A 325,043-nucleotide genomic window follows, 5' to 3' on the forward strand; every position below is an offset into this window, starting at 1 on the left:
CCGCCGGCCAACGCACCGAAGAGGGCGACGCCGGCCACGGCCGCCACCAGTTCCTTGGGCAGGCCCGCGAACAGGACCACCAGTGTCGACCCGAACGCCCCGACGACGAGGTAGAACGCCCCGCAGGAAACACCGGCGACGCAGCGGCGGCGCGGATCGCGGTGGGCGTCCGGGCCGGTGCGGATGGCGGCCGTGATCGCCGCCAGATTGACGGCGTGGGAGCCGAAAGGGGCGAGCGCCGTGGACACGAGCCCGATGAAACCGATCAGCAGGCGGTCGTCCGGCCGGTACCGGTGTGGCCCGAGTCCGTCGAGTTCTTCGGGACCCGGGGCCTGGTCAAGGTGCGCGGCACCATCGACGGGCATCCGTTCCGGAGTTCCTTCATGGCGCTCGGTGACGGTCGGCACATGCTTCCGGTCAAGGCGGACATCCGCAAGGCGATCCACAAGGAGGCCGGCGACACCGTGACCGTGCGGCTCACCGAGCGGATCCAGGATTGACGAACCCGGGGCGGGCAGCCGCCCGCCGTGCGGGAGAATGGCTCCATGAGTCTGTTCCGTGACGACGGCGTCGTCCTGCGCACCCAGAAGCTGGGTGAGGCGGACCGCATCATCACGCTGCTCACTCGCGGTCACGGACGGGTGCGCGCTGTCGCGCGGGGCGTGCGGCGCACCAAGTCGAAGTTCGGGGCCAGGCTGGAGCCCTTCTCGCACGTCGATGTGCAGTTCTTCGCCCGGGGCAGCGAGCTCGTGGGCCGCGGACTGCCGCTGTGCACCCAGTCCGAGACCATCGCGCCCTACGGCGGCGCGATCGTCACCGACTACGCCCGCTACACCGCCGGCACCGCGATGCTGGAGACCGCCGAGCGGTTCACCGACCACGAGGGCGAGCCCTCGGTCCAGCAGTACCTCCTGCTCGTCGGCGCCCTGCGGACCCTCGCCCGGGGCGAGCACGCCCCGGGGCTGGTGCTCGACGCCTTCCTCCTGCGCTCCCTCGCCGTCAACGGCTACGCGCCCAGCTTCGACGACTGCGCCCGCTGCGGGCTGGCCGGCCCCAACCGTTTCTTCTCCGTCGCCGCCGGGGGCGCCATATGCGGCGACTGCCGGGTGCCGGGCAGCGTCGTACCCTCGGCGGAGGCCATCGGCCTGCTCAGCGCGCTGCTCACCGGCGACTGGGCCACGGCGGACGCGGCCGAGGCGCGTCACGTCAGGGAGGGCAGCGGACTGGTGTCCGCCTATCTGCACTGGCACCTGGAGCGCGGCCTGCGCTCGCTCAGATACGTAGAGAAATAGGAGATGTGAGCCGCATGGCACGACGCGGATTCCTGGGCCGGTCCCGCCGCGAGTACAAGGTCCCCGAGCCGCACCCCTCCGGTGCCCGCCCGCCCAAGATCCCGGGCGAGCTCGTGCCGAACCACGTGGCCTGCGTCATGGACGGCAACGGCCGCTGGGCCAAGGAGCGCGGCCTGCCGCGTACGGAGGGGCACAAGGTCGGCGAGGGCGTCGTCCTCGACGTGCTCAAGGGTTGCCTGGAGATGGGCGTCAAGAACCTCTCCCTCTACGCCTTCTCCACGGAGAACTGGAAGCGTTCGCCCGACGAGGTCCGCTTCCTGATGAACTTCAACCGCGACGTCATCCGCCGCCGCCGCGACGAGATGGACGAGCTCGGCATCCGCATCCGCTGGGTGGGCCGTATGCCCAAGATGTGGAAGTCGGTGGTCCAGGAGCTCCAGGTCGCCCAGGAGCAGACCGTCGACAACGACGCCATGACGCTGTACTTCTGTGTCAACTACGGCGGCCGGGCGGAGATCGCGGACGCGGCGCAGGCGATCGCGCGCGACGTGGCGGCCGGAAAGCTCGACCCGGGCAAGGTCAACGAGAAGACGTTCCAGAAGTACCTGTACTACCCGGACATGCCGGACGTCGACCTCTTCCTGCGGCCCAGCGGAGAGCAGCGCACCTCCAACTACCTGATCTGGCAGAGCAGTTATGCCGAGATGGTCTTCCAGGACGTGCTGTGGCCCGACTTCGACCGTCGTGACCTGTGGCGCGCCTGCCTGGAGTACGCCCAGCGCGACCGGCGCTTCGGCGGCGCGATCCCGAACGAGGAACTGGAGGCGATGCGCGGGCGGCCCGAGGGGACGACCGCCTGACATCCCGTGCCGCATGGTCGGTAGGGTCCCGCCCATGGATCACCAGGGGCGGGATACCGAACGGGCGACGGACGCGATCGAGCTGGTCTACAAGCCGACGCGCGCCGACATTCTGACCGCGGTCCGCGTGCGCGAGAGATACCGGCGGATGACGTGGGTGCGGTGGATCGCGACCGCCCTGCTCCTGGCCTGGGGGATCCTGCCGGCGTTCGCTCCCGCCTCGCGCGGGCCTGCCGTGGTGCCCGTGCTGCTCGGCGCCTTCGTGTGGGCGATCCCCCACCTGCACAGCTGGCAGGCGCTGCGCATCGTCCAATGGCAGGGCGACTACCGCACGACGGTGACCGAGGACGGTGTCACGGCGGTGAACGACCACTGCGCGCTCACCCAGCGCTGGACCCTCTTCCGCGGCCACCGCGAGACCGCCGACAGCTTCGTCCTGCTCAGCCGCGACCGAGGCGTGATGTGGGTGGAGGTCCTGCCCAAGCGCGGCCTGCGCGATCCGGAGGACGCCGACCGGCTCCGCGCGACGCTCGGCCGACACCTGCCGCGGCTGTGAGCAACCGCCGTACCCCACGTGAGCATTAAGCGCATCCGCCGATACGATCACGGCTCGGCAATCGGGTGCGGGAGAGCTTGTGGCAGAGGTGCAGCAGCAGGACGGACAGACGGTGACGCTCGTCTACGAGCCCACCACCACCGACATGAAGGGCGCCCTCGACGCCCGTGCGCGCAGTACGCCCTCCGGTCGCCGCACCCGCCGACTGATGCTCTTCACCGGCGTGGTGGGCCTGTGCCTCGTCGCGCTGACCGTCGTCAGCGGCGACATCGACACCACCCGACTCGTCGCGGGCGTCGCGATCACCTTCTTCGCCTTCGGCAGCCTATACCTGCTGCCCCGGGCACAGGCCCGTCAGCTCCAGCAACTGGCCGTTCGGCAGGGCGAGTTCCGTGCCACGGTCGACGCCAAGGGCATACGGCTGACCACGCGCGACAGCGAGGTGACCAGCAGCTGGGACCTGTACCCGCGCTACGCCGAGACCGGCGAGCTGTTCGTCCTGCTCAGCGCGGACAAACACGGCGTCGGCGTGATGCTCCTCCCCAAGCGCGGCGTCCCCGCCCCGGACGACGTCGACCGCCTGCGCGGGCTCCTCGACCGGCACGTCCAGCGGATGTGACGCCCTCCGTCGGCCGTCGGCGTGCTACGGCCTCGTGGACGTCGAATCGCTTCGGCCCCGCGCCTGTGACCAGGTGCGGGGCCGAAGCCTTGTTCGCCGGGTGCCGGGTCAGCCTGTGGTGGCCTTCCGGCGTCGCATCCACCAGATGAGCGCTGCGCCGGCCGCCGCGAGGGCGGCGGCGATGCCCGCGATCAGCCCGATGGGAGCGCTGGAGCCGGTGTCGGCGAGGTCGCCGTCCGGGTCCTTCGCGGGCGGGGTCGGCTTGTCGCCGCCGCCGGGAGTGCTGGGCTGCGGGCTGGGGGTGTCGGACGGCGCCGGGGTGGACGGGCCGTCTGTCGGCGTCGGGGTCGGCGTGGGAATCGGGTCGCCGTCGCCTCCGCCCGCCGGTTCGCCGGAGCCGTTGCCGCCGATCAGGGCGGTGTCGGTGTCACGGTAGGCGGTCTCGGTCTTCACCGACGTCTTGGTGTTCTTGTCCAGGCGGGGGTGCTCCAGGTCGAAGCGGACCCGCGTGATGTTGCGCTTGGGGGCCTTGGAGAAGTCGACGCCGCCCATGACGCAGGTCTTGTTCTGGCCGCCGACGTTGCAGGGGTAGCTGTAGTCACCTTCCGTGTAGGACTTCATGTAGGCGTCCCAGGTCTTCTTCGGCGTCCAGCTCCTGTGCTCAGCGCTCAGCGGCCAGCGCGCCACGTTGTTGCTGTTGATGATGGGGCGGAAGTCGGTGGCGTGGTCCTTGTCCTGGTCGCGGATGTACTCGGCGGCGACCCGGGAGGAGTAGACGCGGCGCAGGTCGGCGTAGGCCGGACCGGTGTTGACCTTCTTCTCGACGTCGGGGATGACGTACCGGTCGACGAGGCTCTGCGACGTGCGGATCTGCGCTTCGGTCAGCTTGCAGTCGCTGCCGTTGGGGTCGGGATACTCGACCTTCTGCGGTTCGGCGTTGACCTTCAGCGGCGCGTCGAGGATGTAGATGCCGTCCTTCTCCACGCGGACCTTGGCGGTCTCGGGGACGATCCACAGGCGGATCTGGTGGCCGCAGGGGATGTTCGCGGCCTGCATGGCGTCCCAGTACTGCTTGCCGACACCCTCGCGAGGGTCCATGTCCTTCGCGTAGTCGTGCTTCATCTCAAGGTCTGCTTCGAGGAGCACACGGCCGGCGTCGGTCTTCCCGAACCTCTTGTCCATGATCTTGTCGGGCTGGTCCGGGTTGAGGTTGACCCAGAACGTGTCCGGGGTCAGTGCCAGCCAGGTGAACATGGCGTCGGAGGCGAGCTGCAGCTTGGCCTTGCCGCCCCAGCCGGGGTTGTTGTCCGGGTCCTTGGCGTAGTCGGCCTTGAAGGAGTAGTCCAGGCCCTTGCCCTTGACGGGGCTGCCGACGTAGTTCAGTTCCAGGGTGGAGAAGTCGATGCCGCCCGGTCCGCCGCGGCCGAAGACGCCGTTGCCGTTGGCGCCCCGGTACTGGTGCTGGATCTGCCGGGCGGTGCCGGGGGTGGATCCGGAGCGGAAGGCGGCGTCGTTGATCGGGCCGATGGAGCCGACCCTGCGCGGGTCCGGGTTCATGATCGGGTTGTAGCGGGTGTACTGGTTGGGGCGCCACCTGGGCGCGCCGGTGGATCGGTGCTCACGGATCGTGGCCTGGTTCTGCTTGCCGCGTTCGGCCTCGAGCTGCTTGTTGAGCGTGGCGTACTTCTTGACCGTGTTGGACGAGGTCGAGTCGCCGGTGATCAGGCGCAGCTTGTGGTCGCTGTACTGCTGGTTGCGCAGGACGTGGTTGTCGTAGCGGAACTGCTTGGCAATGTGCTTGCCGTTGGACTTGAACTCCACGAACTCCTTGGTCTTGGCGTTGTAGGCGTCGTACTTGCGGACGGCCTGCTTGCCGGTCTTGGGGTCGATGACGGGCTTGCCGTCCTTGTCGAAGACCGGGACGTCCTTCTGGCAGATCCAGTCCGGACCGACGAGCTTGAAGTCACGCACGACCTTGGCTTCGAATCCGTCGCCCTTGAGCCGGTTGGCCTCGTAGCCGATCAGGCGCTGGTCCAGCCAGGTGCCCCAGTTCTTGAGGCCCGTGGACTTCTTGGCCTGGACGTTGTAGCGGGCGTAGATCTCCAGGACCCGGTACTTGGGGTCCTGGGTGGTCTCGAACTTCTTCTTCCACTTCTGGGCGTCGGCATCGGTGTCCCCGGCGAGGTCGCTCTGTGCCTGGTTGGGTGCCTTGAGGCCGTCGAAGGCGTGGGAGGGGTTCTCGAACCAGTAGTCGTCCCACTCGTTCTGCGGGCGCTGGCTGAAGGGCTGGTTCTTGCCCTGGATGCCGGAGCCGGCGGGCGGCGAGCCGTACTCCTTGCCCAGCCACTTCTTGTCGCAGCGGATGGTGCCGGGTGCGGCGTCGGCTACGCCCTGGAAGGCGGGCACGCCGGTGACCAGGATTGCGGCTGCGGCGATGGACGCGAGGCAGGCCGCCATGCGTGCCCGGATGCGTGTGCGTAGGGAATTGCTCAACGTGGTGTCCCCTGGGGGGCATGGGAACAGAAGGTGCGGGCGGTGGGGCCCCCGTGACATGCCACCGCCAACTCCCCCACCTTAGAAGCACATGCGGTGTCCGATGCAACGAGTTTGCCGGTGTGGCGTGTGCCAACTTCGTTACACAGCAAGGTCGTTCAGAGGACTGTCAGTGACCCTCTCTACCATGACCCCATGGGTGATCAGACCGACGAGGGCCCCGACCGGCAGAGCTGTCCCGAACTGCTGGCGTGGCTCGCCGAACGCGAAGTGGCATTCGAGCCCTGGGCCACCGGCCTGGGGCGGCCCGTCGAACGATGGGACTTCAGTGCTCGGTCACTGGACGCGCTGGAAGACCTCGTGCGGGAGAGGTTCGCCGACGCGGAGGAGGTCATGGCCGCCAAGGGCAGCGCGTTCGTACAGGGAGCGACCTGGTACGTCGGCGAGGCGATCCGCCGGTCGTTCGCGCAGTGCGGAACGCACGATCCGCTCGTGTGGATGTACGACCCGGAGCCCCTCACCGGGCGCGCCCCGTCGTCGTTCTTCGACCCGGCCACGCGCGTGGTGACCGACACCCCGTTCGTGGGGCTGCCGGGCTCGGTGGACGGCGAGTGGCTGTACCCGATGGGGGCGCTGTACGAGCTGTACAGCACTGTGAACGAGTGGGACGAGCCGGTCGAGCCGCACCTGCGCGGCGTGCTGCACGACCCCTACGACGACGAGGACGACGACGAGGACCACGAGGAGGACGAGCGCGAGGACGAGAACGGGGGCTGACCCACCAGCCGCCCGCTATGGCGAAGGGCAGGGAGAAGGGCAGGGGAGCGGACCGGTCAGGCGGTCTTCGCCGCGCACTCCGCGCACGTACCGAAGATCTCGACCGTGTGCGCCACATTCACATAGCCGTGCTGCGCGGCGATCGTCTCCGCCCACTGCTCCACGGCCGGGCCCTCGACCTCCACCGCCTTGCCGCAGAGCCGGCACACCAGGTGGTGGTGATGGTCGTCCGTCGAACAGCGCCGGTACACCGACTCGCCGTCGCTCGTGCGCAGCACGTCGACCTCGCCCGCGTCGGCGAGCGACTGGAGCGTGCGGTAGACCGTCGTCAGCCCCACCGAGTCACCGCGGTGCTTGAGCATGTCGTGCAGCTCCTGCGCACTGCGGAACTCGTCCACCTCGTCGAGCGCCGCAGCCACCGCTGCACGCTGCCGGGTGGACCGGCCTCGCACCGGGGCGGTCTTCCCGCCGGTTGGCGCCGTGGTCACAGGAGCCTCCTCGCCTCGCCCGCACATGTGTCGGGCCATTCTGCCAGGCCCGCGTGCGGGCACCGTCCGCGCTCAGACCTTGACGTCGTCACTCGGCCGTCGTGTACCCGGCATGTCCAGTGTGCTCTCGGTGCTGCCGGCCGCCGTTTTCGCCCGCAGGCGCGTCAGCTGCAACGCCAGCGCGGTGAGCACCACGAAGACGGCGATGGCCAGCAGGACGATCGTCGCTCCCGGCGGCACGTCCTGGTAGTAGGAGGTGGTGGTTCCGGCCAGGGCCACGGCGATCCCGATGCCGACCGCGAGCGAGAACGTGGTCCGGAACGAGCGCGTCACCTGCTGCGCGGCCGCCACCGGCACCACCATCAGCGCGCTGACCAGCAGCAGGCCCACCACGCGCATCGCCACGCTGACCGTGACCGCCGCCGTCACCGCGATCAGCAGGTTCAGCGCGCGGACCGGCAGCCCGGTCACCCGCGCGAACTCCTCGTCCTGGCTGATCGCGAACAGTTGCCTGCGCAGCCCCAGCGACACCAGGACGACGAAGCCGGCCAGCAGCGAGATCGCCGTCAGGTCCTCCGGCGACACCGTGGACAGCGAACCGAACAGGAAAGAGCTCAGATTCGCCGTCGAGCCCGTGTCGGAGAGGTTGATGAGCATCACACCGCCGGCCATTCCGCCGTAGAACAGCATCGCCAGTGCGATGTCGCCGCGGGTGCGCCCGTAGGCGCGGATGAGCTCCATCAGCACCGCGCCGAGCACCGACACCAGCGTCGCCATCCACACCGGGTTCGTGGACAGCAGGAATCCGAGGCCGACGCCGGTCATCGCGACATGGCCGATTCCGTCGCCCATCAGCGCCTGCCGGCGCTGGACCAGGTGAATGCCGACCGCCGGGGCGGTGATGCCGACCAGGAGCGCCGCGAGGAGCGCCCGCTGCATGAAGTCGGTTTCCAGGATTTCCATGATCAGGTCAGCAGTCCCGTGCGGAGCGGCTCGTCGGCCGCGTGCGGATGTACGTGGTCGTGGCCGGGCAGGGCGTGCTGGCCCACTGCCTGCGGCGGCGGTCCGTCATGGACCACGCAGCCGTCGCGCAGCACCACCGCGCGGTCGATCAGGGGCTCCAGCGGACCCAGCTCGTGCAGCACCAGCAGCACCGACGTGCCGTCCGCGACCTGTCGGCGCAGCGTCGAGGCCAGGATGTCCTGGCTCGCGAGGTCCACGCCCGCCATCGGCTCGTCCATGATCAGCAGTTCGGGCTCGGAGGCCAGCGCCCGGGCTATCAGCACCCGCTGGTGCTGGCCGCCCGACAGGGCCGTCACCGAGTCCTTCATGCGGTCGGCGAGCCCCACCACCTCGATCGCCCGCTCCACGGCCGCTCGGTCGGCGCGCGAGGAGAAGCGGAAGCGGGTCCGGGAGAGCCGGCCCGCGGACACGACCTCCCGTACCGTCGCCGGCACGCCGCTCGCGGCCGTCGTCCGCTGCGGCACATAGCCGATGCGCGCCCACTGCCGGAACCGGCGCAGTGGCGTGCCGAACAGCTCGATCGAGCCGTCCGTCAGCGGCACCTGGCCGATCACGGACCGGACCACGGTCGACTTGCCCGAACCGTTGGCGCCGAGCAGTGCCACGACCTCACCCTGCCCGACCGTGAGGTCCACGCCGCGCAGCACGGTGCGCGTGCCGAGCGTGGCCTGTGCACCGCTGACGGAGACGACCGGATCCGTTACGGGCTCCATGGCGTGCGCCTTTCGTGTGTGCGGGGCGGGTGTCGCGTCGTGCGGGGTCACTTCGCGCCGAGCGCCTTCTGGAGCGCGGCGAGGTTGGCCCGCATGACCTCGATGTAGTCATCGCCCTTGGACCGGTCCGTGATTCCCTCCAGCGGGTCCAGGACGTCCGTCCTCAGGTCCGTGTCGTCCGCCAGGGTCTTCGCCGTCCTGTCGCTCGCGAGGGTCTCGAAGAAGACGGTGGTGACCTTCTCCTCCTTCGCGACGGTCTGGAGCTTTTTGATCCGGGCCGGGCTGGGCTCGGACTCGGGGTCGACGCCCGCGATGCCCTCCTGGTCCAGGCCGTAGCGCTCGGCGAGGTAGCCGAAGGCGGAGTGCGTGGTGATGAAGGTCTTCGTGGCGGAGTTCTTCAGGCCCTGCTCGAAGTCGGCGTCCAGGTCGCCGAGCTTCGCGACGAGGGCTTCGGTGTTCTTGGCATAGGCCGCGGCGTGGTCCGGGTCGGCCTTCTCCATGGCCTTGCCGACTCCCTTGGCGACCTCGGCGTACTTCACGGGGTCGAGCCAGATGTGCGGATCGGTGCCGGCCTCGCTCTCGCCCTCGTGGCCGCTCTCCTCGTGGCCGCTCTCCTCGTGGCCGCTCTCGCCCTCGTGGGTGCCCTCCTCGTGGGCGCTCTCCTCCTGGCCGTGGTCGTGGCCGACCTCGGAGCCGTGGTTCTCCAGCTTCGTCAGCGTGGCGGCGTCGATCTTGTGCTTCACGCCGGACTCCGCGATCGCGTCGTCGACGGCGGGCTGGACGCCCTTGAGGTAGAGGATGAGGCCGGAGTCGTTCAGCTCGGCGGTCTGGCGCGGCTTCAGTTCGAGATCGTGCGGTTCGACGCCGGGCTTGGTGAGCGTGGTGACGGAGACATTGGCGCCACCTATCTGCTCAGCGAGATACTGCATCGGATAGAAAGACGCCACGACCTTCAGCTTGCCGTCGCTGCCGCCCTCGGCGGCGTCGGAGGTGGAGCAGGCGGAGACGGCCATGAGGCCGAGCGTGACAGCTCCGGCGACGGCGGTGGTGGGTATGAGGCGTCGTACGTTCATGACACTCATTTTCAACAAAATCGGAAACGATTGTCAATAAACCCTGTGGCCTGGGTATCCACCCGGACCGATTTGATCCGGAGGGTGCGGCCGCCGGTAACCTGAAGCATTCGCCCGCACGTACCAGAGCATCACCCCCATCGAGGCGCTCCGCGCCACCCCCTGTCCGTCGTCGTAATGAAGAGAGCACCGTGGCCGCCGACAAGATCGACACCATCGTCAGCCTGAGCAAGCGCCGTGGCTTCGTCTACCCGTGCAGCGAGATCTACGGCGGCCAGAAGGCCGCCTGGGACTACGGACCGCTGGGTGTCGAGCTCAAGGAGAACATCAAGCGCCAGTGGTGGCGCTACATGGTCACCTCCCGCGAGGACGTCGTCGGCCTCGACTCGTCGGTGATCCTGGCCACCGAGGTCTGGGAGGCCTCCGGCCATGTCGCCACCTTCACCGACCCGCTCACCGAGTGCACCTCCTGCCACAAGCGCTACCGCGCCGACCACCTGGAGGAGGCCTTCGAGGCGAAGCACGGCCGCCTCCCGGAGGGCCTCGCCGAGGTCAACTGCCCCAACTGCGGCAACAAGGGCCAGTTCACCGAGCCCAAGCAGTTCTCCGGCCTGCTCTCCACCCGCCTCGGCCCCACCCAGGACTCCGGCTCCATCGCCTACCTGCGGCCCGAGACCGCGCAGGGCATCTTCACCAACTTCGGTCAGGTCCAGCAGACTTCGCGCAAGAAGCCCCCGTTCGGCATCGCCCAGATGGGCAAGTCGTTCCGCAACGAGATCACGCCGGGCAACTTCATCTTCCGTACCCGCGAGTTCGAGCAGATGGAGATGGAGTTCTTCGTCAAGCCGGGCGAGGACGAGCAGTGGCACGAGTACTGGATGGAGCAGCGCTGGAACTGGTACACGGGCCTTGGTCTCCGTGAGGAGAACATGCGCTGGTTCGAGCACCCGGCCGAGAAGCTCTCCCACTACTCCAAGCGCACCGCCGACATCGAGTACCGCTTCCAGTTCGGCGGCAACGAGTGGGGCGAGCTCGAGGGTGTGGCCAACCGCACCGACTACGACCTCTCGGCGCACTCCAAGGCGTCCGGCACCGACCTGTCGTACTTCGACCAGGAGGCCGGCGAGCGCTGGACGCCGTACGTCATCGAGCCCGCCGCCGGTGTCGGCCGCACCATGCTCGCCTTCCTGCTCGACGCCTACAACGAGGACGAGGCCCCCAACGCCAAGGGCGTCATGGAGAAGCGCACCGTCATGCGCCTCGACCCGCGCATCGCGCCCGTCAAGGTCGCCGTGCTGCCGCTGAGCCGCAACCCGCAGCTCTCGCCGAAGGCCAAGGGCCTGGCCACCGACCTCCGGCAGAACTGGAACATCGAGTTCGACGACGCCGGCGCCATCGGCCGCCGTTACCGCCGCCAGGACGAGATCGGCACCCCGTTCTGCGTCACCGTCGACTTCGACACCCTCGACGACAACGCGGTCACCGTCCGCGAGCGCGACACCATGAAGCAGGAGCGCGTCTCCCTGGACCAGATCCAAGGCTACCTGGGCAGCCGCCTGCTGGGCTGCTGACGTTCGTCCGCGGTTCGTCACGAAGCCCCCGGTTCCGGGCACGGAACCGGGGGCTTCTGTGCACACTGGGGCCCATGGTGTCGATGACCACCAGCAAGGTCAGCAGATGGGACGGGCACGGCAGGGAACACGTCGTGCGCATCCAACGGTCCGGTGTCCAGCGGCTGTTGCGCTGCGACACCTGCGGGTGGCGCAGGAGCGTTAGGTTCTCCCCCTGGCTTCGCCGGTGGTACCCCCGCCCCTGGCTGAAGGCGGAGGAGCACCTGGTCCAGGAGCACCAGGCGACGGTCGACCCGACGGCGACGTAGGAGGGGCCGGCCCGCGGGAAGAGGCCGCTCAGGCGCGCAGGCCGCGCAGCAGCAGATCCACCACCGCGCCGAACTCGGCATCGATCGTGGGCTTTCGCCACTCCGGCGCGTACGCCGGGTCGTGGAAGCGGGCGGTCGCGTCGAAGAGGGCGCGGGCCGTCGCCGCAGGGTCGGTGGCGGCGAAGTCACCGGCCCGGACCCCCTCTTCGACGATCTGCCGGAGCTGGTCGAGCATGGCGTCCAGATGCCGGTCCACGACACCGCTGTTCTCGTCGATCAGCACGCCGTACGTGGCGAACAGCTCGGGGTCGTCGCCCGCCTTGTGGCGCTTGGCCTCGAAAAGCGCGGAGAACCAGTCGGCGAGCTTCTCGGGCGCGGTGCGCTGCGCCGCCCCGGTGATCTCCGCGAGAGCGACCTCGGCGCGGCCGAGCCAGCGCTCGGTCACGGCCTCGCGCAGTGCCGCCTTCGTACGGAAGTGGCGGTAGACGCTGCCGTGGGAGACCCCGAGCGCCCGGGCGACGTCGACGACGGTGGCCTTGGCCGGGCCGTAGCGGCGCAGCACCTCCTCGGTGGCTTCGAGGATGCGCTCGGCGGTCAGGGTCTCGGTGGGCATGGGGTGACAGTACCCGCCGGTGCGGACCCGTCAGTGCTCGCTGTCCAGGTGCGCCATCAGGGCCTCGGGGTACCGCGCACCGGCCGCCGCACCCGCGGGGACCGCCTCCTCGACGGCCGCCAGATCGTCGGCCGACAGCTCCACGTCCAGTGCCCCCAGCGCCTCGGTCAGACGGGTGCGGGTACGGGCGCCGACGAGCGGGACGATGTCCTCGCCGCGCGACAGCACCCAGGCGATCGCCGTCTGCGCCACGCTGACGCCCTTGCTCTCGGCCACCTTGCGCAGCTGCTCCACCAGATCCAGGTTCCGCCGGAGGTTGTCGCCCTGGAAACGGGGACTCATGCCACGGAAGTCGCCGGGGCCCAGCTCGCGGTCACGGGTGAAGTGCCCGCTGATCAGCCCGCGCGAGAGCACCCCGTACGCCGTCACGCCGATGCCGAGCTCGCGGACAGTGGGCAGGATCTCGTCCTCGATACCGCGTGAGATCAGCGAGTACTCGATCTGGAGGTCGGTGATCGGGGCGACGGAGGCGGCCCGCCGGATGGTCTTCGCCCCGACCTCGGAGAGGCCGATGTGGCGGACGTGCCCGGCCTCGACGAGCTCGGCGATGGCGCCGACGGTCTCCTCGATCGGCACGTCCGGGTCCACGCGGGCGATGCGGTAGACGTCGATGTGGTCGGTGCCCAGCCGCTGGAGGCTGTACGCGGCGAAGTTCTTGACCGCGGCCGGCCGGCCGTCGTAGCCGGTGAAGCCGCCCTCGACGGTGCGCAGCGCGCCGAACTTCACGCTGACCACGGCCTTTTCACGGGCGGTGGTGCCGGCGGTGCGCAGGGCCTCGTTGATCAGCAGCTCGTTGTGGCCCATGCCGTAGAAGTCGCCCGTGTCGAGGAGGGTGACGCCGGCGTCGAGGGCCGAGTGGATCGTCGCGATCGACTCGGCGCGGTCGGCCTCGCCGTAGAGCGCGGACATGCCCATGCAGCCGAGGCCGAGAGGGAAGACGTGCGGGCCGGTGGCGCCGAGGAAGCGGGTGGGGTGCGGGACGGAGGTCATGAGGGCTCCAAGAGGGTCGGTCATCTGGTGACGACTATGCCATGACGGATGACAGATTTCAATATCTGTCAGCACATGGCTCTTGGGTTGGGCGGAAACCATGTGCTCCGGCCCTCCGACGCGCGGTACGGTTCGACCCATGTCTTCGTTCTTCCAGATCGACGAGTGAGAGGGCGGCGGTCACTCCGCCTCCCGATTCCCTGACCACTTCTCACCCCTTTGGGAGAACCCCATGGCCAAGAGCCGGAACAACCTCCTCGGCGTCGGCGGTCAGCGCAAGAAGCTGTCCCGCGCCGACGCGCACGGAAACGGACCCGCGCGCACGGCGGACCGCAAGGCGGCCGCCGACCAGAAGCAGGAGCTGGTGCGCAAGATGCGCGAGCGCGCCCAGGCCCAGCCGGAGCAGCCGCAGGAGGATGCCTCCTGAGCGCATGACCACGAAGGGGCCCGGACCGCGCGAGAGCAGCGGTCCGGGCCCTTGCGCGTGTCCGGACCATGTGCGGCAGGGCCGGGCTCAGCGGCGCCGGCACGATGAGCCCGGGCTTGCACCAGCAGCGTGACCGTCAGCGCCCCGGCCCATGCCGGCCGGCGACGCCGGCGCCAGGAACAGGGACCCGAGGGGGCCCCGACACGGTCGCGGACTGCTGCGTCGTGGCCCTCACGTCGCTGCCCACCCTGGCGCGATCGGCGGGCACGTCCGACAGCACGAGCCGGGAGATCACCGGCAGCCCAGCCCAGCCCAGCCCAGCCCAGCCCAGCTCAGCCCAGCTCAGCCCTGGCCGCGACCCGCGAGCGGCTGGAGAAGCGCCGGGGCTGCCTGAGGACCTTGCCGGTGCGGGACAATGGGCCAATGACCACGCTCGCCCCTGCTGCCGCCACGCTCCGGATCGGCCCGCACACCGTGCAGCCGCCGGTGGTGCTCGCCCCCATGGCCGGAATCACCAACGCCCCCTTCCGCACGCTCTGCCGTGAGTTCAGTGGGGGCAAGGGCCTGTTCGTGAGCGAGATGATCACGACGCGGGCACTGGTCGAGCGCAACGAGAAGACGATGCAGCTCATCCACTTCGACGAGACCGAGAGGCCGCGCTCGATCCAGCTGTACGGAGTGGACCCGGTCACCGTCGGCAAGGCCGTGCGCATGATCGTGGACGAGGACCTGGCCGACCACATCGACCTGAACTTCGGCTGCCCGGTCCCCAAGGTGACCCGCAAGGGCGGCGGCTCGGCCCTCCCGTACAAGCGGCCGCTGCTGCGGGCGATCCTCAACGAGGCCGTGACCAACGCGGGTGACCTGCCGGTCACGATGAAGATGCGCAAGGGCATCGACGACGACCACATCACCTGTCTCGACGCGGGCCGTATCGCGGTCGAGGAAGGCGTGACGGCGATCGCCCTGCACGGACGCACGGCGGCTCAGCACTACGGCGGCACGGCCGACTGGGACGCGATAGCGCGCCTGAAGGAGCACGTCCCGGAGATCCCGGTACTGGGCAACGGCGACATCTGGTCAGCGGACGACGCGCTGCGGATGATGCGCGAGACCGGCTGCGACGGGGTGGTCGTGGGGCGCGGCTGCCTGGGGCGGCCGTGGCTCTTCGGCGACCTGGTGGCGGCGTTCGAGGGGCGTGGCGGCGACTACGCGCGACCCACCCTGCGCCGGGTGGCGGACGTGATGGTGCGCCATGCGCGGCTGCTGGGGGAGTGGATCGGCGACGAGTCGCGGGGCGTCATCGACTTCCGCAAGCACGTGGCGTGGTACCTCAAGGGCTTCTCCGTCGGCTCCGAGATGCGCAGGAAGCTGGCGGTCAGCTCGTCGCTGGACGAGTTGAGCGCTCACTTGAGCGCGCTGGAGCTGGACCAGCCGTGGCCGGAGGGTGCGGACGGGCCGCGCGGACGGACTTCCGGCAACAACCGCGTGGTGCTGCCGGACGGCTGGTTGAAGGATCCGTACGACTGTGGCGGGGTCTCGGCCGAGGCGGAACTGGACACTTCGGGCGGCTGAGTGCTGGTAGGAGGCTGTTCGGCCGGTCCGGATGGTGGAATTCCGTCAGCTCGGCCGGCGTGATCCTCGCCACCCCTGATAGGGGGTGCGCTCAGATGAGCGATATTCGGGCGGCTGCATCTTTCAAAGGGTGGCACTCAGTGCCACCCTATTGGTGTTCGACCGTCGACCGTCCTTATGACTCTCCGTATGAGGCGTGGCGCACAGTCATGACTGAACGTGCTGATCTCTTCAGAAGTTGAAGAGAGTGGTCTATATCTCCCGTCCGTCGGGGCACTTTCGATCTGCTGGCGGACGAGTGGTTAAGGCCGTATGACGCGCAAGTGGACGTACCGAGGTGCCTTCGATCTGGGTATGTTCCTCGCCGTCAGGGCAGCCACCGAGTCCTCGAGGAGTCGAGACCCGTGTCGGAAAACAAAGATCAGAAGTTCGTCTACGACTTCACCGAGGGCAACAAGGACCTCAAGGACCTGCTCGGCGGGAAGGGTGCGAACCTCGCCGAGATGACCAACCTCGGTCTCCCCGTCCCTCCGGGGTTCACGATCACCACCGAGGCCTGCAAGGTCTACCTCGAAAGCGGCCAGGAGCCCTCGGCGCTCCGTGACGAGGTGACCGCACACCTCGACGCCCTGGAGCAGTCCATGGGCAAGAAGCTCGGCCAGGCCGACAACCCGCTGCTGGTATCCGTACGTTCGGGTGCCAAGTTCTCGATGCCGGGCATGATGGACACCGTCCTCAACATCGGCCTCTCCGACGAGTCGGTGGCCGGCCTCGCCACGCAGGCCGGCGACGAGCGCTTCGCCTGGGACTCCTACCGCCGCCTCATCCAGATGTTCGGCAAGACCGTGCTGGGCGTCGACGGCGAGCTCTTCGAGGACGCCCTCGACGAGGCCAAGGCCGCCAAGAAGGTCACCGTCGACACCGACCTCGACGCGGCCGACCTGAAGAAGCTGGTCAAGCAGTTCAAGAAGATCGTCAAGACCGAGGCCGGGCGCGACTTCCCGCAGGACCCGCGCGAGCAGATGGACCTCGCCATCCACGCGGTCTTCGACTCCTGGAACACCGACCGTGCCAAGCTCTACCGCCGCCAGGAGCGCATCCCCGGCGACCTCGGCACCGCCGTCAACGTCTGCTCCATGGTCTTCGGCAACCTCGGCCCGGACTCCGGCACCGGTGTCGCCTTCACCCGTGACCCCGCCTCCGGCCACCAGGGCGTCTACGGCGACTACCTGCAGAACGCGCAGGGCGAGGACGTCGTCGCCGGTATCCGCAACACGGTTCCGCTCGCCGAGCTCGAGTCGATCGACAAGAAGTCGTACGACCAGCTGATGCAGATCATGGAAACCCTCGAGACGCACTACAAGGACCTGTGCGACATCGAGTTCACCATCGAGCGCGGCCAGCTGTGGATGCTCCAGACCCGGGTGGGCAAGCGCACCGCCGGGGCGGCGTTCCGCATCGCCACCCAGCTCGTGGACCAGGGCCTGATCGACGAGGCCGAGGCGCTTCAGCGGGTCAACGGCGCTCAGCTCGCGCAGCTGATGTTCCCCCGCTTCGACGACACGGCGAAGACCGAGCTGCTCGGCCGCGGCATCGCCGCCTCCCCGGGCGCGGCCGTCGGCAAGGCCGTCTTCGACTCCTACACCGCGGTCAAGTGGTCCCGGTCCGGCGAGAAGGTCATCCTGATCCGCCGCGAGACCAACCCGGACGACCTGGACGGCATGATCGCCGCCGAGGGCATCCTGACCTCGCGCGGCGGCAAGACCTCGCACGCGGCCGTCGTGGCGCGCGGCATGGGCAAGACCTGTGTCTGCGGCGCCGAGGAGCTGGAGGTCGACACCAAGCGCCGCCGGATGACCGTGGGCGACCAGGTCATCGAGGAAGGCGACGTCGTCTCCATCGACGGCTCCACCGGCAAGGTGTACCTCGGTGAGGTGCCGGTCGTGCCCTCCCCGGTCGTCGAGTACTTCGAGGGCCGGATGCACGCGGGCGCCGACGACGCCGACGAGCTGGTCGGGGCCGTGCACCGGATCATGGCGTACGCGGACCGGGTGCGCCGGCTGCGCGTGCGGGCCAACGCGGACAACGCAGAGGACGCGATGCGCGCCCGCCGCTTCGGCGCCCAGGGCATCGGCCTGTGCCGCACCGAGCACATGTTCCTCGGTGAGCGTCGCGAGATGGTCGAGAAGCTGATCCTCGCCGACACGGACGAGGAGCGTGAGGAGGCCCTGCAGGCGCTGCTGCCGCAGCAGAAGCGGGACTTCGTCGAGCTCTTCGAGGCGATGGACGGGCTGCCGGTCACGGTGCGTCTGCTCGACCCGCCGCTGCACGAGTTCCTGCCCGACATCACCGAGCTGTCGGTGCGTGTCGCCCTCGCCGAGGCCCGCAAGGACCACAACGAGAACGACCTCCGCCTTCTCCAGGCCGTGCACCGCCTCCACGAGCAGAACCCGATGCTGGGTCTGCGCGGTGTGCGCCTCGGCCTGGTCATCCCCGGCCTGTTCACCATGCAGGTGCGGGCGATCGCCGAGGCCGCGGCCGAGCGCATCGAGGCCAAGGGCGACCCGCGTGCGGAGATCATGATTCCGCTGGTGGGCACGGTCCAGGAGCTGGAGATCGTCCGCGACGAGGCCGAGCAGGTCATCGCGGAGGTACAGGCGGCGACCGGTGTGGAGCTCAAGCTGGCGCTCGGCACGATGATCGAGCTGCCGCGCGCCGCGCTGACCGCCGGTCAGATCGCGGAGGCCGCGGAGTTCTTCTCCTTCGGCACGAACGACCTCACCCAGACGGTGTGGGGCTTCTCGCGGGACGACGTGGAGGCGAGCTTCTTCACGGCGTACCTGGAGAAGGGCATCTTCGGGGTGTCGCCGTTCGAGACGATCGACAAGGACGGTGTGGGCTCGCTCGTACGCAGCGCGGTGGAGGCGGGCCGGGCGACGCGCCCGGACCTGAAGCTGGGCGTGTGCGGCGAGCACGGCGGTGACCCGGAGTCGGTGCACTTCTTCCACGAGGTGGGCCTGGACTACGTCTCCTGCTCCCCGTTCCGCATCCCCGTGGCGCGCCTGGAGGCGGGCCGCGCGGCGGCGCAATCGACCGGCAGCGACTCCCGCTGACGGACCGCTGAACGCCGGAGCCGTCACCGGGATCCGGGGGTGACCCCGGAGCGCGGTACCCCAAACCCTCACCGAGGACCGGTGTCGGCTCCGGAACGCGAAAAGAAAGAGGCGGGCGCCTGTGCGGGGCGCCCGCCTCTTCGCATGCCGTGTGCGTGTGCGTGTGCCATGTGTCTTGTGCCCTGTGCCGCCATGGTGGGTGCGGCGTACCGTATGCCATCTGTCGCGGTGCGGCCCGCCCGCGCCCAGGACACCCTGGGCGCGGGCGGGGTTTCCGGGGGCGCCGGCCTCCCCGCGGCCCGGTGCGAGGAGGCCGGCCGTGGTGACGCCCGCAATGGTCGGATGCGGCCGTGCTGATTCGCCGTTCAGTTGAATTGTGTACGTCCAACGGGAAACGAATTTCTGCCAAATTCTTGCCGAATGAATCGGCGGAGCGCGACCGGCGGATCCCCACCCACCGGCCGCGCTCCATTACCCGTGCCGGACACGGAGCCGCAACCTCCGCCACCGCCGCCGGACGCGAAGGCCCCCCACGGTCCTTGCTGCGTCACATCGGTGAAGTAGGTTTCATGCCCGACGTCGTACAGCTTTTCGGTTGCCCCTGTCCTCTCGCGAGGCGTTTCAACTGTGGCTGAAACACCGTGGTAACAACCTGTGATTGCATGCATACTCAGTGCTGGGGGGCGATTGCAGATGCAACAAATGGGGGTTCGGTGCTTCGAATTCATTTCAATGCGGACGACCTGGCGAAAGTGCGCATGGCCGCCAGGCCCGACGCGTTGTGGGAATCCATTCTCAGTTTTCACCGATTGCGCGACCGTCGAGGCGCACTCGTCTTCGGTGAATGGCGCTCCGAAGCCCGCACGCGGTTGAAGGGTGAAACACGCCTGCTTGCCCAACTCGTGCCGCCGAGGGGATACTTTCCCGACTTTCTGACGCCCGCCGAGGGCCGGGACGGCCTCGACGCCGCTCTGGAGGCGGTCTGCGCCACCCCGCCGGCACGGCTGCACAGCGAACTGGCCCTCACGGTCGCCCACCGCTCGCCCCTGTGTGTCCTGCCCGCCCGGCTCCTCGCCCTCGCCGAGGGCCGCTCGGAGGCCCTGTCGCGTCTCGTGGCCGCGCTGCGCGCGTACTACCGGGCCGCCGTGGAGCCGTACTGGGCGCACATCCAGGCCCGCGTGGAGGCCGACCGGGCCGTGCGGGGCCGCGCGCTGCTCGACGGGGGCGCGGGCGAGCTCCTCGCCTCGCTGCCGCCCGTGCTGCGCTGGCGGCCCCCGGTGCTGGAGGCCGACTACCCGGTCGACCGCGAACTGTGCCTGGACGGGCGGGGCCTGCTGCTCCAGCCGTCGTTCTTCTGCCGCGGCACGCCTGTGGTGCTGCGCGACACCTCACTGCCGCCGGTGCTCGTCTACCCCGTCGCGCACGGCGGCGAGCCGGCCTTCGGCGAGTCGGCCGGGCCCTCGCTGGGCCGCCTCGTCGGCCACACGCGCTCCGCGGTGCTCCAGGCCATCCGCAACGGCTGCACCACCAGCGAACTGGCCCGCAGGGCGGGCGTCTCACTCGCCTCCGCGAGCCAGCACGCCGCGGTGCTGCGCGAGGCCGGACTCGTCGTCACCCTGCGGCACGGCAACGCGGTCCTGCACACGCTCACCCCGCTGGGCGCCGCCCTGCTGCGCGGCGGCGCCTCGGCGGAGCCGGAGCCCTACGCGCGGAACGGACCGGTCACCTCGTAGGTGATGCCGCCGGAGGAACTGCCCGTGGTGCCGCGCTGGCTGGAGAAGTACAGCCGACGGCCGTCGGGCGAGAAGGCCGGGCCGCAGATCTCCGACGAGGACTGACCGGTGACCCGCAGGAACACCGCGATGACGTCGTCCGGCGTGATCACGCAGATCTCCATGTTGCCGCCGTCCTCGGCGACGAACAGGTCACCGGAGGAGGAACCGGTCACGTTGTCCACACCCGTCAGCGGCGCACCGCCGCCCACGACGAGCGAGTCGTCGTAGGCCAGCTCGTAGGTGCTGTTCAGCAGGTTCAGCTGCCACAGCCGGTTGTCGCCCTTGGTGGTGAACCACACCGTGTCGTTCGCGTAGTGGCAGCCCTCGCCGCCGTTGAACAGCTTGGCGCCGGACACCTGGTCGCGGGTGGGGGTCGGAGAGCCGTCGGGGTCCGGCACGGTCCCCCAGGTGAAGCTGCCGGATGTGCCGGTGCCGGCCTTGAGGACCTGGAGCGTGCCGGAGGAGAGGTTGCCCCAGGTGGTGGGCACGAACCGGTAGAGGCAGCCGTCCGAGGCGTCCTCCGTCAGGTAGATCACCTTGCGGACCGGGTCGGCCGCGGCCGCCTCGTGGTTGAAGCGGCCCATCGCGCTGCGGCGGACAGCGGCGTTCACGCCCCAGGGGTCGGTCTCGTAGACGTAGCCGGTGCTGACCTCCTCGCAGGACAGCCAGGTGTTCCAAGGAGTGGTCCCGCCGGCGCAGTTGCGGTTGGTGTTGGACAGGATGCGGTACGCACCGGTGATGCCGCCCGACGAGTCGAATCTGATCGCACTGGCACCGCCGGTCGAGGAGATCTCCGAGTTGGAGACGTAGATCCAGCCGGTGCCGTTGGCGAAGCAGGCGCCGCCGTCGGGGGCGTTGTGCCAGGTGTAGGAGGTCGAGCCGACCGTCTGGCCGGACCGGGCGATCACCCGGCTGGTGAAGCCGGCCGGGAGCTGAATGCCGTTCGCGTCGGCCGCACCGAGCGCACCGTACGGGCCGGGGCCGGGCTGCGCCGGAGCCGCGGACGCGGCCCCCTGCCACAGGGTGAAGCCGAAAGCCGCGGCGGATGTGCCGACGACCGCGCCACGCAGGAAACTACGACGTTCCACTTGTCACTCCAGTGTGGGATGACCGTTCCGCGGTGCCGGCCGGCGCCGCGGGATCGCGCGTGGCAGAACTTAGGAGAGGCGCATGGACGCCACGTCAACGTGTCATGGCTCACAGACGTCTGCTCCGGACAGTCCCGGTGCGCGGGGACGTCGTGCCCGCCTCCGCGTGAGCCGGGTCCGGGTCCCCGGGCCGGGGCGAAACTTTTTCGCCCGCGAGCGATGAGTGCGCGGCGCCCGCACCGTCTACCTCTTCGAACGCACCGCACAGCACAAGCACCCGACCGAAACGCACGAGAGAGAGACGGCCATGCCCCAGATGATCTTCGTGAACCTTCCCGTGAAAGACCTGGAGACGAGCAAGGCCTTCTGGAGCAAGCTCGGCTACTCCTTCAACCCGCAGTTCAGCGACGAGAAGGCCGCATGTCTGGTCATCAGCGACACCATCTTCGCGATGCTGCTGACCGAGCCCCGGTTCAAGGACTTCACCAAGAAGGAGATCGCGGACGCCGCCACGTCCACCGAGGTGATCCTGGCCCTGAGCGCCGAGAGCCGGGACAAGGTCGACGAGCTGGTGGACGCGGCCCTCGCCGCCGGCGGCACGCCGGCCAACGACCCTCAGGACTACGGCTTCATGTACGGCCGTTCCTTCCAGGACCCCGACCACCACCTGTGGGAGGTCATCTGGATGGACATGGAGGCGGCCACGGAGGCCATGGCGCAGGGCGAGTGAACCCCGCGGCGGCCGGCCCGCTGGTACAGCCCCGGTGTCACGCCGAAACAGCGCACGAACCACCGGTGGAAATGGCTCTGGTCGCTGAAGCCCACCGCGGCGGCCGCGTCCGCCGCCGATGTGCCGGCCGCGAGCATCCCGCGGGCCCGGCGCAGCCGCACCAGCCGCTGCCAGTCGGCCGGTGACATCCCGTACTCGGACCGGAAGGCCCGGTACAGGGCGAACCGGCTGCAGCCCGCCGTCTCGGCGAGGTGCTCGGCCGTCACCTTCTCCGCGTACGCGTCCTCCAGCAGCGCCCGGGCCCGGCGCGCCGCCGTCCGGGCCGCACTGTCACGGGCCGGGACGCGAGCCCGCGGCGGACGCGCCGTGCCACGGGCCACCATGGCCGTGACCGCCGCCGTCAGCCGCTCGTCGCGCACCAGGGGGTCCGCGTCGCCGACGAGGGCGGTGTGCAGCCGCAGCAGGGCGCCGCTCAGCACCGGGTCGCTCAGTGCCGGCTCGGGGAACAGCGGCATGACCGCCCGCCCACCGGCCATGTCCGCCAGCACCTCGCGTACGACATCGGGGCCGATGTGCACGATCCGGTACTGGTAGCCGAGATCGGCCGCCGACCGCCCGTCGTGCGGATCGTCCGGGTTGAACGCCATCACCATGCCCGCGCCGCTGGTGTGCGCGCCGCCCCGGCAGCTGAAGCGCTGAGCGCCCGCCTCAGTGATCCCGAACGAGTACGCGTCATGGCTGTGCGGGTGGTAGACGTGGTCGAAGAAGTGGGCGTGCATGGCCTCCAGCGGACGGTCCGGATCGCGCCAATAGCGTGCCCAGCCCTCCCCGTACGCGCCCGGTGCGCCGTCAGCCGTGTCCACGCCCCCATTGTCGCCCCCGCACATATGTACAAGACGGGGCCGGGCACGGGCTGCGACGCTGGCCCCATGGACTCGCCGAAGACGATCAACACCCCCACGAGCAAGGAAAATCCGTACCTGCTGCTGACGGTGACCATGGTGCTGTGGGGCAGCGCCTTCAGCAGCTCGAAGGCGGTGGTGGAGCAACTGCCGCACAGCGTCGCGGCCTTCCTCCGCTTCGGCGGCGGAGCGCTCGCCCTGCTGCTCGCCGTGCGCCTCTTCGGCCGCCGCGACGCGGCGGTGGCACCCCGCGACCGGGGAAGGGCGGCACTCGCCGGGCTGCTCGGCGTCTTCGCGTACAACCTGAGCTTCTTCTGGGGGCTCTCGCTTGCGCCCTCGATGGACGCGGGCGTGATCGTCCCGGTCATGAGCCCGGTGATCACCACCGCGTTCCTGCTGCTCACCCGCAAGGAGTCGGCGTCGCCCGCGCGCATCGCGGGGCTCGGCCTGGGCGTGGTGGGCGCCGTGGTCTTCTTCGTCGGCGCGAGTACCGGCGGCGGGGGCGCGGCACGGCTGACCGGCGATCTGCTGTTCCTGCTCAGCGCCGTCTGCTGGGCCGCCTTCACCCTGTCCGGGCCGCGCGTGCTCGCCGGCATCGAACCGCTGCGGGCCACGGCATACGCCACCTGCGCCGGGGCCGTGGCCCTCGGCCTGTTCTCCGCCCCCCGGCTGGGCGACGTGAACTGGGGCGAACTACCCGCCGGAGTCTGGCTGAACGTGGTGTTCCTCGCGGTGGGACCGACGGCCCTCGCCAATCTCCTCTACTACCGCGGGGTCGGCACGGTCGGCCCTGCCTCGGCGTCGGTGATGATGTTCCTCGTGCCCGTCTTCGGCAGCTCGGCGGCCATGGTCTTCCTGGATGAGTCCTTCGGCGCCGTCCAGGCCGCCGGTGCCCTGGTGCTCCTCGCCGGCGCGGTGCTCGCCGTGACCCAGGGACGCCTGCCGGGCCGCGGGGGCCCGGCAGGCGACGGGAATTCCGCTCACACGCCGCGAAGAGTCAGGGCAGTGACAGACGACGCGTGAGCGGAGCCGGGGGTCTGTCAGCCGAGGCGGACCTCATAGGCGGTCACCGAGACCGTCTCGTCGTCCAGGCAGTGCCCGGACACCAGGTCGAAGCGCTGCTTGAGCAGCGGCGACGCGACGAACGGCCGGCCGGCCGCCGTGCCGATCAGGCCGCGCGAGAGCACATGCGCCCCGGTGAACGGGTCGCGGTTGTCGATCGCGTACGGCACGCCGTCACGGTCCAGGAACAGCCCGGCCTGCCGGCCGTCCGGCAGCAGGACCGCGACCCCGCGGCCGGGCGTGAGCCGGGACAGCGGGCACACGGCCAGCCACTCGTCGCCCAGCCGGAGCTGGATGTGCGTGTCCGTCTTCTGCAGGGTCTTCTCAGGCGCGATGGTCATCGGACGGCAGTACCTTCCAGGGAGTCTTCCAGGGCTTCGCCCAGCGGACGGATGGACAGCAGCGGCAGGTCGGGCTTGACCTGGTCGCGCTCGGGCACGAACTTCACCGTCGGGTCCGGCACGTCGGGGGCGTTGACGAACGACACGAACCGCAGGAGCCGCTCCGGGTCGTTCAGCGTCTCGGCCCACTCGTCGCGGTAACCGGCAACGTGGTCGGCCATCAGGGACTCCAGCTCGGCGCAGATACCGAGCGAGTCGTGCACGACGACGTCGCGCACATGGTCCAGGCCGCCCTCGATCCGCTCCAGCCAGGTCGAGGTGCGCTCGAGCCGGTCGGCGGTGCGGATGTAGAACATCAGGAACCGGTCGATGAGCCTGATCAGTTCGGCGTCGGACAGGTCCTGCGCGAGCAGATCGGCGTGGCGCGGGGTCGCGCCGCCGTTGCCGCCGACGTACAGGTTCCAGCCGTTGGCGGTGGCGATCACGCCGAAGTCCTTCGACTGGGCCTCCGCGCACTCGCGCTGGCAGCCGGAGACCGCCGACTTCAGCTTGTGCGGTGAGCGCAGGCCGCGGTACCGCAGCTCCAGGTCGATCGCCATGCGGACCGAGTCCTGCACGCCGTAGCGACACCAGGTCTGCCCCACACAGGACTTGACGGTCCGCAGCGCCTTGCCGTACGCGTGCCCGGACTCGAAGCCCGCGTCCACCAGCCGGCCCCAGATCTGCGGCAGCTGGTCGACCCGCGCGCCGAACAGGTCGATGCGCTGCCCGCCGGTGATCTTCGTGTAGAGGCCGAAGTCGCGGGCCACCTCCCCGATGACGATCAGCTTCTCGGGGGTGATCTCACCGCCCGGGATGCGCGGCACGATCGAGTACGAGCCGTTCTTCTGGAGGTTGGCGAGGAAGTGGTCGTTGGTGTCCTGCAGCGCCGCCTGCTCGCCCTCCAGCACATAGCCGGAGGCGCCGATGGTGGGCGCCAGCGAGGCGATGACCGAACCGACGGCGGGCTTGCAGATCTCGCAGCCGTCCGTGCCACGCGCCGCCTCGCGGCCGTGGTTGTCGAGGAGTTCCTGGTACGAGGTGATGCGCAGCGCTCGGACGATCTCGTACAGCTCCTGACGGGTCTGGCCGAAGCAGCCGCACAGGCCCTTGTCGACCTCGACGCCCGCCGCCTCCAGTTCGGCGTTGACCAGCTGGCCGAGCACCTTGACGCAACTGCCGCAGCCCGTACCGGCCTTGGTGCACTTCTTGACCTCGGGAACGGTGGTGCAGGAGTGCTCGGTGACGGCGCCGCGGATCGTGCCCTTGGTGACGTTGTGGCAGGAGCAGACCACGGCGTCGTCGGGCAGTGCCGCCGGGCCCAGCGCCACGGGAGCCCCCGCGCCCGCAGGCAGCACCAGCTGCTCGGGGGAGACCGGCGGCTTCGAGCCGGTGAAGGCCCGCAGGGTGCCGTACTGCTCGGCGTCGCCGACGAGGATGCCGCCCAGCAGCGTGCCGTCGGAGCCGATGACGAGCTTCTTGTAGAGACCGGCGCGGGAGTCGGAGTAGACGACGTCCAGGCAGCCCTCGGCCGTGCCGTGCGCGTCACCGAAGGAGGCGACGTCCACACCGAGCAGCTTCAGCTTGGTGGACAGGTCGGCGCCCGTGAACGAGCTCACCTCGCCCTCCAGCGCGGCCGCCGCCGTCTCGGCCATCTCGTAGCCGGGCGCGACCAGTCCGTACACCCGCCCGTCCGAGGCGAGCGCGCACTCGCCGATGGCGAAGACGGCCGGGTCCGACGTCCGGCACTGCTCGTCGACCACGATGCCGCCGCGCTCGCCGACGGCGAGGCCCGCGTCGCGGGCGAGCTGGTCCCGGGGCCGTACGCCCGCGGAGAAGACCACGAGGTCGGTGGCGAGGACCGAACCGTCGGACAGGGCCATGCCGTTCACGGCGCCGTTCTCGCCGGCGGTGACCTCTTGGGTGCCGACGCCGGTGTGGACGGCGAGCCCCATGTTCTCGATGGTGCGCAGCAGCGCGGCACCGCCGCCGTCGTCGACCTGGACCGGCATCAGGCGCGGCGCGAACTCCACGATGTGGGTCTCCAGGCCGAGGCCCTTGAGCGCGCCCGCCGCCTCCAGACCGAGCAGACCGCCGCCGACGACCGCGCCGACGCGGGCCGTCTTCGCGTACTCCTCGATAGCGAGCAGGTCCTCGATGGTGCGGTAGACGAAGCAGCCCTCGGCGTCCTTGCCCGGCACCGGCGGCACGAACGGGTACGAGCCGGTCGCCAGCACGAGCGTGTCGTAGGCGATGGTCGCTCCGGAGCGAGCGGTGACCGTGCGGCCGGCGGTGTCGATCGACTCGGCCGGGTCGCCCAGGTGCAGTTCGATGCCGTGCTTCTCCAGGAAGCCGTCCTCGACCATGGACAGGTCCTCGGGCGTGTTCCCGGAGAAGTACGAGGTGAGGCGGACCCGGTCGTAAGCAGGGCGGGGCTCCTCGCACAGCACGACGACGCGCGCCCGCTCGGTCACGCCGCGGTCGGCGAGGGCCTCCAGAAATCGCTGGCCGACCATGCCGTGGCCGACGACCACGATGGTGGGGGTGATCGCGGGAGTGGACATCGCAGCCATGTTCAGAGGCCTCCATCATTGGTGAGCAGGTGGAGCAGGGGCACGGAGTCGGGAAGGGCCTCGTCGCCCTCCCAGGCCCGGGCGAGCGCGCCGACGGCGGCGAGATCGCCGAGCAGCACCCCGCCGACGAGCCGGTCCCCTCGGACGACGACCTTGCGGTAGGCGCCGCGGGTGGCGTCGGCGAGCTGGACGACGTCGTCCCCCGGGCGGGGCGTCGGGTCGCCGAACGCGGCGAGGTCGAGCGGACTCGTCGCCGACGCCAGCGTGAGCCGGGTCAGCGCCCGGGTGCCGGTGTAGCGGACTTCGGCGGTCCCGGTGTCCGCGGTGCCTTCGGCGTTCGGCATCTCTGCCTTCAGCACGGACGCGAGGACGTCGGCCTGTTCGAGGGCCGGGCCCGCGAGGCCGTGGACCACGCCGTTGTGCTCGGCGCAGTCGCCGATGGCGTGGATGTACGGGTCGGACGTGCGCAGCTCGTCGTCGACGACGATGCCGCGGCGCACCGTGAGCCCGGCGTCCGTCGCGAGGCCGACACGGGGTCGTACCCCGCAGGCCAGGACCACGATCTCGGCGTCGAGCGCGAAGCCGTCGGCAAGGACCACGGCGCTGACCGCGTCGTCGGGGCCGGTGCGCAGTCCGCGCACCCGGCACTCGGTGTGCACCTCGACGCCGAGGGCCTCCAGGTGGCTGCGCAGCAGCGTCGAGGCGGAGACGTCGAGCTGGCGCTCCATGAGGTGCTCGCCCTGCTGGGCGAGCACCACCTTGGCACCGCGTTCGGCGAGCGCCCGCGCCGCGGAGACGCCGAGCAGCCCGCCGCCGACGACGACGGCCCGGACGCCGGGGGTGACGGCCGCCGACAGGGCGGCGCAGTCGTCGAGGGTGCGGAAGGGGTGCACGCCGTCGGGGAGCCCGGGGCCGATGCCGCGCAGCGGCGGCAGCACCGGGTTGGATCCGGTCGCGAGGACCAGCCGGTCGTAGGCCACCGCCGTGCCGTCCGCACAGTGCACGAGCCGGCGTTCGCGGTCGACGGACGTCGCCCGCACGCCGCGCCGCACGGGCACCTCGGGCAGGGCGATCACCTCGGGGCCGTACCGCCCGGCGAGCACCTCGGCGAGCAGCACCCGGTTGTAGGGGGCGTGCTGCTCCTCGCCGATGACGGTGACGCGGGCGTCCGCGCCGAGCTGCCGCGCGAGCCGCGCGCCCGCCGTCCCGCCGCCGATCACCACGATCTCCGAAGTCATGCAAGCAGCGTGCGTCGTCGGTGTTACCCGACAGGTTCCCCTCTGTTTCCCGCGAGGAACGCTGCCCTCAGCGGAGGCGGAGAGCGAGTGTGAGGGCGTCCGGTCCGCAGAGGGTGAGCCGTGGCGGCAGCCGTAGGGGAACCTCAGAGGGCGCTCAAGGAATCAGCGGATTGTTGGACGATGCACTCGCCCTGTTCGTAGGGTCGCCAGAGTGCCCGACATATCACTGACCACACTGGTCATCCTCTGTCTCGCGGCCGCGGCGGCCGGCTGGATCGACGCGGTGGTGGGCGGCGGTGGACTGCTTCTCCTGCCCGCCCTGCTGCTCGGCCTGCCGAACGTCTCGGCCGCGCACGTCCTCGGGACCAACAAGGCAGTGGCGATCGTCGGCACCTCGGGCGCCGCGGTCACGTATGTGCGCAAGGCGCCGGTCCAGGTGAGGACCGCCGTGCGGATCGGCCTCGCGGCCCTCGCGGGCTCGATGGGCGGCGCCTTCTTCGCCGCCGGGATCAGCAGCGACGTCCTGCGTCCGGTGATCATGGTCGTGCTGCTCGGAGTGGCGGCGTTCGTGATGCTGCGGCCCTCCTTCGGCACGGTGACCGACGCGGCGCGGCGCCGGGTGGGCCGGGCGCGTACGGTCGCGGCGATCATCCTGGTCGGCGGGGGCATCGGCTTCTACGACGGCCTGTTCGGGCCCGGCACCGGCACGTTCCTGGTCCTGGCGCTGACGGCCGTCCTCCACCTCGACCTGGTGACCGCTTCCGCGACCGCCAAGATCGTCAATGTCTGCACCAACGCCGGAGCGCTGGCGATGTTCGCGTACCAGGGCACCGTGCTGTGGCAGCTCGCCCTGGTCATGGCCGTGTTCAACCTCGTGGGCGGCATGATCGGCGCGCGTATGGCACTGCGCAAGGGCAGCGAGTTCGTACGCGGTGTGCTGCTGGTCGTCGTCTTCTCGCTGGTCGCCAAGCTCGGTTTCGACCAGTGGAACGCGTAGGCCGGCCCTGCCGGGGCACGCAGCCGGGGGACGCCGCCGCTGCTCAGGAGGGGGCGGCGGTCTGCGCGTACGCGGCGTTCGCGCGCTCGGTGATCTCCAGCAGGACGCGGGCCGTGGGCCGCGACCGTCAGGTCCGCCTGCGGGGCCGTGCCGTGGACGCGAGTGCGACTTCGGCGGAGAAGGCCGCGAGGCGGGATCGCAGGGCCCGGACTTCCGCGGTGAGTCGTATGCGGTCCGTCTCCGCAGCGGTGAGTCGTATGCGGTCCGACTTCGCCGCGGCGGCGGTCTTCGACAGGACGGTGCCGGCCGGCTCGGCCAGGGGCCCCGGCGCCTCGCCTCGCCGATCTTCGGCGGTGGACGTCAGCCGCTTCGGATCGCCTCGCGCACGGCCGCGCCGTACTGCGCGGTGCTGCCGGCGGCGCCCTGCCGCACGCCGATCAGATGCCCGTACGCCACCACGTTGCCCCGGTAGCCCGTCTTCCCCGAGAAGCCGCCGCCGCAGGTGATCACGCGCAGTTCCGCGCGGTCGCTGGGGCCGTAGACCTTCCTGTCGGGGAAGGCGTCCGCCTCGTAGATCTCGATCGCGTCGATGGTGAACACCGCGGTCCGGCCGTCCTCGCGTGTGATCTCGACCCGGTTGCCCTTCTTCAGCGCGCCCAGTCTGTAGAAGACGGACGGACCGCGGGCGTTGTCCACATGACCGGCGACGATCGCCGTGCCCTTCGCGCCGGGGGCGGTGCCGTCCTCGTACCAGCCGGCCAGATTGCGGTCCACGGCCGGCGGCACCTCCAGGCTGCCGTCCCGCGCCAGGCCCAGACCCGTCACGGGCGTGTCCACGTCGATCACGGGGATGCGCAGCCGCAGCGGCCTGGATGCGGGCAGCGGGTCGGCGGCGGCGTCCGTGTGCTGGTCGGGTCCCGCCGCGAACGCCTCGGCGGCCGACGGCATCGGCGGGGTCACGTCCCGCGCGCCGTTCTGGACCAGCCACAGGCCCGCGCACACGGCGAGGGCGACACCCAGGCCCTTGGCCCTGGCGCTCATCTCTCCTCCGGACGTTCAGGGGCCGGACCGGCTCGCACCCCGCCCCCGTCGGCTCGGGGCCGGACGGGAGCGGGGGCTCGGGCGGTACGGGACCGGTGGGAACCGGCCCGTCAGCTGTCCTGCGCGCCGCTCGCCCGGCGGCGCAGGAGCAGGGTCCCGCCGACGGCGGCCGCGGCCAGTACCGCCGCGCCCGCCGCGATCTGGGCGGAGTCCGGGCCGACGCTGCCGCCGACACCGGTCCTCACATGGCCGCTCGGACCGTGATGACGGATGGTCACGTCCCCGGTGGCCTCCTTGCCGTTCTTGCACAGGACGCCGATGCCGTACGTCCCGGGCCGGGCGTCGTCGGGCACCGTGAACTGCCCCACCGTGAGTTCCTTGTGAGTGCCCGGCCACAGCTTGAACTCACCCGCGCCCAGTGCCCGCGCGTCACCGGTGCCGCGCCCCTTCTTGCCACAGGCCCGGGTACTGACCGTGATCGTGTCGCCCGGTGCGGCCGTCGACGGGTGGATCTCCAGGGATCCGAAGTCGCCGGCGAAGGTCGCCGGGGCGCCGACGCCCATCGCGGCGGCGACCAGCGCGGTGCCGGTCAGCAGGCGGGCAGTGGTGCGCATGGAGTCCTCCGGAAGCGCATGATGCGGTGGTCCGTCCCCTCCGAGATAACGGCGGGGCCACAGCGCAGGCCTGCTGATGGGCCATCAGTTTCACCGGTCCGGAACGGCGTGTCGCACTGGACGCGAGGCGTCATCGCAGGTCACCGGGTGTGACGTCGCGCCTGTGGTGTCGCGCGCCCCCCACCTGCCGAACGGGTGACGGGGTATCACCGCTTGACCTCAACCAAACATGAGGTACCAGGCTCTTCCGCATGGACCTCAACACGTCTGAGAACACGTCTGAGAACACGTCTGAGAACACGTCTGAGAACACGTCTGAGAACACGTCTGAGAACACGTCTGAGAACACGTCTGAGAACACGCCTGAGAACACGCCTGAGAACACGCCCGAGAACACGCCCAAGAAGGCGACCGTCACCGGCTCCGCCGACCGGGCTCCGCTGAAGCTCGCCGTCATCGTCGGCAGCAACCGCGAAGGACGCTTCGGATCCGTCGTCGCCGACTGGTTCCTGTCCCGCGCCGCCCGGCGCGAGGACTTCACCGTCGAGCTCGTCGACCTCGCCGAGACGGAACTGCCCACCTCCCTCTCCTACCAGCCGTCGCCCGCCGTGACCGCCGAACTCGCCAAGGTCACGCCCGCCCTGGCCGCCGCCGACGCCTTCGTCGTCCTCACCCCCGAGTACAACCACTCCTTCCCCGCCGCCCTCAAGTCCCTCATCGACTGGCACTTCGGCGAATGGCAGGCCAAGCCGGTCGGCTTCGTCTCCTACGGTGGCATCTCGGGCGGGCTGCGCGCCGTCGAGCACCTGCGGCAGGTCTTCGCCGAGCTGCACGCCGTCACCGTCCGCGACACCGTCTCCTTCCACAACGCCGGCGCCCACTTCGACGACGGGGGCAACCACCGCGACCCGGCCGGGCCGGACGCCGCGGCCAAGACGATGCTGGACCAGCTCGCCTGGTGGGGCAGCGCGCTGCGATCGGCCAAGGCCGTGCGGCCCTACGCGGCCTGAGCCGGGCGAGGGGCGCCGGGCGGTGCGTACGGTGGCGTAGAGGGTCCCGGATGCCGTGACCCCGCCCGGCCCCGCGACCCGCGCCCCGGCCCTGTACGAGCCCGGCCCGCCCGCGACCCGACCCGACCGGCCCGATCCGGCCGCCTACCGAAGGAGCACCCGCCGTGGAGCAACTGCCCGCCTCCCCTCCGCTGCTCGCCGTGCTGACGACCACCGACAGCGCCGAGAAGGCGCAGGCACTCGCGCAGGGCGCGGTTGAGGCCAGGCTGGCCGCCTGCGCCCAGGTCTCCGCACCGATGAGATCGGTGTACCGCTGGCAGAACGCGATCGAGAGCGCCGAGGAGTGGCAGGTCCTCTTCAAGACGACCCCGGCCTGCTACGACGCCCTGGAAGCACACCTGACCGCCGTGCACGACTACGACACCCCCGAGATCATCGCGTTCCCGGTGGTGCGGTCGGGCGCCGCGTACGCGGCATGGGTCCGTGCGGAGACGACGGCGCCGTGAACATGCAGCTGCCCTTCTTCGTCTACGGCACCCTGCGGCCGGGCGAGCACAACCACGGCCTGTTCCTCGCGGGCCGGACCGCCGCCGAGGACCCGGCGACACTCGCCGGCGCCCTGCTGTACGACGGACCCGGCTACCCGTATCTGGTGGAGGACGCCGAAGAGGGCGGCCAGGTCACGGGCGCGTCCCTGACCGCGGCACCGGGGGAGTACCCCCGGCTCCTCAAGACGCTGGACCGGCTGGAGGAGTTCGTCGCCCCGGGGCACCCGCGCAATCTCTACGAGCGGGTCGTCCGTGAGGTGACCCTCGTGGACGGCACCGCGACACGCGCCTGGGTGTACGTCGCCGCGGACGGCGTGGCCCGCGGGCTCAGGTCGCACGGGCGGCGCATCGCGGGCGGTGACTGGCGCGGACGGACGCGTACGGCGGGGAGGTGAACCGGACCGCGCCGGCCGAAGCCTGCCCGGGGCCCGGTCGCCCGCCGCCAGTGCGCCGGCCTTCAGCCCGCCGCCGACGCGCCCGCCGCCGGCTCCACACGGACCGCACACACCTTGAACTCGGGCATCCGCGACGTCGGGTCGAGCGCCGGATTCGTCACCGTGTTCACCCGGCCCTCGCCCGGCCAGTGGAACGGCATGAACACCGTGTCCGGCCTGATCCCGTTGGTGATCCGGGCGGGGCCGACCGCTCGTCCGCGCCGCGAGACCACGGCGATCGGATCGCCGTCCGCGGCGCCGATGCGCTCCGCCAGCTGCGGATGCAGCTCGACGAACGGACCCGGCGCGGCGGCGTTCAGCTCGTCGACGCGACGCGTCTGCGCCCCCGACTGGTACTGGGCGACGACCCGCCCGGTGGTCAGCAGCACCGGGTACTCGGCGTCCGGTTCCTCGGCGGCGGGCCGGTGCCCCACGGCCACGAACCGCGCCCGCCCGTCGTCCGTGGCGAACCGGTCGAGGAACAGCCGCGGCGTCCCCGGATGGGCCTCCGCCTCGTGCTGCTCGGGGCAGGGCCAGAACACCCCGTCCTCCTCGGCGATCCGGCGGTACGTGATCCCCGAGTAGTCCGCGGGCCCGCCCGCCGACGCCCGGCGCAGCTCCTCGAAGACCTCCTCCGGGTCGGACGGAAAACCCTTCTCGTGCCCGAGCAGGTCCGCGAGCGCGCCCAGCACCTGGAGGTCGCTGCGGACACCGGGCGGCGCGTCGACCGCGCGGCGGCGCAGCAGCACCCGGCCCTCCAGGTTCGTCGTGGTACCCGTCTCCTCCGCCCACTGCGTCACCGGCAGCACCACGTCGGCGAGCGCGGCGGTCTCCGACAGCACCACGTCCGCGACGGCCAGGAAGTCCAGGGACTTCAGCCGCTCTTCGACATGTGCCGCGCGCGGGGCCGACACCACCGGGTTCGAGCCCATCAGCAGCAGCGACTTCACGTCCTGGCCGAGCGCGTCCAGCAGCTCGTAGGCGCTGCGCCCCGGGCCCGGCAGCGACTCCGGCGCGACGCCCCACACCGCGGCGACATGGGCCCGCGCCGCCGGGTCGTCCAGCTTGCGGTAGCCCGGCAGCTGGTCGGCCTTCTGGCCGTGCTCGCGGCCGCCCTGCCCGTTGCCCTGTCCCGTCAGGCAGCCGTAGCCCGACAGCGGGCGGCCCGCCCGGCCGGTGGCCAGGCACAGGTTGATCCAGGCGCTGACCGTGTCCGTGCCCTTGGACTGCTGCTCGGGCCCGCGCGCGGTGAGCACCATGCCTGTCGGCGCGTCGCAGAACATCCGTACGGCTTCGCGTAGTTGGGGCACGCCCACGCCGGTGATCCGCTCGACCAGCTCCGGCCAGTGGGCCATCGCGGCGGCCCGGGCGTCCGCCCAGCCGCTCGTGCGCTCCTCGACGAACTCCTCGTCCGTCCGCCCCTCGGCCACGACCACGTGCAGCAGCCCGAGCGCCAGCGCCAGATCGGTGCCGGGTCGGGGCGCCAGGTGGAGGTCGGCCTGCTCGGCGGTCTTCGTACGCCGTGGGTCGACGACGATCAGCGTGCCGCCGTTCTCCTTCAGCTCCGTCAGGTACCGCAGCGCGGGCGGCATGGTCTCGGCCAGATTGGAGCCGACGAGGATCACGCACCCCGTCTTCGGGATGTCCTCCAGCGGGAACGGCAGCCCGCGGTCCAGGCCGAACGCCTTGTTGTGCGCCGCGGCGGCCGATGACATGCAGAAGCGGCCGTTGTAGTCGATCTGCGAGGTGCCGAGGACGACCCGGGCGAACTTGCCCAGGGTGTACGCCTTCTCGTTGGTGAGCCCGCCGCCGCCGAAGACGCCCACCGCGTCGGGCCCGTGGACGTCCTTCGTGCGGCGCAGCCCGTCGGCGATCGTACGCAGAGCGTCCTCCCAGGTGGCCGGCTCGAGCCGGCCTGTGGCATGGGATCGGATGAGCGGCTCGGTCAGGCGCACCCGGGAGGAGAGCAGGGCGGGGGAGGTGCGGCCCTTGCCGCACAGCGCCCCCCGGTTCACGGGGAAATCGGGGCGCTCGACCACCTCGACGACCGTCTCGGCCGCGCCGCCTGGGCGCAGGTTCATACCGCACTGCAGGGCGCAGTAGGGACAGTGGGTCGGGATGGTCTCGTCGCGCATGACGCCCAGCGTGGAACATCCGTGTTACGTCGGCGGGCGCATCACATTACAAGCGAGGTACGCCGGGCTCCGCACCCGGTGCGGTCCCCCGTGAGGCGGCCCGCACGCGGCGTCCCCTGTGAGGCGGCAGGCACGCGGCGTGTCGTGTGGTGGGGTCCCCTGTGAGGCGGCAGGCACGCGGCGTGTCGTGTGAGGCGGGCCAGGCGTGGAGGCGGCCCGTGTGGGGTGGCGGGGTCGTTCGACCGAGGCGGCCCTGCTTGGTGGCCGGGAGTGCTCAGCCGCGGCGGCCCAGCATCGCCAGCAGCCGGGACTGGTGGCTGTCGCCCGGTGGCGGCTCGATCGGCGGCGCGAAGAGCCCCGACTCCGCCAGCTGTTCGGCGTACGGGGTGACCTCCTCCAGTGCGAACGCCACAAGTGCGTCGGGCAGCTGCTCGGGCGCGCCGATCGCCCGCGACAGGTCCCAGGCGTGCACCACCGCGTCCGCGGTCATCTGCGCGCAGTACGCGACGGCCGGTGTCTCGCCGTACGACAGGTGGACGGTCCGCTCCAGCGCGCCCTCGGCGGCGAACGCCTTGCGTGCGGCCCGCGCCGCCGCGTCCCACGCGGCCCGCGGCCGTGCGCCGAGCACGTCGCCGTCGTACGCGTCGCCCACGTCGTCGACGGTCGCTCCGTCCGTCACCAGGTCCGGCACCCACAGCTGCTCGGCCGTGAGGTGGTTGACCAGATCGCGTACGGACCAGTCGGTGCACGGGGTCGGGTCGTCCCACTGGTCGGCCCGCACCGCGTGGACCCGGTCGGTGAAGAGGGCGAGTGCCTCGGAGTGCCGGGCGAGGAGCTCTGCCGCGTCGTCTTTCGTCATGCGCTTCACTGTCGCGTGCCGGGGACGCTGATGCGAGCGTGCCGCGACGGGGTGTGTCAGCGGCCGGCCGACTCCAGTGCCTCCCGTACGCCCGGCTCCTTCGCCCCGAGGAACCGCGGGTCGGGCCGCAGCATGGCGTCCAGCGCCCCCTTGCCGGAGGCGAACACCTCCCGGACGCCGCCGTAGTACCACGTGGCGTCGTGCGGCTCGGCGACGCCGACACCGTACGACTCGATCCCGGCGGAACGGCACAGGGCGACGGCCCGCCGGATGTGGAAGCCCTGCGTCACCAGCACCGCACCCTCGACACCGAAGATCTCCTTCGCCCGGACGCAGGAGTCCCAGGTGTCGAAGCCCGCGTAGTCGCTGACGATCCGGCCGTCCGGGACACCGCGCTCCGTCAGGTAGGTGCGCATCGCGTCCGGCTCGTCGTACTCGACGCGGCTGTTGTCGCCGGTGACCAGGACGACCCTGACCTTGCCGGTCCGGTAGAGCTCGGCGGCGGCGTCCAGACGGTGGGCGAGATACGGGGTGGGCCGGCCGTTCCAGAGCCCGGCCCCGAAGACGACGGCGACCTCCTGGGCGGGCACGTCGGCGACGGCACGTACCCGGCTGTCGGCCACGGCGTGCATCCAGGTCGCGGGCGCGAGCGCGAGCACGCATCCGAGCATGACGGCCTGGGCGATGCCGCGCTGAGCGCGACGCGAGATCTTCCTGAATCCCCTCACGGCAGGTCAGACGCGGTCCGTTCGAAAACGGTTCGTCCAGGATGCCGCTGGTTGCCATGATCACGTCCACGACGGACGAAAGGGCGCTGCGAGCGGCCCGCAACAACGCCGAATGGTGCGAGGCCATGTGCCGTGCGCACGGACTTCCGGGCACGTTCGGCGCACACGCGTGGACGAACACCCGCCGTACGCCCCCGCTGTATCCGGACGCGGTGACGCTGACCCCGGAGGCGCCCGCCGCCGACGTCCTGGCCGGTATCGACGCCTCGGCCGTCGGCCCCGGCGCGTCGGTCAAGGACAGCTTCGCCCGCCTCAACCTGGCGGCGGCCGGGTTCGAGGTGCTCTTCGAGGCGCAGTGGCTGTACCGCCCGGCGGGCCTGCCGGCCCCCGCAGCTCCGGAGGGCCTGCCGTGGTCGCCTGTGACGACGCCCGCGGAACTGACCGAGTGGGCGACGGCGTGGGACGGCGGCCAGGGGCTCGCGGGCCTGTTCCGCCCGGAACTGCTCGCGGACCCGACGACCACACTGCTCGCGGCACGCGACCGGGGCGGCCGTGTGACGGCGGGAGCGGTGCTGAGCACCACGGCGGGGGCGGCGGGGATCTCCAACTTCTTCACGCTGGACGATGACCTGGACGCGGCCTGGGCGGGCTGCCTGTCGGCGGTGACGTCGAGCTGTCCCCGGCTCCCGGTGGTCGGCTATGAAGGGGGCGACGACCTGACGGCGGCGCTGCGGTCGGGCTGCGACCCCGCGGGCCCGCTGCGGGTGTGGCTCAGGGCCTGAGCACAGTCGGCCCGCTGCGGGGGCCTGAACACAGCCGGCCCGTCCGCGTTCCAACGGGCCGCACCATCGCCCACCCCGAACGCGCCCAGACCCAGGGACACCCCGACGCGACGCGTACTCGGCCACCCCACCCCCGAACGCGCCCAGCACCCGGCCAGGCACCGCCCCCTGCGCGCGCACGCTCTTACGACACGCCCTGTACCCCCACCGTGAGCCTGGCGAAAACACCTGTCACCCTCACGCAACACGTCGGCAACCTCCAGCGGTCACCATCGATCCATGACGGAGCCGGAACACCTTCGTGAGTCCCTGCCCCTCGACACCGTGCGGTCCGCCGACGCGCCGCACGGCACTGCGCCGGCAGCGCGGCACGACACCGCCCAGTTCGACACCACCGCTCAGCTGCTGACGCGCATAACCGCTCAGCTCGGCACCCAGCTGAGTCACGTCCGACTGAACGGAAACCGCAGCGCATGCCCCCGACCCACCATCGGCCGTCCCTCGTCGCCGTAGCCCACGGCAGCCGCGACCCGCGCGCCCTGAGCACCGTCCTCGCCCTCCTGGAGCGCGTCCGTGAGCTCCGGCCCGGTCTCGACGTCCGCCTCGGACACATCGAATTGAACGAGCCGCTGCTCACCGAGACCCTCACCGGGCTGAACGGCGCGCCCGCCGTGCTCGTGCCGCTGCTGCTGAGCCGCGGCTACCACGTCAAGCACGACCTGCCGCAGGCCGCGGCGGCCGCGCCCGGCGGCGAGCACATCCGCATCGCGCGCCCCCTCGGCCCGCACCCCCTGCTGGTCGAGGCCCTGTGCTCCAGGCTGGCCGAGGCCGGCTGGCACGAGGAGGACGGCACCAGCCGCAGTGCGGGCGTCGTGCTCGCGTCCGCGGGGTCGCGGGACCCGGAGTCCGCCGAGGACACCCGCCGCATGGCGCAGCTGCTCGGCGAACGCCTCGGCGGCGTGCCCGTCGTCGCCGCGTACGCCTCCGCGCTCGCGCCCACCGTTCCCGACGCCGTCCGCGCGCTGACCTCCCGCGGTCGGCACCGGATCGCCGTCGCCTCCTACTTCGCCGCCCCCGGGCTCTTCGCCACCCGCAGCGCCGCCGCCGCACCCTGGATCGCCGCCGATCCCCTCGGCACCCACCCGGCCCTCGCCCGCCTGCTGCTCCACCGTTACGAGGAGGCACGGACCCGCCCGTACGCCGTGCGACGCCACGAACTCTCCGCGGCCTGAACAGCTCCCCGTACGCCCTGCCGCCCCGTGGCTCTCCGCGGCCTGGACCACCGACGGGCGGTCCGCGGTCTGAACAAGGACCACGGCGCGGACGGTTCCGCGGCCTGACCACGGCGCGGACGGTTCCGCGGCCTGAACCACCGCGCCGGGCGGTCCGCGGCCCTCCCTGGTCCCCACGGTCGGCCCCGCCGGTTACCTTCGGTGCATGGATGGCACTGGCACCACCGGCACCGACGGCACCACCTGGCCGCCCGACCCCCAGGCACCCGGACCGCACACGTCCGCCCCCGGATCCCGCGTCCCGGAGACCTACGCCCTGGACCCCTCCGCCCCCGACGGCTACGACACCACGGACGCCCACCGCTTCGCGCCCGAGCCCGACAAGCGGCCTGGCCGTACGGCCTTCCAGCGCGACCGCGCCCGCGTCCTGCACGCGTCCGCGCTGCGCCGCCTCGCCGGCAAGACGCAAGTGGTCACCCCGGGCACCCGCAGCCACGCATGGGACGCCAGCCCCCGCACCCGGCTGACGCACTCGCTGGAGTGCGCGCAGATCGGGCGCGAGCTCGGTGCGGCGCTCGGCTGCGACCCGGATCTCGTCGAGGCGGCCTGCCTCGCCCACGACCTGGGCCACCCCCCGTTCGGCCACAACGGCGAGCAGGCGCTCAACGAATTCGCCGAGGACTGCGGCGGCTTCGAGGGCAACGCCCAGTCGCTGCGGCTGCTCACCCGTATCGAGCCAAAGCGGTTCGTCAGCGTCCCCGGCCAGGACGAGCCGGTCAGCGTGGGGCTCAACCTCACCAGGGCCGCGCTGGACGCCGCCACCAAGTACCCCTGGCCGCGTGGCGGTCATCCCACCGACCCGGCCTCGGGCAAGTTCGGGGTGTACGAGGACGACCTGCCGGTCTTCGCCTGGGTCCGCCGCGGCGCACCGGCGGACCGCAAGTGCTTCGAGGCGCAGGTCATGGACTGGTCCGACGACGTGGCGTACTCGGTGCACGACTTCGAGGACGGGCTGCACGCCGGGCACATCGACCCCAACTGCCTGCTGTCCCCGACCGAGCGGGACGGGATCTGGGCCGTCGCCGTAGGACGGTACGTACCGAAGGACACCGATGCCGAGGAGTTGTCCGAGGCTCTGGACCGGCTGATCGACGCGCCTTGGTGGCCGCACCACTACGACGGCTCGGCGGTCGCCCAGGCCCGGCTCAAGGACGCCACCAGCCAGCTCATCGGCCGGTTCGCGCTCGCCGCCGAGGGCGCCACCCGCCACGCGTTCGGCAGCGGCAGGCTCACCCGCTACGAGGCCGAGCTGGTCGTCCCGCGTCCCACGCGCAACGAGTGCGCGGTCCTCAAGGCCGTCGCCGACCGCTACGTCATGCAGCGCGCCGAGCAGGAGGCGCTCCGCGCCGACCAGCGCATCGTGCTGGCCGAGCTGGCCGATGCGCTCACTGTTCGCGCGCCGGAGGGGCTGGAGCCGCAGTTCCGGGCGCTGTTCGAGGACGCACCGGACGAGCGGGCCCGCAAGCGCGTGATCGTCGACCAGATCGCCTCGCTCACCGACGCGTCCGCCCGCACCCTGCACGCCCGGCTGCTCCTGCGCCGCTGACTCCCCGCGTCCGCTGCGCCGGGTACGGTGATCGTTTGGCGTTTCGTCCGGTTTGGCATGCCCGAGGGTCACTCCCTCTTCCGTCACCAGGCTCCGTGCGGGACGCTCGCTGAAGGCCCAGGGGCGAAGGACAAGCGGCGCAGAGACAAACAGTGCAGGGACTTGCAGGGACTCAAGGAGGCATCACGTGGTCGACGCACATCGGACATTCGTCATCGTCGGCGGTGGACTCGCCGGGGCCAAGGCCGCCGAGACCCTCCGCGCAGAAGGATTCACCGGACGAGTGATCCTCGTCGGCGACGAACGCGACCACCCCTACGAGCGTCCACCCCTGTCCAAGGGCTTCCTGACGGGCAAGGAGGAACGCGACAGCGTCTTCGTCCACGAGACGGGCTGGTACGCCCAGGCGGACATCGAGCTGCACCTCGGCCAGACGGTCGTCTCCATCGACCGCGCGGCCCGGTCCGTCCGCCTCGGCGAGGGCACCGTCGTCCACTACGACAAGCTGCTGCTCGCCACCGGCGCCGAACCGCGCCGCCTCGACATCCCCGGCACCGACCTCGCCGGGGTCCACCACCTGCGCCGCCTCGCCCACGCCGACCGGTTGCGCGGCGTCCTCGCGGCACTCGGCCGCGACAACGGCCACCTCCTCATCGCCGGCGCGGGATGGATCGGCCTGGAGGTCGCCGCCGCCGCCCGCGGATACGGTGCCGAGGTGACCGTCGTCGAACCGGAAGCCACCCCCCTCCACCAGGTCATCGGACCCGAGCTCGGCCAAGTCTTCGCCGAGCTGCACCGCGAGCGCGGCGTCCGCTTCCACTTCGGCGCCCGTCTGACGGAGATCACCGGCCAGGACGGCATGGTGCTCGCCGTCCGTACCGACGACGGCGAGGAGCACCCCGCCCACGAGGTCCTGGCCGCGATCGGCGCCGCCCCGCGCACGGGATTGGCCGAGGCGGCGGGCCTGGCTCTCGCCGACCGCGCGCACGGCGGCGGCATCGCCGTCGACGCGAGCCTGCGCACCTCGGATCCCGACATCTACGCTGCGGGCGACGTCGCGGCGGCCCAGCACCCGCTGATCGGCGCCCGCCTGCGCGTCGAGCACTGGGCGAACGCGCTGAACGGCGGCCCGGCCGCCGCGCGTGCCATGCTCGGCCAGGCCGTGACCTACGACCGCGTCCCCTACTTCTTTTCCGACCAGTACGACCTGGGCATGGAGTACTCGGGCTGGGCGCCCCCGGGGTCGTACGACCAGGTGGTGCTGCGTGGCGACGTCGGCAGGCGCGAGTTCATCGCGTTCTGGCTGAGCGGCGGCCGGGTGCTCGCAGGGATGAACGTCAATGTGTGGGACGTCACCGAGTCCGTCCAGCAGCTGATCCGTTCCCGGGCGCAGGTGGACGTCCAGGCGCTGGGCGACCCGAGTGTCCCGCTCGCGGAGCTGCACGGCTGAGGAGCGTGTCCGCGCACCACCGTAGAATCCACGCGTGGCCGGCAGGATCAACGATGACGACGTGAAGGCGGTACGGGACGCGGTCCCGATCGACGCCGTCGTGTCCGAGTACCTCCAGCTGCGCAACGCGGGCGGCGGCAACCTCAAGGGCCTGTGTCCCTTCCACGACGAGAAGTCACCCTCATTCCAGGTCAGCCCCAGCAAGGGCCTGTTTTACTGCTTCGGCTGCCAGGAGGGCGGCGACACCCTCGACTTCGTGATGAAGATCGACCATCTCTCCTTCTCGGAGACGGTCGAGCGCCTCGCCGCACAGGCGGGCATCACCCTGCGCTACGAGGAGGGCGGGTACAACCCCACCCACCAGCGAGGGGAGCGCATCCGCCTGGTCGAGGCCCACAAGATCGCCGCCGAGTTCTACGTGGAGCAGCTCGACGGGCCCGAGGCGGAGATCGGCCGCAAGTTCCTCGCCGGGCGCGGCTTCGACCAGGCGGCCGCCCAGCACTTCGGCGTCGGCTACAGCCCGGCCGGCTGGGACCACCTCACCCGCTACCTGCGCGGCAAGGGCTTCAGCGACAAGGAGCTCCTCCTCTCCGGACTCTCCCAGGACGGCCGCCGCGGCCCCATCGACCGCTTCCGCGGCCGACTGATGTGGCCCATCCGCGACATCACCGGCGAGGTCGTGGGCTTCGGCGCCCGCAAGCTGCGCGACGACGACAACGGCCCGAAGTATCTGAACACCCCCGAGACCGCGATCTACAAGAAGTCGCACGTCCTGTACGGCATCGACCTCGCCAAGAAGGAGATCGCGCGCACCAGCAGTGCCGTCGTCGTCGAGGGCTACACGGACGTGATGGCGTGCCACCTCGCGGGCGTCACCACCGCCATCGCGACCTGTGGCACGGCGTTCGGCGGCGACCACATCAAGATCCTGCGCCGGCTGCTGATGGACAACGCCACCGCCGAGGTGATCTTCACCTTCGACGGCGACGCGGCCGGGCAGAAGGCGGCGCTGCGGGCCTTCGAGGATGACCAGAAGTTCGCCGCCGAGACGTCCATCGCGATCACCCCCGGCGGTATGGACCCGTGCGAGCTGAGGCTCGCCGAGGGTGACGCGGCGGTGCAGAAGCTGGTCGAATCCCGCACTCCGCTCTTCGAGTTCGCGATCCGGCAGATGGTGGCCCGGCACAATCTGGAGACGCCGGCGGGCCGCGCCGCCGCCCTCGACGAGGCCGCGCCCGTCGTCGCCGCCATCAAGAACGTCGCGATCCAGCACGAGTCGGCTGTCCAGCTCGCCGGCATCCTCGGCATCCTCGACACCCAGTTCGTCGTCAAGCGGGTGGCGCAGCTGGCCCGTTGGGCCCGCGAGCGCGGCCCGGAGCGCGGCGGTCGCGGCCCGGAGAGGCCCGGCTCCTCGCGGTCGCACCAGCAGGTCCCGGCGCCGGCCGTCACGGCGTCCGGGCCCGCGCTCAACCTGCGCAGCCCCGCCCACCGCACCGAGCGCGAACTGCTCAAGCTCGCCCTCCAGTACCCCGCCCTGGTCTCGCCCGCCTTCGACGCGTACGGCATCGACGAGTTCACCGCCCCGCCGTACGCGGCGGTCCGACAGACCATCGAGGAGGCGGGCGGCGCCGAGCAGGGCGCCGAGGACACCTCCGGCTACCTCGCCCGCGTCCGTGAAGCCGCGCCGAACGACACGGTGCGCGCCCTGGTCACCGAGCTCGCGGTGGAGGCGATCCACGCGCGCACGGTCGACGAGGTCTACGCGGGCGTCCAGCTGGTCCAGGTCCGCCTGCGCGCCGTGGACCGCCGCATCCGCGACGTCCAGGGCACCCTGGCCCGTCTCGGCCCGAACGCCGACCCGGAGCAGCACGCAGCGGTGGCGAACGAACTGTGGGTGCTCCAGCAGTACGGCCAGTCCCTGCGCAACCAGGGTGCGGCGGCGCTGTAGCGCACCGCTCGCCCCGGCTCAGCGGGACGCGAGGGCGGCCGCGAGGGCGGCCGCGAGGGCGGCGAGCGATCGCTCCTCGTCCCCGGCCGGAAGGCCGTACAGGAGCCGGTGGCCTCAGCCCCAGCAGCACCGGTGTACGGCTCGATTCCGCCTGATCGGACGGTTGGAAGGGATGGCGATGATTCTGGAGCTGCTACCGGAGGTGGGAGTTGCCACGCTCAGGCTCGGCATGTCCGCCGACGAGGCGGTCGGGGCCGTGCGCGAACTGGGCTTCATCCCGTCCGACCCGGACTACGGCGACGCGCCTGGACAGGTGCTCTGCGAGCACGCGGAGTCCGAGACGGAGTTCACTCTCGGCTTCACCAAGGGCGCGCTGACCGACATCCATGTCTACCGGTTCCGAATCGAGGACGCGGACGTGACGGTCGGCCTCGACGGGCTCGACGTCTTCCGTACTCCCAGCGACGAGTTGCTGGAGCGCCTTGAGGAACGGGGCCACAGGGTCGAGCAGAACGGCGACGGCGTGGACACCCTTCCCGACCTCAAGGTGATCCTGTCGAACGAGAGCAGCTTCGAATACCCGATGGACGAGGAGGGGGACCCGGTGTACTTCGACTACGCCCTCGTCACCTCGGTGGGTTTCCGGGGGCCGCGCGGGGACTGACCCTGGCGGCCGTCGACCGAGCCGGTCGCCCTCGGTCGAGGACGACCACGAACGTCGTTCCCGCGCCCACCGTGCTCTCCACGTCCACCGTCCCGCCGTGGCGGACGTCGTCGTACTCGGGCCGGTCGGTCTCCCGCACCGGCCGATCCCGTCAGACCACCACACATGAGGGCATCCGAGTAATCGTCCGGTCACACCGGGTCTCAAAAAGTCACCGCACGCCCCTCGTGGCAGAGATGTGTCGTACCCCACACTGGGGGCGGTGCCTGAGCCCTCGGAGCTGCCACACGCCCCCCGACCGGCAGCGATCACCCTGGAGGTCGCCCCCGTGCAGACCCGGACCCTGACCGAGACCGACGCCGTCGTGGCCGTCGCCGCGGCCGCAGTCGAGCAGGTGCCCGTGCAGGGCCGGCCCGCAGGCCACCCCGAGGCGGTACCGGGCACCATGCCGCGGACGGTGTCCGAAGACGCCGCCGAGGAGCTCGAACCGCCCGTACTGCCGCGGACGGTGTCCGAAGACGCCGCCGAGGAGCTCGAACCGCCCGTACTGCCGCGGCCCGTGGCCCGCGCCGCCGAGGCATCGGGCCCGTCCTCCGACCTGTTCCGCCAGTACCTGCGCGAGATCGGCCGCATCCCACTGCTCACCGCGGTCGAGGAGGTCGAGCTGGCTCGACGCGTGGAGGCCGGCCTCTTCGCCGAGGAGAAGCTGGCGAACACCCCCGACCCGGACTCGCAACTGGCCGTCGACCTGGACCGGTTGGTGGTCATGGGCCGGGTCGCCAAACGCCGTCTGATCGAGGCCAATCTCCGCCTCGTCGTCTCGGTGGCCAAGCGTTACGTGGGCCGCGGGCTGACCATGCTCGACCTCGTCCAGGAAGGGAACCTGGGCCTGATCAGGGCGGTCGAGAAGTTCGACTACGCGCGCGGCTACAAGTTCTCGACGTACGCGACCTGGTGGATCCGTCAGGCCATGTCCCGCGCACTCGCCGACCAGGCCCGCACGATCCGCGTGCCCGTCCACGTCGTGGAGCTGATCAACCGCGTGGTCCGCGTCCAGCGCCGGATGCTCCAGGAACGAGGCTACGAACCCACGCCCCACGAGGTCGCCGCCGAGCTCGACCTGCTACCCGAGCGGGTGGGCGAGGTGCTGCGGCTCGCCCAGGAACCGGTGTCGCTGCACGCTCCGGTGGGGGAGGAGGACGACGTCGCCCTCGGCGACCTCATCGAGGACGGCGACGCCGCGTCCCCGGTGGAGTCGGCGGCTTTCCTGCTCCTGCGCGAGCACCTGGAGGCGGTGCTCTCCACCCTGGGCGAACGCGAACGCAAGGTGGTGCAACTGCGCTACGGCCTGGCCGACGGCCGCCCCCGCACACTGGAGGAGATCGGCCGTCTCTTCGGCGTGACCCGTGAACGCATCCGCCAGATCGAGTCGAAGACCCTCAACAAGCTCCGCGACCACGCGTTCGCGGACCAACTCCGCGGCTACCTGGACTGACGCCTCGCCCGCGCCTCAGCGCCCCGCGGGGCCCTCACTCCACCTCCACCACCGCCTGCGCGAACTGCGCCGCGTACAGCCGCGCATAGGCCCCGTCCGACGCCAGCAGCTCCTCGTGCGTGCCCTGTTCCACGATGGAGCCGTCCTCCATCACCAGGATCACGTCCGCGTCCCGGATCGTGGAGAGCCGGTGGGCGATGACGAAGCTCGTGCGGCCGTGGGCCAGCCGTGCCATCGCCTTCTGGATCAGGACCTCCGTACGCGTGTCGACCGAGCTCGTCGCCTCGTCCAGCACCAGGATCACCGGATCCGACAGGAACGCCCGTGCGATGGTGATCAACTGCTTCTCGCCGGCGCTGACGCCCGAGCCCTCGTCGTCGATCACCGTGTCGTAGCCGTCGGGCAGTGTGCGGATGAACCGGTCCGCGTGCGCGGCCCGCGCGGCATTCTCGATCTCCTCGCGGGTCACCTCGCGGGACGCGCCGTACGCGATGTTCTCCGCGATCGTGCCGCCGAACAGCCAGGTGTCCTGGAGCACCATCCCGATGCCCGACCGCAGGTCCTGCCGGGACATCTTGGCGATGTCGACCCCGTCGAGGGAGATCCGCCCGCCGGTCACCTCGTAGAACCGCATCAGCAGATTGACCAGCGTGGTCTTGCCCGCGCCCGTCGGGCCCACGATCGCGACCGTGTGACCCGGTTCGACGGCGAGCGACAGGTTCTCGATCAGCGGCTTCTCCGGGTCGTAGCGGAACGACACCTTCTCCAGTGACACCCGGCCCTCGGCCCGCTCGGGCCGCTCGACGGAGGGCCCGTCCGGCTCCTGCTCCTCGGCGTCCAGTAGCTCGAAGATCCGTTCGGCGGACGCGACACCCGACTGCACCAGGTTCGCCATCGAGGCGACCTGCGTCAGCGGCATCGAGAACTGGCGGGAGTACTGGATGAAGGCCTGTACATCACCGATGGACAGGGAGCCGGAGGCGACCCGCAGGCCGCCGACGACGGCGACCAGCACGTAGTTCAGATTGGAGACGAAGAGCATCAGCGGCTGCATCATCCCGCTGTTGAACTGAGCCCTGAACCCGGCCTCGTACAGCGCCTCGTTCTGCTCGGCGAAGCCCTGCGCCGACTCCTTCTGGCGGCCGAAGACCTTCACCAGCGCATGACCGCTGTACATCTCCTCGACATGCGCGTTCAGCGCGCCCGTCGACTTCCACTGGGCGACGAAGTGCGGCTGAGACCGCTTGCCGACCCGCGTCGCCACGAACACCGACACCGGCACGGTGACGAGCGCGACCAACGCCAGCAGCGGCGAGATCCAGAACATCATCGCCAGCACGCCGACGATGGTGAGCAGCGAGTTGATCAGCTGGCCCATCGACTGCTGGAGGGTCTGCGAGATGTTGTCGATGTCGTTGGTGGCGCGGCTGAGCACCTCGCCGCGCTTGGCCTTGTCGAAGTACGACAGGGGCAGCCGCGACAGCTTCGCCTGCACGTCCTCGCGCATCCGGTACACGGTCCGGTTGATCACCTTGATCGACAGCCGTGTCGACACCAGCATCAGCAGGCCCGCCGCCACGTACACGACGAGGGCCACCAGCAGCACGTTGCCCACGGCGGTGAAGTCGATGCCCTCCCCCGGGGTGAAGTCCGCTCCGGAGAGCATGTCGGCGAGCCCGTCGTCGCCCTTCGCCCGCAGCCCCTCGACGGCCTGCTCCTTGGTGGTGCCCTCGGCCATCTCCCGCCCGACGACGCCGGCGAAGACGAGGTCGGTCGCTATTCCGAGGATCTTGGGCCCGATCACGTTCAGCGCGACGCTCAGCACACCGGCCGCCAGCATCCACCACAGCACGGCCCGCTCGGGCGCCAGCTGCCGCAGCAGCCGCTTGCCCGAGCCCTTGAAGTCCATCGACCGCTCGGCGGGACTCTGGCCCGCCATCATCCGTGCAGCAGGTCCCCCGCTCATGCGGCCTCCGCCTCCGTCAGCTGCGAGAGCACGATCTCTCGGTACGTCTCATTGCCCTGCATCAACTCGTGGTGGCTGCCCGCCCCCACGACCCGCCCCTCGTCCAGCACCACGATCCGGTCCGCGTCACGGATCGTCGACACCCGCTGTGCGACGATCACGACCGTCGACTCGGCGGTCTCGCGCGCCAGCGCCGCCCGCAGTGCCGCGTCCGTCGCGTAGTCCAGCGCGGAGAACGAGTCGTCGAAGAGGTAGATCTCCGGACGCTGCACCAGGGTCCGCGCGATCGCGAGCCGCTGGCGCTGGCCGCCGGAGACGTTCGTCCCGCCCTGGGCGACGGGAGCGTTCAGACCGCCCTCGAGTCCGCGCACGAAGTCGGCCGCCTGCGCCACCTCCAGCGCCTGCCACAGCTCGTCGTCGGTCGCCTCCGGATTTCCGTAGCGCAGGTTGGTCGCCACGGTGCCGGAGAAGAGGTACGGCCGCTGCGGCACGAGCCCGACCGTGCGGGCCATCAGCTCCTGGTCCAGCTCCCGCACGTCCACGCCGTCGACGAGCACCTCGCCGCCCGTCGCGTCGAACAGCCGCGGCACCAGCCCCAGCAGCGTCGACTTGCCGCTGCCGGTCGACCCGATGATCGCGGTGGTCTCGCCCGGCCGCGCCACCAGATCGATGCCGCGCAGCACCGGCTCCTCCGCGCCGGGGTAGCAGAAGTCGACGCCGCGCACCTCCAGGTGACCGCGGGCGCGCAGCTCGCGCACGGGCGCGCTCGGCGGAACGACGCTGGAGTCGGTGTCCAGCACCTCCTGGATGCGCTCGGCGCACACCTCCGCACGCGGAACCATCATGAACATGAAGGTGGCCATCATCACGGCCATCACGATCTGCATCAGATACGCGAGGAAGGCGGTCAGGGCGCCGATCTGGATGGCCCCGCTGTCGATGCGGTGCGCGCCGAACCAGACGACCGCGATGGACGACACGTTCACGACGGTCATCACGGTGGGGAACATCAGCGCCATCAGCCGGCCGGTGGACATCGACACGTCCGTCAGCTCGTCGTTCGCCCCGCGGAAGCGCTCCTTCTCGTACGTGTCCCGGACGAAGGCGCGGATCACGCGGTTGCCCGTGATCTGCTCGCGCAGCACCCGGTTCACGGTGTCCAGCCGCTCCTGCATGGTGCGGAACAGGGGCCGCATCGTCTTGACGATCAGCGACACGGCGATGCCGAGCACCGGCACGACCGCCAGCAGCACCCCCGACAGCGGCACGTCCTGGCCGAGCGCCATCACGATGCCGCCGACGCACATGATCGGCGCCGACACCATCAGCGTGAACGCCATCAGCACCAGCATCTGGACCTGCTGCACATCGTTCGTCGTGCGCGTGATCAACGACGGCGCACCGAAGTGGCCGACCTCGCGGGCGGAGAAGCTCTGCACCCGCGCGAACACGTCGGCCCGCACATCCCGCCCGAGTGCGGCGGCGGTGCGCGCGCCGTGGAAGACGGCCCCGATGTTGCAGAGCACCTGGACCACACTGATGCCGATCATCAGCGCGCCGACGGTCAGGATGTGACCGGTGTCGCCTGTGACGACACCGTTGTCGATGATGTCGGCGTTCAGGGTCGGCAGATAGAGGGTGGAGCTGGTCTGCAGCAGTTGCAGCACCACCAGCAGGGCGATCGGTTTCTTGTACGGACTCAGGTAGGTCCGCAGCAGTCTCATCAGCACGTGCGGTCTCTCGGGCTCGGCAAGATCGGGGGTCACCTCATCTTCCGGCACCCCGTCGCCGAAACCCCAAGGGTTTTCCCCAAGCGCGAGTCAAAAGCAGATTGTCATACCGACAGGTCGAACGCCCCCGGGTGGATCTGGTCGCGCGTCGCCCCGTACTGCTGGCGCACCGCCTTGCCCACCGCGGCCTCCTCGCCCGGCTCGAAGACCTGCGCGGCGGCGCCCTGCCAGGCCGGCGGAGCCTGTGGGGACAGCATTCCCCGCGCGACGCCCAGCGCCCACGCCGCCTGCCGGGCCGCGCCCAGGGCGGCGTAGTCCGCCGGCTGCGGCACGACGACCTGCGCCCCGAAGACGGTGGGCGCGATGGCCTGGACGGCGGGCAGTTCGGCGGCCGCCCCGAGCAGGAACACCCGGCGCACCTCGACCCCGCGCCCCCGCAGCACGTCCATCGCGTCGGCCAGGGAGCAGAGCATGCCCTCGAACGAGGCTCGTGCCAGGTGCTCGGGCTTCATGGACTCACGCCGCAGACCGGTCAACGTACCCGCCGTGTGCGGCAGTTGAGGGGTTCGCTCGCCCTCCAGATACGGCAGCAGCACCAGCCCGGACGAGCCCGGCGTCGACTTCATGGCGAGCGCCGACAGCTCGGCCAGGTCGGCCGCGCCCAGCAGGTCGGCGGTGCCGCGCAGTGCCCGTACGGCATTGAGGGTGTGCACGACCGGCAGGTGCATCCCGGTCGCGTCGGCGAACGAGGTGATCATGCCGGTCGGATCGGCCAACGCCTCGTGGTGCACCGCCATCACGGAACCGGAGGCCCCCAGCGACACCACCGCGTCGCCCGTGCCGACCCCGAGCCCGAAGGCGGCCGCCATGATCTCCCCGGTGCCCGCCGAGATCAGCAGCCCCTCCGGCGTGGTCCCCGCGGCGTCGGCCGGTCCCAGCACGTCGGGCAGCGCGCACGGATGCCCGAGCGCCAGCTCGACGAGATCGGGGCGGTACGCGCCGGTGCCGGCCGACCAGTAGCCGGTGCCGGAGGCGCCGCCGCGGTCGGTGGTCCGGCGGGCCGGCCGCCCGAGCAGCTGCCACACCAGCCAGTCGTGCGGCTGCAGCACGGCCGCCACCCGCTGCGCGGCCTCCGGCTCGGTGCGGGCCAGCCAGCGCAGCTTCGCCACGGGCTGGGCAGCCTGGGGGACCGATCCGACGGCCTCGGCCCAGGCCTGCCGCCCGCCGAGCGCATCGATCAGATCGGCGGCCGCGACCTGGGCGCGCTTGTCGTTGCCGAGCAGCGCGGGCCGCACCGGGCCACCCTGTGCGTCGAGCGTGATCAGGCCGTGCTGCTGTGCGGAGACGCCGATGGCCTGCACACCCTCCAGCAGCCCGCCTCCGGCCGCTTCGCCGAGCGAGAGCAGCCACACCTGAGGATCGACCTCGGCGGCTTTGGGCTCGACGGGATGCGGCGCGTACCCCTGGCGCAGCACGGCGCCTGTGTCCGCGTCGCAGACGACGATGCGTGTGAACGCGGACGAGCTGTCCAATCCGGCGACTATCCCCATGTCCGGAATTCTGCCGTACGCGCGGAGCGGTCTGGTCATGCGTCGCTGCTTCGATGTCGGAGTGGCCGCCGCCGGTTCACCGGCGGCGGCGCGCGTCAGGTGTTGCTCGTTCCCCATTCGTCCTCGCTGCCGGAGCCCCGCTCCCGCAGCGCGCGCACCCGCCCCGCGACCGATTCGGGCACCCGGTCGCCGACCTTGTCGCTCACGGCGTGGAATGCCCTGCCCGCCGCCTCGCGTCCGTTGTGGGCGGCCGACTCCGCGGCGTTGCGCACCGCCGGGTTCTGCGAGATCTGCCGCGCGGACCTCATGAGCTGCTCGTAGCGCTCGCGCCCGGCCCGTGTGCCGAGCACATAGCCGATGGCCAGTCCCACGACGAACGTGAGCTTGTACCGCATGGGTGTCACCTTCCGTTGCGTCGGTGCTGCCCGCCTACCCTCCCGGGTCCGAGATCACGCGGCACCGAACCGATTGGCGGAGCACCCCCCTGCTTGCGCTAATGTATGTGTCGCAGCGAGCGCGCGCCTTCCGGGAGCACCCCGGTCAGGTGTACTCGGTGCACACGCAGCAATCCCCTGTAGCTCAATTGGCAGAGCAGCCGGCTGTTAACCGGCAGGTTACTGGTTCGAGTCCAGTCGGGGGAGCGCGATCCCCTGTAGCTCAATTGGCAGAGCATTCGGCTGTTAACCGGAGGGTTGCTGGTTCGAGTCCAGCCGGGGGAGCAGATCCGGAAGAGGGCCCAGAGGTGGGTCCTTTTTCGCGTTCAGAGCCTCTTCCGTGTGCTCTGCGCGACATCCGGAACCGGTCCGCACCCAGCGAAGTCCTCTTGGTCGAGCGTTGCCGACCATCCGAAGCAGGAGATCGTATGACCGGCTATGCTGCGGCAGACGGCGCGCACAAATGTGCGCGACGCGCCGTTAGGGGCGGTAGCTCAGCCGGTTAGAGCAGCGGACTCATAATCCGTCGGCCGTGGGTTCGAGTCCCACCCGCCCCACTCGGGCACACGTTCGAAGAACGGTTCCTACCAGCGCACGGAGCGCTCCCACTGGTCAGTCCAGTAGGGGCGCTCAGTCGCTTTCGGCGGCCTGCGTGAGCGGTGCGTGAGCGGCTGTGTCAGACGGCAATGGACGGCGAGCGCGCGGCACGATGCTCTCAGCGTTCCTCGCTACCTCCTGATCGACCTGAGGGAGGAGACTGGTGTACGTGTCGGACGCTAGCTGAATCGTCCCGTGCCGCAGCGTCTCCTTGATCGCGTGTAGGTCACCACCACCCGCATGGATCAAAGTTGCGGCGACGTGGCGCAGATCGCGAAGATTGATCGGCGGCAGCTCCGCCTCCCGGCACAGCCGTCGGAACACGTCCGAGACCTTCTCCGGGTGTAGCCAGCCGCCGTCCTCGTCGACGAACACCTTCCCGGTGTCCTGCCAGGGAAGGCCGCTGTCGAGGCGGGTCTGACGCTCGGCCTGCTGCCGGGCGCGGTGCCCGGCCAGGACTTGCAGCGTCGCCGGCCCCAGCGCGATCGTCGCCGCGCTGCCCTCCGTCTTCGGGTCGCTCTCCACCGGCGTCCACCCGTCTTGGATGATCGTTTTAGAGACCGTCAGCTGGGCCTTGGCGAAGTTGATACCGGACCAGTCCTGCCCGACAGCCTCGCCGCGGCGCAGGCCCCGGAAGGCGATCAGATGGAACAGGGCGTACAGGCGGTCGGTCTCAGCGTGGTCGAGGAACTCGCCGACCTGAACCGGCGTCCACACCATGACCCCTGACGGCTTCTCGCCGATCTGCCGCCACCGCTCCACATGCTCCGGCGTCCACAGCACGGCCTTTGGACGCTTACCTGAGGCGAGCTCTACGTGCGCGGCCGGGTTGAACGTCAGTAGCTGCTGAGAGATCGCCGCGTTGAGAGCGGATCGCAGCGTCGCCCGGATCCGCTGCTGGGTCGCCGGGCCGGTGATCCGCCGGTACGGGGGGAGTGCGTCCAGCTTTGCGCGTTCCGCGGCCAGCCGTGCCGTCTCGGACGCTGGCGGCCGGGACGGCTTTCCCCACGTCGCACGCGCCTGCTGCTCGCGCCGCTGCTGGTTCTCCGCCTCGATCGTCTCGTTCGCCGTGTCGATGGCGTCGAAGAACTCCACCAGGTGGCCGACGTTGAGACGGTCGAGCAGGATGTGCCCGATGCCCGGCTTGAGGTGCACGCGGATATGGGAGCTGTACCCGTTGAGCGTGCTCTTCTTCCGCTTCTTCGACTCCCACCACTCGTCCAGCCAATCGCCGACGGTCAGCTTCGAGGTGAGCGGCTGGCCGGCGCGGAACCGGCGGCGTGTCTCAGCGAGGTCGGGCAACGGGGCGCTCTTGTTCTTGCTGACCGACTCGAGCAGGTCGCCTATCTTCGTCTGCGCTTCCTGGTCGTCACCGGGGGCGAGGTCGAGCAGGGCTCGTACCTTGTCGAGTGCCGCCTGTGCGTCCTTGGCCGTGGCGTAGCCGGAGCGGGAGAATGAGCGTCGGCTGTCGTCCTCACGGGGCGGGAGCTCCTGCCGTACCGCCCACACGCCATGCCGACGGCTCGACAGCTGCGGGCACGTCTTGCCCAGCACCTTGCCGTCATCGCCGCGGCAGTAACACCGGCGGTACGTAGAACCCTTCATCGAGCCTCCCGCGGTGCTGGACTAATCCTCCCGGCCGGGGATCTCGCCGCCGAGACGTTCCAGTTCATCCTTGTAATTCTGCAGCTTGTCCATCATCTCCTTCTTTCGTTTCGGGTCCTTCTCCAATTCGATGTCGGCTTGGATCATGCTGTCCTTGATCCACCACTCCAGCTCCAAGCGCCGCTCCGCGTGCGGCTCCGTTCTCGCGGGTGTCCGTGCTGCAGCCCGAGCGGCTTCGTTCGCCGCCGATTCGGCAGGGGGCAGGAACTTCTTCCGCCGCGCGGCGGCAACCCACTTGGCCGCCGTGGAGTGCGGCGCTTTGAAGTGATTCGCCACATCACGCGTCGGAGGCATGTCCATGTTCTCGGCGTAGCGGTAGACCTGCGCCACTTCCCGCAGGAACTCGTCCGTCATCTTTACTCGCTTGCGCTTCGGCGATGGCGCGCCGCGGGCTTCGGCATACGCCTCGGCTGCATGAGACTGCAGCTTGTCCAACCACTCCAGAGCCACCTCGGGCCTACGGCTACGGATACCACTCGGCCCTTCGTCGTAAGCGGTTGGATCCGTGTCCGGCCGGCCCTCCTCTTCCGTGAACTCGGCGAGGTACTGCGTGATGTAGTGGATGCCCAGCCGCTTCCACTTGCTGGGGCCGATCACCTTGCGAACGCGCTCATAGACCTCCGGCAGGTCGAAGTAGATGGAAGTGGCATGAGCCATGTCCACCTCGCCCTCGAAGACCTGGAAGTCCAGAAAGAGGACGGTCGGGCCGGCGTTCACCCACGGCCGCCCGGAGCGGTCGATCGCCCATGCGTCCTCCGTGCCGATGACCAAGTGGAAGAACTCTGGCAGTAGAACTCGCCCCACCTGCACCAGTTTGGGCAGGTCAGGGGCGGTATCTCGCGCAAACCATGGGTAGGCCGCGTATCGCCAGCCCGCCGGCGGGATCAGGTAGTCGTCCATGGCGTCATCGTGCCGGGATAGGCAAGCCTTTGGCAACCCAGCGGCAAGTTAATGGCTAAGTATAGACCCTAGCCACTTGTGTGAAAGGAAAGGGTCTGTCAGGATTGTGGCATGGCCCAGAATCACATCCTGCGCCTCGCACAGGTGCGCGCTGCCGTTGCTAACGGTGAAGCTAAGCGCCTCCGGGAGGCCGCACAGCTCTCCATTGGAGAGGTAGCCGAGGCTTGTGGGGTAGACCAGTCAACTGTCTGGCGATGGGAACGGGGTACCCGCAAGCCACACGGGGAGAAGGCGCTCCGGTACGGAGACCTCATCAACTCGCTGCGTCTTCAGATGCGGGAGGCGGCATGACAATCCCACTCACCGTTGCGGAGATCCTCGATCAGCCCGCTCTCGTCCCGCTGTGGCCGACCGTCGGGCGTGCCCTCGGCCTCGCCGAGTCCACCACCTACCAGCTGGCCGCAGAAGGCCGGCTTCCAATCGAGTGCATCCGCCTCGGGCGCCGACGGGTAGTGCGAACCGTCGACCTGCACCGATTCCTCGGGCTCCTGCCCGGAAACGACGACAGCGCCGGGTACCAGCCGGCGCCGCCTGTCGAGCGCATCAGTACATCCACCTGCAAGTAGATCGGAAAGCGCTCATGACCAAGGTACAGCTCGAAGCCGGGGCGTCAACGGTGACGCCCGCCACTAGCGATCAGAGCACCGCCCCGAACTGGGTGGCCGCCTTCCACGCCAACGACCTCCTCAAGACCTACGACCAGGCCGAGGCCATAGCCAAGGACACCGGCACCCTCGCCGCCAGCCGCCTCACCGACGAGCAGCACCTCGCCCTCGACAAGGCCCACGCCGACTTCTGGGGCGTCGGCCCCAACGCCGACTACGCCAACCAGCTCATGCACACCGCGATTTTTTACCTCGGCGCCGCCGTCAAGGCCAGCCCGGACCCCGCCCAGGCGCTCCGCGCCCTGCACACCGCACTCGGCATGACGGAGGGCTGAACCATGGCGACCAACACCCCGGACGTGAACGCCGCCTGGCAGGCGCTCATCACGCAGCACGACCTCGTCATCCACGAGTGGGACATGGCCGGCGTCGACGACAACCTCCGCGCCAGCTACATGGCCCACATGTTCGTCACCAACGACGACCGCAACATCATCGTCGTCCCCGTCGGCCAGGACCCGCGCGAACGCCTCGTCGCCGTCGCCAAGCTCGTCGAGCACCTGGAGAAGGCGGCATGACGAACGCGACGCCTCAGCCCGACAGCACGTTCCCGTACCCGCGGGTCCAGCACGTGGCCGTCATCGACCTGAGCGGCGACTACTACGGATCCCGCTCCGTCCTCGATGACCTGCACGAGCAGGCCCGGTACATCCCCGACGGGGCACACATCCGGATCCTCCTCGGCGAGAGCGCCGCCACCGAAGCCGCTCTCTTCCTCGAGCAGGGGATCGCCCAGCGGTTCGCGCACGCGGCCAGCATCGACGTCGAGCTGCCGGGCGGCAGCAGGTGGGGTCGTTTCGCCGCGCAGAACGTGGACCGCCACGTGCGCGAGGCCCGGGCCGCTCACGCCCAGTTCACGGCGCAGCTGCGGAACACCGCATAGACGTCCGGGCGGGCGCACTGGGGGTGCGCCCGCCCACCACGAACACCCTGACCCAGCTCGAAGAGAAGAGCCGTTCGTGAACCACGCGACCGGGCGGAAGCCCGAACCGATCTGCCTGCAGATCTACACCCGCCTGGCCGCCAGTCCCTCGGCCGGGAGTGCCGCATGAGCGCATACGCCCGCGTCACAGACGCGCTCAACGCGCACGGCAGTAAGGGCCGCGGTACCGCCTGGCAGTGCGTTGCCCACGATGACCGATCTCCCTCGCTGTCCGTCACGAACGGAAGCAAGGGCGTCATGCTCAACTGCCACGCCGGTTGTCCCACGGAAGAAGTGGTAAGCGCCCTGGGCCTCACCATGGCGGACCTGTTCGATGAGCCGCTGCCGCAGCAGGGGCGGCCGCAGGTCGTGGCCGAGTACCAGTACACCGACGAGTACGGCGAAGTCCTTTACCTGGTGCGGCGCCTGGAGCCGGGCTACGACGGGGAGCGGAAGACCTTCCGCCAGTACCGGCCGGACGGCACGCCGGGCGTCAAGGGAATCCGCCGCGTCCTGTACCACCTCCCGTCCGTCCTGGCCGAGGCGAAGGCTGGCGGGACGATCCTGATCCCCGAGGGGGAGAAGGATGTCGACAACCTGCGGAAGCTCGGTGTCGTAGCCACGTGCAACGTGGGTGGGGCGGGCAAGTGGAGCGACGACTACACGGCCTGCCTGCAGGGAGCATCGGAAGTCATCGTGCTCGCCGACCGGGACGAGCCGGGTCGCAAGCACGCCGAAGCCGTCTACCGCTCCATCCAGTCCGCAGGCCTGCCCGTCCGCATCCTTGAAGCCGCCAAGGGCAAGGACGTGTCCGACCACCTTTCGGCGGGACTGGGCTTCGACGAACTGCGCACACCCGAATGGCATCCCACAAATCCCAGAACGCAGGATGCTGCCCACGATGCGGGACCGACGGTGGGTTCTGGGAGTTCTGGGACGCAAGACGGAGCGCCCGCGTGGGAAGAGCCCGTTCCCCTCGACAGTCGCGTCCTGCCACGATTCCCCATCGAGACCCTCGGCCAGCTCGCCCCGTTCGTCACCGCGACCGCAGAGAGCCTGCAGGTGCCCGACGACATGGTCGCGTTCGCCTGCCTCGCCACCATCTCGACCGCGACCGGCGGCCGCCGCAAGATTCAGGTCAAGCACGGGTGGACCGAGTCCACCGCGCTCTACCTCACGGCCCTGGCCGACTCGTCCGAGAAGAAGACGCCGGCACTCAACGCCGCCTGCGAACCGCTGCGCGACATCGAGACCGAGCTGATCGAAGCGGCACGGCCAGAGGTCGAGGAGACCCGGCAGCAGATCCGCATCACCGAGAAGGCGATGGAAGCCGCGGAGAAGGCTGCCGGCGGCGGCAAGGCGGCAGACCGCGAAGACGCCAGGGCGGACGCCGAGGCAGCCAGGGAGAAGCTTCTGGAGCTGGGCGACAACCCGGCCCTACCGCTGCTGCTGGTGCGAGACATCACCCTCGAAGCCCTGGCGCTCCGCATGGCCGAGCAGAAGGGCCGCCTCGGATCCCTCGCGTCCGAGGGCGGACTGTTCAAGATTGCGGCTGGCCTCTACGGCAACAACGGCAAGGCCAACACCGACCTGTTGCTCGAGGCGTATACCGGCGGGCCGTACAGCATCGAGCGCATCGGCCGACCGGACCGTCGCATGCCATCCACGTTCCTTGCCCTCGGAATGATCATCCAGCCCGGGATGATCGCGGGTCTAGAGAAGAAGAACCCCGAGTTCCGGCAGTCCGGATTCCTTGGCCGGTTCCTGTACGCGAAGCCGGCCCCCACCGAATCCGACACCTTCGACACCCCGGAAGTCCCATTCGGTGTAGCCGAGGACTACAGCCAGCGGGTCCGCGCCCTCGTCACCGGGGTGTGGAACACCAGCGACGTCGTGATGATGCGCTTGTCCGCCGACGCCCGGGCCGAGTTCGGCCGGTTCTACGACGCCTTCGGCAAGCGCAGGAAGCCGGGCGGCGACCTGCACGACATCGCCGACTGGGCAGGCAAGCTCCGTGGCCAGCTCGTCCGAATCGCCGCCTGCATCACCCTCTTCGAGGACCCCGCGGCGCAGGAGATCAGCCTCGAACGCATCCAGGCCGCCCTGTCCATGGCCCCGTACTTCATCGCCCATGCCCGCGCCGTATTCGACCTCATGGGCAAGAACCGGGAGGGTGCGCTCAAGCCCCTGCGCGACCTCCTCACATGGCTCCGCAGCCGGGGCGAGCCGGGCGCAGACTTCTCCGCTCGGGACGCGTGGCAGGCGCTCAAGGGCCGCGAGTGGGCCGAGGACATGGACGCCATGACCGAGGTCTTGAAGGAGATGGAGCGGCACGGATGGATTGCATTCCGTCCTACGCCCGACTCGGGCAAGCCCGGCCGCAAGCCGTCTCCGCGCTACGACGTTCACCCCTGGGTCGCACGCCCGCCAGAGCGTCCCGGAAATCCCAAAACGCGCCAGTGATTCCACCCCGCGAGATCGCCCAGAGTTCTGGGAGTTCTGGGACGCGAACAGCGCAAGGAGTGCCTGACAGAAATGACAGAGGCCCAGACGGCTCCGACCGTCACGAGCGTCCGGTTCAACCCTCGCTCCAACACCCATGCCGGCTCCCTTGCCCGGCTCCATCGGGACTACCTGCTGGAAGAGACGACGCGCCTCGGGTACCACGCCCCTGGCATGCCGCTCGCCGCGTGGCTCAACACTTTCCTGATCACGGTGGACGACATCCCCGTCGGATACTGCGCCGCCGACCACACGCGGTACGCGATAGAGCTGATCTACATCGAGCCGACCTGGCGCGGCCGTGGGCTCGCAAGCCACCTGCTCCGAGACCTGATGGCCACATGTCCCCAGCCCATGCAGATCAAGGCGCCACTCAGCCCCGGGGGCGAGGCGCTGGCGCGCACGCTGGGGCTCGAAGTCTCGGAGCCGACCGCCGAGGAACTAGCCACGGCGATGGAGATCGCCCGGGACCTGAACGCCACGATCGCCCGGCACTGCCAGCATCGGCGCAAGTCCGGCAACCCGAGCAAGCCCTGCCTCCGCTGCTACCGGAACGTGATTAATACGTCGGCCGCCAACGTCGTCCTGACCTACTGCCGCGCCGTCCGGCTCGGTGTCGCGTGAACGTCGACGACCTGGTCGCCGCGAAGGTGGCCGCCGCCCGTGCCCGCATCGAGCGGGAGAAGCGCCGGCGCGCAGACCTCGCCGCCGCCCGCCGCCGCGGCATCGCCATCCGCCACGCCGCCAAGCTCCGCGAACTCAACTACCGCCGCACATACCCCGAGAAGGAGACACCGTGACCACCACCAGCGACATCGCCCGCGCCCACGGCCACACCGGCCCCACCAACTGCCAGGACTGCGGCACCACGGAGAACGTCCACTTCGGCAGCTGGTGGAGCCCGGAGAGGCACGAGGGCGGCAACTTCCTCCAGTGCTGCGCCTGCGGCATCAAGGCCGGCGACCCGATCAGCGAGCACTTCGACTGCGGCGCGGCCATCACCCAGTACGTCCTCAACGAGCACACCAGCCCCTACAGCAAGCTCGCGTACAAGCGGGTCCACGCCAGGGCCGTCGAGGAGTACATGCAGGGGCAGCACGCCGCCGTGACCTACCTGGACCTCGAAGGCGACGCGGCCCACCAGTACGCGCTCGGCGTGGTCCTCAACCAGGTCGGCCGTGCCTACGCCGCCGCGGCCCTCAACCAGGCCGCGGAGTTCCTTGTCGACAAGCTCGACAAGGACACCTACGTCGCCCTCGGCGGCATCGCCGCCACCCTCGACCTGGACGTCGTCGAAGACCTCGACGGTGCCAACGGCACAGGCGAAGACGAGGGCCCGGACGTGCGCGTCTTCCACCGGGCCGACGGCTGGACGATCGGCGGCTCGCCGACCGCCGAGGCGTGCACCAGCAACCACTACCGCCAGCAGGACGGCCGGCCGCCGTGCACGGACACCGCCGTCTGGAAGGTCGTCAAGTCCCGGGACTTCGGCCTGAGCATCGGCTTCTACTGCGACAGCGATCTGCCCACCGAGCACCGCCACCTGGCCACCCGCACCTGATCCGCACGCACGTCGGCCGGGCCCGCGGATATCGGGCCCGGCTCCCGCTCAGTATCCCGCGACTTGCTTCCCCGCAGGAAGTAAGTCGCCGACCCCGAAGGAGTCCGCCATGGCAGGCGAGACCGTCATCACGGTCGTCGGCAACCTCGTCGACGACCCCGAGCTCCGCTTCACCCCGAACGGCGTCGCGGTCGCCAAGTTCCGCGTCGCCTCAACGCCCCGCACCTTCGACCGGCAGACCAACGAGTGGAAGGACGGCGAGCCGCTGTTCCTCACCTGCTCGGTGTGGCGGCAGGCCGCCGAGAACACGGCCGAGACCCTCGCCCGCGGCATGCGCGTCATCGTCCAGGGCCGTCTGAAGCAGCGGTCCTACGAGGACCGCGAGCAGGTGAAGCGCACCGTGTACGAGCTGGACGTCGACGAGGTCGGCCCCTCGCTGCAGTACGCCTCCGCCGTCGTCACCAAGAAGACCGGCGGCCAGCAGCAGAACGGCCAGACCGCGAACGATGGATGGGGCGGCGCCCGCCCGGCCCAGCAGCAGGCCCCGGCCGGGCAGCCGTCGGCCGCAGACAACCCCCCGTTCTGATCAAGGAGGCCACCGTGTCCAGTCAGGCCGAACTCTTCAACAAGATGTCCCGCGCCCTCGCCCGAGCAGACGCTTTGGCCGAGCAGTGGGCGGGCGACATGACGCCTGTCACTCGCAGCGCCGCCGCCGACCTGTTCGCTTCCGTGCTCGAGCTCAACGGTTGGACGCAGGTCGACAGTCGTCCGCAGCTGCAGCCAGTGGCCGGCCCCGACGAAAGGGCCCCGCGATGACCGACACCGAACTCCAGCTCCTCTGCCAGGGCTTCCTCCTCGGCGTGTACCTGATGCTCGCCGTACAGCTGGCGGGGCAGTACCGGGACGCGCGACGGGATGCCCGGGCGGCCGCCGCCGCGCTCGCCCGCGCACAGGAGCGGCACGCCGTCCGCGACTGGCGCGACGCCCTCGCCATGCGGGAGCGGGTATGAGCGCAGACATCACGCCGTGGCTCGCAGAGGCTGCCCGTATTCGGGATGAGGCTGGGGGCTACACCTTCGAGTCCCTAGCCGTGGCCATGATTCTCAAGCTCGGCTGGTTTCAGGCAGCTGGCATTGCTGGCGCCCTTGAGCCCCACGTCCGCGGCTGGGGTTGGGGCCTGCAGAGCGAGCAGGGGAGGGCGGTAGCCCCTCTGTTCGAGATCCTCGGCTGGGAGCAGTCCGCACTCCTGCTCGCCTGGTTCAACAACCTCGAGAACTACCGAGAGGTCCGCGACACCTTCCCGGCAGAGGTGGTGTCCCGGTGAGCGCCAGCTGCGACCTGTGCGAGCAGGCCATCGACGACGGATACCTGTGCGTCGGCTGCGTCAAGGGCACCCGCGTCCGCCTGGAGGCCATGCCCACCTTGTACGGCGGGCTCGCCGCGCTGCTCCCGCCGAGCAGCGGCACCACCGGCGGCCGCACCGGGAAGGGCGGCCCTGCGCCGCTCCCGGTGAACGAGGACATCCTCGACCTCCGGAGCTCCGCGGGCATGGTCGCGACGCTGGAGAGCTGGGTGGACGCGATCCGGGCCGAGCGCGGCCGCCCCGAGGTCCCGCACCCGGGCAGCCCGACCGGCCGGGTCACACGTGCGGTCGGCGAGCTCCTCGGCCACCTTCCGTGGGTGGCCGTGTCCTGGCCCGAGGCCGGCCTGTTCGCCGGGGAGATCCGGGAGCTGGCCCGCTCGGTCAGCTCGATCATCCGCCCGCCCGCCGCCGACCGCGGGCACCGGGTCGGGAACTGCCCGGCCGCCTTCGGCGACGGCGTCATCTGCGGCGCCGTCCTGCGCCTGGCGCCCGGCGAGAAGGTCGTCACCTGCCGCTGGTGCCAGACCTCGTACCCGCCGGCCACCTGGGCCGGGCTGAAGGCCCTGATCGACGAAGACGCCAAAGGGTCGGGACTAGTCCGGACCCCTGGTTGTGACCAGGCTTTTTCGGCGTTCACCGAAGAAGGGTGGGCGTCAGTGCCCACCCCCGCAGCAGACCAGGAGGAGGAGTCATGGCCGAGCGCGTCGTGACCTGCCGGATGACGAACCGGTACGGCAACCGCTGCACCGCCGAGGCGATCGACCCGAACGGCGAGGTGCTGATCTGCATACGGCACTACAGCGCCGCGGTCCGCACCGTCCGCGAGGCGCAGGCTCGGGTGCTGAAGGGCACGACGTGACGTCGCCACCCCTGTTGACAGATGTCGCCACCCCCCTTTACGGTTGTGGGGCACGGGCCGCTTCAGGTACTAGGAGGGACGTGAGTACGTGGAGAGAGCGCCATGACGCAGCCGTCCGGAAGCAGGAAGCCGCACAGCAGGCCTACCGAGAAGCCACCGACGAACGGGCCCAAGCCCTGATCGACGGCGAGGCCGAACTCGGTAGCCAGGCCGCGGTAGCCAAGGAGCTCGGGGTCACCCGGGCCGGCATCAACCGGGCCATCAACGCCCTACGCAAGAAGCAGTCGTAGGCGACTGCCCCCACAACTGAAGACGGCCCAAAGCCGGTGCTACCAACACCGGCCAAGGGCCTAACCGAACCACCTGACCAGACCAGGAGGACGGCTATGGCTAACTCTGCCATGCCCACAGGCGCGTCGACGCGCCCGCCCTACCCCGGCGACAGCGACCCCCACCCCGACGAGGCCCTGCGCCGCGCCCGCGCCCAGGACGCCCGCGACTACGCCGAAGCACAGGCACAGCGGCAGGTGCAGGACCACCGCCGCGACGTCGACCTGTGCGGGCCGCAGATCCGCGGTGCAAGGTGAGCGCCCGCACGGTCACCGTCGTGACCCGTAACGGCGTCAAGGCCATCGTGTCCGAACCGTCCTGGTGCACAGCCGACCACCCGCAGGGCATCTTCCTGGCGGACGTCAGCCACCGCGGCGACCCCATCGAGGTGCTGCTGCAGGACGGCACGGTGCTGGCGTCGGCGGAGCTGGCCCAGTGGCCGTACAACGTGCGCAACCGGCTGCCGATCATGTCGGTTGTCCTCGACACCGAGGGCACCGAGTACGACGACGAGCAGCTGCAGGAGCTCGCCTCCAAGTTGCTGACGTTCGCCGCGCTGGTTGTGCCGCAGCTGCGTGTGCTGCTGGCCGAGGCCGTCGAGGAGGCGTCCCGGTGAGCGGGGAGCAGCGGGCGCTGCTCGAGGCGGTTTTCGAGGCGCTCGCCATCCCGTACCCGGCCACCATCGGCGATGGCGAAATCCACGGAGAGATCCTCGACCGCCGGGTGATGCATGCCCGTCTCGCCCTGGAGGACGTCCTACAGCGCGGCGGCGACGCAGGGTGGAACGCGGACTACCTCCGGGCGCGGCTCCTCGAGCACCCGCCCACCGGCTACCGCGCCTATGGGGCGCCGCAGACGGAGGCCGGCCAGTGAGCCCCCGCACCGACGACCCGATGCGCACCTGGCTGACGCGCCTGTCGCTCGCCGCCGGTGTCGCCTTCACCGCGCACGCCGAATACGACCTCGCCCGCACCCTCGGCGCCGACCCGTGGATCGCCGCGATGCTCCCGGTCGCGGTCGACGCCTACGTCGTGGCCGCACTCCGCTGGTTCCGCGGCTTCGACATCACCCTGTCCCTGTCGCTGATGGGCGCCGCCCAGGTCGCGGCGCACCTCCTCGACGCGAAGGTGATGACGGTCAACATCCCGATGGTCGTCATCGTGTCCCTGCTCGTGCCCGTGGCGATCTGGCGTACCCACGCCCTCGCCCGCAGCGAGCACGCCGTACCCGCCGCCCCGGCGCCCGTACCCGCCGCCCCGGCGCCCGTACCCGCCGCCCCGGCGCCCGTACCCGTCGAAGTACAGCGCGTACCCGAGCCACCCGAGACGTACCCGGCGATCGCCAAGCCCGTACCCGCGGCACCCGAGCAGACTCCCGTTGATCACTTTGCGGACAGCTGCAAAGTGACACCCGTACTCGCCGCCGAGGAGCCCCGTACCCGCACCGAAGTACACGCCGAGTACGTACCCGACCCCGTACCCGAGGACGACGACGAGCACGTACTCGACCCCGACCCGCTCGTCGCCGAGTCGCGTCACGTCTTCGCTCACATGCTGACCCAGGGCGAAGTGCCCGGAGTACGCGTACTCCGGGCCCGGCACGGCATCGGCCAGCCCCGCGCACAGCGCATCCGCGACGCACTCAAGGAGACGCTGTGACCGACATCGAAAAGGCCGCCCGCGACGCGGTCGAAGCCCAGGCCAACACCGAGCAGGTGGCGCTCATCCAAGCCGTACTGGCGGCACAGCAGCTCACCCAGCAGCAGGCGCAGCCGGTGGCGCCGGCGCCCGTACAGCAGTCGTCGAACGTCGCGAAGTGGGTCGGCGTCGGCATCGGCGGCGCGCTCGCTCTCACTCCGCTCGCCATGGCCGCCGCCATGCTCGCCATCGCGGTCGGCATCTCCGCTGTGGCGCTCACCATTTGCACGCTCGTACTCCGCTCGATGTGGGTGGACATGCAGAAGGGCAAGAAGTCATGACCAGTGCCGAGTACCGCAAGCGCGCCGAGAACGCGCTGCGCCCCGCCTTCCGTCCAGTGACCGCGCAGGACATCGCCGAAGCCGCGGTGTGGGCGCAGCTGGCGACGGCCGCGGCGATCGAGGAGCAGGGCCAGGCGGTGCGCGATGGCGAGTGACCCCAAGTTCACCGCCGGCGAGACGGTCCGGATGGCCTGGCTCGTCGCCCGCATGGCGAAGCGCGGCATCGCTGATGACCGCGAGTACGGCGGCCGCGTCCACCAAGGCGACCTCCAGCGCAAGTTGGACCGGATCGTCGAAGGCGCCCGCAAGCGCGAAGAGCAGGGCAAGTAGCTACGCCGCGGGGCGGCCGTACCCGGCACAGGTACACCGGCCGCCCCGCGTACCCCGACCGCTCACCGAGCAGCAGGAGACCACCATCATGACGGACACCCTCGTACCCGCCGAGGCCACCGCCCCGAGTACACCCCTATCCGCCATACCCGAGCAGCCGGATACGCCCGTACCCGTCGACAACCCCAACCTCCCCGAGCCCGGAGTACGCAACGAGAAGCGGCGCCCCGTCGTCGCGGGCTGGCTGACCAACCGGCGCGACTTCCTCGTCACCGCCCGCCACGCCGGCGCCAACGTCGGATACGCCGCCCTCTTCCACGGAGTACGCCTCCCCGTGTACTCGGCACGCCTCGCCGCCCGGGCCCCGCTCGGCGCCTGCCGGTTCATCGCCAACACCAACCGGTGGGTCTGGGACCGCGAAGCCGCACCCCTCCGTGACTTCGCCGTCCGCTCCGAGGACGTCGAGGAGTACATGCGCCTCGCCAAGCTCCGCGGCAGCCGGGTACGCCTCCGCGGCCTCGTCACCCTCGTCGCCGCAGTGTTCGGCATCGGTTTCGCTCTGTGGCTGTACGTCGTCGCCCCTGCCTACCTGTACGCCTTCGCCGCCGGCGGCGTACTGCTCTGCGGCCTCGCCGGACAGGAGAAGGACGCCCGCGTCATCGGCCCCGCCGTCATCAAGACCGAAGTACAGAAGCTCACCGGCTCCATCGTGCTCCGCGGCCTCGACGCCATCGGCAACGCCAAGATCTCCGGTGCCATCAAGAAGGGCGGCGATATGAACGGGCTGCGCTTCACCAGCGAAATCGTCCGCGACGGGCCCGGCTACCGGGCCGACCTCGACCTCCCGTATGGCGTCACCCCAGACGACGTGATGGAGGCCCGCCAGGCCCTCGCGTCCGGGCTGCGCCGCAAGACCGGCTGCGTCTGGCCCGGCCCCGATCCCGACGAGCACGAGGGCCGGCTGATCCTGTGGGTGGGCGACCGGCCGATGAACGAGACCACCAAGCCCGCGTGGCCGCTGCTCAAGGAGGGCCAAGTCGATCTGTTCCGGCCCGTCGTGTTCGGCAACGACCAGCGCATGCGGGACATGACCGTCACCCTGATGTTCGCCGCGATCGTCATCGGCTCCATCCCGCGCATGGGCAAGACGTTCCTGCTCCGCCTGCTGCTCCTCATCGCCGCCCTCGACCCCCGCGCGCAGCTGTACCCGTTCGACCTCAAAGGCACGGGCGACCTCGGCGCACTGGAACCCGTCGCCCACCGATACAGGGCCGGTGAGGAGGACGAAGACCTCGAGTACATCGTGCAGTCGCTGAGGGAGCTGAAGAACGAGCTGCGGCGCCGGGCGAAGGTCATCAAGTCGCTGCCGCGGTCCCTCTGCCCGGAATCGAAGGTGACGCCGGCCCTCGCCTCCGACAAGAGCCTCGGCCTGCACCCGATCGTCATCGGCATTGACGAGTGCCAGGTCGTCTTCGAGCACGAGAAGTACGGAGCCGAGATCGAATCGATCTGCACCGACATCACCAAGCGTGGCCCGGCCCTCGGCATCGTCGGCATCTTCGCCACACAGCGCCCTGACGCCAAGTCCCTGCCGCCGGGTATCTCCGCGAACGCTGTCCTCAGGTTCTGCCTGAAGGTGATGAACCACCAGGCGAATGACATGGTGCTGAGCACCGGCGCCTACAAGTCCGGGATCCGCGCAACGATGTTCTCCCGCAAGGACCTCGGTATCTGCTGGATGGCCGGTGAGGGCGATGACCCGCGGATCGTCGCCTCGGCGTTCGTCGACGCGGTGGGCGCCGAGAAGGTCGTAGCCAGGGCCCGGACCATGCGCGAGGCCTACGGCAACATCACCGGCCACGCCATCGGCCAGGGCCCCGAGAACCAGGTGCCCGAGTACGACCTCCTCGCCGACGTCCTCAAGGTCGTGGCCGCCGACGAGGAACGCATCTGGAACGAGCGCATCGCGACCCGCCTTGCCCAGCTGCGACCCGACGTGTACTCGGGCTGGGAGACGGAGAACGTCACCTCCGCGCTCAAGCCGCACAAGGTCACCACCCAGGGCACGGCAGGCACCACCGACGAGGGCGAGCGCACCACCCGGCGGGGCATCAAGCGAGCCGACGTCGTCGCCGCCATAGCAGCCCGTGACGGAAAGAAGGGGTAGCGCATCGGTCTGCCGGTAGCACCCTCAGCTGCTACTGGTAGCACCCTCGCTAGCACCCCAAACCGCCTGTGACCTGTGGTGCAGCAGATAGCACCACAGGTCCGCCGCACCCACGAAACCGGCCCTAAGGCCCCTGGGAGACCTCTGTGTTCATCACTACGATCCTCGCCCTCGCCCCCCTCGGCGGTTACGCAGCGCTGTGCGCCGTCCAGCCGTTCACCCGGTGCGGCAAGTGCGCCGGTGAAGGCGAACGGGAGCGCTTCGGCAAGACCAGGACATGCCCCCGCTGTCGCGGCCGCGGTCAGCACCTGCGCGCCGGCCGCCGCCTCCACAACGCCGCCCAACGAACCCACGACGCCGGAAGCCGCTGACAGGAAAGCCCGACCGGAGGACGATGCCGTCATGCCCGCAGCGATCCGCGCCACGTACCTGTCGTTCGCCGCTCTCCTACTCGTCGGCGGCGGCTTCATAGCCGGCCGCACGACAGCACCCAGCCCTCACGACGCAGGCGCTGAGTGCAAAGACGCGCGGCAGATGGTCACAGCCTCGCTCACCGAAGCGAAGGCAGCCCACGACGCTGAAGCGGGGACCGGACAGGAGGAAGCTCGGCTGGCTGCTTACGCCATACTGCAGAACCCCGGCTGCTTCGACGCCAAGACCCGGGCCACGGCCCAGAGCGTCATCGACTCCCAGGACCAAGCGGCCATGAGCGGCTTGACCGACGAAATCCGACAATGCGTCGAGGACGCAACCGACGACTACTCATGGAGCAACTGCTGATCGTGAGCGACCATGGAGCCATGAACGAGCCGCTCCTCGTCGACGCCTACGCCGCAGCAGCAGCCACCGGAATCCGACCCGGCACCATCCGCGTCTGGCTCCACCGCGGCAAGCTCACCCACCACGGCCACGACCGCCAAGGCCGCGCCCTCGTCGACCTCAACGAACTCCAGAACGCCCCCGCCGCCAAGGCCGCTTGACCAGCCTGATCGCAGGGTGTAACACTCGAACCACGTCCGGCGTGCCCGGACACACAGACATCGAAGCCCCGCCCATCCGGCGGGGCTTCCGTCATTCCCCTCACATGCCACCGTGCGGTGGTCGAAGATGAGCCCTCTCATCCGCAATGTCCTTGGGGGGACCATGCGCACCCGCACCATCACGGCCGGCCTCGCCGCCGCACTTCTCACGCTCACCGCCTGCAGCAGCGGCGACGGCAAGCCCCTCGACACGAGCGCCGCAGTCATGTGCGAGGACTTCGTCAAGCAGCGCCTGAAGTCACCCGGCACCGCCAAGTTCCCTGGCGTCACGGACGGCGACTACGCCACGACCACAGTCCTCAGCGACACCAAGCCCTGGAAGTACAAGGTCGTCGGCGTGGTCGACAGCCAGAACGGATTCGGGGCCACCGTCCGCAGCAACTACACCTGCACCGTCTCCACCGAGGACGACGACACCTGGACCCTCGACGACATGCAGCTGACCCAGCGCTGACCCACCCCACATCAAGCCCGGCCCGCACCACGCAGGCCGGGCTCACGCATGTATGGAGGACACCATGGCCGCATGGACCGCCCAGCACCGTCTCGCCATCTATCGCCAAGTCGAGACGACCGCTGGCCCGGTGACCGAACGCGGCCAGCAGTGGGCCGAGACGCGAGCCACCGGACGCGTACACCTGCTCTGCAACTGTGGGTGGACCTCAGGCTGGATCGACCGTAAGGACATGCCCAGTCGTGAGCAACTCAAGGCAGAGCATGGGGTTCCTCTCATGAGCCTGAGCGTCTGACCATGCCCCGGAAGGCCATGCAGGTGTGTCCGACTCCTGGCTGCCCGAACCTGACCCCCGCTGGACGATGCCCCCCCTGCCTTACCCAGGCCCGGGCGGCACGCCCCACACCCCACAGCCGTGGCTACGACAGGCGATGGCGAGACGCCAGCGCCCGCTACCTGCAGGACCATCCGTACTGCGAGTGCGACGAGTGCGCGCCCCTCCCCCCGCTGCAGCGCGACCTGGCAACCGAGGTCGACCACATCGACGGCCTCGGCCCGCTCGGCCCGCGCGGGTTCGACCCGGCCAACTGGCAGGCCATGAGCAAGCGGCATCACAGCCGCAAGACCGCCCGCGAGACCTGGGGCTGATCGCGCCCGGCTCCGATCGTCGTCACGCTCGGTCGCCGCACCCAGGGGGGTGACCCCGGCCGGCTGGGGGCGGAACAGCGCGGGGGAGGGCGCGAGGAGGTCCGCCGGGTTCAGAAGGTCAAGATCGTCACGCAAGGTGACGGCGCTCGGTGCTGCGCAATGCAGCGTTGAAGGAGTGATCGATATGCCCCGTGGAGGAGCACGTGCCGTCTCTGGGCCGCCGCCGGACCCGAGGTCGCTGCGCAGTGCGAGGGTGGCCGACAAGGGCGGCTGGCGGACGCTGCCGGCGGAGGGGCGGGACGGCGAGGCGCCTGTGTGGCCGTTGACGACGGCCGCTGACCGGGAGCTGGATCTGTGGGAGGACCTGTGGGGCAAGCCGCAGGCCGTGGCATGGGAGGACATGGGCCAGGAGCTGGAGGTGGCGCTGTTCGTCCGGACGTTGGCCGAGGCTGAGCGGGCCGACGCGCGGGTGGACGTGAAGAAGATGGTGCGCGGATACCTCGACAGCCTGGGCCTGAGCGTGGCGGGCATGAACAGGAACCGGTGGAAGATCGCCCCGGCGCTCGAGGAGCCCGTGGCGTTGGTGACGGAGCCTGTGCGCCGCCCGTCGGCACGCGACCGGCTGAAGGTCGTGCCCAGTGGCGAAGGCAGCTGAGGCTGCCGCCGAGTTCGTCGTCGACTTCCCCACCCTGTGGATCGTCCCGGACTGGATCGAGCACCACTGCCCCATCCCGGACGGCTTCCGCGTGGGCGAGCCCATGGAGCTGTACCCGTGGCAGCTGTGGTGCACGGTCAACCACTACCGCGTGAAGCCGGAGGCCCGTGTCGGGCAGCTGGCGCCTGCGTTCCACTACCGCCGTAGCCAGGTCGTTGCTCCGCAGAAGACGGGCAAGGGGCCGTGGTCGGCGACGATCGTCCTGGCCGAGGCTGCCGGCCCGGTCGTGTTCGACGGCTGGGCCAAGGGCGGCGAGCGGTACCGGTGTTCGGAGCACGGCTGCGGGTGCGGCTGGTGGTACGAGTACGCGGCCGGTGAGCCGATGGGCGTGCCGTGGCCGACGCCGCTGATCCAGCTGACGGCGACCTCGGAGGATCAGGTCGCGAACGTGTACCGGCCGCTCCGTTCGATGGTGAAGCGCGGCCCGCTCGACGAGCTGATGCAAGCTGGCGAGGAGTTCACCCGGGTCGGCAACGACGGGCGAATCGACGTCGTGACGTCCTCGGCTCTCTCCCGCCTGGGGAACCCGATCGTCTTCGCGATGCAGGACGAGACCGGGCTCTACACCACGGCCAACAAGCTGCGCCGCGTCGCTGAGACGCAGCGCCGCGGCGCGGCCGGCATGGGTGGCCGGTCGATGGAGACGACGAACGGGTGGGATCCATCCGAGCAGTCGGTGGCGCAGACGACGTCTGAGTCCAAGCGCAGGGACATCTTCCGGTACCACCCGCAGCCCCCGCGGTCCCTGTCGTATGGCGACAAGCGGCAGCGCCGGAAGATTCACAGCATCGTGTACGCCGGTAGTGCGCACGTCGACTTGGACGCGATCGAGGCTGAGGCGGCCGAGATCATGGAGAAGGATCCGGCGCAGGCTGAACGGTTCTTCGGTAACCGGTGCGTGGCCGGGTCGGCGTCGTGGCTGGACCCGGCGAAGTGGGCGGCGAAGGCCAAGCCTCAGCGGGTGCGGCCGATGACCCGCATCGTGCTCGGGTTCGACGGCTCGGACATGGACGACTGGACCGCGATCCGGGCCGAGACGATGGACGGCTACCAGTTCACGCCCTTGCACGGGGACGACGACGCTCCGACGATCTGGAACCCGGCCGACTACGGCGGGCAGGTCCCGCGCGCCGAGGTCCGCGCGGCGATGGACCAGCTGATGAACCGGTACGACGTGGTCCGGCTGTACGCGGACCCGCCGTACTGGGACACGGAGATCGACGAGTGGGTCGACAAGTACGGCGAGGAGCGCGTCATCCGCTGGCACACCCGGCGCATCGTGCAGATGCACTCGGCCTGTGAGCGCCTGCGTACCGACGTGCTCAAGCGCGACGCGGATGGGTTCACGCATGACGGGTGCCCGATCACCGAGACGCACATCGCGAACACGCGAGCCGCGTCCCGCCCGATGGACCGCTACGTGCTCCGCAAGGCGAGCCCGAGTCAAAAGATCGACGCGACGATCCCGAGCATCCTCGCCCACGAGGCGCTGGGTGACGTCATCGCCGCGGGCCTGGCCGAGCGGCAGGTGTCCTACTACTACGGAGCATGATGGAGGGCCCATGGCTACGGAGGGGCAGGCTCTCCAGCTAGTCGCGCTGCTGGAGAACGAACTGATCCGGCGGCGCGGCGAGATCGACGTCCACAATGCGTATTACCGCGGCCAGCAGAAGCTGAAGTTCGCGTCGGACGAGTTCGCGAAATTCCATGGGGAGCGCTACCGCGACTTCTCCGACAACTGGGTGCAGGTAGTGGCCGACAGCCCGGTGGAGCGGCTGACGGTGACTGGGTTCCTCGCCTTGGGCGAGACGTCCGCGGACAAGGATCTGTGGGAGGTTTGGCAGGTCAACGGTCTGGACGCCGATTCGCAGCTGGGTTTCCTCGGGGCGGTCACCGGATCGCGGTGCTTCGTCCTGGTGTGGGGTGACCCTGACGATCCGAACATGCCGGTGGTCACCTTCGAGGACGCGTCGCAGTCGATCGTGGCCTACGAACCTGGGTCGCGCCGGCACCGGCGGGCGGCGCTGAAGCGCTGGCAGGATGGCAACGAGGACTACGCCACCTTGTACTTGAAGGACGAGGTGTGGAAGTTCTGCCGCCCCCTCGCGCAGCAGGACAAGTCTCCGCAAGAGGCGGATGTCGACGAGGAGCTGAAGCGGTGGAAGCCGCGGGAGATGGGCGACGAGCCGAATCCTCAGCCGAACCCCATGGGCGTGGTGCCGATGGTGGAGCTGCCGAACAAGCCGATGCTCGTCGACGAGCCGATCTCCGACGTCCGGGGCGTCATCGCGATGCAGGACGCGATCAACCTGCTGTGGGCGCAGCTGTTCACAGCGTCCGATTACGCCAGCTTCCCTCAGCGGGTGATCCTCGGGACCGAGCCGCCGAAGATCCCGAAGCTGAACAGCGCCGGGGAGATCGTCGGCCATCAGAACGTCGACATCCAGAAGTTCGCCGTCGACAGGGTGATGATGTTCTCCGGCGAGAAGGCGCGCATTGCAGAGTGGCAGGCCGCGAACCTGGCCATGTACACGGGCATCATCGAGGTCGCGGTCGGGCACCTGGCCGCGCAGACCCGCACGCCGCAGCACTACCTGATCGGCAAGATGGCCAACCTGTCCGCGGACGCTCTGCTCGCCGCGGAGACCGGGCTGGTGCAGCGGGTCGACGAGAAGAAGCTGTGGTTCGGGCAGGGCCTGCGTGAGATGGCGCGGCTGATCGCCCTGGCCAAGGGCGAGGACGCGAAAGCATCCGCGCTGCGGTCGGGCCGGGTGATGTGGGCCGATTCGGAGTCCCGCTCGCACGCGCAGATGGCCGACGCGCTGCTGAAGCTCAAGCAATTGGGCTTTCCCTTCGAGTGGCTGGCCCTGCGGTACGGGCTCACGCCGACCGAGGTCGCCGACATGATGGAGATGAAGGCCGCCGAGCTGGAGGCCGACCCGGTCACCGAGTTGACCCGGCAGATGACCGGCGGCGCCGGGCCGATGCCCACCGAGGATGAGGTGAGTACTACTCACGTCACCGACGACGAGCCGGAAGCGGAGCCTGCGCCGTGAGCCCGTCGCCTCAGGCAGTGGCGCACATGGAGGCGCGGCGCCGCCTGGCGGAAGCAACGGCGCGGGCGGCCCGCCAGTCGTGGCGGCAGGTCGACCGGGACAATATCCGCGCCTCGTGGCTGGCGCTGCTGGTCCGGGTCCTTGCGATCGTGTCCGGCGGGCAGCTGGCCGCGGCGCAGACGACGGAGGCGTGGCTGGCGGCGCTCCTCGGCCACGATCCGGAGCAGCCGGAATCGGATCGTCTCAACCCGGCGGCACTCACCGGCGTGGACGGCTCAGGCCGCCCGCTCGCGGATGTTCTGATGGCCCCGATGTGGGCGGCGCTGCGGCTGGTCACGGCGGGCAAGCCTGTGGCGCAGTCGATGGCGTCCGGTTCTGCGCTGCTGGATGTGGTTGTCCGTACCGCGGTGGCGGATGCGGGCCGTGCCGCGGATCAGGTCGGGATGGTCTCCCGTCCGGGCGTGACGTCGTACATCCGCGTGGTGGAGGGCGGCGCCTGCTCGCGCTGCATCATCCTCGCCGGGAACGAGTACGGCACCAGCACCGCGTTCCTGCGGCACCCGCGCTGCTCCTGCGGCATGGAGCCCGTCACCCGCGACCACCGCCCAACGCCGCCCACCACCCGGCAGCTGGTCGCCGACATGTCCGACGCGCAGAAGCGCAAGACGTTCGGCGAGGCCGGCGCGAAAGCCCTCGCAGAGGGCGCAGACCTCGAGCAACTGGTCAACGCCCGACGCGGCATGGCCACAGCCACCGTGTTCGGCCGCCAGGTGCTGGCCACCAGCGAGGGCATCACCCGCCGGGGCATCGCCGGCAAGCGGCTGAAGAACTTCGAGAAGGTGCCCGGCCAGCGGTACCGCCTCTCGCGCACACCCCGGCTGATGCCTGAGGAAATCTTCCGCCTGGCCGACGACCGCGAGCACGCGGTGCGGCTGCTGCGGCAGCACAGCTACATCGTCTGATCCGCCCGCGCGCAACGCCCGGGCCCGCACCCGCAATGGGAGATCGTATGAACCGCCGCACCCTGCCCCGCCAGGCCCGCGCGCACGCGCCCGGGTGGTCGCATCCCTACCCGGTGAACCCGTTCTCGCCCGTGTTCTACGCCGACGGCGACGACCAGGACGACGACGTCGGCACCGGCGACGACGACCAGGGCGACAGCGACGACGGCGATGGTGATGCCGGCACCGGCCAGGACGACGAGGAGCCGGACCCGGACGGCGCCGACGAGCTCGGCGACAAGGGCAAGCGCGCACTCGCCTCGATGAAGGGCAAGTGGCGCGCGGAACGGACCCGGGCCAGGGAGCTGGAGCAGCGCCTGGCCGAGAAGGACGGCGCCGACGAGGCCGAGCAGCTGCGGCGCAGGGCGGAGCAGAACGCCCTCGCCAAGGCCAACGCCCGGATTCTCCGTGCGGAGGTGAAGGCGGCGGCCGCGGGCAAGCTCGCAGATCCGGCCGACGCCTACAAGTTCCTCGACCTCGACCAGTTCGAGGTCGATGACGACGGCAACGTCGATAGCGAAGAGGTCGCGGAAGCGATCGAGGACCTCATCAAGTCCAAGCCCTACCTGGCAGCCGCAACGGCGAAGAGGTTCCAGGGCACAGGCGACGGCGGCGCAGCGCGCAAGGCAGGCCGGCCCAAGCAGCTCACCAAGAACGACCTCAAAACCATGAGCGCCGACCAGATCGTCGCGGCCCAGGATGCGGGCCAACTCGACGACTACCTCGGCGCCGGCTAACCCAAGAAGGAGGCCACACCGTGGCTATCACCCGCTTCCGGCCGGAGGTCTGGAGTGCACGACTGCTCGTCGGCACTCGGACCCGGCTCGTCTACGGCCAGCCTGGCGTCGTCAACCGCGACTACGAGGGTGAGATCTCCGAGTCGGGCGACATCGTGCGGATCACCTCGATCTCCGACCCGACGATCGGCACCTACACCGCGAACTCCACGGTCATCACTCCGGAGGAGCTGACCGACGCGCAGCGCACGCTGCAGGTCGACCAGAGCAAGTATTTCGCGTTCAAGGTCGATGACGTCGACAAGCGCCAGGCGAAGGGCAGCGTGATGCCCGAGGCCATGTCGAGGGCCGCGTACCAGCTGGCGAAGGTGGCCGACTCCTACATCGCGAACCTGTACACGCAGGCCGCGACCGCCAACCAGCTGGGCACCGTCTCGGTGACCACCGCGGACCTCGCTTACGCCCAGATCCGGCAGATGAAGCTGCGGATGGACGAGGCGGACATCCCCGATGAGGGCCGCTACCTCGTCGGCCCGCACTGGTTCTTCTCCCTGCTGCTGGACAGCAGCAAGTACCTGGACGCCTCGGCGTCCGGCTCCACCGAGCCGCTGCGTAACGGCTTCGTGGGCCGCACCCTCGGCTTCAACCTGGCGCAGTCCAACCAGGCCCCGAACCCCACCGGCGACGACTACGTGGTCCAGGCCGGTGTGCCGCAGGCGATCTCCTTCGCGGAGCAGATCAACAAGACCGAGGCCTACCGGCCGGAGAACAGCTTCGCCGACGCGATCAAGGGTCTGCACCTGTACGGCGCGAAGGTCATCCGCCCCGACCACATCGTCACCCTCGTCGCCTCCAAGACCTGATCGGAGAACTGAACTCATGCCTCGCACAGCAGTCGCGTACCGCAACCTGGTCGCCAACAGCTCCCTGAACGGCGCCACCGGGCCGACGACCGTGGATGCCACCCTCGTCACCAACGGCGTCGTCGTCGAGGACGCCGTCCCGGAGCTGACCGTCATCCGCGTCACTCACACCGACGGCACCGCGCACGACATGATCGTGCGCGCCGGGGACAACCCGCCCGCCCTCGCGGCCGGGCAGGGAGACCTCACCGTCGAAGTCGCCCTCACCTCCGGCGTCCGCTACTTCGGGCCGTTCGAAAGCGGCCGGTTCCTGCAGTCGGACGGATCGCTGCACGTCGACTTCGAGACCGGCTTCGTCGGCACCATCGACGTCCTGCGGATTCCGAGGGCCACGTGATGACCGAGACGATCTATATCCGGGGAGAAGGCGGCGGGATTCACGCAATGGACCTGCCTCTGCACGAGTCGGTCGAGCAGCGTCTCGCCCGGGGCCAGCTCACCCGCGTGAACCCGGACGGCTCCTCGTACCACGGCAGCACCGAAGGCCAGGCGGCCGCAGCCGCACCCGACGACCCAGACAGCGCTCCGCAGGAGCCTGCGGCGGCCGGGGACCGGCCTGCGGTCAACGCACCGAAGGCCGACTGGATCGCCTACGTGGTGCGGACCGGGCGCCTGTCCGCCGACGACGCCGCGAACTACACCAAGGCCGACCTGATCGACCTGGTCAGCTGAGAGGGAGGCCACCGTGGCACTGGACCCGCTGGCGGCGGTGGCCGACCTTGAGGCCCGCGGCCTGACCATCGATCCGTCCGAGTCCGCGCTCGTCGCCGTCTACCTGGACGTCGCCTCGCAGGCTGTCCGTGAGGCGGCCGGGGTGCCGATCTCTGAGACCACGTCGACCGTGACGCTGGAGGGCGAGCACGGGCAGTGGCTCCGGCTTCCCGGCCTGCCCGTGTCCTCGGTCGCCACGGTCGAACTGGACGGCGAGGCAGTCACCGACTGGCGGCTGCGCTCCGGAATGCTGTGGCGCGCGGCCGGGTGGACCAACTGCGACGGCCCGTCCGAGGTCGAAGTCACCTACACGCACGGTCTGCTTGTCGTGCAGTCGGACATCGTCGACCTGGTGTGCCGCATGGTCGCGGCGGCGCTCACGGCGTACCGGTCGCTCGAGACGGGCGAGGCCCTGAGCGCGGACAAGGTGGTCACCTCGGAGCGGATCGGCGACTACGCCGTGACGTTCGCCAACGATGGCAGGGTCACGGAGATGGACCTGCCGCAGTATTGGCGCGAGCGCTTGGCCGCCCGCTTCGGCGGCGGCATCTCCTCGGCGAGGTCGCGGTGAGTCGCATCGGCCGGTACCTGAACCGGCAGCTTGAGGTCTACCGGCCCACGACCGTCGATGACGGGGCCGGCGGGCAAGAGACCACGCTCGTCCTGCAGGGCACCGTGCGGGCCAAGGTCGACCAGCCGTCGAACGCGGACCGGATGCTGGCCGCTCAATCGGGCAGCGAGCACGATCACACCGTGTTCCTGCAGCCCCGCGCCAACGTGCGGCGCGGGGACGAGCTGCGCGGCACGGACTCCCTCGGCACCGACCAGGTGTTCCGTGTGCTGTCCGTGGTGCAGCCGTCGACACCCGTCTACTCAAAGGCCGCGTGCCAGCTGATCCAGACGGAGGGAGCCTGACATGGCACCGCGCCGTGGCGGCCGCGGCGGCGGCGGGAGCGTTCGCCGCCAGGGGCCGGTGACCGTGAGCATCGAGGGCCTGGACCGGCTCGCCGACCAGCTCGAGGAGCTGGAGACGTCGATTCGGCACGCGTGCTTCCGCGCGGTCAAGGAGGCGTCCGAGGCGGTCGTCGCCGACGTCAAGGCGAAGGTGCGGGTCGACTCGCACAACCTTCAGAACTCGGTAAAGGCCCGCTACCGCAACAACGAGGTCCTCGCCGAGGTCGGCTGGTGGGACGCCGACGACCAGTACGCGATTTACCACGAGTTCGGCACGAAGAAGATGCCGGCGAACCCGTCGCTCGGTCCCGCGCTCGAGCAGGAGCGCACCAAGATCGGCGACCGGATCAAGGCCGAGGTGAAGAAGGTGCTGCCGTGACCTCACCCCTGCCGCTGCTGTCCGTCCAGACGGCGCTGTACGCCAAGCTGACCGGCGACGCCACGCTCATGGACATGGCCACCGGCGTGTACGACTACGTGCCCGAGGACGCCGTCTATCCGTACATCGTGATCGGCGAGGCGATCGAGACCCCGGACAACGCTCACGACCGCTTCGGCCGGCAGACCGTCCCCACGCTCCATGTGTGGGACCAGCACCGCGGCTTCCGGCGCGTGCTGCAGATCGGCTCCCGGGTCAACGCCTTGCTGGACCACCAGCCGCTCACCATCAGCGGCCTCCACCACGTCGTGACCCGGTACGAGTTCTCACAGACCCTCACCGATCCCGAGCCGCCGGGCGACATCCGGCACCTGGTGCTCAGGTACCGGACCCTCACCGAGCAGACCCCGTAACCGCCCGCCCCTGAGCGCGCGCACGCAGACAGGAACTCTCCATGGCAACCCTGACAGCCACAACCGTCACCAGCGTGGGCGGCCTCGCAGACCTCGCCGCGGCGGCCGTTGCCGCGTCCAGCGGCGGCGACACCGCCCCGGTCGGCCCCGGCTACGCACTGGTGTTGATCAACGGCAGCGCCGCGACCCGCACCGCCACGATCGCCACCCCCGGCACGGTCGACGGCCACGCCGTCGCCGACGCCACGCTGGTCGTCGCCGCCGGGGACACCGGGATCATCCCGCTGACCAACGTCTTCCGCGGCGCCACCGACCGCGCCTCCATCACCTACGACGCCGTCACGACGGTGACCGTCGCCGTCATCAAACTGGGAGCCTGACATGGCAGGTAGGGACGCATTCGGCACGCAGTTTCTGCGTGACACCACCGGCGCCGGCGTCTTCGGCCTGATCGCCAACGTCACCGACATCAGCGGTCCGTCGCGGTCGCGTGAGGCGATCGAGGTCACCGCCCATGACAGCCCGGACAAGTACCGCGAGTTCATCAAGGGCCTGAAGGACGGCGGCGAGGTCGAGATCACCCTCAACTACGACCCGGGCGCCACCTCGCACACGGCTCTGGACTCGGATTTCGAGGAGGACGACCTGCGCGACTACCGGGTGGTCATCCTGCCGGGCGACGCGGATGAGCACACCTGGGAGTTCTCCGCGCTGATCACCGACCTTGGAGACGAGTACCCGACCGAGGACAAGATGGAGCGCACCGCCACGTTCAAGATCTCCGGCAAGCCCACCCTGACCGCGACCTGAGCAGGAGCACCACGTGGCATCACTGAAGGACCTCATCCGCCAGGCGGCCGACATCAAGGTGCAGGACGATGTCGAGATCCCCGAGTGGGCGCCCGGCGTCATGTTCCGCGTCACGGGCCTGCCCGCCGGCGACTGGGAGCAGTACCAGAACAAGCTGTCCAAGGTGACCCGACAGGACCAGGCGTCCGGTGTCGAGGTCAGCATCCGGTCCAACAAGGCCGAGATCGTGGCGAAGGCGCTGCGCGACCAGGAGACGGACGAGCTCGTCTTCCCCGACCTGCGCGAGGGCATCTCGATCCTGTCCAAGCGCAGCGCCGGCATCGTGAACGGGCTGTTCAACCTCGTTCGCCACCTGTCCGACGACGACAAGGACTTCACCCAGAAGGTGAAGGACGCCGAGGGAAACTCCGCCGGCGACCAGAGCTGAAGCTCCTCTACGACCTGTCCGCCGCGTACCAGCTGCCGCCGGACGAGGTCATGGACCGGTTCACCGAGGAGCAGATGATCCACCTGGTCGCCTACCAGAACCTGTACGGGCCCATCGGCCCGCGCCGGTTCGACGTGCTCTTCGCGCGGCTCGGCATGGACGTGGCCGCCCCGCACATGAAGAAGGGCAAGAAGCCGCGGCTGAAGGACCACATCGTCGAATGGTCCCGCAGCGCCAGGCCCCGCAAGACCGGCCACGAACTGCTCGCCGCCGTGAAGGGCCTGCAGGCCCGCTTCGACAAGCAGCCCGATACACGCAGGGGGTGAATGATGCCGGTCCTGGACGAACTCCTGGTACGCATCGGGATGGACACCACCGGTGTCGAGGAGGGCACCGAGCAGGTCAACCAACAGATGGACGGCCTGGCCGCACCCGCCGCGGCGGCCGGCATCGCCGCGGGCGGACTGTTCATCGCAGGCCTGACCAACGCAATGGACGCGAGCTCAGCCAACACCAAGCTGCAGAACCAGTTGAACCTCAACGACGAGGAGGCGGCCCGCGCCGGCACCATCGCCGGTGACGTGTTCTCGGCCGGGTTCTCCGACTCGATCGGCGGCGTGAACGAAGCCCTCGGCGCGGTCGCCTCGAACCTGGGCGGCATGGGCAAGGTCGGCGACAAGGAGCTCGCCTCGCTTACGAAGGCCGCGATCGGCCTCGCGGACACCTTCGAGTTCGACGTCGGCGAGTCGACGCAGGCCATGGGAACCCTCATCAAGACGGGCCTGGCGAAGGACGGCACCGAGGCCATGGACCTGCTCACAGCGACCGCGCAAAAGCTGCCCAAGGCGTTCCGCGAGGAACTCCCGTCACTCACCCGCGAGTACGGCGAGTTCTTCCAACAGCTCGGTTTCACCGGCCCCGAGATGATGGGACTGCTGACCGAGGCGGCGAAGAACCCCACCTTCGAGCTGGACAAGATGGGCGACGCCTTGAAGGAGTTCACTCTCCTCATGGCGGACACTGGGAAGGTCAAGGAGCCGCTGAAGGAACTGGGCCTGGACGTCAAAGAGATCCAGAAACTCATGAACGAAGGCAAGGGCACTGAGGCTTTCGACAAGGTCACGGGCGCGCTGAAGGATGTCGAGGACCAGACGAAGCGCACCTCTTTGCAGGCGGCTCTCTTCGGCGGCCCCGGCGAGGACATGGGAAACAGCTTGCTGAACCTGAACGCCTCCGGCGCGGCCGCCGCGAACGGCTTGGACAAGGCGGCGGGCTCGTCGAAGGAGCTGACCGACAACATTGCCGCGTCGGCGTCCCTGAACTCGATCTGGCGGCAGATTACGACCACGCTCGGCGAATTCCTCGCCCCGGCGCTGCAGAAGGTCAGCACGTTCATGAACGAGCACCCGGGCCTGATCAAGATCCTGGTGCCCATCGTCCTCGGCCTCGCCGTCGCATTCGGGATCTTCGCGATCGCCGTGTGGGCCGTGAACATCGCGATGCTGGCCAACCCCGTCGCGTGGATCATCCTGGGCATCATCGCCCTGATCGCCGTAGTCGCACTGATCATCATCAAGTGGGACGAGATCAAGGAGTCCACGGCCCAGACCTGGGGCTACATCGTCGACAAGCTGGGCGAGGCCTGGGGCTGGATCACCAGGAAGGCCAGCGAGCTGTGGGCATGGCTGGGCGGCGTCTTCTCCGACGGCTGGAACTGGATCGTCCGCAACGTGTGGAACCCGGTGAGGGATTTCTTCACCAAGAAGATCCCCGGCTGGGTCGGCGACGGCGTCCAGTGGGTCAAGGACAAGTGGAACGACGCGGTCGGCTGGTTCGCCGGCATCCCCGGTCGCCTCGCCTCCGGCGCGAGGGGCATGTGGAACTTCGTCACCGACGGCCTCAAGAGCGCCCTGAACGGGGCGATCGGGCTCGTCAACGACGGGATCTTCTTCATCAACGACAAGCTGATCGCCAACGCGAACCGGCTGCCCGGGGTGAACATCCCCTGGATCCCGTACATCCCGTACCTCGCCGAGGGCGGTGTCACGACCGGGCCGACGCTGGCGATGATCGGCGAGGGGGCTGAGCAGGAAGCGGTCCTGCCGCTGTCCAAGCTCGAGCACATGATCAGCATGGGTGGGCACGGCGACATGCGCGCCCCGTCCGTCAGCAAGGTCCAGCCGATCGAGGTCCGTGTGACCGCCTCCGTGGACGGCTCGGCGTTCGCCGACGCGTTCAAGTACGAGGTGCGCACCCGGGCCGGCGGATCCGTCGCCCGCTACGCAGGAGAGGACGACTGACGATGGTGTCCCTGCCGCCGCCGCGGACCACGGAGCTGTTCTATGACGGGCAGTGGCATGCCATCTCTCTGCGGGAGTCGACAGCCCTGACCATCGAGCGCGGGGTGTCCTCCGAGGGCAGCCGCGCCAACCCCATGGCCGCCGAGGCCACCGTCGACAACCGCTCCGGCGACTACAGTCCCCGCAACCCCAACTCGCCGCTGTACGACCTGATCGGCCGCAACACGCCGATCCGCCTCTCCGTCGATGCGGGCGGCCCGCATCTGGACATGACCGCCACCGGCATCCACTCCGTATCGACCCCCAACTCTGCGGCCCTGGACGTCCTCGGCGACATCGACGTCCGCGTGGACGTGGCACTGCTCGACTACAGCGACCCGCAGATGCTGGCCATCCGCTGGGCCGCCGGCGGACACCTGCACTGGGCGCTCGCGACGGGCGCCGACGGGCAGCTCATCCTCTGGTGGTCACCGACCGGGCTCTCGGCCGCGCAGCGGTGGGCCGAGTCCACGATCGCCGTGCCCGCGCACCACGGGCAGCGGCTGACAGTGCGGGCCACGCTGGACGTCGACGACGGCGCCGGCGGCTGCCAGGTCCGGTTCTACACCTCCAACAGCCTGAACGCGCAGGTGTGGAACCCGCTCGGCGACCCGGTCACCCCGACCGGCTCCGGCACCACGTCCCTGTTCGACGCGGCCGCGCCGCTGTACATCGGGGACAATCAGGTCTCGCTGACCCCGGACGGCACGTCGGGGATCACTCGCCTCAAGGGCCGGGCATACGGGCTGCAGGTGCGGAACGGCATCGACGGCACCCTCGTCGCTGACGTCGACACCGCCGCGCAGGCCGCCGCGGGCGGCAGTTCGTTCACCGACGCCACTGGCCTCGTGTGGTCGGTGACCGGGACCGCGACCTTGTCCACCCGGCACGTGCGCATGGCGGGCGAGGTGCCGGCCTGGCCGCCGGAGCGAGACCTGTCCGGCAACGACCGCACGACGACGATCTCCCCAGCCGGGATCATGCGACGCCTCGGCGCCGGCAACAAGCCGCTCGACTCCGCGCTGCTGCGCTTCATCCGGGCCAACGCTCCGATCGAGTGCTGGCCGCTCACCGACCGGAAGCTCTCGAGCCGCGGCGCCTCCCTCCTCGGCGGATCGCCGATGACTCCCCATATCGACTTCGGCAGCGGGGCGGTGCAGTGGGGTGAGGGCACGCTCGCCGAGTGGATCGAGCCCGTCGCCCGGTTCCCCGCCGAGACCGATGGCACCCTCCTCGGCTATGTGCCGAACAGTGCGGACGCCGCGACGGGCTGGTCCGTCGACATGTTCTTCGCCGGGATGGGCACCGAGCAGGATCTCCTCGTCACCGACCGGGGCGCGGGCGTGGTGGGGAACACCCGCCAGAGCTGGTATCTGGCCCTGGTCCAGGGAAGCGACGAGATCCGGCTGACCGGCTCCTCCGTGGACGACGTCAGCGGATCCTCCACGCTGCTGACCACGATCACCGGCGCGGGCGTCTTCGACGAGGGGATGCACCACATCCGGCTCATGGTCACCCCTGGCGGCTCCAACACCGCCTGGGCGATCTACGTGGACGGCGTGTCCCGGGCCACGGGAACCTACGCCCCCATCGGGAAGGCCGCCTATTCCATCAAGCCCGGCTGGTGGGCGTCCGCCGTCACCGACGGGACCGCCTCGAACGGCTACATCACCTACTGGGGGCCCGCCGCACCGACAGCGGCCGCCGTCTACGAGGCCTTCCTGGGCCATCCCGGCGAGGCCGCCGGCACCCGGGTGCTGCGCGTGTGCGAGGAAGCAGGCGTGACGGCGTCCATGTCCGGCGTCCCGTCCGAGCAGACCGCCATGGGCTTCCAGAGCATGGAGACCATGCTCGACACGCTGAACACCGCGGCGAAAGCCGATATCGGCTACGTCCTCGAGCAGCGCGACGACCGGGCCCTGATCTACCGAGGGCGGGCCACCCTGTACAACCAGGAGCCCGTCATCACCCTCGACTTCACCGAGGGGTTGATCAGCGCCCCGTTCCGGCCCACGGACGACGACAAGGACACGCAGAACGACGTCCAGGTCCAACGCCAGGCCGGCGGCAAGGGGTATGCGGTCCTCGAAGAGGGGCGCATGTCCGTCCTTGATCCGCCGGACGGCGTGGGCCGGTACGACCGGGCGCACACCCTGTCCCTCGCCGAGGACGCACAGGCCGACCAGCTCGCCTACTGGATCATGCACGTCGGTACGTTCGACGGGCTGCGCTACGCGAAACTGACCCTGAACCTGGGCAACCCCCGCGTGTACGCGATGGTCAACGACATCCTCCGCGCCGACGTCGGAGACAAGATCCGCATCACCAACCTGCCCGCCGACTACGGGCCGGACGACGTGGACCTCATCATCCGCGGCTACACCGAGACCATGGGTGATGAGGAATGGTCCATCACGTTCAACTGCGCCCCGGGCGAGCCCTATGACGTGCTGCAGCTGGACACCTCCGGATACTCCAAGCTCAACACCGCCGGATGCGAGCTGGCGGCCTCGATCGACGCGGACGACACCGCGCTCACGGTGGCCACGACCGAAGGGCCGCGCTGGATCACGACGGCCGAGGACCCGGGCGCCTTCCCGTTCGACGTCGCCGTCGGCGGGGAGCGCATGACCGTCACCGCCATCACCCAGGCCGTGACCGACACGTTCGGCCGCACGGTGGCCAGCGGGTGGGGTACGGCGGACGTCGGCGGCGCGTGGACCACATCCGGCGGCAGCGCCACCGACTACGCCGTCAGCGCCGGCGTGGGCACGCACACGCTGACGACGACGAACACCTCCCGGCGTAGCTCGCTCGCCGGCCCGTCGGCGGACTTCGACATGCAGGTGGACATCGCCATCAGTGCCCTGCCCACCGGCGCGTCCATTTTCGCCGGGCTGATGGCCCGAGTTGTCGACCTGAACAACCTCTATACGGCCAGGTTGGAGTTCACGACGTCGTCCACGTTGATCCTCACCATCCGGGAGCGCGCGGCCGGTGCGGAGGCCACCCTCGGTGCGGCGTACACCGTGCCGCTCACCGTCGCCGCCGGCACCTCCTACCGGCTCCGTTTCCAGGGCGACGGGACGACCCTGCGGGCGCGGGCCTGGCTCGCATCCGGCTCGGAGCCCGGCCGGTGGCTCGTCGACACCACCGACGCGACCCTCACCGCCGCCGGACAGGTCGGCTGCCGCTCGATCTCCTCCGCGGGCACCACGAACGTCAACCCGGTAATCCGATACGACAACCTCGCCATGGCCACCCCCCAGCGCATGACAGTCACCCGCTCCGTCAACGGCGTGGTCAAGGCCCACGCCGCGGCCGCACCGCTGCGCCTCGCCGACCCCGTCGTCATCCCCCTGTAAGGAGGGCCTCGTGGCCTACACCCCGTTCTACTCAGGGCAGGACGCCACCGCTGACCTGCTCGGCACGCAGCTGATCGAGGAGCTGATGGAGTGGACCAGCTTCGCCAACCTGGGAACCTTCGCCAGCGGCTTCACCGCAGGCTCGAACACGCCGATGCTGCGGAAGATCCAGATGCTGGGCCAGGAGCGCTGGGAGTACAAGGGCCGCATCTCGATCACGGCCGGAACGCTCGTGGCCAACACGGACACCACCGTCTTCACCTTCGACGCGGGCTACCGGCCCACCGTCGAACACGGCTGGGCCGTGTGCAGCGCGAGCAGCGACTTCTTCCCGATCCGGATGACGCTGCAGACCAACGGCCAGATCAGGGCCGGTGTCCCAACCGAGGCCGGCAACAACGCCAACGCGCTGCTGCTGGACGGCGTGTACATCGACGAACCCATCTGACCAGCCCACCAAAGCCGCCCCGCATCGTCGGGGCCTTCTTCGTATCTGGAGGCATCCATGCCCGGACCCGTACCGACAGTGGGCCGCATCGTCCACTACACGCTCAGCCTGCAGGACGCGGATGCCGTCAACCGCCGCAGGGCCGAGGCCACCTCTGCCCGAGCCTCCGAGAATCCGGAGATCCGCCCACGCTACGTGGCCCACGTCGGCAACCACGCCTCGGCAGGCGACGTGTTCCCCGCGATGGTCGTCCGCGTCTGGCAAGGCGACGAGGCCAGCGTCCAGCTGCAGGTCTTCCTCGACGGCAACGACACCTACTGGGCCACCTCCCGTCGGGAGGGCACCGGCCCTGGCACCTGGTCCTGGCCGGAGCGTGTCTGATGGCCACACCCTTGTCCGCCGACCAGCTGGTGAGGGCACTGCGGGGCGAGGGTCTGCGCGTCGTCGAGCACCGATCGTGGCGCACCCACAACCGCAACCACATCGGCCCGTGGGGTCCGGTGAACGGGGTGATGATCCACCACACCGTCACGTCCGGGACGGCATCGTCGGTGGAGCTCTGCTACAACGGCCACTCCAGCCTGCCCGGACCGCTGTGCCACGGCGTCATCGCCAAGGACGGCACCGTCTACCTCGTGGGCAACGGCCGGGCCAATCATGCCGGGCTCGGTGACGACGACGTTCTCCGGGCCGTGGTCGACGAGACGAGCCCGCTCCCGGCCGACGACGAGGCGAACACCGACGGCAACCGTCACTTCTACGGCTTCGAGTGCATCAACCTCGGCGACGGCAAAGACCCGTGGCCCGCCGTGCAGCTGGCGGCGATCGAGAAGGCTGCGGCCGCGATCTGCCGCGCACACGGCTGGTCCCACCGCAGCGTGATCGGGCACCTCGAGTGGCAGCCCGGGAAGGTCGACCCCCGCGGCTTCGGCATGGACTGGATACGCGGCCTCATCAAAGACCGCCTCGGCCGCCCCGCCGGATCCGCCCCCACACCAATTCCGTCCGAGGAGGACGACATGCCCCTGAGCGATGAGGACCTGGACCGGATCGCGCTGCGCGTGAACGGCTACCGCAACAAGACGCAGGACGCGGCCAGCGTCGCGGCGGGGAAGGGCCATATCCCCGACGTCTACGCCATGCAGCAGGGCACCTACGGCTCGGCCCGCGCACTCGTCGCTCAAGTCGCCGCGCTCACCACCACGGTCACCGCCCTCGCCCAAGGCGGCGGACTCGACGCCGCAGAAATCCAGGCCGCCGCCGAGGCCGGCGCACGAGCAGCACTCGCCGAACTCGGCGACGCCCTCACCAACTGACCAGGAAGGACCCCGTCATGGCTTCACCCGTAGAGAAGAAGGTCACCTACGCCAGCGCAGGCGCATACCTCGGCAGCGCAGGCCTCCTCGCCATCCTGACCGCAATCCAGGGAGACGCGGGCCTGGTCGCCCCACTGCCGGACCCGCTGGAGCCGTTCGCCCTCGGCCTGATCCCGGCCGCGATCACGTTCGTCGGCGGCTGGTACGCCAAGCACACCCCGCGCGCCTGATCGGAGCCACCCGTGTCTGATGAGCCGACGAACGGCGAACTCGGGCGGCTCATCGAATCCCTGCGCACCGACATGCGCGAGGACCTCGGGCAGCTCAACGCCCGCCTCGACAGAGTCGTGCCGATGGACGTGTACACCATCGAGAAGACCGCACTCAGCGAGCGGGTCTCAACGCTGGAGACACAGCGCGAGAAGGACGCCGACCGGATCACCGGTACCCGCCGCTGGGTCATCGGCACAGTGATCACAGTCCTGGCTGTGCTGCTGCCATACCTGGGCACGCTCGTGAAGGGAGCAGCCGCATGACCCGCCTCTCCTCCCGTCTGCGCCGCTGGTCATGGCAAGGCGACCTGCTGGCCGTCCTTGGAGCGCTGCTCGCCGCCGCGGCGATGTTCACCGTGCAGGACCTTGCGGCCGACCTGCGCGAGGCGAACGCCGCCCGGGATGCGCTGGCCGCGCAGGTGCAGCAGCTGGGCGAGAAGCCTGTCGCCGGCCCGCCCGGGAGTCGAGGCGAACCCGGCGAGGGAACGGTCGGTCCCTCCGGACCGCCTGGCATACAGGGTGTCCCCGGCGAGCGCGGGCCGACCGGACCCTCCGGGCCTCCGGGTCCGACCGGGAAGACCGGCACCCCTGGTGCGGACGGCGTCGGCGAGACCGGGGCTCCGGGACAAGACGGCAGCGTCGGTGAAGCGGGCCCGCCCGGACCGCAAGGCGAACCCGGACCCGCAGGACCAGCCGGCCCGTCAGGACCTCAGGGACCTCCAGGCGAAGACGGAGCCGACGGGGCGGACGGGGCGGACGGCAAGGACGGGCAGACTTGCCCCGACGGGTACAGCCTGCAGCCCGCGAAGGGCGACCCCGACGCACTCGTCTGCCGGCGGGACAGCGCCCCGCCACCGGACGATCCCCCTGCGCCATCACCCCTCGCGCTCGACCCGAACCGCCGGCAGTACCCGTGACGCCATAGGAGGCCACCGTGCCGTTGCCACCCACCCGGGCTGTCACCGGGACCTACACCAACCCGGTCACCGGTGCCGCGGCAACCGGCACGGTGACCTTCGCCCCCATCCCCCGCACATGGACCGACACCGACGGGGAGCAGGTCCTCGTCGGTAGCAAAACCGTCACCCTCGTCGACGGGGCGTTCTCCCAGGCCCTCGTGACGACCGACGCCGCCGACGTCGAACCGGCCACGGGCCGCTACTGGCGCATCGAGGAACGCATCAGCGGTTACACACACCGCGTCCGGGTGTTCGCCCTGCCCCTCGGCGCGGGCACGCCGCTGGACATCACCGCGATCGTCGCCGCCGACCCCGCAGCCACCCAGTACACCCCCGTAGAGGGTCCGCAGCCGCCACTCGGCGCCGCAGGGGCAGGCGCGGACATCGCTCTCCGGTCCACCGATCCCACCACGACGAACGCCCGTACCCCAACCGCCCACAAGGCGAGCCATGCTACGGGCGGCACGGATGTGCTCGCCCCGGCAGATATCGGGGCCCTCCCGGCCTCGGGTGGCACCCTGACCGGCAGCCTGGTTCTCGCATCGACTTTCGACGGCGGCTCGAACACGACCGACTCGACTCGGCGACTCCAGCTGAACAGTCACCAACGAGCGACGTACCCGAACCACTTCGGAGAGCCGCTCCGCATCGACCTGGAGCGCGACGACGCCAAAGGGATGATCGCGTGGCGGGAGAACTACACCGGCAGCGGGCCCCGCTCGGTGGCGTGGATCGGCGCGCACGGCAAGTCGAACGACGGCGCGTCCTGGCACAACCACATCTCGATCGAGGTGCCGGACACGACGGGTGCGTTGCAGACGGCGCTGGAGATCCCGTTCGCGACGTACAACGTGGCGAACGGCTTCGGTATCTCCTCCTCTGACGTGTACGTCCGGGCCGTCGCCAAACTCATCGCAGGCGGCGTGCCGCTGTCCGTCGAAGGCTCGGCCGCGACGAACCGCGACCTCCAGTTCGGCACTACAGACGGCACGAACGTCGGCGGCAAGGACAGCTTCCGCCGCTGGACGATCCGCACCGACAACACCGGCGAGACCGGCGCCAGCGCGGGATCAGATTTCCAGATCGTGCGCCGCGACGACACCGGCACAGCCGTGGGCCCCGCGCTGTTCATCAAGCGCAGCAACGGCCAGGTCGGCATCGGAGGCGTCACCTCGCCCGGCGCGACGCTGGACATCGGCCCAGGCACGGCAACGGCCACGATGCGCATCAACAGGGGAACCACCGCCCAGTTCGCAACGATCGACCTCGCCACGGCAAGTACCTCACGGTGGGCGATCGGCCTGCGGAACGACTCCACGAACGACCTCCACGTGAGGAACGCCGCCCAAGGCCTGACAGGGCTGCTCGTCGAGGACCGGGCCACCGCCCCGAACATCAGCCTCCTTGCCTCGACCAAGTCCTATGGCTCCGGCGTCGGCGTTATCTACATCGCCAACGCCAGCACCGCCCCGACCACCAACCCGGCCGGCGGCGGCGTGCTGTACGTCGAAGCCGGCTCACTCAAGTGGAGGGGCAGCAGTGGAACCGTCACCGTCATCGCCGCAGCCTGAGCCGGATCCGCTCGCCGAGGCCTACCGCCTCATCGCCGAGCGTGAGCAAGAACGCATGCAGGCGTGCGCCGACGAGATTGAACAGGTCCTCGCCAAGCACGGCATGCGCCTCGACGTCACTCCTGCACAGATCAGCATCGTGCCAGCACGCTGACCACGCACCACTGCGCCCCCTGTCTGATCCTTCGGGACCAGGCAGGGGGCGCTTTCGTCATTCCCAGGCGTTGACGGCCGGCCGTACCCTGGCCGGACGAGACAGCAGAAGAAGGGGCACCACAGTGGACTTCCCCGACGACCTCACCACCGGCCAGCGCATCCGCCTCCTTCGAGAATCACGGGGCATGTCCCGCGAGATGCTCGCCGCCATGTGCGGCCGCGGCCCCGACTGGCTGAAGAAGATCGAATCCGGCGAACGCCCGCTCCGGTCCAACGCGCTGATCCTGCGCCTCGCCGGGGCGCTGCAGCTCTCGGACGCCTCCGTCATCACCGGTGCCGCCAGCGTTGCTCAGCCTGTTCAGCAGGGCCGACTCCACCACCCGGGCATGCCCGCGATCTGGGACGCCGTCATGAACCGCCGTCTCAGCATCACTCCGCCGGCCACGCCCGTCGACGTCGCCGGGCTCCAGGGTCGGATCGATCAGACATGGACGCTGTGGCACTCATCGGGCCAGAACCGCACGGAGGTGCTGCGGCTGCTCCCCGCGCTGATCCGCGACGCCGAGGCAGCCGCCCGCACCCTCGACGGTCAGCAGCGCCGCGCCGCGCTCGTCGCCGTCTCCGACGTCTACCGCCTCACCGGCCAGGCCACCGCCTACATCGCGCCCGGCGAACTGGCGTGGGTCGTCGCCGACCGGGCCCTCACCGCAGCGCAGGACGCCGACCAGCCCGCCGCCATAGCAGCCGCCGCGTGGAACATGGGCAACATCCTGCGCGAGACCTCGTACCCGGAAGAGGCCCTGCGCGTCGTCACGGAGGCCGCCGACCTCATCCGCCCCCACCTCGACGAAGCGCCCGACGACTGGCGCGGCATCTACGGCGCACTCCAGCTGCACGCCGCGGTAACGGCAGCGCGGGACGGACGCTCGGGCGATGCGTGGCGGTACTGGGGCGCGGGCGACCAGGTGGCGAAGTCCCTGCCCGCAAGCTACGTCCACCCGTCCACGGTCTTCGGCCGGGCGAACGTCGACTTCCACGAGGTCTCGGTCGCCGTCGACCTGCGCACGTCCGGCCGGGCGCTGTCGATCGCCGACGACCTCGACCCCGACGCCATGCCCTCCGTCGAGCGCCGGGCCCGCCTGTGGGTGGAGGTCGCCCGCGGCCACCTCCAGCGCGGCGACCACACCGCCGCGCTGCACGTGATGCAGATGGCCCACGACATCGGCGCCGAGACCGTGCAGTTCACCCCGTCCGCGCTCACTGCGGTGACGGACCTGTGGCAGGGCGCACCGCGTGCACTGCGCCCGCAGGCTGCCCGGCTGGCCGAGAAGGTCGGTCTGCGCGAGGTCGGGTAGAGGGACAGATTGGGACAGGGGGACAATCCGTCCCCGTTACTCGCCGGTATGCCCCCTACGGTGACGGTCCGTCAACGGCCGCTCACCGCAGGGGGATTCCCATGTTGGGCAACAACTGGCACGCCTCACCACGCAAGGGCACCGAGCCCACCGGAGACGCCGCGACCGGAGAGATCCGCGTACCGCTGGACATCTACAGCCTCGACCGCCCCCAGGGCCCAGTCGACCTCGTCCTCTCCAGCCGCGAAGCGGAGCAGCTGTACGCCCGCCTCTCCTACCTGTTGAGCCGATCCAGCCTCACCGCACAGCAGCACGCCGCTAAGGCTCTGTGATGGCGCGCGCCATCATCCGCGCCGCCGACTGGACCCTCGGACTCGACACCGAGGAAGGCGCACCCGAGAAGCCGCTGCACGAGGTGGAGTGCACCACGTGCGGCGACTCCTCCGGCGCCACCGAGGGCCGTCGACTGCCCGCCGAGACATGGGCGATCAAGCACACCGGCCAGCGCCCCGGACATCGCAGCTTCCGCGCGACACAGACCAGCTTCTGGCGCGTCACCCCCACCCCCGGCAACCCCTACACCGAGGTGACGCCGTGACCTGCGCCAGCTGCCACTGACTCCGCCCCGGCCGAATTCCCTGGAAGGACCGCAGCCGGGGCGGTTGCAAGGACAGTCACGTCCCAATGAAAGGACACACCACGATGGGCACCATCAGCAACGGGCTTGCCGTCAAGACCTACGAGAACACGAACGCACCCGGCCTGGACTGGCGCAAGTCCAGCCGGACGGACCTGGACCCGATCCTCAAGGACTGCGTGATCCTGGCCGCGGCGCCGGACGCAAAGGGCCACCCGCACCCGCACGTCCCGGACGGCACCCGCATGGTCGCCCTCTCCGACGACAAGGACCCCTCCAGCCCCGTTCTCCTGTTCACCCGCGCGGAGATCCGGAAGTTCTTCGAGGGCGTGAAGGCCGGCGAGTTCGACGACCTCATGGCCACCGACGAAGAGATGGAGCAGGCCAGCGTCGTCGTGGCCGCCTGACGTGGATGCCGCTCAAGTCAACCGCGTGTTCGCGTGGGCTGAACAGCGGTATTCGCGCACCCCGTGTCGCTGCGGGGGCCGGAACACCTTCGCCCTGGTCTACGACTACGTCGTCAGCATCGTGTGTGAGGACTGCGACGCGGTGACCCCCAAGGGCCGGCTCATCCGTCGCTCACCGAGCAGCGCGTAAGCCCCGTGGCCGCCCCGGCCGGCCTGCGTCCCCCGTCGCAGCCGGCCGGGGCTTCTTCGTGTCCCGATCCTGCTGCTCGCCGCCAGGGGTACTCACCAGTGAGTACCCCTTCCCTCGCGCACGCAGGTACGGGACAATGGATGTAAGCCCAGGTCAGCCCGCATCGGATCTACACGATTGCGTGAGCGGTGCGTGAGCGGAGGTCCCGGAGCGACCCAGAATTGCCGGAGTGAGCGGGAGTGAGAGGCCCACACATCCAGGGGTTTTCGGGGGATCCGGAGTGAGCCGGAGCACCTTGGTTAGATACCTTGGGACTCATAATCCGTCGGCCGTGGGTTCGAGTCCCACCCGCCCCACCACGGGTTTGTGGTGAAGGAACATTCTGACCAGCATGTTTGCTGGTCCGCCGGAGTGCAGCAGGGTCTTGGCGGCCCGTCCCGGTCATGGTTTCATGATCATGAGGACAAATTGAGGACGCAGGTCACGCGGCGCGACAAATTCCTTCGTCTGGACCATCGTCGTCGGCCTCCGGGCCCCTCTCCTGGGCCCTGGACTGGGGCGCCTCCCGCGCTGGGCGAGCTTTCCTGGGGCGCGGCACGACTGCGCTCGTCGACTCCGCCTCGGCGGTCAGGAGCTGAGGCAGGACGCTTGTGTAGGTGTCCGAGGTGATCTGGCGGGAGCTGTGCCCCAGCCGCTCTTGGACGACCTTGATGTCCGCCTTCCCCAGCAGCGCCAGCGTCGCCGACAGGTGCCGCGTGTCGTGCAGGCGGATCGGGGGGAGCCCGGACAGCTCGACGAGCCGCTTGAAGCATCGGCTCATCCAGTCGGGGTGAAGGGGCTCGCCGTTCTCGTGGGTCCACACCCGGTTGGTCTCGACCCACGCCTTTCACCGGACCACTGCTCGCGCTCCTGCTCCTGGCGGATCCGCCACTCACGCCACAGCTCGCGGGTCCGGGAGTCGAGCGTGACGGTGCGCACGCTCTCCTGCTTCGGGGCTTCGTCGTACTGGCGGTAGGCGATCTCAACGATCTGCGCGGAGATGCGGAACCAGGAGCCGGTCAGGCTGACCTCCGGCCAGGGCAGGGCGCACATCTCGCCGCGGCGCGGGCCACGGAAGATGAAGGCGTGCCACATGGCGCAGAGCCGGTTGTCGTGGACGAAGTCGAGGAACTGGCCGGTCTGCTCCGGCGTCCAGACCATGACCGGACTTGGCTTCTGGTCCGTGCGCTTCCACTCTTCGACCCGCTCTGCTGTCCAGACCAGCGCCTTGGGCCGCTTGACCGCCGGCAGCTCGACCATCGCAGCCCAGTTGGTCGAGTACTCACCCCGCTTGATGCCGCTGCCCAGGAACGAGCTGAGGGTGGCGTTGATGCGGTGCATCGTCGCGGCGCTGGTGATCTTCCGCTTGCCCTTGCGGCCCTCGCGCAACGCAGCGTTCGCGTCCAGGTAGGCCCGACGCGTGATCCGGCGATCCTCCAGGTCATGATCGGTCAGCAGCGGCCACACCCGCTCCGGTGAGGGTGGCAACGATCCGGGAAGCTTCCACCACCTCCACGTCGCCCAGCGGGTCGTCGCGGCTCACCGCTACTAGCCGGCGATCTGCGCGGCCACCAGGGCCGCGACAGCGGCGGCTACCACCGTGGCCGCGACCGCCCCCGGCCATGGCAGCGGATGCCACACCATCAGCACCGTGCTGCCTGAGACCCAGGCGATGTCCGAGGCCACGATCAGGGCGGCCCACCGCACCAACGGCCCGGTGGGCTGAACCGCCACCCACGCCACCAGTGCCCCGAACCCGGCTACCCCAGCACCCACCGCGGGCGGCACGCCGACCGGCCCGAGGCCCCACGGCTCGGCCACGCGCCAGCCGGCGGCCAGCAGCACCGTGCCGCACACCAGCGAGAACACGGCGTTGGCGCGCAGCGCCGCGCGCAGGCGTCGCGTGCTCGGCCATACCCCGGTTGGGACAAGGGGATCCGCGACTACGGCTGTCATGTCATCGCCTCGCCCAGGATGAGCCCGGCCGTGTCGCGGCCCGGTCGTGCCGCCGCTGTTTGGCCGCGGATGGAGTGCCGTGCTCCTCGCGCAGCGCGTTGTCATCGGCATTGGTGTTGCCGAGCAGCAGGTTGTCGCGCAGCGTGCCCGAAAGAACCGGGGCGTCGTGCTCGACGCAGCCGATGGCGGCCCGCCGAACGCGATGTCGGCGCGGGTCGACAAGGGCATAGCAGACTGGATGGCTCACACGCAAACGTGTGCACGCATCCCCCCTTACCGGGGGTACCGGGCCTACGTATCACGAACTCTCTTGTAAGAAAAGACAGTTGATGCGAGTCCGCTTATGGAGACCTTGTGCTCGAACACGAGGTCCCCCTAACGTGCTCGGTGTTCGGATCAGTCGAACACCGCGTGGTCGGTCCGCCGAATCCTGCCCCCGGCGCGCGGCAGCACATCACCACACCGCAGGCAGGAGCGGGGGACCCATCTGCGCCGTACGGGACAACGCGTACCCGGCCGGCTTGGGGTGAAGCCGTGAGAACCACGGCCGGGCGTTTCTCCAGCCCGAACCCGACAGCTCACCTCGCAGGCGTTCGGAGTACGGAGCAACCTTGATATCTGCAGTCGGACGACACCGCGCCCCACGCCCCCAGACCACCACCCGGCAGCTCGTCAGCCGTGCCTCTGCGGTCGCGGCGGCCGTCGGGCCGCCGGTCATCGGAGCCGGCACCGCCAATGCTCTGGACGGTGACGGCGACACCTGTACCGTCGCCTCCGGCGACTCTCTGTCCGCCATCGCGGAGGAACAGGGGGCCGAGGGCGGCTGGCAACAGCTCTATGCGGACAACAAGTCCGTCATAGGCGACGACCCGGACCTGCTGTCGATCGCACTGAAGCTGACGATGGACCGCCCCACCGACACCGATACCGGCACCACGACGGCGATCGGGGCATCGTACGGCTCGAACACGGAGGAGACGGCCCCGACCGCCGTACCCCGGTCGACGGGGGCACCCTGACCGCCGGCTTCGCAGACAGTGGCGACCTCCGGTCCAGCGGCACACCGGCCGGGACTTCGCCGTGCTGGTCGGCGCCACCGCAAGGGCAGCCACCGGCGGCACCGTGGCCTCGACGGGCTGGGACGACGGGTTCTGCTACGAGGTCGTCGTCAAGCACGACGACGGCGAGTACACGCAGTACGCGCACCTGTCCCGTATCGATGGGTCATCGGGCGCCACCGTGGAGAAGGGGCGTGCGCGTCGCACTCTCCGGTGCCACCGGCACTGTCAGTGGGCCCCACCTGCACGTCGAGAGGCCCACCACCCCGTAATACGGTCCGCCGTCGACCCGCTGGACTGGCTGCGGGACCACGGCGTGGAGACCTGACACGTCACCCTGGTCGACGGTTCGCCGCAGGGTCAGTGCGGTGCGACCTCAGCCGTAGACCCCACAGCAGCCGGTGGCCTGCAGTACCTCCCCCGGCGGCGTGCTTGGCGAAGACGTACTCGCTGCCCACTCGGCGAACCCGGATACCAGCGGCTGTCGTCGGTCGGATGGACGCTATGGGCGGCTGCCCGCCGCCACACCCGATCGTTGTCGATGATCCGACCGCCGTCTCCCGACCGGGACGACGCATGACCGCATGCCACAACCTATTCAACGACCCTGCCCGATGAGCACGTTCGGAGCCTGCCGCCCCACCCGGCACGCAAGAGGAGACATGATGAGACCGTTCGCCTTGAACTACGCCCGTCCCGCCGTGCGCCCGCCGGCCGTGGTCCCTTACGCCTATGACCCCACACGTCAATTGAACGTCCTGCCCGATGGGCGCCCGGCCATCAGCGACCGCGACCTGCTGCTGGCGTGCGGCACCACCACGTCCACCGCCGGTTCCCAAACGCACTTCGATGACTGACGGCCCCATGACCGTGCTCGTACTGACCTGCGCCGAGGACGTGACCGCGGACATGGTGGTGTCCGCCCTGGATAATGTGGGAGTCCCGGTCGTACGCCTGGACCCTGCCGACCTCCCGGGCCAGGCTGCCCTGTCGGCCGAATACGTGCGGGGCGACTTCGACGGACACCTGTCGGCCGGTGGTCGTGTGGTGAGCATGAGCGGACTGCGTTCGATATGGGTACGCAGGCCCGGCCGTCCGGCAGCGCATGCCGCCCATCAGTCCGCATGGCTCACAGCCGAGGCCGAACAGGCCCTGTACGGAACGCTGAACTGCGCTGGCGTGCGCTGGATGAACCACCCGGTCGCCGCCGCGCAAGCCCGCTGGAAACCATGGCAGCTACGCGTCGCCCACCGCAGCGGCTTCGCGGTACCCCCCACGCTGATCACCAGCTTTCCGCAGATTGCACGCGAGTTCGCCGCCCAGTACCCGGACCTCGTCGTGAAGCCGGTTTCGGGAGCGCATCCCAGCGACCCGCCGCTGGCACTACCCACCACCCCCGTCGAGCCGGACGCCGACTTCGACGGAGTGACCGCCGGCCCCACGCTCCTGCAGCAGCGCGTGCCCAAGTGTGCGGACATCCGGCTGACCTGTGTGGGGGACGAGCTGTTCGCTGCGCGGAGGGCGTCCGACCCCGACCAGGTGGACTGGCGTTTCACCGACAACGGCGGTGCCTGGGCTCCGGTCAAGGTACCCACCCGCATCGCGCAGGCGGTCCGCGCCTACATGTCCCTCGCCCAGCTCGCCTACGGCGCCTTCGACTTCGCTGAGGACGGTGACGGCACTTGGTGGTTCCTGGAGTGCAATCAGGGCGGGCAGTTCGGCTTCGTCCAACTGGAGACCGGCCAGCCCATCGCCGAAGCCGTCGCAGCCTGGCTGGCTTTGAGTACTGCGGTGTGAGCTGGTCCTCGAGCAGGTCCTCCAGCGTACGCAGGTGTATCCCGGACCGGTCGAGGACGACGAAGCCGCAAGTGTTCAGCAACGGGCGGACCTCGCGGATCGCGCCGGAGACGGTGGAGCGGTCCACTGCGTACAACTCCGCCAGTGCGGCGTGCGGCAGCCCCAGCGCAGCACCGCGTCCCCGTCCATCCAGTTGTGTTCGGGTCGCGTTCGGGACGCAAGGACAGGAACAGACGAGCAAGGGTCGAGAAGCACCAACCTGACTCACCCAGTCTGACCCGCTAAGACGTCATGGATGAGCGCGGATCGGCAAGGGCCGTCAAGATCCTTAAAGGACTCATGATCCGTCGGCCGTGGGTTCGAGTCCCACCCGCCCCACTGCTCAGGCCTGTGACCTGTGGATACGTCTCATCAGAGGCGCGGATTCAGGACTTTGGGCCAACGGACTGAATCCGCTGCTCGTGAGTTCAACGGCGATGCGCTGATCCGCACTTGGTTACTTCGTTGACCTGCGGTTATTCATCGTTCGGTTGCTCTCGCGGGCTGGAGCGGACGAGCTGATCGGCGGGCCAGGGCGGTAGTCGGGACGCTGATGGGACGCAGGGAATCGGAAGTGGCTGACTCGGGCCCATCCTGTCGACGCTGGCCAGTGGGGGACAGCGGAAGGCGTCGGTGGCGGCAGACCGCGGTGCTCCGGCCGCCCCTGCCGATCAGACCAGTCAGCCGTGATGGTGCGCTGCAGCATCGGTTTCGGCCGCCACCAGTGGGGGACAGGCCCAAGCCTCGATTCCGCAGCCGGAGCGAACAGCGACTGCGAGTCGCCTGCGGTCGATGTCCGGGGGCGATTCGGCCAGTGGTGCCAGGGCGTCCTCGAGCCGTGTGATGGCTCTGCCGTGCCGCAGCACTGGGCGGGCGTCGCGCGGTGTCTGTGGTTTCTGATCGAGGGATGCCGCAGGCGGCTCGCAGTCGCGGATCCCACGTGCGCCAGATCTTCGTCTGCTCGGCGATGACCGGGTGGAGGCGGGCGTGGACGTCGTAGGGTGCGTCCTGGCCGAGCAGGCTGGGCTCACCACTGGCGGTGAAGAGCGTTCACCCCAGTTGACGGTCCAGGTTGTAGGCGGCGCTGATCAGCGCCAGGTGCGTGAAGGCCTGGGGGAAGTTGCCGAGCTGCTCGCCCGTCGGCCCGATCTCCTCGGAGTACAGTCCGACGTGGTTGGCGTAGGTGAGCATCTTCTCGAAGGCCAGCCGCGCCTCGTCGAGCCGCCCGGCCCGGGCGAGCGCCTCCACCCACCAGAAGGAGCACATCGAGAAGGTCGCTTCTCCGCCGGAGAGCCCGTCGGGTGAATCGCCCACGTTGTAGCGGTAGACGAGGCTGTCGGAGACCAGTTCCGCGGTGATGGCGTCGAGCGTCGAGATCCAGCGCGGGTCGGTGGGTGCGATGAACTTGCACAGGGGCATGAGCAACAGCGAGGCGTCGAGCACGTCGGTGCCATAGTGCTGGACGAACGCCTGGCGGCTGGGGTTCCAGCCGCGTTCCATGATCTGGTCGTAGATGCTGTCCCGGACCGCCATCCAGCGGGGGAGGTCGGCGGGCAGGCCGCGCTGGCGTGCGACCCGGATCGCGCGCTCGATCGCGACCCAGCTCATCAACCGGGAGAACGTGTAGTCCCGGCGGCCGGCACGCATTTCCCAGATCCCCTCGTCGGGCTGGTCCCAGTGGGTCATCAGCCACTCGAGGTTGTGAGTGAGCTGCGTCCAGCCGTCGTGGTAGAGGGGGCGCCCGTACTTGTTGCAGAGGTAGAGGGAGTCCATCAGCTCGCCGTAGATGTCGAGCTGCAGTTGCGTCGCCGCCCGGTTGCCGATACGCACCGGCCCCGAGCCCATGTACCCCTCCAGGTGTGGGAGCTCCTCCTCGGGCAGGTCCTCGCGCCCGTCGATGCCGTACATGATCTGCAGGGGGCCCGAGTCGCGGTCGGTCGTGTAGCGGAAGCGTCCCTCCAGCCACTGCATGAACGCGGTGGCTTCCTCGGTGAACCCAAGCCTGAGCAGCGCGTAGAGCGAGAAGGCGGAGTCGCGGAGCCACGTGTAGCGGTAGTCCCAGTTGCGTGCGCCGCCCACCGCCTCCGGCAGGCTGGTGGTGGGGGCGGCCACGATCGCGCCGGTGGGCGCGTACGTGAGCAGCTTGAGCGTGAGCGCCGACCGATGCACTGTCTCGCGCCAGCGCCCGCTGTAGCGCGAGTGGCGCAGCCAGCGCCGCCAGAACGCCACGGTGGCGTCGAACTCGGCGGCGATGTCGGCTTCGGAGTACGGCACCGGCATCTCGCCGGTCCCAGCGCGGTCGAGCACGAAGGTGGCGGTCTCCCCGGCCCGGACGGTGATGCGAGCGCGGACGTCGCCGCCGTCGACGATCTCGAGCGGGGAGCGCGTCGAGAGGCTGAGCGCCAGCTCGGGAGAGCGGAAGAGCGCGCCGTACGGGGTGAGCTCGACGTCGTGGCGGGCACGTGCGTAGTCGAAGCGCGGGGCGACGTCGACGGCGAAGCGCATCTGCCCGCGCACGGCGAGCACCCGGCGGATCATACGGTGCCGGTGGACCGCCTCGCCGGTACGTGGCGGGGGCATGAAGTCCTGTACCTCCCCTACCCCCCCGGGCATCAGGAAGCGCGTGATGAGGATGGCGGTGTCGGGGAGGTACAGCTGCTTGGAGCTCCAGCCCTCGCAGTCGGGAGAGATCCCGAACATGCCGCCGTGGTCGGCGTCGAGGAGCCCCGCGAACACGCTTGGCGAGTCGAAGTGCGGACAGCAGTACCAGTCGATCGTCCCATCGGTGCCGACGAGCGCGACGGTGTGCAGGTCGCCGATCAGCCCGTGCTCGGCGATGGGCAGGTAACGCGCCCGCGGTGCCCGCCGAACTCCGGCGGCCACGACACGCTCTGACTGATCAGCACGTCCATCGAGCGCCATGGGCAAGCGGCCTCCTCGGCCTACGGCACCAGCACGAGCTTTCCCTTCGCTGCCGACTGCTCGAGCAGCTCGTGGGCATGACGGGCGTCGGACAGCGGCAGGCGCTCGGCGACGACCGGGTGGATCTCGCCCCGCCGGAGCAAGTCCAGGAGCGTGCGGAAGTCCTCCCGGAACCACTTCGGGTAGCGGGGACCCCCACCGACGGGAAACGCCGGCGGCCGGTTGCCCACGGGAAGCAGCTGGCGGCGGTCGCGCAGCTTCTGGATGCGGTAGGCGAACACCCGCCGACTCGGCGAGAGCAGGCCCCACAGCGCGACGGCCGCTGTCGCCCCGTACCACTCCAGCCACCCTCGCCAGCTGCTGCGCCCGCGCGCGAGCATGGCGTAGTGGCCAAAGACGACGAGCCTTCCGCCGGGGCGCAGCGCGCGGAAGGACCGGAGCGACAGCGCGCCCCCGAGCCCGTCGAGTACGACGTCCACGCCCTTTCCGGGGAGCTCGCGCACCCGGGCCAGGAAGTCTTCGTTGCGGTAGTCGATCGCGACGGCGCCGTGCCGCTCGACCGCGGCACGGTCGCGCGCGGAGGCGGTTCCGTACAGGCGCAGGCCGGCCAGTACTCCGAGTTCCAGGGCAGCTGTGCCCACCCTGCCGGCCGCGCCGTGCACCAGCACGGTCTCTCCGCGCCTCACCCTCGCCATGCGGTGAAGCACCTGATAGGCGGTCACGTACGTGAGGACCAGGCTCACGACCTGCGCCGGGTCGAGGTCCTCGGGCACGTCGACCGCGTCCGCCTCCAGCAGGCAGACCCGCTCCGAGTACGCGCCCCACACCGTGAGCGCGGCGACGTGGTCTCCCTCTCGCAGCCTTGAGCAGCCCGGACCGAGCTCCTCGACGACGCCGACGAGTTCATAGCCGGGCGTGAACGGCGGCTTCGGCACGCCCAGGTATGTGCCGGCGCGCAGCTGGGCATCGGTGAACGAGACGCCCGCGGCCAGCACCCTGACGCGCACTTCGCCCGGCCCCGGGCGGGGAACGTCCTCCTCCACCACCCTCAAGGCATCGGGGTCACCGAAGTGGTCGACGACGACGCGCTTCATGACCTCAGCCTATGCGGACCGCACCATTCCGGCATTCCGCGATATCCGGCTTGCGGATCAGGCCCCTGAAATGGTCGTGACCACGTTCTTGGCTCGCCTCCTGGAAACCGGGCGACCCGGCGCACGATCGTCATGTCGCCAGCGTTGCGCCAGTGCAGGTAGCGGTGCACGGCCCGGTTCTCGACTGGGTGGCACCCCGAATGCCAGGGCGGGGCCTCTGCCCATTGGAAAGGAAATCCGCTGCGGACGGGTTCGAGATCCACCTCCGAGCTGGCGCGATCGCGCCCGACAGCCCGGTGTCCCCGGCCGTCCGGGGCGGTGTCGGGACGCAGTTGGGACGCAGTTGGGACGCAAGGATAGTGGCCGGCCGCCGTGTCGCTGATGCCGACGGGGGGCGATGCGACGGCCTGGGCCTGGGCATGAGCCGGCCGGGCTGCTCACGCTGCCGCGAGGCAACTCGGCCGGCCCCTGAAGCGTGTCGTCGTCAGCGGATGCCCGCCTCGGCGCGCGCGTAGAACGCGGCGAGCTCGTGGGGGTTCTTGGTGTAGACGTCGATCTTGCGCACCGTGCCGTCCTCGACCTGGACCCAACGTGGGTGAGCTTGACGGCGAAGTCCAGCATCAGCCGATCTTGGCGCGCAAGCTCGATGTCGCCGACCTCCGCCCGGCTCAGGGGCGCGAAGACGGCAGCCCCGCGACGGGTGTCGAGGTGCCCGGCGAAGGTGTCGGCGGCGCCGTAGACCAGGGCAGCGGCGATGGTGACGGCGCCCCACAGGCCCCAGGCTGCGGCGGGCATGTGGTCGGCAATGAGGGCGGAAGCAGGAAGCAGGCCGGCCGCGAGAAGGGCGGGGGCGGTGCGGCGGATCGAGCGGGCCAGTCCTGATGCGTCGCGCCGGTGGCTCCGGGTGAGATGGACGGCGCAGGCGGCGGTAGTCAGGGCTCCCAGGGCGATCAGGGTCCAGGCGAGCACTTCCATGTCCGGTCACCTCCGTGCCGGGGGGCGGGGTTCGGGTGCCTGCGGGGTACCGTCGCTCGGACCGGCGGGCGCCCGGCGGGGCGGCCTGGGCCAGAAGGCGGGAGTGCGCGCGGCGTAGGTGTCCCACTGGTCGCCGAAGCGGGCGGCGACCTCGCGTTCTTCGCTGCGCGCGAGGCGGGCGTACACGTACACCAGGACCGGGAACATGATCAGGGTGGGGATGGTGGGCCACTGCAGCAGGAACCCGATCATGATGAGCAGGAAGCCGTCGTACTGCGGGTGGCGCGTCCAGGCATAGAGGCCGGTGGTGGCGAGGCTGTCGTGCTGGGCGGCCTCATGCAGGACTTTCCAGGCCGCGGCGATGAGCCAGAAGCCGACGCCGATGGCGACGTAGCTGGCGAGGTGGAAGGCGCTCAGGTGCGGGTCGCCGCTCCAGCCGGTCAGGTCGTTCCACAGGTGCCCGCCGGCGTGGGTGTCCTTGAGCAGCGGGAACTGGTTGCCGAGCCAGCTGCCCAGCAGGTAGATGGTCAGCGGGGTGCCGTACATCTCGGTGAACAGCGCCACCAGGAAGGCGCTGTAGGCGCCCATGGCCCGCCAGTCCCGCTTGGTTCTCGGGTGGAAGAAGCTGGCGGCGAACAGCATGAACAGCAAAGTGTTGAGCACCACCAGCGGCCACAGGCCGTACGCGGCATCAGCCATCACGTTCTCCCCGGGGGACGGTCCGCTGTCCACGGGCCAGTCCGCTCGTCTTTCGCTGGTGGGCACTCGTATCGATCCGGCCGTGCGTCCGCAGGCCCCCACAGCAGCGTTCGGTGGCCTCCACGTCGGTGCGGCGGCCCCGGAGCCGGGCTGGGGGAGGGCAACGACTCTCACGGGGTGTGATCGGGCGGCCCGAGTCGTAGACCAGGGCCGCCATGATCAGCTCTCCGATCGATATCGCCGCCGGCGCATGCATGCCACGTCCCCTGCCGTCGCCGTGTGCCTCAGCGGAAGGGCTTGTGGTCGTGTGGGTCGCGGTCCTTGGGTGCGTCGTCGTGGCCACGCCCGCGGCCTTGCATGTCATCGCCGCCGTGCATGCCGCGCATCATGAAGAACATCATCAGCGGGCAGGCGGTAAGGACGAGGAGGAAGACGAGGGTGCCCAGCGGTACGCCGAGGGCCAGCGCGCCGACGACGGCGATGGCGACCGCGATCGCATACAAGCCGTAATTCCTGTTGTTCTCCATGGCCGGTCCTCCTGTTTGGGTGAGCGTCAGTGTTTGGTGAGGGGGCCGGAGGATCGCAGGGCGGTCAGGCGCCGCTGGTACTCGTCCTCGTCTATGTCGCCGCGGGCGAACCGCTGTCGCCGCGGGCGAACCGCTCGGCGAGCAGCTGCTCGGGCGAGGGTCCGGCGGGACCGCGGGTGTGCTCGTGGGCGTGGTTCAGGGTGCGGAAGAGCAGGACGGCGGCGGTGATGATCAAGGCCCAGAACAGGATCGTGCCGGCCAACAACATCATCGCGATTCACTTCCCCGAGATCGGGGGCCGCGGGCTCGGGCCCGCCGTCCGATCGGCGTTCTCTGTCATTTCCACAGTCGCCCCCGCCCGGTCGCACGCACAGGGCCGCACGGTCCCCTGCACCGGGGACCTTCAGCTCTTACCTGTCAGGGGGTACCCGGAGTGATGCTGAGGGTGTGCAAGCCCGCAGGAGGGACGACAGGAGGGACGATCTGCCATGGATGTCGTCGATGCCGCCGTAGTGGCCTTGGCCGTCGCGTTGATCGCCGCCATGGGGTGGTTCTTCTTCGGTCGTCGGAAGGCCCGCACGGCGCGGCTGGAGGGCGGGGTACAGCGGGTCGAGGTGACGGTTCGGGGCGGATACAGTCCCGACGTCATCAGGGTCCGCCAGGGCGTTCCGGTGGAGATGGTCTTCGACCGGCAGGAGTCCGGGGAGTGCACTTCGCGGGTGGTCTTCCCGGACCTGCGGGTGAGTTCCGGGCTGCCGGCGTATGCGCGTACCACTGTGCGTGTCTATCCGGCAGAGGCCGGTTCCTTCGGGTTCGCGTGCGGGATGAACATGATCCACGGCACTCTGCTCGTCGAACCGGACATCAGCGAACCGGACAGCGGGGAAGGCGCCCCGGCTGTGGGGAAGGACCGGGCCGCTCCGGCTTCAGGGCCGCCGGTCGGTGACGCCTCGGCGGCCGAGGCGTCGGAGGCCGCCGAGCGGCACGCGGAGATCGCTGACCTGACGCGCCGGGTGGCCATCGGCGCGGTGCTCACCGCGCCGGTGCTCTTCGCCGTGATGGCGCACGAACTCTTCGGCGCCGACTGGGTGCCGGGCTGGATGCTCAACCACTGGTTCCAGCTGGCACTGATCACCCCGGTCATGTTCTACACCGGGTGGCCGATCCACACGACCGGCTGGCTGACCCTGCGCCATCGCGGCGCGGACATGAACTCCCTGATCACACTGGGCACTTCGGCCGCGTACGGCTACAGCCTGCTTGTCGCTTTCGCTCCCGGTCTGCTGCCGGAGGACGTGCGTGAGGTGTACTTCGAGGCGGTCGGGGTGATCCTCACCCTGATCCTGCTCGGGCGGCTGCTGGAGGCCCGCGCCAAGGCCGGCACCGGTGAGGCGATCCGTGCGCTGCTGGGCCTGCAGGCCCGTACCGCACGCGTGGTGCGCGACGGCTCCGAGGCCGAAATCCCCGTCGAGAACGTCGTGGTGGGCGACGAAGTGGTCATCCGGCCCGGGGAGAAGATCCCGGTCGACGCCCAAGTCCTGTCCGGGTCCTCGGCGGTGGACGAATCCATGGTCACCGGCGAACCGATGCCCGTCACCAAGCGGGCGGGCGACACGGTCATCGGCGCGACCATGAACAGCACCGGGTCCTTGCGGGTACGTGCGAGCAAGGTCGGCGCCGACACGATGCTGGCCCAGATCGTCCGTCTGGTGCAGCAGGCCCAGGCGTCCAAAGCGCCGATCCAGCGGCTGGCCGACGCGGTCTCCGCCTACTTCGTGCCCGCCGTCATCGCCGTCGCCATCGCCACCTTCGCCCTCTGGTTCACAGTCGGCCCGGCCCCGGCACTCACCCTCGCGCTGGTCTCCGCGGTCGCGGTGCTGATCATCGCCTGCCCGTGCGCCCTGGGACTGGCCACCCCGCTGTCCATCATGGTCGGCACCGGCAAGGGCGCCCAGGCAGGCATCCTCATCCGCTCCGCCGAAGCACTGGAGACCGCCCACAAACTCGACACGGTCGTCCTGGACAAGACCGGCACGGTCACGGCGGGCAAGCCTGTTCTCACCGACGTCCGGCCGGTCGCCGGATTCGACGAGGACGGGCTGCTGTCGTTGGTCGCGGCGGCCGAGGCCGACAGCGAACACCCCCTCGCCGGAGCGATCGTCGCCGGTGCCGACAGCCGCGGTATCACCCTGCGGGCGGCGAGCGGCTTCGACTCCGTCACGGGCAAGGGCGTCCAGGCCACCGTGGTCGGCCGCGCCGTCCTGGTGGGCACCGCCCGCCTGCTCGCCGACGTCGGCATCTCCACGGACGAACTCGCCCCGATCGCCGAGGAGTTCTCCATCCAGGGCAAGACCCCCGTACTCGCCGCCGTCGACGGTCGGGCTGCCGGAGTGCTGGCCGTGGCCGACACCGTCAAGGACGACTCCGCCCAGGCCATCGCCGCCCTGCAGCACCTCGGCATCGACGTGGTCATTCTCACCGGGGACAACGCCCGTACCGCCGCCGCCATCGCGGGGCAGGTCGGCGTGGGCCGGGTGCTGGCCGAGGTACTGCCCGAGCACAAGGCCGACGAGATACGCCGCCTGCAGGGCGAGGGCCGTACGGTGGGCATGGTCGGCGACGGCATCAACGATGCCCCCGCCCTCGCCGCCGCCGACGTCGGCCTGGCGATCGGGACCGGCACCGACGTGGCCATCGAGGCCGCCGACATCACCCTCATCTCCGGCTCCCTGGCCGGCGTGGTCACCGCCATCCGGCTGTCCCGCGCCACCATGCGCAACATCCGGCAGAACCTGTTCTTCGCCCTGATCTACAACGCCGTCGGCATCCCCCTCGCCGCCGGAGCCCTCTACCCACTGTGGGGTCTCCGCCTCAGCCCCATCATCGCCGCGGCCGCGATGGCCCTGTCCTCCCTGTCCGTGGTCACCAACTCCGGCCGCCTGCGCAGCTGGCACACCGCACCGCTGCCGACGACCGAACCGGCGTCGGTCGAGCCCCGGGTCGAATCCGCCGCCGACCGGACCGAGCCCGAGCCCGAAGCCGCAGGCGATCACGAGCGCAGCGACCGCACCACGGTGATGGACCCTGTCTGCGGCATGCGCCTGGACCCGGCGACGGCCGCCGAACGGCGCGACACCGCCACCGGCATCCTCTACTTCTGCTCCCCCCAGTGCGCAGCCGCCTACGACACCGCCCCGGACCGCTACCGTATTCCGGCAGCCGGTGGAGCGCACGAAGGAGGGGAGATCAAATGATCACCGTCCCCGACCACGCAAACACATCGGACCCGGACCGAGCACTGCCCGGCACGGCTACGTCAGCCACAAGTCCGACCACCTCGCCCGGCTGCACAAGGTCGAGGGCCAGGTGCGCGGAGTGACCCGCATGGTCGACGACGAGCACTACTGCATCGACGTCCTCACTCAAATCGGCGCCGTCACCCGAGCCCTGCAGGAAATCGGACTCGGCTTGTCGGGCGACCACGTACGGCACTGCGTCACCCAGACGGCCCGATCGGACCCGGGCCCCTGGCCGAGGAGAAGTTCGATGAACTCACCATCGCTCTGCGCCGCACGCTGCGGTTGTGACCCCAGCGGCCGCAGGCCACGACGGCGCTGCCGCACGGCCTGACGCTACGGACAGTGCTCCAATCACAGGAGGTGAGCGGAAGATGCTGCAGCGTGTGGATGTCGGGCGCCGGAGCCTGGACGCCTACTGCCCGTGTGTGGGAGGCGAAACAGTGGAGGAGTTGCGGGCGCTGGCCGCCCCGCTGGACGGGGTGCGGGTGCTGCACGTGAACGCGACCGGCTATGGCGGTGGTGTGGCGGAGATCCTGCGCTCCGAGGTGCCGCTGCTGCGCGACCTCGGAGTGGTCGCCACCTGGAAGACCATCAGCGCCGAGCAGGAGTTCTTCGAGGTGACCAAGGCCATCCACAACGGCCTTCAGGGTGACCCACACGGCATCAGCAACCGGCAGTGGGAGACTTATCTGGCTGCCTCTGCGCAGGTGGCGGCCCAGCTGGAGGAGTCCTACGACGTCGTGGTCGTACACGACCCGCAGCCGCTCGCGCTCCCACACCTGCACGGACGGGGCCGCGCGACGTGGGTGTGGCGCTGCCACATCGACAGCTCACAGCCCAACCCCGGGGTGTGGGCGCGGATGCGGCCTCTGCTTGCCGACTTCGACGCTGCTGTCTTCACCCTTGGTGCCTTCGTCCCACCGGACGTACCAGTAGAACGTGTGGAGATCATCCCTCCCGCGATCGACCCGCTGAGCCCCAAGAACATGCCCATCGATGACGCCCTGGCAACCAGCGTGCTGGACTGGATCGGCGTGGACACCACCCGTCCGCTGCTGGTCCAGGTGTCCCGCTTCGACCCATGGAAGGACCCCCTCGGGGTCATCGCGGCCTACCGTGCCGTCAAAACCCACGTTCCGGCCGTCCAACTGGCCCTGGTCGGCTCCATGGCCCTGGACGACCCGGAGGGCTGGCAGGTCTACCAGCAGATCACCGCCGCGGCTGCCGACGACCCGGACATCTCCCTGTTCACCAACCTCACCGGGGTCGGCAACATCGAGGTCAACGCCTTCCAGCGGCGCGCCGACGTGGTGATCCAGAAATCGCTGCGGGAAGGCTTCGGCCTCGTGGTCTCCGAGGCCACCTGGAAGGGAACCCCAGTGGTCGCCGGCCGGGCAGGCGGCATCCCCCTGCAACTGGCCGACGGCGTCGGAGGCCACCTCGTCGACTCCGTCGAAGAGTGCGCTGACGCGGTACTCCGCGTCCTCACCGACCCTCCCGCAGGCCGCCGCCTCGCCGCCGCCGGCACGGATCTGGTACGCGATCGCTTCCTGCTGCCCCGGCTGATCGGCGACGAACTGCGGCTGATCACCAGCCTGCTGGGCCAGCAGCCCGCCGCGCCGACAGCTTTGGCCACCATGGCGGGCACCGGCGACGAGGAACGCGACCCCGTGTGCGGCATGCGTGTCGCCCCCACCAGCACGCACCGGATCCGGCACGACGAGATGACCTTCTTCTTCTGCTCCGCCTCCTGTGCCCGCCAGTTCGCCGCCGATCCCGAGCTGTTCCTGCGTGCCGTTCTCCGCGCCACACGCTCCAGCCCGCCCGCAGGCCGACCCACACCGTAAGAACGGAAGAACGGCCATGTCGGAACTCCGTCGGGACCCCTTCACCCGAGAGTGGGTGGTCATCGCCCCCGAACGCGCTCACCGTCCCCAGCACATCCCAGCCGCGACGCCGTCCGCACCTGCCACCGATCCACACTGCCCCTTCTGCCCCGGACATGAGCAGGACACCCCGGGTGAACTGTGGCGCCGACCCGCCGATGCGGACCATCCGTCAGGCGCCTGGGCTGTCCGCGTGGTCCCCAACCGCTACCCCGTCCTCGCTCGCGGAGACGGCCCCGCACGTCACCGCACCGCCGGGCCGTTCATCTCCGCCGACGGCGTCGGCAGCCACGAGGTGGTCATCGAATCCCCCCGTCACGACTGGGACCTGCCCGACGGGGACGACACCGCTGTCGCCGAAGTCCTGCGCGCCTACCGCGCCCGCTCCCTCGTCCTGCGCGGACGCCGCCCCGGCCTGGTCCTGCCCTTCCGTAACCACGGCCCGGCGGCCGGTACCTCCCTGGCCCATCCGCACTCCCAAATCGTGGCCACCCCCATCGTGCCGCTGCGCCAGCGCCTGCTCTTCGACGTCGCCCGCACCTACTACGACGACTACGGCCGCTGCCTGTACACCGACATCTCCACCACCGAACTCGCCGACGGCCGGCGGACCGTCGCCGTCGGCGACCACGTCGCCGCCTTCGCCCCGTACGCCGCCCGCGCCGCCTACGAGACGTGGATCGTGCCCCGCCACCACCAAGCGTCCTTCGCCGATGCGGACGAGGAGGTGCTCACCGAGACAGCCGCGCTGCTGCGCCGACTGCTCGACGCACTGCGCCACCTACTCGGCGACGTCCCGTACAACTACGCGCTCATCAGTGCGCCCAACGGCGAGGAGGCCACCGCCTACTTCGCCTGGCACCTCCAACTGGTCCCCCGCCTGGCGGCAACCGCCGGCTTCGAACTCGGCAGCGGCATGGCTGTCAACCCCGTCCCACCTGAACGCGCCGCCGCCGAGCTGCGCAGGACACCCGCGCTGGGCCAGGGCACCTGACTCCTGTCCCCGACAAGCAGACCGGCCCGCCACGGCGGTAATCAACGCCGTCCCGACGGGCCCTGCTGGAAGTCGTGCTCGGATGCGATGACCACGTGCCGCACTCTGCCCCCGGTGCGGTCCGGGTGGACTTGGCCGAGGGCGAGGCCAAGCTCGACGAGCTCACCCGAGCCCGGCGCCACGATGTTGAGGTGAGGGAGCAGCGCCATTGGCGGCGCGTTGGGCTGTGACACCACGGCCGCAGGGTTACAGGACACCGCTCGCGGCAGGTCCACGGGCACCGAGCCCGTCTGGCCGTCGTGGACGACGGTGGCCTTCAGCACCTCACACTGTTGCTGGGTCGTCGGGCAGTGCGGGCCGCGATCGGCCGGATCGGTCACCATCGGTTGGGCCGCTTGCCCAACGTCTTCGGCGGGCATCTGAGCGGCAGCGGCACGCGTCGCGTCATGCCAAGGCACGCCTGGCAGCCGTTCGGCTGCGCTCATCCGGTGCGGGGCACACGTCACATCCATGGATTGGACCGGACGCAGGAGGCGCTGTCTGGCGAGCTATTCGCCCTCTGGCCAACAGTGACCGAAGACCACCGGACCGTGACCTGCACCGTACCCGGCCCTCACGACAGCCAGAGCCGGTCGGCCTACCGATAGTGGCCCAGGCCGCCAGTCTCAGCGGAAGCCCTCTGGATGAGACGCCGTCACCGACGCCGGCTCAGCCGCTGGCCGTCCCCGGCTCGCGGAGGCGGCATCGTCGGATCAAGGAACAGATCCCACATCCGGGAGCGCCCAGATGCCGAGGTCGGCGACGCGAAAGGCGGTGCGGGACGGGGCCGTTTCCCGTTCCGCACCGCGTGGTGGCAGGTGGCCACTGCTTCACGCCACTACTTCACGTAAGAGAGCATGGTCAGCATCCCGGCCTCCGCGTGGTAGATGTTGTGGCAGTGCAGCGCCCACTGGCCGGGGTTGTTCGCGTCGAGTTCGACGGTGATCTTGCTCATGGGCGGCACGACGACCGTGTCCTTGCGCGGTCCCGGGTCGGAGCCCGTCACCACCTGGAAAGTGTGGCCGTGCAGGTGCATCGGATGCCACATCATGGTCCGGTTCTCGAGGACCAGCCTGATCCGCTCACCCTGCCGGACCGGCAGCGTGGTGCCCTGCTCTTTGGGGGCGGTGATGCCCCACTTGTAGGTGTTCATGTCACCCGTCAGGCCGACGGTGTAGGTCCGGTCGGGCTTGCGCGCGGGCAGTGCGACGGACGAGGTCGCGCGCAGGTCGCCGGGAGCCAAGAGGCGACCGTTCAATTCCTTTGGCTTGACGTCGGGCATCGGATTGGGCCCGGGTCCCGCGCGGAGCACTGTCAGTGCCTGCGCCGATGCGTCTTCGGCGCCCTCGGCGGCCGCGACCAGGGGGAAGACTCCGGACCGGGGTACGGTGACGTCCGCGTCGTAGCGTTCGCCCATGCCCAGCAGGATGGTATCCGCCGTGGCGGGTCGGACAGGGAAGCCGTCCGTGGCGGTGACGGTGAGCCGACTGCCGCCGAGTGCGACACGGAACGGGGTGTCCGAGGCGGCGTTGACGATCCGCATGCGGATGCGTTCACCCGGCTTGGCGGTGAAGGTGGCCGGGTCGGTCGGCGGGCGGCCGTTGATGAGGTAGTACGGGTACGTGACGTCACTGGTGTCGCCGCCCAGCGGGTTGGTCCCGCTGGGCATGCTGTCGCTCATCTTCGAGCCGTCCGATTCCGAATCGTGCATGCCAGGCATGGACTCCATGTCGTGAGCTCCCATGTCGGGCATGGGGGTGGTGCTGCCGCCGGAGCGAAGCCGGTCGAGGACCTGGTCGGGGGTGCGACCGGTGCCGTCGAGCCAGTCGTCGAGCATCACGGTGATGTCGCGTCGCGGGGCCGCGGTGTCGTTGGGGTCGTCCACGATGAGCGGCCCGTACAGTCCGCGGTCGAGTTGTGCACCGACGTGCGAGTGGTAGAAGAAGGTGCCCGGGTCCGTCACCGTGAACCGGTAGCTGAACGTCCCGCCGGGCTTGACCGGCTTCTGCGTCACATCGGGCACGCCGTCCATGTCGTTGCGCAGCGCGACCCCATGCCAGTGCACGGTCAGCGGTTCGGGCAGCCGGTTTTGCACCCTTGCCTGCAGGACGTCGCCGGCGCGCAGACGGATTTCCGGTCCGGGGACCTTTCCGTTGAAGGCCCAGGTGTTGACCTTCTTCCCGTCGAGCCGGAGCGTTGCGGGAGCGGCGGTCAGGGTCACGTTCCGCACCCGGGCGTCCTGATCCTGGCGAGCGGCCTCGGCTGTACCCACGGCGCGGTCGCTCGGCTTGACGAGGGTGGAAGCCTCGGCGGGCGACGCCACGGTCGTCCACAGGCCGATGCCGATCCCGGCAGCGGTGACCAGGGCGACCAGGGCGATCAGCCAGCGGGGGCGGAACCATCTGTTGCTCATGTGTAAACCTCCTGGCATCGATGGTTCCGGGGGTTTACGAAGAATCCATCAACGTTCGACGCTGCTTGCCTGAAGCCGAGGCCCCGACGAAGGGACCGGGTTCGTGCGTCAGGCGGGCCCGCTGCCGGGAGCCGGGGGGTGCGCGGCCGGCAGGCTGATGCGGAAGACCGCTCCGGTGCCGGGGCCCTGGCTGTGGGCGGTGATGGTGCCGCCGTGGGCGTGCCCTCGGCGCGGGAGACCAGGGAGATGTCCTCGACCAGGCGGTGCAGCCGGGTGGTCTGTGTGCCCAGCACGTCCAGGGTCTGCGCATCGAGCGTGCGTACTCCGTCCGCGAGACCCTCCAGATACGCCTCGATGGTCGCCAGCGGGGTGCGCAGTTCGTGGGCGACGTCGCCGAGCAGCCGTCGGCGGGTCTGCTCGGTGCTTTCCAGGGCGTCGGCCATGGTGTTGAAGGCGCCGATGAGGGTTTCGAACTCCGGCCCGAGCTGCGTTGGGCCCAGGCGGGTGGCGTGGTCCCCGGCGGCAAGCCGGGCGGCCGCGTCGGCGAGGGCCCTGAGGGGACGGGACAGTCGGCGGGTGATGAGCAAGCTGGCGGTGACGGCTGCCAGGAGGAACGCTGCCATTCCGATGCCGACCGAGATACTGCCCGCTGCAAGGAAGGCGTCCTGCAGGTGATCGGACAGTTGCGGGGAGACGACACCGACCGCGCGGCGGACGTGACTGCGGAACAGCGGCGGGCCGATGGCGAGGGCGACGACGGCGAGAGCGACTGCTCCGACGAGAACCGCGAGCAACTGGGCGAGCACCAGTCGCCCGGTCAGGCCCAGTGGCCTGGTCATCAGCCGGGCCCCATCCGGTAGCCGACGCCGCGTACGGTCATCACGTAGCAGGGTGCGGAAGGGTTGTCGCCGAGCTTGCGCCGCAGATGCGCGATGTGGACGTCGACGATGTGCTCGTCGCCGCCCCAGTCCTTCGCCCAGACCTGCTCGATCAGTTGCCGTCGGCTGAAGGCCATGCGTGGGCGGGCCGACAGCGCGTCCAGCAGGCCGAACTCCAGCCGGGTCAGCTCCACCCGGCGGTCTGCGACGGTGACCTCCCGGGCCTCGGGGTCGACGGTCAGCTCGCCGAACCGGCGCACTTGTGACTGCGCCGGCCCTGCCTGCCCGGTCCGGGGCCTGCGCAGCATGGCCTTGACCCGGGCGACGAGTTCCCGGGGACTGAACGGCTTCGTCAGGTAGTCGTCGGCGCCCACCGACAGGCCGATGAGCTTGTCGATTTCCTCCGCACGTGCGGTCAGCATGATGACGTACGCGTCGGTGAAGGTGCGCAGTTGCCGGCACACTTCCACACCATCGAGGCCTGGCATCATCACATCGAGCACCACCACGTCCGGCGCCGCCGTCCGCGCCAGTCGCAGGGCGCTCTCCCCGTTGTCCGCAAGGTCCACCGTGAACCCCTCCCGCAACAGGTAGTCACCAACCAGCCGGGCCAGCTCCACCTCGTCGTCGACCACCAGGGCGCGCTGGACGCGCTGGGACGACGCGGGAACCCGACCGTCGCTCATCTCTGCCTCCTTACGTGCTCGTGAGCCGTCTCGAGACGGACCACCGCAGTTCAACGCGTTTGCGGCAGGCCACCCTGTCCGCCACGCCGCAGCTGTGTTCCATACCCTCTGTGATACTCCCGCCGGGCTGGCGACACGTCCCTCCACGCTCCCCAGGCACCCCTTCGGAGTTCGCGTTGGCTGGAGACCACCGGAGCGCGGCCCCGGGCGCATCCGTCTGAAGGTAGCCGGGGTCGGCCAAGGCACGATGCGCCGGTCTGTGCCGCCGGTGCGGTGCCCGGTCATGCCGTCTCACCGAGTTGTGCGGAGATGTCCGCGAGCGCATCGATGCGGCGTTCCAGGCTGGGGTGGGTGGAAGAACAGGTTCGCGACCGCCGTGCCGGGCCTGAGGGCGGGGGTGAAGAAGAACGCGCTGAACGCATGGGCGGTGCCCAGATCCTTGTTGGGACGCGGGCGATGTCTCCGCGCACTTTGGTCAGCGCCGAGGCCAGCACGGAGGGCTTCCCGGTCAGCATGGCCGCGGCGCGGTCGGCGGCCTGTCCGCGGTGGTGCACAGCCTACGGGGCCTTCTTCGGTGCGGTCTTCGGGTTCGTCGGCCACTCGCTCAGCGGCGGCCACCGCGACTTCTCCTCCCGCAGCCAGATCGTGGCCGCCGCTACGACGTGGTCGCCGACGCCAGGGCGCGCCGACGAGGCCAGGAAACATGCTGACTCGCTTGGCGCGAAGACTGACCCCCACCTCGCCCTGGTCACGCGGGCAGGGCGGCCGACGCCCCATTCCCTCCGGCGGTTTCGGCGTTATCGCGGGTTCCGTCGGCCGCTGACCGGTTGCGTCCGCCCTGATGAGGACACGGCTGGCGTGGGTGCGGCCCCGTGAACGGCACGGATTCGCCTGATCAGTCGTGAGCGATGACAGCGACCGGGCATACGGCGCTTGCCCGCGCGGGGCGCGCCGGCGCCGGTCCGGCCGGATGCTGTGGCTCACCGGAGTCGGCTCTTTCCTGCCTCCTCACTGGCGGTCCTCACCCTGGTGGCGTAGGGCACCGCCACCAAATCACCTACAGGCAAGGGGGATTATGAGGAAGATCACGGCCGCTCGTAGCGCGACATCGTCGTGAACCCGCACGGGGAGGTGGCGGGCCGGATGACCTGCCGTCTTGCCACTTCAGCAATGAGATCCGGAGCATTGCACCCGCCGCTTTGTGTGGAGCCTGTGTGCGGCGCGTCAAGCCGGTGTTCCATGGGACGTTGCGCCGCGCCGCCGAGCAGCGGTTAGCATCACGGCATGGTTACGGCCTGGTCTCGCTCCGGATTGCTGCGGTCCCGCATTTTCGCGGGGCCGCTGGGTCTGCTGTGGCTGGCCGCGCTGCTGCTCAGCATCGCGTTCACGCACGGCGTGAGCGCGGAGAGCGCCGAGGGTCATATGACGGCTGGTGTAACCGCGCCAGTGCACGCATCCACGGGGACTCAGGGAGCTCACGCAAACGGGGCCGGACACAGTGACGAGGTCGCGTACGCGTCGCTCGAGATCGTGGCAGCCGAGGACCGGCACGAGGGTGACGGCACTGCCCATCCCGCTCAGGAATGCGTGTCCGGCCAGCCGCAGCAAGGCCCGGATCTGGCTGCTCCTTGTCCGGCCCCACTGGACTGGGTGCCGCCCACGTACGCCTATGCGGTGGGAAAGTCCGGGCCCCTCCGGCCCGAGTCGGCCCTTCCCTCACTGACGGGTTCGAGAGACTCAGTAGTTCAGCAGGTCTAGATCCCGGCATCCCCGACTGGTCGCCGCCTCCGAGAATCGACAGCCCCCGCCCCTGCCGGGCGGGTCGGCCAAGTGCGGCCAGTTCCCGGCACCCAGACGCCCGTGCGCCACACTTCCGTGTGCTGAGCGGGTTCCCGGTGCCTGCCCGGAACCCTGCTGATCTCTGAATGCCGCTCTCTCCAAGAACGTGAGAAGCGGCGGCCACCCGGAGGAACCATGCCGTTCCACCCTCTTCCTCACCCTCACACCAGCCGCTCCGCTGCCAGCGCTTCGTGGCCGCTCCGACTGATGGCCTTCGTTCTCGGCGGTCTGCTCCTGTGGGCATCCGCGTGCTGTGCCACGCATGACAGCGTGAGTCATACGCACGGCAGGATGCCGGTGTCGTCCGGCCACGCAGAAGCCGTCGAGGCGGAGTTACAGCATGGGCCGCATCCACATCCCGGCCCCGCTTGCATGTCGTCCGCGGTCGGCCAAGTACTGCCGAAAGCCAGGCAATTACTGACGGACGCGGCGGTGTCGGCAGCCTTCGCCGGAGTAGCGGCGGGAGTGACTGCCGTCATGTCCCTCCGGCCGCAGGCCGCACGGCCCCACAACAGCAGATCCCGGATACGGCGTTCGGGCCGGGCCACACTCGCCGTGGTCTGTCGGTGGCGGATCTAAACCGGGGCTTCCGCGGCCCATCGACATGCGGCTGCCGCGTGCTGCCACCAGGACCGGGGCACCTGCCTCGTCCTGGCAGGACCACACGCGAGATGAGCACTCCGTCACGCCACCATTGAACGAGAGCGGAATGATGCACCCACAAACCACCACTGACATCAAACCCCCCGCCCGCTCCACCATTTCCGGGCTGGTAGGCAACACCCCGGTTCTCCGGATTTCCGAGCCCCTCTCCCCTGCTGATCGCGGATTCTGGGCGAAACTGGAGGGTTTCAACCCCGGCGGAATCAAGGACCGCCCCGGCCTGCACATGGTCGAGCAGGCCCGTGCCCGCGGCGATCTGCTACCCGGCGGCAGGATCATCGAGTCCACCAGCGGTACCCTCGGCCTGGGACTCTCCCTGGCCGGCATGGTCTACAACCACCCGGTCACCCTGGTCACCGACCCCGGTCTGGAGTTGTCCATGACCCGGCTGCTGACCGCCTACGGAGCCCAGGTCAACGTCGTCTCCGAACCCCACCCCACCGGCGGCTGGCAACAGGCGCGGCGCGACCGAGTGGCCCAACTCGTGAAGCGGCACCCCGGCTCGTGGTGCCCGGACCAGTACAACAATCCCGACAACACCACCGCCTACACCCCGCTCGCGCTGGAACTGGCGTCCGAACTGGGGACCATCGACGTACTGGTGTGCAGCGTGGGCACCGGCGGGCACTCCGCTGGCGTATCCCGCGTTCTGCAGCACCTCTACCCGGAGATGAATCTCGTCGGAGTCGACACCATCGGCTCGACCATCTTCGGGCAGCCCGCTCGTACCCGGCTGATGCGGGGCCTGGGCTCAAGCATCTATCCCCGCAATGTCGCCTACGACAACTTCAGTGAGGTCCACTGGGTGGCCCCCGCCGAGGCCGTATGGACCTGCCGCCAACTGGCCGCCTCCCACTACGCCACCGGCGGGTGGAGCGTCGGTGCGGTAGCCCTGGTCGCCGGATGGCTGGCACGCACCCTGCCGGCGGAAACGAAGATCGCGGCCATCTTCCCCGACGGCCCTCAGCGTTACCTGGGCACGGTCTACGACGACGACTACTGCGCCGCCCACGGCCTGCTCGATTCCCCACCACCCGGCGAACCGGAGGTGATCGGCCGCCTGGACGAGAAGGAGGTCACCCGCTGGACCCGGTGTGCAAACGTGGTCGACCCGCTCACCCTGTCCGACCGGGCGCAGCAGAACGAGGTGGTCGACCTACTCGCCGAATCCAACGCGGAATCCGACGTGCGGGTGGAGACCGACGCTGTTGGGCGGTTCGCTCAGTCCGACGCGCTGCAGGAGGGGAACCGGTGAAGGGGACCATTACCCAGGCGCGCTCCTTCGAGCGCAGTGTCCAGCTGTTGATGGTGAATCAGTTCACCATCAACCTCGGTTTCTACATGCTGATGCCCTATCTGGCAGCACACCTGGCCGGCCCCCTTGGGCTCGCGGGCTGGCTCGTCGGACTCATCCTCGGCGTACGCAACTTCAGCCAGCAGGGCATGTTCCTGGTCGGCGGAACACTGGCCGACCGGCTCGGCTACAAGCCGATGATCATCGCGGGCCTTGTGCTGCGCATCGTCGGCTTCGCGACCCTTGGGCTCGTCGACTCCGTACCTGCCCTGCTCGCAGCGTCGGCCGCGACAGGCTTGGCGGGGGCCCTGTTCAACCCGGCCTCCCGCGCCTACCTGGCGGCGGACGCCGGGGAGCGCCGGGTCGAGGCGTTCGCGCTGTTCAACGTCTTCTACCAGGCGGGCATCCTGCTTGGCCCGCTGGTGGGCATGGTGCTGACCGGCGTCGACTTCCGCGTCACCTGCCTGACCGCGGCCGGCATCTTCGCCGTGCTGAGCATCGTGCAGATCCGGGCCATGCCCGCCCGTCGGGCCGACGACACGAAGGACCAGAAGGACGGTCGGCGCGAGAGCGTACTCGCTGAGTGGCGCGGCATCGTCGCCAACCGGCCGTTCCTGCTCTTCTCCGTGGCCATGATCGGCTCGTACGTCATGTCCTTTCAGGTCTACCTCGCGCTCCCGCTGGAGGTGCGACGCCTCGGCGGCGAAGGGCGGTTCGGCACGGCTGCGGTCGCGGTGCTGTTCGCCGTCTCCGGACTGAGCACGATCGTCTTCCAGACGAAGGTCACCACCTGGTGCAAGGCCCGCATGGAGCCGGGCCGGGCGCTCACCTGGGGGTTGCTGGCGATGGGCGTTGCCTTCCTGCCCCTGCTCGTGGCCACGGCTGTGCCCGTGCCGGACGGCGGAGTGGGCCTGTGGTTGCTTGCGGCCGTGCCGCCGGCGCTCGCCGCACTGCTCCTCGCGCTGGGCACGATGATCGCCTACCCGTTCGAGATGGACACCATCGTCCGGCTCTCTGGTGACCGCCTTGTCGCCACCCACTACGGGCTGTACAACACCATTTGCGGTGTCGGTATCACCCTCGGAAACCTGCTGACCGGTGCGGCTCTCGACGCCGCCCGTGCGGCAGGCGTCTCCGCGATCCCGTGGATCGCGTTGTTCGTACTCGGCCTGGCCTGTGCCGCCGCTCTGTATGGGCTGCACCGCACTGGCCGCCTGGCGCCGCCGCCCGTGCAGGAGACGCAGCCCGAGCCCGTGACGGCCTGACCGACAGTTCCGCGCTGGAGGTATCCGAGAAACCGAACGACGAGTCCCTCGGCTGTTCGGGGACATCTGGGTGCGGCATCCTCCGGCCGTCCCTGCTGTGCTGCGAGCTTGAAGGCGTGCGCCGCGGTGGTGGGCCGATTCTTCGGCGCGGAGGTGTGTGATCCGACCAGACCCTCGCGCCGCGTCGTGCACACGCGCGGGGCGGGGGCTTGTTGGCTCTGCTCGCGGCAGCCATGCAACCCTTGGTTGCGCCAACGTGGCCCGCGTGGGCTGAGGGGAGGAGAGCGAGCAGGCAGCCGTCCTGGGCGAGCAGGCCCTCGCGCTGATCAACAACGATGCCGGTGACGAGCGGGTCGCCGAGCGCATCCACGACGCGCTGGAGCACCGGACCAGATGGGCGTCGATCGATCCACTGGCACGGTGTCACCCAGTGCAAAGACATGCTGGAACGGGAATCCGCTGCGCGGAGGTTCGGGTCCCCTTTCCGGGCTGGCGCGATTGCCCTCGTGTCCTTCGGTCCGCTCCCGCGGGGACTCATTGAGGACGCGTTGGGGATGCAAGGACAGGAACAGACTGACAAGGCTTGCTCGGCGTTCTCCCGTTCGATCGCGTCGTACATCGCCTCGACGTGCCGCAGCTTGAGGTCTCGCCGCTTGATGTGCCCGAGGTGGGCTTCCGGGTAGAGGCGGACGTGCTCCTTGTCCGGCGGCCGGATCGCTCTGTACCGCCGCCGGGCGGAGTTGCACTCGTACCGCCGACAGGGTGTCGCCGACGGGCGGTGAGTCCATCGAGCGAGTCGTTCGATCGCGTCGAGCTTGTGGGCCATGGCGGCCGTCCTCTGGCCGCTGAGGTCCCCTCTGTGGCCGCTCGGGTCAGTTCCCTCCGAGCGCCGGGTGCATAGGTTCCCGGCAACGCCTGTGAGGCGCCATGAGAGGAGGCGGACGGTGAGCGAGACCCAGTACGACACGTGTGTGATCGGGGCAGGACCCGCGGGGCTGGCGGTGGCGAGGGCGCTGGCGGAGCGGGAGTTGCCGTACACGCACATCGAGCGCCACTCGGGGCCGGGAGGGCTCTGGGACATCGAGAATCCAGGCAGTCCGATGTACGCATCGGCTCACTTCATCTCCAGCAAGACGCTGTCCGGCTTCGGCGGCTATCCGATGCCGGACCACTTCCCGGACTATCCGTCGCACCGGCAGATTCTGTCCTACCTGACGTCGTTCGCCGAGGCATACAGGCTGAGGGAGCGGACCGAGTTCGGCACCGAGGTCCGCAGCGTGGAGAAGAGCCCGGACGGCACTTGGACGGTCACCCGGGCCGACGGGCGGGAGAGCGTGCACCGGCAGGTCGTCATGTGTACGGGCGCGCAGTGGCACCCCAACGTCCCCGATCTGCCGGGCGACTTCACCGGTGAGATCCGCCACACCGTCACTTATCGCGGCAGCGACGAACTGCGCGGCAAGCGGGTGCTGGTGGTCGGCGCGGGGAACTCCGGCCTCGACATCGCCTGTGACGCGGCCCGATCCGCGGACCGGGCGGTGATCAGTATGCGGCGCGGTTACTGGTTCATCCCCAAGCACCTGTTCGGCCGGCCGGTGGACACCATCGCCGCCGGCGGCCCGCACCTGCCGATGTGGCTGGAGCAGCGGCTCTTCGGCGCACTCCTGCGGTTCATCAACGGCGACCCGCGCCGCCTCGGCCTGCAGAAGCCCGACCACAAACTGTTCGAGGCCCACCCTGCCGTCAACTCGATGCTGATCTACCACCTGCAGCACGGGGACGTAACCGCCAGGCCCGGCATCGCCCGCACCGAGGGGAGGACGGTGCACTTCACCGACGGCTCCAGCGACGATTTTGACCTGATCCTGCTGGCGACCGGTTACATCCACAAAGTCCCTGCCGCGCAGCAGTACTTCGGTGACGAGCAGCACCCAGACCTGTACCTGTCGTCCTTCTCCCGTGAGCACGTGGGTCTGTTCGGCGTCGGTTTCGTCGAGACGAACTCCGGGGCATACCAGCTTTTCGATGCCCAGGCACAGCTGATCGCGTCTTTCATCCAGGACGCGCGGTGCGGGCTGCCGACCGCCGAACGCTTCGCCCGTATGATCCGCAACGACCGGCCGGACCTGTCCGGCGGACTGAAGTTCGTCGACTCGCCCCGCCACACCGGATACGTCGACAACGACGCGTTCGTGAGGTACCTGAACAAGGTCGCCGCCGGAATGGGCTGGCGCACTGAGGGCCTGCGGCCTCGGGTGACGTCCGTGCGCTGGGAGGCGGTGACGCCGTGACGTACGACCTCCGTGACAAGGTCGTCGTGGTGACGGGCGGTGCCGGCGGCATCGGCAGCGCCCTGTGTCACCGGTTCGCCTCCGGCGGTGCCCGGCTCGTCGTGGTCGACATCGATAAGGTGCTGGCCGAGCGGACCGCTGCCGATCTGCCCGGGAGTGGGCACGTCGGGCTGGGGTGCGACCTGCTGGACCGCGCTGCGGTGGGGCGGATGGTCGACAGCGTCGCCGTCACCCACGGCCGTATCGACGTCCTGGTCAACAACGCCGGCATGACCAGTGCCGAACGCTTCGACGTGCGCAGCGTGGAGAGCATCGAGCGGGAGATCGACCTCAACCTGCTCTCCCCGCTCGTCACCACGCGGACCGCTATTCCGCTGCTGCGGGCCTCCGGCGATCCGCGCGTGGTGACCACGGTGTCCCTGGGCGGGATCTTCCCGCTGGGCGAGACCCCGATCTACACCGCGTCCAAGTTCGGGCTGCGCGGCGCGATGCTCGCCATCGGGCTGGATCTGCGGGGCAAGGGCATCAAGGCCGGTTCGGTGCTGCCGTCGGCGACCGACACCCGGATGCTCCGCCAGGAAGCCGTCGACGGCGGGAACTCCATGCAGTTCCAGGACCGGCCACAACAGCCCGCGGACGTCGTCCGGGCGGTCGTGAGCCTGCTGGACAAGCCCCGCCTGGAGGCTTACGTCCGGCCCGGCGAGTCCCGGCTGGTCCGGTTCGCGATGCTGGCACCAAACCTGCTGCCGAGGCTCTTCCCGCTGTTCCGGAAGCGCGGGGAGCGGGGCATGGCCCGCTATCTCGAGGACCTGCGTCGCAGGGGACTGGCCCAGCAGGTCGGCGGTCGTTGGGAACTGTCGCAGGAAGCATGAGCGGGACGAAGACGGACTGAGGGACCCGGGCGGGTCGTGTCCCGCGTCGTGGTGTAGGGGATCAAGCGTTACGCGTTCCGGTATGAGTGCCCTGACGATCTTCGGAGAGGTGGCAGCCCACGAGGCGCCCTGCTGAGGTGAGTTGAACACCCGGTCCGGCGGAGCCACCGTCCCCGACCTGCGGATTCCGGCGCCTTGATCGGCTACACCACCCGGCGGGACGCCATCCCCGGGCGAGAAGCTCCGCGTCGTGAATCCGGCGACCGGCGAGCTGCTCGCGACGGTGCCCGCCGCGAGCGCGGGCGATGTAACGGCGGAGGCCGAGCGGGCGCACGGCTCAGGTGCGGGCGCGCCCTTCGCAATTCCCGGCCTCCCCGCGCAGCTGCGCCGGAGTCGCGCCGTGCCAGCGGTGCACCGCACGCCGCAGGGCACGCATGTCGGAGAAACCGGCCTGCCGGGCGACGTCTCGCAAAGTCAGCTCCGGTCGGCGCAGCAGCTGTTCGACTCGTTCCCGGCGCACTCCGTCGACGACCGCCTCGTACGTCGTGCCGCACTCGGCCAGACGTCGACGCAGGGTGCGCTCGCTGGAGGCGTGCCGACGAGCCTGCTCGACGAAGGACGGCACGTCGGGGAGGCTCTGCGCGATCGAGACCTCGAGCACCTCCAGCAGGTCCTGCTGGTCGCGGCGCGATGCCATCTGTTCCTCCAGCACTTCCATGACCGCGGCGTAGGTGACGGGGTCACGGCCCGGCATCGGCCGGCGGGCCCATGCCGCAGGGAACACCAGGCGATTCTCCGCGGCGGCGAAACGCACCGGGCAGCGGAACAGCTCGGTGAACGGACGCGTGTCGCGCGGTGCGGGGAAGGGGAACTCGACGCTCTGCGGGGCGAAATCGTCTCCGACGCTCAGGCGTGTGAGGGTGACGACGCTGGCGAACGCCTCCTCGGCCAGGAAAACCGCGACCGCCGGATCGAGGGCGGGGTCGGGCAGCTCGGCCCGCAGCACATACCCGGCGTCCTCCGGCCCCGCCGACCAGACCACCATGGTCCCGGACAGGTTCTGGAAACGCACACCCACCTCGATGGCGTCCCGCAGGGTGTCGGCGGCCATCTGGGCGAAGCCGAGCAGACCCCACGCGGTCAGGTGCTGCGCCGCACCAGCCCGCAGGCCCAGGTGCGCGTCGCCGGTGAGTTCCACCGCGCGGCGGATGACGGCGCTGCCCTGCCGGTAGGAGACCCGCAGCGCGGCCGAGCGCACCACGGTCTCGTCCAGCCCCACGCGGGTCAGTTCGGGCTGGAGGTCGACGCCGCACCCCTCGGCGACCGGGGCGAGGTAGCGCAGGATGTTCGGCGCAATGGTCGCAGAGGTGCTGCGACTGGTTCCCGAAGAGTGCGTCGGGGCGGGGCCGTGGGGCATGGCGTTCCTTGCGGCCAGGGTGTTGCTCGCGGCCTCCCCGGTTTCCCTTACCGGATCCGTACCCGAGGTCGGCTGGTCCGCCCCTGGAAACAGCAAGGGGCTGAGAGGTCAGGACCGGTAGCGGGGGTCGGCGAGGACGTCCGTGAGGTAGAGCGTCACGACGCGCTTGGTCTCTGCCAGTGTCGCCGGGTCTCCTTCCGGGTCCGTCCTGAAAGCCAAGTGCAGGAGGGCTTCGGCGGCGTACACCCCAGCCCGGCAGGCGGTGGCGAGCGCCGGACTGTCGGTCAGGCCCTCCCGTGCCACCAGGATGTGCCGTACTCCGTCCGCGACCGCGTCGTTGTTGGCGGCGTCGGTCGCCAGCAGTTCGGGGGTGAGGTGCCGGCCTATCCGGATGGACAGGTAACCGGGATTGCGGCGATACAGCTCGACGTAGCCGTCGAGGACGCTGTCGACCAGTTCGGTCCAGGGCGCTGTGCTCGCCTGCTCCACCAGTGCGGCCATCGCCGCGGAGGACCCCTCCATGTACCGCCGCACGACCGCCGTCAGCAGTGCGGACTTGTCCTCGAAGAACTGGTACACGGTTCCTGTCGGCACCCCTGCCTCGTCGGCGACCCGACGGATCGTCAGCGCCTCGAATCCTCCAGCGTCCAGGATCTGCCGCGCGGCGGTCAGGATCGCTTCGACGCGCGCCTTGCTGCGTGCCTGCTGGGGCGCCTTGCGCAACCCGTTGGCGGAGAAGTCGTTGATGATCGTTTTCCCCTGTGTCATATGTGGCGGCGTCCGGGCGGGAGTTTACGCCGGTCACCTCCTTCTGCGATCGATGGCCGGACGTCGCCCGGCAACCGTTCTCTCTGCATAAAGTAAACATGATTCGCGTTCATCTTTACAGCGGATGCGCCAGCAAGTACGGTCCTCTGCACCCCCCAAGGAGGTTCTGGCATGAGACTTCGTTCCCTGATTCTCAGAACGGCCGCGGCGTTACTCCTGCTGAGCGCGGGCATAGCGGCGGCCCCTACCCCGCAGGCCCTCGCCGACGCTCCCGTGACCGACTACTGCGGGGAGCAGTGCAGCGACATCCTGCCCCCCGGCGAGAACGGCAACGCCACTCTCGCGGACATCCTGGCGCACCGTATGTTCGGCACCCGCCCTCCGCACACCGACGACCAACTCGGCCGGTACGGGGCGCTGGCCGACGGCTATCCGTCGGTCACCGACGCCACCCTCGGCAAGTTCTACAACAAGGCAGCCTTAGGTGTGGCGCCGGACCAGGTCGCCTCCGTCGCCAAACCGCGCTCGGACGTCACCATCACGCGGGACAAGGCGACGGGCGTCCCGCACATCAAGGGAACCACCCGCTCGGGCACCGAGTTCGGCGCCGGATATGCCGCGGCGCAGGACCGGCTGTGGCTCATGGACGTGTTCCGGCATCTGGGCCGGGGCCGACTCACGTCGTTCGCCGGCGGCGCTCCGGCCAACCAGGGCCTGGAGCAGGAGCTCTGGCGCGTCGCCCCGTACACCGAGGAAGACCTCCAGCGGCAGGTCGACCGGATGGCGGCAGCAGGCGGCGAACGCGGCAGGCAGGTGCTGGCTGACACGCAGAGCTATGTGGCCGGCATCAACGCCTACATCAGCAAGGCGAAGGCCGGCCGTTACTTCCCCGGCGAGTACGACCTGACCGGGCACGTCGACCCCATCACCAACGCTGGGGACATCGAGCCGTTCAAGGTCACCGACCTGATCGCGCTGGGCTCCGTCGTGGGCGCGATGTTCGGCTCCGGTGGCGGCGGTGAGGTGCAGTCCGCGCTGTCGCTCATGGCGGCGCAGGACAAGTACGGGGTGGCGGAGGGCACCAAGGTCTGGGAGTCGTTCCGTGAACGCAACGACCCCGAGGCAGTGCAGACCCTGCACGACGGACAGTCGTTCCCCTACGCGGGCAAGCCCGCCGCACCACAGGGCGTCGCACTGCCCGACCCCGGCTCCGTCGTCCCCGAGCCGATCGTCTACGACCGCACCGGCTCCGCCGGGTCCCCCAAGCCGGCCCACACGCTGGTCAAGGCACCGGCGAAGCTCACGCCGCTGCGAGGCGTGTTCGACGACGGCGTGCTCCCGGCCGACCTGCTCTCCACGCCCCGGAAGGGGATGTCCAACGCGTTGGTCGTATCCGGCAGGCATACCAAGAGCGGGCATCCGCTTGCCGTCTTCGGGCCGCAGACCGGGTACTTCGCCCCCCAGCTGCTGATGCTGCAGGAGCTCCAGGGCCCGGGGATCAGTGCTCGCGGCGCCTCCTTCGCCGGCCTGAGCATGTACGTACAGCTCGGCCGGGGCCAGGACTACGCCTGGAGCGCCACCAGCGCGAACCAGGACGTCACCGACACCTACGCCGTGGAACTGTGCGACCCCAACGGGCGCACACCCACGAAGGACTCCACCTCCTACCTGTCGCACGGAAATTGCGTGCCCATGGAGAAGCTCGAACACGGCAACTCCTGGTCGCCGACGGTCGCCGACTCCACCGCAGCGGGCTCGTACCGGATGCGGACCTACCGCACCGACTACGGCATCGTGGCGTACCGCGCCACGCGAAGCGGCAAACCGGTCGCGTACACCACCCTGCGCAGCTCCTACCAGCACGAAGCCGACTCGCTCATCGGCTTCCAGATGCTCAACGATCCCGGCCATGTGCATGACGCGGCGAGTTTCCAAGGCGCCGTCCAGCACATCGACTACACGTTCAACTGGTTCTACGCCGACTCCAAGGACACCGCCTACTACAACTCCGGCACCAACCCGTCCCGCGCCGCAAACGTTGACGCAGCACTGCCCATCAAGGCCGAACGCGCCTATGAGTGGCGGAACTTCGACCCCACCGACAACACCGCCGACTACACCCCACCCTCGCAGCACCCGCAGTCGGTCAACCAGGACTATTACATCTCCTGGAACAACAAGCAGGCAGACGACTACGCCGCGGCCGGGTTCGGCAACGGCTCGGTCCACCGCGGCAACCTCCTCGATGACCGAGTGAAACGCCTCGTCCAACAAGGCGGAGTCACCCGCGCTTCCCTCACACAGGCGATGGCCGAGGCGGCCGTCACCGACCTGCGCGGCGAGGACGTGCTGCCGGAGCTCCTCGCGGTGCTGCGCACAAAGCCGATCAGCGATCCGCAACTGGCCCGCGCCGTCCAGCGGCTCACCGACTGGAACAATCACGGGAGCAAGCGCCGCGAGAGCTCACCCGGCTCCCACACCTACGCCGACTCCGACGCCATCCGCATCATGGACGCCTGGTGGCCGCTGCTGGTCAAGGCCGAGTTCCAGCCCGGCCTAGGCGACAACCTGTACCAAGCCCTGACCGCCAACCTCCCCACCGACGAATCGCCCTCCGCGGGTCACGGCCCCGCCGGTTCCCATGCCGGAAGCGCGTTCCAGTACGGCTGGTGGTCCTACGTCGACAAAGATCTGCGCAGCGTGCTCGGCAGGCCTGTCAAGGGCGGCCTGGCCCGTCAGTACTGCGGCGGCGGTGACCTCGACACCTGCCACGCGGTGCTGGTGGACTCCCTCAAGCAGGCCGTGGCCCTGCCGGCAAACCAGGTCTACCCGGGCGACGACGGCGGCTGCTCCGCCGGTGATCAGTGGTGCGCCGACACCATTGTGCACCGGCCGCTCGGAGGCATCACCGTCGACCGGATCTCCTGGCAGAACCGGCCTAGCTACCAGCAGGTCGTCGAATTCCCCTCCCACCGCTAGCGACTAGCGGAATGTCCCCTGCCCCGGGGCTACGGCCCCCTTCGACCTGAGGAGCGCCATGCGCACCGCGTTGTCCCGCTGCACCGCAACGGGCACGCCCCGCCCGCCGGCTGGGTGAACGACACCCTGCTCGTGCACTCCCGGACCCGGCCGGCGGAACCTCACGGTTCAACGACTACTCGAACCACTACCCGGTCGCAGGAGCGATCCCGCCCCGACGCGCCGCCGATGCTTGGGCCGGTCCAGAGTCTCTCTGGACCGGCCGAAGTCGGGGGTCATCCCGACGAAAGGCCGCCCACTCGGTAGCGGGCCTCTTACAACGGAGTCTTCGATGTATCCGGTGATCCTGCGCTGCCCCGTGCAGATACAGCCCACCGAACACCCGCGTCCGCGGATACTGCCGGACAGCGGGTGGCATGTGGTGCAGGTCGGCGTCGTCCCTGGGGCGTTGGTGCTGAATTGGCTGGTCGGCCAGGGACGATGCGTGGGTCCAGTGTTGTGGTGCCAGCCGTGTTCGCTGCTGTATCTCCCGGTGACCCCCGGCACCGACGCCTCCTGGCGCGATGCCGGGATCGCGGTCTACCGGGCAGGGCACGGGTTGGAATGTGCGACGGGCCGGTGCCGCTCACGGGCGTGGATGTGGCCGTCCGTGGCGGTCTGTCCGCTCACCGATGCCGCCGGGCTGCACCATGCGCTGGCCGCGGCCCGCTCCGGGACGCCCATGACGACCACGGCCGGGTGCGTCTGGCCGGCCTCCGAGTGAGCACGTGGGTGACGATCCCTCAGCGAGATCGAGTGCCCTGCCGCCGGCTACACACTCGCCCGTGCCCAAATCCGCTGCGTGCAGGTTCGAGGCTTGTTTCCGACGTCGCGTGATCGCTCTCGTGTCTGTCTAGCCCGTCCAACGAGGAAGCATTCGGGACGCGGTCAGGACACAAGGACAGGAACAGACTGACAAAGACGAAGCAGTGCCGACATCGCTCGCCCCCTCCGTGCAAAACCCGGGAGCCGGCCCGGAGAAGAGTCGGTGTTCTACCGCGTGGGGTACGGAGAACGAGACACTCCGGGGAGGCGAGCTCGCCCGCGCACCATCGGTGTCGATTCTGGGACTGTCGGAAGATACCGGTGACGGTCTGTCTGGGCTGCTGTCGGCTGGGCCAGAAGGCACCGGACATCGGCTACCGGACGGTGTTGCTGGGGGCCAGAGCACTGTCAGGTGCTGTGCCACGGGCTCGAACAACCGACCACGTGCTGGGGACCTTAGCGCTTTGCGGGTGCTCTCGCTGGACCAGGAGCCACCTGCCGGGCAGCCCGGACCATCACGGCATGCCGCTCAGTGGTGAGGAACCGAGGGGGTCACCAGGTGCGGCCCGCCTCGAGGATGAGGTCGCGGACCCGGGTGATGTCGGGGTTGTCGGGCCTGCCGGGGCGCTGGACGAGGTAGCCGGTGTTGATGGGCGGGTCGTCCGGTTCGTGCAGGGGCACCAGGGCGCCGGAGGCGAGTTCATCCTGGCACAGGAAGCGGGGCAGGACGGTGAAGCCGGCTCCCGCGGTGACCGCGGCGAGTACGCCGCGCAGGTCGGGCACGGTGACGGCGGCGGGGCAGGACAGCCGCGTGCCGAAGACGTGGCGCCAGTAGCGGCGGGCGATGGGCAGGTCCTCGGCGTAGGTGACCAGGGGGACGGCGTGCAGCGCGGCCGGGCCGTCGGCGGCCAGCCGCTCCTTCAGCCGGCCGGCCCAGGCGGGCGCGGCGACCAGGACGAACTCCTCGTCCATCAGCGGCACGGCGGCCAGCGCCCTCCCGCGCGGCCGGACGGTGGCGATGACCAGGTCATAGCGTCCGGCGCGCAACTCCTCCAGGAGCGGGTCGGTCAGGCCCGTGGTCACGCGCAGCCGTACACCGTCGGCGGCCAGCGGGGCGAGCGTCGGCAGGACCCGAGTGCACAACAGCTCGGCAGGCCCTGCCAGATGGACGGGTTCGGCCGGCTTGTCCGGTGCGGTGTCGTGCCCGGCGACGGCGGCGAGCGCGTCGAGGGGCGCGGCCACGCGGGCCGCGAGGTCGTGGGCGACGGGTGTCGGGGCGACACCGCGCGGCAGGCGCTGGAACAGCTCGCGGCCCGTCTGCCGTTCCAGGGCGCGAATCTGGGTGGTCACCGTGGGCTGGGACAGGCCAAGCAGTCCTGCGGCGGCGGTGAAGGAACCGGAGCGGTACACAGCCAGGAAGGTGCGCAGCAGGTTCAGGTCCGGTGGGGGTGCCGCAGCGGACTGCCGCACCCCGATCGGGCCATCGGGATCCCTATGTCTCACGTAGGAATCCTATCCGCTTCCTATGGCAAGGGCTGCTGTGGTGGAATCCGAAGCCTCAGGCCCGGAACGCGGCCGGGCGCTCGGGGGACGCCTCCGCCAGGGCCTTCGTCACCGCGTCGACGCCGCCGCGCAGGCCGTAGACGGGGGTGCCGGGCTGCTGGCGCCAGGAGTCGTCGATGCCGCCGGCGTCCACGGTGTCGAAGCCGAGCTCGTCGATGAGGCCGCGGACGATGTTCTTGGCCGCCTCGTCGTCGCCCGCGACCGGCAGCGCCATGCGCTCGGGGTCCTCCTTCGGGCGGGGCTTGTCGAGGATGTCCTGGGCGTAGGTGCCGTTGAACGCCTTGATCACCGGGTGACCGAGGTGCTGCTGCGTCCAGCGGCTCTCGGTGAGCCCCTCGTCCTCGATGGCGGCGATCCTCCCGTCGCGCTCCTTGGGGTAGTAGTTGCCGGTGTCGATCACGGCGAAGCCGTCGGCGGCCCCATCGAACAGGCCGGGCGGAAGGACGGGGATGTTCTTGAGCGGGATGGTGACCACGACGACCTCGGCGCCGCGGGCCGCTTCGGTCACGGCTACCGGGGTGGCGCCGGTCTCCTCGGCCAGGGCGGTCAGGGTGTGCGGGCCACGAGAGTTGGCGACGGACACGTCGTGGCCGAGGGCCGTCAGCCGCCGGGTGAGGTTGCCGCCGATGTTGCCGGCGCCGATGATGCCGATTTTCATGGGGAGTCTCCTTGAGTCGGGGTGGGTGGAAAGGGCGGGGTGCTGTGCTGGCCGCGTCACACGGTGTCGAGCGTTCCTTTCCTGGTGAGCTGGACGGGCTGAACCGGGGGCTGGGACGGGCCTGTTCGGCGAGAGGGATGTACTGACCGTCGAGGTCAGTTGCCGACGGTGTTCAGCGGAGCGGGTTGGAGCGGCACCGACGGAGCCGGGAGGCTGTTGGCCTGTTGCCGCACGATCCGGCTGGGTGCCGTGCCGTTGAAGTTGAGGCCGGTGAGGGCGACCAGGGCGATGAGAGCGAAGGCCAGGGCGCCGAGGGTGAAGACGACGCTGTACTGCGTCTCGGCCGGCAGCGCAGGGGTGCCGGGCGGGAGATGGGGCAGGGTGTTGGCGGCCAGCAGGATGGTGATGACGGCCGAGCCCGCGGAGCTGCCCACCGAACGGGCGATGGAGTTGATGCCGTTGGCGATGCCGCTCTGGTGGGCAGGCACGCCCGTGGCAATGAACGCGGGAAGGGCGGCGAAGCCGAAGCTGACGGCGATGCCGGTGAGGATGCCCGCGATGACGACGGATGCGGTGCTGTCGTGGGCGAGGGCAAGCCAGACGAAGCCGGCAACGCCCGAGGCGGCGCCGGCAGCAAGCGTGGCGCGGGCGCCGATGCGGCGCACCAGGGTGCCGCCCAGCTGCGCGGCGATCAGTGAGGCGAGGGTGCTGGGCAGCAGGTAAGTGGTCGCGGCGCCCAGCACGGAGGCGGAGAAGCCGTAGCCGGCCAGTTCCCTGGGGGTCCGGGCCAGGAAGGCGATGCCGATGAACTGGGTGAACATGCCGAAGCCGAGCAGCACACCGGCGATGTTGGTGAACAGCACCGGCCGGAACACGAACATGGTCATGTCCACCAGGGGCTCGCTGACGTTTCGCTCGACGACCACCCAGACCGTGGCCAGGACGGCCGCGGCGGCGAACAGCATCAGGGTGCGCGGGGAGCCCCAGCCCCAGCTGTTGCCCTGGGAGACGGGCAGCAGGAACAGGACGAGGGTGGCCGCCAGGGTGGCCGCGCCGGCCCAGTCGGTGCGGCCGCCAGTGGTCTCGCGGGAGGGCGGGACGGCGGCGATGACGCCCACGAGAGCGATCACGGACAGGGCGGTGGCCATCCAGAAGACGCGGTGGTAGTCGGGATCGGTGCCCTGGGTGAGCAGACCCGCGCCGACCAGGGCGAGCCCGGCGCCGACCGCGAGGGTGCCGCTGACCAGGCCCATGGCGCCGGACAGCCGGCGGGGCTCCAGTTCATCGCGCAGCACGGACAGGGCCAGCGGGAAGATCGCGGTGGAGGCGCCCTGCATCGCCCGGGCGGTCAGCAGCAGGGGCAGGGAGCTGGTGGTGGCTCCGAGGACGGAGCCGGCCACGGTGACCAGCAGGATGCCGATGAGGACGGGGCGCTTGCCGCGCATGTCCCCGAGCCGTCCCAGCAGCGGGGTGAAGACGGCTGCGGACAGCAGTGTGGCGGTGGTCAGCCAGCCGGCGGCGGAGGCGGTCAGGGACAATTCGTCGCGGACGAGGTCCACGATGGGCACGACCAGGGTCTGCATCATGGCCACGACAGTGGCCGCGAGACCAAGGATGTATACGAGTCCGTATCCGGCGCCGGCGGGCGCGGTCGGGGCACGATGCTTGGACGGCATGAGGGTGTCTTTCGAGAAGAGGTGTTCGGCGGGACGGGGGTGTTGGACCGCAGGGGCGGTGGTGCCGCCCTGGTCCGTTGCCGCCAGGGCGGCAAGGACGGATGGGGGGCAGGTCAGTGCAGGGGCACGCACGTCCAGGCGGGCCTTGCGGTGGCTGAACCGGCTGGAAACGAGCACGGCTCAGCGGCCCAGAGCGAAACGACAGTGGAACGGGAGAACGAACGCCCTGGGCGCGCGGTCAGCGGGTCGCGGCCGGGGCGGCCGGGGCGGCCAGCAGGCCGGACAGGAGCGCGCCGGTCGCGGGCCCCAGCAGCAGCCTGCCGTTGTCCACCGACTCCAGCCCGATCACCAGGGCGATCGCGATATCGGCCGCCTCGCCGGGCTCGATACCGCCCACGGTGCCGGCCTCGGTGAACAGGCCGATCAGCAGGTGGCGCAGGTCCGCGGTGAAGGCGGTGCAGATCCCGCCGAACAGCCGGGCCCTTTCGTCCAGGAGTTCGGCGGTGTGCGGGGAGTCCCCGGCGAGCTGGAGGACCAGGTCGAGCTTGGCGGCCAGGACGCCCCGGACGCGCTCGGCGTACGGGGCGTCCTCGGCGGCCGCCGCCTGCCGGGCGCGCTCCAGTGCCTGGGTGTGCAGGCGGTGGGCGAGTTGCCGGAAGGCGTCGTCCTTGCCGCGGACGTACTGGTAGACCGCTGACCGGGAGACGCCCATGGTGGTGGCGATGTCGTCCATGGTGGTGCGCCGCACGCCGTACCGGGTCAGACAGTCGTAGGTGGCGTCCAGGACCTCGCCCAGCCGGTCAGAGCCCATGGCTCAGGCCAGCTTCTCGAGCAGTTCCGCGGCGACGGGGGCGGAGGATGCCGGGTTCTGGCCGGTGACCAGGTTGCGGTCGACGACCACGTTCGGCGCCCACGGCTCGCCCGCCCGCACCTGCACGCCCGCCTCCGTGAGGCGGGTCTCCAGCAGCCACTTTGCCTTGTCGGCGAAGCCGGCCTGCGCTTCCTCGGAGTTGGTGAACGCGGCCACCTGGTAGCCCGCGAAGGCGTTGGACCCGTCGGTCTTCACGGCCGCGAGCAGAGCGGCCGGGGCGTGGCAGACCACACCCAGCGGCTTGCCGGCTTCCAGGGTGTCGATCAGCAGCTTGCCGGAGGTGGCATCGACGGCGAGGTCCTCCATCGGGCCGTGACCGCCGGGGTAGAAGACGACGGCGTAGTCGTCGAGGTTCACGTCCTCGAGCTCGATCGGGTTCTGCAGCTCGGTCATCGCGGCGAGAGCGCTCGCGATCTTGTCGGCGTTCTCCTGGCCGCCGTTGACCTCGGCGGCGAGGCTGGCCTTGTCCACCGTGGGGACGACGCCGCGCGGGGTGGCTACGACGATCTCGTGGCCCGCGGCCCTGAACGCCTTGTACGGGGCGACGGCCTCCTCGGCCCAGAAGCCGGTCGGGTGCTTGGTGCCATCAGCCAGAGTCCAGTAGTCGACGCCGGTCATCACGAAAAGGATCTTCGACATGGTGTTTCTCCGAGGTACGGGGCCCGGCTGGCCGGGCCCGGAGGGGTGGGTTGCGTATCGCGCGCTCCGAAGTGCTGCGTCCACTGACATCTGCGTCCGCTGACACTCTGCGATCACTGACACTTTGAGTGCAGTTCGTCAGAGCGGCGATGTCCTCGACAGTAGGCCGCGGTCCGATAGGTATCCAATGAGGAATCCAATGCCTGGCATTGGAAATCCTATGGCACTTCGGGAACTGGGATCAGCCGGTGTACCCGATCTCCCAGCGGCTGCGGTAGGGCACCCCACTGTGCCGTCGGCGCCTTGGTAGCCCTTGTCGGCCCAGCGCCGATGCCGGCCTGGCTGGTCCAGGCGGGGCCCTTTCCATCGGTAAGGCACCCCGTTGCATGAGCGTTCGAGACCTCAACTACGCCATGCTCAAACCGCGTCGATGACCAAGGCAAGGACGCCCCCCAGGCGCCGAGCTGCGCTGAACCGCCGTAGGCGTCCAGGGCGGCCCCGCGCCGGGCTGTACGAAGCGCGCGCCTCATCGGAGGCGCCCCGATCCGGCCATCTGCCTGCCTTCCGTGGCCGCCCTTCGCCGCCCCCTCCGCAGCGCTGCGGTCTATGCTCTCCCGGCTTGCCCCGCCGTGCAGTCCGCATGTGTCTCGGCGGCGGAGACCCTCGGGTGCAGACCTGGGTGAACCGACTGCACCCACCGAGCAGGGCTTACGGTTCGGCGCACCGCTCCGGTGCGGTCAGCGCGTCGAGTGTCATCGCGGTGAGCCGGGTCTCCAGCGCAACCGGATCGGGGATGACGGCGGCTCGGAAGGTGCGTGCGGACAGCATCGACATCAGCCACCACGCGCCGGCTGCCGGGTCCAGATCAGGGCGGATGTCGCCGTCGCCCTGTCCGCTGCGGAGCAGGTCCGCAAAAGCCTCCGCCAGCTGCTCGAGTGCGTGGCGGGCTGCGTCATCGACACCGGGCTCGGCGGTGAGCGAGGAGGCGTCGGCGAAGAGGAAGCCGAGCGATCCTGGTTTGTGGAAGCGGTCCATGTGGTCCGGGGCCAGGAATTCCGCCAGGAGTTCGGACACCGATGCGCCGTCGTCGACCGCGCTGTTGAGGGCATCGCGGACGCGGGTGACGGCCCGGTCCAGGACGGCGGCGAACAGTGCCGCCTTCGAGCCGAAGTTCTGAAAGACCACCGGCTCGCTCACCCCGAGCCGGGCGGCGACCTCCGAGACCTTGCCGCGCCGGTACCCGGATTCGGCGAACACCTCGGTAGCCGCGGTCAGGATCGACTCCCTGCGCTGCGCGGAGGGGAGCCGGACGCGCGGTGCCCCTTTCCGGGTGGTGGATCTCGACTCGGTCACGGGGGAATCGTAACGCCCTTGCGCCCTTAACTTAGTCGTGACTAAGCTGTGGAGCGTTCTTAGTCACGACTAAGTTAAGGAGGGGTGATGGCCCTCGGACGACTCCTGCACGGCGATCCACAGACGACCACACGGGGAGAGACGATCGGCCCGGCCCGCGCCTACGAGGCGTTCACAGCGGTCTTCTTCGGCGGGCGGCGGCACCGGGCGTTCTCGCGCCTGGTCGAACTCAGCGGTGCCCGCCCCGGGGACAAGGTCCTCGACGTGGGCTGCGGCACCGGCTACCTGACCCGGCTGGTCGCCGCGGCGGTGGCACCCGGCGGCAGCGCGGTGGGCATCGATCCTTCGCCCTCCGTCATCGGCTACGCGCGGAGCAAGGCCGGCGCCGCCTGCTCGTACGAGACCGGGGTCGCCGAGGCGCTGGAGGTGCCGGACGCCTCCTTCGACGTGGTGGTCACCAGCCTGGCGATCCATCACATCCCGGCCGACGTGCGGCCCGCCGCGCTGCGCGAGATGTTCCGGGTACTGCGCCCCGGCGGGCGACTGCTGCTCGCAGACTTCCGGCCACCGCGCAGTCGGCTGGGCCGCCACCTGATCGGCGCACTGACCGGCCCGGCGATGGAGCACAACCCGGTCGATCTCCTCGACGACCTCGCCGCAGGCGCCGGCTTCGAGGTGCGGGCCCGCGGTGACGTGCACCCGCACCTGCGCTACGTACAGGCCGTGCGGCCGGAAATCGTGGGGTGAGCCGGGTGCTGCGCATGAACCGCACTCTGCGGATCGCCTTCGCGCTGCTGCTGGTTGCTGGTGTCGCGGTGCACCTGTGGATCAGTACGCGGGTGGGGCTGGCGATGGTTGTTGTTGGACTTGCGGCACATTTCGCGGCTGCTCTGGCAGGGCGGCGATGGTTGGCGCGGAGCAGGTCCCGGTAGGGCGCGCTCCCCGTCAGTCGTGGCGCGGAATGCCGGACAGGTCGTGGTTGGCGTGTCCTCGTGCCTCGCCGACCGGGCAGGCGAGGCGGCCGTCTGGCAGGGCGCAAACCATGCGGCGGCCGCCCTTGCGGCAGAGGTCGAACCGGCCCGCGTCGGCGGCTGTCCGGAGGCCCGGCACATCCACGACGTGGCCGACGCCCACGGCGTGCCGGTGGGGTGCGGCGGAATGCTGGAGACGGGCATCGGCCGCGCTCCCAACCTGGCGCTCGCCGCCCCGGGCTTCACCCTCGCCGGCGACACCCCCGCCTCCAGCCGGTACTTCGCCGAGGACATCACCGAACCGTTCGTCCTCCAGGACGGCCACCTGCCCGTACCCACCGCCCCTGGCATCGGCGTCGACCCCCTGCCGGACGCGATTGCCCGGTTCACGAAGGCGGTTCGGGAGTTGTACGCGGTACGGAAGTGATCAGGCGACGGTGGTGGCGGGGGCGCGCGCGGGGCCGTGTGATTCAGACGGCTTCCGCAGTCCACGAGTGGACCCCGGCAGGGCGAGCGGAGAACGCCAGAGTTCGGCGATCCGGCAGTCGGTCTCCGCGATCCGCCCCGCGACACCCTGCACCGCCTCCGCGACGACGGGGAGGCAGCCGCTGCGGCGTCCCCCACCAGCCCGGAGGCCACTTTGCCGGCGTCGCAGAGAAGACTGCGCTAGGTGTTCTATCCCGGGAGGTCGTGTCTGAGAATTGATCTTGCGGCTGGAGCAAGCAGGGGACACCCTTTTTCGGGTGGCCGCATCAACGGGCCATGCCGCCGCACGTTCTGGTCTCCGAGCGAACGGAGGAGTCCGTTGGAAACCGAACCCGGTGAATCGCAAGGAACACCCCTCTGGTCCGGACAGCTCGGGCATCTGCGGGCGGAGCTCCGCCAAGCCGGCGGTCTGCGGGTGCTCACCATCGGCGACCGGCGGATCACTTTGAAGCCCGATGCCGCGGTGCGGCACCGCAGCGGCCTGCTGGGACAGCGACTCACCATCGAGCAGCCCGGAGAGGCGACCTTCACCCACCGTTACCGGCTCCCGTGGGCCTCCCAGCTCGCCCCACTGCGGGAGGCGACCTACGACCGCTGGTCGGCAGAGACCGACGACCCCGGACTTGTCCTGACCGAGCTGCTGGGCGGCACCGACGACTGGCGGGATGCCCTGGCCGATAATTGATCTTGTGGTGGGTCGAGGAGAACCGACGGATGCTGCCTGGGAGCGGATATCTCCGCTGCTACCGGTCACGGACGGGCGTGGTCGCCCCTGGCGGGATCACCGGCAGGTGGTCAATGGGGTGCTGTGCCAGCTGCGCACCGGGGCGCCGTGGCGGGACCTGCCCGAGCGGTACGGCCCCTGGCAGACCGTCTACGAACGCTTCGCCCGCTGGGAGGCGGACGGCACCTGGGCCAGGCTGCTGGAGCACGTCCAGGTCCGCGGGGACGCGATGGGCCGGGTGGAGTGGACCGTGTCGGTGGACTCCCCATCAACCGCGCCCATCAGCACGCCGCCGGCGCTCGCAAAAAGGGGAACCAGACGGGGACGAACTGGAGGATCCGCAACGTTCAGCGGCGCGGCAGGCCCTCGGCCGATCCCGTGGCGGGCTGACCACCAAAGTCCACTTGGCTGTCGACGGCCGGGGCCTGCCGCTGTCGATCACGCTCACCCCGGGCAACAGGCGACTTCACCATGCTCGTGCCCGTGCTGGAGGCCGTCCGCGTTCCCAGGGCCGGGTGCGGGCGGCCCAGAACCCTGCCCGACCGGGTTCTGGGCGACAAGACATACTCGTCGAGGGCGATCCGCACCTGGTGCAGGCGCCACGGCATCGCCGTCACGATTCCGGAGCGCGCCGACCAGATCGCCAACCGGCTCCGCCGCGGCTCGCGGGGCGGACGCCCTCCGGCCTTCGACGCCGAGACGTACAAGCACCGCAACGTGGTCGAGCGCTGCTTCAACCGGCTCATGCAGTTCCGAGCCATCGCGACCCGGTTCGACAAGCTCGCAGCCCGCTACGCGCCGGTCTGCATCTCGCCTCGCTCGTCCTGTGGCTCCGCCAACGGCGTGATCATTTGTCAGAGACGGCCTAGGACAGACTGGGACGGGACTCCTGCGCCTGCTCATCCGCACAAGCGCACCTGGGCGCTACATGATCCCCGCACCGCTGGACTTCGAGAGCTGACGGACGGCCTTGCTCCGCAGGGGACTTCACGTCGGACTTGGTACGAGCGGTAACGGGCATGGTCCCTCCTCGCCAGGCTGAACCCCGGATCCATTCACAATCCGAAAGATGGCGCCGCACCCCATCTCTGCCCATCGCCGTTTCACAGCTGCGCGAGGGGGCGTGCGTTCCGGGGCGCGCGCCTCCTCTGCAGCACTTTCACCTCTCGTCTGCCCTGTGAAGCCGTGGCTACGCGACCAGTGATGTGTAATTCTCTGATTGCCCGGCTGTCCTGATGTCTTCAGATTCCACCGGGTGTTCCAATAGTGCGATCCGTGCAGAGGGGGTTGGGGGGTAAAACCGGCTGGGGGAGCCGGTTCGTGTATCGCGGTGGTGATGTTCCGGGGGATCTGGGGAATCCCCGAGCGATGTGGCGTGGCCCTTCGTCGCCAGTGAAGCCGCGATGCAGCCGTTGTTCCGAGCCGCGCTGGTTCTGTGCTGTTCAGCACGTCCTTCACGGGGACATCCATCGCTTGCGACAAAGAACTGGCAGGCAGGTCCTCGCTGAGTGGTGGCCGACCCCTCGTCATTGAACGGACGTGGGCCTCCGCTTTTTCCGGCTGAAGCTGCTGCGCACCACTGTGCCTACGGCCCGGTGTTCCGGTGACGCGGTTCCATCAGCACAATGCGCCTCGGTGTGCCCGGAATCAAGCGGAAACAAAGAGCCGCAAGGTTCCTTCACTGGCGGCCTTCCCCTGCACCAGCATCATCCGATTGCCGATCCAGGCAGAGAGAAGGAAAAGGATGCACCCGAAAAGCCGTGGAAATCTCACCGGGTGGCCGGCTCGAATCCTGAGAGCCCTGATGACGGTCGCGCTCGCCGCCGGCCTGATCGCTCTCACGCCGTTCACCGCACACGCGGCCCCGAGCCGTGGATTCGCCTACGTGTGGGCGAACCAGGCGTCCGCTCCGCTCAACACGCCCTACACGCCGTCCGGTTACTACAGCCGCAACTCAACCGGCGCCGTGAACACGGTCGTACGTACGGGCATCGGCCAGTACACGGTACGCATGCCCAGGCTGGGGCTGCCGGGCGGCACCGTGCACGTCACCGCCTACGGGGCGACATCCCACTCCTGCAACGTCGCCTACTGGACCCCCGTCGGCGACCGGCTCGACGTGCACGTGCGGTGTTTCACCCCGGCCGGCTACCGTGCCAACACCCGATTCACGGCTAGTTTCGTGAACACGTCCTATCTTGGCGGCAGGTTCGGGTACCTGTGGGCCAACCAGCCGACCACCGGCTCGTACACGCCGTCGACGACGTACCAGTTCAACTCGGCCGGAGCGACCAACACCATCACGCGGGGCGGCGTGGGCCAGTACACGGTGCGGCTCCCGGCCATCGGCTCCGCGGCCGGACATGTGCAGGTGACCGCGTACGGCGATGTGCTGGCACGCTGCAAGGTCGTCAACTGGTACCCCTCCGGAACCGCCCAGCTCGTCAACGTCCGCTGCTTCACCCTCGGCGGCGCCCTGCGCGACACCCGGTTCACGCTGACCTACGCCCGCGGCATCGGCATTCTGCGCACCACGCCCGCCGCGTACGCCTGGGCGAACCAGCCGACCACGGGCTCGTACACGCCGGCGGTGGCGTACCAGTACAACTCCGCTGGGTACACGAACCGGATCACGCGCACGGGTGTCGGCGTCTACCGTGTCTGGACCCCCGGGATGCCCCTGGGCTACGGCGACGTGCAGGTGACGGCCTATGGCACCAGCTCCGCGCACTGCAAGGTGGACTACTGGACACCAAGCACTGGCATCCAGGTGCGCTGCTACACCGCATCGGGGGCACCGGCTGACACCTATTACGACGTGTCATTCGCACGGTAAGCGAAGCGCACGGGCGACGGCATGACAGGCCGGCGCCCGTGACGATGCCGCGAACCGGGAAGACATCCCTCCGAATCCCCTCAGGTTCACCCTCCCGGCCCCTCCCCACCCCTCGCCACGAGGGGTGCTGGGCCCTCCTCGGAGACGAGCGAGCGTCTGGCGATGCCCGAGGCGGAGGGCAATCCTTGGCCCCGATCATCCTGACACCCGGACAGTGCAAGGCCGCTTGGATCAGTGGCGCACGGAGCCGCGATGCCACCGGCGCCCCGTCGGCGGCGCCGCTCCGCAAGCACACCTTGAGCATCTTGGGTGAACAGGCCTGCCGGCGCCGAGTGCGGCGGCCGTGCCGCCTCGTCCCGAGTGTCGGAGGGCAGGGGGCAGGGGGTACGGAGTCGGTGCTCGAAGGTGCCAGGTTGGGCGCCGAAGCGGGCCCCGCTCTCGCCCCGATACGCCGTGGGCGACAGCCTGCTCGGGCAGGCGCGAGGCGAGGGGGGCCCAGGTCGGCCCAGCGTGGGAGGCCCCAGCTGCGTGCGTTCCGCGCGGTCGGGGGAGTCAGCCCAGTTCGAGGCTGGTGATGCCGAACAGCCCGGAGTGATCGATCCGCGGGGCCGGGCCCGTGTACATGCGGGCGGTCTCGAAGGACGGCGCGAGGCCGAGTTGCTCCATGAGGTGCACGGCGGCCGTGTTGGTGTCGGGCACGTCGATCGCCACGGCCTTGCCCGGGGTGGTGGCGGAGAGCTCTCCCACCAGCGCAGCGGCCACATCGGGAGAGGCGGCATAGAGCGGCCCGATGCGCGAGGCCGTGCGGCAGGCCCGCATGACGGCCAGGCCCCGCAATTCTCCGTTGTGCATCGCGGCCAGGGCGCGGCGCTGCGGTGCGGCGATCCAGGGCGCAAGGAAACTGTCGCGCGCGGCCGGGAAGAAGCGGCGGTCGTAGGCTGCGAGTTGGTCGAAGGGCAGGGTGCGGGCGTCGACCAGCGTGACGCCGGTCGGCGTCGCGGTCTCGGCGGACGGCGTGCCTTCGTAGCGAATGTTGTTCCAGGCGGACCGAAAACCGGATGTGCGGTAGTTGCCCTGTTGGGCCACCACCCCGTCGAGCCCGACATTGCGACCGGCAAGTCGTGCCATGCCGGCGTGCCACAACCGGATTCCATAGCCCTGGCCACGTAGTGGTGGACGGGTGATGTAGAAGCCCAGGAACCCGAAGTCGGTGCCATAGCGTACGACCGAGATGCAGGCGACGGGCTCACCATCGAGCCGCCCGATCAGGAAGCCGTGCGGATCGGTGGCGAAGAAGGCATGGCCATCGGTATGGCCCGGGTTCCAGCCTTCGGCGTCGGCCCAATCTCCCATTCGCCCGATGTCGTCGGCGCTCGCGACACTGATCTTGAATGTCGGCACTTCTCACTCCAGAGACGTTGTCAGTGGGCCCGCCCGCCCGGCGTGATGAGGCGCTGCCAGGGATGTGGCGCTTCGCCGGGGAACTTCGGATACCGGTCTACCCCCGGCGCGCTCGCTTCCTACCGGGCCACTTGGCCAAAAGTTGGCCGCTTTTGGCATGTGCCGGTTGAGTACGTTCGCCTGCCCGAGCGGATCGGCCGCCTAGCTCCTCAGGAGCCGGGAGGCCTGCGCCCATAGGCCGTCCAGTACGGAGGGGTCGTTCGCCAGTTTCGCGAACATGACCATGCCCTCCAGCTGGGCGAGTACGGCGCGGGCGGTGGTGCGGGTCGCGGCAGGAGCGGGGATCGTGCCCTGCTCCGCCGCGTCCGTCAGCGTGGCGTGGACCAGGTCGATCTGCTCGTCGAAGATCTCTGCCAGCCGGGCCTGGACAACCGCGTCCTGGGTGCTCATCTCCAGCGCCAGATTGCCGAACAGGCATCCGTTGACGGCGCCGCCCTCGGTCTTCGCCGCGCGCTGGGCTGCGGCTTGGTCGAGGAAGAGCCGCTCGAGCCGGTCCTCCGCGGGCCCGTCGCCGCCCAGGGTCGCCACCCAAGCGGGCCGCTGGGCTGCCCAGTGCGCGTTGATGGCCTCGATCGTCAGGGCCTGTTTCGACTCGAAGAAGTGGTAGAAGCTGCCCTTCTTCACGTCCGCGCGGGCACAGATCTCGGCGACACCGATCGTGCCGTAACCGCGGCTCAGCATCAGGCCACAGGCCGCGTCCAGCAGTCTTTCGCGTGCCGTGCTCGTCCGTCCCATGGCGATGAGTATACGGCCGGTCAACTATGAGGGTGGTGTTTAGTTGACCGGTCGTCTACTGTCCTCTCGAGTGGTGGGCAACCTGCCCGCCGACTATCTGACCTGCGAGGACTTCGTCATGCCCGAGAACATCACCGTCGCCGTGGCCTTCCACAGCGGCTACGGCCACACCGCGCGCCAGGCCGAGCGGTCGCCGCCGGAGCCGGTTCGCTGCCCGGAGCGCAGGCCGAGCTGTGCGACGTGGCCGTCGTGGACGACCAGCTGTGGGAGTCGCTGGCCGCCGCTGATGCGATCGTCTTCGGTACGCCGACCTATATGGGGAGCCAGTCCGCCGTCTTCCAGGCTTTCGCCGAGGCCAGCGCCCCGGTCTGGATGGAGCAGGGCTGGGCCGGAAAGCTCGCCGCCGGCTTCACCAACTCCGCGGGCGTCAACGGCGACAAGCTGAACGTCCTGGTCTCCCTCGCGCTCTTCGCCGCTCAGCACGGCATGAACTGGGTCTCGCTGGGTCTGCCGCCCGGCGGTGAGTACTCCACCACCGGAACCCCGGAGGACCTCAACCGCCTCGGCGGCTTCCTCGGCGCGATGGCACAGTCGCCGTCCGACCTCGGCCCGGACGACACCCCCTCTGGGGCGGATCTGCGCACTGCCGAGCATCTCGGACGCCGGGTGGCCGAGACCGCCCTGGAGCAGGTGGCGGGGCGCACGGCGCTCACCCTCGTGCGGTGAACGCGCTCAGCCCCGGACCTTTCCTCAACTCCTCAACTCCTCAACTCCAAGGACGACTGACATGACCGGAGAAAAGCGTTCCTGGGCCCGTGGCCGGCTCACCGAGCTGCTGGACCTCGAAGTCCCCATCGTGCAAGGCCCGTTCGGCGGCGGACTGTCGTCCGTGGCGCTCGCCTCCGCCGTCTCCGAGGGCGGCGGGCTCGGCTCGTACGGAGCACACATCCTCACACCGCACGGGATCGGCGAGCTCGTGAGTGAGCTGCGGAAGGCCACCGTCCGACCCTTCGCCGTCAACCTCTGGGTCCCGCACCCCGACGAGGCCGCGGCACCGCCCGACCGTGACCGGACGGCCCGTTACGCCGAGCTGCTGCGCCCGTGGTTCGAAGAACTGGGCCTGTCGACAAACCAGTTGGAGGATCCGCCACCCGCCCCCGCTTTCGAGGAACAGATCGACGCGCTGCTCGCGGCGGAGCCGCCGGTGATCAGCTTCGTGATGGGCATCCCCGACGGCCGGGTGCTCGACGAGGCAAGGCGCCGGAGCATCCGGACCATCGGCACCGCGACCACCGTCGAGGAGGCCCTCGCGATCGAGGCGGCGGGCATGGACGCCGTCGTCGCCTCGGGCAGCGACGCGGGAGGGCACCGCGGCTCGTTCCTGCGCCCCGTCAACGAGTCCCTCGTCGGGACCTTCTCCCTCGTCCCCCAGGTCGCACAGGCCGTTTCGATCCCCGTGGTGGCCGCCGGCGGCCTCGCCGACGGCCGGGGAATCGCCGCGGCGCTGACGCTCGGGGCAGACGGAGCGCAGATCGGCACCGGCTTCCTTACCACCGAGGAGTCCGGCGCGAGCGCCATCCACCGGGCCGCGCTGCACGGCCCCGAGGCGCGTACGACCGTACTGACCCGAGCCTTCTCGGGACGGCTCGCGCGAGCCGTCCCCAACCGCTTCACCCGCGAGGCACTGGCGTACGAGAACGAACTGGCCCCCTACCCGATCCAATACACACTCACCCGCCCGCTGCGCACAGCGGCCGCGGAACGCGGCCTGGCCGACTACGTCAACCTCTGGGCCGGACAGGCGGCAGCACTCACCCGGCCGGGCGGCGCCCGCGCCTACCTCGACGAGCTCATCGCCGGCACCGAGGCGGCACTGCGCCGCCCGGCACACGGGCACGACTGACGGTCGAGCGCAGTCGCCCCGCATTCAGCCGTCGCCGCCCAAGGCCGAACAATCTCTTTTCGACTTCTCAGGAGCACCTGTCATGCGTTGCAGTGGTCTTCTCCCGCTACGGAGATGAAAGCGTCCTGAAACTGACCGGGCAACCAGTACCGGCCCCCACCGCCGGAGAGGTCCTGGTGAGGGTTCGGGCAGCCGGGGTCGACCCCGTCGACTGGAAGTTCCGTGAAGGCGCGATCGGCACGGACCGCCATTTTCCGCTGGTGCTGGGGTGGGATGTGGCAGGGGTGGTCGTCGAGGCGGCGGGGACGGCGGACGGTCCAGCTGCCGGTGACGAGGTGTACGGCATGCTGCCCCTGCCGCACGGCGGCGCCTACCAGGAGTTCGCCGTCCTGCCCGCATCGGCGGTGGTGCCCAGGCCCGCCGGCCTGTGCTTCCCCCAGGCCGCGGCCGTTCCGCTCGCGGCCCTGACCGCCTGGCAGTCTGTCGATGCCGTACACATGGCCTCGGGGCAGCGGGTTCCGGTGCACGCCGGCACGGGCGGGGTCGGCCACTTCGCCGTACAGCTCGCCAAGGCCCGCTTGGGCACATGTCGTGGCCACCGCCTCACCACGCAATCTCGACCTTCTGAGCCGGCTCGGTGTCGACGAGCCCGTGGACCGCACCTCGGACGGCCTGCACACCATTGAACCGGTCCACGCTGTCATCGACACCGTCGGCGGCGGCCGGAGTCAGCAGGAGTCGTGGGCTCTGCTGCGACCGGGCGGCACACTCATCACCCGGCCGGAACCCATCGACGAGGCGCACCGCGTGCCGGGAATCAAGGGGCAGCGCGTGATCGTCACTCCGGACGGCGAGGCACTGCACCGCAACAGCACGCTCATCGACACCGGGGTTCCATGCCGAAGCCCAGGACGTCCTGCCCCTGCACAAGGCGGCCGAAGCGCACCGGACCAGCGAGACCGGCCGGGTCCGCGGCAAGCTCGTGCTCACTCTGTGACGGAAATGTCCCGCACGAGTTGAACAGTGGCCGCCGACGCGCCGGGAGCGGATCCGCCGAGAGGTCGATCGGGCGGCTCTGTTCAGCGCCTTCCTCCCTTACGCGGCGGCGGACTTCGCTCTAGTCTTGCGAGTTACCTGCCAGTTAACAATTCGTTGATGGGCGCACCGGGCCCGGAGGTCGATGTGAGTTCCGCGCAGTCCCTTCCTGAAAGCCGCCCGGTTTCCGTGGCGCACCTCTTTCTCTCAAGAGTCGGGGCCACACCCGACCGTGAGGCTTACCGCTACCCCGCGCCGGCCGACGACGGCGCCTCCGGCGACGCTGAGCAGTGGCGCTCGCTGACGTGGGCTCAGACCGCCGAGCGCGTCGAGGCGATCGCGGCCGGCCTGCTCGCCCTCGGTGTACGGCGCGAGGAGCGGGTGGCGATCTCCTCCTCCACTCGGGTGGAATGGATTCTGGCCGACCTGGGCGCGATGTGCGCGGGCGCCGCCGCCACCGCCGTCTACCCCAGCACCAATGCCGATGAGACGGTGTACATACTCTCCGACTCCGGCAGCCGGGCGATCTTCGTCGAGGACGCCGCCCAACTGGCCAAGGTGGTCGCCCACGCCGAACGCCTGCCCGAGCTCGGCCACGCGATCCTCTTCGACCCCCTGGCGGACCTCCCCCAGGTGGCGGGGCTGGAGGTGCTCTCCCTGGCTGAGTTGGAGAAACGGGGGACGGCGTATCTGGAAGAGCACCCGAACGCGGTCGAGGAGACGGTCGGGACAATCGAGCGGGAGCAACTCGCCACCCTGATCTACACCTCCGGCACGACCGGCCGGCCCAAGGGCGTGCGCCTGGTGCACGACTGCTGGTCGTACCAGGCCGTCGCACAGGAGGCCGGCGGGCTGCGCTCCGACGATGTCCAGTTTGTGTGGCTGCCGCTGTCCCACGTCTTCGGCAAGGCCCTGATCTCCGGTCAGATCAGGACCGGCCATGTCATGGCGCTGGATGGACGGGTCGACCGCATCATCACCAACCTGCCCGCCATCCGGCCCACCCTGATGGCGTCCGCGCCGCGGATCTTCGAGAAGGTCTACAACGGCATCGCGGGCAGGGCGAGAGCCGAGGGTGGCGCGAAATACAAGATCTTCCTCTGGGCGGCGAAGGTCGCCCGCGACTACGCAAGGACCGGGCAGGAGAGCATGGCGGCGACCGGAAGGCGCCGGGTGCCCCTGCGGCTCCTCGTCCAGCACGCCGTCGCCGACAGACTGGTGTACGGCAGGATCCGCGCGGCCTTCGGAGGCAATCTGCGCGCCAGCGTTTCCGGCAGTGCCGCCCTCGCCCCCGACATCGGCTACTTCTTCTCCGGCGCCGGCGTGCACGTCATCGAGGGCTACGGCCTGACCGAGACCAGCGCCGGCTGCATCGTCAACCCCGTCGACGACTACCGGGTCGGCACGGTCGGCAAACCGCTCCCCGGCACCGAGGTCCGCATCGCCGACGACGGCGAGGTCCTCTTGAGAGGCCCCGGCGTCATGCGCGGCTACCACAACCTCCCCGACAAGACCGCGGAGGTGCTGGAGAGCGACGGCTGGTTCCACACCGGCGACATCGGCGAGATGGACAGGGACGGCTTCGTCCGGATCACCGACCGCAAGAAGGACGTGTTCAAGACCTCCGGCGGCAAGTACGTGGCGCCCACCGAGATCGAAGGCCGCTTCAAGGCCATCTGCCCGTTCGTCAGCAACATCCTGGTCATCGGCAACGGCCGTAACTTCTGCTCCGCCCTGATCACCCTGGACGAGACCGTGATCATGCCCTGGGCGGCGTCTCACGACCTCGGCGGCCGCAGCTACGCCGAGGTCGTCACCTCGCCACAGGTCCACGAGCTGATCGACGGCTTCGTCCAGCGGGTCAACGGCGACTTGCAACGGTGGCAGACCATCAAGAAGTTCTCGGTGCTCTCGCGAGACCTCGACGTCGAGCACGGTGAACTCACCCCCAGCCTCAAGGTCAAGCGGCCTGTTGTGGAGCGCGAGTACGCCGAGGTCATCGAGGGGATGTACGAGGGTTCCCGCGAGGCCTGATCTCCATCTGTCCGGTACGGCACCTCCCCCAGCCGTACCGGACACCGGGCTCACCTGTCCGAGGAGGGCATTCGGCTCGCCGGACACCAACGCGATCGTCCGGTGGACATGGGCGGCAATGGACGGTGGCAGGCCCTGCACGGCGGGGGAGTTCTTCCAGCCAGGCGGCGCGGAGCACCAACGGCATCCGCAGCGCCATGCACACGTGGAGCCGGCCCCGGCCGTCGTCCAGCTCCGGACATCACGGGTCTGCCGGTGCGGATGCGGCGGTACGTGCCCAGTCCCCTGGCAGCGCCTCGGGCCGCCGGTCGATTCCTGCATCGTGGTGAAGTCAAGGGAGCGTCTGTCTGCGTCGCCGGCTCGTGATGGGCGGACTGGCCGAACTGGCGGTGCTCGCCGCAGTCAACGCCTCCCTCCAGCTGCTGTTGCCCGCGTGGGTATGTGGCCGGCGATCTCCATGACCGTGTTCATGGGAAGGGGACGGCATTCGATGTCGCGTTCTGTGGGGCGCCGGCCTCGCGTATCGGTCGCACCACTGCGCTGCTGATTGCCGCGCGCGCTGCTGCTGGGAGGCCGCGGCCGGACGCTCTGGCCGCTCGGCGAGGTGCCCGCGCTCGACCGTTCAGCGTCCATGCCCCCCGTGCCCGCCGGGCGAGACCGCGCCGGAACGTTGCCCTCCGCGCCGCCCGCGGGCCGACCTCCGAGAGCCCTCTTCGACGTGATCTTGTTTATCTCGCCGGACGGGGAATAGGCTGAGTTTGGTCAAGCTTCTGACTGTCACGATACTTACTAATCTCGACGGGCGGGTGACCGCCCCTGAATCCCGGAGACGATCCATGAGCGAGAACCTCGCCGGAACCAGCCGCTTCCACGAGCCGCTGACCCGTGACAACGCCGCCCTGCTGCTGGTGGACCACCAGATCGGGCTGTTCACCGGCGTGCGAGACATCGACGTCGCCACGCTCAAGCACAACGTCACCGCCCTGGCCAAGGCCGCCCAGGTGCTCGACATCCCGACCGTGGTGACGACCACCGGGGCGGACGGCCTGTGGGGGCCGCTGGTACCGGAACTGGCGGAGGCCCTCCCCGCGGACCTCGATGTGATCGACCGCAGCACCGTCAACGCCTGGGACGATCCGCGCGTGCGGCAGGCCATCGAGGCCACGGGCCGCAAGAAGCTGATCATCGCGGGCGTCTCCATCGAGGTTTGCCTGGCCTTCCCGGCACTGTCCGCCACGGCTGCCGGCTACGACGCGTACGCGGCCATCGACGCCTCCGGCACCTTCAGTGAGACCAAGCGGACCACGGGTCTGCTGCGGATGCAGCAGGCGGGCGTGATCGTCACCGACTACGCCACCACGATGGTCGAGATCCTCGCCGACAACGCCGATCCGAAGGCCTACGAGGTCTACACCGCCCTCGACATGCCGTTCGCGACGCTCGTCGGTCAGCTGTCGGGCGCGTACGCCAAGAACGGCTGACCCGTCCGGCCACCGAGCCGCTCCCGCGGCGCGTATCCCCCGTAAGCGCACCGCGGGAGCTCCCCGGGTGCCGGGCCTTGCCCCCCGTAGAGCCCGGCACCCGGACCCAAGCCCCTCACGCCATGCCCCCTCACGCCATGCCCCACCTGCTGGAGCGCGCCGCGGAATCCGGCGCCGGAAGGAGAACGACCATGCCTGCGGTGACCGTCGACTCGCCCCTCACGCTGCCGCGCATCCCGCTCCCGGGTGAAGCGGCCCGGCAGCGTCCCGTCCTCGCAGTGACCGACGCCCGCCAGGGCTTCGAAGGGGAGGGATTCCCGGTGCGCCGGGCACTGGCAGGGATCGATCTGCGCCACCTCGATCCGTTCCTGATGATGGATCAGATGGGCGAGGTGGAATACAGCCCCGGTGAGCCCAAGGGCACGCCATGGCACCCTCACCGGGGGTTCGAGACCGTCACCTACATGATCGACGGGATCATGGAGCACCGGGACTCGGGCGGAGGCGGCGGTGTCATCGCCAATGGGGACACCCAGTGGATGACGGCCGGCTCCGGCATGCTGCACATCGAAACGCCCCCCGAGCATCTGGTGATGAGCGGCGGACTGTTCCACGGCTTCCAGCTGTGGGTCAATCTGCCCCGCGATCGCAAGATGTCCGAGCCCCGCTACCAGGACATCCGTGGTTCCCAGCTGGAGCTCCTGACCAGTGACGACGGTGGAGCCCTGGTCCGGCTGATCGCCGGTGAGCTGGCGGGAAGGCAGGGGCCCGGTGCGACGCACACGCCGATCACACTGCTCCATGCCACCCTCAGCCCCGGTGCCCGGCTGACGCTTCCCTGGCGCCCGGACTTCAACGCACTCGCATACGTTCTGGCGGGCCGGGGGAGTGTTGGCGAGGAGGGGCGACCGCTGCACTCCGGTCAGCTCGCCGTCTTCGGCCCGGGCGACGTACTCACCATCCAGGCCGACGACAAGCAGGAGGGCAGATCACCGGCGCTCGACGTGGTCGTGCTCGGCGGACTGCCCATCCGTCAGCCGGTCGCCTGGAACGGCCCCTTCGTCATGAACACCCGCAGCGAAGTGATGCAGGCGTTCGACGACTTCCAGGCCGGACGCCTCGGCCGGATCCCGGCCGCATGACCCCGTGCCGGGGCCGCTCAGGCCGCCCGGTCCCGGCACGCATCACGACCACGCCAAGCACTCGCAAGGAAGCCCATGACCACCGTCGACCGCCCGAACCCGCCGCGCGGGCACACCGCCCCCGTCACCGTGCTGGTCGAACGCCGCGTCCTTCCCGGCAGGGAGGAGGAGTTCACCTCCTGGGCGCAGGGCATTCTGGCCGAAGCCGCAGGCTTCCCCGGATACCTCGGAGGCGGCGTCCTGCACCCCTCGGCCTCGGACGACCGCTGGCACCTCGTCTACCGGTTCGCCGATCAGACCTCTCTGCACGCCTGGGAGAACTCGCCCCACAAGGAACGCTGTCTCCGCCACGGCAGCGAACTGCACGAGCTGGTGCGCACCCGCCATCTGTCCGGCATGGAGGACCTGTTCGCCCTGCCGGACCGCGCCACACCGCCCCGCTGGAAGCTGACGCTCGTGGCCGCGGCGTCCGTGTACCCGCTGTCCCTCCTCGCCGACGCTCTCCTGATGCCGTACATCGGCACCTTTCACTCAGCCCTGCGCAACGCGCTGATCGCGCTCTTCTTCAGCGCGGCCATGACCTATGCACTGCTGCCCGCGCTCTCCCGCGTCCTTGGCCGCTGGCTGCGCGGTCCGTCGATCACCCGCACCCCAACCTGAGGAATCCCGCCATGCGTGACCTGCAGTTCGGATTCTCGCTCAACCCGACCACCGACATCGCGGCCCACCGCGACCTGGTGCGCGCGGCCGAAGAGGGAGGGCTCGACCTCGTCGGCGTGCAGGACCACCCCTACAGCCCGACGTTCGTGGACGCCTTCACCCTCATCGCCTCACTGCTGGAGGCGACCGAGCGGCTGCGCTTCTTCCCGGACGTCGCCAACCTGCCGCTGCGACATCCTTCGATGCTCGCCAAGACGGCGGCGTCGCTCGACCTGCTTTCCTCAGGCCGCTTCGAGCTCGGTATCGGCGGTGGCGGCTACTGGTCCGCCATCGCCAGGATGGGAATGACGCCCCAGCTCGGCCGGCCCGAGGCGCTGGCCCAGCTGGGCGAGGCCATCCAGGTCCTGAGAGCGCTGTGGCGGCCCACGCCCGAGCCGGTCACGTTCGAGGGGCAGCACTACACCATTCCGGGGCTGCACAGCGGGCCCACTCCGGCCCACCCGATCGGCATCTGGGTGGGTGCCCAGGGGCCGCGTTCCCTCGAACTGACCGGCCGGGTGGCGGACGGATGGGCCGCACCGATCCCCAGCTACCTTCCCTACGAGAAGTGGGCCGAGTCCAACGCGCTGATCGACGAGGCGGCCCTCGCCTCGGGAAGGAACCCTCAGGACGTGCTGAGGATCGCTCAGCTCGTCGGCACCATCACCGACCGGCCCGGCGACGCCGAGGCCAGGGCGGGTAAGGCCCCCGTCCGCGCGACAGCGGAGCAGTGGGCCGCGCTGCTGGCCCGCCTGGCGACCGAGCAGCCGTTCAGGACCTTTGTCTTCTGGCCGGAGGACGCCACGGTCGGTCAGATCGAGCGCTTCGCACGCGAGGTTGTGCCTGCCGTACGGGAAATCGTTCGTCAAGGCGCCGAACAGGAGCATTCACCGTCATGACCTTGTGGAACGTCACCGCGCCGACCGTGCGCATCGTGGACGACGAGGAAGTGCGCGGCACCCAGACGTGGGTCGTCCAGGCGCCGGGCAGTGTCGAGGCGGTCTGTCAGGTGGCCGCCCGCGTTGCCGCCGAGGACGCCGTCCGACACCGCCGGGGGGCCGCCGTCGACTCCGCCGCAATCACCACCACCCGCTGGAGGAGTCCGCTCGGGGTGCTGGGGCCCACGGTTGTCTGCCCGCAGGCCCTGGGGTGCGGACATGGTGGGCCCGGGCAGGGGGCGGACATCTCCTCGTCCGCGCCCCTTCCGGCCGGGTGCGGGGCTACTGCTGCCTGACCGCCTCGATCTCGAGTTCGATCGCGACGCTGTCCCCGATCAACGCGCGTCCCCCGGTCAGGGGCACGTTGGCCGGCACGCCGAAGTCGGAGCGGTTGATCCGGGTGGACGCCCGGAATCTGGCTCGCGTGCCGCCCCACGGGTCGTCGCCGATACCGAGGAACACCAGGTCGAGGGTGACCGGACGGGTCTCGCCCTTGAAGGTCATGAGCCCCTCGACGCTGTATCGACCGTCTTCCTGTTCCCGTACGGCCGCGGACTCGAAGTGTGCCGTCGGGTAGGTGCCGGTGTCGAAGTAGTCAGGCGCTGCGCAGGTGCTTGTCCCGTTCGGCGTTGCGTGTGTCGATCGACGTGGTGTCGATCTCGGCCCGGACGCTGGACCGTACCGGCTCGTCCCCGACGGTGATGGTCCCGCCGAAGGAGGAGAAGCCGCCGCGCGCGGGCCATCAGGTGGCGCACGGTGAAGCTCACTTCGGAATGGGCGGGGTCCATCTACCAAACGCCGGTGAGCTGGTCGTTCTCGGCGAGCGGCGCTGTGCTCATGGTGATCTCCTGAGTTTGCCGGGGCGTGAGATCGTGTCCGCGCATGAGGCCGTCGAGCGTGGCGCGCAAAGCCGCGTCGTGATCGACTCCGGGGCTCTGAACGGCTGCTAGCGGCCGGTGCCCTTGCGTGACTGCCGTCTGCTCGCGGATGTCTCGTCGAACTGCGCCAGTTGCTGTGCGGTTATGTCCCGGAAGGCGCCTTTGAAGGTGGCGAACTTCCGTTCGCCGATGGCTTCGGCGTGCCGCTGTTCGATGTCGGCCATGATCGCGTCTGATTTGGCCATCTGGTCCCGGCCTCGGGAGGTGGGGACGATCAGTTTGGCTCGCCGGTCGCTGGGGTCGGGGTGGCGCTCGACGTACTCCAGTTTCTCGAGTTCGTCGATCAGGTTGCCGATGACCTGCTTGTGGGTGCCCGACTGGCGTGACAAGTCGGTCGCGCGGCTGCCTTGCTCGTCGAGGAAGCCGAGTACGGCGCCGTGCTGGGGCCGGAGTTCGGGATGCCCCTGCTCCGCCAGCGTCTCGGAGAGTTCCCTCTGGATCGCGAAGAGCAACTGCGCGGACAGGATCGCGAGGGCTGGATCCGCTTGCTTCCTTTCGCTCCGCCGGCCCACACCGCTCTCCTCATCACGGTTACTGACTGTCACGTTACGTAATGATAATGGGCATGTCGCCAGTGATTCCTGTACCGGGCGTGTCGTCGGCGGCGTCGGCACGCCAGGGGCGGCCTTCGACGACCCGTATGGTAATATCTGTGACTGTCACGTAAGTGACTAATGGATCTGGAGGTGTGACACTGAATCCCTGAGGCGCCCGTGGTCGGGCCGGGGCGGGGTCAGCGGCCGGTGCCCTTGCGTGACTGCCGTCTGCTCGCGGATGTCTCGTCGAACTGCGCCAGTTGCTGTGCGGTTATGTCCCGGAGGGCGCCTTTGAAGGTGGCGAACTTCCGTTCGCCGATGGCTTCGGCGTGCCGCTGTTCGATGTCGGCCATGATCGCGTCTGATTTGGCCATCTGGTCCCGGCCTCGGGAGGTGGGGACGATCAGTTTGGCTCGCCGGTCGCTGGGGTCGGGGTGGCGCTCGACGTACTCCAGTTTCTCGAGTTCGTCGATCAGGTTGCCGATGACCTGCTTGTGGGTGCCCGACTGGCGTGACAAGTCGGTCGCGCGGCTGCCTTGCTCGTCGAGGAAGCCGAGTACGGCGCCGTGCTGGGGCCGGAGTTCGGGATGCCCCTGCTCCGCCAGCGTGTCGAACAGCTCCTTCTGAATCGAGAAGAGCAATCGCGTGGAGAGGATTCCGAGGTCCGGATCCCGTTGCTTCCGTTCGCTGCGACGCACGAACACTCTCCTCGTCCGGATACTGACTGTCACCTTTCGTCATAATAGTGGGCGCCGGAGGTGATCAGGCTGGGCTGTCACGACCTTTGTCAGGTATGGGCCCCGCGGCGTCACTGGTTGTGAGTCGCGCTCGGGTCCAGCGTCTGTACGCGGTGAGTGATCTTCCAGTTGCCGTCGATCTTCTGAAGCTGGTCGGTGTAGGTGCCGGTGGCGTAGACGGTGGCTGCGTGCTCGGTCTCGGCGACCCAGTACCACGACCGGGCGGTCGCGCGGGTGCCGTCGACATCGATCATGGCCGGGCCCGTCATGTGGCGCTTGCCGGCTGTGAACCCCTGGTCGCGCAGGTCGATGAACATCTGCCTGATCTGCGCGCGTCCCGTCGCCGATGTGAAGGGACTCTCGTAGTGACCGTCCTCGGAGTAGAGGTCGGCGTAGCCGTCGGCGTCCCGCAGGTCGATGTAGACCTGGTGGCGGTTGAGCACGTCGGTGATCTGGACGATGTCGGCGGTCGTGTCCATGGCGCAGCACTTTCGTCTCATGGTAGATAGTCAAATTATTGACTTTGCGCTTCCGTGTCTGTGTGGTCCTAGGGATCACTGTGCGGCGATGACGGGTATTCCGCCACCAGGGTCGGGGGTGTGTATACCGAGGCGCCGGTCGGTCCGGTGCCGGAGATGGAGGCGTTGTGGCGGATTACGGCAGGCGGCTGGAGTTCGGGTACTCCACCGAGCCCGGTAGGTACGGTGAGGTGCTGGAGTCGGTCCTGCTGGCCGAACGGCTGGGGCTCGACCTGGTGGGCATCCAGGACCATCCCTATCAGGGGAGGTTCCTGGACACATGGACGCTGTTGAGTGCCCTGGCGGCCCGCACGGAGCGGATTCGCTTCTTCCCTGACGTCTCCAACCTCCCTCTGCGGCACCCTCCACTGATCGCCAAGTCGGCCGCGACCCTCGATGTCATCAGCGGCGGCCGGTTCGACCTGGGGCTCGGTGCGGGCGGCGCCTGGGAGGCGGTCGAGGCGTACGGCGGTGAGCGGCGTACGGCGGGCGAGGCGGTGAGTGCGCTCGAGGAGGCGATCACGGTCATCCGGCTGCTCTGGAGCGAACAGCGATCGGTGCGGTACGACGGCCGGTTCTACTCGCTGCGGGGTGCACACCCCGGTCCGCTGCCCGTCCATGACATGGGTATCTGGCTCGGTGCCCTCGGGCCGCGCTCCCTCGAACTGACCGGACGGCTGGCGAACGGCTGGGTTCCCTCGTCGCCGTTTCTGCCGCCGCCCCGTCTGCCGGAGGCTCACGCACGCATCGATGACGCCGCCGAGGCGGCGGCCCGGCGGCCGCAGGACATCCGGCGCCTGTACAACATCGACGGCCTGATCGCCGACGGCCTTGGGCAGGGCTTTCTCGTCGGTCCGGTTGAGCAGTGGGTGGAGGAACTGACGGGCCTCGTCATCGACGGCGGCATGGACACCTTCGTGTTCTTCCCCAGGGGCCCCGTCGACCGTCAGCTGTCGCTGTTCGCCGAAGAAGTGGTACCCGCCGTCCGGGAGCGCGTCGCTCGTGAACGGGGCGCCTGTCCCGCGGCTTCGCCCTGACCGAAGCCTGCGGCTCCCCCGCGCTGGACGTCTCCCCGGGAGGGGAATACGATCAAGTTAGTCAATGTTGTGACTATCAACTTTGTGATTCTCGGCGTCGCGTGAAGGAGTAGAGATGAAGACCATCCGGAGAATCGCCGCCCCCGCCACAGCCGTCCTGGCCGGTGTCGTGGCCGCCGCCGTACTCACGGGCGGGTCCGCCACCGCCACCGGGAGCGACAGCCCCAACGACCGGTTCGCGATCCGTGAGGTGATCGACCGTCACCAGATGTACATCGATCTCAGGGACGCCGACGGCTACGCGAACCTGTACACCGAGGACGGTCGTTACCGGAGCCCGTTCGGCTCCGCCGACGGCCGGGACGAGATCAAGGCCATGTTCATCGACCTGGCCGAGAAGGGCTTCACCAAGGGCAAGCGGCACATGTCCGGCCCCGCCGTGATCGAGGCCAACGGCGCCACCGCCACCGCCCGCTCCTGGTACTGGGTCGCGGAGACCGAGAAGGAGCATGCCGTCTACGCCACCGGCACCTACACGGACAAGCTCCGCAAGGCGGATGGCAAGTGGCAGATCGTCCAGCGCGTGCAGACGCTGGACGAGCTCGCCTCACCGAGCCAGTAACTCCGGCCGATATTCAGGTCGTTCAGTCACCCTTCCCCCTCGCGGAGCCGTATGCCGTCACCGCGCCCGCGCTCTCCTCGGCGCGGTGACGGTTCTGCCGGTCGTCGTCCCCACCAGAGGTCGTCATGCCCCAGGAAGACCGAACCACCGCACTTTCCGCCGCCTCGCCCGCGGGTCACCGCCCGGACACCGGCCCGTCCGCCGGCCCTGTGGTCGCCGCTCTCTCGGTCGCGGTACTGGCCTACGGGCTGCTGCAGACCCTGGTCGCTCCGGCCCTGCCGACCTTCCAACGTCACTTCCAGGTGAGCGGCGACTGGGCCGCGTGGGTGTTCACCCTCTACCTCCTGTCCGGCGCCGTACTGACCCCGGTGCTCGCGCGCCTCGGTGACCGGCGGGGCAAGCGCCGCGTCCTGCTCGCGTCGCTCGCCGTCTTCGGCTCCGGCACCGTGCTGGCCGCCCTCGCCTGGAACTTCCCCGTCCTGCTGCTGGCGCGCGTGGCGCAGGGGGCCGGGGCGGCGGCACTTCCCCTGTCCTTCGGCCTCATCAGCGCGTTGCTTCCCCGGCAGCGGACCGGCCAGGGGCTGGGAATCGTCTCCGCGATGATCGGCGCGGGTACCGGGCTGGGCTTCGTCATCGGCGGCCTCCTGATCGACCACGCGTCGTGGAGGTGGATGTTCGCCGTGCTCGCCGGGGTCATCGCGGTCGCCTTCCTGCTCGTGGCCCGATGGATCCCCGACGACACCGCGCGCCGGGACGAACCCCAGGACGTGCTGGGCACCATCCTGCTCTCGTTCGGTCTCGTTTCCCTCCTGCTCGCGATCACCCAGGGCTCGCATGCCGGGTGGACCTCTCCCACCGTGGTCGGCCTCTTCCTCGGCGCGGCCGTACTCCTGGCCGCTCTGGCGGTGGCCGAACGGCGCGTGCGGCACCCGCTGCTCGCATCGCGCGTCTTCCTCCACCGGCCCATCCTGCTGACACACTGCGCCGCGGCGCTCTTCTACGCCGCGGCCCTGATCTTCTTCCTCCTCGTGCCGACGCTCGCCCAGCTGCCGGCGCAGGGGCCCGAGGGCGCCACGCGGGGATTCGGCTTGAGCGTCACCGCCGCCGGCCTGCTCATGCTCCCTTCGGCGCTCCTGCAAGTGCTGGTGGCCCCGGCGGTACCCCGGCTGGAGCGGGCGTTCGGTCACCGCGCTCCACTGCTCGGGGGCATGGCGCTGGTGCTCGCCGGGAGCGTGGCCCTGGCTCTCTGGCATGCCACGCCACTGCAGGTCCTCGCCGACTCGGTCATTCTGGGGACGGGCGCGGCGTGCTGCTTCGCGGTACTCCCCTCGCTCGTGGCCCGCTTCGCGCCGGGCCACGCGATAGCCACTGCCAATGGCCTCAACACCGTTGTCAGAACGGTGGGCGGCGTCATCGGGACCCAGGTCGCCATCGCGATCCTCAGCACCCACTCGGTCACGGGCTCCGCCCTGCCGGGCCAGGGCGCGTTCACCCTCGTGTTCGCGCTCGGCGCTGTCTTCGCGGCTGTTGGTGTCGCGGTGGTCCTCCTCCTGCCGCGCGCAGTCACAGCACCCCGTCGTTGATGGCGGCGACGGCCCCCTGACCGGGGGATTCACGTCGCAGGCGAGAGACCGGGGCGCGAGGGCGGCGGATTCCCACGGCTGCTTCGGCCCGGCGGAGGCGGACGGATGTGTGACGCCGTACGGCTATCCCGACGCGTCCTGGAGCCGTTCGGAATCGAGGACGGTGATGCGTCCGCGGGCGAGCCGGATCAGGCCACGGTCGGCGAACTCGCGCAGGACCTTGGTGCAGGTCTCGCGGGAGGTGCCGGCAAGTGCCGCCAGCTGTTCATGGGTGAGGGCGATCTGCGGGTGGCGGGCGCCGGGCCGCAACGGTCCGGGCCGGGGCTGTGCGGTGGTGAGGGTCGTCAGCGTGGTGGCGATGCGCTGCGCGACGGATTTGAACACGCTGTCGGACAGGCGCTGTTCGAGGTCGGCGAGGCGGCGGCCGAGGATCGCGGTGATGCGGGCGGAGATCCGGGCATCGACCAGCAGGAAGCGGTGCACGTCGGTGCGGCTCATGACGCATACGACCGCGTCGTCGAGGGCTTCGGCATAGTTGTCGTACATGCGCTGCCCGAGGAGGACCATCTCGCCGAAGATGGTGCCCGGCGTGATGATCGCGGTGGTCAGAGCCCGGCCGTCGGCGGAGACCCGGAAGATGCGCACCCTGCCCCTCTTGAGGATGAACAGCACCTCGCACGGCTGGGTCGGGGAGTACAGCATCTCCCCGGCCGTGTAGGTCTTCATCGGCGCCGCGGCGGCGATGGCCTCCATTTCCTTCTCGGAAAGGTCGCAGAAGATGTCGACCTCGGCCAGGCACCAGGTCCGCTCGGCGTCCTGGGCGTCACCGGTGTCGATCATGTGATGCGTCTCCTCACGTCGTCCCGGCGCCCAGGGCGGGGGCGCGGCTCCCCATGCCGGGCCGGCCAGTGCGTCCGCGCCTTCGGCCAGACAGTAGGACATGGCGGTGCCGCCCGGGGCGCTGCCACACGGTGCACCCCGCGGCGGCATGCCCGGGCCTCCGGGCCGCCCGGGCGGTATCCGGCTCATCTGGCGGCCGCGCCCGTCCGCCTGCCCATCACCTGAGCGATGGAGGAGAAAGCGAGCCCGATCAGCAGCCCGAAGACCAGGTGGCCGCCAAGGCTGGAGGCGGTGACGTCGTTCCATTCGAAGACCGGCATGCCCATATTGGCGGGCATGATCCACAGTGCGCCGATGAACCACCACACGGCGCCGTACGCCGGCCCGAGTACGACCGCGGGTGCCGTCTTCCGGGCGAACCGCCCGAGGACCACGCCGAAGGTGATGCCGGCGAAGACCGAGATGCCCAGGTGGATCAGCCACCCGACGAAGGCGTTGGCCGATCCGAGGAGACCGGCGACCATGGTGATCATCGCGGTGTCCGTCATCGGCCGGGACACCGACATCCAGATGCCGAACCCGATCCCGCCGACCACACCGGCCGCCGCGCCGTAGGCCGCGTAGACCGGGATGGCAGCGGTTCTCGGGGATACCTGCACGGTGGCTGTCATGATGCTCAAGTCCTCTCCTGCGCGGGATGACTACTTCAGCGCCGACGCTAGGACCGGTGACGATGCGGGTATGTGAGCGCGGTTACGTACGGGCCGGTAGATCGTGCGGTCGTCAGGGGGATTTCTCGGCGATGAGCAGGGCGTAGCCGAGGATGCCGTCCGCGACGGACCTGCGGGCAGCGGCCAGGACGGCCGGGGCCGCCTCAAGGTCCACGCCGCCGTCGGTGAGCTTGGCCGCGGCGGTCAGTCGCAGCAGGTTCAGTCGCGCCTCGATCTGGTCGATCATGCGGGTCATGGCCGCATCGTGGCGTTCGGTGCGGATGGTGCGCAGCCCGGCGGCGGCCAGGATCTCGGCGTACTGGGCCGGCGGGCGGGCGTCGGCGATGCAGGCGATCCGCGCGGCGAGGCCGGTCAGCTCGGGCGGGAGCCGGTCGGGGGTGGCGGTGACGTCGGTGATGCCGACCCGTCCACCGGGACGCAGGACACGGGAGAACTCGGCGGCGGCCCGGGCTTTGTCGGGGAAGGTGCACAGGGCGCACTCGCACACCACCGCGTCGAACACGCCATCCGGGTAGGGCAGATGCTCGGCGTCCCCGGTGGTGAACACGGCCCGCTCTCCGAGTCCCGCGGCCGCGGCGGCTCCTTGGGCCAGGGCTGTGTTGGCCGGTGAGTAGTCCAACCCGTCCATCGTCACGCCGTGGAGGTCGGCGAGGAGAAGGGCGGTGGTGCCGCGGCCCGAGGCCACATCGAGAACGCGGCAGTCCTCCGTCAGGCGGAGCCCGTCGGCAAGGCGGCGGGTCAGGGCGGTGCCGCCGGGGTGGTAGGCGTCGCCCAGCAGCAGAGCGACCACATCGGAGGAGTACGCGGCGGCGCAGCAGGCTTTGAGCTCTTCCCCGGTAGCGGCGGGCGAGTCGGCGTTCCGGTGGGTCATCGTGCGCCCTCCTCGGCGGTCGGCCGGGGCGCCGTGCTGCGGGCGGTCTTGGAGCCGTAGGGGGTGTCGGTGAGCCGTCCGGCGAGCGGAGTTGCGTTGGGCACCACGTCGGCGACCGGGACGCCGGACATCTGGGCGCGGACCTGTTCGCGGTAGCCGACGGAGTTGTAGGCGCAGAAGGGGATGAGGCGTCCGTCGGGGGTGATCTCCTCGACGCAGCACTTCATCAGTTGCTTGACGTTGAGGGTGTAGGGGTCCTGGAAGTCCTGCACCACGATCATGAACGCCTTGTCGTTCAGGTCCCTGACGGCCTGGGGCAGGTCGATGCCGCAGGTTCCCCCGTAGCCTTCGGCAGGGGTGGGGGTGCCCCCGGCGAAGCCAGGGGGAGTGCCCCCAGCGCAGCCCAGGGCCCCGGCGGTGGCCAGCAGCTCCTCCTCGGTCGTCTCCGTTCCCATGAACGCGGATGCCGACCAGAGTTTCTCCAGCGCCTCGCGGATCCGGGCGTCGGGCATCACTCGATTGGCCACGTAGTCGAGGTGGTCCTCGATCCGCAGCAGCCGAGGGATGGGCACCACGGTCCGGTCGCCCGGTTCGCCGTCCACCAGCAGGTAGGTGATCGAGCGACAGGTGGGGAAGCAGCAAGGGACGGGGAAGAAGTCGCCCTTCTGGAACCACTGCGGTCGCTGGGCGTTGATCAGCTTGATGACGTCGGGGTTGGTGAGCCGGTTCAGCGGATCGAACTCGACGTGGCGGCCGGAGTGGGTGACGGGCTGAAACGCCACCGACCGGACGGCGGGGTGGTCGATGCCGTACTCGATGATCGCTCCGAGTTCGTGTTCGTTCAGGCCGCGCTCGACGGCGGCGACCAGGGTGACGGTGAGCCCTGCATCGGCGCAGTTGTCGAGCGCACGCTGCTTGAACGTCCGCAGGTCGCGGCCGCGGATCTCCCGGTGGGTGCGCTCGTCGAAGCCGTCGAACTGGAGATAGATGTTCACCGACCTGCCCGGAACCTCGTTGCGTTTGCCGAGCTCGGCGACGAACCGTGTGTCGGAGGCGAGCCGGATACCGTTGGTGTTGAGGTTGACGGATCTGATCGGCCGGTCCTGCGCGAGGTCGATGAAGTCCAGGATGTGCTGGTGGATGGTCGGCTCGCCGCCGGAGAACATCACCACCTCCGCCTCGCCCTCGGACTCCACGAAGGCATCCAGCATCCGCTCGCACTGCTCATGCGTGATCGAATAGCCGTCGCTCTGGTGACCGGAGTCGGCGAAGCAGATCGGGCAATCGAGATTGCAGCCGGTGTTGACCTCGATGATGCCCAGGCAGGCGTGCTGCTTGTGCTCCGGGCACAACCCGCAGTCACTGGGGCAGCCGTCCCGCACCTCGGTCTGGAAGACCAGGGGGAGGGTGCCGGGCTTGTTGAACCGGGCCGAGGACAGGTACTCCTCGGCGTCCCCGTACACCAGGGCCTCGAACTCGCCGTGCTCGCGGCAGCGTTTACGCAGGTAGACCTTGCCCTTGCGGATGTTGACCTGGGCGTCGACCGGCGTCTTGCACAACGGGCAGATCGACTTGGTGAACTCCACGAACACCTCGTCGCGGTCCACTTTGCTGCGTGGCGCGGGGCCTTGGGTCATCAGGGGATCCTCCACTCAGGTGAGACCGGGCTCGGTCTTGGTCTGCTGCATCGGACGGGACGGACACGGACCGGCAGCACTCCTCCCGTTCGGGCCGTCATGCCGCGCAGGCCGGAGCCTGCACGGGATGCGGACATCAGGGACCGCTCTTCTCGACCCCGGGAGGGGATCCCGCGCGCGCAGCGGTTTCGTCCTGCGCGGTGCCCCGGCCGGAGAGGGCTCCCGGGGCCGGTGCGGCAGGAGCCCGGCGGGCTCCGCGCAGCAGCAGCCCCGCGTAGAGCAGCGTCAACGCGTCCTGGGCGAGCACCAACCAGCTCAGCCGCTGGGACAGGTAGACGCCGAAGCAGCCGCAGTTGGTCACGGTGAGGCCGCGTGCGTACGCCTGCGCCGCGAGGAACGTCCACATCACCGAGACGGCCGTGAACACCCACACCGGCGCGACCGTCCGCGATCGCGGGCGGGCCAGGAACCAGACGCCGGACACCAGCTCGCCCACGATCAGTGCCACGGCCGACGCGGTCGCGGCTGCGCCGTCGACCAGCCCGTACGCGGCCAGAATCCCGGGCATGTGCCCGAAGGACGCGAGCTGGCCGACCGCCATCGCCGTGTACACCGCACCCAGCACGATCCGCAGCACCATGCTCCGAACGTAAGCCGCGCGGGAAGCCGAGAACTGTAAGCGCGCTCACCGAACCAGCACCTCATGCGCGAGACCATCGGAAGCACGGGACCCGTTTTCCCGGAGCGCGCATCACGCGGAGCCCGCTCGGTCAGGAGTGATGCCTGGTGAACGCTCGGCAGAAGGCCCGGGCCAGTTCGTCGGCCAGTCGTCGCGCCGGGACGATCGGGGGCTTGCCGCTCTGCTCCTGGGCGGCGGGGTCCTGGGCCGGCAGGCCATCTGTTGCGCCGCTGACGGGCGGACGGAAGGCGATCCGCTCGGGCGCCCGGTGGACCCGACTGTCCTGGCTTCATCGCCCTGGGTGGGCTTGGAGTACCCGGCGTGTGCGCGGCGGGCGAGCGGATCCGCACCGAGGCGGCGGGACCGCGAAGCCCGCCGCCTGTGGTCATGAGTGGGAACGAGTCGTCACCGCGTAGCACGAATGCGACGTGCCGGGGCGGTTGCTCCGGCGTCGCGATCACGCAGGACCTCGACCGGGTGTCCGGCGGCTGCGAGGCGGGCGACTCGTTCCGCGGAAGGCCCCGGCACGGCGAGCGCCCACGGAACCAAGCGCCGGAGGACCGGGACCCGGGAGGACCAAGCCCCGGAGGACCGGGACCCGGGAGGACCGGGACCCTGGACGGGTCGGGGCCTTCGCGGGTCGAGGGCACAATGGTGTCAGCCCTCGGCCTGGCTGATGTTGATCATCCAGGCGACGCCGTACTTGTCCGTGCACATGCCGAAGACATCGCCCCACATCTGCTTCTCCAGCGGGACCGAGACATTGCCGCCTGCGGACAGCTTGTCCCAGTAGGCGCGCAGCTCGTCGGCGTCGTCCCCGCTCACGCTCACGGCGAAGTTGTTGCCCGGCTTGTACTCCATGCCGGGCGGGTTGTCGGAGCACATCAGCGTGAAGCCGTTGTCCGTCTCCAGCATGCCGTGCATGACCTTGTCGGCGTATCCGGGAGGCGCCTCGGACCCGAAGTCGCCGTAGGTGTGCATCGACAGATTGCCGCCGAAGACGCCCTTGTAGAACTCCATTGCTTGCTTCGCGTCACCGGTGAAGCTGATGTACGGATTGAGGCGAGAGGCCACTGCATGATCCTTTCATGACGGTTTGCCAGGTGTGCAGAGTAGCCCTGCGGTGGCCGCACGGCAGTGGGGAACCGCGCGTGTCCGGGGATGTTCGGACGGTGTCGGGTTTCGCGCGGTAAGGGGGTCGGTGTGGACCGATTTCGGGCACGCGTCAAGGAGTGGCGTGGCAATGGACGGTCATTGTTGTACTTACTCATGTTCCAGAAAGCGGTGTCGCTCGAGCGGGCGATGGCTTGACTTCGGTGCCGTTAATGGCGGGCGATCCGGGAACTCTTGTTCCGTGCAGGGAAGTTGTGCAAGGGTGAGCCCTCTCACTACCGAACAAACGCCATTCTGATCAACCGTTCGAATTCCCTGAGGGCGAGCCTCTCCCAAAAGAAGCGGCACGCCACCGGATGGTATGGACCAACAGGTCCCGCTCCTTGTCGACCGGCTGTCGGCATCCTCCCTCGACCGGAGCCGATGGCCCCACAGCAACCCCCCACCGCAATGCCATGGATGGAAAGACGTCTATGCAGCACCCCAGCACGCCCGGAAACGTGTCTTCTTCTCAGTCCGGCCGCATACCCGGGGTCTCCGACGAGGAGTTCGCCGCCGCGCTGAACGACGGGGGAGCAAGTCAGGAGGCTTACCCCGTCAGCACGCTGCTGGCCAGGCACTGGCAGTCCGTGTTCGACTACGCCTCCCTCTGCTCGCCCTCATCGAAAATCGCCTCGATGCTGGCGACGGCCGCATTCGCGCAGCTCCTGGAGAATCTCGCGCGCAACGGCTCGGTCGGCGCACTGCGCCCCCATCTGCTGGTGACCACCCGCCATATGGCCAAGAGCTGGGCGGGCGACCAGCGGATCACCGCCATGCTGCCGGGGCTGTCGATTCCCGAACCGCCCGCCGAGAATAGACAGCTGGTGTCCCGGGCTTTCCACGCAATGCCGATGACGGCCCAAGTACTGCTGTGGCATGCCGAGGCGGAGGCCGAGGGCATATCCGTACCGGCCGGTTTGCTGGGTATTGATCCGCGCGCCGCGTCCGATCAACTCGCGCAGACGCGCGAGCAGTTCCGGCAGACGTGTGTACGCGTGCATCGGGAGTACGCACCCACCGGGGAATGCCGCCACTACAACCGCCTCCTCGACATATCCCTGCGCCGGGGCGGGGCGCTGATCCCCGACATTCAGGTGCATCTGTCCGAGTGCGCGTACTGCCGCTACGCCGCCGACCAACTGCGGCAGTCGCAAGGGCGGCTCGGTGTCCTGCTCGCCGAGGCTCTCCTGGGCGGCGCCGCGGAGTCCTACCTCGCCTCCCGGCCGGGCCGCCGTCGCCACGCCCGCCTGAAGGAAGGCCGGCCGGGACAGCCCGGGGCGCCCGGGGGTCGGGGGACCGGCCGGCACTCCCGGCGTGGCCGGGCCCGGGCCGCCCTGCCCGTCCTGGTCCTGCGGGGCAGGCGTGCCGCCGTGGAGAAGGCGACACCGGCCGCGCTCGGGATCGGCGCCGCCGTTGCCGCCACCGGGGTGCTGGCCGTCGCCCTCCTGGCCGCGCTGTGGTCCGACGAAGGCGACCACGCGGGACCGGCCGTCCCCAGCGGAGCGGTCACCGGCACGGCCCCGCCCGCCTCGCTCGCCCCGCCCGCGCCGGGCGCGAGCGGACAAGTGCCGTCCGCGCCGACGCCGTCCGCGTCCCTGCCGCCCGCCGAGGCGCCGCAGCCCTCGGCCACGTCGGCCGGCCACCCGAGCGGTCCGCTGACGACGCGACTGCGCAACGTCGAGGCCGACCTCTGCGTCGACTTCGCCGGCGGGAGGGCGAAGAAGGAGGTGGACGTCCTGATGGCGGCGTGCTCGTCGGCTCCGACCCAGCAGTGGGTGTACGAGAACGACGGCCGCCTGCGCAGCTCGGCCGCGCCCGAGCTGTGCCTGAACTCCCACGGACTCGACGGCATCGTTGTCGCCGGCGACTGCACGGGGCGCAGCGCGCCCGACGCCGGCGACGTCCGGTACGACCTGACCATCCAGGGCCACATCGTCCCGCGCTGGAACGAACGGCTCGCCGTGCTGCCTGCCTCCACCGACCCGGGGTCGCCCGTGGTCGTGAAGGTACGCGACGACTCACCGGGCCAGATCTGGGCGACGGACGTTGTCCGCTCGGGCCCGACGCAGCAGTCGGCTCCCTATACGGAGGACGTGGGTGGCCCGCCGCCGGACAGGGAGCGGTGCGTCCCGGAGACGTGCGAGCCGCCCCCTCCGGCGGGGAAGTCCGACGGGCAGCCGCCGGCCTCGCGGCCGTCCGCCACGCCGGAGAGGAGCTCCGAGGGCAGCCTGCGCCGCGTGAGTGACGACCCTTCGGCCACCCAGGAGACCCAGCCGCTCACCGGCCCGTCGACGCTGACCCCTGTGCTGCTGCGCCCCGCCCCTCAGATCCCCCGCCGCCCGGCACTGTCGGCACTCGCGGTGGATTAGGGGGAACGGCCCCATTGCCCGCACCGGACGGTCTGCGCGGCCCGGCGGGTCGCGCGCGGACCGGTCGCTTGTGGAGGGGGAGGCAGCAGGACTGTCACCCAGGGGTGTCCGCCCGGCGCATGGCACGAATGCGTCGGAGACGGAACGGCATCCCCGACGGGCCGGCCCCGGGGCGCCGTCCCCGCGGTGGCACAAGGAGGAGTGACACAAAGGGGAACGGCCTCATTGCCGTCGCCGGACGATCTGCGCGCCGCCGCCGGGCTGGGGGCGGAGGCAGCGGCAGGGCCGGCAGGGTGCCCGGCATCGAGGCACGGCGGCCGGCCGGGCCCGCCGGTCCCGTGCCGAAAGCGCGCGGGGTGACCGGGCCGGACGAGTGGCCAGGTACCTCAGGCCCGGCGGGGAGGCATCCCGCGCCGAGGAGCGGCGACATGGCCGTCCCCGGCGGGGACCCCCGGGGCCCACCGGACAATTGGCCGCGGCCCCGGGGGTCCCGCGACGCGGGCCTGCGCATCGCCCATGACCAGGCCCGCCTCCCGGAACGCCCTACGCCGGCGACGGGCCCACGATGCCGCGGATCACGCCCAGTTCCGCGAGGTCCTGGGGGCGGAGGCGGAGTTGGGCGGCCGTGTGGGGTACGTGGGTCGGGGGGCGTTTGAGGATCGCCGCGGCGAGTTCCGGGGCGATCACCGAGAAGTAGCTGTTCGGCGTCGCCCACGTGTTGCCCGGGGCCGCCAGTGCCAGCGCGCCCCCCGAGCCGCCCTCGCCGATCAGCAGGCTCGTCAGCGGGGTGCGTGCCGCCGCCATCGCCGTGAACAGGTCCGCGATCGCCGCGCCCGCGCCCTCCCGTTCCGCCTCGGCGTCGTTGGCCGCGCCGGGTGTGTCCACCAGCGTCAGCACGGGTAGCCCGAAGCGGTCCGCCAGCCGCACCACCCGCGCGGCCGTACGGTAACCGGCCGGGCGGGTCGCTGTCCCCGCCTGGGCGACGTACGCCACCGGCCGGCCCTCACGCAGCCCGACCCCGCACAGCATCCCGGGGTCGTCGCCGCCGCACCGGTCGCCGCGCAGCGGTTCGCGCCGGGTGAAGTAGTCGTCGAGGTACGCACCGGCCCGTGGCCGGTCCGGCTCCCGGGCCGCCCGCACCGCATCCCAGCCGGAGCGCGGCAGCTGCCCCGCGTCGCCCAGGGCCCGCGGCGGGGCGGCGGCCTGCGCCGGGCCGTCCGATCCCAGTGCCGCTGCCCAGAAGGAGACTGTGTCGCGCAGCGCCTCGGGCCGTACGACCGCGTCGATCTGACCCGCGGCGAGCTGCCCCTCGGCCGTGTACGCCTCCGGGTCCGCGTCCGGAGGCCGTATGCGCGAGCCCGCGAAGCCGACCTGTGCGCCGGGCAGGGCGAGGATCACGTCTGCGCCCGCCCCGAGGGTCGCCCAGCCGCCGCCCGTCGTCGGATCACGCAGCACGGCGATGTGCGGCATACCGGCCTCACGCAGCAGCACGGCCGCGCGCGCCACCCGCTGGAGCTGGGCCAGCGCGATCATCCCCTCCTGCATCCGGCTGCCGCCCGTCGCGATCAGCGACACCAGTGGCCGCCGGTTTTTCCGGGCCAGGGTGTACGCGGCCTCCAGCCGGTCCCCGGCGCGCTCGCTCAACGAGCCCCCGAGGAAGCCGAATTCGAAGGAGACGACGACGCAGGGGCGGTCGCCGAGCGTCGCCTCGCCGTGGACGACGGACTCGGCCGAGCCGGTGCGCAGCGCCGCCCGTTCGCGTGCCGCGCCGTAGCCCTCCCAGTCCAGCGGGCCGTCGCCCGTGCGGGGCGGCTCGGCGATCTCGTGCTCGGTGAAGTCGTCGCAGACCAGCGCGATCGCCGCACGGGCGGTCATCCGCTCAGCCATGGAGGGCCCGCTTCATGATCTTGCCCATGTCGTTGCGCGGGAGGACGTCGAGGAACCGCACCTCGCGCGGGCGTTTGTGCGGGGCCAGCTGCGCCGCCACATGCGCGGTCACCTCCTCGGCGGACGGGGGTGCCTGGGGGTCGGCCGCCACGATCCACGCGACGATCCGCTCGCCCAGATCCGCGTCCGGCGCACCGGTGACCGCGGCCTCTCTCACCGCGGGGTGGTCGAGGAGGACGTTCTCGATCTCCCCGGCACCGATCTTGTAACCGCCGCTCTTGATCAGGTCGGTCGCCTTGCGTCCCACGATCCGCACGTACCCGTCCGCGTCGCGCACCGCCATGTCCCCCGTGCGGAACCAGTCCCCGTCGAAGGCGGCCGCCGTCGCGTCGGGCCGGTTCAGGTACCCGGTGAACAGATGGTCGCCCCGCACCTGGATCTCACCGATCGTCTCCCCGTCCCACGCCGTGATCTGCGTGCCGTCCTCGTCGACCAACCGCAGTGAGACCCCGCGCAGGGGTACGCCGACCGTGCCGGGCCGTGCCCGCCCGTCCACCCGCACGCTCGTGTTCATCAGCGTCTCGGTCATGCCGTACCGCTCGATCACCCGCCGCCCGGTCGCCGCGGCGATCCGCTCGTGGTCCGGCAGCGGCAGCGCGGCCGACCCGGACACCAGCAGTCGTGCGCCGGTCAGCGCCTTCGCGAGCTCCGCGTCGTCGTCGAGCGCCTCTGCGAGCCGGTGGTACATCGTGGGTACGCCGAACAGCATCGTGCCGCCCCGGCGAAGCTCACGGGCCACGCCTTCGGGAGTGAACCTGCCCAGGTGCCGTACCTCGCCGCCGCGCCGCAACGGGCCGACGATGCCGAGGATCAGGCCGTGCACATGGAACAGCGGCAGCGCGTGCACCAGTACGTCGTCCGCGCTCCACTGCCAGGCGTCCTGGAGCGCGTCCAGTGTCGTGGCGACCGCGCGGCGCGGCAGTACGGCCCCCTTGGGCGGGCCGGTCGTGCCCGAGGTGTAGACGACGAACGCGGGCGCGCCGGGCCCTGGTTCGCCGGCCGGTACCCGCCCTTCGCCCGTCACGGGTACGTCGACGCGCTCCAACGAGCCGACACCGGCGGGCAGTTCGTCATCCGGCGCGGCGAGCAGCAGTGACGGCGCACTGTCGGACAGGATGTGCGCCAGCTCCCGCTCACCGGTCCTCGGGTTCAGCGGTACGACGGGTACGCCCGCGACCAGCGCCGCGACCGTGCCGACCGCGGTCTCCAGCGACGGGGTGGCCCACAGCGCGACCCGGCCGCCTTCCGCGGCCGGGCCGATCCGGGCCGCGAGAGCCCCGGCGGCACCGGCCAGCTGTCCGTAGGTCAGGGAGCGGTCCCCGAACCGCAGGGCGACCCGGTCGCCGTGGTCGGGGCCGCCGGCCGTCGGCGTCAGCGCCGGGAAGAGGGAACTCACTCGTAGACCTCCTGGTGTCGCGTGCCGCACACACGGCAGGCTCATGGCAGTGCTTCCCGTCGCATCATTGTCTCCCCGGCGAGGGGAGGCACCGGAACCGGTCACTGCCACGCGGGGGTCCGGTTGCGGTGCTCAGGGAAGAGGAAGCGCGATGTTCACGGCGTAGACGGCGACGAGTCCGAAACCGATCCGGAAGGTCCACGCACGGGTGGTGTCGGAGATACGGGCACCCGCGTATCCGCCGGCCGCCACGAGGAACTGCTGCCAGGCGAGTGAGGCGATCAGGACGCCCCCGACGAACACGGCACCGGCCGCGCCGCTTTGGAGGGCCGCCCCCTGCGCGGTGGTGAGGGCGGCGAAGTACAGCGCGGTCGTGGGATTGACGGCCGTGAGCGCGGCGAACCGGGCGAACACCCGGCCGGGCCGCGGCCGCGCGACCGGCTCGGCCCGCCCGGCGAGCCGGCCCGGGTTCGCCGACCGGAGGCGCTGCCCGCTCTCCGCCCCCGCCGGGGCACCGGGCCCGCGCACCGAGGACCACAGGCCGTGCGCCGCGATGCCCGCCAGGATCAGGGCCGACGCCAGCCGTACCCATGCCTCCACCCCCGACAGCGCCGAGGCCACCAGTGGGCCCAACGCCGTGGCCAGCGCCGCGTACGCCATGTCGACCACCGCGACCGCCGACGCCGCGGCCACCGCGGTGCCGCGGCTGCGCATCGACTCCTGGACCAGCAGCACGCCGATCGCGCCCACCGGTACCGCCACTCCCAGTCCGGCCACCGCACCTGCTGCGGCCGTCGTCCAGATGTCTGTCATGGGCACACCGTGGTGCGTCGGCCGACGCTCCCGCGGTCGCGTACCGGCCATGGCTGCGACAATCGCGGTATGGACGGTCTCGACAGCGAAATCCTCGGGGTGCTGCGTAAGGATGCGCGGATCTCCTACCGCGATCTCGGCGTCCGTGTCGGGCTGAGCGCCAACGCCGCCGCCGACCGGGTGCGCCGGATGGTCCGCGACGGGGTCATCCGCGGCTTCACCACGATCGTCGACCCGACGGCCGGCCCGCGGCCCGGTCTCGTCGTCTTCATCGACATCACCCTGCGCCTGGACACGACGAACGAGGAGTTCGAGCAGGTCGTGCTCAAGCTGCCGGGCATCACCGAGGTCGTCCATGTCACCGGCGCGCACGACTATCTCGTACGGGCCACGGCCGCCGACGCGGCCGAGCTCGACGCGCTGCTGCGCACCCTCAAGCGGGAGGCCGGAGTCGCCCAGTCCAGCACCCGTATCGCCCTGCGGGACGCCCGGGCCTCCACTACCGGGGGGACCACCAGGTGAGAGCGGTGTGCCGGCCGCCGTCCTCGCGCAGCCCGTCGTCCGTCACCCGCAGCCGCGCCCAGGGCACACCCTCGGCGAGCGACCCGGTCGCGTCGACCTCCACGCCGATCCCCGAGACGTCCGGTCGCCGGTGCGCGGCGGCCGGCGCGCCGCGCGGCGCCGCGAGCAGCCGCTCGTTCACCGGCGCGCCGCACCAGGCGTCGTCGGCCCCGGGCCGGGCCGGGACTTCGCCGCCAGCGGGCTCATGTGGCCGCTCCTCAGTGGCCATCGCCGCCGGGGACCTCGTCAGCGATGTCGTCGTCCCGGAGGTCCGCGGCGGAGGAGGAAGGGGAGGGGGACGTGGCGCCGACGGACGGCAGGCCGTTCTCGTACGAATTCGTGCCGTCGGAGCCGAGACCGGGGCCCGGATCGGTGGCGCCGGGGACCTCGTCAGAGAGGCCGTCGTCCCGGAGGTCCGCGGCGGAGGAGGAAGGGGAGGGGGACGCGGCGCCGACGGACGGCAGGCCGTGCGCGTAGGAATCCGTGCCGTCGGAGCCGAGACCGGAGCCCGGACCGGTGGCGTGGTCGGAGCGGTCGGAGTAATCGGTGAGGGGGTCCAGAAAGAGGGGCTGGATCTTGCCCTCCAGCATCGCGCCGAGGCCGAGGATCGTGCAGGTGTCGGGCCGCTCGGCGATCTGCACCGACATGCCGGTCGCCTCGTGCAGCATCTGGTCGAGGCCCGGCAGCAGCGCACTGCCGCCGACCATCATGATGCCGCGGTCGACGAGGTCGGCGACCAGGTCCGGCGGGCAGTTGCGCAGCACCTTGCCGATGCCGTCGAGGACCGAGGTGAGGGGCGTGTGGATGGCCTCCCGTACAGCGGCGGTGTCGACGCGCACCGAGCGGGCGAGTCCGGTGGCGACGTCCCGGCCGTGGATCTCGGTGGACGCCGGGCCCTGCGGGGTGAGGCCGTTGCCGCGCAGCGCCAGCTGAAGAGGGCGTACGGACTGGCTGGGCAGCATCAGCTCGTGCCGGTGGCGCAGGTGCTGGATCACCGCGTAGTCGACGGCGTTGCCGCCGACCGGGACGCGCTCGGCCGTGACGATGGAGCCGAGTGACAGGACCGCGATCTGGGTGGTCGCCGCCCCGCACACCATGATCATGGTGGCGGTGGGCTGCTCGACCGGGAGCCCGCAGCCGACGGCCGCGGCGATCAGCGTGTCCACGAGCTCGACCCGGCGCGCGCCGAGACCGACCAGCGTCTCGACGGTGGCCCGCTGTGCCAGCGGGTCGGAGTCGTGCGGAGTGCTCGCGGCGGCACGCAGCCGGGGCTTGCGGCGCAGCTGGCGGCGGAGCTTCTCGCCCAGCAGATGGCGCAGCATCCGCTGGGCCATCTCGATGTCGACGACGGTTCCCCCGGTGACAGGCCGGGCGACGCGGATGTAGTCGGGTGTGCGACCCGTCATCTTCTCGGCGAGCGTACCGACCGCGATCAGCGCGCCGGTACGGGTGTTCACGGCGGCGACGCTGGGCTCGTCGACGACAAGACCCTTGCCCTTCACGAAGACGCGGGTCCTGGCGGCCCCCAGGTCGACGGCGACATGGCAACGGCGCAGCTGCTCAAGGCTGACGGTCACGGCAGATCCTCCCGAGTGCGGTACTTGTTCGTATCGTCCGATCGCACGGGGCCGTGCGCGCGCTGGGCTGCGCCGGTCGGGGGCGTACCGGTCCGATGCTCGGCCGGACGAGGGCAGGACCGGGCGGTCCGCGCCGGCTCGGTTACGGGAGGGGGGTCGCTGTTGCCGTTCCGTCAGATGCTGTGGAGGACCTGGGGTCGGGCGGGCCGATTACGGGAGCGGGGCCCACTGTTGTCGTTCCGTCAGATGCGGCGCAGCCGGGGCCGGTGGCGGCCCTGTTACGGAACTGAGGGCCGTTGCTGTCGTTCCGTCAGATGAGGCGCTGCAGCAGTCCCCAGGTGAACTCGGCGATCCGCTCGCCCTCGCCGGGCGGGGTGAAGGCCAGCCGCCATCGCGTCGGCGCCGATCCCTCCAGCGGACGGACCGGTGTGAACGCCCTCGCCACCTCGTCGACCGTGCACGACCAGGGCGTCAGGTCCGCCGTCCTCCGCAGCTCGGGGCCGGCCGCACCCGGTGCGCGTACGAGCCACTCGTTCCACACCGCGCCCTTGTCCGTGGCCAGGACCTCGAAGCGCAGGTCGGGCCAGAGCGGGAGGGGCCACAGCAGCGCGTCGCACTCGAGGTCGCCGATCCGCCGGTGCTCTACCGACTCGGGTTCGCCGAGCACCGAGCGGTAGCGGGTCAGGGCGCCGCGCCCGCGGGGTACGCGGATCATGGCCTGCCAGCGGCGGTTCGCCTCCCGCATCCTCGCCTGCGGGACGCCGAGCGTGCGCCGTGCGTCGTCGACCAGGTCCGGCTGGTGGTCGGCCATCCGGCGCAGCAGTACGAGCTGGAAGTCGAGCGGTCCGAAGGGGGCGCCTGTACTCATGCCCGACATCCTGCCCTTCCGGACGCGACGGCACGTGCGAGGGGGCTCGCTGGGGAAGTGGAGATTCCACACAAGATCCTCACACCCTTACCCACCGCCCGTCCTCTGGTGCCGCATACTCTCCGGAAGCCATGGATTACTGCCACCCGTGCGGACGGCACCTCAACGGCGCGCTGGCCTGTGCCGGGTGCGGCACCCCCGTCGAGGAGCTCCGCCGCCACTCCACCAGCGCGCCCGACCCGGGCCACGTCTACGAGCTGGACGTGGAGCCCGAGCCGGCGCACCCCGGGCCGCGTGCCGCGCGCCGCCAGGCGCAGGCGCGCCGCAAGCCCGCGCGCGCCGGACGCCGGGCGCGCAAGAAGCGCGGGCGCAAGGTGATCATGGGAACGTTCGGGCTGGTGCTGGCAGCGGGGGCGCTGAGCCTCGCGGAGCTCGCGATCGAGGGGGCCGGTGACGACGGGGCGGCCACCACGGTGAAGGAACAGGACGTCGTCGAGACCGAGACGATCGAGCCGTCGGCCCTGGAGGACACCCCGGACGGTCCGGGCGAGGTGAGCGAGCAGCCGGTGACGTCCTCCGGATCCCCACGGCCGGCCAGGAGCGCCGCCGGGTCCGGCAAGGGAACCGGCGCGCCCGCCGCCGGACAGGCGGATGACGTCGGTGACGGTGACGGCGGTGCCGGTCCGGAGCCCTCCGCGTCCGAGTCGGCCGGTGACGACGCCTCCCCCTCCGCGACGGACGGTCCGCCAGACGGTGACCCCTCGGCGAGCGATGGGCCGTCCTCCGGCACGGGGAAACCGGAGCCGCCGCAGCAGGATCCGCCGCCACCGGAGCCCTCGCCCTCAAAGACCTGCGAACGCTTCCTGTGGTGGTGCGTCTGACGCCGGCGCGCCCGGCGTGGCCCCTCGTTCCTTGAACTGTTCAGCGGCGGGGCCGGTCGGCGGGGCCGGTCCGCGGGCTTCTCAGTCCTTGGGCCGGTCGTCGCCGCGCTCGCCCAGCATCCGCCTGAGCAGGTCCCTCAGCGCCGTCCGCTCCTCGGTGGACAGCTCGGCCAGCGGTTCGCGCGCGAAGTCCAGTGACGAGCGCAGCTGCCGTGCCGTGCCGCGCCCTTCCTGGGTGACCGCGGCCAGCTTGACCCTGCGGTCGCCCGGGTCGGGGCGCCGCTCCACCAGGCCCCGGGCCTCCAGCCGGTCCACGAGGCCCGTGATGTTCGACGGCTCGCACTTCAGCTTCTGCGCGATACGGCGCATGGGCAGCGGCTCCAGGGTCAGCAGCCCCAGCACGCGGGCCTGCGCGCCGGTGAGGGAGTACTCGGCCGCCGCCTGCTCGTACTCGTCGTGGTAACGGGCCACGACGGAGCCGATGAGCTCGATGACTTCGAGGGTGAGGGGGTCTGTTCCTTGGGGGGCCATAGGTGCCAGGATACCCAGATACTTGACAGTCTTAAATATCCAGGCGCATGGTTGTTTCAGTTACTGAAGCATTCCTAGGAGGCAACCGGCATGTCCGCTCTTCCCGCGTCCGGCCGTGAATGGCACCTCGTCGCCCGCCCGCACGGCTGGCCCAAGCCCGAGGACTTCGCCCTGCGTGAGGCGGAGGTCACCGAGCCGGGTGAGGGCCGGATCCTCGTGCGCAATCTGTACTTCTCGGTCGACCCGTACATGCGGGGCCGGATGAACGACGTGAAGTCCTACGTCCCGCCGTTCCAGCTCGACCACCCCATGGACGGCGGCGCTGTCGGCGAGGTCGTCGCGTCGAACGCCGAGGGCTTCGCGGTCGGCGACCACGTGCTGCACGGCCTCGGGTGGCGGGAGTACGCGAGCGTGCCCGCGCAGCACGCCGTCAAGGTCGACGCGTCGCTGGCGCCGCTCTCCGCGTACCTCGGCGTGCTCGGCATGACCGGCCTGACCGCCTACGCGGGCCTGTTCGAGGTGGCGTCCTTCAAGGAGGGCGACACGGTCTTCGTCTCCGGCGCCGCCGGGGCCGTGGGCAGCCAGGTCGGCCAGATGGCCCGGATCAAGGGCGCCGCGCGCGTCATCGGCTCGGCCGGCTCCGACGAGAAGGTCAAGCGCCTGGTCGAGGAGTACGGGTTCGACGCCGCGTTCAACTACAAGGACGGCCCGGTGGCCGAGCAGCTGAAGCAAGCCGCCCCCGACGGCATCGACGTCTACTTCGACAACGTCGGCGGGGACCACCTGGAGGCAGCCATCTCCTCCTTCAACGTCGGCGGCAGGGCGACCATCTGCGGAATGATCGCCCAGTACAACAACACCGAGCCGACCCCCGGACCGCGCAACCTCGCCATGATCATCGGCAAGCGGCTGCGCCTGCAGGGCATGCTGGTGAACGACCACTCCGCGCTCCAGCCGCAGTTCGTCCAGGACGTCGCGGGCTGGATCGCCTCCGGCGAGCTGAAGTACGACGAGACCGTCGTCGAGGGTATCGAGAACGGCTACGACGCCTTCACCGGTCTGCTGCGCGGCGAGAACACCGGAAAGATGATCGTTTCTCTCGCCTGACACGCCACCCGTTAGGCTCTTCCCCAGCCGCCGCGATCGTGGGCGCGAGTCGCGGCGAACCAGCAGGAGGAAGACTCCATGTCCATCTCGCAGTCCGAGGTGCTCTACACCGCTGTCGCCACCGCGGAGAACGGCCGTGACGGCCGCGTCGCCACTCACGACGGCATCCTCGACTTCGTCGTGACCCCGCCCAAGGAGCTGGGCGGCAGCGGCACCGGGACCAACCCGGAGCAGCTGTTCGCCGCCGGTTACAGCGCCTGCTTCCAGCAGGCCCTCGTCGTCGTCGCCCGCCAGGAGAAGGCGGACATCTCCGGATCGACGGTCACCGCCGAGGTCGGCCTGGGCAAGAACGACGACTGCTTCGGCCTGATCGTCAAGCTGTCCGCGAGCATCCCGAACGTGGACGCCGCCACGGCCCAGGACCTCATCGAAAAGGCCCACCAGGTCTGCCCGTACTCCAAGGCGACCCGCGGCAACATCACGGTCGACCTCGCCGTCTGACGCGACCGACGACAAAGGGCCGTACCCCGAGCGGGGGTACGGTCCTCGTCGCACGTTCGGCGGGTCAGCAGCTGGTCAGCGGGTCAGCAGCGCCCGGCCGATCTGCGCGAACACACCCTTCGGGTGCGCCCGGAACAGCGGCTCCGTGCCGAACAGCACCACCGGCGCCCCGGCTTTCGTCGTACCCGAGACGATCGACGCCCGGCCCGCCGCGTCCGTCGGGCCGCCCTTGCCGTCATCCGCCGCGCGCCAGTGCCCGGACACCAGCGGGTTCCCGGAGCCGTACGACTGCTCCACCCGCACACCGCTGCCCAGGCCGGTGAACCAGCCCGGCGAGTAGACGAACGTGTGCGCCGGGGCGCCGCCCGTGATCGGCCCGCGCGAGTTGGTCACCCGCACCACGCCGTTGGCGTCGACGTTGCCCGACACCGCGGTCACCTCCAGCAGCGACGCGGCCGCGTTGAACGCCGCACCCTGCCCGCCGAGTCCGACCACCGTGACACCACTCGCGTCGAACGCCGCCCGGGCCGCTGGCGTCAGCTTCGCGTGGTCCAGGCCGGAGGAGACGAACAAAGTGTCCACCGAGGACCAGTCGAAGCCCGCGTTGAGCACGTCCGTCGAGACGGGCACCACCGCGAAGCCCATCTCCCGCAGCGCGAACAGCTCTCCGGGAGAGGCGGCCACGGCGACCCTGGTGTGGTGCAGCTCCGTCGTGCCGTGGACGTCCGCCCGGTCGAACGCGACCCCGAGCCGGTCCGCCAGTACCCGTGCCGCACCCCGCGCCGAGCCAGGCACGACCGCCGAACCGTCGTTCGCCCGCCGCACCCGGACGCCCTGCGCCAGCAGGGAGTTGAGGGCCGCGATCTCCTTCGGATCGTCGAGGCGCAGCCGCAGGTCGCCGTACGGGGCGACCCGGCCGGTCGGCGAAGCGGCGTGCACCGTGCGGGTCGGCACCCGCGGTGCGGCGGATACGGACCTGTCCACGGTCGCGCCCCACAGCCGGCCGATGCTCCAGCCCGAGATGTCGTACATGACCGAGACGTCCGCGCTGATGTCACGACCGTCGGCGAGGATCACATTGGCCAGACCGCGCTTGGGCTGGTGCATGTCGACCACGTACGAACCGGCCGGGTAGGCGCGCCCCTGAAGCCGGAACGGCGTGCGGGCCCGCTCCACGCGGACGTCGTTGGCGACAAGATGGTCCACCAGGCGGGCCGCCGCCACCGCCGACCTCTGGAAGCGTCCGGCCGGGATCACATAGGCACGCGGGAACGTCGCCGTGTACACGTCCTCGGGTCCGATGCCCGGCACGCCCGGCACGGTCTCCTCCGACACCGGCCGCTGCGCCTCGCCCGCGGCGCCCCGCCGGAACGTCTCGATCTGATCGGCGATCACCGACGTGCGGTGCGTGTGCGTGTAGTCGAGCGTCGCCCGCATCGCGGCACCCGCGATGTCCGTGTTGACGGCGGCCCGCCGGCGCAGCTCCGCGGCCGGCAGCGCGTCGTAGTCACGGTTGTTGACCCGCATCGGGAACTCGATCGTGTGGGAGGCCACCGCGCCGTGGAACGGCATGTACTGCGGGGTGAAGATGGGCGGCCAGTCGTCCCAGCCCTCCTTCTCGTCCCGGAACGGGATGACAGCCGGCCGCACCCCGTCCTTGTCGAGGGTGTAGCCGAGGCCGTTGACGGCCTTCTCCATGCCGAGGGCGTTGGCGTAGGCGTTCTTCAGGAAGAGGTCGTACTCGTAGTTCTCGCCGTGCGGCGGGGTCGTCGGCTCGATCAGCGTGCCGTTGACATAGCCGTGCAGATCCAGCATCACCGCCGGCTGCTTCTCGATCGCGATCCGCCGGATGGCACGGGTCTCGGGCTGGGTCGCGGTGATGAAGTCCCGGTTCAGATCGAAGCCGCCCGCGTTGGCGCGGGTGCCCGCGATCCGGCCGTCCGGATTGGCGGTCACGTTCAGGTAGATGCGGTTCTTCGCGAGCAGGTCGGCGGTCCGGGCGTCGTTCGCCTTCGCCAGCTCCTCGATGAGCTTCAGCGCAGCGTCCGTGCCCTCCCACTCGTTGCCGTGGATGTTGTTGTTGATGAACACGGGAGTCTTGTACGCGGCGGCGATGCGCGCGTCCCCGGCCGCGGCCGCCGGCGCGTTCTCGATCCGCTCCCGCATCCGCTCCTGCTCGCGGGCCTGGGCGGCGCTCTCCGGGGCGGTCACGGTGACGAGATACAGCTCGTGCCCGCCCGCCGAGTGGCCTGCGACCTCGACGCTGACCCGGTCGCCCAGCCGCTGCAGGGCGTTGAGCCGCGGCGCGAGCGAGTGGTACGGGGCCAGGCCCAGCTTGATGGACTTGTCGTCCGGATTCACCGGCGGGGCGTCGAGCGTCGTCTCGCGCGGATAGCCGCCGGTCCTCGCCTGCCGGTCGGACGCCGTGTCGAGCGCGTCGGCGGCGGTCGACGCGGGAGCCCCGGCCGGCCCGGTGTCCCGTCCGCCGCCCTCCCGCACGGGGTGCGGCCGGGGCTCGTCAGGGCCCGGGGCCGCGGTCGCGGACGGGGTTAAGAGCAGGGCGCCCGCGAGTGCGGCCGCGAGAGTGGAGGTGATCAGGACGGGTCGGGATGATCCCATGCGGTACGGACCTTTCGAACGCCGGAAGGAATCGGTTGACGATCAGTTAGGCGAGGTCTACCGGTTCGGCTCCCGAACAACAAGAGCACCACCGATAAGCTGTGCGCATGCGTGATCTCGGGGCGGGTTTCGGTTATCTGATGAAGGGCCAGCGGTGGGTCGGCCGGCACGGTCGCTGGTTCGGCTTCGGACTGCTGCCCGGCCTGGTCACCCTCGTGCTGTACGCGGCGGCGCTCGCCGCTCTCGCCTGGGGGGCGGGTGACCTCGTCGCATGGGCGACGCCGTTCGCCGACGACTGGTCCTCCCCGTGGCAGGGCGTCCTGCGGGGCACGCTGACGGCGTTCGCCTTCGTCTTCGGCCTGTTCCTCGCGGTGATCACCTTCACGGCGGTGACTCTGCTGGTCGGCCAGCCCTTCTACGAGTCCCTGTCCGAACACGTCGACCGCACCGAGGGTGGCGACGTCCCCGGCTCCGGTCTGCCGCTGTGGTGTGAACTGTGGATCTCCGCACGCGACTCGGTGCGCATCCTCCTGCGCGTCGCCTGCTACGGCGTGCTGCTCTTCGCCTGCGGCTTCATCCCGGTCGTCGGCCAGACCGTCGTGCCTGTGGTCGGCTTCTGCGTCTCCGGCTTCTTCCTCACCGAGGAGCTGACCGCGGTCGCGCTCCAGCGGCGCGGCGTCGAACTGAAGGAGCGGCTGCGACTGTTGCGCGGCCGGCGGCTGCTCGTCCTCGGCTTCGGGGTGCCGCTCACGCTGGCGTTCCTCGTCCCGTTCCTGGCGGTGTTCCTGATGCCGGGCGCGGTCGCGGGCGCGACGCTGATGGCACGCGACCTGGTGTCCCCGCCGGACGAGGACGCCCCTGCCCCGGCCCGCCAGGCGGCCCACCCCGGCCAGGCCCCGTACGGATTCCGCAAGGACTGAGCCGCGCCAGGGGTGCCGGGCGTCAGGGCCCGGGCCGGGATCCGCCGGACACCCCCAGGCGGTACGTCAGCCCGCGGGCAGCTCCACGAGCGCGAGGCCCGCCGCTCCCTGCCCCGCGTCCGCGAGCAGTGTGCCGTCCGGGCCCCAGACCGCGCTGCCACCCCGGCACTCGCCCTCGTCGCCGTTGCCTACCTGGTTGGCGAGGAGGACGTACAGGCCGTTGTCCCGGGCGCGCACCGGATACACCTTCTCGAACGAGTCGTTGTCCACGTCCAGGACCGAACTCGCCACGTACACACGGCAGTCGTCCGCCTTCGCACCCTCGGCGAGCTCGGGGAACCGGTTGTCGTAGCAGATCGCGACCGAGAAGCGGACCCCGTCGAGCTCGAAACGGCCCTCCTCGGCGCCCGCGGTGAACAGCTCCCATTCCCCTCCGTACAGATGCGTCTTGTCGTACCGGGCGAGCAGTCCGCCGTCCGGACCGATCACCAGCGCCGAGATCGTCGGCCGGTCGCCGTCCGCGCGGGCCGCGCAGCCGACCAGTGCCGCGGTCGCGGTCGAACGGCACGCCTCCCGCACCGGCTCCAGCCGGGGATCGTCCTCGGCCAGCCACATGCCGGGGTCCGCGGCGATCGGAGCCAGGGCGTAACCCTGGGCGGCGAGCTCGCAGAACGCCACGAACCGCGCGCCCTGCGCGGCCGCTTCGTGGACCAGGGCTGCCATGCTGCCGACATTGGCCTCGATGTCGCCGGGAACGGACGGGAACTGCGCTGCTGCGATCCTCATGCCGCCCATCATCGCGTCTCGGCAGCCGGGAGAAACCCCGGACCGGTTGAACGTGGAGCGACTCCCCGCCAGCATCACCGTATGACCGAGGTGATCGCAGTAGCCGTCATCACCGTTCTCGCCGTCATCAGCCCCGGCGCCGACTTCGCCATGGTGGTGCGCGACAGTTGCCTGTACGGCCGCACGACGGGCATGTTCGCCGCCGCCGGGGTCGCGGCGGGCGTGCTCGTGCACGTCACGTACACAATGCTCGGCGTCGGACTGCTGATCGCCTCGTCCACCGTTTGCGCGGCACCTGACCGGGCCGTCCGGCGTGTCGATGCTCCGGGTCGCCGCCGAAGCCCCGCGCCACGTCCAGCGCGATCGGTCCGATCGGTCCGATCGTTCCAGAGCGACGTGCCGGAGTGGGACGGAGCCGGAGGCTGTGCCGCCCGCCGCGTCAGGCCGGTGGCTCGGCCGCCGTGACGTTGCGGTACGCGATCTCGGCGAGCCGCCCCTGCCCGTCGCGGCTGGGATGGAACCAGTCCCATCGGCTCAACTGCGCACCGCTGAACCGGTAGTCGAACACGGCGCCGCCGTCGTGACGACAGCGTTCGTCCTCGGCGCAGACGTCCTTCATGACCGTGTTGTAAGCGACGATCCGCTGCCGGACCGCGTCCCGGCGCTGCTCTGCCGCCGGACTGTCGTCCTCCGCCTCGCCCAGCATCGACGAACAGATGCCGAGCCTCCAGATCTGCCGGCCGAGCGGATCGGAGCGGCCCGTCGACCACAGGCGCTTGAGGTCCGGCACGCTCGACACATACACCTGGGCCTTGGGCGCGTCCTTGCGCAGCCGTGCCAGCGACGCCTCGAACGACGTACGGAACCTGTCGACAGGCGTCATCCGCTCCACCGTGTCGGCGCAGGCGTCGTTCGCGCCGACCATCACGGTGACCAGATCCGGCTTGTGCACGGCCGCCGCGGCCATCTGAGCGGGCAGGTCGGCGACATCGGCCCCTGAGCGGGCGTGGTTCCAGCTGCGGGACGCGATGCCGGACGGCCCGAGCAGGCGCAGCGCGAGGCTGTTCACCGCGGCGTCGGTGCCCGTGGCCCAGGACACCTCCGGGCAGTCCGTGAGCACGGCGCAGGCGTCGAAACCGCGGGTGATGGAGTCGCCGACCGCGGCGAGCGAGCGCGGCGTGCGGTCCCAGAGGGGGATGGGGCTCGGCGACGGACGGGAGGTCGTGGAATCAGGACGGGCACCTTTCGGTGACGACGAGTCACATGCCGTCATGGAGACGGCGCAGAGGCCGGCGAGCGCGACGGCGATCACCCGTGCCCCGCGCCTGCGGTGCGTCCTCGCGCGCTGCCGCATCCCCTGATTCTCCTCACCTGACCCAGCGGTCCGACTCCTGCCGAGTGAATGCTTCGTGCGTACGGGCCCTGGACCGACAGTACGTCACCCCTGGCACGCCCCCGCACGGTAGCGTTTTCCCGTCGACCCAGAGGCACCCCCGCCCGTCGGCGCCAGTAAATTACATCACGTCAGATGCTGTCCCTTTTGCGGAGTTCTGCTCCCGATGCTGTTTACTGAGGCCGCTGGGAAGGTGATCCTCGTCCCACACTGGAGGTCCCGGTGACGACACGTGGTGTTCTGTACGTTCACTCCGCACCGCGCGCGCTGTGCCCGCACGTCGAGTGGGCGGTCGCGGGAGTGCTCGGTGTGCGCGTCCAGCTGGACTGGATCCGCCAGCCCGCATCGCCAGGCACCTGGAGAGCGGAGTTCTCCTGGCGCGGCGAGGCCGGGACGGCCTCCAAGCTGGCGTCGGCGCTGCGCGGCTGGCATCTGCTGCGCTTCGAGGTGACGGCGGAGCCGTGCGCGACGGCGGAGGGCGAACGCTACAGCGCGACTCCCGAGCTGGGCATCTTCCACGCGGTGACGGGCATGCACGGCGACATCCTGGTCCCCGAGGACCGCCTGCGCGCCGCGCTGGCACGGTCGTCCCAGGGGGAGACCGACCTGGAGGCCGAGGTCGCGAAGCTGCTCGGCAAGCCCTGGGACGACGAACTGGAGCCCTTCCGCTACGCGGGCGAGGGCGCGCCGGTCCGCTGGCTGCACCAGGTCGTCTGACCCCGGACCCCCGCTCGACCGGGGGCACGTCGGCGTTGCCGGCCCTCGGCGGGGCGTCTTCGCTTCCGGCGGTGTGCGCGTGCGGTGCGGGCGCCGTTGTGGCGGCGGGTGGGCCGCTGCGCGGGGCTGTTCCCCTACCCGCCCTCCCCCTACGCCTGGCTGCGTACGCCCATCCCGCTGTACCGATGTGCGGCTCTGCCGCGTGGCGGGCTCTGCCTGCCCCGCACCCGTACCCCACTTCGCGCGCTGTCCGCACACTCCTCCGACGGGCTCGCGGCCGTGGGACGTTCCCCCGAACGGGCTGACTTTGTCAGCCCGTTCGGGGGTTTGAAGCGCGGGGGTACGAGGGCGGAGTGCCCCGGTAGAACGGGGCGGCGGAACGGGAAGGCCCGCGCCCCCATTAGGGGGCGCGGGCCTTGCCCGAAGAATCAGACCGTCCGGAACGCCAGCACCACGTTGTGGCCACCGAAGCCGAACGAGTTGTTGATCGCCGCGATCGTACCCTCCGGCAGCGCGCGCGGTTCACCGCGGACGATGTCGGCGTCCACCGCCTCGTCGAGGTCGTCGATGTTGATCGTCGGCGGGGCCGTGCGGTGGTGCAGCGCGAGCACCGTCGCCACCGTCTCGATACCGCCGGCGCCACCCAGCAGGTGACCGGTCATCGACTTGGTCGCGGACACCGCGACATGGTCCAGATCGTCGCCGAGGACGCTGCGCAGCGCCTTGATCTCCGCGACGTCACCCTGCGGCGTCGAGGTCGCGTGCGCGTTCAGGTGCACGACCTCGGACGGCTTGAGGTCCGTCGTCTCCAGCAGGTGCCGCAGCGCGGCGGCGATACCGCGGCCCGTCGGCTCCGGCTGCGCGATGTGGTGGCTGTCCGCGGACAGGCCCTGGCCCAGCACCTCGCAGTAGACCTTCGCGCCGCGCGCGGCCGCGTGCTCCGCCGACTCGAGGACCACGACGCCCGCGCCCTCGCCGAGGACGAAACCGTCGCGGGCCGTGTCGTAGGGCCGTGAGGCCTTCGTCGGCTCGTCGTTGTTCTTGGACATCGCCATCATGTTGGCGAACGCGGCGATCGGCAGCGGGTGGATCGCCGCCTCGGTGCCGCCCGCGACGACCACATCGGCACGGCCGGTGCGGATCATCTCGACGGCGTAGCCGATCGCCTCGGCGCCCGACGCACACGCCGAGACCGGGGTGTGCACGCCCGCCTGGGCGTTCACCTCCAGGCCGACGTTGGCGGAGGGGCCGTTCGGCATCAGCATGGGGACGGTGTGCGGGGAGACGCGGCGTACGCCCTTCTCCTTGAGCACGTCGTACTGGTCGAGCAGGGTCGTCACGCCGCCGATGCCGGAGGCGATCACCGTGCCCAGCCGCGCGGGTGCGACGGCGTCGTCCTCGCCCGCGGGGGCGGTGAAGCCGGCGTCGGTCCACGCCTCGCGCGCCGCGATCACGGCGAACTGCGCGGAGCGGTCCAGCTTGCGGGCCAGCGGGCGCGGCAGCACCTCGCCCGGGTCGACCGCGGCCGGCGCGGCGATGCGCACCGGGAGTTCGGCGAAGCGCTCGCCCTCCAGGAGCTGCACTCCGGAACGCCCGGCGATCAGGCCTTCCCAGGTCGATGCGCTGTCGCCACCCAACGGTGTGGTTGCGCCGATACCGGTGACGACCACGGTGCGATTGGTCGAGTTCACAGGAATTCTTTCTCCACGTGTAGGGGGTGCGGAATGTGCACGGCGCCACCGCTGGGCGGCGACGAGCGCGTCAGTCTCAGGCCTGGTGCTTGAGGATGTAGTCCGCGGCGTCGCCGACGGTCTTCAGGTTCTTGACGTCCTCGTCCGGGATCTTGACGTCGAAGCGCTCTTCGGCGGCGACGACGACCTCGACCATGGACAGCGAGTCGACGTCCAGGTCGTCGGTGAAGGACTTGTCCAGCTGGACGTCCTCGACCGGGATACCGGCGATCTCGTTGACGATGTCGGCGAGACCCGAAACGATCTCTTCCTGCGTGGCGGCCATGTTGGCGCTCCTTCGGTGTGTATCAGAGGGTGTGGCTGTAGCCGTCCGGAAGATCCGTACGGGTGCCTAGGGGAGGGTAACGACCGTCGCGGCGTAGACGAGACCCGCCCCGAAGCCGATGACGAGCGCGGTGTCGCCGCTCTTCGCCTGTCCGGTCGCCAGGAGCCGCTCCATGGCGAGCGGAATCGAGGCGGCCGAGGTGTTGCCGGTGGTCTCCACGTCACGTGCGACCGTGACATGGTCCGGCAGCTTCAGCGTCTTCACCATCGAGTCGATGATCCGCATATTGGCCTGGTGCGGAATGAAGACGTCCAGGTCGGCCGACGAGATGCCGGCCGCGTCGAGCGCCTGCTGGGCGACCTTCGCCATCTCGAAGACGGCCCAGCGGAACACCGCCTGGCCCTCTTGGGTGATGGCGGGGAACTTGTCGACGGACCCCTCGCGGTAGTCCGTCCACGGCACGGTCTGCTTGATGGTCTCGGACTTGTCGCCCTCCGAGCCCCACACGGTCGGGCCGATCCCCGGCTCCTTCGCGGGGCCCACGACGACGGCGCCCGCGCCGTCACCGAACAGGAAGGCCGTCGCACGGTCCTCCAGGTCGGTGAGGTCGCTGAGGCGCTCCACCCCGATGACGAGTACGTACTCCGCCGAGCCCTCGACGATCATGCCCTTGGCGAGGGTCAGGCCGTAGCCGAAGCCCGCGCAGCCCGCGGAGATGTCGAACGCGGCCGGCTTGACGGCGCCGATCCGGTCGGCGATCTCCGTGGCGACGGCCGGGGTCTGCTTGAAGTGCGACACGGTGGAGACGATCACCCCGCCGATCTGCTCCGGGGTGATCCCCGCATCGGCGATCGCCTTGCCCGACGCCTCGACCGACATCGCGGTCACGGTCTCCTCGGGCGAGGCCCAGTGGCGCGTGGCGATGCCCGAGCGCGAGCGGATCCACTCGTCGGAGGAGTCGATCGTCTCGAGGATCACCTCGTTGGGCACGACACGGGTCGGACGGTAGCCGCCGACACCCATGATGCGTGCGTACGGGGCGCCCTGGCTCGGCTTGATCTTCGACATGCGCTACGGCTCCTTGTCAGGCTGCTTGGTGCTCGGCGACGAGCGTGCGGGCCGCGTCGAGGTCGTCGGGGGTCTTCAGCGCGAGTGTCTGGACGCCCTTGAGGGCGCGCTTGGCGAGACCGGTGAGCGTACCGCCCGGGCACACCTCGATGAGGGCGGTGGCACCGAGCTCCGCGAACGTCTCCATGCACAGGTCCCAGCGCACCGGGTTGGCGACCTGGCCGACCAGGCGCGAGACGACCTCGGCACCGGTGGCGACGGTGCGCCCGTCCTTGTTGGAGACGTACGGGACGGCGGGGTCGGCCGGGTCGAGGCCCTGCGCGGCCTCCTGGAGCTTCGCGACCGCGGGCGCCATGTGATGCGTGTGGAACGCGCCGGCCACCTGCAGCGCCACGACCTTGCGGACACCTTCCGGCTTGTCCGCCTCCAGCGCGGCCAGTTGCTCCATGGTGCCGGCGGCGACGATCTGGCCGGCGCCGTTGACGTTCGCCGGGGTCAGGCCGAGCTTCTCCAGGTGCGGGACCGTCACCTCGGGGTCGCCGCCGAGCAGCGCCGACATTCCGGTCCTGGTCACCGCGGCGGCCTCGGCCATCGCCAGGCCCCGGGCCCGTACGAGTCGCAGCGCGGCGGTGTCGTCGATGACGCGGGCGAACGCGGCCGCGGTGATCTCGCCGACGCTGTGGCCGGCGACCGCGCCGGGCGTCACGTCACCGAGGGCGGAAGCGGACAGCAGGCCCGCCGCCACCAGCAGCGGCTGGGCCACGGCCGTGTCGCGGATCTCGTCCGCGTCGGCCTTCGTGCCGTAGTGGGCAAGGTCGAGGCCGATGGCGTCCGACCAGGCGGCGATGCGGTCGGCGGCACCGGGGAGGTCGAGCCAGGGAGTCAGGAAGCCGGGCGTCTGAGCGCCTTGGCCGGGAGCGACGAGTACGAGCACCCTCACACTCTCTCTTGTGGACGGCTCGGCCCGCCCGTGAGGACAAGGACGAAGAACCGTCAGGGGAATTGTCGGTGTTCCACAAAAGTCTAGAGCTGGCTGTCTCCGTCGGCCAGACGCCCGAGAATCAGGGCGATCCGCAGAGTGAACGCCGAGCGGACATCGGAGGGTGACCAGCCGGTGACGTCCGTCACACGTCGGAGCCGGTAGCGCACGGTGTTGGGATGGACGAACAGCATCCGTGCGGCGCCTTCGAGGCTGCTGGCCTGCTCCAGATACACACTCAGAGTCTCCAGCAGCGCCGAGCCGGCCTCCTCCAGCGGTCTGTAGATCTCCTCCACCAACTGCTCGCGCGCCGCAGGGTCCGAGGCGATCGCCCGCTCCGGCAGCAGATCATCCGCCAGCACCGGCCGCGGCGCGTCCTGCCAGGCGGAACACGCCTTGAGGCCCGCGGCGGCGGCCTGCGCGGACCGCGTCGCGGCCAGCAGGTCGGGCACGATGGGTCCGGCGACGACGGGACCGGCCGCGTAAGGGCCGATCAGGGCCTTCGCGACATGCAGCGGGTTGTCGCTGCCACCCGCGATGACGACGAGCCGGTCGCCGAGCACACCGGTCAGCACCTGGAGCTTGGCGTGCCGGGCGGCCCGGCGGATCGCCTCCACCGTCAGCTCGCTGTCCCCGTCGGGAGCGGTGCCCAGGATCACGCACACATGCTCGGGGGAGTTCCAGCCGAGGGCGGCGGCCCGGGACACGGCGCCCTCGTCGGCCTCGCCGGACAGCACCGCGTTGACCACCAGCGACTCCAGGCGGGCGTCCCAGGCGCCGCGGGCCTCCGCGGCCTGGGCGTACACCTGCGCGGTCGCGAACGCGATCTCCCGCGCGTACACCAGCAGCGCCTCGCGCAGCACCGACTCGTCGCCCGGGGCCGCGACCTCCTCGATCGCCGCCTCCATGACCTCGATGGTGGTGCGCACCATCTCCACGGTCTGGCGCAGGGTGATCGCCCGGGTCAGCTCGCGCGGAGCCGTACCGAAGACGTCCGTCGAGATCGCCTGCGGCGTCTCCGGATGCCGGAACCACTCGGTGAACGCGGCGATACCGGCCTGCGCGACCAGTCCGATCCACGACCGGTTCTCCGGGGGCATGGCCCGGTACCACGGCAGCGACTCGTCCATGCGCGCGATGGCGTTCGCGGCCAGCCGGCCGGAGGACTGCTCAAGGCGACGCAGGGTCGCGGAGTGTGGATGGGAGGCGTTCGCTGCAGGTTGGGGCACGGGACAAGACTGCCTTATCGGGACGCGAAGGCTAAGTGCCGGGGTTCCCTCATGGCCGCGTGTACCGCCGCGGCCCGGCTACGGTGGTCCGGTGACTGCCATCCGGACCTCCATCCGGCGCTCCGCCGACCGCTACCCGGGCGGCGACCCGGCCGCCGGGATCGAGTCCCTGCACGCCTTCTCCTTCGGGCGCCACTACGACCCCGACAATCTGCGCTTCGGCGCGATCCTCGCCTGCAACGAGGAGCGCCTCGCGCCCGGTGCCGGGTTCGACGAGCATCCGCACAGCCACACCGAGATCGTCACCTGGGTCGTCGAGGGCGAGCTGACCCACCGCGACTCCGCGGGCCACGCCACGCTCGTGCGCCCCGGCGACGTCCAGCGCCTCAGCTCGGCGGGCGGCGTACGGCACGTCGAACGCAACGACGGCCCGGACCCGCTGGTCTTCGTGCAGATGTGGCTCGCGCCGAAGGACCCGGGCGGCAAGCCGTCGTACGAGATCGTCCGCGGCATCGCCGACTCCACTCCGTACGCGCTCCCCGAGGCCGGGGCGATGCTCCACGTCCGCCGCCTCGCCCCTGGCGAGCGGACCGCCGTCCCCGACGCGCCGTTCGTGTACGTGCATGTGGCGCGGGGCGAAGTGGCGCTCGGTGGCGAGGAGTTGGGTCCGGGGGACGCGGCGCGGATCACGGACGCGGAGGGGCTGGAGATCGTGGCCGAGGGGGCGGCGGAGGTGCTGATGTGGGAGATGGCCGCCGGCTGACGCGTCCGGTCCGGCCCGCGCGTCCCGCACGGCGAGGGCCGCCGGGTGTCGGACCTGCCTGCCATGATCCGCGCATGGATCTCGCACACGCACTCGACGGTCTCGACACACACCCATGGGCCGACACCACCCATGCCTACGGCAGTGCCGAGGACCTGCCGGAGCTGCTGCGGGCGCTCGCCGGGGACGACGAGGAAGCCGCGGACGAAGCGGTGTCGGAGCTCTACGGCAGCGTCCTGCACCAGGGGACCGTCTACGCGGCCACTGCCGACGCGGCGCCGTTCCTCGCCCGGATCGCGGCGGCCGGCCACAAGTCCGCCGATCTGCTGAGGCTGCTCGGCGACATGGCCGGGAGCGACGACGAATACGGGGTGGAGCCGGGCACCGTGCGCAGGGCCGTCGCCGCGCAACTGCCACTGATCACGCCATCCTTGGGTGATCCCGATCCCGCGGTGCGTCAGGCCGCGGTGTGGGCCGTCGCGCGGACGCGTGCTGCCGACACGGTGCTGCCCGCGCTGCTGGGCCGGTGGGACACGGAGCGCGAACCGCTCGTGCGGGCCGAACTCCTCGGCGCCATCGCAGGGCTGGACCCGGCGGCCGGTGCCGCCCTCGCGCAGGCGGCCCTTGGGCCGGAACAGCCCGCGCACCTGCGGCTCGCCGCCGTGTTCGCCCGCCTGGACGCGGGCGAGGCATGGGACGCCGCACACCACCGGGCGATGCTGTTGTCGCTGCCCGCGAGCCCGCTCGGCCGGGAACGGCTCGACCTGGACCGGGGTGAGCCGCTGTGCGCCGTCGTCAAGGAGCTGCTGCGGCGGGGGACCGACGCGGACACCACGGCGGCCGGGGACCTGCTCGACGCCGCCCTGCGGGACGAACGGGCCGATGTGCGGGCCGAAGCCGCGTGGGCCGCCGACCGGGCCTGCCAGATGTCCCGCAGCGCCCCGGAGCGGCTGCTGCCCGCACTGCTGCCGCTGGTCACGGCGGGCGACGCGCGGGGCGTACTGTCCCTGCTCGGGAAGCTGGGACCGATCGCGGCGGAGGCCGCGCCCGCCCTGGCCGCACTCGCGGAAGCCGGCCACGACGACGATCTCGCGGACCGCGCGCTCGGCGTGCTTGCCGTGGTGGCGCCGGACCGGGCGGCCCCGCTGCTCGCCCGCGGCCTCGGGAAGCGCCCCTGGGGTCTGGACGCCGCCGCCGGGTTCCGGGCACCGCAAGACGTGCCCTTCCCGTTCCACACCGAGTTGTTGACGGCAGTCCGGGCCAGGCTGGCGGAGGACGACCTCACCGGGAACGAGCCCATCCAACTGATGCGCCTGCTGCGGCAGTGGGGCGGACGGGCCGCCGACGCGCTGCCCGAGCTGTACGAACTGCTCACCCGGTTCCCGCTGCCGGCGGCCCCGGCCGTCGCCGCGATCGCCGCCGAGTGCCCGCCCGGCGAACGTCGGCGCGCGGCCCAGGCGTTGCGGGCGCAGGCCCCCGACGGGCCGCTCCCGGTGGCGGAGGCCCACTTCGAACTGACCGGTGAGACAGATGTTCTCCTGGCGAGGTTGGCCAAGGAGCTCTCGGAAGCATCAGGCGACGCGGCCTGGGCGGCCCAGGTGGCGGGCCGGCTGGGTGCGGCGGCGACGGGGTTGGCGGAGGCCCTGCGCGGCGCCCTCAGCGGCGCGGACGCCCAGGACACCTCGCCCGTGCTCGACGCGGACGTGGCGCTGGCCGACGCCCTGTGGCGGATCACCGGGGACGCCGAGACCGTGGGCGCGGTGCTGGACTCGGTGTTCGCCCGCGCGTCCGGTGAGTACTGGTTCCGCTGGACCGCGATACGCGCCGCCCGCGCGGCCGCGCTGCTCGGCCCGGCCGGCCGGCCCCTGGTGCCCCGGCTCACAGCGCTGCTCGACGATCCCGCGAAGGCGCCGGCGGCCGTGCTCGCCCTGGCGGCCGTCGCCGGTCCGGACACCCTCGACCGCCCGGCCCTGGCCGACACCGTGCTGACCTCCGCCGAGCAGGAGGCGAGCGCGCTGGAGGCGTGCGACGCCCTGCTCGCCCTGGGCGCCGACGCGTTGTCCGCCGATCACGTGCGCCGGCTGACGGACCTCGCGGAACGGGACCTGCGGGTGATCCGGTCGGGCGTCGAGAGCGAGATCGTCCGCGCCGACGAACGGCTCCGGGCCCGCGCCCGCGAGGTGCTCGCCGCGCTCCGCCCGGACCGGACCGGCTGAACGCGCGGCCGGCCGCGGTCGTGGCGGCGCTACCGCAGGCCGTCCACGAACGCCCGCCACGCGCCTGCGCCGACGACGACCACGGGGCCGTCCGGGTTCTTGCTGTCCCGGACCGGGACGGCCCCGTCGGGGCAGCCGTCGGCGACCTCGACGCAGTCGCCGCCGGTGCTGCCGCTGTACGAGGACGTCCGCCACGTGGCGCCGCCGGTGACGGTGCACTCGACGCAGTCGCCGCCGTTGGGGCCGCTGTGACTGGACTTACGCCACTTGCTCGGGCTGGTCTCCATAGCGTTCCTCCAGCACGCGGGCGATCAGTGCCGCCGACTCCTGGAGGTGAGCGTAACGGCGCGCGGCTTCCCTGATGGTTTCGGGGTTGGCGGTCATACGGCCGGAGATGAGGTCCTCCGTGTAGACGATGTCCGGCTCGTCATCGAAACGGAGAGCGTTGAATGACCCTGCGAGACTGGCGTGTTCACCGGCCGAGAACGGCAGTACCTGGACGCGCATCCACCTGTGGCCCGTGAACTCCAACAGCGGCGCCAGTTGCGCGCGCATCACCTCACGGCCGCCGATCGGCCGGTGCAGCACGGCCTACGGGGATGCGCTGGGGTCGAGTGACTGGACGTTGGCCACGGTCGGCACCTCCGGTTTCCGGTACGTAGCCGAGCGTAACCGTCCCGTCGCAGGGTGGTGACGGAAATCACGCAACTGGCGTGCGCAGCGCGCTCTTTGCCCTCCACTCCTCCCAGGAGAGGTTCCACGCGCCGAAGCCGTTGCCCGGTGCGGGGACGCCCTTGGTGTCCTTGCCCGTGATCTCGAACGGGTCGCCGGGGCGGACCTGGGCGTAGAACCAGGCGGCGTTCGCGTCGCTCATGCCGATGCAGCCGGAGCTCCTGTTGGCCTTGCCCATCCACTTGTCGTTCCACGGCGCCGCGTGCGCGTACATGCCCGACCAGGTCAGGCGCATCGAGTAGTCGACCATCTTGTCGTAGGCGTCCGCGAGGCCGACCGTCTCGGAGTTCATGTTGATCGTTCCCTCCTTCGACATCAGCACCGCCGTGCCGCGCCAGGAGCGCTTGTCGCCGCCGGGAGTTCCGCCGGAAACGGGGATGGTCCGCACGGTCCGGCCGTCCCGCTCCAGCGTCAACCGGTGGTGGTCGAGGTCGACTTCGACGATCTGGCGGGCGCCGATCGTGAACGATGTCGCGTAGTCGTGGACGAACCAGCCTCCGCCCGTGCCCGAGTCGGTGCCGTTCAGCCGGGCCTCCAGAGTGACCTTCGTGCCGGGCTTCCAGTACGCCTTCGGCCGCCAGTCGACCCTGTCGCGGCCCGACCAGTCCTTCATCCAGCCCCAGGAGCCCTCGGTGCCGTCGGAGGCGGTGACCCTCAACTGCCGCTCCACCTCCACCTTTTCGGTCACCGGGTTGTCGAAGACCAGGGACAGGGGCTGGGCGACGCCGACGGTGGTGCCCGCGCCGGGCCGCCAGTCCACCTTGTTGACCTTGCCGGCCGGGGCGGTCGTGAACGACGTGGACGTGGTGCGCTCCGTGCCGCTCGCGGTACGGGTCGTGGCCTTCACCGTGTACGTGGCGCCGGGGACGGCCTTGCGGTCGGACTGCCAACTGCCGGTGTCCCCCGAGCCCTTCAGCGTGCGGCCCTCGGTGTCGGTGACCGTGACGGAAACGAGCGTGCCGCCCGAGGCGGTCACCTTCACCGGCTGCCCGGCTCGGACCGCGCGCCCGCTCGGGGACACCGTCACGGTCGCCGGACGGTCGTCGGCGGCGCGGGCACCGGGCTTGGCGTCGTCGGCCTGCGCGTCCGTGGAGCCGGGGGAGCAGGCGGCGAGCGGGGCCAGCAGCACGGCGGCCGCCGCGACGCGCACGCGTATGCGGCGAGCGGGTGCGCTTCTCACTGTCATGGGCGCAGGCATGGGCGGGTCCTCCGTCGTCGCGGAATGAGGTGGGATGCGACGAGCGTAGGACGGAGAAATCGCAGGTGAAGGGCTGTAGGGCCGTGTGACGGCGGTTGGGGTCGAACGGTCATCGTCCGGTCACATCCGCCGCGTGGACCGGTCACGGACGGCTGTGAGCATCCACGGCATTCCGCGACCACAGGGAGGTCCCACACCGTGTCTGCGCTGCTCGTGCCGGCCGACCGCGGCCAGGAAACACCGCTCGGTCCCCTCACCGAAGAGGCCTACCGCGTCTTCCTCGCGTCCCGTGCCGGGAGTGCCCTCGGGCCCGGCTTCCTCCAGTGCCCGTCCTGGGCCGAGGTCAAGGAGGGATGGCGTTCGCTGCTCGTCGGCTGGGGGCCACGGCCGGAAGCGGGGGAGCTCAGTGGCGTGGCCCTGGTGCTGCTGCGCCAACTCCCGGGCACGCGCAAGTTCTTCGCGTACCTGCCCGAGGGGCCCGTCGCCGACTGGGCCGACCCCCGCATGGACGCCTGGCTCACCCCGTTGCTGCGGCTACTGCGCACCGCGGGCGCGTTCGCCGTACGGATCGGCCCGTCGCCGGACCACCGCAGCTGGGACGCCGCGCGGCTCAAGGCGGCCGCCGGGGCGGACCGGCGGCTCGCCGACGTGCTCGCCCGCGAGGTCGACCCGCTGGGGACGGCCGTCGCCGAACGGCTGCGCGCCCGCGGCTGGCACCGGTGCGGGGGCGAGGAGGACGGGGACGCGCAGCCCCGGTACGTGTTCCGCGTTCCGCTCGTCGGGCGGACCGTCGAGGACCTGTGGTCCGGCCTGAACCAGGAGTGGCGGCGCAATGTGCGGCGGGCGCGGAAGGAGGGGGTGGAGACGGTGGTGGGCAGCGCGGCGGACCTGCCCGAGTTCTACCGGCTGCTGCGGATCACCGAGGAGCGCGACGGTTTCCGGCTCGGCCGCTCGCTCGCGTACTACGAGCGCCAGTACGCGGCGCTCAACGCCGAGGAGCCGGGCCGGATGACGCTGTACCTGGCCCGGCACCAGGGGGAGATCCTCGCCGCGCACACCATGATCCGGGTGGGCCGCCGCGTCTGGTACCAGACCGGTGCGTCGGCCGACCACCGCCGTGAGGTGCGGCCGTCCAACCTGTTGCAGTGGCGGATGCTCCAGGACGCCCACGCCCTCGGCGCCGACGTCTACGACATGCGCGGGGTACCCTCCACCCTCGACCCCGACGACCGCGGGTTCGGACTGCTGCGCTGGAAGCTCGGCACCGGGGGAGAGGTCGTCGAGACCCTGGGGGAATGGGAGAGACCGTTGGACGGCACCGCCAACCATGCGCTGTACAGGGCGTTCCAGACGTACCTCGCCCGCCGATGACGCGCGACGCGCGCATGTCCGCCGCCCACGTGCCCGCGCCCGCGCCGGGCCACGCCGCACCCTCGGCCCCGGTGACCCGGGGCCCGGCCGCGGCTCCCGGGGCCGGGGGGACGCGAGCCGTGCCGCCGGGAGCGGCTGCCGCCGGGGCGGGTGTTGGCGCCGGGCGTGTGCCCGCCGTGGCGGCGGGTCCGGCCGCCTCGGGGGACGTCGGTCTTGAGGCCGGAGACCGGGTCGCGGAGACGGGAGTTCCGACTGCGCCGGGCCGCGCCGCGCCGCTCGGCGGCCCGGCCGTTCCGGACGGCTCGGCCGGCTCCGCCGGGGCGGGGGCTCCGGCCGTGCCGGGCCGCGCTGCGGCCGCCGCCGTCCCGGAGCCGTTGCGGGACACGTTCTCTTCGGCCGGGGCGGGTGTTGGCGCCGGGCGTGTGCCCGCCGTGGCGGCGGGTCCGGCCGCCTCGGGGGCCGTCGGTCTTGAAGCCCGCGACCCGGCCGGTCCGGCGGGCTCCGCGGGCTCCGAAACCGCGCCCCCCGCCGACGCGACCGCGTCCGCCGCGCGCAGCGGTGCCGTCATGGCCGCCGGGTCCGTCGTGTCGCGGGCCACCGGGTTCGTGCGGTCCGCCGTCGTCGCCGCCGGGCTCGGGGTCGGGGCCGCCGCCGACGGGTACGCCGTCGGCAACTCCGTCCCCACCATCGTCTACATGCTGCTCCTCGGCGGCGCCCTCAACGCCGTCTTCGTGCCCGAACTCGTCAAGGCCGCCAAGGAGCATCCCGACGGCGGCGCCGCCTATACCGACCGGCTGCTCACCGTCTGCGTGCTCGCCCTGCTCGTCCTCACCGCCGCCGCCGTCTGGGCCGCACCCGCCATCGTCGACGTGTACACGGACTACCGCGGCGAACAGGCGGCCATGACCGTCGCGTTCGCCCGGTACTGCCTGCCGCAGATCTTCTTCCTCGGCGTGTTCACCCTGCTCGGACAGGTGCTGGGCGCCCGCGGCCGTTTCGGCGCCATGATGTGGACGCCCGTCCTCAACAACCTCGTCGTCATCACCGTCTTCGGCCTGTACCTCGCGGCCGGCGACAGCGGCACGCTGACCCCCGCCGAGACCGCCCTCCTCGGCTGGGGCACCACCGCGGGCATCGCAGTTCAGGCGCTCGCCCTGCTGCCGTTCCTGCGCGCCGCCCGGTTCCGGTTCCGCCCCCGCTTCGACTGGCGCGGCAGCGGACTCACCCGCCCCCTGCGCTCCGCAGGCTGGCTCGTCCTGCTCGTGCTGACCAACCAGGCCGCCTACTTGGTCACCACCAAGCTGGCCACCGCCGCCGGCGCACGGGCCGCCGCCGCGCACGTCGACGGCGCCGGATTCAGCGCGTACAACAACGCCTACATGCTGTGGGCCGTGCCGCACGGCATCGTCACCGTGTCCCTCGTGACCGCGCTCATGCCCCGGATGAGTGGCTCCGCCGCCGACGGTGACACCGCCGCGGTGCGCCGGGACGTCGCGTACGCGCTGCGCACCAGCGCCGCCCTGATCGTCCCTGCCGCCTGCGCGCTGCTCGCCCTCGCGGGGCCCGTGATGACGCTCGTCTTCCAGTACGGCGCCGTCGACGCGGACGACACCGCCGTCATGGCGGGCATCCTCATGGCGTTCGCCCCCGGACTCGTCGCGTTCTCCGGCCAGTACGTCCTTTCGCGCGCCTTCTACGCCCTGTCCGACACCCGCACCCCCTTCTTCCTCAACCTGGTGATCGCCGGTCTCAACGCGGCCCTGTCGGCGACCGCATACGCCCTGCTGCCCGCGCGCTGGGCCGTCACCGGTATGGCCGGGGCGTACTCGCTGGCCCTGTTCACGGGCTGGGCCGTCACGGCGTACGTCCTGCACCGCAGGCTCGCGGGTGGCGGCGGCGCCCTGTGGCGTTCGGCGACCCTGCGCGGGCAGCTGCGGCTGCTCGCCGCCGCCGCGCTCGCCACGGCCGTGGCCCGTCTCGCCGCCCGGTCGGCCGAGCCCGCCGGCGCGCTCGCCGCCACCGCCGCGGGCGTCCTCGCGATCGCGGCCGTCCTCGTCCTGCTCGCCCGGCCCCTGCGGCTGGACGGGACCAGCGCGCTGCTGGCCGGGGCCACGGCCCGGCTCCGCCGCCGCACCGTCCGACGCTGACCACGACCTGGAGACACCCGCCCATGCCACGCGTCCTCCTCATCGAAGACGATCCCTCGGTACGCGAAGGGGTCGAACTCGGGCTGCGCCGCCGGGGCCACGAGGTCCGCACCGCCGCCACCGGCGAGGCCGGACTCGACGCCCTGCACGCCTTCCGGCCCGACCTGCTGCTGCTCGACCTGATGCTGCCGGGCATGAACGGCGTCCAGGTCTGCCGCCGGGTACGGGAGAACAGCCAGCTGCCCATCATCATGCTCACCGCCCGCGGCGACGACTTCGACGTCGTCGTCGGCCTGGAGGCGGGCGCGGACGACTACATCGTCAAACCGGCCAGGACCGAGGTGATCGAGGCCCGCATCCGGGCCGTGCTGCGCCGCATCGAGGGGCCGGGGGCCGGCAAGCCCGCCGTCGAGACCCACGGCGAACTCGCCATCGACCGTGCCGGTCTCACCGTCACCAAGGCCGGCCGGCCGCTCGCCCTCGCCCCCTCTGAGCTGAAGCTGCTGCTCCACCTGTCCGCGGCCCCGGAGCAGGTGTTCAGCCGTCAGCAACTGCTGGAGCACGTGTGGGAGCACAGCTACCACGGCGACGCACGGCTCGTCGACGCGTGTGTGCGGCGGCTGCGGACCAAGATCGAGGACGGCTCGGGCGCCCCGCGGTTCATCCAGACCCTGCGGGGCTTCGGCTACCGCTTCGGGCCGCTGTGAGACCCGCTGTGAAGCCCCCAGTGAGACGCCGGCGGAGCGGCGCGGGCCGGGGGCCGGGCAGGCGCGGCGCCGGGAGCGGCGGCCGGGGTCGCATCGCCGCGTTCGGGCTGCGCACCCGACTGGTCATCGCCTTCCTGCTGGTGGCCGTCGTCAGCGCCGGGACGACCGCCGCGCTCACATACCGCGAGGCGCGCAACGCGGTCCTCGCGAGCGCCCAGGACACGGCGGTGGAGTCCTTCCGCGAGCAGGTCCAGACGCTCGGGGTCGGGCTGCCCGTGGACCGCACCGTGATGCAGGAGCTGCTGCGCGGCATCGCGCGCAAGGCCAAACCGCACCCCTGGTTCGTCTTCGCCGAGTACGGCTCGCTGCGGGCCTCCTCCGGCACGAGCCCCACCTCGACCGTGATCACCGAGGAACTGCGCCGCACCGCCCGCGCCGGCTCCCCGCACGGCAGCTTCGAACGCGTCGTCAAGGACGGCGTGCCATACCTGACCATCGCCATGCCCGTGGTGGTGAAGGTCGGCGTGGGCGGAACGCTGCCCACGGGGCTCGTGCTGTACGCCGTGATGCCGATGTCGGACGAACAGGCGAACATCGACGCCCTGGTCGCCGCGGCCCGCGACGGCGCACTGCCCGGGCTCGCCATCGCGCTCGCCCCCGCGCTGATCGCCGCGCGCAGCGTCCTGCGGCCCGTCCGCGAACTGCGGGAGGCCGCCCGCTCCATGGGCAGCGGCCGGCTGGACACCCGGATCCGCGCCCGGGGCCGCGACGAACTCGCCGACCTGGCGAGCACGTTCAACGAGTCGGCGGCCCAACTGGAGAGATCCGTCGACGAACTGCAGGAGGCCGAGGCGCGCGCCCGCCGCTTCGCCTCCGACGTCTCGCACGAACTGCGCACCCCGCTCGCCGGCATGCTCGCCGTCACCGAGGTCCTCGACGAGGACGCCGACGCCCTCGATCCGGACACGGCGCGGGCCGTGCGGCTGATCAGCGCGGAGACGGGCAAGCTCGCGGTCCTCGTCGAGGACCTGATGGAGATCTCCCGCTTCGACGCCCGCGCCGCCGAGCTCAACACCGACGAGGTCGACGCCGCGGAGACCATACGCAAGACCCTGCAGAACCGGCACTGGACCGACCTGGTGCGCACCGACCTGCCCGACGGCATCCGCTTCCGCCTCGACCCCCGCCGTTTTGACGTCGTCGTCGCCAACCTCGTCGGCAACGCGCTGCGCCACGGCGGTGCGCCCGTCACCGTACGGCTGGGCACGGGGACGGGCCCGGACGGCACGCCGCTGCTGGTCACCGAGGTCAGTGACGGCGGACCCGGCATCCGCTCCGACGTGCTGCCACACATCTTCGACCGCTTCTACAAGGCGGAGGCGGCCCGTACCCGGTCGGCGGGCAGCGGACTGGGGCTCGCCATCACCCAGGAGAACGTCCACCTGCACGGCGGCACGATCCGCGCCGCCAACGCACCCGGGGGCGGTGCGCTCTTCACCGTCGAGATCCCCGCGGACCACGGAAGGCGAGCGTGACCGCATGAGCAGGACCCAGCGCGCAGCCGCCGCCCTGGCGGGCCTGGCGGCCGCGATGTCGCTCACGGCCTGCGGCATCCAGGAGTCCGACGTCATCGAAGCGGGCGGTCCGGCCACGCTCGACGTGCTTCCGGCCAGGGATGCGCGGATGCTGCTCTTCTTCTTCTCGCCGGACGGCATGCTGATGCCGGTGAGCCGTTACACGGGCAAGGCCTTCGGCGACGAGGCCGTCGAGCGGCCCCGGCCGTCGACCGCCGAGACCGTCTTCGCGCTGCTGAACGGCCCGAACGCGGAGGAGGAGGGGTACGGGCTCCGCAGCGCCGCCGCTCTGCCGCGCCTCGGTTCCGCACTGAAGATCGAACCGGGTAGGGGCACGGTGCTCGTCACGATGGCCGCCCCCGTCCGCGACCTGGCCGGGCCCGCGCGGCGGCAGCTCGTCTGCACGATCGCCTACGCCGAGGACGCCGAGGGACAGACGGAGGTGACCCTGCGGGGCGTGGACGGCACGCTCGACCCGGCCCGCTGCGACGCCGGCTCGGGCCCGGCGCCGACCGACGCGCCGCGCCGGGCGGACCCCGAACCGGAGAAGGACCCCTGGGGTCCGGTCCACCGGGGCACTCAGGCCGGCGAGACCCCCGCGGCCACCGCTAGCGACGCACCTCCGCGAGCACCGCGTCCGTGAACGGCGGCCACGCCTCGATCGCCCACGGCCCGAACGCCCGGTCCGTGAGCGCCACGCACGCCGCCCGCGCGTCCGGGTCGATCCACAGGAACGTGCCGGACTGGCCGAAGTGGCCGAAGGTGCGCGGCGAGGACGAAGCACCCGTCCAGTGCGGGGACTTGGCGTCCCTGATCTCGAAGCCGAGCCCCCAGTCGTTGGGCTTCTGGTGGCCGTACCCGGGCAGGATGCCGGACAGACCCGGGTGCACGACGGACATGGCCTCCAGCACCGTACGCGGATCCAGCAGCCGCGGCGCCTGCACCTCGGCCGCGAACCGCACCAGGTCATCGACCGTCGAGACGCCGTCCTTGGCCGGGGAGCCGTCCAGCGTGGTCGACGTCATCCCGAGCGGCTCCAGCACCGCCTGGTGCAGATAGTCGGCGAACGGGATCTCGGTCGCCTTGGCGATGTGGTCGCCGAGCGCTTCGAAACCCGCGTTCGAATAGAGCCGGCGCCTGCCGGGCGCGGCCATCACCCGGTCCTCGTCGAAGGCGAGCCCCGAGGTGTGGGCGAGGAGATGGCGGACCGTCGCGCCCTCGGGTCCGGCCGGCTCGTCCAACTCGATCGCGCCCTCCTCGTACGCCACCAGCGCCGCGTAGGCCGCGAGGGGCTTGGTGACGGAGGCGAGCGGGAAGCGGTGGGCGGTCGGGCCGTGGGAACCGGCGACGGTCCCGTCCGCGCGCACGACGGCGGCCGCCGCGGTCGGTACCGGCCAGTTCTCGATCATCGCCAGGCTCTGCATGCGTACGAGCGTAGACGGTGCGAGGGGGTGTCCGGCTGGTCAGGGCCCCGGCCAAGGCCCGCGGGCACCCCCTACAGACTGAGCCGCATGGCCGGGTCCGGAGTGCGGACGAAGCCCAGGGACGCGTACAGCGGCTCGCCGTCCTCGGAGGCGCGCAGGTCGATCCTGCGCACGTCCCGCTCGCGGAACCAGTCGAGCAGGCCCTCCATGCAGGCGCGCGAAAGGCCGCGGCGGCGCATGTCCTCGTCTGTGGCGACACTGAACACATAGCCGGTCGTGCCGTGCGGGTTGCCCGGGCCGCCCAGCCGGTACTCGATCGTGCCCACGGCGCAGGCCGCGAGCGCGCCGCCGGGCCGCTCGGCGACGTACGCTGCCAGGTCGCCGGACGGGTCCGCCAGCCGGTCCCGCAGTGTCGCCACCGCGGCGGGCTGCCAGCTGACATCGGGGTTCGGGCCGTGGCAGGAGTCCTGCATCACCTTGCGGAGGCGGACCAGCTCTTCTGCGTCGGCGGGGACGGCGCGGCGGGCGGTGCTCATGGCCAGGCATGCTAGATCGGGCCGGGCCGAGATCGCCACAGGATTCCCCTTGCTTGGAGTGCACTCCAAGGTTCTAGCGTGGAACGCATGACGGTGATCGAGAACACGACCGCCCGGACCGGTATGTGCAAGGCCGCACCCCCCACGCATCCGCGCCCAGCGGGCCAGGACCGCTACACGATCAGCGAGGTCGTCGCCTGCACCGGCCTCAGCGCGCACACCCTGCGCTGGTACGAGCGGATCGGGCTGATGCCGCACGTCGACCGCTCGCACACCGGGCAGCGGCGGTTCACCAACCGCGACCTGGACTGGCTCGCGTTCGTCGGCAAGCTCCGGCTGACGGGGATGTCCGTCGCGGACATGGTCGCGTACGCCGAGATGGTGCGCGAGGGCGAGCACACCTTCGAGGCCCGCGCCGAGCTGCTGCAGCGCACCCGGCGCGACGTCCTCGACCGGATCGCCGAACTCCAGGACACGCTCGCCGTGCTGGACCACAAGATCGAGTTCTACGCGGACGCCCGCCGGGCGTCGGAGAGGTCCTGACCCTGATGAACGACAGCAAGATCGCACAGGTGCGCCTCGGCACGGAGGGACCCCTCGTCGGGGTCCAGGGCCTCGGCTGCATGGGCATGAGCGAGTTCTACGGCGACACCGACGAGACCGCGGCGCGGCACACCCTTCGGGCGGCGCTGGCCGAGGGCGTCACGCTCTTCGACACGGCGGACGTGTACGGGCGGGGCGCCAATGAGGAGTTCCTCGCGCCGTTCGTCGCCGCGCACCGCGACGAGATCACGCTGGCCACGAAGTTCGCCATCGAGCGCACCGACGATCCGCACTACCGGGGCCTGCGCAACGACCCCGCGTACATCCGGCTGGCCGTCGAGGGCAGCCTGCGGCGGCTGGGCACCGACGTCATCGACCTGTACTACATGCACCGCCGCGACCCCGCCGTGCCGCTCGCCGAATCGGTCGGCGCGATGGCCGAACTGGTCGAGCGGGGCCTCGTCAGGCACCTCGGCCTGAGCGAGGTCACCGGCGCCGAGCTGCGCGAGGCGCACGCGGTGCACCCCATCGCCGCCCTCCAGTCCGAGTGGTCGCTGTTCAGCCGGGACGTCGAACGCAGCGCGGTCGGGGCGGCCGCCGAACTGGGCGTGGCGTTCGTGCCGTACTCCCCGCTCGGACGGGGCTTCCTCACGGGGGCGTTCACGGACGCGGGCAAGGACCTGTCGGAGGGCGACTTCCGCCGCCACCAGCCGCGCTTCACCGGCGAGAACGCGCGGGCGAACGCGGCGCTGCTGGAGCCCGTCCACAAAATCGCCGCCACGCACGGGGTGACGGCGGGGCAGGTCGCCCTGGCCTGGGTCCACCGGCGCGCCGAGGTCCACGGCCTGACGGTGATCCCGATCCCCGGCACCCGCAAGGCCACCCGTCTGCTGGAGAACGTGGCGGCGACGCGAGTGACGCTGAGCGCCGAGGACCTGGCGGAACTGGAGCCGATCGCGGCCCGGGTGGCGGGCGACCGCTACCCGGACATGTCGTCGACGTCGGCGGCGCGGGAGTAAGGGGTGGCGGGGGCGTTTTCCCTCGGGCAAGCCCCAGACCCCCTTTGAGTGGGACCACCCCCGCACCCCCACGCCCTGCCGGTCCCGTGCGGGACTCATGGTGCTCACGTTGCAAGCACGATGCCCTGGGAACCGGAGGCCGCGGCTCAATCGGCCGCCGGTGCCCCCAGCCACTCCAGCCGGGGGGCAAGCAACTCCGCTGCCCTGCGGCCGTGTTCCCCGTTGAGAGCCAGCGAACCGGGCAGCCACGCGCGGTCGCCCCACCGGAAGTCGGGGTCGCCCGCGCCGGCCAGCTCCTCCGGGGTGAAGGGGCGGGCCAGCGGCAGGGTGGAGCGGCCCAGCGGGTCGGAGTCGTACGGGTAGGCTCCCCAGGCAGCGGCCTCGGCGTGGGTCGGGCGGGTCCAGAACCCCCGGAGCACGGACGAGAGGATGGGGCGGATGTCCTCAGTCGCCGACTCGGTCTCCAGGGCCTCGGTGAAGGCCCGGACCGTGGCCCGGTAGACGTCGAAACCCCACTTCGTCACCGCCGTGTTGCTTTCCTTCAGCTCCGCGGTGAGCGTCCCGTCCGCGGTCTCTCGGTAGCCGGACACGATGCTGTGGTCGGACATGCAGAAGGTCTCGATGATGTACGGACTGTCCGGAACGCGCCACTGGATGCCTGGCTCGCCTGCGGTGTTGTACATGTAGGGGCTGACATGCTCCGGGGCCACGCCCCCTGCTTTGCGCCGCTCATGGCCCCAGAAGTAGGCGTGCGGAAGGGGAAGTCCCGCACTGTCGAGCACCGAGTGCAGGGCCGCGACCATACGTCCTGTCCAGCCCGCGTCCACCAGCCCGGTCGTGGCGGAGGCCATGCCTTCCTGGCGGGCGTAGGCCAGCACCAGCTCGCGCATCCGGCCGATGCGCGGGGCGATGGTACGGGCGACCTCGGGGAGGGCGACGAAGCGGCGCAGCGCGGCGTTCTGGGCGGGCGAGTCCGCCCGATCGGCGGGGTGGGAGGAGGCGCCGACGCGGGCGAGGAGCGGGGGCGCCATGTCGGGATCGAGGCCCAGCCGGGCGCATACGTCGGCCGCGTTGGAGCGGATGAAACTGTTGAAGAGCCAGTCGGCCTCGTCCAGGCGGTACGGGTCGGAGGCGGAAAGGCTCCAGGTGCGGCGGCTGCTGTAGACGTAACGCAACTCAATGTCCGTACCCAGCCGGGGTGCCAGTGTGCGGGCGATCTCGTGGATCACCTGGGCGTCCCGGGAGAGGAAGCAGAGCCGGTCGAGGTCACGCTCGCGCGCCGCCTCGAGCAGCCACAGCACGTAGCCGGTGAGCACGGGCGCCGCGACCCCGGCAGCCACGTCGCGGATGGCCGTCTCGTGCTCGTCGGCGACCGGCACGGCTTCCCGTGCCGCGCGGGACGCGCGGCCCATGGCGGCGGCCAGCCCACCGCCGTTCGTCAACGCCACCTCGTAACGTGTGTCCTTCACTGCGGTTCCCTCCCGCGACCCCGTGCTTCTGTGCCAGTCACCAGGCGGCCAGCCACAGTGCCGCCTCCGCATCGTCGCGCGCGCCGTGGCTGAGGCATCCGGCCGTCGCCGCGAGCTGTGTCTCCCGCCATGACCTGTCGCCTCGCGCCTTTCTGACCTCGGCGGTCCGGGCGAGCGCGCGCAGGGCCCAGATCTGGTCGTCGAAAGCGGCGCGGGAGTCGGCGAACGCCTCCTCGGCCCGCTGCCAATCGCGCTGGTCCTGGTAGAGCAGCCCCCGGCAGTAGGTGACCCGGGTCCTGCCCGGTGGATACTCCATCGCCTCGTAGATCTCCGCCGCGCCGTCCAAGTGCTGCGCTGCCTCGTCCCAGCATCCCTTGGCGCGTAAGGTCTCCGCCAGACTGATACGCGTGCGGGCCTCCCAGCGCCTGTCGTGCAGCTCCTGGAAGCCCATCAGCGCGTCCCGGAGACGGTCGAGCGCCTTGTCCCGATCGCCATGGCGTCGGTAGGCGTCTCCGAGGTTGCGCTGTACGACGGCGATGCCCCGCCGGTCGGCGAGTTCCTCGAAGATGGCCAGCGCCTCCCTGAGGGTGCTCACCGCCTCGCGCGTGCGGCCCATGTTCCGCCACAGGACGCCGAGATGACGCAGAGCGCGGGCTTCCCAGCGCCGGTCGCCCTCCTCGCGCAGAACCCTCAGCCCCTGCTGGTAGAGCGGTTCGGCCAGAGCGTAGTGGCACTGGTCGCGGTGGACGATGCCGAAGCGGATGCGGGCGCAGGCTGCGGCGTGCCGGTTGCCGAGCTCGTCGTAGATGCGGACGCACTCGGTGAATCCGTCGATGGCCTCCTGCCAGCGGCTGCAGCCACGGTAGAGGTCGGACAACCCGTTGAGCACCCAGGCGAGGTACGAAGGCAGGTCCCGTGACCGGAACTCCTCCAGTGCGCGCAGGAAATGGGCGATGCCTTCCTCCAGTTTGCCGGTGTAGCGGCAGGTGTCGCCGAGCATCGCCGCGGTGACGGCGACCCCCAGGCCGTCGCCCTCCTCCGCGAACATGGCGGCTGCCGCACTCAGCTCGCGCTCGGCGTCGTCGTACTCGCCACGGTCGCGGTGGAGCGTGCCGAGGTTCCGCCGCAGCGTGGCCTCGCCCACGCGACTGCCCTCCGCGAGGGCGGCCTCGAGCCCCAGTTGTTGCACACGCGTCCAGTCGGCCCAGTCGGTGGGCCAGTGCGGAAGACGCGCGATCACGTCGGCGAGCCGCCAGGCTTCGGCGTCGAGGCCGTGTTCCCGGGCGAGTTCTACGGTGGACAGAAAAGTGAAGCGTTCCCTCCGAACCCAACCGAGCGGATCGGCGGTCAGCACCTCCAGGGCGCGGGGCTCAGCCGGTACCTGACGATCCACGCCGCCCTTCGTCAGCAGAGCGGCTGCGTTCACCGTCAGGGCCGTGTACAGGGAGACCACGCGGGCAGCCGCCTCCTTGCGGGCGGCAGCTGATTCGTCCGTCTGGAGGCGCTCGCGCGCGAAGACCCGCAGCAGGTCGTGGAAGCGGTAGCGGTAGTTGCCCAGCGGGTCGACGCCCGCGGTCTCCAGCAGTTCCAGGTCCAGCAGGCCTTCCAGGTACCGCTCCGCGCTCTCGGTGGGCAGATCGGCGAGGGCGCCGAGGGTGACGGCTGAGAAGTCCTGGGTCTTGACGGTGCCGAGCAGCCGGAAGCAGCGTTTCAACTCGTCGCCGCAGGCTTCGTAGCTGAGTGAGAAGTTGGCGCGGACGGCGAGGTCGCCCACCTCGAGCAGGTCCAGTCTCCGCCGCTCGTCCCGCAGCCGGGTGGCGAAGGTCTCGATACGTTCCATGGGACGAGAGGAGAGGCGCGCACCGGCTATCCGCAAGGCGAGTGGCAGCATCCCGCACAGTTCGGCGACCTCTTCGACGTCCCGTGGCTCGGCCCGCGCCCGTTCCGCGCCGACGAGGGTCCTCAGCAGCGCGACGCCGTCCTCGCGGGTCATCACGTCGACCTGATGCATATGTGCTCCGGACAGCCCGGTCAGCCGTGCACGGCTGGTGATCAGCACCGCGCACTCGACACTGCCGGGCAGCAGCGGCCGGATCTGGGCCTCGCTGCCGGCATTGTCCAGCACCACGAGCACCCGACGCTCGGCGAGCTGTGCCCGATAGATCCTGGCCCGGTCGTCCACCGACTCGGGGATGCTGTCGGAATCGACGCCGAGTTCGTTGAGGAAGCGGGTCAGAGCCACAGCAGGATCCAGCGGGCGCGACTCGGCTCCGCGGAGGTTGACGTAGATCTGCCCGTCGGCAAAGTGCGAGCGCACGCGGTGGGCGACGTGCACAGCCAGCGTCGTCTTGCCCACCCCGCCCTTGCCGTACAGGGCGGCGATCGGTACGGCCGTGTCGGTGAGCCTGTTCAGCAGTGTCGCGGCGAGTTCGGCGGCCTGCTCGGAGTGGCCGGTGAAGTCCTCGATGTCCGGCGGGAGCTGGAAGAGGTTGCTGGTTCCGGGGAGGTTGCGCGCGTTGCTGTCTCGGATGCCCGCCACCTGCCGCGGGTCGATCTGCGCTTTGACCTGCCAGTAGGCGAGTCCGCCCGACAGGACACCGGCCAGTGTGGCGAGTGAGAGCTGCATCGTGGTGAGCTCCTCACCCGGCCCCCTTCCCGCGATGATGCCGAAGAAGATCGCCGCAGCGGTGACGCAGAAGGCGACTGTCGGGATGGTGTAACGGAAGCGCTGTGTCGAGGTCACCGCGGGGGGATCCGTCCTCCGTGTCCTGGCCAGGTAGCAGGATCATACGTGAACGCCCCTGTGGCGAAGGCGTTTACCTGAGACAGCCGTCTCGACTTCCGCCATCTGTCGTGATGTTGTCGACCCGGCGGTGCCAACTGTGCATGCAGCGATCGTTGGTTACACCGGCTCGCCGAGGAGCGTGCGGGGCAGCTGTGCCAGGGTGCTGATGCGCGGTATCCCGGTGGGTGCCGGGACGGTTCCGTAGCGGTCGAGCCAGATGCCGGTGAGCCCTGCGGTGGTGGCGGCCAGGGCATCGGTGTCCGGACGGTCACCGACGTACGCGGCTTCGTCCGGCCGTACGCCCAGCGCCTCACATGCGGCGTGGAAGGCTTCCGGGGCGGGTTTGGAGAGTCCCAGTTCATCGGCGCACAGCACGACCTCGAAGCGGTCGTGGATGCCGAAGGCGCGGAGCTTGCGTTCCTGGTCACGCAGGCCCGAGTTGGAGAGGATGCCGTGCCGGTAGCCAGGGGTGAGGGCGTCGAGGGCGGGGAGGACGTCGGGGAAGAGCCGCCAGGCCGCCTCGTAGCGCAGTTCGTAGCGGGCGTACCACTCGTCTGCTTCCTCGCTGGTCAGCCGCAGGCCGGGCCGGGCCACGGCGAGAACTGTGCGGACACGTTCGCGGCGGTGCTCCGCGAACGTGATCTCGTGGGCGAGGAAACGGCCGAATACCCGCTCCATGACGGCCCGCCAGTGCGCGAAGGCCGACTCGGGCGAGGCATACGCGACGAGGCAGCCCTCGGCCTCCAGATGGCCGAGGGCCGCCTCGCGGTCTGCGCTGTCGTAGTCGAAGAGGGTGTCGTCGATGTCCCAGATCACGGCGCGGATCGGCATATGGCAAACCGTACGTCGCCCGGCCACCGCCGCGTCGAGGGCCCTGGTGACGTCGAACCCGGACTTGAGCCCCGGAGCGACCCGACGCTGCGGTCACGGAGCGGGCCCAGCACCAGAACCGCGGCCACGCCCGAGGGCGGCGCGCTCACAGCTCCGCCAGCAGCTCCGCCTTCTTCTTCGTGAACTCCTCGTCCGTCACCAGCCCCGCCAGATGCAGATCCCCCAGGTGCCGTATCCGGTCCGCGATGTCCGCGGGGTCGCGGCGGGCAGGGGGTGCCGTCAGGGCGGGGGCTGGTGACTGGGCGCGTACGGACGCAAGGACCGCCGCCGCGAACGGCAGCGACTCGTGCACCGGGCCGTAGCCCAGGCCGAACACCACCGCCGCCGGATCCTGGTCCGCCTGCGGCGCGGGCGCGGGCGCGCACGCGCCGGGGCGCGGCAGCAGGCGCAGATAGCCGTCGAACGCCTCCGGGGAGCGCCATTCGACCCCGGTCAGTTCGGACACCGGCCAACTCTGGTCCCCCGCGTTCCACTTGGCGGTCGACGCCGCCGTGCGGGACCAGCGGAACCGCACGCGTGAGCCGTCGAAGGACGCCTTCCCGTCGTACGCCTTGAAGCCGAGCGGCGCGGGGGGCGCGGCGACCGCGTACCGTTCGGCCGGCCGGTCGGCGTCCGGGCCGAGCATGTCGCGCAGCGCGTCCGCGTAGTACTCGGCGAGCGTCTCGCGATCCACGGGCAGCACCAGCCGGTACGGGTCGCAGGCCTCCTTGAGCTGTCCCGCCGCCGCGTCCATCAGCGGGTCGGCTCCCGCTCTCGGCACGGCGTGCAGCACGACGGTCCCGGGCTTGCCCGGGGAGAGCGTCACCGCGGCCAACGCCTCGTGGGGGACGCGCCGTTCACGCAGGGTCGAGAAGAGCTTCGGCCTGCGGACCCCCCGATCGAAGCGGATGAGCACGGAGTCGGTCTCGAACTCCCAGGTGGCTTGAATTCCGGCCAGCACATCACCCATGTGCCTCATCGTATGCGGCCGACGCCGGTCCGTCGCCCCTCGTTGGCAAGCCCGTTCCCCGATGCTCTACGCGCGTTGGCCCGCGTCCTCGCCGTAAATACCGCTGCGACACGTGTCGGTGTCGCCCGCACAGCTGATGTCCTCGTACGAGCCGACGCCGATCTGGGCGAAGTTGCGGACGCTTTCGGTACCCGGCTCGAAATAGCCGGCATGGCCGATCGCGCGCTCCGCGGAGACGATCCGCGCACCGAACTCCGGTGTCACCGGGTCCTCGCCGTGTCCCAGCCCGCCGACCGCCAGGTGCGGCACGTCCTGGATCCAGTCGTCACCGTCGCGCGTGGCCCAGACGTGGGCGGCGGTGCCGAGCTCGGTGACGCTCTCCGCGCGCATCCCGGGGCTGCCGGCGACCGCGATGTCCTCGACCCGGGCGGGCAGCCGCCGGGCGGCGACGCCGCAGACCACGGAACCGTAACTGTGGCAGAACAGTGCGATCTTGGAGTTCCCGGGCAGCGCCTCGGTGAGTGCGCCCAGCCGCACCGCGCCGTCCTCGGCGAGCCGGCCGATCGCCGAGTCCATGCCGACACCGACCGGCGAGGTGTAGTCGGCCCAGGCGATGACGGCGGTACGGGTCCGGGGCGCGGCGATCCGTTGGGAGGCGTACAGGGACTGCGCCATGCCGACCGGCGCGGTGTACTTGCGGGCCGTCCGCTGGAACGTGAGCAGGTTGGTGTCGACGCCGGGGACGATCACCGACACCCGCTCGGCGCGGTCGAGGTCGCCGAACACCTCGGCGACGCGGCCGGGGCCCGTCGGGTCGAAGGAGAGGATCTGCCGGTCCGGGTCCATCAGCGCCTGGAAGCGGTGCATCCGCCGGACCGCCTCGTGATGGCCGTCCGCGGTGAGGTCCGCGTCGGCGACCCGTCGCCGCTCGGCCGCCAGCGATTCCGCGAGGGCGTGCCGGTTGGCCTGGTAGCGCAGGGTGACGGGCGCGCCGTTGAGGTTGCCCACGACGTGGGGAAAGTCGGTGGCCAGTCGCTCACCCCGGGCGCTGCCGATCGCTGCGAAGAACGCGGCGAGCCGGGTGGGCGCCGCGTCGGGCGCGGGCAGCGCCTCGGCGTCGATCCGGGCCTTGCGCCACCCCGCCAGTTCCGCGGCAAGCGCGGTGCGCGGGCCGCCCTGATCTCGTATGGCGGTCCAGCCGGTGGTGGCCAGCATCGTGAAGACCACCGCGAGGGCGAGCAGGGCACGCCAGACGGCCGGGGCGGGGGATGAGTCGAAAGAAGTCACTGCGGGACACCCTAGGAGACGGCCGGGCGCGCACGCGCAGAGGGTGAGGCAGATCACGTGTGAAGGGGGGAATGAAGGGGCACGAGGGTGACGTTCCGTGCGCGCGGCGTACGTATCGGCGTAACCTCCGCGCCCGCGCGCGACGTTGACGATCTCTGCGCCCGCCGCAAGCCCGCGGCGCGGGCCTGCCGCCGCGCGCCCTGCGGCGCGTCGGCCTCGACTGCCCGTGACGCCGGCCCTCATCTGCGTGGACCACCCGCACGCTCGGCGGGTCCAACCACCCGCCTTCCTGGCCCTCCCCGCCGATCGGGCGCTGCCCGAGGCCCTCTCGGCGGTCGTGTTGCCCGCAGCCCCCTTTCCGTTGACGGCGCGTGTGGCCTTGCGGACTTCCCCGGTTCGGGGCCGGGGGTTCCTCGGCGGTCGTCGTGGTTGTCCGCGCGCCAGCCGGGGCCGGGGGTTTCTCGGCGGTCGCGCGTACTTGCCCACCCGTCCGCTGACAGCGCGCGGCGGCCTCGCGGCCCAGCTCGGGGGGTCTGCTGGCGGGCGCCCTGATCACCACGTTCGGACCGCGTGTCCCCCTCGTCGGCGGCATGGTCTGCACGGCGGTCGCCATGTTCGGGATGACGGCCCTGACCGAGGGCACGGACACCCTGGTGGTGTCCCTGTGGTTCGCCCTGCTCGGCCTCGGTCTCGCGCCGGTCATGGTGGGCGCCACCGAGGTTATCGTCGGCAACGCCCCGCTGGAGCTCTCCGGCGTCGCCGGCGGCCTCCAGCAGGCCGCGATGCAGGTCGGCGGCGCACTCGGCACGGCCGTGCTGGGCGCCGTGATGTCCTCCAAGGTGAGCGGCGAATTCGCGGACAACTGGCAGGACGCGGGCATCCCGGTCCCACCGGACCCGCGGCTGGAGGAGGCCGCCGAGTTCGGCGCGGTGCCCGAGGAACTGGCCGGGGCACCGGGCATGACGCCGGATCTCGTCACCAGGATCGGTGACGTCATTCATGACACGTTCATGTCCGGCATGGGCCTGGCGTTCACCGTCGCCGGTGTCGTCGCGGTCGTCGCCGCCCTGGTCGCCACGCTCACCAAGCGCGGAGAGAACGCGGAGGCCGGAGCGGGCGGCGCCCACATCTGACGTCAACCGCCTGCGCGGCAGAGCCCCGCCGGGACTCCCGGCGGGGCTCTCACCTATCCGGGTGATCCACCCATCGCCCCCTTACGGGAGCGCGTCACCGCGGGTCAGGCTGCGATCAAGTGATCCACACGACATCGGGGGACGATCCGTCATGCGTACGACTGTGCTCGCGGCGGCCGCGCTGGCCGCCACCGCCCTGCTCGCACCCGCAGCCGCGTCCGCGGCCGCCCCGCAGCCGCGCCTTGGGGCCTGCTCGCCGGGGGAGCTGTGCCTGTGGCAGAAGCCGGACTTCCAGGGCATCCGCCAGGTGCATGAGATCTCGGGCACCGACATCGACAGCTGCCTCCCGCTGCCCGGCGGCGCGAGCGCGGCATCGCTCGCCAACCGGACGGGACGGCCCGTGACGACGTACCAGTCCGCGGAGTGCGCGGAGACGGGCGAGTTCGAGACCTATCCGGGCGGCGGCACCTGGGTGCCCGAATCGCCCTACCGGGTGCGGGCGTTCAAGATCTGGGAGAACTGAGGCCGCGGCCGGGCTCTTCCGAGTGCAACCCGGGGGCCTGGCGGATGTGACGCGCCATGCCGGTCCGTGCGCCCCTTGAGCGCATGGACCGGCGCCGACCGAGCGGGTGTCGTCGCCCGGCCCGCCGGGCCACCGCGCCGACCCGCGGACCGCGCCGACCGTGCTCCCCTGCACAGCCGTAGCCCGTGGCTCTACGCGGCGTCGTCGCCCGGCCCGCCGGCGACCTCGGCGACCGCGACCGGTCCGACCGGCCCGCCGGCGACCTCGCCGACCGCGACCGGTCCCACCGGCCCTTCCGATGCCCGGCTCGCCACCCCGGCCCCCTGATGTGGCACCGTTCCCGGCCCACCCCGTGCCGCGAGCGCTGTACCCGAAAGCCGCGCCACCTCCCGCCGCAGCTGCTTCACCTCGGCGGTCAGCGCCTCCAGCAGCGCGGTCTGACGGCGCTCAACTGCGTCCTCCCGCTCGAAGCGGGAGATGAACCAGGCGGCGATGTTCGCGGTCACCACACCGAGCAGCGCGATGCCCGAGATCATCAGCCCGACCGCCAGCAGTCGGCCGAGGCCAGTCGTCGGCGAGTGGTCGCCGTAGCCGACCGTCGTCATCGTCGTGAACGACCACCACACCGCGTCGCCCAGCGTCCTGATGTTCCCGCCGGGCGCGTCGCGCTCCACCTGCAGCACCGCCAGCGAACCGAACATCATCAGCCCCACCACCGCGCCGCCGACGTACGTCGTCAGCGTGATCTGCGTGGCCAATCGGGCCCGCCGCCCCACCAGCAGCAGGGTCGACACGAGCCGCAGCAGCCGAAGCGGCTGCACCAGGGGCAGGAGGACGGCGCACAGATCCAGCGGATGACTGCGCACGAACAGCCACTTGCCCGGCGCCAGGGCCAGCCGGACGAGATAGTCCACGGCGAACGCCGCCCACACCGCCCATTCGGTCACCGTGCACGCGTCGATCACCCATGCCTGCGCGCCGGGCGCCACGATCGGCACCGCGTACGCGACGGCGAACGCCACGGCGAGTCCCAGCAACGGCCCCTGGGTGTGCGCCTCCCAGCGCATCTGCGCCGTTCGTTCCTTCATGGGCGCATCGTAAAGGGGGGTGTGCGGGGACGAACCCCGCACACCCCCCTGTGTATCGGAGCGGCTATGCGTCGCCGCCGGCAGCGCCCGGTTCCGCCGCCGTCACGTCGAGCAGCTGGTAGCGGTCCACCGCCTGCTTCAGCACGCTGCGGTCCACCTTGCCCTCACGCGCCAGCTCGGTGAGCACCGCCAGCACGATCGACTGCGCGTCGATGTGGAAGTAGCGGCGGGCGGCACCGCGCGTGTCCGCGAAGCCGAAGCCGTCGGCACCCAGCGAGGAGTAGGTACCCGGCACCCAGCGGGAGATCTGGTCGGGCACCGAACGCATCCAGTCGGACACCGCGACGAACGGGCCCTCGGCCCCCGACAGCTTCTGCGTCACGTACGGAACCCGCTGCTCCTCCTCGGGGTGGAGCAGATTGTGCTCCTCGGCCGCGACGGCGTCGCGCCGCAGCTCGTTCCACGAGGTCGCCGACCACACGTCGGCGCGTACGTTCCACTCCTCGGCGAGGATCCTCTGCGCCTCGACGGCCCACGGCACGGCCACGCCCGAGGCCATGATCTGCGCCGGGATCGAGCCCTGCTCGCCCCGCCGGAAGCGGTGGATGCCCTTGAGGATGCCGTCCACGTCCACGTCGGCCGGCTCGGCCGGGTGCTGGATGGGCTCGTTGTAGACGGTGAGGTAGTAGAAGACGTCCTCGCCATGCGGGTGCTCGGCGTCGCCGCCGTACATCCGGCGCAGACCGTCCTTGACGATGTGTGCGATCTCGAAGCCGAACGCCGGGTCGTAGGCGACGCAGCCCGGGTTGGTCGAGGCGAGCAGCTGCGAGTGGCCGTCCGCGTGCTGCAGGCCCTCACCGGTCAGTGTGGTGCGGCCGGCCGTCGCGCCGAGCACGAAGCCGCGCGCCAGCTGGTCGGCCATCTGCCAGAACTGGTCACCGGTGCGCTGGAAGCCGAACATCGAGTAGAAGACGTAGACCGGGATCAGCGGCTCGCCGTGCGTCGCGTACGCCGAACCGGCCGCGATCAGCGAGGCCGTGCAGCCCGCCTCCGAGATGCCGTCGTGCAGCATCTGCCCGGTCGGCGACTCCTTGTACGCGAGCAGCAGCTCGCGGTCGACGGCCTCGTACTGCTGGCCCAGCGGGTTGTAGATCTTCGCACTCGGGAAGAACGAGTCCATGCCGAAGGTGCGGTACTCGTCGGGCGCGATCAGCACGAACCGCTTGCCGATCTCCTTGTCCCGCATGAGGTCCTTCAGCAGCCGGACGAATGCCATGGTGGTGGCGATCGACTGCTGACCGGAGCCCTTCTTCACGGACGCGTACGTCTTCTCGTCCGGCAGGACAAGCGGCTGGGACCGCACGACGCGGGTGGGCACATAACCGCCGAGCCCCTTGCGGCGGTCGTGCATGTACTGGATCTCCTCCGAGTCACGGCCCGGGTGGTAGTACGGCGGCGGCCCGGACTCCAGCTGGGCGTCGGAGATCGGGATGTGCAGGCGGTCGCGGAAGCGCTTGAGGTCGTCGACCGTGAGCTTCTTCATCTGGTGCGTGGCGTTGCGGCCCTCGAAGTTCGGGCCGAGCGTCCAGCCCTTGACCGTCTGCGCGAGGATCACGGTCGGCTGGCCCTTGTGGGCGCGGGCCGCCGAGTACGCCGCGAAGATCTTCTTGTGGTCGTGACCGCCGCGGCCCAGGTGCAGGATCTGCTCGTCGGTCATGTTCTCGACCATGGCGCGCAGCCGGTGGTCGTCGCCGAAGAAGTGCTTGCGGATGTACGCGCCGGTCTCGGTGGCGTACGTCTGGAACTGGCCGTCCGGCGTGGTGTTCAGCTTGTTGACCAGCACGCCGTCGCGGTCCTGCGCGAGCAGCGGGTCCCAGGTGCGGTCCCAGACCAGCTTGATCACATTCCAGCCGGCGCCGCGGAACTGCGACTCCAGCTCCTGGATGATCTTGCCGTTGCCGCGGACCGGGCCGTCGAGGCGCTGAAGGTTGCAGTTGACGACGAAGGTGAGGTTGTCCAGGCCCTCACGGGCGGCGATGGACAGCTGGCCCAGCGACTCGGGCTCGTCCATCTCGCCGTCGCCGAGGTAGGCCCACACATGCGAGTCGGAGGTGTCCGCGATGCCGCGGGCCTGCATGTAGCGGTTCATCCGCGCCTGGAAGATCGCGCCGAGCGGGCCGAGGCCCATCGAGACGGTGGGGAACTCCCAGAAGTCCGGCATCAGCCGCGGGTGCGGGTAGCTGGACAGGCCGTACGGCGCCTTCGACTTCTCCTGGCGGAAGCCGTCGAGCTGCTGCTCGGAGAGGCGGTCCAGCAGGAACGCGCGGGCGTAGATCCCCGGGGAGGCGTGCCCCTGGAAGAAGATCTGGTCGCCGCCCTTGCCGTCGTCCTTGCCGCGGAAGAAGTGGTTGAAGCCCACGTCGTACAGCGAGGCGGAGGAGGCGAACGTGGCGATGTGGCCGCCGACGCCGATGCCGGGACGCTGCGCACGGGAGACCATCACCGCGGCGTTCCACCGGGTGGCGTTGAGGACCTTGCGCTCGATCTCCTCGTTGCCGGGGAAGAACGGCTCGTCCTTGGTGGCGATGGTGTTGACGTAGTCCGTGCTGCGCATCTCGGGCACGGCGACGCGCTTCTCGCGGGCCCGCTCGATGAGACGGAGCATGAGATAGCGGGCGCGCTCGCGGCCCCGCTCGTCGACGGCTGCGTCGAGGGAGTCCAGCCACTCCTCGGTCTCTTCAGGATCGAAGTCCGGGACCTGGCTGGGAAGGCCGCCAATGATGATCGGGTTGCGATCGGATCCGGAAGCCACGCTGTTCCTTCGCTGTTCGGGGGTCTGCCGCGTGATGACGGGAAGACGCGCTGACGTGATGTCGGGGAGGCTGTCGCACCGCCTCCATCGTGTACCGCAGGAAGGCGTACGTCACCTCTACCGGGGGGTAACCCCCGGACTTCGTGACATCGGGCCGGAACTGCGGGCAGCACCATGGTCAAATCGCAACCATACGCCCAACCCGACCATGTGTTTCGTTCGGTCGTTCGGTTCCGATTGAGGGATCGAGGGTAGATATGCCGCAAGTGTGGCCGAAAGGTGTGGCCTCCTTAACGCAGAGGTCATCGGACACTGCCTGGAGTTGCGCCGAGACGGCCGCAAACGTCACCGTTTCGGCGGTCCGTACGGCCGGGTACTTGCGCGATCCGTCCCGCCCGTGTGGACTACGGCCAATGCCACGCGTACGCGCGCGGCCGAAGCATTTTCCGAAAACGATCAGGAGGCAAGCCGTGAGCGCGACCGCGGACCACGCGGAGGAGCGGACCAACCCGGCGGCAAGGCTGGGGTTCGAGCCCGGACAGGTGGTCCAGGAGATCGGCTACGACGACGACGTCGAGCAGGAGCTCCGTGAAGGGATCGAGGCCGTCACCGGCCAGGAACTCGTCGACGAGGAGTACGACGACGTGGCCGACGTCGTCGTCCTGTGGTTCCGGGACGAGGACGGCGACCTCACGGACGCACTGGTGGACGCCATCGGTCTGATCGACGAGGGCGGGGTCGTCTGGCTGATGACTCCCAAGACCGGCCGTGAAGGCTATGTCGAGCCCAGCGACATCAACGAGGCCGCCCAGACGGCGGGCCTGTCGCAGACCAAGAGCATCAACGCCGGCAAGGACTGGAGCGGCAGCCGGCTGGTCACCCCCAAGGGGGCCAAGTCGGGTAAGCGCTGAGCCGCCGAACCGCCGTGGGGCCCCCGCCGACAGTACGTCGGCGGGGGCCTTCCGCATGGGGCGTCTGTCTGCGGCGGACGCCTTCTGCGTAGGGTGGGCGTTCACCTGACCGGCTCACAGAAGGGATACGTTTTCCATGGCCATCGAGGTCGGTGACAAGGCTCCGGAGTTCGCGCTCAAGGACAACCACGGGCGCACCGTCACGCTCTCGGAGTTCCGCGGCGAGAAGAACGTGGTGCTCCTCTTCTACCCCTTCGCCTTCACCGGCGTGTGCACGGGCGAGCTGTGCGCCCTGCGCGACGAGCTGCCGGCGTTCGTCAACGACGACACCCAGCTGCTCGCGGTCTCCAACGACTCCATCCACACCCTGCGCGTCTTCGCCGAGCAGGAGGGCCTGGAGTACCCGCTGCTGTCCGACTTCTGGCCGCACGGCGACACCTCGCGCGCCTACGGCGTCTTCGACGAGGAGAAGGGCTGCGCCGTGCGCGGCACCTTCATCATCGACAAGGAGGGCATCGTGCGCTGGACCGTGGCCAACGCCCTGCCCGACGCCCGTGACCTGAACGACTACGTCAAGGCTCTCGACGCGCTCTGAGCCGGACCGCTCGGTGCGCCGTGCCGCGGCCCTTAGGGGTTTCCCTGGGATCGCCCGGAAATAGCACAGCGGCCGGGAACCGGTCACTAGGATCCTTTCGTTGATCCCAACAGCAACGCACGACGGGGGCGCTGCCCCTGAACACCAATGGAGGGACTCGTGGGAGTCAGCCTCAGCAAGGGCGGCAACGTCTCGCTGACCAAGGCCGCGCCGAATCTGACCGCGGTCACCGTGGGTCTGGGCTGGGACGTCCGGACCACCACCGGCACCGACTTCGACCTCGACGCCAGCGCCCTGCTGACCAACGCCGAGGGCAAGGTCGCCGCCGACGGCAACTTCGTCTTCTTCAACAACCTCAAGAGCCCGGACGGCTCCGTCGAGCACACCGGTGACAACCTCACCGGCGAGGGCGAGGGCGACGACGAGCAGATCAAGGTCAACCTGGCCGGGGTCCCCGCCGACGTCCAGAAGATCGTCTTCCCGGTCTCGATCTACGAGGCCGAGAGCCGCCAGCAGTCCTTCGGTCAGGTGCGCAACGCGTTCATCCGCGTGGTCAACCAGGCCGACGGCAACGAGCTCGCCCGCTACGACCTCAGCGAGGACGCCTCGACGGAGACCGCGATGGTCTTCGGCGAGCTCTACCGCAACGGCCCGGAGTGGAAGTTCCGTGCCATCGGCCAGGGTTACGCCTCGGGCCTGCGCGGCATCGCGCAGGACTTCGGTGTGAACGTCTGAGCCACCGCACGTCCCATGTCCGGCGCCGCACTCCTTCTGGTGCGGCGCCGGACGTGCCTCACAACCATGCACACCCAGGGGAGGACTCACCATCATGGGCGTCACGCTCGCCAAGGGAGGCAATGTCTCCCTCTCCAAGGCCGCACCCAATCTCACCCAGGTCCTCGTCGGTCTCGGCTGGGACGCACGCTCCACCACCGGAGCGCCCTTCGACCTCGACGCCAGCGCCCTGCTCTGCCAGAACGGACGCGTCCTCGGCGACGAGTGGTTCATCTTCTACAACCAGCTCACGAGCCCCGACGGCTCCGTCGAGCACACCGGTGACAACCTCACCGGCGAGGGTGACGGCGACGACGAGTCGCTCCTGGTGGACCTCTCCAAGGTGCCGGCCACGGTGGACAAGATCGTCTTCCCGGTCTCCATCCACGACGCGGACAACCGCGGTCAGACCTTCGGCCAGGTCAGCAACGCCTTCATCCGCGTGGTCAACCAGGCCGACGGTCAGGAACTCGCGCGCTACGACCTCAGCGAGGACGCCTCGACGGAGACCGCGATGATCTTCGGCGAGCTCTACCGGTACGGGGGCGAGTGGAAGTTCCGGGCCGTAGGCCAGGGGTACGCGTCGGGGCTGAGGGGCATCGCTCTAGACTTCGGGGTCAACGTTTCGTAAAGCCGCGTGCGGCTCGGGGGAGACCTCCCTCAGGCATCGCCCGGGGGACAATTACACGATTGGGTAGCCAGTGGTTCTGAAAACCTTCGGCTGGTCGTTCGCCGTCACGGCGCTCGGCCTCGCATTCGCCGCCTGGCAGTGGGGCTGGGAGGCGTTCGGGATCGTACTGATCCTGTCGATCCTCGAGATCTCGCTGTCGTTCGACAACGCGGTCGTCAATGCCGGAATCCTCAAGAAGATGAACGCCTTCTGGCAGAAGATCTTCCTGACGATCGGCATTCTGATCGCCGTCTTCGGTATGCGACTGGTCTTCCCCGTCGTGATCGTCGCCATCAGTGCCAAGGTCGGGCCGATCGAAGCGGTCCAGCTCGCCCTGGACCAGCCGGGTCAGTACGAGGACCTGGTCACGGACGCGCACGCCGCCATCGCCGCGTTCGGCGGTATGTTCCTGCTGATGATCTTCCTTGACTTCATGTTCGAGGAGCGTGAGCACAAGTGGCTCGCGTGGCTGGAGCGACCGCTGGCCAAGCTCGGCAAGGTCGACATGCTGTCGGTCTGCATCGCGCTCATCGTCCTGCTGATCTCCGCGGTCACCTTCGCCACCCAGGCGCACACCAGCACAGGGCATGCCGACAAGTCGGCCACGGTGCTCCTCTCCGGCGTCGCCGGCCTGATCACGTACCTGGTCGTCGGCGGCCTCTCCGGCTACTTCGAGGACAAGCTCGAAGAAGAGGAAGAGCGCGAGCACGAGGAGGAGGAACAGGCCAAGCGCCAGGGCAAGCAGGTCTCCGCCGTCGGCCTGGCGGGCAAGGCCGCGTTCTTCCTCTTCCTGTACCTCGAGGTCCTGGACGCGTCCTTCTCCTTCGACGGGGTCATCGGCGCGTTCGCCATCACCAACCACATCTTCTGGATGGCGCTCGGCCTCGGCATCGGCGCCATGTACGTCCGGTCGCTCACGGTCTACCTGGTCCGCCAGGGCACCCTGGACGACTACGTCTACCTGGAGCACGGCGCGCACTACGCGATCGGCGCCCTCGCCGTCATCCTGCTCATCACCATCCAGCACGAGATCAGCGAGATCATCACCGGCCTCATCGGCGTGGTCCTGATCGCCGCCTCCTTCTGGTCCTCGATCCGGCGCAACAAGGCGCTCGAGGCGGTGGCCGAGGGAAAAGCTGACGCCTCGGACGACAAAGCCGGAGTGTCGTCCGGGGTGTGACACCCTCCGCGAGGAGGGAACGCTCTGAACGGGGCGGTCACGAGGTTCTCGAGCCTCGTGACCGCCCCGCGGCATGGCGGGGACGACGGACCGATTGTGTGGGGTGGGGCATGGCTTTCTGGGACAACCTGTTTCGGGGGAGCGCGGCACAGTTCGATTCCGGCAGCGCCGCCACCAACTCCATAGAGCTGACCAAACGGCGTCCGACGGTCTCGCTCACCAAACAGGGCGCGGCCACCGGCAATCTCCGGGTCAACCTCTCCTGGCGCATGCGCACCTCCGACATCGAGGGGCGTTCACGCCAGAGCGGCCGGCTGCTGCGCCACCCCTTCAAGCTCTTCCAGCCCGATGTGGTCCAGGCTCACACCCAGGGCGTGGTCAATGTGGACCTGGACCTCGGCTGTCTGTACGAGCTGACGGACGGCAGCAAGGGCGTGGTGCAGCCGCTGGGCAACTTCTTCGGCAGTCTGAACGAGGCGCCGTACGTACGCCTCAGCGGCGACGACAGGTTCGGCGCACCCTCCGGCGAGACGATCTTCGTCAACCTCGACCACCGCGACAAGATCAAGCGCCTGCTCTTCTTCGTCTACATCTACGACCAGACGCCCGCCTTCGACCGCACCCACGCACACTGCACGCTCTACCCGAGCAACGGCCCGCGCGTGGAGATAGAGCTCGACGAGCGCGCCCCCCAGGCCCGCTCCTGCGCGGTGTTCTCCGTGGAGAACGTCAAGGGAGAGCTGACCGTGCGCCGCGAGGTGAAGTTCGTGTACGGCTTCCAGGCAGAGCTCGACCGGCTCTACGGATGGGGGCTGCAATGGGGCCGGGGCTACAAGAGCCGGGTCTGAGCGCGGGCACCCCGTGGGCGCGTCGTGCCAGGGCTGGGGACAGGGCCGGGGACGGGGAGTGGTCAGGGCCGCAGGAACTGCGGGCCCATCGGAGGCAGCCGGAACGCCGGGTCGGGCATGTGCGCGGCCACAGGCTGCGGATAGCCGTACCCCGGGGCGGGCGGGGCGGGCGGCGCCGTGTGCGGGTAGCCGTACGCGGGCCGGGTCGCGTCCGACTGCGGATAGCCGTACGCGGGTGCGGGAGCCGGCTGCGCGGGCAGGGGCGGGGCCGCCTGAGGCTGCGGCTCGGGCTCCCCGGACGGCTCGGCGGCGGCCTCCGCCTCGTCCACCGAGATGCCGAACGCGGTCGCGAGCCCCACGAGCCCGGTCGGGTAGCCCTGCGCCACCGCGCGGAACTTCCAGCCGTCCCCGCGCCGGTACAGCTCGCCGCAGATGATCGCGGTCTCCTCGCCGGTTTCCGGCTTCACGTCGAACACGGCCAGCGGCTCGTCCCCGGGCACGGCCGCGTCGTGGAGCAATATGCGCAGATCCCGTACATGCTCGAAGGTGCCGCCGTCCGAGGAGGCGGCGATCACGACCTGATCGACGGAGGAGTCCAATGCCCCCAGATCCGCCTCGACGGTGTCCGTCAGGTGCTCGGCGATCCGCTGCTTCGGCAGCCGCCGCACCAGGCCCGAAGGGTGGCGCGGCTGGTTGTAGAAGACGAAGTCCTCGTCGGAGCGCACACGGCCGCTCGGGCCGAGCAGCAGTGCCGATGCGTCCACATCGGGGACCTGGCTGCCCGGGGTCCAGCGCAGCACGGCCCGTACGGCCGTGGCATCGAGAGGGACGTTCGAGCCCTTCAGCATCGCGTGCGTCATGCCCGTCATCCTGCCTGGCCGAGGGGGCCGGGGACAACGCGGGGCCCGGTCCGGGCCCTGGCGCGCGCGTGTCCGGCAGGTCGGGCGGCACGGGTGCGAAGCGGACGAGTTACCTGGATTTCATGCACATGGGGAACTCTTGACACCCGCGCCTACGTACTATTACCGGCCACGTGTTTTCGGGGCCGTCGAGGCAGTACGGGGGATTTGAATGCGTCACTTCGGGCATGTCCCGCCCGCGACCCAGGACAGGCTGTTCCACCGGCAGCCGAGCGAGTTCGACGCCGGCTCCCCGGCCAGGATGCTCGCCGCCGCCCTCGGGGCCACGCTCTACAGCCCGGCCACCCGTCCCCGGCTCGCCGACGACGTGGTCAAGCAGGCCGGACGCGGCGTCGTGTCGATGGTGCTGTGCCTGGAGGACTCCATCGCCGATGCCGATGTGGAGCCCGCCGAGGACAACCTCGTCCGCCAGTTCGCCGACCTCGACGCACGCGGCGGCGAACTCCCCCTGCTGTTCATCCGGGTCCGCCACCCGGAACAGATTCCCGACCTCGTGAAGCGTCTGGGGCCCGCGGGACGGCTGCTGTCCGGATTCGTACTGCCCAAGTTCACCGAGGAACGCGGCGTGCCCTTCCTGGAGGCGCTCACCACCGCCGAGGCCGCCGACGGCCGGCGGCTGTTCGCCATGCCCGTCCTGGAGTCGCCCGAGCTGCTGTACCTGGAGTCCAGGACCGACACGCTCGCCGGCATCGCCCGCACCGTCGACAAGTACCGCGAGCGCGTGCTCGCCCTGCGCCTCGGCGTCACCGACTTCTGCTCCGCGTACGGGCTGCGCCGCTCGCCCGACATGACGGCGTACGACGTCCGGATCGTCACCTCCGTCATCGCCGACGTGGTCAATGTCCTCGGCCGCTCCGACGGCACCGGCTTCACGATCACCGGCCCGGTGTGGGAGTACTTCCCCACCCAGGAGCGCATGTTCAAGCCCCAGCTGCGCCACAGCCCCTTCCTCGAAGGGCGCGCCGAGGAGCTGCGCACCGCGCTCATCGAGCACGACATGGACGGCCTGCTGCGCGAGATCGAGCTCGACCGCGCCAACGGGCTGCTCGGCAAGACCTGCATCCACCCCTCCCATGTGCTGCCCGTCCACGCCCTGTCGGTGGTCAGCCACGAGGAGTACAGCGACGCGCAGGACATCCTGCGGCCCGAGCGCGGTGGCGGCGGGGTGCTGCGCTCCGCGTACACGAACAAGATGAACGAGGTGAAGCCGCACCGCGCCTGGGCGGAGCGGACCCTCCAGCGCGCTGAGGTCTTCGGCGTCGCCAAAGAGGACGTCGGCTTCGTGGATCTGCTGCGGGCGGGCATCGCCGACTGATGAAAAAGGAGACGGACAGCGTGGAGTGGTCGGGAAGCTGGGTCGCGAAACGGCTCGGAGTCGGACTCGACGGTGACGAACGGCTTCCCGAGCTGCTGGGCCTCGCCCTGCGCCGCAACCCCAAGCGATCCCACCTGCTGGTGTCCAACGTGCTCGGCAAGCATGTGCCGCAGCGCCCCTGGGTGGTCTGGCAGTGCGGCTACGACCTCGGCCGCCGCGTGCGCGAACTGCTCGGCGACGCCGCGGCGCGCAGCGCGGTCGTCCTCGGCTACGCGGAGACCGCGACCGGTCTCGGCCACTCCGTCGCCGACGGCGTGGCCCTCGCCCCCTACCTGCACTCCACCCGCCGCCCGGTCGACGGCGTCGCCCGCGCCGGAGGCTTCGAGGAGTCCCACTCGCACGCCACGACGCACCTGCTGCTCCCCGAGGACCCCCGGCTGCTGGCGGGCGAGGGACCGCTGATCCTCGTCGACGACGAGTTCTCCACCGGCAACACCGTGCTCAACACCATCCGCGACCTGCACGAGCGCTTCCCGCGCAAGCGGTATGTGATCGTCGCGCTCGTCGACATGCGCGCCGAGCAGGACCGGCAGCGGTTCACCGCCTTCGCCGACGAGATCGGCGCGCGCGTCGACCTCGTGTCCCTCGCCTCGGGCACCGTACGCCTGCCGGAGGGCGTCCTGGAGAAGGGACAGGCGCTCGTCGCCGAGCACGAGCCCACGGCGCACGCCCCGGCCCCGACACCCGCCGGCCACCGCACCCGGATCGACCTCGACTGGCCGGCGGGCGTGCCCGACGGCGGGCGCCACGGCTTCACGCCCGAGCACCGCCGCGCCCTGGAGGCCGCGCTCCCCGCCATGGCGGAACGGATCGCCGACACGCTCGGCGAAGCGACCGCGCGGGGCCGCCGCGTACTCGTCCTCGGCTTCGAGGAGCTGATGTACGCGCCACTGCGGATCGGCGTCGCACTGGACCGGCGGACCGACGCGGAGGTCTACTACTCCACCACCACCCGCTCACCCGTCCTCGCCGTCGACGACCCCGGCTACGCGATACGCACCCGGCTCGTCTTCCCCGCCCATGACGACCCCGCCGACGGCCCCGGCGAGCGATACGCCTACAACGTGGCGGGCGGCGGATTCGACGCCGTCGTCGCGGTGGTCGACTCCACCGCCGACACCGCCGAACTGCACGGCCCCGACGGCCTGCTCGCCCGGCTCGCGGCCCACACACCGCACGTACTGCTCGCCGTGGTCCCCTCCTACATCCCCCCGGCACCCCCGGCAACCCCGAAACTCCCGGCACCTCCGGCACCCGAAAGGGCCTCCATGCTGCCCGAGCCGCTCCGCGGACCCGACTTCTCCTCCTACGCACCCGAGGAGGTCGGCTGGCTGCTCCAGGACCTGTCGGACGTCGAACTGGAAGCGCCCACCGAGGAGCGTGAGGAGGCCATCCAGAGCGGCGGCGCGCACTACGCGGAGTCGCTGCCGGTGGAGTACCAGCCGAGCGAGCAGTACCAGGCGCTGTTCAAGGCCGCGCTCGAGACGTCCGCCGCCCGGATCGCGCGGGCCGTCGGCGCCGTCACCGAGATCGTCCTCGCCGAGCGGTCGCCGCGCCCGGTCCTGGTCTCCCTCGCCCGCGCCGGCACACCCGTCGGCGTACTGATGCGCCGCTGGGCCCGGCACCGGCACGGCCTCGACCTCCCGCACTACGCCGTGTCCATCGTGCGCGGCCGCGGCATCGACGCCAACGCGCTGCGCTGGCTCGCCGCCCACCACGACCCCGCCGACGTCGTCTTCGTCGACGGCTGGACCGGCAAGGGCGCCATCAGCCGGGAACTGGGCGAGGCACTGCGCGCGTTCGACGGCTTCGACCCCGAGATCGCGGTGCTCGCCGACCCCGGCGGCTGTGTGCGCACCTACGGCACCCGCGAGGACTTCCTCATTCCCTCCGCCTGCCTCAACTCCACCGTCTCCGGCCTCATATCCCGCACGGTGCTCCGCACGGACCTGGTGGGACCGGACGACTTCCACGGCGCGAAGTTCTACCGCGAACTGGCCTCCGCCGACGTCTCCGGACACTTCCTCGACACCGTCGCCGCCCGTTTCGACGAGGTGGCCGACGCGGTCGACACCGACGTCAAGGAACTGCTGGCCGCCGACCGCGCCCCCACGTGGGAGGGCTGGGCCGCCGTCGAGCGGATCAGCGAGGAGTACGGCATCCACGACGTGAACCTGGTCAAGCCAGGCGTCGGCGAGACCACGCGCGTCCTGCTGCGCCGTGTCCCGTGGAAGATCCTCGCCAAGCGCGGCGCGGGCGCCGACCTCGACCACGTACGGCTGCTCGCCGAGCAGAGAGGCGTACCCGTCGAGGAGGTCGACGAACTCCCGTACACCTGCGTGGGATTGATTCACCCCCAGTACACGCGGGGCGCCACCGGCGCCGACGGCAGGGCGGTGTCCTCATGACCGTGCTCGTCGCCAGCGACCTCGACCGTACGCTGATCTACTCCACCGCGGCCCTCGCGCTGTCCATGCCCGACGCGCAGGCGCCCCGGCTGCTCTGCGTCGAGGTGCACGAGCGCAAGCCCCTGTCGTACATGACCGAAACGGCGGCAGATCTCCTGGCCCGCCTCACCGAGGCCGCCGTCTTCGTCCCCACGACCACCCGCACCCGCAGGCAGTACCAGCGCATCAGCCTCCCCGGCGCCGCGCCACGGTACGCGATCTGCGCCAACGGCGGGCATCTGCTCGTCGACGGCGTCACCGACCACGACTGGCACCAGCAGGTCACGGCCCGGCTCGCCGACGCATGCGCGCCACTGGCCGAGATCCGTGCCCACCTGTCGGCCGTGTCCGACCCGACCTGGCTCCGCAAGGAACGTGTCGCCGAGGACCTGTTCGCGTATCTCGTCGTGGAGCGCGCGCTGCTGCCCGAGGGCTGGGTCAAGGACCTGAGCGGCTGGGCGGAGGAACGGGGCTGGTCCGTGTCCCTCCAGGGCCGCAAGATCTACGCGGTCCCCGAGCCGCTCACCAAGAGCGCGGCGGTCCGCGAGGTGGCCCGCCGCACCGGAGCCGGCCTGACCCTGGCCGCGGGCGACTCCCTACTCGACGCGGACCTGCTGATGTGCGCGGACCGGGCCTGGCGCCCGTCCCACGGCGAACTGGCCGAGGCGGGCTGGACGGCCCCCCACGTGGAGACACTTCCCCACGTGGGCGTGGCGGCGGGCGAGGAGATCCTCCGCCGCTTCGGCGCGGCGGAGGCATGACCGGGAGCGGGGGCGGGCAAGGGGAACATCACTCCTGCGCGCCCCCGTGCCCCCGGCGGTGCCACGCGGACCGCCGGGAACTTCCGGGAACGCCACCGCCGGCACGACCCTTGAAGGGGACCTGGCCGGGGCGGCCGGGCACTCCCGTCAGGTGCCGGCAGTGCCGCGGTACCTCGGCTCGTAGCGGGGGCGGTCGCAGTGGGGCGTCAGCCGCAGCAGCCTCCGCCGCAGCAACCACCGCCACCACCGCCACCACCGGCGCTCGGCGCCGGGCCCGCGGAGCTCGTGCCGCCCACCGCGACGGCGGACAGCAGCTTCACGGTGTCGTCGTGCCCGGCCGGACAGCTCGCGGGCGCGGACGACTCGGCCATCGGCCGGCTCACTTCGAACGTGTCGTCGCAGGACCGGCAGCGGAATTCGTAACGAGGCATGCGCTCAGGCTACCGGGGCGGCGGCAGCGGCTGCCGGGCGGCGTATTCACGCCGTCGCCGGGCACGCTGCTCGCGCGCGGCCTCCTCTGGGTGGCGGGCCTTCCAGTACGGATTGTCGTGGGGCAGGGTCGCGCTGACTCTGCCGTACATCCCGAAGAACATCAGCATCACGCCCACCACGAAGCTGAACAGCACGTTCTGGATGCGGAAGGCGAGCGGGTTGAAACTTCGGTCCAGCAGGGCGAGGTTCACGAATCCGCTGGCGATGAAGAGCACGCCGAGGACCATGTTGAGGGTCGAGGCGAAATTGCCGCCGATGACCATCCCGGCGAAGAGCAGCAGCCCGACGCCGATGGACAGCACGCTCAGCGCGCCGTTGGTGTTCAGACCGGCGACGGTGTCCCCGCGGGTGTCGAAGAAGCCGATCCGGTCGATCAGCCCCAGGATGCCGAAGGCGACCAGCAGCAGACCCATGAGACCGGCGCCGATGCGGTAGAAGCGGCTCAGCCGGTGGTCGACGGGCAGATGCTCGTCGAGCGTGATGCGGGTACGGCGGCCCGCCCGGGCTCCGGCTCTCGTATGCGGTACGTGTCCGGCCATCACTGGCCTCCTTCGTACGTACGCGTACTCCGGCTTTCAGGATCCGCCGCGGGCGCGGGCGCTACAAGCCCGGGCTCTCGACACCGGGGCGTGTGCGTGTGCGTGCGTGACTGAGTGCCTGCGTGACGGGCCTGCCTGTTCAGGGGCGGCGGCCGGGGCCGCCGCGCTCCTCGCGGATCTGCTCGACCACGCGCGCGACCGTACGCCGCACCGCCTCCATCTCCTGCAGGAAGTGCCAGTAGTCGGGATGTCTGCCCTCCAGTCCGGTGACCGCCCGCTCCAGACGCGCGACGGAGTCGTCCAGGGGGCGGGCATGACGTGGGTCGGGGGTGCTGCGACCGGCCATGGCGAGCCGCTGGGCGTCACGGATGGCGAACCGGGTCCGTGCGATCTCCTGCTGCGGATCCTTGGCGACGGCATTGAGCCGCTGGAGCCGGCCGCCGGCCGCGGAGACGGCCTCGTCCGTGGCGTTCAGCAGGGCCCGGACCGTGCTGAGCAGGGCGGTGGCGTCGGGCCAGCGCTGCTCCTCGCGCGCCTTCCCGGCCTCCGTCAGCTTCTCCTCCGCCCGGCGCACGCTGACCGCGGCCTGCTCCGGAACGGGCTGGAGGTCCTGCCAGCACGCCGCCGTGAAACGGCGGCGCAGCTCGCTGAGGACGGGTTCGACAGCACCGGCGCGATTGCTCAGGGCCTGGGCGCGAGTGCGCAGGGACACCAGGCGCCGGTCGATCTCGGCGGCCCGCTCGGGCAGCCGCTCGGCCTCCGCCCGTACGGCCTCGGCGTCGCGGAGCACCCTGTCCGCGCGGTGCAGCGTCTCGGTGACGCCGTGCCGGCCGGCGCCCTCGTTGAGTCTGGTGAGCTCCGGGCCGAGGGCGGCGAGCCGTCCGGCGAGATCATCCGCTCTCAGTCCGGAACCACGCACCGAATCGAGAGCATTGCTCGCGCCGAGTAGCGCCTGTCGCGCCCGCTCCACGGCGGGTGCGAGCCGGGCGAGCTGCGTCTCCGCCCTGTCGAGAAGCGGCCCGAGCCCCTGCGCGAACCGGTCCAGTTCGCCCCTGACCCGTACGAGCTCGTCCTTGGCCCGGTGGAGCTGCGTACGCGCCTCGGCGGCGACCGACGCCTCCAGATCGTCCCGGTCGAGATCATGCGCGTCGACGGCGGTGATGTACGCATGGCTCACCTCGTCGATACGGCGGCCCAGAGCGGCGAAGTCGTCCACGGCGCGGCGGGCGGCGGGCGAACTGTCCACCGCGCTGATCGTCTCGATCGAGATCCGCAGATCGCGCTGCGCCGTGTCCAGCTCGTAGAACGCGGCGGCGGCCGCGTCCTTCGCGGCCTGCGCGTCGGCCCGCTGGCTCTCGCCGCGCCCGCCGAACCAGCGCCGTGTCCCGCCCCCGGCGACGGCAGCCGGCAGGGCGGCGGCGAGGAGCGGCAGCGGAAGGAGCATCAGCGTGAGCGTGTCCCGCACGCCCCGGACGGCGTTCGCTCGCGCCTTGCGGTGCGGCCGCGTGTGTCTCGCCGTCACATGCCTCTCCCGTGCCGTGTCCGCCGTGCCCGTTCCGGTCAATACTCCCACCAGAAGGACGAACGCACGGGCCTGTTAGTTCGCGCTGCGCACCACGACTTCGCCGTTGTCACTGCGCGCCGTGACGACGTGTGCACCGTCGTCGTCCGTCGGCACGGCGATGCCGACGTCGCCGTTGCCGCTCTCGGCACTGACGGCGTACGGCGGGCCGGAGGCGGGGAGCTCGATGTCGATCCGCCCGTTGTCGCTCACGGTCTCGACCCGGTCGGGCACGGCGGCGAGGCCGATCCGTACGGACCCGTTGTCGGAGGTGGTGGTGACGGTCCTGGAGGTGATGCCTTCGGCGACGGTCCTGCCGCTGTCGCCGGCGGCGGAGCGGCCCGCTGGAGTCGCGTACGGTCACGCTGCCGTTGTCCGAGGTGATCTCCAGGGGGCCGTGAAGCCCTCGGCGGTGACGCTCCCGTTGTCGTCGACGACGGTGACGGCGACGTCGCGGGGCACCTTGACGGTGTGCCGCGCCGCGCAGTCGGAGGCGACGGCCTCGCACGTCACCTCGGGGGTCAGGGTCCCGTCCCGCATCCCCCACGACGCCTCGGGCCCGCTGCCGAGCACCACCCACCCGTCGACCTGCCGGGTGACCTGCACGTCCTCGATATCGGCGGGCACGATCTCCAGGGGGAGCCGTCGGCGTCGAGGGTCATCGCCGTGCCGCTGAACGCGAACGCCTTCCGCTCCACGGGAGCCTTCCGCACCTCGGCGCCCCCGCACCCGCCGGCCCCGAGACCGGCGACGACGACTGCGGCGGCGGGCACGAGGCGCTGAGCGCGGTGACGGCTGACGGCCGTGGCAATCGTTCCCCCAGGTGGCTCCGGCTGATCCCCGCCACGCTACGAGCGCCGGCCACGGGCTTCGATACGGCAGCCCACCGCCTTGACGGTGGGGCCGGCCCCGGTCAGCGGACGTCCTCGGCCTCCGGCTGGGGAACGGTTTGGAGGTGGGGGGTGTGCGCAATGTAGGCTGTGGCCTCATCCACGGGTGCGTAGCTCAGGGGTAGAGCGCTGCTCTTACAAAGCAGATGTCGGCGGTTCGAAACCGTCCGCGCCCACGGTGAATAGCTGCTGGTAGCAGCAGGGTTCGGCCCTCCGGTCATGATCGACCGGGGGGCCGTTTCCATGATCGAGGCCACATCGAGGCCACATCCCCACGGAAACCGCATTCCCTGCTCACCCATACGGGGGGTTGCCCAGGACCATCAGAGAGTTAGAGTGCTGATTGGACGGGGCCGGCGCGTCTCCCCGCGCGCGCCAGATGTACGCCGTCCGTGGCCTGTGTGTGTGGACGGGGAGGTTCGCCGCACAGGGAGGGACCCCCCGCCGCGAAAATCGGCGGGGGGTCTTCTTGTCACATTAGACCGCCCCACCCCGTTGCGGGGTGGGGCGGCTTGCTCTGACTGAATCAGAGCGGGGACGGTTCGGGCCCGGCGGATGTACGGACGCCGGGGCCGTCCCCGTGCCCGGCCTGGCGACCGGGGCCGCCGGGTGGGCGTTCATGGGTTTTGGGCCTGTACAGGTACCCGCCATCGTGAAGATCACGCACTGTAGGTTCTGACCTACAGCTATTCGATCATGGACCCGTGAGCGTGGACCAGTGCCGCGCTCCACCCCACCACCCGACTGGGTTCTCGCCAGACGACGAGCCATCGGGGACCACATCCGAGCGGCCCGCCTCCACGCGAGCCTCACCCAGGAGACCGTCGCACTGCGCGCCGAGATGGACCGGGCCACCTACAACCGGATCGAACAGGGGCACTCCGCAGCACTCATCGACACCCTGATCCGCATCGCCGACGTCATCGGCGTCCCGCTCTCCGACCTCGTACGCGAATAAGCCCCGGCCGGCCTGCGACGGGGGATGCAGACCGACCGGGGCGGCCGTGGTATCTATGCGCTGGTCGGTGAGCGACGGGTGAGCTTGCCCTTGGGGGTCACTGTGTCGCAGTCCTCGCACACGATGCTGACGACGTAGTCGTAGACCAGGGCGAAGGTCTTCCGGCGCCCGCAGCGGCACGGGGTGCGCGAGTACCTCTGTTCAGCCCACGCGAACACGCGGTTGACCTGAGTGGCATCCACGTCAGGCGGCTACGACGATGGCGGCCTGCTCCATCTCTTCGTCGGTGGCCATGAGGTCGTCGAACTCGCCGGCCTTCACACCCTCGAAGAACTTCCGGATCTCCGCGCGGCTGAAGTACAGGACCGGGCTGGAGGGGTCCTTGTCGTCCGAGAGGGCGACCATGCGGGTGCCGTCCGGGATGCTGAAGTGCGGGTGCCCCTGTGCGTCGTCGGCCGCGGCCACGATCACGCAGTCCTTGAGGATCGGGTGCAGGTCCGTCCGGCTGGACTTGCGCCAGTCCAGGCCGGGGGCGTTCGTGTTCTCGTACGGCTTCGAGGCGAGGCCGTTGCTGATGGTGCCCATGGTGGTGTGTCCTTTCACTTGGGACATGGTCAGTGCCCTTCACTCGCTGGGTGGGGTGCCCCGGCCGGTCCGAGGGATGTCCGACCGGGGCGTTCCGTCCGGGTCGGCCTGGGGGTAGAGCCCGGACGGAAGTTCATGGGCAGGCGTATACGTCGGTGTCGAGGACGTGGACGCCCTGAGTGCCGGTGGCGCGCCCCACGTGGACGGCACCGCGGGTAAGTGCCTGGCCGCAGGCGAAGCATGCCCGCCCGGCGTATGCCTCGTTCGACAGGGAAGCGGCGGGCGGAATCGGTACGCCGCGGCAGCGGACCGCGGCGGTCGGCGCGGAAATCATCCGGCACCGACTTCGGGGCGCGGGCAGGGCTGCTTGTGGACGTGGAGCGTGGTGCCGCCGCCGGAGCCGGACAGCTTGTCGATGACGTCGTAGTCCTCGCCGGGCAGGATCGCGTGGTGGCAGCGGGCACAGATCACGAGCCGACTCCTTCGGGATGGCGCTTGCAGGCGCGGGGGAACCAGCGGGTCACGTGGCCGGCGATCCACAGGCGCTGCGGCCCCAGGTCGGCGGCGGTCTCCGTGGTGAGGACGACACCGCAGAACACGCAGTCGACGCCGCGCCGTTGACGCTGCGACAGCGTCCCGATCGGCGGGAGTGTGGTCCGGTCGTGCACGGCATCACGCGGCCGTCCTGCGGCTGTGGCCTCCCCGCCGTCAGCCGAAGGTGCGGATCCTGCTGTGATGCGTGCACGTTCCGTAGTCACAGGTGGATGATGGTCCGGCACGGCGGGACGGAAATAGGCCGCGCGGTGGCCACGTGCGGCCACGTTGCGGCCACGGCCGAAGGCAGTAGCGATGACACCTCAGACTGGGCGTACAGGCCGGAACGATGCGCTGCGCGCAGCCCGGTTACGGAAAGGCTGGCGGACGATCGAGGCCGCCGCCGCGGGCCTCCAGGAGCACGGGCAGCAGCTCCTCGACGACCGGCAGTTCACCGTCTCCGCACGCACATGGCGCCGCTGGGAAGGGGAACGACCGGGCTGGCCGTCAGAGGAGACAGCGATCGTGCTGCACGATGCGCTCGGACGCTGGCCCGAAGACCTTGGCTTCACCACCCCGCCGGGATGGATCCGGCCCGAGCACCACCGCGAGGACGATGTGAAACGCCGCGCCTTCGTTTACGTCACAGCTGCCGCCCTCGTCGCTGGGCCCGTTGCGCCGCAGCACGTCGACCCCGCCCTGATCGACTACTTCCAGCAGCAGCTCGAAGGGCACTACCGGGCCGACATGTTCCTCGGTCCGCACGACCTCATCGGCACGGTGTCTACGCAGTATCAGCTCATCGACAAGCTGATCCGCTCAGCCAAGGGCGAGACCCGCCGCGGCCTGCTTCGCGTCGGAGCCGCGTACGCCGCGCTCGTGGGCTGGCTGTACCAGGACGCCGGCGACATGGACGGCGCCGCTTTCTGGCGCGGGGTGACGCAGGAGATTGCGATGCGGTCGCGCGACCCGCACCTCATCGGGTACAGCCTGGTCAACCAGGCGCAGGTGCGCACTGACTTGGGTGACGGGCACGCCGTCATCGACTTGTGCGAGGCCGCGCTCGACGACGCCGGGCACTTGGTGCCGAAGGTGCGCATCATGGCCATGCAGCAGCAGGCCCACGGGGCGAGCTTGACCGGCAACCGGGAGGCGGTGGACCGGCTGATCGACCAGGCCGACGGGCTGCTCCACCGCGTTGACGACGAGCTGCCATGGGGCAACGCCTGCCGTCGCACCCCCGGTTACCTGGAGGTGCAGCGGGCCACCTGCTACGGGCGGCTCGGTCTCGGCGAGGAGGCGGGCGCTCTGTGGTCGCAGGTTCTTGAGGTGGTGCCGGAGACTGCGCGCAGGGACCGTGGGGTGTATATGGCGCGGCATGCGACGGCGGCGGCCGCGGCGCGGGAGCCTGATCAGGCTGTGGAGATCGCGCGGGTTGCGGCGCAGATCGCGGTGGAGACTCGGTCGGCGCGGATGGTGCGGGAGTTGGTGGGTCTGGAGCGGGCGATGCGGCCGTGGCAGGATGCCCCGGTCGGCCGGGATCTTGCTGAGGTTCTGGCGCCCGTGACGGAGAGGGACTGAGATGGTGCCGCTGACGGAGCAGGAGATAGCTGACGCCTTGCGGGAGGTGCCGGGGTGGGAGCGTGCGGGTGATGAGATCAGCCGCATCTTCAAGATCCGGTATCACGGTGGTGTGGCGATGATCGTGCACGTTGCCGATGTTGAGCGGCTGATCGGCCACCATGCGGACATCCATCTGCGGTGGGGTGAGCTGCGGTTCGGCATCACGACGCACGACGCGGGGCACAAGCTGACAGCGGCGGACTTCGACCTGGCGAAGAGGATCGACGCGATCGCGGCCGCGCATGGTGCGGTGTCATTGGACGTGTGACTGGGCGCGGAAGCCCAGGCAAGAGCCCCGCACCAAGACGTGACTGGGCGGGGCTCGCTGCGGTCAGCCCTTCGTCGGCACCGCCCACTCCTGCGGCACATCAAGCCCGGCCGGCGCATACACAACCGTGTGCGGCCACGAATCGCCCGGGACAGAGAAGACGAGCTTTCCCCGGACGCACTTGCCGTCGGTGAGCGTCGTCTCGAACGGGAACTCCGGCTTCGGGAAGTCGCCGTAGGTGGTGCTCGATGGCTCCACTCGGGAGCCGTCCTCGTAAGACAGCGTCCACGGCTCTGTCGTGGCGGGGAACGTACCGCTGATACTGCAGGTCTTCAGCTCGACGTAGGCCCACTGGTATCCGGCTGCGCCCTCCTCAGCGGCATCGCCGACGGACTTGAAGCCCTGCCTGTAGTCGATGACGGTGACCGCGCCTTCGATGCCGTCGCTGCCAGTGAAGCCCCACTCCGTTCCCATCTTGAGGATCGGCTGCCGGGTGGGCGTCGGCTCGGGTGCTGGCTCGCTGCTTGATGTGGCAGGTTCCGGGCTCGGGCTGTCCGCGGCGGCCGGCTTGTCGTCGCTGCTGTTTGAGCAGCCGACGAGAGCAGCGGCGAGGAGTAGAGCGGCAGCGGTGGTGCGGGTGCGCATGGTCCCCCCAAGGACGTGCGGTTGATGCACGCATCATCTGGCCTGTGAGCGCAGCGTGGTAGCCGCGTGACGGAACAGTGACTCTTACGGGTACTGGCGGCGTGCCGGGTCCAGCGCCAGAGACAGCGGCGGGGCCGGGACGCCGAGGCGGGCGCGCAGGGTGTCGGTGTCGATCGGTGTGCCGGTACGGGCGTGGTGGTCGTCGGCGACCTTGCGGGCGTGGTCGACGAGCGCGGCCGGGACCGGCGGAGCCGGGGCGGGAGCGGGCTCAGCGGCGGTCAGGGCCGGAGCAGGATCCGAAGGTTCGACCGGCTCGGGCTCAGAGGCGGAGGCGGGTTCGGCCGGCCCAACCTCGACCGGCTCGGGCGTCGGCTCCGGTTCGGGGGCGGGGTGGGTCGCGGTGGGTGAGTGGGCGAGGAGGGTGCCGCCGAGGAAGGCGAGGGCGGGCCATCCGGCGATGCCGAAGCGGAGCCAGGCGGGCGGGTGGGCCAGGTCGAGGAATCCGGCGGTGGCGACGTTCGCGCCGAGAGAGGCGACCAGGGCGATCAGGAACCAGCACCAGGCGAGCCGGGACGGGCCGTCGTTGCGCAGCCGTCGCCAGGCGGCGACCAGGAGCAGGTCGACGGAGACGGGGTAGGCCCATGCCTTCCAGCCGGTCTGTCCGGCAGCGGCGGCGAGGTCGTGCAGGTGGGCGAAGGACAGGGCCCCGGCGATCACGGCTTGCACCAGGACGGCGTCGACGCGGAGCGAGCGGGTCATGTCTTCACCTCCTTTGCAGGGCGTTTTGGGCATGGCGGGGGTAGGGAGCTGGCGCGAGACGGTCGCGCCGACCGGCGTGCGGGGGCGGCTCAGGCGGAGGCGGGTGCCTTGGTCGGGGCCGGGATCTTCACCAGCGAGACTGTGGGCGGCAGCGGCCGGAACGGAGCCAGCTCCGGCAGGTCCGGCGTGCGGTGTGCGTTGGCGTTGCAGACGTTCACGGCCTGGCGCAGCGAGGTGAACGGGGTGCGGATGCGGACCCATCCGCCGGTCGAGTCACCGGCGACGGCGGTGCCGGGGCGGTTCGCGGGAATCTGGGTGGCGGCAACCACGGCGTCCGGGGAGATGTCGCCGAACGCCATCTTGGCGGAGGCTTCATCGTTGACCCGGTGTGCCGTACGGCCGGTGAGCTGGGCGCGGAGCATGGTGATTCCGTCGCCGAGTTCGGAGCCGAAGCGCTGCCCGCAGATTTCGACGTAGATGCCGGCAGCCCGGCCGAGCTGGACGAGCCGGACCAGTGCGGTGACGATCCGCTCGCGCCGCTTCTTCTCTGCCGCGTTGGCGAGCAGCGACAGTTCGGCCACCTCGTCGACCAGGAGCACGATCGGAGTCGGGCGCAGGTGATCCGGCAGGCCCCAGATGTCGGCGGTGATCTCTGCGTCCGGGACGTCCGAGCTGATGCGCTGTTCGCGACGGACGATCCGGTACGTCGCGGCCATGCGGTCGACGAGGACGTCGAGAAGGTCCGCGGCGTCGTCGGCGTTGTCGGCGAGCGCGGAGAAGCGTCGGGCGAGCGGGTAGAGCTCTACTCCTTCCTTGCAGTCGATGCCGACCAGGGCGACGTCGAGACTGGCGAGTTCCTTGACCAACTGCCGCTGGTAGACGGACTTCCCGGACTCGGTCGCGCCGAGGTTGAGGGCGTGCGGGACCTGGCGGTAGTCGCGGTAGTGGACCTCTCCGTCCTCCCGCAGGGCGACCGGGATGCGCAGGCCCTCACGCTCGATCCTCGCGGGCATCTGCACCCGCTTGAGCACGTCGTACCCGGTCATTCGCAGTTCGACGACACCCGACTTGATTTCGCGGGAGGTGACGCCCTGCATGGTGAACGAGTGCCGCAGCCGGTCGGTGGAGGCTGCGAAGTCGAAGGCGTCCTGACCGGGCCGAAGACCCACCCGCAGCACGAGTCCGGTACGGGTCGGGCGCAGGCTCAGGATGCGCGGTGGCCGGGGGCCCGGGATGGGCCGGTGGGCGATGCGGGCCCAGGCCAGCCGCAGCCGGGACGGCGGGACCGTAAGCCCACAGGCGTCCATGACCGAGGAGTACCGGACCAGGACTCGAACGGCAGCGAGGGCGATGCCGAAGGCGAGCCAGTACCAGGCGGGGCGGCGCCGCTTGAGCAGCAGCGCCAGCCCGACCACGGCCAGCAGGCCGATCGCTGTCCCGGTCACGATCAGGCCGCCTTCGGCTTACCGGCGTCCGCGGCCAGGGAGGTGACGGCGATCGCGCGGAAGCTGATGCCGTGGCGCTTCTGACCGTTGAACTCGTTCTCCCACGGCCTGGCCACCACTCCGGTCAGACCGACCGGGGTGCCTGTGGCCAGGTCGCCGGTGAACCCGGTCTCCGGAACGGTCAGGCTCAGGATCTCGGCGTTGCCGTTCATGACGAACATGACGTCGATCGTCATCAGCGGCGCGCCGGTGTCCCGGTCGGTGGCCACCTCTCCGGTCTGGCGGTTGGCAATCTTCGGCTGCGGGGGCTGGGCCACCATCACGACGGCGCCGGTGATGTCGACGGGAATCTGACGCATCGTCTTGTCTCCTGTGTTTGAGGGTGATTCGACCCGCCGCAATCGGCGGTGAGATCAGGAGACCGCAGGAAGTGACGGACGTATCACGGCCCGTATGGACGTTTGGGGACGTCTGAGCTATCGTCAAAACGTCCCCAGCGTCCCCGAGGTGAGGGCGGTACGAGATGGCGAACGAGCGTCTGCGCGCGACGATTTCGGCAAAGGGTGAGACCGTTCAGTCGGTCGCGCAGCACGTCGGAGTGGACCCCAAGAGCGTTGAGCGTTGGATCACGACGGACCGCACGCCCCACCGAGGTCACCGGTGGAAGGCGTCCAGCTTCCTCGGCGTGGACGAGGTCTACCTCTGGCCTGCGGTGACGAAGCAGGCGGAGACGGCCAGCACTTCAGAACTGGTGACGTACTACCCGCATCGCGGAGCAGTGCCGGCCACCCTCTGGTCATCGCTGATCGAGCAGGCGTCCAGCCATGTCGAGATCCTCGTGTACGCGGGCCTGTTCCTCTTCGACAGCCACCCTGACCTGCCGGACCAGCTCGCCGACAAGGCCAAGGCAGGGGCCCAGGTCCGGGTACTCCTTGGTGACCCCGAGTCGGACATGGTCCGCCAGCGTGGCGAGGAAGAGGGCATCGGCAGCGACCTTGCCGCCCGAGCACGGATCACCCGCCGCTACCTCGAACCAGCAACCAGGACACCGGGCGTCGAGGTCCGGCTCCACGACACGATCCTCTACAACTCCATCTACCGGTTCGACGACGACGTCCTGGTGAACCCACACGTTCTCGGCGCACCGGCCGGACAGAACCCGGTCCTGCACTTCCGGTACATCCCCGGGGCCCGGACGTTCCGCCACTACATGAAGAGCTTCGACTACGCGTGGGAGCAGGGCACCCCGTCGTAACCGCAGTCCGCGACGAGCATGCGACGCTGGTGTCATGGCCCGCATCGACTACTTCAACGATCCGAACGCTCCGAAGGCGAACAGCATCGTCCCGTCCGTCACCGCCGTTGCCCTCAATGAGGCTGGCGAAGTGCTACTGATCCACAAGACCGACAACAATCTGTGGGCCCTGCCCGGCGGCGGCGTCGACGTCGGCGAGTCTGCCGCAGACGCCGCGGTACGCGAGACGAAGGAAGAGACCGGGTTCGAGGTCGAGGTGACCGGTCTGGTCGGCTTGTACACCAACCCGGCGCACGTCATGGCGTACGACGACGGCGAGGTACGGCAACAGTTCTCCATCTGCTTCACAGCGAAGATCACGGGCGGAGAATTGCGCACCAGCAGCGAGAGCAAGGAAGTCGCCTTCGTCCGGCCGGACCGGCTCAATGAGCTGAACATCCATCCGTCGATGCGGATGCGGATCGATCATGGCCTCTCCGGCGAAACGACGCCCTACATCGGCTGATCACCGAGCCGCGCGAGAGTCCGCTCGACAGCGGCCCCGAGGTACGGCCGGGCTTTGCTGATCGCGTTGTGCACTTCGCTGCCGGGCTCGTAGCGGACCAGGATCTCGTCGATGCGCCTATCGAAGTCGAAGCGCTGCCCGGCGGGGCCGGTGGTCATGTCGGCGAAGATCAGCGCGTCCAGGACCGGGGAGTCTTCCCGCTTGTACACGGCCAGCTCAGCCGAGAGCCCGCGTTGCTCTGCTTCGTACACCGCGCCGGAGTGATGGGCGACGAGCCGCACTAGACGATCAGGCGCACCGAGCGAGGCCAGATGCCGGGCACCGTCGAGCGGGTGGAACCCTGTGTCACGCAGCTCGGGTGCATACCCGATGTCATGGAGCCAGGCCGCAGCGACGAGGAGGTCCCGTTCGTTCTCGGGCAGAGCCTCCGAGGCTTCGACAGCCCGAGCTGCGACAGCCTGAGTGTGCAGCCAACGGTTCCCGAGCGGTGGCAACAACGACTCGGCCAGCTCGGCCGCTCCCTGGGGCGTATCCAGCGCAGAAGGCATGACCAGCACCGTAACGCAGCAGACGGACAGGCCGACAGATCGACCGCAGGCCATGGGATCAGCGCGGTAGGAGTTTCTCTACTCGATCAAGGCGCATCCGCCGCGCACAGCGCGGCGGCGCGCGGCCCGGCGACTCGGGCCGCGCTCCTGTCTTCGCCCCGCTCTGGCCCGGCCGCCGGCCGCACGCCAACGGCGAAGGGTTGATGGGGGGTGAACCCCGATGCGGCTGGGGCGGTCAGCTCCGCGGCTTTAGGCAGCCACCATGGGGCGAGCCTCGAAGATCATGGCCCCAACGTCGTGCTTTACCGGGCAGGTCCACAGACTGCCCGACTCGCCGGAAGCTTACGGGGCCATGACCTCTCGCCCCATGGCAGCTCCCGCCCAAAGCCGCTACACCGACCTCGTTTTGTCCGACGCGTCGCAGCCTCTTGCGCCCCGAAAGTCAAAGCGCCACGCCGACGACGCGATTCACGATACTCCCTGCACGGAAGCGCGATCCGGAATGACATCATCCATTCAAGCCTACAGAGGTGTAAGAACCCGAAGCAAAATGACCTCACCGCTACCTTCTAGCCAACTTGACCGAATAGCAGAGAGAGAGTGACCGAATAACAGGAGGTCAGCCCCAAAATAGCAGCTCAAGACGGCGGCCAGGCCGTCGACCATCCATCGGAATCAGCCAAGGTGTAACGATACCTCCCTTTTCTCGCGCGTAGCGTAGAGGCCACTTGGCGGAAAATCCATTGCGGATCACGCGATCACCATGAAATGAATGACACATCCGCCTCGGACCCACAAAAGCTCTTAGGCGGAATTGCGGGAACGCGAATCCAGAAAACAAACGGGAGGGCTTAACTATGGGGAAGCTGAAGAGGAATTTCGTTATGGCCGGACTCGGGATTGTGGCCACCATGGGTCTCGCTGCACCTCAGGCTGTTGCTGGCGAGGCAGGCGCTCAAGCATTGTCTTGCACGAAGAATGTGGGCGGCACTGGCGGCTCGGTCACGTGCACAGGCAGCGGCGAATGGCGCACAGTCTCGATCTGCGACTTCGAGCGCGACCGTACCAGCGTGTGGTACTCGCAGAGCGGCGGCACCGTGCGGAAGAACGTGCTTGAGTGCCGTTGGGACTTGGCTGACATCAGGATCGAGAAGCGCTAACGGCACACATGACCGTGCCCGATCCGTGCCCGACAGCTCGGTAAACCACGGTCAACAGCGGGTGCCAGGGAGAGCCCGAGGCTTCTCCCTGGCGCCCGTTGCCGCTGGTCAGACCGCCAACTACACCCAGAAGCGCGGTGATTCCCAAGCTCAGGGCGCTCATCCCGTTTGCAAGCACGTGGCCTCGTCCACGGTCGGGCGTCACCCCGTTCCGGCACGTTCCTTCGCTGATGCTTGCCGGGGCGTCGGGCGGTCCAGGTGGACTACCACGGTGGTGTAGAAGCGGTGCACGGCGTCGTCGACGCTGCGGATAAAGCCGGATTCGGCGTTCCCACGACTGCTTCCCATGCTTTTGAACAAGGACAGGCGGAAGCCGGTGATCTGGGTGTCGTTGCTCTTCGGGAGCATGTCCGCCGGCTCCGGACGGAGCCGTTCCAGCGTGCCCCGCGGCCCCCCGGTCTCTCCTTCGATCAGAGTCTCGATGTGGAGGTCTGCCGGTGCCTCGGCCAGGCGGCGGATGAGGCGCTTGGCCCAGGTCAACGGGTAACCCTGCTCGGGTGCGGGGATCTCGATGGAGTTGCGGAGCTTGCCGGTGCGCAGGTCGGCGCTGATCGCCAGAATTCCGGGTGCGCCCTCGATCCGGAGCTCTGCCTGAAGCCTGCCGTCGACGCAAAGCTGATCGGCCAGTAGGCTGCGGCGAGATTTCGGATCAGCTCCACGCTTGGCGCGCTGAACGGGCAGTACCTTCTGTCCGAGTTCGCCACCGAGGCTGAGGCACATCTGACGGATGAGCCGTTCCCAGCTCTCGACCACGTCCAGGGCACGCGGATCGCCCTGACACAGGGTCTCGTCATCGATTCCGTTGCGTACGGGGACCCAGGCCGCCCCCATGTTCTGGAAGCCGTGGCAGCCGGAGTTCTCATGCCTCAGGTAGTACAGCAGTTCCTGGAGCAGCCAGGCATGTGCCTTGTCTCCCACGCCCTCGTGCCGGATCAGCATCTGTGCCTGGTGGGTGACTTCGGCCCAGGACAGGTGCCAGAGAGCCACCTTGTGCTTGCGCCGTCCGTCGATCTTGACGTCGACGAGCGGGCTGCCTTCCAGCGCGACGTCGTTCGATAATGTGATCACGGCCTCGTAGCCACGGCGTGCGGCGATGTCCGCGTATGCCTGCACCTGCTCAGGCTTAAGGGCGTTGCCGTTGGTCTTGGTCTCCACCAGCGCGGTCCACAGTTTGCCGGCCCGCTCGACACGGACCACCCCGTCGGGACGTCGCGGTGTATCACCGTGCGGCAGGGAGACCTCGGTGAACGTTTCCATACGGCCCGACGGTGCTCCGAACGCCGCCGTGAGTCTCCGGCCGAACTCCGGCACCTGCGCCATCACCGACAGCAGTACCGACGTAGCGCGCATTTCCCGGTCCCGGTCGCTCTTGAGTACCGACACCGGAAAGAGTCTGGCCTGCTTCCAGGACTCATTGTCCGCCAGCGACTTCCTGGCCACCCTGGGCACAGTGACCTTCTTCTTCGCAGTGCGAGGCCGTGCCGCCTTCTTTGGCCCCGCCTCGTCGCCAGGCGGGCGGGGAGCCGGAACCAAGCCTGGCGTCACCTGCTGTTCCTGCTCAACGGCCGGAGCCCGAACAGCCGTATCAGCCTGCTCGCTGCTCTCTGTACTGCTCAGCGCTTCCTCTGCGCCCGCGTCATCATCGATGTCGACACCGAAGTCCGCCGCCAGACCGGCCAGGCCGGTGTCGTAGCCCTGTCCCACAGCACGGAACTTCCACTCTTCCCCACGCCGGTACAACTCGCCGAAGATGATCGCGCTCACCGTGCCGGCGTCATCGATGGCGAACCCGAGAAGGCTCTCCCCGCCCCCATCGGCCAGTGTCATCTTCAGGTCTTCCAGCTCCCCAAAGCCAGCGCCCTCGTAGCGGCTCGCCGCCACGACGATCCGGTCGATGCCGGACGGGACCACGGTCAGGTCGAAGCTGATCCGGTCCTCGTCGCCGCTCTCCGTCGGCGTCTTCCCCAGCAGTTGCACACTCCCGTCAGCGGCAACCGGGTTGTTGTAGAAGTAGAAGTCACTGTCACTGCGCACCTTGCCGTTGGCATCCAGCAGCAGGACGGACACGTCCGCATCGCCCTCACCGGTCGGGCTGACCCAACGCAAACCCACAATCACCGAACCGGCGTTCTCGCTCAGCGCCGCCAGCGCCACGTTCGAACCCTTGACCATCTCATGCATGAAGCCCCCCAAATCTCGCAACTCGGGCACGTGGCTGCCCCACCCAAGCCACCCACTCCACGCCGCCGTCATGTGACGTACGGCACAACGAAAGACTGTAGTGCCCGATAACGAGACCGTGGGGGCGTCCGGAAATAACAAGCAGCGAGAACCCCGGGGCAACAGGGCAGCTCCACAAGCTCCGTTAGCTCCGATCGAGGGAACACACCTCGGACGCGGATCAAGGAGCACCGCTCAGGAACCTGCCGACGCAGCCCCGCCGTCTCACTTTCCGTCTCATTCACCTGCGTTCAGGACCGTTCAGACGAGACCCGAAACCGTCCCAGTGCCGACGGCCAGCCGCCCATGAACCCAGGTGAACGCCCCCTAACGACGTCCGCCACCCCATCAGCACAGTTGGAAAGAGTGCGCCCCGAGCAACTGGCTTGACCCGGCGTGCTCCGGTTCGTGCAGCAGTGCGCCTTCCGCCACGGCTTACACCCGGCGACCCTGGACCTGTCCGCACGACAGCCGAGACCAGGGGTGGGGATCGTGGCTCGAACGCAGTCCAGGTGTGGAGCGCTGACGCAGCAAGGCACCAGGTGCCGACGACTGGCCATGGAGAACGCATCAAGGTGCGATCTTCACCGCGGCGACTGGTCTACGTACACCATCAAGAAGCGCACGGAAGCAGCGAAGAAGGCGAAGACGCGTAAGCGTCGAAAGTGACGCAGGCGCCGGTGTGGTGACATCCACGGCTGACATCAACGTCGATGAACGGCAGCAGTCCAGGGCAGCCAGACGTGACCATGCCGTCCTGGGGTGAAGCACCTCCAGGCGACCCAAGATCGAACTTACAAAGCAGATGTCGGCGGTTCGAAACCGTCCGCGCCCACCCAGTAGGTAGCACGACAAAGGCCCAGGTCACCGGTACTGAACCGGGAGCCTGGGCCTTGTTCGTTCCTCAGTCGCGGAGGCGAGGGAGAGGCGTCGTGATCAGCGCGGCACGCACCGACGAGTGCCCCATCCGCTGCATCAGCTCACGCGTGGTGGCACCGCCGGTCGCGGCGAGGGTGTTCCCGGTGTGGCGCAGATCGTGGAAGTGCACGTCTCCGAGGCCGGTCGTCTCCAGGGCCCGCAGCCACAGGCGGCGGAAGTTGTTCCGACGAAGCTGCCCACCCCGTGCCCCGGTGAACACCAGCCCGGTACGGCCCGGCTCGGCGTACGCGTCGAGATGAGCGGCCAGGTCCGCCGTCAGCGAGGCAGGGAAGGCCACGGTGCGCACACCGGCCGCGCTCTTGGGCGTCTTCAGCAGGATGCCGTCCGTGCGGGTCTCCGCCAGCGCACGCCGCACGGCGACGGTTCGCCGTTCGAGGTCGACGTCATGGCGCTGGAGTGCGGCTATCTCCGTGGGAGACGTCGCAGGTTTGCAGTGGCTCCTTTGGCTCGCAGAAGCTGCAGACGCAGATGTGGCGCAGTTCCTGGAGCGGCCCGCGCGGCTACCACGACTGGCGCGGCACACGCTCGACCACGAACATCTTCATCGACTACGGCTGGTCGTCGGACTGCAACGACGGCGGCGGCACCTACACCTACTACCCTGTGATGAAGGGCTATGCCAGCGGTATCGGCTGGGGCTCGACGACCCGCTCCGACAATGAACTGCGCAAGGGATGCGGGACCAGGGAGCCGTAGGAGGCCGTATGGTCGACAACCCCCCAGAGCGGTATCCACGCGAAGGGACCCCGCTCGGGCGCAGCGCGGACAGCATCTGGTTCGGCCACAGCTACTCCACCGAGACACCGCGCGCCCGGAAGCTGTGGTGGCGGATCAGGGACATTCTGCGCTGGCCCGTGAAGAACAGCAGCAGCCGAAGCTGACGACCTTGTCATCGCGCCGGTCGTGGAGCGGACACGCTCCACGACCAGCTGTGGGCCCTTCCCGAGACATTCGGGAACGGCCCACATTCGTGCCGACCCACTGACAGTCGCCGCCCGACAGGCATCAACTATGCGTGATGTGTCAAGTTCGTTCTAATGGGTTATGCAGGCACGGAGGCGTCGTGGCGAAGAAGCAGTTCCCCTGTCTTCTGGGGCACGGGGAGATCGCGTTCCTCTTCGGAGTTGAGCGTCAGACCTCCCAGCTGTGGAAGACGCGTGGCGTGCTGGGGGAACCGGATGTCGTGGTCTCCGGCAAGAAGTACATGGACGTCTACCAGTGGCGGGTCCGCAGGAGCTTCGTGACGGAGGACGCGATGATCTCCGGCTCACCGCTGTGGCTGCTGGACACCGTGCTCGAGGACGCCGAGCAGCGCGGGCGGGTCACTGTGCAGGAAGGCATCGACCGGATCCGGGCCGGGAGCGCGAGCAGATCAAGCCCCGCGGCCGCAAGCCCTCGGCCGAGCCCAAGCCGGAACCCCTACCACTGCCGGAGGCGCGGACGTTCCGGCCGACAGAGCATTCCGCGGAGGACGTCGCCGCGTTCGCAGCCGATCTGCTGAAGAACGGGTTCTCGCTGACCGTACGTCCCAAGCGATAACCCCGATGGTCAGGGCCCCGGTTCGATCGGCTCGGCGGAGGTGAATCGGTGCAGCCGGAAGCACGTGGACTCGTCAGGCTCCACGTCGGCGGTGGCAGTCTCGTAGACGCCGGGCGGCAGGTCGACGGCGACCACGGTCATGTGCTGCCCGGCGTCATCGCCGGAGAACGCCGAGTCGAACATCAAGAGGGAGCCGACGACACGTCTCAGCGTGGTCTGTGGGCAGCGATCATCATCGTCGGCGCCCTGGCGATCGGCTTCGCCGTAACCGGTCTCTTCTGGAGCACCGGCACACAGGTCTCCGGGGCTCTCGGCCCAGGGGCGCCGTGTCCCTGGGCGCAACCACACTTGGCATCACCGTTCGGAAGTTCCCTACCGACTGAGACTGACCGGCGAGTGCCACAAGAGGGCACCGGAACAACGGGGTACCGAGTGACCTCGGTGCTCAACGTCGGTGGCGGACACGTGGCCTATTCATGGACGGCGTCGCATTATCGGACGACTGACAAACCCCTGACCAGCGGAGACGTGCTTGGTGCACGCGGCCTCCGGAGTTGTGTGCTCACTATGGGTTATGGATCCCGAGGTCCTGACGCATGGCGGTTCTCATACTAGTCCACTGTTCCCAGAGGCGTAACAAGTCAGCGCGTATGTCATCGAACGACCCATCGGGTTCAGGGTCCCCGAGTTCCAATCGCTTGATCCGCTGGAACGTTCGCGACAGCCCAGAGAAGATAATCTCCATTTCATCAAGCACCCCTGGAGATCCCAGCATTTGAGCTTCTGCAACGGCAGCGGCATAAGCCCGACGAGCCGCCTCAAATTCTCCGCGATCCTCTTCCCTCAGCCGCCCCTCATGAACAGCGTGCAGATAGTTCATCTGAACTATCCGATACCAGCGTGCAGTTGCATTTACGGTCACATAGCATGCCCGTTTCTCTGCTGCGAGGGCACGGCGCTCGTCATCGTCTCTCGCCTGCCTTGCGTGTTGCAGCTGCTGGGCAGCAAGTTCGCGTTGCATGCGAGCAGTTAGCCGACCGCTGACGATCGGCGAAAGCAAAGTTCCAATGATGCCAACCACGGCCACGACCAACGGAACCAACGGACTGACTACAGTCTCCACATGCCCTCACTTAGCCCGGGATGCGGCCAAATGCCGCTAGCCTCGATCTTGCATGAGGGTCCGTCAACAAGCTGACGGACCCTCATGCAAGATCGAGGTTAAGGTGCCCCCAAGGATGATTCACACAGTTCGCGGCCTGAACTTGGGTGGTGTCGGCAGCGTCCGCGGCGGCGTAAGCTGGCGCCATCAGGACGACAGCGGCTGAAACCGCAACTGTTGCCAGGAGTTTCTTCAAGAGCGTTCCCCTTTGGACTGATCAAGCGGTCGGCGCAACCTTAAGTAGTCCCGATCTTGCCCCGTGACGCAGTCGGCCCAGGTCGGCTTGATCATTCCGCTTCGATCGGGGTCATCCCATGGCTCGAAAAAACCGCTGGGCAACGGCCAGTACGGGCACAACATGGCGGCGTGGGCACCGAAGTTCGATCGAACCGCGTCGAACGAGTCGATCACTCTGGCCGAAAATGATCAACTGTGTCCCTGTAGCTCTGTGTTGAAGTTCAGGAACGAGGAATGGATCCGCGGCTGCATCCACGGCTTCCACGAGTTCGATCGCCAGATCCGTACCGTGCAGAACCGAGATGCCTCACGCATCGCTACAGAGCTCCAGAGCCGAGCCAGCGGCTTCGCGGCCTTCATCACGGCGGCCCACCCCAGGAGAAGCCCGGAGATCGCAGCCGCAGGATCGCGGCGGTGTCCTCATCGCCCCGGACTCGTTCGCTGCACTGGTTAAGCAAATTCGTCAGGGCCGGTACGGATCGTGAATCGAGGCGTACCAGGTGAGCCGAACTGCAAGTGATCAGGCGTTCGGCTGGCGGGCTCCGGTCTCCGGGCGAGGACAGTACGCCTGCGCCCTTTTGAGTCTGCGGCTCGGAAAGCCCGAGGTGCCCGAAGTATTCGGTCGTTGGCGGAAGGTCGTGCTTCCTGGTGCGCAGGGGCGTCTCCGAGCGCAGATCTTCTGCGATCTGTACGGCGGCCTTCTCGTCGGCGACGAAGGAGAGAACCGTTGGGCGACCAAGCCCGTACGCCGTCGCTATGACGTCGGCTGAGGCGAGGGCCGGGCGCCCGTGACCGGGATGTTGAAGACGTGCGCCGGGGTCACGATGCGGGTGATCGCCTGGCCGAACAGGGTGCTGGGCTCCGTCTGGTCGTGGAGGACGTCCGTGTTGAGGAGCACGACCAGCGTGGCCTGCGACTCGGGAAGATACATGGTGAGGGACTCGTAGCCGGGCAGCGAGCCGTTGTGTCCGATCCAGCCCTGGATGTTGAAGATGCCCAGTCCGTAGCCGGCGCCCGGAATCGTCGTCGGCTCCATCTTGAGCCGCTGGGCCTGCGTCTCGGGAGACAGCAGGGTGCCGGTGGCGACAGTACGGGCCCAACTGTGCAGGTCCCGCAGGTCGGAGATCATCGCGCCGGCCGCCCAGGCCCAGGACGGATTCCAGTCCGTGGTGTCCTCGATTTTTCCGGAGGCGGTCTGGTTGGAGTATCCGTGGGCATGTGGGCTCGGGAACTCGGCGCCGGTCGGGAAGATGGTGTGGCGCAGCCCCGCCGGCTTCACGACCCTCTGGTCGATGAACTGGTGCAGCGGCACACCGCCAGCCTTCTCCACGACCAGGCCCAGCAGGATCAGGTTGGTGTTGGAGTACTCGAATTCCTCACCGGGCTGGAACTGCACCGGGTGTTTGAAGGCGTAGTCCAGCAACTGCTGGGGAGTCATGGGCTTCTGCGGGTCGGAGACCAGTGCTTTGACGAAGTCCTCGTCCATGGAGTAGTTGAACAGCCCGCTGCGCATGCCCGCCAGGTTGCGCAGGGTGATCTTGTCTCCGTTGGGGACTCCCTCGATGTACTTCTCGATCGGATCGTCCAGACCCACCTTGCCCTCGTCGACCAGTTCGAGCAGCGCGGTCACGGTGAAGGTCTTGGTCTCGCTGCCGATCCGCATGTACAGGTTCGGCTCCATGGGGGCGCCGGTGGCCTTGTCGGCGACGCCGAAGGTCCGGATGTAGCTCCCCTTGCCGGGCGCCGAGAGACTGACCATGACGCCGGGCACGTCCGCCTCGCGCATGACCTGCCGGACGGCGGTGTCCAGACGTTCGGCGACGGCCGGGCTGAGCTCGGGGAAGTCGTTGTCGCTCTGGGTCGACGCGGAGATGGCCGGCCCCGTGGCCGGTGTGACGCCGTACGCGCTTCCCGTCGATACCGGTACGGCCAGCATTGCGGCCACAGCCAGTCCCACACGTGCCCTGCGCCAACGAATCTGCGAGTACCTCACGGTCAGACCTCCTGCCAGACGAGGACGTCCGGGGACGTCCGGACAGGGTCACTCTCCCTTTACGCTAGGGCCGCTGGGGTGCCCCCGCATGGCGGCGCCGGGTTGCAGATCTCGCGAAACCGTGCAGCCGGTCCGGTCCGTGCGGCTACGGCGTGCACGCCATGGACGGCCGGGAGGTCTACGGTCGCGGTTCGCGCCGTCAGCTCGCTCAGGCCGACCCTGAAGTGGGGTTTTGGCTGCGCCGGACAAGCCATTTCCAGCGGAGTGGATGGCGGAGCACGCCCGAATGTGCCGGCTGGCGCGAGGGGTTGTGCCAGATCCGTGCCGATCGACCGGTGAACCGCGGTCACTCGGGGGCAGGAGTACGGCCGCATTGGCAGCGCGGGTTGTCGAACAGGTACCGCTGCCCCGGGGCGGCGGCTCGTCGAGGTCCCGGACCCGCTCGAACCACTTCCCGTGCGCGGCCTGTTCCCGGCGGACCCGGCACCACGGGTCGTCCAGGTCCTGTTCGACGCGGCCGTCGCGCAGGAACTGGACGTAGATGTCGGTCTGCTCGCCGGATGCGTAGCGGCGTCCTGTCTCCAGCCGCCAGGCGCTGTGCTCGGAGTGGGGAACATGCCGGTGAATTCGTCGAACGGGATGGGCACGGGGCATGTGCAGCCGACCTCGATTGCGGCCCGTTCGTACGTCGGCGCCACGCCGATCGACAGCTAACCTGCAAGCCGCACAGCAGGAGAAGGAAGACTCAGATGACGGACACGCGTCGACGCGTTGCAGTGTTCTCACTCGGTGGCACGATTGCGATGACCTCGCAGGATGAGGGTGGTGCGACCCCGACGCTCTCAGCCGCTGAACTCGTGGCAGCTGTACCAGGCCTCGCCGAGACCGGTGTCGCGATCGAGGTTCACGACTTCCGACGAGTGCCCGGTGCATCGCTGGCCTACCGCGACCTCCTCGATCTCGTCGCGGAAATCGAAGCGCTCGATGTGGACGGCGTGGTGATCACGCAGGGCACGGACACCATCGAAGAGACCTCGTATCTGATCGATCTCGTGTACTCGGCCGAGACGCCGATCGTGGTCACCGGAGCGATGCGCAACGCGAGCACGGCGGGCGCCGACGGGCCGGCCAACGTGCTTGCTGCCGTCCGTGTCGCTGCCGGCAACGAGACCCGGGGGATCGGGGCGGTGGTCGTGTTCGGCGAAGAGATTCACGCCGCCCGTTGGGTGCGCAAGGCCCATGCCACCAGCCCTGCGGCGTTCACGTCCTATCCGGGACCGATTGGCTACATCGCCGAGGACCGAGTACGGATCTGGAGCCGGCCGACCGAAGAGCCGAAGATCGCGCGCCGGCATCTCGGCAACGACGCCCGGACCGCGGTGGCGCAGATCGGACTTGGCGACGACGGGGTCGTGCTGCGTGCCATCGGAGGGCAGGTCGACGGCTTGGTTGTCGCCGCGTTCGGCGCCGGGCACGTGCCCATGGGGTGCGTCGATGCGCTGACTGACCTTGCCGAAGAGATGCCGGTGATCCTGGCGACGCGTACCGGGGCCGGACCCGTCCTGACCCACACTTACGGATTCCCCGGATCGGAAGCCGATCTGCTGTCCCGTGGGCTCCTCGCAGCACACACTCTCGGGCCGATCAAGGCCCGTGTCCTTCTCCAGCTCCTGTTGATGCACGGTGCCGATCGCGACGGGGTCGCAGAGCATCTGAGCCGCATCCACTGACCGAGGCCCACATCCGTCCCGCCCAGAGCCGGTCACCTACCTGCGCTGTTCAGCTGCGGCTCGCCGCCGTGAGCCCGGAGCAGTCGCACAGCCATCTCGCGGCGCGCGTGAACGCCAGGTGATACAGGGTTAGTCCGTCCCTTGACGCGCGTAGCGGGTCAGCACCGTACGCGAGCAGGACAGCAGTGCATGCGGCGCTCAGCGGTTTGCCCGTTTGGACGGCGGCGGCCGTCTCACCGTCAATGGCCCGGAGGCTCAACGCTGGTCGTCGAATCAGTGCGTACGAACGAGACCAACGGCTTCGCCCTGTTTGAATCCTGCCGGGGCACAGCACTGAGGGGGCAGTCAAGAAGGGCGAAAGCGCGTGCGTACGCCAGCAGCGCCCTTCGGCACCATGACTTCGGCCGGAGGGCGCTGCTCTTCGTTCGGCTGACGATGCCGCAGGAGTCGTCCGTCAGCCTTACCGCGGGCTCAGCCGTTGATCATGTCGTCGCCGCCGCACTTCCCCTTGTCGCACGTAGTGCCCGCCTGGAGGACGTCGAACGCCACGATCAGGTGGAACAGGCGTTCCCGCGCCTCGGGCACGTCCGGCGTGGTGCCGTTGAGGACGGCGAACACGGAGTCCAGCAGGTCCCTCAGCAGGTCGAGTTGCGCCACGCACGCGCACTTGTTGTCCTCCAGTGCCGACAGCCTCCGGTCCGCCTGCGCCAGAGCGGTGCGCGCGGTGTCGATGTCCGGAGTCGTGCCGCCGAGCGAATCCTCCGCCAGCTGCAGCCGGCCGCCCAGCTGCGTGAAAATCGGCTCGCAGTTCTTCTTCTCGTCGCCCTTTTTGTCCTTGTCGCCCTTGTCCTTGTCCGTGACGACCGCGGCGGACTGGGTGGGCTTCGTGTCGGCCGAGACTGTGGGGGCCATGAACACGGTGGCGGCGGCGACCGCCGCCGTGACGGCCATGATGGAGCCGCGGATCTTGACAGATATCATCTCGTGCTTCTCCTCAATGCACTCTGATGCGAGATGAGACGAGCCGCTCCGGATGGGGCGCTCGAGTTCCAAAGACCCCACTCTGACTCTTCGTGCAACCGCGACTACCATCCGTATCGCTCCCCGTTGGGGCCTCGTCCTGAGAGAGCCGCAGGTCAACAGCCCAGAAGAGCCCTTCGTGCCTCATGGCCCTCTGGTCGTGCAGATCAGTGACGCACCGACCGCTGGGGAGCGACGGCCGAGCGCTCGGACGTACGTCGCGGTGCGGTCCGGCCGGCTGCCTACCCGGGCGTCTCGCACGGAGCAGGAGGTTGCGGCTGATGATCGCGGACGTGAGGCTGATCGGAGCGCACTGGATCCCCGCTGGCGCGGCCGAACCGCGCAGGTCGACGTTCGGAATCCTGATGGTGGTGGCCTTGTGCCCTTGGCCCGACGCTGTCTTGAGGTCAAGGGATTCCTCGACGCCACCACCGCGCAAACCGCCTATCGGCTGGCCTGGGCCTGCCTGGCAGCCGAAAGTGATTCGCTCACGCGATCGTGAGTGGTGCCGGCATACCGCGCAGGCGTGCCTTGGCCGACCTCGCCTCTGGCTGTCGGCGAGCCTGGTCGGTGACGACGGCGAGCACGATCCGGAACCCTCGGTAGTGCCGACAGCGGAGAGCACTGAGCTTGGGAGCTGCGGCATTACGTGACCCCGTCAACGTAAGGGATCCGTGCTCAGGCGGCCGACGCCGACGTCGCGGCGACGCAGAACTCGTTGCCCCTCCGGGTCGGCCATCACGATGTGGTGCCCGTCGAAGACCTCCAGGACACTGCCACCCGCCGCCACCAGCCGCTCGGACTCCGCCCTGATCCGCGCCCACCGCTCGTCCGGCGTGCCGTGCTCCGGCACGCGGATGTCCATGTGCAGCCGGTTCTTCGCCGTCGTGGGCTCGGGGACCTTGAGGATGGACAGCCGCGGGCCGACGCCGTCCGGGTCGCAGAGCCAGGCGCCGTCGTCCTCACCGTCGTCCTCCGGCACGTCGAACTGGGCGAGCCACTCCGGGGGCACCTCCCGGGCCGCAGGGCCCAGGGGGAGGGTCGTGAACGGGGGCGGCGGGGGCTCGTCGATGTAGCCCAGCGCCGTCTTCCAGAACTCGGCGAGGAGTTGCGCGTCCGCGCAGTCGAGGGTCAGGTCGATTCTGGCTGTCACGGCAGGACCGTACCGGCGGGCACTGACCGCCCCTACCGGACCGGTCCTACTCGTCCGCCTCGTCCTCCAGGTCGCCCTCCGTCTCGAGGAACACCTGCCGCAGACCCTCCAGCACCGCCGGGTCCGGCTTCTCCCACATGCCGCGGGACTCCGCCTCCAGGAGGCGTTCCGCGATGCCGTGGAGGGCCCATGGGTTGGCCTCCTGGAGGAAGGCGCGGTTCACCGGGTCCAGGACGTACGTCTCCGTGAGCTTGTCGTACATCCAGTCCGCGACCACGCCCGTCGTCGCGTCGTAGCCGAAGAGGTAGTCGACCGTCGCCGCCAGTTCGAACGCGCCCTTGTAGCCGTGGCGGCGCATCGCCTCGATCCAGCGGGGGTTGACCACGCGGGCGCGGAAGACGCGGGACGTCTCCTCGACCAGGGTGCGGGTGCGGATCGTCTCCGGGCGGGTGGAGTCGCCGATGTACGCCTCGGGGGCCGTGCCGCGCAGGGCGCGGACCGTGGCCACCATGCCGCCGTGGTACTGGAAGTAGTCGTCGGAGTCCGCGATGTCGTGCTCGCGCGTGTCCGTGTTCTTCGCCGCGACCGCGATCCGCTTGTACGCCGTCTCCATCTCGTCCCGCGCCGGGCGGCCCTCCAGGCCGCGGCCGTAGGCGTAACCGCCCCACACCGTGTAGACCTCGGCCAGGTCCGCGTCCGTGCGCCAGTCGCGGGAGTCGATCAGCTGGAGGATGCCCGCGCCGTACGTGCCGGGGCGCGAGCCGAAGATACGGGTCGTGGCACGGCGTTCGTCGCCGTGCTCGGCCAGGTCGGCCTGGGCGTGGGCGCGGACGTGGTTCTCGGCGGCCGGCTCGTCCAGGGAGGCGGCCAGGCGGACCGCGTCGTCCAGCAGGCCGATCGTGTGCGGGAACGCGTCCCGGAAGAACCCCGAGATGCGCAGCGTGACGTCCACGCGCGGGCGGCCCAGCTCGGCGAGCGGGATCGGCTCCAGGCCCGTCACACGGCGCGACGCGTCGTCCCAGACCGGGCGGATGCCCAGCAGGGCGAGGGCTTCGGCGATGTCGTCGCCCGCCGTGCGCATCGCGCTCGTACCCCACAGGGACAGGCCGACGGACGTGGGCCATGCGCCGTTGTCCGCGCGGTAGCGCTCCAGGAGGGAGTCGGCGAGCGCCTGGCCGGTCTCCCATGCCAGGCGCGACGGGACGGCCTTGGGGTCGACCGAATAGAAGTTCCGGCCCGTCGGCAGCACGTTGACCAGGCCGCGCAGCGGCGAGCCGGACGGGCCCGCCGGGACGAAGCCGCCGTTCAGCGCGTGGACCGCGTGGGTGATCTCGTCCGTCGTGCGGGACAGGCGCGGGACCACTTCGAGGGCGGCGAAGCGCAGGATCGCCGCCACCTCCTCGCCGTGGGAGGCGGGGACCGCGGCCGGGTCCCAGTCCGCCGCCTCCATCGCCTCGACCAGCTCGCGGGCCGTGGCCTCCGCCTCGTCGGCCGTCGAACGGGTCGCCGCGGACTCGTCCAGGCCCAGCGCCTCCCGCAGGCCCGGCAGCGACGTCGTGCCGCCCCAGATCTGGCGGGCGCGCAGGATCGACAGCACCAGGTTGACCCGCTCGGGGCCGGTCGGCGCGCCGCCCAGCACATGCAGACCGTCGCGGATCTGCGCGTCCTTCACCTCGCACAGCCAGCCGTCGACATGCAGCAGGAAGTCGTCGAAGCCGTCGTCGTCCGGCCGGTCGTCCAGGCCCAGGTCGTGGTCCAGCTTCGCCGCCTGGATCAGCGTCCAGATCTGGGCGCGGATCGCGGGCAGCTTGGACGGGTCCATGGACGAGATCTGGGCGTACTCGTCCAGGAGTTGTTCCAGGCGCGCGATGTCGCCGTACGACTCCGCCCGCGCCATCGGCGGCACCAGGTGGTCGACGAGCGTGGCGTGCACGCGGCGCTTGGCCTGGGTGCCCTCGCCCGGGTCGTTGACCAGGAAGGGGTAGACCAGCGGCAGGTCACCGAGGGCGGCGTCCGGCGCGCAGGACGCCGACAGGCCGGCGTTCTTGCCCGGCAGCCACTCCAGGTTGCCGTGCTTGCCGAGGTGGATCATCGCGTCCGCGCCGAAACCGCCGTCGTCCGCCGAGGCGGAGATCCAGCGGTAGGCCGCCAAGTAGTGGTGCGAGGGCGGCAGATCGGGGTCGTGGTAGATCGCGATCGGGTTCTCGCCGAAGCCGCGCGGCGGCTGGATGAGCACGAGCAGATTGCCGCGGCGCAGGGCCGCCAGCACGATGTCGCCCTCGGGGTTGCGGGAGCGGTCCAGGAACATCTCGCCGGGCGCAGGCCCCCAGTGCTCCTCCACCGACTCGCGCAGTTCCGCCGGCAGCTGCGCGTACCAGCGCTTGTAGTCCGCCGCCGGGATACGCACCGGGTTGCGGGCGAGCTGTTCCTCGGTCAGCCAGTCCCGGTCGTGGCCGCCGGCCTCGATCAGCGCGTGGATCAGCTCGTCGCCGTCGCCGGACACCAGGCCGGGGATGTCGCCTTCGGGACCGAAGTCGTAGCCCTCCGCGCGAAGTCGGCGCAGCAGCGCGACGGCGGATGCGGGGGTGTCCAGGCCGACCGCGTTGCCGATACGGGAGTGCTTGGTCGGGTAGGCGGACAGGACCAGTGCGATCCGCTTGCGCGCGTTGGGGATGTGGCGCAGGCGGGCGTGGCGCACGGCGGTCCCGGCGACGCGGGCGGCGCGCTCGGGGTCGGCGACGTAGGCCGGGAGCCCGTCCTCGTCGATCTCCTTGAAGGAGAACGGGACGGTGATCAGCCGGCCGTCGAACTCCGGCACCGCGACCTGGCTCGCCGCGTCGAGCGGGGACAGGCCCTCGTCGTTCTCCTCCCACACCGAGCGCGGCCCGGTCAGGCACAGCGCCTGGAGGATGGGTACGTCCAGGGCCGCGAGCGCGCCCGCGTCCCACGACTCGTCGTCGCCGCCCGCCGACGCGTCGGGCGGGCGTGTGCCGCCCGCCGCGAGCACCGTGGTCACCAGGGCGTCCGCGCCGCGCAGTTGCTCCAGCAGGTCGGGCTCGGGGGCGCGCAGGGAGGCGACGTACAACGGAAGCGCCCGGCCGCCGGCGTCCTCGATCGCGCCGCACAGGGTGTCCACGAACGCGGTGTTGCCGCTCATGTGGTGCGCGCGGTAGTAGAGCACGGCGATCAGCGGGCCGTCGCTCTCCCGGCGGGGTGTGCGCGCCAGACGGCCCCAGCTGGGCGCCGCCGACGGGGGCTCGAAGCCGTGGCCCGTGAGCAGCACGGTGTCGGACAGGAAGCGGGCGAGCTGCTCCAGGTTGGCCGGGCCGCCGTGCGCGAGGTAGGCGTGGGCCTCGGCCGCGATGCCGATCGGGACCGTGGAGGTCTCCATCAGCTGGGCGTCGGGGGCCTGTTCGCCGGTCAGGACGACGACGGGGCGGTCCTGGGCGAGCAGCAGGTCGATGCCCTCCTGCCAGGCGCGCAACCCGCCGAGGAGGCGCACGACGACCAGGTCAGTGCCCTCCAGGAGGGCGGGGAGGTCGTCGATCGGGAGGCGTGAGGGGTTCGCGAAGCGGTACGCGACCGGTCCGGCTGCCGCCCGTGCGCTGAGCAGGTCGGTGTCGGACGTCGACAGGAGCAGGATGCGGGCCTGCGGGGAGTGCGCCCCCGATGTGTGCTGCATGCGGCGTCTGGCCTTCCTCGGGGTTTCCGCGCCCCGGGCGGTGTGAGGACGGCGGGAGTTCCTGGCTCACCCGGCAGCGTGCGTGTGCTGAGCTGCTGCCGGGCTCACAGTGGCGGGACCGCGCCGGAATCTCACCGGGCTTCCTCCCCTGGCGCCGTCTTCGGCGGTGACGGACCGTGCGGTCCGCCGATCAGCATAGTAAGGGCCGTCACGTCTCCGGCATCAGGTGGCCTGTGTGATGGTCGGTATGCTCGCCGCCATGCCTTCGGCCCCCTCGAACCGCCCGGACCGGGACGAAACTCCCGTACGGGACCGCGGTGATGCCTGCCCCGGCGCACTGCGACTGCACACCGCGGACGACGGTGCGCTGGCGCGCGTCCGTGTGCCCGCGGGTGTGCTGAGCGCGCGGCAGGCGTACGCGCTGGCCGACGCGGCCGAGCGGCTCGGCGACGGCGCGCTCGACATCACCTCCCGCGGCAACCTTCAGCTCAGGGGCCTCGACGGCGGCTGCGGCGGGGAGTTGGCGTCGCTGCTGGACACGGCCGGTCTGCTGCCCGCGCCTGCCCACGAGCGCGTCCGCAACGTCGTCGCCTCGCCGCTGTCCGGCCTGGACGGCCGCGGGCACCTGGACGTGCAGCCTCTCGTACGCGACCTGGACGCGCTGCTGTGCGGGAGCCGGCGGGCGACGGCGTTGTCGGGGCGGTTCCTGTTCGCCCTGGACGACGGGCGCGGGGACATGGCGGGGCTGGGCGCGGATGTGATGTTGCTCGCAGAGCCGGGCGGGGAGCGGGTACGGATCGCGCTCGGCGAGCAGGCGGTGTCGGTCCGCGCGGCGGAGGGCGCCCGTGCGCTGCTAGTCGCGGCGGAGGCGTTCCTGGACGCGGCGTCGGCCGGCGGCACGAAGGCGTGGCGGGTACGTGAACTGCCGCATGGTTACGAGGTGTCGGCCGCGGACCTGGCGGGGCGGTTGGCGGCGGCGGGGGTGTCGGCGAGGCCGACCGCGATGTCTGGGGACCCGGCCCACACGGTGGATCCGTCCGGTTCGGTGGGGCCGGCACATGCGGCGGACCCGGCCCTCTCGGCGGACTCGGCGGACCTGGCCCTCTCGGGGGACCTGGGCCGCGCGGCGGGCTCGGCGGCGGACCTGGCCCTCTCGGCGGACTCGGCGGACCCGGCTCACACGGCGGACCTGGCCCACCCGGCGGACCTGGGCCACGCGGCGGGCTCGGCGGCGGACCTGGCCCTCTCGGCGGACTCGGCGGACCCGGCGGACTCGGCGGACCCGGCCCTCTCGGCGGACCCGGCGGACTCGGCGGACCCGGCCCTCTCGGCGGACCCGGCCCTCTCGGCGGACCCGGGCCGCGCGGCGGGACCGGCTTACGCGACGGACCCGGGCCGCGCGGGGAACCTGGCCGTCCCGGCCGGGACGGCGGACTCGGCAGACGCCGCCACGGATTCGGCGGGGCCGGCGGCCGGTAACGGGTCGGCCGGTGGAGCCACGGCCGGGCCGGTGGCTCCCGGAGACGGCGGCAGTGACGGTGACGTTGACGGCGGCACATCCGCCCGGCCGGGTGCCGGGCGTGCCGGTAATACGAGTGGGGCCGCGGCCGGCGCCGCTCACGACGACCGCACGGCAGCGCCGCCCGTGCCCGGCCCCTTGCCGGGAGGCGACGGCGCCGGCGTGTACGTCGTCGTCGCGCTCGGGCGGGTGCGGGTCGGCCAGTGGCGGCTGCTCGCCCGGACAGCCGAGGCGTACGGCACCGGTGAGTTGCGCGTCACGCCGTGGCGCGGCGTCGTCCTGCCCGGTGTTCCCAGCGTCCTTCTGCCCGCCCTCGCCGCCGCCGGACTCGTCACCTCGCCCGACTCGCCCTGGCTCGGCGTCGGCGCCTGCACCGGGCGGCCCGGGTGCGCCAAGTCCCTCGCCGACGTACGGGCCGACGCCACCGCCCGCATCGCCGCCGGAGCGGGCGGGCTGCCCGTGTACTGGTCCGGCTGCGAACGCCGTTGCGGGCACCCCAGGGGCACCTGGGTGGACGTCGTGGCGACCGGCGAGGGGCACTACGCCCTGACCACCCCCGGCACCCCGCGGCACACCGTGCCCGTTCCCGACCTCGCCGACGCCCTCGCGGCGGCGCGTACGCCTGACCACCCCACCGACCGACCGACGAAGTGAGCGAGAGCACAGTGTTCGAGTACGAGAAGGACGGCGCGGAGATCTACCGCCAGTCCTTTGCCACGATCCGCGCCGAGGCGGACCTCGCCGGGCTGCCCGCCGAGGTCTCCCAGGTCGCGGTCCGCATGATTCACGCCTGCGGGATGGTCGACCTCGTCCGCGACCTCGCCTACTCCCCGGACGTCGTCCTGCACGCCCGCGCCGCCCTGCGTGCCGGTGCGCCGATCCTGTGCGACGCGCAGATGGTGGCGAGCGGTGTCACCCGCAAGCGGCTGCCCGCCGACAACGAGGTGATCTGCACCCTCTCCGACCCCTCCGTGCCCGCGCTCGCCGCCGAGCTGGGCACCACCCGCAGCGCCGCCGCCCTCGAACTGTGGCGCGACCGTCTCGAGGGCTCCGTCGTCGCCGTCGGCAACGCCCCCACCGCGCTCTTCCGGCTCCTGGAGATGATCGAGCAGGGCGCGCCCCGCCCCGCCGCCGTCATCGGCGTGCCCGTCGGCTTCATCGGCGCCGCCGAGTCGAAGGACGTGCTGGCCGCCCACCCCCTTGGCCTCGAACACCTCGTGGTGCGCGGCCGCCGCGGCGGCAGCGCCATGGCCGCCGCCGCCGTCAACGCCATCGCGAGCGAGGTGGAGTAGTGAGCGCCGACCAGAAGACGACAGGGCGTCTGTACGGCGTCGGGCTCGGCCCCGGCGACCCGGAACTGATGACCCTGCGCGCCGCGCGCATCATCGCCGCGGCGGATGTGATCGCGTACCACTGCGCCCGCCACGGCCGTTCCATCGCCCGCTCGATCGCCGCACCGCATCTGCGCCCCGACCACATCGAGGAGCGCCTGATGTACCCGATCACCGTGGAGACCACCGACCACCCCGGCGGCTACCGCGGTGCGCTCGACGACTTCTACGAGGAGGCGGCCGCCCGCCTCGCCGAACACCTCGACGCCGGGCGGACGGTGGCCGTCCTCGCCGAGGGCGACCCGTTCTTCTACGGCTCCTACCAGCACATGCACAAGCGGCTCGCGCACCGCTACCCGACCGAGGTCGTCCCCGGCGTCACCTCCATCAGCGCCGCCGCGGCCCGCCTCGGGACACCGCTGTGCGAGGCGGAGGAGGTCCTCACCGTCATTCCCGGCACGCTGCCGGAGGATGAGCTGACCGCACGTCTCGCCGCGACCGACTCCGCCGTGGTGATGAAGCTCGGCCGCACCTTCCCCGCGGTGCGCCGCGCCATGGAGACCTCAGGCCGGCTGGACGAGGCCCGGTACGTCGAACGCGCCACCATGAGCGGCGAGCGGACCGGTCAACTGGCCGACATCGACCCCGAATCGGTGCCGTACTTCTCCGTCGCCGTCGTGCCGAGCCGTATCGCCAATCCGCGGCCGGAGCCGCAGAGCGGCGAGGTCGTGGTCGTCGGCACCGGGCCCGCCGGGCCCCTGTGGCTGACCCCCGAGACGCGCCGCGCGCTCGCCGACGCCGACGAGATCGTCGGCTACACCACGTACGTGGACCGCGTCCCGCACCGGCCCGGCCAGATCCGGCACGGCTCCGACAACAAGGTGGAGTCCGAACGCGCCGAGTTCGCCCTCGATCTCGCGCGGCGCGGGCGGCGCGTGGCGGTCGTCTCCGGCGGCGACCCGGGCGTCTTCGCCATGGCGACGGCGGTACTGGAAGTGGCTTCCGAGCCGCGGTACGCGCACGTGCCCGTGCGCGTCCTGCCCGGTGTGACCGCGGCGAACGCGGCGGCGGCCGCGGCGGGCGCCCCGCTCGGCCACGACTACGCCACGATCTCCCTGTCCGACCGGCTCAAGCCATGGGAGGTCATCGAGACCAGGCTGCGGGCGGCGGCGGAGGCGGACCTGGTCCTGGCGATCTACAACCCGGGCTCCCACTCTCGTACACACCAGGTGGCCGCGGCCCGCGACCTGCTGCTCGAACTCCGCTCGCCCGAGACCCCGGTGGTCGTGGCGCGGGACGTGGGCGGCCCGGAGCAGTCGGTGCGGGTGGTGACCCTGAAGACGCTGGAGCCCGCCGAGGTCGACATGCGCACGCTGCTGCTGATCGGCTCGTCCCGGACACGTGCGGTCGAGCGCGGCGACGGCCGGACGATCACCTGGACGCCGCGCCGCTACGAGTGAAGGCGCCGAGGCCGTTCGCGTCGCGTCCAGTCGTGCGACGCGGACGGCCTCCCTGTGATGATTCGGTTCCTGACGGATCGATTCGGCGCCTGTCGGTTCGACGCCCGGACCGGCCGTGTGCCGTGCGAGCGGAACAAGGCTGTACGGTGCGGCGTGCGGCGAGACCGTGATGTACGCCGTGGTGGCCGTGGACGACTGGGGCAACTCCTTGCGCGCGGACGACGAGAGTGTGAACTGGGGGTCGAGGTCACCGAACTCGGCGCTCCCGCCGCCAGCTGAAGCACCCGAGAGCTGGAGCACCCACGACCGAGGCCGCACGTGGCTCATGTCTATGGGCTGAGGCGCACGAGGCTGAGGCGCGCACGAGGCCGAGTCGCGCACGAGGCCGAGTCGCACGCGACCGAGGCCGCCCGCACACCGACGGGGAGCGGCGGCCTCAGCCGTGCACCCAGGCCGCCGCTTCCTCGACCGTCGCCGCCACCCGCACGCCCGCCGGCACCGGCGGCCTGCGCACGACCACCACCGGGATGCCGGCCTCGCGGGCCGCGCGGAGCTTCGGGGCGGTTGCCGCGCCGCCGCTGTCCTTCGTCACCAGGAGGTCGACGCGGTGGGCGCGCAACAGCCCGCGCTCGCCGTCGAGGGTGAAGGGGCCCCGGTCCAGGAGGACTTCGGTGCGGGCCGGCATCGGGGCCTCGGGCGCGTCCACCGACCGCAGGAGGAACCACTGCGGGCAGTCCGCGAAGGCGGCGAGCCCCATCCGTCCGGTCGTCAGGAACACCCGCTCTCCCAGGCCGTCCAGTGCGCGGGCCGCCTCCGCCAGGGAGCCGACCGAGTGCCAGTCGTCGCCCTCGACCGGGACCCAGCCGGGGCGGCGCAGTGCCAGCAGGGGAACATGGGCGGTGGCGGCCGCCCTGGCCGCGTTGAAGCTGATCCGCTCGGCGAAGGGATGGGTGGCGTCGATGACCGCGTCCACGTGGTGCGCGCGAACCCAGTCCACGAGCCCCTGCACGCCGCCGAACCCGCCGATCCGTACGGTGCCGACCGGCAGCCGGGGGCTCGCGACGCGCCCGGCCAGGGAGCTGGTGACGCGGACCTCGGGGTGCAGGGCCGCGGCGAGGGCGCGGGCCTCGGCGGTCCCGCCGAGAACGAGTATGTGCACGGGAGTCCTTTCATGAGTCCAGGCGGCGGGCGCGACGCCCAACTCAAGCACACGGGGCTGCGCCCGGGCTGGACCACGGGGGCCTGTGCGACGGCGGCGACGACGGCCGCGTACACGGCGCTGCTGACCGGGGAGTTCCCGGACCCGGTGACGATCACGCTGCCGAAGGGGCAGACGCCGGCGTTCGCGCTGGCGGCCGAGTCCCTGTCGGCCGGCGCGGCCATGGCCGGGATCGTCAAGGACGCGGGCGACGATCCGGACGTCACGCACGGCGCGCTGGTCCGCTCGACGGTACGGATCCTCCCGGCCGGCTCCGGCGTCGTCTTCCGGGCCGGGCCCGGCGTCGGCACGGTCACGTTGCCCGGCCTGCCCCTGGACGTCGGTGAACCGGCGATCAACCCGGTCCCGCGCCGGATGATGCGCGAGCACGTCGCGCTCGTGGCGGGCCTGCACGGCGGCACGGGGGACGTCGAGATCACGGTCTCCATCGATGACGGCGAGGAGATCGCCCGCTCCACGTGGAACCCGCGGATCGGCATCCTCGGCGGCCTGTCCGTCCTGGGGACGACCGGCGTCGTCGTCCCGTACTCCTGCTCGGCCTGGATCGACTCCATCCGCCGCGGTGTGGACGTGGCCCGCGCGGCGGGCCTCACCCACGTGGCGGGCTGCACCGGCTCGACCTCCGAGAAGACCGTGACGACGCTCTACGACCTGCCCGAGATCGCCCTGCTCGACATGGGTGACTTCGCGGGAGCGGTCCTCAAGTACATCCGCCGCCACCCGGTCGACCGCCTCACGATCTGCGGCGGCTTCGCCAAGCTCTCCAAGCTGGCGGCGGGCCACCTGGACCTCCACTCGGCCCGCTCCCAGGTCGACAAGGCATTCCTCGCCGACCTGGCCCGCGCGGGCGGCGCGTCCGGGTCCCTTGCCACGGAGATCGCCACGGCCAACACGGGCCTGGCGGCCCTGCGCCTCTGCGAGGCGGCGGGCGTCCCGCTCGGCGACCTGGTCGCGGCGACGGCCCGTGACGAGGCCCTGTCGGTCCTGCGGGGCGCGCCGGTGTGGGTGGACGTGGTGTGCATCGACCGCGCGGGCACGGTGGTGGGCCGCGCGGCTCCGGCGGGGCCGTGAGGCCGCCCGGGGGCGGGCTGTTTCCCCCACCCCGCCCCTCCCCGAAACTCTGACGAGACCCGGGGCTTCGCCCCGGACCCCGAGCGCGCGGGCTGCGCCGCGCGGCGCAGCCTGTGGGGCTCCGCCCCCGGGAGGGGTGCGCGGGCTTCGCGGCCCGGGCACCGGCTCCGTCGGCCGCGGGCTTCGCCGCGCAAGGTCTGTGGGCTCCGCCCCGGGCAGGGTGCGCGGGCTTCGGGCGCAGGATCTGGGGGCTCCGCCCGGGCGGGGTCCGCGGGCTTCGCGGCGCGCGGCTGTGGGGCTCGGCCCGAGACTCCGTGCGCGCGGCTCGCGCGGCGCGGGCACCGGCTCCGCAGGGCGGCCCTGTGGGGCTCCGCCCCCGGGCGGGGTGCGCGGGCTTCGCGGCGCGGGCACCGGCTCCGTCGGCCGCGGGCTTCGCCGCGCAGGATCTGTGGGCTCCGCCCCGGGCAGGGTGCGCGGGCTTCGGGCGCAGGATCTGTGGGCTCCGCCCGGGCGGGTGCGGGGGCTCCGCGGGCGCGGGCTTCGCGGCGCGGGCCTGTGGGGCTCGGCCCGAGACTCCGTGCGCGCCGTGCGGGCACCGGCTCCGTCGGCCGCGGGCTTCGCCGCGCAGGACCTGTGAGGCTCGGCCCGGGTCGCGGCGTGGGCACCGGCTTCGCGGGCGCGGGCTTCGGGGCACGGGCCTGTGAGGCTCCGCCCGGGCGGGTGCTGCGGGCTTCGCGGCGCGCGGCTGTGGGGCTCGGCCCGAGACTCCGTGCGCGCGGCTCGCGCGGCGCGGGCACCGGCTCCGCAGGGCGGCCCTGTGGGGCTTCGCCGCGCGGGCACCGGCTCCGCCCGGGGCGGGGTGCGCGGGGTTCGCCGCGAGGAAGTCGCCACTGTTGTGGGCAATCGTTCCGCGGGGCGGAACGGGTGGGCACAACACCACGGGGGCGTCGCACCCCCAGGGGTCCTCAACCAGGGACCCCGCGCCACCCCCGGGCCGCGCCGAGCGAGGGGACCATGGGGGCAGCAGCCGTGCGAAGCCTGCGCACCCGGGCGCCCCCGGGCAGGACCCCGTCAGCAGGCGTGCCGGTCGCGCTCCGCCGAGTACAGGTGGCTGTCGCGGAACTGCGTCGCCGCCAGCGTGCGGCCCACCAGGATCACCGCCGTGCGCGTCACCCCCGCCGACTTCACCTGGTCCGCGATGTCCTCCAGCGTGCCCCGAAGGACCAGTTCGTCCGGGCGGCTCGCCATCGCGACCACCGCTGCCGGGCAGTCCTTGCCGTAGTGCGGCACCAGCTCGTCGACCACCCGGTCCACATAGCGCGCCGCCAGGTGCAGCACCAACAGCGCCCCGCTCCTGCCCAGCGTCGCGAGGTCCTCGCCCTCCGGCATCGGCGTCGCCTGCTGGGCGATACGCGTCAGGATCACCGTCTGGCCCACGGTCGGGACCGTGAGCTCCCGCTTCAGCGCCGCGGCCGCCGCCGCGAACGCCGGTACGCCGGGCACCACTTCGTACGGCACCCCGGCCGCGTCCAGCCGCCGCATCTGCTCGGCGACCGCGCTGAAGACGGACGGGTCGCCGGAGTGCAGCCGGGCAACGTCGTGGCCCTCCTCGTGGGCGCGGACGAGTTCGGCCGTGATGGCGTCCAGGTCCATCCGGGCCGTGTCCACCAGGCGGGCGTCCGGCGGGCATTCGGCCAGCAGCTCGGTCGGGACGAGGGAGCCGGCGTACAGGCACACCCGGCACGACGCCAGCGTGCGCGCGCCGCGCACGGTGATCAGGTCGGCGGCACCGGGGCCCGCACCGATGAAGTACACGGTCATGACAGCTCTCCAGTCTTGGTGACGGTCCATTGGGTGACGGGCATCGCCTGCCGCCAGCCGGTGAAACCGCCGACGGGCACGGCGTGCGCGACGGCGAGCCGCACCAGCTCGCCGCCCAGCGCGCGGTACCGCTCGGCGAGCAGCGCCTCGGACTCCAGCGTCACGGTGTTGGCGACCAGCCGGCCGCCGGGCGGCAGCGCGTCGAGGCAGGCGTCCAGCAGACCGGGTGCGGTCAGCCCACCGCCGATGAACACCGCGTCGGGCGTGGGCAGTCCGGCCAGTGCTTCGGGCGCCGCGCCGCGCACGACGCGCAAGGCGGGTACGCCGAGGGTGTCGGCGTTGCGCGTGATGCGCGCGGCGCGAGCGGTGTCGCGTTCTACGGTGACGGCGCGGCACGAGGGATGGGTGCGCATCCATTCGATGGCGATCGACCCCGAGCCCCCGCCGATGTCCCACAGGAGTTCGCCGGGCGCGGGGGCGAGCGCGGCGAGGGTGGCGGCGCGTACATGGCGCTTGGTGAGCTGGCCGTCGTGCTCGTACGCCTCGTCCGGCAGACCGGGCGCGGCGGACAGCCGCAGTGTGCCGGGGGCGCGCCGGCAGTCGAGGGCGATGACGTTCAGCGGGTCCACGGCGGCGGACCATGTGTCGGCGGTGCCGTCGGCCTGCCGTTCCGCGGGGGAGCCGAGCTGCTGGAGGACGCGCATCCTGCTCGGCCCGTATCCGCGGTCCCGCAGCAGCGCCGCGACCTCGGCCGGGGTGTCCGCGCCCGCGCTGAGCACCAGCAGGCGGCGCCCGTCGTGGAGCGCGGCGGCGAGACGGGCCGCCGGGCGGCCGACGAGCGTGACGACGCCGACCTCCTCCACGGGCCAGCCGAGCCGGGCACAGGCGTACGAGACGGATGACGGATGCGGCAGAACGCGCAGCGCGTCCGGGCCGAGCTCGTCGGCCAGCGCGCGCCCGATGCCGTGGAACAGGGGGTCGCCGCTGGCGAGGACGGCGACACGGCGGCCGGCATGCGCGGCGAGGAGGCCCGGGACCGCGGGGCGCAGCGGGCTGGGCCACGGCACCCGTTCGCCGCCGCACTCGCCCGGCAGGAGCGCAAGCTGCCGCGTACCGCCGATGATCACGTCGGCCCCGCGCAGGGCGTCCCGTGAGGCGGGGGCGAGCCCCGCCCAGCCGTCCGCGCCGATCCCGACGACGGTCACTGCAGGTGGGCGTGGTGCGGGGGTCACGGAGTCGGGTACCTCGGGAAGCGGGGGAGGGGGACGCTGCCGCACTCTACTGTCCACGTGCCCGGCCCTCTTGAGGGCCCCCGCCGGATGGCTCCCGCGGCCCGACCGCGCGCGCGGCTGCACCCGCGTGGCAGACGCCGGCGCGCCCCTCGTCAAGGGGCTGTTTCGTCTGCCGCCCGGCGATCGCCCGGCCGATGCCGGGGACTGCCCCTGACGGAGGGCTCGGCCGCGTCCAGGCGGGGGGCGCGGCTGCACCGGTGTGGCGGTTGTCAGTGGGCCGCGCCCTGTTCCTTGTGGGGTTGCGTCCGGCGCAGAGCGCGTGGCCGGTCCCTCGGTGGGCGCTTGCGGCGCGGTTCGGGCGGGCCGGTGGTTCCCGCAGGCCACGGCTGCGTCCGGAGGGACGCCGATGCACGCCGGCCTGCCCGGAACCCGCGGACGGCCGCGCCCGGGCCGGGCCACCGGGCGGGGACCCCACACCCCGATCGTGCCTGCGGCTGCACCGGCGTGGCGGACGCCGACCGCCCGCTGTCCAGGGGTTGTTTCGTCGGCCCACCCGCCGATCGCCGGGCCGGTGCCGGGGACTGCCTGCGGACGGGCCCACGCTGCTCCCCGCTTCCCGGCTGGGGCGTCGCCCCCCAACGCTGGCCCCGTGTCAGTGGTGCGCGGCACACTGGACGCATGTGCCGCAGCATCAAGACCCTTCGTCCGCCTGTGCTCCCCGAGGAAGCCACTGAGGAGGACATGCGCGCCGCCGCCCTGCAGTACGTGCGCAAGGTGTCCGGCTTCCGGGCGCCCGCCGCGCACAACCGGGAGGTGTTCGAGCAGGCCGTCGACGAGATCACCGAGGCCACCCGCAGGCTCCTAGACGGTCTGGAGGTGCGCGGGGCGGCCAGGCGGCCGGTGTCGGACGCGGCATGACCACAGCCGCGGGACACGGGCGGCCGGCGACCGGCGCCTGCACCGCCGTGCCGAGCCGGCTCGCGGGCCGCTAGGCGGTCGGGGCCGGGCGTCGCATGACGTAGGCGGCCAGCGATCCGGCCGCGAACAGCGCGAGCACCGACACCGCCGCGCCGATCCAGCTCGCTCCTAGCCACTGGCCGCCGAAGTAGCCGAGGCCGACGCTGTAGCCGGCCCAGGCCACACCCGCCAGGGCCGACCACGGCAGGAATTCCCTGACGTTGCGGTGCGCGGCGCCCGCGCCCAGGGAGACGACCGATCGTCCGGCGGGTGCGAAGCGGGCGATGATGACGAGCGCTCCACCGCCGCGGCTGAGCGCGGCGCCGAGACGTTCCTGCGCCTTGGCCAGGCGGCGGGAGCGGGCGATGGCCCGGTCGAAACGGGCGCCGCCGCGCCAGGCGAGCCGGTAGGCCACCAGGTCGCCGAGCACGGAGGCGGTCGCCGCGCAGAGCACGAGGACCAGCAGGGAGGGGACCTCGCGCTGGACCTGCCCCGCCGCGCCGGCGACGGTGCCCGCCGTGGAGCCGGCGGCCGCGGCCGTCGCGGCCGTGATGACGAGCACACCGCTGGGCAGTACGGGCAGGAAGACGTCGAGGAGAACGGACAGGGCCACGACGGCGTAGATCCATGGGCTGCCGGTCAGTGACCCCACGCTCTCCAGACTGTCCAGCACCTTGTTCGTCTCCCCGTTTCGGTGACAAGGCCGCTGTGTCGCGAGGGCGCCAGGGGCGGCTTGACAGCTGTACAGCGTACGCCCGGGTGACGCCCGGAGATCGGCAGGGGGCGGCAGGGTGTCCGGATGTCGTACGCCGCCCGAATACCGGACACGTGCGCGGATACGCGCTCGACGCGAAGCGCCCGGTCCCTCGCGTCGAGGGACCGGGCGCCGCTGAACTCCGGGTGTACGGCGGGCGGCAGGGCCCTCGTCGGGGCTGCTGCCGCCCATGGCAAGGCCGTTGGCGCGGCCGCTGGGTCAGGCGGTCACGGCCGTCCGCTCCTTGCCCGCGTCCTCGCCCTGCCGGTCGGCGCCGCGTGCGCCGAAGAGGCCGTCGATGGCGAGAGCTCCGGGACCGGTGAAGACGAGCAGCAGGAACGCCCAGCAGAAAATGGCCGACGCCTCACCGCCGTTCTGCAGCGGGAACAGCGACTCCGGCTGGTGCACGGTGAAGTAGGCGTACGCCATCGAGCCGGAGGCGAGGGCCGCGGCGCTGCGGGTGCCGATGCCGAGCAGCACCAGCCCACCGGCGACGAGCTGGATGAGCGCGGCGTACCAGCCGGGCCAGGCGCCCGTCTCGACGGTGGTGCCGTTCATCCCGCCGAGCACGCCGAAGAGCGAGGCGGCGCCGTGGCACAGGAACAGCAGGCCGACGACGATGCGGAACAGCCCGAGCGCGTACGGCTGCGCCTGATCCAACCGTCCGGGAAGTGTGGGGGTGGTCATGGGGACTCCTTCGGCCATGGGGACGGAACCGATGAGGAGGCCCAGGTTAGGCGGACCTAATTCATACTTGCAAGTTCAACATTTGGCCGACGTCCGATTTCCGTCCTGGATTCCGCTTGCTCGCCCGCCGCCCGCCCCGGACCCTCGTGCGCCGGGGCAGGCGCCGGGGCAGGCGCCGGGGCGAGCGAGTGCAGAGCCGCCCGCGCGACCGCGTCCGCATCCGACAGCGTCACCGAGTCCACGCCCGGCCGGGCCCCCGCCGCGGTCACCCAGTGCACGCCCTCGGTGGGGACGCCGAACGCGAAGCGACGTGGATGCGCCCGGCCCTGACGGTTCACCAGACGGTACGGGCGCGGCGTTACGTCCAGGCCGCCGGTTTCGTAACCGCCGATGGCGTGCGGGCGGCACTGGCCTGTTTTCAACAGCCGGCCGAGCAGTTCGTCGTGCGTCCTGCGCAGATCCGGTTCCGGCAGCCGTGCCTCGATCAGCGTGGTGCACGTCACGGCCGAGCCCGGCACGTCGGGCGACTCGGCCGTGAACAGCCCGTCCTCGGTGCCCACTGTCATCCGGGGGCCGACGACCTCGAGGACGCCCGCTTCGATCAGCGCCGTCATCTCCTCGATCCGGCGCCGCGGCGGGCCGATGGACAAGAACGCGTTCAACGGCGTGTACCAGCGGTCGAGATGGTCGCGGCGGGACATACCGGTCAGACCGCCGTGGTCGACGATCAGACGCAGCTCGTTGCGGATGTCGCGCAGGACGTCGAGAGCCGCCTTCACCGGGCCCGCGACATTGCCGAGTGCCGCGTGCGCGGCATCGTCGCGCAGATGCGTGAGCAGCCAGGCCCGGTGGTGGCTGGGTGAGGCGAAGACCTCGCCGCCGTGCGGGCGCGCGATGCGCTCCCACGACCAGCGGTCCGCTGCCGTGACGCCGAACGCCTCCAGCACCGCGGCCTCGTCCGGCCCGCCGTGTCCGGCTGCCAGGAACCACTCGCGGAAGGACCCCGCGCCGTCCGGACGGACGGCCCCCGTGCCGCCGGAAGGGGAGGCCCCTGCGCCGCCCGCGGGGAAGGCCCCTGCGCCCCTGGCGGGGAGGGACCCCGTGCCGCCGGAAGGGAGGGCCCCCGCGCCGCCCGCGCGGAAGGAGCCCGCGCCTCCCTCGCCGCCGCCCGCGGTATCCCGCTCCTGGACGGCAGGCAGCGCTTCGTAGTAGACCGTCTCCACCTCCTTGGCGACGAGCGGCCAGATCTCCGCGAGGAAGTCGGCGGGCTCACCGGCGTCGGCGCGGCGACGGAAGCGGGCGATCACCTCCGGTGTCAGGACCAGCGGCTCGTGGCGCCCCGACGGCCCCTTCGCGTTGTCCCCGCGCGCCTGGTACGGCACCCCGCGCCGCGAACCCGCGTACAGCTTCGGCTCGCGTCCGGACGGCCGGTAGACCAGCCCGCGTTCACCGTCCACCACGAACGAGCCGCCGCGGCCGGTCGTCAGCAGGGCCAGGTGGTCGAAGAAGGTCAGCCCCAGACCGCGCAGCACCACACGCTCACCGGCGGCGATCACCGACAGGTCGAGATCGGCCGGATTGGCGGGCGGGAAGTGGCGCAGTCCCGGCCGCCGGGCCGCGTAGTCGGCGAGCTGGGTGGTGGACTGGCCTGGAACCACCGGCAGGTGGCCCTGGGCGAGCACGACCGCGCTCAGCCCGGACAGCAGCGTGCCGTCGTCGAGTCGGAGCGACTGCAGCGGGTCCCTGGCGTCCGGAGGAGCGTCCCGGTCGTCCTCCAGCCGTACGGCGAGGGCCCGGTGGACCCGTACCTCCACCGTCCCCGGCGCGGAGCCCACGACACGGTCGAACGCCCATTCCAGATAGCGCCCGTAACAGGCGCGGGTGGGATACTCGTCCGGGCCGAGCCGCTCGCCGGGCCGGTCGGCGGCCCACTCGTACAGGCTCGGCCCCCGGCGCAACGGCCCCTCGCAGCCGACGCTGTCGTCGGTGAAGACGGTCACCTGCGAGGCCACCGTGTTCATCAGCAGCTCGGCGCTCTGGTCGGTGCGCCACACGCGCCCGGAACCGGGTGGCGCGGCGTCGACGACATGGACGATCAGCGGTGTGTCCGGGGCGAGTTCCGGGACCGAGGCGCAGAGCCGTTCGAGGACGCAGGTGCCGCGGGGGCCGGCGCCGACGAGGGCTATCGCGGAAGGAAGGGACGACTGCGCGGTACCTGCGGACAACACGTGCTCCCGGGGCATGTGGGGGGTGCATGACGGCCGCTGGAAGCGGACCGTCCGCCTCATCATGCCGGTGCGACGCCGCACCCCGCCGGGCCGGGTCGGCGTTGTCCCCGTATGCGGCCGGAACACAACGCCCGGTCACGGACCGTCCGTCAGGCTCCGCTCCAGCACGGTCGTCAGCCGCGCCGTTCCACCGTGCGTCTTTTCCCGGCCCTTCACCCGCTGAAGGCGCAGGGCGGCGGTGCGGCCCCGCAGCGTCAGCGTCATCAGCTGGTTGCCGAACCACGGCCCGCCCGTACGCTTCCAGTCCACGAATGGCGCGCCCGTGCGGCCGTGCCGCGCCAGCGCACGGCCCAGCCGCTTCGCGAACCGGCTCCAGCCGAAACGGAATCCGACCCGCAGTGCCGCGGGCACCGAGTTGTGCAGCGGTGAACACGTCAGCTGGAGCACACGCGCCACCGGCTGCCCGGCCGCCGGCCACACCGGCTCCGCCACATAGGCGTGATGCACGTCCCCGGAGAGCACGCACACGCTCGCCGGGGCGTCTTCACCGGCGCCCGCCTCCGCGATCATGCGCGTCAGCCTCTCGAACGAGGCCGGGAACGCCGCCCAGTGCTCCAGATCCGCAGCCCTGCGCACCCGCTCCGCGAACCGCGCCCAGCGCGCGCCGCGCTCGCCCCGGCACAGCGCCGCGTTCCACTCCTCCGCGTCGTGGATCAGCGGCGGCAGCAGCCACGGCAGTGAGCTGCCCACGAGCAGATGGTCCAGCGAGCCGCGGTCGGCAAGTGCCTGGTCGCGCAGCCACGCCGCCTCCTGCGGGTGGAGCATCGCCCGGTCGTGCTCCTCCAGCACCCGGCCGGCCCGCGTGTCCACCATCAGCAGCCGGGTGCGGCCGAAGTCGCGGCGGTAGCTCCAGCGGACCGTGGCCGGATGGGCATCGGCCCGCAGCGCGAACTCCCGCAGCGCCTCGGTCCCGTCCCCGGCCGCCCGCACCCGCCCGTACAGCTCGTCGGCGTCCAGCTCGGCGGGGGAGAGGTTGCCCAGGTGCTGGTACACCCAGTACGACATGAGCCCGCTGGTCACCCGCTCCTGCCACCAGGGCTTCGCCCGCATGTCCGCGAGCCAGGACGCGCTGGTGTTCCAGTCGTCGACCAGGTCGTGGTCGTCGAAGATCATGCAGCTCGGCACGGTCGACAGCAGCCAGCGCAGCTCGGGGTCGAGCCAGGACTCGTCGTACAGCCGGGTGTACTCCTCGAAGTCCGCGACCTGGTCCGTGGGCGCCGTGCGGCCCGCACCCGACGCGGCCCGCCGGTCCGCGATCCACCGCCGCGTCGGGTCCGACGTCTCGTCCGCGTACACCTGGTCACCGAGCAGGAGCAGCACGTCCGGGCGCGGAAGGCCGGGGTCGGCGGCGAGTGCGGCCGCGAGGGTGTCCAGGGCGTCGGGACCCACCCGGTCGTGCCCGCCGACAGGCGGCGCGGCCCAGCGGCACGAGCCGAAGGCGACGGTGACGGCCGCCGCGGGCACCTCGGGCGTACGGATCGTGCTGGGCGGGAAGGGCGAGTCGGGCAGCGGCCACACCCGCTCGCCGTCGAGCAGCACTTCGTAGGCCGTGGCCGTGCCCGGTGTGAGACCGGTCACCTGAACCAGCGCGTAGTCGTGGTCCGCGATCCGGAACGTGCGCGCGGAGCCGTGGGCGCCGCCTTCGCAGCGCACCTCGACCGCGCACGGGCGGTCCGCCTCGACCCAGACGGTCGCGCCGGTGCCCGTGTCCCAGTCCACGTACCGCAGCAGCGGTCCCAGGCGCAGCCCGGCCATGTGTGCCCCTTCCGGTCGCCCCGCACGGTACGGAACGAGCTTCCGTACGGTACGGAACGACGGGAGGGACGGCCTGGTTCCATACGGCCCGGTTCCTTGTGATCCGTTTTTCCGGCCGGTTCCTTACGGCCGGATTCCTGCAGCCCGATTCCTTGCGGTGGCGCCGTCAGCAGCCGTTCAGGATCGACTGGAGCGCGCTCTTCTCGGCGGAGTCCACCTTCAGGTTCCAGTAGTACTTCGTGTGCACCCACATGCGGGCGTACATGCAGCGGTAGGAGGTGACCGGGGGCAGCCACTCGGCCGGGTCCTGGTCGCCCTTGGCCTGGTTCACGTTGTCGGTGACCGCGATCAGCTGCGGGCGCGTGAGGTCGTTGGCGAACTGCTGACGCTTTGAGGTCGTCCAGCTGTTGGCGCCGGAGCGCCACGCCTCGGCCAGCGGGACGATGTGGTCGATGTCCACGTCGGAGGCCGCGTACCAGGTGGCGCCGTCGTACGGGGAGTACCAACTGCCGCTGACGGCCGCGCAACTGGAGTCCTGGACCACGTTGGAGCCGTCGCGCTTGAGGACGACCTCGCGGGTGTTGCACGCGCCCGACTGGGTGATCCAGTGCGGGAACAGGTCACGGCTGTAGCCCGTGGACGAGCCTTCGGGGGAGACGGTCAACTGGCTGAGGTAACTGCGGGCGGTGGACGCGCTGACGGGAGTGGGCGGGGCGGCCTGCGCGGCGGGAGCGGTGGCCAGCAGGCCGGTGGCCGCGACGGCGGAGGCTGCGGCGAGCACGGCTATACGGCGGGCATGACGCGCGTAGACACCAGACATGCGAACTCCTTCTGAGTGGGGGGAACGTGGCCACCCCTGCGCCCTTCGGTGCGGGAGGGGGCCCAGACGTGGCCATGCTGGCGGCGCCAGGTTTCTCGGGGGTGGGCGCCAGGTAACAGAGTGGCGACATGGGCACGTCACATCAAGGGTTCTGACGGACCGACACCCTCTCTTCCTCCGGCTAGGGTTGCCGCGTGCTGCTGCCGGTCAACCTCACACTCGGGGCCGTACTGGCCGTCCTGCTCGCCGTCGCGGCGACCGTCGCCGCCGTCGCCCACCTGGGCCGGTCCCGCGCGATCGCCGTCGCAGGCGTGCGCGCCGCGGCCCAACTCGCCGTCGTCTCCCTCGCCATCGGCTGGGTCGTCGAAGCCGTACCGCTGCTCCTGGCCTTCCTGCTGCTGATGTACGCAGTCGCCGTGCGCACCGCCGGTCGGCGCATCACCGCCAACGCCACCTGGTGGTGGGCCGCACTGCCCATCGCCGTCGGCGTGCTCCCGGTGGTCATGGCCCTGCTGCTGACCGGACTCGTCCCGGTGAAGGGCATCACGCTCGTCCCCGTGACCGGCATCCTCATCGGCGGCGCGCTCACCGCGACCGTCCTCGGCGGCCGCCGCGCGCTGGACGAACTGGCCCAACGCCGCGGCGAGGTGGAGGCGGGCCTCGCCCTCGGCCTGCTGGACCGGGACGCCCGCATGGAGGTGGCGCGCCTGCCCGCCTCCGACGCCCTGCTGCCCGGCCTCGACCAAACCCGGACCGTAGGGCTCGTCACACTCCCGGGGGCGTTCGTCGGCATGCTGCTCGGCGGCGCGTCACCGGTGGAGGCGGGCGCGGTGCAACTGTTCGTACTCGTCGCCCTGATGGCCGTCCAGGCCGTCGCGGTCGCGGTGGTGCTGGAGCTCGTCGCACGGGGGCGGCTGCACCGGGACGGCGCAGAGGCCGGGTCGCCGGGGCCCTAGGGAGGCTTGGGGGCCGGCGGGTCGGGACTTTGGGAAGGCGTGGGGCGGCCGGGTCGGGGTCCTGGGAAGGTGAGGGGCCGGGACCTGGGGAGGCGCGGGTACGGGCTGACCGAGCTCTCTGACGGGTCGGCCGGGCGGTCGCGTAGGCTGTAGGGCAAGAAGGGGAGTAGCTCTTCGCCGGAACGTCGACATACTGCCGGGCCTCGTGCCCGGCCGGCGCCCGGAGGCGGACTCGTACGCGCAGGAGGCCGCCGGCGAGACCTTCGGCCGCAGTGTCCATGTATGCATTCATGGTGCTGCCGTGCCGAAGCGACCCCTGAAACGCTCAGGACTCTCGGCAGGGCGGCGCCCGACCGATTGAGGGTTCCCATCCATGATCAGCCTCACCGTCATGGCGATCACGTTCGGCGTCGTCTTCCTCGCCGAGCTGCCCGACAAGACCGCGCTGGCCGGTCTGATGCTCGGCACGCGATACCGCGCCTCGTACGTCTTCGCAGGTGTCGCCGCCGCCTTCGCCGTCCATGTCGCGCTCGCCATCGCGGCGGGCAGCGTGCTGACCCTGCTGCCCAACCGGCTGGTGCAGGCCGTCGTCGGCCTCCTCTTCCTCACGGGCGCCCTGATGCTGCTCATGAAGAAGGACGACGGCGAGGAGGAGAGCGTCAAGGCCCCGGCCGACGAGTCCTTCTGGAAGGTCTCGGGCGCGGGTTTCATGCTCATCCTGGTCGCCGAGTTCGGCGATCTGACCCAGATCATGACCGCCAACCTCGCGGCCCGCTATGACAACCCGGTCTCCGTCGGCCTCGGCGCGGTACTGGCCCTGTGGGCCGTCGCCGCCATCGGCATCCTGGGCGGCCGGACCCTGATGCGGTACGTGCCGCTGCGCCTGATCACCAGGGTCGCCGCCGTGCTGATGCTGGCCCTCGCCGGGTTCAGCCTGTACGAGGCCCTCGCCGGCTGACCGGCGCTGCGCCGGGTTGCCCCGGAGCCAGGCCGGGACGGCGGGGTCAGTCCTGGTGGGCGTCGGCGGGCCGGGTCTCGCGGATGCCGAGCTGGATCGTTCCGTCGGTGCGGGCCGTGACGCCGAGATGCGTCAGGTCCGGAACGTACAGGTCCGGGGCGAAGGCCGCCGCGCGCGGGCCGACACCGACCACGCGCATGCCGGCCGCGCGAGCCGCCGTGATCCCGGCCTCGGAGTCCTCGAAGGCCACGCAGTCGGCGGGGTCGTGGCCCAGTTCGGCCGCACCCTTGAGGAAGCCTTCCGGGTCCGGCTTGCTCGCGCCCACGCACTCGGCGGTCACGCGGACCTCGGGCATCGGCAGGCCGGCCGCGTTCATCCGGGCGGTGGCGAGGGCCTGGTCGGCTGAGGTCACCAGGGCGTGGGGGAGGTGCGCGACGGCGGCCAGGAACGCGGGCGCGCCCTCTACGGGCACGACGCCGTCGGTGTCGGCGGTCTCCTGGGCGAGGAGGACGCGGTTGTCGGCGTGGTTCTCCTCCATGGGCCGGTCGGGGAGGAGCACGGCCATGGTCGCGTAGCCCTGGCGGCCGTGGACCACCTTGAGCACCTCGTCCGGGTCCAGTCCGTGGTCGAGGGCCCAGGCGCGCCAGCAGCGTTCGACCACGGCGTCCGAGTCGACGAGGGTGCCGTCCATGTCGATCAGCAGGGCACGGGCGGTCAGGACGGACGTGGCGGTGGCCGGCATCGGCATGGCTCTCCAGGGCGGGGGAGGGAGACAGAGCGGTTCCGCCCGCCGGTCAGGGAATACGGGCGGAACCACTTTGTTCCTACACGATACAAAAGAGGGCGGGTGAACGCCACCCCGCCGCATCGGTCCCGTCACGGCTCGCTCGTCTCCGCCTCCAGGGCCTTTCGCGTCTTGGCCCCGTACACGCCGAGCGGGTCCCCCTTGATGCCCCGGGCCGATTGGAACCGCGCCACCGCGTCCTCGACCGTCTCGTCGTAATTCCCGTCGGCGGGGCCCTCGTACAGCCGGATCTCCGCGAGTCGCAGCTGGAGCTCGGTCACCGCCGGGCCGCTGTCGCCCTGCTGCAGCGTCCTTGTCGAGGACCGCCCGGGCGGCTCCTCCGCAACGCTGCCGGTGGCCACGGCGGTCGACGGCGGCGCGCTCGGGGCCGCCGACGCCGGCCCGGACGACTCCGTGCCCCGCGTGCCGGAGGCCGAGGGCCGCGCCGACGCGGAGGACGACGCGGAGGCGGACGCCGAAGCGGAGGGCGTGCCGGTCACGGACTCCGGAGCGGAGGGCCCGTCGGGGCCGACGTTGAGGCTGGGGCCGGCGCTGTCCCGGTCGGGCATGGACACGCGGTCCCGTTCGTCGTCGCCGGAGAACAGGCCGCCGGCGAACGCGACCGTCGCCGCCACGGCGATGACGGCCGCACCGACGACGACGGCGACCGGCGCGCGCCGCCGCTGCCTGCGACGCCGGTCGGGGGGCGCGGCGCCGGGGGCGTGACCGTTGAGCGGCGCCAGCTCGTGGGTGTCGTCGTCCCCTCTCTCCGCGAACGCGGCGACGTCCCGGGGCACGGGCCCCCTCCCGCTCGCCCCGGGGGCCCGTACGACCCCGGCGACCGGGCCCCGCTCGTGTGCGACGGTCTCGGCGAGATCGGGCATCGCACCGGGTCCGCCCTGCGGAAAGGGCCCCTGCGGTACGCCCTCGCCGACCGGCCCGGCCACGAGCCCCAGCCCGCCGGCCCCCTGCCCGACGGTCCGGGGACCGTCGGGGACGCCGGAGCCCCCCGGTCCTCGATCCGTCGCGCCGTGCCCCTGGGCCGCCGGGCCGGGCGTCGCCGTCTCCGCAGTGGGTGCGGCGGGGCCGGAGGCCGGTGGCACCGTGATCGCGGGGGCCACCCCGGGGCCCACCGGGTCCCGCCACTGGGCCGTGGTGCCGGGCGTCACCGGCCCGGCCGGGCCCGGCTCCGGGATCCCGGTGCCCACCGGCCCCTGCGGTACGCCGCCGCCTGCTGCGAGCCCCGGCCCGCCGGGCACCTGCCCGATCGCCTGAGGGCCGTCCGCCCGCGGACCGTCCGCGCCCGGCCAGGCCGGAACCGCACTCGGCCCGTGACCAGCCGTGCCCGTCTCTTGAGGCACCGTGCCCGGAGAGTCCACCGGCCCCGGCCCCGGGCGCACCGCGCCCGGACGCTCCGTCGCGGGGCCGGGTGTCACCGGACCAGCCGCGGCCGACTCCGCGGGTATCGGGGGCGCCCCCAAGCCCACCATGCCTGCCTGCGGCGCCACCTCCGCCTGCGGCACCTCCGCCTGCGGCACCCCCGCCTGCGGCACCCCCGCCTGCGGCGGCAGCGAGAGGGGTGGGGGACCCGTGGGCGGGAGGGCCGGCTCGGGGAGCGTCACGTACGGACGTATCCGCAGCGGGTCGAAGTCCTCCGCCCGCGCGTGCGCCTGGCGCTCCGCATGCAGCGCCTCCGCCGCCCTCCGTGCGCAGTCGCATCCGAGCCCCGCGCCGCCGTCCGCGCGCAGCGGTCTGCCGCACTCGGTGCAGCTGTTTCCGGTCATGGCCGGTCCCCTCCCATTGGAATGCCGCCGATTATCCAGACGACCGGTGCCGCACCGCACAGCAGTCCAGCAGGTGCCACCCCGCGCCCGCCGCTCGGCAGGTCATAACAGGCCATAACCGAACACACCCACCACGATGGAGAGGAGCGCGAAGGAGATCCGTATGGCCCAGGAAGTGAGCACCGCGCAGTCGCACCCGGCCCCCGGAGAGGGACAGAGCCGCCGGACGGTGCTCGTCGCCATCGGGGCCCTGCTGCTGGGCATGCTGCTCGCCGCACTCGACCAGACCATCGTCGCCACCGCGCTGCCCACCATCGTCAGCGAATTGGGCGGCATGGACCATCTCTCCTGGGTGGTCACCGCCTACATGCTGGCCTCCACCGCCGCGACCCCCCTGTGGGGCAAACTCGGCGACCAGTACGGCCGGAAGAAGCTCTTCCAGGCCGCCATCGTCATCTTCCTCATCGGCTCCGCCCTGTGCGGCATCGCTCAGAACATGCCCCAGCTCATCCTCTTCCGTGCCCTCCAGGGCCTCGGCGGCGGCGGGCTCATGGTGTTGTCCATGGCGATCGTCGGCGACATCGTCGCGCCCCGCGAACGCGGCCGCTACCAGGGCCTGTTCGGTGCCGTCTTCGGCGCCACCAGCGTCCTCGGGCCGCTGCTGGGCGGATTCTTCACCGAACACCTCAGCTGGCGCTGGGTGTTCTACATCAACCTGCCCATCGGCGTCGTCGCGCTGCTCGTCATCGCCGCCGTCCTGCACATCCCGGTCCGCGCGACCCGGCACACCATCGACTACCTCGGCACGTTCCTCATCGCCTCCGTCGCCACCTGCCTCGTCCTCGTCGCCTCCCTCGGCGGCACCACCTGGGCCTGGGGCTCGGCGCGGATCGTCGGCCTCGCGGTGCTCGGCGTGCTGCTGCTGGTGGCGTTCGTGGCCGTCGAGCGGCGCGCCGCCGAGCCGGTGCTGCCGCTGAAGCTGTTCCGCATCAGGACGTTCAGTCTCGTCGCCGTCATCAGCTTCGTCATCGGCTTCGCGATGTTCGGGGCGATGACGTACCTGCCGACGTTCCTCCAGGTCGTGCAGGGTGTGTCGCCGACCATGTCCGGGGTGCACATGCTGCCGATGGTGCTCGGCATGCTGATCACCTCGACGGGGTCGGGCCAGATCGTCAGCCGTACCGGCCGCTGGAAGGTGTTCCCGCTCGCCGGCACGGCCGTCACGGCCGTCGGGCTCGTCCTGCTGCATCAGCTCAAGGAGTCCAGCTCCACCTGGCAGATGAGCGCGATCTTCTTCGTGTTCGGCGCCGGACTCGGCCTGGTCATGCAAGTGCTGGTGCTCGTCGTCCAGAACGCGGTCACCTACGAGGACCTGGGCGTCGCCACGTCCGGCGCGACGTTCTTCCGGTCCATCGGGGCGTCGTTCGGCGTCGCCGTCTTCGGCACCGTCTTCGCGGGCCGGCTGGAGAACAAGCTCACCGACGCGCTCGCCGGACAGCGGGTGCCGCCGGGCGCGGGGGCGTCCGAACTCGCCGCCGACCCGCGTGCCATCGCCGAACTTCCGCCGCAGCTACGCTCGTCCGTGCTCCACGCGTACGCCACGTCCATCACGGATGTCTTCCTCTACGCCGTGCCGGTCGTCGTCCTCGCGTTCCTCGTCGCCTGGTTCCTCAAGGAGGACAGGCTGCGCGGCTCGGTCACCGCGCCCGACCCGAGCCAGACCCTCGCCTCCAACCCGGTCGAACGCTCCTCGCACGACGAGTGCGCCCGTGCCCTGTCCGTCCTGGGTTCCCGCGAGGGCCGCCGGCACATCTACGAGAAGATCACCGCGCGCGCCGGGTACGACCTGCTGCCCGCGTCCAGCTGGCTGCTGCTGCGGATCAAACGGCAGGGCACGGTCGAACCGGCCCGCCTCGCCGAGACGACCCCCGTGCCGCTGCTGGCCGTCACCGAGGCGGCCCGGGAGGTCGAAGGACGGGGCCTGGCCCGCCGGGTGGGGCTGGACCTGCTGCTCACCGACGCGGGGGCGGAGGCGGCGGCCCGGCTGTCGCAGGCCCGTGAGGAGTCACTGGCGGAGCTGCTGGGCGACTGGTGGGGACCGGACCGGCCGACGGACCTGATCCAGCTGGTCCGCGAGCTCAACAGCGAGTTGTGCGGATCTGACGCGGAACGCCCGGACAGCCCCGAGCCGCGCGGTGATCACGAGCGGCCGGCGGTGGAGTACCCCCGCAGGCACTGAGCGCCGGGTGCGGGGCTACAGATCCTTGCCGTACCAGATCTCCATGTACGGGCCGGAGCAGTACGCCGGGATCTCCGCGTACCCGTGCCGGAGGTACAGCGGGCGGGCCTGCACCAGGTCCAGGCGGGTGTTGAGCACCATGCGGCCCGCGCCGAGCGCGCGGGCCTCGTGCTCCAGCAGGTCCATGAGGAGCCCCGCGCCCTTGCGGCCACGGAAGGCGGGACGTACGAACACGCGGGTCAGCTCGGCCCGTTCCGCGTCGAGCATCAGCACCCCGCCGCAGGCGGCGGGCTCGCCCCCGTACCGGCCGACGACGAACTGGCCCGTGGGCGGGACGAGCCGCTCGGCCTCGTCCCCGGCCAGCCCCTCGTCGATCTCGGCCTCGGTCGCCGCGCGCTTCCAGTAGCTGCCGGCGACATCGCCGTAGTAGGCGCGGCGCAGGGCGTAGGCGTCGTCGGTGTCGACGGCCTCGGGGGCGAGGGTCCACTCGGTCATCTGGACTCTGTATCCCCGCACGGGCCCGTTCCGCCAGCGAATTACGGCGCCGGAGCAGCGTCGACGCCCCCGGCGCTCACGGGCCCGGTCCAAGCCGGCAGGTGTCAGGCCTTGGGAGCGGCCTGCTGGATCACCTCGAAGGACCACACGGTGGACCCGCTCGCGGCCGGCCTGGGACGCTCGCCGCCCTCGCCACCGCCCTGGTGCGCCGCCTTCATGGGGCCCTCCATCCACGCCTGGAACGACTCCTCGTCGCGCCAGCGGGTGTAGACGAGGTACTGGTCGGTGCCTTCGACGGGTCGCAGGAGCTCGAACCACTCGAACCCGTCGGACGACTCGACGGCACCGGCGCGGGAGGCGAAGCGCTTTTCAAGGGTCTCGCGCTGCTCGGCAGGGACGGAGAGGACGTTGATCTTCACGATGCTCATGCGCCCATCCTGCCGCACGACACCGATGCAGCGCCGGGCGTCCCAGCGGCCGCGCGCCCGCCATGCCCCCGGGGACCCACCCCTCAATCGCCGGCGGGGCTGCTTGTGCGTGGCGCGCTCGTCAGGGCTCGCCCGGAGCCCCGCGCCTCGATTTCCCCTGCAGCGTGGCGGCCGTGGGCTGGGGGGGCACCCCGGTGAAGCCAGGAGGAGTGCCCTCAGCGGGGCTCCATGGCCGCCGGGCCGTAGGGGGATTGAGGACACCGCGCGAAAACGCGGTACATGGCCCAGGGCGAAGCCCTGAACGGGGGCTGGGGCAGCCCCGGCCGGCGCCCGCAGGGCCGGAAGGGTGGCGGCGCACGGGGCCCGGGCGAAGCCCCGACGCCCGCGCCCGCAGGGTCGCCAGCCGGCGCCCCCGGCTACGGAACGTCAGCCCACCACGCGCGCCACCAGCATCCCGTCCCAGCCCTTCGCGCCCACCGTCTGCACCACCGTCGCGTCCAGCTGCGGCTCCTCCGACACCAGCCGGTACATCTCTCGCGTCCCCGTGGTCGCCGGGTCGTCGGCCGACGCGTCCACGACCCGGCCGCCGCGGACCACGTTGTCCACCACGATCACGCTCCCCGGGCGCGTCAGGCGCAGCGCCCATTCCACGTAGCGCGCGTTGTTGGCCTTGTCCGCGTCGATGAAGACCAGGTCGAACGGGCCCGCGCCCGGTTCCGCCGCCAGGCGGGGCAGCAGGTCCAGGGCCGCGCCCGTCCTGACCTCGGCGACCCTGTCGCACCCCGCGCGGGCCAGGTTGGCGCGGGCCACGTCCGCGTGGGCGGGGTCGTATTCGAGTGAGATCAGCCGGCCGTCGGCGGGCAGCGCGCGGGCCAGCCAGATCGTGCTGTAGCCGCCCAGCGTGCCGATCTCCAGCGCTGTGCGCGCGCCCTGGATCCGGGCCAGCAGATGCAGCAGCTTGCCCTGGTTCGGGGCGACGCTGATCGCCGGGAGTCCGCCCGCCTCGCTCGCCGCGAGCGCCGACGTCAGCGCGTCGTCCTCGGGGACGAGAAGGTCGCCGATGTAGCGGTCGACGGCGTTCCACCGGTCCTGTGCGTGGTTCTCAGCAGCGTCGTCAGTCATACGGCCACGCTATTTCAGGCAGCAGGCGGCGGCACATGAATCGGCGCGGGAGGCACGACCCGCCTGCGCCGCCGGGTCCGTACCGCCCAGAGCGCAGCGGCCGTCGCGGCCGAGCCCAGCGTCAGCACCCACGCCGGTACGCCGCCGAACGTCAGCAGCTCGTCCTCCCACACCACCCGCCGAAAGGGTGTGTCCTCGGCCGTCGCCCGCAGTTCATGGTCGCCGTTGATCCGGGCCGGGTCGGGAAACTCCTGGTCGATCACGGTGAGGAAGCGTTCCTTCCCGCCGGTGAGACGGCCCAGCTCACCTTCGGGGGAGGTCAGCCTCCCCGCGTATGTCACCTCCGGCTCGCTGCCGCCGATCGCCGAGCGCGGCTCCATGCGGTGCTCGGCCAGCACGAACAGACCGAGGGACTGGGAGGTCTCCGCGCGCCTGGACAGCCGCATCGGATAGACGACTTCGTCGCTCGCGAACCGCAGCCGCAGGGGGTCGAGCGTGCCCGTCAGCACCGCGCCCTTCTCGCGCGGTGCGAGCCGTACGGCCACGTACTCCCAGCCCCGCTCGACGTACGGCCGCAGGTCCTCGTCGAGGCCGGCCGGCATCTCGAAGCCGTTCTCCTCCAGCCAGTCGCCGAGCGCGGCCGGGTCGGTCGCCGTCAGCCGGGCGACGTCGAAGTCCCCGAGCCGTTCGCGGCCGACCACGCCCACGCCGCCCCCGGCCGCCGCGTCCGGGGGCGGCGCGCCCGCCATGTCCACGTCGTCGAACGGCCAGTCACCGCTTCGGGGCCAGAAGTAGTGCCGCTCGCGGTGCTCGGGCGCGGCGATCCGCACCAGCTCGTCGAAGAGCGCGCCGTCGGCGAGCTCCACGGTGGCCCGCCCCGGCACCGGCATGATCCACGCCGCCCGCGGCGTGTCCGACGCGACCGTGAAGCGCATGACGATCTGCTCGGTGCTGCCGTCCCAGTCGACGACCGAGGTCTCCCGGCCCACGGCGATACGCGCGTTCGGATCGGGCACCATCGCCCCGCAGCCGCAGGCGTGCGCCGGTGCGATCAGTGTCCCCAGCTGGAGCACGAGCAGCGCCGACAGGATGACGAACGTGCGCGCGCGTGCCCCGAGTTCTTGTATGTTCCCCCGCATACCTCCTGTGACGATGTCGGGTGCCTCGACGGTTCCGGCTGGTCAGAGCCTTCTGGGTGCGGCACGACGGCAATAATCCGCCGGCAACGGGGTGACAGTCAGGTGAAGAGGGGGTTGCCTGAGTCTCTTCAACAGGGCAGCGCGACGCTCTACCGATGCCCCCTGGAGCAGGAGCAGGAGCAGGAGCAGGAGCAGGAGCAAGAGCAGAAGCAGGACCGGGACGACACGACGGCGGGGAGGCGCGGCGCGACGTGGCGAACGCGGCAGGCAGCGGGTGCGGCAGCACGGCGACGGGTTCGAGGATCGGCGCGGTCAGAGCGGCGCTGTGGCTCGTCGCCGCCCTCCTCGCCGTACGGCAGACGGCGGCGGTGCTGCGGCAGCCGCCCGGCGAACGGCTCACCGACCTGGAGACCTGGATCGGGCCCAGCGGTGTGCTGCACGTGACGGGCGGGCTCTACGACACCGACCGGTTCACCGGCACACCCTTCGCCGGCCTCGTGCTCAAGCCGTTCGCCCGCTCCGCCGAGCAGAGCCTCGGCATCGCCTGGACCTTCGGCACGCTGCTGCTCGTCGTCGCCCTCGGCCTCGTCGTCTCCGGCGCCCTGCCCGTGCCCGTGTCGCGTCGCAGCACCCTGCTCGCCGCCCCCGTCGCCATCAGCCTGCTGATGCTGTCCCTGCCCGTCCGCAACAGCTTCCACCTGGGCCAGACGAGCATCATCCCCGTCCTGCTCGTCCTCCTCGGCTGCTTCGCCGCGCGCGGCGAGAGGTCCTCCGGTCTGCTCATCGGCCTAGGCGCGGCCCTCCAGCCAACCGTCCTGCTCTTCGCGCCGCTGCTGTGGTTCACCGGCCGCCGGCAAGCCGCCGCGAGCGCCACAGGCACCTTCGCCGCCCTCTCCGTGCTCGCCTGGGCAGCGCTGCCCGGCGACTCGTGGACGTACTGGGTGCACCACGCCGCAGGAGCCGGGCTCGGCGACCGCCCGGACAGCATGGCCAACCAGTCCCTGCACGGCGCACTGCTCCGCTTCGGTCTCTCGGGTCCGCTGGAGATCGCCCTCTGTCTGCTGCTCGCCGCCGTCGTCGCGTTCCTCGGCCTGCGCCGCGCCGTTCGCTACGCCCGTGACGGCCAGCTCCTCCTGGCCGTCGCGCTGACCGGCTGCGTCGCCGTCGCCGTCTCCCCGACCGCCTGGCAGCACCAACTGCTGTGGGTGCTCCTCGCCGTCGTGGGCCGGGTCGGCAAGCGTGCCGGCGACCGCCTGCTGTGGCCGGTTCTCGTCGTCCTGGTGGTGACGCTCCCCGGCACGATGCTCCTGCCGAACATGACGGTGCTGCACCCGATCCGCGACAACGCGCTGCTCGTCGCCGCGGTGGCGGCGGCCTGCGCGGTGCCGTTCCTGTCGCTCGAATCGCCGCACTTCCGCCGCCCCGTGCCCACCCGGTACGCCCGGCCGGTTCCCGCGGGCTGGAGCCGCGTGCCGCTGCTGCCCTTATGGCGGCGGGCCCTGAGCCGACCGAACCTCCTCCTCGAACTGCTGGTGATTCGGGTCGGCTACTCGGTGTACTCGCACATCCGTGCCGCCGCGACCGGCAGCGTGGACGCGGCGGAGTCGCACGCCCGGCAGATCCACTCCGTCGAGGCCGCGCTCGGCATCGACATCGAGCACTGGGTCAACCAGGCGGTCGTACGGACGGACTGGGCCGAAGCCTTCTTCGACTTCTACTACACGTCCTTCCACTTCGTGGTCCCGCTGGGCATCCTCGCGATCCTCTACGTCCGCCGCCCGTCCGACTACCGCTGGGCCCGCTCCTCGCTGGCCCTCGCGACCGTTCTCGCCCTGCTGGGATTCTGGCTGTACCCGCTCGCGCCGCCGCGCCTGATGCCGGGCATGGGGTTCGTCGACACCGTGCACGGACCGCAGGATCTGGCCCATCCCGACTACGGTGCGATGACCGCCGTCACCAACCAGTACGCGGCCATGCCGTCGCTGCACTTCGGCTGGTCGCTGTGGTGCGGCCTGGTCGTGCTGGTGCTCGCGCCCAGGCTGTGGATGAAGCTCCTCGCGCTCCTGCATCCGCTGTTCACGGTGTGCGCCATCGTCGCCACCGCCAACCACTGGGTGCTGGACGCGGTGGGCGGCGCGGCCGTCGTCGGCGCGGGCTTCGGCCTCACCTACGTCCTCGCCGGACGCCGCGAACTCCAGATCCCGGCACATGCGGTGCCCCCCGCACGGACGGCCGAGACCACGGAGGTCGCCACCACACGTGCGTGATCCCCGGTGGGTGCGGGACATGTTTCCCGAACCGACCGGGGTGTGGATCGTCGCGTTCAGCCATCCTCCGACACCTCGGCCGGTTCCGCCACTTGAGCGACGGCCGCGGCGACCTCGAACCAGACCGTCTTGCCGCCCTGCCTCCGGCTGTCCACGCCCCACTTGTCGACGACGGCGTCGAGCAGCGCCAGCCCGCGGCCGCCCTCGTCGTCCGCACCGGCGTGCCGCAGGACGGGCAGCCGGCCGGTGCCGTCCGACACCTCGACGCGTACGCCCTCGGGATGCCGCATGATCAGTAACGCGCAGTGCCGCCCGGGCACATGTCGAACCACGTTGGCCAGCAGTTCGGTGACCGCGAGCTCGACGGAGTCGGCGAGTTCGCGCAGTTTCCACAATGTCAGGTAGCAGCGGACGATCCGCCGGACGTGCCGCGCGGAGTGGGCGCCTGCGGTGAGGCGCATACCGTACTGGGGAATGTCTTCGTTCACGCCACGAGCGTGGCCTGCGGCGACTACGCTGGGCTACCGAACGTACGCAACGTGCTTTTCCGTTGCGGCAGTTGAGCAAGGGGGTCCGCCATGCCCGACGTCCGACACATCAACGCCCTCGACCCGAGCGCCTCGCCGCTCGACTACTACGGCTACGAGCTGCGCCGCTACCGCGAGACGGCGGGCCTGACGCAGAAACAGCTCGGCGGGATCGTCAACTACACGGGCTCCCTGGTGGGCCAGGTGGAGACGGCACGGAAGCTCCCGACGCGTGAGTTCACCGAACGGGTGGATGCCGCGCTCGGGGCGGGGGGCGCGCTCATCCGGCTGCTGCCGCTGGTACTGCGGCACCAGCTGCCGGTGTGGTTCCAGGGATACGCCGAGATCGAAGCCACTGCACGGCAGATTTATGCCTTTCAGCCGCAGCTCGTGCATGGGTTGTTGCAGACGGAGGCCTACGCGCACGCCGTCCTGGGCGTCATGACCACTGCCGGCGTCGTGGAGAAGGCGGCGGCGAGGATGGCGCGCCAGCGAATCCTGGACCGAGACAGGCCGCCGCTGTTGTGGATCGTGATGAGTGAAGCAGTGCTGTACCAGCGGCTCGGAGGCACGGCGGTCATGCGCGCACAACTGGCCCATCTGTTGACCTACCGGGAGGGCTCACGGGCCAACGTCCAGATCCTGCCGTTCGACGCAGGTGCGTACGCCGGATTCTCCGGGGCGTTCACGGTATTCCGCTTCCAGCGTGACCCGGACATGGCCTACATGGAGGATTACCGGTCCGGTCATTCCTCCGTCGACGCGCAGCAGGTCGAGGAGCTGTCCCTCCGCTACGCTCGCCTGCAAGCCGCCGCACTCTCCGTCGAGGACTCGGCTGAACTGATTCGCCACGTGATGGAGGAACGCTATGGGAAGCAAGACGCGGTGGCGTAAGTCGAGTTACAGCGACGACAAGGGGGGCGAGCGCGTCGAATGCGCCCCCCTCGGCGGCGCCGCCTGGCGCAAGTCCAGTTACAGCGACGACAAGGGGGGCGAATGCGTCCAGTGCGCCGTGCTCACCCACGCCGTCGCCGTCCGCGACTCCAAGGACATCACGCGCCCGGCCCTTCACCTCACCCCCGCCGCGTTCGCCGCGTTCGTCGACTCCCTGCGGTGATACGGGGCCTCTTCAGGCGCGGGCAACGACCAGCAATTACTGGCCCGCCCTCTCCTCCATGCTTCGAGCGGTCGTCCGCTCGCGTCCCCAGGCGGCCAGTGGCTGGAGTGCGTCGTTGAGGCGCTTGCCGTCCTCGGTCAGTGAGTACTCGACGCGGGGCGGCACCTCGTCGTAGGAGACGCGGTGCACGACGCCGTCTGCTTCCATCTCGCGCAGGTGGGAGGCGAGCACCTTCTCGGTGATCCCGGGAAGCAGTCGGCGCAGCTGGCCGAAGCGGCGGTAGGGGTGCTCGTGGAGTGCCCAGAGGATGAGTACCTTCCACTTGCCGCCGATCACCTCGATCGCGGTGTCGATCCCGCAGGTGTGTCCGTCTGGTGCGCCTGGCCGGTTCAGCGTCGTCATGCCCCACCCTTCTGCCCTGCTCACTCTCCCCGGGGTAACCACCTACTCCGAAGTGCGTACTTGATCACCTCCGGGCTCGTGACCAGCCTAATCGGCATGACACAGAACACTGTTGAGAAGAACTCCGTCACGCTGCTGGGCCTCGGCGCGATGGGCACCGCGCTGGCCCGTACCTGGCTTGCCGCCGGCCACCCGCTCACGGTCTGGAACCGCAGCCCGGCCCGTGCCGCGGCGCTCTCCGCCGAGGGGGCGGAGGTCGCGGACAGCGCCGCTGAGGCGGTCGCGGCGAACACCCTGGTCGTTGTCTGTCTGTTGGATGACGCCTCGGTCGACGAGGCGCTGGCCGGCACCGACCTGGCCGACCGGGACCTGGTCAACCTGACCACCAGCACCCCTGCCCAGGCCCGCGCCCGCGCCGAGTGGGCCCGCGAGCGCGGTGCCCGCTACCTGGACGGCGGGATCATGGCTGTTCCTCCGATGATCGGTGTCCCGGAGGCCGGCGGCTATGTCTTCTACAGCGGCTCGCGGGAGTTGTTCGAGCGGCATCAGGAGACGTTGGGCGTCCCGGCCGGCACCACCTACGTCGGCGAGGACGCGGGCTTCGCGGCCCTGCACGACGTGGCCCTGCTCAGTGCCATGTACGGGATGTTCGCCGGGGTCGCGCACGCCTTCGCCCTGATCCGCAAGGAGGACATCGACCCCGCGTCGCTCGCACCGCTGCTCGCCGACTGGCTCGTCGCGATGGCTCCGGCGGTTCACCAGACCGCCGACCAGCTGCGGAGCGGCGACTACACCAAGGGTGTCGTCTCCAATCTCGCCATGCAGGTAGCCGGTACGCCGACCTTCCTGAGCACTGCCGAGCAGCAGGGCGTCAGCCCGGAACTGCTCAGCCCTTACTTCGAGCTGATGCGCCGCCGCCTGGACGGGGGCGGCGGCGAGGAGGACCTGACGGGCGTCATCGACCTGCTGGTGTACTGACTGACCGCCTGCCGCCCCCGACCGCCCGTGCTGGTCGCAGCCCCCGCCGAGTGGCTGTGACCAGTTCTTTCGCAACAGCCGGCACCCCTTCGCGCCCGGACAGCGCGGCGCCACCGATGACGGCCCGGCCGGGCACCGGACGCCGATCGGCCCGGGCAGGGAACTCCAGCGCCCACCGCGGGAGGGGCACGGCTTCGACGCCGTGCTCAGGTGCCGCGCAGGGGACGTGGACACTCACGCAGATCGTTCCGGAGCAGTAGCGGATCGGTTATTCCGCGTAATCGCCGGGACAGCGGCCTCCTTCCCTCGACGGGAAGGAGGCCGCACTGTTCGTGACTGCGTCAATTCGCCGCGTGAGAAGCCGAGTTGACAGGAATTCAAAAAGGGCTGACCTGTATTTCGATCAGATTACGACATCCTTAAATGGGACTAGACCACAGCAGCTCAACGCGCGTAACTTCCTTGCCTGCGGGGCGAGTTGACTGATCATCAATTCAAGAGCGTTGATAACAGAACGACTTCGGAAAAGTCGATCCCAATTGTCGGAATTTTCCGTTCATTTGGTCTGGCAAGCTTTCGCGCACCCATCCCCTGACCAAGGAAGAGGTGCAGTTTGTCCAGACGCAGAAGACTCAAGAAGCCTGCGCGTCGTAAGTCCCGTCGACTCATACTCGGCACGGCCGCGGTCGCCGTCATGGCGGTCGTGGCCGGAGTGGCCTACCAGGCGACCCAGCCGGGGTCGGACGCAAACCGACCGCTGTCGCTCGCCCAGGGGGAGGCGCTCGCAGCGACCCCGCAGCCGGCCAAGGAACCGGCTCGCGACAAGGACCCCGAGCCGCTCAAGGAAGTGCCCAAGAGCGAGCCCGAGCGGGGCCTGATCTACGAAGGGCTGAAGCCCGCGCACGAGGGGGATCCGTGCGCGGGGGTGTACCGCACGGCCGGCGGTCACTGCACTCATGGCCCTGACGCCCCTCCGAAGGGCGTCGACATCAAGAAGGACACCCCGCCCGCGGTGAAGGCCGCCGCACCCGCGGAGGATCCGGCCAAGTCGGAGAGCGCGAAGCCTTCCGGGGGAGAGCTTCCGCGCACAACCGCACCCGCACTCGACGCCGCGACCCCGGCCAGTAAGGCGAGCAGCCCTCCCGCTGCCGGGGGGTCCACCTCGCATGCCCCCGCGGCGAACGGGCCCGCGGGGCAGACCGTGCGCTGCGACGGCGACGGCAACAGCGGCAACCGTGTCCAGGTGGTGTACGTGCACGCCCCAGGACGAGACCGGTACGCGGAGTACCTCCCGTCGTTCCGCAAGTGGGCCGCCGACGCCGACCTCATCTACTCGGAGAGCGCCAAGGACACCGGCGGGGTGCGGAACATCCGCTATGTGACGGCCGCCGACTGCACGCCGACCGTGCTCAACATCGAGCTCCCGGCCTCCGCGCTGTCCGAGTTCAGCGCCACGAACAGGGCGCTCGCGGCCAAGGGCCTCGACCGCCGTGACCGCAAGTACATGATCTTCGCCGACACGCAGGTCTACTGTGGCATCGGCAGCTTCGCCGGGGACGAGCGTCCCGGTCAGAACAACCTCAGCAACTTCGGCCCGTCCTACGGCCGTACCGACACCGGTTGCTGGGGCGGACACACCGCGGCGCACGAACTGGGCCACAACCTCGGCGCGGTGAACAACAGCGCACCCAACACCAGCCGGGGTGCGCACTGCACGGACGAGTACGACGTCATGTGCTACTCGGACACCCCGTACTACCCGAAGATGCGCTACGTCTGCCGGGGCCAGGAGTACGAGAACCGTCTGGACTGCAACCACGACGACTACTTCCACACCAACCCCCGGCAGGGCAGCTATCTCGCCACGCACTGGAACGTCGCGGACAACCAGTTCCTGATCAAGGGCAACACCGGGGGCCCCAACCCGAACCCCAGTCCGACGCCGACGACCCCGACGCCCAAGCCCACCCCGACGAACGGCTCCGGCACCGGGCCCGCCGTCACCGTCGGGCAGATCGGCCCGGACTCGGCAGTCGCCGGCTGGAGCGCGGTCAGCGGCGCGGCCTGGTACCAGATCTTCCTGAACGACCAGGCCATCGGCTGGGTGCAGGGGACCAGCGCCCGTGTCTACAACCTGAAGCCGGGAACGGACTACACCGTCTCCGTCTCGGTGCGTGACTCCTCGGGCCGCGACAGCGGTCGGGGCAAGGCGGCCTCGTTCCGCACCTCGGGCGGTGGTGGCGGTGGTACGACCCCCACGCCCAACACGCGCCATCTGCTGACCAACGGCGCGACCGGGAACGCGGCCGAGATCTGGGGCGGCAGGAGCGGTGACGGCACCGTCCTCGTCGGCTCGCAGCGCAACGGATACGCCCAGCAGCAGTGGTACTTCGACGGCGCGGGCAACGGCTACACCCGTATCCGTTCCGCCGTCTCCGGCAAGTGCCTCCAGGTCGGCGGCGCCCCCTCCGCCGGCATGTATGTGGCGCAGCAGCCCTGCGCCGACACCGCTGCCCAGCGGTGGAGGATCGCCCAGAGCGGCAACGGCGTGACGGTGACTGCCGGTGACAGCCGCTACGTCCTCGGTGTCAGCAACCGCCCGTACTACGGGTCGTGGCTGATCGAGCTGCAGAACGCGGCGGGCACGCCGGCCCAGGTATGGACGGTCCAGAAGGCCGCCTGAGTCTGAGGACCCCGCATCAGTTCCGATGACGGCCGGCGGGCCTGTGGCCCGCCGGCCGTTCCCATTCCACCCCCACCTCTCGTCCATGGAGGACATCGTCATGCGCCGAGCCCTCGTCCCGGCCGTCGCCACCGCGTTGGCGGGCGCGGCCCTGTCCCTGACCACCGCCACCGGCGTCGCCCTGGCTCACGGTGACACGCTGAAGGTGGAGATCACCGGACATGACTTCGGTCGCGTGCGGACGACCGTCACCTGGGAGAACGACAACGACCCGGTCGACGAGCGGGTCGCTGCCACGGTGAACGCGGTCAGCGCCGACGGGAGCAGGTCCCTCGGCCCCTTCAAGCTCGTCCGCGACCCCGCCTCGGCGACCGGTTACGCCACCGCCGAGGCGCTGCCCCCCGGGCGCTGGAGGGTCACCGTGGAGGCGGGCCATCCGGGGCTCGGCCGGGACGAGGAGGAGATCACGGTCTCTCCCGGGACCCCTGCCTCGCCCACGGCCGGCCCCGGCACGGCGCGGCCCACGGCCGGCCCCGGCACAGAGCGGCCCACGGCCGGAGGAGGTACGGCACAGCCCGAGTCCGCCACGCCCGACGAGTCCGCGGGACGCGACGGCAAGGGGCGGACCACCGCGGCTGCCGACCCTGACACAGCCGCCCGTTCCGGTACGGGGGGAACCGGCACCCTCCTGGTGGCAGGGGGAGTCCTGTTGGCGTGTGCGGCCGGTGCGGGCGTCGTCCGGCGCATCCGCCGCGCCGGGGCGCGGGGCGCCCGCTGACCTGGTTCCGACGAGGATGAGTTCCATCTCGTGGATGGCGAGGGACTTGCCGAGGCGGAAGTGCGGGCCTCCCCGCCGAAGCCCAGGTGGGGGTTGGGGTCGCGGGTGATGTCGAAGCGCTCGGGGTCGCTGTTGGCGGAGGAGTAGAACAGGCCGACCCGGTCGCCCTTCTTGAGCGGCGGCGCGGTAGATCTGGCGCGGATTGACGTCCGGCAAGCTGTGATCCAACGGTCCACCGACAGGGATGACGGTGAAACAGGGATGTGGGGGACCGACACCGTGTCGATCCCCCACATCCCTGTGTTGCCGTTCAGCCCAAGGTCTTCAGGGCTGCCCAGCCGCTCTCGCCGGCAGTGAAGCGGGTGCCATGAGTGGTCGCCTTGCCCGGGTAGAAGTAGAGCGCCCCGCCCGTGGTGACGGCCCAGAAGTCGGGGATTGCGTCTCCGTTTGCGTCGGGCGTGCCCTGCAGCATGGGGAACGCAGCACGTCCCCATCCCGTCGTGCCGTACACCACCTCTGCTCCGCCGGCGCCGGAGGTCGCGCTGGCGAAGGAGGTGAAGTCGACGCCGCCGCCGGCGGTGGGCTTGCCCTTGCGGAGCAGGAGGCCGCGGTCGGTGTCGGGTCCGCGCATGAGGAGGTCGGCGATGCCGTCGCCGCTGATGTCGCGGACGCCGATGACGTCGTAGCTGGTCCAGCCGCTCAGCCCGATCAGCTGGGCCTTGCTGAAGCTTGCCCCTGTGTATCCGGTGAAGGCCCAGAGCTGCTGTCCTGCCAGGGCGACGGCGTCCGGATTTCCGTCTCCGGTCACGTCCTCGGCGGCCACGAGCTGGGTGAGGGACGAGGGGGCAGGTGCGCCGTCGGGGAGCAGCACTTCCAGGCGTCGGCCGACCTCGAAACCGCCGTATCCGTCACCCGGATAGAGGTAGAGCTTGCCGTCGGGCATACGGGCGAGGAGATCGTTGATGCCATCGCCGGGGTACCAGTCCGTCGCGTGGCTGATCAGAGCGGGCTTGCCGTCGGCTCCAGTCCAGAAGCCGTCCTCGACCAAGGAGCCGTTGTCGTGGGCTCCAGGCATGTGAATGTTGACGTCGCCCATTTCGCCGGCATAACTCCGCAGGTTCCCGGCGCCGTCGACGGCGAGGAGGTCGGGGTACGCGTCACCGGTGAGGTCGCCGGGTGCGTCGCCAGTGTCTCGGGGGGAAACATAGAACAGGTACTTGGTGGGGGTGGGTGACGAGTTGCCCGCCGAGTCGTGGGCCTTGACGTAGAGGACGTTCAGCGCGGCTGTTGGGGGCTTGAGGGTGACAGTGGCGGAGGCACCCGCGCTGACGCTGACGCTCTTGTCATATGCCAGCGAGTTGAACGAGTAGCTGTACCGCACCGTGTCCGTCGAGCCGTCCGGACTGAAGGTGAAGGCTCCGGCGGTGCCGAACTTGGCGTCGCTCCAGTTTTCTCCGCTTCCGTCGTCCTCAGGAAACGTGATGGAGGCCACCTTCGGTGAGTTGGGCGCCGAGGAGTCATAGACGAAGCCGCAGTTGGCCAGACCGGGCGGGGCGTAGGTGGAGGCCGCGCCCGTGGAGTCGATGGCACGCACGGCCCAGAAGTAGGTCTTCCCGTTGTAGAAGTTGGTGCTCGTTCCGTCGGCGCCGTCCAGTGTGACGCTGGCATTGCCCGAAGAATCGACGAGTCTGTTGCCGTCGTAGATCCGTGTGCTGCTTCCGGACTGCCAGACGGCGAAGTTGAGGTACTTCAGGTCGTCAGGGTCCGGGTCGTAACCGTGCGCCGCGAACGTCAGGTCATGCTTGCCGACCGAGGCGTACGGGCTGGTGGTGTCGCAGTCCGGGCCCGGGTCCATCGTGAGCTTTGTGGGTTCTGCGGGTTTGCGGTTGTAGACGATGGTGATCTTGGGTGCGGACTCACCCTCTGCTGTGAACTTCTTCCAGGAGTACGAGGAGCTCTCATTGGTGGCATACAGGCCCATGGTGAAGGCGGTCCAGCCTTCTTCGGCGGCTTGCTGCGCGATGGACTTGGCGCCGACGTCGACATATGCGTCCGGGCACTGGGAGTTGTAGCCGTTCGCGAAGGAATCGGTCCAGATATGGGTTACGCGGGCGGGTTGATGATTCCAGGTGGTCGACGAGGAGATACCTCCGGTGTGCCAGACCTGCATCTCGCGGGGTTCGCACGACCAGGCGTAGGTCTCGCGCAGCCTGATCGTCGCCGAAGTGACCGTCGCGCCCTCGATGCTAGAGGTCCAGCCGAGGCGGAAGAAGGAGCGGGAAAGGCCATTGGTCGTCGACTCGTAGCCGACACGCGCCTCGGTCGTACCGCTGTTGTAGTTGGCACCGTCGTAGAAGCTGGACGTGGGGTGCTTTTGGTAGACCGTGGTCCAGTTCTTGGTCTTGCCCGTGATGGATGGATCGATGAAGACAGGCCAAACGGTGTCTTTGGCGGTCAGCAGGGACCGGGCCGGAGTAACCGAGAGCTCCGCCGAAGTGCTGCCCTGCCCTGTGAGTGCGGCCTTGCCGACCGCGCTGTGAGTGTCAGGCTGCGGGCCAAGCAGACCGGGCAGTGCAAAGACCTCCTCGGGGCTCGGACCGGTGACGCTCGTGATGCTGTGGTTGGAGTACTGCGCGCTCGTGCCCGCCGAACTCGTCTCTGTGCTGGTGGCCGGCACGGGTTCTTCGGGATGGCCCGGTCCGTTGGGATCCGTGGAGGGATTGTCGGTCAGCGGTTCCCCCGGTTCCTCGGAGTACGAAGGTGAGGGCACTGCGCTGGGCTCGACCGGCTCGGGGTCGGCCCCTTCTGTGACAGCGGGTTTGCCGGCCGAATCCCACATGTACGGAGTCGGTGAGACGGCTATCTCTTCGCCTGTGCCGTTCTTCCCCGTGACTACTTGGGTCACGGGATCCAGGTGGAAGGTCAGGTCTGAAGACGACAGTTGGTAGGAAAGCGTGTCGAGAGCAGGATTGGCCGCCGCCTCGGGGCTGTGCACGATCAGGACATGGCTGAAACCACTGTCCCGAGCGGTCAACAGCAGGTCCACCCCCTCGAACACACCGCGGTACAGGGCGCGAGACCCCTCGACGACCGGAGTCGGGAGCGCGCCGGGCCAGCGCATGGTGAGCTCATGTCCCTGGGAGGTGAAGGTGATCAGGTCGCTGTAGGACGTGTTCACCCCTGACGCCTGGGCATGGCTGCTGGAGGCTGCGCGGGAGACCGTGAAGGACGCGCGCTTGACGGTGCCGGTGCTTGTACTGCTCTTGCCCGTGTGGAAGATCACCGGGTCGGCCGCCGCCTTGGGCGCCCAGCCGTTGTGCACACGAACCAATGTGGTGTCGATCGGCTTCCACTGGCCGTCGACCTTGGCGCGGATCGGCGCGGCGTGCGAGGTCAGTTCGAAGCTGCCGTCCGGAAGGGCGTACGTGGTCGATGTCGCGCTGGCCAGAGCGGAGACCTCGACGCGTTTGCCGCTCTCACGAGCCTTCTTCTGTGCCGCGTTCTGGTCGAGGGAGCCTGATGCCTTTGCCGGGCGTTGGGGCGCGGCATCATCCTGATCCTCCCAGGGCACGGTCAGCAAGGCGACACAGAGACCGGCCGCCACCAATGCGGCGACTCCCGCCCCGGTGCGCCGGGGCACGCCCCGGATGAGACGACGACGATCCACGGTGCTGGCTTCCCCTCCCCAGAACAGCAGCCTCCGGGCAGAGCCGGCTGTTGCCGTGACGTTCGCTTGGCGCCCCGTGACGTTCCTGTGGTCTGTCGAGGTGCGAACTCAGGAACGGACCACTGATGGGTTGGGGCTGGAGAAGCATCGCGGATGCATCACGTGTCCTCCACATGTGTGTCCGCCCAGTTTCTGAGCGACTCACGCGGGCCGAGTCAGGGAACCGCAGTGTGCACGCGCGCATCTTGATTGGCGAGGGCTTGCTGCCGGTGTGGCGAAGCAGGACAAGAGCCGCTTTATGAACACCCAATGGCCGCTTGATGGTGGCGTTTGTTGGCACATGACCTAGATGCCGCGAGCATGGCAACTACTCCTTGGTCAGGCCAAGAGTCCGCATCTGATGATCTAAGTCGGCAATTGGTCAGGTCCATATCCAATTGACGTGTGATCAGAATTACAACAAGCCTTCATGTATTTGACGGCGTGTGAAGAAATGACTGAACATGCCGCAGCAAACAACCTTGCTGGACTTTGCCTGTCTGCTGCACCGAGGGCTGAGGCCGCATCAACTGTGGGGGGCCGCAGTCGTCATGTGGGGACCACTTTCGTGGAGCGGGCGGGGACGTCTCTCCGGCACAAGGGCCGAACGGCACAGACGCGTGCGCCGACGTGTAGCTGTCATCGGCCCGGTCGCACTGGCACTGACCGTGGGGATGCTGCCGTCGGCGTATGCCTTGCCACCGGACAGCGACCGCTCCCAAGTCGAATTGGTCGACCTGCCTGAGGCCCAAGAGGCAAAGGGCCAGGACGGCGGCGGTCTGGCGGCGATGATGACGCCGGAGATTCCTGCGGAGAAGGAGTACGAGCCGACGAAGACAGTCGCCCCGGTGGGTGCCGCGGCCACCGAGACAGTGACGGGACTGACGCCGGGTAAAACCGTGCCGGTCGGCACCCTGCCCGTCGCGGTCGGCGCGCCGGCTTCTGCCACGGTCGAACAGAGCACGGCGCTTGAGGGCGACTGGCAGGTGTCGCTGGCCGATCAGACCGAACTTGCCGACACCGAGATCGAGGGTCTGGTCTTCACCGTCAGGCCTCCTGCCGCGGCGACTGGCACGGCGCTGGTGGCGCTGGACTACACGGAGTTCGCTGAGTTGTACGGTGCCAACTGGGCGGACCGCCTCCAGTTGGTGCAGTACCCGTCCTGCTTCCTGACCACCCCGGACATCGAGGGATGCTCGGAACCGACCGAGGTCGACACGAAGAATGTGGTGGCGCCGAAGACGACCGACGTCTCCGGTGACGGCAAGCTGGACGGCAGCCGCAGAATCGAGGCCACCGTCGATGTCGCGTCTCTGACCGACCCCGCTGCCGGTACCGCCTCTTCCGCGTCCACCGATTCCCTCGACGGCCCCACCACAGCCACCAATGCGGTGTACCGCACAGGTAGCGCTCCGAAGACGGTCACACCGTCGGTCGCTCGTGCCGCGACGAATTCCGGCTCCTCTGTCCTCGTGGCCACCTCCTCGGGCAGTGGCGCGAAGGGCGACTTCTCGGCGACGCCGCTGCCCAGCGCGGGCTCCTGGTCGGCCGGTACGAGTTCGGGAGCGTTCTCCTACACGTACGCGATGCAGGCACCGACCGTACCGGGCGGGCCGTCGCCGAGTCTGGGCTTTACTTACAACTCCCAGGCCGTGGACGGCCGTACGTCGGCCCCACCAACAATCAGGCGTCATGGATCGGCGACGGCTGGGACTATAACCCCGGTTCCATCACCCGCACCTATCGGGCATGCCGGGACGACCGGACGAACGGCAACAACAAGGACCGCAAGACCGGTGACCTGTGCTGGGGCTCGTACAACGCGACCCTGACACTTGGCGGCACCACCACCGAGCTGGTGCTCCCCGACGGTGCATCTCCGGAGTCCAACAAGTGGCTCACCGCCAATGGAGACGGCTCGCGGGTCGAGCTGCTGACGGACACCTCCCTCGGCAACGGCGACGACAACGGCGAATACTGGCGCGTCACCACCCGTGACGGCATCCAGTACTACTTCGGCCTGCACAAGCTCCCCGGCTGGAGCGAGAACAGCGTCGACCCCGACGACCCTCTCACCAACTCGGTCTTCAGCGTTCCGGTCGCCGGCAACCAGGCCGGCGAACCCTGCTACAAGACCGCGTTCGCCGACTCCTTCTGCAAGCAGGCCTGGCGCTGGAACCTGGACTATGTCGTGGATCCCAGTGGCAGCGCCATGTCCCTGTGGTGGAAGAAGGAGGCCAACTACTTCGCGCAGAACCTCAAATTCAAAAGCCCCCAAGAGTACGACCGCGGCGGCTACTTGACTCGGATCGACTACGGGCAGCGCGAAAGCACCCTGTTCGATGCCGCTCCGCTCTCCCGTGTCGCCTTCGGCGTCGACGAGCGCTGCTTCGTCGAGGACGGCATCGCGTGCTCGGAAGCGAACTTCACCTCGGGCGACTTCGCGAAGAACCGCATCTGGTACGACACTCCGGCGGACCTCTACTGCTCGGGCGCGGTAGGGAAGGAGTGCTACGTCCCGGTGCCCTCGTTTTGGTCGCGCATCCGCCTGAACCAGGTCACCACCTATGCCCAGCGGGTGGAGGGCTCGACGGCGCTCAAGGAGGTGGACTCCTGGACGCTCACGCAGTCGCTGCCCGCGGAGCGGACCGACGAGGGCACCGCACTATGGCTGGAGTCCATCACCCGCCGGGGCTACGGACCTTCGGGCGAGAGCATCCGCCTGCGTCCGGTGACCTTCGTCGCCAACACCGTCCGTATGCCCAACCGCGTCAAGGAGGGGGCCAGCGATCCGAACCCCACGTTCGACCGGCTGCGCATCGAGCGCGTCATCAACGAGTACGGCGGCGAGACCTTCGTCGACTACCGCGAGCCGGTCGGCGCGTGTGCGAGCGGGAGCGGCTTCCCGGCCGTGGAGAAGAACAGCGGCCTGTGCTTCCCGGCCCATTGGCATCCTGATCCCGACAAGGCCGACGAGTCCATCGACTGGTTCAACAAGTACATCGTCGACCACGTCCAGGAGTTGCCCGCGGTCAAGGGTGTGCCGGGCACCACGACGTCCTACGAGTACGCAGAGGCTGGAGACGCTGCTTGGGCGCTGAACCAGGCCGAATTCTCCAAGGAGAAGACCCGGACGTACGACCAGTGGCGTGGCTACGGGCTGGTCCGCACGATCACGGGCGCGGACTCGGACGACCCGCACCAAGGCACCAAGCGCTCCATGTCCGAGACGCGCTACTTCCGAGGCATGCACGGTGACCCCCTGCCTGGGGGCATCAGTCGCGACATCACGGTGCGCGACCACGACGGAGCCGTGATCGCCGAGGATCAGCTCGCATTCCAGGGACGTGTCGCGGAAACGCTCACGTATGACGGCTACAACGGGAACCTGGTGTCCCGTTCCGTCGACTACCCTCAGGCGACAGTGCTGGCCACCCGCACGCGCACCGGCGGCATCCCCGCGCTGAAGGCGTACCGCGTCCAGGACAGCCACAGCATCACGACCACGCGCTCGTCCGGTACGCGGGGCGACGACACCCGTAACTGGCGCAGCCTGCGCACCAACACCACCTATGAGCCCACGTACGGCTTGCCCACCAAGGTGGAGAGCCTCGGAGACACTGACAGGTCCGGGGACGAGTCCTGCTCGGTGATGTCGTACGTGCACAACACCGGCAAGCACCTCATCGGCCTGGCGAAGGAGACGCTGACCACCGCGGGTACCTGCGCGGAAGCAGCGGGCGCGACGGCGGCCGACTGGATATCCGGTTCCCGGGTCGCCTACGACGAGGGTGTGTTCGGCGCGGATCCGGTGTTGGGACTCGCCACCACGACGTGGGACATCAGCGGTTCCGGCGGCAGCTGGACGCAGAGCGGCACCGTCCAGTACGACAGCTACGGCCGTCCGACATCTGCCACGGACGCGGCAGGCAACGCGTCCACCACCGCGTACACCCCGGCTACCGGCCAGGTGTACAAGATCACCACCACCAACGCGCTCAACCACACTCAGTCGTCGGAGATCGAGCCGGGCCGCGGGACCACGCTCAAGGAGACCGACGCCAACGGCCGGACAACGTCCTTCGCGTACGACGCGCTGGGCAGGACAACGGCCGGCTGGCGGACCTCGCAGTCCACGAGCGAGGCCGCTTCGATCAGGATGGAGTACAACACCACCCCCGGAGAGCCGGTCTCCGTGGTGACCTCGACGCTCGACGACAACGGTAAGTACACCGACTCGGTCGTCTTCTACGACGGGCTGGGCCGTGAGCGCCAGCGGCAGCAACCGGCGGTCGGTAAAGGGCGTTTGATTACCGACATCATCTACAGCGCCAACGGCACTATCGAGCGCACCAACAATGCCTATTACGCCGCCGGTGAGCCACAGCCGGTGATGTACGAAGTCGCCTCGGACTTCAACGTTCCCAACGCGACGCTCTACAAATACGACGGCGCGGGTCGAGTGCTGGCGGAAACCCCGTACGAAGGCGGCTCGACCAGAGACGAGAAGGCGACTCGCTACGAGTACGGCTTCGACTACTCCACCGTCATCAATCCGACCGGCGCCACCTCTCAGCGTACGTGGAGCGACGCCCTCGGCCGGACCGTACGAGTGGACACGTACACGGACGCCGCAAGGACCGCCACGCCGCGCAAGACGATCTACGAGTACGACAGGCGCGGAAACCAGGTCAAGGCCACGGACACCAAGGGCAACACCTGGTCCTGGACCTATGACGCCCGTGGTCGGCAGACCTCTGCCACGGACCCCGACACGGGGACGACCTCCACCACCTACGACGCACTGAACCGTCCGGTCACCAGCACGAGCGACCGAGAGGGCGCACAGAAGATCACGGTGTGGAACGGGTACGACAAACTGTCGCGTCCGACCGAGCAGCGCCTCGCCTCCTCCACCGGCACCCTGCTGACCTCGAACACCTATGACACCGTCGTCGGCGGACTCGGCCTGCCCGCCTCGACAACCCGCTACACCGATGGCCTCGGCTACAGCACCACGATCACGGGCTACACGAAGGACTACCAGCCGACCGGCAAGAAGGTCACGCTGCCTCAGACGGTTGCGACGCTCTACGGCCTGGACGCGACCTACCAGTACTCGTACGAGTACAGCGAGATGGGGCTGCCGAAGTCGGTCTCGCTGCCGACCGCGGGTGCGCTGGGCGCAGAAAAGGTGATCACTCGCTACAACGACGACGGGCTGCCGATCTCGACATCGGGCCTCGACTGGTACACCGCCGAGACCAACTACAGCGTCTACGGCGAAGTGCTGCGCGTCGTCAGCGGAGAGCACCCGAACCGGGTCTGGACCACCAACCTGTTCGACGAGCGGACCGGGGAACTCACGGAGAGCATTGTCGACCGCGAGCACACAGACGTTCCGACGGGAGGCCCGGGCCACCGTGTGAACGCCCGCTCCTACGCGTACGACCCGGCCGGCAACGTCACGAAGATCGAGGACACTGCCAACGCGATCACCGATCGGCAGTGCTTCCGTTACGACGTGCTGGGACAGCTGACCAGGGCGTGGACCTCCGACGACAAGGAGTGCGCCTCTGACGCAGCGGGCGCGCCCATGTCGGTGACGCTGGGGGCGGCGGCCGATGGCTACCACAAGGAGTACCGGTACGACGAACTCGGTAACCGCACCGAGATGGCCGACCATCGCATGAAGCTCGTCGACCACGACGCGAGTGCGTCCACCCCGCCGGTCACCGAGGCTGACCCGGTCAACGACACGAAGACGACGTACACGTACGGCGACGCCGGAAAGCAGCCGCACACACTGACCGGAATGACCTCGGAGTACACGACGGACAAGGGGGCGCGGGTCACTGAGGCTTCGACGCGCACCTACGACGACGCCGGCAACATGGTGTCCCGTGTCGACGGCGGCGACGAGCAGTCACTGTCGTGGACCTGGGACGGCAAGGTCGAAAAGGTCACAGGCTTCGGCGACAGGGGCGCCGGCGCGTGGACCGGTGTTGACGGTAAGTGCCTCGATCTGTCCTTGGCCTCCACGGCCCCCGGGACGGCGCTGCAACTGTTTACGTGCAACGGATCGCGAGCCCAGAAGTTCCGGATCGAGGCATTCTCGGTCACGGACTCGTCCAAGGGCGCGCTGAAGGTACTCGGCAAGTGTGCCGTGCCCAAGGACGGCGGTACGGCTGACGGCACCGCGGTCGTGATCGCGGACTGCACGGGCGCAGACGCCCAGCACTGGAGTGCCGTGGCGGCGGGCAACAAGCTCAAGCACGTGACATCGGGCAAGTGTCTGGCCGTGCCGGGAGCGACTCCCGCGAACGGCACCGACCTTGTGCTGTCTGCCTGCGACACGAGCGGCGCGGTCCAGTCCTGGAAGCCGGCCAACGAGACCACCTACGTCTACGGACCCGGTGGCGAGCGCTTGATGGCACTCACTTCGAGTGAGCGGATCCTCTACCTCGGGGACACCACGGTCTCGATCGGCGTGAACGGCGCGCATTCCTACAGCGAGCGCTACTACGCCCAGCCCGGCGCACCGACCGTGATGCGGCATGTTCAGGGAACGGGGGCCGCGGAACTGTCGATGCAGGTGTCGGACCAGACCGGCACCGCGTACGTCAACGTGAAGCTCGGCGCCGGCAACGCAGTGAAGTTCAACAAGCTGGACCCGTTCGGCGTGAAGCGGTCCGAGCACGCCACCTGGCGTTCCGCTCGGGGGTTCATCGGGGGCGACGAGGACAGTGCCACCGGCCTGGTCCACCTGGGAGCGCGAGAATACGACCCGTCCACGGGACGGTTCATCTCGGCGGACCCGGTCCTGGACCTGGCCGACCCGGTCCAGATGAACGGGTACGTGTACTGCGAGAACAACCCGGTCACCTTCGCCGACCCGACGGGTCTGGCGTCGGACGGCGGCGGCGTGGGCGACAGCTACTACGGCGGCGCGGAGGGATCCGAGGCCTGGGCGAAGCAGCAGCTGAGCCTGTCCATTGGCGACATCATCCTGAGTGTCGGCTGGGCGGTGCTCAAGGAGTTCATCGGCTGGGATTCCATCGTTGGCTGCTTCTCTCGTGGCGACCTATGGGCCTGCGGAAGCCTGTTCCTTCAGGCGATTCCGGCCGCCAAGATCGCCAAGATTCCTGCGATCGTCAGCGCGGCAAACAAGATCGCGGGAGCGATCAACGCCTGGATCAAGGCCAAGGAGAAGGCCCGCAAGATCATCGAGATGGCCAAGGCGGCGAGGGAAGCCGCCCGGAAGGCCGCAGCGGCGAAGAAGGCGGCGGCCGAGAAGGCCGCGCAACTAGCCAAGCAGGCGCAGGAGGCAGCGACCAGAGCCGCAAAAAAGACGGCACAGAAAACAGGAAACGCTGTACAGAAGACACAGAAGGCCACTGCACGGAAGTCTCAGAACAACGCGCCGGCGAAGAAGTCAGCGGGCTCTCAGCCCAAGAAGACTGCAGAGCCGAAGGCAGCGGACAGAGACAGCGGCGATGGCGGCAGCTGTTCGACCGACAACAGCTTCACGCCGGGCACGCTGGTTCTGATGGCAGACGGCTCCACCAAGCCGATCAAGGACGTCAAGAACGGCGACAAGGTCCTGGCCACCGACCCGGAGACGGGCGACACCAAGGTCGAGACGGTCACTGCCGAGATCAAGGGCAAGGGCGTCAAGCACCTGGTCAAGGTCACGATCGACACGGATGGCGACAGGGGAACCAAGACGGCGACGGTCACGGCGACTGTGGGCCACCCGTTCTGGGTGCCTGAGCTGGGCGAGTGGCTGGACGCCACGGATCTGAAGAGGGGCCAGTGGCTCCGTACCAGCGCCGGCACACACGTCCAGATCTCGGCGATCGAACGGTGGACGGCCCAGTCGGCAGCGGTTCACAACCTGACCGTCAGTGACCTGCACACGTACTATGTGCTGGCGGGCGAGACACCGGTACTCGTTCATAATGCAACGCCAGGTCAGAAGTGCGATCTGACGCTGGGTGCTGGTCCGAATGCCCGAGAGGGAGTAGGCCTGGAGAACGGGGACATTGAAGCAGATGGCGTTCGAGATCTGATCAATGAATCCGGAAATAAGCACGGCTGCCACACTTGCGATGCCACGACCCCCGGCACCAAGGACGGGGACTGGATTCCAGATCACCAGCCGCCATCTAGTCTCGTCGCTCCCGGATCTCCTCAGACGGCGTATCCTCACTGTCTGCCCTGCGCTAGGCGGCAGGGTGGGGTCGTCTCACAACTTTCACAAGGAAAGAGCAAGAAGGAATGGTAGCTAATAGCCCTGTGGTTGCATTCCTGGCAAAAATCGAGCACGGATGCCTGATCTTGCGGGATGCGGGAAGTGGCGACGACATCAGCGACTGGGACCCGGCGTCAAGCAGCTGGTATCGAGAGGGCAGTTCACTCATCTTCGGCGTCCAGGCCAGTGTCGATGGCCCTGTCGAATGCGAGGTATGGAAGTCGACTCCGCCTGTGGTGCTTCCTGCGAACCTCTTTGAGGTGTCACTCCCATGTCCGTCCGGGTGGCTCGTATTGCACGACCCGAACGAATACGCCCGAATGCAATTCGTGGGATTCCGTGGCTCTGTGATCTGCTCAGTAATGGTGGATGATCCGCAATTTCCGTCAAAGGTTCAGATCTTGCTGAGGGGAGAAGGTAAGTAGCTTCTTGACACTCGCAGGAACGGGCGACGCTCTATTCGGCGGTCTCGCCAGTTTCTCGCATGCGGCGTGAGGGCGTCGTTCCGCTGGGGGATGCCGGCCTTCCTGCGCGATTCCGAACTGCAAAATTGAAGCCCCGTCAGATGCGTCCTGATGGGGCTTCTGCATGGGGTGACGGCATAGTCGACGGCAACGTCAGCGGACGATGGCTCCGCACAGTGGCGGGTCGTTGCCTTCGTCGCGGGTCGGCTCGTGGCCAGCAGGACCGTCGAGCGCGGTGCTGAGGGTGTCAACGGCGTCGCACCGGCTCCGCGTCCGGCTCGCGGTCGGGCTGCAGAGTCCAGGTCTCGTAGCGCAGGACGGAGCGAGGGGTCACCGTCCCCACCTCCGGTTGGCCACGGCCACCTTGGCGCTCAACTCCTCGGCCGGGGTCGGCGGACGTACGTCCTCGGGCGGCACGTCCCACTCCCGGCCACCGCGCGGCGGCCGAAGCTGCACGTACGGCCCCACATGCCCCATCACCACGCCAACGCGGCCGTTCCGCCGGTCGACCATCACGTCGCCCACACCGGGCGAAACGGTGTGCTGGCCCGTGTCAGGGTTGCCGTCCGTCATCGTGACCACCCCGGACAGGCGGTCCGCGACCGGGCATCCAGTCGCAGGGCGGGAACACATCGTGTGGCGCTCACTGGCACGTTGAGGCTCCTCGGCGGCGTGAATCCGTGCCCCTGGGCCTGTCGGTGCCGCAGGGTCGGCACCGATCCTCACGCCGGTCGCCAGGACGAAGGAACCTCCACCAAACCCCACTCCGGGACGTCCTGCACCATGTAGAACGTCCCTGGTGCCGTCCCGAGACCAAGGGGGAGACTCGTGCCGAACGAGAGACTACGAGCCGTCATGGCAGCCGGAGGCTGGACGTACGCCACCCTCGCCCAGCAGGTCGAGGTCGATCCCAAGTCGGTCGAGCGCTGGGTGAACCTGGGGCGCATCCCACGTCATGCCACAGCCTTGCAGGCGGCCAAAGCCCTGGGAGAAGACGTGCACGCACTCTGGCCGGCGCTCCGCCAAGCCCGCCCTGCCCGCGCCATCAGCCCTGAGTTGGTGGCGCTCTACGAGCAGCGGGCCGACATCCCCGTTTCGGCGTTCACCGACCTGATGGCGCAGGCCCGGGAACGGATCGACATCCTCGTCTACGCGGCCGTCTTCCTCCACGAGGCGTATCCGCGGCTGAACGAACTCCTCACCGAACGCGCCGCCGAAGGACGCACCGTCCGCATCGCGATCGGAGACGCCGACAGTGACAACGTCCAAGCCCGTGGTCGGGAGGAGCGGTTCGGCCACGGCATCGAATCCCGCTGCCGCCTCGCGCTCATGCACTACAGGCCGCTCGTCGGCATTCCCGGCATCGAAGTCCGCATCCACGGCACCACGCTATACAACTCCCTCTATCGCGCCGACGACCAGCAACTCGTCAACGCCCATGTCTGGAGCGTCAACGCGTACGCCGCCCCCGTATGGCATCTTCGCCGTCACCAGGAGAGCCGCATTTTCGACACCTACTCCGAGAGCTTCGACGCCGTGTGGACGACGGCAACCCCCGTACGAGAGGAAGGCTGACCGTGGCCCGCACCGAGTACTACGACGACCCGAACGCGCCCAAGCCGAACAGCATGGTCGTCGCCGCCTCCGCCGTCGTCACCGACGACCACGGGCGCATTCTCCTCCAGCGCCGCCGCGACAACGACCTGTGGGCACTGCCCGGTGGCGGCATGGACCTCACCGACTCCCTGCCCGGCACGGCCGTCCGCGAAGTCAAGGAAGAGACCGGCCTCGACGTCGAGATCACTGGCCTGGTCGGCACCTACACCGATCCGAAACACATCATCGCCTACACCGACGGCGAGGTCCGGCGGCAGTTCAACGTCTGCTTCACCGCCCGCATCACCGGCGGCCGGCTGGAGATCTCCGACGAGTCCACCGAACTACGGTTCGTGCCCCCAGAAGAGATCGAGCAGTTGCTGATGCACCGCACCCAACGGCTCCGGCTCCAGCACTTCCTGGAACAGCGCGAGAAGCCGTACCTGGGCTGAACCGCCTGACGGCAGTAGCGACGGCAACAAGCCCGCACAACCACGGACACCCACGCACTTCATCGGACCAGCACCGCGCTTGACCTGCGAAAGGTAGGTACGTTCGCGGCACCGGTGGTCAAGTCGACATCACCTCGACCGAACTCAATGGACCGCCACCTTCCACGGGTCAGCTGGTAGCGGGGCCCGTGCTCAAGCCACCCGCACCCGCAGCTCCTTGATGCCGTTCAGCCACGCCGAGCGCAGCCGGCGGGGGGCGCCCGCCAGGTGGAGGCCGGGGAGGGTGTCGGCTATCGCCTGGAAGATCAGGTCGATCTCCATCACCGCCAGCGACTTGCCCAGGCAGAAGTGCGGGCCCCCGCCGCCGAAGCCCAGGTGCGGATTGGGGTCGCGGGTGATGTCGAAGCGGTCCGGGGTGTCGAAGACCTCGGGATCGTTGTTGGCGGAGGAGTAGAACAGGCCGACCCGGTCGCCCTTCTTGATGCGGGCGCCGCCGAGGTCGACGTCCTGGGTCGCCGTGCGCTGGAAGGAGACCACCGGGGTCGCCCAGCGCACGATCTCCTCAGCCGCCGTCGACGGGCGCTCGCGCTTGTACAGCTCCCACTGGTCCGGGTGGGTCAGGAACGCGTGCATGCCGTGGCTGATCGCGTTGCGCGTCGTCTCGTTCCCGGCCACCGCGAGCAGGATCACGAAGAAGCCGAACTCGTCGGAGGACAGGTTCCCTTGGCCCTCGGCGGCGACCAGTTGGCTGACGATGTCCTTCGCCGGGCACTCCTTGCGCGCCGCCGCAAGGTTCATCGCGTACGAGACGATCTCCATCGCCGCCTCGGTGCCGACCTCCTGCGTGATCGCGTACTCGGGGTCGTCGTACGCGGCCATCTTGTTGGACCAGTCGAAGATCTTGGCACGGTCGGCCTGCGGGGCGCCGATGAGTTCGGCGATGGCCTGGAGCGGCAGCTCGACGGCGATGTTCGTCACGAAGTCGAAGCTGCCGTCGTCGGCGGCGGTGGCGAGCGCGGACTCGACTATCGAGCGGGCCCGGCGGCGCAGCGCTTCCTCCAGTGAGCGCACCGCGCGCGGGGTGAAGCCGCGCTGGACGATCTGGCGGACGCGCGTGTGCTCAGGCGGGTCCATGTTCAGCATGATCAGCTTCTGGACCTCGATCTGGTCACGGCTGATCGATTCGTTGAAGCGGATGACCGCTGTGTTGGTGTTCGACGAGAACAGCTCGGGGTGCGTGGAGACGTGCTTGACGTCCGCGTGCCGGGTGACGGCCCAGTACCCCTCGTCGTCGAAGCCGGAGACGCCGGCCGGCTGGGTGCACCACCAGACCGGCGCGGTGCGCCGCATCTCGGCGAACTCCGGGTGGGGGACACGGGCCTGGAGGAGGTCGGGGTCGGTGAAGTCGAACCCGTCGGGCAGATGGGGGCAGGACATCGGCAGCTCCGCGTTCGGGTGGACGGTCTGACGAGCCATCAGGAGGTGTCCGAAAGGTAGTAACGAGTTCTACAAGTGGCAAGGGTCATGGAGGGAGCAGTTGCCCGGAAAGGGTGGAGTGGGGGCGTGCAAGACCCTTGCGTACCGGCGGTAATACTCATAAGACTCCAGAGGGAACTAGAACGCGTATCAGTTCGTGAGTTCGGCCCGGAGGGCGCCGGGACGCCCGGAGGCCGCGCGAGGAGAGGACGAGCTCATGGCCGCGGAACCCGTCATCGTCGAAGCCGTACGCACTCCCATCGGCAAGCGGGGAGGACTCCTCGCCAATCTTCACCCGGCCTATCTGCTCGGCGAGACCTACCGCGAACTCATCGGCCGCACCGGCATCCCCGCCGACTGCGTCGAGCAGATCGTCGGCGGCACGGTCACCCACGCCGGGGAACAGTCCATGAACCCCGCGCGCACCGCCTGGCTGGCCATGGGCCTGCCGTGCGAGACGGCCGCGACGACCGTCGACTGCCAGTGCGGCTCCTCGCAGCAGGCGAACCACATGGTCGCCAACATGATCGCGTCCGGCGTCATCGACATCGGCATCGGCTGCGGCGTGGAGGCCATGTCCCGCGTGCCGCTCGGCAGTGGGTCCAAGCACGGTCCCGGCAAGCCCTTCCCCGACGAGTGGAACGTCGACCTGCCCAACCAGTTCCACGCCGCCGAGCGGATCGCGCGGCGCCGTGGGCTGACCCGCGAGAACGTGGACGCGCTCGGCCTGGTGTCCCAGGAACGGGCGGCGAGCGCCTGGAGCGAGGAGCGGTTCAAACGCGAGACGTTCGCCGTGCAGGTGCCCACGACCGAGGAGGAGCAGGCCGCCGGCCAGGGCATGTGGCGGCTCGTCGACCGCGACGAAGGGCTGCGCGACACGTCGATGGAGGCGCTGGCCGGGTTGAAACCGGTCATGCCGAACGCCGTGCACACGGCCGGCAACTCCTCGCAGATCTCCGACGGCGCCGCCGCCGTCCTGTGGGCGTCGAAGCGGATGGCACGGGCACTGAAACTGAGGCCCCGCGCGCGGATCGTCGCGCAGGCCCTCGTCGGGGCCGACCCGCACTTCCACCTCGACGGCCCGATCGACGCCACACGGGCGGTGCTCGGCAAGGCGGGCATGTCGCTCGGGGACATCGACCTCGTCGAGATCAACGAGGCGTTCGCGGCCGTGGTGCTGAGCTGGACCCGGGTCTTCGACCAGGACCTGGAGAAGGTGAACGTCAATGGCGGGGGCATCGCGCTCGGCCACCCGGTCGGCGCGACGGGCGGACGGCTGATCACCACCGCGCTGCACGAACTGGAACGGCGGGACAAGGAGTTCGCGCTGATCACGATGTGCGCGGGCGGCGCGCAGGCGACCGGGACGATCATCCAGCGGCTCTGAGCCCGCGCGCCTTGACCTCAAGCGAGCTTGAGACAGCAGGCTTGCCGGCATGACCACGCAGAGGGATCACCACGACATCAGCGCGCTCGTCAGCCGCCTCTTCCGCGCCTTGGACACACGGGAGTTCGCGGAGGGATGGGCGGACGACTACTTCACGGACGACGTGCGGACCACGACCCCGGTCGGTGACGCCGAAGGCGGCGACGCCGTACGGCACACCGAGGTCGCCATCGGCCGGTTCGCCCGGACCCAGCACATGGCCTCCGACGTCCTGGTCGACGTCGGAGGCGACGGGGATGCGGCGACCGCCTCGTGGAACGCGCTGATGGTGCACATCCATCACGACTCGACCCTGCGGGAACGCGGTGAAGGGGCGAGTCCCCTGTTCACCGTGGGCGGTGTCTTCGACGCGGAGCTGCGGCGCACGTCCGGCGGCTGGCGGTTCAGCCGCATGGACGTCCGGGCCGTGTGGACCACGGGCGAGCCGCCCGTGCTCAGCGGGTGAGGGGCTGCGCGCGGGCCATTTGACAGGGGTGTGTCCTCGCAGGCAGACACCTGTGGGGCCCTGCCGGGTCCCGTACGGGCAATGATGACGAGGGGCGCCACTCTGCCGGCCGGTCACCGGGCCGCCCGTGGGATGCCTGTCACACGGCCTCGTACCGGGCGGGCGGGCCGCCGGGCACCTCCCTGGCCCGGCCCAGCTTCGCCAGCCGCCGCAGATGGGACTCCGCCTCGGAGACCGCGATGGTGCGCGAGCCGTACGGGATGTCGGCCCAGGGCCTGTTCCACACCATCCGCTCCGCGACCTGCCAGGGCGTGAGCGGCCGGGACAGCAGCCGGAGCAACCCGGCGAGCCGCTCCTCGTGGTGGGCGAGCAGTTCCCGGACCCGGTCCACGGCGCCGGTGAACGCGTGCTGGTGGGCGGGGAGCACCTCGGCGACACCGAGTCGGCCGACGCGTTCGAGGGAGTCGAGATAGTCGCCAAGGGGATCGGTGACGGTGTCGTCGTCCGGGTCCTCGTACAGCCCGATGTGCGGGGTGATGCCGGGCAGCAGATGGTCGCCGGAGAAGAGCCGGCCGTGCCCCGGGCGACGGGCCGGGTGCTCCTCCTCCAGGTGCAGGCACACATGGCCGGGGGTGTGGCCCGGCGTCCACACGGCGCGCAGCCGGCGGCCGGCGAGGTCGAGCAGTTCGCCGGGGACGATCTCGCGGTCGGGCAGGGCGGCGTGCAGGCCCGGCAGCCGGCCGCCGCCCGCGGCGCGCGCGGCGCGCAGCGGTGTCAGATGTGCCTCGGGGGCCCCGGCCCGCTCCAGCTTGTCGGTCAGATAGCCGAGCCACAGGTCCGGTTCCGCTTCCCGGGTGCGGCGGACGACGGCGGCGTCGGCGGCGTGCATCGCGATCCACGCCCCGGACTCCTCGCGGATCCGCCCGGACAGACCGTGGTGATCGGGGTGGTGATGGGTGACGACGACGCCGTGGATCTCGGTGGCCGAGGTGCCGCAGGCGTGCAGCCCCTCGGTGAGTGTGCGCCAGGAGGAGGGGTCGTCCCAACCGGTGTCGATGAGGACCGGCCCCCGATCGGTGTCAAGGAGATGAACCACGGTGTGGCCCAGGGGATTGTCGGGAATCGGGACGCGGATGGACCGTACGCCCCCTCCGTGGTCGGTCACTCGCGTCATGGAGCGTCATCTCCCGTCCGCCGCAGGGCCGTTGGCCGTCTACGACTATAACGAGAACCAGTTCTTATGGTTGCTCGGGTCTACCGCTTTCGGATGGTCACCGGTCCGGGAGGGGCACTGGTCCAGGAGGGGTTCCGCCGGTCCGGGGCCGCCGGTCGGGTCGGTCGGCCGGGCGCGCGGGCCGCACCGGGATCCTGATGGACGGCGGGCGGTTCTCCGGTCCCGACGCGGGGCGCGTCCTGTGTGGGGGGCGGGACGAGGGACGGGACGTGCGGGCCGGCGGCCGCGCGGAGCACCGGGTGCGGATCGGGCTCGTGGGGCAGGACGCGCCGGTACCGTACGGCACGTTCCGGGGAGAACCTGCTGTATGCGGCGCCGGAGGCCGGACCGGACGAGGTGCTGCCGGGCCGGCGTCGTGGCCGGTGACCGGGAGGATCCGTGGACTCCTGGAACGGGAACTGGTATCAGTTCTGAAACAGCGTCAGATGATGCCGGCCCAGCGGAGGCAGCGCTCATGACCGAGTTCCAGGAGTACGGACACCTCTTCATCGGCGGCCGGTCGGCCGATCCCATCGGGGACGACACGATCGACGTCGTGTCCCCGCACACCGAGGAGGTCATCGGCCGGGTCCCGCACGCCTCGCGCGCGGACGTCGACCGGGCCGTCGCCGCCGCGCGCCGTGCCTTCGACGAAGGACCCTGGCCACGGATGACGCTGGGCGAACGCGTCGAGGTCGTCGGCCGGATCAAGGACGCCGTCGCCGTGCGGCACGAGGAGATCGCCCGCTGCATCAGCGCGCAGAACGGCTCCCCCTACTCCTGGAGCGTCCTCGCCCAGGCCCTCGGCGCCATGATGGTGTGGGACGCCGCGATATCGGTCGCCCGCGGCTTCGCCCACGAGGAGCACCGCGACGGGGTCCTCGGCCCGGTGCTGGTGCGCCGCGAGCCCGTCGGGGTCGTCGCGGCCGTCGTCCCGTGGAACGTCCCGCAGTTCACCGCCGCGGCCAAACTCGGCCCGGCGCTGCTCGCGGGCTGCACCGCGGTCCTCAAGCCCTCGCCCGAGTCGCCGCTCGACGCGTACATCCTCGGCGAGATCGCGCAGGAGGCCGGGCTGCCCGAGGGCGTGCTGTCGATCCTTCCCGCGGACCGCGAGGTCAGCGAGTACCTGGTCGGGCACCCCGGCGTCGACAAGGTCTCCTTCACCGGCTCGGTCCCGGCCGGCCGGCGCGTGATGGAGGTCGCCGCCCGCAACCTCACGCGCGTCACCCTCGAACTGGGCGGCAAGTCGGCGGCCGTGATCCTGCCCGACGCCGACCTGCCGGGCGCGGTCGCCGGGATCGTCCCGGCCGCCTGGATGAACAACGGTCAGGCCTGCGTGGCCCAGACCCGGATCCTCGCGCCACGCAGCCGGTACGACGAGATCGCCGAGGCCTTCACCGCCGCGGCCCGCGAACTCGTCGTCGGCGACCCGCTGGACCCGGCCACCCAGGTCGGGCCACTGGTTGCCGAACGCCAGCAGCGGCGCTCGCTCGACTACATCCGCATCGGTCAGGAGGAGGGCGCCAAGGTCCTCACCGGCGGCGGCCGCCCGGCCCACCTGGACCGCGGCTGGTACGTGGAGCCGACCCTCTTCGGCGGCGTCGACAACTCCATGCGCATCGCCCGCGAGGAGATCTTCGGCCCGGTCATCTGCCTGTTGCCGTACGGGGACGAGGACGAGGCCGCCGCGATCGCGAACGACTCCGAGTACGGGCTCAGCGGCAGCGTGTGGACCGCCGACGTCGAGCACGGCATCGACTTCGCGCGCCGCGTCAGGACGGGCACGTACAACGTCAACACCTTCAGCCTCGACATGCTCGGCCCGTTCGGCGGCTACAAGAACTCGGGCCTCGGGCGAGAGTTCGGGCCCGAGGGGTACGGCGCGTACTTGGAGCACAAGATGATCCACCTGCCCGCGTCGTGGGAAGGGCAGGCCCGTGGGTGACCGCTGGCACGTCGAGGTCGACCGGGGCGTGTGCATCGGCTCGGGCATGTGCGTGGGCCACGCCCCGGACGGCTTCCGGCTGGATGCGGCGCGGCAGTCGCGCCCGCAGGCCGATGTCGCGGACGCCGACGAGAAGATCCTCGCCGCGGCGGAGAACTGCCCCGTCGAGGCGATCGTGATCACCCTGCTGGCGAGCGGGGAGCCGGTCTTCCCGCCCGAGGAATAGGCCCTGTCCGGGCGAGTTTCGAGATCGGCCCGCGGCGTCAGATGTATGGGGTTCCCAGGCCCGACAGGATCGCCCGGACAGGGCCTGGCCCCGCATCCGGCTCCGCCGCCCGCCCCCTTCTGCTGCTCCCTCCTTTGGCTGCCGGCCGCCGGTGCTGGCGTCGCTGCCGCCCCCGCCCGCGCTCCCGCTGCCGCCTACGCTGTTGCTGCTGCGTCCTCGCTGCGGCTCCGTGTCTGCCTGCCCTCTGCCTGTTGGCCGGTGGCTCTGCAGCCGGCCGGGGCAGAGGGAGCGAGTGCCAGCGGCAGCGGGCGGCCGGCGAGCGGGGCGGGGGAGCGGGAGCCTCCACGGTCGCTCCACCGCCCCTCCCTCCGCCCGGAGTCAACCTGTGCGAATGCCCGCGCGAACATCCGTGCCAAACTGTCCCCCTGATCGGGCGGGCAGGGACCCGTGCGTCGGTGTGAAGCGGGGGACTTGTGCGCAAGGCGAGGTGGGCGGCCGCGGCCGTCGGTGTTGTGCTGCTGGTGGCGGGATGCAGCGCCGAGAGCGACGCGAAGGACGACAAGTCCGGGACGCCACGCTCCGGTTCGTCCGCCGCTCCGGCGGAAGCGGGCGGGAGCCTGGACGCCGCCGCGGTAGCCAAGGAGATCGCGGACGCGGCCACGGCGGCAGGCTTCACCGAGGAGCCGTCGGAGGGTCTCCCGCCTTCCCTCAGAAAGTGCGCGGTCTCCTGGCACGCGGATGTCAAGAAGGCCGCCGACCCGGAAGAGTCCTACGACGCGACGCTGGTGACCCTGAAGAAGGGCGGCTGGAAGCAGGCTCGGGAACGCAAGGAGAAGGGGTCGGTCATCACGTCCGTGCACAAGAGCGGCTGGACCTTGACGGCGAGCTCCCACGGCCGGGCCGACACGTTCCTGGTGATCACCTTCGGCGCCGCGAACAACAGCGCCGAGTGCGAGAAGGCGATCAACGAGGAGCTGGCGAAGAACATGAAGTCGTAGGGCACCGGCTACGCGCGGCCGCGTCCCCTCGCGGGCGCGGCCGGCTCGGCAGTCGGCGGCGCCGTCAGGTCGATCAGCCGGCACACCGTCTCGATGTCGATCTTCACCTGGGCGATGGACGCCCGTCCCGACAGCCAGGTGATCAGCGCGGAGTGCCACGTGTGCTCGATCACCCGCACCGCCGACAGCTGCTCGGGCGTCGGATGCTCCAGCCCCATCGCGTCCAGGATGATCGCCGTCGTCTGCCGCGAGACCGTGTCCACCTCCGGGCTCACGCTGCGGTCCGCGAACGTCAGCGCCCGTACCATCGCGTCCGCGAGGTGCGGCTCGCGCTGGAGCGCCCGGAACGCCCGCATCAGGGTCTCGGCCACCCGCTCCGCCGCGCCCTCGCCGCCCGGCGGGCGCTTGCGCAGGGTGGTGTGCAGGTGCTCCAGCTGGTCCTGCATCGTCGCGACCAGCAGATGGATCTTGGAGGGGAAGTAGCGGTAGAGCGTGCCGAGCGCGACGCCGGCCGCCTCCGCGACCTCCCGCATCTGCACCGCGTCGAAACCGCCCCTGCCGGCCAGCTGGGCGCTGGCGTGCAGGATGCGACGGCGGCGCGCCTCCTGGCGCTCGGTCAGGGCCGGTGACACAGGCACCGCCTGCTTGGCTTCCGCTGTCATATGTCCCGTTCCATGCACAAGTCCGGATCGCACAGCATGGCAGGGCGGCCGTCGTGGCGCGAATCACCTGATCCGCCGGTCACAGTTGCGCTACCTGCCGGTAGATTCGAAGCTCCTCGAACGATCAACTCTGAAACTTGTTCTAGATTAGCGCGAACGATTACGCTCCGGCGAAACCAGTGAGAAGGGGGCCGTGGGTGACCGCAGAGGCCATAGAGGTCGGCCCCCGTGCGGGCACGTCCGGTGACGGCGACTCCCCGCTGCGCATCGCGCTCCTGACCTACAAGGGGAACCCGTTCTGCGGCGGCCAGGGCGTCTACGTCCGCCATCTGTCGCGCGAGCTCGCCCGCCTCGGTCACCACGTCGAGGTCATAGGCGCCCAGCCCTACCCGGTCCTCGACGAGGGCGTGCCGCTCACCGAGCTCCCCAGCCTCGACCTGTACCGCCAGCCCGACCCGTTCCGCACGCCCGGGCGCGACGAGTACCGCGACTGGATAGACGCCGTCGAGGTCGCCACCATGTGGACCGGCGGCTTCCCCGAGCCCCTGACCTTCTCCCTGCGCGCGCGCCGCCACCTGCGCGCCCGCCATGGCGAGTTCGACGTCGTCCACGACAACCAGACGCTCGGCTACGGACTCCTCGGCGACCTCGGGGCGCCGCTCGTCACCACGATCCACCACCCGATCACCGTCGACCGGCAGCTGGATCTGGACGCCGCGGCCGACTTCAAGCGCCGCGCCTCGGTACGCCGCTGGTACGCCTTCACCCGCATGCAGAAGCGCGTCGCACGGCGGCTGCCGTCCGTGCTCACCGTCTCGGGCTCCTCACGGCAGGAGATCACCGACCACCTCGGCGTACGCAGCGACCGGATCCATGTCGTCCACATCGGCGCCGACACCGACCTGTTCTCGCCGAATCCCGCGGTCGCCGAGGTCCCCGGCCGGATCGTCACCACCTCCAGCGCCGACGTGCCCCTCAAGGGACTCGTCCACCTCGTCGAGGCCCTGGCGAAACTCCGCACCGAGAACGAGGACGCCCACCTCGTCGTCGTCGGCAAGCGCGCCGAGGACGGCCCGGTCGCCCAGCTGATCGAGCGCTACGGATTGAAGGACGCCATCCGGTTCGTCAAGGGCATCACGGACGCCGAACTCGTCGACCTGGTGCGCAGCGCCCAGATCGCCTGCGTGCCGTCCCTGTACGAGGGCTTCTCGCTGCCCGCCGCAGAGGCCATGGCCACCGGCACCCCGCTCGTCGCCACCACGGGCGGTGCGATCCCCGAGGTCGCCGGCCCCGACGGCGAGACGTGCCTGGCCGTCCCGCCCGGCGACGCCGAGGCCCTGGCCGCCGCGCTGCGCCGCCTCCTCGGCGACCCGGACCTGCGGGCCCGGCTCGGTGCGGCCGGCCGGGCCCGGGTGCTCGCCCGGTTCACCTGGAAGCAGGCCGCGATCGGCACGGCCGAGCGCTACCGGGAGGCCATCGCGGCGTCCCCGGCCCCCGTCCGTACCCGTACCTCCTGATTCCCCCGCACCCCCAGCTCCGCCCCCAGGAAGGCAGACCCCCGTGCTGACCGTCGACTTCTCCCGCTTTCCGCTCGCCCCGGGCGACCGCGTGCTCGACCTGGGCTGTGGCGCAGGCCGGCACGCGTTCGAGTGTTACCGGCGCGGTGCGCAGGTCGTGGCCCTGGACCAGAACGGCGAGGAGATCCGCGAGGTCGCCAAGTGGTTCGCCGCGATGAAGGAGGCGGGCGAGGTCCCCGAGGGCGCCACGGCCACCGCGATGGAGGGCGACGCGCTCAACCTGCCGTTCCCCGACGAGTCGTTCGACGTCGTCATCATCTCCGAGGTGATGGAGCACATCCCCGACGACAAGGGCGTGCTCGCCGAGATGGTCCGGGTACTTCGGCCCGGCGGCCGGATCGCCGTCACCGTGCCGCGCTACGGCCCGGAGAAGATCTGCTGGGCGCTCAGTGACGCGTACCACGAGGTCGAGGGCGGGCACATCCGCATCTACAAGGCCGACGAACTGCTCGCCAAAATGCGGGAGGCGGGCCTCAAGCCGTACGGCACCCACCATGCGCACGCGCTGCACTCGCCGTACTGGTGGCTCAAGTGCGCCTTCGGAGTGGGCAGGGACGGTGACGACGCAGCGCTGCCCGTGCGGGCGTACCACAAGCTGCTGGTCTGGGACATCATGAAGAAGCCGCTCGCGACCCGGCTCGCGGAGCAGCTCCTCAACCCGGTCGTCGGCAAGAGCTTCGTGGCGTACGCGACCAAGCCGCACCAGCCCAAGGTCGAGGCGTGACGACCTCGCGGAGGACCGAGCACCTCGTCCTGCCCGGGGTCCTGACCGAGGAGCAGGCCGCGGAGACCGTCGCCGGCATCCTCGCCGTACAGCGCGAGGACGGCGCGATCCCGTGGTTCCGGGGCCACCACCTGGACCCTTGGGACCACACCGAGGCCGCGATGGCGCTGGACGCGGCGGGCGAGCACGAGGCGGCGGCCCGTGCCTACGCCTGGCTGGCCCGCCACCAGAACGACGACGGCTCCTGGTACGCCGCCTACCACGACGGCGACGCGGGCGCCGTGACCGACCGGGGCCGCGAGAGCAACTTCTGCGCGTACCTCGCCGTCGGCGTCTGGCACCACTATCTGAGCACGGGCGACGAGGCGTTCCTCGACCGCATGTGGCCGGTGGTGTTCGCCGCGGTCGAGTTCGTGCTCGGACTCCAGCAGCAGGGCGGCCAGATCGGCTGGAAGCGGGAGACGGACGGCACGGCGGTGAACGACGCGCTGCTGACCGGCAGTTCGTCGATCCACCACGCGCTGCGCTGCGCCCTCGCCATAGCGGAGGAGCTGGAGGAGCCCCAGCCGGACTGGGAACTCGCGGCCGGCGCGCTGGCCCACGCCATCCGCCACCACCCCGAGCGCTTCCTCGACAAGGACCGCTACTCGATGGACTGGTACTACCCGGTCCTCGGCGGAGCGGTCACCGGCGCGGAGGCCAAGGCCCGTATCGACGCCCGCTGGGACGACTTCGTGGTGCCCGGCCTCGGCGTGCGCTGCGTCCTGCCGAACCCGTGGGTGACGGGCGGCGAGAGCTGCGAACTGGCGCTGGCGCTGTGGGCGATGGGCGAGTCCGACCGCGCGCTGGAGATCCTCCAGTCCGTCCAGCACCTGCGCGCCGAGGGCGGCATGTACTGGACGGGCTTCGTCTTCGAGGGCGAGCGCGCGATGTGGCCGGAGGAACTGACCACGTGGACGGCGGGCTCACTGCTGCTGGCGGTGGCCGCGCTGGGGGGCGACGAGGCGACGACGGCGGTGTTCGGCGGGGAGCGCCTGCCGAGGGGGTTGGCGGGGGACTGCTGCGGGCTGCTGTGACCGGGGGTTGTCCCCCACCCCGCCCGATCCCGAATGGGGCTCCGCCCCATGCCCCGGTACCGCGCTGCGCGCGGTGTCCTCAAGCCCCCTTTCCTGGCGGCCGTGGGCGGTACCCCCATCCCGAAACTGGGCCTGCACCCCAGGCCCCGGTACCGCGCTGCGCGCGGCGTCCTCAAGCTCTCGTTACGGCCTGGCGGCCGTGGGTGGGGGTCCCCCGGCCAAGCCAGGGGGAGTGCCCCGGACGGGCTGGATTTTGCTCCGCGAAATCGGCCCCGCCGGGGGCTTGGGGCGGAGCCCCAACGGGCGCTTCGCGCAAACCAGCCCCGCCGACGTTTGAGGCGCGGGGGTGCGGGGGCGGAGCCCCCGAAAGACACCGCTCGGAGCACGGTACCGTGGCCTGGGGCGGAGCCCCGGTTCGGGACGGGGGTACCGCCCACGGCCGCCAGGCCGTAAGGGGAGGGCGGGTTGGGGAAAACGCCCCCGCAAGGGGCTACCGCTAGCGCCGCCGCAGCGCTCCCGCCACCGCGTGGCCGAGGAACAGGTACACCACCGCCGCCAGGCCGTAGCCCGCCACCACCCTCGCCCATTCCTTGTCGAAGGTGAACAGGTCGTGCGACCAGCCGGCCAGCCACCGCGCCGCCTCGCGGACGAACTCCACGAGGTCATTCGCGCGGTTGGCCTCCAGCAGGTACAACAGGATCCACAGGCCGATGATGAAGGCCACGACGTTCGCGACGACGACAACGATGCGCGCCGCCGCTGCGGTGTTTCTCGCGAGTGTTGTCATGACGAGCGTCTTGCCGTTTGTGCATGCGTGAAACCCGTTTTGTGCATGCGTGAAACTCGTACGGGGACCCCCGGACCGTTCGGTGGCCCCGGTGGCCCCGGTGGCCCAAGTGGCCGCGGGCCGTGGCCCTGCTCGGCGGGGTGATCCTAGGCGTTCAGCTCCGCGAGTACCCGCAGTGTCCCGGGGTCGGGGGCCGTCACCAGCAGGTCCGTCACCGGCCCCTTGCGCCACAGCTCCAGCCGTTCCGCGATCCGTTCCCGCGGTCCGACGAGTGAGATCTCGTCCACGAAGGCGTCCGGCACGGCCAGGACCGCCTCCTCACGGCGCCCCGCGAGGAACAGCTCCTGCACGGTGCGGGCCTCCTCCTCGAAGCCCATCCGTGCCATCAGGTCCGCGTGGAAGTTACGGGCCGCGTGGCCCATGCCGCCGATGTAGAAGCCGAGCATCGCCTTCACGGGCAGCAGCCCCTCGGCGACGTCGTCGCAGACGCGGGCCCGTGCCATCGGCGCGACGGTGAAGCCCTCGGGCAGAGAAGCCAGTGACGCGGCGTGGACGTCCGTCCGCAGCGGCGACCAGTACAGCGGCAGCCAGCCGTCGGCGATGCGCGTCGTCTGCGCGATGTTCTTCGGCCCCTCCGCGCCCAGCAGCACCGGCAGGTCGGCACGCAGCGGATGCGTGATCGGCTTGAGGGGTTTGCCCGTGCCCGTACCGTCCGGTCCCGCGTACGGATGGGAGTGGAACCGTCCCGCGAGCTCCACGGGCCCCTCGCGGGCGAGGACTTGGCGGACGACGTCCACGTACTCACGCGTCGCGGTCAGCGGGCTCGCCGGGAACGGGCGCCCGTACCAGCCCTCCACCACCTGCGGCCCCGACAGGCCGAGCCCCAGCATCATCCGCCCGCCGGACAGGTGGTCGAGCGTCAGCGCGTGCATCGCCGTCGCCGTCGGGCTGCGTGCGGCCATCTGCGCGACGGCCGTGCCCAGCCGGATACGGGAGGTGTGCGCGGCGATCCAGGCGAGCGGCGTGAACGCGTCCGACCCCCATGCCTCGGCCGTCCACACGGAGTCGTAGCCGAGCCGCTCGGCCTCCCGGGCCAGTTCGAGATGGGCCGGGTCGGGTCTGCGGCCCCAGTAGCCGAGGGCGAGTCCGAGTCGCATGTGCGCCGCCTCCACTGCTCGCTGACGGGGCGTCAGCGTACGGCAGCGGCCCCCCGCCCGGAAGGGCGGGGGGCCGCTGGGGGCTTGCGTGGCGTCAGCCGCGCTGGATGCCGGAGGTGTCCTGGAGGACACCGCGGCGGCCGTCCTGGGTCTGGGCCACCAGGCCCGGACCGCGCTGCTCGACCGCCAAGTACCAGGTGCCGGGTGCCAGTTCGGCGATCGGGGTGGGCGAACCGTCCTCGCCGTACAGCGGCCGGGCGACGGGCACGGCGAACCAGAACGGCGCGAAGTCGGACGGCGCGCCGCCCTGCGAGGCGTCCGCCGGGCCGGGGGCCGGGGCGGCGTGCGGGCCGGGCTGAGCGGCCTGCGGCGCGCCCGCGTGGGCGCCGTACGGCTGCGGCTGACCGGGCTGCGCGCCATAGGGCTGCTGCTGGGCGCCCGGGTAGCCGTAACCACCCTGCGGCTGCATGCCGTACGGCTGCGGGGCCGCGGGGCGGGGAGCGCCGAGGAGGGGGGCCTTGAAGACCGGGACCAGCAGGGTGCAGACGGCACCGGCCGCGAGGGCGAGCGCGGCGATGAAGCCGAGGATGAGCCCGGTGCCGGAGTCGGGGCTGAACCCGTCGGCGTTGAGCGGGCCCGCGGGGTCGAAGATCGCGCCGAGCGCGGACCAGGCCGTGAAGAGCGTCAGGGCGACGCCGAGCTGGCCGAGGTCGAGGCCGATGACCTTCGGGGGCTGCGGAAGCGCACGGGAGAGCACGATCAGAGCCGCGCCGATGATGCCGGCGAGGTAGAAGCCCAGGAGCAGGGATCCGTTGTCCCAGGCGGTCGGCACGTCGTCGCATTGACTGCCGGAGCAGTCGAACGTGCCGAGGAACGAGGCGATGAACAGCAACACCGCTGCTCCGATCACCACGCCATCGCCTCGAGTGAGGGAGCGGATGTTCACGTGTCAGTCCTTCGTAGGTCGTCTCATCGGGGCGGTCGTCGCTGCCGCCCGGTCGGGCGGGCGCACGGACGCGGAGCTCGGGGGTGACTCCCCATCGTAGAGGCGAATCTATCGTCCAACGGTTCCGGCCGTCCTCCCGGTATCGCACTTTGCGTGCTCACTGCCGGAGGTAGCTGCCGATCCCGTCGGCCATTCCCTGGGCCGCCTTCTGACGCCAGCCCGGGCTGGTCAGCAGAGCGGCGTCCTCGGGGTCCTGCATATTGCCGCATTCGATGAACACCTTGGGAACGGTGGACAGGTTGAGCCCGCCGAGGTCCCGCCGCACATCAAGTCCCGTACCGCCGCCCACATAGTTGGAAGGGGCACTTCCGGTCCTGCGCAGGAAGTGTCCGGCGATGCGTTCACCCAGGTCACGTGAGGGTCCGACGATCTTCGACGTGTCCGCGGCGCCGCCCTTGACGAGTGCGGGCAGGATCACATGGAATCCGCGGTTGCCGGTCCCCGATCCGTCCGCGTGCACCGAGATCACCGCGTCCGCCTCGGCTTCGTTGCCGAATCGTGCTCGCTCATCGATGCAGGGACCGAACGGACGGTCGTTCTCGTGGGTGAATGCGACGGTTGCGCCCTGCTCTTCGAGCAGAGTGCGAAGACGTCGTGAAACATCGAGGGTGAAATCGGCCTCGCGGTATCCGCCACGGGTTGCCGTGCCCGTTGTGTCGCATTCCTTACGGTTCGTTCCGATGTTCACGAGCTTGTTGATCTCGCGTGCGTGGCGGAAGTTGCCGGGGTTGTGCCCGGGATCGACGACGACCACCTTCCCGGCGAGCGGCCCCTTGGCCCCGGACCGCTCAGCGGGCGCGGAGCGCGTGGCCGACGTGGTGGGGGAGGGGGAGGCGGCCGGGCCCGCGTCGCCGGGTTTGCCCGCGGCCTGCCCCGTGGGTGCCTGGCCCGTGGACGCCGGCGTCGAGGCCGCCGCAGGCCCGGGGGTGGCGCTCCCGCCCGCTCCTTGCCAGATCAGCCACCCGGCGAGGCCCACGGGCACGAGAGCGGCGACGGCGACGAGACCGCGCCGGGAGCGGCGCGGTCCGGTGTACGGGTGCTGGTTCTCGTCGTACGACACGGTCGCGATGCTAGGCCCTTTTCTCCGGAACCGGCGCTGCCGTCCGCCCGAACTCAGACGCCCGCGCCCGTTCGGCGCAGCACCCGCAGTGACCCCGCCGCCGACACCTCCGTGAACGCGCCCGACGCCAGCGCCCGCAGGTAGACGCGGTACGGGGCCTGACCGGTGAATTCGTCCACCGGGTCGGGGAACACGTCGTGGATCAGCAGCAGTCCGCCGTCGGCGACGTGCGGCGCCCAGCCCTCGTAGTCGTTGCTCGCGTGCTCGTCCGTGTGGCCGCCGTCGATGAAGACCAGGCCGACCTTGCCGCCCCACACCCTCGCCGCCTGCGGCGACCGGCCGACGATCGCGATCACGTGGTCCTCCAGGCCCGCGCGGTGCAGCGTGCGGCGGAAGGTGGGCAGCGTGTCCATCAGCCCCACCTCCGGGTCCACCACCTCCGGGTCGTGGTAGTCCCAGCCCGGCTGCTGCTCCTCGCTGCCCCGGTGGTGGTCAACTGTCACCGCCACCGTGCCGGCCTCGCGGGCCGCGTCGGCGAGCAGGATCGTCGAACGCCCGCAGTACGTGCCCACTTCGAGCAGCGGCAGCCCGAGCGCCCCCGCCTCCACGGCGGCGGCGTACAGGGCGAGACCCTCGTCCACGGGCATGAAGCCCTTGGTGTCCTCGAAGGCGGCCAGGATCTCCGGCTTGGGGGTGGCGGGCGGCATGCGGTCCTCCGGGCGGGTGTGCGGATCGGTGGCCATCGTGCCTTACGGGCGGGTAACTGCCCTGAACGAGGTCCTTTACGTGATTCACGTCACCTGCGAGCGAAACGCTGCTTACGCTCGGCTACGAGACGTTCACGAACGGGGGGCGGTCGCCTTGTATCAGATGCGCAATCTCGACCCCAGTGCATCGCCGCTGGACTACTACGGTGCCGAACTGCGACGTCGGCGAGAAGCGACGGGCATGAACCAGGCGCAGTTGGGCTCGTGCATCTTCGTCACGGGCTCCCTGGTCGGCCAGATCGAGACGGCGAAGAAGGTCCCGACCCGGGACTTCAGCGAACGGGTGGACGCGGCGCTGGGCACGGACGGGATGTTCTCCCGGCTGGTGGGCCTGGTGCTGCGCAGCCAACTGCCGCACTGGTTCCAGGCGTACGCGGAGATGGAGGCGAAGGCGGCGTACATCTCCACCTACCAGGCGCAGTTGGTCGACGGGTTGTTGCAGACGGAGGAGTACGCGCGGGCGGTGCTCGGCTTCAGGAACGAGGACAATCTCGACGCCAGGGTGGCCGCGCGGATGGAGCGCCAGCGCATCCTGGACCGGGAGACGCCGCCGCTGATGTGGGTGGTGCTCAGCGAGGCCGTGCTGCACCAGGAGGTCGGCGGCCGGGAGGTCATGCGGAACCAGCTCGCCCACCTGTTGGAGCTGCGCGGGCGTGAGTGGGTGAAGGTGCAGGTGCTGCCGTTCGCGGTCGGCGCGCACACCGGGCTGATGGGTTCCTTCACCGTGCTGCGCTTCGAGGACGACCCGGACCTCGTCTACACCGAGGACTTCGTCCAGGGCCATATGACGGCCAATCCGGCCGCTATCAGGGAGGGTTCGCTCCGTTACGATCACCTGCAGGCCGCCGCGTTGTCCGTGGAGGACTCCGCGGCACTCATCGCCCGCGTAATGGAGGAACGTTATGGACACCGACCAGGGCCTGACGGGCGCACGCTGGCGTAAGTCGTCGTACAGCGGTGACACCGGTGGACAGTGCGTCGAGTGCGCCCCCGTAGGCGGCGCCACCTGGCGCAAGTCCTCGTACAGCTCCGACACCGGCGGCGACTGCGTCGAAGTCGCCCACCTCATCCCCCACATCGCCGTACGCGACTCCAAGAACCCGGGCGGCCCCGTCTTCACCACCACCCCCGCCGCCTTCGCGGCGTTCGTCGCCGCAGCGGCCGACAACCGGCTCTGACCCGTCCCCCGAACCAGCCATGTCGGCGCGTACCATCGGTGCGTTTGCTCTGACGTGGCGAGTTCGCAAGGGGGAAAGTCATGGCCGGGGGAAGACGAAAGCGCCTGGGCGTCACAGCCGGGGTGCTGGCCGGAGCGGTCTTCGCGACCGGGATCGGGCTATGGGCCACGGACAGCGGGCCCTTCAAGGACGTCTACTGCTGGGGCGCGTGGCAGCAGAACAGCGGCCCGCACCTGCTCGGCGACGAGGCCGTGGACGAGTCGGGTGCCGAACGGCGGGCGACGGAGTCCGCGCCGCCGTCCGCCGGGCGGCCGCAGGGGACGTGCACCGTCGAGGTGGCGTCGGACGACGACGAGGACAAGGTCACGGTCACCTACGGCCCTCTCCCCGCCGCCGCGGACAAGCGTCAGGAGTGGATCACCCACTACCTGCACGGCTCCGTCTCCTTCCTGCCCGACGGCCTCGACGGCCTCGTCGGCGGGGACCGGGGCATGCTCGTGCTGCCCGAGGCGTGCGACGTGGACGGCAGGCCGTCCGTCGTGACGATGCACAACGAGAACTGGAGCGAGGGCCGCGAGGGCCGGGTCACCGGAGGCATCGGCGTGATCGGCACGCGCGCCGAGGTCGCCGAACTGCTCCTCGCGGTCGCCGACACCGGGATGCGCGCTGCGGGGTGTGCCCCGAAGGAGCCGCTGCGCGCCACCTCGCCCATGGCGACCGTCGCCGAGGAAAGAGAAGACGCGGACAATCCCGTCTGCCGCATTCCCGGCGTGGTCTTCGACCTGCCGAAACAGTCGAGGTACCGGCAGCAGGTCGGCGTCGTGAGCGACCGCCTGCAGACGTGCTCCGTGGCGTGGCTGACCGAGAGCTTCGACGAGGAACCGGCCGCGCAGTACGTGATGGCCTCGGCGCCCCGGCTGGCGGCCCTGTTCACCGGCCTCCCCGAGGGGCCCGACAAGGGGCTCGTACGGGTCGACTGCCGGGGACGCGAGACCGTCTTCTACGGCAGCACCCGCCTCGGGCTGACCGGCATCGCGAAGCCCAGCGCCGAGCGGGTGTTCACGAACTTCGTCGACTCCGTCGGCAAGCGCATCGGATGCAAGGCGGACGGGGGCACGGCATGATGACGACCGAAGAGACGCCGGAGCAGGAGACCGCGTCCGCCGCCGAGCCGCGGCCCTCGCTGCTGCGGAGGCTCCTGCGCAGCCGTACGGCCAGGGCGGTCACCGCCTCCGCCGTCGCCGGCGCTCTGCTGGGCGCGGGCGTCGTGGCCTGGCGTACGGACACGCTGCCGCTGCCGAAGGCGGACGCCTGCTGGGACTCGCTCGACGAGTCGACCCTCTCCGCTCTGTTCGGCGACCGCCGGATCGAGGCGGAGGAGCAGGAGCTGCGGCGCGATCCGCAGACCGCCTCACGCTCGTACGGGCAGTGCCGGGTCACCAGCTTCGACGACCGCGGCACGGGGCGTCGGCAAGCCGTCCTCCGCGTCCACTACCTCGACGGGCTCTACGGCGAGGACTCGCGACGGTGGCCGGAGGAGTTCCTGTCCGCCCGTATGGTCGGACTGGGCGAGGGGCTGCCGGGGATGGTGTCCCCGAACCGCGCGTGGCTCGCCGTGCCGCAGCAGTGCACGGGGCGGCCCAAGGACGGCGACGCCTCGCTCGTCGTCGATGTGGCCCTGGGGGAGCACGACTTCGACTCGGAAGGCCCGCACGACCGGGAGGACCGGGAGGCGCTGGCGCGCACCGTCGTGGCCGCGGCCAACGGCGTCATCCGAGACCTGGGCTGCACCGGCACGTACCGCGCGCCGCGCGAGCTCCCGCCGCTCCCTCAACGGACGAGTGTGCGGCCCGGAGACTTCTGCGGCGTGGACGGACTGAAGCTTCCTGCCGCGCACCGAAAGAATCTGGCCTGGGTCCGCGAGGGAGGCGGCGACGGCGCCGCCGCTCGTGTCTGCGAGTCGGGCTTCGGCTCGCTGGGACCCCACGTGCGCATGATGACGCTCGTCGATCCCGGCATCACCGAAATCTTCGGCAAAGAGACCCTCGACGGCGTCAGGTTCCATGCCGACGGCAACAGCGGCTATGGATCCGCGGGACTGATGCGCGCGGTGTACGGGGCGAACTGCCAGACCGGGCGCGTGATCTTCTTGATGGAGCAGACCCGCTCCTACGAGAACGCTCCCCGCATCGTCGCCGACCTGATGCCGGGCTACGTCGCCGCCGAGGCGGAGCGCATCGGCTGCGGTCGGGTGACGATCGAGCTGCCGCGCGTGTGACCCCGGCAGGCGCGGGGCCGCGGACGCAGGACCAACTCGTCACGCGGGGGCGGGCGACGGGAGTGTCCGCATGGGCTACACGGCTCGCCCATACGGCCCTCATTCACGCGGTGCGAGCACACGCGGGCTGATCACGGCACTTAGAAGTCGTCTCATTTGGCGAGTCGGCGGTAACAGATCAGGCTGCAGGCGATGGCGGTGAAGGCCAGGAAGTGTTCGGCTTTGCGTTCGTAGCGGCGGTGTAGACGGCGGCAGCCGCCCAGC

Annotated in this window: 313 protein-coding genes, 4 tRNA genes, 13 pseudogenes and 2 riboswitches (1 of these 332 cut by a window edge); of the genes and pseudogenes, 190 read left to right on the forward strand and 140 right to left on the reverse strand. The window is 70.4% G+C overall.

Translation table 11 applies throughout. The features are described 5' to 3' along the window. A pseudogene (locus tag ACH5AF_RS02280) lies at window positions 1-332 on the reverse strand (benzoate/H(+) symporter BenE family transporter); its annotated part reaches 172 nt to the left of the window's first position; the annotation flags it as partial. On the opposite strand from ACH5AF_RS02280, the gene ACH5AF_RS02285 reads away from it, so the two are divergent. The 5 genes from ACH5AF_RS02285 to ACH5AF_RS02305 all read left to right on the forward strand — a co-directional run bounded on the left by ACH5AF_RS02285 (window position 294) and on the right by ACH5AF_RS02305 (window position 3,327). Next, window positions 294-500: a DUF1905 domain-containing protein gene (locus ACH5AF_RS02285; RefSeq protein WP_398899424.1), complete on the forward strand. Its 207-nt coding sequence runs from the start codon at window positions 294-296 to the stop codon at window positions 498-500. The pseudogene ACH5AF_RS02280 and the gene ACH5AF_RS02285 sit on opposite strands and share 39 nt — an antisense overlap. A gap of 45 nt (window positions 501-545) precedes the next feature. Continuing rightward, the gene (gene recO / locus ACH5AF_RS02290; protein ID WP_215184354.1) at window positions 546-1,292 is read left to right on the forward strand and encodes a DNA repair protein RecO; all 747 of its coding nucleotides are present in this window, start codon (window positions 546-548) and stop codon (window positions 1,290-1,292) included. Window positions 1,293-1,306: 14 nt separating this feature from the next. Next, window positions 1,307-2,152: an isoprenyl transferase gene (locus ACH5AF_RS02295; RefSeq protein ID WP_398899427.1), complete on the forward strand. Its 846-nt coding sequence runs from the start codon at window positions 1,307-1,309 to the stop codon at window positions 2,150-2,152. Window positions 2,153-2,186: 34 nt separating this feature from the next. Next, window positions 2,187-2,708 (forward strand): YcxB family protein, encoded by a 522-nt coding sequence (locus ACH5AF_RS02300; RefSeq protein ID WP_398899428.1) that lies wholly within the window; start codon window positions 2,187-2,189, stop codon window positions 2,706-2,708. A 79-nt stretch (window positions 2,709-2,787) separates the two neighbouring features. Further along, window positions 2,788-3,327, forward strand: a complete 540-nt coding sequence (locus ACH5AF_RS02305; protein ID WP_398899430.1) for a YcxB family protein — start codon at window positions 2,788-2,790, stop codon at window positions 3,325-3,327. Window positions 3,328-3,435: 108 nt separating this feature from the next. Here the strand turns inward: ACH5AF_RS02305 and ACH5AF_RS02310 are convergent, their stop codons facing one another. Beyond that, window positions 3,436-5,820, reverse strand: a complete 2,385-nt coding sequence (locus tag ACH5AF_RS02310; RefSeq protein WP_398899432.1) for an LPXTG cell wall anchor domain-containing protein — start codon at window positions 5,818-5,820, stop codon at window positions 3,436-3,438. Between the two features lie 195 nt (window positions 5,821-6,015). On the opposite strand from ACH5AF_RS02310, the gene ACH5AF_RS02315 reads away from it, so the two are divergent. Further along, complete coding sequence (locus ACH5AF_RS02315) at window positions 6,016-6,597, forward strand: hypothetical protein (RefSeq protein WP_398899434.1); 582 nt, start codon at window positions 6,016-6,018, stop codon at window positions 6,595-6,597. Between the two features lie 56 nt (window positions 6,598-6,653). On the opposite strand, the gene ACH5AF_RS02320 is transcribed toward ACH5AF_RS02315, so the two are convergent. The 4 genes from ACH5AF_RS02320 to ACH5AF_RS02335 form a co-directional block, all read right to left on the reverse strand. Beyond that, window positions 6,654-7,085 carry a Fur family transcriptional regulator gene (locus ACH5AF_RS02320; RefSeq protein ID WP_215184341.1) on the reverse strand — a complete coding sequence of 144 codons (432 nt, stop codon included), beginning with the start codon at window positions 7,083-7,085 and terminating at the stop codon, window positions 6,654-6,656. A 72-nt stretch (window positions 7,086-7,157) separates the two neighbouring features. Further along, window positions 7,158-8,048: a metal ABC transporter permease gene (locus tag ACH5AF_RS02325; RefSeq protein ID WP_398899437.1), complete on the reverse strand. Its 891-nt coding sequence runs from the start codon at window positions 8,046-8,048 to the stop codon at window positions 7,158-7,160. A gap of 2 nt (window positions 8,049-8,050) precedes the next feature. Further along, a complete protein-coding gene (locus tag ACH5AF_RS02330; RefSeq protein WP_398899439.1) occupies window positions 8,051-8,821 on the reverse strand; it encodes a metal ABC transporter ATP-binding protein in 771 nt (256 codons plus the stop codon). A 47-nt stretch (window positions 8,822-8,868) separates the two neighbouring features. Continuing rightward, window positions 8,869-9,894: a metal ABC transporter substrate-binding protein gene (locus ACH5AF_RS02335; protein ID WP_398899441.1), complete on the reverse strand. Its 1,026-nt coding sequence runs from the start codon at window positions 9,892-9,894 to the stop codon at window positions 8,869-8,871. Window positions 9,895-10,085: 191 nt separating this feature from the next. Between ACH5AF_RS02335 and ACH5AF_RS02340 the strand changes: the two genes are divergently transcribed. Both ACH5AF_RS02340 and ACH5AF_RS02345 read left to right on the forward strand, forming a co-directional pair. Further along, window positions 10,086-11,465: a glycine--tRNA ligase gene (locus ACH5AF_RS02340; RefSeq protein ID WP_398899442.1), complete on the forward strand. Its 1,380-nt coding sequence runs from the start codon at window positions 10,086-10,088 to the stop codon at window positions 11,463-11,465. A gap of 74 nt (window positions 11,466-11,539) precedes the next feature. After that, window positions 11,540-11,773, forward strand: a complete 234-nt coding sequence (locus tag ACH5AF_RS02345; RefSeq protein WP_398899444.1) for a hypothetical protein — start codon at window positions 11,540-11,542, stop codon at window positions 11,771-11,773. Between the two features lie 28 nt (window positions 11,774-11,801). Here the strand turns inward: ACH5AF_RS02345 and ACH5AF_RS02350 are convergent, their stop codons facing one another. Both ACH5AF_RS02350 and ACH5AF_RS02355 read right to left on the reverse strand, forming a co-directional pair. After that, entirely contained in the window at window positions 11,802-12,386 is a 585-nt protein-coding gene (locus ACH5AF_RS02350) for a TetR family transcriptional regulator (protein WP_398899445.1), read from the reverse strand. A gap of 30 nt (window positions 12,387-12,416) precedes the next feature. Next, the gene (locus ACH5AF_RS02355; protein WP_398899446.1) at window positions 12,417-13,460 is read right to left on the reverse strand and encodes an aldo/keto reductase; all 1,044 of its coding nucleotides are present in this window, start codon (window positions 13,458-13,460) and stop codon (window positions 12,417-12,419) included. A gap of 208 nt (window positions 13,461-13,668) precedes the next feature. Here ACH5AF_RS02355 and ACH5AF_RS02360 point away from each other — a divergent pair, with 208 nt between their 5' ends. The 4 genes from ACH5AF_RS02360 to ACH5AF_RS02375 all read left to right on the forward strand — a co-directional run bounded on the left by ACH5AF_RS02360 (window position 13,669) and on the right by ACH5AF_RS02375 (window position 20,284). Continuing rightward, on the forward strand, window positions 13,669-13,863 hold the full coding sequence (locus tag ACH5AF_RS02360) for a DUF6243 family protein (RefSeq protein WP_398899447.1): 195 nt from the start codon (window positions 13,669-13,671) through the stop codon (window positions 13,861-13,863). Window positions 13,864-14,286: 423 nt separating this feature from the next. Further along, window positions 14,287-15,438 (forward strand): tRNA dihydrouridine synthase DusB, encoded by a 1,152-nt coding sequence (gene dusB / locus ACH5AF_RS02365; protein WP_398899448.1) that lies wholly within the window; start codon window positions 14,287-14,289, stop codon window positions 15,436-15,438. A gap of 404 nt (window positions 15,439-15,842) precedes the next feature. Further along, entirely contained in the window at window positions 15,843-18,551 is a 2,709-nt protein-coding gene (gene ppdK / locus ACH5AF_RS02370; RefSeq protein WP_398899449.1) for a pyruvate, phosphate dikinase, read from the forward strand. 713 nt (window positions 18,552-19,264) lie between these two features. Further along, window positions 19,265-20,284: an ArsR/SmtB family transcription factor gene (locus ACH5AF_RS02375; RefSeq protein ID WP_398899450.1), complete on the forward strand. Its 1,020-nt coding sequence runs from the start codon at window positions 19,265-19,267 to the stop codon at window positions 20,282-20,284. On the opposite strand, the gene ACH5AF_RS02380 is transcribed toward ACH5AF_RS02375, so the two are convergent. Then, a complete protein-coding gene (locus ACH5AF_RS02380; RefSeq protein WP_398899451.1) occupies window positions 20,254-21,414 on the reverse strand; it encodes an alkaline phosphatase PhoX in 1,161 nt (386 codons plus the stop codon). The two genes, ACH5AF_RS02375 and ACH5AF_RS02380, sit on opposite strands and share 31 nt — an antisense overlap. 307 nt (window positions 21,415-21,721) lie before the next feature. On the opposite strand from ACH5AF_RS02380, the gene ACH5AF_RS02385 reads away from it, so the two are divergent. Next, window positions 21,722-22,144: a VOC family protein gene (locus ACH5AF_RS02385; RefSeq protein WP_398899452.1), complete on the forward strand. Its 423-nt coding sequence runs from the start codon at window positions 21,722-21,724 to the stop codon at window positions 22,142-22,144. Here the strand turns inward: ACH5AF_RS02385 and ACH5AF_RS02390 are convergent. Continuing rightward, window positions 22,036-22,923: an AraC family transcriptional regulator gene (locus tag ACH5AF_RS02390; protein WP_398899774.1), complete on the reverse strand. Its 888-nt coding sequence runs from the start codon at window positions 22,921-22,923 to the stop codon at window positions 22,036-22,038. The genes ACH5AF_RS02385 and ACH5AF_RS02390 overlap by 109 nt on opposite strands. A 150-nt stretch (window positions 22,924-23,073) precedes the next feature. Between ACH5AF_RS02390 and ACH5AF_RS02395 the strand changes: the two genes are divergently transcribed. Continuing rightward, window positions 23,074-24,069, forward strand: coding sequence for a DMT family transporter (locus ACH5AF_RS02395; RefSeq protein ID WP_398899453.1), 996 nt, complete (start codon window positions 23,074-23,076; stop codon window positions 24,067-24,069). Between the two features lie 17 nt (window positions 24,070-24,086). Here ACH5AF_RS02395 and nirD read toward each other — a convergent pair whose 3' ends face one another. From nirD to ACH5AF_RS02410, 3 genes are read right to left on the reverse strand one after another with little or no spacing between them, the layout of a single operon-like run. Then, window positions 24,087-24,449, reverse strand: coding sequence for a nitrite reductase small subunit NirD (gene nirD, locus ACH5AF_RS02400; protein ID WP_398899454.1), 363 nt, complete (start codon window positions 24,447-24,449; stop codon window positions 24,087-24,089). After that, window positions 24,446-27,061: a nitrite reductase large subunit NirB gene (nirB, locus tag ACH5AF_RS02405; protein WP_398899455.1), complete on the reverse strand. Its 2,616-nt coding sequence runs from the start codon at window positions 27,059-27,061 to the stop codon at window positions 24,446-24,448. The genes nirD and nirB overlap by 4 nt, the downstream gene beginning before the upstream one ends. Window positions 27,062-27,063: 2 nt before the next feature. Continuing rightward, window positions 27,064-28,299 (reverse strand): NAD(P)/FAD-dependent oxidoreductase, encoded by a 1,236-nt coding sequence (locus tag ACH5AF_RS02410; RefSeq protein WP_398899456.1) that lies wholly within the window; start codon window positions 28,297-28,299, stop codon window positions 27,064-27,066. 211 nt (window positions 28,300-28,510) lie between these two features. On the opposite strand from ACH5AF_RS02410, the gene ACH5AF_RS02415 reads away from it, so the two are divergent. Continuing rightward, entirely contained in the window at window positions 28,511-29,296 is a 786-nt protein-coding gene (locus ACH5AF_RS02415) for a sulfite exporter TauE/SafE family protein (RefSeq protein WP_398899457.1), read from the forward strand. Window positions 29,297-29,656: 360 nt separating this feature from the next. Here the strand turns inward: ACH5AF_RS02415 and ACH5AF_RS02420 are convergent, their stop codons facing one another. Both ACH5AF_RS02420 and ACH5AF_RS02425 read right to left on the reverse strand, forming a co-directional pair. After that, window positions 29,657-30,337, reverse strand: a complete 681-nt coding sequence (locus ACH5AF_RS02420) for a class F sortase (protein WP_398899458.1) — start codon at window positions 30,335-30,337, stop codon at window positions 29,657-29,659. Between the two features lie 110 nt (window positions 30,338-30,447). Next, window positions 30,448-30,951 (reverse strand): hypothetical protein, encoded by a 504-nt coding sequence (locus tag ACH5AF_RS02425; RefSeq protein WP_398899459.1) that lies wholly within the window; start codon window positions 30,949-30,951, stop codon window positions 30,448-30,450. A gap of 251 nt (window positions 30,952-31,202) precedes the next feature. On the opposite strand from ACH5AF_RS02425, the gene ACH5AF_RS02430 reads away from it, so the two are divergent. From ACH5AF_RS02430 to ACH5AF_RS02440, 3 genes are all read left to right on the forward strand, one after another. After that, window positions 31,203-31,961: an NAD(P)H-dependent oxidoreductase gene (locus tag ACH5AF_RS02430; RefSeq protein ID WP_398899460.1), complete on the forward strand. Its 759-nt coding sequence runs from the start codon at window positions 31,203-31,205 to the stop codon at window positions 31,959-31,961. A 173-nt stretch (window positions 31,962-32,134) separates the two neighbouring features. Further along, window positions 32,135-32,467, forward strand: a complete 333-nt coding sequence (gene cutA / locus ACH5AF_RS02435) for a divalent-cation tolerance protein CutA (RefSeq protein WP_398899776.1) — start codon at window positions 32,135-32,137, stop codon at window positions 32,465-32,467. Window positions 32,468-32,469: 2 nt separating this feature from the next. Then, a complete protein-coding gene (locus ACH5AF_RS02440; RefSeq protein WP_398899777.1) occupies window positions 32,470-32,904 on the forward strand; it encodes a gamma-glutamylcyclotransferase family protein in 435 nt (144 codons plus the stop codon). Window positions 32,905-32,966: 62 nt separating this feature from the next. Here the strand turns inward: ACH5AF_RS02440 and ACH5AF_RS02445 are convergent, their stop codons facing one another. From ACH5AF_RS02445 to ACH5AF_RS02455, 3 genes are all read right to left on the reverse strand, one after another. Next, complete coding sequence (locus tag ACH5AF_RS02445; protein WP_398899461.1) at window positions 32,967-35,078, reverse strand: molybdopterin oxidoreductase family protein; 2,112 nt, start codon at window positions 35,076-35,078, stop codon at window positions 32,967-32,969. 274 nt (window positions 35,079-35,352) lie between these two features. After that, window positions 35,353-35,937, reverse strand: a complete 585-nt coding sequence (locus tag ACH5AF_RS02450; protein WP_398899463.1) for a TIGR03086 family metal-binding protein — start codon at window positions 35,935-35,937, stop codon at window positions 35,353-35,355. A 56-nt stretch (window positions 35,938-35,993) separates the two neighbouring features. Continuing rightward, a complete protein-coding gene (locus tag ACH5AF_RS02455) occupies window positions 35,994-36,608 on the reverse strand; it encodes a vancomycin high temperature exclusion protein (RefSeq protein WP_398899778.1) in 615 nt (204 codons plus the stop codon). Window positions 36,609-36,721: 113 nt separating this feature from the next. On the opposite strand from ACH5AF_RS02455, the gene ACH5AF_RS02460 reads away from it, so the two are divergent. From ACH5AF_RS02460 to ACH5AF_RS02495, 8 genes are all read left to right on the forward strand, one after another. Continuing rightward, window positions 36,722-37,447, forward strand: a complete 726-nt coding sequence (locus ACH5AF_RS02460; RefSeq protein ID WP_398899464.1) for a hypothetical protein — start codon at window positions 36,722-36,724, stop codon at window positions 37,445-37,447. A 279-nt stretch (window positions 37,448-37,726) separates the two neighbouring features. Then, complete coding sequence (locus ACH5AF_RS02465; RefSeq protein ID WP_398899465.1) at window positions 37,727-37,960, forward strand: hypothetical protein; 234 nt, start codon at window positions 37,727-37,729, stop codon at window positions 37,958-37,960. Beyond that, window positions 37,921-38,679 carry a sirohydrochlorin chelatase gene (locus ACH5AF_RS02470; RefSeq protein ID WP_398899466.1) on the forward strand — a complete coding sequence of 253 codons (759 nt, stop codon included), beginning with the start codon at window positions 37,921-37,923 and terminating at the stop codon, window positions 38,677-38,679. Before ACH5AF_RS02465 ends, ACH5AF_RS02470 begins: the two co-directional genes overlap by 40 nt. Window positions 38,680-38,884: 205 nt before the next feature. Beyond that, window positions 38,885-40,285 carry a deoxyguanosinetriphosphate triphosphohydrolase gene (locus tag ACH5AF_RS02475; RefSeq protein WP_398899467.1) on the forward strand — a complete coding sequence of 467 codons (1,401 nt, stop codon included), beginning with the start codon at window positions 38,885-38,887 and terminating at the stop codon, window positions 40,283-40,285. Between the two features lie 187 nt (window positions 40,286-40,472). Continuing rightward, complete coding sequence (locus ACH5AF_RS02480) at window positions 40,473-41,735, forward strand: NAD(P)/FAD-dependent oxidoreductase (protein WP_398899469.1); 1,263 nt, start codon at window positions 40,473-40,475, stop codon at window positions 41,733-41,735. A 34-nt stretch (window positions 41,736-41,769) separates the two neighbouring features. Beyond that, window positions 41,770-43,683 (forward strand): DNA primase, encoded by a 1,914-nt coding sequence (gene dnaG / locus ACH5AF_RS02485; protein ID WP_398899470.1) that lies wholly within the window; start codon window positions 41,770-41,772, stop codon window positions 43,681-43,683. Window positions 43,684-43,855: 172 nt separating this feature from the next. Next, window positions 43,856-44,347 (forward strand): hypothetical protein, encoded by a 492-nt coding sequence (locus ACH5AF_RS02490; protein WP_398899472.1) that lies wholly within the window; start codon window positions 43,856-43,858, stop codon window positions 44,345-44,347. Between the two features lie 238 nt (window positions 44,348-44,585). After that, on the forward strand, window positions 44,586-45,842 hold the full coding sequence (locus tag ACH5AF_RS02495) for an RNA polymerase sigma factor (protein ID WP_398899473.1): 1,257 nt from the start codon (window positions 44,586-44,588) through the stop codon (window positions 45,840-45,842). A 34-nt stretch (window positions 45,843-45,876) separates the two neighbouring features. On the opposite strand, the gene ACH5AF_RS02500 is transcribed toward ACH5AF_RS02495, so the two are convergent. From ACH5AF_RS02500 to ACH5AF_RS02515, 4 genes are all read right to left on the reverse strand, one after another. Next, entirely contained in the window at window positions 45,877-47,808 is a 1,932-nt protein-coding gene (locus tag ACH5AF_RS02500; RefSeq protein WP_398899475.1) for an ABC transporter ATP-binding protein, read from the reverse strand. Next, entirely contained in the window at window positions 47,805-49,538 is a 1,734-nt protein-coding gene (locus ACH5AF_RS02505; protein WP_398899779.1) for an ABC transporter ATP-binding protein, read from the reverse strand. Before ACH5AF_RS02505 ends, ACH5AF_RS02500 begins: the two co-directional genes overlap by 4 nt. 104 nt (window positions 49,539-49,642) lie before the next feature. Continuing rightward, window positions 49,643-51,088, reverse strand: a complete 1,446-nt coding sequence (locus ACH5AF_RS02510; RefSeq protein ID WP_398899780.1) for an FGGY family carbohydrate kinase — start codon at window positions 51,086-51,088, stop codon at window positions 49,643-49,645. A gap of 95 nt (window positions 51,089-51,183) precedes the next feature. After that, window positions 51,184-51,483 carry a YtxH domain-containing protein gene (locus tag ACH5AF_RS02515; RefSeq protein ID WP_398899476.1) on the reverse strand — a complete coding sequence of 100 codons (300 nt, stop codon included), beginning with the start codon at window positions 51,481-51,483 and terminating at the stop codon, window positions 51,184-51,186. Between the two features lie 173 nt (window positions 51,484-51,656). Here ACH5AF_RS02515 and ACH5AF_RS02520 point away from each other — a divergent pair. From ACH5AF_RS02520 to ACH5AF_RS02530, 3 genes are all read left to right on the forward strand, one after another. After that, a tRNA-Asn gene (locus ACH5AF_RS02520) sits at window positions 51,657-51,729 on the forward strand. 5 nt (window positions 51,730-51,734) lie between these two features. Further along, a tRNA-Asn gene (locus tag ACH5AF_RS02525) sits at window positions 51,735-51,807 on the forward strand. Window positions 51,808-52,005: 198 nt separating this feature from the next. Further along, a tRNA-Ile gene (locus tag ACH5AF_RS02530) sits at window positions 52,006-52,079 on the forward strand. Between the two features lie 73 nt (window positions 52,080-52,152). On the opposite strand, the gene xerC is transcribed toward ACH5AF_RS02530, so the two are convergent. After that, window positions 52,153-53,724 (reverse strand): tyrosine recombinase XerC, encoded by a 1,572-nt coding sequence (gene xerC, locus ACH5AF_RS02535; protein WP_398899477.1) that lies wholly within the window; start codon window positions 53,722-53,724, stop codon window positions 52,153-52,155. A gap of 21 nt (window positions 53,725-53,745) precedes the next feature. Further along, window positions 53,746-54,684, reverse strand: coding sequence for a hypothetical protein (locus ACH5AF_RS02540; RefSeq protein ID WP_398899478.1), 939 nt, complete (start codon window positions 54,682-54,684; stop codon window positions 53,746-53,748). A 111-nt stretch (window positions 54,685-54,795) separates the two neighbouring features. On the opposite strand from ACH5AF_RS02540, the gene ACH5AF_RS02545 reads away from it, so the two are divergent. From ACH5AF_RS02545 to ACH5AF_RS02805, 53 genes are all read left to right on the forward strand, one after another. Next, the gene (locus ACH5AF_RS02545) at window positions 54,796-55,035 is read left to right on the forward strand and encodes a helix-turn-helix domain-containing protein (protein WP_398899479.1); all 240 of its coding nucleotides are present in this window, start codon (window positions 54,796-54,798) and stop codon (window positions 55,033-55,035) included. Beyond that, on the forward strand, window positions 55,032-55,310 hold the full coding sequence (locus ACH5AF_RS02550) for a helix-turn-helix domain-containing protein (protein ID WP_398899480.1): 279 nt from the start codon (window positions 55,032-55,034) through the stop codon (window positions 55,308-55,310). Before ACH5AF_RS02545 ends, ACH5AF_RS02550 begins: the two co-directional genes overlap by 4 nt. A gap of 14 nt (window positions 55,311-55,324) precedes the next feature. Further along, entirely contained in the window at window positions 55,325-55,684 is a 360-nt protein-coding gene (locus ACH5AF_RS02555) for a hypothetical protein (protein WP_398899483.1), read from the forward strand. A 3-nt stretch (window positions 55,685-55,687) separates the two neighbouring features. Further along, the gene (locus ACH5AF_RS02560; RefSeq protein WP_398899484.1) at window positions 55,688-55,927 is read left to right on the forward strand and encodes a hypothetical protein; all 240 of its coding nucleotides are present in this window, start codon (window positions 55,688-55,690) and stop codon (window positions 55,925-55,927) included. Further along, window positions 55,924-56,292 (forward strand): hypothetical protein, encoded by a 369-nt coding sequence (locus ACH5AF_RS02565; RefSeq protein ID WP_398899485.1) that lies wholly within the window; start codon window positions 55,924-55,926, stop codon window positions 56,290-56,292. The genes ACH5AF_RS02560 and ACH5AF_RS02565 overlap by 4 nt, the downstream gene beginning before the upstream one ends. Before the next feature lie 165 nt (window positions 56,293-56,457). Beyond that, on the forward strand, window positions 56,458-58,794 hold the full coding sequence (locus ACH5AF_RS02570; protein ID WP_398899486.1) for a DUF3987 domain-containing protein: 2,337 nt from the start codon (window positions 56,458-56,460) through the stop codon (window positions 58,792-58,794). Between the two features lie 72 nt (window positions 58,795-58,866). Further along, window positions 58,867-59,457, forward strand: a complete 591-nt coding sequence (locus ACH5AF_RS02575) for a GNAT family N-acetyltransferase (protein WP_398899488.1) — start codon at window positions 58,867-58,869, stop codon at window positions 59,455-59,457. Continuing rightward, window positions 59,454-59,633 carry a hypothetical protein gene (locus tag ACH5AF_RS02580; RefSeq protein WP_398899489.1) on the forward strand — a complete coding sequence of 60 codons (180 nt, stop codon included), beginning with the start codon at window positions 59,454-59,456 and terminating at the stop codon, window positions 59,631-59,633. Before ACH5AF_RS02575 ends, ACH5AF_RS02580 begins: the two co-directional genes overlap by 4 nt. After that, window positions 59,630-60,394 (forward strand): hypothetical protein, encoded by a 765-nt coding sequence (locus ACH5AF_RS02585; RefSeq protein ID WP_398899490.1) that lies wholly within the window; start codon window positions 59,630-59,632, stop codon window positions 60,392-60,394. Before ACH5AF_RS02580 ends, ACH5AF_RS02585 begins: the two co-directional genes overlap by 4 nt. Window positions 60,395-60,503: 109 nt before the next feature. Continuing rightward, window positions 60,504-60,980 carry a single-stranded DNA-binding protein gene (locus ACH5AF_RS02590; RefSeq protein ID WP_398899491.1) on the forward strand — a complete coding sequence of 159 codons (477 nt, stop codon included), beginning with the start codon at window positions 60,504-60,506 and terminating at the stop codon, window positions 60,978-60,980. Window positions 60,981-60,994: 14 nt separating this feature from the next. After that, entirely contained in the window at window positions 60,995-61,210 is a 216-nt protein-coding gene (locus ACH5AF_RS02595; protein WP_398899492.1) for a hypothetical protein, read from the forward strand. Next, complete coding sequence (locus tag ACH5AF_RS02600; RefSeq protein ID WP_398899493.1) at window positions 61,207-61,404, forward strand: hypothetical protein; 198 nt, start codon at window positions 61,207-61,209, stop codon at window positions 61,402-61,404. Before ACH5AF_RS02595 ends, ACH5AF_RS02600 begins: the two co-directional genes overlap by 4 nt. Next, a complete protein-coding gene (locus tag ACH5AF_RS02605; protein ID WP_398899494.1) occupies window positions 61,401-61,718 on the forward strand; it encodes a hypothetical protein in 318 nt (105 codons plus the stop codon). The genes ACH5AF_RS02600 and ACH5AF_RS02605 overlap by 4 nt, the downstream gene beginning before the upstream one ends. Then, window positions 61,715-62,467: a hypothetical protein gene (locus ACH5AF_RS02610; protein ID WP_398899495.1), complete on the forward strand. Its 753-nt coding sequence runs from the start codon at window positions 61,715-61,717 to the stop codon at window positions 62,465-62,467. Before ACH5AF_RS02605 ends, ACH5AF_RS02610 begins: the two co-directional genes overlap by 4 nt. After that, the gene (locus ACH5AF_RS02615; protein WP_398899496.1) at window positions 62,449-62,616 is read left to right on the forward strand and encodes a hypothetical protein; all 168 of its coding nucleotides are present in this window, start codon (window positions 62,449-62,451) and stop codon (window positions 62,614-62,616) included. Before ACH5AF_RS02610 ends, ACH5AF_RS02615 begins: the two co-directional genes overlap by 19 nt. 80 nt (window positions 62,617-62,696) lie before the next feature. Beyond that, entirely contained in the window at window positions 62,697-62,906 is a 210-nt protein-coding gene (locus ACH5AF_RS02620; protein ID WP_398899497.1) for a hypothetical protein, read from the forward strand. A 96-nt stretch (window positions 62,907-63,002) separates the two neighbouring features. Then, entirely contained in the window at window positions 63,003-63,203 is a 201-nt protein-coding gene (locus tag ACH5AF_RS02625) for a hypothetical protein (RefSeq protein WP_398899498.1), read from the forward strand. Window positions 63,204-63,223: 20 nt separating this feature from the next. Continuing rightward, on the forward strand, window positions 63,224-63,562 hold the full coding sequence (locus tag ACH5AF_RS02630) for a DUF6907 domain-containing protein (protein WP_398899499.1): 339 nt from the start codon (window positions 63,224-63,226) through the stop codon (window positions 63,560-63,562). Continuing rightward, window positions 63,559-63,819: a hypothetical protein gene (locus ACH5AF_RS02635; RefSeq protein WP_398899500.1), complete on the forward strand. Its 261-nt coding sequence runs from the start codon at window positions 63,559-63,561 to the stop codon at window positions 63,817-63,819. Before ACH5AF_RS02630 ends, ACH5AF_RS02635 begins: the two co-directional genes overlap by 4 nt. Then, window positions 63,816-64,604, forward strand: coding sequence for a hypothetical protein (locus tag ACH5AF_RS02640; protein WP_398899501.1), 789 nt, complete (start codon window positions 63,816-63,818; stop codon window positions 64,602-64,604). Before ACH5AF_RS02635 ends, ACH5AF_RS02640 begins: the two co-directional genes overlap by 4 nt. After that, window positions 64,601-64,924 carry a hypothetical protein gene (locus tag ACH5AF_RS02645; RefSeq protein WP_398899502.1) on the forward strand — a complete coding sequence of 108 codons (324 nt, stop codon included), beginning with the start codon at window positions 64,601-64,603 and terminating at the stop codon, window positions 64,922-64,924. Before ACH5AF_RS02640 ends, ACH5AF_RS02645 begins: the two co-directional genes overlap by 4 nt. Beyond that, entirely contained in the window at window positions 64,921-65,079 is a 159-nt protein-coding gene (locus tag ACH5AF_RS02650; RefSeq protein ID WP_398899503.1) for a hypothetical protein, read from the forward strand. The genes ACH5AF_RS02645 and ACH5AF_RS02650 overlap by 4 nt, the downstream gene beginning before the upstream one ends. Beyond that, on the forward strand, window positions 65,069-65,254 hold the full coding sequence (locus ACH5AF_RS02655; RefSeq protein ID WP_398899504.1) for a DUF6257 family protein: 186 nt from the start codon (window positions 65,069-65,071) through the stop codon (window positions 65,252-65,254). The genes ACH5AF_RS02650 and ACH5AF_RS02655 overlap by 11 nt, the downstream gene beginning before the upstream one ends. An 88-nt stretch (window positions 65,255-65,342) precedes the next feature. Then, window positions 65,343-67,421, forward strand: coding sequence for a cell division protein FtsK (locus tag ACH5AF_RS02660; protein ID WP_398899505.1), 2,079 nt, complete (start codon window positions 65,343-65,345; stop codon window positions 67,419-67,421). Window positions 67,422-67,567: 146 nt separating this feature from the next. Continuing rightward, the gene (locus ACH5AF_RS02665; RefSeq protein WP_398899506.1) at window positions 67,568-67,792 is read left to right on the forward strand and encodes a hypothetical protein; all 225 of its coding nucleotides are present in this window, start codon (window positions 67,568-67,570) and stop codon (window positions 67,790-67,792) included. A gap of 31 nt (window positions 67,793-67,823) precedes the next feature. After that, a complete protein-coding gene (locus ACH5AF_RS02670) occupies window positions 67,824-68,201 on the forward strand; it encodes a hypothetical protein (protein WP_398899507.1) in 378 nt (125 codons plus the stop codon). Between the two features lie 20 nt (window positions 68,202-68,221). Beyond that, complete coding sequence (locus tag ACH5AF_RS02675; protein WP_398899508.1) at window positions 68,222-68,401, forward strand: hypothetical protein; 180 nt, start codon at window positions 68,222-68,224, stop codon at window positions 68,399-68,401. 127 nt (window positions 68,402-68,528) lie between these two features. Next, window positions 68,529-68,915, forward strand: a complete 387-nt coding sequence (locus ACH5AF_RS02680) for a hypothetical protein (RefSeq protein WP_398899509.1) — start codon at window positions 68,529-68,531, stop codon at window positions 68,913-68,915. 64 nt (window positions 68,916-68,979) lie between these two features. Further along, a complete protein-coding gene (locus ACH5AF_RS02685) occupies window positions 68,980-69,210 on the forward strand; it encodes a hypothetical protein (protein ID WP_398899510.1) in 231 nt (76 codons plus the stop codon). 2 nt (window positions 69,211-69,212) lie between these two features. Next, complete coding sequence (locus ACH5AF_RS02690) at window positions 69,213-69,563, forward strand: HNH endonuclease signature motif containing protein (protein WP_398899511.1); 351 nt, start codon at window positions 69,213-69,215, stop codon at window positions 69,561-69,563. Between the two features lie 184 nt (window positions 69,564-69,747). Next, on the forward strand, window positions 69,748-70,218 hold the full coding sequence (locus tag ACH5AF_RS02695) for a hypothetical protein (RefSeq protein WP_398899512.1): 471 nt from the start codon (window positions 69,748-69,750) through the stop codon (window positions 70,216-70,218). Beyond that, window positions 70,202-71,830, forward strand: a complete 1,629-nt coding sequence (locus tag ACH5AF_RS02700; protein WP_398899514.1) for a hypothetical protein — start codon at window positions 70,202-70,204, stop codon at window positions 71,828-71,830. The genes ACH5AF_RS02695 and ACH5AF_RS02700 overlap by 17 nt, the downstream gene beginning before the upstream one ends. A 10-nt stretch (window positions 71,831-71,840) precedes the next feature. Then, window positions 71,841-73,334: a phage portal protein gene (locus ACH5AF_RS02705; protein WP_398899515.1), complete on the forward strand. Its 1,494-nt coding sequence runs from the start codon at window positions 71,841-71,843 to the stop codon at window positions 73,332-73,334. After that, window positions 73,331-74,296, forward strand: a complete 966-nt coding sequence (locus ACH5AF_RS02710) for a hypothetical protein (RefSeq protein WP_398899516.1) — start codon at window positions 73,331-73,333, stop codon at window positions 74,294-74,296. Before ACH5AF_RS02705 ends, ACH5AF_RS02710 begins: the two co-directional genes overlap by 4 nt. Window positions 74,297-74,343: 47 nt before the next feature. Continuing rightward, entirely contained in the window at window positions 74,344-75,072 is a 729-nt protein-coding gene (locus ACH5AF_RS02715) for a hypothetical protein (protein WP_398899517.1), read from the forward strand. 20 nt (window positions 75,073-75,092) lie between these two features. Next, entirely contained in the window at window positions 75,093-75,935 is an 843-nt protein-coding gene (locus tag ACH5AF_RS02720; protein WP_398899518.1) for a P22 coat protein - protein 5 domain protein, read from the forward strand. Window positions 75,936-75,951: 16 nt separating this feature from the next. Continuing rightward, on the forward strand, window positions 75,952-76,332 hold the full coding sequence (locus ACH5AF_RS02725; protein ID WP_398899519.1) for a hypothetical protein: 381 nt from the start codon (window positions 75,952-75,954) through the stop codon (window positions 76,330-76,332). Window positions 76,333-76,379: 47 nt separating this feature from the next. Then, a complete protein-coding gene (locus ACH5AF_RS02730; protein WP_398899520.1) occupies window positions 76,380-76,667 on the forward strand; it encodes a hypothetical protein in 288 nt (95 codons plus the stop codon). 13 nt (window positions 76,668-76,680) lie between these two features. Next, window positions 76,681-77,277 carry a hypothetical protein gene (locus ACH5AF_RS02735; RefSeq protein ID WP_398899521.1) on the forward strand — a complete coding sequence of 199 codons (597 nt, stop codon included), beginning with the start codon at window positions 76,681-76,683 and terminating at the stop codon, window positions 77,275-77,277. Beyond that, window positions 77,274-77,621 carry a phage head closure protein gene (locus tag ACH5AF_RS02740; protein WP_398899522.1) on the forward strand — a complete coding sequence of 116 codons (348 nt, stop codon included), beginning with the start codon at window positions 77,274-77,276 and terminating at the stop codon, window positions 77,619-77,621. The genes ACH5AF_RS02735 and ACH5AF_RS02740 overlap by 4 nt, the downstream gene beginning before the upstream one ends. 1 nt (window position 77,622) lies before the next feature. Further along, window positions 77,623-78,039, forward strand: coding sequence for an HK97-gp10 family putative phage morphogenesis protein (locus ACH5AF_RS02745; RefSeq protein ID WP_398899523.1), 417 nt, complete (start codon window positions 77,623-77,625; stop codon window positions 78,037-78,039). Further along, window positions 78,036-78,452, forward strand: a complete 417-nt coding sequence (locus tag ACH5AF_RS02750) for a DUF3168 domain-containing protein (protein ID WP_398899524.1) — start codon at window positions 78,036-78,038, stop codon at window positions 78,450-78,452. The genes ACH5AF_RS02745 and ACH5AF_RS02750 overlap by 4 nt, the downstream gene beginning before the upstream one ends. Before the next feature lie 41 nt (window positions 78,453-78,493). Next, on the forward strand, window positions 78,494-78,832 hold the full coding sequence (locus tag ACH5AF_RS02755; RefSeq protein ID WP_398899525.1) for a hypothetical protein: 339 nt from the start codon (window positions 78,494-78,496) through the stop codon (window positions 78,830-78,832). 1 nt (window position 78,833) lies between these two features. Next, the gene (locus ACH5AF_RS02760) at window positions 78,834-79,262 is read left to right on the forward strand and encodes a phage tail tube protein (RefSeq protein WP_398899526.1); all 429 of its coding nucleotides are present in this window, start codon (window positions 78,834-78,836) and stop codon (window positions 79,260-79,262) included. A gap of 13 nt (window positions 79,263-79,275) precedes the next feature. Continuing rightward, window positions 79,276-79,689, forward strand: a complete 414-nt coding sequence (locus ACH5AF_RS02765) for a hypothetical protein (protein ID WP_398899527.1) — start codon at window positions 79,276-79,278, stop codon at window positions 79,687-79,689. Window positions 79,690-79,739: 50 nt separating this feature from the next. Next, window positions 79,740-80,015, forward strand: coding sequence for a hypothetical protein (locus ACH5AF_RS02770; RefSeq protein WP_398899528.1), 276 nt, complete (start codon window positions 79,740-79,742; stop codon window positions 80,013-80,015). After that, a complete protein-coding gene (locus ACH5AF_RS02775) occupies window positions 80,016-81,989 on the forward strand; it encodes a hypothetical protein (RefSeq protein WP_398899529.1) in 1,974 nt (657 codons plus the stop codon). Window positions 81,990-81,991: 2 nt separating this feature from the next. After that, on the forward strand, window positions 81,992-85,393 hold the full coding sequence (locus ACH5AF_RS02780) for a hypothetical protein (protein WP_398899530.1): 3,402 nt from the start codon (window positions 81,992-81,994) through the stop codon (window positions 85,391-85,393). A 10-nt stretch (window positions 85,394-85,403) separates the two neighbouring features. Beyond that, on the forward strand, window positions 85,404-85,841 hold the full coding sequence (locus ACH5AF_RS02785; RefSeq protein ID WP_398899531.1) for a hypothetical protein: 438 nt from the start codon (window positions 85,404-85,406) through the stop codon (window positions 85,839-85,841). A gap of 57 nt (window positions 85,842-85,898) precedes the next feature. Further along, entirely contained in the window at window positions 85,899-86,222 is a 324-nt protein-coding gene (locus tag ACH5AF_RS02790) for a hypothetical protein (RefSeq protein WP_398899533.1), read from the forward strand. Continuing rightward, window positions 86,222-87,157: an N-acetylmuramoyl-L-alanine amidase gene (locus tag ACH5AF_RS02795; protein WP_398899534.1), complete on the forward strand. Its 936-nt coding sequence runs from the start codon at window positions 86,222-86,224 to the stop codon at window positions 87,155-87,157. The genes ACH5AF_RS02790 and ACH5AF_RS02795 overlap by 1 nt, the downstream gene beginning before the upstream one ends. A 17-nt stretch (window positions 87,158-87,174) precedes the next feature. Continuing rightward, entirely contained in the window at window positions 87,175-87,387 is a 213-nt protein-coding gene (locus ACH5AF_RS02800; RefSeq protein WP_398899535.1) for a holin, read from the forward strand. A 12-nt stretch (window positions 87,388-87,399) separates the two neighbouring features. Continuing rightward, window positions 87,400-87,693, forward strand: coding sequence for a hypothetical protein (locus ACH5AF_RS02805; protein WP_398899536.1), 294 nt, complete (start codon window positions 87,400-87,402; stop codon window positions 87,691-87,693). 29 nt (window positions 87,694-87,722) lie between these two features. On the opposite strand, the gene ACH5AF_RS02810 is transcribed toward ACH5AF_RS02805, so the two are convergent. Then, entirely contained in the window at window positions 87,723-88,058 is a 336-nt protein-coding gene (locus ACH5AF_RS02810) for a hypothetical protein (RefSeq protein WP_398899537.1), read from the reverse strand. Window positions 88,059-88,363: 305 nt separating this feature from the next. Between ACH5AF_RS02810 and ACH5AF_RS02815 the strand changes: the two genes are divergently transcribed. From ACH5AF_RS02815 to ACH5AF_RS02840, 6 genes are all read left to right on the forward strand, one after another. Next, a complete protein-coding gene (locus ACH5AF_RS02815) occupies window positions 88,364-89,959 on the forward strand; it encodes a hypothetical protein (protein WP_398899538.1) in 1,596 nt (531 codons plus the stop codon). Beyond that, window positions 89,928-90,113, forward strand: a complete 186-nt coding sequence (locus ACH5AF_RS02820; protein ID WP_398899539.1) for a hypothetical protein — start codon at window positions 89,928-89,930, stop codon at window positions 90,111-90,113. The genes ACH5AF_RS02815 and ACH5AF_RS02820 overlap by 32 nt, the downstream gene beginning before the upstream one ends. 124 nt (window positions 90,114-90,237) lie before the next feature. Then, window positions 90,238-91,470 (forward strand): helix-turn-helix domain-containing protein, encoded by a 1,233-nt coding sequence (locus ACH5AF_RS02825; RefSeq protein ID WP_398899540.1) that lies wholly within the window; start codon window positions 90,238-90,240, stop codon window positions 91,468-91,470. 101 nt (window positions 91,471-91,571) lie between these two features. Then, window positions 91,572-91,802, forward strand: coding sequence for a hypothetical protein (locus ACH5AF_RS02830; RefSeq protein ID WP_398899541.1), 231 nt, complete (start codon window positions 91,572-91,574; stop codon window positions 91,800-91,802). Further along, window positions 91,802-92,068: a hypothetical protein gene (locus ACH5AF_RS02835; RefSeq protein WP_398899542.1), complete on the forward strand. Its 267-nt coding sequence runs from the start codon at window positions 91,802-91,804 to the stop codon at window positions 92,066-92,068. The genes ACH5AF_RS02830 and ACH5AF_RS02835 overlap by 1 nt, the downstream gene beginning before the upstream one ends. 104 nt (window positions 92,069-92,172) lie before the next feature. Further along, complete coding sequence (locus tag ACH5AF_RS02840) at window positions 92,173-92,514, forward strand: DUF397 domain-containing protein (protein ID WP_398899543.1); 342 nt, start codon at window positions 92,173-92,175, stop codon at window positions 92,512-92,514. 671 nt (window positions 92,515-93,185) lie between these two features. Here ACH5AF_RS02840 and ACH5AF_RS02845 read toward each other — a convergent pair. From ACH5AF_RS02845 to ACH5AF_RS02860, 4 genes are read right to left on the reverse strand one after another with little or no spacing between them, the layout of a single operon-like run. Then, the gene (locus ACH5AF_RS02845; protein WP_398899544.1) at window positions 93,186-93,524 is read right to left on the reverse strand and encodes a tyrosine-type recombinase/integrase; all 339 of its coding nucleotides are present in this window, start codon (window positions 93,522-93,524) and stop codon (window positions 93,186-93,188) included. Continuing rightward, a complete protein-coding gene (locus tag ACH5AF_RS02850; RefSeq protein ID WP_398899545.1) occupies window positions 93,521-94,231 on the reverse strand; it encodes a hypothetical protein in 711 nt (236 codons plus the stop codon). Before ACH5AF_RS02850 ends, ACH5AF_RS02845 begins: the two co-directional genes overlap by 4 nt. Window positions 94,232-94,291: 60 nt before the next feature. Then, a complete protein-coding gene (locus ACH5AF_RS02855) occupies window positions 94,292-94,699 on the reverse strand; it encodes a hypothetical protein (RefSeq protein WP_398899546.1) in 408 nt (135 codons plus the stop codon). A 1-nt stretch (window position 94,700) separates the two neighbouring features. Next, a complete protein-coding gene (locus tag ACH5AF_RS02860) occupies window positions 94,701-94,946 on the reverse strand; it encodes a hypothetical protein (RefSeq protein WP_398899797.1) in 246 nt (81 codons plus the stop codon). A gap of 203 nt (window positions 94,947-95,149) precedes the next feature. After that, a riboswitch (cyclic di-AMP (ydaO/yuaA leader) is annotated at window positions 95,150-95,307 on the forward strand. Window positions 95,308-95,310: 3 nt separating this feature from the next. Between ACH5AF_RS02860 and ACH5AF_RS02865 the strand changes: the two genes are divergently transcribed. The 4 genes from ACH5AF_RS02865 to tgmB all read left to right on the forward strand — a co-directional run bounded on the left by ACH5AF_RS02865 (window position 95,311) and on the right by tgmB (window position 97,554). Further along, the gene (locus ACH5AF_RS02865; protein ID WP_398899547.1) at window positions 95,311-95,718 is read left to right on the forward strand and encodes a hypothetical protein; all 408 of its coding nucleotides are present in this window, start codon (window positions 95,311-95,313) and stop codon (window positions 95,716-95,718) included. A gap of 61 nt (window positions 95,719-95,779) precedes the next feature. After that, a complete protein-coding gene (locus tag ACH5AF_RS02870; RefSeq protein WP_398899548.1) occupies window positions 95,780-96,085 on the forward strand; it encodes a M23 family metallopeptidase in 306 nt (101 codons plus the stop codon). A 337-nt stretch (window positions 96,086-96,422) separates the two neighbouring features. Further along, window positions 96,423-96,614 carry a putative ATP-grasp-modified RiPP gene (gene tgmA, locus ACH5AF_RS02875; protein WP_398899781.1) on the forward strand — a complete coding sequence of 64 codons (192 nt, stop codon included), beginning with the start codon at window positions 96,423-96,425 and terminating at the stop codon, window positions 96,612-96,614. A 7-nt stretch (window positions 96,615-96,621) separates the two neighbouring features. Then, entirely contained in the window at window positions 96,622-97,554 is a 933-nt protein-coding gene (gene tgmB, locus ACH5AF_RS02880; protein WP_398899782.1) for an ATP-grasp ribosomal peptide maturase, read from the forward strand. A 1,089-nt stretch (window positions 97,555-98,643) separates the two neighbouring features. Here the strand turns inward: tgmB and ACH5AF_RS02885 are convergent. Both ACH5AF_RS02885 and ACH5AF_RS02890 read right to left on the reverse strand, forming a co-directional pair. After that, on the reverse strand, window positions 98,644-100,515 hold the full coding sequence (locus tag ACH5AF_RS02885; RefSeq protein ID WP_398899549.1) for a glycoside hydrolase family 15 protein: 1,872 nt from the start codon (window positions 100,513-100,515) through the stop codon (window positions 98,644-98,646). A gap of 20 nt (window positions 100,516-100,535) precedes the next feature. After that, window positions 100,536-101,609 (reverse strand): medium chain dehydrogenase/reductase family protein, encoded by a 1,074-nt coding sequence (locus ACH5AF_RS02890; protein ID WP_398899550.1) that lies wholly within the window; start codon window positions 101,607-101,609, stop codon window positions 100,536-100,538. 591 nt (window positions 101,610-102,200) lie between these two features. On the opposite strand from ACH5AF_RS02890, the gene ACH5AF_RS02895 reads away from it, so the two are divergent. Beyond that, window positions 102,201-102,491: a hypothetical protein gene (locus tag ACH5AF_RS02895; RefSeq protein WP_398899551.1), complete on the forward strand. Its 291-nt coding sequence runs from the start codon at window positions 102,201-102,203 to the stop codon at window positions 102,489-102,491. 99 nt (window positions 102,492-102,590) lie between these two features. On the opposite strand, the gene ACH5AF_RS02900 is transcribed toward ACH5AF_RS02895, so the two are convergent. From ACH5AF_RS02900 to ACH5AF_RS02910, 3 genes are all read right to left on the reverse strand, one after another. Beyond that, entirely contained in the window at window positions 102,591-103,283 is a 693-nt protein-coding gene (locus tag ACH5AF_RS02900; protein WP_398899552.1) for a methyltransferase family protein, read from the reverse strand. 284 nt (window positions 103,284-103,567) lie between these two features. Next, the gene (locus ACH5AF_RS02905; RefSeq protein ID WP_398899553.1) at window positions 103,568-103,810 is read right to left on the reverse strand and encodes a DUF2933 domain-containing protein; all 243 of its coding nucleotides are present in this window, start codon (window positions 103,808-103,810) and stop codon (window positions 103,568-103,570) included. Window positions 103,811-103,901: 91 nt separating this feature from the next. Next, complete coding sequence (locus tag ACH5AF_RS02910) at window positions 103,902-104,081, reverse strand: hypothetical protein (RefSeq protein ID WP_398899554.1); 180 nt, start codon at window positions 104,079-104,081, stop codon at window positions 103,902-103,904. A gap of 217 nt (window positions 104,082-104,298) precedes the next feature. Between ACH5AF_RS02910 and ACH5AF_RS02915 the strand changes: the two genes are divergently transcribed. Continuing rightward, a complete protein-coding gene (locus ACH5AF_RS02915) occupies window positions 104,299-107,064 on the forward strand; it encodes a heavy metal translocating P-type ATPase (protein ID WP_398899555.1) in 2,766 nt (921 codons plus the stop codon). Here ACH5AF_RS02915 and ACH5AF_RS02920 read toward each other — a convergent pair. Further along, window positions 107,057-107,302, reverse strand: coding sequence for a hypothetical protein (locus ACH5AF_RS02920; protein WP_398899798.1), 246 nt, complete (start codon window positions 107,300-107,302; stop codon window positions 107,057-107,059). The genes ACH5AF_RS02915 and ACH5AF_RS02920 overlap by 8 nt on opposite strands. Between ACH5AF_RS02920 and ACH5AF_RS02925 the strand changes: the two genes are divergently transcribed. The 3 genes from ACH5AF_RS02925 to ACH5AF_RS02935 are packed head-to-tail and all read left to right on the forward strand — an operon-like array spanning window position 107,195 to window position 109,989. Next, window positions 107,195-107,440, forward strand: a complete 246-nt coding sequence (locus tag ACH5AF_RS02925) for a metal-sensitive transcriptional regulator (protein WP_398899783.1) — start codon at window positions 107,195-107,197, stop codon at window positions 107,438-107,440. The genes ACH5AF_RS02920 and ACH5AF_RS02925 overlap by 108 nt on opposite strands. Before the next feature lie 40 nt (window positions 107,441-107,480). Further along, entirely contained in the window at window positions 107,481-108,956 is a 1,476-nt protein-coding gene (locus tag ACH5AF_RS02930) for a glycosyltransferase (RefSeq protein WP_398899556.1), read from the forward strand. A 16-nt stretch (window positions 108,957-108,972) separates the two neighbouring features. Beyond that, window positions 108,973-109,989 carry a hypothetical protein gene (locus tag ACH5AF_RS02935; protein WP_398899557.1) on the forward strand — a complete coding sequence of 339 codons (1,017 nt, stop codon included), beginning with the start codon at window positions 108,973-108,975 and terminating at the stop codon, window positions 109,987-109,989. A 41-nt stretch (window positions 109,990-110,030) separates the two neighbouring features. Here the strand turns inward: ACH5AF_RS02935 and ACH5AF_RS02940 are convergent, their stop codons facing one another. The 5 genes and pseudogenes from ACH5AF_RS02940 to ACH5AF_RS02960 all read right to left on the reverse strand — a co-directional run. Then, window positions 110,031-110,474 (reverse strand): hypothetical protein, encoded by a 444-nt coding sequence (locus tag ACH5AF_RS02940; RefSeq protein WP_398899558.1) that lies wholly within the window; start codon window positions 110,472-110,474, stop codon window positions 110,031-110,033. Window positions 110,475-110,866: 392 nt separating this feature from the next. Next, window positions 110,867-112,441, reverse strand: coding sequence for a multicopper oxidase domain-containing protein (locus ACH5AF_RS02945; protein ID WP_398899559.1), 1,575 nt, complete (start codon window positions 112,439-112,441; stop codon window positions 110,867-110,869). After that, entirely contained in the window at window positions 112,438-113,280 is an 843-nt protein-coding gene (locus ACH5AF_RS02950) for a HAMP domain-containing protein (RefSeq protein WP_398899560.1), read from the reverse strand. Before ACH5AF_RS02950 ends, ACH5AF_RS02945 begins: the two co-directional genes overlap by 4 nt. After that, window positions 113,280-114,005 carry a response regulator transcription factor gene (locus ACH5AF_RS02955; protein WP_398899561.1) on the reverse strand — a complete coding sequence of 242 codons (726 nt, stop codon included), beginning with the start codon at window positions 114,003-114,005 and terminating at the stop codon, window positions 113,280-113,282. The genes ACH5AF_RS02950 and ACH5AF_RS02955 overlap by 1 nt, the downstream gene beginning before the upstream one ends. Window positions 114,006-114,286: 281 nt before the next feature. Beyond that, a pseudogene (locus tag ACH5AF_RS02960) lies at window positions 114,287-114,553 on the reverse strand (M48 family metalloprotease); the annotation flags it as partial. A 2,003-nt stretch (window positions 114,554-116,556) separates the two neighbouring features. Between ACH5AF_RS02960 and ACH5AF_RS02965 the strand changes: the two are divergent. From ACH5AF_RS02965 to ACH5AF_RS02980, 4 genes are all read left to right on the forward strand, one after another. Then, window positions 116,557-117,762, forward strand: a complete 1,206-nt coding sequence (locus ACH5AF_RS02965) for a PLP-dependent cysteine synthase family protein (RefSeq protein ID WP_398899784.1) — start codon at window positions 116,557-116,559, stop codon at window positions 117,760-117,762. After that, window positions 117,759-119,066, forward strand: a complete 1,308-nt coding sequence (locus ACH5AF_RS02970) for an MDR family MFS transporter (protein WP_398899562.1) — start codon at window positions 117,759-117,761, stop codon at window positions 119,064-119,066. The genes ACH5AF_RS02965 and ACH5AF_RS02970 overlap by 4 nt, the downstream gene beginning before the upstream one ends. Before the next feature lie 944 nt (window positions 119,067-120,010). Beyond that, entirely contained in the window at window positions 120,011-121,357 is a 1,347-nt protein-coding gene (locus ACH5AF_RS02975; protein ID WP_398899564.1) for a flavin-containing monooxygenase, read from the forward strand. Further along, window positions 121,354-122,229, forward strand: coding sequence for an SDR family NAD(P)-dependent oxidoreductase (locus ACH5AF_RS02980; protein ID WP_398899565.1), 876 nt, complete (start codon window positions 121,354-121,356; stop codon window positions 122,227-122,229). The genes ACH5AF_RS02975 and ACH5AF_RS02980 overlap by 4 nt, the downstream gene beginning before the upstream one ends. Before the next feature lie 337 nt (window positions 122,230-122,566). Here ACH5AF_RS02980 and ACH5AF_RS02985 read toward each other — a convergent pair whose 3' ends face one another. Both ACH5AF_RS02985 and ACH5AF_RS02990 read right to left on the reverse strand, forming a co-directional pair. Further along, a complete protein-coding gene (locus ACH5AF_RS02985; protein ID WP_398899566.1) occupies window positions 122,567-123,646 on the reverse strand; it encodes an AraC family transcriptional regulator in 1,080 nt (359 codons plus the stop codon). A gap of 108 nt (window positions 123,647-123,754) precedes the next feature. Further along, window positions 123,755-124,414 (reverse strand): TetR/AcrR family transcriptional regulator, encoded by a 660-nt coding sequence (locus ACH5AF_RS02990; RefSeq protein WP_398899567.1) that lies wholly within the window; start codon window positions 124,412-124,414, stop codon window positions 123,755-123,757. Between the two features lie 171 nt (window positions 124,415-124,585). Here ACH5AF_RS02990 and ACH5AF_RS02995 point away from each other — a divergent pair, with 171 nt between their 5' ends. Then, a complete protein-coding gene (locus tag ACH5AF_RS02995) occupies window positions 124,586-127,393 on the forward strand; it encodes a penicillin acylase family protein (protein WP_398899568.1) in 2,808 nt (935 codons plus the stop codon). 1,356 nt (window positions 127,394-128,749) lie between these two features. Here the strand turns inward: ACH5AF_RS02995 and ACH5AF_RS03000 are convergent. From ACH5AF_RS03000 to ACH5AF_RS03025, 6 genes are all read right to left on the reverse strand, one after another. Continuing rightward, window positions 128,750-129,700, reverse strand: a complete 951-nt coding sequence (locus tag ACH5AF_RS03000) for a LysR family transcriptional regulator (RefSeq protein ID WP_398899569.1) — start codon at window positions 129,698-129,700, stop codon at window positions 128,750-128,752. Window positions 129,701-129,755: 55 nt separating this feature from the next. Continuing rightward, window positions 129,756-130,418 (reverse strand): NADPH-dependent F420 reductase, encoded by a 663-nt coding sequence (locus tag ACH5AF_RS03005; RefSeq protein WP_398899570.1) that lies wholly within the window; start codon window positions 130,416-130,418, stop codon window positions 129,756-129,758. A 155-nt stretch (window positions 130,419-130,573) separates the two neighbouring features. Next, on the reverse strand, window positions 130,574-132,094 hold the full coding sequence (locus tag ACH5AF_RS03010) for an MFS transporter (RefSeq protein ID WP_398899572.1): 1,521 nt from the start codon (window positions 132,092-132,094) through the stop codon (window positions 130,574-130,576). Window positions 132,095-132,332: 238 nt separating this feature from the next. Beyond that, window positions 132,333-132,905 (reverse strand): TetR/AcrR family transcriptional regulator, encoded by a 573-nt coding sequence (locus ACH5AF_RS03015; protein WP_398899574.1) that lies wholly within the window; start codon window positions 132,903-132,905, stop codon window positions 132,333-132,335. 3 nt (window positions 132,906-132,908) lie between these two features. Continuing rightward, window positions 132,909-133,604, reverse strand: a complete 696-nt coding sequence (locus tag ACH5AF_RS03020; RefSeq protein ID WP_398899575.1) for a type 1 glutamine amidotransferase domain-containing protein — start codon at window positions 133,602-133,604, stop codon at window positions 132,909-132,911. 708 nt (window positions 133,605-134,312) lie between these two features. Further along, a complete protein-coding gene (locus ACH5AF_RS03025; protein WP_398899576.1) occupies window positions 134,313-134,957 on the reverse strand; it encodes a TetR/AcrR family transcriptional regulator in 645 nt (214 codons plus the stop codon). 87 nt (window positions 134,958-135,044) lie between these two features. On the opposite strand from ACH5AF_RS03025, the gene ACH5AF_RS03030 reads away from it, so the two are divergent. The 5 genes and pseudogenes from ACH5AF_RS03030 to ACH5AF_RS03050 all read left to right on the forward strand — a co-directional run bounded on the left by ACH5AF_RS03030 (window position 135,045) and on the right by ACH5AF_RS03050 (window position 139,974). Next, window positions 135,045-135,704, forward strand: coding sequence for a class I SAM-dependent methyltransferase (locus ACH5AF_RS03030; protein WP_398899577.1), 660 nt, complete (start codon window positions 135,045-135,047; stop codon window positions 135,702-135,704). A gap of 288 nt (window positions 135,705-135,992) precedes the next feature. Continuing rightward, a pseudogene (locus tag ACH5AF_RS03035) lies at window positions 135,993-136,355 on the forward strand (enolase C-terminal domain-like protein); the annotation flags it as partial. Window positions 136,356-136,733: 378 nt separating this feature from the next. Then, a complete protein-coding gene (locus ACH5AF_RS03040; protein WP_398899578.1) occupies window positions 136,734-137,099 on the forward strand; it encodes a hypothetical protein in 366 nt (121 codons plus the stop codon). 7 nt (window positions 137,100-137,106) lie between these two features. Continuing rightward, window positions 137,107-138,007 (forward strand): annotated as a pseudogene (locus ACH5AF_RS03045) (IS5 family transposase). A 935-nt stretch (window positions 138,008-138,942) separates the two neighbouring features. Next, window positions 138,943-139,974, forward strand: coding sequence for a hypothetical protein (locus ACH5AF_RS03050; RefSeq protein ID WP_398899579.1), 1,032 nt, complete (start codon window positions 138,943-138,945; stop codon window positions 139,972-139,974). Window positions 139,975-140,526: 552 nt separating this feature from the next. On the opposite strand, the gene ACH5AF_RS03055 is transcribed toward ACH5AF_RS03050, so the two are convergent. Together ACH5AF_RS03055 and ACH5AF_RS03060 are read right to left on the reverse strand one after the other, a co-directional pair. Then, a complete protein-coding gene (locus ACH5AF_RS03055) occupies window positions 140,527-141,375 on the reverse strand; it encodes a GNAT family N-acetyltransferase (protein ID WP_398899581.1) in 849 nt (282 codons plus the stop codon). Between the two features lie 201 nt (window positions 141,376-141,576). Beyond that, the gene (locus ACH5AF_RS03060) at window positions 141,577-142,170 is read right to left on the reverse strand and encodes a TetR/AcrR family transcriptional regulator (protein ID WP_398899583.1); all 594 of its coding nucleotides are present in this window, start codon (window positions 142,168-142,170) and stop codon (window positions 141,577-141,579) included. A 118-nt stretch (window positions 142,171-142,288) separates the two neighbouring features. On the opposite strand from ACH5AF_RS03060, the pseudogene ACH5AF_RS03065 reads away from it, so the two are divergent. The 10 genes and pseudogenes from ACH5AF_RS03065 (at window position 142,289) to ACH5AF_RS03110 (ending at window position 151,698) form a co-directional block, all read left to right on the forward strand. Then, window positions 142,289-142,896: pseudogene (locus ACH5AF_RS03065) on the forward strand (flavodoxin family protein). Window positions 142,897-142,957: 61 nt separating this feature from the next. Next, a complete protein-coding gene (locus ACH5AF_RS03070) occupies window positions 142,958-144,073 on the forward strand; it encodes an NAD(P)H-dependent flavin oxidoreductase (protein WP_398899584.1) in 1,116 nt (371 codons plus the stop codon). A 176-nt stretch (window positions 144,074-144,249) separates the two neighbouring features. Next, a complete protein-coding gene (locus ACH5AF_RS03075; protein WP_398899586.1) occupies window positions 144,250-144,759 on the forward strand; it encodes an alcohol dehydrogenase catalytic domain-containing protein in 510 nt (169 codons plus the stop codon). Between the two features lie 236 nt (window positions 144,760-144,995). Then, window positions 144,996-145,070, forward strand: a complete 75-nt coding sequence (locus ACH5AF_RS03080; RefSeq protein ID WP_398899786.1) for a hypothetical protein — start codon at window positions 144,996-144,998, stop codon at window positions 145,068-145,070. 185 nt (window positions 145,071-145,255) lie between these two features. Next, complete coding sequence (locus ACH5AF_RS03085) at window positions 145,256-147,142, forward strand: AMP-dependent synthetase/ligase (protein WP_398899787.1); 1,887 nt, start codon at window positions 145,256-145,258, stop codon at window positions 147,140-147,142. Window positions 147,143-147,978: 836 nt separating this feature from the next. Continuing rightward, window positions 147,979-148,623, forward strand: coding sequence for an isochorismatase family protein (locus tag ACH5AF_RS03090; RefSeq protein ID WP_398899588.1), 645 nt, complete (start codon window positions 147,979-147,981; stop codon window positions 148,621-148,623). 191 nt (window positions 148,624-148,814) lie between these two features. After that, a complete protein-coding gene (locus ACH5AF_RS03095) occupies window positions 148,815-149,765 on the forward strand; it encodes a pirin family protein (protein ID WP_398899590.1) in 951 nt (316 codons plus the stop codon). 75 nt (window positions 149,766-149,840) lie between these two features. Then, complete coding sequence (locus ACH5AF_RS03100) at window positions 149,841-150,425, forward strand: antibiotic biosynthesis monooxygenase (RefSeq protein ID WP_398899592.1); 585 nt, start codon at window positions 149,841-149,843, stop codon at window positions 150,423-150,425. An 11-nt stretch (window positions 150,426-150,436) separates the two neighbouring features. Beyond that, complete coding sequence (locus tag ACH5AF_RS03105) at window positions 150,437-151,363, forward strand: LLM class flavin-dependent oxidoreductase (RefSeq protein WP_398899593.1); 927 nt, start codon at window positions 150,437-150,439, stop codon at window positions 151,361-151,363. Next, on the forward strand, window positions 151,360-151,698 hold the full coding sequence (locus ACH5AF_RS03110) for a hypothetical protein (protein WP_398899595.1): 339 nt from the start codon (window positions 151,360-151,362) through the stop codon (window positions 151,696-151,698). Before ACH5AF_RS03105 ends, ACH5AF_RS03110 begins: the two co-directional genes overlap by 4 nt. On the opposite strand, the pseudogene ACH5AF_RS03115 reads toward ACH5AF_RS03110, so the two are convergent. The 5 genes and pseudogenes from ACH5AF_RS03115 to ACH5AF_RS03135 all read right to left on the reverse strand — a co-directional run. Further along, window positions 151,685-151,990 (reverse strand): annotated as a pseudogene (locus tag ACH5AF_RS03115) (YceI family protein); the annotation flags it as partial. The gene ACH5AF_RS03110 and the pseudogene ACH5AF_RS03115 overlap by 14 nt on opposite strands. Before the next feature lie 7 nt (window positions 151,991-151,997). Further along, window positions 151,998-152,105, reverse strand: coding sequence for a YceI family protein (locus ACH5AF_RS03120; protein WP_398899788.1), 108 nt, complete (start codon window positions 152,103-152,105; stop codon window positions 151,998-152,000). Window positions 152,106-152,348: 243 nt separating this feature from the next. After that, window positions 152,349-152,885, reverse strand: a complete 537-nt coding sequence (locus ACH5AF_RS03125) for a MarR family winged helix-turn-helix transcriptional regulator (RefSeq protein WP_398899597.1) — start codon at window positions 152,883-152,885, stop codon at window positions 152,349-152,351. Between the two features lie 188 nt (window positions 152,886-153,073). Further along, the gene (locus ACH5AF_RS03130) at window positions 153,074-153,574 is read right to left on the reverse strand and encodes a MarR family winged helix-turn-helix transcriptional regulator (protein ID WP_398899598.1); all 501 of its coding nucleotides are present in this window, start codon (window positions 153,572-153,574) and stop codon (window positions 153,074-153,076) included. Window positions 153,575-153,684: 110 nt separating this feature from the next. Then, entirely contained in the window at window positions 153,685-154,092 is a 408-nt protein-coding gene (locus ACH5AF_RS03135) for a nuclear transport factor 2 family protein (RefSeq protein ID WP_398899600.1), read from the reverse strand. 167 nt (window positions 154,093-154,259) lie between these two features. Between ACH5AF_RS03135 and ACH5AF_RS03140 the strand changes: the two genes are divergently transcribed. From ACH5AF_RS03140 to ACH5AF_RS03150, 3 genes are all read left to right on the forward strand, one after another. Continuing rightward, on the forward strand, window positions 154,260-155,168 hold the full coding sequence (locus tag ACH5AF_RS03140; RefSeq protein ID WP_398899601.1) for an LLM class flavin-dependent oxidoreductase: 909 nt from the start codon (window positions 154,260-154,262) through the stop codon (window positions 155,166-155,168). A 115-nt stretch (window positions 155,169-155,283) separates the two neighbouring features. Further along, complete coding sequence (locus tag ACH5AF_RS03145; protein WP_398899602.1) at window positions 155,284-155,790, forward strand: nuclear transport factor 2 family protein; 507 nt, start codon at window positions 155,284-155,286, stop codon at window positions 155,788-155,790. 125 nt (window positions 155,791-155,915) lie between these two features. Beyond that, a complete protein-coding gene (locus ACH5AF_RS03150) occupies window positions 155,916-157,373 on the forward strand; it encodes an MFS transporter (protein ID WP_398899604.1) in 1,458 nt (485 codons plus the stop codon). 123 nt (window positions 157,374-157,496) lie between these two features. On the opposite strand, the gene ACH5AF_RS03155 is transcribed toward ACH5AF_RS03150, so the two are convergent. The 6 genes from ACH5AF_RS03155 to ACH5AF_RS03180 all read right to left on the reverse strand — a co-directional run bounded on the left by ACH5AF_RS03155 (window position 157,497) and on the right by ACH5AF_RS03180 (window position 163,205). After that, entirely contained in the window at window positions 157,497-158,213 is a 717-nt protein-coding gene (locus ACH5AF_RS03155) for a Crp/Fnr family transcriptional regulator (protein WP_398899605.1), read from the reverse strand. A 185-nt stretch (window positions 158,214-158,398) separates the two neighbouring features. After that, window positions 158,399-158,884, reverse strand: a complete 486-nt coding sequence (locus tag ACH5AF_RS03160) for a hypothetical protein (RefSeq protein ID WP_398899789.1) — start codon at window positions 158,882-158,884, stop codon at window positions 158,399-158,401. Between the two features lie 112 nt (window positions 158,885-158,996). Then, window positions 158,997-159,815, reverse strand: a complete 819-nt coding sequence (locus ACH5AF_RS03165; protein ID WP_398899606.1) for a class I SAM-dependent methyltransferase — start codon at window positions 159,813-159,815, stop codon at window positions 158,997-158,999. Then, window positions 159,812-161,452, reverse strand: a complete 1,641-nt coding sequence (locus ACH5AF_RS03170) for a radical SAM protein (RefSeq protein WP_398899607.1) — start codon at window positions 161,450-161,452, stop codon at window positions 159,812-159,814. Before ACH5AF_RS03170 ends, ACH5AF_RS03165 begins: the two co-directional genes overlap by 4 nt. 136 nt (window positions 161,453-161,588) lie before the next feature. Beyond that, the gene (locus ACH5AF_RS03175; protein ID WP_398899609.1) at window positions 161,589-162,092 is read right to left on the reverse strand and encodes a MauE/DoxX family redox-associated membrane protein; all 504 of its coding nucleotides are present in this window, start codon (window positions 162,090-162,092) and stop codon (window positions 161,589-161,591) included. Window positions 162,093-162,788: 696 nt separating this feature from the next. Then, a complete protein-coding gene (locus ACH5AF_RS03180) occupies window positions 162,789-163,205 on the reverse strand; it encodes a VOC family protein (RefSeq protein ID WP_398899610.1) in 417 nt (138 codons plus the stop codon). Window positions 163,206-163,744: 539 nt separating this feature from the next. Between ACH5AF_RS03180 and ACH5AF_RS03185 the strand changes: the two genes are divergently transcribed. Further along, entirely contained in the window at window positions 163,745-165,655 is a 1,911-nt protein-coding gene (locus tag ACH5AF_RS03185) for a ricin-type beta-trefoil lectin domain protein (protein ID WP_398899612.1), read from the forward strand. A gap of 543 nt (window positions 165,656-166,198) precedes the next feature. Here ACH5AF_RS03185 and ACH5AF_RS03190 read toward each other — a convergent pair. The 3 genes from ACH5AF_RS03190 to ACH5AF_RS03200 all read right to left on the reverse strand — a co-directional run bounded on the left by ACH5AF_RS03190 (window position 166,199) and on the right by ACH5AF_RS03200 (window position 169,811). Next, window positions 166,199-167,542, reverse strand: a complete 1,344-nt coding sequence (locus ACH5AF_RS03190) for a carboxyl transferase domain-containing protein (RefSeq protein WP_398899614.1) — start codon at window positions 167,540-167,542, stop codon at window positions 166,199-166,201. Next, window positions 167,535-168,998, reverse strand: coding sequence for an acyl-CoA synthetase (locus ACH5AF_RS03195; RefSeq protein WP_398899615.1), 1,464 nt, complete (start codon window positions 168,996-168,998; stop codon window positions 167,535-167,537). Before ACH5AF_RS03195 ends, ACH5AF_RS03190 begins: the two co-directional genes overlap by 8 nt. A 132-nt stretch (window positions 168,999-169,130) precedes the next feature. Continuing rightward, a complete protein-coding gene (locus ACH5AF_RS03200; protein WP_398899616.1) occupies window positions 169,131-169,811 on the reverse strand; it encodes a hypothetical protein in 681 nt (226 codons plus the stop codon). A gap of 69 nt (window positions 169,812-169,880) precedes the next feature. On the opposite strand from ACH5AF_RS03200, the gene ACH5AF_RS03205 reads away from it, so the two are divergent. Beyond that, entirely contained in the window at window positions 169,881-170,333 is a 453-nt protein-coding gene (locus ACH5AF_RS03205; protein ID WP_398899617.1) for an Lrp/AsnC family transcriptional regulator, read from the forward strand. Here the strand turns inward: ACH5AF_RS03205 and ACH5AF_RS03210 are convergent. The 3 genes and pseudogenes from ACH5AF_RS03210 to ACH5AF_RS03220 all read right to left on the reverse strand — a co-directional run bounded on the left by ACH5AF_RS03210 (window position 170,311) and on the right by ACH5AF_RS03220 (window position 172,817). Further along, window positions 170,311-170,601 carry a hypothetical protein gene (locus tag ACH5AF_RS03210; RefSeq protein WP_398899618.1) on the reverse strand — a complete coding sequence of 97 codons (291 nt, stop codon included), beginning with the start codon at window positions 170,599-170,601 and terminating at the stop codon, window positions 170,311-170,313. The genes ACH5AF_RS03205 and ACH5AF_RS03210 overlap by 23 nt on opposite strands. A gap of 319 nt (window positions 170,602-170,920) precedes the next feature. Then, window positions 170,921-171,949: pseudogene (locus ACH5AF_RS03215) on the reverse strand (rod shape-determining protein); the annotation flags it as partial. A 310-nt stretch (window positions 171,950-172,259) separates the two neighbouring features. Further along, window positions 172,260-172,817 (reverse strand): hypothetical protein, encoded by a 558-nt coding sequence (locus ACH5AF_RS03220; RefSeq protein ID WP_398899619.1) that lies wholly within the window; start codon window positions 172,815-172,817, stop codon window positions 172,260-172,262. Between the two features lie 131 nt (window positions 172,818-172,948). Between ACH5AF_RS03220 and ACH5AF_RS03225 the strand changes: the two genes are divergently transcribed. Beyond that, window positions 172,949-173,698: a hypothetical protein gene (locus tag ACH5AF_RS03225; protein WP_398899620.1), complete on the forward strand. Its 750-nt coding sequence runs from the start codon at window positions 172,949-172,951 to the stop codon at window positions 173,696-173,698. Between the two features lie 81 nt (window positions 173,699-173,779). Here ACH5AF_RS03225 and ACH5AF_RS03230 read toward each other — a convergent pair whose 3' ends face one another. Beyond that, entirely contained in the window at window positions 173,780-174,229 is a 450-nt protein-coding gene (locus tag ACH5AF_RS03230) for a MarR family winged helix-turn-helix transcriptional regulator (protein WP_398899621.1), read from the reverse strand. A gap of 90 nt (window positions 174,230-174,319) precedes the next feature. Between ACH5AF_RS03230 and ACH5AF_RS03235 the strand changes: the two genes are divergently transcribed. Continuing rightward, the gene (locus ACH5AF_RS03235; RefSeq protein WP_398899622.1) at window positions 174,320-175,336 is read left to right on the forward strand and encodes an NADP-dependent oxidoreductase; all 1,017 of its coding nucleotides are present in this window, start codon (window positions 174,320-174,322) and stop codon (window positions 175,334-175,336) included. Window positions 175,337-175,414: 78 nt separating this feature from the next. Then, window positions 175,415-175,837 carry an organic hydroperoxide resistance protein gene (locus ACH5AF_RS03240; RefSeq protein WP_398899623.1) on the forward strand — a complete coding sequence of 141 codons (423 nt, stop codon included), beginning with the start codon at window positions 175,415-175,417 and terminating at the stop codon, window positions 175,835-175,837. 75 nt (window positions 175,838-175,912) lie between these two features. On the opposite strand, the gene ACH5AF_RS03245 is transcribed toward ACH5AF_RS03240, so the two are convergent. After that, on the reverse strand, window positions 175,913-178,456 hold the full coding sequence (locus ACH5AF_RS03245) for a M14 family zinc carboxypeptidase (RefSeq protein WP_398899624.1): 2,544 nt from the start codon (window positions 178,454-178,456) through the stop codon (window positions 175,913-175,915). 107 nt (window positions 178,457-178,563) lie between these two features. On the opposite strand from ACH5AF_RS03245, the gene ACH5AF_RS03250 reads away from it, so the two are divergent. Next, on the forward strand, window positions 178,564-179,376 hold the full coding sequence (locus ACH5AF_RS03250) for an EI24 domain-containing protein (protein WP_398899625.1): 813 nt from the start codon (window positions 178,564-178,566) through the stop codon (window positions 179,374-179,376). Between the two features lie 66 nt (window positions 179,377-179,442). Here the strand turns inward: ACH5AF_RS03250 and ACH5AF_RS03255 are convergent, their stop codons facing one another. Next, on the reverse strand, window positions 179,443-180,162 hold the full coding sequence (locus tag ACH5AF_RS03255) for a carbon-nitrogen hydrolase family protein (protein ID WP_398899626.1): 720 nt from the start codon (window positions 180,160-180,162) through the stop codon (window positions 179,443-179,445). Window positions 180,163-180,243: 81 nt separating this feature from the next. On the opposite strand from ACH5AF_RS03255, the pseudogene ACH5AF_RS03260 reads away from it, so the two are divergent. Next, window positions 180,244-180,444 (forward strand): annotated as a pseudogene (locus ACH5AF_RS03260) (LysE family transporter); the annotation flags it as partial. Window positions 180,445-180,601: 157 nt separating this feature from the next. Here ACH5AF_RS03260 and ACH5AF_RS03265 read toward each other — a convergent pair. Further along, entirely contained in the window at window positions 180,602-181,516 is a 915-nt protein-coding gene (locus ACH5AF_RS03265; RefSeq protein WP_398899627.1) for a GDSL-type esterase/lipase family protein, read from the reverse strand. A 261-nt stretch (window positions 181,517-181,777) separates the two neighbouring features. On the opposite strand from ACH5AF_RS03265, the gene ACH5AF_RS03270 reads away from it, so the two are divergent. Continuing rightward, window positions 181,778-182,272, forward strand: coding sequence for a DUF3145 domain-containing protein (locus tag ACH5AF_RS03270; RefSeq protein ID WP_398899628.1), 495 nt, complete (start codon window positions 181,778-181,780; stop codon window positions 182,270-182,272). A gap of 428 nt (window positions 182,273-182,700) precedes the next feature. On the opposite strand, the gene ACH5AF_RS03275 is transcribed toward ACH5AF_RS03270, so the two are convergent. The 5 genes from ACH5AF_RS03275 to ACH5AF_RS03295 form a co-directional block, all read right to left on the reverse strand. Next, on the reverse strand, window positions 182,701-183,963 hold the full coding sequence (locus ACH5AF_RS03275) for a beta-ketoacyl-[acyl-carrier-protein] synthase family protein (protein WP_398899629.1): 1,263 nt from the start codon (window positions 183,961-183,963) through the stop codon (window positions 182,701-182,703). 76 nt (window positions 183,964-184,039) lie between these two features. Next, the gene (locus ACH5AF_RS03280; protein ID WP_215180438.1) at window positions 184,040-184,288 is read right to left on the reverse strand and encodes an acyl carrier protein; all 249 of its coding nucleotides are present in this window, start codon (window positions 184,286-184,288) and stop codon (window positions 184,040-184,042) included. A 66-nt stretch (window positions 184,289-184,354) separates the two neighbouring features. Then, complete coding sequence (locus ACH5AF_RS03285; RefSeq protein WP_398899630.1) at window positions 184,355-185,356, reverse strand: ketoacyl-ACP synthase III; 1,002 nt, start codon at window positions 185,354-185,356, stop codon at window positions 184,355-184,357. A gap of 16 nt (window positions 185,357-185,372) precedes the next feature. Then, window positions 185,373-186,290, reverse strand: a complete 918-nt coding sequence (locus ACH5AF_RS03290) for an ACP S-malonyltransferase (RefSeq protein ID WP_398899631.1) — start codon at window positions 186,288-186,290, stop codon at window positions 185,373-185,375. Between the two features lie 89 nt (window positions 186,291-186,379). Beyond that, on the reverse strand, window positions 186,380-187,564 hold the full coding sequence (locus ACH5AF_RS03295; RefSeq protein ID WP_398899632.1) for a PucR family transcriptional regulator: 1,185 nt from the start codon (window positions 187,562-187,564) through the stop codon (window positions 186,380-186,382). 91 nt (window positions 187,565-187,655) lie between these two features. Between ACH5AF_RS03295 and ACH5AF_RS03300 the strand changes: the two genes are divergently transcribed. Both ACH5AF_RS03300 and ACH5AF_RS03305 read left to right on the forward strand, forming a co-directional pair. Then, window positions 187,656-188,327, forward strand: coding sequence for a pirin family protein (locus ACH5AF_RS03300; RefSeq protein ID WP_398899633.1), 672 nt, complete (start codon window positions 187,656-187,658; stop codon window positions 188,325-188,327). Between the two features lie 74 nt (window positions 188,328-188,401). Then, complete coding sequence (locus ACH5AF_RS03305; protein WP_398899634.1) at window positions 188,402-190,543, forward strand: HEAT repeat domain-containing protein; 2,142 nt, start codon at window positions 188,402-188,404, stop codon at window positions 190,541-190,543. Window positions 190,544-190,572: 29 nt separating this feature from the next. On the opposite strand, the gene ACH5AF_RS03310 is transcribed toward ACH5AF_RS03305, so the two are convergent. The 3 genes and pseudogenes from ACH5AF_RS03310 to ACH5AF_RS03320 form a co-directional block, all read right to left on the reverse strand. Then, window positions 190,573-190,830, reverse strand: a complete 258-nt coding sequence (locus ACH5AF_RS03310) for a DUF397 domain-containing protein (RefSeq protein ID WP_398899635.1) — start codon at window positions 190,828-190,830, stop codon at window positions 190,573-190,575. Beyond that, window positions 190,802-191,134, reverse strand: a pseudogene (locus tag ACH5AF_RS03315) (Scr1 family TA system antitoxin-like transcriptional regulator); the annotation flags it as partial. The gene ACH5AF_RS03310 and the pseudogene ACH5AF_RS03315, both read right to left, overlap by 29 nt. A gap of 109 nt (window positions 191,135-191,243) precedes the next feature. Then, window positions 191,244-192,461 (reverse strand): Ig-like domain-containing protein, encoded by a 1,218-nt coding sequence (locus tag ACH5AF_RS03320; protein ID WP_398899636.1) that lies wholly within the window; start codon window positions 192,459-192,461, stop codon window positions 191,244-191,246. Between the two features lie 210 nt (window positions 192,462-192,671). Between ACH5AF_RS03320 and ACH5AF_RS03325 the strand changes: the two genes are divergently transcribed. The 5 genes from ACH5AF_RS03325 to ACH5AF_RS03345 all read left to right on the forward strand — a co-directional run bounded on the left by ACH5AF_RS03325 (window position 192,672) and on the right by ACH5AF_RS03345 (window position 198,915). Next, complete coding sequence (locus ACH5AF_RS03325; RefSeq protein WP_398899637.1) at window positions 192,672-193,844, forward strand: lipid II:glycine glycyltransferase FemX; 1,173 nt, start codon at window positions 192,672-192,674, stop codon at window positions 193,842-193,844. A gap of 566 nt (window positions 193,845-194,410) precedes the next feature. Beyond that, complete coding sequence (gene murJ / locus ACH5AF_RS03330; RefSeq protein WP_398899790.1) at window positions 194,411-195,991, forward strand: murein biosynthesis integral membrane protein MurJ; 1,581 nt, start codon at window positions 194,411-194,413, stop codon at window positions 195,989-195,991. A 23-nt stretch (window positions 195,992-196,014) separates the two neighbouring features. After that, window positions 196,015-196,698: a response regulator gene (locus ACH5AF_RS03335; RefSeq protein WP_398899639.1), complete on the forward strand. Its 684-nt coding sequence runs from the start codon at window positions 196,015-196,017 to the stop codon at window positions 196,696-196,698. 20 nt (window positions 196,699-196,718) lie between these two features. Next, entirely contained in the window at window positions 196,719-198,233 is a 1,515-nt protein-coding gene (locus tag ACH5AF_RS03340; RefSeq protein WP_398899640.1) for an ATP-binding protein, read from the forward strand. Window positions 198,234-198,237: 4 nt separating this feature from the next. Further along, on the forward strand, window positions 198,238-198,915 hold the full coding sequence (locus ACH5AF_RS03345) for a hypothetical protein (protein ID WP_398899641.1): 678 nt from the start codon (window positions 198,238-198,240) through the stop codon (window positions 198,913-198,915). Here the strand turns inward: ACH5AF_RS03345 and ACH5AF_RS03350 are convergent. Both ACH5AF_RS03350 and ACH5AF_RS03355 read right to left on the reverse strand, forming a co-directional pair. Further along, on the reverse strand, window positions 198,881-199,696 hold the full coding sequence (locus tag ACH5AF_RS03350) for a serine hydrolase domain-containing protein (RefSeq protein WP_398899642.1): 816 nt from the start codon (window positions 199,694-199,696) through the stop codon (window positions 198,881-198,883). The genes ACH5AF_RS03345 and ACH5AF_RS03350 overlap by 35 nt on opposite strands. A 71-nt stretch (window positions 199,697-199,767) precedes the next feature. Next, a complete protein-coding gene (locus tag ACH5AF_RS03355; RefSeq protein ID WP_398899643.1) occupies window positions 199,768-200,232 on the reverse strand; it encodes a GNAT family N-acetyltransferase in 465 nt (154 codons plus the stop codon). A gap of 87 nt (window positions 200,233-200,319) precedes the next feature. Between ACH5AF_RS03355 and ACH5AF_RS03360 the strand changes: the two genes are divergently transcribed. Further along, window positions 200,320-200,775 (forward strand): MerR family transcriptional regulator, encoded by a 456-nt coding sequence (locus ACH5AF_RS03360; RefSeq protein ID WP_398899644.1) that lies wholly within the window; start codon window positions 200,320-200,322, stop codon window positions 200,773-200,775. A gap of 5 nt (window positions 200,776-200,780) precedes the next feature. Beyond that, the gene (locus ACH5AF_RS03365) at window positions 200,781-201,794 is read left to right on the forward strand and encodes an aldo/keto reductase (RefSeq protein ID WP_398899645.1); all 1,014 of its coding nucleotides are present in this window, start codon (window positions 200,781-200,783) and stop codon (window positions 201,792-201,794) included. 146 nt (window positions 201,795-201,940) lie between these two features. Here ACH5AF_RS03365 and ACH5AF_RS03370 read toward each other — a convergent pair whose 3' ends face one another. From ACH5AF_RS03370 to ACH5AF_RS03390, 5 genes are all read right to left on the reverse strand, one after another. Then, on the reverse strand, window positions 201,941-203,263 hold the full coding sequence (locus tag ACH5AF_RS03370) for a hypothetical protein (RefSeq protein WP_398899646.1): 1,323 nt from the start codon (window positions 203,261-203,263) through the stop codon (window positions 201,941-201,943). Between the two features lie 37 nt (window positions 203,264-203,300). Then, window positions 203,301-206,006, reverse strand: coding sequence for an ATP-binding protein (locus ACH5AF_RS03375; protein ID WP_398899647.1), 2,706 nt, complete (start codon window positions 206,004-206,006; stop codon window positions 203,301-203,303). A 159-nt stretch (window positions 206,007-206,165) separates the two neighbouring features. Beyond that, window positions 206,166-206,879 (reverse strand): HAD family hydrolase, encoded by a 714-nt coding sequence (locus ACH5AF_RS03380; RefSeq protein ID WP_398899648.1) that lies wholly within the window; start codon window positions 206,877-206,879, stop codon window positions 206,166-206,168. A gap of 145 nt (window positions 206,880-207,024) precedes the next feature. Further along, the gene (locus ACH5AF_RS03385) at window positions 207,025-207,888 is read right to left on the reverse strand and encodes a DUF4429 domain-containing protein (protein WP_398899649.1); all 864 of its coding nucleotides are present in this window, start codon (window positions 207,886-207,888) and stop codon (window positions 207,025-207,027) included. 66 nt (window positions 207,889-207,954) lie between these two features. Further along, window positions 207,955-209,175 carry an alpha/beta hydrolase gene (locus ACH5AF_RS03390; protein WP_398899650.1) on the reverse strand — a complete coding sequence of 407 codons (1,221 nt, stop codon included), beginning with the start codon at window positions 209,173-209,175 and terminating at the stop codon, window positions 207,955-207,957. 536 nt (window positions 209,176-209,711) lie between these two features. Here ACH5AF_RS03390 and ACH5AF_RS03395 point away from each other — a divergent pair. Both ACH5AF_RS03395 and ACH5AF_RS03400 read left to right on the forward strand, forming a co-directional pair. Then, window positions 209,712-210,308 (forward strand): annotated as a pseudogene (locus ACH5AF_RS03395) (MFS transporter); the annotation flags it as partial. 151 nt (window positions 210,309-210,459) lie between these two features. Next, window positions 210,460-210,831, forward strand: coding sequence for a peptidase inhibitor family I36 protein (locus ACH5AF_RS03400; RefSeq protein ID WP_398899651.1), 372 nt, complete (start codon window positions 210,460-210,462; stop codon window positions 210,829-210,831). 191 nt (window positions 210,832-211,022) lie between these two features. Here the strand turns inward: ACH5AF_RS03400 and ACH5AF_RS03405 are convergent, their stop codons facing one another. Continuing rightward, the gene (locus tag ACH5AF_RS03405) at window positions 211,023-211,919 is read right to left on the reverse strand and encodes a potassium channel family protein (RefSeq protein ID WP_398899652.1); all 897 of its coding nucleotides are present in this window, start codon (window positions 211,917-211,919) and stop codon (window positions 211,023-211,025) included. A 64-nt stretch (window positions 211,920-211,983) separates the two neighbouring features. Then, on the reverse strand, window positions 211,984-214,731 hold the full coding sequence (gene aceE / locus ACH5AF_RS03410; protein ID WP_398899653.1) for a pyruvate dehydrogenase (acetyl-transferring), homodimeric type: 2,748 nt from the start codon (window positions 214,729-214,731) through the stop codon (window positions 211,984-211,986). Window positions 214,732-215,201: 470 nt separating this feature from the next. On the opposite strand from aceE, the gene ACH5AF_RS03415 reads away from it, so the two are divergent. The 6 genes from ACH5AF_RS03415 (at window position 215,202) to ACH5AF_RS03440 (ending at window position 219,709) form a co-directional block, all read left to right on the forward strand. Next, window positions 215,202-215,642, forward strand: a complete 441-nt coding sequence (locus ACH5AF_RS03415) for a DUF3052 domain-containing protein (RefSeq protein ID WP_215180468.1) — start codon at window positions 215,202-215,204, stop codon at window positions 215,640-215,642. A 136-nt stretch (window positions 215,643-215,778) separates the two neighbouring features. Then, complete coding sequence (locus ACH5AF_RS03420) at window positions 215,779-216,237, forward strand: peroxiredoxin (protein ID WP_398899654.1); 459 nt, start codon at window positions 215,779-215,781, stop codon at window positions 216,235-216,237. A 159-nt stretch (window positions 216,238-216,396) separates the two neighbouring features. After that, a complete protein-coding gene (locus ACH5AF_RS03425) occupies window positions 216,397-216,972 on the forward strand; it encodes a TerD family protein (protein ID WP_398899655.1) in 576 nt (191 codons plus the stop codon). Between the two features lie 94 nt (window positions 216,973-217,066). Then, on the forward strand, window positions 217,067-217,642 hold the full coding sequence (locus ACH5AF_RS03430; RefSeq protein ID WP_177149979.1) for a TerD family protein: 576 nt from the start codon (window positions 217,067-217,069) through the stop codon (window positions 217,640-217,642). A gap of 70 nt (window positions 217,643-217,712) precedes the next feature. Beyond that, window positions 217,713-218,861 (forward strand): DUF475 domain-containing protein, encoded by a 1,149-nt coding sequence (locus tag ACH5AF_RS03435; protein ID WP_398899657.1) that lies wholly within the window; start codon window positions 217,713-217,715, stop codon window positions 218,859-218,861. Window positions 218,862-218,971: 110 nt separating this feature from the next. After that, window positions 218,972-219,709, forward strand: coding sequence for a Tellurium resistance (locus tag ACH5AF_RS03440; protein WP_398899658.1), 738 nt, complete (start codon window positions 218,972-218,974; stop codon window positions 219,707-219,709). Between the two features lie 62 nt (window positions 219,710-219,771). Here ACH5AF_RS03440 and ACH5AF_RS03445 read toward each other — a convergent pair whose 3' ends face one another. Further along, window positions 219,772-220,569: a TerD family protein gene (locus ACH5AF_RS03445; protein WP_398899659.1), complete on the reverse strand. Its 798-nt coding sequence runs from the start codon at window positions 220,567-220,569 to the stop codon at window positions 219,772-219,774. Window positions 220,570-220,780: 211 nt separating this feature from the next. Here ACH5AF_RS03445 and ACH5AF_RS03450 point away from each other — a divergent pair, with 211 nt between their 5' ends. The 3 genes from ACH5AF_RS03450 to ACH5AF_RS03460 are packed head-to-tail and all read left to right on the forward strand — an operon-like array spanning window position 220,781 to window position 225,212. After that, window positions 220,781-221,944 carry an HpcH/HpaI aldolase/citrate lyase family protein gene (locus ACH5AF_RS03450; protein WP_398899660.1) on the forward strand — a complete coding sequence of 388 codons (1,164 nt, stop codon included), beginning with the start codon at window positions 220,781-220,783 and terminating at the stop codon, window positions 221,942-221,944. Next, window positions 221,944-224,412: a phosphoribosyltransferase gene (locus ACH5AF_RS03455; protein ID WP_398899661.1), complete on the forward strand. Its 2,469-nt coding sequence runs from the start codon at window positions 221,944-221,946 to the stop codon at window positions 224,410-224,412. The genes ACH5AF_RS03450 and ACH5AF_RS03455 overlap by 1 nt, the downstream gene beginning before the upstream one ends. Then, complete coding sequence (locus ACH5AF_RS03460; RefSeq protein WP_398899663.1) at window positions 224,409-225,212, forward strand: HAD family hydrolase; 804 nt, start codon at window positions 224,409-224,411, stop codon at window positions 225,210-225,212. Before ACH5AF_RS03455 ends, ACH5AF_RS03460 begins: the two co-directional genes overlap by 4 nt. Before the next feature lie 206 nt (window positions 225,213-225,418). Here ACH5AF_RS03460 and ACH5AF_RS03465 read toward each other — a convergent pair whose 3' ends face one another. The 5 genes from ACH5AF_RS03465 to ACH5AF_RS03485 form a co-directional block, all read right to left on the reverse strand. Next, window positions 225,419-225,643, reverse strand: coding sequence for a zinc ribbon domain-containing protein (locus ACH5AF_RS03465; RefSeq protein ID WP_215180487.1), 225 nt, complete (start codon window positions 225,641-225,643; stop codon window positions 225,419-225,421). Window positions 225,644-225,652: 9 nt separating this feature from the next. After that, complete coding sequence (locus tag ACH5AF_RS03470; protein WP_398899664.1) at window positions 225,653-226,243, reverse strand: DUF4383 domain-containing protein; 591 nt, start codon at window positions 226,241-226,243, stop codon at window positions 225,653-225,655. Window positions 226,244-226,382: 139 nt separating this feature from the next. Next, window positions 226,383-227,765, reverse strand: coding sequence for a hypothetical protein (locus ACH5AF_RS03475; RefSeq protein ID WP_398899665.1), 1,383 nt, complete (start codon window positions 227,763-227,765; stop codon window positions 226,383-226,385). Window positions 227,766-227,840: 75 nt separating this feature from the next. Beyond that, window positions 227,841-228,038, reverse strand: coding sequence for a hypothetical protein (locus ACH5AF_RS03480; RefSeq protein WP_398899666.1), 198 nt, complete (start codon window positions 228,036-228,038; stop codon window positions 227,841-227,843). Window positions 228,039-228,164: 126 nt separating this feature from the next. Further along, entirely contained in the window at window positions 228,165-228,431 is a 267-nt protein-coding gene (locus ACH5AF_RS03485; protein ID WP_398899667.1) for a hypothetical protein, read from the reverse strand. Window positions 228,432-228,798: 367 nt separating this feature from the next. Here ACH5AF_RS03485 and ACH5AF_RS03490 point away from each other — a divergent pair. Together ACH5AF_RS03490 and ACH5AF_RS03495 are read left to right on the forward strand one after the other, a co-directional pair. After that, window positions 228,799-228,870, forward strand: a tRNA-Val gene (locus ACH5AF_RS03490). A 542-nt stretch (window positions 228,871-229,412) separates the two neighbouring features. Beyond that, a complete protein-coding gene (locus ACH5AF_RS03495; protein ID WP_398899668.1) occupies window positions 229,413-229,652 on the forward strand; it encodes a helix-turn-helix domain-containing protein in 240 nt (79 codons plus the stop codon). A gap of 53 nt (window positions 229,653-229,705) precedes the next feature. Here ACH5AF_RS03495 and ACH5AF_RS03500 read toward each other — a convergent pair whose 3' ends face one another. From ACH5AF_RS03500 to ACH5AF_RS03515, 4 genes are all read right to left on the reverse strand, one after another. Further along, a complete protein-coding gene (locus tag ACH5AF_RS03500) occupies window positions 229,706-229,894 on the reverse strand; it encodes a hypothetical protein (protein ID WP_398899669.1) in 189 nt (62 codons plus the stop codon). Between the two features lies 1 nt (window position 229,895). Then, the gene (locus ACH5AF_RS03505) at window positions 229,896-230,237 is read right to left on the reverse strand and encodes a DUF397 domain-containing protein (RefSeq protein ID WP_398899670.1); all 342 of its coding nucleotides are present in this window, start codon (window positions 230,235-230,237) and stop codon (window positions 229,896-229,898) included. Between the two features lie 330 nt (window positions 230,238-230,567). Further along, window positions 230,568-230,708 carry a hypothetical protein gene (locus ACH5AF_RS03510; RefSeq protein WP_398899671.1) on the reverse strand — a complete coding sequence of 47 codons (141 nt, stop codon included), beginning with the start codon at window positions 230,706-230,708 and terminating at the stop codon, window positions 230,568-230,570. Further along, window positions 230,705-230,905, reverse strand: a complete 201-nt coding sequence (locus ACH5AF_RS03515; protein WP_398899673.1) for a hypothetical protein — start codon at window positions 230,903-230,905, stop codon at window positions 230,705-230,707. The genes ACH5AF_RS03510 and ACH5AF_RS03515 overlap by 4 nt, the downstream gene beginning before the upstream one ends. Window positions 230,906-231,296: 391 nt before the next feature. On the opposite strand from ACH5AF_RS03515, the gene ACH5AF_RS03520 reads away from it, so the two are divergent. Both ACH5AF_RS03520 and ACH5AF_RS03525 read left to right on the forward strand, forming a co-directional pair. Beyond that, window positions 231,297-232,352, forward strand: a complete 1,056-nt coding sequence (locus ACH5AF_RS03520) for a Twin-arginine translocation pathway signal (protein WP_398899674.1) — start codon at window positions 231,297-231,299, stop codon at window positions 232,350-232,352. 1 nt (window position 232,353) lies between these two features. After that, entirely contained in the window at window positions 232,354-232,662 is a 309-nt protein-coding gene (locus ACH5AF_RS03525) for a 4a-hydroxytetrahydrobiopterin dehydratase (protein ID WP_398899676.1), read from the forward strand. 63 nt (window positions 232,663-232,725) lie between these two features. Here ACH5AF_RS03525 and ACH5AF_RS03530 read toward each other — a convergent pair whose 3' ends face one another. The 4 genes from ACH5AF_RS03530 to ACH5AF_RS03545 form a co-directional block, all read right to left on the reverse strand. Then, on the reverse strand, window positions 232,726-233,307 hold the full coding sequence (locus tag ACH5AF_RS03530) for a hypothetical protein (protein WP_398899677.1): 582 nt from the start codon (window positions 233,305-233,307) through the stop codon (window positions 232,726-232,728). 84 nt (window positions 233,308-233,391) lie between these two features. Further along, on the reverse strand, window positions 233,392-234,066 hold the full coding sequence (locus tag ACH5AF_RS03535; protein WP_398899678.1) for a DUF2637 domain-containing protein: 675 nt from the start codon (window positions 234,064-234,066) through the stop codon (window positions 233,392-233,394). 89 nt (window positions 234,067-234,155) lie between these two features. Next, the gene (locus ACH5AF_RS03540) at window positions 234,156-235,511 is read right to left on the reverse strand and encodes an FtsK/SpoIIIE domain-containing protein (RefSeq protein WP_398899679.1); all 1,356 of its coding nucleotides are present in this window, start codon (window positions 235,509-235,511) and stop codon (window positions 234,156-234,158) included. A gap of 2 nt (window positions 235,512-235,513) precedes the next feature. After that, on the reverse strand, window positions 235,514-235,870 hold the full coding sequence (locus ACH5AF_RS03545) for a hypothetical protein (protein WP_398899680.1): 357 nt from the start codon (window positions 235,868-235,870) through the stop codon (window positions 235,514-235,516). Window positions 235,871-236,034: 164 nt separating this feature from the next. On the opposite strand from ACH5AF_RS03545, the gene ACH5AF_RS03550 reads away from it, so the two are divergent. Together ACH5AF_RS03550 and ACH5AF_RS03555 are read left to right on the forward strand one after the other, a co-directional pair. Further along, window positions 236,035-236,766, forward strand: coding sequence for a helix-turn-helix domain-containing protein (locus tag ACH5AF_RS03550; protein WP_100106978.1), 732 nt, complete (start codon window positions 236,035-236,037; stop codon window positions 236,764-236,766). Between the two features lie 34 nt (window positions 236,767-236,800). Then, a complete protein-coding gene (locus tag ACH5AF_RS03555) occupies window positions 236,801-237,271 on the forward strand; it encodes an NUDIX hydrolase (protein ID WP_398899681.1) in 471 nt (156 codons plus the stop codon). Here ACH5AF_RS03555 and ACH5AF_RS03560 read toward each other — a convergent pair. Further along, on the reverse strand, window positions 237,259-237,819 hold the full coding sequence (locus ACH5AF_RS03560) for an HD domain-containing protein (protein ID WP_398899682.1): 561 nt from the start codon (window positions 237,817-237,819) through the stop codon (window positions 237,259-237,261). The genes ACH5AF_RS03555 and ACH5AF_RS03560 overlap by 13 nt on opposite strands. A gap of 857 nt (window positions 237,820-238,676) precedes the next feature. Here ACH5AF_RS03560 and ACH5AF_RS03565 point away from each other — a divergent pair. Next, window positions 238,677-238,979 (forward strand): hypothetical protein, encoded by a 303-nt coding sequence (locus ACH5AF_RS03565; RefSeq protein ID WP_398899683.1) that lies wholly within the window; start codon window positions 238,677-238,679, stop codon window positions 238,977-238,979. A gap of 201 nt (window positions 238,980-239,180) precedes the next feature. Here ACH5AF_RS03565 and ACH5AF_RS03570 read toward each other — a convergent pair whose 3' ends face one another. Beyond that, window positions 239,181-241,220, reverse strand: a complete 2,040-nt coding sequence (locus tag ACH5AF_RS03570) for a TerD family protein (protein WP_398899684.1) — start codon at window positions 241,218-241,220, stop codon at window positions 239,181-239,183. Window positions 241,221-241,751: 531 nt separating this feature from the next. On the opposite strand from ACH5AF_RS03570, the gene ACH5AF_RS03575 reads away from it, so the two are divergent. Next, complete coding sequence (locus ACH5AF_RS03575) at window positions 241,752-241,928, forward strand: HGGxSTG domain-containing protein (protein ID WP_398899685.1); 177 nt, start codon at window positions 241,752-241,754, stop codon at window positions 241,926-241,928. Window positions 241,929-242,163: 235 nt separating this feature from the next. Here ACH5AF_RS03575 and ACH5AF_RS03580 read toward each other — a convergent pair whose 3' ends face one another. Then, a complete protein-coding gene (locus tag ACH5AF_RS03580) occupies window positions 242,164-242,721 on the reverse strand; it encodes a tyrosine-type recombinase/integrase (protein ID WP_398899686.1) in 558 nt (185 codons plus the stop codon). Between ACH5AF_RS03580 and ACH5AF_RS03585 the strand changes: the two genes are divergently transcribed. From ACH5AF_RS03585 to ACH5AF_RS03595, 3 genes are all read left to right on the forward strand, one after another. Beyond that, window positions 242,667-242,894, forward strand: coding sequence for a hypothetical protein (locus tag ACH5AF_RS03585; RefSeq protein WP_398899799.1), 228 nt, complete (start codon window positions 242,667-242,669; stop codon window positions 242,892-242,894). The two genes, ACH5AF_RS03580 and ACH5AF_RS03585, sit on opposite strands and share 55 nt — an antisense overlap. Window positions 242,895-242,902: 8 nt before the next feature. Then, complete coding sequence (locus ACH5AF_RS03590) at window positions 242,903-243,079, forward strand: hypothetical protein (protein ID WP_398899687.1); 177 nt, start codon at window positions 242,903-242,905, stop codon at window positions 243,077-243,079. Window positions 243,080-243,261: 182 nt separating this feature from the next. Then, the gene (locus tag ACH5AF_RS03595) at window positions 243,262-243,699 is read left to right on the forward strand and encodes a hypothetical protein (RefSeq protein WP_398899688.1); all 438 of its coding nucleotides are present in this window, start codon (window positions 243,262-243,264) and stop codon (window positions 243,697-243,699) included. A gap of 47 nt (window positions 243,700-243,746) precedes the next feature. Here the strand turns inward: ACH5AF_RS03595 and ACH5AF_RS03600 are convergent, their stop codons facing one another. The 4 genes from ACH5AF_RS03600 to ACH5AF_RS03615 form a co-directional block, all read right to left on the reverse strand. Beyond that, complete coding sequence (locus ACH5AF_RS03600) at window positions 243,747-243,920, reverse strand: hypothetical protein (RefSeq protein WP_398899689.1); 174 nt, start codon at window positions 243,918-243,920, stop codon at window positions 243,747-243,749. Between the two features lie 382 nt (window positions 243,921-244,302). Continuing rightward, window positions 244,303-244,860 (reverse strand): hypothetical protein, encoded by a 558-nt coding sequence (locus ACH5AF_RS03605; protein ID WP_398899690.1) that lies wholly within the window; start codon window positions 244,858-244,860, stop codon window positions 244,303-244,305. 1,030 nt (window positions 244,861-245,890) lie between these two features. After that, on the reverse strand, window positions 245,891-247,072 hold the full coding sequence (locus ACH5AF_RS03610) for a serine hydrolase domain-containing protein (protein WP_398899791.1): 1,182 nt from the start codon (window positions 247,070-247,072) through the stop codon (window positions 245,891-245,893). 105 nt (window positions 247,073-247,177) lie between these two features. Beyond that, the gene (locus ACH5AF_RS03615) at window positions 247,178-247,714 is read right to left on the reverse strand and encodes a DUF6879 family protein (protein WP_398899792.1); all 537 of its coding nucleotides are present in this window, start codon (window positions 247,712-247,714) and stop codon (window positions 247,178-247,180) included. A 164-nt stretch (window positions 247,715-247,878) separates the two neighbouring features. Here ACH5AF_RS03615 and ACH5AF_RS03620 point away from each other — a divergent pair, with 164 nt between their 5' ends. Next, window positions 247,879-248,859 (forward strand): asparaginase, encoded by a 981-nt coding sequence (locus ACH5AF_RS03620; protein WP_398899691.1) that lies wholly within the window; start codon window positions 247,879-247,881, stop codon window positions 248,857-248,859. 471 nt (window positions 248,860-249,330) lie between these two features. On the opposite strand, the gene ACH5AF_RS03625 is transcribed toward ACH5AF_RS03620, so the two are convergent. From ACH5AF_RS03625 to cobN, 3 genes and pseudogenes are all read right to left on the reverse strand, one after another. Then, window positions 249,331-249,840, reverse strand: coding sequence for a hypothetical protein (locus tag ACH5AF_RS03625; RefSeq protein ID WP_398899692.1), 510 nt, complete (start codon window positions 249,838-249,840; stop codon window positions 249,331-249,333). Between the two features lie 717 nt (window positions 249,841-250,557). Beyond that, window positions 250,558-251,032: pseudogene (locus tag ACH5AF_RS03630) on the reverse strand (VOC family protein). A 46-nt stretch (window positions 251,033-251,078) separates the two neighbouring features. Beyond that, window positions 251,079-254,714: a cobaltochelatase subunit CobN gene (gene cobN / locus ACH5AF_RS03635; RefSeq protein WP_398899693.1), complete on the reverse strand. Its 3,636-nt coding sequence runs from the start codon at window positions 254,712-254,714 to the stop codon at window positions 251,079-251,081. Between the two features lie 55 nt (window positions 254,715-254,769). Continuing rightward, window positions 254,770-254,860, reverse strand: a riboswitch (cobalamin riboswitch). A gap of 113 nt (window positions 254,861-254,973) precedes the next feature. Between cobN and ACH5AF_RS03640 the strand changes: the two genes are divergently transcribed. From ACH5AF_RS03640 to ACH5AF_RS03650, 3 genes are read left to right on the forward strand one after another with little or no spacing between them, the layout of a single operon-like run. Continuing rightward, window positions 254,974-256,887, forward strand: a complete 1,914-nt coding sequence (locus tag ACH5AF_RS03640) for a precorrin-3B synthase (RefSeq protein ID WP_398899694.1) — start codon at window positions 254,974-254,976, stop codon at window positions 256,885-256,887. 11 nt (window positions 256,888-256,898) lie between these two features. Continuing rightward, window positions 256,899-257,525: a precorrin-8X methylmutase gene (locus tag ACH5AF_RS03645; protein WP_398899793.1), complete on the forward strand. Its 627-nt coding sequence runs from the start codon at window positions 256,899-256,901 to the stop codon at window positions 257,523-257,525. Then, entirely contained in the window at window positions 257,525-259,024 is a 1,500-nt protein-coding gene (locus ACH5AF_RS03650) for a precorrin-2 C(20)-methyltransferase (protein ID WP_398899695.1), read from the forward strand. The genes ACH5AF_RS03645 and ACH5AF_RS03650 overlap by 1 nt, the downstream gene beginning before the upstream one ends. A gap of 436 nt (window positions 259,025-259,460) precedes the next feature. On the opposite strand, the gene ACH5AF_RS03655 is transcribed toward ACH5AF_RS03650, so the two are convergent. Then, complete coding sequence (locus ACH5AF_RS03655) at window positions 259,461-260,183, reverse strand: cobalt-precorrin-6A reductase (protein WP_398899696.1); 723 nt, start codon at window positions 260,181-260,183, stop codon at window positions 259,461-259,463. A 12-nt stretch (window positions 260,184-260,195) separates the two neighbouring features. On the opposite strand from ACH5AF_RS03655, the gene ACH5AF_RS03660 reads away from it, so the two are divergent. After that, window positions 260,196-261,314, forward strand: coding sequence for a cobalt-precorrin-5B (C(1))-methyltransferase (locus tag ACH5AF_RS03660; protein ID WP_398899697.1), 1,119 nt, complete (start codon window positions 260,196-260,198; stop codon window positions 261,312-261,314). 1,071 nt (window positions 261,315-262,385) lie between these two features. On the opposite strand, the gene cobM is transcribed toward ACH5AF_RS03660, so the two are convergent. Both cobM and cbiE read right to left on the reverse strand, forming a co-directional pair. Continuing rightward, window positions 262,386-263,135, reverse strand: coding sequence for a precorrin-4 C(11)-methyltransferase (cobM, locus tag ACH5AF_RS03665; RefSeq protein WP_398899698.1), 750 nt, complete (start codon window positions 263,133-263,135; stop codon window positions 262,386-262,388). Further along, window positions 263,132-264,367, reverse strand: a complete 1,236-nt coding sequence (gene cbiE / locus ACH5AF_RS03670; RefSeq protein WP_398899699.1) for a precorrin-6y C5,15-methyltransferase (decarboxylating) subunit CbiE — start codon at window positions 264,365-264,367, stop codon at window positions 263,132-263,134. Before cbiE ends, cobM begins: the two co-directional genes overlap by 4 nt. A gap of 678 nt (window positions 264,368-265,045) precedes the next feature. Between cbiE and ACH5AF_RS03675 the strand changes: the two genes are divergently transcribed. Then, window positions 265,046-265,285, forward strand: a complete 240-nt coding sequence (locus tag ACH5AF_RS03675; RefSeq protein WP_398899700.1) for a DUF2277 domain-containing protein — start codon at window positions 265,046-265,048, stop codon at window positions 265,283-265,285. A gap of 70 nt (window positions 265,286-265,355) precedes the next feature. On the opposite strand, the gene ACH5AF_RS03680 is transcribed toward ACH5AF_RS03675, so the two are convergent. From ACH5AF_RS03680 to ACH5AF_RS03700, 5 genes are all read right to left on the reverse strand, one after another. Beyond that, on the reverse strand, window positions 265,356-265,997 hold the full coding sequence (locus ACH5AF_RS03680; protein ID WP_398899701.1) for a DedA family protein: 642 nt from the start codon (window positions 265,995-265,997) through the stop codon (window positions 265,356-265,358). Window positions 265,998-266,297: 300 nt separating this feature from the next. After that, window positions 266,298-266,765, reverse strand: coding sequence for a DoxX family protein (locus ACH5AF_RS03685; protein ID WP_398899702.1), 468 nt, complete (start codon window positions 266,763-266,765; stop codon window positions 266,298-266,300). A 56-nt stretch (window positions 266,766-266,821) separates the two neighbouring features. Continuing rightward, complete coding sequence (locus tag ACH5AF_RS03690; RefSeq protein ID WP_398899703.1) at window positions 266,822-269,008, reverse strand: FAD/NAD(P)-binding protein; 2,187 nt, start codon at window positions 269,006-269,008, stop codon at window positions 266,822-266,824. 120 nt (window positions 269,009-269,128) lie between these two features. After that, window positions 269,129-270,808, reverse strand: a complete 1,680-nt coding sequence (locus tag ACH5AF_RS03695) for an alkaline phosphatase D family protein (RefSeq protein WP_398899704.1) — start codon at window positions 270,806-270,808, stop codon at window positions 269,129-269,131. A gap of 166 nt (window positions 270,809-270,974) precedes the next feature. After that, complete coding sequence (locus tag ACH5AF_RS03700; protein ID WP_398899705.1) at window positions 270,975-271,628, reverse strand: HNH endonuclease family protein; 654 nt, start codon at window positions 271,626-271,628, stop codon at window positions 270,975-270,977. Between the two features lie 194 nt (window positions 271,629-271,822). On the opposite strand from ACH5AF_RS03700, the gene ACH5AF_RS03705 reads away from it, so the two are divergent. Together ACH5AF_RS03705 and ACH5AF_RS03710 are read left to right on the forward strand one after the other, a co-directional pair. Further along, window positions 271,823-272,584: an ABC transporter permease gene (locus ACH5AF_RS03705; protein WP_398899706.1), complete on the forward strand. Its 762-nt coding sequence runs from the start codon at window positions 271,823-271,825 to the stop codon at window positions 272,582-272,584. Between the two features lie 373 nt (window positions 272,585-272,957). Further along, on the forward strand, window positions 272,958-273,542 hold the full coding sequence (locus tag ACH5AF_RS03710) for a TMEM165/GDT1 family protein (protein WP_398899707.1): 585 nt from the start codon (window positions 272,958-272,960) through the stop codon (window positions 273,540-273,542). A 46-nt stretch (window positions 273,543-273,588) separates the two neighbouring features. On the opposite strand, the gene ACH5AF_RS03715 is transcribed toward ACH5AF_RS03710, so the two are convergent. Both ACH5AF_RS03715 and ACH5AF_RS03720 read right to left on the reverse strand, forming a co-directional pair. Further along, complete coding sequence (locus ACH5AF_RS03715; RefSeq protein WP_398899708.1) at window positions 273,589-274,284, reverse strand: HAD-IA family hydrolase; 696 nt, start codon at window positions 274,282-274,284, stop codon at window positions 273,589-273,591. A 134-nt stretch (window positions 274,285-274,418) separates the two neighbouring features. Continuing rightward, complete coding sequence (locus ACH5AF_RS03720; RefSeq protein ID WP_398899709.1) at window positions 274,419-276,110, reverse strand: peptidoglycan-binding protein; 1,692 nt, start codon at window positions 276,108-276,110, stop codon at window positions 274,419-274,421. A gap of 163 nt (window positions 276,111-276,273) precedes the next feature. Here ACH5AF_RS03720 and ACH5AF_RS03725 point away from each other — a divergent pair, with 163 nt between their 5' ends. Beyond that, window positions 276,274-278,349 (forward strand): DHA2 family efflux MFS transporter permease subunit, encoded by a 2,076-nt coding sequence (locus ACH5AF_RS03725; protein ID WP_398899710.1) that lies wholly within the window; start codon window positions 276,274-276,276, stop codon window positions 278,347-278,349. A gap of 15 nt (window positions 278,350-278,364) precedes the next feature. Here ACH5AF_RS03725 and ACH5AF_RS03730 read toward each other — a convergent pair whose 3' ends face one another. From ACH5AF_RS03730 to ACH5AF_RS03745, 4 genes are all read right to left on the reverse strand, one after another. Next, window positions 278,365-278,844: a GNAT family N-acetyltransferase gene (locus ACH5AF_RS03730; RefSeq protein ID WP_398899711.1), complete on the reverse strand. Its 480-nt coding sequence runs from the start codon at window positions 278,842-278,844 to the stop codon at window positions 278,365-278,367. A gap of 104 nt (window positions 278,845-278,948) precedes the next feature. After that, a complete protein-coding gene (locus tag ACH5AF_RS03735) occupies window positions 278,949-279,272 on the reverse strand; it encodes an antibiotic biosynthesis monooxygenase family protein (protein WP_398899712.1) in 324 nt (107 codons plus the stop codon). A 426-nt stretch (window positions 279,273-279,698) separates the two neighbouring features. Beyond that, window positions 279,699-280,394, reverse strand: a complete 696-nt coding sequence (locus ACH5AF_RS03740) for an O-methyltransferase (RefSeq protein ID WP_398899714.1) — start codon at window positions 280,392-280,394, stop codon at window positions 279,699-279,701. Between the two features lie 14 nt (window positions 280,395-280,408). Beyond that, window positions 280,409-281,533, reverse strand: coding sequence for a DUF2330 domain-containing protein (locus ACH5AF_RS03745; RefSeq protein ID WP_398899716.1), 1,125 nt, complete (start codon window positions 281,531-281,533; stop codon window positions 280,409-280,411). Window positions 281,534-281,784: 251 nt separating this feature from the next. On the opposite strand from ACH5AF_RS03745, the gene ACH5AF_RS03750 reads away from it, so the two are divergent. Then, entirely contained in the window at window positions 281,785-283,800 is a 2,016-nt protein-coding gene (locus tag ACH5AF_RS03750) for a bifunctional glycosyltransferase 87/phosphatase PAP2 family protein (protein ID WP_398899718.1), read from the forward strand. Window positions 283,801-283,856: 56 nt separating this feature from the next. Here ACH5AF_RS03750 and ACH5AF_RS03755 read toward each other — a convergent pair whose 3' ends face one another. Further along, complete coding sequence (locus ACH5AF_RS03755) at window positions 283,857-284,288, reverse strand: ATP-binding protein (protein ID WP_398899719.1); 432 nt, start codon at window positions 284,286-284,288, stop codon at window positions 283,857-283,859. A gap of 90 nt (window positions 284,289-284,378) precedes the next feature. On the opposite strand from ACH5AF_RS03755, the gene ACH5AF_RS03760 reads away from it, so the two are divergent. Further along, complete coding sequence (locus tag ACH5AF_RS03760) at window positions 284,379-285,221, forward strand: helix-turn-helix domain-containing protein (protein WP_398899721.1); 843 nt, start codon at window positions 284,379-284,381, stop codon at window positions 285,219-285,221. Continuing rightward, window positions 285,196-285,444, forward strand: a complete 249-nt coding sequence (locus ACH5AF_RS03765; RefSeq protein ID WP_398899722.1) for a DUF397 domain-containing protein — start codon at window positions 285,196-285,198, stop codon at window positions 285,442-285,444. The genes ACH5AF_RS03760 and ACH5AF_RS03765 overlap by 26 nt, the downstream gene beginning before the upstream one ends. A 36-nt stretch (window positions 285,445-285,480) precedes the next feature. On the opposite strand, the gene ACH5AF_RS03770 is transcribed toward ACH5AF_RS03765, so the two are convergent. Next, window positions 285,481-285,846 (reverse strand): winged helix-turn-helix transcriptional regulator, encoded by a 366-nt coding sequence (locus tag ACH5AF_RS03770; RefSeq protein WP_398899723.1) that lies wholly within the window; start codon window positions 285,844-285,846, stop codon window positions 285,481-285,483. Window positions 285,847-285,942: 96 nt separating this feature from the next. Here ACH5AF_RS03770 and ACH5AF_RS03775 point away from each other — a divergent pair, with 96 nt between their 5' ends. The 3 genes from ACH5AF_RS03775 to ACH5AF_RS03785 all read left to right on the forward strand — a co-directional run bounded on the left by ACH5AF_RS03775 (window position 285,943) and on the right by ACH5AF_RS03785 (window position 290,285). Beyond that, complete coding sequence (locus ACH5AF_RS03775; protein WP_398899724.1) at window positions 285,943-286,824, forward strand: NAD(P)-dependent oxidoreductase; 882 nt, start codon at window positions 285,943-285,945, stop codon at window positions 286,822-286,824. Window positions 286,825-287,437: 613 nt separating this feature from the next. Then, on the forward strand, window positions 287,438-289,507 hold the full coding sequence (locus ACH5AF_RS03780; protein WP_398899725.1) for an RICIN domain-containing protein: 2,070 nt from the start codon (window positions 287,438-287,440) through the stop codon (window positions 289,505-289,507). Between the two features lie 85 nt (window positions 289,508-289,592). Next, window positions 289,593-290,285: a hypothetical protein gene (locus tag ACH5AF_RS03785; protein ID WP_398899800.1), complete on the forward strand. Its 693-nt coding sequence runs from the start codon at window positions 289,593-289,595 to the stop codon at window positions 290,283-290,285. Between the two features lie 15 nt (window positions 290,286-290,300). Here ACH5AF_RS03785 and ACH5AF_RS03790 read toward each other — a convergent pair. Both ACH5AF_RS03790 and ACH5AF_RS03795 read right to left on the reverse strand, forming a co-directional pair. Further along, a pseudogene (locus tag ACH5AF_RS03790) lies at window positions 290,301-290,461 on the reverse strand (steroid C27-monooxygenase); the annotation flags it as partial. A 134-nt stretch (window positions 290,462-290,595) separates the two neighbouring features. Next, complete coding sequence (locus tag ACH5AF_RS03795; protein WP_398899726.1) at window positions 290,596-293,925, reverse strand: VCBS repeat-containing protein; 3,330 nt, start codon at window positions 293,923-293,925, stop codon at window positions 290,596-290,598. A gap of 686 nt (window positions 293,926-294,611) precedes the next feature. Between ACH5AF_RS03795 and ACH5AF_RS03800 the strand changes: the two genes are divergently transcribed. Beyond that, window positions 294,612-295,823: a hypothetical protein gene (locus ACH5AF_RS03800; protein WP_398899727.1), complete on the forward strand. Its 1,212-nt coding sequence runs from the start codon at window positions 294,612-294,614 to the stop codon at window positions 295,821-295,823. Between the two features lie 26 nt (window positions 295,824-295,849). After that, a complete protein-coding gene (locus tag ACH5AF_RS03805; protein WP_398899728.1) occupies window positions 295,850-302,278 on the forward strand; it encodes a polymorphic toxin-type HINT domain-containing protein in 6,429 nt (2,142 codons plus the stop codon). Window positions 302,279-303,039: 761 nt separating this feature from the next. Here the strand turns inward: ACH5AF_RS03805 and ACH5AF_RS03810 are convergent. Further along, entirely contained in the window at window positions 303,040-303,282 is a 243-nt protein-coding gene (locus ACH5AF_RS03810; protein WP_398899729.1) for a hypothetical protein, read from the reverse strand. A 282-nt stretch (window positions 303,283-303,564) separates the two neighbouring features. Here ACH5AF_RS03810 and ACH5AF_RS03815 point away from each other — a divergent pair, with 282 nt between their 5' ends. Beyond that, on the forward strand, window positions 303,565-304,284 hold the full coding sequence (locus ACH5AF_RS03815) for an XRE family transcriptional regulator (RefSeq protein WP_398899794.1): 720 nt from the start codon (window positions 303,565-303,567) through the stop codon (window positions 304,282-304,284). Window positions 304,285-304,286: 2 nt separating this feature from the next. Next, window positions 304,287-304,757 (forward strand): NUDIX domain-containing protein, encoded by a 471-nt coding sequence (locus ACH5AF_RS03820; RefSeq protein ID WP_398899730.1) that lies wholly within the window; start codon window positions 304,287-304,289, stop codon window positions 304,755-304,757. A 192-nt stretch (window positions 304,758-304,949) separates the two neighbouring features. Here the strand turns inward: ACH5AF_RS03820 and ACH5AF_RS03825 are convergent, their stop codons facing one another. Then, window positions 304,950-306,194: a cytochrome P450 gene (locus ACH5AF_RS03825; protein ID WP_398899795.1), complete on the reverse strand. Its 1,245-nt coding sequence runs from the start codon at window positions 306,192-306,194 to the stop codon at window positions 304,950-304,952. 256 nt (window positions 306,195-306,450) lie between these two features. On the opposite strand from ACH5AF_RS03825, the gene ACH5AF_RS03830 reads away from it, so the two are divergent. Both ACH5AF_RS03830 and ACH5AF_RS03835 read left to right on the forward strand, forming a co-directional pair. Then, the gene (locus tag ACH5AF_RS03830; protein ID WP_398899731.1) at window positions 306,451-307,620 is read left to right on the forward strand and encodes a steroid 3-ketoacyl-CoA thiolase; all 1,170 of its coding nucleotides are present in this window, start codon (window positions 306,451-306,453) and stop codon (window positions 307,618-307,620) included. A gap of 49 nt (window positions 307,621-307,669) precedes the next feature. Further along, complete coding sequence (locus ACH5AF_RS03835) at window positions 307,670-308,125, forward strand: nuclear transport factor 2 family protein (RefSeq protein WP_398899732.1); 456 nt, start codon at window positions 307,670-307,672, stop codon at window positions 308,123-308,125. Window positions 308,126-308,264: 139 nt separating this feature from the next. Here ACH5AF_RS03835 and ACH5AF_RS03840 read toward each other — a convergent pair whose 3' ends face one another. Further along, window positions 308,265-309,299 (reverse strand): MBL fold metallo-hydrolase, encoded by a 1,035-nt coding sequence (locus ACH5AF_RS03840; protein WP_398899733.1) that lies wholly within the window; start codon window positions 309,297-309,299, stop codon window positions 308,265-308,267. A 514-nt stretch (window positions 309,300-309,813) separates the two neighbouring features. Between ACH5AF_RS03840 and ACH5AF_RS03845 the strand changes: the two genes are divergently transcribed. From ACH5AF_RS03845 to ACH5AF_RS03855, 3 genes are all read left to right on the forward strand, one after another. Further along, a complete protein-coding gene (locus tag ACH5AF_RS03845) occupies window positions 309,814-311,283 on the forward strand; it encodes an aldehyde dehydrogenase (protein ID WP_398899734.1) in 1,470 nt (489 codons plus the stop codon). Beyond that, window positions 311,276-311,509: a ferredoxin gene (locus tag ACH5AF_RS03850; protein WP_398899735.1), complete on the forward strand. Its 234-nt coding sequence runs from the start codon at window positions 311,276-311,278 to the stop codon at window positions 311,507-311,509. Before ACH5AF_RS03845 ends, ACH5AF_RS03850 begins: the two co-directional genes overlap by 8 nt. A 473-nt stretch (window positions 311,510-311,982) precedes the next feature. Beyond that, on the forward strand, window positions 311,983-312,507 hold the full coding sequence (locus tag ACH5AF_RS03855) for a hypothetical protein (RefSeq protein ID WP_398899736.1): 525 nt from the start codon (window positions 311,983-311,985) through the stop codon (window positions 312,505-312,507). 8 nt (window positions 312,508-312,515) lie between these two features. Here the strand turns inward: ACH5AF_RS03855 and ACH5AF_RS03860 are convergent, their stop codons facing one another. Continuing rightward, entirely contained in the window at window positions 312,516-313,169 is a 654-nt protein-coding gene (locus ACH5AF_RS03860) for a TetR family transcriptional regulator (protein WP_398899737.1), read from the reverse strand. A gap of 197 nt (window positions 313,170-313,366) precedes the next feature. On the opposite strand from ACH5AF_RS03860, the gene ACH5AF_RS03865 reads away from it, so the two are divergent. Genes ACH5AF_RS03865 through ACH5AF_RS03875 form a run of 3 tightly spaced genes read left to right on the forward strand, consistent with a single transcriptional unit; the run spans window position 313,367 to window position 316,546 of the window. Beyond that, complete coding sequence (locus ACH5AF_RS03865) at window positions 313,367-314,686, forward strand: glycosyltransferase family 4 protein (RefSeq protein ID WP_398899738.1); 1,320 nt, start codon at window positions 313,367-313,369, stop codon at window positions 314,684-314,686. 43 nt (window positions 314,687-314,729) lie between these two features. Next, window positions 314,730-315,470 (forward strand): class I SAM-dependent methyltransferase, encoded by a 741-nt coding sequence (locus ACH5AF_RS03870; protein WP_398899739.1) that lies wholly within the window; start codon window positions 314,730-314,732, stop codon window positions 315,468-315,470. After that, entirely contained in the window at window positions 315,467-316,546 is a 1,080-nt protein-coding gene (locus tag ACH5AF_RS03875; protein ID WP_398899740.1) for a prenyltransferase, read from the forward strand. Before ACH5AF_RS03870 ends, ACH5AF_RS03875 begins: the two co-directional genes overlap by 4 nt. A gap of 496 nt (window positions 316,547-317,042) precedes the next feature. Here the strand turns inward: ACH5AF_RS03875 and ACH5AF_RS03880 are convergent, their stop codons facing one another. The 5 genes from ACH5AF_RS03880 to ACH5AF_RS03900 form a co-directional block, all read right to left on the reverse strand. Beyond that, entirely contained in the window at window positions 317,043-317,333 is a 291-nt protein-coding gene (locus tag ACH5AF_RS03880) for a hypothetical protein (RefSeq protein WP_398899741.1), read from the reverse strand. Window positions 317,334-317,479: 146 nt separating this feature from the next. Then, window positions 317,480-318,490 (reverse strand): LLM class F420-dependent oxidoreductase, encoded by a 1,011-nt coding sequence (locus tag ACH5AF_RS03885; protein WP_398899742.1) that lies wholly within the window; start codon window positions 318,488-318,490, stop codon window positions 317,480-317,482. Window positions 318,491-318,584: 94 nt separating this feature from the next. After that, window positions 318,585-319,436, reverse strand: coding sequence for a hypothetical protein (locus ACH5AF_RS03890; RefSeq protein ID WP_398899743.1), 852 nt, complete (start codon window positions 319,434-319,436; stop codon window positions 318,585-318,587). Between the two features lie 157 nt (window positions 319,437-319,593). Next, window positions 319,594-320,556, reverse strand: a complete 963-nt coding sequence (locus ACH5AF_RS03895) for an N-acetylmuramoyl-L-alanine amidase (protein WP_398899744.1) — start codon at window positions 320,554-320,556, stop codon at window positions 319,594-319,596. Window positions 320,557-320,609: 53 nt separating this feature from the next. Then, window positions 320,610-321,263: a class I SAM-dependent methyltransferase gene (locus ACH5AF_RS03900; RefSeq protein WP_398899796.1), complete on the reverse strand. Its 654-nt coding sequence runs from the start codon at window positions 321,261-321,263 to the stop codon at window positions 320,610-320,612. A 163-nt stretch (window positions 321,264-321,426) separates the two neighbouring features. Between ACH5AF_RS03900 and ACH5AF_RS03905 the strand changes: the two genes are divergently transcribed. From ACH5AF_RS03905 to ACH5AF_RS03920, 4 genes are all read left to right on the forward strand, one after another. Next, window positions 321,427-322,266, forward strand: coding sequence for a helix-turn-helix domain-containing protein (locus tag ACH5AF_RS03905; protein ID WP_398899745.1), 840 nt, complete (start codon window positions 321,427-321,429; stop codon window positions 322,264-322,266). Continuing rightward, window positions 322,226-322,501, forward strand: a complete 276-nt coding sequence (locus ACH5AF_RS03910; RefSeq protein WP_398899746.1) for a DUF397 domain-containing protein — start codon at window positions 322,226-322,228, stop codon at window positions 322,499-322,501. The genes ACH5AF_RS03905 and ACH5AF_RS03910 overlap by 41 nt, the downstream gene beginning before the upstream one ends. An 80-nt stretch (window positions 322,502-322,581) precedes the next feature. After that, window positions 322,582-323,625 (forward strand): hypothetical protein, encoded by a 1,044-nt coding sequence (locus ACH5AF_RS03915; RefSeq protein WP_398899747.1) that lies wholly within the window; start codon window positions 322,582-322,584, stop codon window positions 323,623-323,625. After that, window positions 323,622-324,779, forward strand: a complete 1,158-nt coding sequence (locus ACH5AF_RS03920) for a hypothetical protein (protein WP_398899748.1) — start codon at window positions 323,622-323,624, stop codon at window positions 324,777-324,779. The genes ACH5AF_RS03915 and ACH5AF_RS03920 overlap by 4 nt, the downstream gene beginning before the upstream one ends. A gap of 152 nt (window positions 324,780-324,931) precedes the next feature. On the opposite strand, the pseudogene ACH5AF_RS03925 reads toward ACH5AF_RS03920, so the two are convergent. Then, window positions 324,932-325,043, reverse strand: a pseudogene (locus ACH5AF_RS03925) (IS5/IS1182 family transposase); the annotation flags it as partial.

This window comes from Streptomyces sp. NPDC018833 (genome assembly GCF_044390825.1).
Lineage (GTDB): Bacteria > Actinomycetota > Actinomycetes > Streptomycetales > Streptomycetaceae > Streptomyces.

What these genes read in the sequence shown, in the direction of transcription:
- ACH5AF_RS02625 (WP_398899498.1), top strand. Translation starts at nt 63,003, where the DNA reads ATGGCTAACTCTGCCATGCCCACAGGCGCGTCGACGCGCCCGCCCTAC.
- ACH5AF_RS03905 (WP_398899745.1), top strand. Translation starts at nt 321,427, where the DNA reads ATGCGCAATCTCGACCCCAGTGCATCGCCGCTGGACTACTACGGTGCC.
- ACH5AF_RS03770 (WP_398899723.1), bottom strand. Translation starts at nt 285,846, where the DNA reads ATGACGACGCTGAACCGGCCAGGCGCACCAGACGGACACACCTGCGGG.
- ACH5AF_RS03160 (WP_398899789.1), bottom strand. Translation starts at nt 158,884, where the DNA reads ATGACAGCCACCGTGCAGGTATCCCCGAGAACCGCTGCCATCCCGGTC.
- ACH5AF_RS02330 (WP_398899439.1), bottom strand. Translation starts at nt 8,821, where the DNA reads ATGGAGCCCGTAACGGATCCGGTCGTCTCCGTCAGCGGTGCACAGGCC.
- ACH5AF_RS03825 (WP_398899795.1), bottom strand. Translation starts at nt 306,194, where the DNA reads ATGTCCTGCCCCCATCTGCCCGACGGGTTCGACTTCACCGACCCCGAC.
- ACH5AF_RS02780 (WP_398899530.1), top strand. Translation starts at nt 81,992, where the DNA reads ATGGTGTCCCTGCCGCCGCCGCGGACCACGGAGCTGTTCTATGACGGG.
- ACH5AF_RS02965 (WP_398899784.1), top strand. Translation starts at nt 116,557, where the DNA reads ATGCACCCACAAACCACCACTGACATCAAACCCCCCGCCCGCTCCACC.
- ACH5AF_RS03030 (WP_398899577.1), top strand. Translation starts at nt 135,045, where the DNA reads ATGGCCCTCGGACGACTCCTGCACGGCGATCCACAGACGACCACACGG.
- ACH5AF_RS03455 (WP_398899661.1), top strand. Translation starts at nt 221,944, where the DNA reads ATGAAAAAGGAGACGGACAGCGTGGAGTGGTCGGGAAGCTGGGTCGCG.
- ACH5AF_RS03700 (WP_398899705.1), bottom strand. Translation starts at nt 271,628, where the DNA reads ATGTCTGGTGTCTACGCGCGTCATGCCCGCCGTATAGCCGTGCTCGCC.
- ACH5AF_RS02900 (WP_398899552.1), bottom strand. Translation starts at nt 103,283, where the DNA reads ATGGCTGATGCCGCGTACGGCCTGTGGCCGCTGGTGGTGCTCAACACT.
- ACH5AF_RS03280 (WP_215180438.1), bottom strand. Translation starts at nt 184,288, where the DNA reads ATGGCCGCCACGCAGGAAGAGATCGTTTCGGGTCTCGCCGACATCGTC.
- ACH5AF_RS03470 (WP_398899664.1), bottom strand. Translation starts at nt 226,243, where the DNA reads ATGGCCGGACACGTACCGCATACGAGAGCCGGAGCCCGGGCGGGCCGC.
- ACH5AF_RS02775 (WP_398899529.1), top strand. Translation starts at nt 80,016, where the DNA reads ATGATGCCGGTCCTGGACGAACTCCTGGTACGCATCGGGATGGACACC.
- ACH5AF_RS03050 (WP_398899579.1), top strand. Translation starts at nt 138,943, where the DNA reads ATGACGGTCGCGCTCGCCGCCGGCCTGATCGCTCTCACGCCGTTCACC.
- ACH5AF_RS03730 (WP_398899711.1), bottom strand. Translation starts at nt 278,844, where the DNA reads ATGACCGAGTGGACCCTCGCCCCCGAGGCCGTCGACACCGACGACGCC.
- nirB (WP_398899455.1), bottom strand. Translation starts at nt 27,061, where the DNA reads ATGGCTGCGATGTCCACTCCCGCGATCACCCCCACCATCGTGGTCGTC.
- ACH5AF_RS03100 (WP_398899592.1), top strand. Translation starts at nt 149,841, where the DNA reads ATGACCACCGTCGACCGCCCGAACCCGCCGCGCGGGCACACCGCCCCC.
- recO (WP_215184354.1), top strand. Translation starts at nt 546, where the DNA reads ATGAGTCTGTTCCGTGACGACGGCGTCGTCCTGCGCACCCAGAAGCTG.
- ACH5AF_RS03345 (WP_398899641.1), top strand. Translation starts at nt 198,238, where the DNA reads ATGAGCAGGACCCAGCGCGCAGCCGCCGCCCTGGCGGGCCTGGCGGCC.
- ACH5AF_RS03310 (WP_398899635.1), bottom strand. Translation starts at nt 190,830, where the DNA reads ATGGAGACCAGCCCGAGCAAGTGGCGTAAGTCCAGTCACAGCGGCCCC.
- ACH5AF_RS02475 (WP_398899467.1), top strand. Translation starts at nt 38,885, where the DNA reads ATGGATGGCACTGGCACCACCGGCACCGACGGCACCACCTGGCCGCCC.
- ACH5AF_RS02695 (WP_398899512.1), top strand. Translation starts at nt 69,748, where the DNA reads ATGCCCCGTGGAGGAGCACGTGCCGTCTCTGGGCCGCCGCCGGACCCG.
- ACH5AF_RS02490 (WP_398899472.1), top strand. Translation starts at nt 43,856, where the DNA reads ATGGCGATGATTCTGGAGCTGCTACCGGAGGTGGGAGTTGCCACGCTC.
- ACH5AF_RS03745 (WP_398899716.1), bottom strand. Translation starts at nt 281,533, where the DNA reads ATGCGGGGGAACATACAAGAACTCGGGGCACGCGCGCGCACGTTCGTC.
- ACH5AF_RS03640 (WP_398899694.1), top strand. Translation starts at nt 254,974, where the DNA reads ATGCCTTCGGCCCCCTCGAACCGCCCGGACCGGGACGAAACTCCCGTA.
- ACH5AF_RS03420 (WP_398899654.1), top strand. Translation starts at nt 215,779, where the DNA reads ATGGCCATCGAGGTCGGTGACAAGGCTCCGGAGTTCGCGCTCAAGGAC.
- ACH5AF_RS03430 (WP_177149979.1), top strand. Translation starts at nt 217,067, where the DNA reads ATGGGCGTCACGCTCGCCAAGGGAGGCAATGTCTCCCTCTCCAAGGCC.
- ACH5AF_RS03715 (WP_398899708.1), bottom strand. Translation starts at nt 274,284, where the DNA reads ATGCCGGCCACCGCCACGTCCGTCCTGACCGCCCGTGCCCTGCTGATC.
- ACH5AF_RS03365 (WP_398899645.1), top strand. Translation starts at nt 200,781, where the DNA reads ATGAACGACAGCAAGATCGCACAGGTGCGCCTCGGCACGGAGGGACCC.
- ACH5AF_RS02545 (WP_398899479.1), top strand. Translation starts at nt 54,796, where the DNA reads ATGGCCCAGAATCACATCCTGCGCCTCGCACAGGTGCGCGCTGCCGTT.
- ACH5AF_RS03585 (WP_398899799.1), top strand. Translation starts at nt 242,667, where the DNA reads ATGTGGCGCAGTTCCTGGAGCGGCCCGCGCGGCTACCACGACTGGCGC.
- ACH5AF_RS02440 (WP_398899777.1), top strand. Translation starts at nt 32,470, where the DNA reads ATGCAGCTGCCCTTCTTCGTCTACGGCACCCTGCGGCCGGGCGAGCAC.
- ACH5AF_RS03535 (WP_398899678.1), bottom strand. Translation starts at nt 234,066, where the DNA reads ATGACCCGCTCGCTCCGCGTCGACGCCGTCCTGGTGCAAGCCGTGATC.
- ACH5AF_RS03305 (WP_398899634.1), top strand. Translation starts at nt 188,402, where the DNA reads ATGGATCTCGCACACGCACTCGACGGTCTCGACACACACCCATGGGCC.
- ACH5AF_RS03785 (WP_398899800.1), top strand. Translation starts at nt 289,593, where the DNA reads ATGGAGGACATCGTCATGCGCCGAGCCCTCGTCCCGGCCGTCGCCACC.
- ACH5AF_RS03060 (WP_398899583.1), bottom strand. Translation starts at nt 142,170, where the DNA reads ATGGGACGGACGAGCACGGCACGCGAAAGACTGCTGGACGCGGCCTGT.
- ACH5AF_RS03525 (WP_398899676.1), top strand. Translation starts at nt 232,354, where the DNA reads ATGGTGCCGCTGACGGAGCAGGAGATAGCTGACGCCTTGCGGGAGGTG.
- ACH5AF_RS03400 (WP_398899651.1), top strand. Translation starts at nt 210,460, where the DNA reads ATGCGTACGACTGTGCTCGCGGCGGCCGCGCTGGCCGCCACCGCCCTG.
- ACH5AF_RS02360 (WP_398899447.1), top strand. Translation starts at nt 13,669, where the DNA reads ATGGCCAAGAGCCGGAACAACCTCCTCGGCGTCGGCGGTCAGCGCAAG.
- ACH5AF_RS02990 (WP_398899567.1), bottom strand. Translation starts at nt 124,414, where the DNA reads ATGACACAGGGGAAAACGATCATCAACGACTTCTCCGCCAACGGGTTG.
- ACH5AF_RS03695 (WP_398899704.1), bottom strand. Translation starts at nt 270,808, where the DNA reads ATGGCCGGGCTGCGCCTGGGACCGCTGCTGCGGTACGTGGACTGGGAC.
- ACH5AF_RS03760 (WP_398899721.1), top strand. Translation starts at nt 284,379, where the DNA reads ATGCCCGACGTCCGACACATCAACGCCCTCGACCCGAGCGCCTCGCCG.
- ACH5AF_RS02455 (WP_398899778.1), bottom strand. Translation starts at nt 36,608, where the DNA reads ATGCTCGGATGCGTGCTCGCGCTCGCGCCCGCGACCTGGATGCACGCC.
- ACH5AF_RS02840 (WP_398899543.1), top strand. Translation starts at nt 92,173, where the DNA reads ATGGGCACCATCAGCAACGGGCTTGCCGTCAAGACCTACGAGAACACG.
- ACH5AF_RS02445 (WP_398899461.1), bottom strand. Translation starts at nt 35,078, where the DNA reads ATGCGCGACGAGACCATCCCGACCCACTGTCCCTACTGCGCCCTGCAG.
- ACH5AF_RS03775 (WP_398899724.1), top strand. Translation starts at nt 285,943, where the DNA reads ATGACACAGAACACTGTTGAGAAGAACTCCGTCACGCTGCTGGGCCTC.
- ACH5AF_RS02420 (WP_398899458.1), bottom strand. Translation starts at nt 30,337, where the DNA reads ATGAGCGCCAGGGCCAAGGGCCTGGGTGTCGCCCTCGCCGTGTGCGCG.
- ACH5AF_RS03135 (WP_398899600.1), bottom strand. Translation starts at nt 154,092, where the DNA reads ATGGACACGACCGCCGACATCGTCCAGATCACCGACGTGCTCAACCGC.
- ACH5AF_RS03815 (WP_398899794.1), top strand. Translation starts at nt 303,565, where the DNA reads ATGGCAGCCGGAGGCTGGACGTACGCCACCCTCGCCCAGCAGGTCGAG.
- ACH5AF_RS03440 (WP_398899658.1), top strand. Translation starts at nt 218,972, where the DNA reads ATGGCTTTCTGGGACAACCTGTTTCGGGGGAGCGCGGCACAGTTCGAT.
- ACH5AF_RS03910 (WP_398899746.1), top strand. Translation starts at nt 322,226, where the DNA reads ATGGACACCGACCAGGGCCTGACGGGCGCACGCTGGCGTAAGTCGTCG.
- ACH5AF_RS02995 (WP_398899568.1), top strand. Translation starts at nt 124,586, where the DNA reads ATGAGACTTCGTTCCCTGATTCTCAGAACGGCCGCGGCGTTACTCCTG.
- ACH5AF_RS02940 (WP_398899558.1), bottom strand. Translation starts at nt 110,474, where the DNA reads ATGAGCGCAGCCGAACGGCTGCCAGGCGTGCCTTGGCATGACGCGACG.
- ACH5AF_RS02575 (WP_398899488.1), top strand. Translation starts at nt 58,867, where the DNA reads ATGACAGAGGCCCAGACGGCTCCGACCGTCACGAGCGTCCGGTTCAAC.
- ACH5AF_RS03105 (WP_398899593.1), top strand. Translation starts at nt 150,437, where the DNA reads ATGCGTGACCTGCAGTTCGGATTCTCGCTCAACCCGACCACCGACATC.
- ACH5AF_RS03590 (WP_398899687.1), top strand. Translation starts at nt 242,903, where the DNA reads ATGGTCGACAACCCCCCAGAGCGGTATCCACGCGAAGGGACCCCGCTC.
- ACH5AF_RS03465 (WP_215180487.1), bottom strand. Translation starts at nt 225,643, where the DNA reads ATGCCTCGTTACGAATTCCGCTGCCGGTCCTGCGACGACACGTTCGAA.
- tgmA (WP_398899781.1), top strand. Translation starts at nt 96,423, where the DNA reads ATGAGACCGTTCGCCTTGAACTACGCCCGTCCCGCCGTGCGCCCGCCG.
- ACH5AF_RS02910 (WP_398899554.1), bottom strand. Translation starts at nt 104,081, where the DNA reads ATGATGTTGTTGGCCGGCACGATCCTGTTCTGGGCCTTGATCATCACC.
- ACH5AF_RS02925 (WP_398899783.1), top strand. Translation starts at nt 107,195, where the DNA reads ATGGTCGACGACGAGCACTACTGCATCGACGTCCTCACTCAAATCGGC.
- ACH5AF_RS03600 (WP_398899689.1), bottom strand. Translation starts at nt 243,920, where the DNA reads ATGTTCGACTCGGCGTTCTCCGGCGATGACGCCGGGCAGCACATGACC.
- ACH5AF_RS02690 (WP_398899511.1), top strand. Translation starts at nt 69,213, where the DNA reads ATGCCCCGGAAGGCCATGCAGGTGTGTCCGACTCCTGGCTGCCCGAAC.
- ACH5AF_RS02560 (WP_398899484.1), top strand. Translation starts at nt 55,688, where the DNA reads ATGGCGACCAACACCCCGGACGTGAACGCCGCCTGGCAGGCGCTCATC.
- ACH5AF_RS02885 (WP_398899549.1), bottom strand. Translation starts at nt 100,515, where the DNA reads ATGGCGCTCGATGGACGTGCTGATCAGTCAGAGCGTGTCGTGGCCGCC.
- ACH5AF_RS02930 (WP_398899556.1), top strand. Translation starts at nt 107,481, where the DNA reads ATGCTGCAGCGTGTGGATGTCGGGCGCCGGAGCCTGGACGCCTACTGC.
- ACH5AF_RS03230 (WP_398899621.1), bottom strand. Translation starts at nt 174,229, where the DNA reads ATGGCCCCCCAAGGAACAGACCCCCTCACCCTCGAAGTCATCGAGCTC.
- ACH5AF_RS02795 (WP_398899534.1), top strand. Translation starts at nt 86,222, where the DNA reads ATGGCCACACCCTTGTCCGCCGACCAGCTGGTGAGGGCACTGCGGGGC.
- ACH5AF_RS03765 (WP_398899722.1), top strand. Translation starts at nt 285,196, where the DNA reads ATGGGAAGCAAGACGCGGTGGCGTAAGTCGAGTTACAGCGACGACAAG.
- ACH5AF_RS03200 (WP_398899616.1), bottom strand. Translation starts at nt 169,811, where the DNA reads ATGACAGACATCTGGACGACGGCCGCAGCAGGTGCGGTGGCCGGACTG.
- ACH5AF_RS02935 (WP_398899557.1), top strand. Translation starts at nt 108,973, where the DNA reads ATGTCGGAACTCCGTCGGGACCCCTTCACCCGAGAGTGGGTGGTCATC.
- ACH5AF_RS02730 (WP_398899520.1), top strand. Translation starts at nt 76,380, where the DNA reads ATGGACCTGCCTCTGCACGAGTCGGTCGAGCAGCGTCTCGCCCGGGGC.
- ACH5AF_RS03845 (WP_398899734.1), top strand. Translation starts at nt 309,814, where the DNA reads ATGACCGAGTTCCAGGAGTACGGACACCTCTTCATCGGCGGCCGGTCG.
- ACH5AF_RS03920 (WP_398899748.1), top strand. Translation starts at nt 323,622, where the DNA reads ATGATGACGACCGAAGAGACGCCGGAGCAGGAGACCGCGTCCGCCGCC.
- ACH5AF_RS03555 (WP_398899681.1), top strand. Translation starts at nt 236,801, where the DNA reads ATGGCCCGCATCGACTACTTCAACGATCCGAACGCTCCGAAGGCGAAC.
- ACH5AF_RS03335 (WP_398899639.1), top strand. Translation starts at nt 196,015, where the DNA reads ATGCCACGCGTCCTCCTCATCGAAGACGATCCCTCGGTACGCGAAGGG.
- ACH5AF_RS02855 (WP_398899546.1), bottom strand. Translation starts at nt 94,699, where the DNA reads ATGACAGCCGTAGTCGCGGATCCCCTTGTCCCAACCGGGGTATGGCCG.
- ACH5AF_RS02835 (WP_398899542.1), top strand. Translation starts at nt 91,802, where the DNA reads ATGGCGCGCGCCATCATCCGCGCCGCCGACTGGACCCTCGGACTCGAC.
- ACH5AF_RS02715 (WP_398899517.1), top strand. Translation starts at nt 74,344, where the DNA reads ATGAACCGCCGCACCCTGCCCCGCCAGGCCCGCGCGCACGCGCCCGGG.
- ACH5AF_RS03740 (WP_398899714.1), bottom strand. Translation starts at nt 280,394, where the DNA reads ATGACTGACGACGCTGCTGAGAACCACGCACAGGACCGGTGGAACGCC.
- ACH5AF_RS03005 (WP_398899570.1), bottom strand. Translation starts at nt 130,418, where the DNA reads ATGAAAATCGGCATCATCGGCGCCGGCAACATCGGCGGCAACCTCACC.
- ACH5AF_RS02590 (WP_398899491.1), top strand. Translation starts at nt 60,504, where the DNA reads ATGGCAGGCGAGACCGTCATCACGGTCGTCGGCAACCTCGTCGACGAC.
- ACH5AF_RS03530 (WP_398899677.1), bottom strand. Translation starts at nt 233,307, where the DNA reads ATGCGCACCCGCACCACCGCTGCCGCTCTACTCCTCGCCGCTGCTCTC.
- ACH5AF_RS03355 (WP_398899643.1), bottom strand. Translation starts at nt 200,232, where the DNA reads ATGAGCACCGCCCGCCGCGCCGTCCCCGCCGACGCAGAAGAGCTGGTC.
- ACH5AF_RS03450 (WP_398899660.1), top strand. Translation starts at nt 220,781, where the DNA reads ATGCGTCACTTCGGGCATGTCCCGCCCGCGACCCAGGACAGGCTGTTC.
- ACH5AF_RS03570 (WP_398899684.1), bottom strand. Translation starts at nt 241,220, where the DNA reads ATGCATGAGATGGTCAAGGGTTCGAACGTGGCGCTGGCGGCGCTGAGC.
- ACH5AF_RS03505 (WP_398899670.1), bottom strand. Translation starts at nt 230,237, where the DNA reads ATGGGCACCATCAGCAACGGCCTCGCCTCGAAGCCGTACGAGAACACG.
- ACH5AF_RS03220 (WP_398899619.1), bottom strand. Translation starts at nt 172,817, where the DNA reads ATGAGTACAGGCGCCCCCTTCGGACCGCTCGACTTCCAGCTCGTACTG.
- ACH5AF_RS03405 (WP_398899652.1), bottom strand. Translation starts at nt 211,919, where the DNA reads ATGAAGGAACGAACGGCGCAGATGCGCTGGGAGGCGCACACCCAGGGG.
- ACH5AF_RS02540 (WP_398899478.1), bottom strand. Translation starts at nt 54,684, where the DNA reads ATGGACGACTACCTGATCCCGCCGGCGGGCTGGCGATACGCGGCCTAC.
- ACH5AF_RS03360 (WP_398899644.1), top strand. Translation starts at nt 200,320, where the DNA reads ATGACGGTGATCGAGAACACGACCGCCCGGACCGGTATGTGCAAGGCC.
- ACH5AF_RS02395 (WP_398899453.1), top strand. Translation starts at nt 23,074, where the DNA reads ATGGACTCGCCGAAGACGATCAACACCCCCACGAGCAAGGAAAATCCG.
- ACH5AF_RS03835 (WP_398899732.1), top strand. Translation starts at nt 307,670, where the DNA reads ATGACCACGCAGAGGGATCACCACGACATCAGCGCGCTCGTCAGCCGC.
- ACH5AF_RS02470 (WP_398899466.1), top strand. Translation starts at nt 37,921, where the DNA reads ATGCCCCCGACCCACCATCGGCCGTCCCTCGTCGCCGTAGCCCACGGC.
- ACH5AF_RS03155 (WP_398899605.1), bottom strand. Translation starts at nt 158,213, where the DNA reads ATGATCGACACCGGTGACGCCCAGGACGCCGAGCGGACCTGGTGCCTG.
- ACH5AF_RS03165 (WP_398899606.1), bottom strand. Translation starts at nt 159,815, where the DNA reads ATGACCCACCGGAACGCCGACTCGCCCGCCGCTACCGGGGAAGAGCTC.
- ACH5AF_RS03915 (WP_398899747.1), top strand. Translation starts at nt 322,582, where the DNA reads ATGGCCGGGGGAAGACGAAAGCGCCTGGGCGTCACAGCCGGGGTGCTG.
- ACH5AF_RS03250 (WP_398899625.1), top strand. Translation starts at nt 178,564, where the DNA reads ATGCGTGATCTCGGGGCGGGTTTCGGTTATCTGATGAAGGGCCAGCGG.
- ACH5AF_RS03725 (WP_398899710.1), top strand. Translation starts at nt 276,274, where the DNA reads ATGGCCCAGGAAGTGAGCACCGCGCAGTCGCACCCGGCCCCCGGAGAG.
- ACH5AF_RS03095 (WP_398899590.1), top strand. Translation starts at nt 148,815, where the DNA reads ATGCCTGCGGTGACCGTCGACTCGCCCCTCACGCTGCCGCGCATCCCG.
- ACH5AF_RS03020 (WP_398899575.1), bottom strand. Translation starts at nt 133,604, where the DNA reads ATGTCGAAGATCCTTTTCGTGATGACCGGCGTCGACTACTGGACTCTG.
- ACH5AF_RS03830 (WP_398899731.1), top strand. Translation starts at nt 306,451, where the DNA reads ATGGCCGCGGAACCCGTCATCGTCGAAGCCGTACGCACTCCCATCGGC.
- ACH5AF_RS03810 (WP_398899729.1), bottom strand. Translation starts at nt 303,282, where the DNA reads ATGACGGACGGCAACCCTGACACGGGCCAGCACACCGTTTCGCCCGGT.
- ACH5AF_RS02565 (WP_398899485.1), top strand. Translation starts at nt 55,924, where the DNA reads ATGACGAACGCGACGCCTCAGCCCGACAGCACGTTCCCGTACCCGCGG.
- ACH5AF_RS02845 (WP_398899544.1), bottom strand. Translation starts at nt 93,524, where the DNA reads ATGAGCCGATGCTTCAAGCGGCTCGTCGAGCTGTCCGGGCTCCCCCCG.
- ACH5AF_RS03385 (WP_398899649.1), bottom strand. Translation starts at nt 207,888, where the DNA reads ATGGGTGATGTGCTGGCCGGAATTCAAGCCACCTGGGAGTTCGAGACC.
- ACH5AF_RS03010 (WP_398899572.1), bottom strand. Translation starts at nt 132,094, where the DNA reads ATGCCGTCCAAGCATCGTGCCCCGACCGCGCCCGCCGGCGCCGGATAC.
- ACH5AF_RS03660 (WP_398899697.1), top strand. Translation starts at nt 260,196, where the DNA reads ATGAGTCCAGGCGGCGGGCGCGACGCCCAACTCAAGCACACGGGGCTG.
- tgmB (WP_398899782.1), top strand. Translation starts at nt 96,622, where the DNA reads ATGACCGTGCTCGTACTGACCTGCGCCGAGGACGTGACCGCGGACATG.
- ACH5AF_RS03560 (WP_398899682.1), bottom strand. Translation starts at nt 237,819, where the DNA reads ATGCCTTCTGCGCTGGATACGCCCCAGGGAGCGGCCGAGCTGGCCGAG.
- nirD (WP_398899454.1), bottom strand. Translation starts at nt 24,449, where the DNA reads ATGACCATCGCGCCTGAGAAGACCCTGCAGAAGACGGACACGCACATC.
- ACH5AF_RS02755 (WP_398899525.1), top strand. Translation starts at nt 78,494, where the DNA reads ATGGCAACCCTGACAGCCACAACCGTCACCAGCGTGGGCGGCCTCGCA.
- ACH5AF_RS03620 (WP_398899691.1), top strand. Translation starts at nt 247,879, where the DNA reads ATGACGGACACGCGTCGACGCGTTGCAGTGTTCTCACTCGGTGGCACG.
- ACH5AF_RS02985 (WP_398899566.1), bottom strand. Translation starts at nt 123,646, where the DNA reads ATGCCCCACGGCCCCGCCCCGACGCACTCTTCGGGAACCAGTCGCAGC.
- ACH5AF_RS02570 (WP_398899486.1), top strand. Translation starts at nt 56,458, where the DNA reads ATGAGCGCATACGCCCGCGTCACAGACGCGCTCAACGCGCACGGCAGT.
- ACH5AF_RS02450 (WP_398899463.1), bottom strand. Translation starts at nt 35,937, where the DNA reads ATGACGAAAGACGACGCGGCAGAGCTCCTCGCCCGGCACTCCGAGGCA.
- ACH5AF_RS03900 (WP_398899796.1), bottom strand. Translation starts at nt 321,263, where the DNA reads ATGCCGCCCGCCACCCCCAAGCCGGAGATCCTGGCCGCCTTCGAGGAC.
- ACH5AF_RS02465 (WP_398899465.1), top strand. Translation starts at nt 37,727, where the DNA reads ATGACGGAGCCGGAACACCTTCGTGAGTCCCTGCCCCTCGACACCGTG.
- ACH5AF_RS03110 (WP_398899595.1), top strand. Translation starts at nt 151,360, where the DNA reads ATGACCTTGTGGAACGTCACCGCGCCGACCGTGCGCATCGTGGACGAC.
- ACH5AF_RS03880 (WP_398899741.1), bottom strand. Translation starts at nt 317,333, where the DNA reads ATGACAACACTCGCGAGAAACACCGCAGCGGCGGCGCGCATCGTTGTC.
- ACH5AF_RS03610 (WP_398899791.1), bottom strand. Translation starts at nt 247,072, where the DNA reads ATGCTGGCCGTACCGGTATCGACGGGAAGCGCGTACGGCGTCACACCG.
- ACH5AF_RS03675 (WP_398899700.1), top strand. Translation starts at nt 265,046, where the DNA reads ATGTGCCGCAGCATCAAGACCCTTCGTCCGCCTGTGCTCCCCGAGGAA.
- ACH5AF_RS02680 (WP_398899509.1), top strand. Translation starts at nt 68,529, where the DNA reads ATGAGCCCTCTCATCCGCAATGTCCTTGGGGGGACCATGCGCACCCGC.
- ACH5AF_RS03860 (WP_398899737.1), bottom strand. Translation starts at nt 313,169, where the DNA reads ATGACAGCGGAAGCCAAGCAGGCGGTGCCTGTGTCACCGGCCCTGACC.
- ACH5AF_RS02675 (WP_398899508.1), top strand. Translation starts at nt 68,222, where the DNA reads ATGAACGAGCCGCTCCTCGTCGACGCCTACGCCGCAGCAGCAGCCACC.
- ACH5AF_RS02515 (WP_398899476.1), bottom strand. Translation starts at nt 51,483, where the DNA reads ATGCGGTACAAGCTCACGTTCGTCGTGGGACTGGCCATCGGCTATGTG.
- ACH5AF_RS03205 (WP_398899617.1), top strand. Translation starts at nt 169,881, where the DNA reads ATGGACGGTCTCGACAGCGAAATCCTCGGGGTGCTGCGTAAGGATGCG.
- ACH5AF_RS03190 (WP_398899614.1), bottom strand. Translation starts at nt 167,542, where the DNA reads ATGGCTGAGCGGATGACCGCCCGTGCGGCGATCGCGCTGGTCTGCGAC.
- ACH5AF_RS02660 (WP_398899505.1), top strand. Translation starts at nt 65,343, where the DNA reads ATGACGGACACCCTCGTACCCGCCGAGGCCACCGCCCCGAGTACACCC.
- ACH5AF_RS02760 (WP_398899526.1), top strand. Translation starts at nt 78,834, where the DNA reads ATGGCAGGTAGGGACGCATTCGGCACGCAGTTTCTGCGTGACACCACC.
- ACH5AF_RS02770 (WP_398899528.1), top strand. Translation starts at nt 79,740, where the DNA reads ATGGACCGGTTCACCGAGGAGCAGATGATCCACCTGGTCGCCTACCAG.
- dusB (WP_398899448.1), top strand. Translation starts at nt 14,287, where the DNA reads ATGACCACGCTCGCCCCTGCTGCCGCCACGCTCCGGATCGGCCCGCAC.
- ACH5AF_RS02830 (WP_398899541.1), top strand. Translation starts at nt 91,572, where the DNA reads ATGTTGGGCAACAACTGGCACGCCTCACCACGCAAGGGCACCGAGCCC.
- ACH5AF_RS03225 (WP_398899620.1), top strand. Translation starts at nt 172,949, where the DNA reads ATGGATTACTGCCACCCGTGCGGACGGCACCTCAACGGCGCGCTGGCC.
- ACH5AF_RS02905 (WP_398899553.1), bottom strand. Translation starts at nt 103,810, where the DNA reads ATGGAGAACAACAGGAATTACGGCTTGTATGCGATCGCGGTCGCCATC.
- ACH5AF_RS03460 (WP_398899663.1), top strand. Translation starts at nt 224,409, where the DNA reads ATGACCGTGCTCGTCGCCAGCGACCTCGACCGTACGCTGATCTACTCC.
- ACH5AF_RS03235 (WP_398899622.1), top strand. Translation starts at nt 174,320, where the DNA reads ATGTCCGCTCTTCCCGCGTCCGGCCGTGAATGGCACCTCGTCGCCCGC.
- ACH5AF_RS03070 (WP_398899584.1), top strand. Translation starts at nt 142,958, where the DNA reads ATGACCGGAGAAAAGCGTTCCTGGGCCCGTGGCCGGCTCACCGAGCTG.
- ACH5AF_RS03565 (WP_398899683.1), top strand. Translation starts at nt 238,677, where the DNA reads ATGGGGAAGCTGAAGAGGAATTTCGTTATGGCCGGACTCGGGATTGTG.
- ACH5AF_RS03625 (WP_398899692.1), bottom strand. Translation starts at nt 249,840, where the DNA reads ATGATATCTGTCAAGATCCGCGGCTCCATCATGGCCGTCACGGCGGCG.
- ACH5AF_RS03720 (WP_398899709.1), bottom strand. Translation starts at nt 276,110, where the DNA reads ATGACCGGAAACAGCTGCACCGAGTGCGGCAGACCGCTGCGCGCGGAC.
- ACH5AF_RS02350 (WP_398899445.1), bottom strand. Translation starts at nt 12,386, where the DNA reads ATGCCCACCGAGACCCTGACCGCCGAGCGCATCCTCGAAGCCACCGAG.
- ACH5AF_RS03170 (WP_398899607.1), bottom strand. Translation starts at nt 161,452, where the DNA reads ATGACCCAAGGCCCCGCGCCACGCAGCAAAGTGGACCGCGACGAGGTG.
- ACH5AF_RS02800 (WP_398899535.1), top strand. Translation starts at nt 87,175, where the DNA reads ATGGCTTCACCCGTAGAGAAGAAGGTCACCTACGCCAGCGCAGGCGCA.
- ACH5AF_RS03320 (WP_398899636.1), bottom strand. Translation starts at nt 192,461, where the DNA reads ATGACAGTGAGAAGCGCACCCGCTCGCCGCATACGCGTGCGCGTCGCG.
- ACH5AF_RS02600 (WP_398899493.1), top strand. Translation starts at nt 61,207, where the DNA reads ATGACCGACACCGAACTCCAGCTCCTCTGCCAGGGCTTCCTCCTCGGC.
- ACH5AF_RS02500 (WP_398899475.1), bottom strand. Translation starts at nt 47,808, where the DNA reads ATGAGCGGGGGACCTGCTGCACGGATGATGGCGGGCCAGAGTCCCGCC.
- ACH5AF_RS02335 (WP_398899441.1), bottom strand. Translation starts at nt 9,894, where the DNA reads ATGAACGTACGACGCCTCATACCCACCACCGCCGTCGCCGGAGCTGTC.
- ACH5AF_RS03015 (WP_398899574.1), bottom strand. Translation starts at nt 132,905, where the DNA reads ATGGGCTCTGACCGGCTGGGCGAGGTCCTGGACGCCACCTACGACTGT.
- ACH5AF_RS03175 (WP_398899609.1), bottom strand. Translation starts at nt 162,092, where the DNA reads ATGGTGCTGCGGATCGTGCTGGGTGCGGTGTACACGGCGATGGCGGTC.
- ACH5AF_RS02355 (WP_398899446.1), bottom strand. Translation starts at nt 13,460, where the DNA reads ATGACCGACCCTCTTGGAGCCCTCATGACCTCCGTCCCGCACCCCACC.
- ACH5AF_RS03090 (WP_398899588.1), top strand. Translation starts at nt 147,979, where the DNA reads ATGAGCGAGAACCTCGCCGGAACCAGCCGCTTCCACGAGCCGCTGACC.
- ACH5AF_RS02295 (WP_398899427.1), top strand. Translation starts at nt 1,307, where the DNA reads ATGGCACGACGCGGATTCCTGGGCCGGTCCCGCCGCGAGTACAAGGTC.
- ACH5AF_RS02950 (WP_398899560.1), bottom strand. Translation starts at nt 113,280, where the DNA reads ATGACCAGGCCACTGGGCCTGACCGGGCGACTGGTGCTCGCCCAGTTG.
- ACH5AF_RS03380 (WP_398899648.1), bottom strand. Translation starts at nt 206,879, where the DNA reads ATGCCGATCCGCGCCGTGATCTGGGACATCGACGACACCCTCTTCGAC.
- ACH5AF_RS02345 (WP_398899444.1), top strand. Translation starts at nt 11,540, where the DNA reads ATGGTGTCGATGACCACCAGCAAGGTCAGCAGATGGGACGGGCACGGC.
- ACH5AF_RS03265 (WP_398899627.1), bottom strand. Translation starts at nt 181,516, where the DNA reads ATGCGGCAGCGCGCGAGGACGCACCGCAGGCGCGGGGCACGGGTGATC.
- ACH5AF_RS02510 (WP_398899780.1), bottom strand. Translation starts at nt 51,088, where the DNA reads ATGGGGATAGTCGCCGGATTGGACAGCTCGTCCGCGTTCACACGCATC.
- ACH5AF_RS02605 (WP_398899494.1), top strand. Translation starts at nt 61,401, where the DNA reads ATGAGCGCAGACATCACGCCGTGGCTCGCAGAGGCTGCCCGTATTCGG.
- ACH5AF_RS03240 (WP_398899623.1), top strand. Translation starts at nt 175,415, where the DNA reads ATGTCCATCTCGCAGTCCGAGGTGCTCTACACCGCTGTCGCCACCGCG.
- ACH5AF_RS02915 (WP_398899555.1), top strand. Translation starts at nt 104,299, where the DNA reads ATGGATGTCGTCGATGCCGCCGTAGTGGCCTTGGCCGTCGCGTTGATC.
- ACH5AF_RS03445 (WP_398899659.1), bottom strand. Translation starts at nt 220,569, where the DNA reads ATGACGCACGCGATGCTGAAGGGCTCGAACGTCCCTCTCGATGCCACG.
- ACH5AF_RS03145 (WP_398899602.1), top strand. Translation starts at nt 155,284, where the DNA reads ATGAAGACCATCCGGAGAATCGCCGCCCCCGCCACAGCCGTCCTGGCC.
- ACH5AF_RS03545 (WP_398899680.1), bottom strand. Translation starts at nt 235,870, where the DNA reads ATGCGTCAGATTCCCGTCGACATCACCGGCGCCGTCGTGATGGTGGCC.
- ACH5AF_RS03885 (WP_398899742.1), bottom strand. Translation starts at nt 318,490, where the DNA reads ATGCGACTCGGACTCGCCCTCGGCTACTGGGGCCGCAGACCCGACCCG.
- ACH5AF_RS03690 (WP_398899703.1), bottom strand. Translation starts at nt 269,008, where the DNA reads ATGCCCCGGGAGCACGTGTTGTCCGCAGGTACCGCGCAGTCGTCCCTT.
- ACH5AF_RS02385 (WP_398899452.1), top strand. Translation starts at nt 21,722, where the DNA reads ATGCCCCAGATGATCTTCGTGAACCTTCCCGTGAAAGACCTGGAGACG.
- ACH5AF_RS02955 (WP_398899561.1), bottom strand. Translation starts at nt 114,005, where the DNA reads ATGAGCGACGGTCGGGTTCCCGCGTCGTCCCAGCGCGTCCAGCGCGCC.
- ACH5AF_RS03735 (WP_398899712.1), bottom strand. Translation starts at nt 279,272, where the DNA reads ATGAGCATCGTGAAGATCAACGTCCTCTCCGTCCCTGCCGAGCAGCGC.
- ACH5AF_RS03685 (WP_398899702.1), bottom strand. Translation starts at nt 266,765, where the DNA reads ATGACCACCCCCACACTTCCCGGACGGTTGGATCAGGCGCAGCCGTAC.
- ACH5AF_RS02685 (WP_398899510.1), top strand. Translation starts at nt 68,980, where the DNA reads ATGGCCGCATGGACCGCCCAGCACCGTCTCGCCATCTATCGCCAAGTC.
- ACH5AF_RS03350 (WP_398899642.1), bottom strand. Translation starts at nt 199,696, where the DNA reads ATGCAGAGCCTGGCGATGATCGAGAACTGGCCGGTACCGACCGCGGCG.
- ACH5AF_RS02315 (WP_398899434.1), top strand. Translation starts at nt 6,016, where the DNA reads ATGGGTGATCAGACCGACGAGGGCCCCGACCGGCAGAGCTGTCCCGAA.
- ACH5AF_RS02425 (WP_398899459.1), bottom strand. Translation starts at nt 30,951, where the DNA reads ATGCGCACCACTGCCCGCCTGCTGACCGGCACCGCGCTGGTCGCCGCC.
- ACH5AF_RS02325 (WP_398899437.1), bottom strand. Translation starts at nt 8,048, where the DNA reads ATGGAAATCCTGGAAACCGACTTCATGCAGCGGGCGCTCCTCGCGGCG.
- ACH5AF_RS03285 (WP_398899630.1), bottom strand. Translation starts at nt 185,356, where the DNA reads ATGTCGAAGATCAAGCCGAGCCAGGGCGCCCCGTACGCACGCATCATG.
- ACH5AF_RS03840 (WP_398899733.1), bottom strand. Translation starts at nt 309,299, where the DNA reads ATGACGCGAGTGACCGACCACGGAGGGGGCGTACGGTCCATCCGCGTC.
- ACH5AF_RS02725 (WP_398899519.1), top strand. Translation starts at nt 75,952, where the DNA reads ATGCCTCGCACAGCAGTCGCGTACCGCAACCTGGTCGCCAACAGCTCC.
- ACH5AF_RS02430 (WP_398899460.1), top strand. Translation starts at nt 31,203, where the DNA reads ATGGACCTCAACACGTCTGAGAACACGTCTGAGAACACGTCTGAGAAC.
- ACH5AF_RS02410 (WP_398899456.1), bottom strand. Translation starts at nt 28,299, where the DNA reads ATGACTTCGGAGATCGTGGTGATCGGCGGCGGGACGGCGGGCGCGCGG.
- ACH5AF_RS02890 (WP_398899550.1), bottom strand. Translation starts at nt 101,609, where the DNA reads ATGAAGCGCGTCGTCGTCGACCACTTCGGTGACCCCGATGCCTTGAGG.
- cobN (WP_398899693.1), bottom strand. Translation starts at nt 254,714, where the DNA reads ATGCAGCACACATCGGGGGCGCACTCCCCGCAGGCCCGCATCCTGCTC.
- ACH5AF_RS03210 (WP_398899618.1), bottom strand. Translation starts at nt 170,601, where the DNA reads ATGGCCACTGAGGAGCGGCCACATGAGCCCGCTGGCGGCGAAGTCCCG.
- murJ (WP_398899790.1), top strand. Translation starts at nt 194,411, where the DNA reads ATGGCCGCCGGGTCCGTCGTGTCGCGGGCCACCGGGTTCGTGCGGTCC.
- ACH5AF_RS02745 (WP_398899523.1), top strand. Translation starts at nt 77,623, where the DNA reads ATGGCACCGCGCCGTGGCGGCCGCGGCGGCGGCGGGAGCGTTCGCCGC.
- xerC (WP_398899477.1), bottom strand. Translation starts at nt 53,724, where the DNA reads ATGAAGGGTTCTACGTACCGCCGGTGTTACTGCCGCGGCGATGACGGC.
- ACH5AF_RS02390 (WP_398899774.1), bottom strand. Translation starts at nt 22,923, where the DNA reads ATGCACGCCCACTTCTTCGACCACGTCTACCACCCGCACAGCCATGAC.
- ACH5AF_RS02615 (WP_398899496.1), top strand. Translation starts at nt 62,449, where the DNA reads ATGGCCGAGCGCGTCGTGACCTGCCGGATGACGAACCGGTACGGCAAC.
- ACH5AF_RS03710 (WP_398899707.1), top strand. Translation starts at nt 272,958, where the DNA reads ATGATCAGCCTCACCGTCATGGCGATCACGTTCGGCGTCGTCTTCCTC.
- ACH5AF_RS03255 (WP_398899626.1), bottom strand. Translation starts at nt 180,162, where the DNA reads ATGAGGATCGCAGCAGCGCAGTTCCCGTCCGTTCCCGGCGACATCGAG.
- ACH5AF_RS02550 (WP_398899480.1), top strand. Translation starts at nt 55,032, where the DNA reads ATGACAATCCCACTCACCGTTGCGGAGATCCTCGATCAGCCCGCTCTC.
- ACH5AF_RS03150 (WP_398899604.1), top strand. Translation starts at nt 155,916, where the DNA reads ATGCCCCAGGAAGACCGAACCACCGCACTTTCCGCCGCCTCGCCCGCG.
- ACH5AF_RS02460 (WP_398899464.1), top strand. Translation starts at nt 36,722, where the DNA reads ATGATCACGTCCACGACGGACGAAAGGGCGCTGCGAGCGGCCCGCAAC.
- ACH5AF_RS02655 (WP_398899504.1), top strand. Translation starts at nt 65,069, where the DNA reads ATGGCGAGTGACCCCAAGTTCACCGCCGGCGAGACGGTCCGGATGGCC.
- ACH5AF_RS03245 (WP_398899624.1), bottom strand. Translation starts at nt 178,456, where the DNA reads ATGGGATCATCCCGACCCGTCCTGATCACCTCCACTCTCGCGGCCGCA.
- cobM (WP_398899698.1), bottom strand. Translation starts at nt 263,135, where the DNA reads ATGACCGTGTACTTCATCGGTGCGGGCCCCGGTGCCGCCGACCTGATC.
- ACH5AF_RS03550 (WP_100106978.1), top strand. Translation starts at nt 236,035, where the DNA reads ATGGCGAACGAGCGTCTGCGCGCGACGATTTCGGCAAAGGGTGAGACC.
- ACH5AF_RS02705 (WP_398899515.1), top strand. Translation starts at nt 71,841, where the DNA reads ATGGCTACGGAGGGGCAGGCTCTCCAGCTAGTCGCGCTGCTGGAGAAC.
- ACH5AF_RS02945 (WP_398899559.1), bottom strand. Translation starts at nt 112,441, where the DNA reads ATGAGCAACAGATGGTTCCGCCCCCGCTGGCTGATCGCCCTGGTCGCC.
- ACH5AF_RS02555 (WP_398899483.1), top strand. Translation starts at nt 55,325, where the DNA reads ATGACCAAGGTACAGCTCGAAGCCGGGGCGTCAACGGTGACGCCCGCC.
- ACH5AF_RS02790 (WP_398899533.1), top strand. Translation starts at nt 85,899, where the DNA reads ATGCCCGGACCCGTACCGACAGTGGGCCGCATCGTCCACTACACGCTC.
- ACH5AF_RS02300 (WP_398899428.1), top strand. Translation starts at nt 2,187, where the DNA reads ATGGATCACCAGGGGCGGGATACCGAACGGGCGACGGACGCGATCGAG.
- ACH5AF_RS02650 (WP_398899503.1), top strand. Translation starts at nt 64,921, where the DNA reads ATGACCAGTGCCGAGTACCGCAAGCGCGCCGAGAACGCGCTGCGCCCC.
- ACH5AF_RS02670 (WP_398899507.1), top strand. Translation starts at nt 67,824, where the DNA reads ATGCCCGCAGCGATCCGCGCCACGTACCTGTCGTTCGCCGCTCTCCTA.